Origin of the sequence: Lentzea sp. NBC_00516, from assembly GCF_036346835.1 — a bacterium.
GTDB lineage: Bacteria > Actinomycetota > Actinomycetes > Mycobacteriales > Pseudonocardiaceae > Lentzea > Lentzea sokolovensis.
The window spans coordinates 4,814,479-5,269,604 of sequence record NZ_CP107840.1 but is presented as its reverse complement, the minus strand read 5'-3'; the positions used below and the strand labels follow the sequence as shown (position 1 = coordinate 5,269,604).

447 protein-coding genes, 1 tRNA gene, 3 rRNA genes and 3 pseudogenes (2 of these 454 only partly in view) are annotated in these 455,126 nt (G+C 68.6%); 244 read left to right on the top strand and 210 right to left on the bottom strand.

The features are described from left to right. Positions 1-61: the start of a hypothetical protein gene (locus OG205_RS23125; protein ID WP_330270195.1), read on the bottom strand. The gene continues 812 nt to the left of window position 1, outside the view; 61 of the gene's 873 nt are visible here — the first part of the coding sequence; its start codon is at positions 59-61; the stop codon falls past the left edge of the window. 159 nt (positions 62-220) lie between these two features. Here OG205_RS23125 and OG205_RS23120 point away from each other — a divergent pair, with 159 nt between their 5' ends. Next, positions 221-475, top strand: a complete 255-nt coding sequence (locus OG205_RS23120) for a hypothetical protein (protein ID WP_330270194.1) — start codon at positions 221-223, stop codon at positions 473-475. A 15-nt stretch (positions 476-490) separates the two neighbouring features. Here OG205_RS23120 and OG205_RS23115 read toward each other — a convergent pair whose 3' ends face one another. After that, positions 491-1,267: an STAS domain-containing protein gene (locus OG205_RS23115; RefSeq protein ID WP_330270193.1), complete on the bottom strand. Its 777-nt coding sequence runs from the start codon at positions 1,265-1,267 to the stop codon at positions 491-493. Between the two features lie 239 nt (positions 1,268-1,506). Between OG205_RS23115 and OG205_RS23110 the strand changes: the two genes are divergently transcribed. Then, positions 1,507-3,687, top strand: coding sequence for an ATP-binding protein (locus tag OG205_RS23110; RefSeq protein ID WP_330270192.1), 2,181 nt, complete (start codon positions 1,507-1,509; stop codon positions 3,685-3,687). On the opposite strand, the gene OG205_RS23105 is transcribed toward OG205_RS23110, so the two are convergent. Beyond that, positions 3,684-4,751: an LCP family protein gene (locus OG205_RS23105; protein ID WP_330270191.1), complete on the bottom strand. Its 1,068-nt coding sequence runs from the start codon at positions 4,749-4,751 to the stop codon at positions 3,684-3,686. The genes OG205_RS23110 and OG205_RS23105 overlap by 4 nt on opposite strands. A 34-nt stretch (positions 4,752-4,785) precedes the next feature. Between OG205_RS23105 and OG205_RS23100 the strand changes: the two genes are divergently transcribed. The 6 genes from OG205_RS23100 (at position 4,786) to OG205_RS23075 (ending at position 10,463) form a co-directional block, all read left to right on the top strand. After that, entirely contained in the window at positions 4,786-5,205 is a 420-nt protein-coding gene (locus OG205_RS23100) for a DUF6542 domain-containing protein (protein WP_330270190.1), read from the top strand. A gap of 82 nt (positions 5,206-5,287) precedes the next feature. Beyond that, positions 5,288-7,180 carry a glycosyltransferase gene (locus OG205_RS23095; protein WP_330270189.1) on the top strand — a complete coding sequence of 631 codons (1,893 nt, stop codon included), beginning with the start codon at positions 5,288-5,290 and terminating at the stop codon, positions 7,178-7,180. 16 nt (positions 7,181-7,196) lie between these two features. Beyond that, on the top strand, positions 7,197-7,760 hold the full coding sequence (locus OG205_RS23090; protein ID WP_330270188.1) for a TetR/AcrR family transcriptional regulator: 564 nt from the start codon (positions 7,197-7,199) through the stop codon (positions 7,758-7,760). A 79-nt stretch (positions 7,761-7,839) separates the two neighbouring features. Next, positions 7,840-9,033 (top strand): cytochrome P450, encoded by a 1,194-nt coding sequence (locus OG205_RS23085; protein ID WP_330270187.1) that lies wholly within the window; start codon positions 7,840-7,842, stop codon positions 9,031-9,033. Further along, entirely contained in the window at positions 9,030-9,227 is a 198-nt protein-coding gene (locus tag OG205_RS23080; RefSeq protein WP_319978557.1) for a ferredoxin, read from the top strand. The genes OG205_RS23085 and OG205_RS23080 overlap by 4 nt, the downstream gene beginning before the upstream one ends. 309 nt (positions 9,228-9,536) lie before the next feature. After that, positions 9,537-10,463, top strand: coding sequence for a hypothetical protein (locus tag OG205_RS23075; protein ID WP_330270186.1), 927 nt, complete (start codon positions 9,537-9,539; stop codon positions 10,461-10,463). Between the two features lie 115 nt (positions 10,464-10,578). On the opposite strand, the gene OG205_RS23070 is transcribed toward OG205_RS23075, so the two are convergent. After that, complete coding sequence (locus tag OG205_RS23070; RefSeq protein ID WP_330270185.1) at positions 10,579-11,016, bottom strand: hypothetical protein; 438 nt, start codon at positions 11,014-11,016, stop codon at positions 10,579-10,581. Between the two features lie 73 nt (positions 11,017-11,089). Between OG205_RS23070 and OG205_RS23065 the strand changes: the two genes are divergently transcribed. Then, a complete protein-coding gene (locus tag OG205_RS23065; protein WP_330270184.1) occupies positions 11,090-14,017 on the top strand; it encodes an AfsR/SARP family transcriptional regulator in 2,928 nt (975 codons plus the stop codon). 153 nt (positions 14,018-14,170) lie between these two features. Here OG205_RS23065 and OG205_RS23060 read toward each other — a convergent pair whose 3' ends face one another. The 5 genes from OG205_RS23060 to OG205_RS23040 form a co-directional block, all read right to left on the bottom strand. Next, positions 14,171-14,968 (bottom strand): phospholipid scramblase-related protein, encoded by a 798-nt coding sequence (locus tag OG205_RS23060; protein ID WP_330270183.1) that lies wholly within the window; start codon positions 14,966-14,968, stop codon positions 14,171-14,173. Between the two features lie 85 nt (positions 14,969-15,053). After that, the gene (locus tag OG205_RS23055; protein WP_319978552.1) at positions 15,054-15,245 is read right to left on the bottom strand and encodes a ferredoxin; all 192 of its coding nucleotides are present in this window, start codon (positions 15,243-15,245) and stop codon (positions 15,054-15,056) included. Further along, complete coding sequence (locus OG205_RS23050) at positions 15,242-16,450, bottom strand: cytochrome P450 (protein ID WP_330270182.1); 1,209 nt, start codon at positions 16,448-16,450, stop codon at positions 15,242-15,244. The genes OG205_RS23055 and OG205_RS23050 overlap by 4 nt, the downstream gene beginning before the upstream one ends. A gap of 31 nt (positions 16,451-16,481) precedes the next feature. After that, positions 16,482-18,023, bottom strand: coding sequence for an ABC-F family ATP-binding cassette domain-containing protein (locus tag OG205_RS23045; protein WP_330270181.1), 1,542 nt, complete (start codon positions 18,021-18,023; stop codon positions 16,482-16,484). 125 nt (positions 18,024-18,148) lie between these two features. After that, positions 18,149-18,697, bottom strand: a complete 549-nt coding sequence (locus OG205_RS23040) for a TetR/AcrR family transcriptional regulator (RefSeq protein ID WP_330270180.1) — start codon at positions 18,695-18,697, stop codon at positions 18,149-18,151. Positions 18,698-18,755: 58 nt separating this feature from the next. Here OG205_RS23040 and OG205_RS23035 point away from each other — a divergent pair, with 58 nt between their 5' ends. From OG205_RS23035 to OG205_RS23020, 4 genes are all read left to right on the top strand, one after another. Beyond that, positions 18,756-19,802, top strand: coding sequence for an FAD-dependent monooxygenase (locus OG205_RS23035; RefSeq protein ID WP_330270179.1), 1,047 nt, complete (start codon positions 18,756-18,758; stop codon positions 19,800-19,802). Positions 19,803-20,093: 291 nt separating this feature from the next. After that, positions 20,094-21,269 carry a nitric oxide synthase oxygenase gene (locus OG205_RS23030; RefSeq protein ID WP_330270178.1) on the top strand — a complete coding sequence of 392 codons (1,176 nt, stop codon included), beginning with the start codon at positions 20,094-20,096 and terminating at the stop codon, positions 21,267-21,269. A 173-nt stretch (positions 21,270-21,442) separates the two neighbouring features. Continuing rightward, a complete protein-coding gene (locus tag OG205_RS23025) occupies positions 21,443-22,540 on the top strand; it encodes a Re/Si-specific NAD(P)(+) transhydrogenase subunit alpha (RefSeq protein ID WP_330270177.1) in 1,098 nt (365 codons plus the stop codon). After that, on the top strand, positions 22,537-22,803 hold the full coding sequence (locus OG205_RS23020; RefSeq protein ID WP_053737731.1) for an NAD(P) transhydrogenase subunit alpha: 267 nt from the start codon (positions 22,537-22,539) through the stop codon (positions 22,801-22,803). The genes OG205_RS23025 and OG205_RS23020 overlap by 4 nt, the downstream gene beginning before the upstream one ends. On the opposite strand, the gene OG205_RS23015 is transcribed toward OG205_RS23020, so the two are convergent. Continuing rightward, entirely contained in the window at positions 22,793-24,001 is a 1,209-nt protein-coding gene (locus OG205_RS23015) for an RNA-guided endonuclease InsQ/TnpB family protein (protein WP_330270176.1), read from the bottom strand. The two genes, OG205_RS23020 and OG205_RS23015, sit on opposite strands and share 11 nt — an antisense overlap. Positions 24,002-24,062: 61 nt before the next feature. Between OG205_RS23015 and OG205_RS23010 the strand changes: the two genes are divergently transcribed. Continuing rightward, positions 24,063-25,421, top strand: coding sequence for an NAD(P)(+) transhydrogenase (Re/Si-specific) subunit beta (locus tag OG205_RS23010; protein ID WP_330270175.1), 1,359 nt, complete (start codon positions 24,063-24,065; stop codon positions 25,419-25,421). Here OG205_RS23010 and OG205_RS23005 read toward each other — a convergent pair. From OG205_RS23005 to OG205_RS22995, 3 genes are all read right to left on the bottom strand, one after another. Beyond that, on the bottom strand, positions 25,387-27,360 hold the full coding sequence (locus tag OG205_RS23005) for a diguanylate cyclase domain-containing protein (protein ID WP_330270174.1): 1,974 nt from the start codon (positions 27,358-27,360) through the stop codon (positions 25,387-25,389). The genes OG205_RS23010 and OG205_RS23005 overlap by 35 nt on opposite strands. Before the next feature lie 54 nt (positions 27,361-27,414). Next, complete coding sequence (locus OG205_RS23000) at positions 27,415-28,218, bottom strand: SAM-dependent methyltransferase (RefSeq protein WP_330270173.1); 804 nt, start codon at positions 28,216-28,218, stop codon at positions 27,415-27,417. A gap of 73 nt (positions 28,219-28,291) precedes the next feature. Next, positions 28,292-29,326, bottom strand: a complete 1,035-nt coding sequence (locus OG205_RS22995; RefSeq protein ID WP_330270172.1) for an MFS transporter — start codon at positions 29,324-29,326, stop codon at positions 28,292-28,294. A gap of 57 nt (positions 29,327-29,383) precedes the next feature. Between OG205_RS22995 and OG205_RS22990 the strand changes: the two genes are divergently transcribed. The 3 genes from OG205_RS22990 to crcB are packed head-to-tail and all read left to right on the top strand — an operon-like array spanning position 29,384 to position 30,472. After that, the gene (locus OG205_RS22990; protein WP_093600284.1) at positions 29,384-29,827 is read left to right on the top strand and encodes a MarR family winged helix-turn-helix transcriptional regulator; all 444 of its coding nucleotides are present in this window, start codon (positions 29,384-29,386) and stop codon (positions 29,825-29,827) included. Beyond that, the gene (locus OG205_RS22985; RefSeq protein WP_330270171.1) at positions 29,808-30,137 is read left to right on the top strand and encodes a fluoride efflux transporter FluC; all 330 of its coding nucleotides are present in this window, start codon (positions 29,808-29,810) and stop codon (positions 30,135-30,137) included. Before OG205_RS22990 ends, OG205_RS22985 begins: the two co-directional genes overlap by 20 nt. Continuing rightward, positions 30,134-30,472, top strand: coding sequence for a fluoride efflux transporter CrcB (gene crcB / locus OG205_RS22980; protein ID WP_330270170.1), 339 nt, complete (start codon positions 30,134-30,136; stop codon positions 30,470-30,472). Before OG205_RS22985 ends, crcB begins: the two co-directional genes overlap by 4 nt. On the opposite strand, the gene OG205_RS22975 is transcribed toward crcB, so the two are convergent. The 3 genes from OG205_RS22975 to OG205_RS22965 all read right to left on the bottom strand — a co-directional run bounded on the left by OG205_RS22975 (position 30,447) and on the right by OG205_RS22965 (position 35,854). Then, entirely contained in the window at positions 30,447-32,981 is a 2,535-nt protein-coding gene (locus OG205_RS22975) for an NACHT domain-containing protein (protein ID WP_330270169.1), read from the bottom strand. The genes crcB and OG205_RS22975 overlap by 26 nt on opposite strands. Before the next feature lie 87 nt (positions 32,982-33,068). Further along, a complete protein-coding gene (locus OG205_RS22970; protein ID WP_330278208.1) occupies positions 33,069-35,300 on the bottom strand; it encodes a HelD family protein in 2,232 nt (743 codons plus the stop codon). 125 nt (positions 35,301-35,425) lie between these two features. Further along, positions 35,426-35,854 carry a MarR family winged helix-turn-helix transcriptional regulator gene (locus OG205_RS22965; protein WP_330270168.1) on the bottom strand — a complete coding sequence of 143 codons (429 nt, stop codon included), beginning with the start codon at positions 35,852-35,854 and terminating at the stop codon, positions 35,426-35,428. A gap of 135 nt (positions 35,855-35,989) precedes the next feature. On the opposite strand from OG205_RS22965, the gene OG205_RS22960 reads away from it, so the two are divergent. The 3 genes from OG205_RS22960 (at position 35,990) to OG205_RS22950 (ending at position 37,533) form a co-directional block, all read left to right on the top strand. Further along, complete coding sequence (locus OG205_RS22960) at positions 35,990-36,592, top strand: hypothetical protein (protein ID WP_330270167.1); 603 nt, start codon at positions 35,990-35,992, stop codon at positions 36,590-36,592. A 1-nt stretch (position 36,593) separates the two neighbouring features. Next, complete coding sequence (locus OG205_RS22955) at positions 36,594-36,812, top strand: DUF6343 family protein (protein WP_330270166.1); 219 nt, start codon at positions 36,594-36,596, stop codon at positions 36,810-36,812. Between the two features lie 94 nt (positions 36,813-36,906). Continuing rightward, the gene (locus tag OG205_RS22950) at positions 36,907-37,533 is read left to right on the top strand and encodes a TetR/AcrR family transcriptional regulator (protein WP_330270165.1); all 627 of its coding nucleotides are present in this window, start codon (positions 36,907-36,909) and stop codon (positions 37,531-37,533) included. On the opposite strand, the gene OG205_RS22945 is transcribed toward OG205_RS22950, so the two are convergent. The 3 genes from OG205_RS22945 to OG205_RS22935 are packed head-to-tail and all read right to left on the bottom strand — an operon-like array spanning position 37,521 to position 40,487. Beyond that, positions 37,521-38,861 carry a dihydrolipoyl dehydrogenase family protein gene (locus OG205_RS22945; RefSeq protein ID WP_330270164.1) on the bottom strand — a complete coding sequence of 447 codons (1,341 nt, stop codon included), beginning with the start codon at positions 38,859-38,861 and terminating at the stop codon, positions 37,521-37,523. The genes OG205_RS22950 and OG205_RS22945 overlap by 13 nt on opposite strands. A gap of 21 nt (positions 38,862-38,882) precedes the next feature. Continuing rightward, entirely contained in the window at positions 38,883-39,242 is a 360-nt protein-coding gene (locus OG205_RS22940; RefSeq protein ID WP_330270163.1) for a VOC family protein, read from the bottom strand. 12 nt (positions 39,243-39,254) lie between these two features. Then, positions 39,255-40,487 (bottom strand): hypothetical protein, encoded by a 1,233-nt coding sequence (locus OG205_RS22935; RefSeq protein ID WP_330270162.1) that lies wholly within the window; start codon positions 40,485-40,487, stop codon positions 39,255-39,257. Positions 40,488-40,630: 143 nt separating this feature from the next. Between OG205_RS22935 and OG205_RS22930 the strand changes: the two genes are divergently transcribed. Together OG205_RS22930 and OG205_RS22925 are read left to right on the top strand one after the other, a co-directional pair. Next, positions 40,631-41,971 carry a S8 family serine peptidase gene (locus tag OG205_RS22930; RefSeq protein WP_330270161.1) on the top strand — a complete coding sequence of 447 codons (1,341 nt, stop codon included), beginning with the start codon at positions 40,631-40,633 and terminating at the stop codon, positions 41,969-41,971. Between the two features lie 200 nt (positions 41,972-42,171). Beyond that, complete coding sequence (locus OG205_RS22925) at positions 42,172-42,675, top strand: DUF3145 domain-containing protein (protein WP_030474501.1); 504 nt, start codon at positions 42,172-42,174, stop codon at positions 42,673-42,675. Between the two features lie 30 nt (positions 42,676-42,705). Here OG205_RS22925 and OG205_RS22920 read toward each other — a convergent pair whose 3' ends face one another. The 4 genes from OG205_RS22920 to lanKC all read right to left on the bottom strand — a co-directional run bounded on the left by OG205_RS22920 (position 42,706) and on the right by lanKC (position 48,945). Continuing rightward, entirely contained in the window at positions 42,706-44,424 is a 1,719-nt protein-coding gene (locus OG205_RS22920; protein ID WP_330270160.1) for an ABC transporter ATP-binding protein, read from the bottom strand. Further along, on the bottom strand, positions 44,424-46,040 hold the full coding sequence (locus OG205_RS22915) for an ABC transporter ATP-binding protein (RefSeq protein ID WP_330270159.1): 1,617 nt from the start codon (positions 46,038-46,040) through the stop codon (positions 44,424-44,426). The genes OG205_RS22920 and OG205_RS22915 overlap by 1 nt, the downstream gene beginning before the upstream one ends. A gap of 144 nt (positions 46,041-46,184) precedes the next feature. Next, complete coding sequence (locus OG205_RS22910; protein WP_330270158.1) at positions 46,185-46,346, bottom strand: SapB/AmfS family lanthipeptide; 162 nt, start codon at positions 46,344-46,346, stop codon at positions 46,185-46,187. Between the two features lie 37 nt (positions 46,347-46,383). Next, positions 46,384-48,945, bottom strand: coding sequence for a class III lanthionine synthetase LanKC (lanKC, locus tag OG205_RS22905; RefSeq protein ID WP_330270157.1), 2,562 nt, complete (start codon positions 48,943-48,945; stop codon positions 46,384-46,386). Positions 48,946-49,549: 604 nt separating this feature from the next. Here lanKC and OG205_RS22900 point away from each other — a divergent pair. Beyond that, on the top strand, positions 49,550-50,122 hold the full coding sequence (locus tag OG205_RS22900; RefSeq protein ID WP_330270156.1) for a hypothetical protein: 573 nt from the start codon (positions 49,550-49,552) through the stop codon (positions 50,120-50,122). Positions 50,123-50,942: 820 nt separating this feature from the next. Here the strand turns inward: OG205_RS22900 and fabF are convergent. The 5 genes from fabF to OG205_RS22875 all read right to left on the bottom strand — a co-directional run bounded on the left by fabF (position 50,943) and on the right by OG205_RS22875 (position 55,756). Next, positions 50,943-52,178, bottom strand: coding sequence for a beta-ketoacyl-ACP synthase II (fabF, locus tag OG205_RS22895; RefSeq protein WP_330270155.1), 1,236 nt, complete (start codon positions 52,176-52,178; stop codon positions 50,943-50,945). Further along, positions 52,175-52,411, bottom strand: a complete 237-nt coding sequence (locus tag OG205_RS22890) for an acyl carrier protein (RefSeq protein ID WP_089950824.1) — start codon at positions 52,409-52,411, stop codon at positions 52,175-52,177. The genes fabF and OG205_RS22890 overlap by 4 nt, the downstream gene beginning before the upstream one ends. 46 nt (positions 52,412-52,457) lie before the next feature. Then, the gene (locus tag OG205_RS22885) at positions 52,458-53,435 is read right to left on the bottom strand and encodes a beta-ketoacyl-ACP synthase III (protein ID WP_330270154.1); all 978 of its coding nucleotides are present in this window, start codon (positions 53,433-53,435) and stop codon (positions 52,458-52,460) included. Next, a complete protein-coding gene (locus OG205_RS22880; RefSeq protein ID WP_330270153.1) occupies positions 53,432-54,361 on the bottom strand; it encodes an ACP S-malonyltransferase in 930 nt (309 codons plus the stop codon). The genes OG205_RS22885 and OG205_RS22880 overlap by 4 nt, the downstream gene beginning before the upstream one ends. Positions 54,362-54,556: 195 nt before the next feature. Then, positions 54,557-55,756 (bottom strand): PucR family transcriptional regulator, encoded by a 1,200-nt coding sequence (locus OG205_RS22875; RefSeq protein ID WP_330270152.1) that lies wholly within the window; start codon positions 55,754-55,756, stop codon positions 54,557-54,559. 120 nt (positions 55,757-55,876) lie between these two features. Here OG205_RS22875 and OG205_RS22870 point away from each other — a divergent pair, with 120 nt between their 5' ends. The 3 genes from OG205_RS22870 to OG205_RS22860 all read left to right on the top strand — a co-directional run bounded on the left by OG205_RS22870 (position 55,877) and on the right by OG205_RS22860 (position 59,595). Continuing rightward, complete coding sequence (locus OG205_RS22870) at positions 55,877-57,433, top strand: alpha/beta hydrolase (RefSeq protein ID WP_330270151.1); 1,557 nt, start codon at positions 55,877-55,879, stop codon at positions 57,431-57,433. A gap of 207 nt (positions 57,434-57,640) precedes the next feature. Further along, a complete protein-coding gene (locus OG205_RS22865) occupies positions 57,641-58,411 on the top strand; it encodes a mechanosensitive ion channel family protein (protein ID WP_330270150.1) in 771 nt (256 codons plus the stop codon). 140 nt (positions 58,412-58,551) lie between these two features. After that, the gene (locus tag OG205_RS22860) at positions 58,552-59,595 is read left to right on the top strand and encodes a glucose-1-phosphate thymidylyltransferase (protein ID WP_330270149.1); all 1,044 of its coding nucleotides are present in this window, start codon (positions 58,552-58,554) and stop codon (positions 59,593-59,595) included. On the opposite strand, the gene OG205_RS22855 is transcribed toward OG205_RS22860, so the two are convergent. Then, a complete protein-coding gene (locus OG205_RS22855) occupies positions 59,592-60,629 on the bottom strand; it encodes a winged helix DNA-binding domain-containing protein (protein WP_330270148.1) in 1,038 nt (345 codons plus the stop codon). The two genes, OG205_RS22860 and OG205_RS22855, sit on opposite strands and share 4 nt — an antisense overlap. After that, positions 60,617-61,726, bottom strand: coding sequence for a phytase (locus OG205_RS22850; RefSeq protein WP_330270147.1), 1,110 nt, complete (start codon positions 61,724-61,726; stop codon positions 60,617-60,619). Before OG205_RS22850 ends, OG205_RS22855 begins: the two co-directional genes overlap by 13 nt. A gap of 55 nt (positions 61,727-61,781) precedes the next feature. Between OG205_RS22850 and pnuC the strand changes: the two genes are divergently transcribed. The 3 genes from pnuC to OG205_RS22835 all read left to right on the top strand — a co-directional run bounded on the left by pnuC (position 61,782) and on the right by OG205_RS22835 (position 64,908). Next, positions 61,782-62,405 carry a nicotinamide riboside transporter PnuC gene (gene pnuC / locus OG205_RS22845; protein ID WP_330270146.1) on the top strand — a complete coding sequence of 208 codons (624 nt, stop codon included), beginning with the start codon at positions 61,782-61,784 and terminating at the stop codon, positions 62,403-62,405. Next, positions 62,402-63,574 (top strand): M14 family zinc carboxypeptidase, encoded by a 1,173-nt coding sequence (locus OG205_RS22840; RefSeq protein ID WP_330270145.1) that lies wholly within the window; start codon positions 62,402-62,404, stop codon positions 63,572-63,574. Before pnuC ends, OG205_RS22840 begins: the two co-directional genes overlap by 4 nt. Before the next feature lie 116 nt (positions 63,575-63,690). Beyond that, positions 63,691-64,908, top strand: a complete 1,218-nt coding sequence (locus OG205_RS22835) for a GNAT family N-acetyltransferase (RefSeq protein ID WP_330270144.1) — start codon at positions 63,691-63,693, stop codon at positions 64,906-64,908. Positions 64,909-64,956: 48 nt separating this feature from the next. Here OG205_RS22835 and aceE read toward each other — a convergent pair whose 3' ends face one another. Then, a complete protein-coding gene (gene aceE / locus OG205_RS22830) occupies positions 64,957-67,716 on the bottom strand; it encodes a pyruvate dehydrogenase (acetyl-transferring), homodimeric type (RefSeq protein WP_330270143.1) in 2,760 nt (919 codons plus the stop codon). Between the two features lie 319 nt (positions 67,717-68,035). Between aceE and OG205_RS22825 the strand changes: the two genes are divergently transcribed. From OG205_RS22825 to OG205_RS22780, 10 genes are all read left to right on the top strand, one after another. After that, positions 68,036-68,467 carry a DUF3052 domain-containing protein gene (locus OG205_RS22825; protein WP_330270142.1) on the top strand — a complete coding sequence of 144 codons (432 nt, stop codon included), beginning with the start codon at positions 68,036-68,038 and terminating at the stop codon, positions 68,465-68,467. A gap of 81 nt (positions 68,468-68,548) precedes the next feature. After that, the gene (locus OG205_RS22820) at positions 68,549-69,013 is read left to right on the top strand and encodes a peroxiredoxin (RefSeq protein ID WP_330270141.1); all 465 of its coding nucleotides are present in this window, start codon (positions 68,549-68,551) and stop codon (positions 69,011-69,013) included. 36 nt (positions 69,014-69,049) lie between these two features. After that, positions 69,050-69,124: transfer RNA gene (locus OG205_RS22815), tRNA-Val, on the top strand. A 95-nt stretch (positions 69,125-69,219) separates the two neighbouring features. Continuing rightward, positions 69,220-69,357 carry a hypothetical protein gene (locus OG205_RS22810; protein WP_330270140.1) on the top strand — a complete coding sequence of 46 codons (138 nt, stop codon included), beginning with the start codon at positions 69,220-69,222 and terminating at the stop codon, positions 69,355-69,357. A 108-nt stretch (positions 69,358-69,465) separates the two neighbouring features. Further along, positions 69,466-69,645, top strand: a complete 180-nt coding sequence (locus OG205_RS22805) for a hypothetical protein (protein WP_330270139.1) — start codon at positions 69,466-69,468, stop codon at positions 69,643-69,645. Between the two features lie 71 nt (positions 69,646-69,716). After that, a complete protein-coding gene (locus OG205_RS22800; protein ID WP_330270138.1) occupies positions 69,717-70,088 on the top strand; it encodes a hypothetical protein in 372 nt (123 codons plus the stop codon). A 56-nt stretch (positions 70,089-70,144) separates the two neighbouring features. Then, entirely contained in the window at positions 70,145-71,347 is a 1,203-nt protein-coding gene (locus OG205_RS22795) for a cytochrome P450 (protein ID WP_330270137.1), read from the top strand. A 13-nt stretch (positions 71,348-71,360) separates the two neighbouring features. After that, complete coding sequence (locus OG205_RS22790; protein WP_330270136.1) at positions 71,361-71,855, top strand: GNAT family N-acetyltransferase; 495 nt, start codon at positions 71,361-71,363, stop codon at positions 71,853-71,855. 86 nt (positions 71,856-71,941) lie between these two features. Continuing rightward, on the top strand, positions 71,942-72,235 hold the full coding sequence (locus tag OG205_RS22785; protein ID WP_330270135.1) for a hypothetical protein: 294 nt from the start codon (positions 71,942-71,944) through the stop codon (positions 72,233-72,235). Positions 72,236-72,244: 9 nt separating this feature from the next. Continuing rightward, positions 72,245-73,270, top strand: a complete 1,026-nt coding sequence (locus OG205_RS22780; RefSeq protein ID WP_330270134.1) for a saccharopine dehydrogenase family protein — start codon at positions 72,245-72,247, stop codon at positions 73,268-73,270. Positions 73,271-73,318: 48 nt separating this feature from the next. On the opposite strand, the gene OG205_RS22775 is transcribed toward OG205_RS22780, so the two are convergent. Then, positions 73,319-73,525, bottom strand: a complete 207-nt coding sequence (locus OG205_RS22775) for a CsbD family protein (RefSeq protein WP_266043508.1) — start codon at positions 73,523-73,525, stop codon at positions 73,319-73,321. A 182-nt stretch (positions 73,526-73,707) separates the two neighbouring features. On the opposite strand from OG205_RS22775, the gene OG205_RS22770 reads away from it, so the two are divergent. Genes OG205_RS22770 through OG205_RS22730 form a run of 9 tightly spaced genes read left to right on the top strand, consistent with a single transcriptional unit; the run spans position 73,708 to position 77,524 of the window. Next, on the top strand, positions 73,708-74,265 hold the full coding sequence (locus OG205_RS22770) for an RNA polymerase sigma factor (protein ID WP_330270133.1): 558 nt from the start codon (positions 73,708-73,710) through the stop codon (positions 74,263-74,265). Then, a complete protein-coding gene (locus OG205_RS22765; RefSeq protein ID WP_330270132.1) occupies positions 74,256-74,798 on the top strand; it encodes an Asp23/Gls24 family envelope stress response protein in 543 nt (180 codons plus the stop codon). Before OG205_RS22770 ends, OG205_RS22765 begins: the two co-directional genes overlap by 10 nt. Positions 74,799-74,802: 4 nt before the next feature. Beyond that, entirely contained in the window at positions 74,803-75,150 is a 348-nt protein-coding gene (locus OG205_RS22760) for an Asp23/Gls24 family envelope stress response protein (RefSeq protein WP_330270131.1), read from the top strand. Further along, positions 75,144-75,437, top strand: coding sequence for a hypothetical protein (locus OG205_RS22755; protein WP_330270130.1), 294 nt, complete (start codon positions 75,144-75,146; stop codon positions 75,435-75,437). Before OG205_RS22760 ends, OG205_RS22755 begins: the two co-directional genes overlap by 7 nt. 57 nt (positions 75,438-75,494) lie before the next feature. Next, positions 75,495-75,935: an Asp23/Gls24 family envelope stress response protein gene (locus OG205_RS22750; RefSeq protein WP_319978473.1), complete on the top strand. Its 441-nt coding sequence runs from the start codon at positions 75,495-75,497 to the stop codon at positions 75,933-75,935. An 11-nt stretch (positions 75,936-75,946) separates the two neighbouring features. Continuing rightward, positions 75,947-76,123: a hypothetical protein gene (locus OG205_RS22745; protein ID WP_093600157.1), complete on the top strand. Its 177-nt coding sequence runs from the start codon at positions 75,947-75,949 to the stop codon at positions 76,121-76,123. Between the two features lie 2 nt (positions 76,124-76,125). Then, a complete protein-coding gene (locus tag OG205_RS22740) occupies positions 76,126-76,473 on the top strand; it encodes an Asp23/Gls24 family envelope stress response protein (protein WP_330270129.1) in 348 nt (115 codons plus the stop codon). After that, positions 76,470-76,988 carry a DUF6286 domain-containing protein gene (locus tag OG205_RS22735; RefSeq protein WP_330270128.1) on the top strand — a complete coding sequence of 173 codons (519 nt, stop codon included), beginning with the start codon at positions 76,470-76,472 and terminating at the stop codon, positions 76,986-76,988. Before OG205_RS22740 ends, OG205_RS22735 begins: the two co-directional genes overlap by 4 nt. Next, complete coding sequence (locus OG205_RS22730; RefSeq protein ID WP_330270127.1) at positions 76,985-77,524, top strand: alkaline shock response membrane anchor protein AmaP; 540 nt, start codon at positions 76,985-76,987, stop codon at positions 77,522-77,524. Before OG205_RS22735 ends, OG205_RS22730 begins: the two co-directional genes overlap by 4 nt. A gap of 124 nt (positions 77,525-77,648) precedes the next feature. Here OG205_RS22730 and lipA read toward each other — a convergent pair whose 3' ends face one another. The 3 genes from lipA to OG205_RS22715 form a co-directional block, all read right to left on the bottom strand. After that, entirely contained in the window at positions 77,649-78,650 is a 1,002-nt protein-coding gene (gene lipA / locus OG205_RS22725; protein WP_330270126.1) for a lipoyl synthase, read from the bottom strand. A 128-nt stretch (positions 78,651-78,778) separates the two neighbouring features. Beyond that, positions 78,779-79,669 carry an oxidoreductase gene (locus OG205_RS22720; RefSeq protein WP_330270125.1) on the bottom strand — a complete coding sequence of 297 codons (891 nt, stop codon included), beginning with the start codon at positions 79,667-79,669 and terminating at the stop codon, positions 78,779-78,781. Beyond that, on the bottom strand, positions 79,666-79,974 hold the full coding sequence (locus tag OG205_RS22715) for a hypothetical protein (RefSeq protein ID WP_330270124.1): 309 nt from the start codon (positions 79,972-79,974) through the stop codon (positions 79,666-79,668). The genes OG205_RS22720 and OG205_RS22715 overlap by 4 nt, the downstream gene beginning before the upstream one ends. Before the next feature lie 89 nt (positions 79,975-80,063). Between OG205_RS22715 and OG205_RS22710 the strand changes: the two genes are divergently transcribed. The 3 genes from OG205_RS22710 (at position 80,064) to OG205_RS22700 (ending at position 82,287) form a co-directional block, all read left to right on the top strand. Then, a complete protein-coding gene (locus OG205_RS22710) occupies positions 80,064-80,654 on the top strand; it encodes a TetR/AcrR family transcriptional regulator (protein WP_330270123.1) in 591 nt (196 codons plus the stop codon). A gap of 67 nt (positions 80,655-80,721) precedes the next feature. Beyond that, positions 80,722-81,405, top strand: coding sequence for an SDR family NAD(P)-dependent oxidoreductase (locus OG205_RS22705; protein WP_330270122.1), 684 nt, complete (start codon positions 80,722-80,724; stop codon positions 81,403-81,405). A 276-nt stretch (positions 81,406-81,681) separates the two neighbouring features. After that, the gene (locus OG205_RS22700; RefSeq protein WP_330270121.1) at positions 81,682-82,287 is read left to right on the top strand and encodes a response regulator transcription factor; all 606 of its coding nucleotides are present in this window, start codon (positions 81,682-81,684) and stop codon (positions 82,285-82,287) included. 220 nt (positions 82,288-82,507) lie between these two features. On the opposite strand, the gene OG205_RS22695 is transcribed toward OG205_RS22700, so the two are convergent. Beyond that, positions 82,508-83,476, bottom strand: a complete 969-nt coding sequence (locus tag OG205_RS22695; protein ID WP_330270120.1) for a sensor histidine kinase — start codon at positions 83,474-83,476, stop codon at positions 82,508-82,510. 543 nt (positions 83,477-84,019) lie between these two features. Between OG205_RS22695 and OG205_RS22690 the strand changes: the two genes are divergently transcribed. Genes OG205_RS22690 through ilvN form a run of 3 tightly spaced genes read left to right on the top strand, consistent with a single transcriptional unit; the run spans position 84,020 to position 86,825 of the window. Further along, positions 84,020-84,835 (top strand): AfsR/SARP family transcriptional regulator, encoded by an 816-nt coding sequence (locus tag OG205_RS22690; RefSeq protein ID WP_330270119.1) that lies wholly within the window; start codon positions 84,020-84,022, stop codon positions 84,833-84,835. A gap of 17 nt (positions 84,836-84,852) precedes the next feature. Further along, complete coding sequence (locus OG205_RS22685; RefSeq protein WP_442916577.1) at positions 84,853-86,559, top strand: acetolactate synthase large subunit; 1,707 nt, start codon at positions 84,853-84,855, stop codon at positions 86,557-86,559. Beyond that, complete coding sequence (ilvN, locus tag OG205_RS22680; RefSeq protein ID WP_330270118.1) at positions 86,559-86,825, top strand: acetolactate synthase small subunit; 267 nt, start codon at positions 86,559-86,561, stop codon at positions 86,823-86,825. The genes OG205_RS22685 and ilvN overlap by 1 nt, the downstream gene beginning before the upstream one ends. Before the next feature lie 144 nt (positions 86,826-86,969). Here the strand turns inward: ilvN and OG205_RS22675 are convergent, their stop codons facing one another. Then, a complete protein-coding gene (locus OG205_RS22675; protein WP_330270117.1) occupies positions 86,970-87,443 on the bottom strand; it encodes a hypothetical protein in 474 nt (157 codons plus the stop codon). A gap of 328 nt (positions 87,444-87,771) precedes the next feature. On the opposite strand from OG205_RS22675, the gene OG205_RS22670 reads away from it, so the two are divergent. After that, the gene (locus OG205_RS22670) at positions 87,772-88,143 is read left to right on the top strand and encodes a hypothetical protein (RefSeq protein ID WP_330270116.1); all 372 of its coding nucleotides are present in this window, start codon (positions 87,772-87,774) and stop codon (positions 88,141-88,143) included. 58 nt (positions 88,144-88,201) lie between these two features. Here OG205_RS22670 and OG205_RS22665 read toward each other — a convergent pair whose 3' ends face one another. Then, positions 88,202-89,038 (bottom strand): NAD(P)H-binding protein, encoded by an 837-nt coding sequence (locus OG205_RS22665; RefSeq protein ID WP_330270115.1) that lies wholly within the window; start codon positions 89,036-89,038, stop codon positions 88,202-88,204. A 143-nt stretch (positions 89,039-89,181) separates the two neighbouring features. Between OG205_RS22665 and OG205_RS22660 the strand changes: the two genes are divergently transcribed. Further along, entirely contained in the window at positions 89,182-90,390 is a 1,209-nt protein-coding gene (locus tag OG205_RS22660) for a cytochrome P450 (RefSeq protein WP_330270114.1), read from the top strand. A gap of 72 nt (positions 90,391-90,462) precedes the next feature. On the opposite strand, the gene OG205_RS22655 is transcribed toward OG205_RS22660, so the two are convergent. Beyond that, complete coding sequence (locus OG205_RS22655) at positions 90,463-90,945, bottom strand: SRPBCC domain-containing protein (RefSeq protein ID WP_330270113.1); 483 nt, start codon at positions 90,943-90,945, stop codon at positions 90,463-90,465. A 164-nt stretch (positions 90,946-91,109) separates the two neighbouring features. On the opposite strand from OG205_RS22655, the gene OG205_RS22650 reads away from it, so the two are divergent. From OG205_RS22650 to OG205_RS22640, 3 genes are all read left to right on the top strand, one after another. Further along, on the top strand, positions 91,110-91,535 hold the full coding sequence (locus OG205_RS22650) for a nuclear transport factor 2 family protein (RefSeq protein ID WP_330270112.1): 426 nt from the start codon (positions 91,110-91,112) through the stop codon (positions 91,533-91,535). An 18-nt stretch (positions 91,536-91,553) separates the two neighbouring features. Further along, on the top strand, positions 91,554-92,633 hold the full coding sequence (locus OG205_RS22645) for an acyl-CoA dehydrogenase family protein (RefSeq protein WP_330270111.1): 1,080 nt from the start codon (positions 91,554-91,556) through the stop codon (positions 92,631-92,633). A gap of 258 nt (positions 92,634-92,891) precedes the next feature. Next, positions 92,892-94,601 (top strand): MFS transporter, encoded by a 1,710-nt coding sequence (locus OG205_RS22640; RefSeq protein WP_330270110.1) that lies wholly within the window; start codon positions 92,892-92,894, stop codon positions 94,599-94,601. Positions 94,602-94,661: 60 nt separating this feature from the next. On the opposite strand, the gene OG205_RS22635 is transcribed toward OG205_RS22640, so the two are convergent. Together OG205_RS22635 and OG205_RS22630 are read right to left on the bottom strand one after the other, a co-directional pair. Next, positions 94,662-95,111, bottom strand: a complete 450-nt coding sequence (locus OG205_RS22635) for a hypothetical protein (protein WP_330270109.1) — start codon at positions 95,109-95,111, stop codon at positions 94,662-94,664. 129 nt (positions 95,112-95,240) lie between these two features. Beyond that, complete coding sequence (locus OG205_RS22630; protein ID WP_330270108.1) at positions 95,241-96,047, bottom strand: methyltransferase domain-containing protein; 807 nt, start codon at positions 96,045-96,047, stop codon at positions 95,241-95,243. 143 nt (positions 96,048-96,190) lie between these two features. On the opposite strand from OG205_RS22630, the gene OG205_RS22625 reads away from it, so the two are divergent. Then, on the top strand, positions 96,191-97,711 hold the full coding sequence (locus OG205_RS22625; protein ID WP_330270107.1) for an amino acid adenylation domain-containing protein: 1,521 nt from the start codon (positions 96,191-96,193) through the stop codon (positions 97,709-97,711). Positions 97,712-97,773: 62 nt separating this feature from the next. Here OG205_RS22625 and OG205_RS22620 read toward each other — a convergent pair whose 3' ends face one another. The 5 genes from OG205_RS22620 to OG205_RS22600 all read right to left on the bottom strand — a co-directional run bounded on the left by OG205_RS22620 (position 97,774) and on the right by OG205_RS22600 (position 102,969). After that, entirely contained in the window at positions 97,774-98,820 is a 1,047-nt protein-coding gene (locus OG205_RS22620) for a ketoacyl-ACP synthase III family protein (RefSeq protein ID WP_330270106.1), read from the bottom strand. A gap of 22 nt (positions 98,821-98,842) precedes the next feature. Next, entirely contained in the window at positions 98,843-99,070 is a 228-nt protein-coding gene (locus tag OG205_RS22615) for an acyl carrier protein (protein WP_330270105.1), read from the bottom strand. A gap of 95 nt (positions 99,071-99,165) precedes the next feature. Beyond that, complete coding sequence (locus OG205_RS22610) at positions 99,166-100,350, bottom strand: NAD(P)/FAD-dependent oxidoreductase (RefSeq protein WP_330270104.1); 1,185 nt, start codon at positions 100,348-100,350, stop codon at positions 99,166-99,168. Positions 100,351-100,438: 88 nt separating this feature from the next. Beyond that, a complete protein-coding gene (locus OG205_RS22605; RefSeq protein ID WP_330270103.1) occupies positions 100,439-101,848 on the bottom strand; it encodes an MFS transporter in 1,410 nt (469 codons plus the stop codon). Then, complete coding sequence (locus tag OG205_RS22600) at positions 101,845-102,969, bottom strand: epoxide hydrolase family protein (RefSeq protein ID WP_330270102.1); 1,125 nt, start codon at positions 102,967-102,969, stop codon at positions 101,845-101,847. The genes OG205_RS22605 and OG205_RS22600 overlap by 4 nt, the downstream gene beginning before the upstream one ends. Before the next feature lie 148 nt (positions 102,970-103,117). On the opposite strand from OG205_RS22600, the gene OG205_RS22595 reads away from it, so the two are divergent. Together OG205_RS22595 and OG205_RS22590 are read left to right on the top strand one after the other, a co-directional pair. Further along, positions 103,118-104,332, top strand: coding sequence for a cytochrome P450 (locus OG205_RS22595; protein WP_330270101.1), 1,215 nt, complete (start codon positions 103,118-103,120; stop codon positions 104,330-104,332). Positions 104,333-104,341: 9 nt separating this feature from the next. Next, positions 104,342-105,349, top strand: a complete 1,008-nt coding sequence (locus OG205_RS22590) for an NADP-dependent oxidoreductase (RefSeq protein WP_330270100.1) — start codon at positions 104,342-104,344, stop codon at positions 105,347-105,349. A 68-nt stretch (positions 105,350-105,417) separates the two neighbouring features. On the opposite strand, the gene OG205_RS22585 is transcribed toward OG205_RS22590, so the two are convergent. The 3 genes from OG205_RS22585 to OG205_RS22575 form a co-directional block, all read right to left on the bottom strand. Beyond that, positions 105,418-106,278 carry an IS3 family transposase gene (locus OG205_RS22585; protein WP_330270099.1) on the bottom strand — a complete coding sequence of 287 codons (861 nt, stop codon included), beginning with the start codon at positions 106,276-106,278 and terminating at the stop codon, positions 105,418-105,420. Continuing rightward, positions 106,275-106,742: a transposase gene (locus tag OG205_RS22580; protein WP_442916576.1), complete on the bottom strand. Its 468-nt coding sequence runs from the start codon at positions 106,740-106,742 to the stop codon at positions 106,275-106,277. The genes OG205_RS22585 and OG205_RS22580 overlap by 4 nt, the downstream gene beginning before the upstream one ends. A 100-nt stretch (positions 106,743-106,842) precedes the next feature. Beyond that, positions 106,843-107,172: a hypothetical protein gene (locus OG205_RS22575; protein ID WP_319978447.1), complete on the bottom strand. Its 330-nt coding sequence runs from the start codon at positions 107,170-107,172 to the stop codon at positions 106,843-106,845. 99 nt (positions 107,173-107,271) lie between these two features. Here OG205_RS22575 and OG205_RS22570 point away from each other — a divergent pair, with 99 nt between their 5' ends. Continuing rightward, positions 107,272-108,030, top strand: a complete 759-nt coding sequence (locus OG205_RS22570; protein ID WP_330270097.1) for an SDR family NAD(P)-dependent oxidoreductase — start codon at positions 107,272-107,274, stop codon at positions 108,028-108,030. Between the two features lie 31 nt (positions 108,031-108,061). Further along, entirely contained in the window at positions 108,062-109,294 is a 1,233-nt protein-coding gene (locus tag OG205_RS22565; protein ID WP_330270096.1) for a cytochrome P450, read from the top strand. Between the two features lie 51 nt (positions 109,295-109,345). On the opposite strand, the gene OG205_RS22560 is transcribed toward OG205_RS22565, so the two are convergent. Beyond that, on the bottom strand, positions 109,346-110,764 hold the full coding sequence (locus tag OG205_RS22560; protein ID WP_330270095.1) for an alpha/beta fold hydrolase: 1,419 nt from the start codon (positions 110,762-110,764) through the stop codon (positions 109,346-109,348). A gap of 184 nt (positions 110,765-110,948) precedes the next feature. On the opposite strand from OG205_RS22560, the gene OG205_RS22555 reads away from it, so the two are divergent. From OG205_RS22555 to OG205_RS22545, 3 genes are read left to right on the top strand one after another with little or no spacing between them, the layout of a single operon-like run. Beyond that, complete coding sequence (locus tag OG205_RS22555) at positions 110,949-111,272, top strand: 2Fe-2S iron-sulfur cluster-binding protein (protein ID WP_093600065.1); 324 nt, start codon at positions 110,949-110,951, stop codon at positions 111,270-111,272. An 11-nt stretch (positions 111,273-111,283) separates the two neighbouring features. Beyond that, complete coding sequence (locus OG205_RS22550) at positions 111,284-112,063, top strand: SDR family NAD(P)-dependent oxidoreductase (RefSeq protein WP_330270094.1); 780 nt, start codon at positions 111,284-111,286, stop codon at positions 112,061-112,063. A gap of 1 nt (position 112,064) precedes the next feature. After that, positions 112,065-113,282 (top strand): NAD(P)/FAD-dependent oxidoreductase, encoded by a 1,218-nt coding sequence (locus OG205_RS22545; RefSeq protein ID WP_330270093.1) that lies wholly within the window; start codon positions 112,065-112,067, stop codon positions 113,280-113,282. Between the two features lie 31 nt (positions 113,283-113,313). Here OG205_RS22545 and OG205_RS22540 read toward each other — a convergent pair whose 3' ends face one another. Further along, a complete protein-coding gene (locus OG205_RS22540; protein ID WP_090070935.1) occupies positions 113,314-113,919 on the bottom strand; it encodes a response regulator transcription factor in 606 nt (201 codons plus the stop codon). 108 nt (positions 113,920-114,027) lie between these two features. Here OG205_RS22540 and OG205_RS22535 point away from each other — a divergent pair, with 108 nt between their 5' ends. Then, positions 114,028-114,615 carry a flavodoxin family protein gene (locus OG205_RS22535; RefSeq protein ID WP_319978439.1) on the top strand — a complete coding sequence of 196 codons (588 nt, stop codon included), beginning with the start codon at positions 114,028-114,030 and terminating at the stop codon, positions 114,613-114,615. A gap of 5 nt (positions 114,616-114,620) precedes the next feature. Continuing rightward, positions 114,621-115,628, top strand: coding sequence for a ketoacyl-ACP synthase III family protein (locus OG205_RS22530; protein ID WP_330270092.1), 1,008 nt, complete (start codon positions 114,621-114,623; stop codon positions 115,626-115,628). On the opposite strand, the gene OG205_RS22525 is transcribed toward OG205_RS22530, so the two are convergent. The 5 genes from OG205_RS22525 to OG205_RS22505 form a co-directional block, all read right to left on the bottom strand. Then, a complete protein-coding gene (locus OG205_RS22525) occupies positions 115,612-117,885 on the bottom strand; it encodes a sensor histidine kinase (RefSeq protein ID WP_330270091.1) in 2,274 nt (757 codons plus the stop codon). The two genes, OG205_RS22530 and OG205_RS22525, sit on opposite strands and share 17 nt — an antisense overlap. 47 nt (positions 117,886-117,932) lie before the next feature. After that, positions 117,933-120,197, bottom strand: a complete 2,265-nt coding sequence (locus OG205_RS22520) for a sensor histidine kinase (protein ID WP_330270090.1) — start codon at positions 120,195-120,197, stop codon at positions 117,933-117,935. 99 nt (positions 120,198-120,296) lie between these two features. Then, positions 120,297-120,968 carry a hypothetical protein gene (locus OG205_RS22515; RefSeq protein ID WP_330270089.1) on the bottom strand — a complete coding sequence of 224 codons (672 nt, stop codon included), beginning with the start codon at positions 120,966-120,968 and terminating at the stop codon, positions 120,297-120,299. Next, a complete protein-coding gene (locus OG205_RS22510) occupies positions 120,968-123,232 on the bottom strand; it encodes a TOMM precursor leader peptide-binding protein (protein WP_330270088.1) in 2,265 nt (754 codons plus the stop codon). The genes OG205_RS22515 and OG205_RS22510 overlap by 1 nt, the downstream gene beginning before the upstream one ends. Beyond that, on the bottom strand, positions 123,229-123,414 hold the full coding sequence (locus tag OG205_RS22505) for a hypothetical protein (RefSeq protein WP_330270087.1): 186 nt from the start codon (positions 123,412-123,414) through the stop codon (positions 123,229-123,231). The genes OG205_RS22510 and OG205_RS22505 overlap by 4 nt, the downstream gene beginning before the upstream one ends. Positions 123,415-123,624: 210 nt before the next feature. Here OG205_RS22505 and OG205_RS22500 point away from each other — a divergent pair, with 210 nt between their 5' ends. The 8 genes from OG205_RS22500 (at position 123,625) to OG205_RS22465 (ending at position 130,182) form a co-directional block, all read left to right on the top strand. Beyond that, on the top strand, positions 123,625-124,434 hold the full coding sequence (locus OG205_RS22500) for an AfsR/SARP family transcriptional regulator (RefSeq protein ID WP_330270086.1): 810 nt from the start codon (positions 123,625-123,627) through the stop codon (positions 124,432-124,434). A 159-nt stretch (positions 124,435-124,593) separates the two neighbouring features. After that, positions 124,594-124,845, top strand: a complete 252-nt coding sequence (locus tag OG205_RS22495; RefSeq protein WP_330270085.1) for an acyl carrier protein — start codon at positions 124,594-124,596, stop codon at positions 124,843-124,845. A 29-nt stretch (positions 124,846-124,874) separates the two neighbouring features. Continuing rightward, complete coding sequence (locus OG205_RS22490; protein ID WP_330270084.1) at positions 124,875-125,810, top strand: aromatase/cyclase; 936 nt, start codon at positions 124,875-124,877, stop codon at positions 125,808-125,810. Between the two features lie 9 nt (positions 125,811-125,819). Beyond that, positions 125,820-126,008 (top strand): hypothetical protein, encoded by a 189-nt coding sequence (locus OG205_RS22485; protein WP_330270083.1) that lies wholly within the window; start codon positions 125,820-125,822, stop codon positions 126,006-126,008. Beyond that, on the top strand, positions 126,008-126,721 hold the full coding sequence (locus tag OG205_RS22480) for a hypothetical protein (protein ID WP_330270082.1): 714 nt from the start codon (positions 126,008-126,010) through the stop codon (positions 126,719-126,721). Before OG205_RS22485 ends, OG205_RS22480 begins: the two co-directional genes overlap by 1 nt. Next, positions 126,718-127,986 (top strand): beta-ketoacyl-[acyl-carrier-protein] synthase family protein, encoded by a 1,269-nt coding sequence (locus OG205_RS22475; protein ID WP_330270081.1) that lies wholly within the window; start codon positions 126,718-126,720, stop codon positions 127,984-127,986. The genes OG205_RS22480 and OG205_RS22475 overlap by 4 nt, the downstream gene beginning before the upstream one ends. Beyond that, positions 127,983-129,197: a ketosynthase chain-length factor gene (locus OG205_RS22470; protein WP_319978429.1), complete on the top strand. Its 1,215-nt coding sequence runs from the start codon at positions 127,983-127,985 to the stop codon at positions 129,195-129,197. Before OG205_RS22475 ends, OG205_RS22470 begins: the two co-directional genes overlap by 4 nt. Before the next feature lie 67 nt (positions 129,198-129,264). Beyond that, entirely contained in the window at positions 129,265-130,182 is a 918-nt protein-coding gene (locus tag OG205_RS22465) for an acyltransferase domain-containing protein (protein WP_330270080.1), read from the top strand. A gap of 187 nt (positions 130,183-130,369) precedes the next feature. On the opposite strand, the gene OG205_RS22460 is transcribed toward OG205_RS22465, so the two are convergent. Beyond that, positions 130,370-131,146, bottom strand: a complete 777-nt coding sequence (locus OG205_RS22460; protein ID WP_330270079.1) for a cyclase family protein — start codon at positions 131,144-131,146, stop codon at positions 130,370-130,372. Between the two features lie 94 nt (positions 131,147-131,240). Here OG205_RS22460 and OG205_RS22455 point away from each other — a divergent pair, with 94 nt between their 5' ends. Genes OG205_RS22455 through OG205_RS22445 form a run of 3 tightly spaced genes read left to right on the top strand, consistent with a single transcriptional unit; the run spans position 131,241 to position 133,475 of the window. Next, positions 131,241-131,540 (top strand): antibiotic biosynthesis monooxygenase family protein, encoded by a 300-nt coding sequence (locus OG205_RS22455; RefSeq protein WP_330270078.1) that lies wholly within the window; start codon positions 131,241-131,243, stop codon positions 131,538-131,540. Next, positions 131,537-132,535 carry a CaiB/BaiF CoA transferase family protein gene (locus OG205_RS22450; RefSeq protein WP_330278206.1) on the top strand — a complete coding sequence of 333 codons (999 nt, stop codon included), beginning with the start codon at positions 131,537-131,539 and terminating at the stop codon, positions 132,533-132,535. Before OG205_RS22455 ends, OG205_RS22450 begins: the two co-directional genes overlap by 4 nt. Positions 132,536-132,545: 10 nt before the next feature. Then, positions 132,546-133,475: an LLM class F420-dependent oxidoreductase gene (locus OG205_RS22445; protein WP_330270077.1), complete on the top strand. Its 930-nt coding sequence runs from the start codon at positions 132,546-132,548 to the stop codon at positions 133,473-133,475. A 25-nt stretch (positions 133,476-133,500) separates the two neighbouring features. Here the strand turns inward: OG205_RS22445 and OG205_RS22440 are convergent, their stop codons facing one another. The 6 genes from OG205_RS22440 to lpdA all read right to left on the bottom strand — a co-directional run bounded on the left by OG205_RS22440 (position 133,501) and on the right by lpdA (position 139,554). Then, positions 133,501-133,995, bottom strand: coding sequence for a hypothetical protein (locus OG205_RS22440; protein ID WP_330270076.1), 495 nt, complete (start codon positions 133,993-133,995; stop codon positions 133,501-133,503). Between the two features lie 39 nt (positions 133,996-134,034). Next, a complete protein-coding gene (gene lipB, locus OG205_RS22435; RefSeq protein ID WP_330270075.1) occupies positions 134,035-134,769 on the bottom strand; it encodes a lipoyl(octanoyl) transferase LipB in 735 nt (244 codons plus the stop codon). Continuing rightward, positions 134,726-135,316 (bottom strand): phosphatase PAP2 family protein, encoded by a 591-nt coding sequence (locus OG205_RS22430; RefSeq protein WP_319978422.1) that lies wholly within the window; start codon positions 135,314-135,316, stop codon positions 134,726-134,728. The genes lipB and OG205_RS22430 overlap by 44 nt, the downstream gene beginning before the upstream one ends. Next, positions 135,313-136,203, bottom strand: a complete 891-nt coding sequence (locus tag OG205_RS22425; RefSeq protein WP_330270074.1) for a TIGR01777 family oxidoreductase — start codon at positions 136,201-136,203, stop codon at positions 135,313-135,315. Before OG205_RS22425 ends, OG205_RS22430 begins: the two co-directional genes overlap by 4 nt. Positions 136,204-136,374: 171 nt before the next feature. Further along, positions 136,375-138,114: a 2-oxoglutarate dehydrogenase, E2 component, dihydrolipoamide succinyltransferase gene (gene sucB / locus OG205_RS22420; RefSeq protein WP_330270073.1), complete on the bottom strand. Its 1,740-nt coding sequence runs from the start codon at positions 138,112-138,114 to the stop codon at positions 136,375-136,377. A gap of 51 nt (positions 138,115-138,165) precedes the next feature. Continuing rightward, positions 138,166-139,554, bottom strand: coding sequence for a dihydrolipoyl dehydrogenase (lpdA, locus tag OG205_RS22415; protein ID WP_330270072.1), 1,389 nt, complete (start codon positions 139,552-139,554; stop codon positions 138,166-138,168). A gap of 179 nt (positions 139,555-139,733) precedes the next feature. On the opposite strand from lpdA, the gene OG205_RS22410 reads away from it, so the two are divergent. Continuing rightward, complete coding sequence (locus OG205_RS22410) at positions 139,734-140,060, top strand: oxidoreductase (protein WP_319978418.1); 327 nt, start codon at positions 139,734-139,736, stop codon at positions 140,058-140,060. Here the strand turns inward: OG205_RS22410 and OG205_RS22405 are convergent. Together OG205_RS22405 and OG205_RS22400 are read right to left on the bottom strand one after the other, a co-directional pair. Further along, on the bottom strand, positions 140,057-140,521 hold the full coding sequence (locus OG205_RS22405; protein WP_330270071.1) for an OsmC family protein: 465 nt from the start codon (positions 140,519-140,521) through the stop codon (positions 140,057-140,059). The genes OG205_RS22410 and OG205_RS22405 overlap by 4 nt on opposite strands. A 66-nt stretch (positions 140,522-140,587) precedes the next feature. After that, on the bottom strand, positions 140,588-141,046 hold the full coding sequence (locus OG205_RS22400; RefSeq protein ID WP_330270070.1) for a MarR family winged helix-turn-helix transcriptional regulator: 459 nt from the start codon (positions 141,044-141,046) through the stop codon (positions 140,588-140,590). A 63-nt stretch (positions 141,047-141,109) separates the two neighbouring features. Here OG205_RS22400 and OG205_RS22395 point away from each other — a divergent pair, with 63 nt between their 5' ends. After that, positions 141,110-141,478: a VOC family protein gene (locus OG205_RS22395; protein WP_330270069.1), complete on the top strand. Its 369-nt coding sequence runs from the start codon at positions 141,110-141,112 to the stop codon at positions 141,476-141,478. A 248-nt stretch (positions 141,479-141,726) separates the two neighbouring features. On the opposite strand, the gene OG205_RS22390 is transcribed toward OG205_RS22395, so the two are convergent. Then, positions 141,727-143,199 carry a leucyl aminopeptidase gene (locus OG205_RS22390; RefSeq protein ID WP_330270068.1) on the bottom strand — a complete coding sequence of 491 codons (1,473 nt, stop codon included), beginning with the start codon at positions 143,197-143,199 and terminating at the stop codon, positions 141,727-141,729. A 200-nt stretch (positions 143,200-143,399) separates the two neighbouring features. Between OG205_RS22390 and OG205_RS22385 the strand changes: the two genes are divergently transcribed. After that, positions 143,400-144,635, top strand: coding sequence for an APC family permease (locus tag OG205_RS22385; RefSeq protein ID WP_330270067.1), 1,236 nt, complete (start codon positions 143,400-143,402; stop codon positions 144,633-144,635). Here OG205_RS22385 and OG205_RS22380 read toward each other — a convergent pair. Continuing rightward, on the bottom strand, positions 144,565-144,843 hold the full coding sequence (locus OG205_RS22380; RefSeq protein WP_330270066.1) for a hypothetical protein: 279 nt from the start codon (positions 144,841-144,843) through the stop codon (positions 144,565-144,567). The two genes, OG205_RS22385 and OG205_RS22380, sit on opposite strands and share 71 nt — an antisense overlap. 92 nt (positions 144,844-144,935) lie before the next feature. Between OG205_RS22380 and OG205_RS22375 the strand changes: the two genes are divergently transcribed. Further along, on the top strand, positions 144,936-146,027 hold the full coding sequence (locus tag OG205_RS22375) for a branched-chain amino acid aminotransferase (RefSeq protein ID WP_330270065.1): 1,092 nt from the start codon (positions 144,936-144,938) through the stop codon (positions 146,025-146,027). Here the strand turns inward: OG205_RS22375 and cobS are convergent. Genes cobS through cobU form a run of 3 tightly spaced genes read right to left on the bottom strand, consistent with a single transcriptional unit; the run spans position 146,024 to position 148,385 of the window. Further along, positions 146,024-146,725, bottom strand: coding sequence for an adenosylcobinamide-GDP ribazoletransferase (cobS, locus tag OG205_RS22370; RefSeq protein WP_330270064.1), 702 nt, complete (start codon positions 146,723-146,725; stop codon positions 146,024-146,026). The two genes, OG205_RS22375 and cobS, sit on opposite strands and share 4 nt — an antisense overlap. Beyond that, entirely contained in the window at positions 146,722-147,837 is a 1,116-nt protein-coding gene (cobT, locus tag OG205_RS22365) for a nicotinate-nucleotide--dimethylbenzimidazole phosphoribosyltransferase (protein ID WP_330270063.1), read from the bottom strand. The genes cobS and cobT overlap by 4 nt, the downstream gene beginning before the upstream one ends. Then, the gene (cobU, locus tag OG205_RS22360) at positions 147,834-148,385 is read right to left on the bottom strand and encodes a bifunctional adenosylcobinamide kinase/adenosylcobinamide-phosphate guanylyltransferase (RefSeq protein WP_330270062.1); all 552 of its coding nucleotides are present in this window, start codon (positions 148,383-148,385) and stop codon (positions 147,834-147,836) included. The genes cobT and cobU overlap by 4 nt, the downstream gene beginning before the upstream one ends. Positions 148,386-148,401: 16 nt before the next feature. Here cobU and OG205_RS22355 point away from each other — a divergent pair, with 16 nt between their 5' ends. Beyond that, complete coding sequence (locus OG205_RS22355; RefSeq protein WP_319978407.1) at positions 148,402-148,602, top strand: hypothetical protein; 201 nt, start codon at positions 148,402-148,404, stop codon at positions 148,600-148,602. Here OG205_RS22355 and OG205_RS22350 read toward each other — a convergent pair. The 3 genes from OG205_RS22350 to OG205_RS22340 are packed head-to-tail and all read right to left on the bottom strand — an operon-like array spanning position 148,599 to position 150,877. Beyond that, positions 148,599-149,585, bottom strand: coding sequence for an aldo/keto reductase family protein (locus OG205_RS22350; protein ID WP_330270061.1), 987 nt, complete (start codon positions 149,583-149,585; stop codon positions 148,599-148,601). The two genes, OG205_RS22355 and OG205_RS22350, sit on opposite strands and share 4 nt — an antisense overlap. A gap of 32 nt (positions 149,586-149,617) precedes the next feature. After that, entirely contained in the window at positions 149,618-150,250 is a 633-nt protein-coding gene (locus OG205_RS22345; RefSeq protein WP_330270060.1) for a class I SAM-dependent methyltransferase, read from the bottom strand. Then, on the bottom strand, positions 150,251-150,877 hold the full coding sequence (locus OG205_RS22340; RefSeq protein ID WP_330270059.1) for a DUF3043 domain-containing protein: 627 nt from the start codon (positions 150,875-150,877) through the stop codon (positions 150,251-150,253). A 42-nt stretch (positions 150,878-150,919) separates the two neighbouring features. Here OG205_RS22340 and OG205_RS22335 point away from each other — a divergent pair, with 42 nt between their 5' ends. Both OG205_RS22335 and OG205_RS22330 read left to right on the top strand, forming a co-directional pair. Then, positions 150,920-151,954 (top strand): glycerate kinase family protein, encoded by a 1,035-nt coding sequence (locus tag OG205_RS22335; RefSeq protein ID WP_330270058.1) that lies wholly within the window; start codon positions 150,920-150,922, stop codon positions 151,952-151,954. 184 nt (positions 151,955-152,138) lie between these two features. Continuing rightward, positions 152,139-152,507, top strand: a complete 369-nt coding sequence (locus OG205_RS22330) for a HesB/IscA family protein (protein WP_030474606.1) — start codon at positions 152,139-152,141, stop codon at positions 152,505-152,507. Between the two features lie 123 nt (positions 152,508-152,630). On the opposite strand, the gene OG205_RS22325 is transcribed toward OG205_RS22330, so the two are convergent. Next, positions 152,631-152,804: a hypothetical protein gene (locus OG205_RS22325; RefSeq protein WP_170176554.1), complete on the bottom strand. Its 174-nt coding sequence runs from the start codon at positions 152,802-152,804 to the stop codon at positions 152,631-152,633. 157 nt (positions 152,805-152,961) lie between these two features. On the opposite strand from OG205_RS22325, the gene OG205_RS22320 reads away from it, so the two are divergent. Together OG205_RS22320 and OG205_RS22315 are read left to right on the top strand one after the other, a co-directional pair. Then, entirely contained in the window at positions 152,962-153,894 is a 933-nt protein-coding gene (locus tag OG205_RS22320) for a carbohydrate kinase family protein (protein ID WP_330278205.1), read from the top strand. A 7-nt stretch (positions 153,895-153,901) separates the two neighbouring features. Further along, a complete protein-coding gene (locus tag OG205_RS22315; protein WP_330270057.1) occupies positions 153,902-154,678 on the top strand; it encodes a class I SAM-dependent methyltransferase in 777 nt (258 codons plus the stop codon). Between the two features lie 36 nt (positions 154,679-154,714). Here the strand turns inward: OG205_RS22315 and asnB are convergent, their stop codons facing one another. Then, positions 154,715-156,643, bottom strand: a complete 1,929-nt coding sequence (asnB, locus tag OG205_RS22310; protein WP_330270056.1) for an asparagine synthase (glutamine-hydrolyzing) — start codon at positions 156,641-156,643, stop codon at positions 154,715-154,717. A 181-nt stretch (positions 156,644-156,824) separates the two neighbouring features. Between asnB and ctaC the strand changes: the two genes are divergently transcribed. Both ctaC and OG205_RS22300 read left to right on the top strand, forming a co-directional pair. Beyond that, entirely contained in the window at positions 156,825-157,757 is a 933-nt protein-coding gene (ctaC, locus tag OG205_RS22305) for an aa3-type cytochrome oxidase subunit II (protein ID WP_330270055.1), read from the top strand. A 13-nt stretch (positions 157,758-157,770) separates the two neighbouring features. After that, a complete protein-coding gene (locus OG205_RS22300; protein WP_330270054.1) occupies positions 157,771-158,187 on the top strand; it encodes a cytochrome c oxidase subunit 4 in 417 nt (138 codons plus the stop codon). A gap of 177 nt (positions 158,188-158,364) precedes the next feature. Here the strand turns inward: OG205_RS22300 and OG205_RS22295 are convergent, their stop codons facing one another. The 4 genes from OG205_RS22295 to OG205_RS22280 form a co-directional block, all read right to left on the bottom strand. Next, positions 158,365-159,051 (bottom strand): lysophospholipid acyltransferase family protein, encoded by a 687-nt coding sequence (locus OG205_RS22295; protein WP_330270053.1) that lies wholly within the window; start codon positions 159,049-159,051, stop codon positions 158,365-158,367. Between the two features lie 156 nt (positions 159,052-159,207). Further along, a complete protein-coding gene (gene trpD, locus OG205_RS22290; RefSeq protein ID WP_330270052.1) occupies positions 159,208-160,260 on the bottom strand; it encodes an anthranilate phosphoribosyltransferase in 1,053 nt (350 codons plus the stop codon). 7 nt (positions 160,261-160,267) lie between these two features. Beyond that, complete coding sequence (locus OG205_RS22285) at positions 160,268-160,678, bottom strand: hypothetical protein (protein WP_330270051.1); 411 nt, start codon at positions 160,676-160,678, stop codon at positions 160,268-160,270. Positions 160,679-160,743: 65 nt separating this feature from the next. After that, entirely contained in the window at positions 160,744-161,157 is a 414-nt protein-coding gene (locus OG205_RS22280; RefSeq protein ID WP_330270050.1) for a hypothetical protein, read from the bottom strand. A gap of 93 nt (positions 161,158-161,250) precedes the next feature. Here OG205_RS22280 and ctaE point away from each other — a divergent pair, with 93 nt between their 5' ends. From ctaE to qcrB, 4 genes are read left to right on the top strand one after another with little or no spacing between them, the layout of a single operon-like run. Next, positions 161,251-161,862, top strand: coding sequence for an aa3-type cytochrome oxidase subunit III (ctaE, locus tag OG205_RS22275; RefSeq protein ID WP_330270049.1), 612 nt, complete (start codon positions 161,251-161,253; stop codon positions 161,860-161,862). A gap of 52 nt (positions 161,863-161,914) precedes the next feature. Then, positions 161,915-162,727, top strand: a complete 813-nt coding sequence (qcrC, locus tag OG205_RS22270) for a cytochrome bc1 complex diheme cytochrome c subunit (protein WP_319978393.1) — start codon at positions 161,915-161,917, stop codon at positions 162,725-162,727. Further along, complete coding sequence (gene qcrA / locus OG205_RS22265) at positions 162,724-163,848, top strand: cytochrome bc1 complex Rieske iron-sulfur subunit (protein ID WP_330270048.1); 1,125 nt, start codon at positions 162,724-162,726, stop codon at positions 163,846-163,848. The genes qcrC and qcrA overlap by 4 nt, the downstream gene beginning before the upstream one ends. Further along, positions 163,845-165,509 carry a cytochrome bc1 complex cytochrome b subunit gene (qcrB, locus tag OG205_RS22260; RefSeq protein ID WP_330270047.1) on the top strand — a complete coding sequence of 555 codons (1,665 nt, stop codon included), beginning with the start codon at positions 163,845-163,847 and terminating at the stop codon, positions 165,507-165,509. The genes qcrA and qcrB overlap by 4 nt, the downstream gene beginning before the upstream one ends. A 74-nt stretch (positions 165,510-165,583) precedes the next feature. On the opposite strand, the gene OG205_RS22255 is transcribed toward qcrB, so the two are convergent. Next, positions 165,584-165,871: an Lrp/AsnC family transcriptional regulator gene (locus OG205_RS22255; RefSeq protein WP_030465012.1), complete on the bottom strand. Its 288-nt coding sequence runs from the start codon at positions 165,869-165,871 to the stop codon at positions 165,584-165,586. 259 nt (positions 165,872-166,130) lie between these two features. Further along, positions 166,131-167,831, bottom strand: a complete 1,701-nt coding sequence (locus tag OG205_RS22250) for a DEDD exonuclease domain-containing protein (RefSeq protein WP_330270046.1) — start codon at positions 167,829-167,831, stop codon at positions 166,131-166,133. Positions 167,832-168,014: 183 nt separating this feature from the next. Here OG205_RS22250 and OG205_RS22245 point away from each other — a divergent pair, with 183 nt between their 5' ends. From OG205_RS22245 to OG205_RS22225, 5 genes and pseudogenes are all read left to right on the top strand, one after another. Next, entirely contained in the window at positions 168,015-169,373 is a 1,359-nt protein-coding gene (locus tag OG205_RS22245) for an NYN domain-containing protein (protein ID WP_330278204.1), read from the top strand. Between the two features lie 65 nt (positions 169,374-169,438). After that, positions 169,439-170,443, top strand: a complete 1,005-nt coding sequence (locus OG205_RS22240; RefSeq protein ID WP_330270045.1) for a C40 family peptidase — start codon at positions 169,439-169,441, stop codon at positions 170,441-170,443. Positions 170,444-170,636: 193 nt separating this feature from the next. After that, complete coding sequence (locus OG205_RS22235; RefSeq protein ID WP_330270044.1) at positions 170,637-171,227, top strand: hypothetical protein; 591 nt, start codon at positions 170,637-170,639, stop codon at positions 171,225-171,227. Between the two features lie 10 nt (positions 171,228-171,237). After that, complete coding sequence (locus tag OG205_RS22230; protein ID WP_330270043.1) at positions 171,238-172,341, top strand: glycosyltransferase family 4 protein; 1,104 nt, start codon at positions 171,238-171,240, stop codon at positions 172,339-172,341. Positions 172,342-172,418: 77 nt separating this feature from the next. Next, positions 172,419-172,721, top strand: a pseudogene (locus OG205_RS22225) (helix-turn-helix domain-containing protein); the annotation flags it as partial. Positions 172,722-173,336: 615 nt separating this feature from the next. Here OG205_RS22225 and OG205_RS22220 read toward each other — a convergent pair. After that, entirely contained in the window at positions 173,337-176,204 is a 2,868-nt protein-coding gene (locus OG205_RS22220) for an AfsR/SARP family transcriptional regulator (RefSeq protein ID WP_330270042.1), read from the bottom strand. A gap of 249 nt (positions 176,205-176,453) precedes the next feature. Then, positions 176,454-178,250, bottom strand: a complete 1,797-nt coding sequence (locus OG205_RS22215; protein ID WP_330270041.1) for an AMP-dependent synthetase/ligase — start codon at positions 178,248-178,250, stop codon at positions 176,454-176,456. 98 nt (positions 178,251-178,348) lie between these two features. On the opposite strand from OG205_RS22215, the gene OG205_RS22210 reads away from it, so the two are divergent. The 7 genes from OG205_RS22210 (at position 178,349) to OG205_RS22180 (ending at position 182,913) form a co-directional block, all read left to right on the top strand. After that, a complete protein-coding gene (locus OG205_RS22210) occupies positions 178,349-178,729 on the top strand; it encodes a polyketide cyclase / dehydrase and lipid transport (RefSeq protein ID WP_319978383.1) in 381 nt (126 codons plus the stop codon). 58 nt (positions 178,730-178,787) lie between these two features. After that, positions 178,788-179,576 carry a metallophosphoesterase family protein gene (locus OG205_RS22205; RefSeq protein ID WP_330270040.1) on the top strand — a complete coding sequence of 263 codons (789 nt, stop codon included), beginning with the start codon at positions 178,788-178,790 and terminating at the stop codon, positions 179,574-179,576. Positions 179,577-179,599: 23 nt separating this feature from the next. Further along, entirely contained in the window at positions 179,600-180,040 is a 441-nt protein-coding gene (locus OG205_RS22200; protein WP_093599897.1) for an SRPBCC family protein, read from the top strand. After that, positions 180,037-181,245, top strand: a complete 1,209-nt coding sequence (locus OG205_RS22195) for an ArsA family ATPase (protein ID WP_330270039.1) — start codon at positions 180,037-180,039, stop codon at positions 181,243-181,245. Before OG205_RS22200 ends, OG205_RS22195 begins: the two co-directional genes overlap by 4 nt. 14 nt (positions 181,246-181,259) lie before the next feature. Continuing rightward, positions 181,260-181,619 (top strand): hypothetical protein, encoded by a 360-nt coding sequence (locus OG205_RS22190; protein ID WP_330270038.1) that lies wholly within the window; start codon positions 181,260-181,262, stop codon positions 181,617-181,619. Further along, positions 181,619-182,617 carry an ROK family glucokinase gene (locus OG205_RS22185; protein WP_330270037.1) on the top strand — a complete coding sequence of 333 codons (999 nt, stop codon included), beginning with the start codon at positions 181,619-181,621 and terminating at the stop codon, positions 182,615-182,617. The genes OG205_RS22190 and OG205_RS22185 overlap by 1 nt, the downstream gene beginning before the upstream one ends. A 71-nt stretch (positions 182,618-182,688) precedes the next feature. Then, positions 182,689-182,913 carry a DUF2945 domain-containing protein gene (locus OG205_RS22180; protein WP_330270036.1) on the top strand — a complete coding sequence of 75 codons (225 nt, stop codon included), beginning with the start codon at positions 182,689-182,691 and terminating at the stop codon, positions 182,911-182,913. A 378-nt stretch (positions 182,914-183,291) separates the two neighbouring features. On the opposite strand, the gene OG205_RS22175 is transcribed toward OG205_RS22180, so the two are convergent. Further along, the gene (locus tag OG205_RS22175; protein ID WP_330270035.1) at positions 183,292-183,747 is read right to left on the bottom strand and encodes a hypothetical protein; all 456 of its coding nucleotides are present in this window, start codon (positions 183,745-183,747) and stop codon (positions 183,292-183,294) included. Positions 183,748-183,980: 233 nt separating this feature from the next. Here OG205_RS22175 and OG205_RS22170 point away from each other — a divergent pair, with 233 nt between their 5' ends. The 5 genes from OG205_RS22170 to OG205_RS22150 all read left to right on the top strand — a co-directional run bounded on the left by OG205_RS22170 (position 183,981) and on the right by OG205_RS22150 (position 188,706). Then, complete coding sequence (locus tag OG205_RS22170; RefSeq protein ID WP_330270034.1) at positions 183,981-184,715, top strand: lysophospholipid acyltransferase family protein; 735 nt, start codon at positions 183,981-183,983, stop codon at positions 184,713-184,715. Between the two features lie 21 nt (positions 184,716-184,736). After that, positions 184,737-185,249, top strand: a complete 513-nt coding sequence (locus tag OG205_RS22165; protein WP_319978373.1) for a polyadenylate-specific 3'-exoribonuclease AS — start codon at positions 184,737-184,739, stop codon at positions 185,247-185,249. A gap of 75 nt (positions 185,250-185,324) precedes the next feature. Beyond that, positions 185,325-186,353 carry a 6-phosphofructokinase gene (locus tag OG205_RS22160; RefSeq protein ID WP_330278203.1) on the top strand — a complete coding sequence of 343 codons (1,029 nt, stop codon included), beginning with the start codon at positions 185,325-185,327 and terminating at the stop codon, positions 186,351-186,353. A gap of 194 nt (positions 186,354-186,547) precedes the next feature. Then, positions 186,548-186,904 carry a putative quinol monooxygenase gene (locus OG205_RS22155; protein WP_330270033.1) on the top strand — a complete coding sequence of 119 codons (357 nt, stop codon included), beginning with the start codon at positions 186,548-186,550 and terminating at the stop codon, positions 186,902-186,904. A 2-nt stretch (positions 186,905-186,906) separates the two neighbouring features. Beyond that, positions 186,907-188,706 (top strand): FAD-dependent monooxygenase, encoded by a 1,800-nt coding sequence (locus OG205_RS22150; protein WP_330270032.1) that lies wholly within the window; start codon positions 186,907-186,909, stop codon positions 188,704-188,706. Between the two features lie 35 nt (positions 188,707-188,741). Here OG205_RS22150 and OG205_RS22145 read toward each other — a convergent pair whose 3' ends face one another. From OG205_RS22145 to OG205_RS22130, 4 genes are all read right to left on the bottom strand, one after another. Next, the gene (locus tag OG205_RS22145; RefSeq protein WP_330270031.1) at positions 188,742-189,098 is read right to left on the bottom strand and encodes a nuclear transport factor 2 family protein; all 357 of its coding nucleotides are present in this window, start codon (positions 189,096-189,098) and stop codon (positions 188,742-188,744) included. After that, positions 189,095-189,553, bottom strand: a complete 459-nt coding sequence (locus OG205_RS22140) for a cupin domain-containing protein (RefSeq protein ID WP_093599867.1) — start codon at positions 189,551-189,553, stop codon at positions 189,095-189,097. Before OG205_RS22140 ends, OG205_RS22145 begins: the two co-directional genes overlap by 4 nt. Further along, positions 189,513-191,018, bottom strand: a complete 1,506-nt coding sequence (locus OG205_RS22135; RefSeq protein WP_330270030.1) for a flavin-containing monooxygenase — start codon at positions 191,016-191,018, stop codon at positions 189,513-189,515. The genes OG205_RS22140 and OG205_RS22135 overlap by 41 nt, the downstream gene beginning before the upstream one ends. Before the next feature lie 77 nt (positions 191,019-191,095). Next, positions 191,096-191,878: an IclR family transcriptional regulator gene (locus OG205_RS22130; RefSeq protein ID WP_330270029.1), complete on the bottom strand. Its 783-nt coding sequence runs from the start codon at positions 191,876-191,878 to the stop codon at positions 191,096-191,098. 39 nt (positions 191,879-191,917) lie between these two features. On the opposite strand from OG205_RS22130, the gene OG205_RS22125 reads away from it, so the two are divergent. Genes OG205_RS22125 through OG205_RS22110 form a run of 4 tightly spaced genes read left to right on the top strand, consistent with a single transcriptional unit; the run spans position 191,918 to position 195,049 of the window. Then, complete coding sequence (locus OG205_RS22125; protein ID WP_330270028.1) at positions 191,918-192,688, top strand: SDR family oxidoreductase; 771 nt, start codon at positions 191,918-191,920, stop codon at positions 192,686-192,688. Positions 192,689-192,702: 14 nt separating this feature from the next. Continuing rightward, entirely contained in the window at positions 192,703-193,233 is a 531-nt protein-coding gene (locus OG205_RS22120; protein ID WP_330270027.1) for a cupin domain-containing protein, read from the top strand. Beyond that, the gene (locus tag OG205_RS22115) at positions 193,230-194,114 is read left to right on the top strand and encodes an alpha/beta fold hydrolase (RefSeq protein ID WP_330270026.1); all 885 of its coding nucleotides are present in this window, start codon (positions 193,230-193,232) and stop codon (positions 194,112-194,114) included. Before OG205_RS22120 ends, OG205_RS22115 begins: the two co-directional genes overlap by 4 nt. Continuing rightward, the gene (locus OG205_RS22110; protein WP_330270025.1) at positions 194,114-195,049 is read left to right on the top strand and encodes a 2,3-dihydroxyphenylpropionate 1,2-dioxygenase; all 936 of its coding nucleotides are present in this window, start codon (positions 194,114-194,116) and stop codon (positions 195,047-195,049) included. The genes OG205_RS22115 and OG205_RS22110 overlap by 1 nt, the downstream gene beginning before the upstream one ends. 3 nt (positions 195,050-195,052) lie before the next feature. On the opposite strand, the gene dmpG is transcribed toward OG205_RS22110, so the two are convergent. Genes dmpG through OG205_RS22095 form a run of 3 tightly spaced genes read right to left on the bottom strand, consistent with a single transcriptional unit; the run spans position 195,053 to position 197,750 of the window. Next, positions 195,053-196,051, bottom strand: coding sequence for a 4-hydroxy-2-oxovalerate aldolase (dmpG, locus tag OG205_RS22105; RefSeq protein ID WP_330270024.1), 999 nt, complete (start codon positions 196,049-196,051; stop codon positions 195,053-195,055). Then, on the bottom strand, positions 196,048-196,971 hold the full coding sequence (locus OG205_RS22100; protein WP_330270023.1) for an acetaldehyde dehydrogenase (acetylating): 924 nt from the start codon (positions 196,969-196,971) through the stop codon (positions 196,048-196,050). The genes dmpG and OG205_RS22100 overlap by 4 nt, the downstream gene beginning before the upstream one ends. Beyond that, on the bottom strand, positions 196,971-197,750 hold the full coding sequence (locus OG205_RS22095) for a 2-keto-4-pentenoate hydratase (protein WP_330270022.1): 780 nt from the start codon (positions 197,748-197,750) through the stop codon (positions 196,971-196,973). The genes OG205_RS22100 and OG205_RS22095 overlap by 1 nt, the downstream gene beginning before the upstream one ends. An 80-nt stretch (positions 197,751-197,830) precedes the next feature. On the opposite strand from OG205_RS22095, the gene OG205_RS22090 reads away from it, so the two are divergent. Next, complete coding sequence (locus OG205_RS22090; protein ID WP_330270021.1) at positions 197,831-198,595, top strand: IclR family transcriptional regulator; 765 nt, start codon at positions 197,831-197,833, stop codon at positions 198,593-198,595. Between the two features lie 109 nt (positions 198,596-198,704). On the opposite strand, the gene OG205_RS22085 is transcribed toward OG205_RS22090, so the two are convergent. After that, the gene (locus OG205_RS22085; RefSeq protein WP_330270020.1) at positions 198,705-199,712 is read right to left on the bottom strand and encodes a DUF2891 domain-containing protein; all 1,008 of its coding nucleotides are present in this window, start codon (positions 199,710-199,712) and stop codon (positions 198,705-198,707) included. Between the two features lie 176 nt (positions 199,713-199,888). Here OG205_RS22085 and OG205_RS22080 point away from each other — a divergent pair, with 176 nt between their 5' ends. Beyond that, positions 199,889-201,277, top strand: coding sequence for a class II 3-deoxy-7-phosphoheptulonate synthase (locus OG205_RS22080; RefSeq protein WP_330270019.1), 1,389 nt, complete (start codon positions 199,889-199,891; stop codon positions 201,275-201,277). 85 nt (positions 201,278-201,362) lie between these two features. On the opposite strand, the gene pknB is transcribed toward OG205_RS22080, so the two are convergent. Continuing rightward, positions 201,363-203,399 carry a Stk1 family PASTA domain-containing Ser/Thr kinase gene (pknB, locus tag OG205_RS22075; protein WP_330270018.1) on the bottom strand — a complete coding sequence of 679 codons (2,037 nt, stop codon included), beginning with the start codon at positions 203,397-203,399 and terminating at the stop codon, positions 201,363-201,365. Between the two features lie 77 nt (positions 203,400-203,476). Between pknB and OG205_RS22070 the strand changes: the two genes are divergently transcribed. After that, positions 203,477-203,842, top strand: a complete 366-nt coding sequence (locus OG205_RS22070) for an Rv2175c family DNA-binding protein (RefSeq protein WP_030474641.1) — start codon at positions 203,477-203,479, stop codon at positions 203,840-203,842. A gap of 80 nt (positions 203,843-203,922) precedes the next feature. On the opposite strand, the gene OG205_RS22065 is transcribed toward OG205_RS22070, so the two are convergent. The 3 genes from OG205_RS22065 to OG205_RS22055 all read right to left on the bottom strand — a co-directional run bounded on the left by OG205_RS22065 (position 203,923) and on the right by OG205_RS22055 (position 207,528). Further along, the gene (locus OG205_RS22065; protein ID WP_330270017.1) at positions 203,923-204,810 is read right to left on the bottom strand and encodes a phytoene/squalene synthase family protein; all 888 of its coding nucleotides are present in this window, start codon (positions 204,808-204,810) and stop codon (positions 203,923-203,925) included. Next, positions 204,807-206,255: a polyprenol phosphomannose-dependent alpha 1,6 mannosyltransferase MptB gene (mptB, locus tag OG205_RS22060; protein ID WP_330270016.1), complete on the bottom strand. Its 1,449-nt coding sequence runs from the start codon at positions 206,253-206,255 to the stop codon at positions 204,807-204,809. The genes OG205_RS22065 and mptB overlap by 4 nt, the downstream gene beginning before the upstream one ends. A gap of 169 nt (positions 206,256-206,424) precedes the next feature. Next, complete coding sequence (locus OG205_RS22055; RefSeq protein WP_442916832.1) at positions 206,425-207,528, bottom strand: polyprenyl synthetase family protein; 1,104 nt, start codon at positions 207,526-207,528, stop codon at positions 206,425-206,427. 68 nt (positions 207,529-207,596) lie between these two features. On the opposite strand from OG205_RS22055, the gene metF reads away from it, so the two are divergent. Then, positions 207,597-208,478 (top strand): methylenetetrahydrofolate reductase [NAD(P)H], encoded by an 882-nt coding sequence (gene metF, locus OG205_RS22050; RefSeq protein WP_330270014.1) that lies wholly within the window; start codon positions 207,597-207,599, stop codon positions 208,476-208,478. Here metF and OG205_RS22045 read toward each other — a convergent pair. Further along, positions 208,475-209,071: a DUF3153 domain-containing protein gene (locus tag OG205_RS22045; RefSeq protein WP_319978351.1), complete on the bottom strand. Its 597-nt coding sequence runs from the start codon at positions 209,069-209,071 to the stop codon at positions 208,475-208,477. The genes metF and OG205_RS22045 overlap by 4 nt on opposite strands. A gap of 164 nt (positions 209,072-209,235) precedes the next feature. Here OG205_RS22045 and OG205_RS22040 point away from each other — a divergent pair, with 164 nt between their 5' ends. Next, positions 209,236-210,888, top strand: a complete 1,653-nt coding sequence (locus OG205_RS22040) for a DUF885 domain-containing protein (RefSeq protein ID WP_330270013.1) — start codon at positions 209,236-209,238, stop codon at positions 210,886-210,888. Positions 210,889-211,040: 152 nt separating this feature from the next. Here the strand turns inward: OG205_RS22040 and OG205_RS22035 are convergent, their stop codons facing one another. After that, positions 211,041-211,535: a VOC family protein gene (locus OG205_RS22035; protein WP_330270012.1), complete on the bottom strand. Its 495-nt coding sequence runs from the start codon at positions 211,533-211,535 to the stop codon at positions 211,041-211,043. Between the two features lie 24 nt (positions 211,536-211,559). Between OG205_RS22035 and OG205_RS22030 the strand changes: the two genes are divergently transcribed. Then, complete coding sequence (locus tag OG205_RS22030; protein WP_330270011.1) at positions 211,560-213,125, top strand: alkaline phosphatase D family protein; 1,566 nt, start codon at positions 211,560-211,562, stop codon at positions 213,123-213,125. Here the strand turns inward: OG205_RS22030 and OG205_RS22025 are convergent. Both OG205_RS22025 and OG205_RS22020 read right to left on the bottom strand, forming a co-directional pair. Continuing rightward, positions 213,102-213,848: a maleylpyruvate isomerase N-terminal domain-containing protein gene (locus OG205_RS22025; RefSeq protein ID WP_330270010.1), complete on the bottom strand. Its 747-nt coding sequence runs from the start codon at positions 213,846-213,848 to the stop codon at positions 213,102-213,104. The two genes, OG205_RS22030 and OG205_RS22025, sit on opposite strands and share 24 nt — an antisense overlap. Beyond that, entirely contained in the window at positions 213,845-214,264 is a 420-nt protein-coding gene (locus OG205_RS22020) for an SAV_6107 family HEPN domain-containing protein (RefSeq protein ID WP_330270009.1), read from the bottom strand. The genes OG205_RS22025 and OG205_RS22020 overlap by 4 nt, the downstream gene beginning before the upstream one ends. 203 nt (positions 214,265-214,467) lie before the next feature. Here OG205_RS22020 and OG205_RS22015 point away from each other — a divergent pair, with 203 nt between their 5' ends. The 4 genes from OG205_RS22015 to OG205_RS22000 all read left to right on the top strand — a co-directional run bounded on the left by OG205_RS22015 (position 214,468) and on the right by OG205_RS22000 (position 217,219). Next, on the top strand, positions 214,468-214,956 hold the full coding sequence (locus OG205_RS22015; RefSeq protein ID WP_330270008.1) for a YbaK/EbsC family protein: 489 nt from the start codon (positions 214,468-214,470) through the stop codon (positions 214,954-214,956). After that, positions 214,953-215,516 (top strand): GNAT family N-acetyltransferase, encoded by a 564-nt coding sequence (locus tag OG205_RS22010; protein ID WP_330270007.1) that lies wholly within the window; start codon positions 214,953-214,955, stop codon positions 215,514-215,516. Before OG205_RS22015 ends, OG205_RS22010 begins: the two co-directional genes overlap by 4 nt. 90 nt (positions 215,517-215,606) lie before the next feature. Then, complete coding sequence (locus OG205_RS22005; protein ID WP_330270006.1) at positions 215,607-216,236, top strand: GntR family transcriptional regulator; 630 nt, start codon at positions 215,607-215,609, stop codon at positions 216,234-216,236. Next, positions 216,233-217,219, top strand: a complete 987-nt coding sequence (locus OG205_RS22000; RefSeq protein WP_330270005.1) for a 1-aminocyclopropane-1-carboxylate deaminase — start codon at positions 216,233-216,235, stop codon at positions 217,217-217,219. The genes OG205_RS22005 and OG205_RS22000 overlap by 4 nt, the downstream gene beginning before the upstream one ends. A 1-nt stretch (position 217,220) precedes the next feature. Here OG205_RS22000 and OG205_RS21995 read toward each other — a convergent pair whose 3' ends face one another. Continuing rightward, positions 217,221-221,765 carry an ATP-dependent helicase gene (locus tag OG205_RS21995; RefSeq protein WP_442916831.1) on the bottom strand — a complete coding sequence of 1,515 codons (4,545 nt, stop codon included), beginning with the start codon at positions 221,763-221,765 and terminating at the stop codon, positions 217,221-217,223. Between the two features lie 109 nt (positions 221,766-221,874). On the opposite strand from OG205_RS21995, the gene OG205_RS21990 reads away from it, so the two are divergent. The 7 genes from OG205_RS21990 (at position 221,875) to OG205_RS21960 (ending at position 228,424) form a co-directional block, all read left to right on the top strand. Beyond that, on the top strand, positions 221,875-223,737 hold the full coding sequence (locus OG205_RS21990) for an Hsp70 family protein (RefSeq protein ID WP_330270004.1): 1,863 nt from the start codon (positions 221,875-221,877) through the stop codon (positions 223,735-223,737). Between the two features lie 53 nt (positions 223,738-223,790). Beyond that, positions 223,791-225,053, top strand: coding sequence for an MFS transporter (locus OG205_RS21985; RefSeq protein ID WP_330270003.1), 1,263 nt, complete (start codon positions 223,791-223,793; stop codon positions 225,051-225,053). Between the two features lie 9 nt (positions 225,054-225,062). Further along, on the top strand, positions 225,063-225,257 hold the full coding sequence (locus tag OG205_RS21980) for a DUF3046 domain-containing protein (RefSeq protein ID WP_177320610.1): 195 nt from the start codon (positions 225,063-225,065) through the stop codon (positions 225,255-225,257). 147 nt (positions 225,258-225,404) lie between these two features. Then, the gene (gene recA, locus OG205_RS21975; RefSeq protein ID WP_090073224.1) at positions 225,405-226,451 is read left to right on the top strand and encodes a recombinase RecA; all 1,047 of its coding nucleotides are present in this window, start codon (positions 225,405-225,407) and stop codon (positions 226,449-226,451) included. A gap of 11 nt (positions 226,452-226,462) precedes the next feature. Beyond that, a complete protein-coding gene (locus tag OG205_RS21970) occupies positions 226,463-226,972 on the top strand; it encodes a regulatory protein RecX (RefSeq protein ID WP_319978339.1) in 510 nt (169 codons plus the stop codon). Positions 226,973-227,059: 87 nt separating this feature from the next. Next, positions 227,060-227,515, top strand: coding sequence for a MarR family winged helix-turn-helix transcriptional regulator (locus OG205_RS21965; protein WP_330270002.1), 456 nt, complete (start codon positions 227,060-227,062; stop codon positions 227,513-227,515). Between the two features lie 108 nt (positions 227,516-227,623). Continuing rightward, on the top strand, positions 227,624-228,424 hold the full coding sequence (locus OG205_RS21960; protein ID WP_330270001.1) for an alpha/beta fold hydrolase: 801 nt from the start codon (positions 227,624-227,626) through the stop codon (positions 228,422-228,424). A gap of 63 nt (positions 228,425-228,487) precedes the next feature. Here the strand turns inward: OG205_RS21960 and OG205_RS21955 are convergent, their stop codons facing one another. After that, positions 228,488-229,288, bottom strand: coding sequence for a S1 family peptidase (locus tag OG205_RS21955; protein WP_330270000.1), 801 nt, complete (start codon positions 229,286-229,288; stop codon positions 228,488-228,490). A 145-nt stretch (positions 229,289-229,433) separates the two neighbouring features. Here OG205_RS21955 and OG205_RS21950 point away from each other — a divergent pair, with 145 nt between their 5' ends. The 3 genes from OG205_RS21950 (at position 229,434) to OG205_RS21940 (ending at position 232,131) form a co-directional block, all read left to right on the top strand. Then, a complete protein-coding gene (locus OG205_RS21950) occupies positions 229,434-230,195 on the top strand; it encodes a hypothetical protein (RefSeq protein ID WP_330269999.1) in 762 nt (253 codons plus the stop codon). A 117-nt stretch (positions 230,196-230,312) separates the two neighbouring features. Next, positions 230,313-231,005 carry an RNA ligase family protein gene (locus OG205_RS21945; protein ID WP_330269998.1) on the top strand — a complete coding sequence of 231 codons (693 nt, stop codon included), beginning with the start codon at positions 230,313-230,315 and terminating at the stop codon, positions 231,003-231,005. Next, on the top strand, positions 230,998-232,131 hold the full coding sequence (locus OG205_RS21940) for an AAA family ATPase (RefSeq protein WP_330269997.1): 1,134 nt from the start codon (positions 230,998-231,000) through the stop codon (positions 232,129-232,131). Before OG205_RS21945 ends, OG205_RS21940 begins: the two co-directional genes overlap by 8 nt. Positions 232,132-232,401: 270 nt before the next feature. Here OG205_RS21940 and OG205_RS21935 read toward each other — a convergent pair whose 3' ends face one another. Next, positions 232,402-233,631: a DUF4142 domain-containing protein gene (locus tag OG205_RS21935; RefSeq protein WP_330269996.1), complete on the bottom strand. Its 1,230-nt coding sequence runs from the start codon at positions 233,629-233,631 to the stop codon at positions 232,402-232,404. 259 nt (positions 233,632-233,890) lie between these two features. Between OG205_RS21935 and OG205_RS21930 the strand changes: the two genes are divergently transcribed. The 3 genes from OG205_RS21930 (at position 233,891) to OG205_RS21920 (ending at position 237,645) form a co-directional block, all read left to right on the top strand. Continuing rightward, positions 233,891-234,418 carry a sigma-70 family RNA polymerase sigma factor gene (locus OG205_RS21930; protein ID WP_330269995.1) on the top strand — a complete coding sequence of 176 codons (528 nt, stop codon included), beginning with the start codon at positions 233,891-233,893 and terminating at the stop codon, positions 234,416-234,418. Between the two features lie 2 nt (positions 234,419-234,420). Next, on the top strand, positions 234,421-234,858 hold the full coding sequence (locus OG205_RS21925; protein ID WP_330269994.1) for a zf-HC2 domain-containing protein: 438 nt from the start codon (positions 234,421-234,423) through the stop codon (positions 234,856-234,858). A gap of 246 nt (positions 234,859-235,104) precedes the next feature. Further along, complete coding sequence (locus OG205_RS21920; protein ID WP_330269993.1) at positions 235,105-237,645, top strand: helix-turn-helix transcriptional regulator; 2,541 nt, start codon at positions 235,105-235,107, stop codon at positions 237,643-237,645. Here the strand turns inward: OG205_RS21920 and OG205_RS21915 are convergent. From OG205_RS21915 to edd, 4 genes are all read right to left on the bottom strand, one after another. Further along, positions 237,605-238,840 (bottom strand): MFS transporter, encoded by a 1,236-nt coding sequence (locus tag OG205_RS21915; protein WP_330269992.1) that lies wholly within the window; start codon positions 238,838-238,840, stop codon positions 237,605-237,607. The genes OG205_RS21920 and OG205_RS21915 overlap by 41 nt on opposite strands. Next, the gene (locus OG205_RS21910; RefSeq protein ID WP_330269991.1) at positions 238,840-240,807 is read right to left on the bottom strand and encodes a PEP/pyruvate-binding domain-containing protein; all 1,968 of its coding nucleotides are present in this window, start codon (positions 240,805-240,807) and stop codon (positions 238,840-238,842) included. The genes OG205_RS21915 and OG205_RS21910 overlap by 1 nt, the downstream gene beginning before the upstream one ends. Positions 240,808-241,021: 214 nt before the next feature. After that, positions 241,022-241,645: a bifunctional 4-hydroxy-2-oxoglutarate aldolase/2-dehydro-3-deoxy-phosphogluconate aldolase gene (eda, locus tag OG205_RS21905; RefSeq protein ID WP_330278201.1), complete on the bottom strand. Its 624-nt coding sequence runs from the start codon at positions 241,643-241,645 to the stop codon at positions 241,022-241,024. A 341-nt stretch (positions 241,646-241,986) separates the two neighbouring features. Then, positions 241,987-243,843 (bottom strand): phosphogluconate dehydratase, encoded by a 1,857-nt coding sequence (edd, locus tag OG205_RS21900; RefSeq protein WP_330269990.1) that lies wholly within the window; start codon positions 243,841-243,843, stop codon positions 241,987-241,989. Between the two features lie 227 nt (positions 243,844-244,070). Between edd and OG205_RS21895 the strand changes: the two genes are divergently transcribed. The 4 genes from OG205_RS21895 (at position 244,071) to OG205_RS21880 (ending at position 247,834) form a co-directional block, all read left to right on the top strand. Next, the gene (locus OG205_RS21895; RefSeq protein WP_093599759.1) at positions 244,071-244,361 is read left to right on the top strand and encodes a hypothetical protein; all 291 of its coding nucleotides are present in this window, start codon (positions 244,071-244,073) and stop codon (positions 244,359-244,361) included. A gap of 84 nt (positions 244,362-244,445) precedes the next feature. Beyond that, entirely contained in the window at positions 244,446-245,210 is a 765-nt protein-coding gene (locus OG205_RS21890; protein WP_330269989.1) for a hypothetical protein, read from the top strand. Between the two features lie 9 nt (positions 245,211-245,219). Further along, entirely contained in the window at positions 245,220-247,088 is a 1,869-nt protein-coding gene (locus tag OG205_RS21885; RefSeq protein WP_330269988.1) for a fumarate reductase/succinate dehydrogenase flavoprotein subunit, read from the top strand. Continuing rightward, entirely contained in the window at positions 247,085-247,834 is a 750-nt protein-coding gene (locus OG205_RS21880) for a succinate dehydrogenase/fumarate reductase iron-sulfur subunit (RefSeq protein ID WP_319978323.1), read from the top strand. Before OG205_RS21885 ends, OG205_RS21880 begins: the two co-directional genes overlap by 4 nt. On the opposite strand, the gene OG205_RS21875 is transcribed toward OG205_RS21880, so the two are convergent. Next, on the bottom strand, positions 247,821-248,477 hold the full coding sequence (locus OG205_RS21875; RefSeq protein ID WP_330269987.1) for a response regulator transcription factor: 657 nt from the start codon (positions 248,475-248,477) through the stop codon (positions 247,821-247,823). The genes OG205_RS21880 and OG205_RS21875 overlap by 14 nt on opposite strands. A gap of 124 nt (positions 248,478-248,601) precedes the next feature. On the opposite strand from OG205_RS21875, the gene OG205_RS21870 reads away from it, so the two are divergent. The 3 genes from OG205_RS21870 to OG205_RS21860 are packed head-to-tail and all read left to right on the top strand — an operon-like array spanning position 248,602 to position 249,711. Next, on the top strand, positions 248,602-248,877 hold the full coding sequence (locus OG205_RS21870; RefSeq protein ID WP_330269986.1) for a hypothetical protein: 276 nt from the start codon (positions 248,602-248,604) through the stop codon (positions 248,875-248,877). Positions 248,878-248,896: 19 nt separating this feature from the next. Further along, entirely contained in the window at positions 248,897-249,262 is a 366-nt protein-coding gene (locus tag OG205_RS21865; protein ID WP_093599744.1) for a hypothetical protein, read from the top strand. Next, a complete protein-coding gene (locus OG205_RS21860; protein WP_330269985.1) occupies positions 249,247-249,711 on the top strand; it encodes a hypothetical protein in 465 nt (154 codons plus the stop codon). The genes OG205_RS21865 and OG205_RS21860 overlap by 16 nt, the downstream gene beginning before the upstream one ends. Positions 249,712-249,760: 49 nt before the next feature. On the opposite strand, the gene OG205_RS21855 is transcribed toward OG205_RS21860, so the two are convergent. The 4 genes from OG205_RS21855 to OG205_RS21840 all read right to left on the bottom strand — a co-directional run bounded on the left by OG205_RS21855 (position 249,761) and on the right by OG205_RS21840 (position 253,015). Continuing rightward, complete coding sequence (locus tag OG205_RS21855) at positions 249,761-250,633, bottom strand: amino acid ABC transporter permease (protein ID WP_330269984.1); 873 nt, start codon at positions 250,631-250,633, stop codon at positions 249,761-249,763. Continuing rightward, positions 250,630-251,277 (bottom strand): amino acid ABC transporter permease, encoded by a 648-nt coding sequence (locus OG205_RS21850; RefSeq protein ID WP_330269983.1) that lies wholly within the window; start codon positions 251,275-251,277, stop codon positions 250,630-250,632. Before OG205_RS21850 ends, OG205_RS21855 begins: the two co-directional genes overlap by 4 nt. 79 nt (positions 251,278-251,356) lie before the next feature. Then, positions 251,357-252,247 (bottom strand): glutamate ABC transporter substrate-binding protein, encoded by an 891-nt coding sequence (locus tag OG205_RS21845; RefSeq protein WP_330269982.1) that lies wholly within the window; start codon positions 252,245-252,247, stop codon positions 251,357-251,359. 39 nt (positions 252,248-252,286) lie between these two features. Beyond that, positions 252,287-253,015: an amino acid ABC transporter ATP-binding protein gene (locus tag OG205_RS21840; RefSeq protein WP_319978680.1), complete on the bottom strand. Its 729-nt coding sequence runs from the start codon at positions 253,013-253,015 to the stop codon at positions 252,287-252,289. Positions 253,016-253,174: 159 nt separating this feature from the next. Between OG205_RS21840 and OG205_RS21835 the strand changes: the two genes are divergently transcribed. Both OG205_RS21835 and OG205_RS21830 read left to right on the top strand, forming a co-directional pair. Next, positions 253,175-253,849: a response regulator transcription factor gene (locus tag OG205_RS21835; protein WP_319964593.1), complete on the top strand. Its 675-nt coding sequence runs from the start codon at positions 253,175-253,177 to the stop codon at positions 253,847-253,849. A 57-nt stretch (positions 253,850-253,906) separates the two neighbouring features. Beyond that, complete coding sequence (locus tag OG205_RS21830; protein WP_330269981.1) at positions 253,907-255,292, top strand: sensor histidine kinase; 1,386 nt, start codon at positions 253,907-253,909, stop codon at positions 255,290-255,292. 10 nt (positions 255,293-255,302) lie between these two features. On the opposite strand, the gene OG205_RS21825 is transcribed toward OG205_RS21830, so the two are convergent. Then, positions 255,303-256,217 carry a TAXI family TRAP transporter solute-binding subunit gene (locus OG205_RS21825; RefSeq protein WP_330269980.1) on the bottom strand — a complete coding sequence of 305 codons (915 nt, stop codon included), beginning with the start codon at positions 256,215-256,217 and terminating at the stop codon, positions 255,303-255,305. Between the two features lie 130 nt (positions 256,218-256,347). Between OG205_RS21825 and miaB the strand changes: the two genes are divergently transcribed. Beyond that, complete coding sequence (gene miaB, locus OG205_RS21820; RefSeq protein WP_330269979.1) at positions 256,348-257,829, top strand: tRNA (N6-isopentenyl adenosine(37)-C2)-methylthiotransferase MiaB; 1,482 nt, start codon at positions 256,348-256,350, stop codon at positions 257,827-257,829. After that, positions 257,826-258,293 (top strand): Rv2732c family membrane protein, encoded by a 468-nt coding sequence (locus OG205_RS21815; protein ID WP_330269978.1) that lies wholly within the window; start codon positions 257,826-257,828, stop codon positions 258,291-258,293. The genes miaB and OG205_RS21815 overlap by 4 nt, the downstream gene beginning before the upstream one ends. Positions 258,294-258,370: 77 nt before the next feature. On the opposite strand, the gene OG205_RS21810 is transcribed toward OG205_RS21815, so the two are convergent. Beyond that, on the bottom strand, positions 258,371-259,720 hold the full coding sequence (locus OG205_RS21810; RefSeq protein ID WP_330269977.1) for a DUF349 domain-containing protein: 1,350 nt from the start codon (positions 259,718-259,720) through the stop codon (positions 258,371-258,373). Positions 259,721-259,890: 170 nt separating this feature from the next. Here OG205_RS21810 and OG205_RS21805 point away from each other — a divergent pair, with 170 nt between their 5' ends. The 3 genes from OG205_RS21805 to dapF are packed head-to-tail and all read left to right on the top strand — an operon-like array spanning position 259,891 to position 262,291. Then, complete coding sequence (locus tag OG205_RS21805) at positions 259,891-260,595, top strand: class III extradiol dioxygenase subunit B-like domain-containing protein (RefSeq protein WP_330269976.1); 705 nt, start codon at positions 259,891-259,893, stop codon at positions 260,593-260,595. Next, positions 260,592-261,500 carry a tRNA (adenosine(37)-N6)-dimethylallyltransferase MiaA gene (miaA, locus tag OG205_RS21800; RefSeq protein WP_330269975.1) on the top strand — a complete coding sequence of 303 codons (909 nt, stop codon included), beginning with the start codon at positions 260,592-260,594 and terminating at the stop codon, positions 261,498-261,500. The genes OG205_RS21805 and miaA overlap by 4 nt, the downstream gene beginning before the upstream one ends. Continuing rightward, positions 261,488-262,291 (top strand): diaminopimelate epimerase, encoded by an 804-nt coding sequence (dapF, locus tag OG205_RS21795; protein ID WP_330269974.1) that lies wholly within the window; start codon positions 261,488-261,490, stop codon positions 262,289-262,291. Before miaA ends, dapF begins: the two co-directional genes overlap by 13 nt. Positions 262,292-262,321: 30 nt before the next feature. Here dapF and OG205_RS21790 read toward each other — a convergent pair whose 3' ends face one another. After that, complete coding sequence (locus OG205_RS21790) at positions 262,322-263,218, bottom strand: SMP-30/gluconolactonase/LRE family protein (protein WP_330269973.1); 897 nt, start codon at positions 263,216-263,218, stop codon at positions 262,322-262,324. Further along, positions 263,211-264,452 (bottom strand): MFS transporter, encoded by a 1,242-nt coding sequence (locus tag OG205_RS21785; protein ID WP_330278067.1) that lies wholly within the window; start codon positions 264,450-264,452, stop codon positions 263,211-263,213. The genes OG205_RS21790 and OG205_RS21785 overlap by 8 nt, the downstream gene beginning before the upstream one ends. Positions 264,453-264,506: 54 nt before the next feature. On the opposite strand from OG205_RS21785, the gene OG205_RS21780 reads away from it, so the two are divergent. From OG205_RS21780 to OG205_RS21770, 3 genes are read left to right on the top strand one after another with little or no spacing between them, the layout of a single operon-like run. Beyond that, positions 264,507-265,007, top strand: coding sequence for an ArsR/SmtB family transcription factor (locus OG205_RS21780; RefSeq protein WP_330278066.1), 501 nt, complete (start codon positions 264,507-264,509; stop codon positions 265,005-265,007). A 25-nt stretch (positions 265,008-265,032) separates the two neighbouring features. Next, positions 265,033-266,493, top strand: a complete 1,461-nt coding sequence (hflX, locus tag OG205_RS21775) for a GTPase HflX (RefSeq protein ID WP_330278065.1) — start codon at positions 265,033-265,035, stop codon at positions 266,491-266,493. A gap of 35 nt (positions 266,494-266,528) precedes the next feature. Further along, positions 266,529-267,440 carry a hypothetical protein gene (locus tag OG205_RS21770; protein ID WP_330278064.1) on the top strand — a complete coding sequence of 304 codons (912 nt, stop codon included), beginning with the start codon at positions 266,529-266,531 and terminating at the stop codon, positions 267,438-267,440. Here the strand turns inward: OG205_RS21770 and OG205_RS21765 are convergent. Continuing rightward, entirely contained in the window at positions 267,437-268,087 is a 651-nt protein-coding gene (locus OG205_RS21765) for a toll/interleukin-1 receptor domain-containing protein (RefSeq protein WP_330278063.1), read from the bottom strand. The two genes, OG205_RS21770 and OG205_RS21765, sit on opposite strands and share 4 nt — an antisense overlap. Beyond that, complete coding sequence (locus tag OG205_RS21760) at positions 268,084-269,343, bottom strand: helix-turn-helix domain-containing protein (RefSeq protein WP_330278062.1); 1,260 nt, start codon at positions 269,341-269,343, stop codon at positions 268,084-268,086. Before OG205_RS21760 ends, OG205_RS21765 begins: the two co-directional genes overlap by 4 nt. A 180-nt stretch (positions 269,344-269,523) precedes the next feature. Here OG205_RS21760 and OG205_RS21755 point away from each other — a divergent pair, with 180 nt between their 5' ends. Continuing rightward, positions 269,524-270,615 carry a hypothetical protein gene (locus tag OG205_RS21755; protein WP_330278061.1) on the top strand — a complete coding sequence of 364 codons (1,092 nt, stop codon included), beginning with the start codon at positions 269,524-269,526 and terminating at the stop codon, positions 270,613-270,615. Between the two features lie 29 nt (positions 270,616-270,644). Here OG205_RS21755 and lexA read toward each other — a convergent pair whose 3' ends face one another. Then, positions 270,645-271,322, bottom strand: a complete 678-nt coding sequence (gene lexA, locus OG205_RS21750) for a transcriptional repressor LexA (protein WP_442916830.1) — start codon at positions 271,320-271,322, stop codon at positions 270,645-270,647. Positions 271,323-271,556: 234 nt separating this feature from the next. Between lexA and OG205_RS21745 the strand changes: the two genes are divergently transcribed. The 3 genes from OG205_RS21745 to OG205_RS21735 all read left to right on the top strand — a co-directional run bounded on the left by OG205_RS21745 (position 271,557) and on the right by OG205_RS21735 (position 275,466). Next, entirely contained in the window at positions 271,557-271,829 is a 273-nt protein-coding gene (locus tag OG205_RS21745) for a hypothetical protein (protein ID WP_330278060.1), read from the top strand. 272 nt (positions 271,830-272,101) lie between these two features. Further along, positions 272,102-272,572, top strand: a complete 471-nt coding sequence (gene nrdR, locus OG205_RS21740) for a transcriptional regulator NrdR (RefSeq protein ID WP_030464916.1) — start codon at positions 272,102-272,104, stop codon at positions 272,570-272,572. A gap of 65 nt (positions 272,573-272,637) precedes the next feature. Then, entirely contained in the window at positions 272,638-275,466 is a 2,829-nt protein-coding gene (locus OG205_RS21735) for a vitamin B12-dependent ribonucleotide reductase (RefSeq protein WP_330278059.1), read from the top strand. Here the strand turns inward: OG205_RS21735 and OG205_RS21730 are convergent. Continuing rightward, a complete protein-coding gene (locus tag OG205_RS21730) occupies positions 275,424-275,651 on the bottom strand; it encodes a hypothetical protein (RefSeq protein ID WP_330278058.1) in 228 nt (75 codons plus the stop codon). The two genes, OG205_RS21735 and OG205_RS21730, sit on opposite strands and share 43 nt — an antisense overlap. Before the next feature lie 86 nt (positions 275,652-275,737). Further along, positions 275,738-276,298: an HNH endonuclease gene (locus OG205_RS21725; protein WP_330278057.1), complete on the bottom strand. Its 561-nt coding sequence runs from the start codon at positions 276,296-276,298 to the stop codon at positions 275,738-275,740. 60 nt (positions 276,299-276,358) lie between these two features. On the opposite strand from OG205_RS21725, the gene OG205_RS21720 reads away from it, so the two are divergent. The 4 genes from OG205_RS21720 (at position 276,359) to OG205_RS21705 (ending at position 281,175) form a co-directional block, all read left to right on the top strand. Continuing rightward, positions 276,359-276,910 (top strand): hypothetical protein, encoded by a 552-nt coding sequence (locus OG205_RS21720; RefSeq protein ID WP_093599683.1) that lies wholly within the window; start codon positions 276,359-276,361, stop codon positions 276,908-276,910. Positions 276,911-276,998: 88 nt separating this feature from the next. Then, on the top strand, positions 276,999-277,895 hold the full coding sequence (locus OG205_RS21715) for an ADP-ribosylglycohydrolase family protein (RefSeq protein WP_330278056.1): 897 nt from the start codon (positions 276,999-277,001) through the stop codon (positions 277,893-277,895). Positions 277,896-277,982: 87 nt separating this feature from the next. Continuing rightward, positions 277,983-280,508 carry a PEP/pyruvate-binding domain-containing protein gene (locus OG205_RS21710; RefSeq protein ID WP_330278055.1) on the top strand — a complete coding sequence of 842 codons (2,526 nt, stop codon included), beginning with the start codon at positions 277,983-277,985 and terminating at the stop codon, positions 280,506-280,508. A gap of 10 nt (positions 280,509-280,518) precedes the next feature. Then, positions 280,519-281,175, top strand: coding sequence for an EcsC family protein (locus tag OG205_RS21705; RefSeq protein ID WP_330278054.1), 657 nt, complete (start codon positions 280,519-280,521; stop codon positions 281,173-281,175). On the opposite strand, the gene OG205_RS21700 is transcribed toward OG205_RS21705, so the two are convergent. Further along, a complete protein-coding gene (locus OG205_RS21700; protein ID WP_330278053.1) occupies positions 281,172-281,930 on the bottom strand; it encodes a bestrophin-like domain in 759 nt (252 codons plus the stop codon). The two genes, OG205_RS21705 and OG205_RS21700, sit on opposite strands and share 4 nt — an antisense overlap. Before the next feature lie 324 nt (positions 281,931-282,254). Between OG205_RS21700 and OG205_RS21695 the strand changes: the two genes are divergently transcribed. The 4 genes from OG205_RS21695 to OG205_RS21680 all read left to right on the top strand — a co-directional run bounded on the left by OG205_RS21695 (position 282,255) and on the right by OG205_RS21680 (position 285,122). Continuing rightward, a complete protein-coding gene (locus OG205_RS21695) occupies positions 282,255-283,208 on the top strand; it encodes a DUF6923 family protein (protein WP_330278052.1) in 954 nt (317 codons plus the stop codon). Positions 283,209-283,413: 205 nt separating this feature from the next. Further along, positions 283,414-283,581: a hypothetical protein gene (locus tag OG205_RS21690; RefSeq protein WP_330278051.1), complete on the top strand. Its 168-nt coding sequence runs from the start codon at positions 283,414-283,416 to the stop codon at positions 283,579-283,581. Between the two features lie 143 nt (positions 283,582-283,724). Continuing rightward, entirely contained in the window at positions 283,725-284,153 is a 429-nt protein-coding gene (locus OG205_RS21685) for a CBS domain-containing protein (protein WP_330278050.1), read from the top strand. Positions 284,154-284,180: 27 nt separating this feature from the next. After that, on the top strand, positions 284,181-285,122 hold the full coding sequence (locus OG205_RS21680; protein ID WP_330278049.1) for an MBL fold metallo-hydrolase: 942 nt from the start codon (positions 284,181-284,183) through the stop codon (positions 285,120-285,122). A 103-nt stretch (positions 285,123-285,225) separates the two neighbouring features. On the opposite strand, the gene OG205_RS21675 is transcribed toward OG205_RS21680, so the two are convergent. Beyond that, entirely contained in the window at positions 285,226-285,771 is a 546-nt protein-coding gene (locus OG205_RS21675; RefSeq protein WP_330278048.1) for an SRPBCC domain-containing protein, read from the bottom strand. Further along, positions 285,755-286,102, bottom strand: a complete 348-nt coding sequence (locus OG205_RS21670) for an ArsR/SmtB family transcription factor (RefSeq protein ID WP_319978290.1) — start codon at positions 286,100-286,102, stop codon at positions 285,755-285,757. Before OG205_RS21670 ends, OG205_RS21675 begins: the two co-directional genes overlap by 17 nt. Positions 286,103-286,179: 77 nt before the next feature. On the opposite strand from OG205_RS21670, the gene OG205_RS21665 reads away from it, so the two are divergent. Further along, positions 286,180-287,145 carry a DUF3500 domain-containing protein gene (locus OG205_RS21665; RefSeq protein WP_330278047.1) on the top strand — a complete coding sequence of 322 codons (966 nt, stop codon included), beginning with the start codon at positions 286,180-286,182 and terminating at the stop codon, positions 287,143-287,145. Further along, positions 287,075-287,800: an endonuclease V gene (locus OG205_RS21660; protein WP_330278046.1), complete on the top strand. Its 726-nt coding sequence runs from the start codon at positions 287,075-287,077 to the stop codon at positions 287,798-287,800. The genes OG205_RS21665 and OG205_RS21660 overlap by 71 nt, the downstream gene beginning before the upstream one ends. On the opposite strand, the gene lspA is transcribed toward OG205_RS21660, so the two are convergent. Genes lspA through OG205_RS21645 form a run of 3 tightly spaced genes read right to left on the bottom strand, consistent with a single transcriptional unit; the run spans position 287,772 to position 290,077 of the window. Beyond that, complete coding sequence (gene lspA, locus OG205_RS21655) at positions 287,772-288,257, bottom strand: signal peptidase II (RefSeq protein ID WP_319978286.1); 486 nt, start codon at positions 288,255-288,257, stop codon at positions 287,772-287,774. The two genes, OG205_RS21660 and lspA, sit on opposite strands and share 29 nt — an antisense overlap. A gap of 49 nt (positions 288,258-288,306) precedes the next feature. Beyond that, positions 288,307-288,774 (bottom strand): YybH family protein, encoded by a 468-nt coding sequence (locus OG205_RS21650; protein WP_330278045.1) that lies wholly within the window; start codon positions 288,772-288,774, stop codon positions 288,307-288,309. A gap of 4 nt (positions 288,775-288,778) precedes the next feature. Continuing rightward, positions 288,779-290,077: a 6-phospho-beta-glucosidase gene (locus tag OG205_RS21645; RefSeq protein WP_330278044.1), complete on the bottom strand. Its 1,299-nt coding sequence runs from the start codon at positions 290,075-290,077 to the stop codon at positions 288,779-288,781. A gap of 330 nt (positions 290,078-290,407) precedes the next feature. On the opposite strand from OG205_RS21645, the gene OG205_RS21640 reads away from it, so the two are divergent. Next, positions 290,408-292,429: a helicase gene (locus OG205_RS21640; RefSeq protein ID WP_442916796.1), complete on the top strand. Its 2,022-nt coding sequence runs from the start codon at positions 290,408-290,410 to the stop codon at positions 292,427-292,429. On the opposite strand, the gene cutA is transcribed toward OG205_RS21640, so the two are convergent. Further along, a complete protein-coding gene (cutA, locus tag OG205_RS21635) occupies positions 292,412-292,726 on the bottom strand; it encodes a divalent-cation tolerance protein CutA (protein ID WP_330278042.1) in 315 nt (104 codons plus the stop codon). The two genes, OG205_RS21640 and cutA, sit on opposite strands and share 18 nt — an antisense overlap. Continuing rightward, entirely contained in the window at positions 292,723-293,724 is a 1,002-nt protein-coding gene (gene add, locus OG205_RS21630) for an adenosine deaminase (protein ID WP_330278041.1), read from the bottom strand. Before add ends, cutA begins: the two co-directional genes overlap by 4 nt. Positions 293,725-293,831: 107 nt before the next feature. On the opposite strand from add, the gene OG205_RS21625 reads away from it, so the two are divergent. Together OG205_RS21625 and OG205_RS21620 are read left to right on the top strand one after the other, a co-directional pair. Further along, positions 293,832-295,631 carry a Xaa-Pro dipeptidyl-peptidase gene (locus tag OG205_RS21625; RefSeq protein ID WP_330278040.1) on the top strand — a complete coding sequence of 600 codons (1,800 nt, stop codon included), beginning with the start codon at positions 293,832-293,834 and terminating at the stop codon, positions 295,629-295,631. Positions 295,632-295,804: 173 nt separating this feature from the next. Then, positions 295,805-296,845 carry a DUF4192 domain-containing protein gene (locus OG205_RS21620; RefSeq protein ID WP_330278039.1) on the top strand — a complete coding sequence of 347 codons (1,041 nt, stop codon included), beginning with the start codon at positions 295,805-295,807 and terminating at the stop codon, positions 296,843-296,845. Here OG205_RS21620 and OG205_RS21615 read toward each other — a convergent pair. The 4 genes from OG205_RS21615 to OG205_RS21600 are packed head-to-tail and all read right to left on the bottom strand — an operon-like array spanning position 296,815 to position 301,691. Continuing rightward, a complete protein-coding gene (locus OG205_RS21615; protein ID WP_330278038.1) occupies positions 296,815-298,818 on the bottom strand; it encodes a S9 family peptidase in 2,004 nt (667 codons plus the stop codon). The two genes, OG205_RS21620 and OG205_RS21615, sit on opposite strands and share 31 nt — an antisense overlap. Positions 298,819-298,824: 6 nt before the next feature. After that, positions 298,825-299,787, bottom strand: coding sequence for a UDP-glucose 4-epimerase GalE (galE, locus tag OG205_RS21610; RefSeq protein WP_330278037.1), 963 nt, complete (start codon positions 299,785-299,787; stop codon positions 298,825-298,827). A gap of 36 nt (positions 299,788-299,823) precedes the next feature. Beyond that, the gene (galK, locus tag OG205_RS21605; RefSeq protein WP_330278036.1) at positions 299,824-300,999 is read right to left on the bottom strand and encodes a galactokinase; all 1,176 of its coding nucleotides are present in this window, start codon (positions 300,997-300,999) and stop codon (positions 299,824-299,826) included. Next, positions 300,996-301,691 (bottom strand): metal-dependent transcriptional regulator, encoded by a 696-nt coding sequence (locus OG205_RS21600; RefSeq protein ID WP_330278035.1) that lies wholly within the window; start codon positions 301,689-301,691, stop codon positions 300,996-300,998. The genes galK and OG205_RS21600 overlap by 4 nt, the downstream gene beginning before the upstream one ends. 78 nt (positions 301,692-301,769) lie before the next feature. Here OG205_RS21600 and OG205_RS21595 point away from each other — a divergent pair, with 78 nt between their 5' ends. Beyond that, positions 301,770-302,621 (top strand): sulfurtransferase, encoded by an 852-nt coding sequence (locus OG205_RS21595; RefSeq protein ID WP_330278034.1) that lies wholly within the window; start codon positions 301,770-301,772, stop codon positions 302,619-302,621. Between the two features lie 15 nt (positions 302,622-302,636). Here OG205_RS21595 and OG205_RS21590 read toward each other — a convergent pair whose 3' ends face one another. After that, complete coding sequence (locus OG205_RS21590) at positions 302,637-303,239, bottom strand: hypothetical protein (RefSeq protein WP_330278033.1); 603 nt, start codon at positions 303,237-303,239, stop codon at positions 302,637-302,639. 102 nt (positions 303,240-303,341) lie between these two features. Here OG205_RS21590 and OG205_RS21585 point away from each other — a divergent pair, with 102 nt between their 5' ends. The 6 genes from OG205_RS21585 to OG205_RS21560 all read left to right on the top strand — a co-directional run bounded on the left by OG205_RS21585 (position 303,342) and on the right by OG205_RS21560 (position 313,083). Then, complete coding sequence (locus tag OG205_RS21585; protein WP_330278032.1) at positions 303,342-304,514, top strand: acetoin utilization protein AcuC; 1,173 nt, start codon at positions 303,342-303,344, stop codon at positions 304,512-304,514. A 6-nt stretch (positions 304,515-304,520) separates the two neighbouring features. Continuing rightward, entirely contained in the window at positions 304,521-307,166 is a 2,646-nt protein-coding gene (locus OG205_RS21580; protein WP_330278031.1) for a bifunctional acetate--CoA ligase family protein/GNAT family N-acetyltransferase, read from the top strand. Positions 307,167-307,351: 185 nt separating this feature from the next. After that, entirely contained in the window at positions 307,352-308,185 is an 834-nt protein-coding gene (locus OG205_RS21575) for a glutamate ABC transporter substrate-binding protein (protein WP_330278030.1), read from the top strand. 31 nt (positions 308,186-308,216) lie between these two features. Further along, positions 308,217-308,984 (top strand): GntR family transcriptional regulator, encoded by a 768-nt coding sequence (locus OG205_RS21570; protein WP_330278029.1) that lies wholly within the window; start codon positions 308,217-308,219, stop codon positions 308,982-308,984. A gap of 51 nt (positions 308,985-309,035) precedes the next feature. Beyond that, on the top strand, positions 309,036-312,587 hold the full coding sequence (locus tag OG205_RS21565; protein ID WP_330278028.1) for a hypothetical protein: 3,552 nt from the start codon (positions 309,036-309,038) through the stop codon (positions 312,585-312,587). A gap of 154 nt (positions 312,588-312,741) precedes the next feature. Then, positions 312,742-313,083, top strand: coding sequence for a hypothetical protein (locus OG205_RS21560; RefSeq protein ID WP_093599595.1), 342 nt, complete (start codon positions 312,742-312,744; stop codon positions 313,081-313,083). 72 nt (positions 313,084-313,155) lie between these two features. Here OG205_RS21560 and OG205_RS21555 read toward each other — a convergent pair whose 3' ends face one another. From OG205_RS21555 to OG205_RS21530, 6 genes are all read right to left on the bottom strand, one after another. Then, complete coding sequence (locus OG205_RS21555) at positions 313,156-313,806, bottom strand: hypothetical protein (protein ID WP_330278027.1); 651 nt, start codon at positions 313,804-313,806, stop codon at positions 313,156-313,158. Beyond that, a complete protein-coding gene (locus tag OG205_RS21550; RefSeq protein ID WP_330278026.1) occupies positions 313,799-314,383 on the bottom strand; it encodes a hypothetical protein in 585 nt (194 codons plus the stop codon). The genes OG205_RS21555 and OG205_RS21550 overlap by 8 nt, the downstream gene beginning before the upstream one ends. Positions 314,384-314,455: 72 nt before the next feature. After that, positions 314,456-315,634, bottom strand: coding sequence for an RtcB family protein (locus OG205_RS21545; protein ID WP_330278025.1), 1,179 nt, complete (start codon positions 315,632-315,634; stop codon positions 314,456-314,458). Positions 315,635-315,644: 10 nt separating this feature from the next. Beyond that, the gene (locus tag OG205_RS21540) at positions 315,645-316,316 is read right to left on the bottom strand and encodes a hypothetical protein (RefSeq protein WP_330278024.1); all 672 of its coding nucleotides are present in this window, start codon (positions 316,314-316,316) and stop codon (positions 315,645-315,647) included. Positions 316,317-316,363: 47 nt separating this feature from the next. Then, a complete protein-coding gene (locus tag OG205_RS21535) occupies positions 316,364-317,164 on the bottom strand; it encodes an ABC transporter permease (protein ID WP_330278023.1) in 801 nt (266 codons plus the stop codon). Continuing rightward, positions 317,161-318,126 carry an ATP-binding cassette domain-containing protein gene (locus OG205_RS21530; RefSeq protein WP_330278022.1) on the bottom strand — a complete coding sequence of 322 codons (966 nt, stop codon included), beginning with the start codon at positions 318,124-318,126 and terminating at the stop codon, positions 317,161-317,163. The genes OG205_RS21535 and OG205_RS21530 overlap by 4 nt, the downstream gene beginning before the upstream one ends. Before the next feature lie 97 nt (positions 318,127-318,223). Here OG205_RS21530 and OG205_RS21525 point away from each other — a divergent pair, with 97 nt between their 5' ends. Both OG205_RS21525 and cpt read left to right on the top strand, forming a co-directional pair. Then, positions 318,224-319,543 (top strand): NAD(P)-binding domain-containing protein, encoded by a 1,320-nt coding sequence (locus OG205_RS21525; protein WP_330278021.1) that lies wholly within the window; start codon positions 318,224-318,226, stop codon positions 319,541-319,543. 243 nt (positions 319,544-319,786) lie between these two features. Further along, a complete protein-coding gene (gene cpt / locus OG205_RS21520) occupies positions 319,787-320,377 on the top strand; it encodes a chloramphenicol phosphotransferase CPT (RefSeq protein WP_330278020.1) in 591 nt (196 codons plus the stop codon). On the opposite strand, the gene OG205_RS21515 is transcribed toward cpt, so the two are convergent. The 4 genes from OG205_RS21515 to OG205_RS21500 form a co-directional block, all read right to left on the bottom strand. Then, entirely contained in the window at positions 320,329-321,189 is an 861-nt protein-coding gene (locus OG205_RS21515) for a radical SAM/SPASM domain-containing protein (protein ID WP_330278019.1), read from the bottom strand. The two genes, cpt and OG205_RS21515, sit on opposite strands and share 49 nt — an antisense overlap. A 385-nt stretch (positions 321,190-321,574) precedes the next feature. Next, positions 321,575-323,080, bottom strand: coding sequence for an aldehyde dehydrogenase (NADP(+)) (locus OG205_RS21510; RefSeq protein WP_330278018.1), 1,506 nt, complete (start codon positions 323,078-323,080; stop codon positions 321,575-321,577). After that, positions 323,077-323,904, bottom strand: a complete 828-nt coding sequence (locus OG205_RS21505; protein WP_319978254.1) for an NAD-dependent epimerase/dehydratase family protein — start codon at positions 323,902-323,904, stop codon at positions 323,077-323,079. The genes OG205_RS21510 and OG205_RS21505 overlap by 4 nt, the downstream gene beginning before the upstream one ends. A gap of 41 nt (positions 323,905-323,945) precedes the next feature. After that, complete coding sequence (locus OG205_RS21500; RefSeq protein WP_319978253.1) at positions 323,946-324,734, bottom strand: IclR family transcriptional regulator; 789 nt, start codon at positions 324,732-324,734, stop codon at positions 323,946-323,948. Positions 324,735-324,860: 126 nt separating this feature from the next. Here OG205_RS21500 and OG205_RS21495 point away from each other — a divergent pair, with 126 nt between their 5' ends. The 8 genes from OG205_RS21495 to OG205_RS21460 all read left to right on the top strand — a co-directional run bounded on the left by OG205_RS21495 (position 324,861) and on the right by OG205_RS21460 (position 332,543). After that, entirely contained in the window at positions 324,861-326,180 is a 1,320-nt protein-coding gene (locus tag OG205_RS21495) for a sugar ABC transporter substrate-binding protein (protein WP_330278017.1), read from the top strand. A gap of 161 nt (positions 326,181-326,341) precedes the next feature. Next, entirely contained in the window at positions 326,342-327,163 is an 822-nt protein-coding gene (locus OG205_RS21490; RefSeq protein ID WP_330278016.1) for a carbohydrate ABC transporter permease, read from the top strand. After that, on the top strand, positions 327,160-328,038 hold the full coding sequence (locus OG205_RS21485; protein ID WP_330278015.1) for a carbohydrate ABC transporter permease: 879 nt from the start codon (positions 327,160-327,162) through the stop codon (positions 328,036-328,038). The genes OG205_RS21490 and OG205_RS21485 overlap by 4 nt, the downstream gene beginning before the upstream one ends. Before the next feature lie 8 nt (positions 328,039-328,046). Then, on the top strand, positions 328,047-328,949 hold the full coding sequence (locus OG205_RS21480) for a 5-dehydro-4-deoxyglucarate dehydratase (protein ID WP_330278014.1): 903 nt from the start codon (positions 328,047-328,049) through the stop codon (positions 328,947-328,949). Between the two features lie 13 nt (positions 328,950-328,962). Continuing rightward, entirely contained in the window at positions 328,963-330,222 is a 1,260-nt protein-coding gene (locus OG205_RS21475) for a glucarate dehydratase family protein (protein WP_330278013.1), read from the top strand. Next, positions 330,216-331,346 carry a hypothetical protein gene (locus OG205_RS21470; RefSeq protein ID WP_330278012.1) on the top strand — a complete coding sequence of 377 codons (1,131 nt, stop codon included), beginning with the start codon at positions 330,216-330,218 and terminating at the stop codon, positions 331,344-331,346. Before OG205_RS21475 ends, OG205_RS21470 begins: the two co-directional genes overlap by 7 nt. 233 nt (positions 331,347-331,579) lie before the next feature. Next, positions 331,580-331,870, top strand: a complete 291-nt coding sequence (locus OG205_RS21465; protein WP_330278011.1) for a hypothetical protein — start codon at positions 331,580-331,582, stop codon at positions 331,868-331,870. A 136-nt stretch (positions 331,871-332,006) separates the two neighbouring features. Further along, a complete protein-coding gene (locus OG205_RS21460) occupies positions 332,007-332,543 on the top strand; it encodes a hypothetical protein (RefSeq protein ID WP_330278010.1) in 537 nt (178 codons plus the stop codon). A 184-nt stretch (positions 332,544-332,727) separates the two neighbouring features. On the opposite strand, the gene OG205_RS21455 is transcribed toward OG205_RS21460, so the two are convergent. The 6 genes from OG205_RS21455 to OG205_RS21430 all read right to left on the bottom strand — a co-directional run bounded on the left by OG205_RS21455 (position 332,728) and on the right by OG205_RS21430 (position 339,757). Continuing rightward, on the bottom strand, positions 332,728-333,090 hold the full coding sequence (locus OG205_RS21455) for a glyoxalase (protein WP_330278009.1): 363 nt from the start codon (positions 333,088-333,090) through the stop codon (positions 332,728-332,730). 75 nt (positions 333,091-333,165) lie between these two features. After that, a complete protein-coding gene (locus OG205_RS21450; RefSeq protein ID WP_442916795.1) occupies positions 333,166-334,830 on the bottom strand; it encodes a fumarate hydratase in 1,665 nt (554 codons plus the stop codon). Positions 334,831-335,112: 282 nt separating this feature from the next. Further along, a complete protein-coding gene (locus OG205_RS21445; RefSeq protein ID WP_330278007.1) occupies positions 335,113-336,102 on the bottom strand; it encodes a sigma-70 family RNA polymerase sigma factor in 990 nt (329 codons plus the stop codon). 250 nt (positions 336,103-336,352) lie between these two features. After that, positions 336,353-336,778 (bottom strand): D-aminoacyl-tRNA deacylase, encoded by a 426-nt coding sequence (dtd, locus tag OG205_RS21440; RefSeq protein ID WP_330278006.1) that lies wholly within the window; start codon positions 336,776-336,778, stop codon positions 336,353-336,355. Then, positions 336,775-338,244: a class I SAM-dependent methyltransferase gene (locus OG205_RS21435; RefSeq protein ID WP_330278005.1), complete on the bottom strand. Its 1,470-nt coding sequence runs from the start codon at positions 338,242-338,244 to the stop codon at positions 336,775-336,777. The genes dtd and OG205_RS21435 overlap by 4 nt, the downstream gene beginning before the upstream one ends. Before the next feature lie 28 nt (positions 338,245-338,272). Then, the gene (locus OG205_RS21430; RefSeq protein ID WP_330278004.1) at positions 338,273-339,757 is read right to left on the bottom strand and encodes a PucR family transcriptional regulator; all 1,485 of its coding nucleotides are present in this window, start codon (positions 339,755-339,757) and stop codon (positions 338,273-338,275) included. Positions 339,758-339,834: 77 nt separating this feature from the next. Here OG205_RS21430 and OG205_RS21425 point away from each other — a divergent pair, with 77 nt between their 5' ends. After that, on the top strand, positions 339,835-340,149 hold the full coding sequence (locus OG205_RS21425; protein ID WP_330278003.1) for a DUF3099 domain-containing protein: 315 nt from the start codon (positions 339,835-339,837) through the stop codon (positions 340,147-340,149). 286 nt (positions 340,150-340,435) lie between these two features. Here the strand turns inward: OG205_RS21425 and OG205_RS21420 are convergent, their stop codons facing one another. Further along, on the bottom strand, positions 340,436-341,314 hold the full coding sequence (locus OG205_RS21420; protein ID WP_330278002.1) for a carbohydrate kinase family protein: 879 nt from the start codon (positions 341,312-341,314) through the stop codon (positions 340,436-340,438). Continuing rightward, complete coding sequence (locus OG205_RS21415; protein ID WP_319978237.1) at positions 341,311-342,201, bottom strand: pseudouridine-5'-phosphate glycosidase; 891 nt, start codon at positions 342,199-342,201, stop codon at positions 341,311-341,313. The genes OG205_RS21420 and OG205_RS21415 overlap by 4 nt, the downstream gene beginning before the upstream one ends. A 31-nt stretch (positions 342,202-342,232) precedes the next feature. Here OG205_RS21415 and OG205_RS21410 point away from each other — a divergent pair, with 31 nt between their 5' ends. Further along, complete coding sequence (locus OG205_RS21410; RefSeq protein WP_330278001.1) at positions 342,233-342,484, top strand: DUF3039 domain-containing protein; 252 nt, start codon at positions 342,233-342,235, stop codon at positions 342,482-342,484. Positions 342,485-342,559: 75 nt separating this feature from the next. Here OG205_RS21410 and OG205_RS21405 read toward each other — a convergent pair whose 3' ends face one another. Beyond that, positions 342,560-343,663 carry a YihY/virulence factor BrkB family protein gene (locus OG205_RS21405; RefSeq protein WP_330278000.1) on the bottom strand — a complete coding sequence of 368 codons (1,104 nt, stop codon included), beginning with the start codon at positions 343,661-343,663 and terminating at the stop codon, positions 342,560-342,562. Positions 343,664-343,804: 141 nt separating this feature from the next. On the opposite strand from OG205_RS21405, the gene OG205_RS21400 reads away from it, so the two are divergent. Continuing rightward, positions 343,805-345,490, top strand: a complete 1,686-nt coding sequence (locus OG205_RS21400) for a DEAD/DEAH box helicase (protein ID WP_245822203.1) — start codon at positions 343,805-343,807, stop codon at positions 345,488-345,490. Positions 345,491-345,523: 33 nt separating this feature from the next. Here OG205_RS21400 and OG205_RS21395 read toward each other — a convergent pair whose 3' ends face one another. Further along, positions 345,524-346,312: a class I SAM-dependent methyltransferase gene (locus OG205_RS21395; protein WP_330277999.1), complete on the bottom strand. Its 789-nt coding sequence runs from the start codon at positions 346,310-346,312 to the stop codon at positions 345,524-345,526. Between the two features lie 246 nt (positions 346,313-346,558). Between OG205_RS21395 and OG205_RS21390 the strand changes: the two genes are divergently transcribed. The 4 genes from OG205_RS21390 (at position 346,559) to OG205_RS21375 (ending at position 351,147) form a co-directional block, all read left to right on the top strand. Continuing rightward, positions 346,559-347,683 (top strand): sugar ABC transporter substrate-binding protein, encoded by a 1,125-nt coding sequence (locus OG205_RS21390; RefSeq protein ID WP_330277998.1) that lies wholly within the window; start codon positions 346,559-346,561, stop codon positions 347,681-347,683. Between the two features lie 77 nt (positions 347,684-347,760). After that, entirely contained in the window at positions 347,761-348,534 is a 774-nt protein-coding gene (locus tag OG205_RS21385; protein ID WP_330277997.1) for an ATP-binding cassette domain-containing protein, read from the top strand. A 23-nt stretch (positions 348,535-348,557) separates the two neighbouring features. Further along, positions 348,558-349,988: a sugar ABC transporter permease gene (locus tag OG205_RS21380; RefSeq protein ID WP_330277996.1), complete on the top strand. Its 1,431-nt coding sequence runs from the start codon at positions 348,558-348,560 to the stop codon at positions 349,986-349,988. Positions 349,989-349,992: 4 nt separating this feature from the next. Next, entirely contained in the window at positions 349,993-351,147 is a 1,155-nt protein-coding gene (locus tag OG205_RS21375) for an ROK family protein (RefSeq protein ID WP_330277995.1), read from the top strand. A 70-nt stretch (positions 351,148-351,217) separates the two neighbouring features. Here OG205_RS21375 and OG205_RS21370 read toward each other — a convergent pair whose 3' ends face one another. The 6 genes and pseudogenes from OG205_RS21370 to ppgK form a co-directional block, all read right to left on the bottom strand. Further along, complete coding sequence (locus OG205_RS21370) at positions 351,218-351,397, bottom strand: DUF7455 domain-containing protein (RefSeq protein ID WP_231642793.1); 180 nt, start codon at positions 351,395-351,397, stop codon at positions 351,218-351,220. Between the two features lie 416 nt (positions 351,398-351,813). Next, complete coding sequence (locus tag OG205_RS21365) at positions 351,814-352,356, bottom strand: helix-turn-helix domain-containing protein (RefSeq protein WP_330277994.1); 543 nt, start codon at positions 352,354-352,356, stop codon at positions 351,814-351,816. A 113-nt stretch (positions 352,357-352,469) separates the two neighbouring features. Continuing rightward, positions 352,470-352,739, bottom strand: coding sequence for a nucleotidyltransferase family protein (locus OG205_RS21360; protein ID WP_330278199.1), 270 nt, complete (start codon positions 352,737-352,739; stop codon positions 352,470-352,472). 15 nt (positions 352,740-352,754) lie between these two features. After that, positions 352,755-352,891, bottom strand: a pseudogene (locus OG205_RS21355) (nucleotidyltransferase family protein); the annotation flags it as partial. Positions 352,892-352,959: 68 nt separating this feature from the next. Beyond that, a complete protein-coding gene (locus OG205_RS21350; RefSeq protein WP_330277993.1) occupies positions 352,960-354,282 on the bottom strand; it encodes an RNA polymerase sigma factor in 1,323 nt (440 codons plus the stop codon). A 218-nt stretch (positions 354,283-354,500) separates the two neighbouring features. Further along, complete coding sequence (ppgK, locus tag OG205_RS21345; RefSeq protein WP_330277992.1) at positions 354,501-355,262, bottom strand: polyphosphate--glucose phosphotransferase; 762 nt, start codon at positions 355,260-355,262, stop codon at positions 354,501-354,503. 115 nt (positions 355,263-355,377) lie between these two features. Here ppgK and OG205_RS21340 point away from each other — a divergent pair, with 115 nt between their 5' ends. Next, the gene (locus tag OG205_RS21340) at positions 355,378-356,184 is read left to right on the top strand and encodes an inositol monophosphatase family protein (protein ID WP_330277991.1); all 807 of its coding nucleotides are present in this window, start codon (positions 355,378-355,380) and stop codon (positions 356,182-356,184) included. 104 nt (positions 356,185-356,288) lie between these two features. Here the strand turns inward: OG205_RS21340 and cei are convergent, their stop codons facing one another. Then, the gene (cei, locus tag OG205_RS21335) at positions 356,289-357,017 is read right to left on the bottom strand and encodes an envelope integrity protein Cei (RefSeq protein WP_330277990.1); all 729 of its coding nucleotides are present in this window, start codon (positions 357,015-357,017) and stop codon (positions 356,289-356,291) included. 421 nt (positions 357,018-357,438) lie between these two features. Between cei and OG205_RS21330 the strand changes: the two genes are divergently transcribed. Continuing rightward, a complete protein-coding gene (locus OG205_RS21330) occupies positions 357,439-357,738 on the top strand; it encodes a DUF4193 domain-containing protein (protein WP_030474775.1) in 300 nt (99 codons plus the stop codon). Positions 357,739-357,801: 63 nt separating this feature from the next. On the opposite strand, the gene OG205_RS21325 is transcribed toward OG205_RS21330, so the two are convergent. Continuing rightward, positions 357,802-358,263 (bottom strand): DUF3093 domain-containing protein, encoded by a 462-nt coding sequence (locus tag OG205_RS21325; RefSeq protein ID WP_330277989.1) that lies wholly within the window; start codon positions 358,261-358,263, stop codon positions 357,802-357,804. Between the two features lie 24 nt (positions 358,264-358,287). On the opposite strand from OG205_RS21325, the gene dut reads away from it, so the two are divergent. Further along, positions 358,288-358,761: a dUTP diphosphatase gene (gene dut / locus OG205_RS21320; protein WP_319978224.1), complete on the top strand. Its 474-nt coding sequence runs from the start codon at positions 358,288-358,290 to the stop codon at positions 358,759-358,761. Positions 358,762-358,765: 4 nt separating this feature from the next. Then, a complete protein-coding gene (locus tag OG205_RS21315) occupies positions 358,766-359,383 on the top strand; it encodes a DUF3710 domain-containing protein (RefSeq protein ID WP_330277988.1) in 618 nt (205 codons plus the stop codon). Here OG205_RS21315 and OG205_RS21310 read toward each other — a convergent pair. Then, positions 359,380-360,036 (bottom strand): alpha/beta fold hydrolase, encoded by a 657-nt coding sequence (locus tag OG205_RS21310; RefSeq protein WP_330277987.1) that lies wholly within the window; start codon positions 360,034-360,036, stop codon positions 359,380-359,382. The genes OG205_RS21315 and OG205_RS21310 overlap by 4 nt on opposite strands. Positions 360,037-360,120: 84 nt before the next feature. Here OG205_RS21310 and OG205_RS21305 point away from each other — a divergent pair, with 84 nt between their 5' ends. Together OG205_RS21305 and OG205_RS21300 are read left to right on the top strand one after the other, a co-directional pair. After that, positions 360,121-360,486 (top strand): OB-fold nucleic acid binding domain-containing protein, encoded by a 366-nt coding sequence (locus OG205_RS21305; RefSeq protein WP_036013248.1) that lies wholly within the window; start codon positions 360,121-360,123, stop codon positions 360,484-360,486. Continuing rightward, positions 360,483-361,244 (top strand): DUF3159 domain-containing protein, encoded by a 762-nt coding sequence (locus tag OG205_RS21300; protein WP_330277986.1) that lies wholly within the window; start codon positions 360,483-360,485, stop codon positions 361,242-361,244. The genes OG205_RS21305 and OG205_RS21300 overlap by 4 nt, the downstream gene beginning before the upstream one ends. A 357-nt stretch (positions 361,245-361,601) precedes the next feature. On the opposite strand, the gene OG205_RS21295 is transcribed toward OG205_RS21300, so the two are convergent. Continuing rightward, a complete protein-coding gene (locus tag OG205_RS21295) occupies positions 361,602-364,148 on the bottom strand; it encodes a LuxR C-terminal-related transcriptional regulator (RefSeq protein WP_330277985.1) in 2,547 nt (848 codons plus the stop codon). Positions 364,149-364,191: 43 nt separating this feature from the next. After that, entirely contained in the window at positions 364,192-366,738 is a 2,547-nt protein-coding gene (locus OG205_RS21290; RefSeq protein WP_330277984.1) for an AAA family ATPase, read from the bottom strand. Positions 366,739-366,827: 89 nt separating this feature from the next. Between OG205_RS21290 and OG205_RS21285 the strand changes: the two genes are divergently transcribed. Then, positions 366,828-367,322, top strand: coding sequence for an RICIN domain-containing protein (locus OG205_RS21285; protein ID WP_330277983.1), 495 nt, complete (start codon positions 366,828-366,830; stop codon positions 367,320-367,322). On the opposite strand, the gene OG205_RS21280 is transcribed toward OG205_RS21285, so the two are convergent. Together OG205_RS21280 and OG205_RS21275 are read right to left on the bottom strand one after the other, a co-directional pair. After that, complete coding sequence (locus OG205_RS21280; RefSeq protein ID WP_319978216.1) at positions 367,319-367,975, bottom strand: potassium channel family protein; 657 nt, start codon at positions 367,973-367,975, stop codon at positions 367,319-367,321. The two genes, OG205_RS21285 and OG205_RS21280, sit on opposite strands and share 4 nt — an antisense overlap. Then, a complete protein-coding gene (locus OG205_RS21275) occupies positions 367,975-368,637 on the bottom strand; it encodes a potassium channel family protein (protein WP_330277982.1) in 663 nt (220 codons plus the stop codon). The genes OG205_RS21280 and OG205_RS21275 overlap by 1 nt, the downstream gene beginning before the upstream one ends. An 82-nt stretch (positions 368,638-368,719) precedes the next feature. Here OG205_RS21275 and OG205_RS21270 point away from each other — a divergent pair, with 82 nt between their 5' ends. The 9 genes from OG205_RS21270 (at position 368,720) to OG205_RS21230 (ending at position 381,717) form a co-directional block, all read left to right on the top strand. After that, positions 368,720-370,708 (top strand): APC family permease, encoded by a 1,989-nt coding sequence (locus tag OG205_RS21270; RefSeq protein ID WP_330277981.1) that lies wholly within the window; start codon positions 368,720-368,722, stop codon positions 370,706-370,708. Then, entirely contained in the window at positions 370,705-371,910 is a 1,206-nt protein-coding gene (locus OG205_RS21265) for a class I SAM-dependent RNA methyltransferase (protein ID WP_330277980.1), read from the top strand. The genes OG205_RS21270 and OG205_RS21265 overlap by 4 nt, the downstream gene beginning before the upstream one ends. Before the next feature lie 62 nt (positions 371,911-371,972). After that, the gene (gene dxs, locus OG205_RS21260) at positions 371,973-373,877 is read left to right on the top strand and encodes a 1-deoxy-D-xylulose-5-phosphate synthase (protein ID WP_330277979.1); all 1,905 of its coding nucleotides are present in this window, start codon (positions 371,973-371,975) and stop codon (positions 373,875-373,877) included. A gap of 115 nt (positions 373,878-373,992) precedes the next feature. Further along, positions 373,993-374,676 carry a response regulator transcription factor gene (locus OG205_RS21255; RefSeq protein ID WP_330277978.1) on the top strand — a complete coding sequence of 228 codons (684 nt, stop codon included), beginning with the start codon at positions 373,993-373,995 and terminating at the stop codon, positions 374,674-374,676. Positions 374,677-374,679: 3 nt separating this feature from the next. After that, on the top strand, positions 374,680-375,807 hold the full coding sequence (locus OG205_RS21250; protein WP_330277977.1) for a sensor histidine kinase: 1,128 nt from the start codon (positions 374,680-374,682) through the stop codon (positions 375,805-375,807). A gap of 397 nt (positions 375,808-376,204) precedes the next feature. Next, positions 376,205-377,721: ribosomal RNA gene (locus OG205_RS21245) — 16S ribosomal RNA — on the top strand. 343 nt (positions 377,722-378,064) lie between these two features. Further along, a 23S ribosomal RNA gene (locus OG205_RS21240) occupies positions 378,065-381,147 on the top strand. A gap of 111 nt (positions 381,148-381,258) precedes the next feature. Continuing rightward, positions 381,259-381,375: ribosomal RNA gene (gene rrf / locus OG205_RS21235) — 5S ribosomal RNA — on the top strand. The 16S, 23S and 5S rRNA genes sit together here, the layout of an rRNA operon. Positions 381,376-381,552: 177 nt before the next feature. Continuing rightward, entirely contained in the window at positions 381,553-381,717 is a 165-nt protein-coding gene (locus OG205_RS21230) for a hypothetical protein (protein ID WP_177230081.1), read from the top strand. On the opposite strand, the gene OG205_RS21225 is transcribed toward OG205_RS21230, so the two are convergent. Next, positions 381,714-382,304, bottom strand: coding sequence for a hypothetical protein (locus tag OG205_RS21225; RefSeq protein WP_330277976.1), 591 nt, complete (start codon positions 382,302-382,304; stop codon positions 381,714-381,716). The two genes, OG205_RS21230 and OG205_RS21225, sit on opposite strands and share 4 nt — an antisense overlap. Next, a complete protein-coding gene (locus OG205_RS21220; protein WP_330277975.1) occupies positions 382,301-382,660 on the bottom strand; it encodes a nucleotide pyrophosphohydrolase in 360 nt (119 codons plus the stop codon). The genes OG205_RS21225 and OG205_RS21220 overlap by 4 nt, the downstream gene beginning before the upstream one ends. 88 nt (positions 382,661-382,748) lie before the next feature. Between OG205_RS21220 and OG205_RS21215 the strand changes: the two genes are divergently transcribed. Both OG205_RS21215 and OG205_RS21210 read left to right on the top strand, forming a co-directional pair. After that, on the top strand, positions 382,749-383,276 hold the full coding sequence (locus OG205_RS21215; RefSeq protein ID WP_330277974.1) for an SDR family oxidoreductase: 528 nt from the start codon (positions 382,749-382,751) through the stop codon (positions 383,274-383,276). A 29-nt stretch (positions 383,277-383,305) separates the two neighbouring features. Then, a complete protein-coding gene (locus OG205_RS21210; protein ID WP_330277973.1) occupies positions 383,306-383,548 on the top strand; it encodes a hypothetical protein in 243 nt (80 codons plus the stop codon). On the opposite strand, the gene OG205_RS21205 is transcribed toward OG205_RS21210, so the two are convergent. The 3 genes from OG205_RS21205 to OG205_RS21195 all read right to left on the bottom strand — a co-directional run bounded on the left by OG205_RS21205 (position 383,521) and on the right by OG205_RS21195 (position 386,295). Further along, positions 383,521-384,438, bottom strand: a complete 918-nt coding sequence (locus tag OG205_RS21205) for a hypothetical protein (RefSeq protein ID WP_330277972.1) — start codon at positions 384,436-384,438, stop codon at positions 383,521-383,523. The genes OG205_RS21210 and OG205_RS21205 overlap by 28 nt on opposite strands. A gap of 125 nt (positions 384,439-384,563) precedes the next feature. After that, positions 384,564-385,463, bottom strand: a complete 900-nt coding sequence (locus OG205_RS21200) for an XRE family transcriptional regulator (RefSeq protein ID WP_330277971.1) — start codon at positions 385,461-385,463, stop codon at positions 384,564-384,566. 199 nt (positions 385,464-385,662) lie between these two features. Next, positions 385,663-386,295: a hypothetical protein gene (locus OG205_RS21195; protein WP_330277970.1), complete on the bottom strand. Its 633-nt coding sequence runs from the start codon at positions 386,293-386,295 to the stop codon at positions 385,663-385,665. A gap of 48 nt (positions 386,296-386,343) precedes the next feature. Between OG205_RS21195 and OG205_RS21190 the strand changes: the two genes are divergently transcribed. Then, positions 386,344-386,715 carry a very short patch repair endonuclease gene (locus OG205_RS21190; protein WP_330277969.1) on the top strand — a complete coding sequence of 124 codons (372 nt, stop codon included), beginning with the start codon at positions 386,344-386,346 and terminating at the stop codon, positions 386,713-386,715. A gap of 58 nt (positions 386,716-386,773) precedes the next feature. Here the strand turns inward: OG205_RS21190 and OG205_RS21185 are convergent, their stop codons facing one another. The 6 genes from OG205_RS21185 to OG205_RS21160 all read right to left on the bottom strand — a co-directional run bounded on the left by OG205_RS21185 (position 386,774) and on the right by OG205_RS21160 (position 394,356). Beyond that, positions 386,774-389,404, bottom strand: coding sequence for an AAA family ATPase (locus OG205_RS21185; protein ID WP_330277968.1), 2,631 nt, complete (start codon positions 389,402-389,404; stop codon positions 386,774-386,776). Beyond that, the gene (locus OG205_RS21180) at positions 389,401-390,237 is read right to left on the bottom strand and encodes a metallophosphoesterase family protein (protein WP_330277967.1); all 837 of its coding nucleotides are present in this window, start codon (positions 390,235-390,237) and stop codon (positions 389,401-389,403) included. Before OG205_RS21180 ends, OG205_RS21185 begins: the two co-directional genes overlap by 4 nt. 8 nt (positions 390,238-390,245) lie before the next feature. Next, positions 390,246-390,632: a hypothetical protein gene (locus OG205_RS21175; protein ID WP_330277966.1), complete on the bottom strand. Its 387-nt coding sequence runs from the start codon at positions 390,630-390,632 to the stop codon at positions 390,246-390,248. Then, positions 390,629-393,031, bottom strand: coding sequence for an AAA family ATPase (locus OG205_RS21170; protein WP_330277965.1), 2,403 nt, complete (start codon positions 393,029-393,031; stop codon positions 390,629-390,631). Before OG205_RS21170 ends, OG205_RS21175 begins: the two co-directional genes overlap by 4 nt. A 119-nt stretch (positions 393,032-393,150) precedes the next feature. Beyond that, a complete protein-coding gene (locus tag OG205_RS21165; protein ID WP_330277964.1) occupies positions 393,151-393,507 on the bottom strand; it encodes a peptidase inhibitor family I36 protein in 357 nt (118 codons plus the stop codon). 39 nt (positions 393,508-393,546) lie between these two features. Then, positions 393,547-394,356 (bottom strand): DUF72 domain-containing protein, encoded by an 810-nt coding sequence (locus OG205_RS21160; protein WP_330277963.1) that lies wholly within the window; start codon positions 394,354-394,356, stop codon positions 393,547-393,549. A 17-nt stretch (positions 394,357-394,373) separates the two neighbouring features. On the opposite strand from OG205_RS21160, the gene OG205_RS21155 reads away from it, so the two are divergent. Continuing rightward, the gene (locus OG205_RS21155; protein WP_330277962.1) at positions 394,374-395,123 is read left to right on the top strand and encodes an arylamine N-acetyltransferase family protein; all 750 of its coding nucleotides are present in this window, start codon (positions 394,374-394,376) and stop codon (positions 395,121-395,123) included. Here OG205_RS21155 and OG205_RS21150 read toward each other — a convergent pair. Both OG205_RS21150 and OG205_RS21145 read right to left on the bottom strand, forming a co-directional pair. Further along, entirely contained in the window at positions 395,078-396,778 is a 1,701-nt protein-coding gene (locus tag OG205_RS21150; protein ID WP_330277961.1) for a glycoside hydrolase family 5 protein, read from the bottom strand. The two genes, OG205_RS21155 and OG205_RS21150, sit on opposite strands and share 46 nt — an antisense overlap. Positions 396,779-396,792: 14 nt before the next feature. After that, a complete protein-coding gene (locus tag OG205_RS21145) occupies positions 396,793-397,512 on the bottom strand; it encodes a DUF72 domain-containing protein (RefSeq protein ID WP_330277960.1) in 720 nt (239 codons plus the stop codon). A gap of 73 nt (positions 397,513-397,585) precedes the next feature. On the opposite strand from OG205_RS21145, the gene OG205_RS21140 reads away from it, so the two are divergent. From OG205_RS21140 to OG205_RS21125, 4 genes are all read left to right on the top strand, one after another. Then, positions 397,586-397,873 carry a type II toxin-antitoxin system Phd/YefM family antitoxin gene (locus OG205_RS21140; protein ID WP_330277959.1) on the top strand — a complete coding sequence of 96 codons (288 nt, stop codon included), beginning with the start codon at positions 397,586-397,588 and terminating at the stop codon, positions 397,871-397,873. Further along, the gene (locus tag OG205_RS21135; RefSeq protein ID WP_330277958.1) at positions 397,861-398,268 is read left to right on the top strand and encodes a type II toxin-antitoxin system VapC family toxin; all 408 of its coding nucleotides are present in this window, start codon (positions 397,861-397,863) and stop codon (positions 398,266-398,268) included. The genes OG205_RS21140 and OG205_RS21135 overlap by 13 nt, the downstream gene beginning before the upstream one ends. Before the next feature lie 38 nt (positions 398,269-398,306). After that, positions 398,307-398,810, top strand: coding sequence for a DUF2199 domain-containing protein (locus OG205_RS21130; protein ID WP_330277957.1), 504 nt, complete (start codon positions 398,307-398,309; stop codon positions 398,808-398,810). A 255-nt stretch (positions 398,811-399,065) separates the two neighbouring features. After that, complete coding sequence (locus tag OG205_RS21125; protein ID WP_330277956.1) at positions 399,066-399,383, top strand: hypothetical protein; 318 nt, start codon at positions 399,066-399,068, stop codon at positions 399,381-399,383. Between the two features lie 46 nt (positions 399,384-399,429). Here the strand turns inward: OG205_RS21125 and OG205_RS21120 are convergent, their stop codons facing one another. The 4 genes from OG205_RS21120 to OG205_RS21105 all read right to left on the bottom strand — a co-directional run bounded on the left by OG205_RS21120 (position 399,430) and on the right by OG205_RS21105 (position 404,169). Further along, complete coding sequence (locus tag OG205_RS21120; protein ID WP_330277955.1) at positions 399,430-401,538, bottom strand: 3-hydroxyacyl-CoA dehydrogenase NAD-binding domain-containing protein; 2,109 nt, start codon at positions 401,536-401,538, stop codon at positions 399,430-399,432. Then, on the bottom strand, positions 401,535-402,749 hold the full coding sequence (locus OG205_RS21115) for a thiolase family protein (RefSeq protein WP_330277954.1): 1,215 nt from the start codon (positions 402,747-402,749) through the stop codon (positions 401,535-401,537). The genes OG205_RS21120 and OG205_RS21115 overlap by 4 nt, the downstream gene beginning before the upstream one ends. Positions 402,750-402,841: 92 nt before the next feature. After that, complete coding sequence (locus OG205_RS21110; protein ID WP_330277953.1) at positions 402,842-403,291, bottom strand: ABA4-like family protein; 450 nt, start codon at positions 403,289-403,291, stop codon at positions 402,842-402,844. Continuing rightward, the gene (locus tag OG205_RS21105) at positions 403,288-404,169 is read right to left on the bottom strand and encodes a hypothetical protein (protein WP_330277952.1); all 882 of its coding nucleotides are present in this window, start codon (positions 404,167-404,169) and stop codon (positions 403,288-403,290) included. Before OG205_RS21105 ends, OG205_RS21110 begins: the two co-directional genes overlap by 4 nt. A gap of 59 nt (positions 404,170-404,228) precedes the next feature. Between OG205_RS21105 and OG205_RS21100 the strand changes: the two genes are divergently transcribed. The 3 genes from OG205_RS21100 to OG205_RS21090 all read left to right on the top strand — a co-directional run bounded on the left by OG205_RS21100 (position 404,229) and on the right by OG205_RS21090 (position 406,288). Beyond that, positions 404,229-404,876, top strand: coding sequence for a MerR family transcriptional regulator (locus OG205_RS21100; RefSeq protein ID WP_330277951.1), 648 nt, complete (start codon positions 404,229-404,231; stop codon positions 404,874-404,876). A 165-nt stretch (positions 404,877-405,041) separates the two neighbouring features. Continuing rightward, positions 405,042-405,548 (top strand): RNA polymerase sigma factor, encoded by a 507-nt coding sequence (locus OG205_RS21095; RefSeq protein ID WP_319981611.1) that lies wholly within the window; start codon positions 405,042-405,044, stop codon positions 405,546-405,548. Further along, positions 405,545-406,288 (top strand): hypothetical protein, encoded by a 744-nt coding sequence (locus OG205_RS21090; protein ID WP_330277950.1) that lies wholly within the window; start codon positions 405,545-405,547, stop codon positions 406,286-406,288. The genes OG205_RS21095 and OG205_RS21090 overlap by 4 nt, the downstream gene beginning before the upstream one ends. A gap of 45 nt (positions 406,289-406,333) precedes the next feature. Here the strand turns inward: OG205_RS21090 and OG205_RS21085 are convergent, their stop codons facing one another. The 3 genes from OG205_RS21085 to OG205_RS21075 form a co-directional block, all read right to left on the bottom strand. After that, complete coding sequence (locus OG205_RS21085; RefSeq protein ID WP_330277949.1) at positions 406,334-409,507, bottom strand: S8 family serine peptidase; 3,174 nt, start codon at positions 409,505-409,507, stop codon at positions 406,334-406,336. A gap of 212 nt (positions 409,508-409,719) precedes the next feature. After that, positions 409,720-410,214 (bottom strand): GNAT family N-acetyltransferase, encoded by a 495-nt coding sequence (locus tag OG205_RS21080; RefSeq protein ID WP_330277948.1) that lies wholly within the window; start codon positions 410,212-410,214, stop codon positions 409,720-409,722. Positions 410,215-410,307: 93 nt separating this feature from the next. Beyond that, positions 410,308-410,907, bottom strand: coding sequence for a TetR/AcrR family transcriptional regulator (locus tag OG205_RS21075; protein ID WP_330277947.1), 600 nt, complete (start codon positions 410,905-410,907; stop codon positions 410,308-410,310). A gap of 70 nt (positions 410,908-410,977) precedes the next feature. On the opposite strand from OG205_RS21075, the gene OG205_RS21070 reads away from it, so the two are divergent. Continuing rightward, the gene (locus tag OG205_RS21070; protein WP_330277946.1) at positions 410,978-411,622 is read left to right on the top strand and encodes an O-methyltransferase; all 645 of its coding nucleotides are present in this window, start codon (positions 410,978-410,980) and stop codon (positions 411,620-411,622) included. Positions 411,623-411,655: 33 nt separating this feature from the next. On the opposite strand, the gene OG205_RS21065 is transcribed toward OG205_RS21070, so the two are convergent. Next, the gene (locus tag OG205_RS21065) at positions 411,656-412,948 is read right to left on the bottom strand and encodes a ribonuclease D (protein WP_330277945.1); all 1,293 of its coding nucleotides are present in this window, start codon (positions 412,946-412,948) and stop codon (positions 411,656-411,658) included. A gap of 70 nt (positions 412,949-413,018) precedes the next feature. Continuing rightward, the gene (locus OG205_RS21060) at positions 413,019-413,735 is read right to left on the bottom strand and encodes a response regulator (protein WP_015099292.1); all 717 of its coding nucleotides are present in this window, start codon (positions 413,733-413,735) and stop codon (positions 413,019-413,021) included. A 255-nt stretch (positions 413,736-413,990) separates the two neighbouring features. On the opposite strand from OG205_RS21060, the gene OG205_RS21055 reads away from it, so the two are divergent. Then, the gene (locus tag OG205_RS21055; protein WP_330277944.1) at positions 413,991-415,133 is read left to right on the top strand and encodes a dipeptidase; all 1,143 of its coding nucleotides are present in this window, start codon (positions 413,991-413,993) and stop codon (positions 415,131-415,133) included. Positions 415,134-415,136: 3 nt separating this feature from the next. Here OG205_RS21055 and OG205_RS21050 read toward each other — a convergent pair whose 3' ends face one another. Beyond that, positions 415,137-415,685 carry a DUF3000 domain-containing protein gene (locus tag OG205_RS21050; protein ID WP_330277943.1) on the bottom strand — a complete coding sequence of 183 codons (549 nt, stop codon included), beginning with the start codon at positions 415,683-415,685 and terminating at the stop codon, positions 415,137-415,139. Between the two features lie 72 nt (positions 415,686-415,757). On the opposite strand from OG205_RS21050, the gene hemE reads away from it, so the two are divergent. From hemE to hemQ, 3 genes are read left to right on the top strand one after another with little or no spacing between them, the layout of a single operon-like run. Next, a complete protein-coding gene (gene hemE, locus OG205_RS21045) occupies positions 415,758-416,792 on the top strand; it encodes a uroporphyrinogen decarboxylase (RefSeq protein ID WP_330277942.1) in 1,035 nt (344 codons plus the stop codon). Next, on the top strand, positions 416,792-418,219 hold the full coding sequence (gene hemG / locus OG205_RS21040) for a protoporphyrinogen oxidase (RefSeq protein ID WP_330277941.1): 1,428 nt from the start codon (positions 416,792-416,794) through the stop codon (positions 418,217-418,219). Before hemE ends, hemG begins: the two co-directional genes overlap by 1 nt. A 23-nt stretch (positions 418,220-418,242) precedes the next feature. Next, positions 418,243-418,935: a hydrogen peroxide-dependent heme synthase gene (gene hemQ, locus OG205_RS21035; RefSeq protein ID WP_330277940.1), complete on the top strand. Its 693-nt coding sequence runs from the start codon at positions 418,243-418,245 to the stop codon at positions 418,933-418,935. Here the strand turns inward: hemQ and OG205_RS21030 are convergent. The 10 genes and pseudogenes from OG205_RS21030 to OG205_RS20985 all read right to left on the bottom strand — a co-directional run bounded on the left by OG205_RS21030 (position 418,932) and on the right by OG205_RS20985 (position 428,798). After that, entirely contained in the window at positions 418,932-422,024 is a 3,093-nt protein-coding gene (locus OG205_RS21030; RefSeq protein ID WP_330277939.1) for a S8 family peptidase, read from the bottom strand. The two genes, hemQ and OG205_RS21030, sit on opposite strands and share 4 nt — an antisense overlap. Positions 422,025-422,200: 176 nt before the next feature. Then, positions 422,201-422,572, bottom strand: coding sequence for a hypothetical protein (locus OG205_RS21025; protein WP_330277938.1), 372 nt, complete (start codon positions 422,570-422,572; stop codon positions 422,201-422,203). Beyond that, positions 422,565-423,383: a DUF692 domain-containing protein gene (locus tag OG205_RS21020; protein ID WP_330277937.1), complete on the bottom strand. Its 819-nt coding sequence runs from the start codon at positions 423,381-423,383 to the stop codon at positions 422,565-422,567. Before OG205_RS21020 ends, OG205_RS21025 begins: the two co-directional genes overlap by 8 nt. Then, complete coding sequence (locus tag OG205_RS21015) at positions 423,383-424,159, bottom strand: TIGR04222 domain-containing membrane protein (RefSeq protein WP_330277936.1); 777 nt, start codon at positions 424,157-424,159, stop codon at positions 423,383-423,385. Before OG205_RS21015 ends, OG205_RS21020 begins: the two co-directional genes overlap by 1 nt. After that, a pseudogene (locus OG205_RS21010) lies at positions 424,159-424,914 on the bottom strand (TIGR04222 domain-containing membrane protein); the annotation flags it as partial. The gene OG205_RS21015 and the pseudogene OG205_RS21010, both read right to left, overlap by 1 nt. A gap of 7 nt (positions 424,915-424,921) precedes the next feature. After that, positions 424,922-425,722 carry a TIGR04222 domain-containing membrane protein gene (locus tag OG205_RS21005; RefSeq protein WP_330277935.1) on the bottom strand — a complete coding sequence of 267 codons (801 nt, stop codon included), beginning with the start codon at positions 425,720-425,722 and terminating at the stop codon, positions 424,922-424,924. An 89-nt stretch (positions 425,723-425,811) separates the two neighbouring features. Continuing rightward, positions 425,812-426,711: a TIGR04222 domain-containing membrane protein gene (locus tag OG205_RS21000; RefSeq protein ID WP_330277934.1), complete on the bottom strand. Its 900-nt coding sequence runs from the start codon at positions 426,709-426,711 to the stop codon at positions 425,812-425,814. Positions 426,712-426,968: 257 nt separating this feature from the next. Further along, positions 426,969-427,391: a peptide-methionine (R)-S-oxide reductase MsrB gene (msrB, locus tag OG205_RS20995; protein ID WP_319981594.1), complete on the bottom strand. Its 423-nt coding sequence runs from the start codon at positions 427,389-427,391 to the stop codon at positions 426,969-426,971. A gap of 96 nt (positions 427,392-427,487) precedes the next feature. Then, positions 427,488-427,778 (bottom strand): hypothetical protein, encoded by a 291-nt coding sequence (locus OG205_RS20990; protein WP_319981593.1) that lies wholly within the window; start codon positions 427,776-427,778, stop codon positions 427,488-427,490. A 66-nt stretch (positions 427,779-427,844) separates the two neighbouring features. After that, positions 427,845-428,798, bottom strand: coding sequence for an asparaginase (locus tag OG205_RS20985; RefSeq protein ID WP_330277933.1), 954 nt, complete (start codon positions 428,796-428,798; stop codon positions 427,845-427,847). Positions 428,799-428,904: 106 nt separating this feature from the next. Here OG205_RS20985 and OG205_RS20980 point away from each other — a divergent pair, with 106 nt between their 5' ends. Genes OG205_RS20980 through OG205_RS20970 form a run of 3 tightly spaced genes read left to right on the top strand, consistent with a single transcriptional unit; the run spans position 428,905 to position 434,147 of the window. After that, positions 428,905-429,558, top strand: a complete 654-nt coding sequence (locus tag OG205_RS20980; protein ID WP_330277932.1) for a GntR family transcriptional regulator — start codon at positions 428,905-428,907, stop codon at positions 429,556-429,558. 10 nt (positions 429,559-429,568) lie between these two features. Continuing rightward, on the top strand, positions 429,569-431,836 hold the full coding sequence (locus OG205_RS20975; RefSeq protein WP_330277931.1) for a helix-turn-helix domain-containing protein: 2,268 nt from the start codon (positions 429,569-429,571) through the stop codon (positions 431,834-431,836). Positions 431,837-431,840: 4 nt separating this feature from the next. After that, complete coding sequence (locus OG205_RS20970) at positions 431,841-434,147, top strand: helix-turn-helix domain-containing protein (RefSeq protein WP_330277930.1); 2,307 nt, start codon at positions 431,841-431,843, stop codon at positions 434,145-434,147. Here OG205_RS20970 and OG205_RS20965 read toward each other — a convergent pair. After that, positions 434,139-434,522: an SsgA family sporulation/cell division regulator gene (locus OG205_RS20965; protein WP_330277929.1), complete on the bottom strand. Its 384-nt coding sequence runs from the start codon at positions 434,520-434,522 to the stop codon at positions 434,139-434,141. The two genes, OG205_RS20970 and OG205_RS20965, sit on opposite strands and share 9 nt — an antisense overlap. A 370-nt stretch (positions 434,523-434,892) precedes the next feature. Here OG205_RS20965 and OG205_RS20960 point away from each other — a divergent pair, with 370 nt between their 5' ends. Next, complete coding sequence (locus tag OG205_RS20960; protein ID WP_330277928.1) at positions 434,893-436,692, top strand: helix-turn-helix transcriptional regulator; 1,800 nt, start codon at positions 434,893-434,895, stop codon at positions 436,690-436,692. On the opposite strand, the gene OG205_RS20955 is transcribed toward OG205_RS20960, so the two are convergent. The 4 genes from OG205_RS20955 to OG205_RS20940 are packed head-to-tail and all read right to left on the bottom strand — an operon-like array spanning position 436,689 to position 440,316. Next, positions 436,689-437,249 carry a helix-turn-helix transcriptional regulator gene (locus OG205_RS20955; RefSeq protein WP_330277927.1) on the bottom strand — a complete coding sequence of 187 codons (561 nt, stop codon included), beginning with the start codon at positions 437,247-437,249 and terminating at the stop codon, positions 436,689-436,691. The two genes, OG205_RS20960 and OG205_RS20955, sit on opposite strands and share 4 nt — an antisense overlap. Before the next feature lie 19 nt (positions 437,250-437,268). After that, positions 437,269-437,991 (bottom strand): MaoC/PaaZ C-terminal domain-containing protein, encoded by a 723-nt coding sequence (locus OG205_RS20950; RefSeq protein WP_330277926.1) that lies wholly within the window; start codon positions 437,989-437,991, stop codon positions 437,269-437,271. Next, a complete protein-coding gene (locus tag OG205_RS20945) occupies positions 437,991-439,160 on the bottom strand; it encodes an acyl-CoA dehydrogenase family protein (protein ID WP_330277925.1) in 1,170 nt (389 codons plus the stop codon). Before OG205_RS20945 ends, OG205_RS20950 begins: the two co-directional genes overlap by 1 nt. 10 nt (positions 439,161-439,170) lie before the next feature. Next, positions 439,171-440,316, bottom strand: a complete 1,146-nt coding sequence (locus tag OG205_RS20940) for an acyl-CoA dehydrogenase family protein (RefSeq protein WP_330277924.1) — start codon at positions 440,314-440,316, stop codon at positions 439,171-439,173. 40 nt (positions 440,317-440,356) lie between these two features. Between OG205_RS20940 and OG205_RS20935 the strand changes: the two genes are divergently transcribed. From OG205_RS20935 to OG205_RS20910, 6 genes are all read left to right on the top strand, one after another. After that, positions 440,357-440,956, top strand: coding sequence for a TetR/AcrR family transcriptional regulator (locus tag OG205_RS20935; protein ID WP_093605222.1), 600 nt, complete (start codon positions 440,357-440,359; stop codon positions 440,954-440,956). 9 nt (positions 440,957-440,965) lie between these two features. Further along, positions 440,966-441,967: a non-homologous end-joining DNA ligase gene (gene ligD, locus OG205_RS20930; protein WP_330277923.1), complete on the top strand. Its 1,002-nt coding sequence runs from the start codon at positions 440,966-440,968 to the stop codon at positions 441,965-441,967. Positions 441,968-441,998: 31 nt separating this feature from the next. After that, complete coding sequence (locus tag OG205_RS20925) at positions 441,999-444,422, top strand: NACHT domain-containing protein (RefSeq protein ID WP_330277922.1); 2,424 nt, start codon at positions 441,999-442,001, stop codon at positions 444,420-444,422. Positions 444,423-444,499: 77 nt separating this feature from the next. Continuing rightward, the gene (locus OG205_RS20920; protein WP_330277921.1) at positions 444,500-444,709 is read left to right on the top strand and encodes a hypothetical protein; all 210 of its coding nucleotides are present in this window, start codon (positions 444,500-444,502) and stop codon (positions 444,707-444,709) included. A 209-nt stretch (positions 444,710-444,918) separates the two neighbouring features. Continuing rightward, positions 444,919-445,608, top strand: a complete 690-nt coding sequence (locus tag OG205_RS20915) for a DUF6319 family protein (protein WP_330277920.1) — start codon at positions 444,919-444,921, stop codon at positions 445,606-445,608. 309 nt (positions 445,609-445,917) lie between these two features. Next, positions 445,918-446,118, top strand: coding sequence for a hypothetical protein (locus OG205_RS20910; RefSeq protein WP_330277919.1), 201 nt, complete (start codon positions 445,918-445,920; stop codon positions 446,116-446,118). A 6-nt stretch (positions 446,119-446,124) separates the two neighbouring features. Here OG205_RS20910 and OG205_RS20905 read toward each other — a convergent pair whose 3' ends face one another. Beyond that, positions 446,125-447,627, bottom strand: a complete 1,503-nt coding sequence (locus tag OG205_RS20905) for an alpha/beta hydrolase (protein WP_330277918.1) — start codon at positions 447,625-447,627, stop codon at positions 446,125-446,127. A 181-nt stretch (positions 447,628-447,808) separates the two neighbouring features. Here OG205_RS20905 and OG205_RS20900 point away from each other — a divergent pair, with 181 nt between their 5' ends. Next, a complete protein-coding gene (locus tag OG205_RS20900; protein WP_330277917.1) occupies positions 447,809-448,678 on the top strand; it encodes an EamA family transporter in 870 nt (289 codons plus the stop codon). On the opposite strand, the gene OG205_RS20895 is transcribed toward OG205_RS20900, so the two are convergent. Continuing rightward, positions 448,675-449,736 carry an ATP-dependent DNA ligase gene (locus OG205_RS20895; protein ID WP_330277916.1) on the bottom strand — a complete coding sequence of 354 codons (1,062 nt, stop codon included), beginning with the start codon at positions 449,734-449,736 and terminating at the stop codon, positions 448,675-448,677. The two genes, OG205_RS20900 and OG205_RS20895, sit on opposite strands and share 4 nt — an antisense overlap. Positions 449,737-449,753: 17 nt before the next feature. Continuing rightward, complete coding sequence (locus tag OG205_RS20890; RefSeq protein WP_330277915.1) at positions 449,754-450,407, bottom strand: dihydrofolate reductase family protein; 654 nt, start codon at positions 450,405-450,407, stop codon at positions 449,754-449,756. A 66-nt stretch (positions 450,408-450,473) separates the two neighbouring features. On the opposite strand from OG205_RS20890, the gene zapE reads away from it, so the two are divergent. The 4 genes from zapE (at position 450,474) to OG205_RS20870 (ending at position 453,833) form a co-directional block, all read left to right on the top strand. Continuing rightward, positions 450,474-451,466, top strand: a complete 993-nt coding sequence (gene zapE, locus OG205_RS20885) for a cell division protein ZapE (protein WP_330277914.1) — start codon at positions 450,474-450,476, stop codon at positions 451,464-451,466. 73 nt (positions 451,467-451,539) lie between these two features. Next, positions 451,540-451,785 carry a DUF3040 domain-containing protein gene (locus OG205_RS20880; protein ID WP_330277913.1) on the top strand — a complete coding sequence of 82 codons (246 nt, stop codon included), beginning with the start codon at positions 451,540-451,542 and terminating at the stop codon, positions 451,783-451,785. Between the two features lie 46 nt (positions 451,786-451,831). Continuing rightward, a complete protein-coding gene (locus tag OG205_RS20875) occupies positions 451,832-453,427 on the top strand; it encodes an ABC-F family ATP-binding cassette domain-containing protein (RefSeq protein ID WP_330277912.1) in 1,596 nt (531 codons plus the stop codon). Between the two features lie 100 nt (positions 453,428-453,527). Beyond that, positions 453,528-453,833: a hypothetical protein gene (locus OG205_RS20870; protein ID WP_330277911.1), complete on the top strand. Its 306-nt coding sequence runs from the start codon at positions 453,528-453,530 to the stop codon at positions 453,831-453,833. A gap of 116 nt (positions 453,834-453,949) precedes the next feature. On the opposite strand, the gene OG205_RS20865 is transcribed toward OG205_RS20870, so the two are convergent. Next, a complete protein-coding gene (locus OG205_RS20865) occupies positions 453,950-454,354 on the bottom strand; it encodes a GNAT family N-acetyltransferase (RefSeq protein ID WP_330277910.1) in 405 nt (134 codons plus the stop codon). A 44-nt stretch (positions 454,355-454,398) separates the two neighbouring features. Further along, positions 454,399-455,126, bottom strand: partial view of a DUF2252 domain-containing protein gene (locus OG205_RS20860; protein ID WP_330277909.1) — the 3' portion only. The gene runs 658 nt beyond the window's last position; 728 of the gene's 1,386 nt are visible here — the last part of the coding sequence; its start codon lies off the right edge, out of view — the gene reads right to left on this strand; its stop codon occupies positions 454,399-454,401.

The following is a 455,126-nucleotide window of genomic DNA, read 5'->3' as shown; positions in this document are numbered from 1 at the left end:
CCACGTCGCTCGTGCCGATGCGGCTGGAGTGCGGAGGAGGGAAGAACGCAGGATCCGCCATGGAGTACACCTCTGCGCCGCCGCCGTTGGAATCCGAGCCTAGGGCGCGCACGGTCTGCTGAAAAGGGGGCCGGTGTCGAATGGAATTCTGCGGAAGACGCGATTGAACAGGTATAAATCCGGGTATACCTGCTCTGGCCGGTGCGAGCATTCTGTGCCTATGAGGCGACGCACGCACCTGCGGCTGGTTACTTCCTCCGAGGTCGTGGACACGACGCTGACGGCGGTTCTCAACGCCGAAGACCTGGCTGAGGAGCTCGGCCTCGATCCCGAGGCCCGCGTGACGTGCAGCCGGCATCGGTGCTGGTTGCACCAATGCGTGGCCTCACCGCCGGACACCGCGGCGAATCGTCAGTTCGTCCGGGCCTACCGGACGAGCATCGCGGCGATGAACGCCAGAACGTGCACGCGGTAGAACGACCCGGAAGAACTAAACCTGGTGGGTGAAGACGGCGGCCTCTGGGAGATGACTCGGAGGCCGCTGGCTGTCCTCCGGCACGTCGAGCAACGCCCAGATGATGTGCCGTCCGCCACCGGCCGGCGTCTCGCCCATGGTGAAGTTGCAGACGGCGATGGACGCGACGTTGTGCCGCATGACGTGCCACTGCTTGAGGTCGAAGCGTGCGGTCGTGCGCACCGCAACGGACATCTTGTCGCCGCGCATGCGTAGCAGCAGCGCGAGAGGGCTGTCGTCCTCGATGTGCGACACGAGCTCCACGGCCACCTGCGGCGCCACGTCGAGCAACGCCTGGACGCCCCAGCGTTCGCAGGCGCGTTCGGTGATCCGCTCGGCCACGTGCGGCAGGCAGCGGCACGACGGCAGTTGCGCGTCCACCCGGTCCTCGTGCCTGAGCCGCACCACCGAGGCCAGCGCTTCCGGCGTCGTCGAGTACAGCGGGATGTGCCGGGGGAGACCGCGTGACTCCAGCGTCGACCGCAGCCGGTGATCACTCACGACGAGGCTCAGCGAGATTCCCGGCCAGCGCGCCGCGGACAGCCACACGACGTCGAACAGCACGAGCAGCGCGGGCGACTCGGCGACGAGGTCGTCCAGCTCCACCACCACGCCGACGAGTTCCTTGGTCGCGCAGTCGAGCAGCACGTCCTGCGCGCGCATGTAAGTCGTCCAGTCGAGTTGCCCGCTGAGCCGGACGACGAGCACGCCGTTCTGCTCCCGGACGTCCACCCCGAGGCTGTCACCGGCCATGACCCCGTCCCCTCCTACAGGCACGTTTCCCAAGCCCCCAAGACTGGTGGGGTCACCGCATGGGCCCTAGGGGGTAACTACCCGTGTTTCCACGTTGGTGCCTCCGGGGGACCGCGTTGCAGCGGGAGATCGCACCGACCTAGGGTGCGGCTGTGGGCGGTTCGCTTTCCCCAGGTCGCAGAGGCAATTTGCCTGCTGACACAACTACTTTCGTCGGCCGCAAGCACGACGTCGCCGAAGTGAGGAGGCTGCTGTCCGAGTCGCGCCTCGTCACTCTTACGGGTGTTGGTGGCGTCGGCAAGACACGGCTGGCGTTGCGTGCTGCCGCCGAGACGAGCAGGGCGTTCCGCGACGGGGTGTGGTTCGTCGAACTGGGCGGCGTCACCGACCCGGAACTGGTCGTGCACACCGTTCTGGAGCAACTGGGCGTGCACAACGACACGGTTCGCATGCACCGCACCGTTCTGATGGAACACCTGCACGACCGGCAGGTGCTGATGGTCCTGGACAACTGCGAGCACGTCATCGGGGCCACCGCAGACCTCGTGGACGCGTTGCTGCGCGGTGTCCCTAGCCTGCGCGTGCTCGTCACCAGCAGGGAACGCCTCGGCGTCGACGGCGAACACCTCTGGCAGGTCGCGCCGCTGCCGCAGGACCCGGCGCTGGCGCTGTTCGCCGAACGGGCCGCCGCCGTCGAACCTGGATTCGTCCTCACCGCGCGCAACCACGCCGAGGTCAGCCAGATCTGCGCCCTGCTCGGTGGAATCCCATTGGCCATCGAACTGGCCGCGGTGCGCCTGCGCGTGTTGAGCCTTGACCACTTGTCGTCCAGATTGGACAACACCTTCCGGGTGCTCGTGGAAGGCAAGCGCGGCGGCGATCCGCGCCACCAGACGCTGCACGCCGCGGTCGACTGGAGTTTCCACCTGTGCACGCGGCCCGAGCAGATCCTGTGGGCGCGGGCGTCGGTGTTCTCCGGCACGTTCGACCTGGAGGCGGCCGAACGGGTCTGTTCCGGTGACGGCGTCGCGCCCGATCAGGTCATGCACTCGCTGATGGGCCTGGTCGACAAGTCGGTCGTGGTGTCGGAGCAGCACCCGTCCGGCACCCGGTTCCGGCTGCTGGAGCCGTTGCGCCAGTACGGCCTGGAAAAACTGCGCGAGGCCGGCCGCGAGCAGGTGCTGCGCGAACGGCACCGCGACCACTTCATCGAATGGGCAGAGCGGCGCGAGCGGGAGTGGTTCGGCCCCGCCCAGCCGCAGATCTTCTCGCTGACGCGCCTGGAACACCCGAATCTGCGGTCCGCCCTGGACTTCTGCTTCGACCACGACACCGACCACTGCGTGCATCTGGCCAGCACGCTGTGGTTCTACTGGGCGGGCTGCGGCATGCTCGGCGAGGGCCGCCACTGGCTCGACCGCGCCGTGGCGAGCGCGAAACCCGGCCCCTTGCGGGCCAAGGCGTTGTGGGTCAACGGTTATGTGTCGACGTTGCAGGGAGATCTGCCCGCGTCGACGCGGATGCTGGACGAGTGCCGCGAGTACGCCGTCGCGTCCGGCGACGGTCCCGCGCTCGCCTACGCGACCCACCGCCTCGGTTGCACGCATCTGATCGGCGACGACCTGGACCTCGCGGACAGCCTGTTCGAGGAGGCCATGCGCCTCTACCAGGGCCAGGGCACGGTCAACAGCCACACCATGCTCGCCGGCATCGAACTCGCGATCTCCGCGACGTTCCAGCACGACTTCGTCGCCGCGGAACGGCTCTGCGTCGAGGCCAGGGCCGTCGGCGAGGAACACGGCGAGCTGTGGGCGCAGGCGTACGCGGTCTACGGGCTGGCCCTGTGCGCGTGGGTCAGCGGCGACTTCGTGCGCGCCGACCGGCTCGGCCGGGAGTGCCTGCGGATGAAGCGCTCGTTCCACGACCTGCTGGGCATCGTGCTCGCGACAGAGCTGCTGGCCTGGATCTCCGCCTCGCAGGGCGACGCGGTGCGCGCGGCCACGCTGCTGGGCGCCACCAACGAGATCTGGCAGTCCGTGGGCTACCCGATGTTCGGGTCGCGCTACTTCGGCACCCCGCACGGCGAGTGCGAGTCGGCGGCGGTCGCCGCGCTCGGCGAGCACGAGTTCCGGGAGATGTTCCGCAAGGGCATGGACCTCCGGCTGGAGGACGCCATCGCGTTCGCCGTCGGCGAGGAACAGGCCGAGGACCCGGCTCCGGCCGTGACCCTGACCCCGCTGACCCGCCGCGAGCAGCAGGTCGCCGACCTCATCGCCGGCGGCAAGTCGAACAAGGAGATCGCGGCCAGGCTGGTGATCGCGCGGCGGACCGCCGAGGGGCACGTCGAGCGGATCCTGCAGAAGCTCGGCTTCACCTCACGCGCGCAGATCGCCACCTGGGTCACTGAACGACGCCTCTAGTCGATGCACGGAATGCCGTCGTTCGGCGGCGGGGGCGGTGGCGCCGTGGCCAGCTCGGTCACCTTCGCCCGCACCTTGGCCTGGTCCACCTTGTTCACGTCGAGCCCGCCCAGGTGCGCGCCGCCCTCGATCGGCAGCGTGTCGAACCGCACCTCGGAAGGGATGTTTCCGGCGAACTCGACCAGGTCGAACCGCGCGTCCAGCACGACGTCCTGCTTCGCCATGTCGATCATCGCCTGCACCGCGGTGACGTCCGCCCCCTTGAGCCTCTTCGTCACGGCCGACAGGAACGCCTGCTGCCGCCGCGTGCGGTCCAGGTCGCCGTTCGGCAGGCCGTGCCGCTGCCGCACGAACGACAGCGCCTGGCCCGCGTCGAGGTGCTGCGGCCCCGCCGGGAAGTCCGCGCCGGACAACGGGTCCCGCGCTGCGTTGCGCAGACACACGTCCACGCCGCCGAGCCCCTCGGCGATGTGGAAGAACCCGATCAGCGAGATCTCCACGAGGTGGTCGATCGGCTGGCTCAGGAACGCCGACACCGTCCGCACCTGTGCTCTGCGCCCCGCCTCACGTCCAGCGCGTTCCAACTCGCGCTTGTCGTGCGTCCCGGCCTCGCGCAGCCGGTCCTCCTCGACGATCTTGGCCCGGCCGTACGCCTCCTTGATCTTGCCCTCGCCGCCGGAGGTCAGCGGCACGAGGTTGTCACGCGGCACGGACATCGCCACCGCGGGCCCGGAAACGGGGATGTGCAACAGGATCAGCGTGTTCGCGTTGTAGCCGCCGCGGTCGCTCTCGCCCGCCTGCATGCGCCGCAGCACGTCGTCGGGCAGTGGCTCGCCGTGCAGGTCCAGTCTCGTGGTCAGGCCCATGATCAGGATGTTGCGGCCGGACTCCGACCGGGGCGCGTCGTCCGGGATCGCGTAGGACCGTTCGACACCGGTCGAGAGGGTGGACACAGTGGACCAGGCGAACGCCGAGGTGGCGAGCAGGACCGCGCTCAGGGCCAGCCAGGCGGTCCGCGTCAGAACGAGAAAGACCGTGCGGTGACGGACACCACCTGATTGCATGAACAGGACACCCCCTGAACTATTCTAGGTGTTCATGGGGGTTCAACTGCCCAGTCTCGCCGCGCTCGCGATGCTGGCGGTGTTCACGCAGACGGGGGTCTGGGTGGACGGGGGCGACATCGGCTGGGCTTTCGGCGTGTGGCTGGTGGGCGGCACGGTCGTGGCCTCGGCACTGGTTCGTCGCATCGGGTTGTGGACGGTGGCACCGGCGCCACCTCTCGTTTTCGTCGTCGTCGCGGTGGGCAACGCGGCCTGGGAGCGACAGTCGAAGAGGCTGCCGTCGTGGGGGAGCAGCAAGGAGTTCGCCGCAGACGCGATCCCGTGGCTGGTGAACGGGTTTCCGTGGATGGCGGCGGCGGTCGTCGCGGCACTGGTGGTCGTGGTCGTCCGCGTTTTCATTGGGGGCAGAAGGAAATGCAGGTCTTCGTCGATCGAAACGGCGCTAGACGGGTAGCGGCGAGACTCGTCAGCTGGACCGTCGCGAGTGGACTGATCCTGTTCGCCGCGGTCGTGGGCGGCACGCTGCTGGAAGTGTGGTGAAGCGCACGCCGCGGTTGCACTGGATCTCGATCCTGCTCGGGCTGCTCGTGCTGATGAGCGTGGTGTCGTTCCACGCCTACGCCGCGATCAAGCCCGGACCCGCGCGGATCGCCGGGGAACACCGGGAACTGCCCGCCGGCACGCTCGCGCTGGCGTTCCACGGCGGCCCCGACCCGAAGTGGACGCCGCGCACCCTGGAGAGGCTGCGGGCCGCCGGTATCAAGGCGACCTTCTACGTCACCGGCGCCCAGGTCACCCGCCACCCGGACGTGGCACGCAGGATCGTCGCCGAGGGGCACCGGATCGGCCTCGACGGGTTCCGCGCCGAGGGTGATCTCGCCAGTTCGCTCAACCTCGCCTTCGCCCAGGCCGCGCTCGCCGACGCGCTGGGTGTCCACACGCGACTGGTCGGCGCCCCGGCCGAGGTCGACAGCGGCGACCGCGAGTACCAGGACATCGGCACGCTGGTCCGGATGGCGTTGCGGGAGAAGGGCGGCGTCGTCCGGCTGCACGACGACGGCAGCATCGGCGGCGACATCGCCCGTGAGCTCGCGAAGCAGCCCGGCTACCGGTTCGTGCTGATCAGCGACGAGCAGCCGGTCGAGGCCTCCTCGCGCGAACGGTTCACCGGCGCGGTCACCACGTGGTCGCAGCGCAACGGCGGCGTCGTGCTCGTGCTGTTCGGCACGGCCATCGCGATCGCCGCCCTGCTCGGCCTGCTGCGCACCCTCATGCAACTCGGCCTCGCGCACACCGACCGCCGGCTGCGGCGCGAGAGCGAGGACGAGCCGCCGCCGTGGTTCGCGCCGCCGGTCTCGGTGGTCGTCCCGGCGTTCAACGAGGTGCTGAACATCGTCGCCACCGTCAGGTCCATCGCCGGGAACAACCACCTCGCCGACGTCGAGGTGATCGTCGTGGACGACGGCTCGACGGACGGCACCGCGGACGTCGCCGAGGAACTGGACCTGCCCGGCGTCACCGTGATCCGGCAGACCAACCAGGGCAAGCCGGCGGCGCTGAACGCGGGCATCCGCGAGGCGACGCACGACGTGCTGGTGCTGGTGGACGGCGACACGATCTTCGAGCCGGACACGGTCGGCCAGCTCGTGCAGCCGTTCGCGGACAACGGTGTCGGCGCTGTCTCCGGCAACGCGAAGGTCGGCAACCGGCAGGGCCTGCTCGGACGCTGGCAGCACCTGGAGTACTGCGCGGGGTCCAACCTGGACCGGCAGATCCTGCACGCGCTGCGGTGCATCCCGACGGTGCCGGGCGCGGTCGGGGCGTTCCGCAGGGCCGCGCTCGTCGACGTCGGCGGCGTCAGCGACGACACGCTGGCCGAGGACACGGACCTCACGATGGCCGTCACGCGCGCGGGCTGGCGGGTCGCCTACCGACCGGAGGCCAAGGCCTGGACCGAGGCGCCGGCGACCGTCCACGGCTTGTTCAAGCAGCGATATCGCTGGTCGTACGGCACTTTTCAGGCGATGTGGAAGCACCGCGGCGCGTTGGTGGAGAACGGGCCGATGGGCCGGTTCGGCATCCTCTACCTGCTGGCGTTCCACCTGCTGCTGCCGTTGCTCGCACCGGTGATGGACCTCTTCGTGCTGTACGGGTTCCTCGTCGCCGACGCACCGCTCGCGTTGATCGTGTGGATGGTGTTCCTGCTGATCCAGACCGCTAGCGCGGGCTACGCGCTGAGGCTCGACGGCGAGTCGCTCAAGCCGTTGTGGGCCTATCCCCTGCAACAGGTCGTGTACCGGCAGCTGATGTACGTCGTGGTGATCCAGTCGTTGATCACGGCGGTGCACGGGACGCAGCTGAGGTGGATGTCGGTGCGGCGCACGGGTCGGCTCACGGACGCACCCGGCGGTACGGTGCACGTCACCTGATCCACAGGAGGCACGGTTGGGCCGCACGCCTTTGGACGCACCGGCGCGTCAGCAGGAGGTCTTCGCCGCCGTGCTCGGAGTGCTGGCCGAGGTCGGGTACGCCCGGTTCAACATGGACCTGGTGGCGGGCAGGGCGCGGGCCAGCAAGGCGAGTCTCTACCAGCGCTGGCCGTCCAAGGCGCGGCTCATCACGGACGCGCTGAAGGCGAACCTGCCCCAGCTGCCGCAGCCGGACGAGGGGACGTTCGCCGAGGACGTCCGCCAGATCCTGCTGGCGTGGGGCGAGCCGATGCCGTTCGACACCGCCGGGATCTTCCTCGGGCTGCTCGAGGGCAGCCGCCAGGACGCCGATCTCGCGTGCCTGCGCGCGGAGCACGTCGACCGCGCCTACACCGAGCACCTCCGGGTCGCCGTGGACCGGGCGAAGGCGCGCGGTGAGCTGCCGGAGCGGCTCGACGCCGACATCCTCATCACCGCGCTGATCTCGACGTTCGTCCTGCGGTCCGAGGAACCGGGCGTGATCGAGGGCATCGTCGACGGCCTGTTGAGACCGTTGATCAGTACATTTCGGACCAAATAACTCGTCAGATCGTAGTCGTTGCGCTACGTTCGGTCATGGATTCAAAAGAACAGTTCTGTTCTGTTGAGGGGGATTTCCCGTGACCGAAACTGCCGTCTGCCCGGTCCCGCACGAGCGCGACCACCCGCTGCAGCCGCCGACCGGCTTTCCGGAGGCCGTCGGCGACGGACCGGTGAAGATGCTCTGGCCCAACGGCGTCGAGGCCTGGGTCGTGTCCAGCTACGCCGGTGTCCGGCAGGTCCTGTCCGACTCGCGGTTCATCACCCGCAAGGGCGGCCAGCCCGAGATGCGCACCGACGAGGGCGAGGCCGTGCTCGACCCCGACCAGCCGGGCAACATCAACGGCATCGACGGCGCCGAGCACATGCGGTTGCGCCGTCCTCTCGCGCGCGGCTTCATGGTCAAGCGCATGAACGAGCTGCGTCCGCGCATCCAGCAGATCGTCGACGAGCACCTCGACGTGATGGAGGCCAAGGGCTCTCCCGCCGACCTGGTCACCTCGCTGTGCCTGCCGCTGCCGTCGCTGGTGATCGCCGAGCTGCTGGGCGTGCCTCCGGAGCACCAGGAGCTGTTCCAGGCCACGGCCGGCGACCTGTTCGGCAAGAACGGCTCGAAGGACGAGTATCTCGCGCACGCCACCAAGCTCGCCGAGGTGCTCGCGCCGATCGTCGCGGAGAAGAAGGCGGCCGGCACGAACGACGACATGATCGGCCTGATGGCCAACGACACCGACTTCAGCATGGACGAGCTGATCTTCCTCTGCATCGGCCTGCTCGCGGCCGGGCACGAGACCACGTCGAACTTCCTCGGCCTGTTCACGCTGCACCTGTTCGAGAAGCCCGGCCAGCTGGAGATCCTGCGGCGCGACCCGAGCCGCGCGGACGTGATGGTCGAGGAGCTGATGCGGTACACGGTCGGTCAGCTCGGCGGGGCCGGCCTGACCCGCAGGGCGACCGAGGACGTCGAGGTCGACGGCGTGCTGATCAGGGCGGGGGACTGGGTGAGCGTGTCGCTCATCGCGAACCTCGACGAGGAGCTCTGCCCGCGGGCGGAGGAGCTCGACCTGGACCGGGACGCCGTGTCGCACCTGGGGTTCGGCTTCGGGCCGCACCAGTGCCTCGGCGCCAACCTGGCCCGCGCCGAGCTGCAGATCGGGCTGCGGTCGCTGTTCGAACGGTTCCCGACCCTGCGGCCCGCCGTGCCCGTAACGGAGATGAACTACCGCAACGACATGATCACCTACGGCGCGGCCGAGATTCCGGTGGCCTGGTGACGACAGTCCGGATAGACCAGACGAAGTGCATCGGATCGGGCCAGTGCGTGCTCGCCGCACCGGACGTGTTCGATCAGTCGGATGACGACGGGATCGGCGTCGTGCTGGTCGCCGAACCGCCCGCGGAGCTGCTGCCGGGCGTTCGTGACGCGGTGGACAGGTGTCCCGCTCAGGTGGTGAGCCTGGAAGAGTGACTTGATCGGCCGTTCCGGTGAGGCGCAATTACCGGAAATGGATTCAGTTCGGCGGTGCTGACACCTTGTTGGCCCCTTTCCGATCACCATGGCCGTCCGAAATCGTAGGCGCGGCCACCACGGCGTTGTGGTGGCCGCGCCGGCGTGTCCCGGGAGAGTCCAAAGACCCTTCCCGACCAGGCCCTACAGAGGGATGGTGGCGGCGGCGCGGTGAATACCGGCGGTGTGTAACGGGTATCTGTACAGCGGGTGCGCGGCGCACGTCAGGAGGGCCAACCTATGTTCAGCAGCGAAGCTTTTCCAGCTCGCGTGGACAAGACCGACGTGCGGCATGTCGAAACTCTGACAAATGCGCTGCGGGCACTCGACCACGAATACGGCGGCGGCTCCTGCCGGGACGCCTGCGTCGCATTGCTGAACTGGGCGAACCCGCTGCTCGACACCGGCTCCGGCGGACAGGTCCTGCACCGCCTCCAGGTGGCGATCGCCGACCTGCACAACCTGGCCGGCTGGGCGTCGTTCGACATGGGACTGCTGGAGTCCGCACACCTGCACTTCGGCCGTGCGATGAGCCTCGCGCGCGCGTCCGGCAACACCGCGCTGGAAGCGAACATCCACTACCGGATGGGCCGAGTGCACCTGCACTACGAGCTCGCCGAGGACGCTTTGGGCTCGTTCCAACGCGGGCTGCCCATCGCGCAGGCCAGCGGGTCCACGTTGGCCGTGTCGATCCTGCACGCCAACGAGGCGTGGGCGTTCGCGAAGATGGGCGCGGAAAGGCAGGCGCTGCGCCAGTTCGCGCGTGCCGAGGACGAGTTCGGACAGTCCGTCGCGGAGGACGCACCGCCGTGGGCGCGGTTCTTCGACCTCGCCGACCTGGTGTCCATCGGCGGCATGGTGCACACCGAACTCGCACGCACCTGCGACGTGAAGTACGCGCGGACGGCGATCCCCCTGCTCACCAGGGCCATTTCCACCGGGGGAGAGGAAACGTCGCGCAGCCAGTCGTTCCGGCTGGCCGCGCTGGCGATGAACTACCTGGTGCAGAACGAGACCGAACGCGCGCGCGAGGTCGGGGAACAGGCGATCGCGGTGTCCGGTCCCATCCGCTCGGCCCGCACCCGGGATCGCATGCGGCCGTTGAAGCAGGAGGCGGAACGATTGCGGGGCAACGAGGCCGCGGACGACCTGGCGTCACGTCTGGGGAAGTTCATGACGTCACAGGGAGCAGCCTGACACTGGAGGCGTCACCGGGGCCCGAGGAGAGGTTTGGGCTTCGGGCCCCGGCGACACCGTCTGGGGAGGAGCGACGCCCCGCTGGGGGGCCAAGACGCCGCTCCGGCTCGATGTATCAGCAGCGGATGTCGGTGCGCACCCGGTAGGTCATGGCGCCGGAGTTCCACTCCACGTAGGCCGACGTGCAGTCGCTCAGCGTGTTGGTGCCGCCTGACCACAGCTCCTGCTGGCGGTAGCCGCCCTTCTTCAGGCCGGGGTGGCCGTACGGCTCACGCGCGTCCTTCGAGGCCCACTGCTCGATCGAGATCATCTCCGGCGTGTAAGGCGCACCGGCGTTGTGGACGCTCGACCAGGTGTAGACGTACGCCCAGTTCTTGCCGCAACCCTTGAACTGCTTGACCGAAGCCCACTTCTGGCCGTTGTCACCGACGTAGGCGGTGCTGCCGATCTGGGTGACGGGTCCGCAGCCGGGAGCACTCTCGGCCAGCGCGTTGTTCGCGGTGATCAGGCCGAGAAGCACGGCACCTGCGGCGATGAGTGCTGACCTCTTCATGGGCTGTGAGCATCACGACGGCCGCTGACATTTCGCTGACACCTCGGGTTACCGGCTGGTTAGGATCGGGCCCATGCAACGCCGGTGGGAGTTCAGGGTTCTCGGATCGTTGCAGGTCACCGACTCGGGCCGGGCGGTGGAGCTGCGCTCGGCCAAACAGCGTGTCCTGCTCGCCGCGTTGCTGATGAAGGCGAACGCGCCGGTCTCGTCCTACGAGCTGATGGAACACCTCTGGGGCGATGAGCCGTCAGGTGCGGCGCGCGCCACCTTGCAGACGTACGTCATGCGGTTGAGACAGTCGCTGGACGACCTGGCCGACCGCAAACTCGTGCGCACGTGGCCGACCGGCTACTCGATCCACCTCGAGGACGACCAGCTCGACCTGCTGACGTTCCAGCGGCTGCGCGCCGAGGCTCGTCGCGCGCCCGACCTGGAGACGGAGGCACGGCTTCTGGGCGAGGCCGCGGCGCTGTGGCGCGGACCGGCCCTGGACCAGGTGTCGTCGCTGCGGATGGAACAGACCGACGTGCAGCGCCTGAACGAACAGCGCTGGGAGGTGCTGGAGCGCCGCAACGACGCCGAGCTGCAGCTGGGCCGGCACGACCAGATCGTCGACGAACTGCGCTCGCTCGTCGCGGAACACCCGCTGCGCGAACGCTTCTGGTACCAGCTCATGCTCGCCCTGCACCGCACCGGTCAGCAGGCGCAGGCGCTGGACGTCTACCGCAGGGCCAGCGACGTGCTCGCCGACGAGCTCGGCATCGACCCGAACGCCGAGCTCCGCGCCCTGCACATGGAGGTCCTGGCGGGCTCGTCGGCACCCGTGTCCGTCCAGTCCGGACCGTCCTGGCTGCCGCCCGCGGTCGGCGACTTCTCCGGGCGGTCCGCCGAGGTCGCGCGGCTGACCGCCGGGTTGCGCGCCGGTGGGACGTGGACGATCACCGGGCCCGGTGGCGTCGGCAAGACGTCGTTGGCCGTGCACTGCGCTCACGCCGTTCGTGACGCTTTCCCGGACGGGCAGCTGTACCTGAACCTGCGCGGCGGTGAGCAGAAGCCAGTCGAACCCGCGGCCGCGCTGGACCGGTTGCTGCGCGGCCTGGGCGTGTCCGGCGGCGCCATTCCGTCCTCTGTGGAGGATCGGGTCGATCTGTACCGGGACCTGTTGTCGGACCGGCGGATCCTCGTCGTGCTGGACAACGCGGTGAACGAGGCCCAGGTCCGGCCGTTGCTGCCGGGGACGACCTCGGGCGCCGCCCTGGTGACCTCGCGGGCCGCGCTGGCCGGGCTGGAGGCGGCGCACGTCGTGCCGCTGGACGTGCTGCCGTCCGCGGACGCGCTGGCGTTGCTGCGGGCCGCGGTCGGCGAGGCCCGATGTGCCGCCGAACCCGGTGCCGCGCAGGAGATCGTGACCTATTGCGGCAAGCTGCCGCTGGCGTTGCGGGTGGCCGCGGCCCGCCTGGTGGCGCGTCCGCACTGGCAGCTCGCGAAGCTCGCCGGCCGGTTGTCCGACGAACGCCGCCGGTTCGACGAGCTGTCGCTGGGCGACCTCGACGTGCGGGCTTCGCTCGCGTTGTCCTACGACGGCCTGGACAAGACGCGGCAGACCGCGTTCCGGCTGCTGTCCCTGGTGGACACCCCGGACTTCCCGGCGTGGGTCGCGTCCCCGTTGCTGGGCCTCGATCTCGACGACGCCGAGGACCACGTCGAGGCGCTGGTCGACGCTCGCCTGGTCGACTACGCGGGCCGCGACGCGCTGGGACAGGTGCGGTACCGGCTGCACGACCTGTTGCGCGCCTTCGGCCGGGAGGCCGCCTCCGAGGATCCGGCCATCGCGCTGGGGGCGTTGTTCGAGCAGTGGCTGGACCTCGCCATGCGGGCCGACGCGGAGCTGCCGCACCAGGGCGTCCGGCTGGAACCCCTTGAGCTGGAACGGTTCGACCTCGGCGACGCGGCCGACTGGTTCGACGCGGAGTGGCTGAACATCCACGCCGTGATCACCCAGGCGGCGGCGCTGGGACTGGGAGCGCTGGCCGCCGAGCTGGTGATCCGGTCGGCGGCGTTCTGCGACCTGCGGGCTCGGTTCGACGACTGGGAGCAGATCAACGACCTCGGCCTGTCGTGCGCGCCCGAGTCCCGCCGGCCGATGCTGTTCCAGCAGCGCGGGATCCTGAGCGCGCGGCGGCACGACTACGCCGCGGCCTCGGCTCATTTCCAGGCCGCACAGGAGGGTTTCGCCGCCGCCGGAGACGTGTGGGGCGAGGCCTACGCCTGGTACGGCATGGGCTGGATGCACGAGTGGAGCGGACGCTCCTCGGAGGCCCGTGAGGCGCATCGTGAGGCCAAGGCGCGATTCGCCGCCTCCGACAACCCGCACGGCGAGATCGAGGTGCTCTGCTCGCTGGGCGCCATCGAGCGCCGCGCCGGCGGACTGGTCGCCGCGCAGGGCTACCTGGAGCGGGCCTGCCGGCTCGCCGGGCAGATGGGGGACTCGCAGAGCGAGCTGATGGCCACGCTGGAACTGGGGCGGTTGCACCAGTTCACCGGCGAGCTGACGCTGTCCGTGGAGTTCCTGAGGGCCTCCCTCGCCGCCGCGCGGAAGTTCGGCGACCCGGACCTGGCCGCGAACATCCGGCTGTTCCTGGCGGACACGCTGATCCGGTCGGGGCAGGACTCCCTCGCCGAGGACCAGCTGCGGCAGGCCTGGGAGTTCTTCGAGGAGCACGACGACCGCCAGGGCCGCATCTGGGTGTGGCGCCTGAGGTCCGGGATGGCCTCCTCCGCGGAAGAGGCGTTGACGCTGGCCTCCCTCGCCATGGAGCAGGCTCGGAAGATGGGGTCGCCGCCGGAGTTCGGGCGGTCGTTGCGGGTGCTGGGCAACGCGCTGGAGCGGGCCGGGCGCCTGGAGGAGGCGCGCGAGCACTGGCAGTTGGCGGAGGAAACGCTGACGGCGGCCGGGTTCCAGGCCGAGGTAGACGAACTCCGCCTGGCGACCAGGGCCTGAATCGAAGTCTGGTCCGCGATAGCCGGGCCCGAGGCGGCCCCTGGCGGCACGGCCGAACGGCCCACGTACAACACCGGTACGCGGGCCGTTCGGCCGCACCACCAGGAACCACCTCAAGCACGACTCTCATCGCACCAGACTTCGATTCAGGCCCTAGCCCTGGTTCTGGCTGAGCACCGTGTCGACCGTGACCCCGGACGCGATGATCATGCTGAGCAACGGGTCCGGCACCTGGCGGTGGAACTGCACGACGTAGTTGTCCGCCGTCGTGAACAGGGCTTTGGACATGCCCTGCCAGGTCTTGGTGATGCGCGCGACCTCGGTGTCGGTGTGGTCCTGCAGCGAGAAGTTCCACGCGCGCCAGTTCTCCGCGTAGATGCCGCCGACCTTCATCCCGTTGCACACGTAGGAGAAGCGGACCTTGCCGAAGACGTTCTCCTGCACGATCTCGCCGATCGGCATGCCGTCGCCGCGCTCGACCAGGACCTTGGACTTCCACATCGTCGCGGGACGGGTGACGCGCAGCAGCGGAAGTCCCTGCACGTCGCGGATCTCCAGGCGGACGTCGAGCATCGCGTCCATCTTGGTGAAGGCGCGCAGGGCTTTGGCTGCGCCGGACTGGCCGACCTGTTCCACGGTGCCGATGTGGCGGGCGTGCTGGTCGTAGATGACGTAGGAGTTCGACATCTCGACGAGCTTCGCCTTCTGGTTCACGACCAGGACGGGCTCGGTGAACAGGGTGCCACCGCCTCCGCCGACGCCCTGGACGCCGGCGCGCTGCACCTGCGCCGCCACCCGTTCCTGGCCGGTGCCGCCCATCTGCACCTCGGCGTGGTGGGCGTCGGCCTGTTCCTGGCGCGGCTGCACGTGGGGCGTCCACTGGGCGCCGTCCCACCACCGCACGAAACACGGGTCGGCGTTGTCCGGGTACCAGCCCGGCGCGGTGTTCATGCCGAGAGCGTACGACTTCGCGCAGTCGTTGGAGCCAGGCGACGGGGCACGGGTGTCGCCTGGCCGCTCTTCAACGCGGCGCGGATCAGCTGATCGTGATCGCGCCCGCCGGGCAGAGACTCGCCGCTTCCTTCGCGGTGGCCTCGTGCGCGGCGTCGGGGTGCTCTTCCAGCAGTACGACGGTGCCGTCGTCTTCGCTCTGGTCGAAGAGATCCGGATCGGTCAAAACGCACATTCCCGAACCGCAGCACTTCGTCTGGTCGACGGAGATCTTCATGCCGTCCACGCTACTGGCAGCGAGTGGACCCCGTAGATCCCCATGTCGGTGCGCAGCGGCACCTCCTCGGGGTCGATGTCGAGCCGGAGGTCCGGGAACTCCTGGAACAGCCTGGAGAAACCGATCCGCATCTCGATGCGGGCGAGCTGCTGGCCCAGGCACTGGTGGATGCCGTGCCCGAACGCCACGTGGCCGCCGGCCGGGCGGCGCAGGTCGAGCTCCTCGGGGTTGCCGGGGAACTTCTCCGGGTCGCGGTTGGCCGCCGGTACGTGCATCACCACGGTGTCACCGGCCTTGATGAGGTGGCCGTCGATCTCCACGTCCTCGACGGCGGTGCGCGTCGGTCCGAAGTGGATGATCGACAGGTACCGCATCAGCTCCTCGACGGCGTTGTCGACGACGTCCGGCTCGTCACGCAGGATCTTGAGCTGGTCCGGGTGCCGCAGCAGCGTGAACGTGCCCAGACCCAGCATGTTCGCCGTGGTCTCGTGGCCTGCCAGCAGGAGAAGCAGCGCCATGTTCGACGCTTCCTCGTCGGTCGGCTCGCCGGTGGCGAGCAGATCGCTGATCATGTCGTCGCCCGGGTTCGCCTTCTTGCGGACGACCAGCTCGCGCATGAACTCCTGGATGCGTGCCATCGCCTCCATGGCCTCTTTGAACGTCGACTCGAGGCTCAGCATCTTCGTCGTGTCTTCCTGGAACCTGTGCCGCTCGTCGTAGTCGACGCCGAGAATCGCGCAGATCACCAGCGACGGCACCGGAAGCGCGAACTCCTTCACGAGGTCCGCGTGGCCGTCGAACGTGCGCAGGTGCTTGAGCTGGTCGTCGACGATCGTGCCGATCCACTCGGCCAGCTGGTTCATCCGCCGGACGGTGAACTGGCCCTGCAGCATCCTGCGCAGCCGGGTGTGGTCCGGCGGGTCCTGGCTCAGGAACATGCCCGGCTCGACCTTGCGCCTCTCTGCCGGCGCCTCGCCCTGGAACCTGACGTCCAGCAGGTGGTGCCTGGAGGGGTCGTTCGTGAAATGTGGACTTCCCAAGACCTCGCGCACCTGGTGGTGACCGGTGACGAACCAGCCGAGGTGACCGTCGGCGAACTTCAGCCTGCTGATGCGGGCCTGCTCGCGGATCGCCGTGACCTCGGCGGGCGGGTCGAACGGGTTCTGGCGCGTAGTGGGCAGTTTCTCGGAGATCAGTTCGGTCATCTCGCACACCTCCCAGTGCTCGGTAGAGGACCTATTTCGAAGCTACAGAACTTTCATGACTTCGTGAAGGCGAATCGAGGGCCACGGACCGCCACGAACCGAAATCTGTCCGCATCTGCCGGTCGTGGGTCGCGACGGCCACCGCCGCACGGGTCTGGTCCAGCGCTTCGGTCAGTTCGTCGACCAGGGCGATCGACAGGTGGTTGGTCGGTTCGTCGAGCAGCAGGACGTGCGGAGCGCTGCTCAGCAGGATCGCCAGCTCCAGGCGCCTGCGTTGTCCAGTGGACAGCCGGCCGACCGGGCGCACCAGGTCTTTCCCTCTGAGCAGACCGAGTTCCCCCACCCGCGAACACAGCTGCGCTGCCGTGGCGTCCTCGTTCTCGAACGTCGACTCCTGGGCCAGCAACGCGACCCGGCCGACGTGGTGCACCGTGCCGTTCGACGGCTGCAGGCGCCCGGCCAGCACGTTCAGCAGCGTCGACTTGCCCGCTCCGTTCGGACCGGTGACCAGCAGCTTCTCGCCCGCGCTGAGGGAGATCGGCTCGGTGAGGTTCAGCCTTCCTGGTACTTCGAGCGGGGTGGCGTGCAGCAGGTCGCCGCTCGCCTCCAGCGCCGGCGGCGTGAAGCGCATCGGCGGCGGGGGAGCGTCGACGCGCTGGTCGTCCAACTCCTCCAACCGGCGTGCGACGTTGCGCATCTTGTTCGCCGCACGGGTGGTGCGCTGGTGCCTGCCCGTGCCCTTCGGCGGACGCCAGCCGTCGATCAGGCGGGACTGGGCGCGATCGACCTTCTCGGCCAGGTCGCCGTGCTCGGCTTCCTCCTGCGCGAACCGCTGTTCCCACCGCTGGCGTTCGGCGCGTTTGGCCTCCTTGAACGCCCGGTAGCCGCCGCCGTGCAGGTGCACCTCGCCGTCCGGGGACGGGTCGAGGTCGAGCAACTGGGTGCAGACGTCGTCCAGCAACGTGCGGTCGTGGCTCACCAGCACCACGACGCCGTGGTGCTGCTGAAGGCGTTCGGTCAGGAACGCCAGCGCCGCCGCGTCGAGGTGGTTGGTCGGTTCGTCCAGCAGCAGGACGTCCGCGCGCTCGGCGAGCAGACAGGCGAGCCGGACGCGGTACCGCTGCCCGACACTGAGCCCGGACAGCCTGGTCGACCTGGCGTGGTCGGCGTCGAGGGCCTTGAGCGCGATGTCGGCACGGCGCTCGGCGTCCCACGCCTCGATGTTCTCGGCGTGAGCCAGGGCTTTCTCGTAGCGCTGCTCGTCGAACGGCTCCGCCGCACCGTCCAGTTCGGACAGTGCCTGACGGCTTTCGCGCAGTGCCTCGGACAGCAGGTCCCCCACCGTTTCGGTTGTGTGGAACGGCATTTCCTGTTGCACGAGGCTCAACGAACCGTGCCGGGTGACAGTTCCCTGGTCCGGCACCAGGTCCTCGGCCAGCAGCCGGAGAAGGGTGGTCTTGCCGCGGCCGTTCTCGCCGATGATGCCGAGACGCTGGCCGGCGGAGACCTTCAGTGAGATGCCGTCGACGACGGGCCCGGCCTCATAGCCCTTGGTGAGATCTTGGGTCGTCAAATGAACATGCGAACGCACGGGGATCCTCTTCTGGGTACGCGAAATCAGGACGTGTAGCGCGGTGGCACACGTCCGTGATCAGAGGTAGAAGACCCCGTACCCGAATCCCATGAAACCCACGGTACTTACGGTCGCAACGCTTTTTCGACGGCCTTGCGGAGGTCCCGCACGCTCTCCTCGGTGCCAGGTTCCGGGCCGACCGTGCTGCCGCCGCCGACGAGCCGGTAGAAGAGCAGGCCCTCCAGGAACGCGGTGAAGTGCGCGCCCGCCCGTTCGGGATCCTCGTGGCCCAGCATCTTCGCGATCGCGGTGGCCTGCTCGCGCGGGGAGTGGACCATGATCGACTTCAGCTCGGGGTGGTGCGTGGCCTCCAGCATCGCCGCGTACCGCGCGAGCGTCCTGTTCCGCTCGACGAGCCAGCTGTCGAGCGTCCTCGCGATGCTGCCCGCGACGTCGTCGGGATCGGGCACGACGTCCAGTCGCTCCTGGTCCGCGAGCCGTGCCACGAACCCCTCGATCAACGCCTTGCGCGTGCGGAAGTACGCGCTGGTGGAGCCCTCCGGCAGCCCGGCCTGACGGTCGACCGCGCGGTGGGTGAGCCCGCGCATGCCCTGCTCGGCGACGAGCTGGATCGCGGCGTCGGTGATCAGGTCCCTGCGCACTGTGCTCCTCATCTCTCTACAGCTGTAGTCTACAGATGTAGAGTCCTCTACACCTGTAGAGGAGGATGCGATGAAGGCGATCGTGGTGGGTGGCGGCATCGGCGGGCTGGCGGCAGCGGTGTCGTTGCGCCGCGTCGGCTGGGAGGTCGTCGTCCACGAACGCGCGGCCGCCTTCGGCGAGATCGGCGCCGGCGTGGGCGTGATGCCGAACGCGCTGCGGGCGCTGGAGTGGATGGGCGTCGCCGACGAGGTCCGGCGGCTGGGCACACCGCGCGTGTCCGGTGGCGTCCGTGCGGTCGACGGACGCTGGCTCGTGCACCTGCCCGACCTCGGCCAGGAGAAGGTCATCGCGATGCACCGCGCCGACCTGCACGGCGTCCTGCTGCGCGCGCTGCCGTCCGAGATCCTCCTCACCGACACCGAGGTGACCAGCGCCGACGACCTGGACGCGGACCTCGTGGTGGCGGCGGACGGCATCAACAGCCGCCTGCGCGCGGAACTGCTGCCCGACGCGCCGGGACCGGTGTACGCGGGGGCCACGGCGTGGCGAGGGGTGGCGCCGGGCCCCTATGACCTGCCCATCTCGCAGACGCTCGGCCCTGGCGGCGAGGCGGGCGTCCTGCCGCTCGGCGACGGCAGGGTCTGCTGGTACGTCGCGGCCGTCGCTCCCGCCCAGGCCGACCTGGACCCGGTCTCGTTGTTCGCGGACTGGCACGACCCGTTGCCGCACCTGATCGCCTCGACGGCCGACGTGATCCGGCACGACATCTACGAACTGCCGCTGCTGCCCACGTTCGTGAAGGGCCGGGTGGCGCTGCTGGGCGACGCCGCGCACGCCATGACGCCGTACCTCGGGCAGGGCGCGTGCATGGCGCTGGAGGACGCGGTGACGCTGGCCTCGGTCGACGGTGATCTCGCCCGCTACGACGCGCTGCGCAGGCCGCGCTCGCAGTCGGTGTGGAAGGGCTCGCGGATGGCGGGCCGGTTCGGCATCGAGGTGCGGTCGCCGATCGCGCTTGCGTTGCGGAACTTCGCCTTCCGCGTGGTGCCGTCGTCACTGGCCGTGCGGGGGATGACCCGGTTCTCCGCGTGGGAGGTTCCCGTGATGCCACGATGATGTGTACACAGTGGACGGTGCGGGGCGCGTCAATGGGATCCTCGCGATGGTTCCCGCGCGGTGGAATCGCGAAGTTCACTCGAACGGGTCGAATCCAATGGTGAGCTGAATCACTGGTCAATGTTTGATGTCGGCGCGATAACGGTCGAGAACCACCCTTTGTAGCGTCCATTGTCACCCGGTTGCGGTATCAAGTAATCGCTGTGCGTACCGGACGCGGTCCAGTGATCCAGATGGCGTAACGCGACAGGCGGTTCCCGCTCCACGAAAGCGCAACTACGGTGCCTCGCCATGACCCCCGTCCCGACTGATGTGCTTCCCCGTTCCCTCACGGCGCTTCCCCCGGCGCAGGTCGAGAGCATCGGCGAGTTCGACATCTCCGAGGCTGAGGACTTCGTCCGGCAGCACCACGCCGAACATCCGGAACTCGGTCCCGTCGAGGCCAGGCTGGCCGAGGTGCACGCGGAGATCGCCGCGACCGGCACCTACCGCCACACGACCGCCGAACTGACCTTCGGCGCCCGCGTGGCCTGGCGCAACAGCTCACGCTGCATCGGCCGCCTGTACTGGCGGAGCTTGAAAGTGCGCGACCAGCGCGAGGTCTCGACCCCCGCCGACGTGGCGGCGGACTGCGTCGAGCACCTCCGCGTCGCGACGAACAAGGGCAAGATCCGGCCCGTCATCACGATCTTCGCCCCCGCCGAGCCCGGCATGGACGCGCCGCAGATCATCAACGAGCAGATCATCCGCTACGCCGCCTACCGCGGCACCGACGGAGGAGTGCTCGGCGACGCGCGGAACCTGGCGCTCACCGACCTCGCGGTGAAACGCGGCTGGCAACCACCCGCCACGCGCGGCCCGTTCGACGTGCTGCCGCTCATGGTGTCCTGCAAGGGCCACGACCCCGCGCTCGTCGAGATCCCCGCCGACGCCGTGCTCGAGGTCCCGCTGGCGCACCCGGACTTCCCGTGGCTCGGGGCGCTCGGCGTGAAGTGGCACGCCGTTCCCGCCATCAGCAACATGCGCCTGCGCATCGGCGGCATCGACTACCCGTCGGCGCCGTTCAACGGCTGGTACATGGGCACCGAGATCGGCGCCCGCAACCTGGCGGACAACGACCGCTACGACCTGCTGCCGTACCTCGCCAAGCGAATGGGCCTGGACATGTCGTCGGAGGCGACGTTGTGGCGCGACCGAGCTCTCGTGGAGCTCAACCGCGCCGTCCTGCACTCGTTCGGCGAGGCCGGCGTGACGATCACCGACCACCACACCGAGTCGAAGAGGTTCCTGACGCACCTGGAGAAGGAGGAGGCCGCGGGACGATCCTGTCCCGCCGACTGGTCCTGGATCGTGCCACCCGTGTCGGGCGGGGTGACGCCGGTCTACCACCGCTACTACGACTCCGGTGAGCTGCTGCCGAACTTCTTCCCCGCGGACAAGCCCACCGGATGCCCCGTGTCCCACTGATTCGGAAGGTGCGTTCCCCGGCCGCGGCGGCGGCCGGGTCCGGGTGCTCTGGAACGCTCGGTGAGCGCCTCGTACCGGTGATTGGGCTGGTGGGGTGCCTGACATTGGCCGGTGCGGTGGACTGGCAACTGTGATGTGGCCCAGGTCACCTTTGATCGCGTAACGTGCGTACGGTGAAAGTGGGAACCCCCGCAGAGTCGCGGCCCGCCGAGCGCCGAGTCGCCTGCGTACCGGAAACGGTGTCGTCGTTGGTCGACGCTGGACTGACCGTGCACGTCCAAGAAAACGCCGGGCGTCATGCCCACGCCCCCGACGCCGCCTACCGCGCGGCCGGGGCGACCGTGACGCCCGAGGACCCGACGCCGGAATCCGACGTCGTCGTGTCCGTGCAACCGCTGACCACCGACCAGGCCGAGAAGCTCAAACCCGGCGCGGTCACCATCAGTTTTCTGCAGCCCCAAGGCGAGCGGGAACTACTAGAGGTCTATGCGCGGCGGAACGTCACGTCGTTCAGCTTCGACCTGCTGCCCAGGGTCACCCGTGCCCAGGGCGCGGACGCCCTGTCCTCCCAGGCGCTGGTCGCCGGCTACCGGGCCGTCCTGGTCGCCGCCGAACGACTGCCGCGGTTCCTGCCGATGTTCACCACCGCCGCCGGCACCGTGCCGCCGGCGAAGGTGCTGGTGCTGGGCGCGGGAGTGGCGGGCCTGCAGGCGATCGCGACCGCACGCAGGCTCGGCGCCGTCGTCGAGGCCTACGACGTGCGCAAGGCGGCGGGCGAGGAGGTCCGCAGCCTCGGCGCGAAGTTCCTCGAACTCGAACTGGAGACCCAGTCCGGCGTCTACGCGTCCGTGCAGTCCGAGGAGTTCCTGGAACGCCAGCGAGAACTCATCGGCGAGCACGTCGCGGCGTCCGACGTGGTGATCACCACGGCCGCGATCCCCGGCCGCAAGGCCCCTGTGCTCGTCACGACCGACATGCTCAAGGCCATGACCCCCGGCTCCGTGCTGGTCGACCTGGCGGCGGAGTCCGGCGGCAACTGCGCTGCTTCCGTTGCGGGGCAGGAGACCTGGGTCGGCGAGGTGCTCGTGCACGGCGCGTTGAACCTGCCGTCGTCCATGCCGGTGCACGCGAGCAAGCTCTACTCGCGCAACGTGCTGAACCTGCTCAAGCTGATGATCGCGGACGGGTCGGTGCGGCCGGACCTCTCCGACGAGGTGCTCGACGGCTGCTGCCTCACCCACGACGGTCAGATCCGCAAGGAGTTGCCGTGATCGACCTGCTGACGATCTTCGTGCTGGCCGTCTTTGTGGGCTTCGAGGTGGTCTCGAAGGTGTCCACGATCCTGCACACACCGCTGATGTCCGGCGCCAACGCCATCCACGGCGTCATCCTGGTCGGCGCGATCCTGATCACCGGGTCCGCCGAGAGCACCCTGGAACTGGTTCTGGGACTGCTCGCGGTCTTCCTGGCCACGGTCAACGTGGTCGGCGGCTTCGTGGTGACCGACCGGATGCTGGAGATGTTCAAACGTTGACCTTTCCCCTTGCTGACGAGAGGGATTTCTGCTTCGTCGCCGATCGCCTGCCCGGAGTGTTCCGTTGAGGTCTTGCACCGGCTCCACAGACTGTCACCGCCAGCCCGGCGGCCAAGATGTTGCGTGCTGCGTTCACGTCTCGGTCATGGATGGCTCCGCAGTCACAAGTCCAGGTGCGCACGCTCAGCGCCATGTTCGCGGTGAGAGTGCCGCAGACCGAGCACAGTCTGGAGGACGGGAACCAGCGATCGACTGCGATCACCTCCCGCCCATACCAGGCCGCTTTGTACTCCAGCATGTGCCGGAACTGCCGCCAGGCCGCATCGCTGATGGAGCGGGCAAGACGGCGGTTGCGAATCATGTTGGACACGGCCAGGTTCTCGATCACGAGCGTTTGGTTCTCACGCACGAGCCGAGTTGTGACCTTGTGCAGGTGGTCGGCGCGCCGATCCGAGATCCGAGCGTGGACGCGGCTGATCTTCAGTGCGGCTTTCGCCCGGTTGTTGCTGCCCTTCTGCTTACGTACCAGTGCTCGGTGAGCCCTGGCGAGAGCCAGCCTGTCACGACGTTCGTGTCGGGGATTGCTGATCTTTTCTCCGGTCGAGAGCACCAGCAGGTGTTCGAGTCCGAGGTCGATGCCGACCTCGGAACTGGTGATCGGGAGCACCTGGACGTGCGGGTCATCGCAAAGCATGGCAATGAACCAACGTCCCGCCGCATCTCGCGACACCGTCACCGACGAGGGCTCCACGCCTGCCGGCAACGGCCGCGACCAACGGATGTTCAGCGGTTCGGGAACTTTGGCCAGCGTCAGCGCACCATTGCGCCAACGAAATGCCGAACGCGTGTACTCGGCGCTGGATCGCGATCGCTTGCGGGACTTGAAGCGTGGATATCGTGCACGCTTCGCCCAGAAGTTGTTGAATGCCACCTGCAGGTGCCGCAGAGTCTGCTGCAGCGGAACACACGACACCTCGTTGAGAAATGCCAGCTCCTCGGAGCGTTTCCAGGCCGTCAGCAGCGCCGACGAGGCTTTGTAGTCGATCGACTCCAGACCTTGCCGCCACGCTTCTGTCCGTGCCTGCAGAGCCAGGTTGTAGACCTTGCGGACACACCCGAACGTGCGCAGCAGTTCGGCGGCCTGCGCTTCGCTCGGATAGAAGCGGTACTTGAGTCCCCGCTTCACCTGGCTGCTCACAGTTCAAATCTAGCGGATGCTGTGTGGTTCCAAACGGGCTGGGTTCCTTGGAGGGCTCCAGATGACGGTCCAGCTGATGTACCTCGTCGCGTCGGTGTGCTTCATCCTGGCGCTGAAAGGCCTGAGCTCGCCCAAATACGCGCGCTACGGCAACTTCATCGGCGCGTTCGGCATGCTGGTCGCCGTCATCACCGCGTACGTGCACGGCGTCGTCCACAACGGACTGTGGATCCTCATCGCCGTCGCACTCGGTGTCGTGGTGGGCATTCCGGCCGCGCGGTCGGTGAAGATGACGGCCATCCCGCAGATGGTGGCGCTGTTCAACGGAGTCGGTGGCGCGGCGGCGGCCCTGGTGGCGCTGGCCGAGTTCTTCGCGGTGCCGGACACCGACGTCCTGTTCCGGCTCGCGACCGTGCTGACGGTGCTGATCGGTTCGGTCAGCTTCTCCGGTTCGGTGGTCACGTTCCTCAAGCTGCAGGAGCTGATGACGACCCGCCCGGTGCTCCTGCCGGCCGGGCAGCAGCTCGCGATCGCGGCCGGGGTGTCGTCGGTCGCCTTGTGCGCCTTGGTGATGGCGGTGCCGAACGGGTTCCTGCTCTGGCTGCTCGCCGTCGTCGGGCTCGCCCTCGGTGCGCTGTTCGTGCTGCCGGTCGGTGGCGCGGACGTGCCGATCGCGATCTCGTTGCTCAACGCGTTCACCGGCCTCGCGGTCGCCGCGTCCGGCTACGTGCTGGCGAACACGCTGTTGATCGTCGCGGGCACGCTCGTCGGCGCGTCCGGCACCATCCTGACCCGGCTGATGGCGCAGGCCATGGGGCGGTCGCTCACGAACATCCTGTTCGGCGCGTTCAAAGCCACGACCGTCGCGGTGCAGGGAGAAGAGCAGCGGACGGTCAAGTCGGGCACGGTCGAGGACGTGGCCATCCTGCTGGGGTACGCGAACAACGTGGTCGTCGTGCCGGGGTACGGGCTCGCCGTCGCGCAGGCGCAGCACGCCGTCCGTGAGCTGGTGTCGCAGCTCGAACGGCGTGGAGTGTCGGTGGCGTACGGAATCCATCCCGTCGCGGGGCGCATGCCGGGGCACATGAACGTGCTGCTGGCCGAGGCGGACGTGCCGTACGAGCAGCTCAAGGAGCTCGACGACGTCAACCCCGGCATCACGTCGGTCGACGTGGCCGTGGTGGTCGGCGCGAACGACGTGGTGAATCCGGGTGCGCGGGACGAGCCGTCCAGCCCGATCTACGGCATGCCGATCTTCGACGTGGACCGCGCGAAGTCCGTGGTGTTCATGAAGCGCTCGATGCGGCCGGGGTTCGCCGGTGTGGACAACGAGCTGCTCTACAACCCGAAGACGACGCTGCTGTTCGGGGACGCGAAGGACTCGCTCACGAAGCTGCTGTCGGCGGTGAAGCAGCTGTAGCCAGCAGCTCGGTCACCTCGGCCGCGGTCAGGGCGGGCAGCAACCCGATCACGCCGTCCGCGCCCGCCTGTCTCCAGTGCTCGGCGTCGTCGAGGGTGTGCACCTCGTCGACGCCGAACCGCACGCCGAAGCCGTGCACGGTCGCGATCAGAGCGCGCATCGCCTGGTACAGCGGGGAGTCCGGGCTGGGCGCGGGCGCGCGGGTGATCACCGAGCGGACCGGTACCTCGGTCAGCACGGCCAGTTCGTCGTGGCCGCCGCGGAACCCGTCCAGGGCTGTGACGATGCCGTTGTCGTGCAGCACCACCGCGTTGTCGTCACCCGCCAGCACCGACGCGATGTCCAGGGAGATCCGCAGCCGTTCGGCCGGCAGCCCCGTCTCGTCGAGCGCCCGCTTCACGTCGGCGACCAGGTCCTCGTCGCGAGACTGCAGGGCGCCCAACGCGATGTGCAGCGTGGGCGCCCGGTCGCCGAACTCCGCCACCCATCTCGCGGCCTGCGCGCACGCCTCCCGCAGCAGCCACCGGCCGATCGGCAGCGACAGACCCGTCGAGTCGGCCAGCGCCATGGTGTCGTTGTGGCTCAGGTCGTCCCAGTGCAGGCGGGCGACGGCGCCGAGCACCTCGCTCGTCTCCAGGTCGTGCACCGGCGCGTAGACGATCTCGATCTCGCCGTGCTCCCACGCACCCGGCATGGACGCGGCCAGCGCGTACTTGCCGCGGCGCCGGGCGTCGTCGTGCGGGTCGTGCAACGCCCACTGCCGCTTGCCGCGCGCTTTCGCCTGGCGCAGCGCGGAGTTCGCGCAGCGCATGAGCTCGGCGGCCGTGACGAACGCAGGCGGCCGGTCCACCACGCCGATGCTCGCCGACAGCGCGATGCCATGATCGTCCACAAAGGTCGGTTCGTCGAGGACCTCCTGGATCTCCTCGACGGTCGAGGTGACGGTGTCCGAGGCGACCATGATCGCGAACTCGTCGCCGCCGACCCGCGCCACCACCGCGCCCTTCTCGGCGGCGAACCTGCCCAGCCTGGTCGCGACGATCTTGAGCAGCTTGTCGCCGGTCTCCTGGCCGAGGCCGTTGTTGACGACCGAGAACGCGTCCAGACCCAGGTGGTACAACGTGATCGGCCGGCCGTCGAGCTGGCGTTCCACCTGCGAGATGAAGTGCTGGCGGTTCGACAGACCGGTGAGCGAGTCGTGCAGCAGCTGGTGGTCGAGGCTGCGCTGCAACAGGTGCAGCTCGCTGATGTCCTCGACCATCGTCACGTGGTGCGTCGGCTCGCCGTCCGCGTCGCGCAGCACCGACACCGCGAGGTGCACCCACACCGGTTCGCCGTCCACGCGGATCAGCTTGCGCTGGTCGCGGAACCTGTCGACGCGCCCCTCCTGCACCTTCCGGTACGAGGCGCCCAGGGCGGCCACGTCCTCGGGGTGGTAGAAGTCGCGCAGGTCGCGGTCGTGGACGTCGGTGCCCGACTCCAGCCCCACGATCTCGGCGAGCGCGTCGTTCGCCTGGACGCACCTGCCGGTGAAATCGGTGATCGCGATGCCCAGCGCGGCGGAGTCGAACATCTCCTGAAACCGCGCCTGGCTGACCATCAGCGTGCGCTCGACCCGCTGTTTGGCCCGCACGATCGCGATTTTGATCTGCTCCTGCTGGTCGAACGCGTCCATCCGCACGGCCTGTGCGTACGCCGAGGCCATGCGGGCCAGCACAGGTAGGTCGAACGTGGGCGAAAGGACCTCGATCGTGGCGCGCAACGAGTCGGGACCGGTCGCGTGCAGTGACACCAATCGATAGGCAACCGATTCAGGCGACCCCGGCAGCTCACGCAGCGAATCGAGCAGTGCCTGCTCGATTTCGGCGTGGGACAGCGGGATGTACGCGGTGGGAGTCAGCGCGTGCATCCAGCGGGCGGCGAGTTCCGGAAGTTCCATGCTGTTCACAGAGCGTACGGATTCACCGCTGTCCGGCCAACAACGACAGGCGCACTACACCTTCCGGCCGACGGCGGCGTAGATGCCCGCCTTGTCCGGATCGTCGGTGTTCGTGCCCTCCGGCCGCCACAACGGCGTCGGCACGATGCCGGGCTCCACGAGTTCGAACCCGGCGAAGAGCGCCTCGATCTCGCTCTTCGTGCGCGGGTACATCGGGTTCTGGCTCTTCTTCATGACCTCGACGACCCCGGCCATCTCCTCGGGCTGCAGGTCCTGGGTGAACTGCGAGACCGCGAGGTAGCTGCCCGCGGGCACGGCGTCGCGGTAGACCGCCACGACCGCGTTCGGGTCGGCCTCCGGCGGCACGAAGTGGAAGACACCGGCCGTGAGCACCCCGACGGGCTGCGAGAAGTCGATCAGGCCGCTGTCCCGCGCCGCCCGCAGCACCGCGTCAGGCCTGGTCATGTCCTCCTGGATGATCGCAGCGAGCGGGTCGCCCTCCAGGATGAGCTGGCTGTGCGCGACCGCGACCTCCTCGAAGTCCACGTAGACGACGCGCGACTCCGGGTCGGCCTTGCGGGCGATCTCGTGCACGTTGCCGACCGTCGGGATGCCGGAGCCGAGGTCGAGGAACTGGCGGATGCCCTCGTCGATCATGAGCAGCACGGCCCGGCGCAGGAATCCCCTGTTCAGCCGGGCGATCGTGCGGGCGTTCGGCTGGGCCTTCAGGAACTTCTCCGCGAGTGCCCGGTCGGCGGCGAAGTTGTGCCCACCCCCGAGCAGGTAGTCGTAGAGGCGCGCGGCGCTCGGCCTGCCCGTGTCGAGACCTTCCGGAACCCAGCTCACCCGTTCAGACATGTGACCAGGCTACTGAGACGCCACACGCGTACGGCAGTACCTGAGCCCCATTGCTCCAACAGAACCGCTGCTATCACTGGAAAGTGTGAATCAGCAGTGTCGCGACGGCGACGCCCAGTGCGGTGCCGAGGCCTCGGGCGACGTTGACCAGCCCGCTGCCGACCCCGGCCGACCCGTCCGGAAGCACGCCCATCACCCGTTTCGTGCAGGCCGGCGCGATGATCCCGAGCCCGACGCCCGCGACGACGAGCTGAATCACCTGCGGCACAGGCAGGACCAGCGCCACGACCGTGATCAGCGCTCCGGTCCTGATCCCCGTCCTGTTCAGCAGCGTCGCCGCGACCGCGAACCCGAGGGGCAACGCGGCGACCGTGAGTCCTATATGTGCCAAGGGTTGTTTCATGGTGAACGGCAGCAACGTCATCGGCGCGAACAACGCGGCGTAGGTGAGCAGCACACCCGCCAGCCCCGGCAGCACCTTCCAGGTCGGCTTTCCCTTGTCCCGCGCGGTTTTCGTGCGGGGGAGCAGGTAGTGACCCATGACCATCGCGACGACGCCGATGGGCACGTTGATCGCGAACACGGCCTGCCACCCGTAGTTCTCGGTCAGGTACCCGCCGAGCAACGGTCCCGCAGCCAGCCCGGTCGCCTGCGCCGCGGCCTGAACCCCGAGCGCCTTGCGCCGCTGTTCAGGCGCGACCGCCGTGGTGACCAGCGCGACGCTGTTCGCCTGCAGCATCGCCGCCCCCACGGCCTGCGCGATCCGGGCGGCGATGAGCGAGTCGAACCCCGGCGCGTACACGCACGCGATGGACGCGCCGGTGAACAACGCGAAGCCGTAGATGTAGACGATCTTGCGGCCGATCCGGTCCGCGATCCTGCCCATTGGGACGAGCAGAGCCACGAGAGTGATCAGGTAGCTGAGCGAGATCCACTCCGGATCGGCCTGGAAGTGCGCGCTCATCGCGGGGAACGCCAGCGTGACGATCGAGGCGTCGAGCTGGCCCATGAACGCGCCGAAGCAGACTGTCGCGATGACCAGCCAAGGCGCGTACGACCGGCGGGCGATCCACGCCGGTCTGGGCGACTCCGTGACGAACCAGTTCATCGTGACCAGATTATATCTGACACAGAGCTATTGCCTCGCGTTCAGTAAGATTTCCGCATGTCAGACGAAGCCCGCACGCTCACCGACGTCGTCACTCGCCTGCGCCGGGCGTTGCGGACGAGCATCCGGGCCGACTGGCCGTGGGAATCCCTGCCGATGGCGCAGGTAGAGCTGCTGCAGACCCTCGCGGAGCGCCCGCCGATGAAGGTCGGCGACCTCGCGGCGGCCCTGCGACTGGCCCCCAACACGGTGTCCGGACTGGTGTCCCAACTGATCGACTCGGGCCTCGTCGTCCGCGGCGGAGACCCCAAGGACAGACGGGTAGCCCGGCTATCCGTCTCACCCCGTGGACACGAACAGCTGCTCGTCTGGCAGCGCGAACACGAGAAGCGGATCGGCGCCGCACTGGGCAAGCTGGAGTCCTCGGAACGGGAGGACGTCGTGCGCGCGTTGAAGGCTCTGGACCACCTGGTGGAGCACCTTGCCGAGCCCACGGCCTGAGTCTCGACCGCTGGCGTTCGTCTCGTTGGTGTCGCTGGGCGGCGGGCTCGGCGGAGTGGCGCGCTACGGCCTGTCGGTGTTCGTGCCGGGCGCGTGGGGGCTGTTCGTCATCAACGTGCTGGGGTCGTTCTTGATCGGCGTGCTGATGGGGCTGGTGCCTCGGCCGTTGGTGCGCGCCTTCTTCGGGGTCGGGATGTTGGGCGGGTTCACGACGTTCTCGTCGTACGCGGCTTCGTGGTCGTGGGCGCTGCTCGCCACGCCGGTTTGTGCTGTGCTGGCGGCGTTTCTCGGGTTGCGGGTGACGCGGTGACCGTGCTGGTGGTGTTTCTCGGGGCCGCTTTGGGTGCTCCGGCGCGGTACCTGCTCGATCGGCTCGTGCAGTCTCGGCATTCGTCGGACTTCCCCTTCGGGACTCTGACGGTGAACGTCGTGGGGTGCCTGCTCATCGGGTTTGTCGTTGGGACGTCCTGGATGCCGCTGCTCGGGGTCGGGTTCTGCGGTGGGCTCACGACGTACTCGACGTTCAGCTACGAGACGGTGAAGCTGCTGGAGGCGGAGAAGTACCGCCCGGCGTTGTTGAACGTTCTGGTCAGCGTGGTGCTCGGGGTGGGCGCGGCCGCTATCGGCCTGGGGCTAGCACGTTGATCTCACCGTGGGCCCAACGAGTGACGAACTCACGCACCGCTGGCGTGATGTGATTCCGGTCGAGCCAGCTGACTGCCCGATCCCTGGAGCCCACTGCTTCCAGGAAGGGCAGCGACAGCACGAGCCGGAGGTCGCCGGCAGCGCTAAGGGTCTGCAGTTTGGGCTTGAACGGACGTGACGCCAGCCACGGACTTGGCTGCCCGATGGCTGCGGCCGCGATGGCGTCGAACTCCGCTTCTACGAACACAGGTCCGATACCTCGCAGCAGCTTCTGCGCGGCGCTGGCCTGCCGCGTGTAGTGGACCACGCACGTCGTGTAGAGAGCGCGCATGCCGTGGCGTTCGACGCTCGCCAGCAGAAAGCCCGGTTCCTCCATCGCGAAGCCGCCTGCCCATGGTGCCGTCTTCCTGATTTCCAGCAGACGCTCGCGATGCTGGGAGATCAACTCCCAGCGCATTGCCCTCCACAGTTCACCGCCCTCGCTGAAGAACAGGCCGTCCAGCACCAAAGCCGCTCCGAGCTCACCCTGCCGGACCAGTTCGTCGAGGCGGTTTCGCAAAGTCTGCTTGACGACCAGGTGGTTCGCCTGCGAGCACTCGTTCATGCAAATCAGAAGTGGCGTGTCCGTCTCAACGGCCAGCTGTTCGGAGTCGAAACGCGCTTCCGCTGGAACGAACACAGCCGCGTCCACCGCCGCAGTGGCGATCGCTCTGATGGTGCGGTTCGCAGGGTGCACATGTCGCAGTGATCGAGAGGCAAAACCCAGTCCACCGCCGAGTGCCTCCATGAGCAGCTCGTCTACCCCGTCTTCGACTTGGCGGTCGTAGAGCTGCAAAGCGATCTGGGCGACGACGTCCCATTGGTCGATGTTCGGCTCCAGCGCGGTCCATAGGCTGGCGGCAGAGCGATGCGTGCGCACGAGGTGCTCGGCCGCGAAGTACTCCAGGAACGTCCGGTGTGTGAAGCCGTACCGCTCGGCGCCGACGTCTGTGAGAATCCAAGACCGTCCTGTGCAGTACTCCAGGAACTGCCTGGCCATGGCAATGGACTCGTCGTAGTCGTCGATCTTGACCTCGAGGTACTCGGTGAGCATCCGTACGATCCTGACGCGAGACAGGGTCTTGCTGGAATCCGGTGCGGTGAACATCTTCCAAGCAAGGTGCTGCACCGCACCGCGCAGCCGGCCCTCGAAGCTCAGCGGTAGGTCGATGCCGCGCTTCGAGTCCCACTGCTCGAACATCATCAACGCGCACCGCTCGTACACCTGCGCGAGGTTGTGGGGCAGGTACCGGTCGCTGGAGTACATGGCGCACAACAACGTCAGCAGCAACGGGTTGCTGCGCAACTCCGGGATCTGCCGGCTGTCCTCCATGAACGACTTGGCCAGGCGTTCTCGTTCTGCCGGTGAGGTGGCCTCATCCAGTGCGAACCAACGTGACACGTAACCGGCGACCTGTTGCTCGTCGAACTCCGCGATGCGGCCCGTCAGGAACAGATCCGTACTCAGCGGCGCGTCCTCGTACCCGATCTTTCGCGCGGTGACCAAGATCGGTACCAACGGGTAGAGGTGAGCGAACCCCTCCAACAGCGACACGACTCGGCGCCGCAACTGGGTCTGCACCAGTTCGTCGAGGCCGTCGATGATGACGACCGCCCGTCCGGTGCGCAGCAAGTACTCGACGGCGTCGCGGGGCGGCTTCACGTTGTACGGCGCCTGGCACAGCTTCTCCAGGTAGTGCAAGAGGTCGCGTCCACCCTCGTCGAAAGAGGTGGCGAACTCGCGCAGCACCAACAGGAACGGCACGCGACCGGCGTCGTCCACGGCGATGTCGTGCGCGAACTTCGCGGCCAGGGTCGACTTGCCGGCACCGGGATCGCCCTGCACCAGCACACGTTCGCCCGGAACGCCGAGCCGGATGACGAACGACGAGGCCAGCGTCGGTTTCACGTAGAGCTGGTCGTAGCGGACCGACCGGCTGACTCCGCTGTGCGGCATGCGGATCTTGTTGTGCAGTGCGGCGACCTGGTCGCGCATGCGGGCCGCGAAGACGTGGATCCGGGCAGAGGACTTGAGTCTTTTGAGCAGGATGCTGTTGTGCATGGCCGCGGCGTACAGATCGGCGCGGTGGATCTTGGCTCCGGCGCCACCGAAGTGCGGTGCCACCTCCTGGCATGCGACGACCATGACGTCGTGCAGGATGTCGGTGATCCGAGTCAGAGGGTGGTCGGATAATCCGGCGAGCCGAAGTCCTTCGCGCAGCTGGTCTTTCGCTGCCTTGCCCATCATGTTGCCGACGCGCTTTTGCACGACCACGGTCGCGAAGTCGGGGGAGCCGAGATAGCTCTCCAACGCTTCGACGTCGGAGCGGCCAAGGTCCGCGAAGAGGTCGGTGGTCGCCGCGTTGGTGGCCGCGGCCGGAGGAAGCTCCTCCTTGCCGGCGAGACGAGCGGAGAGCTGGTCGCTCACGTCGACGACGACCCGGACGACCATCGACTCGATGCTGGGCAACGGGAAGCTCCTGTTCGAAGAAGCCATCGGCTGGGCGAGAGCCTGGGAACGAGCGTCCGCGCTCGCTCCCAGGCCTCCGGACGTTCGTTACGAAACGTCCTTCAGTCGGGATAGCACATCGGGCAGCGTGCCGGTGTGCACGACGCCGAGCCGTTGCGTGGCACGGGTCAACGCGACGTACAGGTCCGACGCGCCGCGCGGCGACTCGGCGAGGATGCCGTCCGGGTCGACCACGACCACCGCGTCGAACTCCAGGCCCTTCGCGTCGGTCACGCCGAGCACGACGACCTGCGCCTCTTCCAGTTCGTTGCCGACGGAGGAACCCGCGACCGACGACGCCACGGCAGAGCCCACCGGCGACAGCAGTGCGGCCGGCACGATCACCGCGATCTTGCCGTCGCCGACCGCGGTGACCTCGCGCGCGATGAGTGCGGGCACCTCGGACGCGTACGATGTCACCGTCGAGACCCAGGGCGCCACACCGGTTTCGCGCACCGACGTCGGCGGCACCAGGGAGGCGTCGACCGAGGCGAGTACGTCCGCGGCGACCTCCATGATCTCGGCCGGCGTGCGGTAGTTGACCGTCAGTTCCGTGAGGCGCCAACGGTTCTGTACGTACGGCGACAGCACGGAACCCCACGAGGTGGCTCCGCCGATGTCACCGGTCTGCGCGATGTCGCCGACGACCGTCATGGACTTGCTGGGGCAGCGGCGCATCAGCGTGCGCCACGCCATCGCCGACAGTTCCTGGGCCTCGTCCACGATGATGTGGCCGAACGTCCAGGTGCGGTCGGCCGCGGCACGTTCCGCGGCGGTCTCGTAGCGGTCGACGCCGTGGCGCTCGGCCAGGCGGTACGCGTCCATCAGGTCCGTGGCCGTCAGCATGTCGGGATCCGCGTCGTCCTCCAGGTCGAGGATGTCGAGAACTCCCTGGGCGTACTCGACGGCCTGGCGGCGCTGGCGTTCGGCGCGGGCCTTGGCCTCCGTGTCGTCCTCGCCGAGCAGTTCGGCGGCCTCGTCCAGCAACGGCACGTCGGCCGGCGTCCAGTCGTCGTTCGAACGCTGCAGCAGATCGCGCTCTTCGCGAGTGAACTTCGACATCGCGCGGGCGCGGCGCTTCGGGTTCCGGTAGAGCTCCGAGAGCAACGAGAACGGCGTCAGCACCGGCCACAGCGCCGAGATCGCGGCCTGGACCTCCGGGGACTCGCGCAGCTCGCGGCGGATGTCGTCCACGTCCGCCTTGTCGAGCAGATGCCCGCCCAGCCGGTTCACCACCATGCCCGAGAGCATCGAGATGATCTCGCGGGCGAACGTGCGGCGTGCCTCGTTGTGCGCGCGACGGGTCCGGCGCGCCCTGCCCCGTGCCTCGGCGATCGCCCGCCGGTCCAGACGCAGTACGTCGTTGTCGAAGCGGATCTCGACGGACGGCGGCGCCTCCTGGCGGTCCCGCACGGCCGCGGCGATCACTTCGGCCATCTCGAGGCGGCCCTTGATCGCGGCCGCCGCTGCCGGCTCGCGGCCGGTGGCGGTCAGGTTGGGGTAGAGCTCGCCGACCGTGGACAGCAGGACGCCGGTCTCGCCCAGCGAGGGGAGGACCTGACTGATGTATCGCAGGAACGTCGTGTTCGGGCCGACGACCAGAACACCGCGTTTCGCCAGCTGTCGACGGTGTGTATACAACAGGTATGCGGCTCGGTGCAGGGCCACGGCGGTCTTGCCGGTGCCGGGTCCGCCCTGCACCACGACGACGCCGTTGAGCTCGGACCGGATGATCCTGTCCTGCTCGGCCTGGATGGTCGCGACGATGTCGCTCATCTGGCCGGTGCGCGACTCGTTCAGCGCGGCGAGCAGCGTCGCCTCGCCGGTCAGGCTGTCCTTGGCCGAGCGGTCGACCGAGTTGATGTCGAGCACCTCGTCGTCGAGGCCGATCACCTTGCGCGAGCGGGTCCTCAGGTGCCTGCGCCGCCGCACGCCGTCAGGGGAGGCGGCGGTGGCGAGGTAGAACGGCCTGGCGGCGGGTGCCCGCCAGTCCATCAGCAGCGGCTCGTAATCCTTGTCCTCGTCGAAGAGACCGATTCGGCCGATGTAGAAGCGGTCTTCGTTGTGGAAATCGAGCCGGCCGAACGCGAGTCCGTTCTCGACCGCGCTGTACTGGGCCAATTGATCTGTGTACATCGCGACGGAGGTGTCGCGCTCGGACCGCATCTGATGCGTGCCGCCGGTTTGTCGCAACGATTGTGCGAGTCGTTTCGACGTCTGTTCGCGGAGGTCGTCGAGCCGGCCGTACAACATGGCCACGTATTCCTGCTCCGGCTCCATTTCGGCGAGCCGGAGGTCATCGGAGGGGCTTGACAACTTGCCTCATTTCTCGATATCATGCGGCGTCGGCTTTTATTCCGATTCGCACTGTCCTGCCCGCGCTGTGGTCGCTGAGCGCAGACTGTCTAATCTACACGCATATCAGCGTGATGCAGGTACGCCTTACGCAGCAGTGTGGCCAACGTATCGCGCTCGTGCGGAGTCAACGGCGCCAGCAGCTCTTCCTCATGCGCCCGCGCCGCCTCCAGTCGCTCCCGCAGCGCCCGTCTGCCCTCTTCGGTGATCGACACGGTGAACCGCCGCCGGTCCTTCTCGTCACGTCTGCGCTGGGCGAACCCGAAGCCCTCGAGCACGTCGAGCACCGACACGAGGTCACTCGGGTCCATCCGCACCCGGTCGCTGATCCGCTTCTGCGCCACCGCCTCCTGCTCGGAGAGGTACGCGAGCACCGTCAGGTGAGGGCCCCGCAGGTCCGCCCGCCCGATCCGGCGCGCTTCCCTCACCAGCCCGAGCATCAGGTAGCTGGGAAGACGCAGAAGCTGATCGATGCTCATGTCGTCAGTCTAGAAAAGATCTGTCCCCCGATCGTGGATAGCGCTGCGTGAGGAACCGCCTCGGACGGGGGCCGACAGGGTGAGCGTTGGGGTGACGTTTCTCCGCAAACCACCAGTAAGCGGCAAGGTGGGGGTATGACGCGTGCGGAGATCGTCCGGCTCGCCCGCTGCGTGGTGCGCCGGCCCCGGTGGCAGCTCGTCGTGGCGGTCCTGCTGTCCGCGTGGACGCTCGCCTGGGTGCTGGGCCAGCTCGCCGAAGACCCCCTGAGCCCGCTCGGGCTACTCGCCTGGACCGGCATTCCCCTCGATTCGGCATCCCTATGGGCTCAGGAGCGCGCGGAGGTCCTCGCCTGGCTCGCCACGCTCGGCGGTCTGAGCTGGGCGGCCACCACCGAACAGGGTCAGCTGCCCGCTCTCGCCGGGTGGTTCGCGGTGCTCGTCGCGGGAGAGGCGGCCGGGTACGAGCACGCGGTGCAACGGGCGATGCTCAGCATGGTCGTGTTCCTGCTCGTCCTCGCGGCCGTGTCGATCACCGGGCGGCGCGCGTTCGTCGTCGACCGCGTCGCCGTCATGCCGAAGGACGTCGTGCGAGCGGGCATCACCGCCGCCGTGCTGACCGCCGTGGTCCCGCTCATCGCTCCTGGTCTGGCGCTGACCCGTCTCGTTCGCCCCTACGTGACGAAACCTCCACGCCAGTTGAGGCGGGTTGAGGCCCCGTTGCTGCGGGAAACCGGATGAGGTGAGCGACTACCTGCCACCTCCCGCGCCCCCGCGCAGTGCGCTGACCTTGCGGTTGTGGCTGGCCGGGTTCGGGCTGGTCTTCAACTCGGTCGCGGGCTGGCTGGCGCTGCGAGCTGACTTCACCTGGCTTGGAATCCTGCTTTTACTACTCGCCGTCGTCTGTCTCGTGGACTTCGTCTGGGTGGTTCATCGCAAACGGCGCGGAGATCCGGGCTGAACCTGTCAGGAACCTGTGCTGGGCAATGAGCACACTTATGGATAAAGATGTTCGTGTGCATGAAGATCCGGCAAAAGGCAGGTTAGCCAGGGTGATGCGCCGGCAGCCTGTGCAACAGCGCGGCGCGGCGACTGTCTCCGCGATCCTGGACGCTTGTGCGAGCCTGCTGAACGAATACGACTACGACGACATCACCACGGCTCGCATCGTCGATGTGGCCGGAGTGCCCATTGGTTCCTTCTATCAGTACTTTCCCGACAAACGATCCGTTGTGCACGCTCTGGCACTTCGCGGTATGGAGACCTATCTCCGCGAGGTCGGGGAGCTGTTCGCCGCGGATCTGATCGCGGACACGTGGCGCGAGGCCATGACGCAGATCGTCGCGGTGTACATGCGGATGCTGACGGACGTGCCGGGCTTCGGCCGGGTGCGGTTCAGCGACATGCTGGACAGCCACCGGCTCGACTCCAGCGTCGACCAGTACGAGCTGATGGCCGAACGGCTGGCGGAGATGTTCGTCAACCGGTTCGGCGCCCACGGCGACGCCCCGGTGATGCTGACGTTCCGGATCGCCGTGCAGACCGCGGACGCGCTGTTCAAGCTCGCCGAACGGGTCGACGAGGACGACCGCGCGTACGTGGTCGGCACGGCGAACGAACTGCTCAGCGGCATGCTGGGGTCGGTGCTGGAGAAACCCCAGGATCCGGTTCAGAGCCCGTAGGACTCCAGCAACCGCAGCCACACCTCGCTGATCGTCGGGTACGAGGGCACCGCGTGCCACAAGCGGTCCACGGTGACCTCTCCGACGATCGCGACGGTGGCCGAGTGCAGCAGCTCGGCGACGTCCTGACCGACGAACGTGACGCCGACCAGCGTGCGCGTGCGCTCGTCCACGACCATCCGCGCCTTGCCCTTGTACCCGTCGGCGTGCAGCGACGACCCGGCGACCGCGATGTCCAGGTCGACCACCTTGACGTCGCGGCCCTGAGCCCGAGCCTGTTCGGCGGTGTGCCCGACGAACGCCACCTCGGGATCGGTGAACACGACCTGCGGCACGGCCACGTGATCGGCCCACGCCTGACCCGCCGACCACTGCTTCGGCTCGAACCCGCGGGACCGCTCCAGGATCGCCGTGCCGACCGCCCGCCCCTGGTACTTGCCCTGGTGCGTCAGCAACGCCCGCCCGGTGACATCACCGGCCGCGTACAGCCAGCGCCCGTCCACACCGGACACCAGACCGGAGTCGTCGATGGTCAGCGGCTTGCCGTCCTTGGTCGCCGGCACCCGCCCGGTCGCGACGAGGATGTGCGCCCCCTGCACGACCCGGCCGTCCTGCAACGTCAGCTCGCCCGGCTTGATCGACGAGGCGCGGCCGCCGAGCAGCACCTCGACGCCGTCCTCCTCCAGCCCCTCCACGACCAGCGGGCCGACGAACTCCTCGAACTTCGGCAGCGGCCGGTCCCCGGACACCACCAGCTTCACCTTCGAGCCGAGCCGCGCCCACGCCTGCGCCATCTCGACGCCGACGACACCGCCGCCGAGCACGACCAGCGACTCCGGCACCTCACGGGCCGACGTGGCCTCGCGCGAAGTCCACACAGGAGTGTCGGCAAGGCCTTCCAGTGGCGGCATCTTCGGCACGCTGCCGGTGCACACCACCACGGCCTGGCGGGCGCGGTAGACCTCTCCGCCCACGGTGACCTCACGCTCGCCGGTGACCTCACCGTCGCCGCGGATGACGTGGATGTTCTCCGACTCGGCCCACTTGACCTGGCCGGTGTCGTCCCAGTTGGAGGTGAAGCCGGTGCGCCGCTCCAGCACCGCGGCCGCGTCGAGCGACCCGCCCACCACACCCTTGACCCGCTTCGCGGCGGCGAGCGCGTGCCCGGAACGCAGCAGCGCCTTCGAAGGCATGCACGCCCAGTACGAGCACTCGCCGCCGACGAGCTCCTTCTCGATCATGGCGGTGGACAGGCCACCCGCGGCCGTCCGCCAAGCCACGTTCTCACCTACGGGGCCACCACCGATGACGATGACGTCGAAGTCCATGGCCGCCAGACTAGGCCCGGATCAGGAAAGCCACATGAGGCAGAAGGGGTGCCCGACCGGGTCCGTGTACACCCGGAACGTGTCGTCGTTGTCCTTGCTCACCAGCTTCGCACCGAGCTCCAGCACCTTCGGCTCGGCCTCCTCGACGTCCTCGACCAGCACGTCGAGGTGGAACTGCTGCGAGCCGCGCGGATCGGGGAACGTCGGCGGCTGGTACTCCGGCGCGAGCTGGAACGCGATCCGCGTGCCGCCGGTGACGATCACCACCCACGTGTCGTCACCGCCGGCCAGCCGTTCGGCACCGAGCAGCTTCTCGTAGAACGACGCCAGTTCGGAGGGATTCGGGCAGTCAAGCACCACTGAACGAAGTTGTCCGACCATGCCCTCCACCCTCTACCGGGTGGTGGGAAGCCGCAACGCCTGCTTGGCGATCGGGTCGAGCGTCTGGTCGCCCGCGCCGCCAGACCACACCGCGAACGCCAGCGTCACGTGGCTGCCCTTGGTGCCGTTCGCGAAAGCCGCGCTCTCCAGCGGTTTGCCGTCCAGCCCGTGCACGCCACCGGATCCCGGCAGCACGACGACCGCGTGCAACGACTTCGCGCTGGGCGCGTCGTACAGGTCCATGTCCGCCACCAGCACGGTCGCCGGCTTGCCCTGCACCGACGTCTCGTAGGTGGCGCGCAGCAGCACACCGCAGTCGTTCGCGATCAGCCACGCCTTCACGTCGCCGAACGCCTGCGCCTGGCAGTCCTGGTCCTTCTTCATCTCCTTCGGCACGAACGTCGTGCCGTCCACGACCACCGTCGTCGGCTGCGCGGACGTCGGCGCGGGCGTCGCGTCGGCCGGCTTGTCGTCGCCGGGCAGCGCCACCGCCAGCCACCCGACGAGGATCAGCGCGACCACCGCCGCGACCGCCAGGTACGGCCAGGTCAGCTTGCGAGGCAAGCGCTTGCGCGAGATGAGCTGCCCCATCGCGGCCTTGGGGATCAGCATCGTGTTGGCGGACGCGAGATCGGACACCGCGTCGCTGAAACCCTCGGAGAGCAGCGACCGCGCGTCCGGCGGCGTGCCGGTGGTCTGCAGGATCGCGAGGAGCTTCACGGCGTGATCGGCCGTGCAGGGCACCGTCGACGTCGCGAGTTCGCGGGCCGCACTGAGCAAAGTGGACGGTTTGGGGTGCAGCACCCGCACGCCGCGGTTGAGGTCGACCGTGGGCTGCACGACCTGGTCCACGAAGGGGCCGACCGCCACGACGGTGCTCACCGGGAGCGGTTCCGCGCGCATCGCCTGGATCCGCTGCGCCACCGCGGTCGCCGCCGCCACGGCCTCGGTCGCCGGGTTGGGTGCGCCGTCCTGGGCGACCAACGGCCAGCCGTCGATCGTCCACTGACCGCCGAGCGGTGCTTCCAGTTTCAGCGCGGGGTCGGGCAGGTCGACGCCGACGATCACGAGAACGCCCTTGGGCAGCACGACGATCGCGTCCAGTGGCATCGGACAGTCGGGTGGTTGCACGCCGATGAGCGCAACACCACCCAGAGCTTGGGTACCCACGCCGCAGGCCGTGAGGGCGGCACGGACGTCCGCCCCAATGGCCGAGGGTTCAGCGCCCAGACGGATCAGCCGCACGAGTCCCTACCTTTCCGCACGGGGGGACACCGTAGCGGTCCGGGGTCGTCCCAACGCAGCCGGTCGAGACATTGCGTGATGCCCGTCACCGATAAGTGGATCACTCGTTAGATGGATTGCCTGCCAATGTTCACGGAGGGTCCATGTACACACGCGCTGCACTGCTCGCCGTACTGCTGGTGGCCGCCGCATCCCCTGTCGCGACGGCCGCACCCACCTCCACGGTCTACGTCCACGGAGCCGACATCACCGCCGCTGAACAGGCGGTCGAGGCCGCCGGTCTGCAGAAGCTCACGAGCTTCCGCAAGATCGGTGTCGTGGCCGCGCGGGGCGACTCCGCGCGGATCTCCTCCGCCAGGGCCAAAGCGGGCGTGACGCGCGTCGAGGTCCAGAAACCGATCAAGTTCCTCGGATCGACCTCGCACACCGCCACGCGCGGCCTGGACGCCCGCAACAGCCTCGGGCTGACCGGCGCGGGAGTGTCGGTCGCGGTGATCGACTCGGGCGTCGACCCGAACCACCCGTCGTTCGGCGGCCGGATCGTCCGCAACCTGAAGAGCCTCTGCCTGGACGGCTCGACGCAGACGAACTGCATCGTGCCGGTGCCGAACTTCCTCGACACCGACACGACGTCGCTGGGCGGCCACGGCACCCACGTCACGGGCATCGCGATCGGCGGCGACGTGCAGACCACCGGCGGACCGGTGATCCACGGCGCGGCGCCGGGCGCGAAGGGCGTCGTGATCTCGACCGGTGCGGCGATCCTCATCCTCGGCGCGGACGCCGCGCTGAACTGGGTGCTGGAGAACCACAACGCTCCGTGCGGGGCCGGTGTCCCCGCGTCCACCTGCCCGCCGATCAAGGTGATCAACAACTCCTATGGGCCATCTGGCGGCGGTGCGTTCGACCCTGAGTCGGTCACTGTCAAACTGCAACGACAGCTCGTGGCCGAAGGCGTCGTCGTGGTGTGGGCGAACGGCAACGACGGCGGCGATGGTTCAGCGAACCTGTCCAACCCGCCGGGCGTCGACCCGACCCCCGGCGTGATCTCGGTGGCCTCCTACAACGACCAGGAGACCGGCACCCGCGACGGCGCCGTGTCGGACTTCTCGTCCCGCGGTCTCGCCACGGACTCCGCGACGTGGCCCGACATCTCGGCGCCGGGGGAGAACATCACCTCGTCGTGCCGGCTCTACCTGCCGATCTGCGCGACCGGCCTGAAGCCGCAGAACGGGCCGGGACTGCTCGACCTCGGCACGTTCAACACGATCAGCGGCACGTCGATGGCGGCACCGCACATCGCCGGGATCGTCGCACAGCTGTTCCAGGCCAAGCCTTCCGCGACCCCCGCCGACATCGAGCGGGCGCTGAAGTCGACGGCCCACAAGTACGGCACCGGTTACGGACCTGCGGGCCCCTACACCTCGTCGTTCGACAAGGGCACCGGTCTAGTCGACGTGGTGGCCGCGGTAAACGCTCTGTAGATCACGATCAGGCATCGCTCGGCCGGGAGATCGGGACTTAAGACCTGTATCTGCCCCGGTCGGGTGATGATCGAGCTGGTTCTTATGGCGGACTTGCCTCAAGTCGAGGCAGAATGCAGCGAACGGGTTCCACGGTGATCACCTCACTCTCGACAAAGGCGTAGGGGAAGACGTCCCTCGTCGAGTAGCGGAGGTCAGCAGTGAGCACCCGTGGCAGCACCAGTGGCGTGGTTTACGTCCACTCGTCGCCGTCTGCGGTCTGTCCGCACGTCGAGTGGGCGATCTCGGGCACCCTCGGTGTCCGGGTAGACCTCAGGTGGGCAGCGCAACCCGCGGCACCAGGCCAGTTGCGCGCTGAATGCGCATGGACCGGAGACGCCGGCACCGGCGCCAAACTAGTGGCTGCGCTGCGCGCGTGGCCCATGCTCAGGTTCGAGGTGACCGAGGAACCGTCCTCCGGTCAGGACGGCGAGCGCTTCTGTTTCGCACCCGTTTTGGGGCTGTGGCACGCCCGTACGTCGGCGAACGGTGACATCGTCGTGAACGAGGACCAGCTGCGTTCCCTGGCCGTACGTGCCAGAGGCGGCGAATCCTTCGCGCACGGCGTCGACGAGCTGCTCGGCGCCGCGTGGGACGACGCGCTGGAACCGTTCCGTCGCGCGGGCGACGGCGCTCCTGTGACCTGGCTGCACCGTGTCGGCTAACGGAACTGCTTAGTCCTGTGTGGACCCCGCTCACCGTTTGGGCAGCGGGGTTTCCTCGCGGTGCGTGGGATCCCAGGCCAGCATGAGCTGTCCGTAGAGCGTGGACGTCTTGAGCAGGTGCTCGTGGGAGCCGAGCAACGGCTTGCCGCCGTCCATGACCAGCACGCGGTTCGCTCGCAGCGCCGAGCTCAACCGGTGCGCGATCACCACGAGAATCCCTTCCCGTTCCGCGAAAGCCCGTTCGACCCTGGCCTCCGCGGCGGGGTCCAGATGTGAGGTCGCCTCGTCGAGGATGACGACGCTCGCGGACGTGACGAAGACCCGCGCGAGTGCCAGCAGCTGTGCCTCACCAGCGGAAAGTCCTTCTCCGCCATGACCGAGCGCCGCGTCCAGACCGCCGAGCCCGTCCAGAAGTGGTTTGGCGCCAACCTTTTTCACCGCGTCGACGAGATCCTCGTCGGTCGCCCACGGCGCGAGAAGCGTGAGGTTTTCTCGCACAGTGCCCGTGAACAGGTAAGTCTCTTGCGGAATCAGTGCGATCGCGTGGTGCCTGATCGTCGGCGCCACCCGGTCGACGGGCGCGCCGCCGAACAGGACACAGCCGTTGTCCGGTGGCATCAGTCCGGTGAGCAGACTGGCCATTGTGGACTTGCCGATGCCGGACGGACCGACCACCGCCAGGTGGTCGCCGGGGCGCAGGCCGAGTGACAGGCCGCGCAGCACCGGTTCCGCGTCCTGGCTCCAACCGAACGTGACGTCCCGCAGCACGAACTCGCCGTTGGCCGGGATCTCGGCGCCGATCTCCCCGCCGGTGCGCGGCGCGGCCTCCTGAAGTCGTTTGAGCGCGACCATCAGCCGCATCACGACAGTGCTGGTGGTGCGGGCCAGGCCGTGCAGCGCGGGGTTCACGCTGTTGGTCAGGTAGACGACCGCCGCGAGGACCGCACCCGTGGTGAGCTGCCCCGAGGCGACCAGCGGGGGAGCGAACGCCACCAGCAGCACGACGGGCGCGAAGCCGCCGATCGCGATCACCGTGGCGCGCAACGAGTTCGCCCACGCGACGGTGACGGTGGCGCTGGCCTGCAGGTCGATCTGCTTCGCGACGTCCTCGTACGCCTCGGCGGACGCGTCGCAGGCGGCGACGTCACGCAGTCCGGTCAGCACCGCGCCGGACGCCTCCGCTGTGCGTTCGTCGGCCATCACGGCGTCGCGTTGCCGTTTGGCCAGCGAGGGGAGCATCAACCCGAAGAGCAGCAACGCCGCCACGATCGGCAGCACGACCAGCCAGATCAGCGCGGCGGCTGTGGTCGCGAGGCCGATGAGCGCGGCGATCGTCGTGACCAGAAGGGCACGAGCCTGCACCAGCACGCCCGCGGTGGCGTCGCGGACCACCTCGACGTGCCGGGTGATCATGGCGACCGCGCTGGCGTCCGGTGTGCGGCGGTGCGACGGGTCGTTCAGCACGCCCTTCACCACCCGCGTGACCAGGGCGTCGCGCATCGGTTCGACGACGGCGCCGAGCCGTGCGAACACCTGCCGCTGGCCCAGCGCGCCGGCCACCGCGAGTGCCGCGAACGCGAGCAGCCACAGCACGCCGGCCAGCGGATCTCCCGCCGCGAAGCCCTGGTCGACGGCGGTGCCGACGAGCCTGCCGCCGAAGAACGCCGGGATGCCTTCGAGCATGGACCAGCCGAGCAGGATCAGGACACCTCTGCGGTGTCCTGCCAGCGTGGAGAGGTAGAAACGCATCACTCGCCCCCAGTGAACACTGCGCGGTAGTCCTCGTCGGTCCACAGCTCCTGATGGGTGCCGGTGCCCCGGACCCGGCCTTCTTCCAGCCACACCACGAGATCCGCTCTCGCGGCCGTGGCCGGGCGGTGCGTCACGACCACGCGGGTCCTGCCGGGCAGCGCCGTGGTGAGCGCCTTGTCCACTTTGGCCTCGGTCACGGTGTCCAGACTCGCGGTGGCGTCGTCGAGCACGAGCACCTCGGGATCCCGGATGATCGCGCGGGCCAGGCCGATCCGTTGCAGCTCGCCGCCGGACAGAGGGGCGTCGGCCAGCGGTGTCTCGTATCCCTGCGGCAGACGGATCAGCACGTCGTGCACCTGGGCGGCGACGGCGGCGTCGCGCACCTGGATCTCGTCGGCGTCCGTTCCATAGCCGATCGAACGGCCGATCGTCGCGCCGAGCAACGCCGGGCGTTCGAAGGCGTATCCGACCGCGTCGTCGCCGATCACCTCACCCGCGTCCACAGCGGACAGTCCGCCGAGCACCGCGGCCAGCGTCGACTTGCCCGCGCCGGAACTGCCGACAATCGCGGCGAACGTGCCGGCCGGGATCATCAGGTTCACGTCGTGCAGCGCGTCGCCGACACTGACGTTCCTGAGCTCGATGACTCCGTTGGACGGCTGGGGAGCAGGGCGTTTGGGCGCCGGGGTGTCGAGGACCTCGGCGATCCTGCCGGCGCTGGCGCGGGTCCGTTCCAGCACGGTCAGCTGGGTCATCTGGCCGACGATGCCCATGCCGAGCGCCGAGTAACCGAGCGCTGCGAGCACGTCACCGGTGCTCAGCCTGCCTTCCATCACACCGAGACCGGCGGCGGTGAGCACCGCGACCTCGACGGCGGGCAGCAACAGCCCTGCCCGCCACATCATCTTCGCCTGGGTGCGCCACATGCCGGCGCCCGCCGCGGCGAGCCGGGGGAGCGGCTCCAGCACGCGGTTCGTCTCGCGGTCGGCGATGCCGGCGGCCACGATCGTGCGCAGGCCGGACACCGAGTCGAGCAGCCGCGCGGACACCTCGCCGGACACTTCCTGATAGGTCAGCACGTCGTCGGCCGTCATGCGCATGTGCGTGCGGATCAGCAGAGCGGCCAGCGGCACGCTCAGCACGAACACCGCCGCGAGCCGCCAGTCCAGCAGCGCGAGCGCGATCACCGAACCGACGGAGGACACGACCGTCACCGCGAACCCGATCACGAGACCGGCGATGCCTCCCGCGTTGCCGCAGTCGCCCGTGACGCGACTGACCGCGTCTCCGGCGGCGAGAGGCGAAGGATGACCGAGAGTGAGGAGCTTCTTGGTCAACCGGCGCCGCAACCACGCCGTGGCGCGGGCGGTGATGCTCGCGGCGAGCACGATCCCGACGGCGTCGCCGACGACCTCGATGCCCGCGAGCACGAGCAACCACAAGATGGTGAACAGCACGAACGTTCCGCCCAGCGCCATGTCGACGGCTCCGGCGAGAGCGGCGGGGAGCAACAGGCCCGCGGTGGTGGTGATAGCGGCGTTGAGGAGCAGCAGCCACGGACGGTGATCGCGCGTCGTCGTGGCGAGCAGCAGCCGGTCACCGGATTTGCGCATCGGGCTGTTCCTCCGGAGGTGGTGAGGGCCCATCATGAAGCGAGGGCCCGGCAGCTGGCCGGCTGCCGAGCCCTCGAAGGTGGCGGGTGAGCGGCATACTTCGCCTATGCCGCTCATCAGCCGTTCATGCGCTGTGGAGCTGGTTTAGCAGAGGATCAGCGACGCGCCGCTGTGGCTGCAGGGCAGCAGCAGGGAGACGGTCGACGCGGTGGTCGAGCCGCCGCCGCCACCGCCGCTGCCGCCGGCCATCATCGTGGCGGGGGCTTCGGGCGTCTCGAGGTCCTGCATGTCAAGGATGAAACCCATGACTGTCTCCTAATTTCGAGGGATCGATCTGTTCTTGCTACCGGTCTGTGGAGACCGGCGTTCTGGTGCCCAGGAAGGGCAGAGGTGGGCGGCCGTCCACTGTGGACGCGATGGCGAGCAGCACGCCCGCACCGCCGGTGTTGAGGTCCATGGAGAGCCGGCGCAGCTGCACGCCGGGGAAGGCGAGTCCGCCTCCGTAGCGCACGGCGTGCCAGCCGAGTGCCTTCAGGTGCCGCTCGACGGCGCGCTCCAGCCGTTCGTCGGGGAAGTGCCTGGTGGCGTGGGCGAGTGTCGCGAGCAGTCCTGCCCGGCCCAGCGAGAACGCGGGTTGGATGATGAACTGGCCGGTGAGACCACCGAGCAGTTCGGGCAGTTTCTCGACGCACGGCCGGTCGGGGGCCCGCAGCGCGAACTCGGTCAGCGCGAGCGCGACGCCGGCGCTGCCGACACCCACGTACGGCAGGCTCCGCAGGGTGCCGTCCCGCACCTGCAGCGACCCGTCGATCGCGACCATCGTCTCCGCCAGGTCCCGGTCGAGTGCCTGCTCCGCCAGCCTGAGCCAGCGGCGTTCCTCCGTGTGCTCGAACATCCGCAGGAAGAACAGCGCGGGGCCGGACCAGCCGTGCAGCAGACCGGCCCTGGCCTTGTCGCCCGGTCCCGAGTCGTCCGCGAGCTGCTTCGCGAGGCGTTCCGCGAGCTGCTCGGCCTGTGCCGTGTAGCTGTCGTCCTGCCTGGTACCCGCGAAGTGCAGCAGGTTGAGCCCGATGCCGGACAGGCCGGCGCTGAGCCCGTGGTCCTGCGTCATCGGCAGCACTTCCGCGTACGTGTCGACGATCTCGCCGGCGACGTCGTGGTGGCCGAAGTTCTCCAGCACGTGGGCGATGCCGTGCGCGCCGACGAAGAAGCCGGCCTGCTTCGGGGGTTCGCGCCGGACCGCCTCGATCAACCAGTTCTCGTGCTCGGGGTAGCGGCCCTGACCCGACTCCGCGAGTGCGTGCAGCACACCCGCCGCGCCGTAGCCGAAGCCCGCGCCGCCGACCTCCCACTGCTCGATGTCGCCGGGAAACAACCGGTCCTGGCGGTGCGGTGTCGCGCTGTGCAGGACCGCGGTCGCGATCTCCTTGCGCACCAACGCCCAGTCCGGGCTCTCCTCGTCGAACTCGGTGAACGCGCGGTCCGCCGGCGGGTCGACGCGCGGCGTCAGCACGTCGATGATCGGCCTGCAGTACTCGTCGCTGAGCCCGAACTGCTGCTGGATCACGCGGACGTGCTGCGGGATCTTCGCGGGTGAGAGCTCCAGAACCGTGTTGAGCGGCAGGAAGAACCACAGCCGCAGCGCCGCCAGCGGGTAGGCGTCGATGTCGAAGCCGTCGCGGTCCCGTGGCGCCTGGAAGCCGGGCGACCCGAGCGTGGGCTTGCGGACGTCGTCGATGGTGGAGCTGAGCTCGAAGTCGATCAGCGAGACCTGGTCGTCCTCGTCCACCAGGACGTTGAGCGTGTGCAGGTCGCTGAACACGACGCCGCGCTCGTGCACCTTGTCGATGATCGACTCGATGCGGCCGACCATCTTGAGAGCGCGGGCCTTGTACTCGGAGAGCGTCTCGGCGCTGACGTCCATGTGCGTCAACGGGTAGTGCAGGCCCACCCACTGACCGAGCGAGCGGCCCGGCATGTACTCCATGGCGACGAAGAGGTGCTCCCACTCGGTGAAGCGGTCGTACACCTCGGGCACGCCGGGGATTCCCCGGAGTCTGGTGAGGATCTCGTACTCGCGCTCGAGCCTGATCACGGCGTCCTCGCCGTCGCGGTCGAGCCCGGCGTGCGGCCGCGCCTCCTTGAGCACGACCTCCTTGCCGTCGCTCTTGCGCGTGGCCAGGTAGACGCCGCCACCGTTGGAGAAGTGCAGCGAGTTCTTGATCTGGTACGGGAACTCGGCCGGATCGCCGGCGTTGCGCTCGGCGAGGTGCGGCTTCAGGAACGCCGGCAGCTCGATCCACTCCGGCAGGCTGAACACGGGCTTGCGCTTGTCGGGCACGAGCTCGCCGTCCGGCCCGGCGATCGCGAGCACCTGCTGCCCGCCGACCTCCAGCCACTGCTCGACGAACCCGCCGTAGCGCACGTACAGCGGTCCCTTGCCGAACCGCAGGTCGCTCAGGATGTAGGCGCCGTGCTGCCCGTCGAGGATCTTCGCGAGATCGGTGAGGATCGTCTCGAGCTGCGCGGTGTCCGTCGGGTAGATCGTGACCAGCTTGCCGCTGCCCTCACGGGGCGCGTACTTCGAGTTGCGGGCCAGCACGATCGACATCGTCTGCAGGTACTTGAAGGGGATTCGCTGTTCGACGCAGTAGTCGAAAGCGGCCTTGAGTACCCCGCCGGCGTTGTCGAGTCCAGCGGAAACGTGGATTTTCCACCCTTGGTTGGGGAGCTGTACCCCCTTCGGGTGGTGGTGCCGCCACACGTTGCGCTCGACCGTCACCCAATCGGGTGGGAGAGCGGGGAGTTCGGTGGAGAAGTCGTCCTTGGAGGTGCTTTCGGTGCTGCTCTGCAGATCGTAGAACTGCCGATCCGCGAAGCAGTACGCCTCGTATCTGAGGTCCACCGAATTCGCCTCCCTGACTCGTTTTTCGTTTCTTTGATGCCGCATATTTCCGCACAATCTCGGAGCTATGGGGAATCCGCCGTTAGGGTCATATGGGTACCCCGTTCGTGTCCGAAAGAACATCGGTTACCGGTGCGTATGTCACTTCGTGTGATGAGGTTTGGGTCCATCTCACCCGGTTGAGATGTTTGCTGCCGGTCGGTTTGCCGGGGGTGTCCTGCGTTTTCGCTAAACGATACCGAGGCGTTCCTGATCATGCGTGCTTCTGACCTGCGGTATTCCAGTTCGATCGCGACGTATAGTTAGGTGGGTGTAAACGTCGTGTACGCGCTGTGTTGGTTGCTCTTTACGAGTGAAGCCATTATTGGCGCCCATTGCGTGTTTGATACGGCCGAATGGCGGTAAGGGATACCCCGTTGGAACCCATTCGTTGGATGAGATTGGTTACCGACTAATTATGTAGCAAACATTGTCTTGCTACATGCAACCCGCCAAATCCCTATGTGATGTAATCGTTCGAGTGAAATCCGTGTTTTGTTGTAACGCGACACGTTTCGTGAGCGGCCCTCTGCTGCCCGGCGTGTCGTGCGGCTAGGCTGCGCGTGTGGGGAGCGTGGCAAGCCGCTGGCTGGTGCCGGCCGTGGTGGTGATCACCGGCGCCGCGGTGGCGGCAGGCATGGTGGGCCGGACCGTGTACTCGCGTCCGGCCGAGGCCAAGGGGGCGCCCGTGGTCGCGTCCTCGTCCGTCGCCGGGCCGTTGCCCGGGTCCGCGGAGGTCCGGCTGAGCCCGGACTCGTTCACCCATCCCGATCGGACCGCTGTGCAGCGGGTGCTGCAGGCCTACTTCGACGCGATCAACTCTCGGGACTTCGACGGTTGGCGCGGGGTGGTGTCGGCTCGACGGGTCTCGTCCACGCCTGAGGCTTCCTGGGTTGCGGCGTACGAGACCACTCAGGACGGCGGGATGGTGGTGCAGCGGGTCGAGACCGATGTGGTCACTCGGCGGCTGCGGGTGTTGATCTCGTTCGTGTCCACTCAGGATGTCGCCAAGGCTCCGCCTGCGTTGCCGGAGGGGTGTATTCGGTGGCGGGTGGTGTACGTGCTGGTGTGGGAGGGCGGGATGTTGAAGGTGGATGAGGCGGCGGAGAACCGGAACCCTCAGATGGAGAAGTGCTGAGGGGTTGGGCTCCTCGGCCTTTGGCCTTCGGCCTTGGCGCGTTGGTTGCGTGGGTCGTCCCCCTGTTTCGTTGGCGGGCGCCGGTTTGGTGTTCGTAGGTGGGTGCGTTGAGTCCTTGTGCGGCGGCTGCTTCCTGGGGACTCCGCCCCCAGACCCCCACAATCTGATCAAAGACCGGCCCACGCCACACGCGGGTAGATGGCACGCCTGTTGCGTTGGGCGGAGGCGCGTTGCTTCGTGGGGTGCGTTGGTGGGGTGGTCCCGTCACGAGCCGCACCCGAGCGGGCCACATCTGAGGAGGAGGGTCAAGTCGACGAAAAGCGTGTCGACTTGACCCTCCTCCTCAGATGCAGCAAGAGCTGAGGTGCGACTCGTGACGGGACCACCCCACCCTGACCGCGCGGTAAGGACAGCTCGCCTTCGGCGTCGCGTGCGATCTGCGGATCATGTGAGCGCGCGCTCGGACGGGCTCGCCTTCGGCTTCGCGTGCGAGTGGCGTACCCATGAGCGCGCGGTAGGGACGGCTCGCCTGCGGCATCGCGTGCGGAGTGCCCCGCCTTGCCGCGCCTTGCCCTGCCTCGCGTCGTTCCGTTCCGTCCCGCCGTCTCGTCTCGCTCGTCCCGCCTGCCCAGCTCCCGCCTGCCCAGTTCTCGCTCTCGTTCTCGCGGGACTGTCAGACCCACTCGCTACGTTGGGTCGCGGGGGATCCTGAACCCAAGGGGACCCCTGCGCGAGCGCGCCCAAACCCCACGGCCACGGCGGAAAGCGCAACGCCCCGGGCCGCTGGGCGGACCGGGGCGTGCGGTGGAGCGGGTGGTACTTAGGCCGGGGTGAAGGCCAGGGCCACGTTGTGGCCGCCGAACCCGAACGAGTCGTTCACCGCGGCGTCCAGCTTGATCTTGCGCGGTTCGCCCGCCACCACGTCCAGCGTGACGGCCGGGTCGAGGTTCTCCAGGTTGAGCGTCTGGGGAACGATGCCGTCGCGGATCGAGAGGACCGTGATGATGGCTTCTACCGCGCCTGCTGCTCCCAGCAGGTGGCCCAGGGAGCCCTTCGGGGCGGTCAGGACCGGGTGGTCGCCGATCGCCTTGCGGATGGCCACGGTTTCCGCGACGTCGCCCACCGGGGTGGAGGTGGCGTGGCAGTTCACGTGGCCCACGTCGGACGGGTCGATGCCGCCGGAGCGAAGTGCTGCGGCGATGGCGCGCGACTGGCCGACGCCCTCGGGGTCCGGGGCGGTGATGTGGTAGCCGTCGGCCGACGTGCCGATGCCGGCGAGACGGCCGTAGATGTGAGCTCCGCGGGCCTCTGCGAACTCGCGGCGTTCCAGGACCATGACGCCCGCGCCCTCGCCGAGGACGAAGCCGTCGCGGCCCGTGTCGAACGGCCGCGAGGCCTTTTCCGGCTCGTCGTTGCGGGTGCTCATGGTGCGGGCCTGGGAGAAGCCCGCTACCGGGATCGCCGTGATGCACGCTTCCGCGCCGCCTGCCACGACCACGTCGGCTTCGCCGGACATGATCATGCGGTAGGCCCACGCGATGGCCTCCGCGCCTGACGCGCAGGCGGAGACCGGGGCGTGCACGCCCGCCTGTGCCTTCAGTTCCAGGCCCACGTGCGCGGCCGGGCCGTTCGGCATGAGCATCGGGACGGTCAGCGGCGACACCTTGCGCAGGCCGTGCTGTTCCAGGAGGTCGTCCTGGGTCAGCAGGGTGATCGCGCCGCCGATGCCCGTGCCGATGATCACGGCGAGGCGCTGCTTGTCGACGGTGTCGTCGTTGTGTCCCGCGTCGGACCATGCCTGGCGGGACGCCACGATGGCGACCTGCTCGGAGCGGTCCAGGCGTCGAGCTTCCACTCGGGGGAGCACCTCGGTCGGGTCCACCACGAGCTCGGACGCGATCTTGACAGGCAGGTCGTACTTCGCGACCCACTCGTGGGTCATGGGTGCGACCCCGCTCTTGCCTGCCAGAAGCGCGTCCCAGGTGGACGTGACATCACCACCGAGCGGGGTGGTGGCACCCAGCCCGGTGATGACGACCTCGATGCCCGAACTCACTTGTTGCTGGTGATGTAGTTCACCGCGTCACCAACGGTCTTGAGGTTGGCCAGCTCGTCGTCCGGGATCTTCACGCCGAACTTGTCCTCAGCCTGGACGGCGATCTCGACCATCGACAGCGAGTCGATGTCGAGGTCGTCCACGAAGGACTTCTCAGCGGTGACGTCGTCGGCGGCAACGCCGGCGACCTCTTCGACGATCTCGGCAAGACCGGTCAGGACGTTGTCGCTCACTGAAGTTCCCTTTCGATTGAAACGATGAAAAAACCCTGAGTGGTGCTCATGGGCACCGGACCACCTGTCCCGCGTAGGACAGGCCCGCGCCGAACCCGACCATCAACACCACGTCTCCTGAGGAGATCTCGCCCGCCGACCGCATGTGGTCCAGCGCCATGGGGATGGAGGCCGAGGAGGTGTTGCCGGATTCGACGATGTCTCGAGCGACCTTCAGGTCCTCGCGCGCACCATTGTTGCGCAGGCGCTTGGCGATGGCCTCGATGATCCTGAGGTTGGCCTGGTGCGGGGCGAACACGTCCACTTCGGACAGTTCGACACCCGCGAGTTCGGCGGCACGGAGCGCTACCGGTGCGATCTGGGTCGTCGCCCACCGGAAGACCGTCTGGCCTTCCTGGTGGATGAACGAGTCGCGGTCGTCGATCCTGATGACCTCGGACATCGTGCCGTCCGAGCCCCAGGCGACGGGGCCGATGTGGTTCTCGTCGCTGGCGCCGACGACGACGGCACCCGCGCCGTCCGCGAAGATGATCGCGGTCGAGCGGTCGTCGGGGTGGGTCCAGTCGGTGAGCTTCTCCGCGCCGATGACGAGGAAGTTCTTCACGGCGCCCCCGCGGACGATGTCCGCGGCGGTCGCGACGGCGTAGCAGAAGCCCGCGCACGCGGCGTTCAGGTCGAACGCGGCCGCCGCTGTGATGCCGAGCCGAGTGGCGACCTGCGCGGCGGCGTTCGGGATCGTCGACGGCATGGTGCACGTCGCCACGATCACGCCGCCGATGTCGGCCGCCGTGAGGCCCGCGTCCGCGATCGCCTTGGTGCCCGCCGCGACGGACATGTCCACGACGCCCTCGTCCTTGGCCGCCACGTGCCGGTTGACGATGCCGACGCGCTCGCGGATCCACTCGTCCGAGGTGTCCATGCGCTGGGCGAGGTCGTGGTTGCTCACCACCGTCTCGGGCTGGTAGCTGCCGAGACCGATGATGCGGCTACCCGCAGCTGCCTGCGGGGCCTGAAAGCCTGTCACTTAGTAGCTCCAACGGTCTCGAAGAGCTCCGTGACCTTTTCGAACTGGTCAGGCGTCTTCAGGGCGAGGGTGGCGGTGCCCTTCATCGCACGCTTGGCGAGACCCGTGAGCGCGCCGGCGGGCGGCAGCTCGATCGAGCCGGCGATGCCCTTCTCGACGAGGGTGGCCTGGCAGACGTCCCAGCGGACCGGGCTCGTGACCTGCGAGACCAGGCGTCGCAGCACCTCGGTGCCCTCGGTGACGACCTGACCGTCCTTGTTGGACAGCAGCGGCAGCAACGGGTCGTGCGTGGTGACTTCGGCGGCACGCGCGCGCACGGCGTCTTCGGCCGGCGCCATGTACTTGGTGTGGAAGGCGCCCGCGACGGCCAGCTTGCGGACCTTCGCCGTGCCCGGCGGGTTCTCCGCGAGCTCGTCGAGCGCGGCACGCGGACCGGCCGCGACGATCTGGCCGGCGCCGTTGCGGTTGGCGGGCACGAGGCCGAGCTCCTCGAGGCGCGCGAGCACCTCCGGCTCGTCGCCACCGAGCACCGCGGCCATGCCGGTCGGCTCCAGGGCGCAGGCCTCGGCCATCGCGGCACCGCGCACGGCGGCCAGGGCGACGGCGTCGTCGGCGCTGATGACGCCCGCGACCGACGCGGCGGCGAGTTCGCCGACCGAGTGGCCGCCGACGATCACGGCGGAGGGCAGTTCGACGCGGCGGCGCAGCTCACCGAACGCGAGCAGCGCGAGAGCCACGACGAGAGGCTGGGTGATCGCGGTGTCGACGATCTCGTCGGCCTCCGCGGTGGTGCCGAGACGCACGAGGTCCAGGCCCGTGATCTCCGACCACGACCGGACCTGCTTCTCGGCCCCCTCCAGTTCGAGCCAGGGGGTGAGCATGCCGGGCGTCTGGGACCCTTGTCCGGGCGCGAGGAGTGCGATCACGTCGATTACTAAAGCTGGTGAACCCACCGGTACCCCATGCTGTAAAGAACGAAGTACTGCGATCGTATTTGTAGAGATCCTACAAAAGTGTCTGCCAGGTGAACGCTCCGCGACGTAAGCCCAGCTCAGCGCGGTGAGGGGTCGTTTGGCCCTCACCCTAACGGAGGCGTGCGAAGTCCGTCACAGCTCGTTCGGCTACCACAGGCCCCGGGCGCGAGCAAGGCGTCCTACAGACAAAGCGACGCGAAGCACAAGTGCGTCTCGAGCGTCATGTGCATTTCTTCCCGTCATTTCCTGAACGCGCCGAAGGCGATATCTGACCGTGTTCGGGTGCACGAACAGTCTTTTCGCGCACGTCTCCAGCACGCCCCCGACCTCCAGGAAGGCGTCCACGGTCTCCAGCAGCGCGCCGCCGGCGTCCTCCAGCGGCCGCGCGACCCTGTCGACCAGCTGCCACTCGGCCTCCGGATCGCCTGCCAGCGCGCGTTCCGGAAGCAGGTCGAGCGAACGAACGGGCCGGGGCGCGGCGGGCCAGCCGACGACCGCGCGCAGGCCGCTCAGCGCGTCACTGGCGCTGCGATGAGCCTCGGAAAGGCTGGTCACGGTGGGGCCGGCGACCACGGGACCCTCGCCGAAGCCCTCGGAGATGCGGCCCAGCACGTCCTCGCCGGTCTCGGTCGGGCCGCCGAGCACGACGACGAGCCGGGAGCCCTGCACGGACAGCAGCACCGGCCGACCGGCCCGGGCGGCCTTGCTGCGCACCGAGTAGATGATCGTCGGGGGGTCCTCGCCGCCGGGGTTGCCGACCAGCACCGTGGCCTCGATCGCCGGGTCCCAGCCGAGCGCGGCGGCTCGGGACAGCAGCGACTCCTCGGGGTCGCCACGCACGATGCCGTCCACGACCAGCGCTTCCAGCCGCGCGTCCCAGGCGCCGCGGGCCTCGGCGGCGGTCGCGTACGAGGTGGCGGCCGAGAAGGCGATCTCCCGCCCGTACCGCAGCACGCCCTCCATCAGCAGCGCGCGCTCCGCCTCGTCCGCCGCCATCTGCGGCATCTGCTCCTCGAACAGCTCCAGCGCTATCCGGACCAGTTCCACGGTCTGGCGCAGGCTGACCCAGCGGGAGATGTCCTTGGGGGCGCTGCGGAACGCGTCCGCGGTGAGCCGGATCGCCTGCTGCCGGTCGTGCAGCCACTCGACGAACCCGGCCACGCCGTTCTGGATCAGCAGCAACACGCTCGCGCGTTGGTCCGCGGGCATTCGCGCGAACCACGACAGCCGCCGTTCCATCTCGGCCACGCTGGCGGTGGCGAGTGAGCCCGACGCGCGTTCGATCTTGCGCATCGTGCGGGCGGAGAGCGTGGGCGGGTGCTCCTCCTTCGCCTTGCTGCTGGTCATACCCGCAGCTTAGGGCTCAGGAGGGGACATCACCGGGATGGGTGACAGAACCCATGTGGGTGTTTGCGCGGCCATACCGTCGGGCGGCAGAGCTCTTTCAGTGCGGCGCGGAGGTTCGTCTTGCGTAGGTTCCCGGCACTTGCCCTGAGCGTGGTGGCGTTGCTGATGACGAGCGTGACCGCCGCGGCCGATCCGCCCGACCCGCTCGCCGAGTTCCACGCCCAACCGGTGAAGTGGGCGCAGTGCAGCGGAAAGCTCGCCGAGCTGGAGTGCGCCACGCTCGTCGCGCCGCTGGACTACGCCAAACCGGGCGGCGACAGGATCAACCTGACGATCAGCCGCAAGAAGGCGGTGGCGGCCGACCGCAGGCGCGGCGTGCTGTTCACCAATCCGGGTGGACCTGGTGGTTCCGGGCTCGGCCTGCCGCTGTTCCTGGGGAAGTCCGAGCTCTCGCAGGTCTACGACGTGATCGGCATCGACCCGCGCGGCGTCGGTGGTTCGACGGCGCTGAACTGCCGCACCGCGCCCGCGATCGCCGAGCCGGAATCCCGCCCCGCGGACGGCGAGTTCGGCAAGTGGGCGGCCGAGGCGCGCGAGGCCGAGGAGGCCTGCCAGAAGTCGGGCGGCGGGATCCGGCAGTTCATCAGCACCGCGAACACCGCGCGGGACATGGACGTCGTGCGTGCCGTGCTGGGCGAGCAGAAGATCAACTACTTGGGCTACTCCTACGGCACGTACCTGGGCGCGGTGTACGGGACGTTGTTCCCGAACCGGCTCGACCGCAGCGTGCTCGACTCGGCCGTGCACCCGGAGTGGATCTGGCACGAGCAGTTCCGCCAGCAGGCCGTGGCGTACCGGATGGACGTCGAGGCGTGGGCGGCGTGGGCGGGGGAGCGCAACGAGAAGTTCGGGCTGGGCAAGTCCCGCGACGAGGTGCTGGCCGAGGTCGAGAAGGTCGCGGCGAAGCTGCACGCGACGCCGATCGGTGAGCACAACCGCTCTTCCTTCGACGGCGCAACGGGTGTCGGTGCCCGCTACCGTCCACTGTGGTCGGACCTGGCGTCGATCGTGATCAAGCTGCGGTCGGGGGAGAAGCCGGACAACGCCGAGGGCGCCAAGGCCGGTGAGGTGCTCGCGAAGACCGGGCTGGAGGAACTGCGGTCCGGCGTGTTCGACACGGTCACCTGCGAGTCGGACTGGCCGACCGACCTGCACGTCTACTACGAGGACATGCGGATGTTCCGCGAGCGCTACCCGTACGGCTTCGGCATCGTCCGCGCCGCGCCGATGACCTGCACGTTCCGGTCGTTCACGCCGCCGGAGCCGCCGGTCAGGATCGGTCGCAACGGCTATCCGATCGGCATCGTCGTGCAGTCGGAGGGCGACACGCAGACGCAGTACGCGAGCGGCCCGGCGATGGCGCAGCGGCTCGGGCACAACCTCATCACCGTCACCGACGAGGGCAAGCACGGCCTCTACAACGGCGGCAACAAGTGCGTCGACGACAGGGTCAACCGGTACCTGATCGACGGGGCGCTGCCGGGCAGCAGTTCCGAGTGCGCCGGTGACCCGCGGCCGGACGTGCCCAAGGACGGTCAGGGCGGCGCGGCCCCCGCGTTGTCCCCCGAGGGGATCCAGGCCTATCTGGACGGCCGGGGGCTGTCCGCACGACCGTAGAAATGTGGAAGCGCCCGCCACGGAGCGTGGCGGGCGCTTCCCTCTCCCCGGTCCCCACCGGTGGTTCCACTCTGGACTGTATTGCGACAAAAATCCACGTCAGCCACCCTTTCGTGTAGCAGTGTCGAAGTTGTGGAGCGGTGTGATCCACGAAACGATCACGTCGTCTGATCTTCACTCACCGCAACTTTGTTCATAGGAGGGCCCGTGGGCTCGCAAATCACCGAGGGCCTGGGCCAGGCGTGGGCGATGATCGCCACGTTCGTGCCGAAGCTGCTCGGCTTCCTGCTCGTTCTGGTCATCGGCTGGTTCATCGCGAAGGCGCTCGCCAAGGGCGTCCAGTTCCTGCTCAAGCGCGTCGGCTTCGAGAAGCTCGTCGACAAGTCCGGCCTCAACGGCGCGATGCGGCAGTCGTCGATGGACGCCTCCGGCCTGATCGCCAAGATCGTGTACTACTTCGTGCTGCTCATCGCGCTGCAGCTGGCGTTCGGCGTCTTCGGCGCCTCGAACCCGGTCAGCACGCTGCTCAACGAGGTCATCGCGTACCTGCCGCGCATCGTCGTGGCGATGGTGCTCGTGATCGTCGCGTCGGCCATCGGCACGGCGCTGAAGGGCCTCGTGACCGGCGCGCTCGGCCAGCGCTCGTACACGAAGATCCTGGGCAACATCACCTACGGCTTCGTGATGGCGCTCGGCGTCATCGCGGCGCTCAACCAGCTGGGCATCGCCGTCTCGGTGACCATGCCGGTCCTGATCGCCGTGCTCGCCACCGTCGCCGGCGTGATCGTCATCGGTGTGGGTGGCGGCCTGGTCCGCCCGATGCAGCAGCGCTGGGAGGGCTGGCTGACCCGCGTGCAGGACGAGGCGCAGGTCCAGTCGCCGATGCCGCGTGCGTCGCAGGAGATGCCGTCCACCGTGGGCGGCCGCATGGGTGACATGCAGACGCCTCCGTCGGGCACCCCGATGTCCGAGAGGTAGTTCTCAGTACCTGGAGGGGCCCTGCGCGAAACATCTCGCGCAGGGCCCCTTTCTGGTGTTCTGACGGTTCTCCAGTTTCGATCCAGCGCCCGGCCGCAGCCTCGTGTCCACCCGAACTGTTCCGTCGCGGTGGAGGACCAATGAAAGCCCTTGTGCTGTCCGCGGGCGTACGCCCGGCCGGATACTCGCTGCCACGGCAGATCGTCCCCATCGCGAACAAGCCGGTGCTCGAGTACGTCGTGGAGAACCTGCGGGACATCGGGATCACCGACATCGGCATCGTGGTGGGCGATGGCGCGCAGGAGATCTCCGAGCTGTTCGGCGACGGCGCGTACCTGGGTGTCTCGATCACCTACATCCAGCAGGACGTGCCGCTGGGCCTCGCGCACTGCGTGCGGATCGCCCGGCCGTTCCTCGGTGACGAGGACTTCGTGATGTACGTGGGCGACAACGTTCTCGTCGAGGGCATCGCCCAGATCGCCGACGAGTTCGAGCGGCTGCGGCCGTCCGCGCAGGTGCTCGTGGACAAGGTCGAGGACCCGCGCCTGTACGGCGTCGCTGAGGTGGACGAGAACTCGCGCGTGACGCGGCTGATCGAGCACCCCCAGGAGCCGCGCAGCGACCTCGCGATGATCGGCGTCTACTTCTTCACCCCTGCCATCCACGCCGCCGTCGACGCGATCGAGCCGTCGTGGCGCGGCCAGTTCGAGATCACCGACGCGCTGCAGTGGCTGGTGACGCACGAACGCGATGTGCGGGCGCGGATGTACTCCGGGTTCTGGAAGGGCACCGGCAAGGTCGAGGACGTGCTGGAGTGCAACCGCGAGCTGCTGATGGGCCTGCGGACCGACATCCAGGGCATCGTCGACGACGAGTCGCGGCTGATCGGTGACGTCGTGGTCGAGGAGGGTGCGCGCGTGGTGCGGTCGTGCATCGTCGGGCCCGTGATCATCGGCGCCGGGACCCTGGTCGAGGAGTCGATCATCGGGCCGTACACGTCGATCGGCGCGGACTGCCGGATCGTCGAGTCCGGGGTGGCCGACTCGATCGTGCTGAACGAGGCGTCCGTGCACAACGTGTCGGGCATCGAGACGTCGCTGATCGGCCGCCGGGCCCGCGTCGGCTCGGCGCGCCAGCACCGGCTGGTCGTCGGTGACGGCGCGCACGTCGAAGTCGCTGCCTAGTCGATCCAGTCCTGAAGGCGGTCGCACTCCTCGGCGACCGCCTTCTGCCTGCTCCTGTCCAGCTGGTCGATGTAGTCGACGGTGATCCGGCGCTCTTTGGTGATCGCCCAGGTGGCGACCACGTAGCCGTCGACGAGAACCGTGGGCCTGCCGCCGATGACGACGCCGAGCCGGTCGTCGGCGATGACCCTCCTGCGGTCGGCGTGGGCGAGCAGGATGTTGTCGAACTCAGGCAGGAGCCGGACGGGGACCGGGGTGTCCGGGTCGGGGCGCGGGGCGTCGGGGAGGTCGAAGAGCTCCTTGCCCTCCTCATTGCGGAACGTCGCGAGCCGCGGGCGCAGTGCCGCGAACGTCTCGGCGAGTTTCGTGAGACCGGACCACTGCTGGGCGTCCATGACGGTGGCCGGGCCGAAGGCCCTGAGGTAGCGCAGGACGAGTTCTTCCTTGTCCATGGCGTTCTGCGGCCTGCCCAGCCAGTTCTCGACGGTCGTGCAGACGGCCCTGCCGCTGCTGTGCCACAGGCCGCGCGGCGGAAGCTGCACGAGGGCGAGCTTGTTGCGCAGCGCGTTGCCGAGAACTGTGTGTTCGCGGTCGGGCCAGCGTTGCTTGAGCTGCTTGCCGGCGTCCGCGGTGCCCTGCGGGGTCTCGTCGAGGATCTCGCGGCCCGCTGCGGCGATCTCGTCGAAGTCGAGGCCCCTGAGACGGCCGGCGAACGGGCCGCTCTGCAGTTCGCGGTCGAGCCGGAGCTGCATGTGGGGGCGCAGACCGAGCGCGTCCCGCGCGCTGACCAGGTGGATCGTGCCGCGCATCAGGAGCATGCGGACGGCTTCCCTGGTGGTCAGGAGGTCTTCGAGCTCGTTCGGCTGGAAGTCGTTCAGCCGCGTCCAGAGGCCGACGTAGGGCGACTTCGGTTCCTGCGCCTGGATGCCGAAGAGGTGCTCGATGGTGGCGAGCGCGCTCTGGTTCGCGCGCTCGCGCAGCATCTGGCGTTCGATCAGCGCTCTGTTGAGCTGGTCCAGGCTCAGAGTCCCCATCGGGACAGGTTATGCCGGACGAACGCGAATCCGGTGCCGTTCGGGCGCTCGCCGTCGTGGACGACGAGCAGGTTCAGCTTGCCCAGGACGATGTCGGCGCCGTCGGAGTGCTCGACGTCCTTGATCCGGAAGTCCTTCAGCGGCTTCATGTCCGCCTTGCGGTACGCGACGAACCGCGAGTCGCCCTGGCTGGACGCGAGCAGCACGTCGTTCGCGATCGTGAGGCCCTCGGCGTCGGCTTCGAGCCACTTGCCGCCGAAGCCGGGGTTCGGGCCGTCGGCCTCGCACTCCTCGGTCTCCGGGTCGTACTTCTGCGGCGCGCCCCACGTGCGGACCTTGTCGACGAGCTGCGGCCTGCCGAAGCCGTTGGAACGCAAGGGGATGCGCCAGATGCCGACGTCCTCCTGCGCGGCGTACAGGGTGTTCGTGCTCTCGTCGATCACCATGCCCTCGACCTGCGGACCCTCGCCGGGCTCGCCGCACACCGTCCACTTCTTGCCGTCGGGCAGGGTGAAGGTGCTTGGAAGGTCCAGAGTGGACACCTTCCTGGTGTCGTACCCGGGGCCTTTGACGACCTGGAGGAGAGCGATGCTGGTCTCGCTGCGGCGGCTGGTGACGACGACGTCCTTGCCGTCGACGTGACCGGCGGCCAGGCCGTACGCGGTGTGCTGTTCGTCGACCTCTGCCTCGGTCCTGGAGAACACCGGCCTGGTGGCGGGGTTCGTGACGTCCTTCGCGCCGCGTTCGTCCACTTGGAACACCCGGACGCGGTCACGGCCGCGGTCGCTGACGAACGCCAGGTCGCCGAGCACGTCGACGTTGTTGAAGCGGCCGGGCTTCGCGTCCGGCGTGGGTGGCAGTGGCGCCGGGTAGACGCCGATCGTGCGGCCGTTGAGGTCGAACGCCGCCAAGCCGCCTTCCTTGAGTGTGCCCAGGACCACACTGCGTTCGGTGTTGCGCGGGTTCACCCAGATGGCCGGGTCGTCCGCGTCGGCGGGCTCCTCGAACGTCTGCGTGATGACCGTCGGTGTGATGACGGGCGGCACAGGGGTGGTGAGGAACAAAGGCACGAGCGCCAGTGCTAAGGAAGATGACATGGTGGGACCGTAGGAAACACCGATGTACTGCGACTGAACCGCGGGGGAACAGACCGTGTGGTACGACGTGGGATTGACGCTCTTCGGCCAGAAGATCGCTTACACGGAGCTGGTCGGGCAGGTGCTGGCGCTCGCGGTGGTGTTCCTCGCGCAGCGCCGTTCACTCTTGACCTGGCCCGTTCAGCTGGTCTCGGTCGCATTGCTGTTCACCGTCTACATGTCGGCGCACCTGGGTGGCCTGGCGACCAGACAGGTCGCCGTTGGTGCGATCGCCGTCTACGGCTGGTACGCGTGGGCGCGTCGCCGTGACCCAGTCTTCGGCGTGGTGGTGCGCAAGGGTTCCTGGCGTGAACGTGCCGCCGTTGCCGGTGCGTTCGTCGTCGGCACGGTCGCGTTCGCGCTGGTGCTGGACGCTCTGGACGCCTCGTGGGCACCGTGGCCGGACGCCGCGATCTTCATCGGCACGATCCTGGCCTTCGCGTTGCAGGGCCTGGGGTTGGTGGAGTTCTGGCTGGTGTGGCTGGTGGTCGACGCCGTCGGCGTGCCGTTGCAGATCCAGTCGGGCCTGTACTTCAGCGCGTTCGTCTACGTGATCTTCGCGGGCCTGGTGATCCACGGTTTCGTCGACTGGAACCGCACCGCCCGCCGGTTGACACAGGCGGCAAAGTCTCCTCTATGAGGGGACTGTTGATCGCTTTGCTGACCGCTGTCTCGTCGCTGGCAGCCGTTCCGGCCGTCGCCGCTCCTGCGCCGCGCACCGGATTCGAGCTCACCGGCAAGTGGACCACCGAGGCCGAGGAACAGGCCTACCTGCGCGCCACCGGCCTCCCCGTCTCGGAGATCGGCGTCACCGCCCAGGGCCGCCCCGTCCAGCTCGTGCGCGTCGGCTCCCGCTCCGCGCGCACGGTGGTTCTCTTGATCTGCTCCCAGCACGGCGACGAACCCGCCGGCCGCGAGGCGTGCCTGATCCGCATGCGCTCCCTGCCGCGCTCGTCCGACGTGACCTACCTGTTCGTCCCGAACGCCAACCCGGACGGCCGCGTCGCTGACACCCGCGGCAACTCCGCCGGCATCGACATCAACCGCGACCACCTGCTGCTGCGCTCCGCCGAGGCCCGCGCCATGGCCTCGGTGATCCGCGACTGGCAGCCCGACGTCATCCACGACCTGCACGAGTTCGGCCCGTCCGAGCCCTACTACGTGAAGGACGTCCTCTGGCTGTGGCCGCGCAACCTCAACGTCGCTCCTGGGGTGCACGACCTGTCCGAGTCGCTGTCCCGCTCTTATGTCCGGCCCTCGGTGGAAGCGTCCGGCCGCACGTCCGGCGTCTACGGCATCTACGTCGACCCGGTGACCGGCGAGCCCGTGCGCCAGGTGGCGGGCGACGGCCAGGAGCGCATCCTGCGCAACACCGGCGGCCTCAAGCACGGCATGGGCCTGCTGGTCGAGACCAACGTCGACAACACCCCTGCCTACCGCGTCCAGTCCCACCTGCTCGCGTTGGACGGCACCCAGTCGTTCGTCCGCACGAACCGGTCGGCGATCGAGGCGGCCAACGCGGCGTCGCGTGCCGTCCGCACCGGCCCGATCTACTTCGGCGGCGCCGACAACCAGGCCCCGGATCCGTCTGATGTGGTGACCACCCCGCCGTGCGGTTACGTGCTGACCGGTGCGCAGTACCGCGACGTGCAGGACGAACTGGCTCTGCACGGCATCACGTCCCAGTACCTGCGCGGCGGCGATCGCATCGTGCCGCTCAAGCAGGAGGCCCGCGCCCTGGTCCCGCTGCTGCTGGACGCCCGAGCCGACGGCCCGCTCCTGACTGCCCAGTCCGTCGCCCAGTGCTAACTGCCTGACCTGCATCTTTGCAATGGACGTTTGCGGTCGACCGCAAACGTCCATTGCACAAGGCGGTGTCGACCGACTGATATATCGGTCGCGGGTGATCTTGTTGACGTGGTCCGATGGGCGTCGTGCGTGTCGAGCAGTACGCCTACTTCGCCCTCAAGAGCGACTCCGTGTCCGCCGCCGAGATCGCTCAGCGGCTGGGGCTGGAGCCCGACGAGGTACTCGTCCGCGGCAGCAAGCGGCCGGAGCACGACCTCCCGCGGGCGCACGCCTGGAAGATCGTCGACCGCGGCGCGAAGCGGCTCGACGAGCAGATCGAGCACGTCGTCGACCGGCTGCGTCCCGTCCACGACGCGCTCGTCGCGCTCACGGCGATATCCGATATATCAGCCAGTCTGGTCGTCGTGCGCTACTTCCGGGACGGCGACAGGGCCGGTCTCGGCTGGTGGATCTCCGCCGAGTCGCTCGCCTTCCTCGCGTCGGTGCGCGCCTCTTTGGACGTCGACGAGTACGACTACGTCGAGCCTGCCGACGAACCGTTGCGTCAGGTCACCACCGACCTGTTGACGAGCATGGAGCAGAACCTCGCCGAGCACGCGTGCCACCTGCACCGGCGTCTCGCGGGCGCGACCGTGAGCGAGACGGACGACCTGGTGATCGCGGACAGCGGCCTGGACGACGACACGTTCAACATGGTCGCGGCGGCCAGGTTCACCTCGGACGACGTGACCGCTCGCGTCGCCGAGACGGTGAACGCGGTGAAGGCGACGGGGCGTCCGCACTCGTGGTGGGTCGGTCCCGCCTCGACCCCGGACGGTCTCGGCGCGGTGCTGGTCCAGGCCGGTGTCGTGCAGGCGGAGACCGAGGCCGCGATGTGGATGGACCTCGCCGACGCCGCGTTGCCCGAGCCTCACGCCGAGGGGCTGGAGATCCGCGCGGTGACCACGGAGGCCGACCTCGCCGACTACGCCACGATCCTGGCCGCGAACTGGGATCCGCCCGCGGCGACGGTTCGCCGCTTCTACGCGGAGGTCGCCCCGCACGCGTTGGCCAGCCAGGCGCGCTACCTCGTCGGGTACGTGGACGGCAGGGCGGTGTGCACGGCGGAGGTGTTCCTGCACGCCGGAGTCGCCGGGATCTACAACATCGCGACCCTCGCCGGAGAACGCCGGCGCGGCTACGGCGGCGCGATCACGTTGGCCGCGTTGCGCACCGCACGCGCCGAGGGGTACCGCATTGCCGTCCTACAGGCCTCTGAGGACGGTGAGACCGTCTACCGGCGTCTGGGGTTCACCATCGCCGGTCAGTTCACCGAGTACGCCCTCAGGGCGTGAAAAGGGCCGCCCCGCGTGTGCGGAGCGGCCCTTCGGATCAGCGAGTGGCTAGGCCAGTCCCGCGTCGCCCGTGGAAGGCCCAGCGGCCTGCACGTCGTTGATGCGGTACTTGCGGGACGCCTCGACGACCTTGGCCTGCTCGACCTCGCCGCGCCTGGCCAGTGCGGCCAGCGTGGCGACGACGACGGACTCCGCGTCCACCAGGAAGTGGCGGCGGGCGGCCGGGCGGGTGTCGGAGAAGCCGAAGCCGTCCGTGCCCAGGGTCGTCATGTCGGTCGGGACGTACGGGCGGATCAGGTCCGGGATCGCCGACGCCCAGTCGGAGACGGCGATCACCGGGCCCTGCACGTCCTTGAGCACCTGCGTCACGTACGGCACGCGCGGCTCGGCGTCGACGTGCAGCAGGTTGTGGCGGTCGGTCTCGACGGCGTCGCGGCGCAGCTCCGAGTACGACGTGGCGGACCACACGTCCGCCGATACGCCCCACTCCTCGGCGAGCAGCTTCTGCGCCTTGAGCGCCCACGGGAGGCCCACACCCGATCCGAGGATCTGGGCACGAGGGCCACCGGTCTGCGGGCCGTCCTGGAACTTGTAGAGGCCCCGCAGGAGGCCTTCCACGTCCAGGCCCTCCGGCTCGGCCGGCTGCGCGTACGGCTCGTTGTAGACCGTCATGTAGTAGAAGATGTTCTCGGCGTTCTCGCCGTACATCCTGCGCAGACCGTCCTTGACGATGTGCGCCACCTCGTAGGACCACGCCGGGTCGTACGAGACCACGGCCGGGTTCGTGTGCGCCAGCAGCAACGAGTGACCGTCGGCGTGCTGCAGGCCCTCACCCGTCAGCGTGGTGCGGCCAGCGGTGGCACCGAGCACGAAGCCGCGCGCCATCTGGTCCGCCGCCGCCCACAGGCCATCGCCCGTGCGCTGGAAGCCGAACATCGAGTAGAAGATGTAGATCGGGATCATCGGCTCGCCCTGCGTGGCGTAGGACGTGCCGACCGCCGTGAACGACGCCGTGGAACCCGCCTCGTTGATGCCCTCGTGCAGGATCTGGCCCTGCTCGGACTCCTTGTAGGCGAGCATCAGGTTGGCGTCCACCGAGGTGTACGCCTGGCCGTTCGGGTTGTAGATCTTCTGCGTCGGGAACATGGAGTCCATGCCGAACGTTCGTGCCTCGTCCGGGATGATCGGCACGATGCGCGGGCCGATCTCCGGGTCCTTCGCGAGGTCGCGGACGAGCCGGACGAACGCCTGCGTCGTGGCGACCTCCTGCTTGCCGGAGCCGCGCTTGATGCCCTCGTAGACCTTGTCGCCCGGCAGCACCAGCGCCTTGGACTTCGTGCGGCGCTCCGGCAGGAAACCACCCAGCTGACGGCGGCGCTCCAGCATGTACTGGATCTCCTGGTTGTCCTGCCCCGGGTGGTAGTACGGCGGCAGGTACGGGTCCTTCTCGAGCACCTCGTCGGAGATCGGGATGCGCAGGCTGTCCCGGAAGCCCTTGAGGTCGTCCAGGGTCATCTTCTTCATCTGGTGCGTCGCGTTGCGCGCCGCGAAGTGCTTGCCGAGCGAGTAGCCCTTGATGGTCTTGGCGAGGATGACGGTCGGCTGGCCGACGGTCTCGGTCGCCGCCTTGTAGGCCGCGTAGACCTTGCGGTAGTCGTGGCCGCCGCGCTTGAGGTTCCACACCTCGTCGTCGGTCATCGGGTCGACGAGCGCCTTCGTCCGCGGGTCGCGGCCGAAGAAGTGCTCCTTGATGTACGCGCCGTCGTTCGCCTTGTACGTCTGGTAGTCGCCGTCGGGCGTGTTGTTCATCAGGTTGACGAGCGCGCCGTCGCGGTCCGCGTGCAGCAGCGCGTCCCACTCGCGGCCCCAGACGACCTTGATGACGTTCCAGCCGGCGCCGCGGAAGAACGACTCCAGCTCCTGGATGATCTTGCCGTTGCCGCGCACCGGGCCGTCGAGGCGCTGCAGGTTGCAGTTGACCACGAACGTCAGGTTGTCCAGCTGCTCGTTCGCGGCGAGCTGGAGCAGGCCGCGCGACTCGGGCTCGTCCATCTCGCCGTCGCCGAGGAACGCCCACACGTGCTGGTCGGACGTGTCCTTGAAGCCGCGGTCACGCAGGTAGCGGTTGAATCGCGCCTGGTAGATCGCGTTCATCGGGCCGATGCCCATGGAGACCGTGGGGAACTCCCAGAAGTCCGGCATGAGGCGCGGGTGCGGGTACGACGGCAGACCGCCGCCCGGTCCGGCGTGCGAGTACTCCTGGCGGAAGCCGTCGAGCTGGTGCTCGCTCAGCCGGCCCTCGAGGAAGGCGCGAGCGTACACGCCGGGGGAGGCGTGGCCCTGGATGAAGATCTGGTCGCCGCCGCCGGGGTGGTTCTTGCCGCGGAAGAAGTGGTTGAAGCCGACCTCGTAGAGCGACGCGCTGGAGGCGTAGGTCGAAATGTGTCCACCGACACCCACGCCGGGCCGCTGCGCGCGGTGCACCGTCATCGCGGCGTTCCAGCGGATCCACGCACGGTAACGACGCTCCACCTCCTCGTCACCGGGGAACCACGGCTCCCGCTCGGTGGGGATGGTGTTGACGTAGTCCGTGCTGGTCAGTGAGGGGATGCCGACATGGTTCTGGCCCGCGCGTTCCAGCAGGCGAAGCATCAGATAGCGAGCCCGCTGTTGCCCGCCGCCCTTGAGCACCTCGTCGAACGACTCCAGCCACTCGGACGTCTCTTCGGGGTCGATGTCCGGCAGGTGGGCTGCGAGACCGTCGCGAATGACACGTACCCGCTCGGGGCCTGTGTTCTGCGGGCTCAAGGTGTCTCCTCGGCTTCGTTGGCGGTACACGCGATGGCCCGGAAACCGTGCCACGCGCTCCTATCGTTGTCCTTGCGTGGCGACTTCGTCATCGCTACCGGTCGGTAGTTCTGGATCGTGTCGCTCACGCGCGCGCGATAAGAGGTATGTAGAGCGTGCCTCATGCCAGTGTAGGGAACTCCACAGGGGTACCTGTTACGGCGTGTCACGTGGTCAACAGTTGCGCCGGAGGTAGCTGACAGTGTTCGCTAGCCCGAGTAACGGACTCTGGCGGCAGTCTTAGGGCTGTCGCTCTTGCGTAGTTGGAGGAGTGAAAACCGTGGTCGCCGCGGAAGACGCCGGCAAGCTCGGCGTCGCCGACAAGCTCGGGATCGAATCAGGCATGGTCGTCCAGGAACTCGGCTGGGACGAGGACGTTGACGACGCCTTGCGTGCCGCTGTCGAGGAGCGAATCGGGGGCGACCTCCTCGACGAGGAAGCCGACGAGACGGTGAGCACCGTCCTGCTCTGGTGGCGGGAGGACGACGGCGACCTGGTCGACGCCCTTCTCGAGGCCACCGGCGTGCTCGCCGAGGACGGCGTGATCTGGGTTCTCACCCCGAAGACCGGCCGCCCCGGCCACGTGGAGCCGAGCGACGTCGCCGAAGCGGTCCCCACCGCTGGCCTGTCCCAGACCTCCAACATCAGCGTCGCCGACGACTGGGCGGGCATCCGCCTGGTGTGGCCGAAGTCGGCCAAGGCCAAGCGCTGACCCTCATCGGGCTGACATAGGGTTGAACCACGGGCGCCCAGCGCGTTCGTGGTCCTTTGTCGCACCGGAGGGGTTTCGCGCATGGCGGTCGAGGTCGGTTCGGAGGCCCCGGACTTCACGCTCAACGACTACAACAAGCAGCGCGTGACGTTGTCGTCGTTCCGTGGCGAGAAGAACGTGCTCCTGGTCTTCTACCCGTTCGCGTTCAGCGGCACCTGTCAGGGCGAGCTCTGCCAGCTGCGTGACGAACTGGCGACCTACGAGGACGAGAACGTCCAGGCGCTGGGCGTGTCCGTGGACTCCCCGTTCGCGCTGAAGGCGTGGGCGAACCAGGAGGGCTACCAGTTCCCGCTGCTGTCCGACTTCTGGCCGCACGGGGCCGTCGCGCAGTCCTACGGCGTCTTCAACGAGGCCGTCGGCATGGCGCTGCGGGGCACGTTCCTGATCGACACCGCCGGCGTCGTCCGCTTCGCCGAGGTGAACGCGCCGGGCGAGGCCCGCGATCAGGACGCCTGGAAGAAGGCCGTAGCCTCCCTCAAGGCATGATGTAGCTGTACCCCAGCGCTTCGCGGCGCCGGGTCGGGGCGTGTAGCTCAGCGGAAGAGCACTCGGTTTACACCCGAGCGGTCGCAGGTTCGATCCCTGTCGCGCCCACCACCGTTCAGATCTCCTCGCGTGGAATTCCGTAACACCTCAACGATCTCGGTCGAAGCAGCAAGGGCGTAGATCCCCGCTGCGGCGCAGGAGGTCCGGTGCACGAGAGACCCGAGCAGGGCCCGGCTTCCAAGACCACCAACACTGTCGAGGGCGACGCGGGCGCGGTCTTCCAGCTGGGTAGCAGCCACGGCAACAACTTCATGTTCAACCTCGGTCCGAGGTGGCGGTCGTGATCGTCGTCTGCTTTCTATCGGTGGCGACGGCGGTGTCGGACCCGGTGATCGGGCCGGACCGCGGACCCGGTCCGGCTTCCCTGCAGCGTCTCCTCGACTCAGCCGGAGGTGTTCACCGTTGTCGCCGGCACGGAGTTGTGCGACTGCACGTGGGTGATCGAGCTCGACTGGTCGGCCGGGGGCAGGAGCGGCGTCCAGATGGTCGGCTACGACGGGAAACCGTTTTGCACGACCAGTACGAGCAATGCGGTCGCGTGCGTCATCCACAACTCGGACTGGTGTGTGTGATCGCTGGAACGAATTGAGACGGTGCCGTACTTTGTTCGAGGTTCGCCATCTCCGAAGGACGACGACTGCCTGTGAAGCGCAAGGGCAAGGCCGCGAAACCCGTCCCCACCACCGTCACGCAGGAACAGGTCAAACTGCTCGCCCTCGTGGAGCAGGGTGGCGTGCACCGCGGCGCCACGCGCTGGTATCTGGAGCACCGGCCCGCCAAGCAGTGGGATTCGGACGACCTCGAGGTCCTGCGGCTGCGGGACTGGATCACGTGGGTCGCGCCCGAACGGGCAATGGACCACGGGATGGCGGCGCCGGTCGACATCACGGCTCAGGGGCGTGCGGCGCTTCGGCATCACCTGCCGGAGTGGGTGCTGGGGCGCAAGGCCATTGCCGCTGAGCCTCCGCGACTGCCTGCGGTGCAGACGATCACCGCGTTGGACTCGTTCGGATAGCCGGCGATCACGGTAGAACGGTCTTAGTCGAATCCAAACGGAGGCGAAGACCGGCCATGTCGAACTTGTTGACCGGCGGCGATTTGCGCGCACGTGACCACCACCGGATCGAGGACGACGCACGGGAAGAGGGGCCACTGCACGCCGTGACGTTGCCCAACGGCGTCGAGATGCAGGTGGTCACGGTCGGGTTGGAGCTCACCCGTCAGCTGCTCACCGACCAGCGGCTCTCCAAGGACAGCGCGGCCCTGCAGCGTGAGATCAAACGCCAGCTCACCGAACTCGGAAGCACGCAGACGGACCTCGCCGGTCTCTTCGGGCCGAGCATGCTCAACAGCGACAACCCTCAGCACGCCCGGCTCCGGGCGCTCGCGGTCAAGGCGTTCAACGGCAAGGCGGTGCAGCAGCTCGCGCCGCGCATCGAGGAGATCAGCGCGGAACTGATCGCCGGGCTTCCCGAGAACGAGGAGATCGACCTCGTCGCGGAGCTGGCCGTGCCGATGCCGATGCACGTCATCGGCGAGGTGCTCGGGCTGCCGGCCGACGATCGCGCGCACGTCCGCACGTTGATCGAGACGATGATGTCGATGGAACCCGAGGTGTCGCAGCCGGCGAGCGACGCGCTGGGCGGCTACTTCCACTCGCTGCTCACGAGCAACGGCCTGGATCCCCGATCGCTGTTCGGCGCGTTGGTCACGGCCGCCGGCGACGATGGCGACCATCTGAGTCACGACGAACTGATGGCGATGGCGTTCCTTCTCGTCGTTGCGGGACACGAGACGTCAGCGAGCCTCATCGCGAACGTGGTACACGACGCGTTGGACAACGATCTGTGGCACGAGGCGGCCGAAGATCCCGATCTGGTGCCACGCCTCGTCGAGGAGACGCTCCGCCACAACTCGCCGGTCCGCAGCGCCACGCACCGCATCACCACCGAGCCGGTCGAGATCGGCGGCACGACGGTTCCGGCGAACACGCTGCTGTTGATCAACCTCGGCGCCGCCGGACGATGCCCGCAGGCGCACGACAAGGCCGACGAGTACCGGCTCGACCGCGAGACGACCGGTCACGTGACGTTCGGCCACGGCCCGCACTTCTGCCTGGGATCGGCGCTCGCCCGCATGGAGACCGAAACGGTGCTGCGGCACCTCACGAGCCGGTTCCCGCGCACCACCTATTCGGGCGACGAGCAGCCCGCGGTGACGCACAACGACATCATGGCCAGCCTTAAATCGCTTCCGGTCGTGCTCCGTCGCTGACACGCTGGGCCGCGTGGAGATCATCCAAGGGGGACCGGAACACGTCGACACGGCCGCGTTGATCTGGGCGCACGCGGTCACCGAGCGGGACGGCTACGACGAGGTTCCGTCGCTCGAAGCGGCGCGTCCCGGCGTGGAGAGCGCTCTCGCGAACGAGCCTTCGCTGTTGCTGCTCGCGCAGGAAGGCGGTGAGGCCGTGGGTTTCATCGCCGGAGGTCCACATGAGACGAACGCTGACCAAGTGGCCTACATCAACTACGTGGGTGTGCACCCGGACGCGTGGGGCAAGGGCGTCGGCGAGGCGTTGCTGCGCGCGTTGCCCGACGCGTTGATCAAGAATGGATACGAGAAGGCCGAGCTGCTGGTCTATGTCGACAACGTCCGGGGCGTGCGGCTCTACGAACGCCTTGGGTGGATCAAGGTCGGTGCCCCCGCGCCACATCCGCGCAACGGCCGAGTGGAGCAGCGCTACTCGTTTTCGCCCGCATCGTGGGACGCGGGGGCGTGAGAGCGTTTAGCGGGGGATTAGGGGATCAACCCCAATGCGGCTGACCAGGGCTATCCCCAAGTCCATTTGAGACGTAACTTTTGCTCATGTCAGTGCGCACGTTCGCCTTCGTGGTCGGTCTAGCGTTCTTGCTCGGTGGGGGTGCGATCCTGTTCGTGACGCTGGCCGTCGAGGCGCCGAGCGGGTCGCTGATCCCGTGCGGCAACAGTCTCGGCCTCGGCTTCGACGAGCCCGCGGCCTCCGCGGTCAGTCCGGCCTATGTGGACATCTGCGCCGATCTCCGGCATCGCCGGCTGCTCTGGGCGTTGCCGATGGCAGCGGTGGGCGCACTACTGCTGATCGGCTCTTTGGTCGGTTCCCGACGGGCTACTCGCCGGTAAGGTCGCGGCATGACGTGGATGGTCTACGGCGCCAACGGCTACACCGGACGCCTCATCGCCGAGCTCGCGGTCCAGCGCGGGGAGCGGCCGATCCTCGCCGGGCGCTCGCACGAGAAGGTCGAGCCGATCGCCGCCGCCCTCGGGCTCGAGCACCGGGCGTTCGACCTGAGTCAGGCGCGGGCGCATCTTGAGGACGTCGACGCCGTCGTGCATTGCGCGGGCCCGTTCGCGCACACGTCCACCGCGATGGTGGACGCCTGCCTGAGGACCCGCACGCACTACCTCGACATCACGGGCGAGATCGACGTCTTCGAGTCCATCGGCCTGAGGGACATCGACGCGCGCAAGGCCGGCATCGTGCTGTTGCCGGGCGCTGGGTTCGACGTCGTCCCCACCGACTGCCTTGCCGCGATCCTGAAGAACGCCCTGCCGTCCGCGACGCACCTCGACCTCGCGTTCGTCGTCGGGGGAGGGGCTAGCGCGGGCACGACCAAGACGTCCGTCGAGGCCGCCGCCGTGGGTGGGCGGATCCGCGTGAACGGCGACCTGAAGAGCGTCCGCATCGGGCACCGGCGGCGCACCGCCTACTTCCGGTCCGGGCCGCGCGAGGTCGGCAGCATCCCGTGGGGCGATGTGAGCACCGCCTACCGTTCGACCGGCATCCCGAACATCACGACGTTCACCACCGTGCCGGGCATGCTCGGGCAACTGCAGCAGGTGTTTGCGCCCGTCTTGCAGACGCCGTTCGTCCAGAACGTCGCGAAGACCGTCGCCGGCAAGGTGAAGGGCCCCGACGAGCGCAAGCGCGCCAACACCAGGGCCGAGGTGTTCGGCGAGGCGTGGGACGCGCAGACGAAGGTCGAATGCGCGATTACCACCCCGAACGCCTACAGCCTCACCGCGGACTCCGTGCTCCGCGCCATCGGCAAGATCAACGGCGTGGCGCCCGGCTCGCACACGCCGTCCAGCGCGTTCGGCGCCGACTTCGTGCGCGAGCTCGACGGCGTCGTGGCGGGCGAGGTCCGCTTCAGCTGAGTTAGAGCCTCTAACTCCTGCTTGAGATTCTTTGCTGCTTGAGGTGCTCTACTTCTTGAGGTGCTTGGCGACGCTGTCGACCACCCCGCCGACAGCGTCCTTCACCTTCTCCACGCCGTCCTTGACGGCCGCCTTCGCCTGATCGGCGCGGCCCTCGTTCGCGAGCTGCTCGTCGCCGGTGACCTCACCCGCGGTCTCCTTGGCCTTGCCGCCGAGCTCTTCCGCCTTGTTGCCGATCTTGTCCGACAGCGACATCGCGTCCTCCTGAGCTGGTTGGTCTGACGCCTGTTCGATGCCCGTCCCCGCTGCTTCGTCACGCCACGGTCGGGTGAAAACCGGGTGAGAGCGATCACGGATGGGAAATCAGGGAACCGCGTGACGTTCCGCGTTCGAACGTGTCCATCGGGCGACGAAGCAAATTGGGCGGGGGTGTGCGCATGAGCGTGGCCGAAGCAGCCGCACTCGACGATGCCACGCTGGTGGCAAGGTCCCGTGACGGCGACGTGAGGGCATATGAGCAGCTCGTGCGCCGTTACCAGGGTCCGATGTACCGGCTGGCGGTGCGCATCGTGGGCAGCACCGGCGACGCCGAGGACGCGGTGCAGGACGTGTTCCTCACCGCGTGGAGGCGGCTCGGACAGCTCAACGACGACGGGGCGTTCCTCGGCTGGCTCTACCGCACCACCACCAACCAGTGCCTGAACGTGCTGCGCAAGCGCAAACCGCACGCCGACACCGAGCTCGACGAGCACGAGTCGCCGGCGCCGCGCACCCGGCCCGACCGCGCGGTGGAGGTGAGCGCGCAGCTCGACGCGCTGCAGGCCGCACTGCGTGGCCTCACCCCTGAGCAACGGGCGTGCTGGGTGCTGCGCGAGGTCCACGGCCGGTCCTACGACGAGATCGCCGAGGCGATCGGCACGACCCAGCAGTCGGTGCGCGGCAGGCTCGCGCGGGCACGGGCACAACTCGCGGAGGTGATGGCGCCGTGGCGGTGACGTCCGACTACGTCCTGCCATGCGGGCGGGACGTGGAAGAAGTCTGGGAGGCGATCGACCTCTCCGACGAACACACGCGCTCGTGTCCGCACTGCGGGGCAGTGCGGGAGAGTCTGCTGGTTCTGCGCGAGGCGACCGCGGAGATGGTCCGCGAAGAGGTCGAGCCACCGTTCGACCTGGTCAGCCGCGTGATGTCCGCGGTGCGCGCCGATGTCCGGCGGTCCGACGTCGTGCCGTTGCCCGGCGACGGACTGGCCCGGATCAGCACACGCGCGGTCGCGGCGGTGCTGCGCTACGCGGCGGACGGTGTGGACGGCGTGCGGGCACGGGCGTGCCGTGTCGTCGAAGCACCGGAGTCGACCGGCATGGACCCGGTGATCGAGGTCGAACTGAGCATCGCGATCACCGCCGGCCAGGTCACGCACCAGGCGTACGACGAGGTGCGGCGCCGGGTGCTGGCCGCGGCCTCCGCGCGGATCGGTGTGCGGCTCGCCCGCCTGGACCTCGTCGTGTCCGACGTTCTCGAAGGATGAGCGAGTGATCGAAACAGTCGTGTCCGCTCCGGCGGTGGCGGCGGTCGCGGTGCACGCGGCCGAGCGGGTCGCCGGCGTGCGCGTGCAGCCGGGTGTGGCCGGCCTGGTGGGTTCGGTGGTGCGTGCGGCGAGGCAGCAGATCAAGGGATTGCAGCCCGCGCCGGTGGAAGGCGTGCGGGTGCGGTGGTCGGGAACGGCCGCGGTGCTGGAGGTGGACGTGGTGATCTCGGGCCAGGACCAGGCCGCGGCCGTGGCTCGTGCCGTGCAACGGTCGGTGCGCGCGCTCGTGCCGGAACTGACCGGTGTCGAGGTGGAGTCCGTTCTCGTGACGATCGTGGACGTCGCATGGTGATCGTGACGGAGTTGTTGAAGGCACTGGAGAAGGTCGACGGGCTTCGGCCGTCGGCGCCCGAACCCGCCCGCTCCTGGATCTCCTGGGACGTCGACGCGCTGGCCGTCGACGTCGAGGACGAACTGGTGTGCGTCCGCGTCGTCGCCACCCGGCTGCCGCTGGCGCTCGCGGAGGCCGGTGCGGCGTTGAAGACGGTTCTCCTTGGCACGCAATGGGAAACGGCCATCGTGCGGATCGTGGTGACCGATGTGGACAAACGTGCCCTCGATCACCTGAACGGGTCGTGACGAATCGGTCGCAGCCGGTGTCTTTCTCATGTGGACGCTTCGAAGGAAGGGATTGCGATGAGCACGCAGACTGCGGAGAAGAACGGTGTCGCGGGCGGGAAACTGGTGACCGACAAGGGATCCACCACCATCGCGGACGTCGTCGTGCAGAAGGTCGCCGGCCTCGCGGCGCGGGAGATCCGGGGCGTGCACGCGCTGGGCGGCGGCGCGACGCGGGCACTGAGCGCGTTGCGCGACCGCATCCCCGGTGCCACCGCGAGCGCGGGCCAGGGCGTGTCGGTCGAGGTCGGCGAGAAGCAGGCCGCGGTCGACCTGGAGCTCGTGGTCGAGTACGGCGTGCCGATCGCGGACCTCGCGAAGTCGGTGCGCACCAACGTGATCACGGCGATCGAGCAGATCACCGGCCTCGAGGTCGTCGAGGTCAACATCAACGTCAACGACGTGCACATCCCGAGTGACACCGAGGGCGAAGAGCCCGAAACCGCTCGCGTGCAGTGAGGGGAACCGCCATGAGCACCACCGCACTGGGCCTGCTGACCGGGCTCGCGCTCGGCCTGGCCGCGGCGTTCGGGGGCTTCAGCGCGTTCCTGCTCGTGCTCGTCTTCGGCGCGCTCGGCCTGGTCGCGGGCCGGGTCGCCGAGGGCAAGCTCGACCTCGCGCAACTGCTGGGCAGGGATCGGGACTGACGATGATCACACCGCTCGCCGCCCAACCAGGTGTCACACGACCTGGTGCGGCACAGCCAGGTCTGACCACCGTCGCGGACCGCGCGGTGGGCCGTATCGCCGGACGCGCCGCCATGGAGGTGCCGGACGTGCTCGACTGCGCGGTCACCGCACGGGTGACCGGGGGAGTGGCCACGCTCGACGCGCGCCTCGACCTGCGTTACCCGGCACCGGTCGCGTCGACCGCGGCTCGGGTGCGCGCCCACCTGGTCGAACGGGTCGCCGAGCTCACCGGCCTGCGAGTGTCCGTTGTGGACGTGTCGGTCGGCGTGCTGCGCGCGGACACGGCCCCGGTGAGGAGGGTCCTGTGACCCGACGCTCCCGCCGGGCCCTGCCCGCCATGCTCACGGCGCTCGTCCTGCTGGCCACGTCGGTCCTGGTGGCGGTGTGCGCGATCCAACTGGCCGTGGGTGAGACGCCCCTGCTGCCGTACGACTCCCTGGCCGGCCTGCTGCACGACACGACGTGGTCGGCTCAGGGGGTGGCCGTGGCGGGCGGGGTCGCCGCGGCCATCGGACTGGTGCTGTTCCTCGTCGCGGTCGTGCCCGGCAGGGCGCGGACGGCGGCGCTGGACCAGCACACCGCGGTGTCGGTGCGCGGCCTGCGCAACGCGCTGCGATCCGCTGCCGTCGTCGACGGCGTCGAATCCGCCGCCGTGAAGGTGCGCCGCCGCCGGGTTCGCGCAGTCGTGCGCACCCGGCGGGCCGTGGTAGACGGCCTGGATGATGCCGTCCGCGCGGCCGTCGAACACCGCGTCGGTGAGTTCGCCCTCGCCCGGCCGCCGCAGGTCGTGGTGCGGGTCAAGGCACTCAGGAGCACACCGTGAACCGATTCCTCCTCGGCCTGCTGGGCCTGGTGCTCGTGCTGGCCGGCGCCTTCGCACTCGCTGTCCACTTCGGCTACGTGCCGCAGGTGGATCGCTCCGCCGCACTGCTACCCGGCACAGCGCTGCCGCCGACGTGGGTGCTGTGGGTGATCGCGGCCGCGGCGGTGGTGATCGCACTGCTGTGCCTGCGCTGGCTCACCGCCCAGATCCCGCGCCGCAAGGTCGCGGCCTGGCGCTGGGCCGACGAGGCCGGCGCCACTCGCATCACCACGGCGACGGCCGCCGCGCCGTTCGCCGAAGAGATCACCGCCTATCCCGGTGTGCGCAAGGTCGAAGCCGCGCTGACCGGTCCGCACACCGCCCCGCGCCTGGCCCTCGTCGTCCGCGCCCACGGCGACGCCGATCTGCGGGGGATCCGCCGCCGCATCGACGACGAGGGCCTGCCACGCCTCCGGGAAGCGCTCGGCACCCCCGACCTGCACGCCACCGTGGAGTTCCGGATGTCGCCCACGAAGGCCGACGCCCGAGTGCACTGATATATCGGTTGTGCAAAAGACGTTTGCGGACGACCGCAAACGTCTTTGCATCCGGATGCAAAACAGCTGGTCACCCTGGGTGGGTGACCAGCTGGTATATCGCTTGGTTCGCCGTTCACTCCGCTCAGCGCGGGGCGAGCAGGCTCGTGATCTCCTGGGACGCCGAGACCGTCAGCAGGTGCTGGAGGTTCTCCGGGAGGTCCTCGCCGCGCTTCTGCTTCGCCTGTGCGTAGAGGCGGCCGGCGCGGTAGGAGGAGCGGACCAGCGGGCCCGCCATCACGCCGAGGAAGCCGATCTCCTCGGCCGTCTCCTTGTGCTGGACGAACTCCTCCGGCTTCACCCAGCGCTCGACCGGGTGGTGCCGCGGCGACGGGCGCAGGTACTGGGTGATGGTGATGATGTCGCAGCCCGCGTCGTGGAGGTCGGAGAGCGCCTCCGTGACCTCCTCGGGGGTCTCGCCCATGCCGAGGATCAGGTTCGACTTGGTGACCAGGCCGAACTCGCGGGCCTTGGTGATCACATCGAGGGAACGTTCGTAGGTGAACGCCGGCCGGATGCGCTTGAAGATCCGCGGCACGGTCTCCAGGTTGTGCGCGAGCACCTCGGGCCGGGACTCGAAGACCTCGGCCAGCTGCTCGGGGACCGCGTTGAAGTCCGGGATCAGCAGCTCGACGCCCGTGCCGGGGTTCATCTCGTGGATCTGGCGGACGGTCTCCGCGTACAGCCACGCGCCGCCGTCCTCCAGGTCGTCACGGGCGACGCCGGTGACCGTGGAGTAGCGCAGGCCCATCGCCTGGACCGACTCGGCGACGCGACGCGGTTCGTCGCGGTCGAGGTCGGCGGGCTTGCCCGTGTCGATCTGGCAGAAGTCACAGCGCCTGGTGCACTGCTCGCCGCCGATCAGGAACGTGGCCTCGCGGTCTTCCCAGCACTCGTAGATGTTGGGACAGCCGGCCTCTTCGCAGACCGTGTGCAGGCCTTCGCGTTTGACCAGACTCTTGAGCTCCCGGTACTCGGGGCCCATCTTCGCCCTGGTCTTGATCCACGAGGGCTTCTTCTCGATCGGCGTCTGGCTGTTGCGGACCTCGAGCCGCAGCAGCTTCCGACCCTCAGGTACCACAGTCACGTCATCACCCTACGCTGCGCGCTCAAGTGTCCGGGGTCACGTACTACCAGGTCAGGCTAAGCGCCAGAACCGGGCTTCCGGTGGAGCGCTCGTTGTTCACGATCACCCCGGACGAGGGCGCCGGCACCCTACTCGAGTTCTGGAGCGATTCCGGTCAGCTTGATCGTGAGTTCCCAGAGGCGGTTCGCGGCCAGGTCGTCACGCGCGGCGGCGGTCATCCTCGCCACGGCGGGGTAGCCGCGGAAGCCGTTGAAACCGTCCGGGCCGTAGTACTCGCCGCCACGCGCTTCGGGTGACGTCGCCGCGTAGAGCTGCGGCAGCGCGCCCATTTCGACGGACTGCGAGAACAAGTGGCTGATCTTGCCGCCGACCCGCAGGATCACCGACTTGTGCGCGTCGGCCATGTTGTTGGTGAGGTCGGTGGCCGTCAGGCCGGGGTGGGCCGCGATGGACGTCACATCCGATGAGCGGCGCTCCAGCTCACGTGCGAACAGGATGTTGGCGAGCTTCGACTGACCGTACGAGCCGCGCAGGGTGTACGGGCGGCGGTCGAAGTTCGGGTCCGCGAAGTCGATGTGGCCGTACTGGTGCGCGAGAGAAGCGACGGTGACGACGCGTGCGCCCGGACGTTGCCTCAGCGCAGGCAGCAGCAGCCACGTCAGCGCGGCGTGGCCCAGGTGGTTGGTGCCGAACTGGCGCTCGAAGCCGTCGACGGTCCGGCCGTTCGGAACGGCCATGATGCCCGCGTTGTTGACGAGGACGTCGAGCTTCTCGACCTTCTCCGCCGCGGCGCGCACCGAGGCCAGGTCGGCGAGGTCGAGTTCGAGGACCTCGGCCGACCCCTTGACGGTGCGTCGCGCGGTCTCCCCGCGCTGGACCGAGCGACAGCCCATGAGCACGTGGGCGCCCCTGGCCGCGAGTACCTGGGCGGTGCGCAGGCCGAGACCGGAGTTCGCGCCGGTCACCAGGACTGTGCGGCCGGACTGGTCGGGGATGTCGGCTTCGGTCCAACGACTCATGGAGTCATTCCTACCGCCCGGTAACTGCCGAGCGACAGGTGTGTGTCCAGTACCGCTCGCAACACCGGCTCCTCGGCGGCGAGTTCGGCGAGGACGCGATCCTCGTCGACGTGGCCGGTCAGCCCGGCGTTCTCCATCCGGGCGGTCAGCTTGTTCTGCCAGCGGTGGTCGAGCGCCAGCAGCAGTTCCTGCAGTGAGCCGAAGACGTCGGGATCGACGATCAGCGGCGCGGACGGGTCGCGGCGGGCGTCGCGCAGGACGGCGTCGAGCGCGTCGCGGCGACGGTAGTGGTCTGCCCAGCCCATGTCTCGTACCCCCGGTTTCTCGCATACCCTCGGTATGACACGAACATACCACCGGTACGTACCGTCGGTATGTGAGATACGTTTCGGTCGTGCGAACTCGACGCTCCGAGTACTCGGAGTCGACCAGGCAGGCGTTGGTGGACAGCGCCGTCGACCTCTTCACCAAACGCGGCTACGCCGGCACCTCGCTCGACGAGCTCGTCAAACGCGCCCGCGTGACGAAAGGTGCGCTCTACCACCACTTCAGCGGCAAGCAGGCGTTGTTCGAGGCGGCCTTCACACAGGTCGAGACCCGCTCGATCGCCTCGCTGACCGCGGTGATCACGGCGGACGGCGACCCCTGGGAGACCGCGGTCGCCGGTCTGCGCGCGTACGTCCGCAAGTGCCTGGAACCGGAGTACCAGCGGATCATCGTCCACGAGGCGCCGGTGGTGATGGGCTGGGAACGCTGGCGTGAGGCGGAGGAGCAGTTCAGCTTCGGTCTGCTTCGCACGGCGGTGCAACTGCTCGTGGACGCCGGTGAGATCGAGGAAGCGCCGGTGGAGATCATGGCCCGGCTGCTGTTCGGTGCGCTGTCCGCGTGCGCGAGCACCATCGCGAGCTCGTCCGATCCGAAGCGCACCGGACGCGAGGTCGAACGCGCGATCCTGCGTGTTTTGGAGGGTTTGCGCAAGAAGTAGTCGAGTTCGGCCCTAGCGACCGGGCGCAACGTCGATCACCACGCGGACAACAGAGGTGGTCGGCATCATGATCGAACCTGTCAACACGCGCCTGGGACTCGACGGCAAGATCGCAGTTGTCACGTCGGGCACGCACGGGCTCGGCCTCGCCATCGCGAGCAAGCTCTGCGACAACGGCGCCCACGTCATCCTGACGACATCCGACGAGGACAACGTCGACCTGGAGCGCGCGAAGACCGTGCTCGCGGGCAAGCCCGGCTCGGTGACGGTCACCAAGCTGAACATCCACGACGGTCACTCGGTTCGCTCCCTGCTCGACCAGGTCAAGCAGGAACGCGGACAGCTCGACGTGTTCGTGCATCACGCCGTGTCGCCGGACCTCACGCCGTTGCTGAACATCGTGGAGCCGCTCGCCAAGGCTCTCGTCGACGGCGGACGCGTGGTCATCGCCGGCTACACGGTTACACCGGTGCACGGCGTGATTCGGACGCTCGCGCTGGAAATGGCTTGGTACAAGGTCGCGGTCAACGCCGTCGTCACCACCGTTGTGGACAACGGCCCCATGAACATCGATCCGGACCTGGTGGACCGGCTCGCGATCAAGAGCCCGTCCGGTCGCGTCACCCTGCCGCAGGACATCGCGAACGCCGTTTCGTTGCTCTGCACCGACGAGGCCGCGTGGATCCAGGGTCAGGTGATCACCGTCGACGGCGGCCTGGAACTGCTGGAGCGGTGGGGCGAGACGCGCTGAGTCGCCGCCGTGATGATCGCTTCAGAACCTGCTTCAGGGGCCGAATCGCTTGTACCGCTTTGTGCTCGGGCAGTGCTCGAGTCGTCCCGGTACCCGATTCGGTCCTTGAGCTATCTGTGAGCGAGTGGTGACCCCATGTCATCCGCCGATTAACCCTATTAATTGCTCCTAGCGCATTTGGAGTAACGCTCGGCGCACCCGGACTCAATGCTTGTCCTGCGTGGTCACCGAGTGTAAGACTCGAAATGGTGACCTGGGGGCAAGCTAGGGGGTCGGATGATCAGAGTGCTACTAGCCGAGGACGTGCAAATGGTCCGCGGTGCTTTGGTCGCCTTGTTGAATCTTGAACCGGATATTGAGGTCGTCGCGTCCGTCGCAACGGGCGACGAAATCATCGCGGCGGTCGAGAAGAACAAACCGGACGTGGCGGTGCTCGACATCGACCTGCCGGGTATGGACGGCCTTTCCGCCGCCACCGTGATCCACGACACCGCACCGGAGACGCGCACACTCATTCTCACGAGCCTCGGCCGGCCGGGCACTCTGCGCCGCGCGCTCAACGCACGTGTGAATGGCTTCATCCTCAAGGATGCTCCAGTCGGGGAACTCGCTGACGCCATTCGCGGTGTCTCAATTGGTCGGCGCGTGATCGACTCGCAGCTCGCTCTTTCCGCGTGGGACACCGATGAGTGCCCTCTGACGCCACGCGAACTGGAAGTCCTGCGACTCGCCTCCGACGGCGCGGACGCCATGGAAATCGCCACGACGCTGTTCCTGTCGGTCGGCACGGTTCGCAACTACCTGACGTCGGCGACGGCCAAGCTCGACGCCCGCAACCGGGTCGACGCCGTCCGCATCGCCCGCAAGTCCGGCTGGTTCTGAGCCGGGCCCTGGGGACGGCTCCTGGCCGGCTCTGGGAGGGCTGCTCCTGATCTTCGCCGAGGCTTCACCGGGACCATTGCAACGAGTCTTTTGACGACGAAGTCAAAAGACTCGTTGCTAAGGGCCAGTTCAGGAGTGTGCGGGAAGATCGTCTTTGGGGTGAACGGCGGCGGGGCGCGCTGATATATCGGTGTGCACGGTGGCCGCGGGGTCCTGGAGGCTAGGGCTCCGGGGTCGCCGGGATGGTGGCGTGGACGTGGAACGAACCGTCGCCGATGTGGCGGGCGCTGAAGGTGCCGCCGACGGCCTTGATGCGTTCGGCCTGGTTGCGGACGCCGTTGCAGTCGGCTGAGGCCGCGCGGTCGGCGGCGCCGTCGTTGATGACGTCCAGCAGGATCGTGGTGCCGCGCTGGTGCACGCCGATGGTGCAGGTGCTGGCGTCGCTGTGGCGCAGGACGTTCGTGACGGCCTCGCACAGGACGGCGGCCAGGACGGTCTCGACCGGCTCCGGGAGCGGGTCGTGGGCCAGTTCGACGCGGACGTCGATGTTCGACGCCGCCAGCATCGCCTTCGCCGAGTCGGACGTGTCCGCCAGCGACAGCGGGCGGTAGGCGCGGGCCAGTGAGCGCACGTCGGCCAGGGCGTGGTGGGTGATGTCCAATATGTCGGCGATGTGCTCCTGCATGAACTCCCAGCCGTGGTCCGGGCGGTCGGCGACGATCCGGTGGGCCAGTTCGGTCTTCAGCTTGATCGCGCTGAGGCTGTAGCCGAGCAGGTCGTGCAGGTCGCGGGCGACGCGGACGCGTTCGGCGGTGACCGCCGCGGTGGTGGTGACCACGGGGTCCACGACCAGGGGAGCGGCCGGCTGGGGTTCAGGAGCGACAGGGGCCGGCCAGTCGCGGTGGGTCGCGAAGCCCGTGGCCAGGCCCGCGAGCAGCAGCGCTGTGGCCGTGGTGGCCATCATCGCCTCGCCGTGGGCGGCCTGGACGAGGCCGGTCGCGACGACCGTCGCCACGAAGATCGACCAGCCGAACGCCGGGCGCAGGACCAGAAGGGCGTTGCCGGCGACGAGGCCCGCGACGCCCGTCCAGGAATGGCCGAAGAGGGCGTACGGCAGGATCAGGAGTGCGGCCTGGGCTGCCAGTGCGAGGTGTCGCCGGAGTGCGCTCAGACGCCGGAAATACGACACTTGCAGTAGGACAAGTACCGCTAAATCAATGACCGACACCGCCAATTCGGTGACTTCGCCGGTGAGAAGTAGCGCGCGCGTCAGGTCGGTCAGGCACACCGTGGCGAACACCGCGAGGATGATCGCGCGGTATCTCGGTATCGCAGGCGAAGCAATCACGTGCCCCCCAAGAGCAAACCGCTCCAGAGCAAAGTCTGAGTGTTAACGCCGGTCAAACACCTCGCACGGCGCGCGCCCAGGCCGAATACTAGACATGCGAGAGCAGTTCGGGACGGCAACTGAATCGGTTCAGAATGCGAAGTCGCATTGACTCGCCGCTCAATATCACGCCAATGGCCGAGTATTTTTCGCCACTGTCACCGATCGTGTTCGGACGATTACGAGGCGGGACGGTTTGGGTTCGTTTGAGTATATGAATATCTCACGCCGGGTGCAGTAGTTCGCCATCCGAGAGTCATGGCCGGATACGTGGCGTCCGATAGCCCGCCTCAGGTGAACTTGATGGCACGACCAAGTCGTCCGCCGCTGAGCAGGGGAGCTCCAATGGAGATCAAGGTTCTTGGACCGCTGGAGGCACGGGAGAACGGCGTCTCGATCGCGCCGAGCGCGGTGAAGCCCAGGCAGGTGCTCTCGCTGCTCGGACTGCAGGCAGGACACGTCGTCACGGTTCCGACGCTGATCGAAGAGCTGTGGGGGATGACACCGCCACGCAGCGCACTCACAACGCTGCAGACCTACGTGCTGCAGGTTCGCCGGCGCATCGAGGCGGCAATGCCGGGCGAGGGGCCCGGTATCGCGAAGAACGTGCTCGTGACCCGCTACGGCGGTTACATGCTGGACGTTCCGCCGGAGAGCGTCGACGTCCGCAGCTACGAGCGGCTCGCGAGTGCGGGTCAGCGGGCGTTCGAGATCGGCGACCTGGAATCCGCGAGCAGGCTGCTGCGCAGCGCCGCCGAGGTGTGGCGCGGACCGGTGCTCGTGGACGTGCAGATCGGCGTCCGGCTCGGCATGGAGGTCACCCGTTTGCAGGAAAGCCGCCTCGGCGTGCTGGAGACCCGCATCGAGGCCGACCTGCAGCTGGGCAAGCACCAGTCGCTGCTCTCCGAGCTGTCGGTGCTCACCGCGCAGCACCCGATGCACGAGAACCTGTGCGCGCAGTACATGCTCGCGCTCTACCGGGCGGGACGGCAGTGGAAGTCGCTGGAGGCCTACCAGTCGCTGCGCGACACGTTGATCGAAGAGCTGGGGCTTGAGCCGTCCGAAAGGCTGCGTCAGTTGCAGCGGGCGATCCTGAGTTCCGAACCGTCGCTCGACAAGCCGTTGTCGCCGCGCCAGCTGGAGCGCCAGCTCGCGGGCTGAAAGTTCGGGGAGCAAGCGTGGATACCACCGGTGCAGGTGCGTTGATCAAGGCGCTCGAGGACGTCGGCTGCGAGGTGATCTTCGGTATGCCGGGCGGGGCGATCCTGCCCGCGTACGACCCGCTGTTCGATTCGAAGATCCGGCACGTGCTGGTCCGTCACGAGCAGGGCGCCGGGCATGCCGCCCAGGGATACGCGCAGGCGACCGGCAGAGTGGGCGTCTGCATGGCGACATCGGGGCCTGGGGCCACGAACCTGGTGACGCCGCTCGCGGACGCGTACATGGATTCGGTGCCGATCGTCGCGATCACCGGTCAGGTCGCCCGCAGCGTGATCGGGACGGACGCCTTCCAGGAGGCGGACATCCGCAGCATCACGCTCCCGATCACCAAGCACAGCTTCCAGGTGCACGACCCGGCCGACATTCCGCGGGTGATCGCCGAGGCGTTCCTGCTCGCGTCAACGGGGCGGCCGGGCCCGGTGCTGGTGGACCTGCCCAAGGACGTGCTGGCCACCGACACGACCTACACACCGGCGAAGCTCGTCACACCGTCGCGTCCGGTGCTCTCGCCGGCGCAGATCCGCAACGCCGCACAGCTGATCGGATCCTCGAAGCGGCCGGTGTTCTACGTCGGCGGCGGGGTGATCCGCAGCGGTGCGGCGCAGGAGCTCCTGAAACTCGCCGAGAAGACCCGCATCCCGGTCGTCACCACGCTGATGGCCCGCGGTGCGTTCCCCGACTCGCACCGGTTGCACCTGGGGATGCCGGGCATGCACGGCACGGTGCCCGCCGTCGCCGCCCTCCAGAAAGCCGATCTGCTGCTCGCGCTGGGGACCCGGTTCGACGACCGGGTCACCGGGTCGCTGCCGCACTTCGCGCCGCACGCCGCGGTGGTCCACGTCGACATCGACCCCGCCGAGATCTCCAAGAACCGCAAGGCGGACGTCGGCATCGTGGGTGACTGCCGCGACGTGCTGGCCGCGCTGTCCGCGGTGGTCACCAGGGCCACCGATCTCACCGACTGGTGGGCGTACCTGGACCGCCTGCGCACCACCTATCCGCTCGGCTACGACTGGCCGGAGGACGGCGTGCTCGCCCCGCAGTACGTGATCGAACGGCTCAGCCAGCTCGCCGGTCCGGAGGCGATCTACACCTCCGGCGTCGGCCAGCACCAGATGTGGGCGGCGCAGTACGTGAAGTACGAACGCCCCGGCTCGTTCATCAACTCCGGCGGTGCGGGCACGATGGGCTTCGCGGTGCCGGCGGCGATGGGCGCGCAGGTGGGCGCACCGGACCGCACGGTGTGGGCCATCGACGGCGACGGCTGCTTCCAGATGACCAACCAGGAGCTCGCGACCTGCGCCGCCGAGGGAATCCCGATCAAGGTCGCGATCATCAACAACGGCAACCTCGGCATGGTCCGCCAGTGGCAGACCCTGTTCTACGACGGCCGCTACTCCAACACCGGGCTCGGCACGCACCAGCGCCACCCCGACTTCGTGAAGCTGGCCGAGGCACTCGGCTGCGTCGGGCTGAGGTGCACGGAGCAGTCCGAAGTGGACGGAACCATCCTCGAAGCCGTGGAGGTCCGCGACCGGCCCGTCGTGATCGACTTCGTGGTGGGACAGGACGCCCAGGTGTGGCCGATGGTCGCCGCGGGCACCGGCAACGACGAAGTCATGGCCGCGCGGGGCATCCGGCCCCTGTTCGACGAGGAAGAGTGATGACCAGACATTCGCTGTCCCTGTTGTTGCGCAACGAACCTGGCGCGCTGGCGCGGATCGTGGTGCTGTTCTCCAGTCGTGGCGTCGACGTCGAGTCGCTGAGCCTCGGGCCGGCCGGGAGCGGTGACCTCTCGCGCCTCGACGTGGACGTCGCGCTGCAGTCCGGCCGCACGCTTGCTCAGCTCATCAAGCAGCTCGGCCGGATCGTCGACGTGAAGAACGTTGTCGACCGCACGCACGACGAAGCGCTCGAACTTCCGGCCTAGAAACACGAGAAACGGCTTCCCCTGGGACGAATTCGAGGGGTCGCCGCAACGCGGTCGATCAACTGGTTCGGTCAGGAGTGTGCTCAAGCGCTCGGCTGGGGTGTCCCAGCCGAGCGCTTTGCGTGGGCGCGGACCGGCCCGCCTTCAGATGCGGAACGCGGCGCCTTCGACGTTGACGGGTCCCTGCCACGGGCTGCCGTTGTTCAAGTCGATGTAGGTGTGGGCTTTGGTGTTGAACTTGCGCTTGTTCGCGCTGATCTTGCCGAGGTGGCTCGCGTTGATCGAGCCGACCGGGTTGCCGTTCTCGTCGCGGTGGGCGTGATGGGTGATCCAGAAGCTGAACTGACCATCCTTGGCCATCGTCCAGACTCCCCGGCCCTCAAGCGGGTTGGGGTTGCCCGGCTTGGTCGCGCAGTGCAGCTGGTAGTCGACGGTGAAGTCGCAGAACAGCGGTACGAGATCCGGTGGCTCCTGGGTGTGGATGGTCACCGTGAGATCCCAGCGGCCGACGAGTGCGTCGTTGTAGCCGGGTTTCGCCGTGGCACCAGCGGCGGCGGCGACGGGGACTGCCAGCACACAGACGGCCACGGCCGCCAGTGCCTTCTTGCGGATGTTCATGGGGATGTGCCTCCGGACGGGTGGGGCAGGGGCGGTGGACGCGCTGAGTGTTGTTCGCGCAGCTCAAGCACCCCTATAGCCCCAGTTGTGGCCCGAGGCGGGGGTGCGGAGTACTGGCGAAGGTGAGAGGAGGCTTGTGCCGGAACGGAAACCCGCACGCTCGAGCCGAGCTGCAGCCGTTCTGCAGGGGGTTGCTCCACGGTTGCGCGCGTCCGTCGTACGCAGACCGGTTGGAGCCGCACAGATGCACACATTCACTCAGAGACGTTCGGCCTTCTTCGCGCGCACAGGAGCCATCACCGCCGTGGTTCTCCTTGCTTCGGCAGGCTTGACCGCCACGGCGAACGCGACCGGCTGCACGCCGGTGGGTACGTGGACGGGCCATGTGACGCGCTCGGACGGCGACCACCCGACCAAGCTGGTGTTCAAGGCCGGCGGAAACGTCTTCATCACCAACGAGCAGAACACCACCACGAAGGGGTCGTGGTGGGTCACCGGCGCCAACACGTTCCACTACAAGTTCCGCGGCGAGAAGGTCTACGACGAGAACGGCGTGTACTTCGCCTACGTCGACTTCGACCAGGATGCGGTCCAAAGTGGACCGAACAACTTCACCAGCTCCGGCCCGTCCACGTTCTTCCTCGTGGACGGCACGAACCTGGGCACCTCGGCCATCACCTTCACGATGAGCCGCGTCTGACCATGCCGGAGCTGGGGCGGGTCCGCCGCCCCCGCCCCGGCCCGCGTGTCCTGTGCCGTCAGGCCAGGAAGGCGCTGTGCTCCTCGACCCACTGGCGGAACGTGCGGGCGGGCTTGCCGGTGATCCGCTCGGCGGTGGCGCCGGTGTCCGCGACGACACCGACCGCGGCCTCCCACTGCGCGAGCAGCGAAGCCAGGATGGGCGGCGGCACGAAGTTGCTCATCTGCGCCTCGCCCTCCTCGCGGCTCAGCGCGTTGATCACGAGATCGCGGCCGAGCACCTCACCGATGATCTCCAGTTCCTGCCGGAACGTCAGCGACTCCGGGCCGCTCAGCGAGACGGTCTGGCCCTCGAGTGTCTTCTCCGTCAGCGCGACGACCGCTACGTCAGCGATGTCATCCTCGTGCACGGGCGCGACCTGGGCCTCGGGGAACACCTGGTCGATGGTGTCGCCGGCCTTCAGCGAGTAGCTCCAGCCGAACGCGTTGCCCATGAAAGCGCCGGGGCGCAGGATCGTGTAGGTGAGGCCGGACGCGACGACCGCGTCCTCGACGACCTTGTGGTGGTGCGCCAGCGGGTCGTTCTCGGCGTCGGGGCCCTCCACGGTGTTGGAGGACAGCACGACGACCTTCTCCACGCCGGCCTTCTCCGCCTCGTCGAGGAAGCGCACGATGCCGTCCGGCTCCGCGTACAGCAGCACCTTGGAGACGCCGGCGAGGGCCGCGACGAAGGTCTCCGGGTCGTTGAGGTCCAGCGCGACGGTTTCCACGCCGTTGGGAACGTCGAGCTCTGCGGGGTTTCGGCCGGACGCGCGGAGGCTGTGACCCGCCGCGTAGAGCCCCTGGAGCACGCGACGGCCGACGTTGCCGCGCGCCCCGGTGACGAGGATGGTCATGGTGAATCTCCCGAATTGGGTGTTTCGCTTGGATGGCCGATCACGCTCAGCGTCCACTCGGTCACTCGAACGGCGCTAGATCAAGCTTCAGGTCAGCGCTCCTAACCTGCCGAAACGTCCCCAACTCACGTCAGGAGCGCACGGTGGTCTCCTTTCCCGTTCCCGGATCCAGTTACCGCGGTCCGGCGCCGGAGTTCGCCCGGTTCCGCGAGTCGCAGCCGGTCGTGCGCCTGCCCGCGACCGGTGGTGGCCACTGCTGGGTCGCCACGACTCACGAATCGGTCCGTGCTGTGCTCGACGACGTGCGGTTTTCTCGTGCGGCGTCTTATGAACCGGCCGCGCCGACGTTTCCCGGGCTGTTCCAGGCACCGCCCGGCATGATCATCTCGTTGGACCCGCCCGCGCACACCCGGCTGCGCGACCTGGTCTCGCAAGCGTTTTCGGTCGAGCTGATCGAGGCCATGCGACCGCGAATCCGGCGGCTGGTCGGCGAACTCATGGACCGGGCCGGCGAGGAAGGCCTCGACGGGCCGGTGGATCTGCTCGGGAAGTTCACGTTCCCGTTGGCGATCATCGCGATCAGCGACCTGCTGGGTGTGCCTGCCGAGGACCGCGACACGTTCGCGCGGCTGATCCGGGAGTTCGCCGCGGTGGACGACCCGGAGCTCGCGGCCGCGGCGGGGGAGCAGCTCGGCGAGTACATGGCCGCGCTCGTGTTCGGCAAGATGAACGAGCCCGGCGACGACGTGCTGTCCGCGCTGACCAGGGTGCGGCTCGGTGACGACAAGCTGGAGGCAGGGGAACTCATCGGCCTCGGGTACACGTTGCTGGGCGCCGGTGGTGATTCCACCGCGTGCCACCTGGCCAGCTCGGTCCTGACGTTGCTGGGACACCACCAAGACATCTGGGTGCGGCTGGGCGAGCACCCCGAGGAAGTGCCGGCGGCGGTCGAGGAACTGCTGCGCTGGATCACGTTGCCCACCAACGACACGACGGGTCTGCCGCGAATCGCGCTGGAGGACGTGACGTTGTCCGGCGTCACGATTCCCAAGGGGGACGCGGTGTTCGTGTCGACGAACTCGGCCGGCCGCGACGCGGCGGTGTTCACCGAGCCCGACACACTCGACTTCGCGCGTCCGGGCAACGAGCACCTCGCGTTCGGGTACGGGATTCACCGCTGCCTCGGCGCACCGCTCGCACGCATCGAGCTGACCACCGCGTTCGAGGAGCTGACCCGGCGGTTCCCGGCCGCGCGCCTCGCGGTCGCCGAGGAAGAACTCGAGTGGCAGGGGGCCGACATGAACCACCGGCTGGTCGCGCTGCCCGTCGACCTGCACGGCAAAGGTTTCTGAGCAGGACGAAAGCCGCCCCCGCCGAGGCTTGGGGCGGCTGTCTCCTTGGTGCGCCTGAGAGTCCGGGGTCTCTCAGGCCGCCTTCGGGACGTGCTTGTCGACCACGGCGGCGTACTTCTCCAGCGTCTCACCGGGCGAAGGACCGTTGAGAGCCTTGTGGATGCTCTCGGCGATCTCACCGTGGCGGTGCAGGTCGGCGTGGGTCAGCGTGACCTTCGTCGTCGTCGGGCCCACGACCTCGAAGTCGACCTTGATGAACGATGCCTTCTCGTCGTCGAAGATCGGCTGCCAGTAGGGGCCGACCCGCCACGTCATCACGAGGCGCTTCGGCGGGTCCCACTCGGTGATGGTGCCCCAGGCGACCTCCTCGCCCTCCGCGCCGCGCTCGAAGTAGCGCCCGCCGACGAACGGTTCGATCGCGATGGACTGCCGGTCCTTGACGAACACGTGCGACTCCGGCCACCACTCGATCGGCTTCGACGCGAAGATCGCGAATGCCTGTTCGATCGTCGCCTCGACCGTCACCGACTTGGCGACATCGGGAGTTGAGGCCATGTGGCCCTCCTCGCGAGTTCTTGGATTGGGTGATGTCGTGCTCGACCGTGCCCGGTTTGTCTCAACCCCACCTGGAACCGGGGTCGAACCAGGACGGCTCGACCGGATGTCCAGCGGGGCCACCCATATTCGCGGCAGCGAAACCGGCAGACCGAGGAGTCGTCGTGTCCCCAGTCAATGTTGCGGTCCACATCGAGGTTCAGACGTTCTACGCCCGGCAGATGCGGCTGCTCGACGCGTTGGACGTGGAGGGCTACGCCCAGACGTTCACCGAGGACGGGGTCACCGACCACGCCCACCGCGGTGAGAAGGTCGAGGGTCGTGCCGCCCTGATCGCCGGTGCCAGCGCCGCGTTGCCCCGCTACAAGGGCGTCGCCGTGCGGCACTGGAACGACCACTACCTGATCGAAGAAGTCGACGAGAACACGCTGAACGTCAGCTACGCGTCGCTCGTGACGCGCACGACGCTCGAGGGCCAGGTGACCTTCGAACCGACGTTCTCCATCGACGACGTGCTCGTGCGCATCGACGGCGAGCTCTACACCAGGTCCCGCACCATCCACCGCGACCTGCCCGTTCAGGCTGCGTGATCTAGAGGAGGTGACGAGGTGACTGCTCACAACACCGGCCTCGCAGCTGTGGCGGAGAAGGTCAAACTGCTCGCCGCGGAACACGCCGCGCAGGCGGACGCCACTCGCAAGCTGGCTCCGGAGGTCGTGGAGGCACTGCGCGAAGCCGGGTTCGCGCGGCACTTCGTCGCAGCCGAACGCGGTGGCACGCAGGGAACCTTCGCCGAACTGACGCAGGCTGTCTTCTCGGTCGGGCAGGGCTGTTCGGCCGCGGCGTGGTGCGCGTCGCTGTCCGCCTACTCGTCGCGGTTCGCGGCACTGCTGCCGGAACTGGGCCACGAGGAGATCTGGGCGTCCGGACCGGACACGTTCGTCGTGACCGGCCAGCCGCCCATGGGCAGGGGCACGGAAGTGGACGGCGGGCACCGGCTCAGCGGCCGGTGGACCTACGTCAGCGGTGTGGACTTCGCCGACTGGGCCCTGCTGTGCGGCATGGTCGGTGAGGAGGGCCGCTTCTTCGCGGTGCCGCGCAAGGACTTCACCGTGCTCGAGACGTGGGACAGCGTCGGCATGAAGGCCACCAGCAGCCATTCCGTCGTGGTGGACGACGTGCTGGTGCCCGCTCACCTGTCGTTCTCCCGCACGGACCTCGTCACCGGCACCAGCTGGTCGCCGGTGCCGAGTCACAACGTCCCGTTCCAGGCGGTCGGCGGCCTCACGTTCGCCGCTCCGGCCGTCGGTGCGGCGATGGGAGCGCTCGACGCGTGCGTTTCGGTGCTGTCGGGGAAGAAGCAGGCCGTGACGTCCGCGGTCGACCTGGTCCGCGCGTCGGGCCAGGTCGAGTCGGCGAAGCTGCTCGTCGAGCAGAACGCCAGGGTGCTCGACGACCGCGAGTTCACCCCGGCCGCGATGGCGCGCAACGAGCGCAACGTCGCCTACGCGGCCGAGGTCCTGGTCGACGCGGTCGGCGGCCTGGTGCGGGCCGCCGGCACCAGTGGACTCGCGGAAGGTGGTGCGCTGCAACGGTTCTGGCGTGACGTGGTGAGCAGTTCCAGTCACGTGGCGTTGCGCTACGAGACCGCTTCGGTGCGCACCTATCCGGCGTCGCTCTACGGCTGACCCCGCCGGAACGCGGCCCTGACGTCCCCCTCCCGGCGCCAGGGCCTTCGGCGTGCCCGCGTTCGGCTCCGTCGCGACCTGACCGGGACTCGAGTGGAGGGGATCACCCTGGTGGCCTCGACCGGCAGTCGTCGCTACCAACGCGAGGGGTGGGACCACGTTCGACTCGACGGGCTTTCCCGTCGCGACGAGTAGTCAGGACCCAGCACCCCACCGGCGTTCGTGCGCAGCGAAACATCTGTGATCTGAGGAGAAACAGTGACCTCCACCAATATCAATCCCGACCTGGAGTCGCCACCGGCGACTGCCACTGCGCAGGCGACTCAGGTCGCCGACGCGCAGGCCCCCGACAAGAGGCGGTGGGCCGCCTTCGTGATCATGACCGTCGCCGTCTTCATGGACATGCTCGACGGCAGCATCGTCAACGTCGCGCTGCCGTCGATCCAGCGTGACCTCGGCGCGACCTTCGGTCAGCTGCAGTGGATCACCGCGGGCTACGTGTTCGCGTTCGCCGTCACCCTCATCACGGGCGGGCGTCTCGGCGACATCTACGGCCGCCGCAAGATGTTCCAGCTCGGTGTGATCGGCTTCGCCGTGTCGTCGCTGCTGTGCGGCATCGCGATCGACCCGAGCATGCTGGTCGGCGCCCGGCTGCTGCAGGGCCTGTCGGCCGGTCTGATGGTGCCGCAGGTGCTGTCGATCATCCACGTGACCTTCCCGGACAACGAGAAGGGCAAGGTCTTCGCGGTGCACGGCATGGTCGGCGGCATCGCGGCCACGGTCGCGCCGCTGATCGGTGGCGTGCTGGTCGCCGCGAACATCTTCGGCTGGGACTGGCGGCCCATCTTCCTGATCAACGTGCCCATCGGCATCATCGGCTTCTTCATGGGCTGGAAGTACATCCCGGAGTCGAAGGCGCCGAAGGCGCTGCGGCTGGACATCGTCGGTGTCGTGCTGGCCACGGTCAGCCTCGTGATGCTGCTGTTCCCGCTGACCTTCGGCCGCGAGCTGCACTGGCCCGTGTGGTCGATCGTGTCGATGGTCCTGTCGGTCGGCGGTTTCGCCGTGTTCATCGCCTACGAGCGGGCCAAGCAGCGCCGCGACGGCGCGCCGCTGGTGCCGCTCAAGCTGTTCAAGGCCCGCAGCTTCTCCTCGGCGCTCGTGCTGATGCTGGTGACGTTCTCCTTCACCGGTATGTTCATGCTGTCGCTGTACCTGTTCATGCAGGAGGGTCTCGGCTTCTCGCCGCTGCGCAACGGTGTGACGCTGCTGGCTTTCTGCATCGGCGCGTTCCTCACGGCGTCGGCGTCGGTCATCGCGTTGGTGCCGAAGTTCGGCCGGGCGGTGCTGCAGGCCGGCGCGGTCGTGGTCGCGCTGGGAATCGGCCTGTTCCTGTTGGTCAACAACGGTGAGCTGAGCAGCTGGGGCATGGTGCCGGCGTTGTTCATCATCGGTCTGGGCTTCGGCGCGCTGGCCACGCCGATCGCGATGTTCGCGCTCGCCGACGTGTCCCACGACGACGCGGGCGCGGCGTCAGGTCTGGTCAGCACCCAGCAGCAGCTCGGTTTCACGCTCGGCATCGCGATCGTGTCTCTGGCGTTCTTCGCGCCGTTGAGCTCGTCCGCCTCCAGCAGCGCGGAGGAGCTCACCCCCCAGTTGCGCCAGGAGCTGGTCGTGGCGGGCGTGACGGCCGAGCGTGCCGACGAGATCGCCGGGTCGTTCAAGGCGTGCACCGTCGAGCGTCTCGGCGGCGCGGCGTCGCCGGGTACCTCGGCGAGCTGTGTCGCGGTGGCGCAGGACCCGCAGGCGAAGCCGGTCGTGGAGAAGTTCGCCGCGAAGGCGTCCGGAAACACGCATTCCGGTGCCTTCGACATCACCCTCTGGGTCGGACTCGGCCTGGCCGTGCTGGCGTTCCTGCTCGCGGGGGCGCTGCCGAAGAAGCTGGCTCCGCCGCCCGGCGTTGCCTGAGCCCGCACCACTGAGAATGCCCCAGGCGGGAAACGCCTGGGGCATTCGGCTTCCGGGGAACTAGTAGAGCCGCGTGGCCTCGGCCTCCACCTGGACCGGCCCTATCAGCGGTGTGCCGTCGGGCAGGTGGACGTAGGCGACGGCCTTGGTGGTGAAGCGCGTGCGGGTGACCTTGCCGAGGTGGGTCGCGTTGATCGACCCGTTCGGCTCGGGGTGGGTGATCCAGAAGCTGATCGTGCCGCGACCGGTCTGTGTCCAGATGCCGTCACCCTTCTGCGGGGGCGCACCGGGCCCGGTCATGCAGTCCAGCCGGTGGTCAGGGGTGAAGTCACAGGTCATGGGACCCCGCTGCGGCGGCACGCCGTTGTGGACAGTCACCATCACCTCCCACCTGCCGACGAGGCTGACCTCTTCGGTGGCATCGGCCGAGCCTGCGGCGGCGAGGGGAAACGCGAGCAGGCACGCGGCCAGCGCGGTGCGCGCACGACGGGATTTCTGAGATGCGGTCAAGGAAAACGCCTCCAGCTTGGTTGACGGGGTGTGCGGAATGGTCGAACGCCGATGCGGAGCCGGCGGTGGGCCAACGCCGAAGTGGCCACCCGCGACGAGGCGGATGGCCACTTCGTTCCGCGTTCCGGGCTACGCGGTCTTGACGCCGGCGGCCACCAGCAGCGGGCCGTGCACGAACGTGCGGTCGCGCTCGGAGCGCTCGCGCTGCTCGGCCAGCCAGCCGTCGGCCTGTTCCTGGCTCACCGAGCCGGCGGTCACCCCCGCCTTGGCGATGCTCTCCAGCACATGCACGCAGTCGGCGTACTTGGTGTAGAAGCAGGTGAACGCCTCCGCCTGGACGTCGGTGAAACCGTTGTCCAGCAACAGACCGCGCAACTTCCGTCCGCTCCACGGGTTGCTGATCGTGTCCGCGAACGCCTGCAGCAGCGTCCGCGTCAGCTCCTTGTCGTCGGAGTCGACACACCAGCCGTCGGCGTCGATGTCGATGAGCACGATCCGCCCGCCCGTCTTGAGCACTCTGCGGGCTTCTGTGATCGCCACCTGCGAGTCGGCGAGGTGCTGGTACACCCGCTCGGCCCGGTAGCCATCCGCGGTGGCATCGGCCAGTGGCAGCTGCTCCGCGCCGGCAACCCCGTAGTCGCAGTCGGGAAAGCGTTGCCGGGCAACGTTGATCATGCCCTCGCTGGGATCGACCCCGGTCACCTCGGCACCGCGCTTGGCGAGCTCCGCGACCGAGATTCCCGCCCCGCAGCCCACGTCGACGACCCGGTGACCGGGCCGCACGTCGAGCAGGTCGTAGGACCGCTCACGCAGGGCAGGAATCGGAGCCATGCTCTCAGCGTGCTCGATGAACGCCACGAGCTGGGACGCGCCCGCGCTCGAGTCCACATCGGAAAAATGGCCGAGTTCGGCTGGCTGTTCTGACGAGGTGCTCAACGGCCCCCTCCTTCGTGAAGACACTTCTCATCCACGGTGATGGTCCCGCCAGGGACTAGGAGGTGCCTGGAACCGTCCTGGACGGCTGCCTCGACCTGACATCGAGCCCGGTACTCGATCCTTGACCGGATGAGGAGGCTGGGATGACGACTACGGCGGTGACAACGACATCGGTGACGGAGGCGTTCCGCGACCAGGTTGCCAGGACGCCAGGAGCGGTCGCGGTGTCGGCCGGGCAGGACACGGTGACCTACGCGGAGCTCGACAGCTGGTCGGACGCGCTGGCGTGGCGGCTGGCGCAAGCCGGTGTGCGGCAGGGTGGCCGGGTGGTCGTCTGCCTGGAACGCTCACTGGAGCTGGTGGTGGCGCTGCTCGGCGTGCTCAAGACCGGGGCGGCCTACGTACCGATCGATCCGGGTGGTCCGGGCGCGCGGACGGAGGTGATGCTGACGGACTCGGCTGCGGACTGCGTTCTGTCCACATCGGACAACGCCGATGTCTTCGCCGGCGTCGTGACGCTGGAGGTGCCGCCCCGTCCGGACGGGGCCACGGCGCCGTTCGTCACGCCGGTCGCACCGGACGACCTCGCGTACCTGATGTACACCTCAGGATCCACCGGCAAGCCCAAGGCCGTGATGGTGGAGCACCGCAACATCACGAACCTGGTGAGCGAGCCGAACTTCGTGGACATCCGCGCCGACGACCGGATCCTGCAGCTGGCTCCGGTCGCCTTCGACGCCGCGACGTTCGAGATCTGGGGCGCGCTGCTGAACGGGGCGCGGCTGGCGCTGGCGCCACCCGGCGTGGTGCACGCCGAGGAGCTGAGCGACCTGGTGCGCGACAACGGCATCAGCGTGATGTGGCTGACGGCGGCGCTCTTCCACCGCCAGATCGACGTGGACGTCGAGGCGTTCCGCGGACTGCGTACCGCACTGGCCGGCGGTGACGTCCTGTCCGTGCCGCACGTGCGGCGGCTGCGCGACGCCGTTCCCGGCCTGCGGATCGTCAACGGTTACGGACCCACCGAGACCACCACTTTCGCGCTGTGCCACCGCATCGCGCCCGACGAGGAGCTGAGCGGCACGGTGCCGGTCGGCAGGCCGCTGCAGAACGTCGAGGTCAGGGTGGTCGACGTCGCGGGGGATCCGGTGCCCCCTGGCACGCAGGGCGAGCTGTTGATCGGTGGTGCCGGGGTGTCCCGTGGCTACTGGCGGCGCCCCGAGCTCACCGAGCAGGTGTTCGTCGAGCGCACCTTCGACGGGCTGACCGGCCGGTTCTACCGCAGCGGGGACCGGGTGGTCCGCCGGCCGGACGGGGTGGTCGAGTTCCTCGGCCGGATGGACGACCAGTTCAAGCTGCGCGGGTACCGGATCGAGCCGGGCGAGATCGAGAACGTGCTGACCGAGCACGCCCAGGTGCGGGCCGCGGCCGTGGGGATCCGGGACCATCACGACGGGGACCGGCGGCTGGTGGCGTGGGTCGTGAGCGAGGAGGACGACTTCGACCGGCGGGCACTGCGCGCCCACCTGCGTGCCCACCTGCCGGAGCACATGGTGCCCGCCGGGTTCGTCTCCGTGGCCGAACTGCCGATCACCGTCAACGGCAAGGTCGACCGCAGGGCGCTGCCCGACCCGGACTGGTCGTCTCGGTCCTTGTACGTCTGAACGCGCAAAGGGTGGGCTTCCCGACCGGGAAGCCCACCCTTTTGTGTCCTGTCAGGACGGACTCAGGATCGAGCCCAGTGCGGCGTCTCGAGAATCTCGATCACCGCGGCGGTCCACACGTACCCGCCACCCGCGCACTGCACGAGGACGAAGTCGCCGGGCTTCGGCTGGCGCTCGGCGAGCACGTGGTCGAGTCCGAGGATCACGTCCACCGTGCCGACCATGCCGATGTCCTTGCCCCAGTCGTAGGTGGTCTTGGCGCGATCGACGCCCAGCAGGTTGTACAGGCCGTGCACCGCGATGGTCTCGGCGAGCTGCTGGTGCAGGAAGAACCGGACGTCGCCGAGCTCGATCTCGGCCTCGTGCAACGCCCGCTTCACCGAGTACTGCACGCCGCCGGAGATCCGCTCGACGATCTCGTCGAGGTCGATGTCCTTGTTGTGCATGTAGTCCTGCATGCTGCGGTCGAGCTGCAGGGTCTTGCCGTCGGGGAACGGCGCCGTGCTGAACTCGGCCCGGCAGCGGCCGAGCGGCTCCAGCGAGGGGTCGCCGTAGGAGAACATCGAGCGGATGCGGGCGAAGCCGGACCGGGTGGACAACACGACCGCGCCGCCGCCGTCACTGTCGACGTTCTGCTCGTGTGAGTTCCACCGGTCGATGAAGGGCAGCTGGAACGCGTCGCCGCCGGTGACCAGCGCGGCGTGCGTGTCCGGCTGGGCGTGCAGGTAGGAGGCGGCGAGTTCCATGCCTCCCAGGAACGCGTTGCAGCCCTGCCTGACCTCGAACGCCGGCGCGCTGCCGCCGATGGTCTGCTGCTGCACGAAGCTGGCCGGCGTCCACAGGTCGAGGCCCTGGTGGCCGACGTAGCTGTGCACCAGGATCGCGAACTCGTCGTGGGAGAGCCCGGACCGCGCCACCGCCTCCCGGCCCGCGATCGCGGCCATCACCGGCCCTGTCTCACCGGGCGCGGCCACGCGGGCCGCGCGGTAGTCGTTCATGGCCTTCTTCTGCTCGGTGTACCGTCCGGCGGCGATCGCCTCGTCGACGGTTTCCACCTGGTCCGGCAAGTAGGTGCCGACGCCGGCTATGTACAGGTTGTCCCAACGCATTGCGATCTTCCCCTCGAGTCGCTCAGGCGCTCAACTGGTCCAGCTCCCGCACTACGGCGGAGACGGTCGGCGCCTCGTAGAAACGGCGTAATGTGATCTTGACGCCGAACTGGGCGTGGATGCGGCGGACCAGCTTGGACGCCAGCAGCGAGTGACCGCCCAGATCGAAGAAGCTGTCGTCGGGCGCTATCTCCTGCAGCCCCAGCACCTCAGCGAACAACGTCGTCAGTTGCTCTTCTCTCACGGTCACCGATCTCTCCCCAGTAGGTGTTGACGCGGTTTGGTTGGTGCAGCACCAGCTTCCCGCGCGCGGGTTGAACACAGCTCGTGCGGAGACGGAACTGTTCACGCGGACAGGGCCTCGTTGAGCTCGTCGTCGTCGAAGTCCTCGACGGACAGAACGCCTGACGCGGTGGCGAAGTACCGATCGGTGAGCGTGGGCGACTGCGCCACCGCACGCAGCATGGCGAGCTTGTGGTCGGTGACCGCGAGTTGCGCGACCACCACTGTGTTGCGGTAGCACTCGAACAGCCCGTCCACCAGGTCGTCGGCATACGCCGTCAGCCGCTTGTCCAGCGCCGTCGGGTCGTGCAGCACGTCACCCACCGCCGTGGTGAGCAGTTCGGCCTGCCAGAAGGCGTCGTTGATGCCGCGCGCGGTGATGGAGTCCTTGTGGTGCGCCGCGTCGCCGATCAGGGCCCAGCCAGGACCGGACGCCTGGCGGAAGAAGTTCTGCTGGTCACCGCTGCCGTGCATGCGGTCGACCTGCTCACCCGCCATCGCCCGTTCGTACAGGGCGGGTGCCGTGGTGCGGATGCTCTCCAGGTAGTGCGCCTGCGGATCGGCGCGCACGACGTCGAATTCGGCCTGCGGCGAGTACGAGGCGATGAGCGTCGCGTCGTTGGTGGGCACCACGCCGATCCAGTTGCCCGGCCGCTCGTAGAGCTCGAAGTCCGCGGGCAGGCCGGTCCAGTAGCTGTAGTACGCGCAGGTTCCCAGCGGGTCCTGGACGACTTGGGGCGCGCCAAGGCGTTTGGCCATGGTCGACCGCATACCGTCCGCTCCGACAACGAGATGCGCGCGCTCCGTGGTCCGTCCGTTGCGCTCGGCACGGAACTCGACTCCGACGGCCCGATTCCCGTCGAGCACCGGCCCGGCTACCGAAACCCCTTCCCGGAACTCCACGCCCGCGGCGACCGCGGCGTCGATCAGGATCTTGTCGAGCAGGTGGCGCCGCGGGGCGTAGGCCGCGCGCTGGTCTCCCGCCGGCAGCGAGCACCCGTCCAGCCGGACGTCCGCGACCTGGTAGACCGCGCGGTCCAGCGCCGGGCAGCCGGTGGCCACGACGGTGTCCAGCACGCCCCAGCGGGCGAGCCGGTCCACGCCGGGCTGGTGGATGTACAGCGTGGACAGCTTGTCGCTCGGGAACCGCGCCCGGTCGACCAGCAGGACCTGGTACCCGGCCTTGGCGAACAGCAGTGCGGTGGCGGCTCCCGCGACCCTCGCGCCCACCACGATGACGTCATACATGGTCGACCCCCTGTGACAGTCGAGTTCTCATCGGCCAGCGTGACAGCGGCCTCTCGGCATCGGCTCGACTCCGCACGGCCAGGGCTTTTCAGGACCTGTTCTTCGGAACGGCCAGTGCGGCCAGAGCTCCGCAGAACGTGAAGACGCCGGCGCCGAACAGGGCGAGCCCGTAGCCGGAGCCGAGCGAGTGCTGCAACGGTTCACCCTGAGCCAGCAAGGAATCCGCGCGGGCCGACGACATCGTCGCGAGCACGACCAGGCCGATCGCACTACCCATCTGGCGGATCGTGTTGAGCAGACCGGACGCCAGCCCCGTCTGTTCGCGCGGCACACCGGACGTCGCGGCGTTCGTGGTGGCGTTGAGGACGGCGCCCATTCCCAGTCCCAGTAACGTGGTCGGGACGAGAACCGAGCCCAGGAACGTCGACGTCTCGTCCGCTGTGGACACCCAGAGCAACCCCAGGCACGCGGTGAGCAGGCCGGCGATCAGCACCGGCCGCGGGCCGATCTTCGGCACGATCCTGGCCACACCGAAGCCGCCGACCGCGATGCCGATCGACAGCGGCAGGTAGCCGAGGCCGGTGGCGAGCGGGCCGAAGCCCATCACCTGCTGCATCACCAGAGTCAGGAAGTAGAAGGTGCTGAACAGGGCCGCGATCGCGAAGAACGCCACGATGTTGGCCGCCGTCACCGCCCGGTTGCGGAAGATGCCGAGCGGCATCAACGGGTGGTCGGACACCATCTGCTGCCGCAGGAAGAACGCGAACAGCACCACCGCGAGCACCAGTGAACCGCTGACCTGCCAGGAACCCCAGCCGTACTCGTGCGACTGCGCGATGCCGTAGACCAGCGCCATCAGGCCGATCGTCACGGAGGTCGCGCCCGGTACGTCGAGGCCCTTGCGGCCGCCGTTGCTCGGCGTCTCCGGCACCGCCCCGCGGATCATGGCCATCAGCGTGATGCCCAGCGGCACGTTGATCAGCAACACCCAGCGCCAGCCGAGCGACTCGGTGACGATGCCGCCGAGCAGCACGCCGACCGCGCCTGCCGAACCGGAGACCGCGCTCCACCAGCCGAACGCCTTGGCACGGGCGGTGGGATCGGTGAACGTGGTGCCGAGGACCGTCAGCGACGCCGGTGCCATCACGGCCGCGCCCAGGCCCTGGAACCCGCGGGCCGCGATCAGCGTGCCGGGCGAGGTCGCCATGCCACCGACCGCGCTGGCGACGGTGAACAGGGCGGCGCCGAGGAAGAACACCCGGCGCTGCCCGAAGAGGTCGGCGAGCCGGCCGCCCAGCAGCAGGAAGCCGCACACCGCGATCGTGTACGCGCTGTTGACCCACTGCAGGTGGTGCCGTTCGAACTTCAGCTCGTCGAAGATCGAGGGGAGTGCGACGTTCATGACCGAGGCGTCCAGCACGTTCATGAACTGCGCCAGGCAGCAGACGGCCAGCACGAGGCCGAGTCTGCTGGCCGGCTTGCTGATCGTGGCCGTCATGAGCGCACCAGGCGGAAGAACGTCCGCAGCTCCTCGACGAGCACGGCCGGGTTCTCCAGCGCCGGGAAGTGACCGCCCGACGGCATCTCCTTCCAGTACCGCAGGTCGGTGAACCGGTGCTCGGCCCACGGCCTCGGCATCCGCGCGTCCGCGGGGAACACCGAGAACCCGGTCGGCACGCCGACCTGAGTCAGCGGCGACTTGTTGTAGCTCTCCCAGTACAACCGGCCCGACGAGGCGGCCGTCGCGGTGAACCAGCACACCGACACCATGTCGAGGATCCGGTCGCGCGGGATGATCTTCTCCGCGTCACCGTCGTGGTCGCTCCACGACCAGTACTTCTCGCCGGCCCAGCCCAGCTGGCCGATGGGGGAGTCGGTCAGTCCGTACGCCAGCGACTGCGGCTTCGTGTTCATCACCGCCGCGTAGGCGGATTCCTTGGCCGCGAACTCCTTGAGGTTCGAGAGCCCTTTGTAGTCCTCTTGGGACAGTTGCACCTCGGCCTCCGGAGCGGAGGCGAACGGCATGACGAGGTGGATCGCCTCGACGTGGTCCGGTGCGATGTGGCCGAGGATGCCCGTGATGAACGAGCCCCAGTCGTTGCCGTGCGCGAAGAACCGGTCGTAGCCGATGCGTTCCATGAGCGTCACCAACATCGCGGCGATGCGTTCCAGCGTCCAGCCGGTGTCGGTCGGCTTGTCGCTGAAACCATAGCCGGGCAACGAAGGTGCGACGACGTGGAACGCGTCGGCGGGGTCCGGTGGATTGGTCAGCGGTTCGATGATGTCGAGGAACTCCGCGACCGAACCCGGCCAGCCGTGCGTGATCAACAACGGACGGGCCTGCGGGTGTGGTGAGCGGGCGTGCAGGAAGTGGATGCCGACGCCGTCGATCGATGTCTTGAACTGCGGGATGGCGTTCAGCCGCGCCTCGGTCGCGCGCCAGTCGTAACCGTCTGCCCAGTACTCGCTCAGCTCCTGGGCATACGCCAGCGGCATGCCCTGCGACCAGTCGTCGACCGTCTCCGCGTCCGGCCACCTGGTCGCCGCCAGCCGGGTGCGCAGGTCCGCCAGTTCGGAGTCGGCGACAGCGACCCGGAACGGCACGAGTTCAGCGTTCATGGTGGCGAGGCTAGGTTTCCGTGCTCGATTCCGGGTCGACGTGCTGCGGCGATCTTCCGGATCGAGCCGCTTTCGAGGTGGGGCGTGCACTGTCGGAGCCCGACGTCCGACTCGTCGCGAGCCGTCCCGCAATTCCGGAGGTGCCACCTTGTCTGCCCATGAGCTGGAAGAGTTCCCGTTCGCCGGCTCGTCCTATCACGGACCGGCTCCCGCCTACGCCACGATGCGCGCCGAGTGCCCGGTGGCGAAGGTGCCGACGGCGGGCGGTGTGGATGCCTGGGTGGTGTCCCGGTACGAGGACGTGCGGGCCGCGCTGGCCGACCAGCGGCTGAGCCGGGCGCTGACCTGTGTGGAGGGTGCGCCGCGCATCGGCGGATCGATGACCACCACCCCCGAGATGATCATCTCGCTGGACAGTTCCGAGCACTCGCGGCTGCGCAAGCTGGTCGCCGGGGCGTTCACGGTGCGGCGCGTCGAGGCGATGCGGCCCAACGTGCAGCGGGTGTGCGACGAGCTGCTGGACGCCATCCAGGAGAAGGGGCCGGTGGTCGACCTCGTCGAGCAGTTCTGCGTGCCGCTGCCCCTGACGGTCATCGGTGAGATGCTCGGCGTGCCGAGCGAGGACCTGCGGGCCTTCGAGCAGGACGCCCGCGCGTTCGCCACGGTCGACGACCGGGCGGGCGGCGAGGAGTCGCTGGCCGCGCTGGGCAGGCTGAACGACTACATCGTCGGCCTCATCGCGGACAAGCGGGCGAACCCGGGCAACGACATGCTGTCCGACCTGATCGCGGCCAGGGACAACGACGACCGGCTCAGCGAACGGGAGCTGGTGACGTTCGGCTTCACCCTCATCGGCGCCGGATTCGACACGACCGCGAACCAGCTGGCCAACTCGCTGCTGGCCCTGCTCGAACACCACCGCGACGACTGGGACAGGCTGGCCGCCCAGCCGGAGCTCATCCCCACCGCCGTCGAGGAACTTCTGCGGCACGTCAACCTCTTCGCCACCGACACGACCGGTTTCCCGCGCATCGCCGCGGAGGACGTGGAGATCGGCGGCGTGCGGATCCCGGCGGGCGACCCGGTGATCTTCTCGCTCACCTCGGCCAACCGCGACGGGGCGGTGTTCGCCGACCCCGACAAGCTCGACATCACCCGCGAGCACAACCCGCACATCTCGTTCGGGCACGGCATGCACTACTGCCTCGGCAAGCAGCTGGGGCGGATGGAGATGGCGATCGCGCTCGAGGGCCTGCTGCGACGCTTCCCCGACCTGCGGCTGGCGAAGCCGGAGAACGAGCTGTCGTGGCACCACGGCGAGATCAACCACACGCTGAGCACCCTGCCGGTGATCTGGGGATAGGAGAAAGCCATGCCCGACAAGCAGTGCGAGGTCAGGCTGGCCAGGCACGTCGTGGACGACCTGACCCTCGAGCACTTCGACGTCGTCGAGGTGGCCGTCCCCGAACCCGGTGACGGTGAGGTGCTGGTCCGCGTCGACTACGTGTCGGTGGCCGCCGCCTTCAAGGAGTTCATGAGGTCCGACTGCCAGATCCCCGGTGTGCCGCCGTGGAAGGTCGGCGAGCCCGCCGGTGCCGGTGGTGTGGGCACCGTGGTCAAGTCGAACAGCCCCGATCTGGCGGTCGGGGACCTGGTGCAGTCGTTCGGGCCGTGGCAGGAGTACTGGTCGGGGCCGGCGCAGCAGTTCATCAAGCAGAACCCGCACTACGTGCCCAGCCCCGTCTACTTCCTGTCGCAGGGACCGACGGCGTACTACGGCATGGCGACCATCGCGCAGGCCGGTGAGGGCGACGTCGTGTTCGTCACCGGTGCCGCCGGCGGTGTCGGTTCGCTGGCCGGGCAGATCGCGAAGGCCCGTGGTGCCAAGGTGATCGGCTCGGCCGGCAGCCAGGAGAAGGTCGACTGGCTGGTGAACGAGCTCGGGTTCGACGCCGCGTTCAACTACAAGGACGGCCCCGTGGCCGACCGGCTGCGCGAACTCGCTCCCGACGGCATCAGCGTGTTCTTCGACAACGTGGGTGGCGAGCAGTTCGAGGCCGCGATCCAGGCGGCCCGCCCGCACGCGCGGTTCGCGTTGTGCGGCGCTCTCGCCAACCAGAACGACGGCACGGCCGAGCACCCGCGGATCGACCTGATGACGGCGATCACGAAGCACCTGGAGATCCGGCCGTTCGCCTGCTACCACCTGCCGGAGCAGATCCAGGACTGGGTCGTCCACTTCGGACAGTGGTTGCAGGAGGGCAGGTTCGTCTTCCCGCACACCATCGTCGACGAGGGCGGGATCAAGACCGTGCCGCAGGCGTTGCTGTCGCTGTTGGCGGGCAAGTACACCGGCAACGTGACGGTCAAGATCTCCTGACACGCGCACGGTGAGAAGGGGGCGCCTGTTTGAACTGGTCCCCAGAAGTTGGACTGGCTAACTGAAGGTTAGGCCGCGAGGGCCTGGGCTCGGTATTGGACCGGGCTCAGGCCCTTGAGCGTGGTCGAGATGCGGGTGGTGTTGTACCAGCCGATGTAGTCGTGCAGTGCCGCGGTGAACTCTGCGATGGTGTCGAACTTGTTGTGGTGGAACAGTTCTTCCTTGAGGTGACCGAAGAAGTTCTCGGCTAGGGAGTTGTCGAGGCAGTTGCCCCGTCTCGACATCGACTGAGTCAAGCCCGCGTCGGTCAGCAGGGTGCGCCAGGAGGCGTGCTGATACTGGAAACCCTGATCGGAGTGCATCAGCGGCCGGGCGCCGGCCTCGGTGGGCAGGGTCGCGATCGCCTTGCGCAGCGCGGAGTTCGTGAGTTCCAGTGTCGGTGATGGGCCGTAGGTGTAGGCGATCACAGACCGGTCGAACAGGTCGATCACCGGGGATAGATAGAGCTTGTCCACGCCGATCCGGAACTCGGTCACGTCAGTGACCCATTTCGTGTCCGGAGCGGACGCGCTGAACTCGCGGCCGAGCACGTTGTCCGCGACCGTGCCGGTGTGTCCCAGCCAGGACCGGTACCGCCGCGGCCGCCGCACCTTGCAGACAAGGCCGAGGACGTTCATCAGCTTCAGCACGGTCTTCTTGGTCACCCGCCGGCCCTGCCGTGCCAGCACGATGTGAACCCGCCGATGCCCGTAGCGGCCGTGGGCGGACTCGAACGCCTCGGTGATCGCGGTCTTGAGCTCGGCCTGCGGGTCGGGTCGGGTGAGTCTGGCCTGGTGATAGAAGAACGTCGAGCGGGCAAGCCCGGCGGCCGCCAGCAGCACCGGCAGCGGATAGTCGGCCTTGAGGGTGGCGATGACCTGGGTCTTCACTCTCGCCCCTGCTCCTTCAAGGCCCGCAGTTTTTCCAGGAACGCCACCTTCGCGGACAGCTCCAGATTCTCCTGCCTCAGGCGGTCCAGCTCGCTGAGCCCGGACGGGTCGACAGGCTTGGCAGGCCGGCCTTTCGACTTGGGCCGCAACCCGTCCTCACCGTCACGCCGATACAACCTGACCCAGGTCTCGACCTGCTTGGGCGAGGCCAGATCATGCTCGCGGGCCAACTCGATCGCGGTCGCCTCACCCGCGACGAACCGGCGCACTATCCCGAGTTTGAACTCGAACGTGAACGACCGCTTACCCGGCATGGACACCAACGCTCCCGCGCTTCGCAGCCTCCAACGATCACGCAAGCGTCGCACCGCCGACCGCGACACACCCAGCCGGGTCGCGACAGCCTTCTCGCCATGCCCGGCTTCGAACAACGCGACAGCAGACTCCCGCTGCCACTCACTCAACGAACTACGCGGATGCAACAAACCGCTCCCCGGAGAGTCGGAACTGGATTCCCAGTCCAACTACCGGGGAGCGGTTCAGTTCTGGCGCCCCCTTCGAGGTTCATCCGAGGCGTTGTGCCGTGATCTGGATCGCGGCTTCCCTTGCCGTGGTGCCGTTCGCCAGGCGCACCACCGCGTTGCCGTTGCTGACGAACTCGTCGCCGCGCAGCACGGCGTCCTGGGCGATCTCGATCGTCCCTGGTGCCTCGGTCAACTCCTCGTTGATCCGGTAGCTGAACGTGTCAGGCCCCGTCTGGGTCCACGTCCCGGCTCCCTTTCCGCCCACGACCAGCATCGCTGTGCCGTCGCGCGCGAACTCGAACTCGCTCTCCGTGTGGCCGCCGGGTCTGCCGACTCGGGCGCGCCACCTGCCCACCGCAAGAGTTCCCATGCTCCCCAGGGTTTCCGCCCCAGCTAGACCTGGACTCAAGGGTCACCGAGCAGGGTTGACGTCGACTGCCCTACCGAGTGGAAAGAAGCTGGAGGCGTCATGTCGGACGCACCATTTGCCGGACAGCAGGTCGTCGTGACGGGTGGGGGAACCGGCATCGGCCGCGCGGCGGCGCTGGCGTTCGCCGACCTCGGCGCCGCGAACGTGATCATCACCGGCCGCCGGGAGAACCGGCTCACCGAGGTCGTCGCCCTGCATCCCGCTATCACCGCGGTCGTCGCGGACGTGACGACCGACGAAGGCGCGCAGAAGGTCGCCGACGCCGTGAAACTGGGCGGCGGCAGGGTGGACGTGCTCGTGCACAACGCCGGCATCTTCCGGTTCACGCCGGTCGCCGGTTTCGACCTGGGCACCGCCCGGGACGTGCTGGACACCAACCTGGTCGGCCCGCTGGTGCTGACCGCCAAGCTGTTGCCGCAGCTGACTTCTCCCGGCGGCAGCATCGTGTTCGTCTCCAGCAACGCCGGGCACATCGCGGTGCCGGGTGGTGGCGTGTACGGCGCCAGCAAGGCCGCCGTGGACAGCCTGGTCCGCAGCTGGGCCCTCGAACTGGCCCCGCAGGGCATCCGCGTCAACGCGGTCGCGCCCGCCGCGGTGCGCACGGAGGTCTACTCGGCCAACGGTTTGAGCCCCGAGGAGGTCGAGGGCTACTTCGGCTTCCAGGCCTCGCAGACGCCTCTGGGGCGCACCGGCGAGGTCGACGACGTCGTTCCGTGGATCACCCGTTTCGCCGAGCCCGCGAGCTCCTGGGTGACCGGGCAGGTCATCACGCTCGATGGCGGCGCTGACCTGGCGTGAGCCAACTTTTCCGACTAGGAGGAAGACCCAGATGACCAGCAGCGCCACCGAGCCAGGTGTGGAGACGTTCCCGTACAAGCGCACATGCCCGTTCACCCCACCCGCGCAGTACACCGAGATGGCCGAGGAAGACGTCGTCGAGGTGACGCTGACCGGTTCCGGGCTGCGGATCTGGACGATCAGCGGCTACCACACCATCAAGCAGCTCCTGACGGACCCGCGGATCAGCGCCTCGCGCAAGCACGACAACTTCCCGTTCTACTTCATCGCGCCGCCGGAGTTCCGCACCGAGACGTCGTTCATCGGCTACGACAACCCGGAGCACACCAAGACCCGGCGCAAGGCGGCCGTGACGTTCACCAACCGCCAGGTGAAGCGGCTGCGCCCGCGCATCCAGGAGATCGTCGACGAGTACATCGACAAGATCCTGACGATGACGCCGCCGATCGACTTCCACCGCGAGTTCTCGCTCGCCGTGCCGATGACGGTCATCTGCGAGCTGCTCGGCATTCCGCAGGACGAGCACGACTTCTTCATCGAGCACGGCACCTGTCTGCTCGGCGGGCACTCGACGCCCGAACAGCGTCAGGCCGCGATCGTCGAGGTGAACGCCTACGTCGACAAGCTGATCACGCAGAAGGAGCAGGAGCCCGGCGAGGACCTGCTCAGCCGCGCGATGGCCGAGTACGCCGCGTCCGGCGAGGAGTACACGCGCCGCGACCTGTTCAACATGATCCGCCTGCTGATGAACGGCGGCCACGAGACCACCGCCTCGATGCTGTCGCTCGGCACCGCCGCCCTGCTGGAGAACCCGGACCAGCTCAAGCTGCTGCTGGACGACCCGGAGGGCATGATCGAGCCGGCCGTCGAGGAGCTCGTGCGCCTCGCGACCATCGGTGACACCGCCATCCCGCGCGTCGCGCTGGAGGACATCGAGATCGGCGGCAAGACCATCAAGGCCGGCGACGGCATCCTGTGCCTGGGCCTCAACGGCAACCGCGACCCGGAGATCTTCCCGGAGCCGGAGAAGCTGATCCTGGAGCGCGGCACGCGCAAGCACCTCGGGTTCGGGCACGGTCTGCACCACTGCATCGGTGCCGACCTCGCGCGCCTGGAGATGCAGCTCGTGTGGGCGACGCTGTTCCAGCGCATCCCGTCGCTGCGGCTGGCCAAGCCGTTCCTGGAGATCCCCCGCAAGGAGGGCGCCGTGATCTACGGCCTCTGGGAGCTGCCGGTCACCTGGGACATTCCCGCGGAGGACTGAGACGCGAAAGGGGCCCCGCACTTCGGTGCGGGGCCCCTTTGCGTTGTGCCGTCAGTCCTTCGGGATGTTCGGGCGCTGCACGTGCCCGGGAACCCTGGTGTGCTTGCTCGCCGGCAGCACCCCGCCGACGAGGTAGTCGTCGACCAGCGAGTCGAGAACCTCGTTGCCCGCCAGCCCGTAGACCTCGTGGTCGCCGGAGTCCTCGACGAGGACGAGCGGGTGGTCCAGCAGCGCGGCCAGCTCGATGCCGCCCTCGACGCGGTCCATCGGGTCGCCGTCGGCCTGCACCACGAGACCCTTGGGGTAGCCCGGCTGGGCGAGCTTCGTCGGCGGCTCCAGGCTTTCGAACGTCCGGAACGCGCCGACCCACGGCTGGGCGCGCAGCACGCCGTAGCCGTACGGGTGCTGGGCGCGGTGTTTGCGGACGTCGGCGTAGTAGACCTCCAGGTCCTGCGGCCAGTAGGTCTCCAGCGTGATGGCCTCCAGCACGCCGACCCGCAGGTCGCCCTCGGAGTCCTGCGGCCGCCAGGTGGCCTGCCCGACGATCAACGCCCGCGCCTTCTCGAAGTTGCTGTCCTGCAACGTGGTGCGCAGGTCGCCGATGAGGTAGCCCAGCGAGTCCCACTGCCCGCGGTCCGTGGACCTCGTGCCCACCGCGCCGTCGAACAGCGTGCGGAGCTGGATCTGGTCGCCCTCTTCCAGCTTCGCGACGACGGCCTCGATCTCGGCGATGACGGCTTCCCGCGTGTCGCCGAGGTGGAAGTGCCCGTCGCGCTCGGCGGTCCAGTCCGCCCACAGCGCGACGTTGCGGTAGACCGCCTCCGCCTGCGTGACGAACTGCTGGCGCCAGGTCCACTGTGGATTGATGCACGAGTCGAGGACCGTGCGGTCGAGGTTCTCCGGGAACATCGTGCCGTAGACGGCGCCGACGTACGTGCCGTACGCGTACCCGACGAACGAGATCTTCTCCTCGCCCAGCACGACCCGGATCAGGTCCATGTCACGGGCGGTGTTGCGGGTCGTGATGTGCGGGCGCAGCTCGCCGCCGCCCTTCTCACATCCCAGCTCGCGCAGCCGCATGTCCTCGGCCAGCTGCTCGAAGAGCGAGTCCGGCGGCCGGGAGTCGAAGGGCGCCTTGGGAATCGTCACCTCGGCGTAGAGCTTGGTGGACTCGCCGTACCCGCGCGGGTCGAACCCGATCAGGTCGTAGGCGGTCCGCACCCGCTTGCCGAGCCGCTTGATCAACCCGAGGCCGTCGCCGCCGTCGCCACCGGGCCCGCCGTTGACGGCCAGCAGCACGCCGCGGCGCTGTGTCCTGTCCGTGGCCTTGAGACGAGCGACGGCGATGGTGAGCTTGGGACCGTCCGGGTCGGAATAGTCGCGTGGCACGACGACGGTCGCGCGTTCAAGGCCGTCCTCGAACGGCGGTGACCAGTTCACCTGCTGGTCGTAGAACTCCTTGAGGGGCACGGTGGAACCTCCGCGGGTGGGTGTACGCCGACACCGCAGAGTCGCAAGACGGCCTCGAATGCCGCCGGAGCAGCACGCGCGTTCTGGCGCCCATGAACGCTCAAGGTGGTCTCCACCACGTGCACAGCGCTGCTGGGCAAGGTGAAGCACGTCCGGCGAGCCGCAGATCCGTGGGAGAACTGCCATGCCAAAGATCACTTACGTTTCGCACGACGGCATCGAGACCGTTGTCGACGTTGCCCAGAACGACTCCGTGATGCGCGGCGCGGTTCTCAACGGCATCAAGGGAATCGTCGCCCAGTGCGGTGGTGGGGCCTCGTGCGGTACGTGCCACGTGTACGTCGACCCGGAGAACACCAAGCCGCTGTCGCAGATGCACCAGGTGGAGGACGAGCTTCTCTACTTCACCGCCTGCGAGCGCAAGGAGAACAGCCGGCTGAGCTGCCAGATCCCCGTGACCGAGGAGCAGGACGGGCTCGTCGTGCACATGCCTGAGAAGCAACTCTGAGGGAGAGAAGCATGAGCAAGCGACGGGTCGCCCTGGTCACGGGCGCCACCAGCGGAATCGGTCTCGAGGTCGCCCGCAGTCTCGGCAGGGAGGGGCACGCGGTCTTCGTCGTGGCCCGCAACGCCGAGAACGTCCAGACCACGGTGAAGCAGCTGCGTGAAGAAGGCATCGAGGCCGACGGCGCCGCCTCCGACGTGACGTCCACAGAGGAGATCCGCGCCGCGGTGCAGAAGGCCGTCGAGGTCTTCGGTCCCATCGAGATCCTCGTGAACAACGCGGGTCGCGGTGGCGGCGGCATCACCGCCGAGCTGGACGAGGACCTCTGGCTCGACGTCATCAACACCAACCTCAACGGTGTCTTCCGGTTCACCAAGGAGGTGCTGTCGACCGGCAAGATGGTCGAGCAGTCCTGGGGCCGGATCATCAACATCGCCTCCACAGGAGGCAAGCAGGGCGTCGTGTTCGCCGCGCCGTACTCGGCGTCCAAGCACGGCGTCGTCGGGTTCAGCAAGGCCGTCGGCATCGAGCTCGCGAAGTCCGGCATCACCGTCAACGCGGTGTGCCCCGGCTACGTCGAGACGCCGATGGCCAGCAGGGTTCGCCAGGGTTACGCGAACCACTGGGGTGTCTCCGAGGAAGAGGTCCTCGAGAAGTTCAACGCCAAGATCCCGCTGGGTCGGTACAGCACGCCGGAAGAGGTCGCCGGTCTCGTGACGTATCTGACCACGGACACCGCGTCCTCGATCACCGCACAGGCGCTCAACGTCTGCGGCGGGCTGGGCAACTACTGACATGCGCGGCGAGTCGGTAGTCGTCGTCGGGGCCGGGCAGGCGGGCTGCCAGGTCGCGGTGTCCCTGCGCGAGCAGGGACACCGCGGCCCCATCACGCTCATCGGTGACGAGCAGGCCGCGCCGTACCAGCGGCCCCCGCTCACGAAGGCCTACCTGGCGGGGGAGACCGACCTCGCCGGGCTGGTCCTGAGACAGGACTCGTACTACGACGACCACGGCATCAAGCTCGTCCGAGGCGAGCGGGTGATCGGGGTCGACCGCCAGGCGCGGGTCGCGGTGCTGGGATGTGCCCGCACGATCAGTTACGACCACCTGGTGTTCGCGACGGGCGCGCGGCCACGGCCGTTGCCCATCCCCGGCGCCGAGCACGTGCTGAACCTGCGCACGGTCGCCGACGCGGACGCGATCAGGCAGCGGCTCGAAGGCCAGATCGGGCTCGACGTCGTCGTCATCGGCGGAGGGTTCATCGGCCTCGAATTCGCCGCCGTGGTCAGGAAACTGCGCCACGAGGTGACCGTCGTCGAGGCGCAGGGCCAGGTGATGCAACGGGCGGTGTCCGCGGAGACGGCCCAGCACCTCGTCAACCGCCACCGCAGCGAAGGCGTCCAGATCCTCACCGGAACGGGCGTCGCCGCGGTCAAGGAAGGCCTGGTCGAGCTCACGGACGGCACGGTGCTCGTCGCGGACCTCGTGGTCGCGGGCATCGGCGTCATCCCGAACACCGAGGTCGCCCAGCGCGCGGGGCTCGCGGTCGACAACGGCATTCTCGTCGACTCCCACCTGCGCACCGTCGACCCGCACATCCACGCGCTCGGCGACTGCGCGCGGTTCGCCAGCACGCACGCCGGCGGCCTGATCCGCCTGGAGTCGGTGCAGAACGCCACCGACCAGGGCACCACGGTCGCGGCGGCCATCATGGGCAGCGCGGAGCCCTACACCGCCCTGCCGTGGTTCTGGAGCGACCAGTACGACGTGAAGCTGCAGACCGCGGGCCTCACCAACGGCCACGACCGCACGGTCACCGTCGGCGACCCGGCCGAGGGCAGGTTCTCGGTGTTCTGCTTCAAGAATGACAAGTTGATTGGAATCGAGGCCTACAACAGGCCGATCGACTTCCTGATGGGGCGCCGGATCCTGGAGGGCGGCAACTCGCTCACCCCGGAGATCGTCGCCAGGCCCGGCTTCGACCTGCGCGCAAGCCAGCAGAAGGCGGCCTGAGGAGATGCCGTCCGCGGAGGAGGAAGCCGGGCTACAGCCAGCCGGCTTCCTCGGCGATGCGGATGGCGTCCACCCGGTTGCGCCCGTTGAGCTTGGTCATGATCGTCGTCATGTAGTTGCGGACCGTGCCGACCGAAAGGGACAGCGCGACAGCGATGTCAGGCGCGTCGGCCCCGTTCGCGGCCAGCCGGAGGACCTCCAGCTCGCGGTCGGTCAGCGGGCACTCGCCGCGGTCCCACGCGGCCAGGGCCAGCTGGCTGTCCACGACGCGTTCCCCGGCGGCGACGCGGCGGATCGCGTCGGCGAGCTCCGTCGGCGGCGCGTCCTTGAGCAGAAAACCGTCCACACGGGCCGCCAACGCCCTGCGCAACGTCCCCGGACGGCCCAGCGACGTCAGCATCAACGTCCTGACCTGCGGCATCGTCTCGCGGATCGTCGACGCGGCACTCAGCCCGTCGAGGATCGGCAGGTCGATGTCGATCACACAGACGTCGGGACCGTGCTGGCGCGCGGCCGGCACGATCTTGTCGCCGGAGCTCACCTCGGCCACGACCTCGATGTCCGGTTCGAGGTTGAGCAGCGCGATGAGAGCACCGCGCACCATGTGCATGTCCTCCGCGAGCAGAACCCTGATCATCGCGCCCCTCCGCGCGACACCATATCTCCCAACGTTCATGTCGCGCTCCACGCCACATCAAGGCGGCCCGGCAAGGGTGAACCGAGCTGCCTCGCGAAGGGATGCGTCATGGAACGCAGCGTCAACGTGACAGTCGTGTACTACTCCTCGACGGGAACGATTCACCGGATCGCCTCGGAGATCTCCGAGACGGCCGAGAAGCACGGCGCCGAGGTGCGGCTGGTACGGGCTGCGGAGCTGGCGCCCGAGGCCGCGTGGCGGTCCAGGCCCGCCTGGGCGGCGCACCTGGAGGAGACCGCGGACGTGCCCGTCGCGTCGGTCGACGACGTGCTGTGGGCCGACGCCGTCGTCTTCGGCACGCCGACCCGCTTCGGCAACGTGTCCGCGCAGCTCAAGCAGTTCATCGACACGCTGGGGCCGGCCTGGTTCAGCGGCCTGCTGGCCGACAAGGTGTACAGCGCGTTCACCTCCGGCGGCAGCCTGCACGGAGGCATGGAGACCACGCTCGTGTCGATCTACAACATGGTCTGCCACTTCGGCGGGATCATCGTGCCGCCGGGAGGGAACCTGAATCCCTACGGAACCTCTCACGTCCTGGGCGCGGACAACCTGCCGGTCGACGAGATCGCGTTGCAGGCGGCCCAGATCCAGGCGGAACGCGTCGTGCGCGTCGCACGTGCTCTGAAGGAGGTCTGACCGCGATGCGAGTCAAGGATGTCTTCGTCAACGGCAGCGGCGTGCGCCTGCCCTCGACGCTGAACGTCGCGGACGCGATCGCGTCGGGGGAGTGCGAGCCGAAGCTCGTCTCGCGCACGGACGTCGAGTCCGTGTCCGTGTCCCCGCACGAGTCGGCGGCCGAGATGGCGGTCGAGGCGGCACGGGTCGCGTTGGCACGGGCGGGATCGCAGCCCGACGACATCGACCTGATCCTGCACGCCACCACCTACCACCAGGGCCAGGACCTGTGGCCGGTCGGTTCCTACATCCAGCGCGAGACGGTCAGGAACTCCTGTCTGGCGCTGGAGATCCGGCAGATGTCCAACGGCGGTCTGGCCGCGATGGACCTCGCGGTGTCCTACCTGATCGCCCGTCCCGGCAGGGATGCCCTCCTGACGTCCTCAGATCGCTTCTGCCTGCCGGGAATCGACCGCTGGAAGACAGACCCCGGAACGCCCTACGGCGACGGTGCGTCGGCTCTCGTGCTGTCCACTCGGGGCGGCTACGCGAAGCTGCTTTCATTGGCTATCAACGCTGACTCGGATCTCGAACCGTTGCACCGCGGCGACGTGCCGTTCGGCCTCGCGCCGTTCTCGCACCGCATCCCGGTGGACTTCGAGGAGGCCAAGCACACGTTCAGCCGCGAGTTCGGGCTCTCCTACGGCATCAACAAGGCCAACGCGGGCCAGGCGCTCGCCGTGGAGCAGGCGCTGTCCGACGCCGACATGAAGATCGGTGACGCGGACTGGATCATCCTGCCGCACTTCGGCCGCCGCCGGCTGGACGTGAACTACCTGCGCCCGTACGACATCGAGCCGGAGCGCACCACGTGGGAGTGGAGCCGCACGGTCGGGCACCTCGGCGCCGGCGACCAGTTCGCGAGCTTCGACCATCTGGTGCAGACGGGCAAGGCGACGTCGGGCCAGCGGATCGTGATGTTCGGCGTGGGCGCCGGCTACAGCTGGGGTTGCGCGGTCATCGAGATGCTCTGAGCGGCAACGGGATCTCGGCGCGCAGCCGGTAGGTCTGCCCGGACGTGGGGCCGGCCCGCAGGTCACCGCCGAGCGCGCGGACGCGGGTGGTGAGGTTGCCGATCCCGCTGCCGTCGCCCGTTCTCCGTTCGGTGGCAGGGATTCCGTCGTTGACGACGTCCATGGTGACGAGGTGCGGTGAGCAGGCGAGCACGATCTCGCAGTGTTCGGCCTTGCTGTGCCGCAGGAGGTTCGTGACGCCCTCGCGCAGCACGGTCGCGAGGGTCACCCTCACTTCGCCTGGCAGGTGGTCGCAGGAATCGATCCGCACGGTGACCTCGATGTCGGCGGCGGACAGCAAAGCCTGCGCCGACCGGGATTCCTCGTCGAACGACAGTTCGCGGTAGCTCAGCGCCACTGACCGGACGTCGGCGAGGGCTTGCCGGGAGATCTCCAGCACCTCGGTGAGCTCCTGGCGGGCCCGGTCCGGATCGACGGCGGCCAGCCGGTGGGTGAGCTCGCTCTTCAACGTGATCGCGGAGAGGCTGTAGCCGAGCAGGTCGTGCAGGTCGCGGGCGAACCGCAGCCGTTCCTGGGCCACCGCCGACGTCGCGAGTTCTTCCCGTGCCTCGTGCAGTTCGGTCACCATCGACCGCAGCCGGGTCAACGCGTACAGCACGAGTCCGTGGTTCGTCACGGCTATGAGGCCGTAGGCGACCCAGGAGGCGGAGAAGCCGGTCGCGGTCCAGACGAAGTACTGACCAGCGGCGATCGCGATGAACCCCGACCAGCCGTACGGGCGGGGCAGGAGCAGGGCCGCGGACCCCGCGAGGAAGCCGGGCACGCTGATCAGCGCGTTGCCGTACATCCACACCGGCACGTACACGCAGCCGGCCATGGCGGCGAGCACGGCGAGGCTGCTCATCAGGTCGAGCCTGACCTGAGGGCGGCCGACGAGGGTCAGCACCAGCGCGAGTTCGATCGCCGTGGCGAGCACCGCGATCGACATCCCCGACAGTCCGATTCGGGGGAAGTCGAAGGCCACCTGCGACAGCGACATCAGGCCGTAACCGATCACCACCGTGGTGAACAGCACCTGAGCGAACCGGGTGGCCATCGGCCGGCCCGCAGGCCGTGCGCGGCTGTCGGCAGGTTCCTCCGACGCCGGCTCGACCGGTACCTCCGCGTGCAGCCGGTAGGTGCCGTCCGGGGAGGTCTGGGCGAGCAGAGAACCGCTGATGGCCGTGGCGCGCGTGGTGAGGTTGGTGAGGCCGCTGCCCTGATCGGCACCGGACTCGGCGGGAGCACCGTCGTTGACGATGTCGAGCGACGCCGCGGGGCCGCTGCCAGAGATGGTGATGGTGCAGCGGGTGGCCTCGCTGTGCCGCAACAGGTTCGTGACGCCCTCGCGCAGCACCGTCGCGAGCACGGTCCGGGACCGCGGTGAGAGTTCCTGGTGGTCCGTCTCGATGGTCGTCGCGACCCCGGCCGCCGTCAGCACGGACCGCGCCGAGTCGATCTCGTCGTCCAGTGACAGTTCGCGGTAGCTCGACGCCACCGCACGAACGTCCGTCAGGGCTTGCCGAGCGATCCCGAGGATCTCGGCCAGCTCCCGCATCGCGCGCTCGGTGTGGGCACCGAGCAGCTTGCGCGCCAGCTCCACCTTGAGCGTGATGGCCGACAGGCTGAACCCGAGCAGGTCGTGCAGGTCACGGGCGAACCGCAGCCTCTCCTGCGACACCGCCGGCGAGGCGAGTTCGGAGCGCACGGTCTCAAGCTGCTTCACCTGCGACGGCAGCCGGGACAGGCCGTACACGACCAGTCCCGCGACCAGCGACGAGATGACGTAGTAGACCTGGGTGGAGGTGTCCTCGACGCTCCACGCCTGGATCAGCCCGTTGCTCAGCGCCACCGCGCCGTACACGAGCCAGCGGATCCGGCCTGGCAGCACCAGCAGCGCGCTGCCGGCGAGGAAACCGTGCATCCCGGTCCACTCGACCGGGAAGAACAGCAGCGGGCCGTACACCAGCGCCGCCATCGCGCCCAGCGCCAGGTACGCCTTCCCGGAACGCAGGTCCGCGCCCGGCCTGCTGAACACCCGCAGTTGCAGGTACCCGATCGCGAGCAGGCAGGCGAGCGAGCCCACGATCCTGGCGGGCGTCGCGCTGACCGTCACCACGTCGAGGAAGCTGTCGAGCAGGTAGTCGGCGAACACCACGCTGATGACGAAGTACGCCAAACGACGGGACACCGACGAGCGTTCCTGTCGTTGCGTCACAGTGGCAGCTTCCACGCGAGGGCCGGGCCGCGGCAACATCAGCTGCTTCAGTTGAGCGGCAAGGGGATCTCGGCGCGGAGCCGGTAGGTGTGCTCGGACGTGAGGCCGGCCTGCAGATCGCCGCCGAGCGCGCGGACGCGGGTGGTGAGGTTGCCGATCCCGCTGCCGTCACGGGATTTCTGCTCGACCGCGGGGATGCCGTCGTTGACGATGTCCATCGTGACCAGGTCACGTGAGCTGGCGAGCACGATTTCGCAGTGTTCGGCTTTGCTGTGCCGCAGGAGGTTCGTGACGCCCTCGCGCAACACGGTCGCGAGTGTCACCGTCACTTCCTTGGGCAGCTGGTCGCAGGCGTCGATCCGCACGGTGACCTTGATGTCGGCGGCGGACAGCAGCGCCTGCGCCGACTGGGTCTCCTCGTCGAACGACAGTTCGCGGTAGCTCAGCGCCACGGAGCGGACGTCGGCGAGGGCTTGCCGGGAGATCTCCAGCACCTCGGTGAGCTCCTGGCGGGCCCGGTCCGGGTCGACGGCGGCCAGCCGGTGGGTGAGCTCGCTCTTCAACGTGATCGCGGAGAGGCTGTAGCCGAGCAGGTCGTGCAGGTCGCGGGCGAACCGCAGCCTTTCCTGCGTCACCGCCGCCGTCGCGAGTTCTTCCCGTGCCTCGTGCAGTTCGGTCACCATCGACCGCAGCCGGGTCAACGCGTACAGCACGAGTCCGTGGTTCATCGCCGCCATCACGCCGTAGGCGATGTCGACGGCCGGATAGTCGAACACGCCCTGGATGACGCCCTGACCGGCGACGACCGCCACGAACCCCGCCCAGCCGAACCACCGGGGCAGGATCAGCGCCGCGGAGCCCGCGAGGAAGCCCGGCACGCCGCCCAGATAGGGATTGTGGAACACGACCTGCGGCACGTACACGGCGGCGGCGAGCCCGGCCAGCGCCGCGTAACCGAGCGCTGGATGCATCCGGACGCGCGGACGGCTCACGATGGTCAGCACCAGTGTGGCGATCACCGCGCTGCTGACCGCCGCGGCCGCGAGCGCGGCAGCGCTGACAGCGGGGTTGTACGACGCCAGCATCGGCGCCATGAAGGCGTACCCGACCACCACCGCCGTGAGCAGCACCTGCGCGAACCGGGTCGCGATCGGGGGACCGGCCGGTCGTCGCGAGTCGCTCGCCGGTTCCGCCGGGACCGGTTCGGCCGGCACCTCGGCGTGCAGCCGGTAGGTGCCGTCCGCGGAGGACTGGGCCAGCAGGGACCCGCCGACGGCTCCGGTGCGGGTCGCGAGGTTCGCGAGGCCGCTGCCCCGGTCGGTACGGGTCTCGGCGGGCGCGCCGTCGTTGACGATGTCGATCGACGCCATCCGGCCGTCACCGTCGATGGTGATCGAGCAGCAGGACGCCTCGCTGTGGCGCAGCAGGTTCGTGACGCCCTCGCGCAACACGGTCGCGAGCGCCGTCCGCGACCGGGGTGAGAGTTCGGTGCCGTTCACGTTGATCGTGGCCGTGACGCCCGCCGCGGTCAGCACGGACCGCGCGGACTCGATCTCGTCGGCCAGCGACAGTTCGCGGTAGCTCGACGCCACCGCACGAACGTCCGTCAACGCCTCGCGGGCTATGCCGAGGATCTCCGCCAGTTCGCGCAGGGCGTGGTCGGTGCGCTCACCGATCAGCTTGCGGGCGAGCTCGACCTTCAGCGTGATGGCCGACAGGCTGAAACCGAGCAGGTCGTGCAGGTCACGGGCGAACCGCAGCCGTTCCTGCGACACGGCGAGGTCGGCGAGGTCGGACCTGGCCGTCTCCAGCTGCTTGACCAGGGAGGGAAGCCGGGACAGGCCGTAGACGACCAGGCCGGCGACCAGTGACGCCGCCACGGCGTAGGCCAGCAGGCCGAGCTGGATGCCTGGTCCCGCCTTGGTCGCGGCGTTGGCCAGCGCCACGCCGACGAACACGAACCACCGCACCCGGCCGGGCAGCACCAGCAGGCAACTGCCCGCCAGGAATCCGGGCATGCCTCCCCACGCGTAGGCGAAGAACGGCACCGGCACGAACACCAGCAGCGCCATCGCGCCCAGCGCCAGGTACGCCTTGGCGGACCGCAGGTTCGCGCTCGGCCGGGAGAACACTCCCAGTTGCAGGTAGCCGATCGCGAGCAGACAGGCCAGCGAGCCGACGATCCGCACCGGCGTGGCGCCGGCCTGCACGACGTAGATGAAGGCGTTGCCGAGGTAGTTGGCGAACACCACGCTGATCACGACGTACGCCAAACGACGGGAGACCGACGAGCGTTCCTGTCGTAGCGTCACAGCAGCTCCCACGCGAGGGTCGGGACGCGGCCATGATACGGGCGCTTCCTGGGAAGTCTCGCGTTTTGGCATCCGCGATCGGAGCAACATGGCGATGGCTCAACACCTCTGGACGACGACGAGTCCGGCCCCCGCCAGATAAGCGACGACATCTCCGACCAGAGTCTTCTCCACCTGCAACGCCTCGGCCACCTCAGCGATCGTGTTCTCGCTGTGCAGCAACGACTTCGCTATCTCCGTTGCGGGCGCGCTGTGCAGAATCACCTGATAGGAGAGTCCTGGACACGCCAGGGCCTGGTCTCCGTTGAGGCGCTCGATCTCGGTGCGTGGCCGCATGCGGACGATCGCGTCCTCATCGATGTGCGGCAACGCGAACACGGCGTCACGGGTGACCGCGACGACCGACAGGATCGGCCCGGCGCCGTCGTTCAACCCGAGCGACGGGACAAGACAACCACCCAGCTCGTCGAGCGTGTTCTTGAGCTTGCGCCAGATGAGGCACGGCCCGGAGCCCGTCTTCCACCGCACGAAGTTCTCGTGCAGGGCGGAGATGTTCTCCAGCGCCACCGGCCCGAGGCTCATCCGGTGCAACGCCTCGCGCACGAGCGGGCTCGTGTCGGCGATCTCGATCGCACCCCATCTGCCGTGCACCGTCAGGTGCTCGGCGCCCTCGTCGACGAAGGCGTCCTCCAGCAACGACCACAGCGGCCGCCCTTCGGGGATGTGCGACTGCGTGGGCAGCACGGCGCCTCCGCTCTGACGGGTGAGCATCACATGAACAACGGGATCGGGTTGAGCTCTTCGTACTGCCGGGGTCGTGCCAGCCGACCAAGTTGTACCGGTACGTCGTAGAGGCGCCCTTGAGCGAGTCTCGACCAGAAGTGCCGCAGTCCCGGCACCACCACCCGGACGACCGGGAGCTTGACGTCGGGCCGGGTCTGGTCCAGCACCAGCACCTCCATCCCCTTGGCCTCCAGGGTGCTCTGGATGGCGCGGATGTCGTCGGTCAGGTCGGGGCGGTGGACGTAACCGTGGTGGTAGACGTCGTGCGCGGGCACCGAGGAGTCAGGAGCGAGCCAAGGGTGGTCGGCGAGCCGGACGGTCTCGATCCAGTGCCGCATGTCGACGTCGAACTCCGAGAGGTCCACCTGTCCGCACAGCGCGGGCATGCACTGGTTCAGCTCGGCGAGCGCGCGTCGTGCCGCGATGCGAGGATCCAGGTGGGCGCCGCAGCCGAACATGATGTCCTCGCGTGGTCCGTCGCCGGTGCGGCGGGACACGGCGACCATCGTCGGCACGCCGAGGTCCGCGGTGACGTCGAGGAGCCACACCTCACGGCCGAGGCCCGCGTGCACCTCGCGGAGTTCGTTGATCCACGGGTCGTGGAACGAGTCCAGGTCGAGGCCGGGCACCGGCGTGCGGTTGTACCACCAGATGGCGACCGCGTCCCGTTCGACGAGTTCGAGCAGTCCTTGCAGCACTGCGTCCTCAAGACTGCTGCCCGCGGCGCAGCCGTTGGAGTCCGACGCGACGCTCGGCGGACAGGGGGCGCCGAAGTAGAGCATGCCGGTGGGCATGAACTTGTGCCGTTGCTCGGTGAGCGACCACAGCGGGGACCAGTCCATCACCTCGTCCTCGTCGAACGGGGTGGTGACGTGCTGGAACGCCGAGTGGCCCGCGTTCCACGCCTCGCGGTCCGCGAACTGGCGCGGGTGGTACTGCTGCACGGCGTCGGGGTGGATCGCGAGGTCGCCCAGCGAGGAGTAGCTGCCGCTCACCCGCGCCTCCTCGCCGAAGTAGGTGCCACTGCGCCGCTCCACGGCCTCGCAGAGCGCTCCGACCTGGGCGTCGAGCGGAGTGACGCCCTTGCCCCCTGTGTCGGCGCGCAGCGCCGAACGCAGTCCTTCGACGCCCTCGCCCGTCGCCGCGACGTTCGAGCCGGACACGAACGAGTTGAAGAACGCCGGCCCGCGAACGTTCCTGCGGATCTCCCGCACGATGCCGGTGACCGGTCCGATGAGGTGCCGGTAGGTGTCGAGCACCTCCTGCGGGGACGACGACCGGTGGCCGCCGCCCTCGCAGGAGCGCTTCACGCGACTCGTGAGTTCGACCGGCTCGAACGCCCTGCGCGCGACAACTTCGGGGTCACCACAGCCGTGGCACTGCGGACGGCGCCGCACGTCGTGCTGCGTGACCTTCATGGAGAGGCTGTCGTAGTTCCAGATCGACTGCTGCGTCTCGTGGCGGATACCCGCGAGCCACTTGGTCGCCTCGACCGAGGCGATGTCCAGAGCCGTCGCCTGCAGCGATGGCAGTCCGATGGCCGGACGAGGTGCGGGACCACGCTGTCCGCACCGCGCTCGCACGTGGGCCTCCGCCTTGCGGTTGGCCGACAGGCGGACGGCCAGGCAACGCCAGCAGGGGCCGTCGCCGGGGGTGAAGAAAGGACCGACGCACACCTGCGCCCCGACCGGCTTGACCAGCAGCCACGGCGTGCCTGCCGCGCGATGTGCGGCGTCGACGTCGCGGAGTTCGGGGGCCAGGTAGTCCGCACACGCCACTACCGTCAGGTCGCCACTCCCCGAGGTGACCGTGAGTCCGTTGCGGTGCAAAGCTTCCACGAGCGCGCCACGATCGATGTCGCCGATCGCGACGACGGAGACCAGCGACGTCGTCGTCGCCGCCACCGCGTCCGTGGGGTCGAGACCCGCCGCGTCCCAGTACGCGAGCGAGGCCTCTGTCGTGGCCGAACCGTCCTCCGCGCCCCATCTGCCTATCAGTCCCGCCGCGGCGAGGCGCGTGAGCATGCGCGCCACCGTGTCGGCGGTCAGATCGGCTGGGGCGTCGCGCAGCAGCGCGGCCAGGTCGCGAGTGCCGTCGAGCAGCGGCGCGAGCGATTCCACGTGGGTGCCAGAAATCGCCGTGACTCCGGATTCGCCGATGAGGTAGACGGCTTCACCCTGCACGATCTGCGGCCGGAGGTGTCGTTTGAACCCGATGCGTTGGTCGCCCGGTTCGGCCAGTTCGGGTCTCATGCCGCGAGAACGTCTTCGTGAGCCTGGAAGCGGTCGCCGGGCGTGGTCCAGCCGGTGGAGCCGATGATCCAGGTCCAGTCCATCGAGGCCTCGCGGTCGAACTGGTAGATCTTCATGTCGTCGGAGTCGTCTGTGGCGGTGGGGACGGAAGACAAGTGCTCCACGGTGACGGTGGGGTACATGTTCATCTCCGATGTTTGCGTGTGATTTGTTGTGGGTAATGATGGGGACCAGCGCTAATGGATCGGTAGTTACCGGCTAATGCGCCTCCGTATGAAGTTTTCATACCCGGCACGGGCAGAACTCACCTGACATCGATGGCCTGTGCACTAACGCCCCGCCGTTGGGCCGAGCAGACTAATCCCGTGCTCGGAACCGAAGGAGGGGTCGCGATGCAGATCAAGGTCCTGGGGCCCGTTGAGGCCAAGGTGAACGGTCGCTCAGTGACGCCAACCGCGGCCAAGCCACGGCAGATCCTGGCGCTGCTCGCGTTGCACTCCGGGCAGGTCGTGTCCGTTCCCACGCTGATCGAGGAGCTGTGGGGCGACCGTCCGCCGCGCAGCGCCCGCACCACCCTGCAGACCTACATCCTGCAACTGCGCAAGCTCATCGGCGACGCGCTGGCGACCTCCGGTGAGGGCGCGGCGAAGGAAGTGCTGGTCACGCGCTACGGCGGCTACCTGCTCGACGTGCCGCCGGAGGCCGTCGACGTGCACGAGTTCGAACGTCTCTCCCGCGCCGGCCAGCAGGCCTACGACGTCGAGGACTACGTCTCCGCCTCCCGGCTGCTGCGCCAGGCGCTCGAGATGTGGCGCGGCGCCGCCGTCGTGGACGTGCGGCCGGGCATGCCGCTCGGCATCGAGATCGTGCGCCTCGAAGAGGCCCGGCTGGGCGCGCTCGAAGCGCGCATCGACGCCGAGCTGCGGATGGGCAAGCACAAGGCGCTGCTGTCCGAGCTCTCGGTGCTGACCGTGCAGAACCCGATGAACGAGAACCTGTGCGCGCAGTACATGATCTCGCTGTTCCGCGCGGGCCGGCAGTGGCAGGCGCTCGACGCGTTCAAGGGTCTGCGCAACACCCTGATCGAGGAGCTCGGCGTCGAACCGTCGTCGCGCCTGCAGACGTTGCAGCACGCGATCCTGACGTCCGACCCGCGCCTCGACAGCGCCGAAACCCGTCAGTTGCAACGCCTTCTCGCCTAGATCACGGATCAAGCGGCCCGCGCCACACTGTGGCGCGGGCCGTTTTTGCTTGTCGTGCAACGGTTTCTTCGAGAATCTCTCCACCGGCTTACAGGCGTGCGGTGACAACCTCAGTCGTGGGCGCGCGGAAATCGCCCGCTGGAGGAAAGGAAACTAGCCGTGAGCGCACTGACCATCGAGGGTCTCAAGGAGATCCTCAACGAGGCCGCGGGCGACGACGACTCGTTCAAGACCGGCCAGGACATTCTCGACATCCCGTTCCTCGAGCTGGGCTTCGACTCCCTCGCCCTGCTGGAGACGGTCGCGCTGATCAAGCGCAAGCACGGTGCCGCCATCGCCGACGACGAGCTGGCGTACATCGAGACGCCGCGTCAGCTGCTGGACAAGGTCAACGGACAGATCGCGGCCTGACGCCGGCGACTCGGGATACGGAGACGGACATGACGCACACCACCACGCACACGGTCATGATCGGGGCTCCCGCCAAGGTGGTGTACGACCTGGTCGCGGACGTGACGACCTGGCCGTACATCTTCGGACCCACGGTCCAGGCCGAGGTGTTCGAACGGGATGGCTCGACGGAGCGGTTGCGGTTGCACGCGTTCGCCAACGGTGACGTGCGCACGTGGACGTCCCGGCGCGAGCTCGACCCGGCGAACCTGCACATCAAGTTCGAGCAGGAGCGTTCGGCGGCACCGGTGAAGACGATGGGTGGGGAGTGGCGGATCGTCCCGATCGCCGATTCGGCGACGCGGGTCGATCTGCTCCACCACTTCACCGCGGCGCAGCCAGAGGCGGTCGACCTCATCCTGAACGCCGTCAACAACAACAGCGACGCCGAGCTCGCCGCTCTCAAGCGGGCGGCCGAGTACGGCGACGACTACGACAAGCTGGTGCTGTCGTTCTCGGACAGCATCACGATCCACGCGAGTCGCAAGGACGTCTACGAGTTCCTGTACCGGTCGGACCTGTGGCCGGAGCGTCTGCCGCACGTGGCGAAGCTGGACCTCAAGGAAGCCGTCACCGGCGTGCAGTCCATGGAGATGGACACGCGCAGCCCGGACGGGTCGATCCACACCACGCACTCGGTGAGGGTCTGCACCCCGTACGACGGCATCGTCTACAAGCAGACGCACACACCGCCGATCATGGCGGCGCACGTCGGCCGGTGGACGTTCAGGGACATCGGCGACGGCATCGAGGCCGGCATCGAGGCGACGTCGCACCACACCGTCGTCATCCGGCCCGAGGTCATCCCCGAGATCCTGGGAGCCGACGGGACGATCGAGCGCGCTCGCGAGCTCATCCGCCACGCGCTGGGCACCAACAGTCTCACGACGCTCCGGCACGCCAAGGAATTCGCCGAGAACGGGTGAGGTGACGCGATGGGGTTGGGTGGCGCGGAACTACTGACCGCCGCGGCACGTGCCGCAAGCCGCAACGGACTTCACGTGGTCTCCATGTACCTGGAGAAGGCCGCGGTCGAGCATCAGCGCAAGGGTTGTCCCTCTTCGGACGTGGCGCCCTGTGCCTACGAGATCGAGGCCTCCCGAGTACTGCTGTCGGGGTTCTGATGAAGCTCTACGACATCTCGCTGCGCCGCACCGGCCTGTCCATTTCGGACAGACTGGTCGCGGCGCGGCGCCTCGACGCGCTCGGAGTCACGTTCGTCGACGGAGGCAGGCCCGCCCGGTCGTTCTACCACCGGGCGAGCGTCGAACTCCGGTTGCGGGCCGCCACCCTCATCGCTTCAGGCGGTGCGGAGGATCTCGCCGCACTCATCGCCGCGGAAACCCCCGCGGTGTCGATAGTTGTCCAAGGGCACGGCTTTTCGGTGGTTCGGGAGGCCGTGCGTCAACTCGTGCGCGCAGAACGGCGAGTGATCGTCGAGGCGCGGGACTTCTTCGACGGCTGGCTGATCGACCCCGAACACGCTTTGGAGGTCGTGCTGACCGCCGCGGAGGCTGGGGCGGAAACCGTGTTGCTGCACGACACAGCGGGCAAGCTGTGGCCGGACCAGATCGGCGAGATCGTCGCGGCGGTCGCGGAAACCGGTGTGCCCCTTGGTTTCGGATGTGAGGACGACGGCGGCTCGGCAGCGAAACAGCTGTTCGCGGCCGATGCGGGGGCCGGGCTCGTACAGGGGTCCTACGCCGTCGTTCGAGGTGGCCTCGATCGGGGCGTTCCACCATTGGTTCATTCGGCAGAAAAAGGTATCGCTCCCGTGCCCTGTCCGAGATTGGAGCAGACCGTGTCCGCACAGAAGGCGATTGGAGGTGTCCGATGAGTCGTCGCGCCGTCATCACCGGGGTGGGCGTGGTCGCACCTGGTGGCATCGGAACGAAGGCGTATTGGCAACTGCTGTCCGAAGGGCGTACGGCGACTCGCAACATCACGCACTTCGACGCGTCTCCGTACCGCTCCCGCATGGCGGGGGAAGCAGATTTCGATCCAGTGCGCGAAGGCCTGACACCGCAGGAGATCCGCCGTCTCGACCGGGCCGCGCAGTTCGCGGTCGTCGCGGGTCGTGAGGCGATGTCCGACTCCGGCATCGAGTTCGACCAGCTCGACCCCGGCCGCATCGGTGTCTCGCTCGGCACCGCGGTCGGCTGCACGACCTCGCTGGAGCGCGAGTTCATCGTCGGCTCCGACCGGGGCAAGTACTGGGAGGTCGACGCGTCCTACGCGGTCCCGCACCTCTACGACTACTTCACGCCGTCCTCGATGGCGACGGAGCTGGCGTGGACAGTGGGCGCGGAGGGGCCGGTCTCCGTGGTCTCCACGGGCTGCACCTCGGGTCTCGACTCGGTGGGTTACGCCGCCGACCTGATCCTGGAGGGCTCCGCGGACGTCGTCGTCACCGGCGGCACCGAGGCTCCGCTCTCCCCGATCACCGTGGTCTGCTTCGACGTGATCCGTGCGTCGAGCACCCGCAACGACGACCCCACAACGGCGTGCCGGCCGTTCGACAAGACCCGCGACGGCCTGGTGCTGGGCGAGGGTTGCGCGATCATCGTGCTCGAGGAGCTGGAGCACGCCCGCGCTCGCGGTGCGCACATCTACGGTGAGGTCGCCGGCTTCGCCTCGCGGTGCAACGCCTACCACATGACGGGCCTGCACCCCGAGGGCATCGAGATGTCCGACGCCATCAACATCGCGCTGAAGCAGGCGCGTGCGGATGCCACGGACGTGGGTTACATCAACGCGCACGGGTCGGGCACCAAGCAGAACGACCTGCACGAGACGGCCGCTTTCAAGCGTTCGTTGGGTGCGCACGCGTACAAGACCCCGGTCTCCGGCTTCAAGTCGATGATCGGGCACTCGCTGGGCGCGATCGGTTCCCTCGAGATCGTCGGCTCGCTGCTGGCGTTCGAGCAGGACCTCATCCCGCCGACGGCGAACCTCCACGAGCAGGACCCCGAGTGCGACCTCGACTACACGCCACTGGTGGCGCGCGAGAAGAAGGTCGACACCCTCCTGACCGTGGGCAGTGGTTTCGGTGGATTCCAGAGCGCCATGGTGCTCAAAAAGGTGGAAGGGGCAGGCCGGTGACTCGGGCAGTGGTGACGGGAATCGGCATCGCGTCTCCGAACGGTTTGGGGCCGACCGCGTACTGGCGGGCGACCCTGCACGGGGAGGCGGCGATCAGGCCGATCACCCGGTTCGACAGCGCGAACTACTGGGCGAAGATCGCCGGTGAGGTGCCTGGCTTCGAGGCAGGGCGGCACCTGCAGGGTCGCCTGCTGCCGCAGACGGACCACATGACGCGGCTGACACTGGTCGGCACGGACTGGGCGTTGCGTGGTGCGGGTGTGCAGCCGAACGACATCCCCGACACCGACATCGCGGTCATCACCGCGGCGACGGCCGGCGGGTACGAGTTCGGTCAGCGCGAACTGCAGAAGCTGTGGCACCAGGGTCCGGAGTACGTCTCGGCGTACCAGTCGTTCGCGTGGTTCTACGCGGTCAACACGGGCCAGATCTCCATCCGGCACGGCACGCGCGGTCCCGGCGCGGTGGTGGTGTCCGAGCAGGCCGGTGGCATCGACTCCATCGGTCACGCCCGGCGCCAGCTGCGCAAGGGTGTCCAGCTGGCTCTCACAGGCGGCATGGACTCGTCCTTGTGCCCGTGGGCGTGGGTTGCCCACCAGGCCTCGGGTTGCCTGTCCCGCAACAACAACCCGAAGCGCGCCTACCTGCCGTTCGACCGCGACGCCTCCGGGTACGTCGCGGGCGAGGGTGGCGCGATCATGGTGGTCGAGACGCCGGAGTCGGCGGCCGGCCGTCCCGGGACACGCATCTACGGTGAGATCGTCGGGTACGCCTCGACGTTCGACTCGAAGATGCCGTCGCGGGAGCCGGGTCTGAAGCGGGCGGCCGAGCTGGCGCTGCGCGACGCCGGCATGGACGCCTCGGAGATCGACGTGGTGTTCGCCGACGCGGCGGGCATTCCCGAGCTCGACAAGGCCGAGGCCGAGGCGATCAAGGGCATCTTCGGGCCGTTCGGTGTGCCGGTGACGGCGCCGAAGACCATGACCGGGCGTCTGTTCGCCGGTGGTGGCTCGCTCGACGTGGCGTCGGCGATCCTCTCCATCTACTGGAGCGCGATCCCGCCGACCATCAACGTCGAGAACCTGGTGCCGGAGTACGAGATCGACCTCGTCATGAACGAGGCGCGGCACGGCAAGATCAAGGCCGCGCTGGTGCTCGGGCGCGGCAAGGGCGGCTTCAACTCCGCCATGGTGGTTCGCGAGTACAGGTAGATGTCAGGTGCCTCAAGGCCGTGAAGGTGTTCCCTTCACGGCCTTGAGCCGTTTCTGGAGGCGTGTTGTGGACGTAGCACTGATGTTTCCGGGCCAGGGATCGCAGTACCCGCGGATGGCGGCGTCCCTGTACGGCACGGATGCCGTGTTCACCTCGGTGATCGACGAGGTGTTCGAGCTGTTCGGCGAGGTCGGCTCTCTTGCCTGCGAGGACTGGCTTTCCGGGGCGGACGTCGATCACGTGTCGCGGGCGCAGCCGTTGCTGTTCGCGATCGACTACGCGCTGGGGCGCACCGTTCTGTCGTGGGGCGTCAAGCCCGTCGCGTTGATCGGGCACTCCGCGGGCGAGGTCGTCGCGGCGACGCTGGCCGGGGTGTTCACCCTGGAAGAAGCCGTGTCCCTGGTGCGGGACCGGGTGTTGTCCGCCGTGCCGATTCCCTCCGGCGGCATGCTGGCCGTCGCCGCTTCGGAAGCCGACCTGTTGCCGTACCTGGAAGGCGACGTGGCGATCGCGGCCGTGAACTCGGCCCGGCAGACGATGCTGGCCGGATCCGACGAGCCGCTGGCCCGTGTGCGGGCGCGGCTGGAAGCCGACGAGTACATCGTCGTGACCGTGCCGGCGTCGACGCCGTTCCACAGCCCGGCGATGCAGCCCGCCGTGGACGAGGCACTGGCCTCGTGGAGCGCTTCGCCGCGTGCGCCGCAGATGCCGCTGTACTCCGGGTACACGGGAAAGCTGATGACCCCGGAGGACGCGTTGTCCGCGCGGTTCTGGACCCGTCAGCTGACCGACGCCGTCTACTTCGGGCCGGCGCTCAACGAGCTCGTGGCGATGTACGACGTTCTGCTGGTGGAAGCCGGTCCCGGACAGACTTTGACGTCGTTCGCGCGGCGGACGAAGGCCGTGCGCTCCGGCGCATCGCAGGTGCTGCCGTTGCTGGACGCCGCGGACACCGTGGACACGGCTCGCGCTCGTTTGGTGTGACGGCAATATAAAAGGGCCGCCCTCTCCAGAATCGGATCCTTCTGGGTGAGGGCGGCCCTTTGACGGCTGCTGCTAGTCGATGCCGCGGACGATGTGGTCTTCGTTCTCTGGTGGCCATTCACTGTTATCCATACCTACCAAGGTAAGTACGGTGATTCAGCTCTCACTTGAGAGATGGTCGCTCGGGTCAGTCGTCCAGCAGTGCGACGGCCCTCGTCCAGCCCGCGCCGGCACCCTTGATCTTGACGGGGAACGCGACGACGGTGAACCCGAAGTCCGGCAACGCCTCCAGGTTCGCGAGACGCTCGATCTGGCAGTACTCGCGGTCGCGACCGGCGAAGTGCGCGGGCCACAGCACGCTCTGGTCCTTGGTCGCCAGGTAGCGCTTGACGATGTCCGGGAACGGCGCGTCGAGGCTGAACGCGTCGGTGGCGATCACCTTGACTCCCAGGTCCAGCAGGAAGTTCGTGGCGGGACCGTCGAGTCCGGTGTAGTCGGTGAAGTAGGTCTGCGTGCCCGCGTGCTCGGCGGCGCCGGTGTCGAGGATGACGATGTCCATCGGCTTCGGCGTGTAGCCGATGCGGGCGAACTCCTTCTCCAGCACCTCGACACCGATGACGCCGGTGCCGTGGCCGCGGACGTCGAGCTTCACGCCGGGGTTGTGGAACCACTCCAGCGGCATCTCGTCGATGTGGCGGGGGATTCCGTTGCCGTACGTGGTTTTCGAGCCGTAGTGGCTCGGCGCGTCCACGTGCGTGCCGGTGTGGGAGGTCAGGCTGATCCGGTCCAGCGTGAGGAACTCGGAGTCCCGCAGCACGGAGACGTCGAACTCGATGCCGAGCCGCGCCTTGAGCTGCTCGGCCATGTGTTCGGCACCCTGGGCGGCCGTGAGCACCTCGTGCGTCACCGGGTCCGCTTCGTACGCGGCTGCGTCAATGTGGGAAGACAGATCGATGATGCGCATGTGGTCGAGCTTGGCGGGCGTTCCTTGAGCACGTCTCAAGACGCGGTGGGCATGGTTCTGCCTAGCCTGACACCGTTTCTGGAGGAGCCACCTCATGATCACCTTCCTCAACCGCTTCACGCTCACCGGTGACCCGGAGGAGTTCGAGAAGGCCTTCGACGAGACGGCCGCCTTCCTGCGCGAGCAGCCGGGCCTGATCCAGTACACGCTGTCGCGCCAGCTGGACGACCCGGCGTCGTACATCAACATCGCGTTGTGGGAGAGCGCCGACGCCCTGCGCGCGGCACTGGCCCACCCGGAATTCGGCAACCACGCCAAGGCGATGCGCGGCCTGGCCGAGTCCACGGGTGCGATCTTCAACCCGCGCCTGTCGTTCGTGGCCTCTGAGTCCTGATGGGACCGCTCGACGGGCTGAAGGTCGTCGAGTTCGGCGGCATCGGTCCCGGCCCGCACGGCGCGATGCTGCTGGCGGACCTCGGCGCGGACGTCGTGCGCGTCGAGCGTCCGTCCGGCGGCCTGTCCGTGGTGCCGGACGCCTCCCGCGACTTCCTGTTGCGCGGCAGGCGTTCGGTGTCGGCGGACCTGAAGTCCGCGGACGGCCGCGCCTCCGTGCTGTCGTTGATCTCGGCGTCCGACGTGGTGATCGAGGGCTTCCGCCCCGGCGTGCTGGAACGTCTCGGTCTCGGGCCCTCCGACTGCCTGGCGGTCAATCCCGGGCTGATCTACGCGCGGATGACCGGGTGGGGTCAGGACGGTCCGCTGGCCCAGCGCGCCGGACACGACATCAACTACCTGTCGGTCACCGGGGTGCTGCACGCGATCGGCAAGCCACCGCTGAACCTGGTCGGTGACTTCGGCGGCGGTTCGCTGTACCTGGTGCTGGGTGTGCTGGCGGCGTTGTGGGAACGGCAGCGCACCGGCCTCGGCCAGGTCGTCGACGCGGCGATCGTCGACGGGGTGGCGTCGCTGGCGCAGATGATCTGGTCGATGAAGGCGCAGTCGGTGTGGGAGGACTCGCCGGACTCGAACCTGCTCGACGGCGGATGCCCGTTCTACTCGATCTACGAGTGCGCGGACGGCCGTTCCGTCGCGGTGGGGTCGCTGGAGCCGCAGTTCTACGCGCTGCTGCTGGCCGGTCTGGGACTGAACGCCGCCGACCTGCCCGAGCAGATGGACCGCGACTCCTGGCCGTTGCTGCGCAAGACGTTCGCGGAGGCGTTCCTGGCCAGGACCCGCGACGAGTGGTCGGAGGTGTTCGACGCCACGGACGCCTGTGTGACTCCGGTGCTGACTTTGGAGGAGGCGGCTTCGCACCCGCATCTGGTGGCGCGCGGAGTGTTCACCCCGCTGGGCGCGGCCGTGCCCGCACCTCGCTTTTCGGCGGACTAGATTCGCTTTCGTGGAACTGCGAATCTTCACCGAGCCCCAGCAGGGTGCCAGCTACGACGATCTGCTCCGGGTGGCCAGGACGGCCGAGGACGCCGGGTACGGCGCCTTCTTCCGCTCCGACCACTACCTCAGCATGGGCTCGGCCGACGGCCTGCCCGGTCCGACCGACCCGTGGATCACCTTCGCGGGCCTGGCCCGCGACACGTCGACGATCCGCCTGGGCACGCTGATGACCGCCGCGACGTTCCGCCACCCCGGACCGCTCGCCATCAGCGTCGCCCAGGTCGACCAGATGTCCGGTGGCCGCGTGGAGTTCGGCATCGGCGCGGGCTGGTACGAGGCCGAGCACACCGCGTACGGGCTCCCGTTCCCGTCGCTGGGGGAGCGGTTCGAGCGCTACGAGGAGCAGGTCGCGATCATCACCGGCCTGTGGGAGACCCCGCTCGGCGGCACCTTCTCCTTCGAGGGCAAGCACTACACGCTGACCGACTCGCCCGCGCTGCCGAAGCCCGCGCAGGAGCGCGTCCCGCTGCTGATCGGCGGCATGGGCGCCAAGCGCACGCCCGCCCTGGCCGCGTCCTACGCCACCGAGTTCAACCTGCCGTTCGTCGGCATCGACGCCGCTGTCGAGCAGTTCGCCCGCGTCGACGCCGCCTGCGAGGAGACCGGCCGCGACCCGAAGGAGATCATCCGCTCGGTCGCCCTCGTCGCGTGCGTCGGCCGGACCGACGCCGACGTCGCCCGCCGTGCCGCCGCGATCGGCCGCGAGGTCGACGAGCTCAAGCAGAACGGCCTGGCCGGCACCCCGGCCGAGGTGGTCGACCGCATCGGCGCGTGGCGGGACGCGACCGGTGTACAGCGCGTGTACCTGCAGACGCTGGACCTCGCCGACCTCGACCACATCACCGACATCGCGTCGGACGTCGCACCCCAACTCTGATATATCGGGTACTGGATATCGGATATCAGGCGAGCGCTTTGCGCACCGCTGACGGCATGGGCAGGACGTGGTTCGCGAACCGCCGCCGATATCCGATGTATCGCAGCTGCAGCGCGGGTTCGTCGAGGTAGCGGCGCTCCAGCCCGTCCTGCCCGAGCACCAGCTTGAGCCCGCGTTCGAGCATCGACGGCGAGTCCAGACCGAAGCGGTCGCGCAACACGTCGGCGGCCGCGTGGTCACCGAACTCCAGTGCCGCCCGTCGCACGGACTCGACCGGCACCATCAGGTACTGCTCGTCGGCGCGGACGCCGTCGCGATGTCCGATGTCCAGCGCGCTGAGCGCCTTCTGGTGCGCTCCACCGTCAAGCCCGAGGTAGTACTGCTCCCAGTCGCCGACCTGGATCTCACCGCTCCACGTCCGAACGGGAGCGGCCGCAGCCACCGGCCCGTTCGAACTGATTCCACCTGCCAGCGCCGTCAATCCGGCAGCCGTGAACAACTGGCGTCGGGACAACCTCACGACGCACCCTCCTCCGCAATCCGCGACTCCCCGCCGCGGCTACGGAATGCTAGCGAAGGTGATACCCGGAGCGACGGGGCCAGTGCGGGTCAAAGTGCGGTCCGTCAGGGGGAGCGTGCCGTCGAGTGCCGCGAGCACAGCGTCACAGGCGAGCGGCAGCACCTCGGCGACGGTGACGTCGCGGCCCAGTTCGTGCGAGAGAGAAGCGACGCCCGCGTCCTTGATGCCGCACGGGATGATGTCACCGAACGCGCCGAGGTCGGCGTTGCAGTTGATCTCGAAACCGTGCATGGTCACGCCGCGCTGCACGCGGATGCCGATGGCGGCGACCTTGCGCTCCGGGCCCCGGTCGTCGGCGGGCAGCCACACGCCGCTGCGGCCCTCGATCCGGCCGGTGTGCACGCCGAGCTGATCGCACACGTCGATCAGGCCCTGTTCGATGCGCCGCACGTACTCCACGACGTCCATTGGCTCGGTCAGCTTGACGATCGGGTAGCCGACCAGCTGGCCGGGTCCGTGCCAGGTGATCTTGCCGCCGCGGTCGACGTCGATGACCGGGGTGCTGCCGCCGCGCGGGCGTTCCTCGTCGAGGGTGCGCCTGCCGCAGGTGTAGACGGGCGGGTGTTCGAGCAGCAGAAGGGTGTCCGGGCCGCTACCACCACTGGCCGCGCGTGCCTCCGCGATCTCCTTCTGGAGGTCCCACGCCGTCATGTAGTCGATGAGCCCCAGCTCACGGATCACGACGGGGTCTGACGAGGTGCGGCACGAGTTCACGACCCGACGTTACCAACCCCAGAGCGAGTGCTGCCACGAGTCCAACACCCGTCACACCCAGCACGGCGCCGATGACGTCGGTGACCCAGTGCATCTCCAGCACGACCCTGGCGAAGCCGCCCACCAGCACCGCGAGCACGGCCCACAGCGCCACGTTCCAGGTGGTCCGGCGCAGCAGCACGACCAGCGTGAACGCCGTGGACGCGATCGCCACCGTGTGCCCGCTCGGATAGCTGGGCAGGTGGTACTCGATGGGCCGGACGCGGTCGAACAGGAACCTCGTCAGCAAGGTCGCGCAGCACAGCGCGTGCAGTGCCAACGCCTTCCACAGCCGCGGATCACGCCGCTTCCAGGCGAGCACGAACAACACAGCCGCGAACGCCCATCCGATCGTCGGCCCGAGCACCAGGCCCACCCCGAACGCCGTGTCCCGCAGCCACTCCGGCCGGGGCAACTCGTCGTGCACCCACACGTCGAGCCCGGTCATCTCGGGGAGCCCCAGGAGGATCCACGAGATCAGCAGAAGCGCCGCGACGACTCGAGTCACGCGACCGCCGCGTTCAGCGCGGCCGGCAGTGCCGGGTGCAGGAAGTGGAAGCCGCGGCTCTCCAGCACCTTCGGCGTCAGGCCGGGACCGCTGAGCAGCAGTTCCTCGGCCATCTCACCGCCGAGCAACGTCTTCAGGGCGAACGCCGGCACGGTCCACGGCGTCGGCCGGTGCAGCGCGGTGCCGACAGCCTTGGTGAACTCGGCGTTCGTGACCGGCGTCGGACCGGCGACGTTGACCGGCCCGCGGACGTCGTCGTGCTCGACGACGAACCGGTAGGCCGACACGACGTCGTCCAGCGACACCCACGGGAAGAACTGCTCCCCGGACCCGAGCTTGCCGCCCAGGAAGAACTGGAAGACCGGCCTCAACCGCCCGAACACGCCACCGGACGGAGAGATGACGACAGCGGTGCGCATTAGTACGACACGCACACCGCCTTCCTGTGCCACGGACGTCGCCGCTTCCCAGTCCTGGGTCAGCCGCGACATGTAGGTGTGGCCGCCCGGCGCGTCCTCGTCCGCGAGGCGCGATCCGGTGTCGCCGTAGAAGTGGGCGCCCGAGGAGCTCACCAGCGTCGGCACGCCGTGCTCGACGACCGCCGCCGACAACACCTCGGCCGGAACGATCCGGCTGTCGTGCAGGACCTGCTTGCGCGCGTCGTCCCACCGCTTGTCGCCGATGCCCGCGCCGCACAGGTTGATGACGGCGTCGACGCCGTCGAACGTGCCGTCGTCGATGCGCCCGGCGTACGGGTCCCACCCGCGTTCGTCGGGCGCGGCGGCTTTGCGGCGCACCAGCCGCAGCACCTCGTGGCCGGCGGCGCGCATGGACGCCACCAGGCTCGTGCCGATCAATCCCGACGATCCCGCGATGACTACGCGCATACCTAGATCGTTCCCCACTGACGCATCACGTGCACAGCCGTACTTCGCACACCGGACCCAGGATGTGCCGAAGGCCACCCCGGCAAACCGGGATGGCCTTCTGTGCACACTTCTAGGTCACGCTTTCAGCCGATATCCGATATATCGGATATCAGTGCTGGTGAACGCGGGTCAGAGACCGAGGTCGGCCTCGAACGCGCCTTCCTCGAGACGGTTCTTGACCGTCGTGAGGAAGCGGCCCGCGTCGGCACCGTCGACCAGGCGGTGGTCGTAGGTGAGCGCGAGGTACATCATCGAGCGGATCGCGATGGTGTCGTTGCCGTCCTCATCGGTCAGGACGACCGCGCGCTTCTTGACCACGCCGACGCCCAGGATGCCGACCTGCGGCTGCTGGATGATCGGGGTGTCGAAGAGCGCGCCGTTGCTGCCGAGGTTGGTCAGCGAGAACGTGCCGCCGGCGAGCTCGTCGGGCGTGAGCTTGTTCGAGCGGGCACGCGCCGCCAGGTCACCGATCTTGTGGGCGATGCCCGACAGGTTCAGGTCACCGGCGTTGTGGATCACGGCGTTGAGCAGGCCGCGCTCCGTGTCGATCGCCAGACCGAGGTGCTCGGCACCGTGGTAGGTGACCTCCTTGCGCTCCTCGTCGATCGACGCGTTGAGCACCGGGTGGGCCTTGAGGGCCTCGATGGCGGCCTTGGCGAAGAACGGCAGGAACGTGAGCTTCGCGCCCTCACGAGCCTCGAACGCCTTCTTGGCCTGGTTGCGCAGCCGGGCGATCTTGGTCACGTCGACCTCGAACACCTGGGTGAGCTGGGCCGACATCTGCAGCGACTCACGCGTGCGCTGCGCGACGATCTGACGCAGACGCGGGAGCTTCTGCACGGTGCCGCGCTTGCCCGAGTTGTCAGCCGCGGCCGGAGCCGAGGTGCGCGAGGCGGGAGCGGCAGCCGGAGCAGCGGCGGCGGGAGCCGGAGCCGGGGCCTTCTTGGCCTCGACGGCGGCGAGCACGTCCTGCTTGCGGATGCGGCCACCGACGCCGGTGCCCTTGAGCGAGCCCAGGTCGATGCCGTTCTCCGACGCGAGCTTGCGCACGAGCGGAGTGACGTACGGCGTGCCGTTCGCGTCGTCGGAAGAAGACGCGGCGGGCGCGGCGGCCGGAGCGGACTGCTGCGCGGGTGCGGACTCCTGCTTCGGAGCCGGAGCCGGTGCGGACTCCTGCTTCGGGGCCGGCGCGGGAGCGGACTCCTGCTTCGGCTCAGGCTTGGACTCCGGGGCGGGCGCGGACTGCGCGGGGCTGCCCGAACCGATGACGGCGAGCTTGCCGCCGACCTCGACGGTCTCGTCCTCACCGGCGCTGATCTCGAGCAGCGTGCCCGCGACCGGCGACGGGATCTCGGTGTCGACCTTGTCGGTCGAGACCTCGAGCAGCGGCTCGTCGACCTCGACGCTGTCGCCGACCTGCTTCAGCCAGCGGGTGACGGTGCCCTCGGTGACGGACTCGCCGAGCGCGGGCATCGTGACGTCGGTGCCCTCGGCCGGACCACCGGACGGCGCGGCCGGAGCCTCGGCGGCGGGGGCGGGTTCGGGAGCGGCTTCCTCGGCGGGCGGCGCGGACGGCGTCGACTGCTGAGGAGCTTCCTGCGCGGGGGCGGGCTCGGCGGCGGGGGCGGCGTCGCCGTCACCGATGACCGCGAGCTCACCGCCGACCTCGACGGTGTCGTCCTCCTGCGCGACGATCTTCTGCAGGACGCCGGCCGCCGGGGACGGGATCTCGGTGTCGACCTTGTCGGTGGAGACCTCGAGCAACGGCTCGTCCACCTCCACCCGGTCGCCTTCCTGCTTCAACCACCGGGTGACCGTGCCCTCGGTGACGCTCTCACCGAGTGCGGGCATCTGGACGGAGAAGGCCATTGTTCGCTGACTCCTCGTGCTCTCGTGTGGCTGACTTTGTGTGGGGAACGGTCAGCCGTGCACGTGCAGCGGCTTGCCGGCCAGGGCGAGGAACGCCTCGCCGAGGGCTTCAGTCTGGGTCGGGTGGGCGTGGATCAGCGGAGCCACGTCCTCCGGGTAAGCCTCCCAGCTGTAGATCAGCTGTGCTTCACCGATGAGCTCGCCGACGCGTTCGCCGACCATCGTCACGCCCACGACGGGGCCGTCGGGGGCCTTGACGAGCTTCACGCCACCGGCCGTCTTGAGGATCTGGCTCTTGCCGTTGCCCGCGAGGTCGTAGATGAAGACCTCGGCCGAGCCGTACTTCTCCTTGGCCGCGGCCTCGCTGAGTCCGACGGAGGCGACCTCGGGCTTGCAGTAGGTGACGCGCGGGATGCCCGCCTCGTCGATCACCTTCGGGTTCTGGCCGGCGATCTCCTCGGCCACGAAGATGCCCTGCTGGAACCCGCGGTGCGCGAGCTGCAGGCCGGGGACGATGTCGCCGACGGCGTAGACGTTCGGCAGGTTCGTGCGCAGGCGCTCGTCGGTGATGACGAAGCCGCGGTCGATCGTGATCCCGGCCTCCTCGTAGCCGTGACCCGCGCTGTTCGGGCCGCGGCCGACCGCGACGAGCAGCAGGTCGGCGTCGAGGACGTCGCCGTTCTCCAGCGTGATCGACACACCCGAGTCGGACTGGGTGGCGCCGGTGAACTTCACACCGGTCTTGAACTTGATGCCGCGCTTGCGGAACGCGCGCTCGAGCTGCTTGGACGCGTACTCGTCCTCGGCCGGCACCAGGCGGGGCAGGGCCTCGACGATGGTGACCTCGGCGCCGAACGAACGCCACACGCTCGCGAACTCCACGCCGATGACGCCGCCGCCCAGGACGACGACCTTCTCCGGGATGAAGTCCAGGTTGAGCGCCTGGTCGCTGGTGATGACCCGGCCGCCGATCTCCAGACCGGGCAGGCTGCGGGCGTACGAACCGGTCGCGAGCACGACGTTCTTGCCGACGTAGCGCTGGCCGTTCACCTCGACGGTGTTCGGGCCGACGAACGTGCCCGCACCCTCGACGAAGGTGACCTTGTTGGCCTTCGCGAGACCCTGCAGACCCTTGTAGAGCCGCGAGACCACGCCGTCCTTGTACGAGTTGACGCCGGCGATGTCGATACCCTCGAGGGAGCTCTTCACACCGAACTGGTCGCCTTCGCGGGCGTTGTCCGCCACCTCGGCCGCGTGCAGCAGCGCCTTGGTCGGGATGCAACCACGATGCAGGCAGGTGCCACCCAGCTTGTCCTTCTCGACCAGGACGACGGACAGGCCGAGCTCGGCCGCGCGGAACGCGCAGGCGTAGCCACCTGAACCACCGCCGAGGATGACGAGATCGGCGTTGGTGGCCGACTCCAGTTCCGGCGAAGTCACTTCGGATCTCCTCGGGATTACTTACTACGCGCGGGTGCGCGCGAGGTACGCGGCCATCTTGTCACTAGTTGCCGGAGCGCGGTGATCCGGCATAGGACACCACGCCCGGCTCTGATCATTCACCTACTCATAACACCCTTACCTGGCACCATGGTGGAAGGAAGCGCAGGAGGTGCTCGATGGGGCTGTTCGATCGTTTTCGCAGGAAGCCGCGCGCAGGTGTGCTGCGGACCGCTTCGAACCAGGACACGAGCCATCTCGAACAGTGGACGAAGAGCCGTCACGGCGTCGAGGCCTACGTGGAGCCGAAGACGACGGTGACCGAGACCACTGTGGTCCTGGTCGCTCACGACGGCGAGTGGACACGCCGCCGAGTCGCCTCGCCGGACGCCGCGCGGTCGTTCGCACGCAAACTCGGCATGCCGATCTACGACGCGGGCATCGTGGGTTACCCGAAGCGCATGCGCGACTACACCGCGCGCAAAAAGGCTTCCGGCGAACTCTAAATCTTCACGATCGGCTCGTGCCGAACGGGAAAATTGACGCTCGCCGCGATGAAGCACATCGAATGCGCTTTCTCGTGCAACGCCTGTGCCGTCTCCTTGGTCGCGGGATCGGCGACGGTCACGACGGGGTTGAGCACCACCTCGGTGAACCGACCCGACCCGTCCGAATGTTCGGCCATGACGCCGGTGGCGTGGTCGCGGTAGCCGGTCACGACGACACCGTTGGTCGACGCGAGGTGCAGGTACCAGAGCATATGGCACTGCGAGAGCGACGCGACGAGCAACTCCTCGGGGTTGTACCGCCCGCGGTCACCCCGGAACGACGGATCGGACGACCCGAGGATCGTCTCCTTGCCCTCGACCCGAACCTCGTGCGCGCGCTCGTAGGACTTGTACCCGGAAGTGCCGCTCCCGGTGTTCCCGGTCCAGACGACGTCGGCCTCGTAGTGATGCGTCCCCATGTGGAAATACTCCTCTCACCGGGGCCTGGAGCACAGCCCTGAGCGACCGTCATCTCCGCGAACCGACTAGGCGCCGTCGCCGCCGTCGCGCAGGGAATGGATCATGCCCCGCAGGATCCGGAACGCGCCTGCCTGCTCGGACTCGGTCAGGCCGGCCAGCATCCTGACCTCGACGGACCGGACCGCCGCGGACGCCTTCTCGAGACTCTGCTGCCCGCGGGGAGTGAGCCGCGTGGGCAGAACCTTCCCGACGGGTGCCGCCGCGGGCCTGGTCACGTAACCGTCCCGTTCCAGGGTCTGGAGCAGCACGTTCATCGACTGCCGCGTCACGAACGCACCCCGTGCGAGCTCGGAGTTCGACAACCCCGGCCGCTGGGCCAGCAGCTCGAGGCAGGAGTAGTGCGTCACGCTCATCCCGAGCGGCCGCAGCACCTCCTCCATGGCCGCGCGGAGCACGCTCGACGCCTCTTTCAGCAGGTAGCCCAGTGACGTCTCCAGGTCGACGCCGGCACCGTCTTGACTCATGTCAGTATTCTGACATAGGTTGGCCCGTGTCAGAATACTGACACGAAGACAAGGAGTATCACCATGGCCGCCACCGGCCCTGACTTCATCTCACTCCAGGCACGCGACCTCGACGCCTCGCAGGCCTTCTACGAGCGGTACCTCGGTCTGGTCCGCTCGCCGGCCGGACCTCCGCACGCCGTCGTCTTCGAGACGAAGCCGATCGCGTTCGCACTCCGCGACGTCGTCCCCGGCACCGATCTCGCCTCCGTCGCCCAGCCCGGCATCGGCGCCGCGATCTGGTTCCACGCGACAGACGTCCAAGCCATCCACGACGCTCTCGCCGCCGACGGCCACCCCATCGTCTCCGCGCCGATCGACGGCCCCTTCGGCCGGACGTTCACCTTCGCCGACCCCGACGGCTACCAGGTCACTCTCCACGACCGCGCCTGAAATGTTCGCAGGCCTTCTTCGCGCCTCTCGCTGAAACAGCAGCCCCCATCGCGGCCGCCCGCGCGGCCCATTTCGGCCACCCCGCCAAAGCCCTTCCCCGAACACCCTTGCAACGACACGTTTGCGGACGAAGTCAAAAGACTCGTTGCAAAGGTGCTGGTCAGCGACGGCGAAGCAGCCGATATATCAGTTGCAACGCAACGGGCGGAGCCCCCGAAGGAGCTCCGCCCGTGCGCAGAAAGAATTGCTCAGCCGTTGGCTGCGATGTCCGCCAGAACAGCCGCGATGGTCCGCACCGGAACACCGGTGCCGCCCTTCGAGGTGTAGCCGTACGGGCCGCCCGTGTGGAATGCCGGACCCGCGATGTCGATGTGCGCCCACTGCACGCCCTCGGCAACGAACTCGCGCAGGAACAGCCCGGCGGCGAGCATGCCGCCCCAGCGGTGCCCGGTGACGTTCGCGAGGTCCGCGAGGCGCGAGTCGAGGTCCGCGCGCAGCTCCTCGGGCAGCGGCATCGCCCACGCCGACTCGCCGACGGCGGTGCCGATGGCGGCCACGCGGTCGCGGAACTCGTCGGAGCCCATGACGCCCGAGGTGCGCTTGCCGAGGGCGACGACCTGCGCGCCGGTCAGCGTCGCGGTCTCGATCAGGTAGTCGGGGTTGTCCTCGCACGCGCGCACGATGGCGTCGGACAGGATCAGACGGCCCTCAGCGTCGGTGTTGAGCACCTCGACGGTCTTGCCGCCGTACATGGTCAGCACGTCGCCGGGGCGGTAGGCGTCGCCGGACGGCATGTTCTCCGCCATCGGGATCGACGCGATGATCTCCAGCGGGTACTTGAGCTTCGCGGCGAGCACCATCGTGGCGACGATCGCGGCGGCGCCCGACATGTCCGAGGTCATCTCGTCCATGCCCGCGGCCGGCTTGATGGAGATGCCGCCGGTGTCGAACGTGATGCCCTTGCCGACGAGCGCGACCTTCTTGACGGCCTTCGTGCCCTTGTACGAGATGCGCACGAGGCGCGGCTGGCGCGTCGAACCGACGCCGACGCCCAGGATGCCGCCGAAGCCCTGCTTCTTCAGCGCCTTCTCGTCGAGGATCTCGACGTCGAGACCGGCCGCGGTGGCGAGCTTCTCCGCGCGGGCGGCGAACGAGGCGGGGTAGAGGTCGTTCGGCGGCGTGTTGATGAAGTCACGCGCGATGGCGACGGACTCGGCGATCGCGACGGCGGCCTTCAGCGCGGCCTTGTTCTCCTTGGAACCGGCGGCGTGCAGGTCGACCTTCACGACCGGGCCCTCGCCCTTGTCGGACTTGTACTCGGTGAACGAGTAGGCGCCGAGCAGCGTGCCCTCGGCCGCCGCGCCGACGTGCAGGGCGGCGAGCGTGTTGATCGCGCGCTTCTTGCCACCCAGCGCACGGGCGGCGACACCGGACGCGCGGCGCACCTGCTCTTCGCCGGCGGTCTTGCCGAGGCCTACGGCCAGCACGAGCGGGGCGGCGATCTTGCCGAACGTCGGCACCTTCACCAGCTCGTCGGCCTTGCCGGACGCGCGCAGGGTGCCGAGCACGTCGAGCAGCGCGCCGTCGAACGCGGCGGCGACAGCTTCGGCACCGGGTGCGAGCTCCAGACCGTCCGCACCCTGCAGGGTGCCCACGACGACTGCGTCCGCGGCGGTGGTGCTCAGGTCACCCTCGGTGAGGGCCAGCTTCGGGGCTGTCACGTGCTGCTCCAGGGTTGTTGCGGGCGGGGCTCGGAATCGTGACTCATGCTAAAGGTCGGACTGTCCCACTAATGCCCAGCCCCGCCACGATCGCCGCAATCCGTGACGTTGACAGTTGCGCACAGTGGCGATTCGCCCGTTTCACGCATCAGTCGACCGGGTGGTTACGGCCGGATGCCGCATCTGAGAACGTGTACCCCGTGACCCACACGCCTCGCGAGATCGTCACGACGGTCGCGCTCGGTCTTCCCGCGGTGCTCGGTGCGGGGGTCTTCGCCGGATTCGCCCCAGCCGCAGGTCTTGCGGGCTGGTGGGTGCTCCCGGCGCTGGCCATCTCCGCGTTAGCCGCCCTCTGCTCGGCCTTCTCGACCGCCGACCAGTCCCGTGCCTACCCGGACGTAGGCGGCGGTTACGGATACGTGCGCGCGCAGCTCGGCGTATGGCCCGCAAGGATGACAGCGAGCGCACACCTCCTGGGCCGGTTCGCCATGGCGGCCGCCGTGGCGTCGATGTTCGGCGCGTACGTGGTGCCGGACCAGCCGTTGATCGGCGCGCTCGCCCTCGTCGTCGCGACGGCGTTGCTCGGCGCGGTCGGCTTCCGCTTCACGGCCGGTGTCAGCGTGCTGGTGTCCGTGGTCGTCCTCGGTGTGCTGGCGCTGGTCGTCGCGGCGAGCTTCTCGATCGCGCCCGTGCCGTCGGCGGGGGAGGCCGGCACCGTCAACGAACTCGTCGGCGTCGCCGGCCTGATGTTCATGGCGTTCGCCGGTTTCGAGCGCGTCACCGCCCCGCATCGCGGTGAGAAGCACCACTCGCCGTCCGTGCTGAAGATCGCGATTCCGGTCCTCATCGGACTGTCGTTCGTGGTCAGTCTCGCCGTGGGCGCCGGTGTGCTCCGTCAGCTCGGTAGCGCGCGCCTCGCGCTGTCACCGGCTCCGCTGCGTGACGCGCTCGTCGCGGCGGACTCGGCCGCGCTGGTGCCGCTCGTGCAGATCGCCGCGGCGGTGGCCGGTGTGGCCGCGCTGCACTTCGTGCTCGCGTCCGCCCACCGCACGCTGACCGGACTGGCCGAGGACGGCGACCTGCCGACCCGCCTCAAGCCCGGTGCGCTCACGCTCGTCGTAGTAGCCGCTTGCGCGCTCGCCCTGGTGCTCATGCCGTTCGGGATGGCGCTCGGTGTGGCGGCGTGCGCGACGTTGTTCTACTACGCCTTCACGAACGCGTCGGCTCGAGTCCTGCTGCAGAACGACCGCACGTGGCCCATGCGCACGGCTTGTCTCGGACTCGGGCTCTCGGTGCTGCTCGCCATGAGCATGCCGATTCCCGCGATGCTGATCTCCATCGCGGGACTGGGCGTCGGCACCGGGCTCATTGGCCTGACAGCGTTACTGAGAGGAAGACGAGCAGCGTCACGCCAACACACACCGCAAGCCCGATGACGCGGCCGTTGTTGGACGGGCCGTTCTTGGTGATGCCGTAGTAGCCGGCCAGGAAGAACACGGCGAGGAACACCGCGCCGACCACTCCGCCCACGTCGCCGATCACCCAGCCGTCGAGCAAGGTCATGCCGGTGCCCAGAACGAGCAGCGCGGCCTGCAGCACCGTGCGGACGTCCGCACCCTTCGAAGATCTTTCCGGCTCGGTCATGGCCGGGGACTCTATCGAGGTTCACTTAGTAGGACGTCCGAGTTTTGGGAAGAGGATTTTCCGTATCCCCACCTGCGGGTTACCGTGCTCACATGACGAGCGAGTTGCCTTTCACCCGGACTCCCCACCCGCACCCGGCGACCCCGGAGCGCGTAGCGGAGGTACTTGCCAAGCCGGGCTTCGGGCAGCACTTCACCGACCACATGGTGACGATCCGCTGGAACCGCGAGAAGGGCTGGCACGACGCTGAAGTCGGCCCGTACTCCACCCTCGCACTGGACCCCGCGGCAATGGTGCTGCACTACGGCCAGGCGATCTTCGAAGGGCTCAAGGCCTACCGGCAGCCCGACGGTTCGATCGCGTCCTTCCGCCCTGAGGCCAACGCCGAGCGCTTCCGCTCCTCGGCCCGCCGCATGGCGATGCCCGAACTTCCCGACGAGCTCTTCCTGGAGTCCGTGCGGCAGATCCTCGCGGTCGACGACCGCTGGGTGCCCTCGGCCGAGGAGGAGTCCCTCTACCTGCGGCCGTTCATGATCTCCACGGAGAAGGGCCTCGGCGTGCGACCCGCGTCCGAGTACCTCTACGTGCTGATCGCCTCCCCGGCCGGCTCCTACTTCGCGAGCGGCGTCCGGCCGGTGAGCGTGTGGCTCTCGACCGAGTACGTCCGCGCGGCTCCCGGTGGCACCGGCGCGGCCAAGTTCGCCGGCAACTACGCCGCGTCCCTCGTGGCGCAGGCGCAGGCCGCCGAGAAGGGCTGCGACCAGGTCGTCTGGCTCGACGCGGTGGAACGCCGCTGGGTCGAGGAGATGGGCGGCATGAACCTGTTCTTCGTCTTCGGGGACAAGGTGATCACGCCGGAGCTGACCGGCACGCTGCTGCCCGGCATCACCCGGAGCTCGCTGCTGGCACTGGCCTCCGAACTCGGCCTGACCGTCGAGGAGCGCCGCATCTCGACCGACGAGTGGGAGAAGGCCAACGCCTCCGGTGAGCTCACCGAGGTCTTCGCCTGTGGCACGGCCGCGGTCATCACGCCGGTCGGCCACGTCAAGCACGCCGGTGGCGAGTTCGACATCGCCGACGGCGGCACCGGCTCGGTGACGAAGCAGCTGCGCGAGCGCCTGACCGGCCTCCAGCACGGCCACGTCGCCGACACCCACGGCTGGATGACCAAGCTCTGGGGTTAGGCGATCACCAGCACGGCCAGAAGCGCGATTTCGGCGGCAGCACCGAGCACATCACCGGTGATGCCGCCGAAACGCTTTCCGGTGTGCTTCACCAGCAGCCACACGAGCGCGAACGCGACGACGACGGCCACGACCGCGCGCCATCCGAGCGGAATCGCCGCGGCAGCGAGCACCACCCACGTGCCGATGACCATCAACGGATGCTGCGTGCCCGCAACGAGCGCGCCGAGCCCCTCAGGACGTGCGGCGGGGATGCCACGCATGCAGCAGATCCCGAACGCCGCCCGGCTCGTCGCGAACGCGAGCAGCACGACACCCCACTGAGCGTGGGGGAGTGCGGCGGCCTGGGCGCCCAGCACCACGATCAGCGAGACGACGCCGAACGGTCCGGCACCGCCGTCCTTCATGACCTTGAGCGCGCGCTCCGGCGGCCCGTAGCAACCGAGCCCGTCGGCGACGTCGGCCAGCCCGTCGAGGTGCATACCGCGTGTCGACAGCGCGACGACACCGACGACCAGAAACCCGGCTACGAGCGCCGATATATCGGATATCGCCAGCAGCTTCAGCACGCCGACGACGAACGCGCCGAGCACGACGCCGACGACCGGCGTCCACGCGATGGCCCGTCCCGCCGCCTTGCGGTCGACGTCGTCGACGCGCAGCGGCAGGACTGTCAGCCAAGAGAACGCGAGCTTCACCCGGCGGTGTCTTCTTGCGCCGCGTCTTCTGGGGTCACGTCGTCCCGGTTCGTGTCTTCGCGGTTCGTCACGCCGGCACTCTCGAACGTCGCCATCTCCGCGAGCACCTTCACCGCCGAGATCAGCAACGGCAGCGCCGCCACCGCGCCGGAGCCCTCGCCGAGCCGCATCTCGAACTGCAGCAGCGGCTTGAGGTTGAGGTGACCGAGCGCGATCGCGTGCGCGGGCTCGGCCGACTCGTGCCCGGCCACCCACCACTCGCGCGCACCCGGCGCCAACTCCTCGGCGACGACAGCCGCCGCACCGACGACGACGCCGTCGAGCACGACCGGCGTCTTGCGCACGGCGGCCTGTGCCAGGAATCCGGCCATCGCGGCGATGTCGGCGCCACCGGCCGTGGCGAGCAACGCGATCGGGTCGCTGATCACCAGGCGGGCCCGGCGCAGCGCGTCCCGGATCGCCGCCGTCTTGCGCATCCACGCCTGGTCGTCGATGCCGGTGCCGCGCCCGACGACCGCGACGGGCTCCGACCCGGTCAGCGACGCGATCAGCACGGCGGCGGGCGTCGTGTTGCCGATGCCCATGTCACCGGCGACCAGCACGTCGGCACCCGCGTCGACCTCCTCGTCGGCCAGCGCACGGCCGGCCGCGATCGCGAGTTCGCACTGCTCACGGGTGAGCGCGTCCTCGCGGTCGATCGACCCGGACGAGCGCCGCACCTTGTGCTGGCTGACCGCGGCCGGGGTGTCCGCGTCGACGGCCATGTCGACCACGCGCACCGTGGCGCCCGCGACCTGCGCGAGCACGTTCACGGCGGCGCCGCCGGTCAGGAAGTTCGCGACCATCTGGCCGGTCACCTCGCTCGGGAACGCCGACACGCCCTGCGCGGTGATGCCGTGGTCGCCCGCGAACACGACGACACGCGGCCGCACGAACGGCTTGGGCGGCACGACGCCCTGGCAGGCCGCGATCCAGTTGCCCAGCTCCTCGAGCCGTCCGAGCGAGCCGACCGGCTTGGTCAGCACCGCGTGCCGGGCCTCGGCCTCGCGCAGAACGGTCTCGTCCGGCGGTTCGACCGGCGGGAACTCGGTGCTCACCTGGTCACTCCTCATCGCAGTTTCAACGGGATGCCGGCGACGAGCAGGGTGACCTCGTCGCACACCTCGGCGACGCGCGCGTTGAGCGCACCGAGGTGATCTCGGAAGAGCCTGCCAGAACGCGTCGACGGAATGACGCCGAGGCCGACCTCCGCCGTCACCAGCACCAGTCGCGCCCGGCAGGTCGCGACCGAACTCACGATCGCGTCGATGCTGCTCGCGATCGCGTCACCGCTGTGTCCGTCTTCGGCGCCTGCCCACGCGTCGGCGTCGTCCAGCACGCCGACCAGCCACGTCGACAGGTCGTCCACCAGGATCGGCGGGTCCTCGTACTGGGTGGCGGTGAGCAGGGCAGGCAGATCGGCCGGAGCCGACGCCTCGACCGTGTGCCATGTGGACGGACGCCGTGCGACGTGCAGCGCGATGCGTGCGTCCCAGTCCGGGTCGTCCGGGTATCTGCGCGCCGTGGCGACGTAGGTCACGGCCGCCTCGGTGAGCAGACCTTCCGCGTGCGCCGACTTGCCTGACCGCGCTCCGCCGAGCACGAGCGTCCGAGATGACAAGAGTTAGCCTTCGTCCGTGGAATACCGCTGGCGCTACCAGGATGCACAGGGACGCGACGTCGCGGGCCCGGATGTGACGTTCGCCGAGCAGACCGAGGCCGAGGACTGGTTCAGCGCGCAGTGGCGTGACCTGGTCGACGCCGGGGTCGACCAGGTCACGCTGCTGCGTTCGGAATCCGAGGTGTACGGCCCGATGAGCCTGCACCCAGCGGGTTAGCCCTGGGCGGTGAGCCGCGGGTCGTCGGTGATGACGCCTTCGAGGACCTTGTCGATCTGCGTGAGCACGTCGTCGCCGAGCTCGACGTCGATGGCCTTCACGTTCTCGAAGACCTGCTCCGGACGTGACGCGCCGATGATCGCGGACGCGACGTTCGGGTTCTTCAGCACCCACGCGACGGCGAGCTGCGCCAGCGTGATGCCCGCTTCCTCGGCGATCGGCTTGAGCTGCTGAACGGCGTTGAGCACGTCGTCCCGCATCCAGCGCGCGATCATCTGAGACCCGCGCGCGTCGGCCAGGCGCGACCCCTCGGGAACGTCTGCGCCCGGCAGGTACTTGCCGGTCAGGATGCCCTGCGCGACGGGGGAGAAGACGATCTGGCTCAGGCCCTCGCGCTCGCACGCCGGGATGACCTGCGGCTCGATCACGCGCCACAGCATCGAGTACTGCGGCTGGTGCGACACGAACGGGACGTTCAACTCGCGGGCCAGCGCGGCACCGCGGGTGATCTGGTCGGCGGTCCACTCGGAGACACCGACGTAGAGGACCTTGCCCTGGCGGACGAGGTCGGCGAACGCCAGCATCGTCTCCTCGAGCGGGACGCTGTAGTCGAACCGGTGCGCCTGGTACAGGTCGACGTAGTCGGTCTGCAGGCGCTTGAGCGAGGCGTTGGCCGACTCCATGATGTGCTTGCGGCCGAGCCCGCGGTCGTTGGGGCCGCCGGGACCGGTCGGCCAGTAGACCTTGGTGAGGATCTCGAGCGACTCGCGCCGCTGACCCTGCAGCGCCCGGCCGAGCACCGACTCCGCGGCGGTGTTGGCGTAGACGTCGGCGGTGTCGAAGGTCGTGATCCCCGACTCCAGCGCGGCCTTCACGCAGGCGTGGGCCTGGTCCTCTTCGACCTGGGAACCGTGCGTGAGCCAGTTGCCGTACGAGATCTCACTGATGGACAGGCCGCTGCGGCCGAGTCGACGGAACTTCATACATCCGAGCTTAGCCGAAATCGTTCGTGCTGCTAATGAACTTCGGGCGCGTGCCACACCATGGAATACCGCCAGAACAGGTGCCTCCGGACGCGTGCGCCGGGCAGGATCTCCCGTGCTGCCGCGCGGATCTCGTTCAACGTCGGAGCGGTCATCACGACGGGCATGTCGACGTCGTGCGGCTTGCCGGCTGTTCCGTTGACGGCTTTGGCGACGCCGACGATCGCGTTCGCGGGCAACGTCACCATCTCCACGGCCCAGTCCGCCGGTGTGGCCGTCAGGTAGAGCCCGACAACAATCAGCGTGCCGCCTGGCCTGGTCAGCTCGGCCAGGCGCGTGAGGCCTTCGTGCAGCGGGAGGTGGTGCAGGCTCGCCTCGGCCGTGACGACGTCGTACTGCCCGAGGTCGTGGGTGAGCACGTCCCCGTGGATCCACCGCACCCGGCTGCTCGTGGCGCTCGCGAGTTCGATCATGCGCGCGCTGGCGTCGATGGCCGTGACCTCGTCGGCCGGGATCGACCGCGCCAGGACACCGTGGCCGCACCCGACGTCCAGCGCCGATCGGGCCCGCGACGGCAACTGCCGGAGCAGCCACCGGCGGTACCACGCGTTGTGGTCCCACCAGAGCTTCTCCGGCAGCTGAAGCTTGAGCGGCTTCGCGCGCACTTACTTGATGGCTTCGCCCGGCTTCACGCGCGGCTTGGGCACGCGGAGCTTGCGGATCTGGCTCGCACGGATGAACGAGTACCAGCCGATCGAGATGCCCTTGATCGGCTCGGTCGGGAACTTCGCCCGCACCTTGCGCGTGACGAGGCGGCCGAGCACGAGGCCCTCGATGATCATCGCGATCAGCATGAACGTCGTCGCCAGCGTCGCGTACCGCTGCACGGCCAGCGATGGCGTCAGCAGCGCCACGAACACCAGGACCGCGAGCGGCATGAACAGGCCCATGAGGTTGCGCCGCGAGTCGACGAGGTCGCGGATGTACGCCTTCACCGGACCGCGGTCACGCGGCAGCAGGTACTTGTCTTCACCCGCCATCATGCGCTGGCGACGCTCGGTGGCCGCGGCACGGCGGTCTTCCTTGCTCACCTTGTTGCCGCGCATGCGCTTGAACGCCTCGCGCTGCGTGCGGGGAGGCGGCGGCACCGGCCCGGAACGCCTGCCCTGGGCCTCACGCCGCTTGGGCGTGGGCCTGCCCTTGCCCGCGGAACGGTTGGAGTCGATGGCCTCGTCGGCCGACTCGGTGGCCGGGGCATCGGTATCAGCGGCGTTGCGACGCAGGAACCTCACAACGACAGGGTAGGACAGTGGTTCTTCTGTACCTTTCGCGAGGTGCGCGTACTCATCGCTCCGGACTGCTTCGGCGGCACCCTGACCGCCCGCGAGGCCGCTGACGCCATCGCCACCGGCTGGCGCGACGCCAAGCCCGACGACGTCGTCACCCAACGCCCGCTGGCCGACGGAGGCCCCGGCTTCGTCGACGTCCTGCACGCCGCCACCCACGGTGAAATCCGATATATCAGCGTGACGGGCCCGCTCGGCGAACCGGTCGAAGCGCGCTGGCTCAGCGTGCACACCGACGGTCGACGGGTCGCATACATTGAGTCCGCCGAAGCATGCGGCCTCCACCTCATCCCAGCCGAGGTCCGCCCGCAATTCTGCGAGACAGCGACAACGCGAGGCGTCGGCGAGCTCATCGCGGCAGCCACGCATGACAACGATGTCATCACGGTCGGCCTGGGCGGCTCCGGGACGACCGACGGCGGCGCCGGCATGCTCGCCGCTTTGGTCGACGCCGGCGTCGACCTCACTGATATATCGCTCGTGGCCGCGTCCGACGTCGAGAACCCGCTCCTCGGCCCGCACGGCGCCGCGCACACGTTCGGCCCGCAGAAGGGCGCGTCCCCGGAGGCTGTCGAACGCCTCGAAGCGAAGCTCGCCGCCATGGACGTCCTCAAGGCGGTGTCCGACATGCCGGGCGCCGGAGCGGCAGGCGGTCTGGGAGCCGCGCTCCTCTCCTTGGGCGCGACGGTGACGTCCGGCGCGGGCCTCGTCCGCGAACTCACCGGACTCGACGCCGCCCTCGACGACGCCGACGTCGTCCTCACCGGCGAAGGCAGCTTCGACTGGCAGTCACTGCGCGGCAAGCTCATCACCGCAGTCGCCTCGGGCGCCGCCGAACGAGGCATCCCGTGCATCGCCGTCGCGGGCCAGGTCAGCGTCGGCCGCCGCGAGATGGGCGCCGCCGGCGTCCAGGCCGCCTACTCGGTGTCCGAGCACGTCGGCTCTGTGCAAAAGTCGATTGCGTTCGCCCGCAAAAGTCTCATTGCAACGGCTCGGCACGTGGCGACGCAGTGGTCGCGATAGGTGCGCAGGTGAGGCCGTGCTCGCGGCCAGCTGATATATCGGTTGGCTTGAGCGTGGTCTACGTGACAGTCGACACTTGAGGCGACGAGGCCCGCCGTTGTGGGACCATGGGAAGTGGAACAAGGCGGGGAACGCCCGTGTTGTTGATGGGTGAACCGCCCGCAAAGGACCTCTTAGGAGAGCCATGACGACCGCTCAGGATGCCGCTTCGACCACTGAGGCGCCCAGCCACGGCGTGACGCTGACCGATGCGGCCGCCGTCAAGGCCAAGGCGCTGCTCGACCAGGAGGGCCGCGATGACATGCACCTGCGTATCGCCGTCCAGCCCGGTGGTTGCGCCGGCCTTCGTTACCAGCTGTTCTTCGACGAGCGTGCGCTCGACGGTGACGCGATGGTCGACTTCAACGGCATGAAGGTCGCCGTCGACCGCATGAGCGCCCCGTACGTCGAAGGTGCTGTCATCGACTTCGTGGACACGATCGAGAAGCAGGGCTTCACGATCGACAACCCGAACGCCGGCGGGTCCTGCGCCTGCGGCGACTCGTTCCACTAAGGCGACCACGCGGAGAGGCCGCGTTCCCGCATCGACGGGAACGCGGCCTCTCCGCGTGTGGACCAGGAAATCTGCCAGGTACGACCCGGACAGACTGGGATGCGAGAAGGTAGAGCCCAGAAGCTAGACGCCGTATTCGGCGAGGCCTTCGACCTGGTGGGCGCACCGCTCGTCGACCTGCCAGGGCGCGGCGTCGCGCGGGGCGGGAAGGGGGTGCTCGGGGTGGGTCAGAGCGAAGGGGAGCTGCGCGCAGTCCTCGATCAGTTCACTCATCGTGGTCGCCTCTGGGATCGTCACCTTCCGACCGTATGACGGCGGTCTGACCTGCGGTAGCCCTACCAAACAGTAGTCTTCACAGCGGTACTCGTCCGGGTGAGTTGTCACGTAGCGCAACAAGAAAAGAGGAGCCGACGTGCCCCTAGCCGTGTGCGGCAGCATCGCGACCGACCATCTGATGCACTTTCCGGGTCGATTCGCGGATCAGCTGGTCGCGGAGCGTCTCGACCGTGTGTCGCTGAGCTTCCTGGTCGACGACCTCGTAGTCCGGCGCGGTGGCATCGGCGCGAACATCGCGTTCGGCCTCGGTGTGCTCGGGGTGCGGCCGGTGCTCGTGGGCGCCGTCGGCGAGGACTTCGACGACTACCGCTCGTGGCTCGAGCGGCACGGCGTCGACACGTCCGGCGTGTACGTGTCCGAGGTCGCGCACACCGCGCGGTTCGTCTGCACCACGGACGACGACATGTGCCAGATCGCCTCCTTCTACGCCGGTGCGATGGCCGAGTCGCGCAACATCGAACTCGCGCCGATCGCGAACCGCGTCGAGAACCTCGACCTCGTCATCATCAGCCCGGACGACCCCGCGGCCATGCTCCGGCACGCCGACGAGTGCCGTCAGCGCGGCTACCGGTTCGCCGTCGACCCGTCGCAGCAGCTCGCCCGCATGGACGGCGAGCAGGCGCGTGCGTTCATCGAGGGCGCCGAGTACCTCTTCAGCAACGACTACGAGTGGGAACTGCTGCTGCAGAAGACCGGCTGGACCGAGGCGGACGTCCTCGCCCGCGTCGGCAAGCGCGTCACCACGCTCGGCGCCAAGGGCGTCGAGATCGTCGACCGCGACGGTTTCTCGCTGCACGTCCCCGCCGTTCCCGAGGTCGCGAAGACCGACCCGACCGGCGTCGGCGACGGCTTCCGCGCGGGCTTCCTGGCCGGCATCACCGCGGGCCTGAGCATCGAACGCGCTGCTCAGCTCGGCTCGTTCATCGCCGTCGAGGTGCTCGAGACCGTGGGCACGCAGGAGTGGGTGATCGAGCGCGAGGCGGCGCTCGCTCGCATTCGTGGCGCGTTTGGTGCGGAAGCCGCTGAGGAGATCGCTCCCGTCCTGCCATGATCGGACAATGGGGACGTACCTGTTCGGCGACACCGGTGAGTCGCTCGATCCTAAGTTCGACGCGCTGAGCTCACTGCTCGACGCGGGCACGTTCGCCCGCGTCGAGCAGCTGGGTGTGGCGGACGGCTGGCGCTGCCTCGAAGTCGGAGGTGGTGGCGGGTCGGTGGCGAACTGGCTCGCCGACGTCGTCGCTCCGTCCGGGCACGTGACGGTCACCGACATCGACGTCACCCGGCTCGAGGAACGGGACAACGTCACCGTTCTGGAGCACGACGTGGTATCCAATATATTGCCCGGCAACGCGTTCGACCTGGTCCACGCCCGCCTGGTGCTCTTCTACCTCCCCGCCCGCGAGCTCGTGTTGCGCAAGCTGCGCGACTCGCTGCGTCCCGGCGGATGGCTCGTGCTCGAGGAGTTCGACTGCCTCCCGCTCGAAGTCCTGTCGACCGGGCCGTCGTCCGGCCCCGAGGACGCGAAGCTGATCATGCGGGTGAAGAACGCCCTGCTGACGTTGCTCGACCACGCGGGCGCCGAACTGGCGTGGGGCGCGCGCGTCGAGAGGGCGCTGATCGACGCCGGGCTGAACGACGTCAGCGGCTCCCGTGAGGTGCGGGAGTGGGAGGGCGGTTCCGCGGGCTGCCGCCTGCTCGCCGCGACCGCGCGGCTGATGCGCCCGAAGCTCCCGCTCACCGACGACGAGTTCGACCGCTACCTGGAACTGATGGCGTCCCCGGACACCGTCGTCAGCTCGTACGCGATCTGCAGCGCTCAGGGACGCCGGTAGAACGAGAAGGGCCCCTCCGGAGAGGGGCCCGAACCGCTAGAGCTTGACCGGGTAGTGCGGCTCCGGCACCACCGGCTGGATGCGGCCCTCGACGAAGATGCCGTGCCAGATCATGAACACCAGCAGCGCCCAGATGCGGCGGCTGTGGTCGAGCACGCCGGAACGGTGCTCCTCGATCAGCCGCAGCACCGCGGACTTGTCGATGTACTGGTCGGTCTGCGACGTGCGCACGATGTCGACGGCCCAGTCGTGCATCTCGTCCTTGAGCCAGTGCCGGATCGGCACCGGGAAGCCCAGCTTGCGGCGGTTCAGCACGTGCGCCGGCACGATGTCGCGGATCGCCTTGCGCAGCGCGAACTTCGTCGTGTCCTTCGTGATCTTCAACTCACTCGGGATCTGCGACGCGATCTTGAAGACCTCGGGGTCGAGGAACGGGACGCGCAGCTCCAGCGAGTTCGCCATGGTCATCTTGTCGGCCTTGACCAGGATGTCCCCGCGCAGCCACGTGAACAGGTCGACGTGCTGCATGCGCGTCACCGGATCCCAGTTGCGCGACTCGCGGTACGGCTGGGCCGTCGCGTCCATGTGGGACACCGCAGGGTCGTACGTGCGCAACACCTGCCGCAGGTGGTCGTCGAGGAAGATGCGCGCGTTGCCGTAGTAGCGCTCCTCCAGCGTCAAAGCCCCACGACGCAGCAGGTCCTTGCCGCGCACACCGTGCGGGATCTTCGTGGAGACCTTGCCCATGGCCTTGCGCAGCGCGCCCGGCACCTTCTCGAACCCCGCCAGCGACAACGGCTCGCGGTAGATCGTGTACCCGCCGAAGAGCTCGTCCGCGCCCTCACCGGACAGGACGACCTTCACGTGCTGACGCGCCTCACGTGCGATGAACCACAACGGCACCAGCGCCGGGTCGGCCACCGGGTCGTCGAGGTACCAGGTGATCAGCGGCAGGGAGTCCATCATCTCCTGCGCGCTGACCGTGCGGACCACGTGCTTCACGCCGATCAGCGCCGCCGACTCCGCGGCCACGTCGACCTCGGAGAACCCCTGGCGCTCGAACCCCGTCGTGAACGTGATCAGGTCCGGGTTGTGCTCCTTGGCCAGCGCCGCGACCACCGTCGAGTCGATGCCGCCGGACAGGAACGACCCGACCGTCACGTCCGCGCGCATGTGCTTGGCGACCGAGTCGCGCAGCGCGGCGGTGATCTCGTCGTAGAGCGCGTCGGCCTCGCCCTCGCTGCGGACCGTGCGGACCTTGAAGTTCGCAGGGAAGTACCGCTCGAACTTCGGCGACTCGCCCGGGACCAGCGTGAACGAGTGGCCCGACTCGACGCGGTAGATCGAGTCGTGCAGCGAGGCGGGCTCCGGCACGTACTGCAGCGTGAGGTAGTGCTGCAGCCCCTTGACGTTCATCTTCGGGGCGATGCCGATCGTGGAGGCGATCTCCAGCAGGAGCTTCTTCTCGCTGGAGAACGCGACCCCGCTCTGACCCTGCGCCCAGTACAGCGGCTTGATGCCGAACGGGTCGCGGCCGCCGAACACGATGTCGCGCTCGGAGTCCCAGATCATGAACGCGAACATGCCGCGCAGCCTCGTGATCGCCGCGGGACCGAAGTAGTGGTAGGCGGCGACGATGGTCTCCGTGTCGCCGTCGGTGTGGAAGACCGCGCCGTGCTTCTCGGTGAGCTCGGCGCGCAACTCCAGGTAGTTGTAGATCTCGCCGTTGAAGTTGATCGTGTACCGGCTCGGCGACTCCGCCGGACCCCAGGTCAACGGCTGGTGGGAGTGCTCGATGTCGATGATGGCGAGCCGGTTGAAGCCGAACACGACCTCGTCGACCCGCCTGGTGCCGCTCTCGTCCGGTCCGCGGTGCCGCATGCAGCGCAGCGCGGCCTCCATGGCCGGGCGCGCGTTCTCGGCCTCGTTCTCGCTAGGGCAAACAAGTCCTGCCAGGCCGCACAAGGCTCTCGCACCTCTCAAGAAACACGAAGGGGAAGACCACGGGGAAGTCCTCAGTATGCCGAAGGGGCTTTGTGTGACCGAAACTGCACCGCAGCGGCGGTGCCCCCAAGGGGTGAGCGCCGTTGCGCTGGGCTACGCTCCCGCTTGATCCGTTGGCATGGAACGAGGAGGCGGGCGAGCAGTGGGCCTGAAGGAGGGCACCAGGGCATCCCGGCTGGTGAAGACCGCTGGGCTGGTAGGCCTGGTCGGCATCGGGGCCACCGGTTGCTCCACGGACGAGGTGCTGCGCTTCGGATGGCCGCAGGCCGTCACGCCGCAGGCCGAGAAGATGCGCGAGCTCTGGACCTGGTCCGTGGTCGCCGCGCTCGTCGTCGGCGTCATCGTGTGGGGCCTGATCTTGTGGTCGGTGGTGTTCCACCGCAAGAAGTCCGAGGAGCTGCCGCGTCAGACGGCGTACAACCTCCCGCTGGAGATCGTGCTCATCGTCGTGCCGACGGTGATCGTGGCGGTGTTGTTCTACTTCACCGCCGTCACGCAGAACTACATCACGGACAAGTCGGGCAAGCCCGACGTCAACATCGACGTGATCGCGTTCCAGTGGAACTGGGAGTTCCAGTACCCGGACCACAAGACCGAAGAGGGCAACGTCGTCAGCACGGTCGGCACCTCGGGCGAGGTCCCGATCATGGTGCTGCCGGCCGGCAAGCGCATCCAGTTCACGCTGCGCTCGACGGACGTCATCCACTCGTTCTTCGTGCCGGAGTTCCACTTCAAGCGGGACGTCTTCCCGATGCCGGAGAAGAACAACCAGGACAACGTCTTCCAGATCGACCAGATCGACCGTCCTGGCGCGTTCGTCGGCCGTTGCGCCGAGCTCTGCGGCTCGTACCACGCGGTGATGAACTTCGAGGTCCGCGCCCTGGAGGAAGCCGACTTCGAGAAGTACATCGAGCTGCGCAAGCAGGTCAACGAGAAGACGGGCAAGCCGTACACCACGGCCGAGGCCCTCTCTCAGGTGAACTGTGACAAGTGGTGTTCACCGCTGGCCACGACGACCACCCCGTTCAACACCGACCGGACGGCGCGCGAAGCCTCCGGTGCGGGCCAGAAGTAGGGAACGCCTCGCGATGAAGATCGAAGCTCGCGTATTCGACCTGGTGATGGCCTTCTCGTTCCTGATGGCCGTCGTCTACGGCTACTGGACGCACCTGGCGACCGGCCACGTCGAGCCCACCGGCACGGTGGCACTCGCGCTGACCGGTGGCCTGGCCCTCATCACCGGCACCTACTTCCGGTTCGTCGCCCGCCGCATCGAGGTGCGGCCGGAGGACAACCCCGATGCCGAGGTGTCCGACGGCGCCGGCGAGCTGGGCTTCTTCAGCCCCGGCTCGTACTGGCCGGTCGGTCTCGCCGCCGCGGCGGCGACCACCGGTGTCGCGCTGGCGTTCTGGCACGTGTGGCTGCTCGTGATCGCCATCATCATGGTGCTGGTCATGGTCGGCGGTCTGGTGTTCGAGTACCACACCGGACCCAACCACGACTGATATCCACTATCCGATACGTCGGATATCGCTTCGACCGAGGCCCTCTCCACTGTGGAGGGGGCCTCAGTCGTGAGTGGACTGATATCCCGTATGTGATACATCGCATATCGCGCGAAAGGGCCCTCCCGGCAACAGCGGGGAGGGCCCTTTCGCAGGCCTGGAACGAGGCTGCGGCGGCTACGCGGCGGCCGCGACCTTCTCGGGCGCCTTCTGGTACGCGTCGACGTACTCCTGGCCGCTCAGGTCCAGGATGCGGTAGATGATCTCGTCGGTGACGCTGCGCAGCACCGGCAGCGAATCCTGCATGCCGTCGTAGCGGCTGAAGTCGAGCGGCTCCCCGAAGCGGACCGTCACCGGGACGATCTTCGGGAACCTGCTGCCGACCGGCTGCACCTTGTCCGTGCCGATGATCCCGACCGGGATGACCGGGGCCCCGGACTCCAGCGCCATGCGGGCGACACCGGTCCGGCCGCGGTGGAGCATGCCGTCGAGCGAGCGCGTGCCCTCCGGGTAGATGGCGAAGGCGTCACCCCGCGCCAGGATGTCGGCGGCCGTGTCGAGAGCGGCGCGCGCGTCACGGCCCTTGCCGCGGTGCACCGGCACGTGGCCGAGCGAGGAGAAGAACCTGCGCGACAGCGAGCCCTTCAGACCGGTGCCCGTGAAGTACTCCGCCTTCGCGAGGAACGACACCCGGCGCGGCACGACCATCGGGATCACGACGCTGTCGATGAAGCTGAGGTGGTTGGCCGCCAGGATGACGGGGCCGTCGGTGGGGATGTTCTCCAGACCGTCCACCACCGGGCGGTAGACCAGACGGGCTGTGCGCGCGACGACGTGCTTCATCACCGGGTAGAGGAGGGCCATGACTCCAGCATTCCAGGTGGCCGTTGCGACGGCGTTACCACGTGGCGCGCATCTCTGGCCCATCACTCGCTCGGACTACGCCGATGCGGCGGCCGTGCGAGCAGGGTCACGCGTCGACGACGACGCGTGACCGAAACCGCTCAGTCAGCCTTTCGGTTACTTCTTCGGAGACGCCTTCAGAGCCTGTGAGAGCTCCACCCAACGGCCCAGCAGCGTCGCCGCCCTGCCTGAGTCGATGGCGTCGGCCGCGCGGCTCAGCGAGGCCGTCAGGTCGGCGTGCAGGTCGTCGGAGAACCCGCCGTGCGCCGCGATGGCGCCCGCCGCGTTCACGAGCACCGCGTCCCGCACCGAACCCGTCTTGCCGGCCACGAGGTCGCGGACCACCTGGGCGTTGACCGACGAGTCGCCGCCCTTCAGGTCCTCCTCGCGGGCAGGCTTCACGCCGAGCACCGTCGGATCGATGGTCTCCGTGCGCACCACACCGTCCTGCGCGAGCCACGCGGACGTCGTCGTGGTCGTGGTGATCTCGTCGAGGCCGTCGTCGCCCCGCACCACCAGCGCGGTGTTGCGGCGCCGCGCGAACACGCCGGCGATCAGCGGCGCCGCGGACGCCCGCGCGCAGCCGATCAGGCCGACCGTGGGCTGTGCCGGGTTCGTCAGGGGTCCGAGCAGGTTGAACGACGTGGGAATGCCGATCTCCCGCCGCACCGGGCCCGCGTGCCGGAAACCGGGGTGGAACACCGGCGCGAAGCAGAAACCGATGCCGAGCTCGCGCACGGTCTCCTGCACGCCGGCGGCGGGCAGGTCGATCGCGACGCCCAGTGCCTCCAGGACGTCCGCCGTGCCGCACTGCGACGACGCCGCGCGGTTGCCGTGCTTGACCACGGGCACGCCCGCGGCGGCCGTGATGATCGCGGCCATCGTCGAAATGTTCACCGAACCGGAATGATCGCCGCCGGTGCCCACGATGTCGGTCGCCCGCACGTCCACCGTGAACCGGTTCGCGTGGTTGAGCATCATCGTCGCGAGGCCGTCGACCTCCTCCGGCGTCTCGCCCTTGGCGCGCAACGCGACGACGAACGCCGCGATCTGCGCCGCGGTCGCCTCGCCGGACATCACCTGGTCCATTCCCCAGGCGGTGTCGTCGGCGGTCAGGTCGACGCCGTCGAGCAACCGGTTGAGCAGCGAGGGCCAGGTGCGCTGGCTCATGGCGGGATCAGCCCTTGACGACGGGCGATGCCAAGCCCCGCAGCACCTCGGCCACGGTCTCGGCGGCGGCCAGCGGGTCGAGCGGGTGCACCAGCACCGCGTCCGCCTGCGACCAGGTCGCGAGCCACCTGTCGTCCTTGCGGCGCACCGCCACGATGATCGGCGGGCAGTTCGTGATCTCGTCCTTGAGCTGGCGGGACAGGCCCATGCCGCCGGTCGGCTGCGCCTCGCCGTCGAGGATCAGCAGGTCGACGGTGCCGTTGTCCGCCTCGTAGAGGACGTCCGCGATAGCGCCCACCTCGACGTACTCGACGCGCGCGAGGTCCGGCGCAGGCCGGCGGCCGACCGCAGTGATGATCGTCTCACGCACCTCGGGCCGGTGGCTGAACACCAGGATCTTCGTGGTCTGCGTGCTCATCTCTGGATCCTCCGCTGCGACTGCCGACTGCGGTCCTGAAGAAAGTGACCAAGGTCGCCGTGATGCTATCGGGCCGGTTCGTGTGGTTTCTGCAGGGCGTCCCACCCCAGGGCGTCGCCACCGAGTCGCTGCGCCAGTGAGGCCATCCTCGACCGCTCCTGGGCGCAGTGCAGGGCGTCCAGCTTCTGCACGCGACTGATATGCGATATATCACCGGCAACGAGCACCCAGCCGTCGGGCGTGAGCAGTTCTCGCGCGCGTTCGACCTGGTCAGCGGGGATGCGCAGGTGGTGCCGGAGCACCGCGAGATCGTCGGCACGCCACTGTGGCGAACGGGCCAGAGCGGCCGAATCGGCTTCCGCGATGTCGAACGCCTCGACCACGACGACGAGCGCCGGATCGTCGATCGACAGCGTCGGCACCTCGTCCCGTCGCAGGAGTTGGCGCAGCATGTCCCGCAATCGGCCCAGTGAACCCATTCGTTGATCTCCTCGCGATCACCGGCTGTGTGACCCAGCCGACCCATGATCCGCGCAGGACCCGATGGGCGGACGGAAATTCCGCAGGCAATAATGCTGCGCGTGACCACGGCAGCGCCTTCAATCGGCCAGCGCGTGCACTCGCTGAACCGCCCGAACATGGTCAGCGTCGGCACGATCGTCTGGCTGTCCAGCGAGCTCATGTTCTTCGCTGGCCTCTTCGCCATGTTCTTCACGGTGAAGGCCCAGAACGACACTGGGCATTGGCCCCCAGCGCCCACCCACCTGAACGTTCCCTACGCGGCGGTCTTCACGATCATCCTGGTCGCGTCGTCCTTCACGTGTCAGTGGGGCGTGTTCGCCGCTGAGCGGGGCGACGTGTTCGGTCTGCGTCGTTGGTACATCGTGACGTTGATCATGGGAGCGATCTTCGTCGGAGGCCAGGCGGGTGAGTACCTCACCCTCGTCGAGGAGGGCACGACGATCCCGTCGTCGGCCTACGGCACGGTCTTCTACCTCACGACCGGCTTCCACGGCTTGCACGTCATCGGCGGTCTGATCGCGTTCGTCTACCTGTTGATCCGGACGAAGCTCAGCAAGTTCACGCCGGCGCAGGCCACCTCCGCCATCGTCGTGTCGTACTACTGGCACTTCGTCGACGTCGTGTGGATCGGGCTCTTCGCCATCATCTACATCGTGCCCTGACCTGCTCCCCAGCCACGAGCTCCCGAACTGACAGCAAGGGTTGCCGCACACCATGACCACCACTACGAAACGCCCGCGCGGCGCCCGCACGAAGCTGCGCCGCCGGGTCGCCGGTCTGCTCGCGCTGGGCTTCGCCCTGCTCAGCGCAGGCATGCTGTTCGCCGCGTTCGCGCCCCAGGCGCAGACCGCCCAGGCGCAGCAGGAGGACGCTCTGGTCCGCCAGGGCGAGCAGATCTACCTGAACACCTGCGCGGGCTGCCACGGCAAGTCCCTCGAAGGTGTCAAGGACCGCGGGCCGAGCCTGATCGGCGTCGGTGACGCCGCGGTGTACTTCCAGACTTCCTCCGGCCGCATGCCCATGGCGCGGCAGGAGGCGCAGGCCATCCGCAAGCCCGCGAAGCTCTCCCCCGAGGAGATCAACGCACTGATGGCCTACATCACCGCCAACGGTGGCGAGGGCCCGAAGAAGCCCTCCGAGTCCGGCGAGGCCCTGCGCGGCGACAACCCCGCCCGCGGTGGCGAGCTCTTCCGCCTCAACTGCGCCAGCTGCCACAACTTCACGGGTCGCGGCGGCGCGCTGTCGTCCGGCAAGTTCGCGCCGGAACTCGACGGCGTGACCGAGGAGCAGATCTACACGGCGATGCTGACCGGCCCGCAGAACATGCCGAAGTTCGGCGAGCGCCAGCTGACGCCGGAAGAGAAGAAAGACATCATCGCGTACGTCAAGTCGGTCACCGACGGAAACAACAACTCCGGCGGTAACCCCCTGGGCGGGTTCGGACCCGTGTCCGAGGGATTGATCGCGTTCATCGTGGGCATCGCCGCGCTCATCGGCGTGACCCTCTGGATCGGAGCCAAGGCATGAGCGGCGACAAGCCGATCGAGCTGCCCAGCGAGGCAGAACTCGCGGAGATGAGCCGGGACGACCTCGTCAGGCTCGGCACGAAGATGGACGGCGTCGAGCTCGTCCACTACGAGGAGAGGTTCCCGGTCCCCGGGACGCGTGCCGAGCGTCGCGCCGAGCGCGTCGTCGCGCTCTGGTTCGTGATCTCCGCGCTGTCCGGGCTGGCCTTCCTCGGCGTGTTCCTGTTCTGGCCGTGGCAGTACGAGGCCCCGCACACCGACGGCCACCTGCTGCACATGCTCTACAACCCGCTGATCGGCCTGTTCCTGGGCCTGTCGGTGGTGGCGCTCGGCGTCGCCGCGCTGCTCTACACCAAGAAGTTCATCCCCGAAGAGCTCGCGGTGCAGCAGCGCCACGACGGCCCGTCGGCCGAGGTCGACCGCGCCACCCTGGTCGCGGAACTCGCCGACGCGGGCGCGCGCAGCGGCATCGGGCGCCGCAGCCTGATCAAGCGCACCGCGGGCCTCGGCGCCGGCGTGCTGGGTCTGGGCGTCGCGGCCGTCCCGCTGGGCGCGCTCATCAAGAACCCGCACGCGGACAGCGAGACCAAGAACTCGCTGTGGCACACCGGCTGGAAGGCCGAAAAGGGCGAGAAGGTCTACCTGCGCCGCCACACCGGCAACTTCCACGAGGTCTCCCTGGTGCGTCCCGAGGACGTCGAGCCGGGCGGCTTCGAGACGGTGTTCCCGTTCCGGGAGTCCGAGCGCGAGGACGAGCACGCCCTGGTCGCGGCCCTCAAGCGGGCCGACGCGCCGGTCATGCTCATCCGCATGCGCCCGAACCAGGCGGTCACCAAGCGCGCAGGTCAGGAAGACTTCAACTACGGCGACCTCTACGCGTACTCCAAGATCTGCACGCACCTTGGATGCCCGACGTCGCTGTTCGAACAGCAGACCGGTCTGCTGCTCTGCCCGTGCCACCAGTCGCAGTTCGACGTGTTCGAGTACGCCAAGCCGCGGTTCGGTCCGGCAACCCGTCCTCTTCCCCAGCTTCCGATCACGGTGGACGAAGACGGATACTTGGTTGCCCGCAGCGACTTCATCGAGGCTGTGGGTCCGGCGTTCTGGGAGCGGAAGTCATGAGTGCCATCACCACGCCGACGAAGCCGGCCAACGCGGCCGCGCGCGTCGCAGGGGCGGCGGCCAACGCTGCCGACGAGCGGTACCACGCGGCCTCTGGCCTGCGCAAACAAATCAACAAGGTCTTCCCGACGCACTGGTCGTTCCTGCTCGGTGAGATCGCGCTGTACAGCTTCATCGTGCTGCTGCTGTCGGGTACGTACCTCGCTCTGTTCTTCGACCCGTCGATGACCGAGGTCACCTACAACGGCTCGTTCGAGAACCTGCGCGGCATCGAGATGTCGCGGGCGTTCGCGTCCACGCTCGACATCTCGTTCGAGACGCGCGGTGGCCTGTTCGTCCGCCAGGTGCACCACTGGGCGGCGCTGCTGTTCATGGCGGCGATCGTCGTGCACATGTTCCGGATCTTCTTCACCGGCGCGTTCCGCAGGCCGCGTGAGATCAACTGGGTCATCGGCATCGTGCTGTTCATGCTCGGCGCGATCGAGGGCTTCCTCGGCTACTCGCTGCCGGACGACCTGCTCTCCGGCACCGGCCTCCGCGTCATGGCGGCCCTGCTGATCTCGTTCCCGGTGGTCGGCACGTGGATCAACTGGCTGATGTTCGGCGGGGAGTTCCCCGGCACGGACATCATCCCGATGCTCTACACCGCGCACATCCTGATCATCCCGGCGATCATCCTGGGTCTGATCGCGGCGCACCTGGCGCTGGTCTGGTACCAGAAGCACACGCAGTTCCCGGGCGTGGGCCGCAAGGAGACCAACGTCGTCGGCGTCCGCATCATGCCGGTGTTCGCCGCGAAGGGCGGTGGCTTCTTCGCCATCGTCGTCGGTGTCATCGCGATCATGGGTGGCGTCTTCCAGATCAACCCGATCTGGAACTTCGGCCCGTACAACCCCGCGCAGATCTCCGCCGGCTCGCAGCCCGACTGGTACATGGGCTGGACCGACGGCCTGGTCCGCATCTGGCCCGCGTGGGAGTTCTACCTGGGCAACTACACGATCCCCGGTGCGTTCCTGCCGTTCATCCTCGGTCTGCCGCTGCTGACCGGTATCGCGGCGGTCTACCCGTGGATCGAAAAGAAGATGACCAAGGACTACGCGCACCACAACCTGCTGCAGCGCCCGCGTGACGTTCCGGTCCGCACCGCGCTCGGCTGGATGGCGATCACGTACTTCATGGTCCTGCTGCTCATGGGCGGCAACGACATCTTCGCGTACCAGTTCGACATCTCGTTGAACCTGACGACGTGGATGGGCCGCATCGGCATGCTGGTCCTGCCTCCGATCGCGTACTTCGTCGCGTACCGGATCTGCATCGGCCTGCAGCGCGGCGACCGCGAGGTGCTCGAGCACGGTGTCGAGACCGGCATCATCAAGCGCCTGCCGCACGGCGAGTTCATCGAGATCCACCAGCCGCTCGGCCCGGTGGACGACCACGGCCACCCGATCCCGCTCGCCTACCAGGGCGCGTCGGTGCCGAAGAAGATGAACAAGCTCGGCTCGGCCGGTCACCCGGTCGCCGGCAGTACGTGGTCGCCGGACCCGGTCGAGGAGACCGTGGCCCTGGAGAACGCGCGCGCGAAGAACCACGTGACCGAGGGCACCAGCGCCCAGGACACGGCCGGCGAGCTCGCGGGCAAGCCGTCCGACCCGAAGGCCTGACCTTCTCGGTCGTGAAGCACTGAAAGGCCCCCGTGAATCCTCACGGGGGCCTTTCGCTGTCTTGGTGGTTCGGGCTACTGGGCGTCGTCCAGGCCGATGGAGAACGCGGCCTCGTCGTCGCGCTTCGAGTAGCTGCGGAACGCGATGTGCGTGTCGGTGTTCAGCACACCGGCGACCTTGCTGATCTTGCCGGGCACCAGGGCGGCGAGGTCCTCGTGCTTGCTGACCCGCACCAGCGCGATCAGGTCCACGTCACCGGCACAGGAGTACACCTCGGTGACTCCGTCGATGTCGGCGATCTCCTGCGCGGCCTCGGGAATGCGTTCGGCGGCGGCCTGGATCAGCACGATGGCGGTGACCACGGCGTCCTCCTCGGGTCTGGGCTCCGGTGTCTCAAGCACCCGTAGTCTGCCCTACCGCCTGATCACCGGTGTGAGGACGTCGCCGGTCACGGGATGCGAACCGAGCTCACCTCGCACGTGTCGCTTTGTCGACATCCCAGCTGATATATCGGTTACCGCCACCCATGCTGACCTGCGCATATCAACCCTTATGCAAAAAACGTTTGCGGACGTCCGCAAACGTTTTTTGCATAAGGGTGTGCAACGGGGGCGTTCGGGGTCAGTTCCAGTGGTCGTGGATGGGGCGGGCGCTCGCGGCTTGTTCGGCCCAAGGCACCCATGCCGCGGCGGCGCCGGCGGGGGAAGACCACGGCTCATCGGCGTAGACGAGGCGGGTGCCCGGTTGGTCGAGCCAGCGCAGGACGACCCCGGCTTCTTCCGGCGGCGCGCCGCGCAGTGGACCGGGGGTCGGGATGACCGTTTCGGCGGAGGCGACGAGTGCGTCGACCACCGGCATCGGGCGGGTGCCGCGGCGGGCGACCCCGGCGGAGGCCAGGCGGCCGTAGCGCACGACGGAGAACTCCCAGCCGCCTTCGCGGTCCGGGCGGGCGGCCACGAGTTGGGGCAGGGCGGCGAGGGCGGCCAGTCGCTGGGCGCGGTCCAGGGACCGGACCAGGCCCGCCAGGCGGTCGCGGCGGCGGGCGGCCTCCTCGAAGCGCTCGGCCGACGCCAGGTCGTCGAGCTGGGTGACGAGAGTGCGTAACGGGTCCGCGCTGCGGCCGATGACCAGATCCTGCACGGCCACGACGGCGGGGGAGTACTCGTCGACGGACTGCCTGCCTGCGCATGGAGCCTTGCAGCGGTCGAGTTCGGCCAGTGCGCACGGGGACGCTCGTTGGTTCGCTGCGGGGATCTTGATGGTGCACGAGCGCAGCGGGACGGCGTCGAGCAGCGCGTCCGCGACCGACTCGGCGGCCTTCCGGGTGCGGAACGGGCCCAGAGCGCCGTCCCGGGGGACCTTGACCAGCGAGATCCGCGGGAACGGCTCGTCGGTCAGGGTGAGCCACCAGGCGTGGTGGGGGTTCTTCGAGCGTCGGTTGTACGCGGGGCGGTGTGCGCGCAGGAGCCGTAGCTCGCGCACCTCGGCCTCCAGCGGGTGGGCGCACTCCACGGCGTCGACGCGCACCGCGAGCGCGACCATCTCGCGCAGCCTGCGGCGGCCTTCGCTGGCCGTGAAGTACTGGCGGACCCGGCGGCGCAGGTCTGACGCCGTGCCGACGTAGAGCACCTCCTCCTTCGGACCGCGGAAGAGGTACACGCCCGGCGTGGACGGCAGGTGGGCGGCCAGGGAGCGTTTGCGGCGTTGTTCCGGCGTCACCTCCGGCAGGTACGCCAGCAGCTCCTCCAGGGAGTGCACGCCGACGTTGCCGACTCGTTCCAGCAGCGCGTGCAGCACCTCGACGGTCGTGCGGGCGTCGGCCAGCGCCCGGTGCGTCGGCTTGGTCTCCGTGTGGAACAGGTCCGAGAGCGCGGACAGCCGGCACGACGGCGCCTCGTCGCGGCTCAGGACCCGCCGTGCGAGCTTCACCGTGCACACGACCGGCGGCTTCGGCCAGCGGTAGCCGTGCCGTTCGCAGGCGGCCTTCATGAAGCCGACGTCGAAGCCCGAGTTGTGCGCCACCAACACCGCTCCGGCCGCGAACTCGAGGAACGCGGGCAGCACCGTCTTCATGGTCGGCGCGCCCGTCACCATCAGCTGCGTGATCCCGGTCAGCTGCGCGACCATCGGCGGGATGCCGCGTTCGGGGTCGACGAGGGTCGCGAACTCGCCGAGGATCTGGCCGCCTCGGACCTTCACCGCGCCGATCTCGGTGACGGCGTCCTCCTCGGCGCTGCCGCCCGTCGTCTCCAGGTCGAAGACGACGAACGTCGTGTCGCGCAGGGGCGTCCCGAGCTCGTCGAAGGACAGTTGTCCGGTCACGTGGCCGACGTTAGCGGCGGGGTCTGACAATTTTCGGCGGTGATCCTTCGCGATGCCGTGACCTGCGGTTGCTCCATTGGAGTGATCTTCGGGTGATCTTTTCCAGATCGTTGTTCCGAAGGGCGGACACGTCCGTGCGCTGCTCAAGCGCGAGGGCTCTAGCCTGATGGGGTGCCCGACCCGATGCCCGCGCCCGACTTCGACCAGCCCGCCGACGAGGCGGGTGAGTCCGCAGAGGAATCCTCAGAGGAATCCACTGTGGACTGGTCGGCCCTGCCGGAGCCGTTGCGGGTGAGGCTCGCGGAACTCGGTGCCGACGCGTTGGGCGAGATGGCGAAGGTCGACGTGCCCCAGCACCTGCGCCCCGTGGCGAAGTTCGCCCCGACCAAACGCGCTCGTCTGGGCGGCACGCAGGTCGTCGCCGGCCTGCGCGACTCGGCGAACTTCCGCACCGCCGTGATCGAGTGGCTGCGCAAGAACAGGCCGTCGACGCTGGAGGTGACCTCGCCGGATCCGGTGACGGCGGCCGCGGCGGCAGTGCTGACCGGGGACGACGTGGCGCTGCACTACGTGGAGCTGGTCTCGCGACGGGTGGGCGACGCGACGCTGCGAGCCGAACGGGACACGGCCGTCATGCGCGCGGAACGGATGGAAAACGAGCTGGAACGGCTGCGGGCCGAGCGCACCCAGCTCGACGGCGCCACCGAACGCGTTCGCGCGGACGCCGAGGTCGAGCTGGAACGCCTGCGCAAGCGGTTGCGCGAGCAGGGCGTGAAGCTGCGTGAGGCCAAGGACGCGGCAGCGGCGGCGGCCGCCGAGGTCGACAAGATCCAGGTGCGCACCGCGGACGAGGTCAAGCGCCTGTCCGCCGAGCGCGACCGGGAACGGGAACGCGCCGAGACCGAGCGCGGCAAGGCGCAACGGGCGATCGCCGACGCCGAGGTGGCGCGGCAGTCCGCGCGGGAGGCCCGGCAGGCCGACGAGGTGCGGCTCGCGTTGCTCGTGGACACCCTCGACGGCGCCGTCACGGGCCTGCGTCGTGAGCTGGCCCTGGGCGAAGGCACCGGGCCGCGTCCCGCCGACCTCGTGCGAGGCGCCAGCACGTCCCAGGGGGCCGTGGGACGGGTGGAGGACCCGGCGGCCCTGGACCGGCTGCTGGCGTTGCCCGCGGTGCACTTGGTGGTGGACGGCTACAACGTCACGAAGACCGGTTATCCGGAGCTGTCGCTGTCGGATCAACGCGATCGGCTCGTGCACCAGCTGGCGGTGCTCGCCGCGCGCACGGGTGCCGAGGTGACGTTGGTGTTCGACGGCGCCGGCGTGGTGGCGGTACCCGCCGCGGCTCCTCGTGGCGTGCGCGTGCTCTTCAGTGATCCCGGTGTTCTGGCGGACGACGTCATTCGTGCGCTGGTCACCGCGGAGCCTGAGGGACGGCCCGTGGTGGTCGTGACGTCGGATCGCGCGGTCGCGGATTCGGTGCGTCGCCGCGGTGCGCACCCGGTGCCGTCCGCGGTGTTGCTGGCCCGTCTCGGGCGCGTTTGATCACCCGGTAGCCTGACGCCGTCGATCTTGACGGGCTTGTTCTGGCGAGGGGGATCGGCGACCTCATGTCGCGCAACTTCACCCGTGGTCTTGTGGTTCTCCTGCTGTTGCTGTCGGCGACTCCGGCCGTGTCTTTAGCCGCGCAGCCGGCTGATCCCGCGCGCGCGTACGCGGATCTGACGGCGCAGGCGACGAAGCTCAACGAGGAAGTCCTGCGCGCGCAGGAGGATCTCGTCCAGCGCAAGGCCGAACTCGACCGCGCGACCGCGACGGTGTCGGCGGCGCAGCAGGTCGAACGGCAGGCCAAGCGCGACGAGGACGACTTCCAGGTGCAGGTCGACCTCATCGCCCAGGCGTCGTTCGAGGGTGCGCGTTTCAACCAGCTGTCGGCGCTGCTCGTGGCGGACTCGCAGCAGGACTTCCTGAACCGCCTCGAGATGATGCGGGTGCTGGCTGCCGACAACGCGGAGTCGCTCGCGCGGCTGTCCGGCGCGGTGGAGAAGGCCCGGCAGGCGCACCAGGTGGCGGAGAACGCGCGCGCCCGTGCCGCGGAGACCACCGCGGCGGCCGAGAAGCTGAAAAGCGACCTCGACGGGCGCAACCAGGCGTTGCAGGCGCAGATCACCGACGTGCGGGCGGCGCTGACGCGGCTGCCTGCCCCCGTCGTGACCAAGTTGCGTGATCCGGGGGATCGCTCGCAGGTCAGCGTGCCTTCCGGAGCGGCGGGCCTCGCGCTGAACTTCGCGCTGGGACAGCGCGGGGACGAGTACGAGTACGGCAGGACCGGACCGGACCGGTGGGACTGCGCCGGGCTGACGATGAAGGCCTACGCGGCGGCCGGGTTCACGATCCCGCGCACGTCCGGCGGCCAGGCCGGGGTCGGACGCGCCGTGTCGCGTGGCGAGGTCCGTGCGGGCGATCTGATCGTCTACTACTCGAGCCGGTCGCACGTCGCCATGGCCGTCGACAACGCGCGGGCGGTGCACGCCTCGACGGAGGGTCAGCCGGTGAAGATCGCACCGATCGACGCCATCGGGCCCATCGCGGTGATTCGGCGCATCGAGGGCTAGCGTTGCGCCGGTGAAACACCTGCGGACGTTGCTGGCGGTCACCGTCGCCATGACGTTCCTGCTGGGCATGAGCGTTGCACTACGGCCCGTTGAGTTGCAGCCGACCGCAACACCCCATTGCAATGAGGCTGTGCTGACGGCTGCATCAGGCACCGTGACCAGCAGTTCTTGTGATGGTGCGCTTGCGGCGAGGGTGTCGGGGTCGCTGGACTCCTCGGTGCGCGAGGTTGCCGATATATTGGATATCAGCTGGGGTCGGCGGGTCGACGTCGTCGTTCCGGCCACGGACAGCGAGCTGGTGTCGCTCGTCGGACCGGCGTTCGCGGACATGGCCGGAATCGCCATCCGGGACAGCGACGGTTCCGGGCAGCGCGTCGTCATCAACCGGGTGCGGGCATCGGCGTTGTCGGACCTGGAGTTGCGCGTGCTGCTGAGGCACGAGATCACGCACGTCGCGACGCGCGACCTGACCTCGGACTCGGCCCCGCTGTGGCTGGTGGAGGGGTTCGCGGACTGGGTGGCGTTCCACGGCACGGGGTTGTCGCTTCGCCAGGCCGCGCCGCTGCTCACGCCGGACGTCTCGGCGTTGCCTGCCGACTTCGGCGGCTCCGGGCGTGATCTGGCCTATCAGCAGGCGTACTCGATCATGGTTTACCTGGAGTCGCGGCTGGGGGAGCGCGGTGTCGTGGACTTCTTCCTGCGGCACGCGTCGTTGTCTTCTGTGGCCCCGAGCGTCGTCGACGTGGCGGGTTGGCGTGAGTTCCTGAGAACGAGCATCGGATAGCGTTGAGTTCGTGCGCCGTACCTTGCTGGTGACCAACGACTTCCCGCCCCGCCCCGGTGGCATCCAGTCCTACCTGCACGCTTTGGCGACACGGCTGCCCGCGGACTCGCTCGTCGTGTACGCGCCGAAGTGGAAGGGCGCGGAGGAGTTCGACGCCGAGCAGCCGTTCCCGGTGGTGCGGCACCCGACGTCGTTGATGCTGCCGACGCCGGACGTCCTCGCCCGTGCCCGCGACATCGCCCGCGCCGAGTCGTGTGAGGCCGCGTGGTTCGGGGCGGCGGCACCGCTGGCGTTGCTGGCGCCGTCGCTCGGGCTCAGTCGCGCGGTGGCGTGCACGCACGGGCACGAGGTCGGCTGGTCGATGTTGCCGGTGGCGCGGCAGGCGTTGCGGGCCATCGGGTCCGGAGTGGACGTCGTGACCTACGTCAGCCGCTACACCCGCTCGCGGTTCGCGGCGGCGTTCGGTCCGATGGCGGCGCTCGAACACCTTCCCTCCGGTGTGGACACCGAGCTGTACCGCCCGGATCCCGCCGCGCGCGCCGAGATCCGCCGCCGGTACGGGCTGGGCGACCGGCCGGTGATCGTCTGCGTGTCACGCCTGGTTCCGCGCAAGGGGCAGGACGTCCTGATCCGCGCGCTGCCGTTGATCCAGCGGACGGTGCCGGACGCCGCACTGCTGATCGTCGGCGGCGGGCCGTACCGGGCGACGCTCGAGAAGCTGGCCGCCGGTTCGCGGGACATCGTGCTGACCGGCTCGGTGCCGTGGGAGGAACTGCCCGCGCACTACAACGCCGGCGACGTCTTCGCGATGCCGTGCCGCACGCGTGGGCGCGGTCTCGACGTCGAAGGCCTCGGCATCGTCTACCTGGAAGCCTCGGCGACCGGGCTGCCCGTGGTGGCCGGACGGTCCGGCGGCGCTCCGGAGACCGTGCGCGACGGCATCACCGGCAACGTCGTCGACGGCCGCGACGTCGAGAACGTCGCCGAGCGGGTCGCCTCGTTGCTCGCCGATCCCGAGACGGCGTCCAAGATGGGCCGCACGGGCAGGGAATGGGTCAGCGACCACTGGCGCTGGGACCAGCTCGCACACCGCCTCGAGAACCTCATCGGCTGACCGATATCCGATATATCGCACCTGGATCCGCCTGATCGGCTTGACCTTCCAGCAGGTGGAAGGTGCAGGTTGATGGCATGGACGACGAGACGGACCGCTACACGATCGGAGAGCTGGCTCGCCGCACCGGGCTGCCGGCGCGCACGATCCGGTTCTGGTCCGACAGCGGAGTGGTGCCGCCCCTGGAACGGAACTCGGGTGGCTACCGCATCTACGGCGCCGACGCGGTCGGCCGCCTGCACCTGGTCCGGACGCTGCGTGAACTCGGCCTCGGGCTGGACGAGGTGCGGAAGGTGGTCGACCGGCGGTCCACGCTGGCCGAGATCGCCGCGGTCCACGTCGAAGCGCTCGACACCCGGATCCGCATGTTGCGGCTGAACCGCGCCGTCCTCCACAACGCCGTCTGCCGTGAGAACAAGTCCGAAGGACTGTCCCTGATGTACGAACTCGCCCGGTTGCCGGCACACGAACGGCAACACCTCATCGACGGCTTCGTCGACAAGGTCTTCGCCGGCGTCACCGATGAGGACGCTCTCGTCATCGCGGGTTTCATGCGGGAGATGCCGCCACAGCTGCCGGACGACCCGACCTCCGCGCAGGTGGACGCCTGGATAGAGCTCGCGGAACTCGTTTCCGACGACGACTTCCAACGCGCCGTGCAACTGCTGGTGCGCCGCGGCGAGTCCGGTAACCGCATCGAGTTCGGCCTCAACGTCCGGCCACTGGTTCTCGAGCACGCGGGTCCGGCCGCCGAGAAGAAGATCGCACCGGAGTCCGACGCCGGCCGCACGATCCTCGACCGCGTCGTGCCCGCCGATCTCGACGAGAGCGAGTCACGGGCGCTGCTCGACTGGCTGGACGCGGTGGCCGAACCCCGCGTCGAACGCTACTGGGAGCTGCTGAGCCTGATCAACGACCGCACACCGGCCCCGCCCAGCGTGCCTGCGTTCACCTGGCTTGCCGCCGCGCTGCGCGCACACCGGGAGCCGCCGGGGTCAGGCGAGTTCGCGGGCCCGGTTCTCCAGGGCGCGCAATCCCAGCTCGGCACCGCGCCGCGCGGCCTGTTCGGCGGCGGACCGGGAGTCGGCGTCGCGGTCGAGGTCCCGCAGCACCACGGCGAGGTCGATCAGCGCGCGGACCTCGCCTGACGCGTAACCGATGCGCCGGGCCGTCGCGAGGGCCTGTTCGAACAGGCCGGCGGCGGTGTCGAGGTCGGACAGGGCGCGGCGGATCTCGCCGAGCGTGATCCGGGTCGTGGTCGCGACCTGCTGGTCGCCGCCGTCCGCGACCAGGGACAGGGCGCGCGAGGCCAGGGACAGGGCCGCTTCGGCGTTACCGGAGGCGAGTTCCAGGGCGGCGAGGTTCTCCAGGGTCTCGGCCTCGCCCGCGGGGACGTTGCCGATCTCCAGGGCGCGGTCGAGGTGGGCGCGGGCCTCGTCCAGGCGGCCCTGCAGGCGCAGTGCCATGCCGAGGTAGGTGTGGCTGTCGGCGTTCGGCGCCAGGGCCAGTGCCTGCGAGAAGTGCTCGACGGCGCCGTCGATCTCGCCGAGTTCCACGGCGAGCTGGCCGAGGTTGTACAGACCGGTGCTGACGCTGTCCGCCGGTGCCGAGCGCAGCATCTCCAGACAGCGGAGCAGGGCGTCCTTCGCGGCGGCCAGGTCTCCGGAGCGGCGGTGCACGAGGCTGAGGTTGTTCAGCACGCTCGCCTCGGCGTCCTTGTCGCCCAGCGCCCGGTACAGCTCGATGGCGTGGTCGTGGTGCTCGACGGAGCGCGCGAACTCGCCGAGCCGCAGGTAGAGAGTGCCGAGGTTCGCGTGCATCGCGGCCTCGGCCGGGTGGTGCGCGGACTTCTGGGCGGCCTGCAGGCCGTGGTGTGCCGTCGCGAGCCATTCGCCGACGTGCTGGCCGATCCACAGGTAGCCGCGCAGCGCGTCGGCCAGCTGCCAGGCCATCTCCGCGGGGCCGTGGTCGGCCGCGTGCCGGATGGCCGCGATCAGGTTCGGGCGTTCCGCGTCGAGCCACGCCAGCGCCTCGGCGGAGGTCGAGATCCGCGGCGCCGGTCCGGAGGCCGACGACGGCAGCCGCACGATTCCGGGATAGAGCAGCTCGGCGCAGCGTTCGACGCCGCGCAGGTAGTGGTCGAGCAGCGCCGTCCACGACGCCTGCTGCTCGGACGGGCTGTCCGACTCCTCGCGCAACGCGGCGGCGTAGCGGACCAGCTCGTCGTGGAACCGGTAGCGACCGGGCACCGCCCGCACGACCAGACGTGCGATCGCCAGCACCGTCAGCAGACCCTCGGCGTCCACGTCGGCCAGCGCGGACGCCGCCTCCGCCGTGAAGTCCGGTCCCGGCACCAGCGACAGCAGCCGGAACAACCGCTGCGGCGCGGGAGGCAACGCGGCGTAGGCGAGCTCGATCGGCGAACCGGAGATCGTCACGTCGTCACGCCCGGCCAGGTACGCCGCCGCCACCCGCAACGCCAGCGGCAGGTGCCCACACCGCGACGCCAGCTCCGCGTGGTCACCGGGCCCGAGCAGCTTGTCCAGCAGCGACGCGGACTCCGCCACCGAGAACACGTCCACCGGCACGGTCCGCGCGCCGTTCATCGCGATCAGGCCGCGCAGGTCGTCCCGCGACGTCACGATCACCCGGCACGACGCCGTCCCCGGCAGCAGCGGCCGCACCTGGTCGGGCGCGGAGGCGTTGTCCAGCAGCAGCAACATCCGGCGGCCCGACAGCAACGACCGCAGCATCGTGCTCTGCTCGTCGGCGTCCGGCGGGATCTCGTCCGGCGGCACGCCCAGCGCCCGCAGGAACCGCGACAGCACGTCCATCCCGTCCGCGGGCGCGCCCAGCGCGTACCCGCGCAGATCGACGTAGAGCTGCCCGTCCGGGAACCGGTCCCGCAGCAGGTGCGCCACCCGCACGGCCAGCGTCGTCTTGCCCACCCCCGGCTGCCCCGCGAGCGTCACGATCGGCACCGACCCGCCGGCGATCAGCCCGGAGATCCGCTCCACGTGCCAGGACCGCCCGGTGAAGTCCGCGATGTCGTCCGGCAACCGCATGGGCGACGCCGGCACGCGTTCCGGCTCCCGCGCCACCACCGGCGCCGCCAGCTCCCGGGCCCCCATCAGGATCGCCTGGTGCAACGCTCGCAGCTCGGCGGACGGATCGATGCCCAGCTGCTCGTCCAGAGTCCGGTCGAGCTGCCGGAACGCCTCCAGCGCCTCCGCCTGCCTGCTGCAGCGGTACAGCGCGAGCATCAGCTGCGCCCAGAACCGTTCCCGCAACGGGTGGTCCCGCGTCAGCGCGAACAGCTCCGGCACCAGGTCCGCGTGGTTGCCCAGTGCGAGCTCCATGTCGATCCGCTGCTCGTGCACCGTCATCAGCAGCTCGGTCAACCGCGGCGCGTGCTCCGAGTACAACGTCTCCGAAGGCACGTCCGACAGCACCGGCCCGCGCCACAGCTCCAACGCCTCGGCAAACGCTTTCCGCGCTGTGACCAGGTCCTCCGACGACGCCGCCGCACGTCCGCGAGCCGCCGCGTCCGCGAACAGATGCGCGTCCACGGCCAGTGGGTCCACCAGCATCCGATAGCCGTCGGCGGCCGTCTGGATCAACGACGGATCACCCAACGCCGCCCTCAGGCGCATCACGTACGTCTGCAACGTCCCACGCGTGCGCGCAGGCGGTGTGTCCCCCCACACGTGCTCGACGAGTTCCGTCACGGGAACCACGCGGTTCGGCCGCAGCAGCAACGCCGCCAGCAACGCCCTGTGCTTGCCCGCGCGCAACACGACAGCGGAGCCGGCCAGGCGCACCTCCATCGGGCCGAGCAGCCGGAACTGCGGACCCGAAGCCATCGCCTACCCCTCGTGCGTGCCAGATGATCCCCGTCTGACTCACAGCCTATTAGCGCACTGTCGCCAAGTGACATCGGCGCGTCAGCGATACGTCAGCGCCATACGGCAATCTTCTTCATGTCCCGGTCGGGGGGCCGGGGCATCACACTTCTCGGGTTCCGCGGAAAGTTCGCGGATCACGATCGCTGGGGGTCGAAAGGCCCAGGAGCACTCTCTGGCTCCTGGGCCTTTCGCGCATTTGACCTGCGGTTACTTCGCGTAGATGGCGTCGATGTCGGACGCGTAGGTCGTCGCCACGACAGAGCGCTTCAGCTTCAGCGACGGCGTCATCTCGCCGCCTGCCTCGGTGAAGTCCACCGGCAGCACCCGGAACTTGCGGATCGCCTCGGCCTTGGACACCGACTTGTTCGCGTCGTCCACCACGGCCTGGATCTCGGCCAGCAGGTCCGCGTCCTCGATCAGGTCGGGAACCTCGGCCGAGCTCGGCTTGCCGTGCGACTCCTTCCACGACGGGAAGAACTCGGGGTCGATGGTGATCAGCGCGCCGATGAACGGCTGCTTGTCGCCGACGACCATGCACTGCGAGATCAGCGGGTGCGCCCGGATCCGGTCCTCGAGCTGCGCGGGGGAGACGTTCTTGCCACCGGCGGTGACGATGATCTCCTTCTTGCGGCCCGTGATCTTCAGGAACCCGTCGGCGTCGAGTTCACCGATGTCACCGGTGTGGAACCAGCCGTCCTCCAAGGCCTCCTTGGTGGCGGCCTCGTTGTTCCAGTAGCCGGTGAACACGATGTCGCCCTTGATGAGGATCTCGCCGTCCTCGGCGATCTTCACCGACGTGCCGGGCACCGGCAGGCCGACCGTGCCGACCTTCTCCTGGCCGCGGAACGTCACGCACGCCGCCGCCGACGTCTCGGTCAGGCCGTAGCCCTCGTAGACCGGGATGCCCGCGCCGCGGAAGAAGTGCGACAGCCGGTCACCCAGCGGCGCGCCACCGGAGACCGCGGCGATCGCGCGACCACCGAGGGCGGCACGCAGCTTCGTGAACACCAGCTTGTCGAACACGGCGTGCTTGACCCGCAGGCCGAGGCCGGGACCGCCGTTGTCCAGGGCGCTCGAGTACGCGACCGACGTCGCCTCCGCGGCGTCGAAGATCTTGCCCTTGCCGCCGGCGTGCGCCTTCTGCTTCGCGCCGTTGTAGACCTTCTCGAACACGCGCGGCACCGCGACGACGAACGTCGGCCGGAACTGGCCGAGGTCCCCGACGAGGTTCTTGACGTCCGCCGTGTGGCCGACGGTCACCCGCGAGTACACGCAGGCCACCGCCAGAGCGCGCGCCAGGATGTGCGCGAGCGGCAGGAACAGCAGCAGCGAGTTGCCTGCCGCGAGGATCTCCGGGAACCGCGACAGCGTCGACCGCACCTCGGACAGCAGGTTGCGGTGCGTCAGCGTGCAGCCCTTGGGACGGCCGGTGGTGCCCGACGTGTAGACCAGCGTCGCCGTCTGGTCCGCCTGCACCTGCCCGCGACGCTCGTGCACCTGCTCGTCGGTGATCTCGGCACCGAGCGCGGTCAGCTCGTCGACCGCGGCCGCCGCACCGTCGATCTGCCACACGTGGCGCAGCTCGGGCAGCGTGCCGACGACGTCGTCGACCATCGCGCGGTGCGAAGGCGCTTCGACGAACACCGCCTTCGCGCCGGAGTCGGACAGGATCCACTCGATCTGGTCCGCCGACGACGTCTCGTAGATGGGTACCACGACGCCGCCCGCCGCCCAGATGGCGAAGTCGAGCAACGACCACTCATAGCGGGTCTTGGAGACCAAACCGACCCGGTCGCCCAGTTCGAGACCGGCCGCGACCATGCCCTTGGCGACTGCCATCACCTGCGCGGCGAAGTCACGCGCGGTGATGTCGATCCAGGTGCCGTCGACCTGCCTGCGGAAGCTGACGGCGTTGCCGAAGCGCTCCGCGTTGGCCCACACCATGTCGGTGAGGTTCTCCTCCGGAGCCACAGCGGCGGTGGCGGGGACGCTGAACTCGCGCACGTCAACCTCCGTACGGTGAAATGTTACTGGTGGGGAAACTTAGCGTGTGATTCCGGCGATACAAAGGCTGGTACGCCCTTCCGTTACCTTTTGTCCTCATGGCCAGCGTGGACGTCGTCGACGAGACTTTCCTCGCGGTACCACCCAGCGTGGTCGCCGCCGCCTTTGCCTCGCCCTCGTCGTGGCGGGCTTTCTGGCCTGATCTAGAACTGGACGTCTACGCCGACAGGGGCGAAGAGGGGCTGCGCTGGACCGTGGGCGGCGCACTCGTCGGCACGATGGAGGTCTGGCTCGAACCTATGCTCGACGGCACCGTGTTGCACTACTTCCTCCGCGCTGATTCTCCCGCCGGTTCGCTCACACCCCGCAACGCCCGCCGTGAGGTGCAACGCCGTCAGCTCGACGCGAAATCCGTCGCACTGGGGCTCAAGCTGACTCTGGAGGACGGTCGTCCGGCCGGCTGCCCGCCGGCAGGGTGATCTTGCTTGACGTGCGTCTCACAGAACACCCCCATGCGGCGTCAACTAAGTTGGAACCGTGCGGGTTCACGTGGTCTCGGATGTGCACGGCAACGCTGAGGCGCTGGCGCGTGCCGGCGACGGGGCGGACGCTCTCGTCGTGCTCGGCGACCTGATCGACTTCGTCGACTACTACGACCATTCCAAGGGGATCCTCGGCCGAGTCTTCGGCGCGGAGAAGGTCGGGATCTTCGCCGAACTGAGACGCGGCACCAGGCGCGCGGACACGGCGAGCTACATCCGCTCGCTGTGGGACGGCCTCGCCGACGCCCGTTCCGTCGTCGAAGAAGCGGTGCTGGAGCAGTACCACGCGTTGTTCAGCGCCATGTCCGCGCCGACGTACGCGACACCGGGCAATGTGGACAGTCCGCACCTGTGGCCTCAGTTCGCCCGGGACGGCGTGCACGTGCTCGACGGCGAGGCCGCGGAGATCGGCGGGCTGAGGTTCGGCTTCGCGGGCGGCGGGCTGATGGTGCCCGGACTGGTCCGCAACCCCAACGCGCCGTGGTTCCCGTACCTGCGCACGGAGGAGGACATGGCGGCCGCGCTGGAGCGGATCGGCCAGGTCGACGTGCTGTGCACGCACATCCCGCCGCTCGTGCCGGAACTGACCTACGACGTCGTCGCGCGCCGTCCCGAGTGGGGATCGAGGGCCGCGCTGGACAAGATCGTGCGCGAGCGTCCGCGCTGGTCGGTGTTCGGGCACGTGCACCAGCCGTTGGCCAGGCGCGTGCGCGTCGGCTACACCGAGTGCGTCAACGTCGGGCACTTCCAGCGCAGCGGCAAGCCTCACGTCCTCAACTGGTAAAGACGCGAGTAACCTCCTCACACATGGCCGACGAGTCCACTCAGTCCATCGTCATCGACGCTCCGCCTGAGAAGATCATGGCGATCATCGCGGACTTCCCGTCGTACCCGGACTGGGCGAACGGGATGAAGGAAGTCGAGGTCCTCGACTCCCGCGACGACGGCCGTGCCGAGCAGGTGCGGTTCGCGATCGACCAGGGTCCCGTGAAGGACGAGTACACCCTGAAGTACGACTGGGCCGCCGACGGTCTGTCGGTGAAGTGGCAGCTCGTCAAGGGCACCATGCAGAAGGCGCAGCAGGGCAGCTACGTGCTGGCGCCGTCCGGCACCGGCACCAAGGTCACCTACACGCTGTCGGTGCAGCTGGTGATCCCGATGATCGGGCTGTTCCGCCGCAAGGCCGAGAAGCTGATCCTCGACACCGCGCTCAAGGAACTGAAGAAGCGCGCGGAGAAGGCGGCTTGAGCCGGGTCCTGCTCTTCACCGGCAAGGGCGGGGTCGGCAAGACGACGCTGTCGGCCGCGACGGCCGCCTCGCTGGCCGCGCACGGCCGCAAGGCGCTCGTGGTCTCCACCGATCCCGCGCACTCGCTGGGGGACGCGCTCGACGTGCGTCTCGGTGCCGAACCGTCCGAAGTGGACGGCTCGGATGGCTTGTTCGCCTGCCAGATCGACCCTCGCGGTCTCGTCGACGAGGCCTGGGGTGATCTGCGCGGGCACCTGCGGACCGTGCTGGCCGGCGCCGGTGTCGACGAGCTCGACGCCGAGGAACTGACCGTGCTTCCCGGTGTCGAGGAACTCCTCGCGCTGGCGGAGGTGCGGCGGCTCGCGTCGTCCGGGCCGTGGGAGGTCGTGGTCGTCGACTGCGGGCCGACCGCGGAGACGTTGCGGCTGCTGTCGCTGCCCGAGGCGTTCGCCGGCTATCTCGAACGGCTCTTCCCGACGCACCGGCGAGTGGTGCGCGGGCTTCTCGCGGGCGTCGCCGGCACCGGGACCGTCGAGAAGTGGGACGCGACGGCCGATGCGCTGAGCCGGCTCGCCGAGCGGCTGGACGCGTTGCGTTCGATGCTCACGGACTCGTCGTCGTGCTCGGTGCGGCTGGTGCTGACGCCGGAACGCGTCGTCGCCGCCGAGACCCGCCGCACGCTGACCGCGCTGGCGTTGCAGGGAATCCGGGTCGACAGCGTGATCGCGAACCGGCTGGTGCCCTCGCCGGGTGCCGCGCGCGGTGCCGCCGCCTCGTGGCTGCGCACGCGTCGCCACGAGCAGGACGCGGTGCTGGCCGAACTGACCGGGATCGGTGAGATCCGCACGGTCGACCACCGCGCGTCGGAGCCCGTGGGCGTTTCGGCGCTGCTGGAGGTCGCCGAGCAGTTGTACGGCGACTCGGACCCGTTGCCGGGCGCCGCGGTGTCGGAGTCGTTGCTGGAGGTGTCGGGCAGCGGTCGCGGACTCGACGCCCGATATTCGTTGCGGATCGCTTTGCCGCTGGCCGACGACACGGAGCTGGACCTCGCGCGCGTGGGCGACGATCTGGCGCTGACCGTCGATGGCCGGCGTCGGCTCGTGGCGCTGCCGTCGTTGCTGAGGCGCTGCATCGTCACCGGTGCGGAGATGGACTCGGGTGGCGTGACGGTGGGGTTCCGCCCGGACCCTTCCCTCTGGCGCTGATCAGGAGCTTGTAGATGACTCAGGACAACACCGGCAAGCTCGCCGAGGAGCTGCGGCTGCTCATCGACACGGCCGCCGAGCGCATGCAGCCGTGGCTGCAGCGCGTCTCCGAGGCGGGCGACGGTACGCACACGCCCGAGACGTGCGGCTGGTGTCCGTTGTGCAACGGCGTGGCACTGCTGCGCGGCGACCGTTCCGAACTGGCCGCGAAGGCCGCCGAACACGCGGCGGGCCTGGTGGCGGTGCTGCGCGCGGCCCTGCGCGAGCCCGGTACCCCGCCTCCTTCGGCGGGTTCCGAGGAGTCCGCGCCCGAGCACGACTCCGGCGCGGGACAGCGCGTGCAGCACATCAAGGTCGTCAGGAAGACGGACTAGTGCTCACAGTCGGAGTGGACATCGGTGGCACCAGCGTGCGCGCTGGCGTCGTGGACCCGCGCGGCTCGGTGCTGGACACCTCCCGTGCGCCCACCCCGGCGGGCGAACGCGCTCTCGAAGACGCGATCGTCGCCGCCGTGGAGGAGGTGGCGGACCGCCACGCCGTGAACGCCGTCGGACTGGCCGTGGCGGGCTTCATCGCCTCAGACCGCCGCACGGTCCGTTTCGCACCCCACCTGGCGTGGCGGCAGGCCGACGTGGCCGACCGCATGAGCGACCGCCTGGGCATGCCGGTCGTCCTGGAACACGACGCGAACGCCGCCGCTCTCGCCGAACACCGCTTCGGCGCCGCCCGAGGTGCCAAGACCGCCGTCCTGGTCGCCATCGGCACCGGCATCGGCGCCGCGCTGCTGCTCAACGGCGAGGTCTTCCGCGGCGCGTACGGCGTCGCCCCCGAACTGGGCCACCTGCGCGTCGTCCCGGACGGCCGCCCCTGCCCATGCGGCAAGAACGGCTGCTGGGAGCGCTACTGCAGCGGCACGGCCCTGAGCGCCACGGCGGTGGAACTGCTCGCCAAACACCCCGGCGTCTCCACCGTTCTGGCCCGCGAGGCCGCCGGCGACTCCCGCGCGGTGACCGGCCGCCGCGTGGCGGGCGCGGCCCGCGACGGCGACCCGCTGGCCAAGCGCGCGATGGCCGACCTGGCCCGCTGGCTCGGCGAGGGCCTGGCGCTCGTCGCCGACGTCTACGACCCCGAGGTGATCGTCATCGGGGGAGGGGTGTCGACGTCGGCGCCGCTGTTCCTCGACGACGCCCGCGAGCGCTACTCCGCCGTGGTGACGGGAGCGGGTCACCGCCCGCTGGCGCGGATCCGCACGGCCCAGCTCGGCGACGACGCCGGCATCGTGGGCGCGGCGACCCTGGCCCGCGAGATGGCGGCCCAGATGGCCTCCCAGACGACCGCACCGGCGGCGAAGAACCACTCGCGCCGCTCCTGAGCTACTTCCCGAGGGGCTCCGAGGCGTCCTTCTGGCTGGGTTGACGCGTCCGAATGGGGTACCCGGCAGGCATGACGAAGCATCCCTACAAGCCGGGTGACGAGGTCGAGTGGTCGAGCCACGGCTCGACGACGCACGGCGAGGTGAAGGAAGAGATCACCGAGGAGAAGGACGCGGCGGGCCGCAAGGTGAAGGCCTCGGAGGACGAGCCCCAGTACCGCGTGGAGAGCGCGAAGAGCGGCAGGGACGCGGTGCACAAGCCGTCCGCACTGCGCCGGCGTTCGAAGTCCGGCTGACCCTCGCATCGGGCGGCATTGCAACAGCTCGTTTGCGGACGAAGTCAAAAGACCTGTTGCAAAGGTGCAGGCCAGCGAGACTGATATATCGATTTGGGGAATGTCGCGGCGGGCGTGTCGGGGTTGTTCACCCGCCGCGAACATCCAGCTCGAACGTCCGGCGGAAGAGGGCCGGACCCAGATCTAGCGGCCGAGCAGGCGCAGGATGCGCGGGCGGCGCTTGGCGCGCTCCGCGTCCTTCTTGCTCAGGGTCGCCATGGCGCGGGCCATCATCAGGTGCTGCATCTGGTCCATGGGCGACACGGTAAGCACGACCGAATCGTTATCTGAAGGTTTGAGTGGCTGTTATCACGTCGTTACCAAGCAAGACGTGACCTGTCACACCTGGGCGCCGTCGTCCCAGCCCGAGTCGGGCGGCGGGGTGTTGCGCATGCGCAGGATCAGCCAGCCGACACCCGCGCACAGCGCCACCAGCGACAGCGGGGTGCCGATGCGCGCCTGCAGTCCGAAGATGCCGGGCGCGACCAGCAGCAGGATGCCCAGCACGAACAGACCGAGGGCCGCGAGCGTGGAGGCGCGCAGCACCGGCAACGGCGGCGGCTCCGGCGGGACGTAGTGGTCCTCGTCGGCCGGATCACGGGCTTCGGGCTCGTCAACGGGCTCCGGAGCCTGTTCGTCGGCCACGACGGTGCGTGGTTCCGGTTCTTGCGGACTCGCCTCGTCGAGGTCGAGCCAGTTCTTGCCGACCCCGTCCCGTTCGAGACCCGCGACGATCTCGGCAAAGAGCTCGTCGACGTTCTCCGGTCCGTCGGTCGAGTCGCGCCGGGCGTTCATCCAGAGCCTCTCCCACGTGCCGCCACCCTCTGACCCCACATCGTTGCACGGGCGGGATGTGTTGCGGGTTACGGCAGTCGGCCCAGTCACGTCCCCGGTCGCGCTTCCCGGGCCGCGTTCTGGCACGGCCGTGACGCACTAACTTGGGACTCGTTGTGTGAGGTGCGGTCGGCTCCGTAGGCTGATTGTCGGGATCAAGGTTTCGCGGGGTCTTAAGGGAGGCGCTTCCCAAGGTGCTGTACTGGTTGATGAAGCACGTCCTCCTGGGACCGATTCTGCGGCTGTTCTTCCAGCCGAAGATCATCGAGGGCGCCGAGAACATCCCGAAGGACGGCGGCGCCATCCTGGCGAGCAACCACCTCGCCGTCTCCGACTCGTTCTTCCTGCCGTTGATGCTGTCGCGGCGCATGACCTTCCCGGCGAAGATCGAGTACTTCACCGGCAAGGGGATCAAGGGCAGGCTGCAGAAGTGGTTCTTCACCGGCGTCGGCCAGGTGCCGATCGACCGGTCCAGCGCGTCCGCCGCGCAGGGAGCGCTCGACACCGGCGTGCGGATCGTGCGCGAGGGCAAGCTGCTCGGCATCTACCCCGAGGGCACGCGTTCGCCGGACGCGCGCCTCTACAAGGGCAAGGTCGGCGTCGCGTGGATCGCGCTGGAGTCCGGTGCGCCGGTCATTCCCGTCGCGATGTTCGGCACGGACAAGGCGAACCCCATCGGTTCGAGGATGTGGAAGCCGTACCCGATCCGCATCAAGATCGGTAAGCCGCTGGACTTCTCCCGCTACGAGGGGCTGTCCGGCGACAGGTTCGTGCTTCGGTCGATCACCGACGAGATCATGTACGCGTTGATGGAGCTCTCCGGTCAGGAGTACGTCGACGTCTACGCGGCGAAGGCCAAGGAGCAGACCGCCGACGTGCCGGAACAGGGCAAGAAGGGCGACCGGGTGCCCGAGAAGAAGGCGAGCTGAGCGCACCCCTAGGGTGTCGCGGTGCGGTTTTTCTACGACTGTGAGTTCATCGAGGACGGGCTGACGATCGATCTCGTGTCGATCGGTGTGGTCGACGAGGAAGGCCGCGAGTTCTACGCCGTGTCCACCGAGTTCGATCCCGATCGCGCGGGACCGTGGGTGCGGCAGAACGTGCTCAACCAGCTGCCCTCGCCCGCGGACAAGGCGTGGCGCGGCCGCGAGCGCATCCGCGAGGACCTGCTCGACTTCCTCAACGCCCGCAACGCGGCGCGCGACGAGGTCGAGCTGTGGGCGTGGTTCGCCGCCTACGACCACGTTGCGCTGGCGCAGCTGTGGGGTGCGATGCCGGCGTTGCCGCGCGCGCTGCCCCGCTTCACGCGTGACCTGCGGCAACGCTGGGACGACGTCGGCCGCCCCAGGCTGCCCGCTCCTCCGGCGGACGCGCACGACGCCCTCGCCGACGCGCGGCACAACCTCGCGCGGTGGAAGGTGATCGAGGAGCAGCGGCGGAAAATCGGGTTTCCCGTCCGGTAAGTGAGACCCGCGTTGCTGCACCGATACAGCTCGTGACAGTCTGCGTGACACAGAACACGAGAGATGGGGAAGCAGATGCGCATCGGTGTGCTCACTGGCGGTGGTGACTGCCCCGGTCTGAACGCCGTGATCCGGGCCGTGGTCCGCAAGGGCATCAAGGCACACGGCTGGGAGATCGTCGGGTTCCGCAACGGGTGGCAGGGCCCGATCGAGAACCTCACCAAGGAGATCGGCCTCGCGGACGTCGAGGAGATCCTCACCCGCGGTGGCACCATCCTGGGCTCGTCGCGCACGAACCCCTACAAGGTCGAGGGCGGTGTCGACCGCATCCGCGAGACCATCGCGGCGAACAACATCGACGCCATCATCGCGATCGGCGGCGAGGACACCCTCGGTGTCGCGAAGCGCCTGACCGACGACGGCATCGGCGTCGTCGGTGTGCCGAAGACGATCGACAACGACCTCGGCGCCACGGACTACACGTTCGGCTTCGACACGGCCGTGCACATCGCGACCGAGGCCATCGACCGCCTGCGCACCACGGCCGAGTCGCACCACCGTGCGCTCGTCGTCGAGGTCATGGGCCGTCACGCCGGTTGGATCGCGCTGCACTCCGGTCTCGCCGGTGGCGCGAACGTCATCCTCGTGCCCGAGCGCCCGTTCAACGTCGACAAGGTCGTCGGATGGGTCGAGCGCCGCTTCGAGAGCGAGTTCGCGCCGATCATCGTCGTCGCCGAGGGCGCGATCCCCGAGGGTGGCGCCGAGGTGCTGCACTCCGGTGAGCGCGACGCCTTCGGTCACGTCCGCCTCGGTGGCGTCGGTCAGTGGCTCGCGGAGGAGATCGCGGACCGCACCGGCAAGGAGTCCCGCGCGGCCATCCTCGGCCACATCCAGCGCGGTGGCACGCCGACCGCCTACGACCGCGTCCTCGCGACCCGCTTCGGCTTGCACGCCGTCGACGCTGTCGCCGCTGGCGACTTCGGCACCATGGTCGCGCTGCGCGGCACTGACATCGTGCGCGTGAAGCTGTCGGAGGCGACGGCCGAGCTCAAGACGGTCCCGACCGAGCGTTACGAAGAGGCCGAGGTCTTCTTCGGTGCCTGATCTCTGGGCCTGACCTCTGGGCCTGACCTATGAGCAATATCCAATATATCGCTTATGCAAAAGACGTTTGCGGACGACCGCAAACGTCTTTTGCATAAGCGGGCGGTCCCGCTCGCTGGGACTCGTGCTGTGGCCGTGCGCTCGCTGACTGCGATGGTGAATTCATCATCCGTTGAGCAGTCAAGGGAGACCTGATGAGCGACGCGCGAGTCGTCCTGCCCGAGCCGGACGCCGACGAGACAGGGCCCTACACCCACCTGGGATTCGCCACCGCCAAGCCGGGCCGTGAGGACGAGGTCGAGGCGCTGATCCTCGGTCTCGTCGAGCCGTTGCGCGCGGAGCCGGGCTCGATCGAGTTCCACGTCCACCGCGACCGGGCCGACCGGTCGCGGTTCGTGATCTACGAGATGTTCCGGTCGAAGCAGGACCTGGAGAAGCACCTCGCCGAGCCCTACGTCCAGGAGTTCCGGCGCGCGATCCAGCCGCTCGTGGAAGGACCCCTGGTCCAGCAGTTCCTGCGCATGTCCAGCGACCTGCCGGCGGTGAGGTAGCCGTGGGACTGCTGATCTTCGCCGTCGTCACCCTGCTCTTCCTGCTCACCCGCAGGATGTGGGGCAGGCTCACAGGCAACCCGCTGCCGCAGGTCACCGCGCGTCCCGGCAGCGGTTTCCTGGCCGCTCTCGGCAAGTCGAGGACGCGGCCGAAACCGACGGTCGCCCCACCGAAGACCGTCCTCAAGGCACGACCGGCCCGCCACGACTGCGACGTGCTCGTCGTCGGCGCCGGTCCGAGCGGTCTGATGACCGCGGCACTGCTGGTCCGCCAGGGCGTCAGGGTGTGCGTGGTCGACGCCAACGCAGGTCCCGCCACGGAGTCGAGGGCGTTCGCCGTCCAGGCCCGCACCATCGAGTTGTTCCGCGGTATCGGACTCGCTGACGAGCTGCTCGAACGCGGCGTGGTCACGACCGGCATCCGCTTCCACATCAGGGGCAGGCAGGCCGGCGGCCTCGACTTCGATCGCGCGAAGGCGGCGACCACGCCGTACCAGTTCATCCTGATGGCGCCGCAGTCCGAAGTGGAGGAAGTGCTGCTCAAGGACCTCGCGCGCCACGGCGTCACCGTCAGGCGTGGCATGAAGCTCACCGAACTGAACCAGACCGAAGACGCCGTCACCGCGGTCGTCGGAGAGCGGACCATCACCGCCCAGTACGTAGTCGGCGCGGACGGCGCCCACAGCGCGGTCCGCCAGCAGCTCGGGCTCAGTTTTGAAGGCGACAAGTACGGCCAGCGTTATCTCCTGGCCGACTGCAAGGTCGAGTGGCCGCTGGACCACGCGCACTTCCGGGTGTTCATGAACCGCGACCGCATCGGCCTGTTCCTACCGCTGAAGGGCGCCGAGACGTCACGCGTGATGGTGACCGACTTCGGCGACCCCGGAGCGGACTTCGACCTGGGGATCCTGCAGGACGAGCTGCGCAGGGCGATGAACCTGCCCGTCACCCTCAGCGCCCCGATCTGGACCAGCCGCTACCAGGTCCACCTGCGCGGCGTCGACGACTACCGCCGCGGCAGAGGGTTCCTCGTCGGCGACGCCGCCCACATCCACTCCCCGGCAGGTGGCCAGGGCATGAACACCGGCCTGCACGACGCCGCCAACCTCGCCTGGAAGCTCGCGGCGGCGATCAACGACGACGTGGACCTGCTCGACACGTACTCCGCCGAGCGTCATCCGGCCGGCGTGCGGCTGCTGAAGTTCACCGACCGCCTCTACCGGGTCGCGGCGGGCCTGCGCGGCTGGCAGGCGTGGCTGCGCGACACGGCGGGGCCGTTCCTGATCGGACGGATGTCGGCGGCGCCGATCCCGCACCGCAAGTCGTTCCACCGCCTCTCGCAACTGAGCCTCGGCTACCGGCCCAGCGAGATCAACGTCAACGAGCTGCTCTACTCGCTCAAGGGGCCACTGGCGGGTCAGCGCGTTCCCGACGCCAGGATCAACGACCGCGAGCAGGTGTTCGACCTTCTGCAGGGCTATCAGCTGCACGTGATCGCGTTGTCCCGCAAGCACCTCACCGCGACCGAGATCACCGAGCACATGACAGCCCTGAACGAGCTCGCAGTCACGAGCCACCTCGTCGCCCGTGTCGAAGCCAGGCCGGACGGCCGGGTGCACCGCGCCGACTCGGCCCAGGTGTTCGAGCACTACGGCCTCACCGAACCGGACTCGCGGGCCCTCTACGTCATCCGCCCGGACGGCCACGTCGCGTGGCGCTGCGACGAACTCGACTTCGAGGCCTGCCAACGTTTCCTCGCCACGGTGCATAGCCCGGCCACACGGCAAATCCAAGCCGCATGACGAGAAGAGGGGCCCGGCGAACCGGGCCCCTCTTCTCACGCCATCGCCGGCGATATGTCCATGTGCACGCGATAGTCGACGATCTCGTCTCCGGACATCCAGATCACCGTCACGCAAGGCAACGCGAGCTGTTCGCCGTCCGGCGCCTCGGTCTCGATGGTGAACCGGCAGAACAGCTGGTCCCCGACCTCCGCGACCTGATCGACCACGTGCCGCACCCACGGCAACGCACCGGCGGCACCCGCGGTCGCCGCCACGACCGCGGCACGCCCGATCAGCGGTTCGTTGTTGCCGAACGTGTAGGTGGCGTCGGCAGCGAACCAAGCACCGAACGCTTCAGCGTCACCGGAATCGACAGCGGCACACATCTGCCGCACCATCTCGATCCTCATGGCTTCTTCTGCAGCGAAAGCCCGTGCCGCACCATGATCTCCGCGACCAGCTTCATGTCCCGCGGCCCCGGCGGCAGCTCCGACAACGCCTGGTAGTAGTTCTCCAGCCCCGGCGGCGACACGACGGCCACGACGCGCGTCTCCTCGTCGAACGGGTTGTGGAACATGTGCGGCACCCCGCGCGGCATCAGCAGCGAATCCCCCGGCCCCAGCACGTGTTCCTCGCCGTCCAGCTCGACGACGACCCGTCCCTGCACGCACGTGAACAGCTCGTCCTCGCGGCTGTGGATGTGCGTGGGCGGCCCGCCGAGGTTCGGCGGCACGACGTACTCGAACAGGGAGTAGGCGCCCTTGGTGTCCGCGCCGGTCAGCCGCGTGTAGATGCCCAGGCCGATCGCGCCGACGTTCGTGCCCTCACCGCTGCGGTAGACGTGATGCTTCACGGGGGTTTCCATGATCTCCAACCTCGTTTCGACTGATCCGGGCGAGCAACTGGGGCGTGACCTTGCGGTACGCCGACGGCGCGACCGGGTTGAGCCAGTGCGACGCGCGGGTCGTCCGGCCGATCTGCAGGCCGAGGTCCGCGAGCACCTCGTCGGCGTTCTTCAGCGAGAACGGGATGATCTTCGTGCCGCGGCAGTGGTGCGTGTTCGTCGCCTCGTCCATGAACGCGAGCTGCGCGGCCACGTCCGCCCGGCGCGCGGCGGCGTCCGGCAGCGAGAGCGCTCCCGCGAGGTCGGCCGCGATCCACAACGCCGCCATCTCCGCGTTGAGCGGGCTGAAGAACGACGAGTTGTAGCCGTTGAAGTACAGGCCCGGCACGCCGATCGGCTGGATCTGCCGGTACAGCGCGAAGTTGCCGCGCTCGTCGAACAGCCGCTCCTGCACGGAGCCCGGCAGGAACGGCACGCCCTGCGTGAACCCGGTGGCGCAGACGATCAGGTCCGCGGGCAGCACCGTGCCGTCCGAGAGCTCCGCGCCACCGGCCTTGAGCCGCGCGATCGTCCTGTCGCGGTGCACGCGGATCTCGCCCGACTCCACGCCCTCGAAGAACCCCTCGGTGGCAAGGCCGATCGCGCCCTTGACGATGTCCTCCATCTGCCCGGACGGCACCAGGTCGTGCCGCGCGAGCCCGAACTGCCTGACAGACACCGATCCGAGCGAGTTGAGCATCGAGCGTCGCATCCCGTTCGCGGGGCCGTGCAGGAACTTCTCGAACCCGCGCAGCGACCGGTAGCGGAACAGCGCCTCGCCCATGCGGGTCAGCAGCAGCATCTTGAAGTTGACGACGCCGCCGATCTTGCGCGGGACCTTCCACAGCAGCTGCCGCGCGATGATGTCGGTGCTCGCGGCGACACCGCTGATCGGCACCGTCACGTCGCACGCCGACTTGCCGTACCCGACGACGAGCGCGTGCTTGTCCCGCGCCTCCTCGACGTCGAGGAACTCGGTGCCCGTGAGCACTCGCCCGCCGGCAGCCTCGAACTCCTCACGGCCTGAGAACGCCGGCACGGACGGCTCGCAGAACACGCCGTTGGCCACGATCACGCTGTCGTAGCGATACGTCGTGCCGGTGTGCGTGGTCAGGTCCCACGCGTCGCCAACGGGCACGACGGACGTCACCGTCGTCTCCAGACGCAGGCAGGCATCGACGCCGAAGTGCCAGGTGTAGGCCTCCAGGTACGCCTGCACCTGCTCGCCGGTCGGCCACTCCGGCAGTTCCTTCGGCATCGGGAAGTCGGAGAACGAGTACTGGGCCTTCGGGCTCTGCGTGGTGAGGCCGGGGTAGCGCCTGGTGCGGCTCCACACGCCGCCGACGTCCGGTGTCCGGTCGAACACCTCGACCTCGTGCCCTGCCTGCAGCAGCACCTTGGCAGTGGTGAGGCCGGCGACTCCGGCACCGATGATCGCTACTCGCATCCTGGTCCTCCTGAGTGAGGATGTGACGGACCACACTGTGGAGCGCTGCCCTGGCCACGGCCAACCAGAAGTCCCGGCTAGTGGGACTCCCAGCGCCGGGTCGAGTAGGCGCGGGTCGCCGCCGCGGCCGCCATCCGCACGGCCGGGCCGATCCGGTCCGGGCGCACCGCCGCGCTCGGGCCGGTCACCGACAACGCCGCGGCGACGTCGCCACCCGCGCTGAAGATCGGGGCCGCGATGCAGCTGATGCCGACGTTGCCCTCCTCGCGGTCGTAGGCCCAGCCCTGGTCCGGGATCGCGGCCAGCTCACGACGCAACGCCGTCGGGCTCGTGATCGTGCGAGGGGTGCGGCGATTCAGCCCGGCGGCGATCACCGCGTCCACAGTGGACGCGGAGGAGAAGGCGAGGATCGCGCGGCCCAGACCCGAGCAGTGCGCCGGAATCATGCCGCCGACCTGGTCGAGCATCGGCATCGGCCGGTGCCCGGTGATCTTCTCGACGACCAGGACCTGAGTGCCGTCGAGGACGCCGAGCTGGACCGTGACGCGGGCGGCGGCGTAGAGGTCCTGCAGGAACGGCAGCACGGCCTCGCGCAGCTCGTGCCGCACGGGCACGAGGCTGGAGAGCTTGAACAGGCCGGTGCTGATCCGGTAGCGGTCGCCCGGTTTGTCGAGCCAGCCCAGCTCGATCATGCGGCCCGCCGTGCGGTGCACGGTCGAGCGCGGAAGCCCGGATCTGCGCACGAGTTCGGCCAGGCCCAGCTCGCGGTGGGAGAAGTCGAAGGCGTCCAGGATCGCCGCCGCGCGTTCGAGTGAACCGCTCGGCTCGGTTGACTGCGAGTCCCGGTCACTGGGACTCATCCTTGGTCGACCATTCGCACACGGCGACTGTAGGAGCTCATGGACGCAAACACCACGCGGGTCGCGCTCGTCGGGGGCGGCGCCGGCGGAATCGGTGCGGCGACGGCCGCGGCGCTCGTCGAGAGCGGGCACCGCGTCGTGCTGGCCGGACGCACCGAATCCACGCTGAAGGAGACGGCCGGGCCGCTCGGCGCCGACTACCTCGTCTGCGACCTCGCCGATCCCGGTGAGGCCACCGCCGTCGTCGGCACCGTCGCCGGCCGGTTCGGCTCGCTCGACGTGCTGGTGGTGAACGCGGGCGGGCCGTCACCGGGCGGGATCTTCGAAGTGCCGGACGCGCAGTGGCACCGCGACCTCGACCTGTTGCTGCTCGGCCCGCTGGCGTTGCTGCGCGAGGCGTTGCCGCTGATGGCGCGGCGCGGTTTCGGCCGAGCCGTGGTGATCACGTCGACGGCGGTGCGGCAGCCGCAGCCCGGCCTTGCGTCGTCCACGGTGCTGCGTGCGGCCGTGACGTCGGCGATGAAGCTCGCGTCGCGGCAGTTCGCGGCGGACGGCGTCACGGTCAACTGCGTCGCTCCCGGTGCGACGCTGACTCCGCGCAGGCTGGAGGTGTTGCGGCGCAGGGCCGAGGCGGCGGGCGTGGATCTCGACACCGCCGCCGCGCACGACCTCGCGGACATTCCAGCCCTGCGCGCGGCGGACCCGAGCGAGATCGCCGCCGCCGTGGCGTTTCTGGCTTCGCCACAAGCCTCGTACGTCAACGGCACCGTGCTGACCGTCGACGGCGGCCGCACCGAAACCGCAGTCTGAAAGGGACGATCGCGTTGGCCACCTCAGGACCCGACTTCGCCATGACCGACTTCCTCGGGGCGCTCACGCACGCGGTGCGCCCGGACGGAGGGCGTCCGCTGGTCGTGCACGACGACGAGCTGGAGACGATTCCCGCCGGTGCGGTGCCGAACCCGACCACGCTGCGGATCGCGGGCAAGCTGCCGACGTCGACGTTCGAGCTGTTCCGCCAGGTGATCCCGGCGGGCGAGAGCTCGGACATGCAGCGGCACTACCACGAGACCGTGCACTTCGTGATCTCCGGCGACGGCCACAGCGAGATCCAGCTCGCGGAACCGGAGAAGTTCGAGACGGTGACGTGGACTTCCGGCTCGTTCGTCTACACGCCGCCGTGGACCTGGCATCGCCACTACAACGACTCCACCGAGCACCCCGTCGAGTTCCTCACCATCGAGAACTCCCGGCTGCTCGCACTGTTCGGGCTCGCCCGCAGGCAGAGCGCCGGCCTCGCGACGTTCGACGAGGCCCGCGCCCGTTTCGACACGACATCTGGGGAGGACCAGTGATTCCCGAGCACGTCAGCATCTGGGGCGAACTGTCGCATGTGGACCACACCGTGCGGCACGTCGACGTCCCGGTGCGCGGCCACACCGTGCGGACCAGGATCCTGCAGGCAGGCTCCGGCCCGGAACTCGTGCTGCTGCACGGCACCGGCGGCCACCTGGAGGCCTACTCGCGCGACATCGCCGGACTGGCGGAGGACTTCCACGTCACCGCCTACGACATGGTCGGCCACGGCTGGTCCGATCTGCCGGACCTGCCGTACACGATCGACGTGCTGTCCGAGCACCTCGTGGGGCTGCTGGACGCGCTGGGCGTCGAGAAGGCGCACCTGTCCGGCGAGTCCTTGGGCGGCTGGGTGGTCGCGTGGGTCGCCGCGCACTTCCCGGACCGCGTCGACCGGCTCGTGCTGAACACGCCGGGCAACATCGCGAACAAGCCCGAGGTCATGCAACGCATGCGGGACAGCACGATGGCCGCTGTGCTCGACCCCAGCGAGGAGACCGTGCGCAGGCGGGTGGAGTTCCTGTTCCACCACAAGGAGATGGTCACCGACGAATTGGTGAACCTGCGCCGTCAGGTGTATTCGCGGCCGGGCTTCGTGCAGGCGATCACCAACACGCTCGTGTTGCAGGACCCCTTGGTGCGCAAGGACTTCGCGTGGGACCCGGCATGGGTGGGGAAGGTCGCGGCGCCGACGTTGCTGCTGTGGACCAGCCACGACCCGACAGGCGGGCTGGACGAGGCCGACATGCTGCTGGGGTGGCTGCCGGACGCGCGGTTGCACGTCATCGACGACGCCGGGCACTGGCCGCAGTGGGAGAAGGTCTCCGAGTTCCTCGACGCGCACCGCACCTGGTTGCTGCACGGAAAGGACCCGTCCTGATGGCCGAGATCATCGGATTCGCGGGGATGTCGCACAGCCCGTTCGCGACGCTGCTGCCGCCGGACGGTTCCGACGGGCCGGGGTCGGTGTTCCTGCGTGACGCCGACCGGGTGCGGCTCGCGGTGGAGAAACTGGAGCCGGACGCGATCGTCGTGATCGGGCCGGACCACTTCCACGCCAACTTCTACGACGTGATGCCCCCGTTCGTGCTCGGCGTCGAGGAAGCGGTGGGGTTCGGCGACTTCGGCAGCGGCTCGGGGCCGTTACCGGTGGCCCAGACGCTGGCCTGGTCGGCGCACAGCGGGCTGGCGGACGCGGGGTTCGACGTGTCGCTGTCGTACTCGCTGACCGTCGACCACGGCATCGTGCAGAGCTACGAGATGATCACCGGCGGCACGACGCTTCCGTTGGTGCCGTTGGTGGTCAACACGGCCGCGCCACCGCTGCCGTCGCTGGACCGGTGCATGGAGCTGGGACGTGCCTTGGGGGCCGCGCTGCGGTCGTCGGTGTTTCCCGGACGAGTGCTGGTGGTCGCTTCTGGCGGGTTGTCGCACTGGTTGCCGTCCAACGACCCGCGCGATCCGTCCGTGGTGGGGGAGCGGCGCGAGTCGTTGATCCGGGGGCGGGCGTACGCGAAGGAGTTCGCCGCGGCCCGTGAACCGCGGGTGAAGGCCATGGGCGGCAACCCCGACGCTCGCGTGAACGCGGTGTGGGACGGGTGGTTCCTCGACCGGCTGTCGGCGGGGTCGGCCGGTGAGGTCGCCTCCCTCGGGCACGAGGCGCTGGAGGACCACGCCGGCAGCGGCGGGCACGAGATCCGCTGCTGGCTCATCGGGCAGGTCGCCGTCGGCCTGCCGCTGGTGTGGACGAGCTACGAGCCCGTGCCGGAGTGGATCACCGGCATGGGCATCGGAACCACCTTCCCTGTCGTTTGACGGCTACCGCGTGAGATCCAGGGCGATGTCGGTGAGCATGTCCTCCTGACCGCCCACCAGGCGCCGGCGTCCGGCTTCCAGCAGGAGGGCCCGGACGTCGGCGCCGGTGCGCTGGGCGGCGGTGTCCGCATGGCGCAGGAACGAGCCGTACACGCCCGCATAGCCGAGGGTGAGGCTCTCGCGGTCGACGCGCACCGGGCGGTCCATGAGAGGCCGGACCAGGTCGTCGGCGGCGTCCTGGAGAGCGAACAGGTCGGCGTTGTGCTGCCATTGCTGGAGGTTCGCGACGGCGACGAACGGTTCGATGGGGCAGTTCCCCGCTCCGGCACCGAGTCCGGCCAGGGACGCGTCGACCCGTGTTGCGCCTTCCTCGACGGCGGTGATCGAGTTCGCGACCGCCAGTGAGAGGTTTTCGTGTGCGTGAATGCCGATCTCGGTGCCGGCGTCGAGGACGTCCTTGTAGGCGCGGATCCGGTCGCGGACGTCGTGGGGGAGCAGCCGGCCGCCGGAATCCGTTACGTAGACGCAGTTCGCGCCGTAGGACTCCATCAGCTTCGCCTGGCGCGCGAGTTCTTGCGGTTCGGCGAGGTGGCTCATCATCAGGAACCCGGACACGTCCATGCCGAGGTCGCGCGCGCCGGCGATGTGCTGCGCCGAGATGTCGGCCTCGGTGCAGTGCGTGGCGATGCGAACCGACTGCACGCCAAGGCTGTGGGCGCGTTTGAGGTCGTGGAGCGTGCCGATGCCGGGGAGCAGCAACGTCGTGAGCGTGGCCTGGGTCAGCGCTTTCGCGGCCGCCTCGATCCACTCCCAGTCGGTGTGGCTGCCGGGGCCGTAGACGAGCGATCCGCCGCTGAGTCCGTCGCCGTGCGAGACCTCGACGGCGTCGACTCCGGCCTGGTCCAGCGCCCTGGCGATCTCGGCGACCTTCTGGGGATCGATGCGGTGCCGCAGGGCGTGCATGCCGTCCCTGAGTGTCACGTCCTGGAGGTAGATCTTCATGCGCGCACCACCGCCTTCGCCATGGTCTCCGCGACTCGCAGTGCCGCGCTGGTCATGATGTCCAAGTTGCCCGCGTAGGCAGGCAGGTGGTCGGCCGCGCCCTCGACCTCCAGCAGCACGGTGACCTGGTGCGTCACCGGTTCCTCGGTGAGCGTGTGCGGCTGGTCGACCGGGTCGATCTGCACGGGCTGCTTGAGGCGGTAGCCGGGGACGTACGCGGCCACCTGGGTGATCATGTGCTCGACAGACGCGCGGATCCGTTGCTGTGTCTGGGGATCCGGAGCGTTGACGAGCGCGAGAACGGTGTCGCGCATGGTGATCGGCGGGTCGGCCGGGTTGAGCACGATGACGGCCTTGCCTCTTCGCGCGCCGCCCACGTCCGCGATGGCCTGCGCGGTCGTCTCGGTGAACTCGTCGATGTTCGCTCTCGTACCAGGGCCCGCGCTTCGTGACGAGATCGAGGCGACGATCTCCGCGTACGGCACCGGGGTGACCGTGTTGATCGCGGCGACGATCGGGATCGTGGCCTGACCGCCGCAGGTGACCATGTTGACGTTCGGCGCGCTCAGGTGTTCGTCGAGGTTGACCGTCGGCACCACCATCGGCCCGATCGCGGCCGGGGTGAGGTCGATGACTCGCTTGCCGTGCGAGGCAAGGATTTCGGCGTGTTTCGCGTGGGCGCCCGCGGAGGTGGCGTCGAACACGATCTCGATGTCCTCGAACCCCGGCATGCTCAGGAGGCCTTGAACACCGTCCGAAGTGGTCGGAACGCCGAGCTCGGCGGCCTTGGCGAGACCGTCCGACGCGGGGTCGATGCCGACCAGCGCCGCCACCTCCAGGGTGGTGGACCGCTTGAGCACCTTGATGACGAGGTCGGTGCCGATGTTGCCCGACCCGATGATCGCGACCTTCGTGCGCATCACGCCTCCTGCTTCGCGAAGGTGGCCCGCACGGTGCCGAGCCCGGTGATCGTCGCCTCGACCTGGTCGCCGGCCTGGACTCCCACCATCGGGCCGAGCGCGCCGCTGAGCACGACGTCGCCCGCCTTCAACGGAGCGCCGAGGTCCGCGGCGGTCGTGGCGAGCCAGGCCAGCGCGGTCAGCGGGTCGCCCAGGCACGCGGCACCGATCCCCGCCGAGCGTTCCTCGCCGTTGACGCTGAGCACCATCGACACGGTCTTCGGCACGATCTCGCCCAGAGCCGCCTGCTCGGTGCCGAGGACGAACAGCCCCGACGAGGCGTTGTCGGCGACCGTGTCGGCGAAGGTGATGTCCCAGCCGCTGATCCGGCTGTCCACGATCTCCAGCGAGGCCTTGACGTGGTCGACGGCGTTGGCGACGGTCTGCTCGTCGAACGGCCCTGCGGTGAGGTCCGCTTTCAGCACGAACGCCAGCTCCGCCTCGACCTTCGGCTGCAGCAGCCCGGAGACCGGCAGTTCGTCGCCGTCCTTGTACGCCATGTCGTCGAGCAGCACCCCGAAGTCCGGCTGGTCCACGCCGAGCTGCTGCTGGACCGCCGGAGAGGTCAGGCCGATCTTGCGGCCGACGACTGTGGCTCCGTCCGCGATCCGTGCGGCGATGTTGTGCTGCTGCACCGCGTAGGCGTCGGCCTCGCCGATGAGGTCCCGCACGGGCGCACATGGAACCTTCTCGCGCGCCGCCGTGGCCAGGCGCTCCGCTGCCATGAGGACTTCGTTCATGCCGCCCATCGTGACGGTGGTGGCTGCGTCGTGGGGACTTCCGAGTTCCGCTGACCGGAACTCGGTGGCACGATCAGGTGATGACCGAGGTACCGAACACCCTGCTGGGCAAGGTGATGTCGGTGCTGAACGCCTTCGGCGCCGACGACGACGAGCTCGGCTTCGCGGAACTGGGCAGGCGCACCGGCCTGTCGAAGGCGACGCTGCACCGCCTGCTGGGCGACCTGGTCGAGGTCCGCCTGCTCGACCGGGGCACGCGCGGCTACCGCCTGGGCGGCCACCTGTTCCAGCTGGGCATCCGCGCGTCGGTCGAACGCCGCCTGGTCGAGGTGTCCACGCCCTACCTGGAAGACCTCTACGAACGCACCCACGAAACCGTCCACCTCGGACTCCTCGAAGGCCATGAGGTCGTCTACGCCGCCAAGATCGGCGGCCACCGCCAGGCGTCCTCACCGTCACGTCTGGGCGGCCGCATGCCCCTGCACGCGACGGCGATCGGCAAGGCCCTGCTCGCCCACGCGTCGCCGTCGTTGCGCACCGAGATCCTCGGCTCCCCGCTGGCCCGCCGAACACCCCGCACGGTCGTCACGCCCGGCATGCTCCGCCGTCAGCTGACCACGATCCGGCAGACCGGCGTGGCCTACGAGTTCGAGGAGTCCAGGGTCGGCCTGGCCTGCGTGGCGTCGCCGGTGCTCGGCCACGACGGCGCCGTGGTGGCCGCGGTCAGCGTCGCCGGACCGACCACCCGGTTCGATCCCCGCACGCACGCGGCCTCGGTGCACGCGGCGGCGACGGGCATCGCTCTGACGCTGATCCGGCGCGCGACCCTGGCCGCTGGAACCTGAGGACGGCACCTGAAATCCAATATATCGGCGTCCGTTTTGCCCGACCTTATGCAAAAGACGTTTGCGGACGTCCGCAAACGTCTTTTGCAATGGGGTGGGTAAGCGCAGGTCAGAATGCCTTTGCGTCGAGGTAGGCGCCGAACGTGCCGAGCCAGTGGTCGGCCATGTAGCCGTGGCCGCCGAACACGTACGTCCACCCGGCCTCGCGGTGCGCGGCGGAAGCCGTCCGGGCCAGCGAGGCGTACCGGTGGTCGGCCGGCAGCGCCTCCGCGATCGCCTCCCAGTTCCAGGCGCGCGACAACGCGAGCCCGGCCAGGTGCGAGCCGTAGGGGTCGCTGGGGTCGTCGACCGGGTAGGGCTCGCGCAGCACCCGCCACCGTTCCGACTCGAGCTCCGGCAGGTAGGCGTCGAGCCAGCCGGCGAACTCGGCGGTGTCCAGGGCGCGGCGCATCAGGTCGGCCGTCGTCAGCGCGGGGGACAGGAAGTCGGCGGCGTCCGGTTCGAAGCCGCCGTACGCGGTCTCGTCCCGGTGCCACCGCAGCGCCGCGTCGACGCAGGCGGAGGCCAGTTCGGAGTCGCCGTTCACCTGGGCGGAGTCGTACACGAGCCCGGTCGCGAACGCGGTGTTGCTGTGCGTGCCGGTGCGGATCGGCAGGCGCGCCGCAGAGATCCATTCCAGCCATCGGTCGCGCAGCACGTCCGCGATCGGCGACACCGACCACGGCAGGCCCGAGGTGCGCAGTTCGGCGTCGAGCAGCAGCAGCCACGCCCAGCCGTACGGGCGTTCCCAGTGCCGTCCGGCCGGGGAGGCGAAGAACGAGGCTTCGACGGCGCAGTTCTCGGGCGTGATCAGCTTGTCCAGGGCGTTGCGGGCCGTGTCCGCTCCCGCGAGAGAGGGCCGCAGTCGCAACAGGCGCACGGCGAGCCACGTCTGGTGCACGCACGAGTGCCAGTCGAACGACCCGGCGAACACCGGATGCAGCACCCGCTGGGGCACCAGCCGGTCGTCGCCGTCGATCACGTGCGTCCAGTGCACCGGGTGGTCGCGCTGGATGTTGTCGATCGCGATGCCGAGCAGCCGGGTAGCGGTGCTGTCATCCAATCGGGTGGCGTCCATGGCCCACATCATGCAGTGCGACATCTCGATAGGGCAGGGGCAGATAGTTGACAAGTAACAGACCTCACCCGGCGGGCGGGGGATCGGCACACCGGCCGGGTGACGTGGAAAACACGTGCTGAACAGCTGACAGGCCCGGCAGGGTCTCTCAGTGTGGGACAACTAGGATGAGCAGCGTGAACTGGACCGTGGACGTGCCCATCGACACGCTTCCCGAGCTTCCGCCGCTGCCTCCCGAGATGCGCAAGCGCCTGGACGACGCACTGTCGCGCCCGGCCGCCCAGCAGCCCGACTGGCCCGACGCCGAACAGGTGCGTCGCGTGCGGACCGTGCTCGAGAGCGTGCCGCCGATCACCGTGCCCGCCGAGATCGACCGGCTGCACACGCAACTGGCGCAGGTCGCGAACGGTGAGGCATTTCTCCTGCAGGGCGGTGACTGCGCGGAGACGTTCGCTGACAACACCGAGCCGCACATCCGCGCGAACATCCGGACCCTGCTGCAGATGGCCGTGGTGCTGACCTACGGCGCGAGTCTTCCGGTGGTGAAGGTCGGCCGCATCGCCGGCCAGTACGCCAAGCCGCGTTCGTCGGGCATCGACGCTCTCGGTCTGCCGTCCTACCGCGGCGACATCATCAACTCCCTGGTCGCGACGCCCGAAGCCCGTGTCGCCGACCCCGGTCGCATGATCCGCGCCTACGCGAACGCCGGCGCGGCCATGAACCTGCTGCGGGCGCTGACCGGCGCGGGTCTGGCCGACCTGCACCGCGTGCACGACTGGAACCGCGACTTCGTGCGCACCTCGCCCGCAGGCGAGCGCTACGAGGCCCTGGCCGGCGAGATCGACCGCGGCCTCAAGTTCATGTCGGCGTGCGGCGTGAACGACCAGTCGCTGCACGGCACGGAGATCTTCGCCTCGCACGAGGCGCTGCTCCTCGACTACGAGCGCGCGCTGCTGCGCCTCGACACGACGCGCGACGAGCCCAGGCTCTACGACCTGTCGTCGCACTTCGTGTGGATCGGTGAGCGCACCCGTCAGCTCGACGGCGCGCACATCGCGTTCGCCGAGATGCTGTCGAACCCGATCGGTCTCAAGATCGGTCCGACGACGACGCCCGAGATGGCCGTCGAGTACGTCGAGCGCCTCGACCCGCGCAACGAGCCGGGCCGCCTGACGCTCATCTCGCGCATGGGCAACCAGAAGGTGCGCGACGTGCTCCCCGCCATCATCGAGAAGGTCGAGGCCAGCGGCCACAAGGTCATCTGGCAGTGCGACCCGATGCACGGCAACACGCACGAGTCGTCGACCGGCTACAAGACCCGGCACTTCGACCGCATCGTCGACGAGGTCCAGGGCTTCTTCGAGGTGCACCGCCGCCTCGGCACGCACCCCGGCGGCATCCACATCGAGCTCACGGGTGAGGACGTCACCGAGTGCCTCGGCGGCGCCCAGGAGATCTCCGACGCCGACCTCGCCGGCCGCTACGAGACGGCGTGCGACCCGCGCCTGAACACGCAGCAGTCGCTCGAGCTCGCGTTCCTCGTCGCCGAGATGCTCCGGTCGTAACACCTTCGGGACGAGTTTCCTGAAGACGAGCTGAAGAACGAAGGGCCCCGCGTCGAGAACGCGGGGCCCTTCGCCTTTGCCGTGATCAGAGGCCGACGATCGTGATCTCGGTTCCTCGCTTCACCCGCGTCCGCGGCGGGATCGACTGGTTCACCACGGTCGCGTTGTTGCTCTTGTTGAACTCGACCTTCACCTTCAGACCGGCTCGTTCGAGCTGCTCCTTGGCCTCCCGCACCTTCTGCCGGGTGACGTCGGGGACCTCGATCTCCTGGTTGTTCTGGTAGAAGAGCGTGACCCGCTTGTTCTGCGTCGGGTCCAGCACCGTGCCCGCGGGCGGATCCGTCCGCACCACGCGCGACCCGTTGTTCTCCGGCGCGTCCTCGCCACCCGCGTCGACCGCCTCCAGACCGGCGCGCTGCAGTTCAGCGGTCGCCTCGTCCTTCGTCTTGCCCGCCACGTTCGGCACGGGCAGGCGCGGCGGCGGGCCCTTGCTCAGGATGAGGGTCACCGGCGCGTCGAGGTCGAGCGCCGTGCCGGGACGCGGATCGACGCCCACGACCTTGCCGATCGGCACGGTGTCGTGGAACGCGTCCTTCGTGGGGTCCTTGGCCGTCTTCAGACCCGCGGCCTGGATCTCCTTGGTCGCGGCGGCCTCGTCGACGCCGGTGGTGATGAACGGCACCACGGGCCTGCCGCGCGACACGACGAGCTTCACCTGCTGGTTCTTGCGCAGCTCCGCGCCAGGACCAGGGTCGGAGCTGATGACCGTGCCGTTGGGGACGTCGTTGGACGGCACCTTCTCGACCAGCCCGGTGAGGTCGGCGTTCGAGAGCAGCACCATCGCGTTCTGCTCGGACTGCCCGGCCACCGACGGCATCTCCGTGTAGCGGTTCGCGCTGACGTACCAGGTGAACAGTCCGACGAGGACCACCACGACGGCGGCCACGGAACCCCAGATCGTGAAGAGCTTCTTGCGCCTCTTGCGCTCTTCCTCGACCGGGTCGACCTTCGGCTTCCTCTTCTGCGGGGGACGACGGCGCGGCGGTTCCGGCCGCTGCATCGTGCGCGTCGCCGAGTTGCCGACGGGGATGCCGGGAGGCGGCGTCGGAGGAGGACCGGTGCTCACCGTCGTCATCGCCGCCGAGTTCAGGGACGGCTTCGGCACCACCGGCCTGGTCAGCTCGGCTGCCGAGGGAGGAGTGGCGCCGACCGCGACCGGAACCGGCCGCATGATGACCGTCCTGTCGTTCTCGGGCGCCGAACCGGGCACCGGCACCGGCTGCGGAGTGAGACCGAGGTCCGTGCCCACGCGCTCCAGTTCGGCCAGGAACGCGTCGGCGTTCGCGGGCCGCAGCACCGGGTCGCGCCGCGTCGCCTTGCGCACCAGCGTGTCGAGCGCCAGCGGGATCTCCGGAACCGACGGGACGTCCGAGTTCACGTGCTGGTAGGCCACCGAGATGGGCGTCTCGCCGCGGTAGGGCGCCTGGCCGGCCAGCATCTCGTAGAGCACGATCCCGGCCGCGTAGACGTCACTACGCGCGTTCGCGGAGCCAGATTCCACCTGTTCAGGTGAAAGATAGGCGACGGTGCCCAGGATCTCGCTGTCGCTCGTGACGCCGTTCTCGGCGATCGCACGAGCCAGTCCGAAGTCGGCCACCTTCACCTGGCCACCGGGTCCGATCAGCACGTTCTCCGGCTTCACGTCCCGGTGCACGAGGCCGGCGCGGTGGGCAGCGCCCAACGCCGACAGCACCGGACCAAGCACGCTCAGCGCCACGGCGGGAGCAAGCTTGCCGCGCTGATTGAGCAGGTCACGGAGGTTGCCTCCGTCGATCAGCTCCATCACCAGGTACACCTGGTCACCGTCGACGCCCTGGTCGTGCACGGACACCACTGCCGGGTGATGCAACTGGGCCGCCGCGCGTGCCTCACGCTCGAAGCGCGCGACAAACGCCGGGTCCGCCGTCAGGTGCGGATCCATCACCTTGATGGCCACATCGCGATCGAGGCGAGTGTCGCGACCTCGATAGACGGTGGACATGCCACCGCGCGCGAGCACGGAGTCCACCCGGTAGCGCTGCTCCAGCAGTCCACCCATCACGTTCGAAACCGACCTCTCCACAGTGCGAGATGGTAAAGCTCAGGATGACCCGGTTGGCGGAAGGGCGTTCCCAGTTCGGTTATGGCATCGTGACCCCCGTGAGTGCGATTCCTGCCGCTGCGGATGTATTGGCTGCCGACCTGGAGGTTCTTCCTCTCCCCGAGGTGGCCGACCGAATGGGACTTCCGGTCACCCGGGTCCACCAAATGTTGCGCGACGGGCAACTGCTCGCCGAGCGGCGGGCCGGCGTTCTCGTCGTCCCCGAGGCGTTTCTCGCTGCCGGAGGGGTGGTGAAGGGTCTGCCCGGCACCATCACGGTGCTGCGCGACCAGAACTACTCCACGGACGAGATTCTGCGCTGGCTCTTCACGGAGGACGAAAGCCTCCCTGGCACTCCGATCGAAGCATTGCGCGGAGACCGTGGGCGTGAGGTAAAGCGCCGCGCGCAAGCCATGGGCTTCTAGGTCCCCGATCACAGAGGTTCCGGACGTCTCCGCAGGTGAGAGACGTCCGGAGCCCCTGCGCGAGGCTAAAAGAGCGGGGCTCACCCCGGAATCCCGTGAGTCGTCACACGGGCGAGGAGGGCTCGGCCGACGCCGGGCGCCGCCACGGCGAGCCGCCGTGAGTTCGGCACGGCCACACGCCGCCACAGCACCTCGCAGCCGACGAGCCCGAGGATGTCGCGGTACAGCGTGTACGCGGTCCGCACACAGGGCCGCGACGTCGCGGACAACATCCCGATGCCGGGTTCCGCAGACTGATATATCGCATACGAGTGCGCGACGAGGTCGTCGAGAGCCCGTTGCACCCGGTCGTTTGCGCGACGATGACGACGACACCATTGCAAAAGGTCGCGGTCGACGCCGTGCGCGCCGAGGACGTCCTGCGGCAGGTACACCCGGCCGCGGTCGAGGTCCTCGCCGACGTCGCGCAGGAAGTTCGTGAGCTGGAACGCCGCCCCGAGCCGGGCCGCGTACGGTTCGGCCTCCTCACGGGGCACGACGGTGCCGAGCACCGGCAGCATCTGCAGCCCGATGACCTCCGCCGAGCCGTGCACGTAGACGCCGAGCGCGTCGAGGTCCGCGTACTCCGTCACGTCGAGGTCCATCCGCATCGACGCGAGGAAGTCGGCGAGCAGCGACCTGTCGATGTCGTAGCGACGCATCGTGTCGGCCAGCGCGTGCAGGACCGGGTTCGACGGCGCCTTCTCCAGGAGCCGCTCCAGCCGGTCGAGTTCACCCGCGCGATCGGTCACCCCGGCCGCGTCGACGATCTCGTCGGCCCACCGGGCGAACGCGTACAGGGCGTGCACCGCGGGCCGCTGTTCAGGCCGCAGCAGCGTCGTGGCCAGGAAGAACGTCTTGCCGTACCGCGCGTTCACGCGGCGGCAGGCGGCGTAGGCGGAGCCCAGGTCCACAGTCCCGGGACTCATTCGTAACGAGAGGACAGGCCGAACGGGTCCGGCTTCACCAGCGAGCGCGCCGCGAGTCCCGACACCACCAGCGCGAAGAGCAGGTAGGCCCACGAGTACAGCGCCGTGTCGCCGTTCGGGAACGTCACCAGCAGCAGGAACAGCGACGCGGTCGTCACCGTGACCAGCGCGCCCGTGCTCCACGCGAACCCGGCGGCCAGCGCCAGCGCCCAGGTGAAGTACCAGGGCAGCGTCGCGGGGGACAGCAGCGCCACGGCCAGCAGCGTCAGCGCGCCGCGCCGGACGGCGTTGCGCACCTCGCCGTCGCGCGACGCCCACCACTGCGTGTACGCGATCCAGATCAGCACCACGGAGCCCAGCGCCCGCGCCACGCCGATGAAGATGCCGCCGTCGACGTAGACGAACCAGTTCACGACCATGCGCACGAAGTCGCCGACCGCGCTCGGCACCGACAACCAGTTGATGATCATCGACGAGCTGCGCAGCGCCGGGATCCAGCCGAGGCTCACCCCGGCGATCAACGTGCACACGAAGAACGTCCCGAGGAACGCGGCCAGGCCCGGCAGCAGCGCCTTGCGGAACTGGGCGCGCTTGTCGCCCTCCAGGCGCGCCGCCCAGATCCAGACGAGGAACGGGACGATCACGATCGCCGTCGCCTTCACCGAGAACGCGAGGGACAGCAGCACGAAGCCGAGAACGTGCCTGCGGTCGAGCACCAGCAGCACGCCGGCCGCCATCAGCCCGATCATCAGCAGGTCGTTGTGGGCGCCGCCGATCAGGTGGATCAGCACCAGGGGGTTCGCCGCGACCAGCCACAGCGCGATCGCCGACTTGCCGCCCAGGTGCCTGCTCAGGCCCGGCAGCGCCCAGCACAGCAGCACCAGCCCGCCCGCGAGGGACAGGCGCATGGCGACGACGCCGAGGATGACGCTCGCGTCCGTGATCCACACGATCGCCTTGGCGACCAGGATGAACAACGGTCCGTACGGTGCCGGCGTGTGCTGCCACACCCAGCTGACGTTCTCGCTGAGCGTGCTCTGCAGGACCGCGGGCCCGACCGTGTACGGGTCGTAGCCGCTCAGCGCGAGCTGACCCTGTGCCAGGTAGCTGTAGATGTCCTTGCTGAACAGCGGCGGCGCGAACAGCAGCGGCAACGTCCAGACCGTCACCGCGACCAGCACCGCGAAGTCGCCGATCTCACCCCACCGCACGAGGCGGCCGAGCCGGATCCACGCCCAGATGACGAGGCCGAGCCCGAGGTACAGGACCATGCTCGCGAGGTCGCGGCCGTGGCCGTAGCGCAGCCAGCTCAGCCCGACCTGGGCGAGCAGCGGATCGCGCTCGAGGATCGCGCCGGCACCCATGCCCCCGAGCGCGATCAGAGCCACGCCCAGCAGGCCGAGCATGGTCGTGCGGATGGGGATGGCGTAGGTGTTCGTGCGCACGACTGGATCAAGCTCCTGTAGAGGTGCCTCGGAGCTCGTGCGGGGTAGGGACGGAGTTGCTGCCATCGCCCGAACATCGTTGCACAAGGCGCTGAAGCGTCGGCAAGCAACGGGCCACACTGGTCACGTGGACTTAATCAAGCCGTCCGCCCGGGAAAGGTGATCAACTTCAGAACGTGCGCCTGGTGGAGCTGATCGCGAGGCCGGCGAGCCTGGCGGCGGCCGGTTCGGCCACCGGAGCGGCGTCGAGGGCGGCCAGCGCGCTCTTCGTCAGCTCCGCGATGCGTTCCTCGACGGCGTCGACGGCGCCGACCTTGATGAGCGTGCGCCGGACCTCTTCGACGGTGTCGAGGTCGAGGTCGGGCTTGCCCAAAGCGATATCCAATATATCGGCGCCGAACTGCATGCCGAGCGCGACGAGCAGCGTGCGCTTGCCCTCGGCGAGGTCGTCGCCCGCGGGCTTGCCGGTGACCTCGGGGTCGCCGAACACGCCGAGCAGGTCATCACGCAGCTGGAACGCGACGCCGATGTCGGCGCCGAACGCGCGCAGCCCGTCGATCAGCTCCGGCGAGCCGCCCGCCATCGCCGCACCCATGTGCAGCGGCCGTTCGACGGTGTAGGCGGCGGTCTTGAGCCGGTCGATGCGCAGCGCGGCGTCCGCGGACGAGTCGCCCCGCGCCTGCGTCAGCACGTCCAGGTACTGGCCCGCGAGCATCTCGGTGCGCATGTCCCGCCACGGTTCGCTCATCCGGCGCAGCACCTCCGGCGGCAGGCCGGCGGCGAAGAGCATGTCGTCCGCCCACGCCAGGGCGACGTCGCCGATGAGCACGGCCGCCGACATGCCGAAGCGCTCCGACGAACCGAGCCACCCCTGCTCGCGGTGCCGCGCGCCGAACGCGATGTGCACGGTCGGCTTGCCCCGGCGCACCGACGAGGCGTCCATCAGGTCGTCGTGGATCAGCGCGCACGCCTGGATCAGCTCCAGCGAGCTGACCGCCGTGAGCACCTCGTCCGCGAGTTCTCCGTCGGGATCGCCGCCCGCTGCCCGCCAGCCCCACCACGCGTAGGTCGGGCGGATGCGCTTGCCGCCGCCCAGCACGAAATCGGAGAGCGCGTCCACCGCGCTCGCGAAGCTCGGGTCCATCGCCTCCCCGGACGCGCGCCGGGAGGCCAGATAGGTGGTCAGCGCTGCTTCGACGTGCTGGGGCAGAGCGGCGTCGATGGGGTGGTGGGACACACGTCCATGGTCCGCTGTGTCCGGGACCACCCGCATGCCGGGGCCCGCGTACCACATGATGAGCTGGAGTCCCACCTAGCGGAAGACCCACTAGGGTTGGTCGCATGACGTCGGTGGTGGAGCGGCTCCGGGGAGAGTCACCCAAGTTCTCGGTGGAGTTCCTGCCACCTCGGGACGCGGAGGACGAGAAGGTCCTCTGGAAGGCGGTCCGCGAGCTGGAAGGCCTCGACCCGGCGTTCGTGTCGATCACCTACGGCGCCGGCGGGTCGCGCCGGGACCGCACGATCCGCGCTACCGGCCGCGTCGCGCAGGAGACGACGCTGCTCCCCGTCGCGCACCTCACCGCCGTCGAGCACTCGGTGGCCGAGCTGCGCAACGTGATCGGCTGGTACGCGGCGATCGGCGTGCGCAACATCCTGGCGCTGCGCGGCGACCCTCCCGGCGACCCGATGGGCGAGTGGGTCGCGCACCCGGAGGGCCTGAACTACGCAGACGAGCTGGTGCGGCTGGTCCGCGAGCTCGGCGACTTCTGCGTGGGCGTGGCGGCGTTCCCGTACGGGCACCCGCGCTCCGGCGACCTCGACACCGACCTGAAGTTCCTGCTGCGCAAGCTCGACGCGGGCGCGGACTACGCGGTGGCCCAGCTGTTCCACGCGCCGGAGCCGTTTCTGCGGATGCGCGACCGGGTGGCCGACGCGGGCTGTTCCGCGGCGATCCTGCCGGGAATCATGCCGATGCTCTCGCCGCGCGGCCTGGCCAAGATCGTGGAGCTGTCCGGCGCAGACCTGCCGCTCGACGTCGCGCGTCGGTTGGAGCCGTACGCGGACGACGTCGCGGGGTTCCGGGCGACCGGCATCGACATCGCGACCGAGATGTGCCAGCGGCTGCTCGACGAGGGCGTTCCCGCGCTGCACTTCTACACGATGAACAGGTCCAAGGCGACGAAGGAAGTGCTGGGGCGCCTGGGTCTGGTGACCCGCACCTAGAGGGTGACGTTGCGCTTGTGCGCGATGAGGGCGAGCACGACGACGATCAGCGCGGCACCGCCGGTGAGCCCGGCGACCAGCAGCGCCCAGCCGAAGAACGAGCTGGAGTTCTCGCCCGCGTACTGCACGGTGGCCTGCAGCATCGACGCCTGACCGGGTTTCGGAGACCACGCGATCGTGTTGTTCTCCTCCTCGCGGCCGTTGGTGTTCACGATCTGGCCGGGGAAGCTGACCTTCACCTGGATGTCCGCGCGTTCCACCGGGACCTGGGTCAGGTCGACCGACCCCGACAGCGTGACAAGATCACCCGACCGGCGGAAGCTGAGGCTGTAGCGGCTGTTCGACGAGCTGGTGGACGCCGACAGCGTCCGCATCTCGTCGAACGACAGACCGTTGAAGAACAGCTGCGTGCCCGCGTAGGACTCCACCCGGTACGGCTTGGTGGTGACGCGGCTCGCGAGCTCCGGCGGCACCTTGAGCTGCGGACCGGGGTCGTTGTCCTGCGTCGGAGGCGTGGCCGCGACGATCTCGCCGGAGATGCGGTCGTCGTCCGACACGGCCATGGCGGCGTACACGCGAACGCAACCGCTCAACGAAAACAGAGTGAGCAGCAAGAAGACCGGCAGCAGAAGTGCCCGGGAACGACGCACGCGGACATCCTGCCAGCATGGCCCAAACGACGCAGGTCCCCTCCGAAGGTCGTGAGCTTGACTAACTACCTTTTGGTGTGGAGGGGCGCGAGGTAGCGTCTCGAAACATGGCATCCGTGCACGAGATCAGCAACAAATTCGTCAGCGACTACGTGGCGCTGGACCCCATCACCGCCACCAGTCTGGGCTTCGCGGGAGCCGACGACCAGCTGACGGACCTCTCTCCGGAAGGGCACGCGGCGCGCGACGAACTCGCCGTCCGCGCTCTCGCCGACATCACCGCCGCACAGCCCGCGGATGCCTCGGAGGAAGCGGCACGCGCCGTCTTCCTGGAACGGACGGGCCTGGAGCACGAGCTGTACGAGGCCGGTGAGACCGAGTCCTCGCTGAACGTCATCGCGAGCCCGATCCAGTCCGTGCGCGACATCTTCGACCAGATGCCGACCGACACGCCGGAGCAGTGGGCCACGATCGGCCGTCGCCTCTCCGCCGTGCCCGCCGCTCTCGACGGTCTGCGCGCCTCTCTCTCACATGCCGCTTCCCGCGGGCACGTCTCCGCGATCCGTCAGGTCACTCAGGTCGCCAAGCAGTGCGACACCTTCGCCACGACCTTCTTCGGCCCGTTCGCCGCGTCCGCCAACGTGGACGGTTCGGTGCGCTCCTCTCTCGACGCCGGCGCCACCGCCGCTGCCGCCGCCTACGCGGACTTCGCCTCGTTCCTGCGCACGACGCTGGCACCGCAGGCGCCGGTCAAGGACGCGGTCGGCGAGGAGCGCTACCGCCTCGGTTCGCGCTACTTCACCGGGTCGCGGCTCGACCTGGCCGAGGCCTACGCGTGGGGCTGGGAGGAGTTCCTCGGCATCGAGGCCGAGATGAAGGAGGTCGCCGGGCGGCTCAAGCCGGGCGCTTCCCTGGCGGAGACCGCGGCGTTCCTCGACGAGCACCCGCGCTACCAGGTGCACGGCCGGGACGGTCTGCAGAACTGGATGCAGGAACTGTCCGACAAGGCCCTGCTCGACCTGCGCGACGTGCACTTCGACCTGCCGGACGCGCTGATGAACCTCGAATGCAGGATCGCCCCGCCCGGCGGTGCAGTCGGCGCCTACTACACGCAACCGACCGCCGACTTCTCCCGCCCCGGCCGCATGTGGTGGTCGATCGCCGAGGGCAAGTCGGTGTTCCCGACGTGGCGCGAGACCTCGACGGTCTACCACGAGGGCGTGCCGGGCCATCACCTCCAGTGCGCGACGGCCGTGTACCAGTCGAAGACGCTGAACGACTTCCAGCGCCTGGTGTGCTGGGTGTCGGGCCACGGCGAGGGCTGGGCGCTCTACGCGGAACGCCTCATGCGCGAACTCGGCTACCTCGACGACGACGGCGACCTGCTCGGCATGCTCGACGCGCACCTGTTCCGCGCTGCCCGCGTGATCATCGACATCGGCATGCACCTGGAGCTGGAGATCCCGGCCGGCACCGGCTTCCACCCCGGCGAGCGCTGGACGCCCGAACTCGGCCTCGAGTTCATGATGACCCGCACGCTCTCGGAGCCCGCCCACATCCGCGACGAGATCGACCGCTACCTCGGCTGGCCGGGCCAGGCGCCGGCGTACAAGATCGGCGAGCGCCTGTGGCTCGCCGCCCGCGAGGACGCGCGGACCCGCAAGGGCGCCGACTTCGACCTCAAGGTCTTCCACAAGGAAGCCCTGGAGATGGGCGCGATGGGCCTCGACACCCTCCGTGAACGGTTGGCCGCCCTCTGATCCACGCCCGTCGCGCAACGCTCTGACCTGCGCTGACCCACCCTTATGCAAAAGACGTTTGCGGACGTCCGCAAACGTCTTTTGCATAACTGATATATCGGCGGGCTGATATATCGGATGTCAGCGGTCGCGCCACGGCGCGTCCTGGGTCGTTACGCCGGATCGGCCCACCGGACGCGCACGCGGTTCGTGATCGGCTCCGGGTCATCGGTCCGCACGAACTCAAGCCACGGACCCGGCTCGGGCCGGACCGAGGCGAAGCCGTCCCCGTCGCGCGCCACCGGATGCCCGGTCGCCCTGGCCGACGCCAGCGGATCACGCGAGTCGACGACGACGGCCGCGATCACGCCGGGATATTCGGGGCGGGGTTCGAGGACGCAGAACTCGTTGCCCTGCGGATCGCGCAGCACCACCCACGGCACGTCGCCCTGACCGACGTCGGCGAGTTCGGCGCCGAGCTTCAGCGCTCGCGCCACGATGTCCATCTGGTGTTCGGGCGACGACGAGGCCAGATCGATGTGCACCCGGTTCTTCTCGATCTTCGGGGCGTCGCTCCACACGAACGTCAACTCGATCTCGTCACCGGCGAACTCGGACCAGAACGCGGCCAGGGCCGGGGGATCCGCCGCCTCGAACGTGATTTCCACGCGTACGAGGGTACTGTCTCGCGCGTGGCGAAGCTGGTGCTCGGACCCCTCCTGAGGCATGTAGACGAATCGTCCGCGACGGTGTGGGTCGAGACTGACGCCGCGTGCGAGGTCGTGATCGCGGGGAACACCGCGCGCACGTTTCAGGCGGGAGGGCAGCATTTCGCGCTTGTCAGACTCGAGAACCTCGGTGAGCGCACGGAATACGACGTCCGGCTCGACGGCGAGCAGGTGTGGCCGGAACCCGGCAGCGGGTTCCCGAAACCCGTCATCCGCACCGGCGAGGTCCGGCGGATCGCCTTCGGCTCGTGCCGCGCCGCGCCGACCCAGCCCGTCGGCCCCGACGCCCTCGACGCGTTCGCGCAGCGGCTCATGGAGACGCCCGAGGAAGAGTGGCCGCACGCGCTGATCCTGCTGGGAGACCAGGTCTACGCCGACGAACCCACCGAGGCCACCAAGCAGTGGCTGCGGGAGCGCAGGCAGGGCACGGAGGAACCGGACGGCGAGGTCGTGCACTTCGGCGAGTACGCCCGCCTCTACCACGAGACCTGGGGCGACCCGGAGATCCGCTGGCTGCTGTCGGTCGTGCCGACCGCGATGATCTTCGACGACCACGACGTGCGCGACGACTGGAACACCTCCGCGACGTGGCGCGCGGAGATGGCGGACAAGCCGTGGTGGCGTGACAGGATCCGCGGCGCGCTCTCCTCGTACTGGGTCTACCAGCACCTGGGCAACCTCAGCCCGGACGAGCTCGCGCGAAATCCCTTGTACGCCAAGGTGAAGGCCCAGGACACGGACGTGCTGCCGTTGCTGGAGGAGTTCGCCGAGGAGGCGGACAAGGAGGTGGAGGGCCGCAAGTCGACGTGGTGGAGCTTCCGCCGCGACTTCGGCCGCGCCCGGCTGCTCATGGTCGACACGCGCTGCGGCCGCATCCTCGAGGAGGACAAGCGGCAGATGGTCAGCGACGCCGAGTTCGACTGGATCGAGCAGAACACCGGCGGCGACGTCGACCACCTGCTGATCGGCTCGTCGCTGCCGTGGCTGATGCCGCACGCGCTCAGTCACTTCCAGTCCCTCAACGAGATCGGCGCGCGCAAACCGGGCTGGCAGGGCAAAGCCGCCGAGGCGATCAGGCAGGCGGTCGACCTGGAGCACTGGCCGGCGTTCCGCGAGTCGTTCGACCGGCTCACGCGGATGATCGAGAAGGCCGCGGGCAACGGCGCCGCGACGGTCTGCGTGCTGTCCGGCGACGTGCACCACAGCTACGTCGCCGAGGCCGAGTTCCCCAGGCCCACCAAGGCCGTGGTCGCGCAGCTCGTGTGCTCGCCCATCCACAACGAGGCGCCGAAGTTCCTGCGGCCGGGGTTCCGGCTGTCGTGGTCGCGCGGGGCCTCATGGGTGTTCCGCCGCCTCGCGACGCTGGCCGGCGTGCCGGAGGACCTGGTGCACTGGCGCAAGACCAGCGGCCCGCACTTCGGGAACTCCGTGGCGGTGCTGGACTTCGACGGCCCCCGCGCCCGCTACCGGCTGCTGTCGGCAACGGGCGAGGAGACCGCGTCCGTCCTACTTGGTCGCGAGCCGCAGTAGCGCCCACAGCTGCGCGATGGCGTCGTCGTCGCCGACCGTCGTGACCAGGCGGTCGGGCAACCGGCCCCACAGCCAGCGGTACATCGTCATCGGACTCGCCGACACCTGCGCGTCGGCGGTGTGTGCGTCCTCCGGGTCGACCACGCGCCACGCCGACGCGCCGCGCGGGCCGCAGCGCGTGAGCCACAGGTGGTCCTCGACCTGGATCGCCACGAGGCTCTCCCGCGACCCCCGCACCCCGAGCACGTCCAGCTTGTGCCCCAGCCACAACGTGAGCACCTCGTCGACGCCGTCGATCGCGACCTCGTCGGCGACGGCGCCGGGTTCCACGCCGGAGGCGCCCTGGACGTCCATGCGGTGCACCGTCGTCTCGTGCGCGAGCCGTCGCCGCCAGAACCCGTAGTTCTGCCGGTCGGGCCACCACGTCGCGCACGGCTCGTCCTCGTCGTGCGCCTCGAGTTCCGCGATCACGGCCTCCGCGCCCGACCTCATGAAGTCGAGCGTGTCCTCACCGGGTGCCGGGTAGTCCTGCCACTCCCCGGCTCGGGGTTCCCGGCCGAGCCTGATCCACGCCAGCACGCCGCGGTAACCGCCGCCGATGTGCCGCACGGTCTCCCCGAGGTTCAGACCGGGACAGGCCGGCACGCCCTTGTGCGGTGGCTGGCCGATCGCGGACATGGCGAGCAGTTCCGCCTCACGACGCAGGATGTCGAGAGAGTTCACCGCTTCGCCTCGCTCATCACGCGGTCGACGAGCAGCACGAACTGATGGGTCTGGCGCACCAGGTCGTCGGCCGTGCGCGCGTCGACGTGCCGGGTGATCCCCGCGAGCACGGCTGCCCGCGTGGACGACCACGACGCGAAGAAAGCGGCCCACTCACTCATCTCCGGCGCGAGCGCGCCGAGCAGCACCCACGCGCTGGTCGGCCTCGACCGCCCGCGATGGGGTCGTCCACGTAAGGCGAGCACTGCGGCGGCGGCGCGCAGTGCGGCGAGATAAGCGGTCGCGAACCGCTGCGGGGGCTCGGGCGTGCGCTCCGACTCGGCGAGCGAGTCGTGGGCCTGCCGCAGCAGGGCGAGCGCGGACGCGGGTGGCAACGGGATGGGGAAGGCTGCCGGATTCGAAAGATCGGCTGTCATCTCGGCCTCCTCGTGGCGTCGGTGGACGACGTCACCGCCGAGGGGAAGCCGGCGGCTCTCGGAGGTGGGGTGCTTCCCCCACCCCACCTCCGAGGCATGGTGAGACTCGAACACATGTTCGAGTCCCCGTCAGCGTAGCTCCCGGCCGATGGATTCCTCAACCCGCCCCACCACGTGGGCGCGAGTCGTGGTCTGATGGATACGTGAGTGCGCTCGAACACCCCGGAATCCGCAAGGTCGCGGAAGCCCTGCCGTCAGCCACCGCCGAACGCATCGTCGTGCTGCCGGACGCCGTGCGGACCGCGGCGGCCGCCGCGGAAGCGGTGGGCGTGCAGGTCGGCGCGATCGCGAACAGTCTGCTGTTCGCCGCGGTGCGTGACGGAGTCGCCGCCCCGCTGCTGGTCCTGACCTCGGGCGCGCATCGCGCGGACACGTCGATGGTGGCCGAACTCGTGGGCGCGGAAGCGGTGAAGCGCGCCGACCCGGAGTTCGTCCGCGAGTACACGGGCCAGGTGATCGGCGGGGTGTCGCCGGTCGGGCACCCGGCGCCGATCGAGACCATCGTGGACAGGGCCTTGTCCGGCTACGAGGAGATCTGGGCGGCCGCGGGTCATCCGCACGCCGTCTACCCCACGACCTTCGCGGACCTGGTGGCGCTGACGGGCGGACGCGTGGCGGTGGTGACGGCATGACGGCCTCGCCGCGCCTGGAGCGCATCGTCGAGATGACGGCCTCGGAGCTGAACGTGCGGCTGGGCGAAGCGCTCGCGCTGTACGTGACGGCCATGAACTACCCGCCCGGCACCGTCGAACAGCGCGCCCCGATGTGGCTCGCGCACATGATGCGCGAGGACTGGCGCTGCGTCGTCGCGCTGGGGGAGCAGGACGAGCTCGTCGGCATCGGTTACGGCTACCGCGGCGCGACCGGCCAGTGGTGGCACGAGCAGGTGCGGCGCGGGCTGATGCAGGTCTCGCCGCCCACCGTCGTCGAGGACTGGCTCACCGACTACTTCGAGCTGACCGAACTGCACGTGCTGCCGCGCGCCCAGGGTCGTGGCCTCGGCGAGGAGTTGTTGCGCCGCCTGATGGAGGGCGTGTCTTCCTCCCGCGTGCTGCTGTCCACGCCCGAAGGTCCGAGCAAGGCGTGGAAGCTCTACCGCCGCGTCGGCTTCGTGGACGTGTTGCGGCACTACCAGTTCACCGGCGACCCGCGGCCGTTCGCGGTCCTCGGCCGCACCCTGCCTGTGAACTGACTCGCCTGGAACCACCCAAGCCCCCGAGTCGCACCGCGGCTCGGGGGCTTGTTGTTGCGATCACCAGGTCCGCGCCCTACGCTCACTGATATGCAATATATTGGATATGGGTCACTGAAGGAGCGGGCGGCGGCCGAGATCCGGTCGGCGATCGTGCGCGGCGACCTGGAGCCGGGCACGCCCATCAAGGACGTCGAACTGGCGGAGAAGCTCGGCCTGTCCCGCACCCCGGTGCGCGAGGCACTCGCCACTCTGACCGACGAGGGCCTGGTCGAGACCAAGCCGCACGCGTACACCCGTGTCACCGCGCTGGAAGCGGAACCCGTGCGCGACGCCCTCGTCGTCGTCCAGTCCATGCACGCCCTCGCCATCGGCATCGCGGTGCCGAAGATGCCGGCCGAGGACATCGCCGCGATGCGCGCCGCGAACAAGGCCTTCAAGAAGGCGCTCGACGCCAACGACGCCGTCGCCGCGCTGGCCGCCGACGACGAGTTCCACGCGGTGGCCGTCCACCGCTGCGACAACTTCGCGATCGCCGCGACCATCGACCGCTTCACCCCGCTGGTGCGCCGGGCCGAGCACAGCCGGTTCTCCTCGCCGGACGCCCGCCACTCCGTCACCCAGCACCAGCAGATCATCGAGGCGTGCGAGAAGGGCGACCCCGCGCTGGCCGCCACCCTGGTCGACGAGAACTGGAACACCCTGGAGGACGAACTGTGAACAGATTCCCGCTCCTCTTCGGCCCCTCGCCGGTCCACCGTCTGGACCGCCTCACCGCGCACCTCGGCGGCGCCGCGGTCTGGGCCAAGCGCGAGGACTGCAACTCCGGCCTCGCCTACGGCGGCAACAAGACCCGCAAGCTCGAGTACCTCGTCGCCGACGCGCTTGCCACCGGCTGCGACACCCTCGTGTCGATCGGCGGCATCCAGTCCAACCACACCCGCCAGGTCGCGGCCGCTGCGGCCAGGGCAGGCCTGAAAGCCGTGCTGGTGCAGGAGAGCTGGGTCGACTGGGCCGACGTCGGCAGCGACCGGGTCGGCAACATCCTGCTCAGCCGCATGATGGGAGCCGACGTCCGGCTGGTGAGCGCCGAGTTCGGCATCGGTGTCAAACCCGCCTGGGAACAGGCGATCGAAGAGGTCCGCGCGAACGGCGGCAAGCCTTACCCGATCCCGGCCGGCGCCTCCGACCACCCACTGGGCGGCATGGGCTTCGCGAACTGGGCCGACGAGGTCCGCCAGCAGGAAGCCCAGCTCGGCATCTATTTCGACACCATCGTCGTCTGTTCGGTCACCGGCAGCACCCAGGCGGGCATGGTCGCCGGTTTCGCGAACGACCCGAACCGCCGCGTGCTGGGCATCGACGCGTCCGCCAAACCCGCCGAGACCCTCGCCCAGATCACCCGCATCGCGCACAACACCGCCAAGCTCCGCGAGGTCACGGTGTCCGAAGAGGACGTCCTCCTCGACGACCGCTTCCACGCCGGCACCTACGGCATCGCCGACGAGTCCACCGTGGACGCCATGCGCCTGGGCGCGAGCCTCGAAGGCATGATCACCGACCCGGTCTACGAGGGAAAGTCCCTGGCAGGACTCATCCACCTCGTGTCGTCGGGCGAGATCGGCCGCGACAGCACGGTCCTCTACGCCCACCTGGGCGGGCAGCCGGCACTCAACGCCTACAGCTCCCTGTTCCCCGCGTAAGTCACGCGCGCAGGCGCAGACCCTTCGGGGTGGCGCGGAAACCGGCTTCCTGCAGGACCGTCGCCAGGTGCGAGGTCAGCGCGACCTCGCCGTCGGCTCGCTGGACCGCCAGCTGGCCCAGCCAGCCGTCGCGGACGGCCCGGCTCAGGGCGTTCGCGGCGGTGCGCAGGGTCGGCTCGTCGTCGGTGAACGACAGCAGCGATTTACCTCCTCTCTCCACGTAGAGCGCCGGGGTGCCGTCGACCAGCACCGCCAGCGCGCCGGCCTTGCGGGCCGGCCGGTGTTTGCCCTCACCCAACGGATCCGGCCACGCCAGCGCGGCTCCGTAGGGCTGGGCTGGATCGGCCGCGGCGAGCACCACCGCGGCCTGGTCGGTCTGGGACGGCTGACCAGGAGGACGGGACAACGCCCGCAGGCGATCCACCGCGCCACGCGCCGCGAACTGGGCCGCGCCCAGCCCCTCGACGACATAACCGCGGATGACCTGACCCGACTCCTCCATGGCCCGCAACACCTTGTAGACGCCGCTGAACCCACCCGTCACGCGCTCGGTGTCCAGCGCGCCCCTGGTCAGCACGCCGTGGCGTTCCAGGAAGGCCTCGGCTCGGGCGTGCGCCCGGCGGGTCGGGTCCTCCGCCGGCGCGACCGCCAGGGACCAGCGACCGGCGGCGGTCGGCGGTCCCGTGCGCGAAGGCATGTCGGGACGAGCGGCGCGCAGCCGCGCGTAGCGGCCTCGCGGGGCCGTGCGGCGAGGCTTGTGCGCCGCCCCGCCACCGGACACCAGCGCGCGCAGCGGCGCCAGCGTGTCGTTGGTGATCAGCCCCGCCCACACCAGATCCCACAGCGTGCCGACGACTTCGGCGTCCGTGCACGTCACGGTGAGCGAGGCCCGGTCGACCACCTGGCGGAAGAACAACGCCCCGCCGGACAACGCCTCCAGCACCGCCGTGTGCAGCGGTGACTCCGGAATGGACTCCGGCACGAGGTCGGGCAGCAGCAGATCGGCCACGTCGGTCGGCGCGAGCGCGATCCAGCCGTCGCCACCGGCCAACGCGCCACACCCCGTCCACGTCACCTCGCCGGACGCCGTCAGCTCGTCCAGCAACGCCGGGTAGTAGCCGGGCAACCGGGACGGGAACAGCAGCGATTCCAGGGCACTCGCCGGAAGTGGCGCCCCGGCGAGCTGTTCCACCACCGAGAACACGTCGTCGACCGTCGGCGCCGACCGCAACCGGCGCCCCAGGCCGTGCCACTGCGGGAGGAACCGGCCCAGCGCGGCAGGTTCGACCGGCTCCACCTCGGACCGCAGCAGAGCCAGCGACGCACGACGCAGACGCCGCAACACGTCCGCGTCGCAGTACTCGGTGTGCGTGCCACCAGGCCGGAGCTCACCGCGCACCAGCCGGCCCGTGGCCGCCATGCGTTCCAGCACACCCGTCACCACGGCCACGCCCAGGCCGAAGCGGGCAGCGGGTTCGGAGGCGGGGAACGGTCCGTGCGTGCGGGCATAGCGGCTCAGCAGATCGCCCAGTGGGTCCGCCACCGGTTCGGTGAACGCCTCCGGCACGCCGACCGGGAGAGCGACACCGAGCGCGTCACGGACCTTGCCCGCGTCCTCGATCGAGATGCTGCGTTCCTCGCCGGCGATCCGGACCCGGATCACCCGGCGTTCGGACACCAGTTCGTCGAGCCACGCGCGGGGCACACCGCGTTCGAGCGCCTCCGCGTCGGAGAGATCTCCCAGGAACCGCAACAGGTCCGCGGTGTCCTCGGCGTGCCGCGGCCGGCGGTCCTCTGAGAGGCGCTGCAGGCTGCGTTCGACCTCGGCCACGACCTCCGGGTCGAGCAGTTCGCGGATCGCCTCCGAGCCGAGCAGTTCCGCGAGCAGTGTCGAGTCGAGCGACAACGCCGCCGCACGCCGTTCCGCCAGCGGAGCGTCCAGCTCGTAGAGGAACATGCCGACATAGCCGAAGAGCAGGCTGCGGGCGAACGGCGACGGTGACTGCGTCTCCACCTCGACCACGCGCACCTTGCGCGCGCGGACGTCCGACATCAGCTCCCGCAGGCCCGGCACGTCGTACACGTCCTGCAGGCACTCGCGCATCGCCTCCAGGACCACCGGGAAGCTCTCGTACTTCGAGGCGACCGACAGCAGCTGCGCCGACCGTTGCCGCTGCTGCCACAACGGGGTGCGGCGGCGTGGATCACGGCGGGGCAGCAGCAGGGACCGCGCGGCGCACTCGCGGAACCGGGCCGCGAACAACGCGGAGCCGCCCACCTCCGCGACCACGATCTGCTCGACCTCGTCGGGGTCGAGCAGCACGTCCTCCGCGCTCGCCGTCACCTCCACACCCTCGTAGTCCAGGGCGTCCGGCAGCCGCAGCACGATGCCGTCGTCGGAGTGCGCGGCCTGCACCTCGACCCCGCGCTTCTCCCGCAGGCGCGCCGCGATCGCGAGCGCCCACGGAGCGTTGACCTGGGCGCCGAACGGGGAGTGCACGACGAGCCGCCAGTCGCCCAGCTCGTCGCGGAACCGTTCCACCAGAACGATCCTGTCGTTCGGGACGTGCCGAGTGGACTCCCGCTGCTCGCCCAGGTACGCGAGCAGGTTGTCCGTCGCCCACTCGTCCAGACCGGCGGACCTGGCCCGTTCACGCGCCGCCGAATCCTCCATCGTGGACACTTCGCGCAGGAACTTGCCCATCGCCCGGCCGAGTTCCAGCGGGCGGCCGGGAGCGTCGCCCTTCCAGAACGGCATCCGCGCGGGCTGCCCCGGCGCGGGCACCACGATCACCCGGTCGTGCGTGATGTCCTGGACCCGCCACGACGACGTGCCCAGCAGGAACGTGTCGCCGACCCGCGACTCGTAGACCATCTCCTCGTCGAGCTCGCCGACACGCGAACCGGCGCCGTTCTCCGAGGCCGGGGTCATGACGGTGTACATCCCCCGGTCGGGGATCGTGCCGCCGGAGGTGACCGCCAGCCGTTGCGAGCCAGGCCGGCCGCGCAGCTCGGAGTTCACCCGGTCCCAGGTGATCCGGGGCCGCAGCTCGCCGAACTCCTCGGACGGATACCGGCCCGACAGCATGTCGAGCACCGCGTTCAGCGCCGAGTCTGGCAGCCCGGCGAACGGCGCCGCCCGCCGCACCAGCGCCGTCAGCTCCTCGACCGTCCACGTCTCCATCGCCACCATCGCGACGATGTGCTGCGCCAGCACGTCGAGCGGGTTGCGCGGGAACTTCACGGCCTCGATCGCGCCGTCCCGCATCCGTTCCGCCACCACCGCGCACGACACCAGGTCGCCGCGGAACTTCGGGAACATCACGCCCCGCGACACCGCGCCGACCTGGTGACCGGCCCGGCCGACGCGCTGCAGCCCGGACGCCACCGACGGCGGTGCCTCCACCTGCACCACCAGGTCGACCGCGCCCATGTCGATGCCCAGTTCGAGCGACGACGTCGCCACGACGCACGGCAGCCGCCCGGTCTTCAAGTCTTCTTCCACGGCCGTGCGCTGCTCTCGCGACATCGAGCCGTGGTGCGCGCGAGCGACGGACGCGGTCTTCTGCACCGTCATGCCCGACTGGCCGATGGCCTCGGCCGGGAACGACTCCAGCTCGGTCGCCTCTTCGGCGAGCTCGTTGAGGCGCGCGGTCAGCCGTTCCGCGAGCCGCCGCGAGTTCGCGAAGACGATCGTCGACCGGTGCGCCCGCACCAGCTCCAGGATCCGTGCCTCGACCGACGGCCAGATGGAGGTGCGTTGCTCGGCTCCCGCGGCCGACCCCGACACCTCACCCGTCGGCTGGCCGAGCACGGACATGTCCTCGACCGGCACCTCCACCTCGACCTGGATGACCTTGGGCGTCTTCGGCTGCACGATCGACACAGGCCGCCCGCCGGCGAGGAACGTGCTGATCTCCTCGACCGGCCGCACCGTCGCCGACAACCCGATCCGCTGCGCGGGCCGTTCGAGCAGCGCGTCGAGCCGTTCCAGCGACAACGCCAGGTGCCCGCCGCGTTTGGTGCCCGCCACCGCGTGCACCTCGTCGACGATCACCGTCTCCACGCCGCGCAACGACTCGCGCGCCGACGACGTGAGCAGCAGGAACAACGACTCCGGCGTCGTCACCAGCACGTCGGGGGGAGTGCGCCCGAACGCCCGCCGCTCCTCGGGAGACGTGTCACCCGTCCTCATGCCCACCGTGATCGACGGTTCCGTCACCCCCAGCCGCTGAGCGGCCTGCCGGATGCCGGTCAGCGGAGCGCGCAGGTTTCGCTCGACGTCCACCGCCAGCGCTTTCAACGGCGACACGTACAGCACCCGGCAGCGCCGTTTCGGCTCCGCCGGCGTCGGGGAGGCGGCCAGCCGGTCCAGTGCCCACAGGAACGCGGCCAGCGTCTTGCCCGAGCCCGTCGGAGCGATGACCAGCGCGTGTTCGCCCGCCGCCGCGGCCGCCCACGCACCTGTCTGCGCCTGGGTGGGCGCGGCGAAGGCCCCGGCGAACCACTGCCTGGTCGCCGGTGAGAATGCCTCCATCACGTCCATGGCGACCATCATGACGCCGGGGTCCGACAATTTCCGATCGCGCAGGTCCGAGCACCCGGCGAAGCCCTCTGTGGCACGATCACCGCAGTACGTCTGCGAGGGGAGCACGGTGCGCGTCCTGTCCGTCGACCTGGGCACCGCCAACACGGTTGCGGTGCTGTCCGACCACGGCGTGGTGGATGTGGACGGTGGGCCGACGATGCCCTCGTCCGTCTACCTCGACGAGGACGGCTCCCTGCGCGTCGGCAGGGAAGCGGAGCGGCGGTCGCGCCAGGACCCGTCGCGCTACGAGGCGAACCCCAAGCGCCACATCGACAAGGCGACGCTCAAGCTCGGCGAGCAGAACCTGCCGGTCAACGACGCGCTCGCGGCCATCTACGCCCGCGTGCTGGAGGCCGTCACGGCGCTGCTGAAAGGCGAGCACCTCGACGAGATCCGCCTGACGCACCCGGCGGAGTGGGGCCCGAGCAGGCGCAACAAGCTGCTGTCCTCGGCCAGGCTCGCGGGCATGACCGGCGAGCTCGTGCCGGTTCCCGAGGCCACCGCGGTCGCCTCGCTCAGCGGTGGCCGTCCGCTCGCGGTCTACGACTTCGGCGCCGACACGTTCGACGTCTCCGTGCTCGACGCCCAGCACCGCATCCTCGCCGACGGCAGCCTCAGCGACGTCGGCGGTCTCGACGTCGACCAGGCGCTGCTGGAGCACATCGGCCGCACGGTCTCCCACAAGGACCCGGCCGGCTGGCAGCGGCTGATGCGCCCGGTCACGGTGGACGACCACCGCGCCCGCCTCGGCCTTCGCGAGGAACTGCGTCTCGCGAAGGAGGACCTCTCCGAGCTGCCTCAGGTCGAGGTGCTGATGCCGGAGCCGTTCGAGAAGGTCGTCATCACGCGCGCCGAGCTGGAGGCGCTGGTCCGGTCGAGCCTGATCCGCACCACCGAGCTGCTCATCTCCACGGTGCACCGGGCCGGGGTCACGCCCGAGCACGTCTACCTCGTCGGCGGGTCCTGCCGGATGCCGCTGGTCGCGCAGATCATCGCGGAGAAGGTCGGCATCGTCCCGACCAACCCCGACCACCCGGAGACGATCGTCGCGACCGGCGCGCAGGTCGTGGACCGGGCGTCGATCACGCTCAGGGCCGAGGACGAGAAGCCGAAGTACGTCGAGCCGCCCACGGTCGTGACCGCGCCGGTCAGCCCCGCCGTGAGCGGGCCGCACCCGGTGAACCCGAACGTCAGCGGACCGAACCCGGTGGTCAGCGGCTCCTATCCGAGCGGTTCGTACCCGAGTGGTTCGTACCCCAGCGGCGCGTACTCGGCGAGCGGCGCCTACCCGGTCACCGGCCCGTACGCGGTGAACCCGAACGTCAGCGGCAGCTACCCGGCGAACTTCCCGCAGCAGGCGGCGAAGAAGGACAACAAGAAGGTCCTCATCGGCGCCGGCGCGGCGATCCTCGTGGTGGCGGGCGTCATCGGCGCGGCCTTCGCGCTGTCCGGCCCGAACCTGCCCAGCGCCGACGAGTGCAAGGACGACACCGCGCAGGACGGCCAGGGCTTCACGAAGTGCCTGCGCCAGCTCGCGGGCACCGTGCCGGACGGCGGCGGCTGCGAGAAGGCCGACTCCGCGCAGATCACCGGCATGGAGGAGATCAAGGGCACGGTCGTGAGCTGCACGATCCGCGACGGCTACGCGGTCCAGTACATCCTCACCGACAGCGTCACCGGCGCCGAGAACAACGCCGCCTCCATCTCGAAGTCGTTCCAGACCGACCACGTCGAGGCCGACTGGACCGGCAACGGCCTGGAGGGCGACTACCGCGCGGCCACGTCGAGCGGCACCGGCGTGCTGGTGTTCACCGCCAAGGGCCGTCCGATGTTCGGCATCCTCACCAAGACCGCCGAGGAGAACGCGGACGAGCTCAAGGCCGACGAAATGGCCGATTTCTTCGAGAAGTCCGTGCAACCGGGGGAGTAACCGCCCCTGATGGACCTGTCGGCGAGAGGTCCCGCCGTGTCACGATCGTGATCATGGTGACCGTCGCGCCGCAGGTCGAACGCGTGCAGCGCAAGGTCGTCCGGGTCCTGACCGGCACCCAGATCCTGGGGTCGGCGGCGGTGACGATCGGCCTCGCGTTCAGCACGCTGATCGCCGCTTCGCTGTCAGGGTCCGAGGCCGTCGGCGGGCTCGCGCAGACCGCGGCGGTCGCCGGTGCCGCGATGCTCGCCCTGCCAGGAGCCCGGCTCGCGCAACGCGGCGGACGTCGTCCCGCGCTCATCCTCGGCTACGGCATGGGCGCCCTCGGCGCCTTGATCGCCGCCGTCGCCGTGGGTTTCGGTCTGTGGCAAGTGCTGCTGGTGGGCCTCCTCCTGTTCGGAGGGGCGTCCAGTGCGAACTACGCGGCTCGTTATGCCGCAACGGACCTGGCGCATCCACAACGCCGTGCGCGCGAACTCTCTCGCGTGGTGTGGGCGGCCATGATCGGCGCGATCATCGGCCCGAACCTCGCCGATCCCGCGGGGAGGGCGGCCGCGTACCTCGGCCTGCCCGCGGGGGTGGGGCCGTTCCTGCTGGCGGCCGTCGTGCTCGTCGCCGCCGTGCTGGTGATCCAGTTCGGGCTGCGGCCGGACCCGCTGGTCGTCGTGAAGAGCACTCGACCGGTTGAATCTCCGGACTGCTGCGCGGGAGGTGCCAGCGGCGAGAGTCCCCGCGGCCTCAAGGTCTGGGCGACGCTCGGCCCGATGGCACGACTTGCACTCGTTGGTGTGACGTTGTGCCACACCGCGATGGTCGGGCTGATGTCGATGACGCCAGTGCACATGAACCACGCCGGGTCGTCGTTGCGCGTGGTCGGCATCGTGATCAGCCTGCACGTCGCCGCGATGTACGCCGCGAGCCCGCTCTTCGGGTGGATGGCGGACCGGCTGGGCCGCGTGCCGGTGCTCGCGATCGGCGCGTCGCTGGTGGTCGCGGCGTCCGGGGTCGCGGGCATGGCGCCCTCGCACGACGCCCCGCAGCTCGCAGCGGGACTGGCGCTGCTCGGGTTCGGCTGGTCGGCGGGGATGGTGGCGGGATCCGCGTTGCTGACCGAGTCCGTGCGGGTCGACGACCGGCCCGCCGCGCAGGGACTGTCCGATCTGGTGATGAACGTCGGCGCCGCCGTCGGGGGAGCGGTGTCCGGCATCGTCGTGACGGCGTGGTCGTACGCGGCGCTCGGGCTGATCGTCGGGTTCACCGCGCTGCCACTGCTCGTCATGTGCCTCTTCGCATCGCTGCGCAGGCCCGTTCGTTAGGGTCTCCCGGTGCGCATCACCATGTTCCGCAAACTCATGGCGGGGGAGTTCGGCCAGGTCAGGGCCGAGATGATCGCCCGCGACCACGTGCTGTCGTCGCTCGGGGGCCGTACCGCCGACGAGGCGCTGGAGGCCGGAACCGGGGGCAAGGAAGTCTGGATCGCGGTCTGCGAAGCGTTCGATGTTCCGGAAAATCGCCGCTGAACCGGGCGTCGGGAGTGTCGCGTGTGCTCGAACACGTGTTCGGCTACAGTGGCCCCGACCCCCGGCTTCGCAGAATTGTCAGACCCCGCCAGTAGCGTCAGGTCCAACATGACGAAGCAACGGCAGACGACAAAAGGTGGACCCAAGATGGCACCCGCAGCACCCGATCGGGACAAAGCGCTCGAGCTGGCCCTGGCGCAGATCGACAAGCAGTTCGGCAAGGGCTCCGTGATGCGGCTCGGCGAAGAGGGCCGTGCCCCGATCGCCGTGATCCCGACCGGCGCGATCGCCCTGGACGTGGCGCTCGGCATCGGTGGCCTGCCGCGCGGCCGGGTCGTCGAGATCTACGGTCCGGAGTCGTCGGGTAAGACGACCGTGGCGCTGCACGCCGTGGCGAACGCGCAGAAGGCCGGCGGCATCGCGGCGTTCATCGACGCGGAGCACGCCCTCGACCCCGAGTACGCGAAGAAGCTGGGCGTCGACACCGACGCGCTGCTGGTGTCGCAGCCCGACACCGGTGAGCAGGCGCTCGAGATCGCGGACATGCTGGTCCGCTCCGGCGCGCTCGACATCCTGGTCATCGACTCGGTCGCCGCCCTCGTGCCGCGCGCCGAGATCGAGGGCGAGATGGGCGACAACCACGTCGGTCTGCAGGCCCGCCTGATGAGCCAGGCGCTGCGCAAGATCACGGGTGCGCTCAGCAACTCCAACACGACCGCGATCTTCATCAACCAGCTGCGCGAGAAGATCGGCGTGATGTTCGGCTCCCCGGAGACCACGACCGGTGGTAAGGCGCTGAAGTTCTACGCCTCCGTGCGTCTGGACGTGCGCCGCATCGAGACCCTGAAGGACGGCGGCGAGCCCGTCGGCAACCGCACCAGGGTCAAGGTCGTGAAGAACAAGGTCGCGCCGCCGTTCAAGCAGGCCGAGTTCGACATCCTCTACGGCAAGGGCATCAGCCGCGAGGGCTCGCTCATCGACATGGGTGTCGACCAGGGCATCCTGCGCAAGTCCGGCGCCTGGTACACCTACGAGGGCGACCAGCTGGGTCAGGGCAAGGAGAACGCCCGCAAGTTCCTGCTGGACAACCCGGACATCGCCAACGAGGTCGAGAAGCGCATCAAGGACAAGCTCGGCATCGGCGCCACCCTCGACGCCGACGAGACGGTTCCCGTCGCGCCGGTCGAGTTCTGAGGTCGTGAGGGTTGGACGAGGCTGAGGAGCAGCGCAAGGCGCGGGACATCTGCTACGCGCTGCTCACCGCTCGGGCCCGCTCCCGGCAGGAGCTGTACGACGCCCTGCTGCGCAAGGAGATCAGCCCCGGTGTCGCCGAGGTCGTCCTCGGCAAGTTCGACCGCGCCGGTCTGATCGACGACGCGCAGTTCGCCGAGATGTGGGTGCGTTCCCGGCACACGTACAACGGTCTGGGCCGCCGTGCCCTGGCCATGGAACTGCGCCGCAAGGGCGTGGCGGACGAGGTGGTGGCCGAGGCCGTCGCCGCGGTCGACAGCGAGGCCGAGGAAGAGCGTGCCCGCGAACTGGTCCGCAAACGCCTGCGCACCATGTCCGGCGTGGACGAGACGGCGAAGATCCGCCGGCTCGTGGGTGCGTTGGCGCGCAAGGGTTATGCGGAAGGCCTCGCCTATCGGGTGGTGCGCGACGAGTTGCGCACCGCGGGGGCAGAAGCCTCGGCACTGGACGAGCCCTGGTCTTAGGCCAGGGCGGGTCCCGCCCACGTGTTCGTTGGCGTGCCGTAACCGATCACGCCATTGCGGTGGTTCGCTCCGAGTAGCCTGAAAAGCGTGAGCACTACTCCCGACGCGTCGTCCGCCGTGACCCCCACGGTCTCCGATCTGCTCTGCTTCGACCTCTACACGACATCGCGAGCGGTCACCGGCTTCTACCGGCCGATCCTCGACAAGGCGGGCATCACCTACCCGCAGTTCCTGGTGATGCTGCTGCTGTGGGAACGGGACTCGAGGCCGATCCGGGAGCTCGTGCACGAACTCGACCTGGAGTACAGCACGCTCTCGCCGTTGATCAAGCGGCTGGAGAAGAGCGGTCTGCTGGTGCGCGTCACGCACCCCGACGACGAGCGCTCGGTGCTCGTGCAGCTCACGGACAAGGGCCGTGACCTGCGGTGGATCGGTGCCGAGATGTTCACTCAGCTCGGTCAGGCGCTCGGCATGACGCTGGAGGAGATCACCGTCCTCCGCAAGGCGCTGAACCGGGTCAAGCGCGGCACCGAGCGCCAGTGAGCTGAAACACATCGCGTGCGAGGTAACTCGTCGGGTAACTTACATCGTGCACGACCTAATCGAGCGCGATGCACCACCGTCACGGTGCCCGACGAGAGTGAGAGACCAATGCGAGTTCGCAAGGTGTTCGCGGTTCTGGGGACGCTGCTGGCGCTGGCCGCCGTTGTTCCGTCCGGCGCCGGTGCTGCGGAGGAGACCGAGAAGCAGGGCGCCAAGAAGCCGACCGTCGTGCTGGTGCACGGTGCGTTCGCCGACGCCTCCAGCTGGAACGGTGTCGTGGAGCGCCTGCAGCGCAAGGGATTCCCGGTCGTCGCGGTCGCGAACCCGCTGAGGTCCGTCACCGGCGACGCCGACTACCTGCGCAAGGTGCTCGCCTCGATCGACGGCCCGATCGTCCTCGTCGGACACTCCTACGGCGGCATGGTCGGGTCGCAGGCCGCGCTCGGCAACCCGAACGTGAAGTCGCTCGTCTACGTTGCTGCGTTCGCGCCGGAGAAGGGCGAGAGCGCTCTCGAACTGTCGAACAAGTTCCCGGGCAGCACCCTCGGCGACACGTTGTCGGCCATCGACATCGGTGACGGCAGCAAGGACCTGACGATCCAGCAGGACAAGTACTGGCAGCAGTTCGCGGCCGACGTGTCCCGCAAGGACGCGACGCTGGCGGCGGCGACACAGCGGCCGATCAACGACACAGCGCTGACCGAGAAGGCCGGCGAGCCCGCGTGGCACACCATCCCGTCGTACTTCGTGGTGGCGGGCAAGGACAAGAACATCCCGATCGCCGCGCAGAAGTGGATGGCCGAGCGCGCCCACGCCCGTGCGGTCGTCGAGGTCCGGGGTGCCTCGCACTCGGTGGCGGTGTCGCAGCCGGACACCGTGGCCGACCTGATCGTGCGCGCCGCGCGGTAGTTCTGAAGGCGAAAGACGGGGAATCCGGGACGCGGGCAGGGGCGTCCCGGATTCCCCGCGTTCTCAGGGCTTCGCGAGCGCGCAGCCGGGTAGCGCCAGGTTCAGCGTCGTGCCGGGGCCGAAGCAGGAGACGAAGCCGAAGGTCTGCTGGCCGTAGTTGATGCCCTTGCGGACGGTGATCCTGCCGCCGGCGTCGACCTCGCACGGGTTGTTCATCGTGCAGCGGCCGCCGCTCTCGTTGCCGGTGTTGTTGACGCCGACGACCTTGCCGCTCGCGTCGTCGATGATCGGCGAGCCCGACGTGCCGCCGATGGTGTCGCACGAGGGCGTGTAGCGCAGCGAGTCGCGCCACGTCCAGCTTGCTTCCTTGACCTGGTGGACGAAACCGTCGATCTGGCAGGAGTAGATCTTCTTCCAGTACCCGGAGACGATCCGGATCTCCGTCCTGGCGGCGGGGCGCGAAGCAGACAGTTCGAGCGCGCGGCCACTGTGCTGCTGCTGGATCTGCTGGTACGTCGCGTCGAGCCGGTAGAGCGCGGCATCGGTGCCGGTCATCGTCGCGTAGACGATCTTGGAGCTCTTCAGCTTCCCGATCTCCGCGCCGGAGCCGCCGAGCAGCGTGAAGGTGCGGTCCACCGGCTTGTCGACGAACACCTGGCCCGGCTTCATGAGCTCGACGCAGTGGCCGTTCGTGAGGACGAGCGCCTGGTCCGAGGGAACCGAGGAAGGCAGGCGGACGAGCGAGCCGGAGCAGTTGCTGAGTTTCACCGCGCCGGTGAAGTCGACAGCGGCCTGTGCCGGCGCCGTCGTCACGCCGAGGACGGCGATCGCTGCGAGCAGGGTTCCGGCGAGTCGTCGTGCCATGTACGGATCGTAGTCGCTTCGCTACCTTCGGGAGTCGGCTGACTGGCCGATCGTAACTCGATCGAGTGACGCTGCCGGGTGGCGCTAACGGGTAAAGCAGACCAATCGACGTCGTGGTCACACATCGCAACCGCCAGGAGCCGTGATGACCTATCCGACGCCCGTCTACGCCCCGCCTCCGGCCGCACCGCAGAAGCCCACACGATTCGGTGCGCTCGCCTGGGCCGCGGTGATCCTCGGGATCGTCGGTGTCGTCGGCTCGTGGGTCATCTTCCTCAACAACCTCACCGCGATCGCCGCGTTCGTCGGGATCGTGCTCGGCGTCATCGCGTTGTTCGGCACCCGCAAGGTTCTCGCGGCGATCGGTGTCGTCCTGTGCGTCCTGGCGATCGTCTTCACCGTGGTGGCGCAGCAGGCCGCGGTCGAGGAACTCGACAAGATCTTCAACGGTGACGTGAACCAGGGCCAGGTCGGCGCGCCCGGCGAGACCGCCCGGCAGGACGCGATCGCCGAGAACCCGACCTGGGGCAAGCGGTACTCGTGGGCGAACGGCCTCTCCGTAGACGTCGCCGCGCCGGTCGCGTGCACGCCCGGTCAGTACGCGGCGCCGCCGAACATCGCCCGCGCGGTGAAGTTCGAGATCACCATCACCAACGGGACGAGCGCCACGTTCGAGACCGCGCTGATGTCGGTCGGCACCGACGCGCAGTTCAACGGGCAGAAGGCCGACATGGTGTTCGACAGCAGCGGCGGCTGCGACAGCACGTTCGACTCGGCGACCGTGCTGCCGGGCAAGACCTACACCTTCCACGTCGCGTACGCGGTCGGCGCGCAGCCCGGTGAGATGCAGCTCGTGTTCGAGCCGACCTTCAACTCCGACAAGGCGGCGTTCGTCGGCCAGGCGTAAACCGTTCGCTCGCGGGCGGGCGAACGGGATACAAAACGGGGCATGTTGCGCAAGTACCCGCGAACGCCCCACCTGGAGGGCTCGCGCCTGCAACCGGGCGACTAGGACCTCGACCAGGTGCCGTTCCGCGCGATCGCGGGGCGGCACCTCGTCGTCGAGGAGAAGCTCGACGGTGCCAACGCGGGCATCAGCTTCGACTCCGGCGGTGTGCTGAAACTCCAGTCACGCGGCCATTTCCTGGCGGGCGGGCCGCGGGAACGGCAGTTCGCGCCGTTGAAGGCGTGGGCCGCGACGCACCAGGGCGTGCTGTGGGAGAGGCTCGGCACGCGGTACGTGCTCTACGGGGAATGGTTGTACGCCAAGCACACCGTGTTCTACGACGCGCTGCCGCACCACTTCTGCGAGTTCGACCTGCTCGACCGCTCTTCCGGGGAGTTCCTGTCCACACCGGAACGTCGCCGCGTGCTCGCCGGCACGCCGGTGGTGTCCGTGCCGGTGCTGCACGAGGGGCCGTTGCTCCGGTTGAAAAACCTGACCGCGTTGATCGGCCCGTCCCTGTGTCGCACGTCGGGGTGGCGTGACGCGCTGGTGGAGGCGGCGCGGGCGGCGGGGCAGGACCCGGAAGTCGTTGTCGCGGAGACGGATTCGGACGACGACATGGAAGGCCTCTACATCAAGGTGGAGGAGGACGGGCGCACGGTCGAGCGCTACAAGTGGGTGCGGCCGACGTTCGTCACCGCCGTGCTGGACTCGGGCAGCCACTGGCAGGACCGCCCGATCCTGCCGAACCGGGTGGTGGCCCGTGTTTGAGCAACTCTGCCCCACCGGTCCGCACTGGACTTTCGACTGGGACGCCGTCCGCTCGGCGTTCCCGTGGGTGCGCGCAATGGAAGACGTGCCGCAGGACCCGGTGCACCACGCCGAAGGTGACGTCGCCACGCACACCCGGATGGCCTGCGAGGCCCTGGTGTCGCTGCCCGAATGGCGCGCGCGTCCCGAACCGGACCGCGTGCGGTTGTTCGCGACGGTGCTGCTGCACGACGCCGCGAAGCCGTTCCGCACACAGATCGCGGACGGCCGCGTCACCGCGCACGGACACTCGCGCGCCGGAGATCTGCTGGCGCGCAAGCTGCTGTGGGAGATGGGACGTCCGATCGCCTGGCGCGAGCACGTCGCCGCGCTGGTGCGGCACCACCAGGTGCCGTTCTGGGCGTTGGAACGCCCCGACCTCGACCGCATCGCGTTCCGGGTGAGCCTGCTCGCGCGCAACGACGACCTGGCGACGCTCGCCCGCGCCGACATCCTCGGCCGGATCTGTGGCGACGCCGGCTCGGTGCTGGACAACATCGCGCTGTTCGAGGAGTACTGCCGCGAACGCGATTGCCTCGACCGTCCGCGCGCTTTCCCGTCCGACCACGCCCGCTTCCAGTACTTCCGCACGCCCGGCCGCGACCCGGACTACGCCGCCTACGACGACACGCGCGTCGAGGTGACGGTGCTGTCCGGCCTGCCGGGCGTCGGCAAGGACCACTGGATCGCCCAGCACCGTCCGGGCTGGCGCGTGGTGAGTCTCGACACGGTGCGCTCCCGGCTAGGCATCGCCCCTGACGGCGACCAGCGCGCGGTGGCCGCCGCGGCGTTCGAAGAAGCCCGCGTGCTCCTGCGCGCGGGGGAGCGGTTCGTCTGGAACGCGACCAACATCTCCCAGCAACTGCGGGAGCGCTGCATCGGACTCGCCGCCGACTACCACGCCCGGATCACCCTGATCGGGCTCGAAGCGCCGAAGAACGTGATCCACGCGCGCAACCGCGTCCGTCCGGAACCGGTGCCGGCCGCCGTGATCGACCGGCTCGCCGGCAAGTGGGAGGCGGTCGACCCCACCGAGGCGCACACCGTCGAACGGGTGGACACGACGCGGACCTCGACACGTCCGTAAGCCGCCGCAGGCAGCATCCGAGCCGCGCTCCAAGATCCATATATCGGTCGGCGGGGTCCGGCGCCGCGCGGCCTGTTTGCGCGTTCACCTTGATTATGTCAACCCGCCACCCCTGCTGACCTGGCCCTTAGCAATGACTCTTTGGACTTCGTCGTCAAAAGAGTCGTTGCAAAGGGGTGGATGAGGTGCGCCCGGCGGGCTGCGGAGGCCCGCCGGGCGCTGACGTATCGGTTGGCGAGGGCGGCAGCCGATATATCGGTGGGCAAGCGGTCAGCGGCGGTGTTCGCCGTGGTGGCCGATGGCTCGGACGAGCCAGAGGGTGCCCGCGCCGGCGACGACGAGGACGGCGATGCCGGTGAGGAAGCCGACGCTCGTGGACGAGTCGTCGGGCTGGGGCGGCGGGCTGCTGTTGGACTTCTGCTGCGCGATGGGCGGGACGTTCGTCATCTGCAGCGAGTTCGCCTTCACCAGGCCGGTGCCCTCCAGCAGGAGCATGTGCTTGAGCAGGAGGGTCAGGGCGGTCTGCGCGGCGATGCGCGCGGGGACGCTCCTGGTCGTCGCGCGGGCGTGGGCGACCTGGGTGATGAGCGAGCCGTCTGCGGCGCGGGACAGGTTCGCGTACATGCGGTCGAGCTCGTCCCCCGAACTGGACGAGATGGCGTTCGCCCACGACTTCTGTTCCGTCGTCGGTTCGACCGGGAGGTCCACGCCGATCTGCCGGGCGGCCTCGGTGACCGCCTGAGTCAGCTGGGTGTGCTCGGCGGCGAGCTGACCCGCGACCTTGCGGACCTTCGCGTCGCGGGCGCGATCGGAGCTCTCGCGGCTGGACGGTTTCTGCCAAAGTGAATGCTGGGTGAGCATCACGAGCAATTCCCGGTCCGACGGTTCTATGTTCTGGCCGATTACGCGTACCGCGTTCACCTGGGCCTTGGCCGTCACCAATTCGAGTGCCGACGGATCGACCCTGCCGGTGTTCTCCAGGACCGTCATTGTACGAATCAGCATTTGCACGGTCTGGTGGGCGAGTGTGCGAATTGTGGTGTTCTGCGTTGTTGCCCGCGTTTGCACGGCCATGACGAGAAGGCCGCCCTGGGTCTGCCGGACGATCGTCGCGTAGGCGCGGTCGTGGTTGTCCCCGGTGCGTTGCGCCATCTCGTCGATGAGCGCCTGGTGCTCACCGCTGACGTCGTTCGGCAGGACCACGCCGAGTCCTTCGGCGGATTTCAGGAGGTCGATGTCGAGTCGTGAATGCCCTTCGAAGATGTCCCGTCCGGCGTTGCTTATGCCTGAATTCGTCGTGCGTGCCGGAGCTTCTTTGCTCACCGGTATCAACCAAGAGTTTGCTTGGCGCAGAGATACCATGAATGAGCGGTCCGACGGCTGTACTTCTGTCGATTGCGCATTGGCCGGGACGACTCCGATGAAAGCCCCCAGAAATACGACAGACAGGATGGTAAACAGCGCTGCGTGCTGTCCCAGCGTGCCCAACCGGTGACGCATAGTGCCCGTTCCCTCCCGTGATCGAGCTGCCTTCAAAGGTGATACGCGCAGGTGAGGTCAGGGTTCACGGATGCGCTCAGGCATGCATGTGACGTGCATCACACGGCAATCTGCGAACCATTCGGACTGAATTTACGTACCCGAGAGGTTTTCGTGTTCGGGATGTACTATCTGGAGGATTCCATGCTCGGCCACCGAGTCGCTAGGTCTGCCGCCCGAAGCGAACCCGTCGCCGATATCTGGGGAGGTCGTCAGCTTCATGGGTGATCAGGGCAAGGTCGCACAAGCCCACCAGGACGAAGAATTGCTCACGCTGCTCTACAGTCAGTTTCAGCGGATGCTGTTCTCGCAGGTCCTGTGCCTGACCAACTACGACCGCCAGTGGACGGAAGACGTTGTTCAGGAGACGTTGATCAGGGCTTGGCAGAACTCCGCACATCTCGTTCGGGAACCCGGGATGTTGCGCGGTTGGCTTTGTACTGTGGCTCGTCGCATTGTGATCGACGGATGGCGAAGCCGACAGGCGCGCCCGCAGGAAGTGGAATTGTTGCGCCCGGACATCGCCGAATCTCCGGACGACACCGAACAGACACTTTCAGTGATGGTCATTACCGATGTAGTACGCCAATTGAGTGACGAACACCGTTCAGCCATCTACGAAACGTATGTCATGGGGCGAACGGTGAGGGAGGCCGCGATCGTTCTCGGAATTCCCGAAGGAACCGTCAAGTCCCGGCTGTACAAGGCGATGCACACGATCCGCCGGGCGCTGCAGGACAGGAGCTAGTGATGGTGACCCGTCAACCACATCACGAGCACGTGGGAGCAGGAGCAGGACAGGACCAGGACGACGAAAACCGCACGAGCCCGGAAGGGCCGTGCGGTGATGTCGCGGGGTACGCGCTGGGTGTGCTCGACCCGGCCGAGCACGTGATGTTCTCCCGGCACCTAGCCGGGTGCGAAGACTGCCGGCGCGACGTGGCCGACTTCGGCACGTTCGCGCCGATGTTGCGGCCGGTGCTGCGGGAGAACCCGCCCGGTGCGCGTCAGCCGTGCCCGATCGCTCGCAGCATCCTGCTGGTGGCGGCGGGCGTCGTGGTGGCCATCGCCGCGGTGCTGTCGGTCGTCGAGTCGCTGTCCTCGCACGCCGATCCGGTCGATGTCGGCAGTCTCACTCGAGCGCAGTCCACTCACGCCCAGCCGTTTGAGCTGCTCGGCCGTGTGTAACTCTCGCTGCGACACGGAGCGGGGGCCGGCGAGCAGGCAGGCGAGGCGGAGCCATCCGCGCATCAGCCTGGCCACGATCATCACTCGCTCCCACTCACCACTGCGAACAGCTCACAGTTCCGTTCACCGTTACCTGTGGGTAAGTTTGCCCGACGACGAAGCGCAGGTCTTTACGGTCGCTACCGAAGGAACCACCGAACCTTCGACCTGCGGTCCTCTCGGTACCGAAGGCAGGGGTAGACAGAGGTGACATCTCCACTGCTCGGCCGGGACGCGGAACTCGCGACTCTCGGACGCTTGCTGGACGACGCTGTGCAGGGAATGGGCTCCTGCGTGGTGGTGACCGGCGGGTTCGGCATCGGCAAGACAGCGCTGCTCGACGCGCTCGCCGCCGAGGCCCGCGGACGCGGGTTCACCGTCCGCCTGGCCAAGAGCGCCCGCCTGGAGAGCCACCTCCCCGGTGCCGTGGTCCGCCAGCTCGCGCCGTGCCTCGCCAACGAGCACGACCTGGAAGAGCTGTACGCGCGTGCCGCGAACTCCGCGCGCAAGGGCCCCATTCTCATGGTCATCGACGACGTGCACGTCGCCGACACCTTCTCCAAGCGCGCGCTCGCGTACCTGCGTCCACGGCTGCAGCAGATGCCGGTCGTCATCGCGCTGGGCGCGTCCCAGGGCTACCTCAACATCGACGAGGTCACGCTGCCCGAGATCGCCGGCGCCCACCCGCACCGGATCGATCTCGCCGGCCTCGACGTCGCGGCCATCGAAAGCCTCACCGAGACCTTTCCCGGTCGTGACGCGCGGCGTTGCCACGAGCTCACCGGCGGCAACCCCTATCTGCTCCAGGCCTTGCTGCGCGAGGAGGGTGAGGGTTCGGCGGCCGTCGGCGAGATGGTCGGCATGCGGCTGCGCGAGTACACCGGAGCCGCCGAGGTCGCGCGATCCGCGGCCGTCCTGGACGGCGACGCGGGCCTCGAGCTGCTGTCCGCGCTCACTGGCTTCGACGCGCTGCCCGCCGTCGACACGCTCGTCCGCCTCGGCGTGCTCGCCGACACCGACCCGCTGACGTTCCGGTATCCGTTCGTGCGCAACAGCATCCTGGCCGACATGCCGATCGCCGTCCGTTCCGCCGCGCACGCCCGCGCCGCCTGGCTGCTGTTCGAGTCGGACGCTCCCGACGAGCGCGTCGCCGAGCACGTGCTGAAGGCCAGATCCGTGCGCTTGCCGTGGTCTGTCGACGTGCTGCGCGAGGTCGGCGGCGTCGAGCACCTGGAACGGGCGCTCGAGGAGCACCTGTCCGATGAGGACCGGCTGGCGATCGAGGTCGAGCTCGGTCACACGGAACACCTGCAGGACAACGCACTGGGTCGCGATCGCGTCCGCGACGCCCTGGTGCAGTGCGAGGACCCGAACCTCGCCGCGAACGTCGCGCTGTCGTTGATCCAGCGCATGTGCACGGGCTCGGACGCGCACTTCGCGGTCTCACTGGCGATCATGGTCGTCGCGCGGCTGCTGCCGGAGGACCGGGACAAGGTCTGGAACCTCGTCTGCACCACCTATCTCCTGGCCGCCAACCGCAACGCGCACATGGCCAACTGCGCCGGCAGGTACTTCGACGACCTGGTCGGCGACGTCCCGAAAGACCCGAACCTCAAACGCGCCCGGTCGGCGTTGCTCGCGGTCGGCAACGCCCGCAGCGGTGACTCGTACGCCGAAGCCGTCGAGTACGCGCTGGAAGCACTCGAAGGCGACTGGGTCGACGTCTTCGGCGAGCCCTACATCTTCACGTTCATGGTGCCGGTGCTCGGCGACGATCCCGAGCACATCAACAAGTTCTGGCTCTCGCACAGCACCGCGCCGGTCTCGCACGACCCGCACCTGCGCCGCGGGATGCTCAGCATGATCGCCCGCGCCTCGACCTTCCACAACAGCGGCGACCTGGCCCGCGCGTACACGTTCCTGACGCCGCCGGTGTCGACCGGCAACGGGGACTGCCCCGCCGTCGTGCTCGCGACCGCGAAGCTGGCCGAGGTCTGCATCGAGATGGGGCAGTTCGACGAGGCCGCCCCGCTCGTCGCCGAGGACGGCGACTTGTTGCAGCACATCAACATCGTCTTCGCCCGCGGCCGGCTCAAGCTCGCGTCCTGCCACGCGGAGGGCGCGCTGGAGGACCTGCTGGAGGCGGGCCGGCGGCTCGCCGCCCGCGAGATGCCCAACCCCGCGCTGATGGCGTGGCGGCACCACGCCGTGCGCGCCTACCTGGCACTCGGCAACCGTGACGACGCCGCCAGGCTGGCGCACGAGGAACTCGACCTGGCCAAGCGGTGGGGTTCCCCGAGGGTGATCGGGACCGCGATGATGAGCGTCGGCATCAGTACCGACGACATCGACGTTCTCGTTGAGGCGGAACAGATCCTCGGCTCGTCACCGCACCGGCTGCTGCACGCCCAGTCGTCCTACTGGCTCGGCCACCACCTGCGCCGCAAGGGCCGCACCGAGGCAGCGGCCCCGCACCTGCGCAAGGCGTTCGAACTGGCTCGTCAACTGAGCGCGCACCCGCTGGCCAAGCTCGCGGGCGACGAGGTCCGCGACGAGGACGACCAGGTGCAGGGCCTGACCAAGCAGGAGAACCGGGTCGCGCGGATGGCGGCGCAGGGCCTGACGAACCGGCAGATCGCCGAAGCCCTGCACCTCACCCGCCGCACCGTCGAACTGCACCTGTCGAGCGCCTACCGCAAGCTCGGCATCACGGGACGAGCTGAGCTCGTCGCCGCCTTGTGGTCCTGACGGCGATCAGCAATCCCGTCAGCAACGCCATCATGATCACGGTGACGACCGACGACAGCACCAGGAACTCGTTGAGCCGCCCGCCAGCGAGGTAGGCGCCGAGCGCGACCGCGACGACCGCGCACACCGCACGGTCCATGATGGACTCCATCGACAGAAGCGTTGCGCGGTAACGGGAGTCCGGGATCGCGTCGTTGAGCAGCTTCTTCTGGAGGGGGAAGCTCATGCCCGCAGTCACGGAGAACAAGCACAGCAAAACGATCGTCACGACGCCGCCGGACGGCACGATGAAGCCGATCGCCAGCGCCATCACGACGGTCAGCAGGAACACCGACCTGGCCGGCCCGATCCTGCGCGACAGCCAGTGCGGGCGGGCGGCCGCGATCGCCTCGAAGATCGTCATCGCGGCGAGCACCGAGCCGTACCAGCCGACCGAGACGTCCTTCGACTCCAGCACCGGCTGGAACAGGTTCACCTGCAGGATCCGCACGAGTGTGAACATCGCGATGCCCTGGATCATCAGCAACAGCAGCCAGCGCGACGTCCTGAGCGAGCCGAACGCGCCACCGACGCCCGCGAGCAGCTTCGCCGTCTTGCCCTCCGGGCGTCGCCAGTTCGGAATCGGCGGCAGCCGCAGCGCCAGCACGACGGCGATCGCGGCGTTGATCGCGGTGAGCCAGTACGGCGACGGCATGTTCCACTGCATCAGCAGGCCGATCACCGGCCAGTACACGATCTTGCCGACCAGGCTGTACGACCGTCCGACGCCCTCGACCTTCAGGTAGAGGTGCCCGGCGTCGTGTGCGTGCAGGTACTCGTAGAGGTACGCGCTCTGAGCACCGGAGATCAGCGACCTCGCCAGCGCGATCAGCAGGAAGTGCACCAGGAACCCGGTGTAGTTCCCGGCGAGCACCGGCACCAGGTTCGCGACGACCAGCACGCTCGCGCCGAGCCACAGCGACGTGCGGTAGTCGAAGCGGTCCGCGACCATGCCGGTCGGGATCTCCAGCAGGCAGAACGCGATGTAGTAGATCGACTGGATGCCGAAGATCTCGGCGTCGCTGAGCCCGAGCTGCTTCTGGTACTCGTAGAAGATCGGGATCCACAGCAGCAGCCCGAAGAAGAACTGGAAGCCGTACGTCAGGCGGACGGCACGCGCCACATCCGGAGTCGCCGGTACGCGAAGACCCAGCATCAGATCGAGTACGGCCGCAGTTGCAGGACGTACAGGACGTCGTCGGTGGCGAGCCACTCGATGTCGACCGGCGAGTCGAACGTGTAGTCCGGCGAGAAGTGCGCCTGCAGCAGCCGTCCGACGATCGCGAGCCGTTGCAACTGCGCGTGGGCCTTGATGCCGAGATCTTCTTTCGCGTCACCGAGGGAGACCGTACGGCCGCCACCCTCCACAGTGGAGTAGAGGTACTGCATCGGCTGCTTCGAGCCTTCGACGACGTCGGTGACGTTCGGCGAGACGTTGACGTAGACGTTGCGGAAGTCGTTGCGGTTCATCGGGTTCGTCGTGACCATGACCCCGCCGAAGTCGGCCCTGACCTGCTCCTGGACCACGACGCCCATGAAGCAGTCGTCCAGCGAGATGCCCGCCTGCTGCCGGAGACGGACGCTGCGGGCGGACACGAGGGACGCCCACACCTCCTTGACCGACTCCACGATCTTCTCGGCGGTGGTCACGTGGTTGTACGACTCGTAGATGCCCGCGGCGGAGAACCCGGCGAGGTCCTCGGCGTTCGACGAGCTGCGCACCACGAACGTCCGCACGCCCGCGAGGTTCTCGACCAGCGCGGTGTCCAGTTCGGACAGCAGGTAGTCCGGCACGCGGGTCTTGCGGATCAGCTGCTGCAGCTCGACGCACAACGGCTCGATCTCACGGGCGTTGAGCTCCAGCGCCATCTTCAGCTTGCCGATGGCCTGCTGGATCTTCGGCGACGACTCCAGGAAACCCTGGTGCATCGAGAACGGGAGGGCGACGCCGCGCGGCACCCGCACCCGTTCCGCGAGCAACTGCTGGGCGGCGGCGAGCAGGTCGTCGTCCTCGGTCTTGTGCAGCAGCTTCGCCAGGTACGGCATGAGGTTGTCGCGCGGCGGACGCGGCACCGAGAAGAACCCGAGCAGACGGCGCGGCGACTCGGTGGCGAGCACGTGGTGCAGTTCGCCGAGGTTCGCGGCCTTCGTGCCGTAGCGGTGGCGGTCGTTGTAGCGGATCCTGCCGAGGGCGAGGATCGGGTTGTAGGTGTGCTCGGGTTCGTCGAGCGTGACGCGCTGCGCGTACCAGGCAGGCCGCTGGCCGGCGTCCTGCGGCTCGTCGATCAGCTGGAGCCCGACCTCGGCGCTGCGCGGGGACACCTCGTACTCGACCCACTGGCCGTCGAGGTTCTCCCGATCGATCAGGTCGAACGCGCCGATCTGGATGGCGTTCGGGATGGACCAGCCGGTCGCGAGGACGTTCGTGTGCGACAGGGGAGTGGTGTGCCCGGCGTTGATGATGCCGGCGAGCCGCGGAATGTCGTCCGGAACGCGGTGCATCACCACGATGTCGAACCACTCCAGCGTGTTCTCGCGGTACTCCTGCTCGCTGCGGAATGCGCGCAAACGGCCCTTCGTGATGCCGGGGTTCAACGCGACGAACTCAGCCGTCGAGAACAATTCGTGCGCCAGGATCCGTGGAAGCCTTTCCGCGGGCAGCTCCGCCACTTCCTGTTCCTGGAGATGGTTCGCCGGCTTGAAGAACAACGGCACGGCGGCGTCGACGTTCTTGCGCACCTCGGCGTAGAAGAACTCGATCATGTCCGCCGACATGGTGTCGACCTCGACCGTCTCCAGCGAGAACATCCGCCTGTCCTCGCGCTTGTGCAGCGACAGGATACCGAGGAAGAACCGCCGGTCAGAGGCGTGGTAGAAGCTCTGGTTGAACTCGTCGATCCGCGCGCGCATCTCGGTCTCGGCGATGTCCAGGATCTCGGTGCCGATGTAAAGCGCGTGGAACTCGTGACGTGCGTTGTTCAAGAAGTGGATCGTCCCGTTGTGCCGGTCGACCACCACCTTGACGAATGAATAACCACCCAGACTGCCGGACAGCTGGTTGAATGCCGACATAGTCAGCTGTTCCCCGACCAACCCCGCCACGTCGGCTTCCTGGACAGCCACACCCGCTCCTCTCGTGCGCCATTGCAACGAGCAAGTGTGACACCCGGGAGTTTGGGGTTATTCCGGTTGAAATCTCAATTGGCGGCCGTTCGGTTCACTTTCTCTTAAACTGTCGTCAAGTGGAGACCGGCGTCACCTCCCGTTGGGTGAACAATCCAACGTGGTGGGACGCCGGTCTCGTGATGTGAGCCGAACTTCCGGTCCGTGATCTGGGTTACCCCAGCCGGACGGACTCCCTGGCGAGGGTCTCGACGCGCTCCCAGTCGCCCTGCACGAGGGCGTCCTTCGGGGCCAGCCACGAGCCGCCGACGCAGCCGACGTTGGCCAGCGCCAGGTAGTTCGGCGCGCTCTGCGGCGTGATGCCGCCTGTCGGGCAGAACCGCACGTGCGGGACCGGGCCGCCGATCGACTTCAGGTAGTCGACGCCACCCGCCGCCTCGGCCGGGAAGAACTTCAGCGCGGTCAGCCCGCGCTCGGCCAGTCGCAGCACCTCGGACACCGTCGCCGCGCCCGGCAGGTAGGGCAGCCCGGTCGCGTCGGCGGCGTCGAGCACCCGGTCGGTCGTGCCGGGGGTGACGAGGAACGCGGCCCCGGCCTTCGCCGCCTGCTCCGCGTGCTCCGGCGCCGTGACGGTGCCCGCGCCGATCACGATCTCCGGCACCTCGCGCGCGACGTTCTCGATCGCGGCGAGCGCGGCAGGGGTGCGCAGCGTGAGTTCGATGACGCGAACGCCCCCGCGCAGCAGTGCCTGGGCGAGCGGCACAGCGTGGTCGGCGTCGTCGACCACGACGACGGGGATGACGGGCGACAGCGCGAGCAGGTCCGCCCCGGTGGTCACCCGAAGATTGTCACCGTTGGTCACGAGTGCACTCCTTGCCAGATCTCTTGGCCAGATCTCTTGATCGAAAACCGATATATCGCAGGCCGTCCTCGTGCTCGTCCTGCCTGCCCCGGATGCAAAATACGTTTGCGGACGAAGTCAAAAGACTCATTGCAAAGGCGGGCGGGCAGGGTCGGCGAGACAAGCGGTCGGCTGCTGTGGTCGGGCTGTGGGTCACGCTGAACCGCCCCTTTGCAATGAGTCATTTGCGGACGAAGTCCAGAGACTCGTTGCTAAGGGGCAGGTCAGCGGTGGTGTCGGAGCCAATATATTGGTCGTGCGGATGTCGGGACAGCGGGCTAGTGGTGCGTGACCGGGGCGAAGTGGTCGGCGGTGATGGGGCCGAACACCGTCGCACCGCGGTCGGCCGGTCCGACGCTACGGCGTAGCGCGGCGAACAGCTCGCGGCCCGTGCCCATCCACTCGCGGCTCGTCGGTGGGAAGTCCACCAGGGGGCGCGTGGCCAGTTCCTCCGCGGACACCTGGATCTCCAACGTGCCCGCGGTGGCGTCCAGCCGCACGACGTCACCGTCGCGGACCCGGCCGAGCGGGCCGCCGACGGCGGCTTCCGGGGTCAGCTGGATGGCGGCCGGGATCTTGCCCGAGGCGCCGGACATGCGGCCGTCGGTCACGAGGGCGACCTTGTAGCCGCGGTCCATCAGCACGCCGAGCGGTGGCGTCAGCTTGTGCAGTTCGGGCATGCCGTTGGCCTGGGGGCCCTGCTGGCGGACGACGACGACCACGTCGCGGTCGAGCTCGCCCGCCTTGAAGGCCTCCTGGAACGCCTCCTGGGTGGTGAAGACGCGGGCGGGGGCCTCGACGACGTGGTTCTCCGTCGCCACGGCCGAGACCTTGATGACCGCGCGGCCGAGGTTGCCGGTGAGCATGCGCAGGCCGCCGTCGGAGGCGAACGGGTCCGTGGCCGGGCGCAGGACCTCGAGGTCCAGGGAGCGGCCGGGGCCGTCGACCCAGACCAGTTCGCCGTCGGCCAGCATCGGCTCCTGGCGGTAGCGGTTCAGGCCGTGGCCCGCGACGGTGTTGACGTCGGCGTGCAGCAGGCCGGAGTCGAGCAGGGTGCCGACGACGAACTGGACACCGCCCGCCGCCTGGAAGTGGTTGATGTCGGCGCTGCCGTTCGGGTAGACCCGCGCGATCAGCGGCACGATCGCCGACAGGTCGTTCAGGTCGTCCCAGCTCAGGTCGATGCCCGCGGCGGCGGCGATGGCCACCAGGTGCATCGTGTGGTTCGTGGAGCCGCCGGTGGCCAGCAGCGCGACGACGCCGTTGACCACAGCCTTCTCGTCGACGATGTGCGCGATCGGGGTGTAGCCCTCGCCCTTGGCCATCTCGACGGCGCGGCGGCCGGCGTGCTCGGTCAGGGCACGGCGCAACGTGGTGCCCGGCGGGACGAACGAGGCGCCGGGCAGGTGCAGGCCCATGACCTCGACGACCATCTGGTTCGAGTTCGCCGTGCCGTAGAACGTGCAGGTGCCGGGGGAGTGGTACGAGGCGGCCTCGGCCTCCAGCAGGTCGTCGCGCGACGCCTTGCCCTCCGCGTAGAGCTGCCGGACGCGGGCCTTCTCCTTGTTCGACAGGCCGGACGACATCGGGCCCGCGGGCACCAGGATCGCCGGCAGGTGCCCGAACGACAGCGCGCCGATCAGCAGGCCCGGCACGATCTTGTCGCAGACGCCGAGCAGCACCGCGGCGTCGAACATCTCGTGCGACAGGGCCACACCGGTCGACATGGCGATGACGTCGCGGCTGAACAGCGACAGCTCCATGCCCTCACGGCCCTGGGTGATGCCGTCGCACATCGCGGGCACGCCGCCCGCGAACTGGGACACGCCGCCCACAGCGCGGACCGCGTCCTTGATCCAGGACGGGTACTCCTGGAACGGCTGGTGGGCCGACAGCATGTCGTTGTAGGAGGACACGATCGCGACGTTGGACTTGCGCAGCGCGCGCAGCGCCGCCTTGTCGCCGCCGGTGATTCCGGCGAAGCCGTGCGCCAGGTTGCTGCACGCGAAGCCGGACCGGGACGTTCCGTCCTGCGCGGCGGCGGCCACGCGTTCGAGGTACACGCGACGCGAATCGGCGCTTCGGGCGGCGATCCGGCGTGTCACCTCTGTCAGAACAGGATGCAGTTCGGTCATGGGGGTCTCCGGGTCATCACGGGCCGTGGTGGGGCCCTTACGAGACGACAACGGTGGCGTCCCACGGACGGGCGTGACGCCACACACAGTAAGTCATGGCTGGTCGCGGACACAAAAACGATTCAGTAGATGGGAGGCGACCAGTTTTGAATCTTGGCGTGTGGTGCTTGTCACATGGCTTGAGATTGGGCAGAGTGCGGGGCACGACCTTGGAACGGAGGTGTCCCATGAACTCCACGGAGATCGTCGAGCTGCGCCGGGTCATCGGTCAGATGCGGCATGCCGTCAGCAACCTGCGCGCCAGGTATGGCGACGTGGCAGCCGTTCAACGCCTGGCCAACGACGTGGAACGCATGGACATCGACGCAACCGAACTCGTCGACCTGAGCACCCCGAGGCAGCGCGAAGCGCCTCAAGTGGAACGCGAGGTCGTGGTCGTGCCAGACACGCCCTACGACGAGTCGCTCTGGAAGGACGCAGACGACGAAGGACTCGGTGGCTACCGCAACCGGACCTGAGCCGAGCTGACCACGCGGCCCCCGCCTGACGCGGGGGCCGTAGTCGTTCCTCCACAACGACGTGGACCCCCAGAAAGGTGAGTAATGGCGAGGGCAGAGATCGCCGCCAGGACTCTGCGCACGGACCGATGGTGGTTGCCGCCGCTGACGACATTCGTCGGCTTGCTGCTCATCTCGATCTACGCGGCGTTCCGCACGTTCCAGGGGGACTACTACTGGGTCGACCAGTACCACTACCTCACACCGATGTACTCGCCGTGCCTCACGGAGGAGTGCGTCCCGGCGGCCTCGCACTTCGGCCAGTGGTTTCCGGCGCTGCCCGGCTTCCTGACTCCGCCGCTGCTGATCATCCCGTTCCTGCTGGGATTCCGGATCACCTGCTACTACTACCGCAAGGCCTACTACCGCGCGGCCTGGGCGTCGCCGCCCGCGTGCGCCGTGGCCGAGCCGCACAGCAAGTACACCGGCGAGACCAGGTTCCCGCTCATCGCGCAGAACCTGCACCGCTACTTCTTCTACGCGGCCTCGCTCCTGCTGCTGGTGAACATCTACGACGCGGTCTCCGCGTTCAGCACCGGTGTGGGCCTCGGCAACCTCGTCCTGCTGGTCAACGTCGGCCTGCTGGGCGCGTACACGCTGTCGTGCCACTCGTGCCGCCACATCGCGGGCGGGCGGCTCAAGCACTTCTCCAAGCACCCGGTCCGGTACTGGATGTGGACGCAGATCTCGAAGCTGAACAACCGGCACATGCAACTCGCCTGGGCCTCGCTGATCTTCGTCTGCGTCACGGACCTGTACGTCGCGCTGGTCGCCTCGGGAACGATCTCCGACCTCCGCTTCATCAACTAAGGAGTGGTTTTGCCCGAGCTGGAAAGGCATTCGTTCGACGTTCTCGTGATCGGCGCGGGTGGTGCCGGTCTGCGAGCCGCGATCGAGGCCCGTGAGCACGGCCTGCGCACCGCCGTTCTCTGCAAGTCGTTGTTCGGCAAGGCCCACACCGTCATGGCCGAGGGCGGGATCGCCGCCGCCATGGGCAACGCGAACGAGAGCGACAACTGGCAGGTCCACTTCCGCGACACCATGCGCGGCGGCAAGTTCCTCAACAACTGGCGCATGGCCGAACTGCACGCACAGGAAGCGCCGCAACGGGTCTGGGAACTCGAGACCTACGGCGCGCTGTTCGACCGCACCAAGGACGGCCGGATCTCGCAACGCAACTTCGGCGGCCACGAGTACCCGCGACTCGCGCACGTCGGCGACCGCACCGGTCTCGAACTGATCCGCACGCTGCAGCAGAAGATCGTGTCGTTGCAGCAGGAGGACTTCAAGGAGTTCGGCGACTACGAGGCACGCCTGCGGGTGTTCCAGGAGTTCACCGTCACCGACCTCGCCAAGGACGGCGACAAGGTCGCCGGCGCGTTCGGCTACTGGCGAGAGTCCGGCCGGTTCGTGCTGTTCGAGGCACCGGCGGTGATCCTCGCGACCGGCGGCATCGGCAAGTCGTTCAAGGTCACCTCGAACTCCTGGGAGTACACCGGCGACGGCCACGCGCTCGCGATGCGCGCAGGGGCCTCGCTGATCAACATGGAGTTCATCCAGTTCCACCCCACCGGGATGGTCTGGCCGCCGTCCGTCAAGGGCATCCTCGTCACCGAGTCCGTGCGCGGTGACGGTGGCGTGCTGCGCAACTCCGACGGCAAGCGGTTCATGTTCGACTACATCCCCGAGGTGTTCAAGGACAAGTACGCGGACAACGAGGAGGAGGCCGACCGCTGGTACACCGACCAGGCGAACAACCGGCGTCCTCCGGAACTGCTGCCGCGTGACGAGGTCGCCCGCGCGATCAACTCCGAGGTCAAGGCCGGGCGCGGCTCACCGCACGGCGGCGTTTTCCTCGACGTGTCCACACGTCTGCCCGCCGAGGAGATCCGGCGGCGGCTGCCGTCCATGCACCACCAGTTCAAGGAACTGGCCGATGTGGACATCACCGCGCAGCCGATGGAGGTCGGCCCGACCTGTCACTACGTGATGGGCGGCGTCGAGGTCGAACCGGACACCGGATCGTCTTCTGTGCCAGGGCTTTTCGCCGCCGGTGAGGTCTCCGGTGGCATGCACGGCTCGAACCGGCTCGGCGGCAACTCGCTGTCGGACCTGCTGGTGTTCGGGCGCAGGGCGGGAGCCGGCGCCTCGGAGTACGTGCGGGCGATGACCGAACGCCCTGTGGTGCCGGAGGAACTCGTCACCGAGGCACGCGAGACGGCCCTCAAACCCTTCCAGCAGGAAGGCGGCGAGAACCCGTACACGCTGCACATGGAACTGCAGCAGTCGATGAACGACCTCGTCGGCATCATCCGCAAGGCGGGTGAGATGGAAGAGGCGTTGCAGCGGCTGGAGAAGCTCAAGGAACGCGCGCAGGCGCTGACCGTCGAGGGACACCAGCAGTTCAACCCCGGCTGGCACCTCGCCCTCGACCTGCGCAACATGCTGCTGGTGTCGGAGTGCGTGGCGAAGGCGGCGTTGCTGCGCACGGAGTCGCGCGGCGGCCACACCCGCGACGACCATCCGGGGATGGACTCGGAGTGGCGCCGGAAACTGTTGGTGTGCAAGGTGTCCGGTGACGGGGCCGAGGTGACGGAGAAGCCGCAGATCCCGATCCGGCACGACCTGCTGGACCTGTTCGACCGCAGCGAGTTGGAGAAGTACCTCACCGCCGAGGAGTTGTCATGAGCTACCAGGGGAAGTTCCGGGTGTGGCGCGGTGACGACTCCGGCGGTGCGCTGGAGGACTTCACCGTCGAGGTCAACGAGGGCGAGGTCGTCCTCGACATCATCCACCGGCTGCAGGCCACGCAGACGCCGGACCTCGCGGTGCGGTGGAACTGCAAGGCGGGCAAGTGCGGCTCGTGCTCCGCGGAGATCAACGGACGCCCGCGGCTGCTCTGCATGACCCGGATGTCGATCTTCGACGAGTCGGAGACGATCACGGTCACGCCGATGCGGACGTTCCCGATCATCCGCGACCTCGTGACCGACGTGTCCTTCAACTACACCAAGGCGCGCGAGGTCCCGTCGTTCGCGCCGCCGAAGGACCTGGCACCGGGCGAGTACCGGATGCAGCAGGTCGACGTCGAGCGCTCGCAGGAGTTCCGCAAGTGCATCGAGTGCTTCCTGTGCCAGAACACCTGCCACGTGGTGCGTGACCACGAGGAGAACAAGGAGGCGTTCTCGGGACCGCGGTTCCTCATGCGGGTCGCCGAACTGGAGATGCACCCGCTCGACACCGCGGACCGCGTCGACCAGGCCCAGGAACAACACGGGCTCGGTCTCTGCAACATCACCAAGTGCTGCAGCGAGGTGTGCCCCGAGCACATCCACATCACCGACAACGCGCTCATCCCCATGAAGGAGCGCGTCGCCGACCGCAAGTACGACCCGATCGTCTGGCTCGGCAACAAGCTGTTCAAGCGGTCTTAGCGACGGCCTGCGGTATGACCAGTCCGGACTCGTAGGCCATCACGACGGCCTGAGCCCGGCTGGTCAGCCGCAGCTTCGTCATCACGCGGTTGAGGTGCGTCTTCACCGTGCCCTCCGTGACCGTCAGCCTGGTCGCGATCGCCGTGTTCGTCAGGCCGGTGCCGACGAGCCGGAGCACCTCGCGTTCGCGGTCCGTGAGCTCGTCCAGCCCGACCGAACTCCACGGCGAGACAGCCGAATCACCCCTCAGGTACGCCGCCACGAGCCTGCGCATCACCGTGGGGCCGAACTGCATCTCCCCGGACGCGACGGCGGTGATCGCGGCGATCAGCCTGGCCGGTTCGGACTCCTTCAGCACGAACCCCGCCGCGCCCAGCCGCAACGCCTCGTGGACGTACTCGTCCAGGTCGAAGGTGGTCAGCACCAGCACCCGCGCGGACGCCGCGGCACGGGTGAGCGCCGCCAGCCCCGGCAGGCGGATGTCCAGCAGGATCACGTCCGGTCTCGACGACCCGGCCAGCGCGCAGGCGGTGTCGCCGTCCCCGGCCTCGCCGACGACGGTCAGATCTGGTGCAGCATTCAGCAAGGCGACCAGGCCGGCACGGAACAACGGCTGGTCGTCGACTACGAGTACGCGCGTCACAATGCCCTCATTCTTGTGACGTCACCGCGGTAGATCCCCCACCAGGAGCGTACCGCGAAAGTTGACGGGAGATCCACTCTTCGTGAGACGACCCGGTTCCGCCTCCGTCGCTACGTTCGGCGCCATGCGAACCGCATCGGCCGATCTGCTCGCCGTCCGGACGATCACCGTGGACGGCTCGGACGTCTACCTCCGGGTCACGAACAGTCCCGTCGACCTGGAGATCCGGTGGTCCCGCGACGGCGACCACCGGGTGGCGGGCAGCCCCGTGCTGTTCCCGGCGGGGGACCGCGCGCGCCGGTTGCTCGGCACGAACTTCCGCGCCGGCACCACGTTCTGCCTCGACGTGGTGGGGCAGGCGGCCGAGGACTGGTGCGGTGTCGTCGACTGGAACGTCTGACCTTCCGAAGGGACTCTCGATGAAACGCGCTCTCGCCGGCCTGCTCGCCGTGGGCTTCGCGATGCTGTCGGCCACGCCCGCGCAGGCGGCGTCGACGACGATCACGGTGCCGTTCAAGGAGAACCAGATCACCTGGTTCACCACCGCGCGCACGATCACCGTCGCCGGGTCGAACATCGACGCCCAGGTCGCGCTCGGCGGTGTCATGCAGCTCGCCTGGTACAAGTGCGGCGACCGCAACACCCGCGGCGCGTTCGTGCGGATGGAGGAGACCCGCAAGCACGTCGGCACGAACTTCAAGGCGGGCACCAAGTTCTGCCTCGCCTCGAACAGCCCGTACACCTCGGGCACAGTCGGAGGAACGCTGTGGTGGAGCGGCAACTGACCGGACTGCTCGCGCTCGCCCTGCTGGCCGGATGCGCGGCACCACCGGCGGAGCCCCAGCTCGTCGACCAGCGGCAGTACACGCGGGACATGCTGGACGGCTCGGCGAAGTTCACCTGGCCGGACGGCCGGAAGCCGGACTTGGCCGTGCTCGCGGAGAAGTCCGGCCCAGGGCCGGACAAGGCGCCGCCGGGCAGCGAACGGATCGTCCTGGAGATCACCAACTCGTGCGCCTGGTACCTCGGCTGGGAGGACGCGAAGAAGCGCGGCGACCAGACCGCGCAGACGGCCGCGTTGAAGGTGATGGACGAGGTGCTGCCGAAGTTCTCGCCGGAGGACCCGGACGGGCAGCGCTACGCCCGGGACACCGCGGCGAAGGCCAAGGCCGGGGACGGCTCGCTGGCGGCGGACTACGTGGCGAACAACTGCGAGTCCGTGCTGTGGAAATAGCGAACGGGGCGCGTCCGATGTGGACGCGCCCCGTTCCGCTCGTGCTCCGTCAGCCGGCCGAAGCGTCCATCAGGACGGGCTTCTCCGCGTCGGGGTTGTCGGTCTTGATGACCTTCTTGTTGCGGCGGTTGCGCTTCTCGAGGTAGGTCGCGAGCCACGTCAGCAACAGGCACAGTCCGATGTAGACCAGGGCGACCACGATCATCACCGGGATCATCGGGCGGCCGAAGTTGACCGCGTCACCACCGATGCGCGTACCCCACCGCAGCAGCTCCTCGAAGGTGATGAGGAAGCCGAGCGCGGTGTCCTTCAGCAGCACGACGAGCTGGCTGATGATGGTCGGCAGCATCGCCCGCAACGCCTGCGGCAGCAGCACGAACGTCATCACCTGCGTCTTGCGCATGCCCAGTGCGTACGCGGCCTCGCTCTGGCCCTTCGGCAGCGAGTTGATGCCCGCGCGGAAGATCTCCGCGAGCACCGAGCCGTTGTACAGCATCAGGCTGATCACGACCGCCGTGAACGCGCTCAGCTTCACCCCGGCCACGGGAAGGCCGTAGTAGAAGAAGAACATCATGATCACGAGCGGGATCGCGCGGAAGACCTCGACGATCACCGCCGCGGGAGCGCGCACCCAGCCGTGGTCGGACAGCCGTGCCGCGGCGAAGATCGCGCCGAACACGAGTGCCAGCGCTGCGCCGACGGCGAACGCGCCGAGCGTGTTGCCGATGGCCTCGACGAGCGAGAGCTGGATCTGCTTGTAGTTGATCCAGTCGAGCCTGCGGGAGGTGAACTGGTCGGTGACGACGAACCTCATCACCACGTACACCAGCGCCGCGGCCACCGCCGCGATGCCGATGACGGCCATGATCTTGTGACGGACGCGGGCCTTCGGACCCGGGACGTCGAACAGCACCATGCTCATCGGGCCACGCTCCACCGCTTCTCGAAGACCTGCTGGACGTACGTCAGCGGCATCACGAGGATGACGAACCCGATTGCGACCCACACGAGTCCGACGAGGACGTTGTCACCCTGGTCCGACAGCTGCTCGCGGATGTTGCCCGCCTGGAAGACGGCAAAGCCCGACGCGACCGTCGTGTTCTTCAGCAACGCGATCATCGTGCTCGTCATCGGCGGCACCACCGAGCGCAACGCCTGCGGCAGCACCACGCTGCCGAGCATCTGCGTGAACGTGAGACCCAGCGCGCGGGAGGCCTCGGCCTGCCCGACCGGCACCGTGTTGATGCCCGATCGCACGACCTCGCAGACGAACGCCGCCGTGTAGAGCGTCAGCGCCACCACCGCGGCCGTGTACTCGTCGATCTTCAGGATCTCCAGCAGCGGGTACGCGAACACGAAGAACACGAAGACCAGCGTCAGCGGCGTGTTGCGCACGACCGTCACGTACGTCGTGCCGACACCGCGGAACACCGGCACCGGGCTGACCCTCAGCGCCGCGAGGAGCGTGCCCAACACCAGCGACAGCACCGCGGAGACGGCGAAGAGTTGGAGAGTCTGGCCAAAAGCGCGCAGGAACAGATCTAGGTTGTTGGTGAGGACGCTCATCGGTTTCCTTGCCGTCCGTCCGCCTTCAAAGGAACGGCCGGTGGACCCACGTGGGATCCACCGGCCACGTGAGGAACCGTCAGTACCGGTCGATCTTCGGCTTCTCGGCGGACGAGCCGGACTTGCCCAGCGTGCCGTCGTAGATCTTCTGCCACGAACCGTCGTCCAGCGAGGCCTGCAGGACGTCGTTCACCTTGTCGCGCAGGGCCTTGTCGTCCTTGGGCAGGCCGATGCCGTACGGCTCGCTGGAGAACGTCTTGCCGACGACCTTCAGCTTGCCGTCCTCGGCGGCCGCGTAGCCCTTGAGGATCGCGTCGTCCGTGGTGACCGCGTCGACCTCACCGTTGAGGAGCTTGGTGACGCACTGCGAGTAGCCCTGGAACTCGAGGACGTTGCCCTCTTCGGTCAGCTTCTCGTCCTTGATGCGCTTGGCCGGCGTGGAGCCGGTCACCGAGCACACCTTCTTGCCCTTGAGGGTGTCCTTGCCGGTGATGTCGGCGTTGTCCTTCTTCACCAGCAGGTCCTGGCCGGCGACGAAGTACGGGCCCGCGAACGAGACCTTCTCCTTGCGGCCGGCGTTGATCGTGTAGGTGCCGACGTAGTAGTCGACGTCACCGTTGATCAGCGCCTGCTCGCGAGCGGCCGACTGGATCGTCTTGAACTGGATCTTCTCGGGGTCGAAGCCCAGCTTCGCCGAGATCAGGCGCGCGATGTCGATGTCGAAACCGCTGTACTTGTTCGTCGTCGGGTCCTTGTAGCCCAGACCCGGCTGGTCCTCCTTGACCCCGACGATCAGCGAGCCGCGCGACTTGATCTTCTCGAACGTGGGCGAGCCGTCGACCTTGACGTCCTTGGCGACCTCGAAGAGGCCGGCGGGCGCCGCCGTGTCGGTCGGGCTGCCCTCCTTGCCACACGCGGTCAGGGCCAGTGCGCCCGTCAGCAGCACCGCCGCAAGGGTGCGAACCCTCATCGTCCTTCTCCTGCCATTCGTTCGAAAGTGGGCTGACTACTAGTGAGTCAGGATCTTGCCAAGGAAGTCCTTCGCGCGGTTGGACTTCGGCGCCGAGAAGAACGCTTCCGGGGTGGAATCCTCGACGACCTCGCCGTCGGACATGAAGATCACCCGGTCCGCGGCCTTGCGGGCGAAGCCCATCTCGTGCGTGACGACCAGCATCGTCATCCCGTCCTTGGCCAGGCCCGTCATGACGTCCAGGACCTCCTGGACCATCTCCGGGTCGAGCGCGGACGTGGGCTCGTCGAACAGCATCACCTTGGGCTTCATGGCGAGCGCGCGGGCGATCGCCGCGCGCTGCTGCTGTCCACCCGAGAGCTGAGCGGGGAACTTGTCGGCCTGGTTGGCGATCCCGACCCGCTCCAGCAGTTCCATCGCCGTCTTGCGCGCCTCGGCGGCAGGGGTCTTGCGCACCTTCGTCGGTGCGAGCATGACGTTCTCGACGATGGTCTTGTGCGCGAAGAGGTTGAAGGACTGGAACACCATGCCGACGTCGGCGCGCAGGCGGGCCAGTTCTTTTCCTTCGGCGGGAAGCGGTTGCCCGTCGACCTCGATGACACCCGAATCGATCGGTTCGAGGCGGTTGATGGTCCGGCACAGGGTCGACTTACCGGAACCCGACGGCCCCAGCACGACCACGACCTGCCCCTTCGGCACTTCCAGTTCCACGTTCTTGAGCACGTGCAACGGGCCGAAGAACTTGTCCACACCCGCCACACGAATCATCGGCGGTGCAGAGGCGGCAGTCATCCAGTCCTCCATTGGGGGTCGTCGGCGTTGGCGGAAACCTAGGTGTCCGCCACCACACCAGTCCAGGACATTGAGCAAGACTTAGGGTCTCAACTCTGTCACAGGCAGACATCGGTTGCCCGGGAGGTAGCGAAAGTGCGCGTGCTGCTCGTCGAGGACGACGACAGGGTCGCCGAGGCCTTGGTCCCAGCCCTGACCAGACGGGGTTTCCACGTGGACCGGCAGGCCACGGGCCGCGGCACGCTCGACCGCCTCGCAGGCGTCGACGTGGTGCTGCTCGACCTCGGCCTGCCCGACATGGACGGTGTGACGCTGTGCCGTGCCATCAGGGCCGCTTCGGACGTCGCGATCATCGTGGTGTCCGCGAGAGGGGAGATCGACGACCGGATCCTCGGCCTGCACGCCGGGGCCGACGACTACCTGGTCAAGCCCTATGACGTGGGCGAACTCGTCGCGCGCGTGCACGCCGTCCGCCGTCGCCGCGGCGCGGATCCGGTCGGCGTGGGAGCGGTGTCCACAGAGGTGTTCGAGACCGGCGACGTGCGGGTCGACCTGGGGCGTCACGAGGTCACGGTCGCGGGGGAGTCGGTCGCCCTGTCGCGCAAGGAGTTCCAGGTGCTCGCGCTGGTGATGGCGGCGGGCGGCGCGGTGTGCACGCGGGAGCGGATCCTCGCCGAGGTGTGGGGCCGCACCTGGTCCGGTGCGAACCGCACGCTGGACGTGCACGTGGCCACGTTGCGGACCAAGCTCGGCAGGCCCGCGTTGCTGGAGACCGTGCGCGGCGTCGGATATCGGCTGGGGCAGGTGTGATCTCAATTGGGTGATCTTTTGTCGTCGGCGTGTCGCGGCCGGGCGGGGTGACGGCGGGTGAGGTCACGACTGCTGGGCGTGGTGCTCGCCCTGATCGTGCTGGTGCTGGTGGGCCTCGGCGTGCCGCTGGGCCGCAACGTGGCGGCCGCGGAGCAGCAGGAGATGTTCCTCGACCGGCTCACCGACACCAGCCGGTTCGCCTCGCTGGCGCAGCGGCCGCTGATCGACGACAGCCCGCACCTGCTGCGGCCGGAGCTGGAGCGCTACGACGAGCTGTACGACATCGGCGTGGCCGTGGTGGCCCGCGACGCGCCGACCGTGCCGCTGGTGGCGTCGCGCAACGACCTCGCGCTGGGTGACCCCGCCGTGCAGGACCTGGTCAGCAAGGCGCTGGCCGGGCGCCTGCCGGTCGCGCCGGCGTTGTTCACGCCGTGGAGCGACGCGAAGGTCGTGCTCGCCGAACCGGTCCTGGTCGACGGCGAGGTGCGCGGCGCGGTGATCACGTTCTCCCCGACGGCCAAGACCCGCTTCGAGGTGCTCGCCTGGTGGGCGCTGCTGCTCGCGGGAAGCCTGCTGGTGCTGGCGCTCGCGGTGCTGCTGGCACTTCCGGTGGTGCGCTGGACGTTGCGCCCGGTGCAGGCGCTGGACGAGGCGACCGGGAAGCTCCTCGCCGCGGTGGTGTCGGGCCGGCCGGTGCGGCCGGTGGGCGCGGAGAGCGGGCCGCCGGAACTGCGGCAGTTGTCGCGGTCGTTCGACCAGATGGCCGCGAACGTGAGCGATGTGCTTGCCGCGCAACGGGCCTTCGTCGCGGACGCGTCGCACCAGCTGCGCAATCCGTTGACCGCGCTGAAACTCCGGCTGTCCAACCTGGAGGGTCACGTCGACGGCGAGGGGGAGGTGCACCAGGTCGAGGCGCTGAGCGAGACCGACCGGCTCAACCGCATCCTCGACGAGCTGCTCGCCATGGCGCGTGCCGAGTCCAGTTCCGTGGACCCGGTGCCGGTCGACGTCGACAAGTCCGTGGCCGCACGGCTGACCGCGTGGTCGTCGGCCGCCGCGGCGAAGGACGTGCATCTCGTGCTCGACGGGGAACGCGTCGGCATGGCCCTCGTCCCGCCGCGCGGTGTCGAGACGATCCTGGACGCGCTGCTCGACAACGCGTTGAAGTTCACCGCCGAGGGCACGCTGATCGTGGTGGACGCGCGCAAGTCCGACGGCGTCGTCCGGCTCTCCGTCGCCGACCACGGACCCGGTCTGCAGCCCGACGAGCTCGAACGGGCCACCGACCGGTTCTGGCGCAGTCCGGCGCACCAGAACGTGCCCGGCTCCGGGCTGGGGCTCTCGATCGTGCGGCTGCTGGTCGAACGCGTCGAAGGCACCGTCCAGCTGGAATCGCCCGACGACGGCGGCCTGAAGGTCGTGATCGAACTGCCCGCTGTCTAGACCCCGGGAATCAGACTTTGGCCTCGCGGTAGTAGCGCATCGCGCCGGGATGCAGCGGTACCGGTGATGTCTCGATCGCGGACCGCTGCTCTATCGTGCGCGCCGCCGAGTGCGCCTTCACCAGGTCGGGCTGGCCCTCGAACAGTTGCCGCACCAGAGCTTCGGCCACGTCGTCGGACATGGACTCGTTGACGAGCAGGAAGTTGCGCACGACGAGCGTGATGACCGGGCCGGATTGCAGGTTGTAGGTGGAGGCCGGCAGCGTCGCCGATCCGTAGACGGGGTACTGCTGGCGGAACTTCAGCAGCTCGTCCTTGAGGTCGAGCATCCGCACGCCGAGTCCCTTGGTGAGGTCGGTGATCCGGCGCGTCGGCAGGCCGCCGGACCAGAAGAACGCGTCGAGCCTGCCCTCCTGCATGGCACCGGCGGAGTCGTCGAGGCCGAGGTTCACGGCCTGCGGCCGGACGTTCTCGGACTGCAGCAGCTTGGTCGCGATGATCTCGACGCCGGACTCCTTCGCGCCGATCGACACGCGTAGTCCCGACAGGTCGCGCAGCTTCGCCACCGGCAGGTCGGCGCGGACGATGACCTGCAGGTAGTCGTCGTGCATGCGGGCCAGCGCGCGCAACCGGTCGGAGCCGGGCATGCCTTCGAGCGCGTCCGCCTGGGAGAATCCGACCTGGGCCTGGTTGTTGATCAGCCGCGTGACGTTGTCCTTGGACCCGGCCGTCTGCACGACCTGGGGCCGCACGATGCCGAGACGCCCGCTCCAGATGTCCGCGAGGCCGTTGCCGAGCGAGTAGTAGACGCCGCCCTCGCTGCCCGTGGCCATCGTGATCTTGATGTCCGTCACCGTGCTGCTACAGCCCGTCAGGACCGTTGCGGCGGTCAACAGGCTCACGGCGGCATGCAGTCGTCCCAGCACCAGCGCATCGTGCCACGGGGGTGCCCGGCCCTTGCACCCGACGAAGGTCCTGCCTGGTCACGGCGCGAATGGGACATGCTTTGTGCGGTCCGCGAAACTTGGGCGTTTGACCAGGGGTTATCGTGTTCGTGTGAGTACCGCGCAGGTTGGCAAGAGCTTCCAGATCCGCACGTTCGGGTGTCAGATGAACGTGCACGACTCCGAGCGGCTCGCCGGTCTGCTGGAGGACGCGGGCTACGCGCGTGCCGGCGAGGACGAGCAGGCCGACGTCGTCGTCTTCAACACCTGCGCGGTCCGCGAGAACGCCGACAACAAGCTGTACGGCACGCTCGGCCACCTCGCCCCGCAGAAGACGGCGAACCCGGGCATGCAGATCGCGGTCGGCGGCTGCCTCGCGCAGAAGGACCGCAGCGAGATCGTCCGGCGCGCCCCGTGGGTGGACGTCGTGTTCGGCACGCACAACATCGGGTCGTTGCCGGTGCTGCTCGAACGCGCCCGCCACAACTCCGAGGCACAGGTGGAGATCCTCGACGCGCTGGAGACGTTCCCGTCGTCGCTGCCGGCCTCGCGCGACTCGGCCTACTCGGGCTGGGTGTCGATCTCGGTGGGCTGCAACAACACCTGCACGTTCTGCATCGTGCCGTCGTTGCGCGGCAAGGAGAAGGACCGCCGCCCCGGCGACGTGCTCGCCGAGGTGCAGACGCTCGTGGACGAGGGCGTGCTGGAGGTGACGTTGCTGGGGCAGAACGTCAACTCCTACGGCGTCGAGTTCGGCGACCGGCTCGCGTTCGGCAAGCTGCTGCGCGCCTGCGGTGAGATCGACGGACTGGAGCGCGTGCGCTTCACCTCGCCGCACCCCAAGGACTTCACCGACGACGTCATCGCCGCCATGGCCGAGACGCCCGCCGTGTGCCACAGCCTGCACATGCCGCTGCAGTCCGGTTCGGACCGCCTGCTCAAGGCGATGCGCCGCTCGTACCGCACCGAGAAGTACCTGGGGATCATCGACAAGGTCCGCGCCGCCATGCCGGACGCCGCGATCACCACCGACATCATCGTCGGCTTCCCCGGCGAGACCGAGGAGGACTTCCAGGGCACGCTCGACGTGGTGCGCCAGGCCCGTTTCTCGTCGGCGTTCACGTTCCAGTACTCGAAGCGTCCCGGCACCCCGGCGGCCGACCTGCCGGACCAGTTGCCCAAGGCCGTTGTGCAGGAGCGCTTCGAGCGGCTCGTGGCGCTGCAGAACGAGATGACGCACTCGTTGAACATCGAGCAGGTCGGCCGCACGGTCGAGATTCTCGTGGCAACGGGTGAGGGCAAGCGCGACGCCGAGACCCACCGCATGAGCGGCCGCGCGCGCGACGGACGCCTCGTGCACTTCGCACCCGGCACGATCGTTCCGCGTCCTGGCGACGTCGTGGAGACCGTCGTGACGTACGCGGCCCCGCACTACCTCGTCGCGGACGGCGAACCGCTGTCGTGGCGCCGCACCAAGGCCGGTGACCGTTCCGAGGCCGGCATCAAGCCCAAGACCGCGGGCATCGGCCTCGGTCTGCCGTCGTTCGGAGCGCCCGAGCCGTTGCCGGTGGTGTCAGGGTGCGCGGCCCAGTGAGTGATGAGGACTTCTTGCGCAAAGAGATCGACGCGGTGGAGCACGAGGCGGCCAAGCGCATCGACCCGGGAACGGGCGCGCTGACGATCTCGATCGCGGTGCTCGCGATCCTGGTGTCGCTGGTCCTGCCGTGGATCGGCGAGCACACCGGTCTGCAGGTCGTGCTGGGGGAGTCGTCGCTGTTCCTCCCGACGCTGTTCTCCTACCTCGCGCTGGGCATCGGCGTGCTCGGCTCCGGCGTCACGCTCGCGGTGCGGCGCTGGGGACTCACGTGGGTGTGCTCGCTGGGGCTGTTCGCGGGGTCGATCATCGGCGTGCTGTCGATCTGGACGCAGCAGACGACGACGAGCAACAAGACGATCGGTCCCGGGCCCGGCATCGGTTTGATCATCGCGGTGATCGCGGTGATCCTCCTGCTGGTGAAGTGGGTGCAGATCGCGGCCTCGCGCCCGCCGCAGCTGTGACGAACGGGCGCAGTGCCCCCTGAAAACGCCTGAGGGCCCCTCTCCGCACGGGAGAGGGGCCCTTTCAGGTGTCAGAACTAGCGGGTCGCCAGGGCCTGCTCAGCGGCGGCGAGCCACTCGCGCCACTGGGCGGCCTGCGCCTCGGCCTGCTCGGTGCGGCGCTTGTCGCCCGCGGCACGGGCCTTCGCGGCCTGCGCCTCGAACTGCTCCACGCGCTCGCGGAACTGGGCCACGCGGGCCTCGGCCTCGGGGTCGGACCGGCGCCACTGGGCGTCGACCGCGCCGCGGACCTTCTCCTCGATGCTGCGGAGCTTGCCCTCGAGCTCGCGGATGCGCTCGCGCGGCACCTTGCCGATCGCGTCCCAGCGTTCCTGGATCTTGTAGAGGGCGTTGCGCGCCGTCTCGAGGTCGCTCGTCGGGTCGATGCCCTCGGCCTCGGCGAGCAGCTCCTCCTTCAGCTTCGCGTTCGCCGTGAACTCGGCGTCCCGCTCGCTGAACGCTTCGGAGCGCTTCTGGAAGAACGCGTCCTGCGCGGCCCGGAACCGCTGCCACAGCGCGTCGTCGGCCTCCTTGGGCGCACGCCCGGCGGCCTTCCACTCGACCATGAGCTCCTTGTAGCGACCGGCCGTGGTGCCCCAGTCGTCGGAGTCGACGAGCTTCTCGGCCTCCTCGACCAGCGACTGCTTGGAGGACTTGGCCACGGTGCGCTGGCGGTCGAGATCCGCGAAGTGCGAGCCGCGACGGCGGTTGAACGCGTCGCGGGCCTTCGAGAACCGGCGCCACAGCTGCTCGTCGGTCTTGCGGTCGACGCCGCGGATGGTCTTCCACTCGTCGAGGATCTGACGCAGCCGGTCGCCCGCGACCTTCCACTGCGTCGACTCGGTCGCGATCGACTCGGCCTCGTCGACGAGCGCCTGCTTGCGCGCCACGGACTGGGCTCGGGCGGCCTCCTTGGCCTCCTTCGCCTTCTCCATGCCGGCCTCTGCCTGGACCAGCACGTGCTCGACGCGGGCGGCCAGCGCCTTGAGGTCACCGACGACGGCGGCCTCGGCGAGCTGCTCCTTGACGTGCTTCGCGCTGGTCATGGCGTGCTTGGGATCGCCGGCGCCGGACTTGAGCCGCGACACGAGCAGCTCGACCTCGGTGCGCAGGTCGTCGAAGCGCCGCGCGAAGTGCGCGAGACCCTCGACCGGCTCACCGGCCTGCCACGACCCGACAGCACGTTCGCCGTCCTCGGTCTTCACGTACACGGTGCCGTCGGCGTCCACGCGCCCCCAGCGGTCAGGGTGGTCCGACGCCACGGGGACGGCCGAAGGCGTCGCCTGCGCCGGGGTCTCCTTCGGCGTTTCCTCGACCACACCCTCGGCTGCACCCTCGACTGGGGCGGTCTCCGCCACGGTCTGCGGTGTGCTGTCCTGCTCCGACATCGCCGGTTCCTCCCATCTGACGCCCGTGCCTGCCACGGGCGCCCCGCCGTTGGCGGGGCCGATGCAATACGGGCGCTGGAGGGTCTCCCGTCCCCAGTTCCCCGCGCGCATTCAAACAGGTCAGAGCTCGACTCGGTACTGGGAGTCCACGATAGGTAGCCTCGTCGGTCGTGATCACCCGTGCCGCGGTGGTGCCGCACCCACCTCTTCTGGTCCCAGAACTGGTCGTGGGAGCCGCCGCAGAAACCGAGCCCGTGCGGGCCGCAACCCTTGCCGCAGCAGGAAAACTGCCCGGTCCGTGGGTCGCGGTCGCCGTGGACGACAGCGGCCCCTCGACGTACTCGACGCCGTTGTCGGGAACTTTTCTCGGTTATGGGGTCGATGTGCCTGTGTCACTCGGCGGTGACCTGCCGCCGGATGCGCGGATTCCGTTGCCCGTGCTGGTCACCGCGTGGCTTCGGGAACACTGCGGAGTCGAGGTGTCACGCGTCGAACTCGTACCGCCTGACCTGCCCGCTTCCGAATGTGTCTCGTTTGGACAACAACTCGCTTCCGAGGTGAATTCCGGGTCGGAATCTGAGGACGTTGGACTCTTGTTCCTCGGCGACGGCTCCACCCGGCACGGCCCGCGCTCGCCGGGGTCCGACGACGAGCGTTCGGGACCTTTTGATTCTTTGGTCCACACTCTGCTGGCGAACGCCGACGTGGACGGCCTGCTCGGTCTCGACGTCGGCCTCGCCCGTGAACTGGGCGCGCAGGGCCGTGCGGCGTGGCAGGTCCTCGCGGGCGTGCCAGGACCGTGGCGCAGCCTGGGCGCCGAGTTCTTCGCACCGTTCGGCGTGGGCTACCACGTCTCTGTCTGGGAGCGCCCGTGATCACCCCCATCGCAGTCGTCGGACCCACCGCGACCGGCAAGTCCGACCTGGCCGTCGCGCTCGCGGAGCGGTTCGGGGGAGAGGTCGTCAACGCCGACGCCATGCAGCTCTACCGCGGCATGGACATCGGCACCGCGAAGATGCCGCTCTCGGAACGCCGTGGCGTGCCGCACCACCTGTTCGACGTCCTGTCCGTCACCGAGACCGCGTCGGTGGCCGCCTATCAGCGCGAAACGCGGGCCGTCGTCGAGGAGTTGCTCGCCGCCGGGCGTCCTCCGGTCCTCGTCGGAGGTTCGGGGCTCTACGTGCAGGCCGTGCTGGACGACCTGAAGTTCCCCGGCACCGACGACGCGGTGCGCCTGCGGTTCGAGGCGGAGCTGGCCTCGGCGGGCTCGGAGGCGTTGCACCGGCGTCTGCAGGAGCTCGACCCGGCCGCCGCGATCGCGATCCTGCCGTCCAACGGCCGCCGCATCGTGCGCGCGCTGGAGGTCATCGAGCTGACGGGACAACCGTTCTCGGCGAACCTCCCCAAGCCCGGCCCCGCCCGCTACGGCACCGTCCAGATCGGCGTCGACCGCGAGGTGTCCGAACTGGACACCCGAGTCGACCTGCGGGTGGACCTGATGTTCGCCGACGGCCTGGAAGACGAGGTGCGCGCTCTGGTCCGGCTCGGACTGCGCGACGGCAAGACCGCGTCGCGAGCGCTGGGCTACCAGCAGGTGCTGTCCGCAATGGACGGAGCCTGCACGATCGACTTCGCCGCGGAGGAGACCAAACGCGCCACCCGCCGGTTCGTGCGCCGGCAGCGGTCCTGGTTCCGGCGTGACCAGCGCATCACCTGGCTCGACGGTGCTCGGCCTGATCTTTTGGAGGCCGCCGGTAACCTTGTCCCGTGGAGTTCGTGAAGGGGCACGGCACGGAGAACGACTTCGTCGTCCTGCCCGACCTCGATGACGCGTTGGATCTGACCGTCGCCCGCGTGCAGGCGCTGTGCGAACGGCAGCGTGGCCTGGGCGCGGACGGCGTGCTGCGCGTCGTGCGCATGGGCGGCGCCGAGGGCAAATGGTTCATGGACTACCGCAACGCCGACGGTTCCATCGCCGAGATGTGCGGCAACGGCCTGCGCGTCTTCGCCCGCTACCTGGTCGACGCGGGCCACCAGCCGCAGGGCACGTTCGTCGTCGGCACGCGCGCGGGTGACCGCACGGTCACCACGCACCCGGACGGCTCCGTCACGAACGACATGGGTCCCGCACGGGTCACCGGCACGTCCATCGCCGCGGTCGACGGCTCCGGCATCGGCGGCTTCGCGGTCGACGTCGGCAACCCGCACCTCGCGTGCGTCACCGAGGTCCCGGTCGAGGACTTCGACCTCACCGTGCCGCCCGGCTTCGACCCGGTGATGTTCCCGCACGGCGTCAACGTCGAACTCATCAACGTCATCGGCGCCGACGCGCTGCGCATGCGCGTCTACGAGCGCGGCGTCGGCGAGACCCGCTCGTGCGGCACCGGCACCGTCGCGTCCGTCGCCTCCTGGCTCGCGGGCCAGGGCAGGACCACGGGCTCGGCGACCGTCGACGTCCTAGGCGGCCAGGTGTCCGTCACCATCGAGCCGACGACGTCGACCCTCACCGGACCTGCCGTGCTCGTCGCCCGCGGCGAGCTCGACAAGTCCTGGTGGGACGCCCTTGCCTGATCCGATACCGCTCAACTGATATCCGATATATCAGTTGAGCTGGTGGATCTCGATCTTCCCGAGCCGGTCGGGCCTGACGACGCTCGGGTTCGAGTCGGGCGCGGTCAGGCAGACGAGGTTGTCGCCGACGACCGCGACGGCGAAGCACGTCTGCGTCGTCTCCACCTTGTTGGTGATCTTGCCGCCCTCGGTCACCCGGAACACCGCGGGCTGCAACGCGGCAGCCACCCAGACGCCGTCCCCGCTGGTGCTTGATGTATCGGCCGCGATCCCGTCCGGCGCGATCCCGAACTCCTTCACATCGGCCCACACCCTGCGGTTTTGCAACGATCCGTTTCGGTCGACCGAAAATGAAGTGAGCTGGAATGCAACGGTCTCGGCGACGACCAGGATGTTGCCGCTCTCGGACTCACCGGTCGGGTCGGGCAGCAGCGCCATGCCGTTCGGGAACTTGAGGTCCTCGGCGGCGACGCTGACGGACCCGTCGGGCTGGACGAGCGCGAGCGCGGCGCCCGGCGGTTCGAAGTCGGGTTCGAGCAGTCGCGCGATGCCGACGTCGTCGATCAGGCCGTGCAGGTCGAAACCGAAGTTGCCGACGTACGCGCGGCCCTCGGAGTCGACGAGCATGTCGTTGGCGTGGAAGGTCGCGATGTCCGATATATGAGCGTGCAGGACCAGGTCGTCGCCCTCCAGGCGGCGGACCGTGCGGTCGAGCATCGACACGACGAGCAGGCGTCCGTCGGGCAGCCAGCCGAGGCCCGAGGGCTGGCCGTCGAAGGCGACGACGACCTCGTCGTCGCCCGTCGCGAGGTCGAGGGCGTGCACTTCGCCCGCGTAGAAGTCCGAGTAGTAGAGGCGGCCGTCAGGACCGCGTCGCGGTCCTTCGCCGAAGTGGAGACCGTCCCGCAGCACCGAGGTATCAGCCATGGGCCTCGACGCTAGACGTGGCCGGCAGGTCCCGCATAGAGCGCAGCGGCGAGAACAGCACCCACCCCATGCCGGCCACCGAGCCGATCAGCGAGACCCACAGCGTCGGCACGATCCCGATCCACGAACCGAGCCCGCCGCCCAGCAGCGCGCCCAGCGGCGTCGCGCCCCACACCACCCAGCGGATCGAGGCGTTCATCCGGCCCAGCAGGTGGTCGGGGCAGATGGCCTGCCGGTAGCTCACCTGGCCGACGTTGTAGACGACGACGCCGAACGCGCTGACCGCGAGCCCGGCCATCGCGAACACGATGCCCCAGCCCTGTTTGGTGAACGGCATCAGCAACACGAACGGCCAGGTCAGCAGCGGCACGAACCAGATCAGCCGAGCCTGTCCGATCAGCACGCCGAGCCGGTGCGCGACCATCGCGCCGAGCACGCCGCCGACACCGCTCGCGCTGAAGATCAGACCCGCCGTGCCTTCGCTCAGCCCGGCCACCCGCAGCAGGAACAGCACGCTGACGGCGTTCTGGATGCCGTGGAAGAAGTTCGACGTGCCGGTGCAGGCCACGATCTTGCGCAGGGTGGCGTTGCCGAAGACGAACCGCAGCCCTTCCATGATCTCGCGGCGCAGGTGCGGGTCGGGGTGGCGTTCCGGAACGGGCTCCACGACCTTGATCCGGGTCAGGAAGAACGCCGAGCTCAGGTAGCCGAGACCGGTCGCGAGCACACCGTTGGCCGCGCCGAGGAACTGCGCCACGTACCCGCCGATCGCCGGCCCCGACACCTCGGCCACGGACATGCTGGCCTGCAGTTTCGAGTTGCCTTCGACGAGTTGGTCGCGTCCCACCAGTGACGGCAGGTACGACTGGTAGGCGACGTCGAAGAAGACCGTGCAGACGCCGACCGCGAGGCTCACGATGATCAGTTGCGGCAGGTCGAGCGCGTCCATCCACCACGCTATGGGCACGCTCAGCATCAGCGCGGCACGGACGACGTCCATCGCGATCATCAGCGGTTTGCGGCGCATCCGGTCGACCCAGACGCCCGCGGGCAGTCCGATCAGCAGGAACGCCATCGTGCCCGCCGCGGCCAGCAGTCCCATCTCGAACGGTGTCGCGTTCAACACGCCCGCCGCGAGCAGCGGGATCACCGTCAGCCCGATCGTCGAGCCGAACTGGCTGATGGTGTCGCCGATCCACAGCCGGCGGAAGTCGTGATGCCCCCAAAGCGCCATGCTGAGAAGTCTGCGCTGAGTGATTGGAAAGTGTCAATCACTTAGACTGTGGTCGTGCCACTCTCCCGGAAGCGACGTCCCGCGACGAGCGACGAAGCCGCGGCGCTGAGCTCTGACCTGCGGCTGCGGATGATCCGCTTGACGTTCGACCGCCCGCTCACCAACAAGGAGCTGGCCCAGCGGCTGGGCAGGGACCCGGCCACGACGCTGCACCACGTGCGCAAGCTCGTCGCCGCCGGATTCCTGGAGGCGATGCCGCCCCGCGCGGGCAACCGGGGGGCGAAAGAGATCCCCTATCGGTCGACAGGACTGTCCTGGGAGCTCGACAACAGCGAAAATGCGGTCGCCGTCGGCGAAGCGATGCTGCACGCTTTCCTCGGCGAGGTTGCCGACATCGGGCTCAGTGAAGTGGATCAGAGCCGTCTGGTCGTCACCGTCGACCCCGAGGAACTAAAGCAGCGGCTCGCGTCGTTGATGGATGAGCTGGCCGCGCAACCGGTCAAGCCGGATGTTCCCCGTGTGGCGATCTACCTCGCGGTGTATCCGGGGGACTAACTGTCCGTGGGACGATGAAGGGCAAATGACGGAAAACATCCAGAGCACAGAGTTCGACCCGGAGTTCGACGCCACGTGGGAGGAGGACGACTTCTCCACGGGTGATTACGAACGTGTCGAACGCGCCGCGCTGCGCCGTGTCGCGGGACTGTCCACCGAGCTCGAGGACATCACCGAGGTCGAGTACCGGCAGCTCCGCCTGGAGCGGGTCGTGCTCGTCGGGGTGTGGACCGAGGGCACGGCGGCGGACTCCGACGCCTCGATGGCCGAACTCGCCCGCCTCGCCGAGACCGCTGGTTCCGAGGTGCTCGAAGGCCTCGTGCAGCGGCGCGACAAGCCCGACGCGGCGACGTACATCGGCTCCGGCAAGGTCTCCGAGCTGCGCGACGTCGTGCAGTCGACCGGCGCCGACACCGTGATCTGCGACGGCGAGCTCTCGCCAGGCCAGCTGCGTCAGCTGGAGGAGAAGCTCAAGGTCAAGGTCGTCGACCGCACCGCGCTCATCCTGGACATCTTCGCGCAGCACGCGCAGTCCAAGGAGGGCAAGGCGCAGGTCGAGCTGGCCCAGCTGCAGTACCTGATGCCGCGCTTGCGCGGCTGGGGTGAGTCGTTGTCGCGGCAGGCCGGTGGTCGTGCCGGTGGCGGCAACGGCGGCGTGGGTCTGCGCGGTCCCGGTGAGACCAAGATCGAGACCGACCGTCGCCGGATCCGCGCCCGCATCTCCAAGCTGCGCCGCGAGATCGCCGCGATCGGCGTCGTCCGCGAGACCAAGCGGGGCCGCCGCACGGCGAACGAGATCCCGAGCATCGCCATCGCGGGGTACACGAACGCGGGCAAGTCGTCGCTGCTCAACGCGCTGACGGGCGCCGGAGTCCTGGTGGAGGACGCGCTGTTCGCCACCCTCGACCCGACGACGCGCCGCGCGCTGACGCCGGAAGGCCTGCCGTACACGCTGACGGACACGGTCGGCTTCGTCCGGCACCTGCCGCACCAGCTGGTCGAGGCGTTCCGCTCGACGCTCGAGGAGGTCGGCCAGTCCGATCTGCTCGTGCACGTGGTCGACGGCTCCGACGGCATGCCGGAGAAGCAGGTCAAGGCCGTGCGCGAGGTCCTGTCCGAGATCAACGACAAGACCGACGCGCCGATGCCGCGCGAGCTGCTCGTCGTGAACAAGATCGACGCGGTCGGCGACCTGGGCATGGCCCGCTTGCGGCACCTGTTCCCGGACGCGTCGTTCGTGTCGGCGCACTCGGGCCTCGGCATCGAGGAACTGCGGGTCCGCATCGCCGAACTGATGCCGCATCCCGAGGTCGTGATCGAGGCTCTCGTGCCGTACGCGCGCGGCGAGGTCGTCGCCCGCGTGCACCGCGACGGCGAGATCCTGTCCGAGAAGCACACGGAGTCGGGCACCCTGCTCAGCGCCCGCGTGCGTCCGGACCTCGCCAGCGCGCTCGAGGAGTTCGCGACGAACGGGACGCCTGCTTGATCCCGCCTCCACCCGTGGACGTGTGCCCGGTAGCCATGCAGGAGCTTTCCGGGCTCACGTCCGACGGCAAGCAGTTCTTCGCCGTCAGCGACAGCGACAACGGCACGCTGCGCATCCAGGTCATGGGCCGCGACTGCGTCGTGACGCGCACGATCACCGCGCCCGTCGACCCCTACGACGTCGAAGACCTGGCGATGACGCCGGACGGCACCCTCTGGGCGTCCGACACCGGCGACAACAACAAGTCCCGCTCCACGGTCGCCTTGCACAAGGTCTCGCCTTCGGGCGCCGTGGAGCGGTTCCGCGTCACCTACCCGGACGGCAAGCACGACGCCGAGGCGTTGCTCATCGACAAGTCCGGCACCCCGTACATCATCACCAAGGAACCCCTCGGTTCCGCGCTGGTGTATCGCCCGACGGCCCCGCTCCAAACTGATATATCGGTGCCGTTGGAGCAGGTCGCACGCGTGTCGCTGTCGACGACGGACACCCCGGGCGGCCCCCTGGAAGGCACCCTCGACTCGCGCCTCGTGACCGGAGCCGCCTCCACACCAGACGGCTCCGTCATCGCCCTGCGCACCTACACGGACGCCTACCTGTACCCCGTCCCAGACGGCGACGTCGTGAAGGCGCTGTCCGGCGACCCAGTCCGAGTCCCGCTGCCGAACGAGCCCCAGGGCGAGGCCATCGCCTTCGATCCGGACGGCACCCTGCTCTCGGCCTCCGAAGGCACCGGTACCCCGATCCGCGCCGTAGCGGGCGCCGCGGCCCTGGCCCAGCCACCCCCGCCGACGAATACCACGCAGCCACCCGCGGCCGCCGACGAACCCCAGGCCGACGAGCCCGCGTCGACGTCGTGGCAGAACTGGCCACTGGCACTGACCCTGGGCGGCCTTGTACTCGTCGCTGCCCTGGTCATCGGCCTGCGCCTGCGCCGCCGCGCCTAGGGAGTCTTTGGGGGATCGGCGAGGAATGCGGCCATCCGAGGCAGGTCAGCAGCGCGGGCGCGACCGGTCAGACGTCCGACGATCGACCCACCGGTGTTCCGCTGAACGACGTCCACCTCCACCCGGCCGTCGTCGCCCGGTTCGCGGTGCACGGTGAACTCAGCATCGTCAACGAGCTGCCGAGCCTCGCCGTCGTGCAGGCCCAGGGCCTGCCCAAGCACCGCGACGAGCCGGTCCAGGTCCGCCTCCGGCTCTCGGTGCTCGAACTTGACGTGCTGCTGCAAGGCCAGGCCGATCATGTCCGGCGGCAGCTCGCTCGTGGTCAGCCGGGGAGTGCGGCTCAACAGGACCGGAATGACCTTCTTGTTGTGCGCCAACGCCTTGGCGATCTCGATGCGCACCCAGTCCTCCTGGGCGTCGTCGTGGGCCGCGAGCTCGTCGCGCCAGGTTGGGCCGATGATCACCAGCATCGCCCGGCAGCGCTCCAGCGCTCCCATGATCGCTTTGTCGTAGCTCTCGCCCGGTGCCACCGACCGAGTCGCCCGGAACACGTTGTCGCGCCCGAACAGCTTGGAGAGCTTCTCGTCGAGGTACGCGGCCACGTAGGCGTCGTGGGCCGAGCGGTAGCAGAGGAAGATGCTCGTCACCAGCGCCTCCCCAGGTCAGTGGGGGAGACGCCCGGCAGGTGACCGCCGGAGCTGGGCGCCAGCGCCGCGGACAGCTTGGGCGCGAGCTCACGCACCGCCGGGTCCGAGTTCCAGCGGTTGAGCATCCTGGCCAGCAGACGAAGGTCGCTGCGGATCGTCGCGGAGTGCGCCACCGCCGACACCTGGAGGATCTCCTCGGCCAGGGCACACGCGCGACCGATCTCGCGCAGGCTCGCCAGCGCCAGTGTGAGCCGGGCGGCGGTCCTCGCCCACGCCCTGCCGTTCGTCTTCTGGGTCTCGCTCAGTTCCAGGGCGAGGATCTCGACGGCCTCGGCGGGCATGCCCAGGTCGTACAACGACCACCCCTCGGCCAGCTTCAGGGGATTCCGGATTCGCATCGGGCCCGCGACCGGGCCGCGCTGCGGCTGCCGCGTGCTCTCCGCGAGCGCGTACAGCTCGAACGCCCGATCCATGCAGGTCCGGAAACTCCGGAAGTCGCCCGCGAGCGCGTGCCCCTGGGCCTCGCGGGACTTGCAGAAGCTGAGCCTGCGCGGAGTGCGCGCGAACGTGCTCGCCTGTCTGGCCGCCTCGATGGTCCCGTACGCGTCCTGCTGGTACAGCGAGATGTTCGCCCTGCGCACGTAGAGGTGGGCGATCATGTCGTCGTCCTGCACGGCTTCGGCGAGTGCCGCGCTCCGGTTGATCCAGGCGCGGGCGGTGACGTCGTCTCCCGCCTCTTGGGTCATCCAGCCGGTGAAGTCGGTGAGGTGCGCGGTCAGCCGCAGGGCGTCGTTGCGCAACGGCTCGTGCAGAGTGCTCGCGAGCGACTCCAGCGCGGCGATGTGGGGGACGAGCATGCTCGCCACCACCGACGGGTTGAGCGTCTGACCGAGGTCGCGCACCTCGTCGTACACGCGCTCGAACGCGGACAGCGCGTGCTTGGCCTCGGTGTCGTCGAGGGCGGGCGGCGTCTCGGCTGGAACGTCCTCGGGGGAGGGCTGGTCCGGCGGAGGGGAAGCCGGGGGTTCGGCTCGCGGCGTCGAGCGTCCCTCGTGCAGCGCGAGGAGCCGGCCGTCCGCCTGGAGCACGGCGTCGGCGACCCGCGCGAATTGGGTGCTCGGCGCCTTCCTGCCGTTCTCGATCTTGCTCACGAAGCCCTTGCTGTAGCGCACGCGCGCGGCGAACTCGGTGGTCGTCAGGCCGGCGGCGGCGCGACGACGCCGAAGCTCAGCACCGAACTCCTCTGGTGTGCCCACTGCTCACCTCGTCCAGGTCAACATCTGGGCCCATTGTGCACGATGAACAGGCCGTTTCCCAAAAAGGAAACACTTGAATTGGACAACGTAAGCTTACGGTAGTGCGGGAGGGCCGCGACATGACGGCCGTACGCGGAACCTGATCACAAGGCGAGTTCAGTTCGCGGACGGGCGGATGCGATGACAAGGGCCGAACGGCCGGTGCGGGCCAGACTCACGGTGGCGGAGCCCAGCGAGCCGCCGAGCAGGTGGAGCAGCGTAGTGGCCGCGGTCACGGACGGGACCACGCAGATCGGGGTGGGCAGTGCCCTGACGGCGACCTTCGGTGGTGAGGCCACGAAGTGCTTCGTGACCGGCGAGGCGGGAGGTCGCTGGTGGTTCCTGGCGCTCGCGATTACGGGCCTGGCGATCCTCCTGCTCGGCGTGTGGCAGCGGGTGACGGCAGGCAGCCGGATGCGGGTCGCCATCGTGCCGACCGCGACCGGCCCGCGTGGCGGACACGCCCGGATCCGTCAGCTGGAGCAGCGCGCGGACAAGTTCAGCAAGTCCCTGTGCGACTACACCTTGAAGGTCAACGTCGACCTCGACGCGGACGGCGCGGGCGATCGCGGTTCGCTGGACGACTTCGCCGACAAGACCGCGGAGGGGTCCGCGTGGGCGGAGTGGGCCGCCCCTGACGCCACCGCGATCAACCTGGTCCCGGCAATGGCGGAGAACGTCTGCTTCCTGTTCGGAGCCAAGATCGCCGACTACCCCTTCGCCCGTGACGTGCTGGTGCACGAGGTCGGGCAGGGTGGGACCTCCACGAGCGTTCCCCTGCTGTCGCCGCGAGCGGTCGACGGCCAGGAGACGTCGTACTACGGTCGGCTCCGGCCTATCGAGAGGGGCGACCTGACACGTGTCGCCATCGCGCTGGACCTGCAAAGCGCAGGCGATCAGTACTTCGACCAGGTCAAGGCCACGTGCAGGCGCGACGGGATCGGCCTGTTGCTGATGATCACTCCGCCGCCCGCGCTGCGCAACGGGAGTACGTCGGCACTCGCGCGCGTGGTGGACCTGGTCTGCCGCGAGTGGCAGGGGGCGTCGCTGCACGAAAGTGCGCGCACCGGGCAGCACGCGATCTTCCTCGGCGGCTCGCTCGCCATGGCCGTCGCATTGGGCGCGCGTCTGGCCGCACGGGACCACGGGCGCTGGACCGCCTACGCGCAGGACCCCGCCAGCAACACCTACGAGGCTTTCCCGTCTCCATGCGACAGCCCGCCGTCCAGCTGACTCGAGCTGGGCGGCGGGCTGCGGAGAAGTTACGGAAGACGCCTGAGCACGGTCACGACCTTGCCCAGGATGGTGGCCTCGTCGCCGTTGATCGGCTGGTAGGCCGTGTTGTGCGGCATCAGCCACACGTGGCCGTCCTTGCGCTTGAACGTCTTCACGGTCGCCTCGCCGTCGATCATGGCGGCGACGATCTCGCCCTGGTCGGCCGTGGGCTGCTTGCGGATCACGACCCAGTCGCCGTCGGTGATCGCGGCGTCGATCATCGAGTCACCGACGACGCGCAGCAGGAACAGCTCACCCTCGCCGACGATCTCGCGCGGCAGCGGGAACACGTCCTCGATCGACTCCTCGGCCAGGATCGGCCCACCGGCCGCGATCCGGCCGAGCATCGGCACGTAGGCGGGCGTGGGCTTGGACATCGGGTCGAGACCGGCGTCGATCTCGTTGGGCAGCATCCCGACCGCGCGCGGGCGGTTCGGGTCGCGGCGCAGGAAACCTTTTCGCTCCAGCGCGCGCAGTTGGTAGGCGACCGACGAGGTCGATGTGAGACCCACGGCCTCACCGATCTCGCGCACGCTCGGCGGATAGCCGAAACGGTCGACCCAATCGCGGATCACGTCGAGCACCTTGCGCTGACGCAGAGTCAGGCCGGCGTTTCCCGCGATCTCGTTCACCTGTGTCTCCACAAGAGCGGGATCCGGGTCGATCGTCTTGCCTGCCACGGTCGCTGTCCTCCTCGCCGCCCCCAGTTCGAATGGGAATCCGGCCTCCGTCGATCTTCGTGGTCGACGGTAGTCGTGTTTGCTGCACAGATCAAACACCTGTTCGAGGTATTTGGGCGCGTGTTGTGGCGTTCGGAGAGTCGGTCTGGTAGAAATTCGCACGGACGTTCGATCGAACCCCTGTTCGATCATGGTGGTTGACCTGCGATGGAGGTCGTGATGGCGGTACTCGTCGAGAAGCGGATGCGGGTAGTCGAAGACGCGGACGTCGTAGCGGGACGTCCACTCCGTTCGGGTCCCCGCGTCATGCCGCGCAGGCCGGCGACCAGGCCGCGTCCGGTCGCGGTGCCGGTGTCGCGCGAATCGAGCTCGTGCGAGGTCCGGCCGAAGCGCGAGTCGGTGTTCGAACTCGTCGCGGTCGGCGTGCTGAGTGCCCTGACGGTGGTCGCGCTCGGCGTGCTCTACCTACAGCAGGCGGGGGTCACCCCGTAGGCCTGCCCCTACATCTTGTGTTCCCGGCGCCCGGCGTGACGTGTTCTCTCCGTCATGTGCGGGCGTCGTTGCGTAATCACTGCTGATCGTCGGCGGTTCGCCCAACAGGGTGACGCGCGACGCGCCGTGTCGAGTTGCGTTGCCGTCCGCTGCGATCTAGGTTCTACCCCTACATCTAGTGGTTCCACCGTTGTAAGTAGTCCACAGGTTGTGGGTAACCCGACCAGTGTGGCTGCTGCGGTGAGTGCTGCGCTGGGAAGGGGTGAGGTGGCGTGCGGTGTCCGTTCTGCCGTCATTCGGACTCGCGGGTGGTCGACTCCCGTGAGGTCGACGAGGGACAGGTGATCCGTCGCCGCCGCTCCTGCAACAGCTGCAGCCGCAGGTTCACCACGGTCGAAGAAGCGGTTCTCGCCGTGGTCAAGCGCTCCGGCGTGACGGAGCCCTTCAGCCGCGACAAGGTGGTCGTCGGTGTGCGCAGGGCGTGCCAGGGCCGCCCGGTCGACGAGGACGCGTTCCAGCAGCTCGCCCAGCGAGTGGAAGAGTCGATCCGGTCGACGGGATGCGCGGAAATCGCCAGTCACGAGGTAGGCCTTGCCATTCTCGGCCCCCTGCGTGAGCTCGACGAGGTCGCTTATCTGCGCTTCGCGAGCGTTTACAGGTCCTTCTCGTCCGTAGAGGACTTCGAGAAGGAAATTCTTGATCTTCGCACTGCGAGAGCCGAGGAAGCACCGGCCGAGCAGTGATCCACGCGCACCAGAGCGCGTGAGACAACCATCTTTTCTAAGCACCAGCACGAGGGAGATCCACCGTGACCGAGACCGTCGGCGGCTCAGCCAAGAAGACAGCCGCACGGGCGGCTGCGAAGCCTGCCGCGCTGAAGATTCAGCGCGTCTACACCACCGAAGGCCGCCACCCCTATGACGAGGTCACGTGGGAGCGCCGCGACGTCGTCATGACGAACTGGCGCGACGGCTCGGTGAACTTCGAGCAGCGCGGTGTCGAGTTCCCCGCTTTCTGGTCGGTGAACGCCACCAACATCGTCACCAGCAAGTACTTCCGCGGGGCAGTTGGCAGCGAGGTGCGCGAGCAGTCGCTGCGCCAGCTGATCGACCGCGTCGTGAAGACCTACGTGGGCGCCGGCCGCGAGCACGGCTACTTCGCGGGCGAGCAGGACGCCGAGATCTTCGAGCACGAGCTCACCTACATGCTTCTGCACCAGGTGTTCAGCTTCAACTCGCCGGTGTGGTTCAACGTCGGCACCAGCTCGCCGCAGCAGGTCAGCGCGTGCTTCATCCTCGCGGTCGACGACACCATGGAGTCGATCCTCAACTGGTACCGCGAGGAGGGCCTGATCTTCAAGGGCGGCTCCGGTGCCGGCCTGAACCTCTCGCGCATCCGTTCCTCGAAGGAGCTGCTGTCCTCCGGCGGCACCGCGTCGGGCCCGGTGTCGTTCATGCGTGGCGCCGACGCGTCCGCGGGCACCATCAAGTCCGGTGGCGCCACCCGCCGCGCGGCCAAGATGGTCGTCCTCGACGTCGACCACCCGGACGTCGTGGAGTTCATCGAGACCAAGGCGCGTGAAGAGGACAAGATCCGCGCGCTGCGGGACGCCGGGTTCGACATGGACCTCGGCGGCGCGGACATCGTGTCGGTGCAGTACCAGAACGCGAACAACTCGATCCGCGTGTCGGACGAGTTCATGCACGCCTACGAGAGCGGTAACGACTTCGGTCTGCGCGGACGCCAGACCGGCGAGGTCATCGAGCGCGTCGACGCCAAGGAGCTGTTCGGCAAGCTCGCGAAGGCCGCGTGGGAGTGCGCCGACCCCGGCATCCAGTACGACGACACGATCAACGACTGGCACACCTGCCCCGAGTCTGGCCGCATCACCGCGTCCAACCCGTGCTCGGAGTACATGCACCTCGACAACTCGAGCTGCAACCTCGCGTCGCTGAACCTGATGAAGTTCCTGAGCGACGACGGCAAGTTCGACGCCGTCACGTTCGCCAAGGCCGTCGAGCTGATCATCACCGCGATGGACATCTCGATCTGCTTCGCGGACTTCCCGACCGAGCCGATCGCGGACACCACCCGCAAGTTCCGCCAGCTCGGCATCGGCTACGCCAACCTCGGCGCGCTGCTCATGGCCACCGGCCACGCGTACGACTCCGAGGGCGGCCGCGCGCTCGCCGCGACCATCACCTCGCTGATGACCGGTGTCTCGTACCGCCGTTCCGCGGAGCTCGCGGGCATGGTCGGCGCGTACGACGGCTACAAGCGCAACGCCACGGCGCACCAGCGCGTCATGCGCAAGCACGCCGCCGCCAACGACCTGATCCGCACCTACGGCGGCAACGACTCGGCGACCCACAAGGTCGCGACCGAGGCGTGGCAGCAGTCGCTGGAGATCGGCGCGAAGAACGGCTGGCGCAACGCCCAGGCGTCCGTGCTGGCCCCCACCGGCACCATCGGCCTGATGATGGACTGCGACACCACCGGTATCGAGCCGGACCTGGCCCTGGTCAAGTTCAAGAAGCTCGTCGGCGGCGGCTCGATGCAGATCGTCAACCAGACGGTACCGCGCGCGCTGAAGTCGCTCGGCTACCTCGACGAGCAGGTCGAGGCGATCGTCGAGTTCATCGGCGAGCACGGCCACGTCGTCGACGCGCCGGGCCTGCGCCGCGAGCACTACGAGGTCTTCGACTGCGCCATGGGCGAGCGTTCCATCGCGCCCATGGGCCACGTGCGGATGATGGCGGCCGCGCAGCCGTTCCTGTCCGGCGCGATCTCCAAGACGGTCAACATGCCGGAGGCGGCGACGATCGCCGACGTCGAGGAGATCTACTACCAGGGCTGGAAGCTCGGCCTGAAGGCGCTCGCGATCTACCGCGACAACTGCAAGGTCGGCCAGCCGCTGTCGGCGGGCAAGGGCGCGAACAAGGGCGCGGAGGCCAAGGCCGCGGAAACTGTCGTCGAGTACCGCCCGGTCCGCAAGCGCCTGCCGAAGAAGCGCCCGTCGCAGACCGTGTCGTTCACGGTCGGTGGCGCCGAGGGCTACCTGCACGCCGGTTCCTACCCGGACAACGGCCTGGGCGAGATCTTCGTCAAGCTGGGCAAGCAGGGCTCCACGCTGGCCGGCGTGATGGACGCGTTCTCGATGTCCATCTCGGTGGGCCTGCAGTACGGCATCCCGCTGGAGTTCTACGTCTCGAAGTTCCAGAACCTGCGCTTCGAGCCGGCGGGCATGACCGACGACCCGGACGTGCGCATCGCGACGTCGGTGCTGGACTACCTGTTCCGCCGCCTGGCGCTGGACTACCTGTCCTACGACAAGCGCGCGCAGCTCGGCATCTTCACCGCCGACGAGCGTTCGGCGCAGGTGGCCGGCGAGTACGGCGCCCCCGCGTCGTCCGACGTGGACCTCGAGGGTCTGCGCGGATCGGTGGAGGCCGCTCCGAAGCAGGTCGAGGCCGCCGTCGAGACGCCGAAGCACGTGGGTAGCTCGACCGAGCTGCTGGAGCTGCACCTGGGCAAGGCCGCTGACGCGCCGCTGTGCATGACCTGTGGCACGAAGATGCGTCCCGCTGGTTCTTGCTACCTGTGCGAGGGCTGCGGCAGCACGTCCGGCTGCAGCTGATCGCTGGTCGCTGCCTGCTGGGGACTGTTCCCCAGCAGGCAGCGACGATCGGCGCGGTCAGCCAGCTTCTTCTCGGCTTCCGCGATCACGCAGGCGATGGTCGACGGATTGAGCCGGCCCTCGCCGAAATGGATGATCGCCTTCTCGAACTCGCGGTCGAGTGCGTCGGCGAAGTCAGCGGCCAAGGCGCGTCCTTCGACTCCGGCTTCCAGGACGCACTCGATCGGCTTCCGACCGAACATGACCTCGAACTCCTCGAAGCCGCGGATTGTCACGGCAACTTGATGCCGTGACGGTCAGCCAGTTTCTTCTCGATCTCCGCGATCACGCACGCGATCGTCGACGGGTTGAGCCGGCCCTCCCCGAAGCGAACGACGGTCTTCGCGAACTCGTCCGCCGCCAACGCCCGGCATTCGGCGTTCAGCGAGCGGTGGTCGACCGACGCCTCCTGGAAGCACTCCAGCGGCTTGCGGCCGAAGATGATCTCGAACTCCTCCCAGCCGCGCAGCGTCCAGTACGTGTCGTTGGACGACATGGACGTCGCGCGCAGCCACCGCCACAGGTACTGGGGATCCAGGTGGCTCGGCGACTCGCTGACACAGCGCCCGCACAGCAGCACCACGTTGTCCGTGGTGCGACTGCCACCCATTGACGCAGGCACGACAAGGTGTTGCTCCAGTGAGGACCTGTAACCGCAGCGCCAGCAGCGTTCGTGGGCAGTGCTCCAGTCGAGGCTGAGTTCGACCTCGTGCTCGACCCAGTACGCGACGATCTGCCGGTTGCTGATGCTCATGTGGTCCTCTCCCCAGTTGTTGACTCCCCTGTCGGTCATGAAGGCGATTCCGTTTCGCCCACCCGCAACTGATAGAACATCTCGCATTAAGGGGGAGAGATGCCTTCGTTCGACGACTTACGCCGTTACCTGCTCGGACAGCTCAACGCCGCTGTCCGGCGTCCCGGCATGTACGGCGGTGAAGCGGTGATCCTCACCCTGCTGGACGCGCTGGCGTTCGCCGACGACCGCACGGACCGGTGGCAGATCGAGCTCGACGCGCTGGTGAAGCGCGGTGCGGCGAACGCGGCGATGGTCAGCGGCGCGGTGCACGAGGCGCTCGGGCATCGCAGCGAGGACGTCATGGCGTCGGTGTACGCGGATCTCGCGCACCGGCAGGGCTGGCTGTCGCTCGACGCCGACAGCCGGATTCCCGGTGTGCTGGGTGAACGGGACTGCCTGCTCGACGACGTGATCGCCGAGTACGGCGAACCTCCGTTGTGGCTGGGCGGCACGAATCCCAAGTACTCGAAGACGCTCGGCTACCCGGACCGGTCGGGGTCGCTGGTGTTCTTCCACTTCATGCCTGAGATGCGGCTGATGGCGACCCGGCGCGGTGACGGTGGCTTCCGCGACAGCTTCGTCTTCACCCCTGCCGGGCTGTCGCGGTGACCATCTCTGCGAACTCAGCGATGAGCGGCAGTTCCCGCGGTCCAAATCCATGTGCCTGGGGTAGGCAAAACCGGTAAAATCGCAGGTGATGCGCATAGTTCTGCACACTCGTGCGCGCCTGGACCTCGCATACGCCTCGCTCGACGGGCTCTCCGTCGGCGACGCTCTGGGCGCACAGTTCTTCATGGTCGGCCGCTCGTTGCCCGACCTCGTGGCCGGCAAGCCGCCACGGGGTCCGTGGGAGTGGACCGACGACACCGAAATGGCCTGCAACCTCGTCGCCGAGCTTCGTGATCACGGCGATGTCGACCAAACCCGGCTCGCGACGACGTTCGCCGATCGCTGCGAGCCCTACCGCGGTTACGGCGCGGGGGCGTTCATCATCCTGCGCAAGATTCGCCAGGGCACGCCATGGAAAGAGGCGGCCTCCAGCGCGTTCGACGGGCAGGGCTCGTGCGGCAACGGGGCCGCGATGCGGATCGCACCGCTGGGTGCCTACTTCGCCGACGACCCTCAAGTCGTTACGGCGCAGGCGATCCGGGCCAGCGAGGTGACGCACCAGCATCCGGAGGGTGTCATGGGCGGCCTCGCCGTGGCGCACGCGTCAGCCGTCGCGGCCAGGGCGCGGCTGACCTGTGCGCCACCACGTGATCTGCTCGGGACGGTGCTCGACCACCTCGACGACTCGTTCGTGCGCAAGGGGATCGAGAAGGCGCGCAAGATCGGTAACGCAGAGGAGGCCGCGTACGTCCTCGGCAACGGCTCGCGTGTGACGGCGCAGGACACCGTGCCGTTCACGCTCTGGGTCGCGGCTCACCACCTCGGCGACTACCGCGCCGCCATCACGGCGTGCGTCCGGGCGGGTGGCGACATCGACACCACGGCCGCGATCGTCGGCGGCATCATCGCGAGCCCACCGGAGCAGTGGCGGCGAGAACGTGAACCACTCCCGGACTGGGTGAGCCGCTCTGAACAGGAGCGTTGACCTCGGCGGGGTGATTTATTCATCGCGTGTTGAGTTTTTGGCCGAACGCTCGTAACCTCCTCCCCAGCGGAACCTGGAGGGGTAACCATGGCGCTCACGATCGACTTCAAGTCCATCGACGGCTCGATGCTCGCCACAGTCGGCGGCAAGGCCGCGAACCTCGGTGAGCTCACCAGCGCCGGCCTGCCCGTGCCGCGGGGCTTCTGCGTCACCACGGACGCCTACCGCGCCGTGGCGCAGGCCGACGAACTGGCGAGCACCACTCCGGAGAACGCCCGCAGGACGTTGCTGGAAACCCCTGTGCCGCAGGAGATCCGGGACGCGATCGTCGCCGAGTACCGCGAACTCGGCGACGGTGGCGGTTCTGGGGTGCCGGTCGCCGTGCGGTCCAGCGCTACGGCGGAGGACCTGCCGTTCGCGAGCTTCGCGGGCCAGCAGGACACGTTCCTCAACGTCGTCGGCGAGGACGCGGTGGTCGACGCCGTGCGCCGGTGCTGGGCCTCGCTGTGGACAGACCGCGCGGTCAGCTACCGCGACGCGAACGGCATCGACCACACCACCACCTACCTGGCCGTTGTCGTGCAACGGATGGTGCAGTCCGCGGTGTCGGGCGTGATGTTCACGGCGAACCCGGTCACCGGTACGCGCGACCAGATCGTCATCGACGCGAGCCCCGGTCTCGGCGAGGCCGTGGTGTCCGGCGCGGTCAACCCCGACCACTTCGTCGTCGACGGTGGCGAGATCGTCGAGAAACGGCTGGGGGACAAGAAGTTCGTCATCCGCTCGCTGCCCGGCGGCGGCACCGAGCACGTCGAGGTCGGCGAGAGCGACGAACAATGCCTCAGCGACGGGCAGATCCACGCGCTCGCCGTCCTCGGCCGCAAGGTGCAGCAGCACTACGGGTCGCCGCAGGACACCGAGTGGGCGATCGACGACGACGGTGACCTGCACCTCACCCAGTCGCGCCCGATCACGACGCTGTTCCCGTTGCCGGACAACCCGGACGGCAGGGCGCACGTCTACTTCTGCTTCAGCCTCGCGCAGGGGCTCGAACGCCCGATCACGCCGATGGGGCGCGCGGCGTTCCGGGAGATCGCCAAGTCCGCACTCGAGATCGTGATCGGCGACCCGAAGAGCAAGTCCTATGTGGAGGCAGGCGAGCGCATCTTCTTCGACGCCACCAAGGCGTTGCAGAGCACGGTCGGCCGCGAGTTCGTCACGCGCCTGCTCAGCGTGATGGAGGCACGGTCCTCCGAGGTGTTGCGCGGCCTGTTCGACGACCCGAGGTTCGCGATCAGGAACTCCTCACCGGCGCCCGCACTGAAGCGCGTTCTCCGGCTTGGCCGCCGGTTCCACGTGCCTGTGACGGCCATGAAGGCGCTGGCGAACCCCGAGAAGGCTGTGCGGAACGCATTGCTGCTGGAGCGCGAGATCCTGGAGAAGTCCGCGGCCCTCTCGATCGAACAGGCGTTGCAACAGTGCGTCGTGCCCGTGCTGCCCCGGCTCGCGCCCACCGCGCTGATCGGGTTCGCGATGCTCGGCCTGGTCGGCAAGGTCGTGAAGACCGGGCCGGGGGAGTTGCAGACCGTGCTGCGCGGCCTGCCGAACAACATCACCACCGAGATGGACATGGCGATGTGGGACCTGGCGCAGGAGATCCGCCACGACCCAGTCGCGCTGCGGCAGTTCCAGAACGGCGAACGCCCCGCCGCGCTCGACCGGTTCCTCGCACGGTGGGGTCATCGCGCCGTCGCCGAGATCGACCTCGGCCTGCCGAGGTGGTCCGACGACCCCGCGCACGTCATCGGCGTCGTGAAGAACTTCCTGCGCCTGGAAGAAGATCAGGCTCAACCGGACGCGGTCTTCGCCCGTGGTGCCGCCGAGGCCGAGGCGATGATCGACACGCTCGCCCGGCGCGCCTGGGGTCGTGGTTGGTTCGTGCGCTTCGCGTTGCGCCGCACCAGGTTGCTCGCCGGCCTGCGGGAGTACCCGAAGTACCTGATCATCACGTTGTTCGGCGCCTTGCGGAAGCGCGTCGCCGACATCGGCGCCCAGCTCGTCGCGGCCGACCGGCTCGACACCACGGACGACGTGTTCTTCCTGAACTTCGAGGAAATGCGCTCCCCGCAAGGGGATCTGCGCTCTCTCGTGGCTGAGCGCCGTGAGGTCTACGGCCGCGAGATGCGACGCAGGCACATCCCGCGCGTGCTGCTGTCGGACGGAACGGAACCCGAAGCCGTGCACCACGGTGCGTCCGTAGAGGGTGATCTCGTCGGCACACCGGCGTCGGTGGGCACGATCACCGGCATCGCGCGCGTCGTCATGGACCCGGTCGGCGCGCATCTCGAACCCGGCGAGATCCTCGTGGCGCCGTCGACCGATCCCGGCTGGACACCGCTGTTCCTGACGGCGGGCGGCCTGGTGATGGAGATGGGCGGCGCGAACTCGCACGGCGCGGTCGTGGCGCGGGAGTACGGCATTCCGGCGGTCGTGGGCGTGCGCGAGGCCGTGACGAGGATCAAGACCGGCGAGCGGATCACCGTCGACGGCGGCACGGGCGCGGTTCTGCTGGAACAGCCTGTTGACGTCTCATCGGGGCAGCCGAACGCGTAATGTCGGGATTGTGGCTGAGTCCAAGGGTGAGCTGAACAAGGTCCAGCAGGGCATCGCCGATTACCTGCTGCGCGCCGGCGTCGACGGCTTCGGCCCGTTCAAGAGCGCTCGCGAGTCCGCGTCCGACGCGCTCGTCAAGAAGGGCGACGAGGTCGACGCGATCAAGCACCTCATCCGCACGCACGTCGCGCTGGCGGGTGCCCAGGGCTTCGTCACGAACCTCGGCGGCCTGATCACGCTCCCGGTGTCGCTGCCGTCGAACATCGCGGCCACCTACGTCATCCAGACGCACCTCATCGCGTCCATTGCGTCGTTGCGCGGCCACGACGTGGACAGCGACGAGGTGCAGATGGCCATCCTGCTGTGCCTGCTCGGCAACGCCGGAACCGAGCTGTTCAAAAAGGTCGGCATCAAGCAGTTCACCAAGAAGGCCGCGTCGGCGCTCATCACAAAATACGGTACGAAGAAACTCGGCACCGTCGCGGCGAAGGGTGTTCCGCTGCTGGGCGGCGTGATCGGTGGAGGCATCGACGCCGCCTCTACCAGAGCGGTCGGCGCATTCGCAAATCGCTACTTCGCTCAGACGGACGCATTGCCGAAGGTCATCGACGGCGAGGTGCTGTCCGTGCAGATCGAGGAAGCCGATGGAAAGTCCGATTCGCGCTAGCTCAGCCGGTCCAGTGCGGAGCTGAACGCGTCCGACGGGATGAGCACGCCACCGCTGAACGGATTCTGCAGCTGCCAGATCGCGAACAGCAGCAGAACCAGCGTCGACGTCAGGGTGATGGTGATCAGCAGCTGTGAGGTCAGGGTCGGCCCGCGGAACAGGTACGGGAACAGCAGCGAGAGACCGGTGCCGATCAGCAGCGCGAGCCACACGACCGGGTTGACGCCGTTGTCCGCCGCGTCCAGGCGTTCCTGCCTGGCCTGGTAGACCTCCCACAGCTGGTTCGCCGCCTCGGCCTTGCGGTCCTGCTGCCAGTCGCCTTCCGGCGCCGCCGCCGCGATCGTGTCCCTGATCTGGTTCAACCTGGTCCAGCCCTCGTTGTCGACGGTTTCGCCGTCGCGCATGCGGGGCCATTCGTCCTGGACGACGGTCGACACGTAGTCGCGGATCAGGTCGTCGACCTTGGTCTTGGCCGGCTCGGGCAGCGAGTCCGAGGCCCAGTTGACGGCGACGAGGGAGTTGGCCTCCTTCTGCACCTGTTCCTCCGCGCCGTTGGCCGCGTCGAACAGGGAGATCAGGATGAAGGCGGCCAGCACCGCGTGCAGGCCGGCGACGATGCTGAACACCGATCCGCCCGCGCCGAGGTTCTTCTCGCTCACTTCCTCCGAGCCGAACCGGCGGGTGATGACGACGAGAACGGCGGAGATGACGGCAGCACCGAGAACCCAGAGCGTGCCGCTGAGGTAAATGCTCAATTCGGCTCCTTTCTGGTGTGGGATTAGACCACGGTCTACTGTGACCGGTACAGCACGGTCTGGTTAACGAGTAATGGTCAGGTGGGAATGCGCGGCAACAGCAGTGATACCCGGTTGTCGTATTGGGCTACTCCATTCCGGTGGCGGCGGAATATGCTCGCACTGGGTGGTGTCTCGTCCCTGTTGATGCTTTCCGCGCCGTTCACCAGCGCCGTTGCTCAGACCGCACTCCCGAACTGTGACGCTTATCAAGTCCGTTCATCCCATCGTGGAGACTTCTCGACGTTCACGAAAGTGGACGTCTCATCCGGTGGGGTGACAGAAGTGGCCCGCCTGGACTACGCGCTGAATGCACTGGGGTACTCGGCGACGCTGGGCCGTCTGGTCGGTCTCACGTCCAAGGGCCATCACTGGTGGAAGAACCCCTCGCACGTCGTGCTGATCGACACCAAGGGCGTGGTCAACGACCTAGGACCCGTTGACGCGCACTGGTTCCGCACCGACGACGTGTCGGCGGGAGCGGTCGTCGGCACCACGTTCTACGTGCGCGATACCGCACGGCTGCACGCCATCGACATAGACCCGGCCAGCCCGTCGTACCTCAAGATCGTGCGGACCGTCGTGCTGGACTGGCCCGCTCTCACGCTCGACGACTTCACCGCGGACCCGGCGACCGGCAAGCTGACCGGGGTGTCGGCCGCGGGCTGGGGACCGGGCGAGGTCGTGTCGTTCGATCCGGTGTCCGGGCGCGTGCAGAGCAGGACCGAGATCGCCGGTCTACCCGGCAAGTCCACCTACGGCGCCGTGTTGATCGACGCCGCCGGCACCGTCTACGCCATCAACAACGGCTACAACGGTTACAGCCGCCTCTACCGCGTCACGGGCACGACGGCGGTGGAGCTCTCGACCGGTCCGCAGATGAGCCTGATCGACGCGGCGGGCTGCCTGCCGAACCCGATGCCGCCCCGCGTCGAACCTCCCGCCCCGCGCCCCGAGGTGCCGCAGCCGCCGGCTCCTCCCGCCCCTGGCGTTCCTCCTGCTCCGGCCCCGCTGCCCGCGCCGATCGTGCGGCAGCCGCCGGTCGCCACGACCACGCCGCCTTCCGTTGCGCCGCAACCGGTGCCGATCCGCGCCGCGCGTCAGAGGACCGAGCCGCGCCAGGAACTCGCGGCCGATCCCGAGACCACGCCGCTGACCAAGTCCCGCAAGTGGGCGGTGGTGACCGTCATCCTCGTGATGTTCGGCGCCGGAGCGGCAGCCGCTCGCGCACGGGGTTAGAGCTCCGGATTAATTCGGTTGGCGTGCGGCGACGGCGTCGCTAACGTTGCGGACATGCGCCTCATCTGATGAAGCCCCGCAGCGCTCTTGACGCTGCCCTCGCGACCTCGTCGTCGCGCGCCTCCGGTGACCCATGAGCGGGTCCATCTCTCACGGCTGTTTTCGCCGTGCCCTTTGCACGCCCTCTTCGCGAGGAGGCTTTCGCATGCCTGACACCACCCAACCCCAGCCCGAGCCGGGCAACCGCGCCGCGCGTCGTGCGCAGAAGCGGGGCAAGCAGGACCCGAACGCGCACTTCCAGCAGCCACAGCTGCGTGCGCCATTGGTCCAGCCGCGCCAGTTCGCGACCCGTCGCCGCGGAGGAACCGCGTAGCCGACGCCGAACCAGGCGCGACACCAGCAGGGACGCGGTCGAACGACCGCGTCCCCTGCTCTCTTCGTGGGTTCGATCTCCCGTTCTGTCCGGATCCGATCTAGCCTGAGTTGCTACCGGACCGACAGGATCGGAGGCGCCAGATGAGGATCGCTGACGTTTTGCGGGCCAAGGGAACAGCCGTCGCCACAATCGACCCGGACGTTCCGGTGTCCGAACTGCTCAGAGCGCTCGCCGAACACAACATCGGCGCGATCGTCGTCGTCGGGGCTTCCGGCGTGGCGGGGATCGTGTCGGAGCGCGACGTGGTGCGCCGGCTGCACGAAGTGGGCATTGAGCTGCTGTCTTCTCCTGTGTCGGCGATCATGACCGCCGACGTCTTCACCTGTTCGCCGTCGGACACGGTGGACAGCCTCACGGTCGTGATGACCGAGCGGCGCTTCCGTCACGTACCTGTGCTGTCCGACGGGCAACTGGTTGGGATCGTCAGCATCGGCGACGTGGTGAAGAGCCGGATCGGGCAGCTCGAACAGTCGCAGGACCAGCTGCAGGCCTACATCGCCCAGGGCTGACCCGAGTCACTCACTACGCTGGATCGGGTGAAACCTTCTCCTGGCCGGCCCGGACTCGTCCCAGAACTGGTGGAGGTCGCACCAGGAGTCCACGCCTACATCCAGCCCGACGGGTCCTGGATGATCAACAACACCGGCGTCGTCGTCGGCTCCGACGACTCGCTGCTGCTCGTGGACACCACGTCCACCGAGGCACGCAACCGCGCGTTGCTCGCCTCGGTGGCGTCGGTGTGCCCCGCCGAACCCCGCTACGTGATCAACACCCACCACCACGGCGACCACACCTTCGGCAACTGGCTGATGCCACCGTCGACCGTGATCGTCGGCCACGAGGCGTGCCGCGAAGAGGTGCTCGCCGCCGGCCTGCTCGCCGCGCAGGTCCTGACCGGCCCGGACTACGGCCACCTCGAGGTCCGGCCGCCGTCGCTCACCTACGCCACGTCCCTGACCCTGCACCTGGGCACGCGCGTGGTCGAACTGCACCACCCCGGCCCGGCGCACACCCGCGGCGACACCGTCGTGTGGCTGCCCGCCGAACGCGTCCTGTTCACCGGCGACCTGGTCTTCGCGGGTGGCCAGCCGTTCCTCGCCGAGGGCAGCATCCACGGCTACCTGTCCGCACTGGAGTTCCTGCGCTCGTTCGACGCCGCGGTGGTCGTCCCCGGTCACGGTCCGCTACTGCGAGGCCCCGAGATCAACCGCGTCCTGGACGACCTGGTCGCCTACACGACCTATCTCTCGGAACTCGCCACGTCCGGCCACGCCGCCGCCAAGACCCCGATGGAGGTCGTCCGCGAGGCGGGGGAGTCGCGCTTCTCGTCGTGGCAGGAGTCCGAGCGCCTGGTCGGCAACCTCCACCGCGCCTACCACGAACTGGACGGCAAGCCCCTCTCCGAACGCCTCGAACTCCCTCGCGTCTGGAGGGACATGATGGAACTCCACGGTGGCCCCATCGCCTGCCACGCCTAGCCCAACCAATATATCGCTCTCGCGACCTACCTGACCTGCCGCTTAGCAATGAGTCTTTGGACGGCGTCGTACAAAGACTCATTGCTAAACCAGGTTTCACGTTCTAGACGGCCTGGTCGACGCCAGGCGGTTCGGGGACGTTCTCGGTCTTGGTGCCTGCCGGCATCGCCCACATGAAGGCGCGCATCATCGCGTACTGGAACCTCAGGCCGGCACCGACGTCGCCGGTCTCCACGACCTGCTTGAGCGCGGCGAGAATGCCCTTCCAGGTGGTGTCGACCTTGTCGAGGCGCTTGACGCCCTCGGGCCAACCGGAGTTGCGCAACGTGACACGCGTGCCGCCGTCGACCTCTTCGAGCTCCCAAGAGACGACGGTCCACGGATCGTCGCGCATGGTGAGCCGCTGCGTGTGGGAGAGCAGCCGCGGCGGATCGACCTCCACGATGCGGCCGACGACGAAGACCCGCTTGCCATCGGTCGACCGGTAGTACAACGGCGCGCCCGGCTCGAGTGCGGAGTCGAGAACCGCGTCCATCATGGCGCGCTGCTTGCCGTCGAGTTTGGTTATCTCCGCCCACACCTTCTCGATGGGCGCGGCGATCACGATGCTGTGCAACAGCTCGGTGCCGGGTTCAGCCAACGTCCTCATCCTCCTGTTCGGCGCTCTCGACCGTGAACTTCAGGCCGACCAGCGCCGCTGCCCAGTTCTCCTCGTAATGCGCGACCCACCGCTGGTGAATCTGCTGGATGGGCACGGGATTCAGGTGGTTGACCCGCTTCCGGCCCCGCGGCTCCACGAGCACCAGATCGGCCTCGCGGAGCACACCGAGGTGCTGCATGACGACGTGCCGGCTGGTCTCCAACTCCTCGACCAGCTCTCCCGTGGTGCGCGGTCCCGTGCGCAGGACGTCGAGGATCGCGCGCCTCAGCGGGTTCGCGAGGGCGCGCCAGACGGCGTCATCATCATGTGGCAACTTCATTACGTAAGGTTTTTAACACCTAAGTGCGCCCATGTCGAGCATCGGAACATCGACCTCAAGGCCTATAAGTTCGAGTGATGCTGCACGACGTCGCTGACGCCACGCACCGATATATTGGTTTGCTCGCCGTTGACCAGCGCGAACACGCGATTCGCGCGATCACGGACGACGACCTGAGGCACAGCTGGGCGTATACACCCGGTACACGGCCCGGACTCGCGCTCGGTGAACTCCAGCGAGACCAGCGCAAGGCGGTGCACGGCATGCTCGCGACCGTGCTCAGCCCACACGCCTACGCCCAAGCCGCAGCCGTGATGGCGTTGGAAGACGTGCTTGACCACCGCGAAGGCGGGCGCCGCGACCGGCACAGCGGCGACTTCTGGACCGTGCTCTTCGGCACGCCCGGCAGCGACGAGCCGTGGGGCTGGCGCGTCGAAGGACACCACCTGTCGGTGAACGTGGCCGTCGCCGACGGCCACGTCTCCGCGACACCGTTCTTCCTCGGCGCGAACCCTGCGCGCGTTCTCTACCGCGGCCGCGTGGTCGGCCAGCCGTTGCGACTGGAAGAGGAACTCGCCCGCGAACTCCTCGACCGCATGGGCCCGACCGCCCGTCGCCTGGCCATCGTCTCGGACACCGCGCCGCACGACATCCGCACCGGCAACGCGCCACGAATCAGCCCGTCCGAACCGGTCGGCGTGACCCCGGCCCAGCTCGGAAAACCAGCCGCGGAACTGCTCGTCGACATCGTCCGCTTCTACCTCGACCGGCTCTCGTACGAACTGGCCGACGAGGAGTTCGCCCAGATCGACCAGGAACGCCTGCACTTCTCGTGGGAGGGCTCACTACGCCAAGGCGAGGGCCACTACTACCGAATCCAGGGCCCGGAACTGCTCATCGAGTACGACAACACGGCCAACGAGGCCAACCACGTCCACACAGTCTGGCGTCGCCATTCAGGTGACTTCGGCGATGACCTGCTCGCGGCCCACTACGGCGCGTCACGGCACACTGTCGCCCGTGGAGTGGCCCAGAACGGTTGACCCGAGAATTGATGCTGCCGTAGCGACACAAGAACGCCTGCGCACCCAGGTGATCACCACCAGTGCCCCTGACCTGCACATAGACACCGTCGCAGGCCTGGACGTCGGCTACCGTAGCAATGACACAGTTGCGGGCGTCTGCGTGGTGTTCGATGCAAAGACGCTGGTCGTCCTCGACGAGGTCGTCGTCGAGGACACAACGGACTTCCCATATATCGCCGGGCTCTTCGCGTTCCGCGAGATGCCTGTCCTGCTGCGCGCCCTCGATCAGGTGACCGTCGCGCCCGACCTGCTGGTCGCGGACGGTCAGGGCCTCGCACACCCGCGCCGGTTCGGCCTGGCGTGCCATCTCGGCGTGCGCACCGGCATCCCGAGCATCGGCGTCGCCAAGAACGCGATGGGCACGTTCGAGCAACCAGGCCACGCCCGCGGGTCGATGAGCGACCTCGTCATGGACGGCGACAACGGCGACGAGGTCGTCGGCAGGGCGTTGCGGACACAGGACGGCGTGAAACCCGTCTTCGTGTCGGTCGGCCACAAGATCGACCTGGACCGGGCGTGCGCCGAGGTACTGCGCCTGGCCCCGCGCTACCGGCTGCCTGAGACGACCCGCCGCGCTGACACGCTCACGAAGCAGGCTGCTTCGTCGGGGTGAAGCTCAGCAACACGAGCAGGATCGCGCCGCCGACCAGTGCGATGTCCGCGACGTTGCCGACGAACCAGCCGTTGTAGTCGATGAAGTCGACGACGTGCCCGCGCGCGAAGCCCGGCGGCCGGAACAGCCGGTCGAGCAGGTGCGTCGTCGCGCCGCCCAGCATCAACGCGAGTGCGATCGCCCGCAGCCTCGACTGCGGCTGCATGCCGTACCGGGCGAGCATCACGACGGCGACGGCCGCGACGATGGTGAAGATCCACGTCGACCCCGCGCCGATCGAGAACGCGGCACCGGGGTTGTAGAGGAGCCTGAACTGCAGGAACTCCCCGAGAACGGGAATGGGCGCGCGGCCGGTCAGCGCGCTCTCGGCCCAGAACTTGGTGGCCTGGTCCAGCAGCAGCACGAGCACGGCGATGCCCATGACGAGTGGCACGCGGCGAGAGGTGGTGGTGTCCATTTGCGGACGAGCGTAGTTAAGAACACCGCCGCTTGGCATCAGACCCTGGTCACTCCTTGAACGCGTCGAGGTCGTTGACGTCGGCTGCGGCGAGAAAATCCTCCGCCAACGTCGCTGACCGCTCGTCGGTGTCGTAGTCGACGCAGATGCGCCACCGTCCGTCTGTGCGTCGTGAATACGTGTGGAAGCGGCCATAGAACGTGCGTCCGTCGCCGTCCGCACGCGTCGACTCGAGCTGGAAGATGCCGCGCTCGCTCGCGATGTTGTTCGCCGCGACGCGCTCGACGAACCGGAACGTGATGCTCACCGAGCTGCCGCGGTCAGCGAGCTCGGCGAACCACCGCTCCATCTGGTCTGCGTACTCGGAGAACCCGAACACCTGTTTCGCCGGGCCACCCGCGCGGATCAGCTCCGGCGAGTACAGGTCCAGGAACGCCGGTGCGTCCAGCCGCGCGTAGGCGAGCGGGAACGGGTGCCAGACATCGTCGTTGAGCTGACGCAGCAGCGTGGTGTCCACGACCTCAGAACGTAGCGCGGAAGACTCCGGACAGAAGCGGATGTGCGTCAACGATCTTGCGAGCGACGCTGACGGAATCAACGAGCGGATGCAGCGCCAACGCCTTCACCGCGTGCGCACGCTCACCGCTGATGGCCGCCTTGATGGTGGCGCGTTCGACGACCTTGAGCGCGGTGACGAGGCCGACGCCTTCGTCTGGAACCTGGCTGACCGACACCGGCCGCGCGCCGTTCGCGTCGACAAGGCTCGGCACCTCGACGATGGCGTCCGCGTCGAGACACGACAACGTCGTCCCGTTCGGCACGTTGAGGATCAGAGTGGCTCGCTGGTCGGACGTGATCGCGTGCATCAGGTCGAGGGCGACCCGCTCGTAGCCGCCGCCGTCGAGGTCGTCGCTGTCGCGTCCGTCGTCGCGGGTCTCGGCCATGTAGGTCTGCTCGCGTTCGAGACGGGTCCGCTCCCAGCTTTCCCACGAAGGCGCCGCGTAGAACTGTTTCTGCTGCTCCAGCAAGAACGCCCCGCGTGACGCGCCGGACTCCACCGCCTCACGCGTGAAGTAGTAGTAGTGCAGGTACTCGTTCGGGATGGCACCCAACGTCCGCAGCCACTCCGCGCCGAAGAGTTTGCCTTCCTCGAACGACTCGAGCCGCTCGGCGTCGGCGAGCAGGTCCGGCAGCACATCGCGCCCACGCACGTGGACGCCCCGCAGCCAGCCGAGGTGGTTGAGGCCGGCGTAGTCGAGCCACGCGTCTTCGAGGCTGGCACCGACCGCCCGCACGACCCGCTTGCCGAGCCCGACGGGGGAGTCGCAGATGCCGATGACGCGGTTGCCGAGGTGCGCCGACATCGCCTCGGTGACCATGCCGGCCGGGTTCGTGAAGTTGATGACCCACGCGTCCGGCGCTTGCACTGATATACGGCGTGCGATGTCGAGCGCGACGGGCACGGTACGCAGCCCGTATGCAACGCCACCGGCGCCGACTGTTTCCTGCCCGAGCAAACCGCATCCCGCCGCGACGCTCTCGTCGGCCGCGCGTCCGTCCAGTCCGCCGACGCGGATCGCGGAGAACACGAAGTCCGCTCCGCGCAGTGCCTCGTCGAGATCGATCGACGTCGTCACGGCCGGCGCGTCCGATACATCAGTCGCGAGTTCGGCGAGGACGCCACCGATCGCGGCGAGGCGGACGGCGTCCAGGTCGTGCAGCACGACCTGGGTCACGCGGCCGGGCGAGCGATCGGCGAGCAGTGCGCGATAGACGAGCGGCACTCGGAAGCCGCCTCCGCCCAGGATGACCAGCTTCATGCCTTGACCACGTCCTCGGGGATCTCTCCTGCAGTGCGAGCCGCTTCGCTGAATCTTACATTTTCAGGTGCGGCGGACGACGAATTGCGAAGGACCGGCCTTAGTGGCTACCAGTGGCTCTCCGGCTGACATCAGCTCGTGGGTCTGCGCAATGAGGTCTGGAGGGCCGGTGGTCACTCGCTGGGCCCGCTGAGCTGCGCGGATCAACTTCATCGCGGGATCTCACGAAGGGTTCCACGCGCGACTGAAGTGTGATAAAAAGAATGGCTTTGCATTTTCGGAATCAATTTTCCGGGAAGACAGAATGATTGTATCACAGGGAGCAAGGTGTTGGCGAGCGAACAGGCACGGATCACCTCTCTGTATGAAAAGCTCGACAAAGAACGGAACAAAGCGGCCGCCGACCTCGCGGCCGCACTGCGGGACACCGTTACCCAGCGACTGGATCGCGAGACGTCCGTCGAGCTGCTGACCAGGGAAGTGGGGAAGTACCGCGCGGCGGAGGAGGGGCTGTGCTTCGGCCGCATCGACTCGGAGAAAGGCGACTGCACCTACATCGGACGCGTCGGGTTGTTCGACGACGACTTCGAACCGCTGCTGCTGGATTGGCGCGCACCGGCCGCGCGCCCGTTCTACACGGCGACCGCCGCGAACCCGGAAGGTGTCGTACTGCGGCGGCACTTCCGCGTTCGGGACCGGGAGCTGTGCGACTTCCACGACGACGAACTGCTGACCGACACGACCGCGTTGCTCGACGCCCTCAACGCGCCGCGGACCGCGACGATGCGCGACATCGTCTCGACGATCCAGGCCGAACAGGACGAGATCATCCGCTACTCGGGCCCCGGCGTTCTGGTGATCGAAGGCGGCCCTGGCACCGGCAAGACCGCTGTGGCCCTGCATCGCGTGGCATACCTGCTGTACACGCGCCGTGAACGCCTGTCGCGGCATGGCGTGCTGATCGTCGGCCCGAACACCGGCTTCCTCCGCTACGTCGGCGACGTCCTGCCGTCGCTGGGGGAGACCGACGTCGTGTTCGCGACGCCCGGCGAGCTGTACCCCGGCTTCGTGACCGACGTCGAGGACACCCCGCCGTTGCAACGACTGAAAGGCGATATATCAGTTCTGGACCTGCTGGCTGTCGCCGTCGCCGACCGGCAGGAACTTCCTGACGAACCCGTCGAGATCGAACTGGAAGACGTCGTCGTTCCGCTCGACGCGCACATCGCCGCCCTCGCGCGAGAGAAGACCCGCTACTACGGCCTGCCTCACAACGCTGGCCGCAAGTACTTCTTCCTCGCACTCGCCGAGGAACTCGTCGCGCCGGCGTTGCGGCTGATCGGCGTCGACTGGCCGGAGATCGAGGAGGACGTCCGCCACGAACTTCGCCACAGCTCCGCGCTGCGCGACGTCGTCGACAGGCTGTGGCCGCTGCTCACGCCAGAGAAGTTGCTCGCCGACCTGTACGCCGGCCGCTGTTTCAGGATCGGCGCACCGGAGTTGTACCGGCCTGATGCCGAAGCGTGGACGGTGTCCGACGTGCCGCTTCTGGACGAGCTCGCTGACCTGCTCGGGTCCGACGGCACTGCGGAACGCGCGGCCAGGCGAGAGGAGGAAGAACAGCTCGACTACGCGCGAGGCGTCATGGACGTCCTGTCGATCGACAGGCGCGCGGACTCCGACGAGTACATCGTCACGGACTTCGTCAACGCCGAGGTGCTGGCAACCCGGCACGAGGTTCGCGACCAGCGCACCCTCGCCGAACGTGCCGCCGACGACCGCACGTGGACCTATGGCCACGTCGTCGTGGACGAAGCGCAGGAACTGTCCGCAATGGACTGGCGCGTGCTGCTGCGCCGATGCCCCAACAGGTCCATGACCGTCGTCGGCGACCTGGCACAGCGCCAGGCGGCGGGCGGTGTCCGGAGCTGGGGGTCGGTGTTCGACCGGTTCGCCTACCGCCGGCTGGAGGTCAACTACCGAACGCCCGGCGAGATCATGGCCGTCGCGACCCCGGTTCTGAAGCTCGTCGACCCCGACGCGTCTGCGCCAGTGTCGGTGCGTACGTCCGGCGTACGTCCGTGGGCTCGTCGCGTGACTGATATATCGGCCGCCGTGCGCGACGAACTCGACGCACACGCCGACGCACGCAACGAACGCACGATCGCTGTCATCGGCGAAGGCTGGATGCCGCCGCGCGCGTCGAAGGGGCTGGAGTTCGACGTCGTCCTCGTCGTCGAACCGCACCGCATGTCGCCCAGCGAGCTGTACGTGGCGCTGACGAGGGCGACGCAAAGGCTCGGCGTCCTGCACACCGAACCGTTGCCACGTCACCTAAGAGGTCTCCTCTGAGACCCACGCCAGGTAGTCGTCGTTACCTCCGGTCACGGGGGTGACGACGACCTCGGGCACGTCATAGGTGTGATGCACCTTGATGTGCGCGACGAGGTCGTCGACGCGGATGGCGGACGTCTTCACGACGCACCGCCACTCCGCGTCGACACGCACCTCCCCATCCCACCGATAGACGCTGCGGATCGGCACGATCTGCACGCACGCGCCAAGCCGTGCCTCGATCACGCCCTTCGCCAGCGACTCCGCGGCCTCGGCGGAATCGACCGTCGTCGTCACCACGCTCACATCACTCACAGCGCGTCGATCTCCTTCATCAACTGGTCTTTCAGTTGGTCCGTCGCGTACGACGCCCGCACCGCCGCCCGCGCGAGGCCGGCGAGCTCGTCGCGCCCGAACCCGAACCGCTCGTGGCACAGCAGGTACTCGCGGTCGAGATCGGTGTGGAACATGCCGGGGTCGTCGGTGCTGATCGTCACCGGCACCCCGGCTTCCACGAGCCTCGGCAACGGGTGTTCGTCCAGTGACTTCACCGCACCCGTGCGGATGTTCGACGTCGGGCACACCTCTACTACGACGCCCTCGTCGGCGAGATGCCGCACCAGCTCGGGATCCTGCACCGCGCTGACGCCGTGCCCGATCCGTTCGGCGCGCAGATCGCGCAGTGCGGCCCAGATCTCGCTGGGCGGCGTCGTCTCGCCGGCGTGCGGCACCATGCGCAGCCCGGCGTCGCGTGCCATCGCGAAGGCCTCGCGGAAGTTCGTCCTCGGCGAGTCCGACTCGAATCCGCCCAGCCCGAACCCGACCAGCCCGTCTGGCCGGTGCTCGGTCGCGAACCGCGCACTCGTCATGCCCCAGTCGCGGTCCCAGACTCCGGGAACGTCGAAGATCCACTGCAACGCCACACCGTGCACGGCGAGCGCCTCGTCGCGGCCAGCCTTCAACGCTTCGACGAGTTCGTCGGGCGCGATGCCTGCCCGCAGGTGGCTGGTCGCACTGATCGTCAGCTCCGCATATCGGATATTGGTCCGCGCGGCGTCGCGCGCGTATCCGACGATGAGCGTGCGGATGTCCTCGCCGGTGGTGACGAGGTCGTTGACGATGCCGTACACGTTGATGAAGTGCCGGAAGTCCCTGAACTCGTAGAACTTCCGCAACGCGTCCTCATCGGCCGGTACCCGCCCGCCGGGATGGTTGCGGGCAAGTGCGAGGACGGTGTCGACAGAAGCCGCGCCCACGAGGTGGACGTGCAGCTCGGCCTTCGGCAGCGCGTGGACGAAGTCGGAAATGTGCACGGTCAATGCTCTCAGGTCAAGGGCCATTCGACGGGTGACATGTCTTGCAGTCAAAGGAGAGGGTGCAGGCGAATCCCTGTCTCTGGCTTCCGCATTGGGGGTGCCTCGTGAGGGGCGCACGAAGAGTTGCACTGCTGACAGCGGTGCTGGTTCTGCCATTCCTGCCCACGACGGCGCAAGCAGCCGAGGGGCCGGTGTTCTCCGACGGTGAGGCGCAACCCGTCTTCGATCCGAAGGACGTGGTGAAGGAGAGCCTCTGGCTCCGGGCTCCGGTCGACAGCGACCGCGACGGCAAGGACGACGAGGTCTACACCGAGGTCGTCCGGCCACGTGCCACCGAACGCGGCCTCAAAGTCCCCGTCGTCTACATGGTCAGCCCGTACTTCTCGGGCGGCAACGACGTCGCCAACCACAACGTCGATGTCGAGCTGTACGTGCCTGACAAGCGCGACGGCCGGTTGCTGAAGTCCTCCTCCGACGAACGCATCACCGCCGCCCTCGGCCCGAACCCGATCACCTCGGGCCGTTACGAGGCCTACTTCATCGCGCGCGGATACGCCGTCGTCTACGCCGAATCGCTCGGCACGGGCAAGTCGACGGGCTGTCCGACGACGGGCGACGTCAACGAGACGATCGGCGCGCGTGTCGTCGTCGACTGGCTCAACGGCCGTGCGACCGCACGCACCGCCACGGGTGAAGCCATCAAGGCGACCTGGTCGACCGGCAAGACCGGCATGATGGGCGTCTCCTACAACGGAACGCTGCCCAACGCCGTCGCCTCCACCGGCGTGCGCGGTCTCGAAGCCATCGTGCCGATCGCCGCGATCTCCAGCTGGTACGACTACTACCGCGCGGACGGCGCCGTCGTGGCACCCGGCACGTTCCAGGGTGAAGACGCCGACGTGCTCGCCGAGTACGTCTACACGCGCGCGGACAGGGAGATCTGCAAGCCGATCATCGCCGAGATCGCGAAGGACCAGGACCGTGTCACCGGCGACTACAGCCGGTTCTGGGACAAGCGGAACTACCTGAACGACGTCCGCAAGGTCCATGCGGCAGTGCTGGCGGTGCACGGGCTCAACGACTGGAACGTCAAGATGACGCACGTCGAGCAGTGGTACTCGGCGTTGAAGAAGGTCGGTGTGCCGCACAAGATCTGGCTGCACCAGTCCGGGCACACCGATCCCGACACGCTGCGTTCGGTCGAGTGGCGGCGCACGCTGAACCGCTGGTTCACCCAGTACCTCTGGGGTCACCGCAACGGCATCGACAAGGAGCCGAAGGCGACGCTGCAGCGCGAGGACAAGACGTGGACCGACGAGAAGGACTGGCCGGCTCCCGGCACGTCCGACGTGAAGCTGCGGCTGTCCGCGGGCGGATCGGTCAAGGGCGGCCTTGGGATTTTGCCCGGCCGCGGCGTCGAGAAGCTGACCGACGACGCGACGAAGACGGCTGAGTCGCTGATCGACCTGGCGACCTCGCCGAACCGGCTCTCCTACACCTCGGAGGCGGCGAAGAAGCCGCTGCGGCTGTCGGGCAAGTCGACGGCGAACCTGCGGGTCGCCTTCGACCGGCCCGCGGCCAACGTGACGACGCTGCTCGTCGACCGCGCGCCGGACGGCAGGTCGCACGTCATCACGCGCGGCTCGACCGACCCGCAGAACAGGGAGCGGCCGGACAGGACGTCGCCGATCAAGCCCGGCAAGTTCTACGACGTCGAGGTGCCGATCGTGCCGGACGACTACATCCTGCAGACCGGTCACCGGCTCGAGTTCGTCGTGATCTCCAGCGACTACGACTACACGCTGCGCCCCCAACCGGGTGCCGGCCTGTCGCTGGACCTCACCCGGACGTCGGTGGAACTGCCTGTCGTCGGCGGCTGGCGCACCGTGTTCCAGACGTTCTGATGTGATGCCGCGCTTCGGTCTCCCGGGGCCGAAGCGCGGCAACCTAGCACCCACCCCCGACAAAACTCCGCTCCCGGGCGCCCCAAGATCTCAACCTGTCCACAACCGCCGAGTTGTCCACAACCTCGCGGCCGACCCGGCTCACCACCCGGCCCGCCCCCCACAGTGGGCCCATGCCCTCAGCCCTCTCGAAGCCGATCCGCGTCCGCGAAGCCGGCGATCTCTACGCCGCGATCCCGCACCTGATGGGGTTCCACCCGGCCGACTCGCTCGTCGTGCTGGTGCTGAAAGATCATCTGGTCAACATGACCATGCGCGTCGACCTTCCCCGCCCGCGACATAGAGGCTTTCTCGCGGCCCAGCTGGAAGGTCCGCTGCAGGAACAAGGCGCGACCGAAGTGATCCTCGTGGTCGTGTGCCCGCCGTCTGAGCACATGCCAGAAGAACTGCCGCACGAGCCACTGGTCACCACTCTCAAACTCGAACTGGGTGGCGTGGGCATCGAAGTCGTCGAGGCGGTGTGGCTGCCGTCGTGCCAGAAGGACGCGCGATGGCTCTGCTATCTCGACATCGACTGCCACGGGACACTGCCGGATCCCCAGTTGTCCGCCATGGCCGGCGCGTCGGCGCACGAGGGCAACGTGACGTTCGAGTCGCGTGCCGCCATGGCCGCGATCGCCGCGCTGGATCCACCCGAGGCGCTGGAACGCAGATCCACGTTGCTCGACGAGCTCGTGACGACCTCGTACGACCCTGACCCGAGGCCCGAGCTGCGTCGGGTGAGCGACGCGATCGACGCCGTGGAGCACCGCAAGGGATCGTTGCCGGACAAGGAGATCGTCGCTCTGGCGAGGGCGCTGTCGGTGCCTGAGGTGCGCGACGCGAGCATGGGGTTCGCGGCGCAGCCCAGGTCCCGCCTGGCTGAACGCCTGTGGCTCGAGCTCACCAGGGCCAGCCCGGCGCCGGAACGAGCGGAGCCTGCCTGCCTGCTCGCGTTCTACGCCTACCAGCGCGGGGACGGCGGGATCGCGTCCATCGCGCTCGACGCGGCCGACGAGGCCTGCCCCGGCCATGCGCTGAGCAAGCTCATCCGCGCCGCAGTCAGCGCCGCGTTCCCGCCGTCGGAGATGCGGGCGTTGTCCGCCAAGTACCTGGACAGCGCCCATGAGCTGCTCGCCGGAGCTCAGAGCAGTTCGGGTCGCTCCCAGTCCTGATCCAGGACGTGTTCGGCCAGGAACGCCCACACCGTCTCGTACCAGACCCGAGAGTTCCCGGGGGTGAGGATCCAGTGGTTTTCGGTTGGGTAGTAAAGGTATTTCGCGGCGACCCCGTGGCGGACGAGGTCGAAGTACAGGCGATGCCCCTCACCGATGGGAACCCGGTAGTCCTTGTCCCCGTGGATGACGAGCATCGGGGTCTTGATGTCGGCCACCCGCAGGTGCGGGGAGTTCGCCAGGATCCGCTCCGGCCGGGTGAGGGGATCGCCCATCTCCCGCATCCAGAAGTAGGAGCTGTCGGTTCCACCGGAGAAGGCGTCGAGGTGCCACAGGGACGCGTGGGTGACGATCGCGCGGAACCGGTCGGTCTGCGTGGCGATCCAGTTGGCCATGTAGCCGCCGAACGACCCGCCCATCGCGGCGGTCCGGGAGGCGTCGATGTCGGCCCGCTCGACGGCGACGTCCGTGACGGCCATGAGGTCGGTGTAGGGCTCGGCGCCCCAGCGGCCCCAGCCGGCCTTGATGAAGTCCGGCCCGTACCCGGTGGACAGGGCGGGGTCGGGCAGCAGGATGGCGTAGCCGCGCGCGGCCATCAGCCACGGGTTCCAGCGCCAGGTCCAGCCGTTCCAGCTCATGACCGGGCCGCCGTGGACCCACAGGACCAGCGGCGCGGGCGAGTCGGCGGAGGCGCCTTCCGGCAGCACCAGCCAGGACCGGACGGTCCTGCCGTCGGCGACGACCGTGGAGATCTCGGTGAGGGTGCCGGGCACCGAACCGAGGGCACCGGGCGCACGCAGCCGTTCCGGATCCTGGTCGGCTCCGGTGGCGGCGAACCGCACGGGCTGCGGCGGATGGTCGACCGAGTTGCGCAGCGCGTACAGCGTCTTGCTGTCCGGGCTCACGACCAGATCGCTGTAGTAACCGGAGACCGTCAGCTTCGTGATCTCGCCGCTCGCCAGGTCGAGCCGCCACAGTGGCTGGTGCCCGAGGTGGCTCGCGGTGAAGAAGACCGCCGACCCGTCCGGGCTCACCACCGGGTGGTCCGGCTCCTCCTGGAAGTCGGGCGCCAGTGGCGTGATCGAGTCGTTCGCCAGGTCGATGCGCACCAGGTCGCGCCGGTAGGGGGAGTCCGGAGTGGACTCGCGGAACCGGATCGCGATCACGGCGGCGGAGTCCGGCGTGAACGTGGGGCTGTGGAAGGAGAAACCGTCCTCGGAGGCGATGACCCGGGACGCGCCACCGGTCGTGGCCACGACCCGGAGCTCGATCCTGCGGCCGTAGGCGGCGCTGACGTCCACGGCGTGGCCGTGAACGGCCCACTTCCCGTCTGGACTGAGCGCGACGTCCTCGTCGCTGAGCCGGCTTTCGGAGTCTTCGCTGAGGGTCGTGACCTTCTCGGCGCTGACGTCCGCGACAGGAGCCGCGAACAGTCGCGGGTAGGCGGGGCCGAGGTCCGAGTCCCAGTACCTGATCGGGTACGACTCGTGCAGGATCGCTGTCACGCCGGCGTCCTCGCGGGCCTTGCGCTTGGCGTTGTCGCCGTCGCCGAACTCCGTGAAGCGGTACGCCGACGACGTGAACAGCACCGTGTCGCCGGCGGCGCGCACCTGACCGACTCCGCCACCGGGTCGCAGCACCTCGGTGGCCTCACCGCGGACCGGAAGCCGCCACAGCGCCTTCTTGTCCTTGGTCTCGCCCGGTTTCGCGAGCGGGTCCGGGCGGGCCGACAGGAACAGCAGCGATCCGTCCGGTGCGAACACGGGGGAGGAGTCGCCCTTGGCGGAGCGGGTGAGCCGGACGGCTTCCCGCTCCCCGGTGGGATCGACCTCCCAGAGAGCGCCCTGCCACGTCTTGCCGTCCGCGGCGAGCGTGGACACGACCGTGACGAGCCGGGTGCCGTCCGGGGACAGCGCGAGCGACGCGAGCCGCGGGGTGGCGTTGTAGCTCTCGAAGGAGGCGAAGTCGGTCATCCCGGTTCAGGCCTCGTGACGGGCGCGGGTGAACTCCCACGCGTCGCGGACGATGCCGGTGATGTCCGCGCGCTCGGGCTTCCAGCCGAGGTCGGTGCGGGCCCGCTCGGCGGAGGCGACGAGGACGGCCGGGTCGCCGGCGCGCCGCGGGGCGACGACGGCGGGGATCGGGTGGCCGGTGACCTCGCGGCAGGTGTCGATGACCTGCTTGACCGAGAAGCCGGTGCCGTTGCCGAGGTTGTAGATCCGGTGCTCGCCGGCGGTGGCGTGCTCGAGCGCGAGGAGATGGGCGTCCGCGAGGTCCGTGACGTGGATGTAGTCGCGGACGCAGGTGCCGTCCTCGGTGGGCCAGTCCTCGCCGTAGATCGAGATGTGCTCACGCTGCCCGAGCGCGACCTGGAGCACGAGCGGGATCAGGTGGGTCTCGGTCGCGTGCCGCTCGCCGATGCTGCCGTAGGCGCCGGCGACGTTGAAGTACCGAAGGCTCGTCGCCGCCAGGCCGTGCGCGGCCGCGTACGACGTGATCGCGTGGTCGATGGCCAGCTTGGTGGCGCCGTAGGTGTTAGTGGGCGCGGTGGGCGCGGTCTCGGGGATCGGCACCTCCCGAGGCTCGCCGTACGTCGCGGCAGTCGAGGAGAAGACGAGCTTCGGCGTGCCGTGATCCTTCATCGCGTCGAGCAGACGAATCGCCGTCAGGACGTTGCCCGTCCAATACTTGCCGGGGTCCTGCATGGACTCGCCGACGAGGGACTTCGCCGCGAAGTGCAGAACTCCGTCGAACCCTTCCGCGAGGACATCGCCGATCACCTCGGCGATGTCGCCTTTGATGAAGCGCGCTCCCGCGGGGACGGCGTCCTCGTGGCCGGTCGAGAGGTCGTCGAGGACGACCACCTCGTGTCCGGCTTCGAGCAGCCTGGCGGCGCACACGCTGCCGACGTATCCGGCCCCGCCCGTGACGAGCAGCTTCACCACAGTCCTCGCATTCCTGGTCAAGATCGTTCTTGGCTACCGGTCCCTGCCCGCGCCCGCGGACGGAACCGCCGTGAAGAGCCTCGGCCGCGTGAGCGAGCGCGAGGCGAAGCCGGCGAGCACGGACCGCTCGACCTCGTCGTGCCGTTCGACGGGCACGAGGGCGATGGCCGAGCCACCGAAACCGCCGCCGACCATCCGGGCGCCCAGGGCGCCGGCCGCCATCGCGGAGTCGACGGCGACGTCGAGCTCGAGGCACGAGACCCGGTAGTCGTCCCGGAGGCTCGTGTGGGAGCCCGAGAGGAGGGGGCCGACGTCGGCGAGCCTGCCGTTGCGGAGCAGTTCGACGGTGCGCAGGACCCTGTCGTTCTCGGTCACGACGTGCCGCACCAGCGGACGCAGCTCTTCGGGCAGCCGGACGAGCGTCTGGTCGAGTTCGGCGATGTCGACGTCGCGCAGCGCGGGGACGCCGAGGATGCCGGCCGCGCGCTCGCAGCCCGCGCGCCGGGCGCCGTAGCCGCCGTCGACGAGGGCGTGACTGGCGCGGGTGTCGATGACGAGAACCTCGAGTCCGCTGGCAGCCGCGTCGAACGCGACCTGCTCAGGCTTGCCGGAGCGCACGTCGTAAAACAGGGCGTGCGCTTCGATGCAGCACAACGATGCCGTCTGGTCGAGGATGCCGGTCGGCGCGCCCACGAAGTCGTTCTCGGAGCGCTGCACCCAGCGCGCGATGTCCGCCCGCTCGGCGTCGGCGCCGGCGAGGCCGAGCAGCGCGAGCGCGACAGCGCATTCCAAAGCGTGCGAGGAGGAGAGACCGGCCCCCGCGGGCACGTCGCCCGCGATGACGAGGTCCGCCCCACCGGTGACGGCGATCCCCTGCTCGCGCAGGGCCCAGGCGACGCCACCGGGGTACGCGGCCCACCCCTTGACGGTGCCGGGGACTAGGTCGGCGACCACGACCGGGTCCGCCTCCTGCAGCCCGCCGTCGTCGCCCATCGTGCTGACGGTCATGACGCCGTCGGCACGGGGCGACGCCGCTACCGCGATGCGGTGGGGCAACGCGAACGGCAGCACGTAGCCGTCGTTGTAGTCGGTGTGCTCGCCGATGAGGTTGACGCGGCCCGGGGCCGACCAGACCCCGTCGGGCGCGCGTCCGTGCAGGCGCTGGAACGCCTCGGCCGCCTTCTCGGCCGGTGTCGTCGCCTGGGTCACCGGGCGAGCACCATGACCGCGTGGGCGACCGCGGGGTCGAGCTCTGCCGTGGTGCCGTTGCCGCCGCGCACCTGGATGACCTTGGCGCCACCCAGCGCCTCGACCTCCACGGTGCCGCCCGGCACGACGCCGGCGCCCTTCAGTTCGGCCATGAGGTCCGGGTCGAGCTGGACGTGCTCGGCGATGCGGCGCACCTCGACGCGACCGCCGCCGCGGCGGGCCACCTCGTCCACGCGCACCAGGTCCGCCTCGGCGGGCGGGGCCGGCTCGCCGTCGCCCAGCTTGTCGAGGCCGGGGATCGGGTTGCCGTAGGGCGAGGTGGTGGGGTTGCCGAGGAGCTTGATGAGCTTGCGCTCGACCGCCTCGCTCATCACGTGCTCCCAGCGACATGCCTCGCTGTGCACGTGCTCCCACTCGAGCCCGATGATGTCCACGAGGAGGCGCTCGGCGAGCCGGTGCTTGCGCATGACGGCGATCGCGAGGTTGCGGCCCTGCTCGGTGAGCTCGAGGTGGCGGTCCTCCGCCACGATGACCAAGCCGTCTCGTTCCATGCGGCCGACGGTCTGGCTCACCGTCGGTCCACTTTGGCCGAGGCGCTCGGCGATGCGGGCGCGCAGAGGCACCACGCCCTCTTCTTCGAGCTCGTAGATCGTGCGGAGATACATCTCCGTGGTGTCGATGAGGTCGTTCACACCCGCTCCCCTTCGTATGGCGTCAATGGTAGTCGTGCCGGGGGACACAGGTGTCCGCGCGGGTGCAGGATGTGAGCCGTGCATCCCTTGATCACTCCTGAGGCCCTCGCCGATGCGCTGAGTGCGCGTTCGACCACCGTCGTGCTGGATGTCCGGTGGCGTCTCGGCGGACCACCCGGACGTCAAGACTACGAGGTCAGCCACGTGCCTGGCGCGGTGTACGTGGATCTGGACACCGAGCTGTCCGCTCCGCCCGGGATCGGGGGCCGTCATCCGCTGCCGGATCCGGAGCGGTTGCAGGAGGTGCTGCGCGGCGCGGGCGTGCGCGAAGGCGCTCAGGTCGTGGCGTACGACGGTGGGGACGGGTCGGTCGCCGCGCGGGTGTGGTGGCTGCTGCGGTGGGCCGGGTTCGGTGAGGTCGCGGTGCTGGACGGCGGGTTCGCCGCGTGGGAGGCCGCCGGGCTGCCGGTGACCGCGGACGTGCCGCCCACCCCGACGGGTGATGACGCTGGTGACGTGGTGGTGCGGCCTGGGCAGATGCCCGTGCTGGACGCGGACGAGGCAGCGGCGCTCGCTCAGGAGGGTGTGCTGCTCGACGCGCGGGCGGCTGCTCGGTATCGCGGGGAGACCGAGCCGGTGGATCCCAAGGCCGGGCACGTTCCAGGGGCGCTCAACGCGCCGACGACCGGGCATGTCGGAGCGGACGGGCGGTGGCTCGGGCCGGAGGAACTCGCCGCGCGGTTCGCCGGACTCGGGGTGTCGGGTGGCGTGGCTGTCGGCGCGTACTGCGGGTCGGGCGTCACCGCCTCGTCCGTGGTGCTCGCGCTGGAGGTCGCGGGGATCACGTCGGCCGAGAAGCCGGCCGCGTTGTACGCCGGGTCGTGGTCCAACTGGTGTGCGTTGGACCGGGAGGTCGCGACCGGCGGCTGATGGTGCCCGCCTGGGTTAGGCGCTGGGGATGCGGTTGAAGCCCTCGGTGGCGAGTTTGAGGGCCGCGGCGCAGGTGTCCAGTTCCTCGATCGCCAGGACGCTCACCGAGAAGGCTGAGGTGATGGCGTTCGGGTCGTCGGTCAGCATGACGGTGACCTGGCAGTCCTCCTTGGAGGCGCTGACCTGCCATGCCGTGTTGCCGCCGATCTCGATCTGCTTCTTCTCGCCTTCCTGGTCCGCCACCTCGGGGACCGTGACCATCTGGGTGATGACGGTGGACGGGCCGGTGGTGGTGTGGATGCAGCCGCCGTCCGCCGAGGACTTGCCGCCGGTGGCGGCTTCGACGTCCGCCGCCTTGAGCACGCCGCAGGTCTCCAGGCCGGTGGTCTTCTTCTTGGTGGTGATCTTCACGTCGCCCTGTTTCGGGGCGGTGGGGTCCGCCGGCTTGGAGACCGGGGTGCTGGCGGGTGGTTTCTTCGTGGTCGTGGTGGGGTCGGCGGGTTCCTGGACCGCTTTCGGGTCGGCTGCCGCTGAGCCCTTGACCTGTTCGGCGCAGCCCGTGACGGCGGCGAGGGTCAGGCCCAGTGCGAGGAGGACGGCCGCTGGTCGCAGGTGCATGTCGCCTCTGACCCCTGTTCGGTGAGATCGGTTCCGGCGAAGTGCGCCGGAAAGGCGCGCTGGGAGGGCGCGCCGGAAAGTGGCGACTGTAGGTTGCTGGGCATGGGTAAGCCAGCCGCGGTTGTCTGGGACAGGTCCTTCCTCGGGTACGACCTCGGTGGCGACCATCCCCTGAATCCGGTGCGGCTCGACCTGACCGTCCGGCTCGCGACGGCGCTCGGCGTGCTGGACGGCGTTGAGCTGAGGGTTCCTGTGCCGGCCGGCGACGAAGAGATCGAGCTGGTGCACAAGCCCGGCTATTTGAGTGCCGTGCAGGCGGCGCCCACGGCCGGGTGGGACGTCGGGCACGGGCTGGGGACGCCGGACAATCCCGTGTTCGAGCGGATGCACGAGGCTTCGGCACTGGTCGTGGGCGGGTCTCTGGTGGCGGCTCGGGCCATCGCGTCGGGCGAGGTGGATCGGGCGGTCAACATCGCCGGTGGGTTGCACCACGCGATGCCGGACAGTGCGGCCGGGTTCTGCGTTTACAACGACTGCGCGGTGTCCATCGAGTGGCTGCTGCGCAGCGGGGTGGAACGCATCGCCTACGTCGATGTCGACGTGCATCACGGGGACGGGGTGCAGACGGCGTTCTGGGACGACCCGCGGGTGCTGACGATCTCGTTGCACCAGCATCCGATGAGCCTGTGGCCCGGTACCGGGTGGGCCGGTGAGGTCGGTGGCGCCGGGGCCGAGGGGAGTGCGGTCAACGTGCCGTTGCCCGCGGGGACGCGGGACGGCAGCTGGATGCGGGCGTTTCACGCGACGGTGCCCTCGTTGTTGCGGGCGTTCCGGCCGCAGGTGCTGGTGACGCAGTGCGGTGTCGACACGCACAAGGAGGATCCGCTCGCGGACCTGTCCTTGAGCGTGGACGGGCATCGGGCGATCTACCAGGCGTTCCGGGACCTCGTGAACGAGCACGGGTACAAGTGGCTCGCGCTCGGGGGCGGCGGGTACGAGCTGCTCAGGGTGGTGCCGCGGTCGTGGACGCACCTGCTGGCCACGGTCCTGGACCGCGATGTCGACCCGAACCGGCCGTTGCCGGCGGACTGGATCGCGCACGCGACACGGATCGCGCCCGAGTGGCCTTTGCCTGCGTCGATGACGGATGGATGCGACGCTGGGCACCAGCCGTGGGGTGGGGACGCGGAGGAGCCGGTGGACAAGGCGATCCGCGAGACCCGTCGCGCTGTGTTCCCCTTGCACGGACTTGATCCCGACGACCCCAGGGACTGAAGCCACGTGGGCTCCGAAACCGGGCACAGAGATCCGTTCGACTTCCCGCGGCACTGGGAGGCGGACGTCGTCCTCAGCGACGGCGGCACGGTCCACCTGCGACCGATCACGCCGGACGACAGCGAGAAGCTGCGGGAGTTCCACGGCCGGCTGTCCGAGCGGACGCGGTACTTCCGATACTTCGGGCCGTACCCGCGGATCCCGCAGCGGGACCTCGACCGATTCAGCACTGTCGACCACCACGACCGCGTCGCGCTGATCGCGCTTTTGGGCGACGACATCGTCGCCGTCGGCCGGTTCGACCGGCTCCACGGTGACGGCCATCGGGGAGACAGCGCCGAGGTGGCGTTCGTCGTCGAGGACGGGCACCAGGGGCGCGGGCTGGGAAGCATCCTGCTCGAACACCTCGCCGCCGCGGCCAGGGAGGTCGGGCTGGAGCGGTTCGAGGCCGAGGTGCTCGCCGAGAACGGGCAGATGGTCCGGGTGTTCCGCGACGCGGGCTACCAGGTCAGCAGGGCGTTCGAGGAGGGCGTGCTGCACCTGGAGTTCGCGATCGACCCCACCGACGAGTCCGTCGCCGTCGCCAGGGCCCGCGAGCAGGCCGCCGAGGCCCGCAGCGTGCACAACCTGCTGCACCCGCGCAGCGTCGCGGTCATCGGCGCGTCCACCGACCCGACCAAGATCGGGCACGCCGTCCTCAAGAACCTCCTCGAAGCCGACTTCAACGGGCCCGTCTACCCCGTCAACGCCGAGCATCGCGCCGTGCGGGGCGTCCGGGCCTATCCGACCGTGCTCGACATCCCCGACGACGTCGACCTCGCCGTCGTCGCCGTCCCCGCGGCCAGCGTCGACGAGGTCATGGACGGATGCCTCGCCAAGGGCGTGAAGGCGCTCGTCGTCGTCAGCTCCGGCTACGGCGAGACGGGGCCGGACGGGCTGTCGGCCGAACGCAGGCTCGCGGCGGAGGCGAGAGCACACGGCATGCGCGTCGTCGGCCCCAACGCACTGGGCGTGATCAACCTCGACCCCAAGGTCCGCCTCAACGCGAGCCTCGCCCCGAAGCTGCCGGCACGGGGCCGTGCGGGCTTCTTCTGCCAGTCCGGCGCACTGGGCACGGCCATTCTCGCCAACGCCGCCGGCTGGGGCCTCGGCCTGTCCACGTTCGTCTCGGCGGGCAACCGCGCAGACGTCTCCGGCAACGACATGCTGCAGTACTGGGAGACCGACCCCGCCACCGACGTCGTCCTGCTCTACCTGGAGTCGTTCGGCAACCCGCGCAAGTTCGCGAGGCTTGCCCGCCGGCTCGGCCGCACCAAGCCCATCGTCGCGGTGAAGTCCGGCCGGCACGCCGTCGCTCCCGGCCTCGCCGCCACCGCCGCCAAAGTCGACGAAACGAGCGTCCAGGCCCTGTTCGAGCAGGCCGGCGTGATCAGGGTCGACTCGCTGGCGCAGCTGTTCGACACCGCGCTCCTGCTGGCCCACCAGCCGCTGCCCAAGGGCAAGCGCGTCGCCGTCGTCGGCAACTCCACCGCGATCGGCCTGCTCGCCGCCGACACGCTGCTCGCCCAGGACCTCGAACTCGCGGGCGACCCCATCGACGTCGGTGCCCAGGCCACCCCCGAGGAGTTCGCGAAGGCGGTCAAGGAGGCCCTGGACCGCGCCGACACCGACGCGCTCGTCGTCGTGTTCGTGCCGCCGATCGCGGTCCCCGGCGCCGCCTATGCGCGTGCGATCAAGGAGTCCGCGCACCACACGAAGCCGATCGTCTCCACGTTCCTGGCGGTCGAGGGCATTCCCGACGAGCTCAAGATGCCCGGCAAGGGGTCGATCCCCAGCTACGCCAGTCCCGAACGCGCCGTGCTCTCCCTGGCCCGCGCCGTCCGCTACGCGCGCTGGCGCGCCGCGCCGCAGGGCAACTTCGTGCGTCCCGAAGGCATCGACGCCGACAAGGCACGATCCATTGTGGACAACCCGCGGAGCGAAGTCCGCCTCGACGACCGCAAAGCCGTCGAACTGCTGGAGTGCTACGGCATCGACGTCGTCCCGTTCCGCATCGCCCACAGCGCCGAGGAAGCCGTGCACGCGGCGGACGAACTCGGCTACCCGGTCGCGATGAAGGCCACCAGTGAACGCCTGCGCCACCGAACGGATCTGGTCGGCGTCCGGCTCGACATCGCCCACGCCGAATCGGTCGCCGGGGCCTACCAGGACCTCGCCGAACTCTCCGGCAAACCGGGCGTGTACGTGCAACGCATGGCGCCCAAGGGAGTCAGCTGCGTCCTGGGCCTGCAGGACGACCCGAGCTTCGGCACGTTGGTCTGGTTCGGACTGTCGGGTCTGGTCAGTGACCTCCTCGGCGACCGGGCCTACCGGGCGGTACCACTCACCGACACCGACGCGGCGGAACTCGTTGCCGCACCGAAAGCAGCGCCGTTGCTGACCGGTTACCGCGGCGACGAACCCGCGGACCTGAAAGCGCTTCAGGATTTGGTACTCCGTTTGGCCGCACTGGCCGAGGACCTTCCGGAGGTGCGTTCCCTGAAGCTCGAACCCGTTCTTGCTTCTGCCGCAGGGGCTTTCGTGAGCAGCGCCCGCGTCGTCATCGGCCCGCCTCCGTCCCTGCACGACGCTGGTCCACGTCGGCTGCGTTGACTCCTGGGCCGACTCCGGACTGATCTGTTACCGCACCGATTCCGTTGTTTCCATTCGCGTCGAGGTATGGACATGCGTCGGTTCGCCGCTTAGGTTTCCCGCATCGCCCAGCAGCGCCGAAGCAGGTGCGCAGGCGCATGCCCGTGGAATACCGCTGTAGTGGATGACCGCTGTAAGAGGGACGAATGACGCCGAGAGCACTTCTCCGCCTGGTCGCGGCAACATGTGCGGCCGTGCTCCTGCTCGCCTCGTGCGCGGGTGGCGGCGGGTCCGGTATGGCCAGCAAGGTCAGTTCGGACGACCGCATGGTCATCGCCGTGTCGTACGACCAGCCGGGACTGTCGATCCGCAGGCTCGACGGCAGCTATCGCGGGTTCGACGTCGACGTCGCCAAGTACATCGCGAACGAACTGGGCGTCAAAGAGGAGAACATCACCTGGAGGGAAGCGCAGCCCGGCAACCGGGAGACGCTGCTGACCAGCGGTGAGGCCGACATGGTCGTCTCCACCTACTCGATCACGGACAAGCGCAAGCAGATCGTCGACTTCGTCGGCCCGTACTTCGTCGCGGGCCAGGACCTGCTGGTGCGCATGAACGAGAACCGCATCGAAGGCCCCAAGTCGCTCAACGCGACCCTGCGCCTGTGTTCCACCGCCGGCTCGACTTCGGCCGAGTACGTCCGCGACCAGTTCGCGAAGGACGTGAAGATGGTCGAGTACGCCAAGTTCAGCGACTGCGTCACGGCGCTGCTCGCGGAGAACGTCGACGCCGTCACCACCGACGACGTGCTGCTCGCGGGCTACGCCGCCCAGAACCCGGAACTCCTGCGGGTCGTCGGCGACCCGTTCAGCAAGGAGGAGTACGGCGTCGGCCTGCACCGCGACGACCCCGCCAGCAAGACGAAGGTCCAGGCCGCGATGCAGAAGATGATCGACACGGGTGCCTGGCGCAAGTCGCTCGAGGTCAACATCGGATCTTCCGGCTACAAGATTCCCGACCCGCCGAAGCTGGCCCCCTGATCACACGGGGCGTCACGTAGGCTCACGCCACGTGAACCGCGTCCCGCCGCACCGCGCTGATCGACCCGTTCGCGCGGGCATTCCCGAACACGGCAGAGTCCCGCGCTACTACGCGGTCAAGGCCGAGCTGTTCGACCTCGTCGAGAACCTCGGCGAAGGCACCGTCCTGCCCTCCGAACGTGAACTCGCCGAACGGTTCTCCGTCTCGCGCGTCACGCTGCGGCAGGCCGTCAGCGAACTCGTGCTCGAAGGCAAGCTCATCCGCCGCCAGGGCAGTGGCACATTCGTCGCGCCGCCCAAGCTCGTCCAGCCGTTGTCCCTGGTCAGCTACACCGAGGGCATGCGCCGTCAGGGCGTCGAACCGAACCGCACGGTCATCACGGTCGAGGAGCTCGGCGCCGACGAGGGCCTGGCCCGCGACCTGACGCTCGAACCCGGCGACCCGATCGTGCACCTCGAACGCGTCCTGCTCGCCGACGACGAACGCATCGGCCTCGAGTCGACGTACCTGAGCCTCGGTCGCTTCCCGGACCTGCTGGAGAAGCTCGACCCCGCCGGCTCGCTCTACGCCTGCCTCACCGAACGGCTCGGCGTCCGTTTCGCCGAGGCCGAGGAACGCGTCGAGACGGTGCTCGCCACGCCCCGCGAGGCGTTGCTGATCGGCACGAACCCGGCGCTGCCCATGCTGTTGCTGCACCGCGTCTCCTACGACGTCGACGGCCACCCGATCGAACGCGCCCGCTCGCTCTACCGGGGTGATCGGTTCAGCTTCGTGGCCAGGCTGCACGCCGACCGCTAGCCCGGTTCATTCGGAACGGAACAGGATCGGCCTCCGAAGCGTCTGAGGATCATGGCGCTGGAACCGGAGATCGGGCTCGTCGGCAGGGACGACATCACCGCGTTGGTGGAGTCCCTCGTCGAACGCCGCGCGAAACACCCCCTGCCGGTGATCGTCGCGTTCGGCCCAGGCGGCAGCGGCAAGACGTCGCTGCTCGACCACGTCCGCCGGCGCTACCGCGACGCGCCGACGGCGAAGGTCGACCTCGACAAGGCCGGATCCCGTTCCTGCAAGGACATCCTCGACGTCGCCGCCGAGCAGCTGCGCTCCTACCGGCACGCCGATTTCGGCCGCATGCGGTTGCCGCGCTACGACCTCGCCCGGCTCGCGCTGTACACGGAACCCGCGGACGATCCGCACCACCGCGCCCGTGAGCTCGCCGCCAAGCAGATGACCCGGCTCGTCGCGGTGGCCGACGCCGCCGAGGTCGTCGAGATGCTGCCGCCCGCCCAGGGCCTGGGCAAGGTGTTGCGGCCGTTGCTGTTGTGGCTCATCGGGCTCGCGGTCGTCGCGCCGCGGCCGTTGCGCTGGCTGCTGGGCGGGCCACGGGTCGCGAGCGCGTTGCGCTGGTTCGAGAACTACGTCGGCCAGGAACTGAAATCGGTACAGCGCCTGAAGTTCGACGCCGCACTCGTGCACACGTGGAGCCTGCACCGCTCCGGCGACACGCTGGAGATCGACCGCCTGCTCGTCGCCGCCTTCCTCGCCGACATCACGGCCGCGTACCGGTTCCGCCGTTACCGCAGGATGAACAGCCTCCTGCTGCTCGACGGCGCCGACCTGCTCGACGGCATCGACTCCTACCTGCCCCCGAAACGGCCGCGGCCCGCCGCACGGGCGACCGACTTCCTGAGCCTGCTCGCCGAGCGCCGGGCGAAGGAACCGAACGTGCCGCTGCTCGTGATCGCCACCAAGCAGTCCGCGCCCGCACTGGACGACTCGGCGGTCTTCAAGCCGGTGCGCCTGGAACCGTTCACCCTGGCGCAGACGCGGCAGTTCCTCGCCGAGTGGAACCGCACCCGCAACAGCACCGTCGAGTCCGAGGCGCTCGTGGAAGAGCTGCAGGAGGTCACGCACGGCCACCCGCTCGCGGTGCGGCTCGCCATCCAGCTCGTGCAGTTCGTGTTCGCGCGAGACCAGGTGCTGCCGTCGGTGCGGTCGGTGTTCGACGAACGGCTGCCCGTCGACGAGACCACGACGTTCCAGGACGCCACCGTCGGCGACTACCTGCTTCTCCGCTTCTTCCAACGCATTCCGGGCACCGAGGAGATGCCGGAACGCGAGGCCGCGCGCGAGATCTTCGCCCGTCTCGCTGCCCCGCGAGTACTCGACCGGCACGTGATCCGCGCGTTGCTGCCGCCGTCGTGGTCGGCCGAGAACATGCGCGCTCTGCTGGCGCAGCTCAGCTTCGTCGGCCAGGAGGGCGAGAACTTCGTTCTGCACCCGTTGTTGCGCGACCTTCTCGCACGCAGGCTCCGCGACGTACCGGCGGACCAGTCGTTCTCGCACGCGAACGTCCACCGGTTGCTGAAGGATCGCTACGACAGCCTCGGGCAACGCGAGGACGCGCTCTACCACGCACTCGCGCTCGGCCAAGTCCACCTCGTCGCGCATCGCCTGCGCCCGCACGTCGACGAACGCAGCGACCGCTGGATCGCCGAGCTCGCCGCCATCGCCGAGGCCCCGATGCCACCGGGCGAAGGCGAACCGGAGCTCGACGAAGAGCCGCGCGCGTGGTGGGAGCGCCTGCGAACCGGAACGAAACGCAACCTGCATCGCCGTTACGACAGCGTGGTGCGCCCGGAGACAGGGCTACTGGAGGACGCGGTCATCGCGACGTGGGAACTGCGCTCCCGGAGTCGGAGCGTTCGCCCGACCGTCGAGATGTACGACCGGGTTCTGCGCACCCACCAGGAACTCGACGGCGCCGAGGAACGCCTGATCGCCTACCGCACGACGAAACGCGCGCTGGAGCACAACACGCCCGCGTCGCCGCCGGTGTCGTTGCCGCGCCCGTCCACGGTCGGCAGGTTCCCGTATCCGCGGCGCTGGCCGGGCCGCAACTCGGTGCGCCGTGCGACCGTCTACCTCGTCGTCGTGCTGCTTGCCTTGTACGGCGCGGCTTTCTACCTCCAGGACAGCACCAACTGCTTGCGCTATGGCGTTCTCGAACCGGCCGAGCTCGTCGCGGACCTCAGGGGCGAGCGCACTCGCCTGTCCAAAATGGATGGAGTGCAATGTGTTGGCCTGAGTGAGAAACCGGGCAGGTTCGCGTACGGCGACCCGGCCACGCAGAACAACGACGACGCCGAGGTGGAGGAGCTCGCGAAGCTCATCGCGGAGGAGAACGACCGCGCCACCAAGGTGAGGGACCGCAGCGTCGTCACGATCGTCGTCGCCACCATGCTCAGTTCCAGCGAGCGCGTGAAGCGGGACCTGTCCGCGGGCGTGAACGAACTCCGCGGCGCCTATCTCGCCCAGCGCGATTGGAACCAGCTCGACGGCCTCGGCCGCAACCCGTTGGTGCGCCTGGTCCTCGCGAACTTCGGAGGCGAGTCCAAGTACGCGGAGAACGTCGCGAAACAGATCCGCGAGTATGCCGCACGGGACTCGTCGGTGATCGCCGTGACCGGTCTCGGGCAGAGCCGCGAGACCACCCAGTCGGCGCTCGCCGTGCTGGCCCCGTCGAAGGAACAGCCGACCGGCATCCCGATGGTCGGGTCGTCGTTGTCGTCGACGAACTTCAGCCAGAAGCCGTACTTCTTCCGCATCGCGCCGGCCAACGACCGTCAGGCGCAGGTCGCCGCCCGCATCATCGAACGCACCGAAGCGTTGCGCGGCCGCCCGTTGCACCTCGTGCGCAGCCCGGGAGACGAGTACAGCTCGGATCTCGCCGAGAAGTTCGAGGCCGTGCTGAGGCCTGAACGCCACGACTACGACGAGACGGCCAACGCGGTCACCACCCAGCTGGGGCAGGTGGTGACGGACATCTGCGAGAAGGCTCCGAACCCGCTCATCCTCTACACGGGCCGCACCGCGGAGGTCGGCGGGCTGCTGACCGAGCTCAGCCACAGCAACTGCACCGACCCGGTGGTGTTCGGCGGCGACGACCTGACCCAGCTCGAGACGACGAACTTCACGGATCTGGAAGACATCAAACGATTCGCCGACGGCCGGCTCTACTTCACGACGTTCGCGTGGACGCCGGGCCGCGAGCCGATTCCCCAACCGACGCAACAGTTCTTCACCACGTACGAGGCCGCCCAGAAGAAGCACGCCAGAAGGGCATTCCTTTCGGGCCCCAACGGACACGTTCTGCTTGCCTATGACGCCGTCAGCGTTGTCGCGCGGCAGACGTTCGTTGGGGCGTCACGAGAAGACCTCTACGAAAGGCTGCGCACTTTGCGTGACTTCCCGGGCGCGTCCGGGAGGCTGACATTCGACCGGACCGGTGCGAGCGGCACGTCCGGAGCCGACCCGGCCGACAAGCTGGTCGTGGGCCAGATCGTCAAGCTGGACAACGGTTTCCTGGTGTCCCGCTACGTGTCGCACGAAGGAACATGACCATCAGGTGAAGTGACTGCGGGTCACCGCACCCCGTGCGGGTGCAGGAAAGATACCGCCCGTTCGCACTCGTTTCCCGCTCAAGTCGCGGAGGTACTGTTGACGGTACGAACTTCAGGACGTCCGCAACGGTGCGGAGGAGCGGGGGTGTGCCGTGTCCTTCAAGGCGGAGTTCCTCGCAGAACTCGAGGATTGCCTGCGCGGCTACGGCGCGGTCCCGGTGAGCAATCCCGACGCACTCGCGTTGTTCATCGAGTTCGTGCGAGCCCTTCCGGCGAGTGACCAGAGGCTGCGTTGCCTCGAAGGTGTCGACCAGGGTTCCGGATCGTTCTGGAACAACCCGGCGGTGTGGTGGGAGCAGGTGCCGCGGTTCGGCGCGGGACTTCCCCGTTGCGGATCGGCGGAGTGCCGCAAACTGCTGGACGACATGCTCGACGAGGCGATCAGCGACGAGATCGACGTGCTCGAGATGGAGATCCGCGAACTGCCCAGCTGAGGCGCGAAAAGGTCCGGACATGCCTGCCGGCGCCGCCACCTGTTACGGCCACGGCGCCGGGGCTTCCAGCACTTATTTGACGGCGACGAGCGACTTGAACAATTCCCGATAGCGGTGGAGAGCCAGTCGCAGGTCCTCGGTCTGTGGATCACCGTTTCCCTCGAGCTGCTTGGTGAGGGAGCGGTGGCGCGTGTTCAGTTCCTCGAGCGCGCGGGTCACGAGGTCGTCGGCCTTGCGGACGGCGGCCTTCGGGTCGTCGACGAACTCGTACTGCACCGACTGCCACTCGTCCTCGAGCTTGCTGGACAGCTTCTGGTCGGTGCGCGGCTGGTCGGCGCGCTGCGACCCGGTGGGCTTCTGGTCGGTGCGGTGCTGCTCGCCGCGCTCGTGCTCGGTGCGCTGCGCTTCCGTGCGCTGGTGCTCGGTCCGCTGAGCCTCGGTCCGGTTCGCGTCCGTCCGGTTGGTGTCCGTCCGGCTTGAGTCCGTCCGGTTCGCGTCCGTCCGCTGGGCTTCAGTGCGCTGCGCGTCGGTCCGGTTCGCATCGGTGCGCTGGGCCTCGGTGCGCTGAGCGTCAGTCCGCTGGGCCTCAGTGCGCTGGGCCTCGGTTCGGTTCGCGTCAGTCCGTTCCGCGTCTGCGCGCTGCGTCTGCTGCGGGGTGCGGTCACCCTGCTGCGGACGAGCCGGAGTGGGAACCCCAGCGGCGTGGGTCGGTGCCTCAGACATCAGTCTTCTCCTTCCGCACGGTTTCCCTGTCCTTACGCGGCTCGGCGCCGTGTTCGAGCAGATCCGTGAAGAGTTCGCGGTAGTGCACCATCGCGGTGCGAAGGTCCTCGGTGCTGGCCTCGCCGATCTCCTGGCGCTCCGAGATGTCGTGCGCCTTGCGGTAGTGCTCCAAGGTCCGTGCGTGCTCGACCGACAGAACGCTCAGCTGCGCCTCGTAACCCTCGGTGGGGTAACCGCGCTCGGCCATCAGATCGGTCACGAGCCGGTCGGCGTCCGCGATCGCACTCTCCGGCGAGTCGACGAACTTCGCCTGCACGGTCGCCCAGTGCCGGCGGTAACTCTCCTGTGCCGTCTGGGAAAGCGGCTTCAGGTCGAACTCGCTGTGGCGGCTCTCCCGCTCGGCGAGCTCCTTCTCCGCGGCCGTTCTGCTGTCGCTGTCCGTGACCGCGCGGTCGTATTCAGGGCCGAAGCGGTCGCGCAGCTTCTTGCGCTGCATAGCGGGCCTCAGCACGAACGCGAGGACCGCCAGCACCACTAGAACCGCGACCACCAGGCCGATGATGGCGCCCGTTGACATGGAAAAACCTCCAAGACAGGCAAGAAAGACTCTGCTGTCCTGGAGGCTTCCCGTTCACTCACAAGGGAAACATCAACCCTTGATACAAACCACCTGCTTGAGCTTGGCGACCACCTCGACCAGGTCGGACTGGTTCGCCATCACGGTGTCGATGTTCTTGTACGCGCCCGGAATCTCGTCCACCACGCCGGAGTCCTTGCGGCACTCGACACCACTTGTCTGGGCGGCGAGATCCTTCGTCGTGAACGTCTTGCGGGCCTTGTTGCGCGACATCCGGCGGCCGGCGCCGTGCGACGCCGACTCGAACGAGTCGGGGTTCCCGAGCCCGCGCACGATGTACGAACCGGTGCCCATGGATCCCGGGATGATGCCCAGCTCACCACGTCCGGCGCGGATCGCACCCTTGCGCGTCACCAGAACGTCCTCGCCGAAGTGGTTCTCCTCCGACACATAGTTGTGGTGCGCCGAGATCGGCTCCTCGAAGGCGATCTGCGGGAACTCGCCGCGCAGCACGTCGCAGACCAGGCGCAGCATGACCGCGCGGTTGCGTCGCGCGTAGTCCTGCGCCCAGTACAGGTCGTGCCGGTACGCCGCCATCTCGGGCGTGCCCGAGAGGAACACGGCGAGGTCCGGGTCCGGCAGCTCGGCGTTGTGCGCGAGCGTGCGCGCCACCGCGATGTGGTGCTGCGCCAGTTCGTTGCCGATCCCACGCGACCCGGAGTGCAACATGACCCACACCCGCTGGTCGCCGTCCAGGCAGACCTCCAGGAAGTGGTTGCCGCCCCCGAGCGTGCCCATCTGGTGCAGCGCCTTGTCGGCGCGCGCCTTCACGACGGGCGTGAGGTCGTCGAACTTCCTCCAGAACGTGCCCCAGTCGGACGCGTCCCTCTCGGTGAACGCGGTCGCCTTGTGCTGACCGAAACCGACGGGGACCACGGCCTCCATGCGGGACCGCAAGCCGCGCAGTGTCTCCGGCAGGTCGTTGGCCGTGAGCGAGGTGCGCACGGCGGTCATGCCGCAGCCGATGTCCACGCCGACGGCCGCGGGAGAGACGGCGTCGCGCAACGCGATCACCGAACCCACCGTGGCGCCCTTGCCGTAGTGCACGTCGGGCATGACCGCGATGTGCTTGAACGCCCACGGCAGCGAGGAGATGTTCTGCAGCTGCCGCATGGCGAACTCCTCGACCTCGTCCGGTCGAGTCCACATGCGAATGTCCACGTTCTGGCCGCGGACCAGGGTTGCTGCCATGCCCACGAGGTTAGGCGGCGCTTCGCCCGTTCCACAAAAGAGTTTCCGCGCTCACGAACTCCCACGTGCCCTTGCGCACCTTGGCCTTGCGGAGGTCGCCGCCGATGTTCGTGACGAACGCCCGCACGGTCGGCAGGTCGTTGACGTCCGCGATGAGGATCGCCTTGTTCTGCAACGTGACGCTGCCGCCGCCGAGCTTCTCGCGTGCGACCGCGTCCTTGAGCAGGCCTTCGCGGACCTGCGTCGCGGTGATGCCGTCGACCTCGACCTGGACGGCGTCGACCTTCGGCGAGTTCGCGAGCAGGAAGCGGAACGTGAGCACCGACTCCTGCCGGAACTGCTTGCTGATCGTGGACGCGGTGTGGCGCAGGCTTTCCTCGTCGAGGGTGACGTCGAACTTGCGGGAGCGTTCGAACGTCGTCTGCTGCTGGTCACCTGACCAGAACACGCCGTCGAGCAGCGTCGAACGGGTCGTGAGGCCGCCGTTCGCGTGCACGACGGCGCGGACCTCGCGGTCGAACCTGACCAGTCTGTCCTGCAACCGAGGGTCGGCGGGGTCGGTGATGATCGCGGTGTTGTTCGTCGCGAAGATCTCCGGGCACGGCAGCGGTGCGCCCGCCGCCGTACCGGTGGAGACCGCGAACGCCAGTACCGACGTGACTGCCACGAGAAGATTTCGCATGGGGCACAACGTATTGGCGCGACGCGGTTCGGTACACCCCGTTCCACTCAGCGGGCTACGGCGCGTTTGTACTGGTGGTTGGCCAGCGGGACGAAGATCAGCAGGAAGACCACCACCCAGCCGAGCGACGCGAGCACCGGGTGCTGCAGCGGCCACACGTCCGGCGGCGTCTGCAGGGGAGAGGTGTTGCCGAACAGTTCGCGGGCGGCCAACGTGACGGCCGAGACCGGGTTCCACTCGGCGACGTGCCGCAGGCCCGCCGGCAGGTTCTCCGACTGCACGAACGTGTTCGCGATGTAGGTGATCGGGAAGATGAAGATGAAGCTGGCGTTGTTGAACACCTCGGGACTGCGCACCAGCAGCCCGATCCACGCCATCGCCCACGAGAACGCGTAGGCGAAGAGCAGCAGGATCCCGACCGCGGCGAGGGCCTCCAGCGGCGACGAGTGGATGCGCCAGCCGACGATCAGGCCGGTGGTCATCATGATGACGATGACCAGCGCGTTGTTGACCAGGTCGGAGGTGGTGCGGCCGACCAGGACGGCCGAGCGCGCCATCGGCAGCGAGCGGAACCTGTCGATGATGCCCTTGGTCATGTCCTCGGCGAGCCCGCTGCCGGTGATGGTGGCGCCGAACAACACCGTCTGCGCGAAGATGCCCGCCATCAGGAACTCGCGGTAGTCCATGCCGGGGATCTGGATCGAGCCGCCGAACACGTAGGCGAACAGCAGCACGAACATGATCGGCGCCGCGGTGGAGAACACCAGCAGGTCCGGCACGCGTTTGATCTTGATCAGGTTGCGCTTGGCGACGACCCCGCCGTCCGCGAGTGCCTGCAACAGCTTCACTTCTGTTCCCCCTGCACTGAGTCGTCCGCGACGTGACCGGTCAGAGAGAGGAACACGTCGTCGAGCGTCGGCCTGCGCAACCCGATGTCGAGGACCTTCACCGACTCGGCGTCCAGGCGCCGGATCGCCTCCATCAGCACGGAGGACCCGCCCGAGACCGGCACGGTGAGGTGGTTCTGGCGGTCGTCGGACTCGATCTGGCCGACGGCGAGACCTGCCAAAGTGGTGGCGGCGCTGCCGAGTTCGGCGGACGTGGCGACGGACAGTTCGAGACGTTCGCCGCCGACCTGGTCCTTGAGCTGGTCCGCGGTGCCCTCGGCGATCACCTTGCCGTGGTCGATCACGGCGATCTGGTCGGCGAGCCGGTCCGCCTCTTCGAGGTACTGGGTGGTGAGCAGCAGGGTCGTGCCGCCCTTGACCAGTTCCTCGATCACGTCCCACATGCCCAGCCGGGAGCGCGGATCGAGGCCCGTGGTCGGTTCGTCGAGGAACAGCACTGTCGGCTTCGCGACCAGCGCGCCCGCGAGGTCGAGCCTGCGCCGCATGCCGCCGGAGTAGCCCTTCACCGGACGGTCGGCGGCGTCCTCGAGATCGAAGCGGGCGAGCAGTTCGCGGGCTCGTTCCCGGCTTCTGGCGCGGCCGAGGTGGTACAGACGGCCGACCATGTCGAGGTTCTCGAACCCGGTGAGGTTGTCGTCGACGGCCGCGTACTGGCCGGAGAGCCCGATCTTCGTGCGGAGCTCGTCGGCCTGCTTGCGCACGTCGAGCCCGGCGACGCGCGCTGATCCCTCGTCGGCCTCGAGCAGCGTGGTGAACACCCGAACCGCCGTCGTCTTGCCGGCGCCGTTGGGACCCAGCAGGCCCGTGATGGTGCCCTCGGGCACGGTGAGGTCCAGGCCGTCGAGCGCGACGACCGATCCGTAGCGTTTGACCAGGCCTTCGGCCACGATCGCGTCTGTCATGGGGGCATCATGGCGCTGAGGTCCGACAATTTCGTCCGATTTATGACCGTGTCCAGGTGATTGACAGCCGCTCCGAACGTGAAAATACTTCAGAGCCATGGAACGCGTGTGCGTCATCGGTGCGGGCTCATCCGGCATCGCCGCATGTCAGGTGCTCGGTGCCCGCGGCATCGAGTTCGACTGCTTCGAGACCGGGTCGGAGATCGGCGGCAACTGGCGCTACCTCAACGACAACGGCATGTCGTCGGCCTATCGGTCCCTCCACATCAACACCTCGCGGCAGATGATGGAGTTCAAGTCCTTCCCGATGCCCGCGCGTCTGCCCGCCTATCCCTCGCACTTCCAGATCGCCGAGTACTTCGACGACTTCGTCAAGCACCACGGGTTCCGCGACCGCATCCGGTTCCGGATCGAGGTCACCTCGGTTTCCGTCGCACCAGGTGGCTATTCGGTCACCACGCGCGATCGCGATACGGGCGAGGAGGTTTCGGGTGTCTATGGTTCAGTAATCGTCGCGAACGGGCACCACTGGTCACCGCGGATGCCCGAACCCGCGTTTCCCGGCTCGTTCGACGGCGAACAGATGCACGCGCACTTCTACAAGACGCCCGAACGATTCGCGGACAAGAAGGTGCTGGTTCTCGGCATCGGCAATTCCGCCTGTGACATCGCGGTCGAGACCTCACGCGTCTCCGCGCGGACGTTTCTGGCGATGCGTCGAGGCGCGCACATCATGCCCAAGTACCTCTTCGGCATGCCGACCGATCACCTGACGACCTCACCGCTCGCCCGTTTCGCGCCCGCTTGGCTGCAGGCGCTGTCCGTGCGGGCGATGCTGCGGCTGGCGCGCGGCAAGCTCTCCGACTACGGCCTGCCCGAACCGTCGCACGGCATCCTCGCCGCGCACCCGACGGTGTCCGACGACCTGCTGACCCGGCTCGGGCACGGCGACATCACGGTGAAGCCGAACCTGACGCGGCTGGACGGGTCCGGGGTCGTGTTCGCGGACGGGTCCCGCGAGGACGTCGACGTGATCGTCTACTGCACCGGGTACAAGGTCGACTTCCCGTTCCTCTCCTCCGCCGAGTTCCCCGCCGTGTCGTCCGCGGACAACGAGGTGTCGCTCTACCGGCGGGTCGTGGATCCGGCACATCCCGGGCTCTACTTCCTCGGGCTGATCCAGCCGCTGGGCGCGATCATGCCGCTGGCCGAGGCGCAGTCCGAGTGGATCGCCGACCTGATCTCGGGGCGCGGGGCGCTGCCGCCGGTGCCGGAGATGAAGGCGGAGATCACCTCCTACCGGGAGACACTGCGGCGCCGGTACGTGAAGTCGAAGCGGCACACGCTGGAGGTCGACTTCCTCGGGTACCAGCGGGAGCTGCAGGAGGAACGGCGGGCCGGCGCCACTCGCCGCTGACTCGCCGCGCTGCCCTGCGCCGCCGCCCGCGATGTTGACCTTTGCAATGAGTCTTTTGACTTCGTCCGCAAACGTTTTTTGCATCCGGCGTGGGCAGGAAGCGATATATCAGGTCGTCGGCGGCCTGTGAGCTGGGCCTTGGCAATGAGTCTTTTGACGACGTCGTCAAAAGACTCATTGCCAAGGGTGCGAGGGGTGGTAAATGAGGGGTGAGGGGTTAGGCGGCGTGGGTACGGTCGGAGCGTGTCGTCGAGTGCTCAGGTGATCGTTCTCAACGGTGGGTCCAGCTCCGGCAAGTCGGGGGTCGCGCGGTGCCTGCAGGCGGTGTTGCCGGAGGCGTGGCTGGCGATCGGGGTCGACACGTTGATCGACGTGATGCCCGCGCGGTTGCGGCTCGGGTCGGAGGGGATCGGGTTCGCGGGCGACGGTGAGGTCAGCGTCGGGGCCGAGTTCCGGTTGCTGGAGGACGCGTGGATGAACGGCGTCGCGGCGATGGTGCGCGCGGGGGCGCGGGTGATCGTGGACGACGTGTTCCTCGGTGGGACCGAGTCACGGCGGCGGTGGGAGAAGGCGCTGGACGGGCTCGACGTGGTGTGGGTCGGCGTGCGGTGTGACGCCGCTGTCGCCGCCGGGCGCGAGCTTGCTCGAGGTGATCGGGTTGCCGGGATGGCCGAGGCGCAGGCTGAACTGGTGCATCGCGGGATGAGCTACGACGTCGAGGTCGACACCGCGAAGGCCGAGGCGGTCGAGTGCGCGAAGGTGATCGCCGCGCGGGTCGGGAACGTTCAGGGCCGAGGTGGGTCGTCGTTCGGGGCGCAGGAGCCGCCGCCCTGAGGCCAGCACGACGGGCCGGCGGTGATCGCCGGGGTCAGCTGGGCGGTCGACAGGATCGTCGCCAGATCCGTATCCAATACATTGCCCAGCTGGATTCGGCGGGCGAACACGCACGGCCAGACGTCGCCGGACGGTGAGATGGCGACGGCGCCGTGGCCGCAGCGGCCGCAGAGTTGGTCAAAGCCGGCCTGATCAAGGTCGGGTTGGTCGGAAATGGGCTGGTCAGAACTCGGTGAAGCGTTTGCGCCGCGGCCGACGCGGCGCAGCCGGTCGACGCCGACATCCGAGACACCCAGTGACGAGAGGTCGGCTTGGGCGGCGCGGGTGCGCTGGAGTCCGATGCGTTCGGACGAGCTGACATCGATGACGCCGGCGCGCAGCGGGATGTCTCGGCTCAGTGCCTCGGCGATGTTCGCGCGAGTGCGGGCGTGGCTGCCGCGCCGGCGGGTGATCGCCTCGTGCTGAGACGCCGTGTCGGAGTAGTAGCTCGTCGCCAGGCGCACGCCAGGACGGGAGAAGGTGTCCCACAGGCGTGGGCCGATGTGCACGAGATTGCTGAACACCTCGACCTCGAGTCCGGCGGTGAGTGCGCGGTCGACGAACTCGGGTAAATCGGGATGCAATGTCGGCTCTCCGCCGATGAACTGAATCGAGTGCGCGCCGAGTTCGGCGACGTCGTCGATGGTCCGGAACCAATCACGAGTTCTGAGCACGCCCTCGTTGCCGTGCGGTCCGGACTCCGCGTAGCAGTGCGTGCAGCTCAGCTGACATTTGCCGGTGATCTCAAGCCATGCGAAACGCAGGTCGGTCATGTCCCACTCCCCTGGACGACGCCGTGCGATAACCATCTTGCACCGGCGGGCCGCGAAAGGAGCTGTCGAATTCATTTAAACATCGGTCTGCTGTCGGAGTGGTGACATGTCACCGACACGAATACGGCGTGCGCCTCGCCGTATTGGTATTAACCGACTAATCAATCGCCGATCAGGAGCGTCTCATTAGGAGGCACGCGAAACCACTCCCGGAAGCGGGCTCCGGCAGCCTCTCGACGCAGGTCGTCCAGCACGCTGTGGGTCGACGAGCAGGTCGAACGTCTCGGGGACGCCGGGGAGAGATCCGGCCCGGCCACCCCACGTCCTCCCAACGAAAACGGGGCCGCCGACGTGAAGTCAGCGGCCCCGCTCATCCGACGATCTTTCAATGCACGCCGAGCACCCCGTCGATCCGGCGCGGAATGCCGAGCGGGTTCGCGTCCTGCAACTCGGCCGGCAGCAACGCGTCCGGCCACGACTGGTACGTCACCGGCGCGATCCAGCGGCGGATCGACGTGGCGCCCACCGACGTGTGCAGCGGGTTCGTCGTCGACGGCCACGGACCACCGTGGTGCTGACCCCACGCCACCGCGACACCGGTCGGCCACGCGTTGAAGATGATGCGACCCGCGACGTGCCGCAGGACCTCGGCGATCTCACCGGCCTCCGCGTGGTCCGACGCCTCCGCGTGCACCGTGCCGGTCAGCGTGCCCGGCAGCTTCGCCAGCACCGAGTGCAGTTCGGCGGGATCGGAGTAGGTCACGGCCAGGGCGGCCGGGCCGAAGTGCTCCTCCGTCAGCTTCTCGAGGTTCTCCTCGAACACCGACACCGGCACGCTGAACAGGCGCGGAGCCACGGCCCACGCCTCGTCCGGGCGCGTACCGGAGGACACGACGGTCACCAGGTCCGACGCGGCCAGCGCGTCCGTGGACGCCGTGTAGGAGTCGCACATCCGCTCGTTCAGCATCGCGCCGCCGGCAGTCGCCGCGACGGCCTCGCCCAGCGCGGGTACCAGCGCCTCGGGCGTGAAGACCAGACCGGGGTTGGTGCAGAACTGGCCGACGCCCATCGTCAGCGACGCCGCGAAACCGGCGGCGATGTCCTCGCGCCCGGCCGCGCCCGGCAGGATCACCGTCGGGTTGACGCTGCCCAGTTCGCCGTAGAACGGGATGGGGTCCGGCCGGCCCTGCGCCAGGTCGAACAGCGCCCGCCCGCCACCGGTCGACCCGGTGAAACCGACCGCGCGCACCGCAGAGTGCTTCACCAGCGCGACACCCGACTCGGTGCCGTACACGATGCCGAACACACCCTCGGGCGCACCGGCCTCGCGAAGAGCGTCCACCACGACCCGCGCGGTCTCGCGCGACGTCGACGGGTGCGCCGAATGTGCCTTCACCACAACGGAACAACCGGACGCCAGCGCGGAAGCCGTGTCACCGCCGGCGACCGAGAAGGCGAACGGGAAGTTCGACGCGGAGAACACCGCGACCGTCCCCAAAGGACGGAGAACGCGCCGCAGCACTGGACGCGGCGGGATGATGTCCGGGTTCGCCGTGTCCAAAGTGGCCTCGACGTAGCTGCCCTCGCGCAGCACCTCCGCGAACAACCGCAGCTGGTTCGTCGTGCGCTTGAGCTCGGTCGTCAGCCGCGGCACGCCCAGCGCCGTCTCGCCGTCCGCCGTCTCGACGAGCACCGACGACTCGGCGTCCAGCGCGTCCGCGACCTTCTCCAGCACCACGGCGCGATCCGCCGCCGGAACGACCGACCACGCCGAGAACGCGGTGGCCGCGGCGGTGGCGATCCGGTCCACCTCGCTGTCGGGGGTCTTCGCAACCGGTTCGCCGAACGGCTCACCGGTGCGCGGGTTGTATCCCTGAACGACGTGGCTCAACGCCCTGCCTCCTTGACTGCCGTGTCGAAATCGGGGCCACACCAGGCCCCGCCCACGTACCTCGCCGCGTACGACGAGGGATCGAGCTCACCGCCGTGCTGCTCCAGCACCGCGGCCGCGTACTCCTCGGAGTCGTCCTGCGGCTCATAGCCCAGAGCGCGGGCCTCGTCGAGCGAGAACCAGCCGCGCTTGTTGTCCGATACGCCCCACACGATCCGGAAACCGGGGGAGGGGAAGGAAAGAGCCGCCTCGAACAGGCGCGCGCCGTCGTCCGGCGACATCCACGTCGACAGCATCCGCACGTCACGCGGCTTCTCGAAGCACGAACCGATGCGGATCGCGATCACGTCCATGCCGTAGCGGTCGGCGTACAGCGACCCCAACGCCTCCAGCGCCACCTTGGACACGCCGTAGTAGGTGTCCGGGCGCGGGAACGCGTAGTCGCCCGCCTCGCCGTCAGCGCGTTCGACGTAGCCGACCGCGTGGTTCGAGCTGGCCAGGATCACCCGGCGAACTCCCTGGCGGCGCGCGGCTTCCAGCAGTGTGTGCGTGCCGTCGATGTTGACGCTCAGGATCTTCTCCCACGGCTCCTCGAGGCTGTGGCCACCGAGGTGGATCACCGCGTCGACGTCCTTGAGCGCCGCTTCCATCGCGGCCATGTCGGTCACCGACGCCTCGACGAGTTCGACGTTCTCGCCGTCGGCGGCCGCGGGAAGCTCCGCGATGTCCAGCAGCCGCAGGACACGGCCCTCCGCCGCGAGGCGGGTACGCATGAGCGTGCCCACCCCGCCGCCGGCGCCGGTGATCAGGATGCGTGCGGTCACGGGTTGGAGCCCTCCGTCTTGTTCAGGTGTGTCGGCAAAGCTCAGCGACCGAACTGGCGGAGGAGTTCGGTGATCTGCCGGGCGGCGTCGAGCAGAGCGGAGATGACCTGCCGCTCGTGCTCGGGGTCCAGTCTGCCCAGTGGAACCGAACAACTCATAGCGTCCAGAACGGGATTTCGGTAAGGCAACGCCACCGCGAAACAGCCCAGCCCGGGCGTGTTCTCCTCGCGTTCGTGCGCGTAGCCGACGTTCCGGAACCCGGCGAGCTGCTCGTGCAGCGCCGCCCGATCGATCACGGTGTTCGGCGTCAGTGGTGCCAGCTCGGCCGGAAGGATCAGGTCGACCTCCTCCGGCGTGCGCGTCGAGAGCACCGCCTTGCCCAGCGACGTCGAGTGCGCGGGCAGCCGGCGGCCGACGCGCGAGACGACCCGCAGGTGGTGCTCGGACTCGCGGCTCGCCAGGTAGACGACGTCCGCGCCGTCCAAACGGGCAAGGTGGACGGTCTCGTTGATGTCCTGACGGACCTGCTCCATCACGCGGATCGCCGCGCGCACAACGGGGTCGTGGTCCAAATAGGACGTACCGACGAGCAGTGCGCGCACACCGATGCCGTAGGTGCCGCGGTCCGCGTCGACCTCGACCCAGCCGCGCGCCACCAGCGTCTGCAACAACATGTAGAGGCTGGACTTGGGATAGCTGAGTTCGCGGTGCAGCTCCGTGAGCGTGAGCCTGCGGTCCGACGCGGACAGCACCTCAAGCAACTCCACCGTGCGGTCGGCGGACTTCACCGCACCGGGACGAGCTGTGCCCTTGCCGATCGGCGACGCCACCTGAAGCCTCCTCGAAACAGGGAAGAAACTTTCCCTTGACACGTTGCTGTGCTGATTCTTACAGTCCTGACTCAGGTTCACAAGTACGACCCACGTTCACATACATGAACACGAAGGGCTCCGACGATGCGCCGTAGAACAGCCACCACGATCGCCACGCTTGGCGTGGCAGCGTTGCTCGCAGGATGTGGCAGCGGTGGCACCACGGCGACGTCGTCCAAGGACCCGAACAAGCCTCTCGAAGTGTGGACCCGCTCGACCGAGGCGACCGCGAAGGTCTACGAGAAGATCTTCAAGTCGTTCACCGAGAAGACCGGTGTGCAGGTCGACTACAAGCCGATCTTCAACGACTTCGACAAGCAGGTGCAGCAGCGCGCCGCGTCGAAGGACCTCCCCGACGTCGTCGTCACCGACACCGGCTCGCTCGGCAACTTCGTCAAGCAGGGCTGGACCACCGAGGTGAACCGCGACGACATCGCGGGCAGCGGCGACATCGTCGACCGCGCGTGGAACAACGGGAAGGGCGCGGACGGCAAGTTCTACGCCATCCCCTACTCCACCCAGGCGATGGTCACGCTGATCCGCAAGGACTGGCGCGAGAAGCTCGGCAAGCCGGTCCCCACGACGTGGGAGGAGCTCGACGACCTCGCGAAGGCCTTCACCTTCAACGACCCCGACGGCAACGGGCAGAACGACACCTACGGCATGCTCGTGCCGGGCACGACCGACCGCGGCTACCTCGCGTGGTGGGCGGCCAGCTACATCTGGCAGGGCGGCGGCGACATCCTCGAGGACGAGGGCGACGGCAAGTTCCGCGTCGGCATCGACTCGCCGGAGTCGACCAAGGCCGTCGAACGGCTGCGCAAGCTCTTCTGCGAGGACAAGGTCATGCAGCCCGGCTCGCTGACCCTGGGCACGAACGACGCGCACCCGCTGTTCGAGTCGGGCAAGAGCGGCATCTACCTCACCGGCCCGTACATGATCGGCCGCTTCGACAAGTCGGTCGGCAAGGACAAGTACGAGGTCATCGCCTCCCCGAAGGGCCCGGCAGGCGCCACGGTGCTCGGTGAGGGCGAGAACATCTACCAGATGGCCGGCTCCGCGAAGACCGCCGACCAGAAGAAGCTCGCCGAGTACCTGATCACGCCAGAGGCGCAGCAGGCCGGCATGAAGGGCGACCCGCAGCCGGTCGTGCGCCTGCCCGTCAACAAGACCGTCGACGTCAACGCGACGTACAAGGACCCGCGGTGGGCGACCGTGGCGGGCGTGTACTCCAGCGAGGCGCGGCCGTTCCCCAGCGTTCCGAACTTCGCGCCGTTCCGGCAGAAGACCTCGGAGACCCTGAACTCCATCTTCGCGAAGTGCCCCGCTGACTCCTCAGCCGAGCTGAAGACGCTCGCGGAAGCACTGAAGAAGGAGCTCGAGAACCAGAAGGCGTCGAAGTGACGGCAGTTCAGTCACTCGGCGACACCCGAGACGTGGGCTCGACGGCTAGTGGCGGCGGTGCCGTCGAAACCCACCCCGTGAGGCGACGCCGCCGGCGTCGCCTCACGGGAGCCACCCCAGGAGGAAATGTCTGGGTCCCGTGGCTCTTTCTCTTCCCCGCCGTGCTGATCTTCCTGGTCTTCAAGTTCATCCCGATGGGCGAGGGCATCCGGCTCTCGTTGTTCGAGGTCCGGCCGTTCCTCGGCGACATCTTCGTCGGCTTCAAGAACTACGCGACGATCCTGCAGGACGAGAAGTTCCTGACCGCCAGCTGGCACACCCTCGTGCTGGCCGGCGGTCAGACCGTTGGCGCGATGCTGATCGGCTTCTTCCTCGCGTTGCTGCTCGAAGGCCACACCAAGTCGCTGTGGTTCGTGCGGTCCGCGGTGTTCCTGCCCGTCGTGGCGGCCACCGCGGTCATCGGTGAGATCTGGCGGCTGTTCTTCTACCCGGCGCCGGAAGGCTTCCTCAACGAGCTCATCTCGTGGGTCGGCCTCGGGCCCTGGGAGTACATCCACAGCACGGACACCTCGCTGGTGTCGGTCATGTTCGTGGGCATCTGGAAGCACGCCCCGTACGACATGGTGCTGATCCTCGCCGGGCTCGCCGGCATCGACCGCCAGCAGTACGAGGCCGCCGCGATCGACGGAGCCTCGACGCCGCAACGGATCTGGAACGTCACGCTCCCCGCGTTGCGGCCCGTCATCACCATCCTCCTGACGCTGGCGGCGATCCGCGGCCTGCGCGTCTTCACCGAGGTGTACGTGCTCACCGGAGGCGGCCCCGCGGGGTCGACCGACGTCTGGATGACCCGCGTCTACACCACGGCGTTCGAACAGTCCGAAGCCGGACTCGCATCGGCTGGTTCTGTGCTCTTGTTCCTGGTTACCTTGATTTTGACGGTCAGCGTGCAGTGGTACCGCCGGAGGAAGGAGGCGCGATGAGCGTCAACTCGAGCCGCTTCGACAGCGCCATCGGCTGGTCCACCAAGCCGGACGCGTGGGGCAGCAAGGCCGTCCGCTTCCTTTTCAGTGCCCTCGCTGTAATCCTTTTCTGCGGCCCTCTGCTGGTCATCTTCTCCGGCGCGTTCGACCACAACCCGGACCCGACGAAGCTGTCGGTGATCCCGGCCAACCCGTCGCTGATCAACTTCCAGGTCGCGGCGGAGAACAAGATCTGGCACTACCTGATGAACTCGTTGATCATCGCCGGTGGTGCGCTGCTGCTGCAGCTGTCGGTGAGTGTGTTCGCCGCCTACGCGTTGGCGCGCAAGAAGTTCCGCGGTCAGGCCATCGCACTCTTGGTCATTCTCGCCACGATGATGTTGCCGGAGGAGGTCATCGCGATCCCGCTGTCGCTGGTGATCGGAGACCTACCGCTGGTGCACGTGAGTCTCAAGGGCACCCTGCTCGGCGTCATCCTCCCGTTGGGGGCTTGGGGTTTCTCCATCTTCGTCATGACGGAGTTCATGAAGGAGATCCCCAACGAACTGGAGGAGGCGGCCAAAGTGGACGGTGCCGGGGAGCTGCGTCTCTTCGCGCAGATCATCCTCCCGCTGTGCAAACCCGCCCTCGGCGTCATCGCCGTGTTCGGCTTCAACATGATTTGGGAGCAGTACCTGCTCCCCCTGATCGTCGCCGCTGACCCCTCCGATTACACGCTCACGGTCGCACTTCTCGCGCTTCGATCCGACGACCAGGTCGGAACGGGCATCGTGCTGGCCGGAGCGTTGCTGGCGCTGGTACCGAGCCTGGTCGTGTACCTGTCGCTGCAGAAGTCCTTCCTGCGTGGGATCACCACCGGAGCGATCAAGGGATGAGTCTGGTTATGCAACTCGATGGTGTGCTGTTCTTTCCGGTGACCCCGTTCGACAGCGAGGGGAACATCGCGTACGACGTGCTCGCCGAGCACGTCAAGCACGGTGTCTCCGCCGGGCCGGGCGCGGTGTTCGCCGCCTGCGGCACCGGCGAGTTCCACGCCCTGGGGCTGGAGGAGTTCGAGCGCGTGGTGGCGGTCGCGGTCGAGGCGACCGCGGGCAAGGTGCCGGTGTTCGCCGGCGCGGGCGGCTCGGTCGTGGCGACCAAGCAGTTCGTGCAGGCGGCGGAACGTGCCGGTGCCAACGGAATCCTGCTGTTGCCGCCGTACCTGGTGACCAACCCGGCCGCCGGACTCGTGCGGTACGTGGCCGAGGTCGCCGGCGTCACCGAGCTGCCGATCATCGTGTACCAGCGCAACAACGCGCGGTTCACGCCGGAGACCGCCGTCGAGGTCGCGCAGATCCCGAACGTCGTGGGCTTCAAGGACGGCATCGGCGATCTCGACCAGATGCAGCGGATCGTGCTGTCGGTCCGTGCCAACGTTGACAAGCCGTTCCAGTTCTTCAACGGCCTGCCGACCGCGGAGATGACCCAGCTCGCGTACCGGGGCATCGGCGTCGAGCTGTACTCGTCGGCGGTGTTCTGCTTCGCGCCGGAGATCTCGATCGGCTTCTACAACGCCGTGCAGTCCGGCGACACCGTGCTGGTGAACCGCTTCCTCTACGAGTTCTACAAGCCCCTGGTCGAGCTGCGGGACAAGGTTCCCGGCTACGCGGTCGCCCTGGTGAAGGCCGCGGTGCGTGCGAACGGGCTCGAGGTGGGCGGCGTGCGTCCGCCGCTGATCGACCCGCTGGACGAGCACCTGGCCGCTCTCGACAAGATCATCGCTGCGGGCAAGGCTCTGCTGAGCTGAGAGGGCGTTCGGAATGAAGATCACCGAGATTGTTCTGACACCGATCGCGTTCCGGGACCCGCCGCTGCTGAACTCGGCCGGCGTCCACGAGCCGTGGGCGCTGCGCACCATCGTCGAGGTGCACACCGACGAGGGCATTTCGGGGCTGGGGGAGACCTACGGCGACCTTGGGCACCTGGAGCGCTCGAGGTCCGTTGTGGACTCTCTGATCGGCCTCGACGTGTTCGCGTTGAACGAGATGCACGCGCGGGTCTCCGCCGTTCTCGGCGGCAAGGCCGGGCAGGACAAGCACGGCCTGACCGGGAAGATCACGGCGGAGAGCACCGTCGACCGCGTGTATTCGCCGTTCGAGGTCGCCTGCCTGGACATCCAGGGCAGGGCGCTGGGCCGTCCGGTGCACGACCTGCTGGGTGGCGCGGTGCGTTCCGCCGTCCCGTACTCGGCGTACCTGTTCTACAAGTGGGACGGGCATCCCGGTGCCGAGCCGGACGAGTGGGGCGAGGCGATCGACCCCGCCGGCATCGTGGCGCAGGCGACCAAGATGATCTCGCGGTACGGGTTCGGGTCGATCAAGCTCAAGGGCGGTGTCTTCCCTCCGGAGCAGGAGATCGAGGCGATCCGCGCCCTGCGTGAGGCCTTCCCGGAGCACCCGTTGCGGCTGGACCCGAACGCGGCCTGGTCGACGGCGACGTCGCTGAAGGTCGCCGAGGAACTCGACGGCGTGCTGGAGTACCTGGAGGACCCGACTCCGGAGATCTCCGGGATGGCGGAGGTGGCCGCGAAGGCGCCGATGCCGTTGGCCACCAACATGTGCGTGGTCGCCTTCGAGCACCTCAAGCCGTCGGTGGAGCAGGACGCCGTGCAGGTGCTCCTGTCCGATCACCACTACTGGGGCGGCCTGCAGCGGTCGCGTCAGCTGGGGATGATCTGCCAGACGTTCGGCATCGGCCTGTCGATGCACTCGAACTCGCACCTCGGCATCTCGCTGGCCGCGATGACGCACCTGGCGGCGGCGACGCCGAACCTGAACTACGCGTGCGACACGCACTACCCGTGGAACGCGGCCGACGAGGTCGTGGAGCCGGGTGTGCTGTCCTTTGTGGATGGCGCTGTGCCGGTGCCCGTCACGCCAGGTCTCGGTGTGACGCTGGATCGGGACGCGTTGGCGCGCATGGCCGAGAACTACGTTCGTTGCGGCATCACGGCTCGTGACGACACGGGCTACATGCAGAAGTTCGACCCGAGCTACGAGAGGAAACGTCCCCGGTGGTGAAGTCGGTTGTCCACGCCTATCCGTGGGACCTGATCGGAGACCCTGAAGCCGTCACGCGGTACCAGGAACTCGGAGTCGACGCGATCGCCGTTGCCGCGTCGTACCACACCGTGCGGGCCGCGACGCCGCTGCACCCTTCGCATCGGATGGTCGACGCGCGGCACGCGGCGTTCTACTTGCCGGTGCGTTCGGAGAAGTACGGCCGGTTGGTGCCCGCCGAACCGTCCTGGGTGGACGGTTCGGACTCGTTCGGTGCCGCGGCGGCGTTGGTTCGAGCCGCCGGACTGCCGGTGTACGCGTGGACCGTGCTGACGCACAACTCGCGGCTGGGCGACCTGCACCCCGATGTGACCGTGGTGAACGCGTTCGGGGATCGCTACCCGTACGCGTTGTGCACCGCGCAGCCCGACGTCGTCGAGTACGCGTCGGTGCTGGTGTCCGAGGTGCTGGAGCTCGGCGCGCCGGACGGGATCATCCTGGAGGCCTGCGGGCCGCTGGGGTTCTTCCACGGCGGGCACCACGAGAAGACCGACGGCACGGACTGGAACGCGGTGCAGCAGAAGCTGTTGTCGCTGTGCTTCTGCTCTGCCTGCACCGCCCTGTACGCCGACCCGGATGCCCTGCGTGAAGCGGTCCGGACCGGGGTTGATCGCGGTGCACCCAGCGTTGAGGAAGCGTTGGGTGCGCTCGCGGAGGACGTTCAGGCCGTGCGCACCGGCGTGGTGCGGTCGTTGCGGCAGAAGCTGGTCGGCGAGATTCGTGCCGCGGCGCCTTCGATCCGGGTCGGCATGCACGTGACGGCGGATCCTTGGGGCACTGGGCCGTTCGCGACCGTGGCCGGGGGAGTCGGCGCCGATGTCGACGTCCTGACGACGATGTGCTGGCCTGGCCCGGAGATCGCGGTTCCCGGCATCGAGGCTCTTCGTTCCGCCGCCCCGGACACGCGGATCGCCGCGTACGTGCTGGGGCTGCCGCCCAAGCCGGCCGACGGCGCGGCGTTGTCGAAGGAGTGGCTCGCCTACCTGGACGCCGGCGTGGAGGAGTTCCACCTCTACCACGGAGGTCTTGCGTCCGCGGCACGGTTGGAAGCTTTGCGAGAGGCTGTAGCGGCCGTCAGCCGCTAACTGTGAAGGTAAGTCACTGCAACCCGCTGTGAGTGCGGTTCCGTCCTTTGAACATGAGGCACATAGGAACCGTAGTTGGCACTGGCGTCCTGCTGCTCGTCATCTCGGCCTGTGGCAGCGCGCAGAACGCGGGCACCGGGGCAGGTGGCGGTCAGGAGTTGCCGACCGCCACCTCACCCTCGGAGCTGCCCCCGAACATCGCACCCGGAGAAGTGCCGCCGGACGGTAAACCCGTGACGAAGCTCGATGCCAACGGTCTGACGCCGGACTATCCGCGCACCGTCTGGACACAGGGCGACGGGAAGACCGTCGGAGTCGTCGCCCAGGAGGGCGGATGCGGCAAGGCGAGCGCGTCCGTGCTGGAGCAGAACGCTTCCACGGTGAAGATCGAGCTGCTCGAGACGCTGCCGCTGACCAAGCAGATGTGCACCATGGACATCCGCTTCCCTCCGCTGACGGTGCAGCTCTCCGAGCCCCTTGGTGAGCGCACGGTCGTGCTGACGTCGCGGCAGGAACAGAAGTAGACCTTCCTCCCACGGTGCCCGGCCGGCATCTGCCCCGCCGGCCGGGTACCTCTTTTCTTCTCGGTGAAAGTTCGACCGGACAGGTCGCAGGACATTTGACAGGGACTTCCCGTCCCGGTTTGCGAGGATGGTGCGCATGAGAAACGCCGTCGCAGCCGTTGCTCTCGCCGTCGTGCTCGTCGGTTGCTCGTCCGGCACGCAGTCCGGCGCACCCGGCTCCAGCTCGTCGGGCGGGGCGCCCACGGGCACGAACGCGCCCGGTTCGAGCGGCACCCCCGGCACGGGCTCGTCGAGCGGGAACCCCACCGCTCCCGTCCAGCCTCCGGTCTCGATCTCGGAGCAGAAGCCCGTCGTACCGCCCGGCGTCACGCCCGTGGCGAAGGACAAGGTCGACACGACATCGTTGTCAGACACCTACCGCGACGAGGCCTACGTCTTCGGCGACGGCCGTGACGTCGAGGTCTTCGGCGCCGGCGGCGGCTGCAAGGAGGCCCGCGCCGAGATCACCGGCCAGTCGGCCGACGTCGTCCAGATCACGCTGGTCACGATCACCAAGCAGCCCCCCGGCACCGTGTGCACCCAGGAGATCCGTGAGGTGCCGCTGACCGTCCGCCTGGACGCGCCGCTGGGCAACCGCCGCCTGGTCCTCGAAGCCCGCGAAGAGACCGGCTGAGCGTCCGGCACCCCCGCAGTTCGCGGTCGTCCGGAGCTGGGTGGCGCACCGCACGCCCTCGCGTGCGTCACCCAGCGCCGGGCCAACCCGCTCACCTGGTGCTTAGCAATGACTCTTTGGACTTCGTCCGCAAATGACTCGTTGCAAAGGCCGGGAAGTGACCGGCGTGGAGCGAGCCGATATATCAGTTTCCGGCGTGGGCGAGGAACTCCACGCGGTTGCCGACGGCGTCGAAGGTGTGGAAGCGGAGACGGCCGGGGATCTCCGCGGGATCGGCCCAGACGACCGGGTGGCCCGCTGCCGCCACGGATTCGGCCACCGCGTTCACGTCGACCACGAACGCCGGGTGTGCCTTGCGGGCGGGGCGGAAGTCGTCCTCGACGCTCACGTGGATCTCGCCGCCGCCGGGTACCGCGAACCAGCAGCCGCCTCGCGCGGCGAGCAGCGGCGGTTTGGGCAGTTCGGTCCAGCCCAGCACGCCCGTGTAGAACGCGCGCTGCTCGTCTTCGGCTCCTGCCGGACAGGTGACCTGCACGTGGTGGATCAACGCGAAACCCCCGATCGCAACGAATACGGGACAACCGTACTGTTTGATCGGGGGCTTCGGGGTGGCTGAGGGAACCTAGCGGCGGAAACTGATCTGCAGGGTCGGGGTCGACGTCTCCGCGAAGAAGTCGTTGCCCTTGTCGTCGACCACGACGAACGCGGGGAAGTCCTCGACCTCGATCTTCCAGACCGCCTCCATGCCCAGTTCGGGGTACTCGAGCACCTCGACCTTGCGGATGCAGTCCTGCGCCAGCCGCGCCGCCGGGCCACCGATCGAGCCCAGGTAGAAGCCGCCGTGAGACGAGCAGGCGTTCGTCACCTGCTGGGAGCGGTTGCCCTTGGCGAGCATCACCAGCGAGCCGCCCGCGGCCTGGAACTGCTCGACGTAGGAGTCCATGCGGCCGGCGGTGGTCGGGCCGAACGAACCGGAGGCGTAGCCCTCGGGCGTCTTGGCCGGGCCGGCGTAGTAGACCGGGTGGTCCTTGAGGTACTGCGGCATCTCCTCGCCGGCGTCGAGGCGTTCCTTGATCTTGGCGTGCGCGATGTCGCGAGCCACGACCAGCGGACCGGTCAGCGAGACGCGGGTCTTCACCGGCAGCTTGGTGAGGATGTCGCGGATCTCCGACATCGGGCGGGTGAGGTCGATGTGGACGACCTCGTCGGACAGGTCCTCGCCCTCGATCTCGGGCAGGAACCTCGCCGGGTCGCTTTCCATCTGCTCCAGGAACACGCCCTCGGCCGTGATGCGGGCCTTGGCCTGGCGGTCCGCCGAGCACGACACCGCGATGCCGACCGGGAGGGACGCGCCGTGGCGGGGGAGCCGGATGACGCGCACGTCGTGGCAGAAGTACTTGCCGCCGAACTGGGCGCCGATGCCGAAGTTGCGGGTCAGTTCCAGGACCTGCTCTTCGAGGTCCGTGTCGCGGAACGCGTGGCCCAGCGCCGAGCCCTCGGACGGCAGGTTGTCGAGGTAGCGGGCGGAGGCGAGCTTCGCGACCTTCAGGTTCTGCTCGGCGGACAGGCCACCGACGACGACCGCGAGGTGGTACGGCGGGCACGCCGCGGTGCCGAGCGAACGGAGCTTCTCGTCCAGGAACGACGCGAGGCGCTTCGGGTTCAGCACCGCCTTCGTCTCCTGGTAGAGGAACGTCTTGTTCGCGCTACCGCCGCCCTTGGCCATGAACAGGAACTCGTAGACGGGCTCCTGGCCGGGCTTGTGGAACACCTCGATCTGCGCGGGCAGGTTCGTGCCGGTGTTCTTCTCGTCCCAGAACGTCACCGGGGCCATCTGCGAGTAGCGCAGGTTGAGCTCCTGGTAGGCCTCGTAGACGCCGCGGGCCAGCGCCTGCTCGTCGTCGCCGCCGGTCAGGACGGTCTCGGAGCGCTTGCCCATGATGATCGCCGTGCCGGTGTCCTGGCACATCGGCAGCACGCCACCGGACGAGATGGCGGCGTTGCGCAGCAGGTCCATGGCGACGAAGCGGTCGTTGCCGGAGGCCTCGGGGTCGTCGATGATCTTGCGGAGCTGGGCGAGGTGCGACGGGCGCAGCAGGTGCTGGATGTCCCGGATCGCTTCCTTCGCGAGCAGCGTCAGCGTCTCGGGCGCGATCTGGAGGAACTTGCGGTCACCGGCCTCGATGAGCTTGACCCCGTCGGAGGTGACGAGGCGGTACTCGGTCTCGGTGTCCTTCGCGAGGGGGAGGACGTCGGTGTACTCGAATGTGGTGGGCACGGGGTACACAACTCCAACGGTGTGCAGTTCGGATCAGAAAACCGTACCGCCATCAAAGGGACGTACTGGTCCCCGTCCACCGTGTTCTTCGCAACCGTTTTCGCAAGGGTCCCGCAAACGCGGAAGGCCGAGGCGGCCCCCGGCCGTCCCGACCTTCCTTCGCGTGCTAACCCGACTCACGACGGGCGTCGCGTGGCTCTGGTAACGCCCGACCGTGCCGTGAGTTGAGTCACAAGTCAATACTGCTCGGCGGGTGAGACCCGACCGTAACGCCACCAGGGACGATTCCGGCTACGAGGCGTAGGCCCGCAGCTTCGCGGCGCGTTCGCCCTGACGGAGCTTGGACATGACCTCGCGCTCGATCTGACGCACCCGCTCGCGCGACAGGCCGAAGCGCTTGCCGATCTGGTCGAGCGTGCGCGGCTGGCCATCCTCGAGGCCGTAGCGCAGCCGGATCACGGCCTGCTCGCGTGGCTCCAGCGTCGAGAGGACGCGGCGCAGATCGTCCTGCAGCAGCCCGGAGATGACGGCGCTCTCGGCGTCGGTCGCGTCCGAGTCCTCGATGAAGTCACCGAGGGGAGCGTCCTCCTCCGTGCCGACCGGCATGTCCAGCGATACCGGGTCACGCGCGTGGTCGAGCAGGTCGGCGATCTTGTCGACCTTGAGGCCGGACTCCTGCGCGAGCTCCTCGTGCGTCGCCTCGCGGCCGAGCGTCTGGTGCAGGTCGCGCTTGATCCGCGCGAGCTTGTTCACCTGCTCGACGAGGTGGACGGGGAGACGGATGGTGCGGCCCTGATCAGCCATGCCGCGGGTGATCGCCTGGCGGATCCACCACGTCGCGTACGTGGAGAACTTGAAGCCCTTGGTGTAGTCGAACTTCTCGACCGCGCGGATCAGGCCCAGGTTGCCTTCCTGGATCAGGTCCAGCAGCGGCATGCCACGGCCCGTGTAGCGCTTGGCCAGCGACACGACGAGGCGCAGGTTCGCCTTGAGCAGGTGGTCCTTGGCGCGGCGGCCGTCGCGGACGAGGGCCCCCATCTCGTCGCGGCGGGTGGGCGTGAGGCGCTTGGCCGTCTCGAGGACGTGCTGCGCGAACACACCTGCCTCGATGCGCTTGGCGAGCTCCACCTCCTCATCGGCGGTGAGGAGCGCGGTCTTGCCGATTCCGTTCAGGTAGACTCGAACGAGGTCGGCTGCTGGTCCCTGCGCGTCGAGTTCGTGCTCGACGACGGTGGGCGTGTTCTCTCCGACTTCACGGTCGGAGATCCTCGTGACGGTCATGGATCTCCCTCCCCCTGGTGCGGGCGACGCTGCTGTCGGTCAGGACAGTCGCGCGTGGCGGTCAAGGCGGCGCGGCGCTGCGCCCTGGTTGCCGGTTGCGGCGGGCCCGCTCGGGATCCCATCGCTAGCTGGCTTATACCTGGGTAACGAAGACGATTCCGAATTCGTTCCCGACTTCCATGACCTGAAGACGTCATCGCTGTCACAGCGGTTGCGCGTCTAATCTGAGGATTGCCTGAGAACCGTTTGGTCAGAGGTCGACGATCACCGTGAACGGACCGTCGTTCACGCTCCGTACCTTCATCTCGGCTCTGAATCGTCCCGTTTCGACGCGCGCGCCCTTTTGGCGTAGTTCCTGCACGACGGCGTTCACCAAGGGTTCCGCGTGCTCGGGCCGGGCGGCCGCCGTCCAGGACGGACGGCGGCCCTTGCGAGTGTCCCCGTAGAGCGTGAACTGGCTGACGACCAGCAGCGGAGCACCGGTCGACTCACACGACTGCTCGTCGTCGAGGATGCGCAGACCGTGCAGCTTCTGCGCCATTTTGCGAGCGTGCTCGGCCGTGTCGTCGTGATGGACGCCGAGCAACACCAGCAATCCGGGCTCGTCGATCGCGCCGACGATGTCCCCTTCGACTTCGACACTCGCTTCTGTGACGCGCGCCACAACTGCTTTCACGCGGGAATCAACATTCCGTGACGGATGAGATCACGAACGATCGGCAAGGCCGCTTCCGCGTCGATTTCTCCGTAAGCGAACTCGAGTAGCGAGAGCAGGTCCTCCAACGGCAGAGAGCCGTTGCAACCGGCGACGAGCTTGGCGGTCGCCTCGTCGACCTCGTGCTGCCAGCCGGGCCCGTCGGTGCGGTGCAGGCGCGCGACGACCTTGCGCCAGCCCTCGTCGCCCGGTTCGGACACCTCTTCGAGCAGGACGGTGTCGGCGACCCGGAACCGCCGGCTCAGCAGGTCCGGGTTCGCGCGCAGCCACGCGACGTTGTCGAGCCAGCGCGCCGCCTCCGGGCCCAGCGGGTCGTCGTAGGCGTGGCGCAGGTCTTCGCAGATGACCTGGGAGTGCATCTCGTCGGTGCGCCGCAGCGTCACGTACCCGAAGCCGACGCCCTGGACGTCGTTCTCCTCGAACCAGTCCAGCCACGCCGCGGCCTTCTGCCGTCCCTCGGGGCTGCGCGGGTCGACGCCCGCGTCCTTGAGCCACGTGCCGACGTACAGGGCGGGCTCGGCGATGTCGCGCTGCACGAACCACGCGTCGATGCCGCCGCGAGGCAACCAGCCGGAGACGCGCTCCTCCCAGTCCTCACCCCTGCGGTGCACCCACGACGCGAGCAGCTGGCCGACGCCGCCCTCGTTGAGGAACGCGGGCAACTGCCGGATGACCAGCGCCGACGCGTCGTCGCCGCCCAGGCCGGAGTCGCGGTAGACGAAGTCCACGCGCGGCGGGCCGACGACGAACGGCGGGTTGCAGACGACCTGGTCGAACCGCCGGTTGCGGACCGGGCCGAACCACTCGCCCTGCAGCGTCTCCACGTCGAGCCCGTTGATGCGGAACGTGCCCTGCGCGAGCCTCAGCGCGCGCTCGGACAGGTCGGTCGCGGTGATGCGCTCGGCGTGCGTGCCGGCGTGCAGCGCCTGGACACCGCAGCCGGTGCCGAGGTCGAGCAGCGTGCCGACCGGCGTGCGCTTGGTCGCGCGAGCGAGGCTGATGGACGCGTGCCCGACGCCGAGAACGTGGTCCTCGGGGACGGCGCTGCCGCGCAGGTCCGAGTCGAGGTCGGCGATGACCCACCAGTTGTCCTCGTAGGGCCGCACGTCCAGGCCGGCCTTCAGACTCGCGGCGTCGAGGGCGGGGGCCAGGACCTCGTTGGCGACGAGGTCGTCGATGCCGACACCGTCGAGCGCCTTGCGGACGTCCTGCTCCGGTTCGTGGTCGCCCAGGAGGAAGAGGCGGATCAGCGTGCCGAGCGTCCCGGCGTCCTTGCTCGCGCGGCGGGCGGGTTCGGGCTCACCTCGGCCGAGCGCGGAGTGGGCCTGGGCGCCGAGCGCCTCCACGACGCCGTCCGCGGTGTAGCCGGCGGTCTCGAACGCCCCGCGCAAACGGGCGCAGAGGTCAACAGAAAGATCGGGGTGCACGGGTGGAGATGCTTTCACGCCGCTCGAGTCATCGCGTGATCTGGAGGGCGATGGCCATCGCGAGCCGCTGGTCGGGATCGTCGAGGGGGAGCGGCGTCACCTCGGACATCTTCTGCATGCGGTACCGCAACGTGTTCGGGTGCACGTTGAGCTCCTTCGCCGCCGCCCGCACGTCGCCCTGAGCCGCGAGCCACGCCCTCAACGTCGTCGCGTACTGCGTCCCGTACTCGGCGTCGTAGCGCAATATATTGGATATCGGCCCGCGGGTCGGCAGCCGTCCGGCCTCGGCGACGGCGGCCAGCCGGTGCAGCAGGACCTTCGCCCACGCGTCGTCGTACACAACGGGTGTACCGGTGGAGAGCGCGAGGCATTCATCCGCCTCCTGCCGTGACGTCGGCAGCTGCGTCGCCTCGGCCGGACCTCCGATGCCGGCCAGCACCGTCGCCTCGGCGGGCAGCTCGCGCACCAGCGAACGCACCCACCCGGCGGCGTCGTCCGCGGCCGGGATGACGGTGTAGAGGACGTTGCCGAACAGCGCGCTGCGCCCCGGCCGCGACCAGCCGAAGCCCGCGGTGGCCCGCTGGAACGCGAGCACCGCCGCCCCGTGCTCGCCCTCGCCCGCGTGGGCCTGGACCGCGATCACCCGCAGTTCGGCGGACGGCAGGCCGAGGCGCACGACGTCGGCGGACTCCGGATGTTCGAGCAGCCGGATCACCAGGTCGGCCTCGGCCTGGCGTTCGAGGTCGGTAGACGCCCGCGACCGCAGCAGGTGCAACGCCGCCGTGCGCGCCCCGTCGACCAGCGCAGCACTCCGGGCGGCGTCGACCGGTCCCGTGACCTCGACCCAGACCGACCCGAGAAGCTCACGACCCGCTCGCACCGCGGCGACGAGCCGGTTGCCCAGCTGCGGGGTCAGCTTGGGCACGAAGATCGGCTCGTCCGACGACGCGAGGTGCGTGAACACACCGAACTCGTCCAGCGCCCGCCGCGCCTCCTCCGGAACACGCCGCCCGAGGATGGTCTGCACCCGAACCGGGTCGACGTCCTCCTGCCGGTAGGAGTACGCGAGCACCCGTGACTGCTGGTCCTCGATCGTCACCGGCCCGCCCACGACACCCGCGATGACGTCCGCCAGACCGAACAGGTCACCGGTCCGCGTACCGCCGTTGACCAGCGTCTGCGTGACGTTCGCGAGCTGCCCCCACGGCACCGACGGATCCACGAGCAACACCGCCGCACCGGACTTCTTGGCGGCGGCGATCACCCGCTCGTCGAGCGGCGGCTTCCCGTGCAACACCACGGCGGAGGCCGCGGTGGAGGACACCAGACGCGCCGCCGCGGCCACCGATGGTGTGCCCAGCCCCAGGAGCACATCGCCCGCCGTGGCCGGCGTGTTCTCCGCCGGATCGTGCAGAGCCACCCCGCGCAGTTCGGCGTCACGACCCCTCGGCGCGCAGGCCAGATGCGTGCCCAGACTGCCGAGCACGTCCACGAGGCGATCAAGGGCGACCACCCGCGGATGTTAACCGCCGACCGGGTGTCCCGGCGGTCACTCGGACGTGGGACCATGAGACACGTGGAGGTGGTGTCGTGAGCAGTCCCGACCGGAACGACACCCCGGTGTTGATCACCGAGGCGGCCCCGTCCTACGAGGAACAGCACGCCGCACGGCGCCGCAAGTACGCGATCATGATGAGTCTGCGCTTCCCGTGCCTCATCCTCGCGGCGCTGTTCGCTCAGACCTGGTGGCTCGCCCTGTTCTTCATCGTGCTGTCCGTGCCGTTGCCGTGGATGGCCGTGCTGATCGCGAACGACAGGCCGCCGCGCAAGACCGAGAAGGCCAACCGCTACGAGGTCGAGCGCCGCGCCATCACCCAGAAGAGCACCACCGTCATCGACGGCTGACCCGCCGCCGAATTCCGCACGACCAGGCAGTCGCCCAACGCCGTCCACTCCTTTGCAATGACTCTTTGGACTTCGTCCGCAAACGAGTCATTGCTAGGGCCGCACCCGCGTCGCCCCGCCTTTGCAATGAGTCTTTTGTGGACGTCCGCAAACGTTTTTTGCATCCGGCTGGCCGAGGAGGGCGCGCGGCGAACTGGGCTGATGGCCTCGGAGGCGAGGTTGGCGGGCGCGTTGAGGTCGCCGATATATCAACCCGAGAGCTGATATATCGGCTGGTCCCAAGGGCTTAGCGGGGTGGTTGGGCGCCTACGACGCTGACGGCGCGAGAGCCTGCCCGGACACCACCGAGGAGCGCGTCGCGCTTCGACGCACCGGACAGCCAGGCCGCGAGGAAACCCGCGTCGAAGGCGTCCCCGGCGCCGGTCGAGTCGACGCACTCGGTGACTTCAGCGGGGACCGAGACCAGCTCGTCGGCGTCGACCCACGCCGCTCCGTCCGGACCTGAGGTGACCACGACGGCACCGACGTGGGACAGCAGGGACTTCGCCGCGGCCGGTTCGGAGGAGCCGGTGAGGGCGAGGAGTTCGTCGGCGTTGGGGAGCAGGAAGTCGACGCCGCGCACGTCTTCGAGGAACGCCTCGGCCGAGTGGATCAGGACGGCAGCCTGGGGGTCCACGGACGTCGTCCAGCCTGCGGTGCGGGCGGCTTCGAGCACGGCCAGGCCTGCCGGGCGCGAGGTGGCGTCGAGCAGCACGTAGCCGGACAGGTGCAGGTGGCCGTTGGTGCCGGTGAGCAGGCCGGGGTCGAGGTCGGCGGGGGAGAAGCGGGCGTTCGCGCCTCGGTCGGGCAGCATCGAGCGCTGGCCGTTCTCGTCGACCAGGACGACGACGCAGCAGGTCGCCAGGTCCTGGTCCACCGCGAAGGCGCACTGGACGCCGGCGTGGGTGAGTTCGGCGTGGACCTGGCGTCCGGCCGAGTCGGCGCCCACTCGGGCCACCAGGACCGGTGAGGCGCCGCACGCGGCCAGCCACACGGCCGTGTTGGCGCCGGCGCCGCCTGGCTCGATGGTGACTTTCGCGCGCACGTCGCCGCCGTGGGCGATGGGGCCGGAGTGGCGGGCGACTACGTCGAGGCCCGCGTCACCGACGACCACGATCGGCCTCATCGGAACAGCTCGACGGCGACAGCGGCGGCGACCGAGGCGTTGTTGACGACGAGTTCCTCGTTGGCGTCGAGGCTGACGCCCTCGCTCGCGGTGTGGAAGTGCTCCAGCAGGACGGGCGTGACGTCCTTGCCGCGCACGTCCCCGTCGACGAGCTTCTGCAGGCCCTCGGCGAGCAGGCGGTCGTGCAGGGCGGTGTCCATCTCGAACGCGGCGGGGATCGGGTTGGCCAGCAGCATGCCGCGGCCACCGGCCGCGAACACGGCGGCGGCCTCGGCGGCGGTCTCGACGCGCCACGGGACGTCGAACTCCGACTCGCGGCGGTAGAAGGCGGGGAAGCGGGACGTCCGGTAGCCGACGACCGGCACCGAACGGGTCTCGAGGACCTCCAGGGTCGCGCCCATGTCCAGGATCGACTTCACGCCCGAGCAGACGATCAGCACCGGCGTCGTCGCCACCACGTCGAGGTCGGCCGACACGTCCCACGTCTCGCGAGCGCCGCGGTGCACGCCGCCGAGGCCGCCGGTCGCGAAGACGCGGATGCCCGCCTGGTGGGCCAGGGCCGTGGTCGAGGCCACGGTCGTCGCGCCGCTGCGGCCCAGGGCGTAGGCGGGGCCCAGGTCGCGCAACGAGAGCTTCACGAGGTCGCCCTGGTTGCAGACGCGGTCGAGCTCGGCGGAGGTGAGGCCGACGTGCGGTACGCCGTCGAGCACGGCGATCGTCGCGGGAACGGCACCTGCCTCCCGCACGACCTTCTCCAGGCGTGCGGCGACGGTCAGATTGCGCGGCGCGGGCAGGCCGTGGGACAGGATGGTGCTCTCAAGAGCGACGACGGGCCGGTTCTCGGCCAGTGCGGCGGCAACTTCATCGGCGATGTGCAGCGTGGTCACGAGGGGACATCATCCCAGGTACCCTGGGCGCGTGAGCACCCAGACTCTTCCTGAGGTCGACGTACGGCCGGACGAGACCGACCAGTCTTCGGACGACACGCCGAAGATGTTCCACTACGTGCGCAAGGCGAAGATCGCCGAGAGCGCCGTGATGGGCACGCACGTGGTCGCGTTGTGCGGCGAGGTCTTCCCGGTCACGCGGTCGCCGAAGCCCGGTTCGCCCGTATGCCCGGACTGCAAGAACATCTACGAGAACCTGCCTCCCGGCGGAGACGGCGACTGAGCCTCGCCTCCAGAACTTCACCCGCCCGGCGTCTCGAGTCACTCGAGACGCCGGGCGTTGCTGTTCTCGTGACTTTCAGCCCCGCTGTTTCTCTTCTTCGGAGTGCTGGCGCTGCTCCTGGATCTTGAGCGGCGTCGTCAGCTGGGTGTCGGCGGGCGAGGGCGCCGAGTAGACCGTGTCGTTCGTTTCCGGTGCGGGCTGTGCGGTCTCCTCGCGGATGCGGGACGCCGCGCGTTCCATCTCGAGCCTGCGCCAGCGGCGGCGCTGGCGGCGGGTCATGCGGGCCGGCCACATGTCCTGGACGGCGCTGTTGAAGTACGCGCCGATCGTGATGGCCAGGCCGATGAAGAACACGAACAGCAGGAACGCGATCGGTGTCGCCAGCGCGCCGTAGGTGTAGCCGGTGGTGGTGATCCACTGGATGTACAGGCGCAGCCCGATGGACGACAGGATGAACACCGCCATCGCGAGGATCGCGCCGGGCAGCACGCGGTGGTACGGCAGCCTTCGCGGTAGTGCGACCTTGTAGAGCAGCGACAGCGACAGCACCAGCAGCAGCGCCACGCCGGGGTAGTAGAACCGGCCGACCCACGTCGCGATGTAGGGCTGCCAGGACGTGGGGAAGAACTGCGGCAGGACGTCCGGGCCGAGCGCCAGCACCGGCAGGCCGATCACCAGTGCCACCAGGGACACCATGTAGAGCAGCAGGGCGAAGATCCGCTGCCACAGCTCGTTGCGCACGCCGTACTGGCCGTGGGCGACCGTGATCGCGTCGACGAACGACGACATGGCCGACGACCCCGCCCACAGCGAGATCAGGAAGCCGATGGAGACGATCTCGCCCTTGCCGGTCGAGAGGATCTCCGCGACGGTCGGCTGGATCACGTCGTTGACGACGTCCCCGCTGAAGATCGTCCGGGTGAATCCGATGATCTTCTCCTGGACGGAGAGCACGATCTCGGGGCCGAACCAGGTGCCGATCCAGCCCATCGAGCCCAGCACGCCGAGCAGCAGTGGAGGGAACGACAGCGTCTGCCAGAACGCGGCCTCGGCGGCTTCTGAGAAGATGTTGCCCTGCCACGCCTTCGACAGCGTGCGCGCGAGTAGACGCAGCGGCCCCTTGCGGCCGGACCTGCGTGCGTCGTTGTCGGAAGGCGAACCCATCGCAGTGACAAGCATGGTGCATACCGCCACGTTTCGCGGCATCGACGCTCGGAACAGGTAGAGTCGCGATGCCCTCGGCCATCGTCCGCCTGAGGGCATTACCTTGTTTGACCTGCATAAATGAGGAGAAACACGTCTGTGACAGCGACAGCAGCAATGCGACCGCTGCGGGCATGGCAGCGCCGCGCGCTGACCAAGTACCTGGCCGTGAAACCGAAGGACTTCCTCGCCGTCGCCACGCCGGGAGCGGGCAAGACGACGTTCGGGCTGCGTGTCGCCGCCGAGCTGCTGGCCGATCGGACCATCGAGGCCGTCACGATCGTGACACCCACCGAGCACCTCAAGCACCAGTGGGCGAAAGCGGCCGCCGAGCAGGGCATCCACATCGACTCGAACTTCCGCAACACCAACGCGATGACCTCCCGCGACTACCACGGTGTGGCCGTCACGTACGCGCAGGTCGCCGCCCATCCGACGTTGCACCGGGTGCGCACCGAGAACCGCAAGACGCTCGTGCTGCTCGACGAGGTGCACCACGGCGGCGACGCCAAGTCGTGGGGCGACGCGATCCGTGAGGCGTTCACGCCCGCCGTGCGCCGCCTCTGCCTGACCGGCACGCCGTTCCGTTCCGACGACTCGCCGATCCCGTTCGTGCAGTACGAGGAGAGCAACGGCGGCTTCAAGACGTCCAAGGCGGATCACACTTACGGGTACTCCGACGCGTTGCGCGACGGCGTGGTGCGGCCCGTGCTGTTCCTGGCGTACTCCGGTGAGGCGTCGTGGCGGACCAGCGCGGGCGAGGAGTTCACCGCGCGCCTGGGCGAGCCGCTGACGCAGGAGCAGACCGCGCGGGCGTGGCGCACCGCCCTGGACCCGGCCGGCGACTGGGTGGCGTCCGTCCTGCGCGCCGCCGATCAGCGGCTGACGCAGAAGCGCGAGAACGGCCTGCCCGACGCGGGCGGCCTGGTGATCGCCACCGACCAGACCGTCGCGAAGGCCTACGCGCAGGTGCTCCAGCGCGTCACGGGCCACATCCCCACGCTCGTCCTCTCCGACGACCCGAAGGCGTCCGGCAAGATCGCCGAGTTCGCCGCGACGAACGAACGCTGGATGATCGCCGTCCGCATGGTGTCCGAGGGCGTCGACGTGCCGCGGCTCGCCGTCGGTGTCTACGCCACGTCGTCGTCGACGCCGCTGTTCTTCGCCCAGGCCATCGGCCGCTTCGTGCGCAACCGGAAGCCCGGCGAGACCGCCTCGGTGTTCCTGCCCTCGGTGCCGGTGCTGCTGGCGCTCGCGTCCGAGCTGGAGGCCGAGCGCGACCACGTCCTGGGCAAGCCGCACCGCGAGAAGGACGGCTGGGACGACGAGCTGATGGCGGCGGCCAATCAGACCAAGGACGAACCCGGTGAGGACGAACGCGCCTTCACCGCCCTGGGCACCACCGCCGAGCTCGACCAGGTGATCTTCGACGGCTCGTCGTTCGGCGCCCCGACCCTCGCCGGCTCCGAGGAGGAGCAGGAGTACCTCGGCCTGCCGGGACTGCTGGAGCCCGACCAGGTGCGGACCCTGCTGCTGCAGCGGCAGGAGGAGCAGATGGCGACCGCCGCCAAGCGCCCCAAGCCCGAGGTCGCGGTGCGGGAGGCGAGGCCCGTCGGCGTGCAGGAACGCCTCGCGTCACTGCGCAAGGAGCTCAACACCCTCGTCGCGATGCACCACCACCGCACGAAGAAGCCGCACGGCAAGATCCACAACCAGCTGCGCGAGTACTGCGGTGGGCCACCGACCGCGATGGCCACCATCGAGCAGCTCGAAGAACGGATCTCGACCCTGCGCTCCTGGTAGCACGGGGGTTTCCGCTAGCCGATATCCGATATATCAGTTGCGGGTGACGGCGACGGCCAGCGTGTCGTAGTGCGTCGTGAAGCGGCCGCCGATCGCGTCGATCGCGCCGCCGACGTCGTCGAGGAGTTCGGTGACCTGCTCGGTGCTGAGCAGGGCCATCGGGCCCATGGTGAGCATGAGGTCGAGGTAGTCGGCCGTCGTGTAGGTCTGCTCCCAGCCCACCCGCCACTGGTCGGCGTGGGAGAACGCCCCGGTGCCGACGAACGTCTCACCCGTGCGCACGCAGCCCGCCTGATAGGCGTCGAACGCCTCCTCACGGCTCTGGCCGACGCGGAACGGGATGTGCGGCGCCGCCTTCCGGTAGGCGTCCATGAAGGCCTGGGCGATCGGCTCCGGAGGCGCGAACACGTGCCAGAGCGCCACGAACACCCCGCCGGGCCGCAGCACCCGCGCCACCTGGCGCGGGCCCGCCTCGGGGTCGACCCAGTGCCACGCCTGCCCGGCGACGACGGCGTCGAACTCGCGGCCGGCGGGGTCCCAGGTCTCGAACTTCGACACCTCGACGGGCACCCCGGTGCCGCGGGCGAACTCGGCCATCCGCTCGTCGTGCTCGACCCCGAGCACCTCGCACCCACCCGCGAGCAGCGGGCGGGACAGAACGCCGGTGCCGCAGCCGACGTCGACGACGCGGGGCCCCGGACTGACCTCGATGATCTTCCGCACCAGCTCGTCCGGATAGGCCGGGCGGGTGCGGTCGTAGCGAGCCGCGTCGGCACCGAACGAGTTCGCCAGCCTTTCGGCGGCTTCCTTGTCGACGGTCATGCACCCAACCTAGGGGTGTCCTGGAGGTGACAGGCGAGTGTTCGCCGCGGGCGATATCCGATATATCGCCGCTGGAATCAGTAGCGTGGTGGTAACGCTCTCACGACTCTCAGTGACTAAATTTCGCCAGGGTTACCGCATCGTTGCGACTTAATCGATCTAGTGTGGTTCCGGTCACGCATATGTCAGGCATACGTTGTGCGCCACAACATTCTCTGTGACACAGCGCAGTGAAAGGGATGGCGGATGCGCAGCAAGACTCTCGCTTCCATCGCTGTTACCGCGGGCCTCGCCCTGGCGGTTACGGCGTGCGGCGCCAACACCTCCTCCAACACCGGAGGAAGCACCGAAACGAAGACTGGCAGCGGCACGGGCGCGAAGGTCGGCGTGATCCTGCCCGAGACCAAGACGTCCGCCCGCTGGGAGGGCTTCGACAAGCCCCTCCTCGAGGCCGCTCTGAAGGCCGAGGGTCTCGACCCCGACATCCAGAACGCCCAGGGCGACGTCCAGAAGTTCAGCACCCTCGCCGATGGCATGATCAACAACGGCGTCAAGGTCCTGATCATCGCCACGCCCAACAGCGAGGTCGGTGCCTCCGTCGCCAAGAAGGCGCAGGCCCAGGGCATCCAGGTCATCGACTACGACCGCCTGAACCTCGGTGGCTCCTCGTCCTACTATGTGTCGTTCGACAACGTGAAGGTCGGCGAGCTGCAGGGCCAGGGTCTGGCCGACGCGCTCAAGGACAAGCCGCAGGGCGCCAACGTCATCGAGATCGAGGGCGCGCCGACGGACAACAACGCGACCCTCTTCGCGGACGGCCAGAAGAAGATCCTCAAGCCGCTGTACGACTCGGGCAAGCTCAAGCTCGTCCAGTCGCAGCCGATCGACGACTGGGACAACCAGAAGGGTGGTCAGGTCTTCGAGCAGATCCTGACCGGCAACGGCGGCAAGGTTGACGGCGTCGTCGCCGCCAACGACGGCCTCGCCGGCGCTGTGATCACGGTCCTCAAGAAGGTCGGCCTCAACGGCAAGGTTCCGGTCACCGGTCAGGACGCCACCCCGGACGGCCTGCAGGCCGTGCTCCGCGGCGACCAGTACATGACGGTGTTCAAGCCGATCAAGGAAGAGGCCGAGGCCGCCGCCAAGCTGGCCGGTCTGCTGGCCAAGGGCGACACCGCCGGCGCCGACAAGCTGGCCTCGGGCGTCACCAAGGACACCAAGGGCAGCCGCGACGTCAAGTCCGTGCTGCTCACGTCCCAGCTGATCACCAAGGACAAGGTCAAGTCCGTCGTCGACGCCGCCTTCGTCAAGGCCACTGAGATCTGCGTGGCCGACACCCAGGCTGCCTGCACCGAGCTCGGCATCAAGTAAGACCGCTCGCGGTGAAGGCGGGGTGCGCGTCTGACGCACCCCGCCTCTCGCCGCGTGGTAACCACGGAGGAAACCCAGTGAGCGAGCCGATTCTCGAGCTGCGCGGCATCAACAAGAGCTTCGGTCCCGTGCACGTCCTGCACGACATCGACCTCGACGTCCAACCCGGCGAGGTCACCGCCCTCGTCGGCGACAACGGCGCGGGCAAGTCGACGCTGGTCAAGTGCATCGCGGGCATCCACCCGACAGACTCGGGTGAGGTCCTCTTCGAGGGCCAGCCGGTCCACATCAAGGGCCCGCGTGAGGCCGCCGAGCTCGGGATCGAGGTCGTCTATCAGGACCTCGCTCTGGCCGACAACCTCGACATCGTCCAGAACATGTTCCTCGGCCGCGAGCGCACCAAGGGTGGCCTGCTCGACGAGTCGGACATGGAGCAGGCGGCACGCAAGACGCTCGCGTCGCTGTCGGTCCGCACGGTCAAGTCGGTGCGCACGCAGGTGTCGTCGTTGTCCGGTGGTCAGCGCCAGACCGTGGCGATCGCCAAGGCCGTGCTGTGGAACAGCAAGGTCGTGCTGCTCGACGAACCCACCGCAGCGCTCGGCGTCGCGCAGACGCGCCAGGTGCTCGACCTGGTCCGCCGGCTCGCGGAGCAGGGCCTGGGCGTCGTCCTGATCAGCCACAACATGAACGACGTCTTCGAGGTCGCCGACAAGATCGCGTGCCTCTACCTCGGCCGCATGGCCGCCGTCGTGTCGACCAAGGACGTCACCCACGGCCAGGTGGTCGAGCTGATCACCGCCGGCCGTTCCGGTGACCTGGGCATCGCCCGCCCCGAGGCGGCGACGATCTGATGAGTTCCGAAGAGGCGAGCAGCATGACCGACACCACCGAAACGCACGAGTCGGAGGCTGCCCAACAGGGCGCCATCTCCGACTTCGGCATCGACACGACCTCCCGTTCCACCGGTGAGGCCATCAGGGACTACTGGTCCAGCGTCCGCGGCGGCGAGCTCGGCTCACTGCCCGCTCTGCTCGGACTGATCGTGCTGCTCATCGTGTTCAGCTCGCTGTCCGACTCGTTCTTCACCCTCGGCAACCTCGCCAACCTGCTCCAGCAGGGCGCCAGCATCACCATCATCGCGATGGGCCTGGTGTTCGTGCTGCTGCTCGGCGAGATCGACCTGTCCGCCGGCACCGCGTCCGGCGTGACGGCCTCGGTGATGGCGCTGGACCTGATCCACGGCGGCAACCTGCTCGGCGGCATGGGCGACGGGGTCTTCTACGTCTTCTGCGGCTGGCTGGTCCTCGCGGTCGGCCTCTCGCTGCTGATGCGCCTGTGGACCGGCGCCGTGCTGTCCGGCATCGCGCTGGTCATCGCTCTGCTCGGCGTGCCCGCGAACGCGTGGATCGGCATGCTGCTGGCGATCTGCGTCGGCGCGTCGATCGGCTGCATCACCGGCTACCTGGTCGCGAAGATCGGCATCCCGTCGTTCGTCGTGACCCTGGCGCTGTTCCTCGTGTGGAGCGGTGTGGTGCTGCAGTTCATCGGCCAGGGCGGCACGCTCGGCCTGCGTGACGACACGATCTTCCAGGTCGCCAACGGCAACATCGGCACCGCCGGGTCGTGGATCCTGTTCGTGGTCGCGGTCGGCGGCTACGCGGCCCTCGTGCTCAACCGGCACTTCACCCGGCTGCGCAAGGGACTCGTCGCCCAGCCGACCGCGCTGGTCCTGACCAAGATCGGTGGCCTGGCGCTGTTCGCCGCGGTCGCTACCTTCGCGCTGACGCAGAACCGGTCGCCCAGCACCCTCGTGGTGATCGCGGGCGTGCCGTACGTCGTGCCGCTGGTGCTCGTCCTGCTGGTGATCGGCACGTTCGTGCTCGACCGCACCAGCTACGGCCGTCACCTCTACGCGGTCGGCGGCAACAAGGAGGCCGCGCGCCGCGCCGGCATCAACGTGGAGAAGATCCGGATGAGCGTCTTCGTGATCGCCTCCTCGGCGGCGGCGATCGGCGCCATCGTCTACTCCTCCAAGGTCGGCTCCGTCGACCCGAACGCCGGTGGCGGCAACACCCTGCTGATGTCGGTCGGTGCGGCCGTCATCGGTGGCACGTCGCTGTTCGGCGGCAAGGGCAGGCTGCGTGACGCCGTCATTGGTGGTGCGGTACTGGCGGTCATCGCGAACGGCATGGGCCTGCTCAAGCAGCCCTCCGCCGTCGTGTTCATGGTGACCGGCCTGGTCCTGCTGCTCGCCGCGAGCGTCGACGCGTTGTCCCGCCGCCGGGCGGCCACGTCGGCTCGCTGACGAGGTGACAGGACCTACGTCCGGCACTCGTCCCGACGAGATCCGCAGGCACAACAGGACGGCGCTGCTGCGCCGCCTGCACATCGACGGACCGTCCACCAGGGCGTCGCTCGCGGCTGAGCTCGGCCTCAACCGCAGCACGATCAAGGCCCTGGTGGACGGCCTCGCCGAAGCCGGTGTGGTCGCCGAACGCGTGCCCGCTCTGCGCAGCGGAGCGGGCCGTCCATCCCTTCTCGTGCTGCCCCAGCCCAGCGCCGCCGTCGTCATCGCGATCGACGTGCGCGTGGAGCACGTGGCGATGGGATTCGTCGGCCTCGGCGGGGAGATCCTGGGGCGGGACAGCTGGAACCTGCACCGGACGCGTGATCCGGGAGAGGTCATCACGCACATCGTCGATTCGGCGCGCCTCATGGCCGACGACCTCGACGCCACCGCTGTTGGGGTGGGCGTCTCGGTGCCCGGTGTCGTGCGACGCGCCGACGGGCATGTGCACGAGGCACCCAACCTGCACTGGACCGGTGTCGCGCTCGGCAAACGCCTGGAGGCGGTGCTGAAGCTGCCGGTCCAGGTCGGCAACGACGCGGAGCTCGGCGCACTCGCGGAACACGTGCGCGGCGCGGCGCGGGAGTCCGCGGACATGGTCTACATCTCCGCGGACGTCGGCGTAGGCGGGGGAGTGATCCTGTCCGGGCAGCCGTTGCGCGGCTCCGGCGGCTACGTCGGCGAACTCGGGCACATGGTGGTCAACCCGCGCGGCCTGCGGTGCTACTGCGGCTGCGACGGCTGCTGGGAGACCGAGGTGGGCGAACCGGCGCTGTGCCGGGCCCTGGGCCTTCCCGACGACGCACCACGCGGCGCCGTCGTCGCGGCACTGCGGGCGCTGGACGACCCGTCGGTACTCGACGAGTTCGCCGGCTGGCTCGCACTGGGGCTCGCGAACATCGTCAACGTCCTCGGCCCGGAGCTCGTCGTGCTCGGCGACCTGTACACGGCGCTGCCGGCGTCGGTGGTGGACTCGGTGAGCGCGGCCGTGCAGGTGCGCAGCCTGGTCTCCCGCGCGGTGGGCGGAACCCAGGTCGTGACCTCGCCGCTGGGCCGCGACGCGAAGCTCGTCGGCGCGGCCGAACTGGCCTTCGAACCCGTCCTGGACGCGCTGTAAAGCCCGGAGAAGCGAAGGGGGCGGAGATCCCTGGAGGATCTCCGCCCCGAGCGGCTAGGTGGGGTGGAAGTCAGCCCTGCTGAATTTCAGCAGCGAGTTCGCGCAATTTCTCACTGTGCGCCCGGGCGTGGTGCCCGCAGAACAGCAGCTCGCCCCCGGACGGGAGCAAAGCGCGAACCTGGGCAGCAGCCCCGCAGCGGTCGCAGCGGTCGGCAGCGGTCAACTCGGGGCGGGTGAGTGCTGCAGTCATGATGAATCTCCCTCCGTCCCGGCAACGGAACTGAGGTGTCCCGGTGCCCTCTTACCAAGCTGCGACCACAGCGCCCCTGGCAGGTGCGCGGTGCTCGCTGGCTCCACTCTGACAGACGTTTCGGCGATAGTCAGTGTTCCCGTGTACGTGGCGACTCGCGTCACTATCGGATTTACCCGCCTGCAGCAGGACTACACCTGGGTTTGCCACCGGTTCACCGTCTTGACACGCACGCTGAGCAACCAGAAACCCGCTGGTGGAGCAGCACGTTCGCGCCATCCGGTCGGTTGCGTGCGGCCGAGAGTGTGATATCGGTTGCCCTTGTCCGCCCTCCGCGAACAGGTCACGAACGTCCCACAATTCGGACGCGGAACCGTGATCAAAATCCCGATCGAGCGCTTGCTCAGGCCGTCCGATCAGCTCGCGAGGGCTGCGCTGATCGCTCGTGCGGCATGCCCCACGGCCTCCCTCAGACCCGTGGCGCTGCGCCCGTTGTCGAGCACCGCGCACACCGTGCCGATGACGCTGCTGGACGGCGTGCGCACCGGAGCGCTGACGAACTCCATGCCCGCCGGCACCGTCGCCCCTGGCCGCAACCGGGCCACGTCCTCGGCCCGCACGATGCTCGCCGCCGCGACCAGAACCCGGTCCCGCCGCGGCACCGCGAGGATCGTCGACGTCCTGATCGTCGCGGACAACGCCCGCAACGGCTGCCGCGCCACCCGCAGAATGCCGGGAGCAGGTTCCCAGGCCTGCCCGAACCGGAACATCTGCGCGCCGATGCGGTAGCGGCCCCGCACGTTCTCCACCGCGCCGAGGTGCTCCATCTGCTCCAGAAGGCGATGCACCGTCGTCTTCGGCATGTCGCAGCGATCAGCGAGCTGCGTGAGCCCCAGCTCGCCGTCGTCCGTCAGCTTGTCCAGCAGGGAGAAAGCCCCTTCGAGTACCGACCTGCCCATGTTTTCCCGCCCCCTCGTTCCGTTGTCCGGAACTGCCCCTGTGCACCCCTCCGGCACAGCCACACACTTGATGGTGTCGCGGACGCATAGGCGGCACATGAGTACAGGGGTACTCATCTTTCGGATGCGTTCGATCTCGGCTGCTCAGGCCAGGGCAGCACGGTGAGCTCCGGCCACTGCCCGCGCCACCGCGCGGTCTTGGTCTCGTAGACGGCACTGGGAGCGAGCACGGGATTGGGACGGACGACGAGGTTGAACACGTCAGCAAGGCCGTGTGGCGCGTAGACACGCCACTTGCCGTTGGATTCGAGGCGGACGCCCAGACAGCACGTGGTCGCCGCGAACGAGTCGATGGCCGCGGGCGGCCGGTGACCACGTTCCACACCGTCTGAAACAAGCACCCGGCGGTCAGGTACCACCCAGGGAGCTCCAGTTCCGCGGCGCCGCGCAGCACCTCCACGAGGACCTCGTTGCGCGCGAGGGTGGTGCGCAGCGCGTCGACCTGTTCGTCCACCGGCAGCCGGCCGAGAATCATGCCGCAGCAAAACACAACAGCCCCGCACCGAACCGGTGCGGGGCTGCGTGCGTATGTCTGGGTAAGACCTAGTCGAGGTAGTCGCGCAGAACCTGCGAACGCGACGGGTGACGCAGCTTCGACATCGTCTTGGACTCGATCTGGCGGATGCGCTCACGCGTGACGCCGTAGACCTGACCGATCTCGTCCAGCGTGCGCGGCTGGCCGTCGGTGAGGCCGAAGCGCAGCCGGACGACGCCCGCCTCGCGCTCGGACAGCGTCGCGAGCACGGACTGGAGCTGGTCCTGCAGCAGCGTGAACGAGACGGCGTCGACAGCGACGACGGCCTCGGAGTCCTCGATGAAGTCACCGAGCTGGCTGTCGCCCTCGTCGCCGATCGTCTGGTCCAGCGAGATGGGTTCACGCGCGTACTGCTGGATCTCCAGCACCTTCTCGGGCGTGATGTCCATTTCCTTGGCGAGCTCCTCCGGGGTGGGCTCGCGGCCCAGGTCCTGGAGCAGTTCGCGCTGGATGCGACCGAGCTTGTTGATGACCTCGACCATGTGCACCGGGATGCGGATGGTGCGGGCCTGGTCGGCCATCGCGCGGGTGATCGCCTGCCGGATCCACCAGGTGGCGTACGTGGAGAACTTGTAGCCCTTGGTGTAGTCGAACTTCTCGACGGCGCGGATCAGACCCAGGTTGCCCTCCTGGATCAGGTCCAGGAACGCCATGCCACGGCCGGTGTAGCGCTTGGCCAGCGACACGACGAGACGGAGGTTCGCCTCGAGCAGGTGGTTCTTGGCGCGCTCGCCGTCACGGACGATCCAGCGCAGGTCGCGGCGCAGCTGCGGGGTGAGCTTCTCCGCGTCCTCCTCGGAACGGCGCACGCGCTCGGCGGCGTAGAGACCCGCCTCGATGCGCTTGGCGAGCTCGACCTCCTCCTCTGCGTTGAGGAGGGCGACCTTGCCGATCTGCTTGAGGTAGGCGCGGACCGAGTCGGCCGAGGCGGTGAGCTCCGCGTCCTTGCGCGCCTGGCGCAGGGCCTCGGACTCCTCCTCGTCCCAGACGAAGTCGCCCGTCTTGCTGTCGGCGGTGTCCTCCGCCTCCTCGGGCTCGTCCACGACGGGCTCGTCGACGATCTCGACGTCCTCGACCAGGTCCTCGGCGCCGGGAGCGCCTTCGATGTCATCAGGCTCGTCGCCGCTCTTGGCGGTGCCCTTCGCGGCAGGATCGGCCTTGCCGGCCGTCTTGCGCGGGGCCTTGGCGGCGGCTGCGGGCTTCTTCGCTGCCGCAGCGGTCGTCTTGCGCTTCGGCTTCTCCTCGGCCTCGCCGGCCGCGGTCGCCTTGGTGGTCCTGGCGGCGCTCGCGGCGGAGCTGGAGCGTCGGGTTGCGGATTCTGCGGCTGCCACGTACGCCCTTTCGCGACGGTCGTTCACGGCAAACCAGAGGGCGCGAAACCTCGGTCGCCAGAGTTCGGGGGATCTCCCCGCCGATCTTGCTTGGCGGGTGTGCGTTCCATTGTAACGACGTCCGTGACTCGGTGTTGCGCCCCGAGGTGCTTCGAGGCGCTCTCACCTGCGTTCTCGCAGCTAGATCGAGTCGGACACGTTTCGGTGTCGAACGCTCGTCAAGGCCTGACGCCGTGCGCGGCGGCCCACGCGGCACCGACGATGCCCGCGTCGTTCTTGAGCGCTGCGGCGACGACCTCGGTGCGGACCTCGAGCAACGGCAACCACTTGTGCGCCTTCTTGCTCACGCCACCGCCCGCGATGACGAGGTCCGGCCAGATGAGGTCCTCGAGCACGTTGATGTACCTGGTCACCCTGGGCGTCCACTCCTCCCAGGACAGGCCCTTGTCCTCCTTCACGGAGGCGGCCGCGCGCGATTCCGCGTCGTGCCCGTCGACCTGGAGGTGGCCGAACTCGGTGTTCGGGACGAGCTTGCCGTCGAGGAACACCGCGCTGCCGATGCCCGTGCCGAACGTCAGCAGCACCACGGTCCCGTTCTTGCCGACGCCCGCGCCGAACGACATCTCCGCGATGCCGGCCGCGTCCGCGTCGTTCATCACGACGATGTCCTCTGGCTTGCGCTTGAGGCGCTCGGCGAAGAGCCGCTGGGCGTCGCAGTTGATCCAGCCCTTGTCCACGTTCGCGGCGCTGAGGGCGACACCGTGCTTGACCACGCACGGCAGCGTGACGCCGACCGGGCCGTCCCACTGGAACTTCTCGACGATCTCCGCGACGACCTCCGCCACCGCCTCCGGTGTCGAAGGCTGGGGCGTGGGGATCCGCAAGCGTTCGCCGTCCAGTGCCCCTGCTTCGAGGTCGACCAGGCCGCCCTTGACGCCCGAGCCGCCGATGTCCACACCGAACCCGCGGGTGATGCCCATCCCCGTGGTCCTTCCTACTCGATCCTGCTTGCTTCGATTCAGTACCTGTGGTGCGCAGACATTAGCCTGACGGTCTCCGATAGTCCCGTGCTAGTGACGCAGGAGGGAACCGGTCGTGTTCGATCCCCGGCCACTCGTCGACATCGCGACGGCCATCGGACGGGAAGCGGGCGCTCTTGTTCAGCGCATGCGTGCTTCCGCCGTCGTCTCGTTCGACACCAAGAGCACATCGACGGACGTGGTGACCGCCGCGGACCGCGCCTCAGAACAACTCGTCCGGACGCGTCTTTCCGAGTTGCGCCCCGGTGAACCGGTGCTCGGCGAGGAAGAAGGCGGCCTGGGAGACGGTGCTGCCGTCGAGGGCCTGGCCTGGGTGGTCGACCCCATCGACGGCACCGTCAACTACCTCTACGGAATCCCCTGGTACTCGGTGTCGATCGCAGCGCAGCTCGACGGCGAGTCCGTCGCGGGCGCCGTGGTGGAACCGGCGACCGGCCGCGTGTGGACCGCCGCACGCGGCTACGGCTCCTTCTTGGACGGTGCGCCGTTGCGCGTCTCCGCGACGACCGACCTGTCCCTGTCGTTGCTGGGGTACGGGTTCGCCTACCGGCCGGAACGGCGTCAGCGGCAGGCCGACGCGTGGGCGCGGATGTCGACTCGGGTGCGCGACCTGCGCCGGGCCGGTGCGGCGTCGCTGGACCTCTGTTCGGTGGCCGCCGGAAGGCTCGACGCCTACACGGAGCACGGTCTCGGCCGGTGGGACTGGGCGGCCGGTGCGCTGATCGCCGCGGAGGCCGGCGCGGTCGTGCGGCTGCCGGGCTCGTCTCCCGAACTGGGGGAGGACGCGACGTTCGCCGCCACGCCCGGCATCGCCGACGAGCTGTACGTCGCGCTCACCGAGTCCGGCTTCGGCGAGGTCTGAAACCGCAGGTCAGGACACTGATATATCGGTTGTGCAATGAACGTTTGCGGTCGTCCGCAAACGTTCATTGCATGAAGGGGCAGTGGTGCGGTGCTCGAAGATGATCAGGAGCAGGTGACGTCGCGCGCGCCGGACAGGCTGTCGGCGCTGAGCGTCGGCGGGGCGGCCGCGGCGACCTGACCGCCCTGCTGCTCCGGCTGCTGCTCGGCCCACTCCTTGAGCTGGTCGAGCACCTTGCGGGCGTCGCTGTTCGGCTTGACCTCGTCGAACTTCTTGCCGATCGCGATGTCGAGAGTCGCGTCCTGGCGGTCGTCGCGCACCAGTTCCAGGCACGGCTCCAGCAGCGACAGCGTCCTCGCGGCCGACGCACCGGGCGCGCCGAAGCGGATCTGGCCGCGGCAGTTCATGTCGCCCGCCGGGTAGACCAGGTCGTTGCCGGGGTCGGCCGCCTGCTTCAGGCCGAGCTCGGTGAACATCGTCGCGACGGCCTTGGCGTGGTTGCGCTGCGTCGAGGCGTTGACGACCTTGAAGTTGACCTCGCCGACCGGCACCGGATTCGTGCGGTCGAGCGCGTCGTGTTCCAGGACGGTGCCGAGAGTGGGCGGTGGTGCCGTCGGCGTGGCGTCGGCCGGATCGGCCCCCGCGACCGCCGAGGTCGTCGTCGCGACGTTGCCGGGCACGTTGCACTTGATGGCCGCGTCCACGTCGCTCGCGTTGCCGAGCACCTTCACCCACACGAACACGGAACTGACCAACAGCACCGCGAACAGGACGAGCGCGGGCACGGGCCGACGCCTCTTGTAAGGCGTCAAGCTTCCCGATGCGGATCCCACGTTCGAGTCCTCCCCGTGATCCGTCCCCTGAGGTCAGCCTAGGCCCTGCCCGGCTGTTGCGCGCCCTGACGTGCGTGACCGAAAGCACCGGCCTGATTGCTCACAGTCAGGACGGTACCGGCCTGGCGCCAGGTTGCACGCCAGAGCACACGTGCTCCCGCACAGGGTATCGGTCCAGCGTAGAAAGGTTGTGTCACCCGTCCGGTCGGTAAGGGGTAACCCGATGACGAGCCACCTGGGCAATGAGCTACCCTCTGCGCGCTCCGCACACATTTCGATCAAGCCGACGGTCACGTCAAGGGGGTTGGCTTGCCCGCCGGGTGTGCGAGACCTACGTCACCTTGACGTGGGGCACAAAAGAGGTCGCTGGAGCGTTAACCAGCGACACGAACAGTCTCCGTAGACCGCAGGGGTGAAGAAGATGGCGACCGACTACGACGCGCCGCGTCGCAGCGAGGCGGACGAACTCGCTGAGGACTCCCTCGAGGAGTTGAAAGCCCGGCGGAACGAGACGCAGTCCGGCGTCGTCGACGTCGACGAGGACGCGAGCGCGGAGAACTTCGAGCTTCCGGGCGCCGACCTGTCCGGCGAGGAGCTCACGTTCAAGGTCCTGCCCAAGCAGGCCGACGAGTTCACGTGCTCGAAGTGCTTCCTGGTGCACCACCGCAGCAGGCTCGCCGAGGACAACGGCGGCACGTACATCTGCCGGGACTGCGCCTGAGTTCAGTCCGCCGAAGAAAGAACTGGGCGCTCACCCTCACGGGTGGCGCCCAGTTGTGTTCTTTCAGGACTTGATCGCGGCGGCGAGCTCGTTCGGATGCCGTGTGCTGATCACCCAGTAGGGCGTCGGGTCCTCGGGGTCGCTCACGTGCACCCGCACGAGCGGCTTCACCCAGCCCCGGTGCACGACGAACGCCGCCGGGTCGAGTTCGCGGCCCATGACCCTGCGGCGGTCCTCGGCGGCGATGATCTCGACCTCGCCGAGCAGCTCCAGCGGGATGTGCGCGTCACCGGCGCGCAGTTCGCCGTCCGCGACCTCCACCTTCGTCGATCCCATCCGCACGATCAGCACGATCGTCAGCGGCAACAGGATCACGTAGGGAAGCCAGGAACGGACGCCGGGAAAGCCCATGTGCACCTCGGCGGCCAGCAACGCGGCCGCGAGCAGCGGCAGCGGCCAGATCCACCACGTCACGTACAGGCGTTCGCGGAAGGTCGTAGTGGCGGTCACGGCAGTCTCACTCACGTCGTCAGGGTAATCTCGGCCGCCGTGTCCAGCGTCGAGGTGTTGCTGACCCGGCTCGATCCGGGGGTTCCCGTGCCCGCCTACGCCCGTCATGGCGACGCGGGCGCTGATCTGGTCACCACGTCGGACGTGGTCATTCCACCAGGTGAGCGCGCCGTGGTCGGAACCGGTGTCGCGATCGCGCTGCCCGACGGGTTCGCCGGGTTCGTGCACCCGCGGTCCGGACTGGCCGCGCGGGTCGGCCTGAGCGTGGTGAACACGCCCGGCACGATCGATTCCGGCTACCGCGGTGAGATCCGCGTTTGCCTCGTGAACCATGATCTTCGTGAGCCGATCGCGCTGTCGCGTGGCGACCGGATCGCCCAGCTCGTCGTGCAACGCGTCGAGCACGCGGTGTTCCGCGAGGTCACCGAGTTGCCGGAAACGGAGCGCGGTGCGGGAGGCTATGGCTCGACCGGCGGGCACGTGGTGCTCGCCCGGATGAAGGCGGAGGGGTAGGGGCATGTTCGGAAGGCGCCGCAAGCGCGGTCGTCACTCCTCGGGGGCGGTCGACACCGGTCCCGAGCACGACGAGGTCTTCGACGACGTCGACGGCCCGTGGGACTCGACGGTCGCGCCCCAGGACGACGTCGAGCGGCTCGACCTGGGCTCGGTGCAGCTGCCGATGCCCGACGAGGCCCAGCTGCAGGTCGAGATGGACCAGCAGAACGGCTCCGTGCGCGCCGTGCACGTCCTCACGTCCGTCGGCCAGCTGACGGTCAGCGCGTTCGCCGCGCCGAAGTCGGGCGGTCTCTGGCGCGAGGTCGGCGCCGAGCTGATCGAAGGCCTCAAGGAGGACGGCGCCCGCATCAACCGGGAGAACGGCGAGTGGGGCGAGGAGATCACCGCGCGCAACCAGGGCGTGCAGATCCTCTTCGTCGGCGTCGACGGCCCGCGGTGGATGCTGCGCGGCGTCGCGGCCGGTCCCGAGGAGCACTTCGACCAGAACGCACAGGCGCTGCGCGAGATGCTGCGCGGCACCGTGGTCGTGCGTGGCGAGCAGCCGATGCCGCCCCGCACCCCGCTGCCGGTCGAGCTGCCCGAGGCGATCGCCCGGCACATCCAGCAGCAAGAGGGCTAACGAGCCCGCTGCCACGCCTGCACCGCGCGCCCCAATGCGTGCGGGTAGGCGTTCAGCGTCGTTGTGACGAGCACGGCGCGTGGGATGGCTTCCGCCCAGGCCCGCGCGACCGCGATCGGGTGCACCGGATCATCGGTGCACCCGACGATTCCCGTCGGCACGTCCAGCGACCTCAGCTCCTCCAGCGTCGGCGCGAGCGACTCGGCGGCCTCCTCGAGGTGCGGCACGAGTTGGTCGCCGTAGCCGCGCCAGGCCCGGTTCAGCTCGTCGTGCAACCAGCCGGTCGTGCCGGCGAGCGCCGTCGTGAGTCCCTGCGTGCGGACGATCTCCGCGCTGGCTTTGGCCGCGAGCGCCGCCGGTGCCTCGTCCGGGGCCCCGGACCACGCCGGCAGTGCCAGGATCAGCCCCGCGCACCGGTCCGGGTTGGCCACGGCCCACCGCGCGGCGACGTGCGCGCCGAGTGAGACGCCACCCGCCACGATCGGGTGGCCTGCCGGGGCATTTTCGAGGGCCGTCAACCGTTCACCGAGTGTGCGAACGCGTGGTGCGTTGAGAACGGCACCGACCTGCGACAACGGCTCGGTGAACACGGATCGGACAAACACCTCGTCGGAGGCGGTTCCGGGCAGCAGGAGGACGGTCTCGGCAGGCACGCCCGAGATTGTCGTCGCCCGTGCGTACCCTCACTGTCAGACGGCCCACACCACGGGGCCACCAGAGCAATGCAGGAGTCGGGGATGAGCGGCTATTGGCGCCGCTTGGTGCGTCGCTTGACCAGCGACGTCACCGAGCTCGACGCGGACGATCTCTCGCGAAAAGCGGAGGCCGTCGGCGCGGTGAAGGCCTGCGACTGCAAGTCCGGTGAGGAGGTCACCGTCCTCGGAAGGCTCCGCAGCGTGGAGCTCTGCCCCCGGGACGCGGCCGCCACTCTGGAAGCCGAGCTCTACGACGGCACCGAGGGCGTCACGCTCGTCTGGCTCGGCCGCCGTCGCATCGCGGGAATCGAGCCTGGTCGGACGATCAAGGCCCGGGGCCGCATCGCCGTGCGCGACGGGCGCAAGGTGCTCTACAACCCCTACTACGAGTTGCAGAACGCTTCATGACCTCAGCTGAGACCGAAGAAAAACAGCCCACCGTCCTAGAGCAGATGGGCGGCGTGAGCGGAATGCTCTACTCGTCGCTGCCCGTCCTCGTCTTCGTGATCATCAACTTCGCGACCAAGAACCTGATGGCCGCGATCATCGGCTCGCTCGCCGCCGCCGTCGTCATCGGCGTGATCCTGGCCGTGCGCAAGGGCACCATCCAGCCCGCGATCTCCGCCGTCTTCGGCGTGGGCATCGCGGCGTTCATCGCCTACAAGACAGGCGAGGCCAAGGGGTTCTTCCTCTTCGGCATCTGGCAGAGCGTCGTGTACGGCAGCGCGTTTCTGCTGTCGATCATCGTGCGCCGGCCGCTCGCCGGCGTGATCTGGACGTTCCTCAACGGCAGAGACCGCTCCTGGCGCGAGGACAAGGCCTCGGTCCGCGACTACGACATCGCGACCTTCGTGTGGGCCCTGGTCTTCTTCGCCCGCTTCGTGGTGCAGCGCTGGCTCTACGACGAGGACCAGGTCGGCTGGCTCGCCGTCGCCCGCCTCGGCATGGGCTACCCGTTGATGGCCATCGCCCTGCTCGCCACGGTCTGGGCGGTCCGACGCGCCGACAAGCGCCTCAAGGCCGCCGAGGAGGCCGAGGCCAAGGTCAAGGCGGAGTCCGAGGCCGAGGACGTGCTCGCACGTACGGCCGACGACCTGCTCACCCCGGACATGGACGAGCTCAAGCGCGTCGTCGACGCCGAGTCCCGCGACAAGTCCAGAGACTGACCCCGCTCCACTTCCGACGCGGCCGGCGCCTCCCACTGGGGGCGCCGGTCGCGTTCTGTTGTGCGCATGTCGGTGAAGGGGCGCTCGGCGGCGACGGGCTCGCCCGGCCGATCGCCGCCAGGAGCGTCTCCTGCGACTCGACCACGTGTGCTCAGGCGTGACCGGCAGACGCTGATATCCGATATATCGGCGCGCGGCGCCTGCTCGTCTTCGCCCGTCCTCATTCGCTCCGCCGCCCACCCGGATGCAAAAATGTTTGCGGACGTCCGCAAAAGACTCATTGCAAAGGCGCCCAAGGGCAGGTGGGGGCGTACGGCCAGGGCTGAGACCGCGATATATCGGATGTCGGCGACGGAGTCAGGACGGGCCGAGCACGGTTCGCAGTTCGTCGCGCCCCGTCACGCCGAGAACCCCGTAGATCGCGTGCAGGTGGTTGTCGACCGTGCGCTTGGAGGTGTGGAGCCGTTCGGCAATCTGCTGGTTGGTGAGCCCGGACGTCGCGAGACGCGCGACCTCGGCCTGGCGCCGGGTCAGGTGGGTGAGGTCGTCGGCGCACAGGGCCGGGGTGCGGACGCCGTCGAAGTCGCGCATCAGCAGGGCCTGGCGGGCGGAGGCCTGGGAGGCGGCGCGGGCGTTGCCCTGGGTTCGGTGCAGGCGGGTGGCGGCGGCGAGGGCTTCGGCGGCGTAGAGGGTGGCGCCCAGGCGCTGGAAGTCCGTTGCCGTGGCCTCCAGCGCGGTCGGTGCGGCGTGCGCGAGGGCGGTCGCGTGTGCCGTGTAGGCCGCTGTCATCGGGTCGTCCATCGTGGCCGTGAGGGCCGTGAGGCGCTGGGATGTGTTCACGCCTAGACGGGCGGCGTTGTGCAGGGCCATCGCTTCGTTGCCGTGCGCGCCCAGTTCGGCGCATTCGTCGGCGGCGGCCATCGCGGCGTCGGCGGCGGCACGGAGGTCGCCGGTGCAGGCGAGCACCTGGGACCGGGTCACCGAGACCGTGGTCCCGGTGAGGCGCCATGCCGGGCGGCGGGCTTTCTCGGCGCGAGCGAGGGCTTCCTGGGCCAGGGTGGCGTCGCCGCAGATCGCCGCGGTGCCGGCCAGGTTCGCCAGTGCGATGGCGTCGAAGATCAAGGGACGCGACGGGGATTTCGGGCTGCCTTCACGGGCCAGGCGCAGGGCTTGGGAGCCGTGGCCTCGCATGCGCGCGCAGAACGACAGCACGCCGTAGAGCGACGTCGCGCCGGTGAAGGCCAACTCGTCGAACGGCCTGTTGTGCATCGTCAGCGCGAGGGCTTCCGCTTCGGCGAGGTTGCCGGCGAACGCCAGCGCGAAGCAACGCATGCGCAGAGTGCCGTCGTCGGGCTCGGACAAGTCCTCCCACGCCTCGTAGGCGGCGATCTCCTCCGAAACCTCGCGATAGCGGCCCGCATGCAGGAGGCACAGTGCTCTGGTGCGTCGCAAATGGACGGTCAGATGCGGGGCCACGGGCTGATAGGTGCTCTCCAGCACTGTCGCCACGTGGCCGTGTTGCGCGGCCTCGATCACCCGGACCACCTGAAGCCAGTCGCGCAGGTCGGCGGGGAGGCCGGGCACGTCGACGCGGTCGAGCACCGCGGCGGCGGCGTTCGCGTCGCCCAGGCCGAAGTGGAGGTTCATCGACCGGGTGGCGCCGAGGCGGCTCAGGTCCTCCGCCGACAGCGGGCCCGCCATGACGTCCGCCAGCGTCGCCTCGGCCTGGTCGGGTGCGCGGCCGTGCATCAGGACCTGGCCGAACACGTGCCCGACGCGGTTCAGCCCGCCCGCCTCGACGGCGCCGCGGCACAGGCGTTCGGCGAGCGCCACGTCCTGTGCGACCCAGGCCTGTTCGGCGGCCGCGGCCAGCAGGTTCACCGAGATGGGCGAACCGCCGTCCAGACGCCAGGTGGCGATGCGCATCAGGTCTTCACGTCGGCGTGCGCCCGTTGCTTCCAGAGCGGTGGCCAACGCGCGTTGGTGTGACTGCGCGCGCAACGTCGGGCACGTCGTACGAAGCAGGCTGCCGTACAACGGATGCCCGAGCCGCACGACCATGCGTCGCCTCGATGGCACGACGCGGATCAACCCGCGCGTTTCCAGGTCGTCGAGTGTCTCGTCCCGCACCAGTGACGCCAGCAGGTCTAGTTCCACCGGCTCGGAATACGCGAGCAGCTCCAGCGCGTGCCGGTGCGGCGGTTCCAGCCGGCCGAGGTTGGACCGCACGAGTTCCGCGAGCCGTCCGCCAAGCTCGATCGCGCCGTGCCACGACCAGATGCCGTCCTCCGCGCGCAACGCCCCCACCGCGCGGCCCGACACGACGAGTTCCCTGAGGTACAAGGGGTTTCCCGCGCTGCCCGACCACAGCAGCGACGCCGACCGGGTGTCGATCGGCCCGTCCAGCGCGCGTTCGAGCAGCAGATCTGACTCGGACCGCGACAGGTCTCCCAGCGGGTAGCGCCGCAGGAGCCCCTCCTGCCACAGTTCCGTGCGCTCACCGGGCCGCGAAGTCACCAGCACTCGCGCGTGTCCGTGCCGGATCACGTGGTGCAGCAACGCGATGGAGGCGTCGTCGAGCAGATGCGCGTCGTCCACCACGATCGTCAACGGCTGTTGTTCGGACAGAAGATGCTCCACGGCGCGACCGAGTGGGTTCGCCGTGCGCATGTCGGCGGGCAGCATCGCGGCCATCGCCCCGAACGGGATCGTCGACGTCGCCACCGTCGCGTAGCAGCGCCGCACGGTCAGACCGGTGCGCTCCAGCCGTGCCACGACCTCGTCCGTGAGCCGGGTCTTGCCCACACCGGCGGGACCGACGAGCGCGGCGCCCTTCTCGTCGACTGCGGTGAGCGCGGACATCACGTCCTCGAGCTCCCGCACCCTGCCCACGAACGGCCACACAACTCGCAGTGTGCCGAAGGTCCGGCTCACCGGGCACATCGATTTACGCGCCTTGGCCGAACAACGCGCGCAAGCCACCCCGGCCTGTCACACCGACCGCCGCGTACGTCGTGTGCAGATGGTTGTCCACGGTGCGTTTGGCGATCGCCAGCCGTTCGCCGATCTCCACGTTCGTCAGCCCGGCCACGGCCAGCCGCGCGATTTCCAGCTGGCGTGGCGTCAACGCGGCGAGCGTGCTCGTCACCACCAGACCGGGCGTGGTCGCGCCGTCGAACGACTCCGCGAGCGCCGACGCCTGCCGCTCCAGCCGGTCCGCGTCACGGGGCCGGTCGTGCAACCGCGAGAGCCTGCTCGCCTCCGCGAGTGCCTCGGCCGCGTACAAAGTGGCACCGCACGCCGTGAACGCCGCCGCCACCTCCTCCAGCCCCGCCGGGTCACGCAACGCGCGCGCCTGGGCGTGCGAGGCGTACGCGGTCGTGAGCGGATCCTTGCGTGACTTCGCGAGCTCCAGAAGACGAGGTGAGGTGTCCGCACCGAACCGTGCGGCGTCGTGCAGCGACCCGATCTCCTCGGAATACGCGCCGTGCGCCCGAGCCAAGGTCGCGTTGTCCAACGCGGTTTGCATCGCCTCGTTGACGCGACCGGCGCCCGCGAGCACCCACGACCGTGCGGCCCCCACGGCGAACTGCGCGATACGCCACGCGGGCCGCAACCCGGCTTCCGCGCGAGCCAGCGCGCGGAAAGCGCGATCCGACTGCCCCTGCAACGCCGCACCGGCCGCGAACTCGGCCAGCAGCAGCACGTCCCACATCATCGGCAGCGCGGCCGGGTCCGGAACGCCCTCGGCGGTGATCCGCACCGCCGAAGCAGCCTTCCCGCGCCACCGAGCGCTCTGACTCAGCAACACCCGCGGCGGCACCTGCGTGACCGACCAGCGGTCCTCCTCGATCACCTCTGCCAACGCCTGCGCGCCCCGCTTCTCCGCACCTACGAGGTCACCGCACCGCAGAGTGCTCTCGTTGCGCACACCGTTCGCCGCGCTCATCAACGACGGGAACCGTCCCGCTGTCGCCAGCACGGCCTCATGGTTGTCCTCGACCCGTGCGATGGCCTCGGTGTAGCGGCCCGCGAACTGGTCGGCGAACGCCAGCACCTGCCGTCCCGCCGTCGCCGCCCAGCCGCCTTCGGCGATCAGCAGCTCACCGCCGAGTCGCGCGATTCCCAGCGGCGCGGCCTCCAGCGCGAACGTCAGCGCGAAGAACAGCACCGCGTGCTCCGACTCGGCCGGCAGCTCCCGTGCGGTGACGAGATCCAGCACGGCCACGGCGGCGTCCTCGTCACCAAGACCGAAGAACAGGTTGAACGCGCGCGTACAGCCGACCTGGATCACCGTCAGCATGTCGCCGCCCGCCGCCATGGTCTCGGCGAGCACTTCCTCGGCCTGTGCGCACTGACGTTGGTACATCAGCACAAGACCCAGCACGAGCCCCACACGTGATGTCGCCCCACGCGCCATGGCGGCGCGCGAGAGCCGTTCCGCGAGCTCCCAGTCCTGCGCGGACAGTGCGTGCTCGGCAGCCCGGGCCAGCACGTCCGGCGACTCGGCCGTCCCGCTGTCGAGCCGCCACGTCGCGACGCGCACCGCGTCGTCAGGCCGGTCCGCGCCTTCCGCTTCCAGCCGATCGGCCAACGCACGGCGATGCGCTCGCGCCCGCAGAGTCGGGCACGTCGCACGTAAGCGCGCGCTGTAGAGCGGATGCGCGACGCGCGCACGTCCGTCATCACCGATCCGCACGAACCCCATGTCCACGAGATCCTGCGGAACGGGCAACAACCTGGGTTCGAGCGGTTCGCCGTAGGCAAGCAGTTCCAACGCCCGCCGCTGCGGTTCCGCGAGCCGTCCCAGCGTCAGGTCGACGAGCTCGGCGAGCCGCCCGGACAGCTCCAGCGGTCCGCTCCAGTTCCACCCGCCCACGGTCTCCGTCAGCGCGCCCGAGTGCCGTCCCGCGGCGACGAGTTCCTTGAGGTACAACGGATTTCCCTGGCTGTTCGCCCACACCAGGCGCCGTGTCGAGGCGTCGGCGGGACCGCCGAGAGCCGTCGCCAGCAGCGCGCCCGCACGTTCCTGGTCCAGCGCGTCGACCCCGACGACGGTCAGCCCCTCCATGCCCCAGCCGGGCCGTGCGGTGCAGATGATCCGCGTCAGCCGGTGACGCACAAGATGCTGTAACACCAACAACGATGCGTCATCGAGCAGATGCGCGTCATCGACCGACAACACCCGCCGCCCGCCACGAGAGAGATGTTCGGCGGCCGCGCGCACGGACGACGACGGCAGGATCGACCCCCGCGAGGCAGGCAGGTTGGTAGGAACGAGCGACGCGATCGCGCCGAGTGGAATCCGGGACGTGGCGACCGTGGCGTAACAACGCACCACCGGGTGCGGCACGGCGGCGAGTGCCTCGGCGGCCAGACGTGTCTTGCCCACGCCCGGCGGGCCGGACAGCAGCACCGCGCCGTCCACGGCCAACGCCTGCAACGCGGTCCGAAGCTCTCTCTCGCGCCCGACCAGGGGCAGCTGATCGCTCACAGGTGGTAAGTGCTCGCTTCCGATGCGCAGATACCGGACCGGACGAGCATGCCCTGTATCAGGCGGTGAGCGGCAGGCGTCGAAAGTCCATGAACCTTCTCAAACGCAAGGCCGCGATCCTGGCAGCACTGACCCTCGTCGCCGGCGGCGTCCTCGTGACGTCCTCCGTGGCGCAGGCGCAGAACACCATCTACGTCCAGTCGAAGTTCAACGGCCGGTGCATGACCGCCTCGACCGGCCAGAACGGCGCCGGCGTCATCATGGTCGACTGCCAGAACGCCCTCACCCAGCGCTGGTACTGGGACGGGCTGAGACTGCGCAACGCCGACGGCGGCAGATGCCTCACCGCCGCCTGGGGCAACCTCGACAACGGCGCCCACCTGCAGATGTACGACTGCCAGGCGAGCAACAACGCCTTCCAGCTGTTCTACCGCCCCGCCTCCTCGACAGCGGAGGTCGGCCGGATCCGGTCGTGGCAGTCCGGCAACCGGTGCGTCGAGATCGCGGGCGCGAACTGGTGGAACGGCGCCTCCGTGCAGCTGTGGGACTGCCACGGAGGCGGCAACCAGTACTGGTGGGCCTAATAACCCAGGGCGGTCTTGATGTCCTGCTCGACGGCGGCGGTGGTGACGAACAACAGCTCATCGCCGCCTTCGAGCGTGTCGTCCGGCTGCGGCACGATGACCCGCCCGCCGCGCAGGATCGTCACCAGAGCGGCGTCACGGGGCAGTTCCAGTTCCGAGACCGCGCGGCCGGCGAACGGCGTCGACTCGTCGAGCGTGATCTCCACGAGGTTCGCCTGGCCCTGGCGCAACGTCATCAGCCGTACGACGTCACCGATCGTCACGGACTCCTCGACCATGGCGGCCAACAGCCGTGGCGTCGACACGGCGACGTCGACACCCCATGACTCGGTGAAGAGCCATTCGTTCGTCGGGTCGTTCACACGCGCGATGACGCGACGGACCGCGAACTCCGTCTTGGCCAGAAGCGACACCACGAGGTTGACCTTGTCGTCACCGGTCGCGGCGATCACCACGTCGCACAGGTGCATGCCCGCGTCCTCCAAAGAGGACAATTCACACGCGTCGGCCTGCACCCACTCGGCCTGCTCGACCGAGTTCGGGTCGAAGTGCTTGCGGTCCCGCTCGATGAGCATGACCTGGTGCCCGTCCGAGACGAGCTCCTGCGCGATGGACCGTCCCACCGCTCCCGCACCAGCGATAGCGATCCGCATCAGCTCTCCTCCGGTGCCTGCAGCGCCGCCGCCGCGACGTCGGTGATCGTGCCGGACAGCGCCGCCACGTAGATGGTGTCATCGGCTTGCACGACGGTCTTCGCGTCCGGCAGCACGCCGGTGCCGAAGCGCATCACGAACGCCACGCGCGCCCGGATCGCCTCTTCCAGCTCGCGCACCGGCCGCCCGACCCACTCCTCGGCGACCTCGATCGGTAGCACCGCCACGGTCCCGGACGGGTCGCGCCACGCCGTCGCCGCGCCTTCGGGCAACAGCATCCGCAGGAACCTGTCCGTCGACCACGGCACCGTCGCCACGGTCGGAATTCCCAGCCGCTCGTACACGGCGGCGCGCTTGTGGTCGTAGATGCGCGCGACGACGTGCTCGACTCCGAACGTCTCGCGCGCGACCCGCGCCGAGATGATGTTCGAGTTGTCACCACTGGAGACCGCGGCGAACGCGCCCGCGCGCTCGACACCCGCCTCGATCAGGACATTGCGGTCGAAACCGTTGCCGACGACCTGCTGCCCGTGGAAGTCGCTGCCCAGCCTGCGGAACGACTGCGGGTCCTTGTCGATCACGGCGACCTGGTGGTCGAGTCGCTCCAGAGCCTTGGCCAGGGACGCCCCCACCCGGCCACACCCCATGATCACCACGTGCACGACATGCCTCCTCAGGCGAACCTTGCGCAGAACCTACCGAGCATTAGCCCGTCCTGGTGAGCGGACCCCTTACGCTCTGGCGGTGTCCAAGCTCGCCACCGCTGCCAAACGCCTCCTGGTAGGACGGCCGTTCCGCAGTGATCGCCTCGCGCACACCCTCCTGCCCAAACGCATCGCCCTGCCCGTGTTCGCCTCCGACGCCATGTCGTCGGTCGCGTACGCGCCGGAGGAGATCTTCCTGATGCTGTCGGTGGCGGGCCTGAGCGCCTACACCATGGCGCCGTGGGTTGGAGTCGCGGTCGTCGTGGTGATGCTCACCGTGGTGGCCAGCTACCGGCAGAACGTGCACGCCTACCCGTCCGGCGGCGGCGACTACGAGGTCGCGACGGTCAACCTAGGCCGCCGTGCGGGGCTCACGGTGGCGAGCGCACTGCTCGTCGACTACATCCTCACGGTCGCGGTGTCGATCTCGGCGGCCGCGGCGAACATCGGCTCCGCGATCCCGTTCGTCGCGACCCACAAGGCGGAGTTCGCGGTCGCGGCCATCGTGCTGCTGACGGCGGTGAACCTGCGCGGCATCCGCGAGTCCGGCAGCGCGTTCGCCGTGCCGGTCTACGCCTTCATGGTCGGCGTCTTCGGCCTGATCGGCTACGGCCTGTTCCGCGGTTTCGTGATGGGCGACGACATGCGGGCGGAGAGCTCGGGCCTCGAGATCCACGCCGAGCAGGACCACCTGATGGGCCTCGCGTTCGTGTTCCTGGTGCTGCGGGCGTTCTCGTCCGGCTGCGCCGCCCTCACCGGCGTCGAGGCGATCAGCAACGGCGTGCCCGCGTTCCGCAAGCCCAAGTCCCGCAACGCCGCGACGACGCTGCTGCTGATGGGCACCATCTCGGTCGTCATGCTGATGGGCCTGATCATCCTCGCCCAGCTGACCGACGTGCGGATGGCCGAGTTCCCGCAGCAGCAGATCACCAACGCCCCAGCGGGCTACGAGCAGAAGACGATGGTCGCGCAGATCGCGCACGCCGTGTTCGACAACTTCCCGCCCGGCTTCTACTTCATCGCCGGCGTCACCGCGCTGATCCTGGTGCTCGCCGCGAACACCGCGTTCAACGGGTTCCCGGTGCTCGGCTCGATCCTCGCCCAGGACCGCTACCTGCCGCGGCAGCTGCACACCCGCGGCGACCGGCTGGCGTTCTCCAACGGCATCATCTTCCTGGCCGGGTTCGCGGTCGTGCTGGTGATCGCGTTCGACGCCGAGGTCACCCGGCTGATCCAGCTCTACATCGTCGGTGTGTTCGTCTCGTTCACGCTCAGCCAGCTCGGCATGATCAAGCACTGGCACCGGCTGCTCAAGACCGAGACCGACGAGCAGGTGCGCCGGCGGATGCGGCGCTCGCAGGCCATCAACACGTTCGGACTCGCCCTGACCGCGACCGTGCTGATCATCGTGCTGATCACCAAGTTCACCAAGGGCGCGTGGATCGCCATCGCCGCGATGGCCGCCATCTACGCGTTGATGACCGCGATCCGCAAGCACTACGACACCGTCGCCGAGGAACTGCGCAAGCAGGAGCGCGTGCGCACGATGCCCGCGCGCAACCACGCGATGGTGCTGGTGTCCAAACTGCACATGCCGACGCTGCGGGCGTTGTCCTACGCCAAGGCCGTGCGTCCGGACGTGCTGGAGGCCGTCACCGTCAACGTCGACGACGGCGACACGCGCCGGCTCGTCGCGGAGTGGGAGAAGGAGAACTTCAAGATCCCGCTCAAGGTGATCGAGTCGCCCTACCGGGAGATCACCAAGCCCGTTCTCGACTACGTCAAGCGCGTCAAGTCGGACAACCCACGCGACGTTGTTACCGTGTTCATTCCCGAGTACGTGGTCGGCCACTGGTGGGAGCAGCTTCTGCACAACCAGAGCGCGTTGCGGCTCAAGGGAAGGCTGCTTTTCCAGCCGGGTGTGATGGTGACCAGTGTCCCGTGGCAGCTCGAATCCTCGGTGAAGAAGGTCAAGGACAAGGACGTCATCGCGCCCGGCGCTGTCCGAAGGGGACTTGACGACCGATGAGCACCACCAAAGAAGACTGGACCGGACGCAAGTTCGAAGTAGAAGTAGGACCTGTCGCCCACGGCGGGCATTTCGTCGCACGGCACGAGGGGCGCGTTCTGTTCGTGCGTCACGCGCTGCCCGGCGAACGCGTTGTGGTGTCCGTGTACGAGGACAACGGCGGCTCGTTCTGCCGTGCGGACGCCGTGGAGATCCTGGAGCCGTCACCGGACCGCGTCGAGGCACCGTGCCCGTTCAGCGGGCCGGGGATGTGCGGCGGCTGCGACTTCCAGCACGTCTCGTGGGACGCGCAACGGGAGCTGAAGGCCGAGGTCGTCCGCGAGCAGCTGTCGAGGCTCGCCAAGATCGAACGCGACGTGGTCGTGGAGGCGCTGCCGGGCGGTCCGCTGGAGTGGCGGACCCGGATCCGGATGGCCGTCGGCCGCGACGGGAAGCCGGGCTTCCGGGGTCTGCGTTCCCACGATGTGATCCCGATCGACCACTGTGTGATCTCCCGGCCGGGCATGGTCGAGGCGGTGACCGACCGAAAGTGGCGGGCACAGGAGCTCACGATCGTCCAGGACGGTGACGGCAACCGTCATGTGGGTGAGGTGCGTGGCCGACACACCACGCGACGCGCCGGAACCGGTACGGCCGTCGAGACCGCTGCCCAACGAAAGTGGCGAGTTTCGGCCGATGGTTTCTGGCAGGTCCACCCGGCCGCCGCGGACACGTTCGCGTCCGTCGTGGGGGAGTGGGCCGCGGCCAAGCCGGGGCAACGCGCGTGGGACCTGTACGGCGGTGCGGGCCTCTTCGCCTCCGTGCTCGGACGGCAGGTCGGCGAAAGCGGATCCGTGCTGGTCGTGGAGTCCTTCCCCGGTGCCGTGGAGGACGGCCGGCGCAACCTCCGCCGCATGTCCCAGGTGGAGTGGGTGGCGGACAAGGTGGAGCTCGCCGTGACCCGCAAACTGCCCGTCGAGAACCCTCATGTCGTGGTCCTCGACCCCCCTCGCAAGGGGGCGGGCAAGGTCGTTGTGGCTGAAGTCGCACGACGCCGTCCCGAACGGGTCGTCTACGTCGCCTGCGACCCCGCCGCACTGGCCCGCGACCTGGCCGAATTCACAGTTCAGGGGTACCGGCTCGCGGAGCTGCGGGCGTTCGACGCGTTCCCCATGACCCATCACATGGAGTGCATCGCCCTGCTCGTGCCTGAGACGAGTTGAGGCAGCGTCTCAGTCGCGTCTCCGTAGACTGAGCCGAAGTCTTCAGGAGTGAGGTGGGCGTGGTGACCCTGCTGGAGTCCGTGCACGGACCAGCTGATCTGAAACGGATGGACGAGGCGCAGCTGTCGCGCCTGTGTGAGGAGATCCGGCGTTTCCTGGTCGACAAGGTGTCCAAGACGGGCGGGCACCTGGGCCCCAACCTGGGTGTCGTCGAACTGACCGTGGCACTGCACCGGGTCTTCGACTCGCCGCAGGACCCGATCGTGTTCGACACCGGTCACCAGTCGTACGTGCACAAGATCGTCACGGGCCGCCGCGACGGCTTCGACCGGCTGCGCAAGATGGGCGGCATGTCGGGGTACCCGTCGCGGTCGGAGTCCGAGCACGACGTGCAGGAGAGCTCGCACGCCTCGACGGCGTTGTCCTACGCGGACGGCCTGGCGAAGGCGAAGCAGATCAACGGCGCCCACGGCCATGTGGTCGCGGTCGTCGGTGACGGCGCGCTGACCGGAGGCATGTGCTGGGAGGCGTTGAACAACATCGCGGCGGACAAGACCCGTCCCGTCGTGATCGTGGTCAACGACAACGGCCGCTCGTACTCACCGACGATCGGTGGTCTCGCGGACCACCTGTCGTCGCTGCGGCTGCGTCCCGGCTACGAGCGCGTGCTGGAGAAGGGCAAGAGCGCGCTGCAGCAGACGCCGTTCTTCGGCAAGCCCCTCTACGCCGCGCTGCACGCCGCCAAGCGCGGCATCAAGGACGCGCTGGCGCCGCAGGCGATGTTCGAGGACCTCGGCCTCAAGTACATCGGCCCGGTCGACGGCCACGACATGGCGACGCTGGAAGCCGCACTGCAGCGCGCCAAGTCGTTCGGCGGCCCGGTGATCGTGCACGCGGTCACCCGCAAGGGCATGGGGTTCGCGCCGGCCGAGAACCACGAGGCCGACCAGATGCACGCCACCGGCGTCATCGACCCGATCACCGGCGAGGACGTCAAACCGTCCAGCCGGACCTGGACGCACGTGTTCTCCGACGCGCTGGTGCAGGTCGGCCGCGAGCGTTCGGACATCGTGGCGATCACGGCCGCGATGCAGGGGCCCACCGGCCTCGACCCGTTCGCCAAGGCGTACCCGGAGCGCTTCTTCGACGTCGGCATCGCCGAGCAGCACGCATTCACCTCCGCCGCCGGTCTGGCGATCGGCGGGCTGCACCCCGTCGTGGCCGTCTACGCGACGTTCCTGAACCGCGCGTTCGACCAGCTGTTGATGGACGTCGCGCTGCACAAGCAGGGCGTCACCGTCGTGCTGGACCGGGCCGGCGTCACCGGCCCGGACGGCGCGTCGCACCACGGCATGTGGGACATGTCGATCCTCGGCGTCATCCCTGGCATTCACGTGGCGGCGCCGCGTGACGCCGGCACGCTGGTCGAGGAGCTGCGAGAGGCCGTGGCGATCTCGGACGCGCCGTCGGTGATCCGCTACCCGAAGGCCTCGGTCGGCCCGGACCTGCCCGCGTTGGAGCGCGTGGGTTCCGTGGACGTGCTTCGGCGTTCGGGCAACGACGTGCTGCTGGTGACGGTCGGCGCGTTGGGCGGGCTTGGTCTCGAGGCCGCGCAACGGCTGGAGGACCAGGGCATCGGCGTGACGGTCGTCGACCCGCGGTGGATCTACCCGATGTCGGTGGACCTCGTGGAGATGGCCGCGTCGCACAAGCTCGTGGTGACGGTCGAGGACGGTGGCCGCCACGGTGGCTTCGGCTCCTCTCTCGCGGCCGCGCTTCGCGATGCCGACGTCGAGGTGCCGTTGCGCGACATCGCTCTGCCGCAACGCTTCCACGACCACGGTGACCGTGGCGAAGTGCTGGCGTTGTGCGGCATCACCGCGCAGGACGTCGCACGGCGCGTGACGGAGTGGGCCGCTCGTCTGGAGTGCCTGCCCGTCGAGATCGACGCGCCGGCTGAGAAGTAGGACTTCGTCGCCGGCCGGGGTCGTGATGGCACCGGCCGGCGAGGAATTCCTGGCCGAAACAGCCTGTGAAGGTGTCGTTAAGCGCCTTCTCAGGTGAATGTGGCACCTTTGAGGCGTGCGGATTCTGGTAGTCGAGGACGAGGCGCCTCTGGCCGACGCGATCGCTCGCGGCCTGAGGCGCGAAGGCATGGCCGTGGACGTCGCCTACGACGGCGAGACCGGGCACGAGAAGTCGACCGTCACGCGGTACGACGTGGTCGTGCTCGACCGAGACCTCCCCGGGATGTCCGGCGACGAGCTGTGCAAGGAGATCCTCAGCTCCGGCGCGCTCACCAGGGTCATGATGCTGACGGCGAGCGGGTCCATCGAGGATCGCGTGTCCGGCCTGTCACTGGGCGCGGACGACTACCTCGCGAAGCCGTTCGCGTTCCCCGAGCTGGTCGCGCGCGTGCGGGCACTGGCCCGGCGCGCCACCCCGGCGACGCCGCCCGTGCTCGCCGCCCAGGACGTCGAACTGGACCCGGCGCGGCGCACCGTGTCGCGCGGCGGGCAGCCGATCGAGCTGACCCGCAAGGAGTTCGGGGTCCTCGAAGTGCTGCTCGCGGCCAAGGGATCGGTCGTCAGCAGCGAAGAGCTGCTTGAGCGCGTGTGGGACGAGAACGCCGATCCGTTCACCACGACCGTGCGCGTCACCGTGATGACGTTGCGCAAGAAGCTGGGCGAGCCGGGCATCATCGACACCGTCGTGGGCTCGGGCTATCGGGTCCCCAGTGCCTCGAACGGCTCTGCAGAGGACTGACCTGTGCGCCGACGCGGGCCAGGACTGCGTCTCCGGATCACGCTGCTCACCACCGCGCTCGTCGCCGTGGTGAGTGCTGTCCTGCTCTTCCTCGGCTGGACGCTGGTCGGGCGGGTCTTCGACTCGTCGCCGTCGTTCCCCTCCGACACCCAGGTCACGGTCGACGGCGTCACCGTCACCGTGAAGGTGCTGACCGACGCGTTGACGGCCACCGCGCGTCAGGACCTGCTACGCGCTGGACTGATCGCGTTCGCGTGCATGGTCGTAGCTGCTGCTGTCCTGGCATGGACGTTCACCGGCCGTGTCCTGAAGCCACTGCACGACGTGACGGGTGCTGCCCGCCGGTTGTCGGCCGAGTCGCTGGGGTCGCGGTTGCGACTGGAAGGTCCGCGTGACGAGGTCGCGGAGCTCGCGGACACGTTCGACTCGATGCTCGACCGGCTGGAAGCCGCCTTCGACTCGCAGCGCCGGTTCGTGGCGAACGCATCGCACGAACTGCGCACTCCTCTCTCGGTGGTGCGCACTGAGCTGGACGTGACTCTGTCCGATCCGGACGCCGACGTCGAAGAGCTCCGGCGCATGGCCGGTGTCGTGCGTGCGGCGGGGGAGCGTGCCGAACAGTTGGTGTCGGCGCTGCTGCTGCTCGCACGTACGGACGGGATCGGGCTTGCTGTTCGTGAGCCGGTGGACCTGTCCGCTGTGGTCGAGTCCGCGTGGAAGGCGACACGGGCCGAGGCCGAGGCACGGAACCTGCGCGCGGTGTTCCGGTGCGTGCCGGCGCTCGCGGTCGGGGATCCGGCTCTGTTGGAGCGCATCGCCGGCAACCTGCTCGAGAACGCCACCCGGCACAACCACGTCGGCGGATGGATCGAGACGGTGGTGGAGACGGGACCGCAGTGGTCGGTGCTGCGGGTGTCGTCGTCCGGCCAGTTGATCCCGCCGGACCGCGTGGAGGAGCTGTTCGAGCCGTTCCGCCGCGGGGGCAAGGACCGGACCAGCCAGTCCGGCACGGGGCTCGGGCTCTCGATCGTGCGTGCCGCGGTGGCGGCCCACGGCGGGTTTGCGCAGGCAGTGGCCGTGCCGACCGGTGGTCTGTCGGTCTCCGTGCACCTGCCCGCCGCACCTCGGTGAAGCCGGATACAAGATTGTCGGCGTGGCCCCGGTCACACTCTGCGTCGATCTTGGCGGGTTTGGGCCGTCGGCGTAGTGTCTGACCTGCGGTTACGCCGTTAGGGACCCCCGATTTGGATCTCCTGGGGCGCCCGTGTAAATTTCTCCATGCCAGCACGGAACGGGCCGGGAAACACAGCCGGAACGGAGTGCGGCGAAAGACTTCTAAGCCTGACACAGCCCCGGAAGTGACTCTCCTCGGAGATGAGCTGCGGTGTGCGCGTGTTCTTTGAGAACTCAACAGCGTGCCGAAACACAGCCAGTAATATATGAATTACCTCCTCGTCGAGGTAGTTCCTTTGAGGCAAGACCAGATTGATGCCAGACATATTCCGTCTGGAGCGATCAAACATAATCCTTATTGGAGAGTTTGATCCTGGCTCAGGACGAACGCTGGCGGCGTGCTTAACACATGCAAGTCGAGCGGTAAGGCCCTTCGGGGTACACGAGCGGCGAACGGGTGAGTAACACGTGGGTAACCTGCCCTGTACTCTGGGATAAGCCTTGGAAACGAGGTCTAATACCGGATACGACACTGAATCGCATGATTCGGTGTGGAAAGTTCAGGCGGTATGGGATGGACCCGCGGCCTATCAGCTTGTTGGTGGGGTAATGGCCTACCAAGGCGACGACGGGTAGCCGGCCTGAGAGGGTGACCGGCCACACTGGGACTGAGACACGGCCCAGACTCCTACGGGAGGCAGCAGTGGGGAATATTGCACAATGGGCGAAAGCCTGATGCAGCGACGCCGCGTGAGGGATGACGGCCTTCGGGTTGTAAACCTCTTTCAGCAGGGACGAAGCGCAAGTGACGGTACCTGCAGAAGAAGCACCGGCTAACTACGTGCCAGCAGCCGCGGTAATACGTAGGGTGCGAGCGTTGTCCGGAATTATTGGGCGTAAAGAGCTCGTAGGCGGTTTGTCGCGTCGGCCGTGAAAACTTGGGGCTTAACTCCAAGCTTGCGGTCGATACGGGCAGACTTGAGTTCGGCAGGGGAGACTGGAATTCCTGGTGTAGCGGTGAAATGCGCAGATATCAGGAGGAACACCGGTGGCGAAGGCGGGTCTCTGGGCCGACACTGACGCTGAGGAGCGAAAGCGTGGGGAGCGAACAGGATTAGATACCCTGGTAGTCCACGCCGTAAACGGTGGGTGCTAGGTGTGGGGGGCTTCCACGCCCTCTGTGCCGCAGCTAACGCATTAAGCACCCCGCCTGGGGAGTACGGCCGCAAGGCTAAAACTCAAAGGAATTGACGGGGGCCCGCACAAGCGGCGGAGCATGTGGATTAATTCGATGCAACGCGAAGAACCTTACCTGGGCTTGACATGGACTAGAAAGCTCTAGAGATAGAGCCTCCCTTGTGGCTGGTTCACAGGTGGTGCATGGCTGTCGTCAGCTCGTGTCGTGAGATGTTGGGTTAAGTCCCGCAACGAGCGCAACCCTCGTTCCATGTTGCCAGCGGGTAATGCCGGGGACTCATGGGAGACTGCCGGGGTCAACTCGGAGGAAGGTGGGGATGACGTCAAGTCATCATGCCCCTTATGTCCAGGGCTTCACACATGCTACAATGGCCGGTACAAAGGGCTGCTAAGCCGTGAGGTGGAGCGAATCCCATAAAGCCGGTCTCAGTTCGGATCGGGGTCTGCAACTCGACCCCGTGAAGTCGGAGTCGCTAGTAATCGCAGATCAGCAACGCTGCGGTGAATACGTTCCCGGGCCTTGTACACACCGCCCGTCACGTCACGAAAGTCGGTAACACCCGAAGCCCGTGGCTCAACCCGCAAGGGGGAGAGCGGTCGAAGGTGGGACTGGCGATTGGGACGAAGTCGTAACAAGGTAGCCGTACCGGAAGGTGCGGCTGGATCACCTCCTTTCTAAGGAGCATCTACTACCGATCTTGGGCAAACGTTCCGAGCGGTAGTCAGAACCTGCACTCGCTTAAGCGAGGTAGGGCTCATTAGTGGATGCTGGCTGGCTAGACGTTCGGTTGTTTCGACAGTGAGTACTGCGCCTTCGGGTGCGTGGAAAGGTGTCGCGGGGGCTGGATGAATAGATCGGTACGCTGTTGGGTCCTGAGGGAACACGCTTTTCGTGTCTTTCAGTGGTCGGGCTCTTGCCGCGGATGAACCACCTGACATTGGTCAGGCCGGCGTTCGCACTGGTGCGAGAGTGTCTGATTGTTCTTTGAGAACTGCACAGTGGATGCGAGCATCTTTGTAGCAAGTTAGTAAGGGCATACGGTGGATGTCTTGGCACCAGGAGCCGATGAAGGACGTAGGAGACTGCGAAAAGTCTAGGGGAGCTGTCAACCGAGCTGAGATCCTAGAATTTCCGAATGGGGAAACCCGGACCCAGTCATGTGGGTTCACCCATACCTGAACACATAGGGTATGTGGAGGGAACGCGGGGAAGTGAAACATCTCAGTACCCGCAGGAAGAGAAAACAACCGTGATTCCGTGAGTAGTGGCGAGCGAAAGCGGAAGAGGCTAAACCGTATTCGTGTGATACCCGGCAGGGGTTGCGTGTACGGGGTCGTGGGACCTCTTGGTCAGTTCTGCCGAACTGGCAAACAGTCAGAAAACGTGTGGTTAGAGGAATACGTCTGGAAAGCGTGAGCGTAGAGGGTGAAACTCCCGTACTCGAAAACCTATCGTCTGTTTAGAGTGTTCCCAAGTAGCAGCGTACTCGTGAAATTCGCTGTGAATCTGGCGGGACCACCCGCTAAGCCTAAATACTCCCTGGTGACCGATAGCGGACTAGTACCGTGAGGGAAAGATGAAAAGTACCCCGGGAGGGGAGTGAAATAGTACCTGAAACCGTGTGCCTACAATCCGTCGGAGCCTTTAGGGGTGACGGCGTGCCTTTTGAAGAATGAGCCTGCGAGTTAGTGCTACGTGGCGAGGTTAACCCGTGTGGGGTAGCCGTAGCGAAAGCGAGTCTGAATAGGGCGCTTGAGTCGCGTGGTCTAGACCCGAAGCGGTGTGATCTAGCCATGGCCAGGGTGAAGCGCGGGTAAGACCGCGTGGAGGCCCGAACCCACCAGGGTTGAAAACCTGGGGGATGAGCTGTGGTTAGGGGTGAAAGGCCAATCAAACACCGTGATAGCTGGTTCTCCCCGAAATGCATTTAGGTGCAGCGTCGTGTGTTTCACCACGGGGGTAGAGCACTGGATGGTCTAGGGGGCCTACAAGCTTACCGAAATCAACCAAACTCCGAATACCGTGGTGTGAGAGCGCGGCAGTGAGACTGCGGGCGATAAGGTTCGTAGTCGAGAGGGAAACAGCCCAGAACGCCAGCTAAGGTCCCTAAGTGTGTGCTAAGTGGGAAAGGATGTGGGGTCGCACAGACAGCCAGGAGGTTGGCTTAGAAGCAGCCACCCTTTAAAGAGTGCGTAATAGCTCACTGGTCAAGTGGTCCTGCGCCGACAATGTAGCGGGGCTTAAGCACACCACCGAAGCTGTGTCATTTCGAGTTTACTCGGGATGGGTAGGGGAGCGTCGTGTAGCGGTTGAAGCGGCGGAGTAATCCAGCCGTGGACGCTATGCGAGTGAGAATGCAGGCATGAGTAGCGAAAGACGAGTGAGAAACTCGTCCGCCGGATGACCAAGGGTTCCTGGGCCAGGCTAATCCGCCCAGGGTAAGTCGGGACCTAAGGCGAGGCCGACAGGCGTAGTCGATGGACAACGGGTTGATATTCCCGTACCCGTGTGAACGCGCCCATGATGAACCTTGTGATACTAACCGCCCAAAGCACCTCCTGAAAGCCTTCGGGCCGATGGGGACTGTGGAGCGCGGGACCTGAACTTGTAGTAGTCAAGCGATGGGGTGACGCAGGAGGGTAGCTCCGCCAGTGAGTGGTAGTACTGGTGCAAGCGTGTAGGCCGAAGCATAGGCAAATCCGTGCTTCATTAAGGCTGAGACGTGATGCGTAGCCGATTGAGGCGAAGTAGAGTGATCCCATGCTGCCGAGAAAAGCCTCTAGCGAGCTTTCACGCGGCCCGTACCCCAAACCGACACAGGTGGTCAGGTAGAGAATACCAAGGCGATCGGGCGAACTGTGGTTAAGGAACTCGGCAAAATGCCCCCGTAACTTCGGGAGAAGGGGGGCCGTAGCGCTTGAAGCCTCTTGCAGGCTAGGGCGAGACGGCCGCAGAGACCAGCGAGAAGCGACTGTTTACTAAAAACACAGGTCCATGCGAAGTCGCAAGACGATGTATATGGACTGACGCCTGCCCGGTGCTGGAACGTTAAGGGGACCGGTTAGTCCTTCGGGGCGAAGCTGAGAACTTAAGCGCCAGTAAACGGCGGTGGTAACTATAACCATCCTAAGGTAGCGAAATTCCTTGTCGGGTAAGTTCCGACCTGCACGAATGGCGTAACGACTTCTCGACTGTCTCAACCGCAGGCCCGGCGAAATTGCATTACGAGTAAAGATGCTCGTTACGCGCGGCAGGACGGAAAGACCCCGGGACCTTTACTATAGCTTGGTATTGGTGTTCGATTCGGCTTGTGTAGGATAGGTGGGAGACTGTGAAGCGCTGACGCCAGTCAGTGTGGAGTCAACGTTGAAATACCACTCTGGTCGTATTGGATGTCTAACCTCGGTCCGTGATCCGGATCAGGGACAGTGCCTGGTGGGTAGTTTAACTGGGGCGGTTGCCTCCCAAAGAGTAACGGAGGCGCTCAAAGGTTCCCTCAGCCTGGTTGGCAATCAGGTGTTGAGTGCAAGTGCACAAGGGAGCTTGACTGTGAGACTGACGGGTCGAGCAGGGACGAAAGTCGGAACTAGTGATCCGGCCATGGCTTGTGGAAGCGTGGTCGCTCAACGGATAAAAGGTACCCCGGGGATAACAGGCTGATCTTCCCCAAGAGTCCATATCGACGGGATGGTTTGGCACCTCGATGTCGGCTCGTCGCATCCTGGGGCTGGAGTAGGTCCCAAGGGTTGGGCTGTTCGCCCATTAAAGCGGTACGCGAGCTGGGTTTAGAACGTCGTGAGACAGTTCGGTCCCTATCCGCCGCGCGCGTAGGATACTTGAGGAAGGCTGTCCCTAGTACGAGAGGACCGGGACGGACGGACCGCTGGTGTGCCAGTTGTTCTGCCAAGAGCATTGCTGGTTGGCTACGTTCGGAAGGGATAACCGCTGAAGGCATCTAAGCGGGAAGCTCGTTCCAAGATGAGGTATCCCACCCTTCGTGGGTTAAGGCCCCCAGCTAGACCACTGGGTTGATAGGCCAGAGGTGGAAGACCGGTAACGGTTGGAGCTGACTGGTACTAATAGGCCGAGGACTTGTTACAAAGACGCTACGCATCCACTGTGCGGTTCTGGAAGAACAACCAGAACCGATCGAACCCCCAGCGGGGTAGGTTTCCTGCTGGTTCGGGGTTTTAGGTTGAATTCCATAGTGTTTCGGTGGTCATAGCGTTGGGGAAACACCCGGTCCCATTCCGAACCCGGTAGTTAAGCCCTTCTGCGCCGATGGTACTGCACTGGTTACGGTGTGGGAGAGTAGGTCGCCGCCGAACTTAATTTGCCCTGCGGGTCGAGCGCCATTGAGCGCTCCCCGCAGGGCTTTTTCACGTTCTTTTCCATGCCTTCGTGCAAGTGGTGCCGTGTTCATTGAGCGGCTGTCCGGGTGATGACGCCCCGGCGAGCGGGTGACACGAGTCAAGCCCGGCTTCCCGATCCCTACCGTGATCGTCATGAACGAGCAGTGGGCAGGGGAGGCACCTTTGCGGTGGCGAGCGCGCAGGAGGCGGGGCAGGCACGCCCGCGAGCCCGCGCCGTCCTCGCAGTCGGTCCTGCCCGCGGTGCTCGGCGTCGTGCTGCTGGTGTGCCTGATCCTCCTCCTGCTCACGTACCTCTAGCGGGACTGCAGCGCGTCGAGCGCCACGGCCTGGGCGATGACCAGCCGGCGATCGACGCCAGGATTCTGGACGGTGACCAGGTAGTGGTCACGAATCCAGGTCTTCTTGTCGACGCTGAACACGGGAGCGCCGTTCTCCGCGACGAAGTCGAAGTGATACCGCATGGGGAACGGCGCGTCTCCGATGAACGGAATCCACTGCCACAGCCGGCGAAAGCCCGCCAGCCACTTGTTGCGTTCAGCCCCGGTCACCGCGGGCAGGCCCGGCTGTTCCAGGTGCCAGGTCGACCGCAGCAGCGACTTGGCGAAGTCCTTGCGGAACAACCCGATCCGCTGCCCGTTCGCGTCCGTCACGTCGTAGCCGCTGCCGAGGTCGATCGCCTTGCGAGCGTTGAACTCGAACAACACCTGGCTCTTCGAGGAGTCGGTGTAGATCGTGATCCGCTCCTTGATCTTGAGCCTCTTCTGCTCGGCGAAGCCGACCTGCCCGCCGGGCTTGCCGTTGTCGTCGGCGAAGACCTCGTAGCGGTTGACCATGAACGTGACCTTTTGGTGCACGTGCAGGACGTGCACGTTCTGCAGACTCACAGCTCACCCTTCTCGACAGGCACGGGGGTCAGGCTCCCGGTCGGGAACCGTCGCTCGTTGCGCTCGATCTTGGCGAACGAGGCCTCGATCAGATCGACACCGAGCTTGTCCGCGAGCCTGGTGAGGTAGTGCATCACGTCCGCGAGCTCGTCTCTCACGTTCCACGCGAGTTCGGGGTCTTTCATCGCGTTTTCCGCCTCTTCCGGCGTCAGCCACTGGAAGAGGTCGGTCAGCTCCCCGACCTCCCCGGACAACGCCATCACCAGGTTCTTGGGCGTGTGGTAGCTGTCCCAGTCGCGGGCAGCGGCGAACGCGCGCAGGGCGTCCCTCAGGTCCACGAGATCACGCTGACTCATGACTCACTAACTACCACGTGGACGAACGAGCAAGGATGGCGGCTGATGAGGCATGGATCGTCCGCGTCAATGTTGATTAGCTCTAGTCATGTCAACATCGAGCGCGATCAACACCTCGTCCATCCTCGTTCTCGGCGCCACCGGCAAGACCGGCCGCCGTGTCACGGCTCTCCTCGGCCCCGCCGCCCGTCCGGCGTCGCGCTCCGCGTCCACGACGTTCGACTGGTCAGCCCCGGACACCTGGGAAGCCGCGGTCGCCGGCACCACCGCCGTCTACGTCGTGCCGCCGGACAACCCCTCGCAGCTCGCGGAGTTCGTGACCGTCGCGGTGAAGGCCGGCATCACCCGGCTCGTGCTGCTGTCGATGCGCGGCGCCCCCGAGGGCGACCCGTTCGAAGCGGCGATCAAGGACTCGGGCGCCGAGTGGACGATCCTGCGGCCCACCTGGTTCATGCAGAACTTCGACGAGGACCTGTTCGCCGAGCCCGTGCAGAACGGTGAACTCGCCGTGCCGGCCGGTCAGGGCGTCCACCCGTTCATCGACGTCGCGGACATCGCCGAGGTCGCCGTCGTCGCCCTGACCGAACCCGGTCACCACGGGCAGACCACGACCTGAGCGGGCCCGAGGCGTTGTCGTTCGCCGAGATGCTGGCGCGGATCGTCGCGGTGACGGGCAAGCCCGTTCTGTACAACGACATCGAGCCGGACGAGTTCGCCGCCGCGTTGCGCGGGCTCGGCTACCCGGACGAGATCGCGGACCTCGTCACGATGCTGCTCATGCGCATCCGCACGGGAGAAGAGGCGCACCTGTCCGACGGTGTGCAGCGGGTCCTCGGCCGTGCGCCGCGGACGTTCGCCGACTACCTGGGCAGCAGCAAGTTCGCCTGAAGACCGCGCGTGCCCTCGTTGGTGATGACGGCTTCGCAGAGCGCGCGCCCCGTGCGGGCGCGCCACTCCTGCGCCATGTCGCAGTAGCGAAGGCCCATCGCATACGTGAGCTGGCCGATGCTTTCGCCTTCGAGCAGCACCTCAAGTGTGTGTTCACCGATGTGAGAGCCTCTGGCGATCCGGCAGTCGCGGAGTTCAGCGATCACGTGAACGGGAGTGCGGCCGTTCACGACACGGTGCAGCACGTGCTGATGGGCCCTCTCGCCCATGACGGCGACCTGTTGTTCAGCGGGCAGCGTCGGAGCCGTGCCGAGTGCCTCGTGGTCGAGCAGCAGCAGCCGCGGCACGCCGAGATGCAGGTGCACGCCGTAGGGCTGGCCGCCGCCGATGATGCGGGCCGGGCACGAGCCGATCTCGCCGCGCTCGGCCAGTTCGGACAGGAGCGGCTGGTATTCGAGGGCCTGCTCACTGCGCAGGTAGCCGGCGGTGGTCGCGGTGCCGTCGCCGCGCAGCAGGTCGACTCGCACCGCCGCGCGGTCGTGCCGGCCGGGGGACTCCGGCACCAGCACCGCGGTCGCCGGGACGGAGCTGTCGTCGTTGAGATCGAGCGTGGAGAGCCTCGCGACCTCGGCGATGGCGTCCTGGTGATGCGCCTCGCCGACGATCGCCACCCGCCCGGCCGTGGACAGCCGTCGCAGGCGAGACCGAGTGCGCGACGGGGCGATCTGCTCGGCCGAGCTGTGCTTGGTGCCGATGAACATCAACGCGAACAGCGCGAGTCCGATGACGAAGCCCAGTGGGCCGAAAGCAACGGTCAGAACCAGCGCGAGCACGGCAACGGCTATCAGGACTGCGGCAGGCGAAGGTTCTGTGCGTTGCTGCATCGTCATGGGGCATCCTCACGACTCGGCTTCCCGTCACTCTCAGTGTCGGGCATGCCGGACGATGCGTTTCACAGTTCGCTCATTTGGCCTAGTACGACGAACTGGAGACTCCAGCCCGTGACCAGAATCGATCAGTGGACCAGGGTGAGGCGCGCGCGGCCTCGCGGCCCCGGTTCCCCGCCACCCGGCAATGCGGTCAGCACGAGCCCGAACACCAGCCCGTTGAGTTCCTCAAGGCCCAGATTCAGTTCCTTGGCCACGTGCAACGGCGGTGTGCCGTTCTCGCGGAGGACCCTGAACACCTTGGTGAGCAGTTTCGAGGTCTCGCGGCGCGTCATGCCGCCCTGGACGAGGCTGTGGACGTTCGCCCATTTCGTGAACTGGTCCCTGCCCACGTGCCAGTGCCGGTGGTCGGTGCCGGGCAGTTGCCGCTGGGGCATCAGGAACTCGGCGGCGAACTCGTGCGGCTCGTCGTGCCCGAGAAGCACGGCGAGCTGGACGGCCGCGTCGAACCGCGCCTGCTCCGGCGTCGCCGTCGGCGCGAGGAACAGGAACGGAGTTCCGTCGTGCCAGCAGGAGAAAGCTTCCTGCTCGACGCAGTCGACCGGCAGCGAGAACACCCGCACACCACGAGACTCCAGCAGCTGGACCATGTTCGGCGCCGGCCCGGCGGCGATCCGCCACGCGTCACGCGTGCCCTGCGGCGACGTCCGAGGCGGCGGCAAAGAGGGCTGGGGAAGCACGAACAGCCGCTCCAGCCAGCCGTTGAACTCAATCGCGAGCTGCGCGGCAGCCGTCGCCTGGGCGTCGTCCGGCGCGTTCTGCGGCCGCGGAGGCTCCGGCGCGGTCAGGAACTCGGCCGGAAATCCGAGCGCTCCCGCCAGCGACTCGACCGCGGCGGCCTTGGGCCTGCGCAGCCCGCGCTCGTACTCGCCGATGGCCCGCGCCTGCACGCCCGACTTCCGCGCCAGCTCGGCCGCGGTGAGTCCGCGCCGGGTGCGGGCGAGCGTGAGTCGCGAGGGCGTGAGCATGATCCGGCCATTGTCGCTCTTGGACCGTCGCGATGCCACGCGGGTCCTGGTGCACTGATCAGATCAGCGTTCCGCGACCGTTCGACCTGGTCACGGGTTCGTTGCACTCGCGGTCGACATGTATCAGCCGGGCAACTTCCTGCGGCCTGGGTTCGGAGGCCGAGCGAGTGCTCGCCACCGTCGAGCTTCCAGCCGTGGCTCAGCGCCGGAGCGCGATCGGGAAGTCCACCTCCTCCGGACCATCCACATTGGGCGTCCTGCGCTGCGGGAACTCCATCGGCGGCAACGGGATCCGATGCGCCCACCGCTCGATGATCTGGTTCTGCGGCGTCGGCTCCGGCTGCGACACCTCGCGCAACACCACGAGCCGATCCTCCAGCTGCAGCGGATACGTCACCAGGAACCACAACTTCAGCCCTTCGCTGCGCATGTTCTCGAACAGCGCGAACTGGTCGTGGTCGTTGTCCCGCATCATCGCCGCGATGGCGGGCCCCTTCGCGTAGTCGCTGCGCAACGGCGCCTCCGGCGACCCCGTACCGCGATTGCCCTGCAACGTGCCGAGCAGGATCGGGCGGGACGGGTGCTGGATCAGGCCAGCGTTCCAGTGGTCGAGCCGCTGCCACCCCTCGGCCGCGAGGAGCTGGCGCAGCGTGCCCACCCGGTGGATCCAGTCGAGCAGGCCCGGCGCGTTGGTCGGCCCGAACGGCGGCGAGGCGGCGCGTGCGTCGATACCGGCGGCGATCGCGCGGTCCAGGATCGCGAGGCGCAGGCCCAGGTCGGCGAGCTTCTCGCCGGTGGTGGGGGTGAGCTTGCGGAAGGCGGCGTTGGTCATGGGCCGACGGTAGCGACGGGGTCTGACATTTCCGGGAAACTGCTGGTCATGTACCGCTACGTCGACGTGGGCCCTGCTCCGCCCGCCACGTCCGAGGCCACGTCGAAGGTCATGCGCCGCACTCGCCGCGTCGGCACCGCGCCGGAACTGGCGGTCAGGAGAGCGGTGCACCGCCGGGGGCTGCGCTACCTCGTCGACGTCGCCCCGCCGGGCACCAACCGCCGCAGACGTGTCGACGTGCTGCTGCGTGGGGCGCGGATCGCGTTGTTCGTCGACGGATGCTTCTGGCACTCGTGCCCGGAGCACGGTCAACTGCCGAAGGCGAACCGCGAGTGGTGGAGGGTGAAGCTGCACGGGGTGGTCGTTCGCGACCGGGACACCGATGTGCAGCTCACGTCCGCGAGTCCGGCCAAGACATGAAAGTGCGGTGCCCCGGGCGATGTCGCCCAGAGCACCGCACTCGCGGCCCTTCTCCTGGTCAGGCCGCCACCGGCATGAGCTGGTGCAGCACGTCCCGCTCACCCAGCCGTTCCTGAGCCCACTCGACGACCGAGGCCTCCTGCGCGAACAGCACGATCTGCCGGTCCGCGGACAGCTGCAGCAGCAGGTCGAGCAATGCGCGCGTGCGGGAGTCGTCGGCCTGCACGGTGACGTCGTCCAGCAGAAGCGGGCACGGCTCGGAGGCGAGGTGCTGGGCCAGGGCGACGCGCAGCAGCAGGTAGATCTGTTCGGCTGTGCCGAGGGACAGGTGCGCGGCCTGGTGCCACGACTCGGAGGCCGCGCACACGCGCACGGTCAGGGTCGACGGGTCCACGGCGGCGTCGACGTACCGGCCGTCGGTGATCGCGGGCAGCCAGGTTCGGAGTGTGTCTTCGAGGGCAGGGGCGATGGTGCTGTGCACCTTCTCGCGGGCCGCGGTCAGGTAGCGGGAGGCCAGGTCGATGGCCTCCACCTCGGCGGTCACCTCGGCCAGCGCGGCCGCGGCGACCTGCACGGCTTCCTCCGCTTCCGCGACGCTCGGCAGTGAGCGGGCCATCTCCGCGACGGTCGCGGCCAGCGAGTCCGCGGACGCGGCCAGGGACGGGTCCACCGGGGCGCAGGCCGCGTAGCGGAGGGCCGCTTCCAGCAGGGTGGCGTGGTGGGTCTGGGCCGCGGAGAGGGTGGCTTCCAGGTCGTCCAGGGTTCCCGAGGCCAGCAGTGACTGGAGTTCGGCCCACGCCTTGCGTTCGGCCTCGGCCTCGCGCAGGAGGTCGTCCCAGCCGCGTTGCCACTCGGCGATCGCGCGCAGGAGGTCCTCTGGGCGTTCGCCGGTGCGGCCGATCGCGGTCACGGCCTCGTGCAGCAGGACGAGGGCTCGGGTGTGGGCGGCGGTGGCCTCGGCGACGGTGGCCTCTGCCTGGCGGCGGTCTGCCAGGGTCTGGGACAACTGGGGGCGATGGGCCGCCATCAACGCCTGGCGGGCGCGCACCTTGCAGTCGGTCTCGTAGTCCACCAGCAGGTCCGGCACGGGCATCGCGGCGTCCACCTTGCCGCGCGCGGCGAGTTCCACCCGGATCGCCTTCTCGGTGCGTGCCACCTCGGACACCAGGTCGGCGTGCTCGGCCTCCCAGGCGGGGCGGTTCGCCAGGCGCCACAACGTTTCGCGGTCCGCTGGCACGCCCAGCGACGCGCACTCGGCGACGGCCGAGTCGTGGACGCGGGCGGCCTCCACGGCCACCGCTCGCTGGCCCTCGGCCTCTGCCAGGGTGCGGTCGGCGGTGAACAGCACGCTTCGTGCCTGGGCGGCGGCGGTCGCGCGGTCGGCGGCGAACGCGATGGCGATCTCGCGCTGGGCCGCGTTGCCGCGGGACATCGCGCCGCCCACGCCCGCCACCAGCGCGGCGACGAGGACGCCGATCGCGGCGAGTTGCTGGCCGGTCAGGAAGAGCAGCACGCCCACCATGCTCGTGAGGCAGCTCAGGGCCAGCAAAGCGTTGCGCAGGAACGGGTTCGGCACCGCGATCTCCTGCACGCGGGTCGCTGCCACGTCCGCTTCGACCTGGGTGCGGGCCGCGCAGGCGGCGGCCTCGTCCTGGTGACCGCGGGCGGTGTCGACGTCGATCGACGCGGTGGTCAGGCGGGCGCCGGCGGCCGGGTCGAGGCGCGTGGCCAGTCCGCGCAGCACGGACGGTTCGGCGGTGGTCCGCGGTGACGGTCGGCGTTCGTTGTGCGCGGCGGCGACGGCGGACGCGGTCGCGTAGGCCGAGGCCACGACGCGAAGTTCCTCGTCCAGCGCGGTCTCGCCGACCGGGAAGTCCGGCAGGGCACGGAGTTCGGCCTCCAGCGCCGCCGCGGACGGGCCCGTCAGCGCGCGCGGGGTCGGCGCGGCACGCCACGCGGCCAGCGCGCGATTCACCACCTGGGTCAGCTCTTCCTGCGCGGCCAGACCGGACGGCGGCGAGTCGCCGAAGCGCTCCTGCAGTTCGCTGAGCCGCGTCACCCGAGCAGAAAGCGCGTCGAGCGACGCCCCGTGTTCCTGCACGGCCAGGCGAGCGCGAGCCGCGGCGGCCGAACGGGCCTGCGTGCTCAGTTCCAGGTAACGGGCGTGCTCCCGGCGAGCCGCGGTCAGGTCGGTTTCGGCCTCGCGCAAGCGGTTTCGCGCGTCCCGCAACGCGTCCACGGGCGCGGTCAGCCGTTGCAGCGCCTGCTCCACCGTGCCGTCCGTGCCCGCGGTGGCCGCCGCGCGCCGCAGGTGGTCCTGCAGGCCGTTCGCGGCGTCCAGCACGGTCAGCAGCTGTGCCTGGTCCACGCACGCGGTGGCGGCGAACGACGTGCGGTCCAGACCGAGCCGGAGCGAGATGTCCGGGGACGCGTCGTCGTTCAGGTCACGGTCCACCGCGACGACTTCACCGGACTCCAGCGACACCATGGCTGCCACCCGCCAGGACTCGCCGGTCCACGGACGATGCCGTGACGACGGTTCACCGCACAAAGCAGCGCGGATGGCGGCGTGCCAGGACGACTTCGCGGACTCGTTCACGCCTGACACCACGGTCAGACCGGGCGCCAACGGCAGCGTGCGATCGTGCAGTGGCCCGAACGCGTGCGCGGTGACGGACTCGATCCTCAACGTTCCTCCAACGCCCGCAGGCCGGTCGACAGCACGCGGCCGCGCAGGGCCACGTCCAAAGAAGGATCTGCGAGCACGTCGCGCACGAACTGGCCGCGCACTGTTCGTTCCGCGGCGACGGTGTCGAAGTCCAGCAACGGGAACGTCCGCTCGGCGTCCAGCCAGCCGAGCGACCGCGACGCCGACACGTCGAACACCTCGCGCGACACCGAACCGTCCTCGCGCACCGTGCACAGAACGGCCCCGCGCTCGCCGGTCTCACCTGGCGTCAGCGGATCAGGGTTGCCGGGGAACGTGTAGTCGGCGGCGTGCTCCGGCGTGTGCACGTGGCCGAGGAACGCGTGGTCCAGCCCGGTGATCGCGACGTCACCGGGCGTGGAACCGTGGCACAGGGCCAGGTTCACGCCGCCGCGGTTCACCGCGAAACCGTCGAGGACGTCCCGCGCGGGGCCGGGTCCGACGTGCGCGGAGCCCCACAGCGTGACGCCGTCGGTGAGTTCCACCGGAGTCAGCGACTCCGACGAGAACACGTGCACGTTCGGTGTCCAGTCCACCTGCTGGTAGACCGACTGCGGCCCGTACCAGTCGTCGTTGCCCGGCGCCAGGAACACCGGCAGCGAGCAGTCGAACGCCGACTGCAGGAACGCGGCGGTGGAAGGGGAACAGCGATCGTGCTCGTAGAGGTCGCCGGCGCAGAGCATCGCGTCGGCGCCGGTCTCCCGGGCGAGGTCCACGATGTGACCCAGGGTGTCGCGCAGGGCTTGACGCCGCTCCGGGCCCGCGCTGGGAAAGCGCGTGTCCAGGTGCAGGTCCGCGAACAGCAGCAGTTTCACCGGTGCCTTCAGGTGAGTTCGATGGTGCCGGACAGGGTCAATGGCAGGCCGAGCGCCTCGCTCACGGCCGCGGTGTCGGCGTGCCAGCCGACCAGTTCCGCGACGGTGGGGGTGAGTTCGTAGCCGTGGTGACGGATCGCGCGGCTCAGCGCGTGCCACAGCTGTGAGGCGTCGTACGCCACATCGGGGTCTGCGTGGAACGGAAGGCTGACCAGCAGCGCGTGCACCGGCTGGTCGGTGTTCTCGGCGCCGCAAGCGCGCGCCACCGACCGCTCCACGGCCGTGCGCAACAGTTCGGCGCAGCAACGAATTCGCACGCCGTCGAGCTGATCCGGGCGTGCCAGCAGGTTCGCGACGCAGGTCAGCCGGTCCTGCACGTCCGAGGGAAGGTTCATCGCTGCAGCCACCCCGCGAGCAGTTCCGTGTCGCGGATCAGCACGTCCAGATCTCCGCTCTCACCGCCGACGCGGCACGCCTGCAGCAGGTCGATCGCCCACGACCCGACGACGTCCTCCAGGTGCGGCAACACCTTCGCCGGTTCGGTGAGGTCGTCGAGCACGGCCAGCGCGAGCTTCTGCCTGGTCGTCAACGCGCACTCCAGCACGCGTTCGACCTCGGCGTGCGGCATCCCGCGTCCGAGCCGCTCGCGGCGGAATCTCGCGTGTGACGCCTCTTCCAGGGCCGTCCGGCAGCACGACGCCACCAGTTCCGCTCGCAGCGTCTCCGGCAGATCTTGGTCGGTGCGCATCGCACGGGCGTCGTTCAGGCACCGGCCGACGGCGTCGTCGGACATCCGCACCTGCACGACGGATCCCTCGCTGCGGCAGACCTCCCAGACGGTGCCGCTCAGCCGCAACCGCCGCAGCGCCTCCACCAGTCGTTCGTCGTGTGTGAAGACCACGACCTGGCGGGTGAGCCCGACGTCCGCGAGCACCTGCGCCAAGCCGTCCACTTTGGACGCGTCCATCGCCTGCACGGGGTCGTCGATCAGCACGAACCGGAACGGGCTCTCGTCCACCATCGCGCGCGGCAGGAACAGCGCCAGCCCCAGCGAGTGCAGCTCTCCCTGGCTCATCACCGCCAGTGCCGAGTTGGAGGCGCCGTCGACCGACACGTCGAGCTCGACGTTGCGGGCGCCGCCCATGCGCACCGCGCCCAGGTCGACGTTGCTCTGCTGGCGCAACCGCTGCCAGATCCGCTGCGACTCCTTGGCGAACGGTGCGATGCGCTCGGACCGCAGGGTGGCCGCGGTCTTGCGGATCCAGTTCTCCGCCTCCGTCACGTCGGCGAGCCCCTCGGAGTCCTCCAACGCCTGCTGTGCCTGGGAATGCCACTCGAACAGCGCGATCGCCATCGGCCGCCACACCAGGTCGCGCCGGTCGATCTGCTCGCGCGCCACGGACTTCAGCTGTTCCACGGCCAGCGCGAGCTCCGCGTAGCGGTCGAACATCTCCTGGCGCAGCCGCACCGGGTCGTCGAACGAGACGCAGGCCTCCCACGCGTGCCACGCCTGCAGCACCGCCGTCGTGTCGAGCATGTCCTGGGCCTCGACCAGCACGTCCGGCGCCGGCTGGCACAACGCGCGGGTGGCCGCCACCGCCACGTCCAGCCGGTCCGCGGCCTCGTGCAGGTCCGCGGCGGCCTTGGCGAGGTGCTCGGCGCGTTGCTTGGCCTTGCCGAGCCACAGGTTGTCGAGCCGGCCGAGGTCGCACACCGGGCACGACTCGGTGCCGCCGGACTCCTGCAGCTGGATCGCGAGCCGCAGTATCTCGCTGCAGCGCAACGAGTCCTGCGCGTTGGCGGTCGCCACCGCGGTCACCGCGCCGAGCGCCAGGTCGAGCGTCTCGCGGACCCGGTCGATCTCGTCGTCGGGCGGCAGCGTGATGTCCACGATCTGGTGCAGCAGGCTGGTTCCGCTGCCGACGTCGGCCCTGAGCGCGAGGTCCGCGATCGCGTCGAGGTCGGGGGAGTCGCTGCCGAGCAGTTCAGCGGCACGGCGGGCGCGTTCGTCCGCGGAGGCCGCGAGTTCGGCGCGCACCCGTTCCCGCCGGTCGTAGGGGCGGGCAACGATCTCCGCAAGGCGCTTGCGGTGCTCGGCGAGCGACTGCTGCGCCTCGGTGATCGCCTCCAGGCCCAGAAGGCGGTGCATCGCCTCGTAGAGATCTTCTGGCTGTGCGTCGAGAACGGTCCCCAGCTCGCTGTACGGCAGAAACGGCCGGTAGGTCTCCAGCGCGTCGTGCCACCTGCGGTCGTCGAACGGCTCGCCGTCCTGCGTCCACTCGCCCTGGGCCGGGTCCTCCTGCGGCGCCCAGCGTCTTCGGATCGTCGTCCTGCCCGGTCGCGCGGCCTGGACGAGGTCCAGCTCGACGGCGGTGTCAGGCCGGTGCAGGTTGCGCCAGCCCTGCAGCCACACGTCGTGCCGCGCACGGGTCCAGCGGGCGTTGTAGCCGGTCAGCGCCAGTTCCGCGGCCTCGGCGAAGCTCGACTTGCCAGAGCCGTTGCGGCCGGTGACGACGGTCAGGCCAGGACCCGGCGCGAGCGGCAGGCGTGCCTGGGGGCCGATGCCCCGGAAACCGCGCACCCGGATCTCCGACAGGTAGATCCCGTGACCGGGGCCGTCCGTCTGCTCCCGCGGGGCGCCCTCCTGATCGGGCACGCCGGCGAGGGCGCGGTCCAGCGCACCATCGCCCCGGCACGCCGCCAGCACCAGTTCTGCCGCTCGTGGGGTGAGATCGTCTTTGGCCAGTCGCCCGGCCATCAGTTCGAGTAACCCGGCTTCACCCGCCACGGTCACATTTCCTCCAGCTGCCACCACTCGATAGGGCGGCAACTTAGGCACGAAAGTGGAGCTACTGACGAGTACTCACACGATCGAGTGGTGTTACATAGGGTGACTAAAGTACGTCGATGTCGTTATGGCCCCCACACCTGCAGGCCCCTGATCACGAAGTACGCGTCCGGCACGTAGGTGCCTTGCCTCGGGTAGGTGGTGAACTCGGCCTCGGTCGAGCAGTTCTCCCGCTGGTACACGGTCGCGTCCCTGCTCAGGCGGTTCGCGAACGACCTGCCGACGACGGTCAGCGTGATGCACTCGTTGGGGTTCGCCGTCTCCAGGTCCAGGCGTTGCACGGCCCCTGTGTAGTCCGGCCCCGCCCACACGCAGAACTCGCCCTTGTCGCAGGTCTTGTCACTCTGCGCAACAGCGATCCCACTGGAGGCAACCGCGCCCGCAGTGATCACCAGGGCGGCGATGAGGCTCTTCGACGACATGGGCGCACCTCCGTTGCAACGAGTGTGCGTCCGTTCGGATCAATCGGCTAGACGATCTTGGAGTGCCATGGCGTCACGTGGGGCGTAGGCCTTCGCGTCGTTGTCGAAGTAGACGAACACGTCGCCCTGCTTCCGCCACTCCCTGACCTTCCCTGCCCACGAGTCGAGGCCCTCGTCGGTGTAGCCGCTGACGTAGAGCTCGTCGTGGCCGTGCAGCCGGACGTAGACGAAGTCGCTCGTCACCTCTTCGATGTACGGGTACTTGCCGGCGGCGTCCGCGACCACCAGTGCGATGTCGTGGCGCCGGAGCAGGTCGACGAACTCCGGTGTGTGGAAGCTGTCGTGGCGGACTTCGAGGGCGTAGCGCATCGGCCGTTCGGCGTCCGTGGTGGTGTGCGCCGGGTCGACGCGGTGGTCGTGCCGTTTCGCGATCTCGGCGGCCTCGGTGGTGGTGCGGGGGAGACCCTCGAAGAAGGCGGTGAGCAGGTCCGCGTCGAACTGGAGCGTGGGCGGGAGCTGCCAGAGGATCGGGCCGAGTTTCGGGCCCAGCGCGAGCACTCCGGACGCCAGGTAGTTCGCGAGGAGTTCGTGGCCGTCCTTGAGGCGCTTCATGTGCGTGATGAAACGGCTGCCCTTGACCGAGAACACGAAGTCGTCGGGCGTTTCGGCGGCCCACCTCTGGTAGCTCGACGGGCGTTGAAGCGAGTAGAAGGAGCCGTTGATCTCGACCGAGCCGAGCTGCTCGCTCAGGTAGGCCAGCTCGCGCTTCTGCGTGACGCCCTTGGGGTAGAACACGCCGCGCCAGGGCGGGTAGACCCATCCCGAAGTGCCGATCCTGACCTCGCCCATGTGGTTATCGTGGCACGGTGGACGACTACCTACAGCGCATCGGCGCCTCACGCACGTCGTCGTTGGCGGAGCTGCACGAACGGCACTTGCTCAGCGTCCCGTTCGAGAACCTCGACACCCACATGGACACCCGGATCGTGCTGGAGATCCCGTGGCTGCACGACAAGATCGTGGTGCGGCGCCGTGGCGGGTTCTGCTACGAGCTCAACGGGATGTTCGCGGAGTTGTTGCGCGACTTGGGACATGAGGTCGACCTGCTCGCGGCGCGGGTGTACGGCGAGGGACAGCGGCTCGGGCCGCCGTTCGACCACATGGCGTTGCTCGTGGACGGCGCCTGGCTGGCGGACGTCGGGTTCGGGTCCTTCTCGCTGCACCCGCTGTCGTGGACGTCGCGAGAGGACCAGAAGGATCCGGGTGGCGTGTTCCGGCTGGCGGACAACGGCGACGACGTGGACGTGTTCCACGACGGAGCGCCGGCCTACCGGCTGGAGCGCAGGCCGCGTGAGCTGGTGGAGTTCGTGCCGACCTGCTGGTGGCAGCAGACCTCGCCGGAGTCGCACTTCCGCAAGGGGCCGATGGCGACCCGCGCGTTGCCGGTCGGGCGGATCACCGTGACGGACAAGAAGCTCGTGCTGACGGAGAACGGCCACAGGACCTCGACCGACATCGAGGACCCTGCGGCCGCTTTCCTGGACTACTTCGGCATCAGGTTCGAGCAGAGTCACTTCCTGCAGAGCAACGCGTCCGGGGTCCTGCGCCAGTTGTAGGCGACACCGGCGATGTGCTCGTCCTGCGCGCACTGGCCCTTGTAGTGCCCGTTGGCCCAGTCGCCGCCCTGGTCCGGCCGGTTGTCACCCCGGTCGAACCACAGCACCCGTGTCTGCGATCCCTGCGCGACGGGCGCGCAGACCAGCGTGAAGTTCGCGTAGCCGACGGCCGCGTTTCCGTTGGGGCACTGGAGCTTCGTGTAGCCGGACGCCCAGTCGTTGGTCACGTGCTGCTCGTTGGTGACCCTGGTCGTGTTGCTCCACTGTGGACCGCTGACGCACAGGCCGCGGTTGCCGGTGTGGCTGATGCCGACGAGCTTCTCGCTCTGCGGACAGGATTCCTTGATGAGCTGGTTCCAGCGGGTCTCGCGCGGGATCTGCCCGGTGCGGCTGGAGGCGTTGACGAGACGGTTCCACGCGCCGGCCCGCCAGTCGTCGCCGTCGTTGACGCCCATGCGGTTTCCGGCGGCGTCCCAGTGCAGCAGCGCCCATCCGTTGCCGCCCCGGTTGGTGTGAAAGCCGACCAGCGGCCAGTACGCGAAGTCGGTGTCGTTCGCGATCAGCTGGTTCACGAACCGTTCGAACCAGTCGCGCGCCAGGGGGTTGTTCTCGCCGCGGCCGCCGACGCCGAACTCGCTGATCCACAGCGGTGCGGTGAAGTGCTTCTGCGCCTCGGTGATGAAGAACGCCTGGCGCTGCAGGACGTTGATGTGCTCCTGCGGCGAGAGGTCCTGGTAGCGCGGGTCGCTCGTCTCACCGATTCCCGAGGCGCCGCTGTGGTTCGGGCCCGTGTAGCCGTAGAAGTGGGCGGAGTAGACGAGCTTGTCGGGGTTGGCGAGCGTGTGGCTGAGGAACCGCGCCGGCTCCAGCGTCGGACGGCCGTGCGCGAAGCCGTCGACGGGGATGCCGGTCCAGTTGATGCCCTCGACGATGACCAGCAGATCCGGCGCGGTCTGCTGGATGCGGTCAGCGGCCTGCTGCGAGGCCTTGTGCCAGTCGTGGTCGTTGCCCCAGCCCCAGTTCGGGTCGTCCCAGACGTTGCGGCGCACCTCGTTGTAGAGGTCGGCGCCGACGACGCGCTTGTTCGCCTTGAAGCGGTCCGTCATGAACGCCCAGTCGTTGATCCACTGGTCGGTGCTCTGGCTGGTGTTCCACCGCTCGTTGCCGTCGACGCCGCAACACCAGCGCGACGTCGTCGTGTGGTTGTTGAGGATGACGGCCACGTTGTTGCGGGTCAGCTCGGCCACGACCGCGTCGTAGACCTCGAGCGGCCGCTTTCCGTTGAGCTGCGCGTCTTTCAGGCCGTTGACGGGGTTCGTGTCCTTGATCATCTGGTTGGAGAACGGCAGCCGGACGCTGTTGACGCCGATCTCCTTGAAGCCATTGATGATCGTGGCCATGGTCGCGCGGTCGAGTCCGAGCGGGACCTGGTCGGCCTTCTCGCCGGAGTGGTGGTTGGCGGGGTCGTTGATGTCGCCGGACCCGGTGTAGGTGCCGCTCGCACCGTGCCAGTTGCCGGACTTGAGCTTGAAGCGGTCGCCGTGTGCGTCGACGATCCACCGGCCTCGGGTGCTGAGGGGGCCGGTCCAGGCCACCTCGTCCGCGTGCGCTTGCACGGGAGCCACGAGACTCGCGGCCAGGAGCAGGGGAGCCAAGACGCGAATGTGTTTCACATATGTGACCGTATCGGCGTTCCAAGGCGTTGCGCTAGAGCCAGTGCGTTGTACGGTGCCGCGCCTCTCATGGTGTTGTCGAAGTAGACGTAGGTGTCGCGGTCCCAGGCGCGGATCTTGCGCGCCCATTCGTCCAGTTGCCGGTCGTCGTAGGAGCTGATGTACAGCTCGTCGTGGCCGTGCAGGCGGACGTAGGCGAAGTCGGCCGTGACCGCCTCGATGCAGGGGAACGTCGGTGCGTCCGACACGACGTGGGCGACGTTGTGCGCGTGGAGCAGGTCGAAGTAGGCGTCGTCGCGGAACGACTCGTGGCGTGGCTCGACGGCGTGCCGGCCTGGAGGAAGAGCGGCGAGGAACTCCGTCAGGACCGCTCGGTCGAACCGCAGGGTCGGCGGTAGCTGCCAGAGCACCGGGCCCTGCTTCGGGCCGAGCGCGAGCGAGCCGGCGAAGGCCTTGAGCGGCTCTTCGGCGTTCCGCAGGCGTCTGACGTGCGTGATCAGCTTCGGGCCCTTGACGGCGAACGTGAAGTCCGGCGGGGTCTCGGCGACCCACTTGCGGTAGTTCGACGGCGGTTGCGGGTGGTAGAAGGAGCTGTTGATCTCGATGGTGCCGACGTGCTCGGCCAGGTGGCCGAGCCAGCGTCGCTGGGGGATGCCGCGGTAGAAGCCGTCGCGCCACTCCGGGTAGCGCCAGCCCGACGTGCCGATCCTGATCACGCCCTCCGGGGTAACCCGGCGCCGGTGTAGCTACTCTGTAGCACTTATTGGTGGTTTGAGCTACAGTGGTGGCATGCAGCAGCTCAAAGCCATCGGCCAGCGTGAGCTCCGCAACGACAACGCGGAGATCATGCGGCGCGTCGAGGCGGGTGAGAGCTTCGTCGTCACCCGCAACAACAAGCCCGTCGCCCAGCTCCTGCCCTATCGCGCGGAGGTGGTCTCGAAGCCTTCGCTCGGTGAGGTGCAGGTGCTGTTCGGAACGCTGCCGCCCGTCGACGCCGACCGGTGGGAAGCCGACCGGCGCGCCGCCGACGAGGTGTTCGGCGCCGATGACCCGGTGGACGACCCGTGGCAGAGCTGAACTGCCTGCTCGACACCTGCGTGCTGATCAGGCTGGAGCGGGCGAACCTGGGCGAGTACCTGAACGCCCGGCCGTTCCTGAGTGCCGTCACGATCGCGGAGCTGGCGTTCGGGCTGGACACCGAGGACCCGGTCGAGCGGTTCGCGCGCACGGAACGGTATTACGCGGCGCTGCAGACGTTCGAGGTGCTGCCGTTCGGCGTCGAGGAGGCCAAGGTCTACGGGCAGATGGCCTCGCTGGTGCGGCGGGCCGGCCGCTCACCGCGGCCGCGGCGGATGGACCTGCAGATCGCGGCCACGGCGGCGGTCGCGGGCCTGCCGGTGCTGACGATGAACGTCAAGGACTTCAAGGACGTCGGGCGTCTCGTCGAGGTCGTGCCGATCCGTCAGGTCTGAGCGGAGCAGGGCAGGCCGGCGACTCTAGGCTGGCCGCCATGATTTCTCCGGGGTTCACCTGCTCCTGCTGCGGTGAGGTGCACGAAGGCCTTCCGTCCGGCTACTCGATGGCCGCACCCGTGTACTGGTCGCCGGACGTCGCCGAGAAGCCCGGCAGCTTCCTCTCGGGGGAGCAGTGCGTGATCGAGAACGAGCACTTCTTCGTGCGCGGCCGCATCGTGCTGCCGGTGCGCGACGCGGAGGAGGACTTCGAGTGGGGCGTGTGGGTGTCGCTCTCGCCGGCGAACTTCTTCCGCATGACCGAGGTCTTCGAGGACCCGGCCCGCGTGAACGAGCCGCCGTACTTCGGCTGGTTGTCCACGACCCTGCCCGGCTACGAGCCCACCACGCTCAACCTGAAGACCAACCTGCACACACAGGAGATCGGTGTGCGGCCGTTGGTCGAGGTCGAACCCACCGGGCATCCGCTCGCGGTGGAGCAGCGGGAGGGCATCACCGTCGCGCGGGTGCAGGAGTTCGCGGAGATCGCGTTTCACCAGTGAAGAACGCCCGCGCCCGCCGACGTCGATCCACTCCAGCTCGGGCAGTCCGATGAGCTCGTTCGCCTCGCAGAGGCCGGAAAAAACCGTACGGACGGATTCGATGCGTGGTGTAGCCGGCCGGGCGTCGGGTCGGCTTCGCCATGAACGGGTTCAGCGGGCCGTCGACGTCCAACAGGATCGCGGGACGCGAGAACATGACCTGATCGAAACATCCGAACGGCTAATGATCCCGTGATTCATCCCGATACGTGACACATGACTGTCACGGACATCGCGACGTGGGGCACGGCGGACCACGTGCGGGCCGCGCTCGAACGTCAGCTCGAAGGCGCGCTGGTAGAGGTTCCCCACGACGACGATGCGCCCCGCTGGGCGTTCAGCGAGGCGCTGCGCAGGTCGTTGATGCTGCGCCAGAAGAACCCGTTCGACGTCGTCGCCATCGGCATGCCGGATCTGCTGCGTTACCGGGACCTGGTGGCGGGCTCCGAGGTGACGTTGCGCGCGACGAACATCGACGCCTACTTCATCCGCGAGGACGGCAGCGCGGAGCAGTACGTGCCCGAAACGGAGTGAAGCCCCGGCTCCGTCGAGAGAGCCGGGGCTTCAGAACCACCACACACTAGGCAGGCACGGAAGCCACGCCCGGTGCCAGGAAACGCTTGCCCGTGACCTTCTCCGAGATGCCGGTGCGGTCCAGGTACGGCGTGATGCCGCCCAGCCAGAACGGCCACCCGGCGCCCAGGAGCATGCACAGGTCGATGTCCTGCGCCTCCGCGACCACGCCCTCGTCGAGCATGATCCGGATCTCCTCGGCCAGCGCCTCCAGCGCGCGCGACTTGACCTCGTCACCGGTGAGCGGCGAGGAGCCGAATTCCCACAGCGCCTGGACCTCGGGGTCGACGGTCTGCTTGCCGGTGGAGTCCCACTGCCAGACAGCGCCCTTGCCGGCGGCGACGAACTTCTTCATGTTCTCCGACACCGTGAAGCGGTCGGGGAACGCGCCGTGCATCGTCTCCGACACGTGCAGCGCGACGGCGGAACCGACCAGCTGCAGCAGGATCATCGGCGACATCGGCAGGCCCAGCGGCTCGGTGGCCTTGTCGGCGACCTCGAACGACGTGCCCTCGTCGACCGACTTGATGACCTCGCCCATGAAGCGGGTCAGCAGGCGGTTCACGACGAACGCGGGCGCGTCCTTCACGAGCACCGAGGACTTCTTGAGCTGCTTGCCGATCGAGAACGCCGTGGCGAGCGTGGCGTCGTCGGTCTGCTCGGCGCGCACGATCTCCAGCAGCGGCATGACCGCGACCGGGTTGAAGAAGTGGAAGCCCACGACCCGCTCGGGGTGCTTGAGCTTCGACGCCATGTCCGTGATGGACAGCGACGACGTGTTCGTGGCCAGGATCGCCTCGGCGGAGACGTGCTCCTCGACCTCGGCGAACACCTGCTGCTTCACGGCGAGGTCCTCGAACACGGCCTCGATCACGAAGTCGGCGTCGGAGAACGCGGACTTGTCCAGCGAGCCGGACACCAGCGCCTTGAGGCGGTTCGCCTCGTCCGGCGAGATCCGCTTCTTGCCCGCCAGCTTGTCGATCTCGCTGTGGACGTAGCCGACGCCCTTGTCCACGCGCGCCTGGTCGATGTCGGTCAGCACGACCGGCACGTGCAGGCGGCGGATGAACAGCAGCGCCATCTGCGAGGCCATCAGGCCCGCGCCGACGACACCGACCTTGGTGACCTTGCGCGCCAACGACTTGTCGGGAGCACCGGCCGGACGCTTCGCGCGCTTCTGCACCAGGTTGAACGAGTACAGACCCGCGCGCAGCTCGTCGCTCATGACGAGGTCCGCGAGGCCCTCGGTCTCGGCGGCGTAGCCCTTGTCCAGGTCGTTCTCGCGCGCCAGTTCCAGCAGCTCCAGCGCCTTCAACGCGCCGGGCGCCGCACCCTTGGTCTTGCCGTGCACGATGCCCTTGGCCCGCGCGACGGCCGCGTCCCACGCCTCACCGCGGTCGATCTCCTTGCGCGGCACCGTGATCTCGCCACGCACGACACCGGACAGCCACAGCAGCGACTGCTCCAGGTAGTCGGCGGAGTCGAACAGCACGTCCGCGATGCCCAGGCCCAGTGCGTCCTTCGGCTTGAGCATCTTGTTCTGGTTCAACGCGTTCTCGAAGATCACCGTCACGGCGTCGTTGGCGCCGATCAGGTTCGGCAGCAACTGCGTGCCGCCCCAGCCCGGGAACAGGCCCAGGAACACCTCGGGCAGCGCGATCGCGGCCGCGTTCGACGCCAGCGTGCGGTAGTGGCACGACAGCGCGAGCTCGAGCCCGCCACCCATGACCGCGCCGTTGACGAAGGCGAAGGTCGGGATGTCCGAGTCGGTGAACTTCCTGAAGACCTCGTGGCCCAGCTTGCCGATCGTGACGCCCTGCGAGCGGTCCGTCGCCTGCTCTACGGCCGTCAGGTCGGCGCCTACGGCGAAGATGAACGGCTTGCCGGTGACCGCGATGGCGGCCGGGCCGGCAGCGTAGGCCTCGTCGAACGCCGCACCGAGCGACACCAGCGACTGCGGGCCGAACGTCGACGGACGGGTGTGGTCCAGGCCGTTGTCGATCGTGATGAACGCGACCGGCTTGTCCAGCCCCGGTACCGAGATCAGACGAGTCTTGGCAACGGTGACGACCTCGTCGGGGAAGATCGCCTTTGCTTCCTCAGCGGTGATGGTCACTTGCCACTCCAGTTCGGGTTCTCCCAGATGACCGTTCCACCCATGCCGATGCCGATGCACATGGTGGTGAGGCCGTAACGGACGTCCGGACGCTCGGCGAACTGACGCGACAGCTGCGTCATGAGGCGCACGCCGGAGGAAGCCAGCGGGTGGCCGGTCGCGATCGCGCCGCCCCACTGGTTCACGCGGGCGTCGTCGTCGGCGATGCCGAAGTGGTCGAGGAACGCGAGCACCTGGATGGCGAACGCCTCGTTGACCTCGAACAGGCCAATGTCCTCAATGGACAGACCGGCGCGCTGGAGAGCCTTCTCCGTGGCGGGAACCGGGCCGATGCCCATGACCTCGGGCTCGACACCCAGGAACGAGTAGCCGACCATCCGCATGCCGACGGGCAGGCCGAGCTCGCGCGCGGTCTCCTCCTCGGCGAGGATGCAGCCGGTCGCGCCGTCGTTCAGACCGGCCGCGTTGCCCGCGGTGATCCGGCCGTGCGGGCGGAACGGCGTCTTGAGCTTGCCCAGGTCCTCGACCGTGGTGCCAGGACGCGGCGGCTCGTCGGCCGTCGCGAGGCCCCAGCCGTTCTCCGCGGAGCGGGTCGCGACGGGCACGAGCTCCGGCCCGATCTTGCCGTTCTTGATCGCGTCGGCGTACTTGGCCTGAGAAGCGGCCGCGTACGCGTCGGTGCGGTCCTTGGTGATGTGCGGGAACCGGTCGTGCAGGTTCTCCGCGGTCTGGCCCATCACGAGCGCGCTGGTGTCGACGATCTTGTCCGACAGGAAGCGCGGGTTCGGGTCGACGCCCTCGCCCATCGGGTGCCGGCCCATGTGCTCGACACCGCCCGCGATGGCGACGTCGTACGCGCCGAACGCGATGCCGCTAGCGGCCGTGGTCACGGCGGTCATCGCGCCCGCGCACATGCGGTCGATCGAGTAACCGGGGACCGACTTCGGCAGGCCCGCGAGCAGTGCGGCGGTGCGGCCGAGCGTGAGGCCCTGGTCGCCGATCTGCGTGGTCGCGGCGATGGCGACCTCGTCGACCCGCTCCGGCGGCAGCTCGGGGTGCCTGCGCAGCAGCTCACGGATGACCTTCACGATGAGGTCGTCTGCACGGGTCTCGGCGAAAATGCCCTTCGGGCCGGCCTTGCCGAACGGCGTGCGGACGCCGTCGACGAAGACCACGTTCCGAACGCGTGCCGGCGCTGCTGGTGCGGCCACGGCGTCTCCTCCACTTGTGGTGACAACTCTGTCCACTACCGGCAGGATTGCGCGACATCCCTACCGGTCGGTAACGCCAACTCTAACCCTAGTTACTGGTGAGTAACCACTGCCGTGCCCCTGTTCGTTGTGTCACACACCTTGCGCACGATCAGGAACAGCGGCAACCCGACCGGGGCCAGCAGGATCGTGATCACCAGAACGGGTGCCATGATCAGCGGGTTGACGTCGAGCCGGCGCCCTTCGAGGTACATCCAGCGCCCGACGAACAGGTCCCACGCGATCATGTGCGCCCACACCAGCGCCGCGCCGGTCGGCGTGCTCATGAACTCGGCGAGCGCGCCGAGTTCGGGCCTCGTGACCAGCGGCAGCAGCTCCGGCAGCACGGGGATCATCAGCACGACGTAGATCACGACCGGTGGCAGCACGATCAGGTACGACTCGGCGATCTTCTGCGTCCACGACCACTTCGGCGCGAAGATCATGAGCAGCCAGAACGGTGCGATCAGCAGGAACGTCAGGTCGAACAGGGTGGCGGTCATGCGTTCACGAGCTCCTTCTTCGGTGCACGCGCCCACACCACGCCGAGTGCGGTCGCGACGATGATCCCGGCGAGCGCGAGCAACGTCGTGCTGTCGGGCTGGATCAGGGACTGGCCGCGCAACGCCTGCCAGGTCACGAGCAGGAAGATCCCCAGGAACGACCCGCTGAGCACCCAGGCGAGCTTCGTGGTGGCGCGGGTGCCGAGCAGCGCGATGAGCAGCGGCAGCACCTGCAGGGCGTGCATACCCACGAAGTGCCCGACCCTCAGGTCGCCGTGCTCGGTGCTCCACCCGGTGAGCGCCATGTACGTGCCGCCGTCGGATGCGCCGATCGTGTGCGAGCCGAGGGTGCCGCCGTCGAGGGCCTGGCCGGGCTTCGGCTGCGTCATCAGGAATCCGACGCCGAGTCCCAGGAACGAGATGACGAGCCCGAGCCGGATCGACCACGACAGGGCCTGGTTCTCGATCTTCGTGCGCCACAGCAGGACGGCGACGATCGCGTGCGTCACCCACAACACGACGATCGTCGCGCCCATGATCGAGAACAGCGTCGCGTCGAGCGGCGTCTCGAAGTTGAAGTGACTGCGCCTGCCGCGCACGACCTGCCCGACGATGACGACCATCTCGGCCGCTCCGGCCGCCGCCAGCACGGTGCCGGCCCACCAGCCGACGCGCTGGAACCGCTTCAGGTACGTGAGCAGCCACGCCAGCGTGAAGGCGTAGAGCGCCAGCGACACGGCGAACTTGAACGGCTTGAGCCAGATCGGCGAGTTGACCACCATCCGGTCGTCGACGAGCAGCCCGATGAGCGAGATCGGGACCAGCAGCGCCATCGACCAGCCGAAGAGGACTAACGGCCGGTGCCACGTGCGAAGCATCTCTATACCCCCTGAATGGATAGCGGCACTCTCTACTATCCGGAAGCTACACTATCCATATGCGTGTTGGCGAGCTTTCCAAGAGAAGCGGCGTCGCGGTGCCGACGATCAAGTACTACCTGCGCGAGGGACTGCTGCCCGCCGGCGTGCTGACCAGCCCCAACCAGGCCCACTACGACGAGGAGCACCTGCGCAGACTCCGGCTGGTGCGGGCCCTCGTGGACGTCGGCGGCCTCTCCATCGCGTCGGTGCGCGAGGTCCTCGCCGCCATCGACACCCGCGACGAGTCGCTGCACAACAAGCTCGGCGCCGTGCAGGAGGCCATCAGCCAGCCGAGCGCGGTCGAGCTCGACCCGCTCGCGATCGAGGACGTCCAAGCCTTCTTCGCGCGACAGGGCGAGACCGAGTGCGTCGACGTCACCGAGAGCAACGTGACCCACATGCTCGCCGCGGCCCTGACCGTGGCGCGCTCCGTCGGCCACGGCCAGTTCCGCGACCTGCTCGACCCCTACCTGGAGGGGTTGAAGATCATCGCGCAGGCAGACGTCGCCTACGTCGCGAAGCAGAGGTCCCGCGACGACGTCATCGAGGCGATGGTCGTCGGCACCCTCATCGGCGATGCCGTGCTCAAGGCCGTCCGGCGGCTCGCACACGTCCAGGTGTCGCGCGACGTGATCGGCGACGGACCCGGCGACCCCGCGTCCTGAACTGATATATCGGCCGATATATCAGTTCGGCGCGCCTCCCACCTGCGCCTTAGCAATGACTCTTTGGACTTCGTCCGCAAAAGACTCGTTGCAAAGGCCTGGAGGGAATGTGGTCGCGGGGTGAAAGAGCGGGCGTCCTGCCGGACATGACCCGGGGTGGAGCAGGTGGACGTGGAACCGCGCCAGACGGGTTTCGAGGCCGTCGCGCAGGAGCTGATCGAGCCGCTGCGCCGGTACCTGGCGCGGCGGACCGATGCCGCGACCGCGGACGACGTGCTGTCCGAGACGTTGCTGGTGGCCTGGCGGCGCCGCGCCGAGATGCCGGCCGAGCCGCTGGCCTGGGCGTACGCCGTCGCGCGCAACTGTCTCGCCAACGCGGAACGGACGCGGCGCAGGCAGGACCGGTTGCTCGTGCGGATCTGGCAGCTCGCCAGACCGCCGGAGCACGCGCCGGCCCGTGACGACCCGGATCCTGGGCTGGCCAGGGCACTCGCGCGGTTGTCCGCCGCGGACGCCGAGCTGATGCGGCTCTGGGCGTGGGAGGAACTCGGGCCCGCCGAGATCGCACAGGTCGTCGGGATGAGCGCCAATGCGGTCAGCATTCGCCTGCACCGGGCACGCCGGAAGTTGAAATCCCTGCTGGACGAGCAGGCGGAAGGAGAGCGGCCATGACGGACGACGACCTGCGCGACCGGATGCGCCGCACCGATCCGGCGGCCTCGTTGCGCCCGCTGCCCGACGACGAGGCGCGGCGGCTGGTGGCAGGGGCCGCGCTCGACGGTCCCGTCGCACCGCGGATCTCCTCGCGAAGGCTGCCGGTGCTCGTCGGTGCCGCGGCGGTGATCGCGGTGGTCGCCGGGGTGCTCGTGGCGAGCAGCGGTGGTTCCGGGCAGGCGCCGGGCCCGGACGTCGCGTTGCCGACCTCGACCCAGCCTGGTCTGGAGAACGGTTCGGGACTGCCCGACAACAGCGGCGGGCGGCCCACGACCAGCGGTCAGCCGCGGCCCGGCACCAGCACGTCGCCAACGCCGCCGCCGACCACCACGTCGTCCGACGGCCGCAAGACCACCGTCGCCGTGCTCACGGAAGCGCCGGTGGACCCGGAGGTCCGGTGCCGCAAGCCGGAGGCGGCGGTTCTCCAGGAACGCGCGCAGATGGCGTTCGAGGCCACCGTCCTGCGGATCGAGGGCAATGTCGTGACGTTGCAGGTTCACAGGGCCTGGACCGGTGAGGCCGACCTCGTCGAGGTGCGGAACACCACCAACTCGCCGGTGCTGGCCGGGTTCGAGCCCGAGATCGGCCGCAGGTACCTCGTCGCTGCGAGCGACCTTCAGGTGATGGGGTGCGGCTACAGCGGACTCGACGAGCCCGAGCTGCGCGCGGTCTACGACGAGGCGTTCCCGAAGCGCTGACGAAATCGGCGATGCGCCCGGTGTGGGCGCATCGCCGATTCGCCGTTACTTCGTCAGGTAGGCGTTGATCACGGTCTGGGTGACCGAGTCACCGCCCTTGCCCACAGCGGTGGCCCGCAGCGAGACGCTTCCACCCCTGGCCGGGTTGAGCACGAACATCGAGTCGCCGAAGACCAGCGTCCGCTGCCAGGTGGCGCCCTTGTCGTAGGACACCTGCGCGGTCAGCGACCTCGCCTTGCCCTGCACCGTCAGCGGGATCCGCTGGAACCGGTGCGCGGGCAGGGTTCCGTCGAGGCCGAGGTCCGGCGTGAAGCGGACCATCGACAACGGCACCTGCGTGACACCCGAGGTCGTGGCCGAGTCGAATCCCCACGTCGTCGTGACCGAGGTGCTGATCGCCGCGACGCCCGAACGGGTCGCCGTGGTGGTCAGCTCGTAGCGGCCGGGAGCCGGCGGCAGGGAGAAGAACGTCTCCAGGTCGAGCGGCCGGTCGGTCGAGTCGACCACCTTGCCGCCGAGCTTCAGCACCGTCGACCCCGACTCGACGACCGACCCGCCGGAGCGGCCCTGCCCGTCGGCGAAGAACGGCAGGCTGCCGTAGAGGACGTCCCCGTCGCGGTACAGGCCGACGCGGCGTTCGGTGGTGAGCGCCGGACCGAAGACGCCGGTGTTGAACGTCTTGCGGTAGGTGCGGCCCGGCTTGAACTGCTCGTCCTCGGCGTTCCAGTACGCCTCGGTGCCGTCGGCGTTGTCCTGCTCGAAGCGGAAGCCCCAGGTGTGCTTGGGGGAGTAGAGGTACATCTTCCTGGCGTGCGGCAGGGCGTATCCGAAGGCGACGCCGAACAGCGGGCTGTCACCGAGCGCGGCGCTGGCGAACAGATAGCCGGTGCGGCCCTCGACGGTGGCGCCTGCCGAGGCCTCGATGGTCACGAGGTCCTTGGACTTCAGCTGCTTGCCGTAGCCCGTCCAGAACTTCGTGAGCGTCGTGGACTGGTCGGCGAGGTGGAACTCCTCCCGGTCGGCGCCGGTGTAGGAGGCGACGACCAGTTCGTTCATCTCGCCGGCCTTGCCCTCCGGACCGACGTGCGCCGTGTTGAGGACGCTGAGCGGCAGGCCCAGCAGGCCGAATCCGTACTCCATCGACGGCATCTTGTGGCCGACCCTGATGTACGAGTGGCGCTCGGCCGGGTTGCCCGGCCACCCGATGTCGACGGGCTTGGCCTGGCGGGCGTCGAGCGTGATCGTGGTGTCGGCGCCGACCTCGATGTTCGTGCCGTTGAACCAGTTGTACTCCGCGTTCGGCTGGTCCGGTGAGACCCACTGGCGGCCGGTGAGCAGGTAGCGGCCCTTCGGCACGCGCAGCGACTCGAGCCCGGTGCCGAGACCGACGTAGTCGCCCTGCGCGTCCCCGGTGACGCCCTGCAGTTCCGCGCGCCAGTCCGCGGCGGGCTTGCCGTCGCTGCCGATCGCCTTGACCGTGACGGTGTAGCGCTCGGCTTCGCGCGTCACAGCCGCAGGGGTCACCACGGACTGGCCGCCGCCACTCGCGTTGATGTACGCGCTGAACGTGCCGGACGCGTCACCACCGACCTTGGTGTCGGCGGTCAGCGTGGTGGTGGCAGTGCCGTGCGCGGGCACGGTCACAGTGGAGTCCTTGAGCGTGAAGAAGCCTTGCGGCGCGGCCGTGTCGACCTTCAGCGTGAGGGTGACCGGCTGGTCGCCTTCGTTGCGGTAGAAGACATCTCGCGTCATCAGGACGTCGTCGTGGTGCGGCCACAACGCCGTGCCGAAGGAGACCGAACCGGACGAGACGGTCTGCTTGATCGCCTTGGCGACGTCCGCGCGTCCGGCACCCTGCTCGAACGGGTCGTGCGCGCCGGGCCTCGCCGACGCCATCAGCGCGGCCTTGATCTGGTCGCCGCGCCAGTCGGGGTGCACCTGGGCCAGGATCGCCGCCGCGCCCGCGACGTGCGGGGTCGCCATCGACGTGCCGTTCAGCGAGATGTAGCCCTCGGCGGGCTTGGGCATGGTCTCGCCGAGCCTGCCCGCCGCCGCGGCGCCGATGCCGACACCAGGCGCGGTGATGTCCGGCTTGATCGCGCCGTCACCCTCGCGCGGACCGGTGCTGGAGAAGCTCGCGAGCTTGTCGTCGCGATCCACGGCACCGACGGTGAGCGCCGCGTCCGCGCTGCCGGGGGAGCCGACGGAGTTCGGGCCGTAGTTGCCCGACGCGATCACGAACAGCGTGCCGGTCTCCTGCGAGAGCCTGTTGATCAGGATCTCCATCGGGTCCAGCAACGGGCCGTCCTCGCCGCCGAGACTCATGTTGACGACGTCCGCCTGCTGCTCGACCGCCCACTCGATGCCCGCGAGGATCCCGGACTCGTAGCCGGACCCGTCATCACCGAGCACCTTGCCGTCGAGGATGCGCGCGCCGGGCGCCACGCCCTTGAACTTCCCGCCCGACTTCGCCCCGGTGCCGGCGGCGATCGACGCGACGTGCGTGCCGTGGCCGACGCGGTCCTGATTGTCGGGGGAGTCGGAGAAGTTCTTCTCCGCGACCTCCTGCGTGGCGAGGTCCGGATGCGTGTTGTCGACACCGGTGTCCAGCACGGCGATCTTCACGCCCTTGCCGTCGAACCCGGCCTGCCACGCCTGCGGAGCCCCGATCTGGGCGGTGCTGCGGTCGAGCGCGGCCTTGCGCACCGCGTCCAGCCAGATGGTGGTCTTTGCTGCGCGGCCGTTCGCCAACGACTTCCACACGTCCGGCGCGGACTCGGCGGTCACCGTGACGGCGTCCACGCCGATGCGGCTGAACGAGCGCGCACTCTGCAGCCCGGACCCCGCCGACACGAGCACGCCGAGACCCTTGCGCTTGGTGTACTCGGGCCTGCTCAGCAGCGCGAGGTCGAACAGGCGCCGGTCCAACCGGCCCTCGGTGATCATCGGCTCCACGTCGGCGGGCACGGCGTAGAGGTGCGTGCCGTCCTCTCTCGTGGAGACCATGATGTGCTCGCGGCCCGGCGCGGCCTTGAACTGCTGGGGCTTGCCCTTGTCGTCGGTCAGCACCTGGTCACCCGTGATGAGGGTGATCCACTGCTGCCGGTCCGATGCCGGGGTACTCGTGGTGGCGGCCGTGGTCGCGGCGGCGGGGGTGGCACCGCTCAGCGCCGTGGCCAGCACGAGGCCGGCCATGGCGAGGGGGAGATGAGGTTTCAACGGAGGCCTCTCCTAGGGACGGACAACTCCTCGGCGGCATATGTCCGTCACCCGGCCTCGATATTTCGCAACGGCAACTGTCAACACTCCGGACAACTCGCCCGGAGACTCGGCGAGCCCGCGACCCACTGATACATCGGTCGATATATCAGTTCAGGGCGATCGTGACCTGCCGCTTAGCAATGACCCATTTGACTTCGTCCGCAAACGAGTCATTGCAAGGGGAGGTGGAGCAGCCAGCGGGCCTCGCCGTCGTGGACCTCGTCGGTGGCGGTGAGGCCGGCGGAGGTGGCGACGGCGGCTGAGGCGTGGTGGCTGGGATGGATGTGCGCGATCACGGTGTGTACCGGCTGGGTGCGGAGCCAGGTGACGAGGCCCTGGGCTGCTTCGCGGGCTATGCCGCGGCCCTGCCACGAGGTGCCGACGACCCACGCGATCTCGGCGGTGTGGTCGGCGAGGGTGATCGTTGCTTGGACGGTGCCCGTGAGGCGGTCTTCGTCGCGGAGCCGGATCACCCAGTTCAGCCATCGCACGGCTGGGTCGGGGGAGCCCTCGGCCAGGCGTTCGTAGCGGGCGAGGAGCGCTTCCGGGGAGAGCGGGGTGCCGCCGATGAAGGTGTGCAGGTTCGGGTGCGACAGCACCTCCGCCATCTCGGCGGCGTGCTCGGGTCGTAGCGGCAGCAGGTCGAGGCGGGCTGTGCTGATCAACGTGAAGTGCCCTTTGCAACGAGTCTTTTGCGGTCGAAGTCCAACGAGTCATTGCTAAGCGGCAGGTCAGGAGGGTGCGGCTTGGCCGATATATCAGCTGGGGCGGTGGTGGCGGTGCAGGAAGGCGGCGACGAGGTCGTCGGTGAACGTGCGCGGGACGGGTGAGCCGGTGACCAGGACGCGGTAGTAGACGGGGCCGACCAGGTGGTCCAGGGCCGCGTCGACGTCGAGGTCGGCGGGGAGTTCGCCGCGTTCGATCGCGCGGTCCAGGGGGAGGCGGTCGCGGGCGCGCTGGTGGCTCAGGTGGTCGTCGCGGAGTCTGGTCGCCAGTTGTGGGTCGTGCTGGGCCTGGCCTGTGAGGGCGCGGAAGACGGCGCCTGGGTCTGAGTCGGTGAGGAACTCGGCCACGTTCGCCAGGTGGGTGCGCAGGTCGGTGCCCAGGTCGCCGTGGTCGTGCGGGGTCAGGTGGTCGGCCATGTCCTCGGTGAAGGCTTCGAGCAGCACGTCGACCTTGGTCGGCCACCAGCGGTAGATCGTCTGTTTCGCGACGCCTGCCCGTGCGGCTATGCCCTCCATGGTCACGCCGGCGAAGCCGCGTTCGGCCAGCAGGTCGTCGGCCGCCTCCAGGACTGCCTGCCTGGCCTCTTCGCTGCGTCCGTGCCGGTTTCCGCGGTGCGCGGTACTGCTCTCCATCGGCCACCTCCAGGAGCCGTACCTTAGTCAGGGCTAGTCTAGACGCAACGTTGCGTCTACTCTGGCGGCCATGACCATCACATTGCATGAGCCTCGGGTTCATTCGGTTCTTGACCGGCTCTTCGGTGCCGCGGCGTCTGACGACGACCACGACGGGCCGGCCTGGGGTGACCTGGGGTCGGCCAGCGCGCAGGAACGTGCTGACGCGTTGGAGGGCGTCTACATGCCGATCTCCGCACGCGGGGGAGATCTTCTCTACGGGCTGGTGCGGGCGAGCCGGCCGGACACCGTCGTCGAGTTCGGCACGTCGTTCGGCATCTCGACGCTCTACCTGGCGGCGGCGGTCGCCGACAACGGCAAGGGGCACGTGTACGGGACCGAGATGTCGGAGGCGAAGGTCGCCACCGCGCGGAAGAACCTCGACGAGGCCGGGCTGGGTGGGGTCGCGACGATCCTGCCGGGCGATGCCCGCCGCACGCTGGCCGATCTCAAGGGACCGATCGGGCTGGTGCTGCTCGACGGCTGGAAGGAGCTCTGCCTGCCGGTGCTGCGGGATCTGGAGTCCCGGCTCGCGCCCGGAGCGCTCGTCGTCGCCGACGACATCGACCAGGAGTCGATGGCCGACTACCTCGCCTACGTGCGCGAACCGGCCAACGGGTACGTCAGCGTCGCGTTTCCGGTCGAGGACGGCATGGAGATCAGCTGCCGTGCGTGATCTGACCACGCACGGCAGCTGATATATCGGATATCAGTTAGCGGGTTCAGGAGCAGGTGCTGGAGGAGCCGGAGGTGCGGGCGGAGGTGCCGTCGCCGCCAGGGCCTTCGTGAGGGCTTCCAGCGTGAGGTCGATCTGCCACGACCTGGCCCCTCCGTCGCGCAGCACGGTGGCCACGGATTCGGGGGAGAGGTCGGCCGGCGGTTGCCAGCAGGTGCGGCGCACCAGGTCGGGCAGCAGCAGGTTCTCCACCGGGAGGGTGTTGGCCTCGGCGATGGTCGCCAGTGCCGCACGGGTCGCGGCCAGGCGGGCTGCGGCGTCCGGGTCCTTGTCCGCCCAGCGGTTGGGCGGCGGTGGGCCGTCGTGCTGGCCCGCGGGTTCCGGGAGCTCCGACTTGGCCAACGCGCCCGCCTTGCGCAGGGCGTTCATCCAGACGCTGGACATGCGGCGCTGGGATCGGCCGCGGAAGACCGGGAGAGCGAGCAGTTCGGCCTCATTGGCCGGGTTGCGGGCGGCTGCCTCCATGAGAGCTGAGTCCGGGAGGACTCGGCCTGGGGCTATGTCGCGGTCGCGGGCCACGGTGTCGCGGGCTTCCCACAGCGCACGCACGAGGGCCAGTTGCCTCTGGTTGCGCACGCGGTGGATACCTGACGTGCGCCGCCAGGGGTCGGTACGGGGACGCGGCAAAGGCGCCATCCGCACCGCCTCGAACTCTTCGAGCGCCCAGGCGAGTTTGCCCTGGCGCTCCAGCTCTGTTTCGAGAACGTCGCGCAGCTGCACGAGCAGCTCCACGTCGAGAGCGGCATACGTCAGCCAGTCGGCAGGAAGGGGCCGGCGCGACCAGTCGGCCGCGCCGTGCCCCTTCTCGAGCCTAAAACCGAGTAGCCGTTCCACCAGCGTGCCCAGTGCGACACGGTCGAACCCAGCCAGCCTGCCCGCCAGCTCGGTGTCGAACAGCACGCCGGGTCGCAGCCCGAGTTCGGCGAGGCACGGCAGGTCCTGAGACGCCGCGTGCAACACCCACTCAGTGCCATCCAACGCCTGCACCAGTGGATCGAGCCGTCCGCCTAGGGCGATCGGATCGACCAACCATGTGCCGGCGCCTTCCCGGCGCAGTTGCACCAGATAGGCACGCTGTGAGTAGCGGTAGCCCGAGGCTCGCTCGGTGTCCACCGCGACCGGGCCCTTCGCCCCGGCGAGCGCGTCAGCGGCTCGCCGGAGCGCAGCTTGATCGGCGACCACGGGCGGGACCCCATCAGCAGGTTCCGTCAGCGGTACCGGATCTGGTCCGGTTGGTGCGGTTGGCTCGTCGGCGGGTACATCCACAGCGGATGACCCTACGACGATCGCACCACTCACAGGTGTTCTCGGCCGGTTCAGTGCTTCAAACCGGTATCTAACGGATCACGCCGGCACGCATGGCCAGCGCGACCATCTGAGCGCGATCTCCTGTGCCCAGCTTCCGGCCGATCCGCGACAGGTGAGACTTCACCGTCAACGCGGACAAGCTCAGAGCCTCGCCGATTTCCTTGTTGCTCTGGCCATCGGCGACCAGCTGGAGCACCTCGACCTCACGCGCGGAAAGTTCCCGCGGCGTGTTGTCCGTGCCTGGCACCCGAGTACCCGCTGCGAGTACTGGTGCCACGCTCGGATCTGCGTAAACGCCACCATCGAGAACCCTGCGCACCCCGTCGGTGACCACCATCGGAGAGGCGGACTTCAGGAGGTACGCCTGGGCGCCCGCCTGGAAGGCCGACCTGACCGCGTAGGGGTCGTCGGAGGATGCGAGGACCACGATGCGGGGCCAGCCCTGAGCACGGAGTTCCGTGACCAGGTCGATGCCGGTGCCATCCGGCAAGCCCAGATCGAGGATCGCGAGGTCGCATGGTCCGGTAGCGAGTGCCCGCGCCCGAGCCTCCGCCACCGAAGCGGCCTCATGAACTGTGCCGGCTCCCATTTGTGTGAGCCGGGCTGATATCGCCTCCCTCAGCAGTGGGTGGTCGTCGACCACCAGCACTGAAAAAAGCTCTTCCCGCGGGTGCGGGACCATGTTCGCCGGCAACGAGCCGGCTGGCGTGGTACGAACGGCCTGACCTAAGCCGACGGCAGCCACGTCACTACCTCCCTGGAGTCGGTCGTGCCCCCCGACCGGCACCGGAGACTTTCGTCCAATCAGCCGCGCCACTGATCGACCGAAAGTGGTGTCGTCTGGGGCAGCGTAGCCGCCCATGCGGGTCTACGGGACGATCAATCGGGTATCTATCCCTATTGAGTTGTGACAGATGGCCCCATGTGTCACACGATTGGATGACAACTAGATAGGGGGTGTAACGCGAGCCCCTCTCAGAACGACATCTTGGAGTTGGTTGTGCCTAGCAGTTCTGGTCTCGAACGAGCGCGGGCGTTGCTGCAGCGCGCACCCCTCGTCGACGGCCACAACGACCTGCCGTGGGCTCTGCGCGAGTTCGGCGACGGAACGGGCGAGGACGTCTACACGACCGCCGCGAAGATCGATCTCACGGAACGTCATCCCAGCCTGCACACGGACATCGTGAAAATGCGCGAGGGCGGCCTGGGGATGCAGTTCTGGTCCGTCTGGATTCCCGGCAGGCTGGCGGGTGACGGAGCGGTGACCGCCGTGCTGGAGCAGGTCGAACTGGTCTACGAGCTGGCCGGGCGGTACTCCGAACACCTGGGCCTCGCGACCACGGCCGCCGAAGCTGAAAAAGTCTTCGCCTCCGGGCGTGTCGCCTCCCTCATCGGGGCCGAGGGCGGACATTCCATCAACTCTTCACTCGGTGTTCTGCGCGCGTTGCGCCGCCTGGGCGTCCGGTACATGACACTGACCCACAACGACAACACCCCGTGGGCCGACAGTGCCACTGACCAGCCAGAACACGGCGGGCTGACGGAGTTCGGCCGCGACGTCGTGCGCGAGATGAACCGGATCGGCATGCTCGTCGACCTGAGCCACGTCGCGCCCAGCACGATGCACGCCGCGCTCGAGACGAGCGTCAAGCCCGTCATCTTCAGTCACTCGTCGTGCCGCCGGGTTGCGGACCACCCGCGCAACATTCCGGACGACGTGCTGATCAAGTTGAAGGCAAATGGCGGTGTGGCCATGATCACATTCGTGCCGGACTTCGTCTCACCCCGTGTCGCTGAATGGGACGCAGCCCTTCGTGCGGCCATGACGGCCGCCGGCGCGAACCACGCCGACATGGGGGAGCGCAAGGCGTTCGGCGAGAAGTGGATCGTCGAGCACCCGAAGCCGATCGCCACGCTCGACGACGTCGTCCTGCACCTCGAGCACGCCCGTGAGGTCGTCGGAGTCGACCACCTCGGACTGGGCGGCGACTACGACGGCGTCCAGGCGCTGCCGCAGGGCCTGGAGGACGTCTCCACCTACCCGAACCTCTTCGGCGCGCTGCTCGACAAGGGCTGGTCCGAGGACGACTGCGTCAAGCTCGCGGGCGCGAACGTCCTGCGAGTCCTGCGGGACGCCGACTGAGTCTCAGGGCTGGCGCTGGCCGAACATGGTGACGCCGACCGGCGGCAGCCCCACGGCCGTCGCCATCAGCTCGTAGAACGCGGTGCCGTGCTCGGCGAGTTCCCCGTCGAGCGCGGTCCACGACGCACGCAGCTCCAGGTCATCGGTGCGCGCGGGGCCGGCGATGTCGCCGAACCGGGCCGACGACGTCTGCGTGACGGTCCCGCCCAGGGCGGTGAACCCGGCCTCGGACTGCTCCAGCGCCTCGGTCAGCCACGACCACCCGACCTCGGGCAGCAGGGGATCCGACGCGAGCTCGTGGTCCAGTTCGACGCGCACGTACGCCACGACGCGCAGGACACCGCCCCACGCCTCGTCGCCGTCCGGATCGTGCAGCAGCACGAGCCTTCCGGTCGACAGTTCGTCCGACGGGCCGGTGACCTCAGCCGTCAGCGCGTACGCCCACGGAGCGAGCCGCTGCGGTGGGCGAACTTCGGTGAGTTCGATCTCGGGCCTGTGGCGAACCGACTTGAGCGTCCCCACCGCCCGGCGGAAGATTTCCGGCTCGGTCACACAACTGACTGTATGCCTCGCAATCCGGCCGAGTGATGGCGGCACGCCGGGACGTGGGACCATGAAAGAGATATGAGCGCACAAGTTCCCCTCCTCGTGGCCGCAAGTGGCGGCACCCCGTCGCACACCCCTGTCTGGTTCATGAGGCAGGCGGGACGGTCGTTGCCCGAGTACCGGGCGCTCCGCCAGGGCACCGTCATGCTCGAGGCGTGCATGGACCCGGAGATGGTCTGCGAGATCACCATGCAGCCCGTCCGGCGGCACGGTGTCGACGCCGCGATCCTCTTCTCCGACATCGTCGTGCCGCTCAAGGCCGCCGGTGTCGACCTCGACATCGTCGCGGGTACCGGTCCCGTGGTCGCGAACCCGGTCAGGACGCTCGAAGACGTCAAGGCTCTTCCCGAGCTGCACGCCGAGCAGGTCCAGCCGGTCGCGGACGCGATCGGGTTGCTGCTCAAGGAACTCCCGCAGGAAGTCGCTCTGATCGGGTTCGCGGGAGCGCCGTTCACGCTGGCCTCCTACCTGGTCGAGGGCGGACCGAGCAAGAACCACGAGCGCACGAAGGCGCTCATGCACGGCAACCCCGAACTGTGGCACGCGCTGCTCGCCAAGATCGCCGACGTCACGACGGCGTTCCTGCACGCCCAGCTCGACGCGGGTGTCCAGGCGGTCCAGCTGTTCGACTCGTGGGCGGGCGCGCTGTCCGAGCGCGACTACCGCGAGTTCGTTCTGCCGCACTCGAAGCGCGTCCTGGAGACGATCACGACGGTGCCGCGCATCCACTTCGGCGTCGGTACCGGCGAACTGCTGCCCGCGATGCGCGAGGCCGGCGCGGACGTCGTCGGCGTCGACTGGCGGATTCCCCTGGACGTCGCCGTGCGGCGGCTCCAGCAGGCGAACCCCGAGCTGCCGAAGCCGGTCGTGCAGGGCAACCTCGACCCGGCGCTGTTCTTCGCGGGCTTCGAGGCCGTCGAACGCGAGGTGCGCCGCATCCACGCCGAGGGCAAGGCCGCCGCGGGCCACATCTTCAACCTCGGCCACGGCGTGCTGCCCGACACCGATCCGGAGATCATCACCCGGACCGTCGAACTGATCCACAGCTTGTAATGCACGGAAGAGCGCCGCACGTCGCAGTCGTCGGGGGAGGCATCTCCGGCCTGGCCGCCGCGCACCGGTTGCGGATGCTGCTCGGCCCGCAGGCCAGGATCACGGTGATCGAGCAGTCCGACCGGCTCGGCGGCAAGCTGCGCACGACCGAGCTCGCGGGTGTGCGGTTCGACGTGGGCGCCGAGGCGTTCCTGCACCGCAAGCCCGAGGCGCAGGAGCTGATCAACGAGGTCGGCCTCGCCGATCACGTCGTGCACCCGACGGCCGCGAAGGCGAGCGTTCACGCGGCCGGGCGCACGCACCAACTGCCGGCGCACACGTTCATGGGCGTCCCGGCCAGCGTCGAGACAGTGCGGCACATGCTGTCGTCCGAGGGCGCGCTGCGCGTCGAGATGGAACCGACGCTGCCGCCGATCGAGCTCAGGGGCGGCGACGTCGCCGTCGGCACGCTGATGAAGGAGCGGTTCGGCCCCGAGGTCGCAGACCGCCTCGTCAGTCCGCTGCTGGGCGGCGTCTACGCGGGCCGCGCGGACGAGCTGGGCCTGCGCGCCACGATGCCGCAGATCGCGACGCTGCTGGACAAGGGCGTCGGCTCGCTGCTCGCGGCCGCCGCGACGATGATGCCCGCCCCACCCCAGGCCCGCTCCGCACGACCGCCGGTGTTCGCGTCCCTGAGCAACGGCGTCTCGTCGCTCGTCGACAGGCTCGCCGAGGTCGCGAAGCCCGAGATCAGGCTCGGCCTGCCGGTCAGGGTCCTGTCGTGGCTCGGCGCCGGCTGGCGACTGGAGATCGGCTCGGCCGCGACCCCGCAGTACCTGGAGTGCGACGGCGTCGTGCTCGCGGTCCCGGCCCCGTCCGCGCGCAAGCTGCTGCACGAGATCGCGCCGCAGGTGTCCGCCGCGTACGGCAAGGTCGAGGTCGCCTCGATGGCCGTGGTCGCGCTCGCGTTGCCGCCGGGCACCGAACTGCCGCAGCGCTCCGGCGTCCTGATCGCGGAGGGGGAGCGGTACTCCGACCGCATCACCCCGTTCACCGCCAAGGCCTTCACGTTCTCCAGCCGCAAGTGGGCGCACTACGGCGAACCGGTCATCCTGCGCGGCTCGGTCGGGCGGCACGGCGAGACGGCGCTCCTGCAGCGCAGCGACGCCGACCTGGTCAAGGCCGTGCGCAACGACCTGCGGGAGCTGACGGGAATCAAGGCCGCGCCCATCGACTACGTGGTCCAGCGCTGGGGCGGCGGGCTGCCGCAGTACGGCGTCGGTCACGTCGACCTGGTGGACACCATCGAACGCGGGATCGCCGACGTGCCGGGCCTCGCCGTGGCGGGCGCCACCCTGCACGGCGTGGGTGTGCCGGCCTGCATCGCGACCGCCGACTCGGCCGCCGCCCGTGTCGCAGCACACCTGCTGGGCCGCGTTCGGCGCTGAGAGGCCCGTGCCAAGATGGACCTATGGCGCGCCTGAACTACAACGAGCTCAACGACACCATCCGCTACACGATGTGGTCGGTGTTCCGGGTCGAACCCGGCAAGCTTCCGGACGACCGTTCGGCTGCTGCCAGCGAGACCCAGAACTACCTGGACGCGTTGGAGGGCAAGGGTGTCGTCGTGCGCGGCGTCTACGACGTGGCCGGTCTGCGCGCCGACGCGGACTTCATGATCTGGTGGCACGCCGAGGAGATCGAGCAGGTGCAGGCCGCCTACACGGGCTTCCGCCGCACCCCGCTCGGCAAGGTCTCCACACCGGTCTGGTCGCAGGTCGCCCTGCACCGTCCCGCGGAGTTCAACCGCAGCCACATCCCCGCGTTCCTCGCGGGTGAAGAGGCGCGCAAGTACATCTGCGTCTACCCGTTCGTGCGGTCCTACGAGTGGTACCTGCTGCCGGAGGAGGACCGCCGCAAGATGCTGGCAGACCACGGCAAGGAAGCCCGCGACTACCCGGACGTGCGCGCGAACACCGTCGCGTCGTTCGCTCTCGGCGACTACGAGTGGCTGCTCGCGTTCGAAGCCGACGAGCTGCACCGCATCGTCGACCTCATGCGGCACCTGCGCGGCACCGAGGCGCGGCTGCACGTGCGAGAGGAAATCCCCTTCTACACGGGCACCCGCGTCCCGGTCGCCGAGCTGGTTCTCAACCTGCCCTAGGAAACCTTGTAAGCCCGGATCACCGTCAGCTCAACGGTGCCGCCCTTGGCGTCCGTCGCAGTGGCCTTCAACGAAGTCCACTGCGCGTTCGCCGGGTTGTAGACCAACGCGCTGTTGCCGACCACGCCCGCACGGCGCCACGACTTGCCGTCGTCGTGCGAGTACTCGACGCCGGTGATGCGCACCTTGCCCGTGTCACCCTGCGTCTGGGTGAGCAAACCGATGCGCTGCAACGTGCCCGCGGGCACCGCGCCGTTGTCGTCGAGCTTCGGTTCGAAGCGCACCACCGACAGCGGCGGCGCGTCGATCTTGCCCTCGGTGCCCTTGGACTTGAAGGTCCACACGGCGGACACCTTGGTGCTGAACTCGAACTGCGAGCTCCGGTCGATGCTCATCTCGGCGCGGAAGTCGGCCTGCGGCAGCGGTACGTTCGAGAAGTAGCCACCGGGGGTGTCGGTCTCGCCGATCAGTACTCCGTTGCGGTACAACGCGGTCCTGGCGCTGTCCACAGTGGACCTGCCGTCGCCGTGCGTGCCGTCGCTCACCATCGGCGGGCTGACGTTCAACTGCGAGCCGTACCGCTCGACGAACCCGTACGGCGACTCGGGCAGCCCCGGCGAGAACACCGGCCGGACTTCGCGTTCCCGGTAGGTCCTGCCCGCCGCGTACGTGCGCGTCCCCGAAGTGATGCGTTCCTGCGCGCCGTTGGCGTGCCGCGTCGCGACCGCGGACTGCCAGCGAACGTCCTCGGTCGTCACGTAGTCGACCGCAGTGGCGCCCACGGCCACCGGGTAGAGCGCGGTGCCGCTGCTCACCCCGAGCGTGGTCACCGGCAGTTCGCCCTTCTGCGCCTGGCTGTCCGGCTTGAGGCCACCGATCGTGGACTCGACCCTGGCCAGGTCCTTCTTGGCCGGCGCCTTGTTCAGGCCGACGGGGAAGCCGCCGGGAACCGGGTAGGCGAGCCGGTAGAACGTGTGCGGATCGGCCGTGGTGTTGGCCTGCAGCATCGCGAGCGAGGACAGGTCGCTGGGCGGCAGCGGTCCGCCGGCCTGGGCGATCGCGACGCCCTCAAAGCCGCCGAACATCACCAGCGTGCCCCCCAACCGGTCCTGTCCGCCCACCGAGCGGCGGAAGGCGATCAGACCCAGGGTGAAGTCACCGGTCTCCTCCGGCGCCTTCACCGACACCGGCTGGGCCAGGCGGGCGTCCTGCGTGATCGTCAGGTCGCCGGTCAGCTTCACGTCCGGCTGGAAGAGCAGGTCCATGCCGCGCTCGCCGTTGGGCAGGCTCGTGTCGAGGTAGTAGGTGCCCTTGGGGAGACGAATCTTCAGGTCCCCGGCGCCGGAGAGCGCCTTGACCACGTTGTTGTCCAAGCCGACCAGGAACGTGAACGAGTCACCCGGATCCTGCCCGTCGCGGCCGATCATGTCGATCGTGAGCGTGTAGCTCTCGACCTCGCGGTCGATGCCGACGAGCGTGCGGACCGTGTGCGTGCCGGACGTCGCGACGATCTCGCCCGAGTACGCGGCGTCCTTGGTGCCGACGCGCGTGTCACCGGTGACGTTGACCGACGCGGTGCCCTTGGCCGGCACGGTCAGCTTCGAGGCGCCCAGCGTGAACATGCCCGCCGGAGCGCTGCCCTTGAACGCGAGGTCGAGCGTGATCGCCGCGTCCGTCGGGTTGGTGTAGGTGATCGGCTTGGTCACCGGCTTGTCGTCGGCGTGCGGCCACTCGTGCAGGCCGAGGTTCACCGCGACGACGTCGGCGGTCAGCACCTGGCCGATCGCCTTGGCCACGTCGATGCGCCCGGCGCCCTGGTCGAACGCGCTGACGCCCTCGGTGGGCTTGGCCGTGGTCGCGAGCACCGACTTGAGCTGTGCGGGCGTCCACTCGGGGTGTTGCTGGCGCAGCAGTGCCGCGGCGCCCGCGACGTGCGGCGTCGCCATCGACGTGCCGCTGGCCGCGAAGTGGTCCGCGGAACCGGCCTTGGCGGCGACGATGTCGACGCCAGGAGCGGTCACCTCGGGCTTGAGCCCGCTGTCTCCAACGCGAGGGCCTTTGCTGGAGAACGGGGCGATCTTGTCGTCGCGGTCGACGGCACCCACCGACAGCGCGGCCTCGGCCGTGCTGGGGGAGCTCACCGACCCCGGCGAACCCGAGTTGCCCGCCGCGATGACGAACAACGTGCCGTACTGGGCCGTCAGGTCGTTGACGGCCTGCTCCAGCGGGTCGACCTCGGGGGTGTCGCCGCCGCCGAGGCTCATGTTGACGACCTGGGCGCCCTGCTCCGCCGCCCAGCGCATGCCGTCGAGGATCCAGGACTCCTGGCAGCCGAACTCGACGCAGACCTTCGCGTCGATCAGCTGCGCACCCGGTGCGACGCCGCCGTACTTCGAGTCGTGGCTCGCGACGGTCGACCCGACGTGCGTGCCGTGTCCGACGTTGTCGGTGTTGTCGGGGTCGGTCGTGAAGTTCTTCTCCGCGATCTGCTGACCCGCGAGGTCGGGGTGCTTCTCGTCGACGCCCGTGTCGACGATCGCGACCTTGATCCCCTTGCCGGTGATGCCCTTCTGGTGGGCGGCCGGCGCGCCGATCTGGGCGACGCTGCGGTCGAGGCTCGGCTTGCGGATGCCGTCGAGCCAGATCTTGTCGCCGGTCGTGGCCTCCGACTTGAGTGCCGACCAGTCGCTGGAGGACCTGGCGCCGACTCTGGCGTGGCCGTCCACGATCAACGGCATGCGGTCGCGGTAGCCGAACTCCAGCAACGTGGTGACGTCGAAGAGTCTGCGGTCGAGCCGGCCCGCCGCCAGGGGCTCGAAGGCGTCCTTCGGCACCACCACGGTGTGGCCGTCGGCCGTGCGGGCGGTCTTGAAGGTCATGTTCTTGCGGCCCTCGCCGGGCTGGATCGCGACGACCTGCCCGTCGTGCCCCAGCAGGACCTTGTCGCCGGTGACGAGGGTGACCTCGTCGGTGGTCTGGCCGGGACGCGGGGCGTGGTCGTCCGGTGGTGCGGCCGTGGCCGTCGCCACGGAGGCCGCTGTCAGGGCGAGCGCCGTGACGGCGCCCAGCACTTTCGATTTTCCGCGCATTCGAATCCCCTCATGGTTCGAATTTCTGCGCGCTGTGGTCCGCGCAGGCCGGAAGGCCTCCTGCGGCAAAGCGAAGGCAATGCGAAAAAGGTCCCCCGACCCTTCGAACGTATCGATATAACAACCGGGTAACACAGGGCCGAACGGGGGATTCTGGCCCCCGTTTCGTTCGCCCGTCAGTTCGACTGCCAGAACTTCCAGCGAGCCTTGCGTTTTGCTGACAGTTCTCCGGAAGCACGGCACCATTCCGCGAACGCCGCGGCGTCCTCGCGCGCGCGTGAGCCCGCGCGACGTGGGTATTCGACCGCGTAGGCGTCGAAGAGCGGCCGGAACCGGTCGCCGAGCTCGTCGGCGACCGCCGGGCCCAGCATCCGCACGATGCCGCGCCGTTTCGACAGCAGCGCACGGCGTTCGACAGCCAGGCGTTGTTCGTCGAATCCCGCCGGTGCCGGACCGTTGCCGAGCAATGCGTTTAGCAGCTCCGCCTGCTGGGTCGCAAGCCTTTCGCGTGCTGCCGAAACTTCATTCTCGTTCACGATTTCAGTCACGGTGTTTGTCCACGACGGCGCGGATCGCGGCCAGTTCACTCGCGATTTCGGTGTCGGACGGATAGTTGTCGTCGCGTTCCAGCAGAACACCGGGCGGCGCGACGCGCGAGCACAGTTCGTCCAGCACCTCGAGGACTTCGGGCAGAACCGCGTGGGCGTGCGTGTCGTGGTAGATGTCGCCGTGCTGTTCGCCGCCGGCCACGTGCACGTACGCCAGGCGCTCCAGCGGGATCTCGTCCAGGAACCGCTCCGGGTCGGTGCCGATGTTGCGGGCGTTCGCGTAGAGGTTCGCGACGTCCACGAGCAGCCAGCAGTCCGTGCGTTCGACTAGTTCGGCGAGGAACTGGCCCTCGGACAGCTCGCCGTCCGGCCACTCCAGCAGCGCGGCCACGTTCTCCAGCGCGAGCGGCACGGGCAGGTTCCGCTGGGCGAGCTTGACGTTCGCGACGAGCACGTCGAGCGCGTCCTTGGTGCGCGGCACCGGCATCAGGTGCCCGGAGTCGAGGCCGCCCGCCCGCACGAAGCACACGTGGTCGCTGACCATCGGCGCGCCGACCGCCTCGGCGACCGCGCCCAGGTGCTCGACCCGGTGCAGGTCGACCTGGTCCGCGCCGCCCAGGGACAGCGACACGGCGTGGGGGAGCACCGGGACGCCGCGTTCCAGCAGCAGCGTCACCGACTCGGGCAGGTGTCCGATGTGGAGGTTCTCGGCGACGACCTCGACGAAGTCCACGCCGGGCAACCGTTCCACCGTCAGGTCGATCTCCGAGCGCCAGCCGATGCCGACACCCAGGTCCTTGATCCCCGCCATCAGTCGCCTCCTCCGCCGCCGCCACAGCTGCTACCGCCACCGCAGCTGCTGCTGCCCGACGAACAACTGCTACTGCTACCACAACTGCTGGAGCCACAGCCGCTGCTGCCGCAGGCCGCCGCACTCGAAGCGGCTCTACCGCCACGCCGGCCGGTCTTCTTCCTCTTGCGCGGCAGCATCTTGACGACGCTCTGCGGCAGCCCGAAGAGCTCGGCGACGGTCCGGTTGCCGATCCTGCCGCGGAAGCCCTCCAGCGCCACGGTGAGAACCCGGTCGCTAGCGGTCACGTCCTTCAACGCCGCCCGCCCCGCCCTGGTGAGCGGTTTCGCGCCATATGTCCAATACGCGAAGCCCAGGAACCCCAGTGCCCCGAAGAGCGTCCACGGCTCCAGGAAGGCGGCCAGGCCCAGGACGACGCCGATCACGAGGAAGACCCACCACGCCGCGAGCCGGGGACGCGGGTTGCGGGTCAGTCGCTGTGCGCGCATCTGCTGGTGCAACGACCGCATTTCCGCGCTTTTCATGGCGTTCCGCACGACCGCGTCGAATCGCACCGGCTTGCGCAGGCCGATGAGGATGAGCGTCTCGACCGCGGTCGTGGCGCCCAGCTCGTTCTGGTGCACGGCGGACACGATCCCGTCGCGCGACACCCGCACGAGACCGGCGTCGAGCAACCTCGCCAGCGCGGTCTCCGCGGCCCGGCCGGGGCCCTCCGTCAGATAGCCGATCTGTTCCGGGGGTACTCGCGTGCCCGTTGCCGCCGTTGGTGCCGCCACTAGTCTCCCCCTCCGCCGCCACCGCAGCTGCTACCGCCGCCGCAACTGGAACTGGAACCGCCACAACCGGAACTGCCGCAGCTCGACGACGAACCGCACCCGCCACCGTTCCAGATGGACCTCCGCCTCGCCCTGGCAGGCCTGCGCGGGACCGTCCTCACCACACGCCGCGGGAAGTCGAACAGCTCACCGACATCCTGCCCGCGGACTCTGCCGTCGAACCCGTACAGCGCCACCACGTGCACCCGGTCGCTCGCCTTCACCTGACCCAGGGCTTCTCTGCCCGCCGGGGTGATCGGGCCGCTGCCGTACTGCCAGACGAAGAAACCCAGTGCGATCGCCGCGGCGATGAGGAACACGGGTGAGATGAACCCGAGCACCACCGCCACACCCGCGACCGCGAGCGAGAACCACCGGCTGCCGTGGCGGCGGTGAGGCACCTGCATGAGCTCACGGCTGAGCAGCTGCCGGTACAGCTGCGCCACCTCCGCGCAGTTCCTGGTCGCCAGGACGATCGCGTCGAACTGGACGGGGGTCCGTGCGAAGCTCAGCATCCGCGCTTCGACCGATGTGGTGGCGCCCTGGCCGTCCTGGTGCACCGCGGAGACCAGTCCGTCGCGCGACACCCGCAGCAGGCCTTGGTCGATCAGCCGGGCCAGCACGGTCTCCGCGGCTCGTCCGGGACCGGCTGTCAGGAAACCGGCCTCCTCCGCGGACAGCCACGCCCCCTGCGCGCCTGTCTGTTCCGTCATTGCTTCCCCCTCAACTGCTGGAACTGCTGCAGCTACTGCTACTCGAGCTGCTGCAGCTGCTACTGCTGCTCGAACAACTGCTGCTGGAACTGCCGCAGCTGCTGGAACTGCTGCCGCAGCTGCTGCTCGAACAACTGCTGCCACCACAACTCGACGTGCCGCCGCAGCTGTGGTGGTCCCAGTCGTACGAGCTGCAACCGCTGGTGCCGACGTACGGGGTGGAGGAGGACGTCGTGCGCTGCTTGCCCCGGCGCAGTCCGAACAACGCCACCGAGTCCGCACTGCCGCGGGTCCTCATCGCGTACATCCACACGGTCTTGCCGTTTCGCGTGAGCCTGCCTGGGTTCCGCAGCAGGATCGCGAGGAACACCAGCAGTGCCGTCAGCAGGAACAGTCTCGCGTCGATCGCGAAGGCGACGAACACCGAGACGAACGCCAGCAGGAACAGCACCACCCGCAACGCGATCCTGCCGCCGCGGGGCCTGCCGAACCGGCGGTGCACCATGCCGCGGTCGACGAGGCTCTGGTGCAGCGCGCCCATCTCGTGGCTCGCTCGCGCGACCTGCACGACCTGCTGGATGGGACGAGCGGTGCCCTGGAGTCCGGCGAGGACGTACGCCTCCAGCGCCGTCCTGGCGCCGTAACCGTTCTGGTGGACGGCGGTCACGAGTCCCTCGCGGGAGATGCGCACGAGACCGCCGTCCAGCAACCGGGAGAGAACGGCCTCGGCCGCCCTGCCCGGTCCCCCTGCCAGGAACCCGATCTCCTCCGCGGACCACGTGGCCTGGTGCGGTGTCGAAGATTTGGACATCAGCACTCCCCTCACTGGTGTCAGTGCATCTTCGACGTGAGATCTACCCCTGGGTTCCTGGTGTTACCTGAAAAGAACCGAACATCGGATCAGCCGCCTCCGCCGCACCCGCCACCGCAGCCGCCGCCCCCACCGCCGCCACCGCAGCTGCTGCTTCCGCTTGAACACGAAGAAGAACCGACCGAACACGTGCTGTTGCCACTGCTGCTGTAGCTGCCGGAACCGGAGGAGGCGAGCAGTGAGGTGCGCACCGCCAGATCCGGATAGACGAGGAGGCCGCCGAACAGGACCGCGCCGGCCGCGCCCGCGTACATGACCTCGTCCACGCTTCCCGCCGACCTGGTGCTCGTGGTGCGAGCGCCGTCGAGCACGCGGTTGCCCTTGCTGGTGCGGACGTGCTTGCCGCGCCGCGTGAGAAGCAGGATCAGCAGGCCCGCGATGACGAGCTGCAGCATGAGCCAGCCGACGTTCGCGCCGATCGCGAGGCCGTTGACCCAGCGTGCGATCCCGATCACGAGCAGCACCCACAACGCGATGGATCCCTTGCGCAGAGCGCTTCTCGCGACGGCAGGGTCGACCACGAGGCCCATGTCCTGCAGGCGCTGCCCGATCGCCGTGACCACGCCGTCCGCTGCGACGGCGGGGATCATCAGGTTGACGGTGCGGTTGGTGTAGCGCTGGCAGTCGGTGATGACGGCGCGGTCCACCTGGTTCAGCGACTTCGTGGTGGAAGTGACCTGAACGGTGCCACGCCGTGAAGTCCTGAGCTCACCCGCGGTGAGCAATCGCGCGATGGACGTCTCGACCACGCGCCTTGGACCGCCCGCAAGATATGCGAGCTCGTCCATGTCGAGGGAGCGCACGGGCTGGGTGCTGTGACCCGCCCGCACGCGTACCCGAACGACGATCGCGACCAGCACGGCGAGTGCCAGCCCGATCCAGTACAGCTGAAGGAACTCCGGTCCGGACAATCCCCAAGGCCTCTGCATGCGACCCACCCCCTGACTGCCCCGAAAGTGCTTCGGTGGGTCAATGGTGTGGTCCGCGCCACAGCCTCACAAGGCTTGTTGACGAAGCCTTAGGGTTGGCCGCTTTCTGTCACTGCTCTGCGCCTGTGGCTAGCTCGACGAGCCGCCGTCGACACCGCTGGAGCCTTCGCCGTCGGTGCCGCGCAGGACGATGCGGAAGTTCATGGTGCCTCCCAGGTCGGTCCGGATCCTTGGTGACCGGACTGAGGCTCAGTCTCCTATTCGGACGGAACGAGTTTCAAGGAGACGGAGTTGATGCAGTAGCGCTGGTCCGTAGGGGTGGGATACCCCTCACCCTCGAAAACATGCCCGAGGTGGCTGTGGCACGTGGCGCAGAGCACCTCGACGCGCTTCATGCCGAGCGCCCGGTCCTCGCGCAGGATCACCGAGTCACCGGCCAGCGGCGAGAAGAACGACGGCCAGCCGCAGTGCGAGTCGAACTTGGTGTCGCTGCGGAACAGTTCGGCTCCGCACGCACGGCACTCGTAGAGGCCCTCGGTCTTGGTCTCGGTGTACTCGCCGGTCCACGGACGCTCGGTGCCGGCCTGGCGCAGCACCGCGAACTCGGCGGGGTTGAGCTGGGCGCGCCATTCCTCTTCGGAACGCACGACCTTGGGGGTGGTGCCGACAACAGGTTCCATGTCTCTTTATAACTCCGCGGCGCCTTCAGGGCTTCCCGGCGGGGGTGTGGCCTGCGGCGCCGTAAGGCCCCGTTAAGGACTCGTTCTCGTTTGGAATCAGAAGATGATGGCGAGGATGTCGCCCAGCGCGAACCAGATCGTGAGGAGCACGCCCAGCAGGATGAGCCCCACGACGATGACGGCGACGAGCCGCTGGTGCCCGGTCGTGCGGTTCGCCGAGTCGGCGAAGTCCTGCACGCCGTCCAGGTAGCCCTCGACGGTGAAGCCGGGGCGTTGCCGCTTCATCTTGTCGAGATGGTCGGCGAACGCCTTCGTCTCGGGATCGTGTGGGTCGAGGCCGATCAGTTCCTCCTGGAACTTCTCGTTCTCGTCCTTCGAATCGCCCATAACTCCCAGCTTAGTGGCTGGGGGAGGGGATTCCGGTGTGCCGGGCGTTCACCGCTGAAGTGACGGTCAACTCGCGAGCGCGAGGGACGGCTTGACGGCGCCGACCGCCCGGCCGTGCCCGAGAACCGGCACGGTGGCGAGGTCCTCGACCTTGCTCACGTCCACGCCGAGCCTCTTGAGCACCGCGACGATGACGACCGCGCGGGCGCGCGACGAGCCGTCGGCGATCTTCAGCGCCACGCCCTCGCCGGTGGGCAGGCCGACCGCGTAGACGCCCTCGGCGCCGTCCTTGGCGATGACGCCGGGCAGGGCGTCCATGAGAACGGTGACGTCGCGGCCGGTGCCACCGACCCACTGGGGGAAGGTGCTCATGGCGGTGGCGACGCGGTGTTCGAGGGTGCCGGGGGCAGCGGCGGCGAGACGGCCGAACGCGCGGGCGAGGCCGGTGAGGCTGATGGCGAAGATCGGGGCGCCGCAGCCGTCCACGCCGACCTGGGCGACGGGCTCGCCGGCCACGTCCTCGATCGTCTGACGGGTCGAGACCTGCAGCGGGTGCGTGGGGTCGAGGTAGCTGTCGGTGGGCCAGCCGTTGACGACGCAGGTGGCGAGCATCGCGGCGTGCTTGCCGGAGCAGTTCATGTACTTCGGGGCGGCGGCGAGGCCCTGCGCGAGGTGCCGGGCGCGGGCCTGGTCGCCGAGCGGCAGGTCGGGGGTGCACTGGAGCGCGTCCTCGGTCAGACCGGCCGAGGCCAGGATCCGCAGGGCGCCGTCGACGTGGAAGTCCTCGCCCGAGTGCGAGGCGCAGGCCAGGGCGAGCAGTTCGCCGTCGAGGTCGAGACCGCCGCGGAGCATCGCGAGGGCCTGGAGCGGCTTGTTCGACGAGCGCGGGAACGCGACGTCGCCGGGGCGGCCGACCGACAGCACCGGGGAGCCGGACGGATCGGTCGCGACGACGGTGCCGTGGTGCACGGACTCCAGGAAGTCGCCTCGCCAGACCTCGGCCACCACTTCGTGTCCCATGTCGCCCCTCCCGCTCAGATCCCGAGAAACTGCCAACTGTCGACAGTTGACACGTTCGCTAGTTTAGCGGGAGGACGGCCGGTGCCGTCCAGATCAGGAGACGAAGGTGACACCCCCGACGCCCCTGCACCTCAGTCTGGCCGGGCAGGCCGTGGACGTGCTGCGAGAGCAGGTGCTCACCGGGGAGATCACTCCGGGCTCGCGGGTCAACGAGGTCGAGGTGGCGCAGAAGCTCGGCATCAGCCGCGGGCCGTTGCGCGAGGCGATCCGGCATCTGGCCTCCGAGGGCCTCCTGACACTGGTTCCGCACCGGGGCGCGTTCGTGCCCGACGCCAGTCCTGATGACGTCAGGGCGTTGTTCGAACTGCGCACCGCACTGGAGTGCGCGGCGGCGGAACTGGCGGCGTCGCGGCGGACCGATGTGGATCTCGTGCGGCTGCAGGAGGTCTGCGCGGAGAGCCGGCGCAACTACAAGGCCGGGCAGCCGTTCCCGTACCGGCTGGACCTCGCGTTCCACCAGACGTTGCTGCACGCCGCTCGCAGCCCGTACATCTCCGAGCAGGTCCGGCTCGTGCAGCAGCGCGTGGTGCTGCTGCGCAGTGCGCTGGCGGACGACCCGCCGCACCAGCACGCGTCGATGGACGACCACGACGAACTCGTGCGGGCGATCGCGGACGGTGACGCGGCCAAGGCGTCGACGGTGATGCGCAGGCACCTCTCTCGGGTGTGTGCGCAGATGTTGACGAGTTTGACCCACTAACTTCAGTTACATGATGTTCGGCGCCCGGCTCGTGCAGCACCGCAAGAACGCCGGGCTCAGTCAGGAAGAGCTCAGCGAACGGTCCGGTGTCAGCGTCCGCGCCATCAGCGACATGGAACGCGGCCGCGCCCGTTCCCCGCAGCGCCGCACGACCGAGGCCCTGCTCGACGCGCTGGACCTCGACGAAGCCGGCCGCGCCGAACTGCGCTGCCTCGCCAGGACCGGCCGGGTCGCGCTGGGCAGCCCGGTCTGGTCCCCGGTCTGGTCGTTGCCGATGTACGTCGCGGACCTCGTCGGCCGGGACGCCGAACTCGACGCCATCGCGAACAAGCCCAACGGGCTCGTGGTCGTCCATGGTGCCGCGGGAACCGGTAAGACCAGCCTCGCCGTGAGGGCCGCCCATCTACTGGAGGGCCGCTTTCCGGACGGTCAGCTGCTCATCGACCTGGAGAGCTCCGCACAGCCGCTCCAACGGTTGCTCAAAGACCTCGGAGTGCCCGCCGAACACGTGCCCGAGGACGTGAACGGCCAGACGCGGCTCTACCGGTCGTTGCTCGCGGACAAGCGCCTTCTGCTCGTGCTCGATGGCGCGCGCACGGAGGAGGAGATCCGCACGCTCCGAGCCGATCCGGGCTGCCTCACGATCGTCACGTCCCGGCACAGGCTCGCCGGGCTGGCGGGTGCCACCTGGATCCGGCTGGGCGGGCTCACCGAGCCGTGCGCCCTCGAGTTGCTCGCGTCGATCATCGGTGCGCACCGCGTCGAGGCCGACCGCGAGACCGCACGGGAACTCGTCCGGCTGTGCGGGATGTCGCCACTCGCGCTCAGGATCGCGGGCAACCGGCTCGCCAGCCGTCCGCGCTGGCCCCTCGGTCATCTCGTCGAGCAGATCGAGGAACGCCGGCTGGCCGCGCTCACCGCGGGCGATCTGGACGTGCGTGGCGCGTTCGAGGTGTCGCTGGCGCACCTGCCCGAGACCGCGCGGCTGGTGTTCCGGCGGCTAGGGCTGCTCGTCGGCACCCACGTCACCCCTGCGCTCGCCGCCGAACTGACCGGCCTGTCCGTCACCGAGGCCGAACAGGCCCTGGAGGAACTCACCGACGTCAGCCTGCTCGACCCCGACGACCAGGGCTACGCGATCCGCGGCCTCGTCCGGACGTTCGCCACCGGCCTGATCGACGCCACCGACGACGACGCCGACCGCAGGATGCTCGCCTGGCTGCTGGAGACCACCGTGGCCGCCGGAGTCCTGTTCGGACAGACGGGCGACGCGCGGCGAGTGAGGCCGCGAGGCAGGGCTTTCCCCGACGTGGCAACGGGAAGGCGCTGGCTGGACGAGCACCGCGACCTGCTGCCCGAGATCGTCGAACGGGCGCAGGCCAGGGACCTGCACGACGAGGTGGCCCGTGCGGTGATCGCACTCTCGCACTACGCGGCCATCGAACCGGGCCTGGTCTGGGAACGCGTCTACCGCCTCGCCCTCGCCTCCGCCCGCGAGCCGTGGCAGGAGATCGTCGTGCGCGGCCAGCTCGGCTGGGTGCTGTTCGACGTCGCCGGCCGGTCGGGACCCGCTTTGGAAGTGCTGACCCACGCGGCCCGCGTCGCCGAGGAGTCGGGGGAGACCGGGCACCTCGGCTGGGTGTGGCTGATCGCGTCGGCCGCGCACAGCGGGCTCGGCCACTTCGACGAGGCCGAACGCGTGTGCCTCAAAGCGATCGACTCGATGCACGAGCCCATGGACGAGCACTACGCACGGTCCGTGCTGGGCGTGCTGTGGCGGTCGATGAACCGGCCCATCGCCGCCGTGACCGCACACGAGGAAGTAGCGAAGGAACAACGCGCCTACGCCAACACCATCTACGAACTCTCCGCGCTGGGCCGCACGCTCGGATGGCTTGGCCTCGCGCTGATAGACGTCGACAGGCCCGATGACGCCGTTGTGGCACTGACCGAGGCCGAGGGCGTCTACAAACGCGCGCAGATGGCGTCCTGGCTCGCCCGAACGTTGTGGCACCGCGCCCTCGCCCACCGCGCGGCGGGCCGGCTCACCGAGTCCGACGAGGACCTCGGCCAGGCGCTCGCCGGGTTCCGCGCGATCGGCGACGGCCTCGGGGAGATCGAGATCCTGCGGGCGCTCGCCGGCAACGCCGAGTCACGGGGTGACCACAGCGCGTATCAACATCATCTGCGAGACTCGCTCGCGGCGTGCGAACGGTGGGACACCGACGCGACGCGCGAGATCGCCGCCGAGGTGCGGGAGCGCTTGTCCGGAGGGTGAGGGGATGCGGGCGACCACCTTCAGCGAGTTCCTGCGGTTCTACCGGCGCCGGGCGGCCCTCACCCAGGAGAACCTCGCCGTGCGCGCCGGCCTGGGCGTCCGCACGCTGAGCGATCTCGAACGCGGCCGCGTGCACACCCCGCAGGCCCAGACCGTCGATCTGCTGGTGACCGGGCTCGGCCTGGACGGTGCCGAGGCTCAGGAGTTCGTGGCGCTCGCACGGTCGTCGGAAGCCGTGCGACCACGTCCCGAACGCACCGACTGCACGCCGCCTCCGGTGGAACCGCTCATCGGCCGTGAAGCAGAGCAGCAGCACCTGGCGGAGTGCATCAGCCGTGCGGCCGCGTCGTCCGTGCTGGACGTCGTTGTCGTGCACGGACCTCCTGGCGTCGGGAAGACCTCGCTCGCGGTCGACGCGGCGCACCGGTTCGCCGGCCGGTTCACCGACGGCTGCCTGCACCTCGACCTGCGCGGCATGGACACGTCCCCGTTGTCGGCGGAACGGGCGATCGCGCGGCTGCTGCGGGCCTTCGGCGTGCCGGACGCCAAGATGCCGTCCGATCCCAGCGACGGTCTCCGCCTCTACCGGTCGATGCTGCGCGAACGGACCGTGCTGCTCGTGCTCGACAACGCCGCGAACGAGGCCCAGGTCCGGCCGTTGCTCGCCGCCAGTCCCGGTTCGCTCGTGGTCGTGACCAGCCGAAACGTCCTGGCAGGCCTGAACAGTCGCTCCCGCGTCGATCTCGTTCCGTTGCGGCACGACGGCGCCGTCGCGTTGCTCGCCGCGACCGCCGGCACCGATCGGATCGCCGCCGACCCCGAGTCGGCGGACCGGGTCGCGACGCTGTGCGGTGGTGTTCCGCTGGCGCTCGCCATCGCGGGCCGCACCACGTCGTCGTTGCGGCATCTCGCCGAGCAGCTCTCCGACGAACGCGCACGGCTCGACGTGCTCGCGACCGGCGACGTGCAGGTCCGCACCGCGTTCGAGCTGTCCTACCGCCTGCTCGCGCCCGAGACCGCGACGCTGTTCCGCAGGCTCGCGCTGATCCCCGGCCCGGACACGTCCGTCGCGCTCGCGGCGGTGGCCGCCGGGATCGACGACGCCGAGCCGGTGCTGGAGGAACTCGTCGACGCGAGCCTCCTCCGGCCGGACGTTCCCGGCCGCTACTCGTTCCACGACCTGATCCGCGACTACGCGCGCGAACGCTTGCACAGCGACGAAACCGACGTGGAGACGCACCGCCTACGCACGCGCGACTGGCTGTTGGCCACCGCGACCCGATGCGCGTCGGCGTTCCTGCCCGGCCAGGGCTCGTCGGACCTGGTCGGCGCGGGCCGCTGGTTGTCGGACGAGCTGGCGAACTGGCGCGGCGCGTTCCGGCAGGCCGTCGCCGACGGTGCCCACGAACAGGTGCTGGCGCTGGCGACGGCGATGCACTGGTACTCCGACCACCGCGGCACGGGCGAGCTGTGGCTGGAGATCTACACGGCGGGTGTCGCCGCGGCGGGGGAACTGGGCGAGCGGGAGCGGCAGGCCCAGCAGCTCAACTTCGTCTGCTGGGTCTACGTCGCGCGCCACACCAACATCCCGCTGGCTCTGCGGTGGCACGAGGAGGCGTCGCGGGTCGCGCGGGAGTGCGGCTCGGTGCAGGAGACGGCCTGGGCGCACTACTACCGGTCGGCCGTCGAGACCCGGCTCGGCGACCACGAGGCCGGCGTGACGCACGCCAGGCGGGCCGCGGAGTTGTTCCGGGAGACCGGTCAGCCGATGAACGTGGTGCTCGCGTTGTCCTACTCCGGTGTTCTGCTGCAACGGCTGGGCCGTTTCGCCGAGGCGGTCGAGACACACCGGGCGTGCGTCGAGGAGGAACGCGCGTTGCGCGGCAACGAGCGCGGCGTGGCGTTGGAGAACGCCGCCCAGCTGGTGCTGCGCCTGGCGGACGCGCTGGTCGCGGCAGGCGATCACGCGGAGGCGCTCGAGGTGGTGGCGCTGGCCGAGGAACTGACCGGGCGGGGAGCGGCGAACCTGGTGTCGATGGCCCGGCACACCCGCGGTCACGCGCTGGCCGCCGCCGGACGGCTTGCCGAGGCGCGGGACCAGCTGGCCAGGGCCGTGGAGGCGCTGTCCGACCCGGAACTCAGGGTGTCCGTGCTGATGGAGCTCGCCGGGCTGTGCGACCGCATGGGCGACCGCGACGCGGCGATCGGGCACCGGGTGCGCGCGCTGGCCGAGTGCGAGGGCTACGAGTCGCCCGGCATGACCAGGCTGCAGCACGACGTGGCGGACGCGCTCGGGATCCGGTCAGCGTAGGACGGTGCTCAGGAACGCGTCGGCGTCGAACCGCTCGGTCCCCGCCGGCACGAGCCGCCAGGTGGCGTCGAGGAACTTCCGCAGGGTGCCCGCGGGCACCCGGAACACCGTCATGTGCCGGTCCGAGACCAGCTCCAGCACCAGCACGCGGCCCGAGTGCGGCCGCAACCGCACGTCGCCGTCGCCCGTTCTCCTGCTCACGCCCTCGGCGAGCAGGTCTCTGCCCATGACCCAGGTGGCGACGGAGCCGCCGGAGCGGAACTTCATCGTGACCGCGAAGGGGTCTTCCGACCGGTAGAGCAGCTCGGTCTCGACCGGGGCGGTGGAACCGTTCGGCCGGACGAAGTCGAAGACGGTGCGTGACGCGACCCGCATCGGGACTCCCTGAAGTGTTCGCCATGGGTACTTAAGACATCACGTAATGGGAACCGAATTGGTTCATCGTGTCCTGTTGCCATTACCAATTGATTGGTTGAATGGTTTTCGCGTTCTCCGCCGGCGCGTCGGCCGGGGACGCTGTGCGAAGGGGCAGACCTGCGGAACTTCTGCCGGTGCTTCTGCATGGTCCTGCCGGGGCGCTCACGATTTGCTGGCTGACATGGTTGCCCCACTTCGCCCCGGCCTCGTCGGCACCGCCGTGCGCCAGGCGGGTGGCCTGCTCGTGGGCCGTGAGCGGGAGATCTCCCTGTTGACGGACGCGCTGAGCGGTGGCGCCCGATCGTGCGTTGTGCATGGTGCAACTGGTATGGGTAAAAGTGCATTGTTGTCCGTTGCGTCGTCAATCGCGTTGCGCAGCGGGTTGCGGCCGGTTCGCGGTTTGCGGGCGTTGAGCGGGGTCGACAGCCACACGGTGCTGGTGGTGGACGACGTCGAGCGCCTGAGTGAGGAAGAGGCCGACCGGCTGGCGCGTTTTCGGGGCGCGGTGCTGCTCGCGGGCGACTGCGATCCGGACGATTTGTCGGTTTTCGACGCCGTGCGGGTGCCGTTGCGGCCGATCGGCGCCGAGGCCGTGGCGGAAATGATCCGGCGGCGGTTCGACGTCGAGGTCTCGCCGGAACTGGCCGCGCTGTGCCTGGAGTACAGCGGTGGCGCGCCGGGAGTGCTGAGCGATGTGTTAGAGGTTGTAACGGACGTTTCAGTCTCTGCTTTGCGCGTGATGTTCCCTGTTTTGCGAGTGCCGCGGCTGCTGCGAGCCGTGCGTCGCAGCCGGCAGGCGCTGGACGCCGACGCGGTAGCGGTCGCGCGAGCGCTTGCGGTGCTCGGGAGCACGTCGCTGGACGTGCTGTGCGAGGTCGCCGGAATGGGCTCGTTCCGCACGCTCGCCGCGTTCGAACGGCTTGTCGACGCGCGCATGGCCGTCGACGAACCGATGCGCGTCCAGACGCCTGCGCTGAGCCACGCGATCCGGCACGAGATGGTGCCCGAGGAGCGCGAACGCCTGCACCTCGCGGCCGCTCAGGTCCTGCAGCGGCGGTGTGATTCACCGGTCGTGATCGCTGAGCACGTGGTGGCGTGCGCGGAACCCGTCGGGGCGGGGTGGACGGCGCCGGTGCTGCACGGCGCGGCTCGCCTGCACCGGGCGGCTGGAAGGCCGGAACAGGCGGCGAGGTGTCTGCGCGCTGCACTGCGCGAGCCGCTGACCGGCGAGGTCGCGGCGGAGGTGGCCGTGGCGATGGCGGATCTTCATCTGCGGTGCGGGATCGCGCCCCGGGCCGGTGAGCTCGCCCGGCAGCGGGTCGCCGCCGGGGACTGGTTCGACGCGGTGGTGCTCGACTGGCAGTGCGACGAGGACCTGCTCGGCGGCGACCCGGTCGTTCCGGAAGATCCCGAACAGGCGCTGCGTGATCTTCCGGAGAGTGGCCCGCTCGTTGTTCCGTCGCTCGCTCTCGCCGGACTCGGCTTGCTGCGGCAGGGTTCCGAACAGGTGGTGCTGGAACTCGCGCCACAGCTGCGGGTTCGGCTCGTCGGGGCGGAACGGGACTGGCTGGCGGCGCTGGAGATGTGGGCGCATCGGGCCAACGGCGATCACGCCGAAGTCTCCCGGCTGATGCGCGAACTCGCTCAGGCGTCACCGTTGCGCGGCTGTGTGGCGTTGGGCGCGACGGCGTTCGTGGCGTCCTGTGTGGACGCTGGACGTCCGAGTGAGGCGCGGGAGATGTTGGTGCGGCTCGGTTACACGGGGGCGTTGCCACCGGCCTGGGCGTGCGTCTTGCTGCTGCGCGAGCGCGCCCGCATGCATCTCGCTCTCGGAGCCGCCCGGGCCGCCCTGGCCGACGCCGAACGGGCGGGAGCCGCCGAACTCGCGGACCAGGCGCGGGCGGCGCTGGCGGAACCACGGCACCGGCCGGCGCGCGGGGCGGCGTGGGACAAGCTGACGCCGCACGAGTCCCGAATTGTCCTGCTGGCGCTGGAAGGAGAGACGAACCGGGCGATCGCCGCGCGGTTCGGCGTCACGCAACGGGCGGTCGAGCTGCACCTGACCCGCGTCTACCGCAAGGTCGGGATCAGCAGGCGAGTGCAGCTCTCCGCAGTCTTTCCCGCCTAGAGCAGGCCCGAGCGCAGCGCCCACGCCACCGCGTGCACCCGGTTGCGCAGCCCGAACCGTTCGAGCAGTTGGTGCAGCGCGTACTTCACGGTCCGTTCCGAGCAGAACAGCCGCGCGGCGACCTCCGCGATCGTCGCGCCGTCCGCCAGCAGCTTCAGCAGCTGCAGGTCGCGGTCGTTCAGCACCGGGGAGCGGTCCTGCACGGCCTGGCCGCCGACGAGCAGTTTGACGAGGCGTTCGGCGTTGACATCGGCTCGCCGCAACGGAAGCGCCAGCCCGGCCTGGGCCGCGATCGACGGTGTGAGGTCGTGCACGCGGGCCGCGATCACCACGATCCTGGCGGAACCGCAGGCCCTCAGCCGTGCGGCCTGCTGCGCGCACAGCTCGTTCACCAGGGCCAGCAGCACGTGCGCGTCCGAGCGGTCCTGCACCACCCGCACGCGCGGTGTGGTCTTCAACAGGTGCGTCACGCCGGCCGCGCTGATCAGGTCACGGGACTCCACCGCCACGCGCACCGGTTCGATTCCGGAGTCCACGGTTGCCAGGGCACTACTCATGACACGATCGTGCGAAGTTTCAGCGGCCGTCCACTTCGGAAAACCGAACCGATCCGACGAGAACCTGCTGATCTTTCGCGAACGTGCGGAACTCGCCGGTCGGCCAGCGCTCGATCCGGAGCTCGTCGCCGGGCGTCACGGGCGCGGTGAACCGGGCGTGCAGCTCGGTGAAGTCCAGGCCGCTCACGGTGATTCCGAGCGTGCACAGGCCGTGCAGGATAGGTCTCGCGAACCCCGCCCGCCGCGCGAACTCGGGGTCGTGGTGCATCGGGTTGACGTCGCCGGTCTCGCGGTAGCGCAGCGCCTGGTCCTCCGTCGTCTGGAAGAAGCTGATCTCGTGGCGCTTCTCGGGGACGGTGAACTCGCGCTTCTCGCCACGCTCGCCGCCGAAACCGCCTTCGCCCTTGATGAAGCACGACGACCGCGTTGTCGCGTACTCGGACTCCCACGTGCTGACGACGAGAGCGCCCGATCCCTTGTCGTAGATGTTCGTGACGGTCTTGGTGACGACTGTGGAGCCGTGCTCGGGGAGCTTGCCGTGCAGCCACAACGACTGCTCGGCGTGCAGGACCTGGGTCATGTCGGCGCCTGTCAGCCCGAGCTGCGGGCCGCCGTGCTGCAACAACGGGATGGCGAACGCGGGGGAGTAGCCACCGGCTGCCGCCGCGTACACCTCGGCGTCGCCGGCCGACCAGGTGCGGACCTGTCGTTCGACGACGCCGAGGATGTCTCGTTGAAGCATTACCCCAGTGTGCCCCGGATGTTCGCGTGGCCCTTGAGCAGGTTGCGGGCGATCGTGCGGCGCTGGATCTCGTCGGTGCCCTCGTAGATGCGCAGCAGCCGCAGTTCGCGGTACCAGCGCTCGATCGGCAGTTCGCGGGTGTAGCCCATGCCGCCGTGGATCTGCAGGACGCGGTCGACGATCTCGTTGGCCTTGATGCCGCCGTAGAGCTTCGCGATCGACTGCGCCTGCCGCGAGTCCTGCTTCTGGTCGACGAGCCACGCGGCGTGCAGCACGAGCCAGCGCAGCGCCTCGATCTCGACCGCGGAGTCGGCGATCATCCACTGGATGGCCTGGTACTCGGCGATGGGCTGGCCGAACGTGACGCGGTTCTTGGCCTGGTCGATCGCCATCTCGACCAGCCGCTCGACGCTGCCGAGCGCGCGGGCGGGCAGCAGGTAGCGGCCCTGGCCGATCCACTGCATCGCGAGGTTGAAGCCCTTGCCCTCCTCGCCGAGGATGTTCTCGTGCGGCACGCGGACGTTGTCGAACACCAGCGCCGCGGGACCCCACTGGCCCATGGTCGGGATGGGTTCGGACTTCCAGCCCATGTCGCGGTCGACGAGGAAGCAGGTGACGCCGCCGTCGGCGCCCTTCTCCTTGTCCGTCACCGCGAACACCATCACGAAGTCGGCCTCGTTGCCCTGCGTGATGAACGTCTTCTCGCCGTTGATGACCCACTCGTCGCCGTCCCTGACGGCGGACGTGCGGATGGCCTTGGCGTCACTGCCGGCGCCGGGCTCGGTGATCGCGAAGCACGAGACGCGTTCGCCGGAGATCGTCGGCAGCAGGTAGCGCTGCTTCTGCTCCTCGTTGCCGTGGAACAGGATGTTGTCCGCGTAGCCGCCGAAGCGGAACGGGACGAAGCTCCGGCCCAGTTCGGCTTCGAGGAGCGCGGTCATCACCGCGCCCAGGCCCATGCCGCCGTACTCCTGCGGCGTGAGGACGCCGAAGAACCCGGCCTGCTTGGCCTTGTCCTGCAGCGCCTTGAGCTCCTCCTTCGGCAGCCCCGGCTGGCCCGCGCGTTCGCGGCGCAGCACCTCGGGCTCCAGCGGGATGATCTCCTTGCGCACGAAGGTCCGCACCCAGTCGCGGATCTCCTTCTGCTCCTCGTCGAGCGTGAAGTCCATTGCTTTCCTTTCAGACGAACGCGTTGATGCCGGTCAGCGCCCGGCCGATGAGCAGTTTCTGGATCTGGCTGGTGCCCTCGTAGAGGGTGGTGACACGGGTGTCCCGCAGGTACTTGCCCACCGGGTACTCGTCGATGTAGCCGTAGCCGCCGAAGACCTGGATGGCGTTGTTGGCGACCCTGACCGCGGCTTCGCTGGCGTAGAGCTTCGCCATGCTCGCCTCGGTGCCGAACGGTTCGCCCCGGTCGGCCAGGTCGGCGACGCGCCACGTCAGGAGCCTGGCGGCGTCGGTCTCCACGGCCATGTCCGCGAGCAGTTCCTGGACGAGCTGGAAGCCCGCGATGGGCTTGCCGAACTGCTCGCGCTCCTTGGCGTACTTCAGCGCGGCTTCGAGGGCACCTCGCGCGGCGCCGACGCAGCCCGCCGCGACGGACATGCGGCCCTTGTCGAGCGAGCCCATCGCGAGTTTGAAGCCCTCGTCGCTGAGCAGGGCGTCGTCGGGCACCTCGACGTCGTCGAGGGTGATCTCGGCGGTGGCCTGGCCGCGCATGCCGAGCTTGCCCTTGATCTCGGTGGCCACGAAGCCTTCGGTGTCCGTGGGCACGAGGAACGCCGAGATGCCCTTCGGGCCTGGGCCTCCGGTGCGGGCGAACACGAGCGCGACGTCGGCCCACGTGCCGTTGGTGATGAAGACCTTGCGGCCGTTGATCCGGTAGCCGTTCTCCGTCTTCGTGGCTTTGGTCGTCAGGTTGCCCGCGTCGCTGCCGGTGCCGGGTTCGGTGAGGGCGAAGCAGCCGAGCTGCGTGCCCGCGGTGAGGCCTGGCAACCAGCGCTGTCTCTGCTCCTCCGTGCCGTGTTTGGCGATCGACTTCGCGACCAGCCCGAGCGAGACGGAGATGATCCCCCTGACCGCGCTGTCGCCGCGGGCGATCTCTTCGAGCACCAGGCAGTAGGCGAGGTTGTCGCCGCCACTTCCGCCGTAGTCCTCGTCGATGCCGAGCCCGAGGAACCCGACCTCGCCGAGTGCCGGGACCAGGTCCCTGTCGATCGCCTCGTCGCGGTCCCAGCGCGTGGCGTGCGGGACGATGCGTTCGTCGGTGAACCGCCGGGCCAGCTCCCTGAGCTGCCGGTGTTCGTTCGAAAGCGTTAGATCCACAGGCCCTCCCGACTAACCGAACAGTGTTAGGTTAACTCACATGCCCCGGCCGAGCACCCCTCTGCTGAGCCCCGATCGCATCAGGTCGGTGGCTCTGGCCATCATCGACCGCGACGGCCTCGACGGCCTGTCCATGCGCAAGCTCGCCGCCGAGCTGGGAGTGCAGGCCGCGTCGCTGTACGGGCACGTCCGCACGAAGGACCAGCTGCTGAACGACATCGCGTCGTCGATCCTGTCGACGGTCGACGTGTCCGGTTTCGAGGTCGACTGGCGCGAGGGCCTGATCCGGTGCGCGCGCTCGTACCGTGCGGCTTTGTCGTCGCACCCGAACATCGTTCCTTTTCTCGCGTACGGCCCGGCCGGTCGTGAGGAGTCGCTCCAGCGCCTCGACCTGCTGCACGGTGCGTTGGTCGACGCCGGCTGGTCACGCCGCGAGGCCACGATGATCGCCGCTGGCCTGATGTACATCGTGTTCGGCTCCGCGCTGAGCTCGTTCTCCAGCGGCTTCTCCGCCGACCCCGCCGACTACACCGACCGCTATCCCCACCTCGACCGCGCCCACCTGCTGCCGGGCGTGGCGCGGGAACTGGACCGCGACAGCTTCGAGCTGGCGCTCGCGGCGTTCGTGCGCGGCCTTTAGTGTTCTGGCGTGGCTTCCAAGGCGATCGAGCTCGAGGTCGGTGACCAGCTGGTGCGGGTGTCCAACCCGGACAAGCCGTACTTCCCCGCGCGGGGCATCACCAAGCGGCAGGTGGTCGAGTACTACCGCACCGTCGCACCCGTGCTGCTGTCGGTGCTGCGCGACCGCCCGGTGGTCCTGAAGCGCTACGTGGACGGCGTCGAAGGCGAGGCGTTCTACCAGAAGCGCGTGCCCAAGGGCGCTCCCGACTACGTCGAGACCGTGCAGGTGAAGTTCCCGTCCGGCCGCCCGGCCGACGAGATCTGCCCGACCTCCGAAGCCGTGATCGTCTGGGCCGCGAACCTCGGCACGTTCGACTTCCACCCGTGGCCGGTGCGGCGCGCCGACGTCGACCACCCGGACGAGCTGCGCATCGACCTGGACCCGCAACCGGGCACCGACTTCTCCGACGCCGCCCGCGTCGCACTGGTGCTGCGCGAGGTGCTCGCCGACGCCGGCCTGACCGGCTACCCGAAGACCTCCGGCGGACGCGGCATCCACGTCGCCGTGCGGATCCGGCCGGAGTGGGACTTCATCGACGTCCGGCACGCCGTGATCGCCCTGGCACGCGAGGTGGAGAAGCGGGCGCCGACGCTGGCGACTTCGGCCTGGTGGAAGGAAGAACGCGGTGAGCGCGTCTTCATCGACTTCAACCAGGCCGCCCGCGACCGCACGATCGCCTCTGCCTGGTCGGTGCGGGGCACTCCTCGCGCGACCGTGTCCACGCCGGTCCTGTGGGAAGAACTGTCCACTGTGGACCCTGATGACTTCGACGTGCTGACCGTGCCGAAGTACCTGGAGGAGCGGGGCGATCTCCACGCCTCACTGGACTCGGAGGCGTTCGGGATCGAGACGCTGCTGGAGTGGTACGCGGCCGATCCGCGCGGGGAGATGCCCTATCCGCCGGACTACCCGAAGATGCCGGGAGAACCGTTGCGGGTGCAGCCTTCCCGCGCCCGCAAGCAGGAGTAACAGCCCACCGTTCCGAGCCGATCCTGTCTGCGTGACAGCGATCGCGACCGTCGTGGCAGACCTGGCCGAGACCGCTCTCGCGTGGGTGCGGAACTCGTCCGTGCCGATGTCCGCACTGGTGCGGCGCCGCATCTCGGACTACCTGGGCGGCCCCGACTGCGCCTCCCTGCTGGAGCTCCTCTGCCAGCTCGAACACACCGAACAGGGCGCGTTCCAGCAGGCCGCGGAACGTGCCGAACTGGCCGAGGCGTTCCGCCGCGAGTTCCAGCGCGCGGTCCACCTTGAGACTCCGGAGTCCGCCGACTTCGCGGCTTCGTTGTGGGGTGTGATCGAGCAGAACGCGCCGTTCCGCGTCCTGGACGTCCGCGACCGGATCCGGATCAAGGTGACCGGCCCCGAACGCCCGATCGCCGAACGCCTCGCTCTTGCCGTCGACATGGGCCGGCGTACCGAGTCGCGCGCCACGGGCGAGGTGATCCGTACGGCGATGGCACGTGCCCACGACCGCATGGTCATGCCGCACTCGAAGGCGGACTTCCGCTTTCCGGTCGACCAGATCTACGTGCGCCGCAGGCTGCGGCTCGGGCGTGGTTCGGTCGGCGAGGACGAGGTGGGCGACCGCCGGTTCGTCGTGGTCGGGAACCCCGGTGCCGGCAAGAGCACCTTCATCCGGCGGTTGCTGCACCGCGCGCCGCTCGTGCCGCTGCTGGTGCAGCTCAAGCAACACCAGAAACTCGCGGAGGACTTCGTCACGATCATCTCCGGGGAACTGCGGCCGCTGACCCAGCGCGTGGTGCCGCGGCGGCACGTCGCGGACCTGCTGGACGCGGGCGAGGCGCTGGTGGTCTTCGACGGACTCGACGAGGTCGGCGACATCCAGGCGCGGCGCTCGGCGGTGGCCGCGATCGAGGCGTTCGCCGCGCGCTTTCCGTTGGCGCGCATCGTGGTGACGTGCCGCCAGGAGAGTTATCCGGCGGCGAGGCTCGAGGACACGACCTTCCCGGTGTACCGGTTGCCCGACTTCGACCCCGACCAGGTCGGGCACTACGTCCGCACCTGGTTCGCCCTCGTGTACGCGGCGGGCCGGGCGGAGGCGTTCCTGCGGGACAGCGGGCATCTGGCCGACCTGAGGTCCAACCCGTTGATACTTTCGTTGCTGTGCATGCTTTATCAGAGCGAGGGCTACATCCCGGAGAACACCGCTGACGTCTACCGCGAGTGTTCCGAGCTGATGCTGGTGCGGTGGGACGCCGTGAGCCAGGTGCCGTCGGTGATCCGGTCGGTGAAGCTCGCGAAGTTCCTGGTGCAGGAGTTGGCGCAGCACTTCTTCTTCGGCCTCGGCGGGCAGGGTGATGAAGGCGAGAAGACATTGGAACGCCTGGTGGTCGCGCACCTGAGCGAGCGCGAGGAAGAGGGCGTGCAGTCGTATCACCAGCAGGCCCGGGAGTTCTTGGACTACTGCGCCGAGCGGGCCTGGGTGCTGACCCAGGTCGACACGTCCCCGGAGGGCGAGCGGCGGTTCGGCTTCACGCATCGGACGTTCATGGAGTACTACACGGCCTGCTACGTGCTGCGCACTCGGGAGACCGCGGAGGACATCGTCGAGTGCCTGCTGCCGATGATCGTCTCCGGCAGAAGCCTGGTGGTTCCTCAGATCGCCTTGCAGCTTTACGACGTGCACCGCGCGGACGGAGGTGACACCTGTGTCCGGTTGCTTCTCGAGAACGCGAAGGACGAACTCGCGGTCATCACCTTCTGCGTGACCTTCCTGGAGCACAACAGGCTTCGCCGGGCCACGACCGAAGCCCTGCTGGAGCAGGCGTTCGAACTCCTGGGGCGGACCGGGGACCAGATTCTGTTCGACGCGCTCAAAGCGGTGCGGCGGGTGAAGCGGACGCGCACCGCCAGCGTCGCGCGTGCGGTGCTGGCCAGAAGCGCACCCGGCGGCGATCTCAGGCTAGGTGCCGGGATGGTGGTCCGCGTACCTTCTGTCGCGTACGAGGTGGCGCTGGGCGAAGTGCGGCACGGGATCGAGCACCCGATGATGTTCGCGCGGGCGCACGGCCACGCGGCCTTGCTGTACGCCCGGCTACCGGGTGTGGACGGGTACGTGCCAGGTCCCGCGGTCAAGGCGATCCGTGATGGCGGGCTGGACAGCTTGGTGTTCCTGCACTTGCTGGTCTACTGGGAGGCGGTGCTGCCGATCCCCGCTTCGGTCCTGCGGGTGGTAGTCGAGGAGTTGCGCCGGCTGAACGTGCGTGGTTTCCCCGCGTCGAAGGCACCCGCGTTTCTCGCGTTCACCGCGCTGGTCGAAGCGGCATCGTCCGATCCCAGCCCGGATCTCGGTCGCCTCCTGGTCGCGCGCTGCGATCTGCCCGACGAGGCGCGATCGTTTCGTGAACTGCTGGAGCGGTGGGGGCGCGGGGAAGTGGCGCTGGTCGATCCCGATCGGTGAGTGCGCCAACCGGCTGTATCGGAGACGGATCTAGTCGGCGACCTCGTAGAATGGACGAAACGCGAGAGGAGGTCGTGATGTCCCAGCCTTATGTCGTGCGGTACGTCGGCGGTCCCCTCGACGGCAGGGTCGACTCGCTGCCGTCCACGCCGGAGGACCCGAAGCAGACCGTGACGTACGTGCACCTGCACGGCGGTCCCAAGATCGTGCACGTCTACGACCTCGAGTACGCGGTCGAGTACGGATGTGAGTACCGGCTGCGCGCCGGTGAAGGCGAAGAAGCCTGAGCAAGCTGCCGTGAGAGCGCTCTCACGCACCCGTCGATGACCCGATCGTGTACTGGAACACGCGACTCGGTCTCGGGCACGTCAGTGGCGCGAACGTCACCGGTGGCGGGAACCCCTGATGATCTTGCAGTCGACCCGGTGCTCAGAAATGTCAGGGGTGTAGGGCATGCTTTGGGCACAGGTGTTCGAATGGTTGGGGAGGCAGCGCGATGGCGAAGAAGAGCGGGCTGTCGGCGGAGGACGTCGACAGCCTGCGCTCGCAGTTGGACGAAGGCACCGTGCCGATGGTGTGGTTCACGGCGGCCGCGGTGGGCATGGAGGAGGGCAGGTCGGCGAAGCTGCTGGCCGTCACCGATCCTCCGGAGGGCGATTTCATCCAGGTCCGGCCCACGGGTTCGAAGGACGAGATGTCGTTCTCCCCGGCCGAGCTGACGCTGGAGAAGCCCCCGCCGCGCAAGAAGCCGGCGACCCCGCCCCCTGCGCCCGCGGAGCCGCCGCGCCACACTGAGATCATTCACCCCTACGTTCCGGAGGCGCCGGTGAAACCCGCGGCCCCCAAGCCGAAACCCGCACCCGCTCCCGTCGAGCAGGCGCCCGCGAAGCCTGCCGCGCGCAAGCCGTCCGCGAAGAACGCCGTCCCCGAGGTCACCGTCACGCTGGTGTCGGTGGGCGAGGGCGAGTGGACCGTGGAGGTGCTGCAGGGCACCCGCAAGACGGTCCGGCCGACGCCGGTGCCGCCCGCCTCCGTGGCCCAGGCCGCGAAGCTGCTCACGCCCGAGGTCGCCGAGATCGTCGAGGGCGTGCTGAACGCGGCGCGTGCTCAGCAGCTCGCCCGCGTGGAGCAACTGCGCGCCGAACTGGAGGCAGCCCAGAAGGCTCTGGACGACCTGGGCGCATAGCGCCATCACGGGCTGCGACTCCCCGGTGGTTGTCGCCACGCGTTCGGGTGAGAGGGGTTCCCAGGGCTTGTACCGGGGCGGACCGTGGGATGCGCGGAGGTCCCGCGCAGGTCCGGCTTGGAGTACGGGGAGGCCCTGATGGGTACGTGTGGGTGCTGTTCCGGGTGCACGGGTCCCGGCTGCGGCTGCTGTTCGAGCTGCTGACACAAGATTCGGGCGGGGGAGCCTTCATCGCGTCGTGGTCACGCGAAAGGCTCCCCGCGTCACGTCCGGGGTAACCCACGGCACGGTTCCGCCGACGTAGACCGCATGGCTCAGAAGATCGTTCACTGGAACACCTACGACTTCAGAGGGACGCCCGAGGCTCCGGGTGTCATCGACCTCGATCCCGCGTCACTCGCGAGAACTCACCCGGCCATCGCGCAGGCGATCGGACGAGGCAGGGTGACTTCGCACGCCATCCATTACTGGGGCCATGGAGTGCTCATCACGCTGGTCGTGGATGACTGAAACCGATCACGGCGGGCAGACGGTCCCGTTCGACGGCACCTTCGCGTCGATCAGGTAGTCCCGGACGGCCGTGGTCGCGCACCCCGACAGGGTCAGAGCGCCATGTCCGCTGCCCTGCCACCCGATCAACGACGACCCCGGCAACCGCTGCGCTGTGTGCTCGGTACCCGGCGCGGGCGTGGAGAGGTCGTTGGCCGTGCTCAGGACCACGATCGGCGGCGCGCTCTTCAGGGCGTCGACCTTCTCGGCCTTGGGCGGCGGGAACGGGTTGCAGTGCAGCAGCTGCCGGGCGAACAGGGCGCCGAACATCGCGTGCTTCGACTGCCAGTCGGCCGTGAGGGCCTTCACGCGGTCCGGCGGGATGCGGGTGGCGGTGTCGTTGCAGCCGATGATCAGGCCCGCGTCGAAGCGCGGCGGGTTCTCGTCCAGGTCGTTCACCAGCGGGTCGAGCAGGGCGAACAGGCCCGTGCTGTCGCCGGCGCGGGCCTTCACCAGTGCGTCGGCCAGAGCAGGCCATCGCCCGCGATCGGCCAGACCCGCGGCGATCGCGTTCAGGGCCGAGCCCGGGGTCAGGTCGACGTAGTCGCCGCGCACGCGTCCGGAACGCAGCTGCGTCAGGAGCGCCTGCACGTCCTCGCGCGGGTTCGCGAGAGCGCAGCCGCGGGTCTTGCAGTCGCGGGCGAACGCGTCGAACGTCGCCTCGGCCGCGACGGCACGTGACTCTAGGACGCCCACCTGGTCGAGCGTCGGGTCCGGGGCGCCGTCGAGGACGGTGCGGCCGATGCGGTTCGGGTAGCGCTGGGCGTAGGTCGTGATGACGCGGGAGCCCTCGCCGAGGCCGATGGCGTTGAGGCGGTCGGTGCCCAGGAAGTCGCGGAGGCGTTCGAGGTCGGCGGCCGCGCGCCACGAGTCGAACGCGGTCAGCCTGCCTTCCAGGTCGAGGACGCACTCCTGCGAGGCCTCGCCCGCGGCGACCACGAGGTTCGACTGCTCGGTCTCGGCTGGGTCGTACTCGACGAGCTGGGCGCGCGTGGCCTGCGGTACGCACGACATGCCGTCCGAACGGCCCGTGCCTCGCCGGTCCACGCCGATGATCGTGTACGTGCTGAGGATGTCCTTGGGCAACGCCGCCGCGAGCCGCGCGGCCTTCAGCGTGCCGGGCTCGCCGCCGGGGTCGTTGACGACGACCAGCGCGCTCTTGCCCGTGCCGACGCGCGTCAGTGCGATGCCGAGCTGACCGCGTCCGGGGCGTCCCGGCGGGTCGAGCACGACGGTCATGCGCGCGCACTCGTAGGTCTGCTCGCCTTGGGGAGCGTCCGCGCCGAAGCGGTCCTTCATCTGCTCGTTGCACGGCGACCACTGCAGCGAGTCCTTCTTGTACTCGCCGAGCGGGGGTACAGGCTGCGGCCCGGCGAGCGCGCTCTGGTCGACGGGCTGGTTCTCCTCGCCCTTGACCGCGATCACCGGCCGGCTCGAGGGACCCGCGCTGCACGCCGTCAGCACGCTCACTGCCAGTAGGGCCAAGGCAGCGCCACGCACAGATTCCCTCACTCTCGTTCACACTCCGGGAAGGCGAGCCTCGCACGCCACAGGTGAATTGAAGGTGAGTCAGGGCGCGTCCTTTGCGCCCTGACTCACCTTCCAGGCTCGTCCCGTTCGGGAATGGACGCGGTGAGTCAGGATGGGGGACATGGATCACGCCGATCGGCTCCCCGTGGCTCGCCTCGTGGGCGGCATCCCGCCGACGGCGCTCGTGCTGCTGGGCATCGTCAGCGTGCAGGTCGGCGCGGCGTTCGCGAAGCAGCTGTTCACGGTGGCGGGCGCGGCGGGCATGGTCACGTTGCGGCTGCTCATGGCCGCGCTGGTGCTGGTCGCGATCTGGCGTCCGTCGCTCAGGCTCGACCGCAGAACGCTCGTCACGGTCGTCACCTACGGCGCCGTGCTCGCCGTGATGAACCTCTGCTTCTACGCGGCGCTGGCCCGCATCCCGCTCGGCGCGGCCGTCACGATCGAGTTCCTCGGGCCGCTCGCGGTGGCGGTCGCCGGCTCACGGCGCTGGCTCGACGGCGTGTGGGTGTTGTTGGCGGGCACGGGTGTTGTGCTGCTCACGCGCGTGCAGGGCGGTCTGTTGTGGACGGGCGTGCTGTTCGCGTTGGCCGCGGGAGCGTGCTGGGCGGCGTACATCCTGGTGACGGCCAAGCTCGGCAGCCAGACGAACGACGGCAAGGGCCTCGCGCTCGCGATGGTGGTCGGCACGGTGATCGCGCTGCCGTTCGGCATCGGCTCGGCGGGCACCGCGATGCTCGACCCGGTGGTGCTGGCGGCGGCGATCGTGGTCGCGCTGATGTCGTCGGTCGTCCCGTACTCGCTGGAGCTGGAGGCGTTGCGCCGCATGCCGCCGCGCGTGTTCGGGATCCTGATGTCGCTGGAACCGGCGGTGGCCGCGGTCGCGGGCCTGCTGCTGCTCGGGGAACACCTCGCACTGGTGCAGTGGGTCGCCGTCGGCTGTGTCGTGATCGCGTCGGTCGGTGCGACGAGATCGGCCAAGCCCGACGTCTAACGAGCCCGGAGCTCGCCCTTCAGCACCGACGCCACGTCGTAACGGGCCGGGATCTCCAGCTGGTCGTAGCGGCACGACAGCGGCTCGCGGTCCGGGCGCCACCGCGCGAACTGGCCGTTGTGCCGCAGCCGCACGGGCTGCTCGCCCTCGGTCTGGGTGTAGTGGATCTCCAGCACCCGCTCGGGCCGCAGCGCCACGTACTCGGCCTGCTTGCCGCGCCACCGGTTGATCTCGCCGGGGATCCGCTGGCCGGGAACGGGATTCGCCCACGGATGGTCACCCGAGGTGATCAACGGTGCCAGCTCGCCGGCCAGCTCACGACGTTCGGCCGCCTTGAACGAACCGCAGACGCCGATGTGGTGCAGCAGGTCGTTCGAGTCGTAGACGCCGAGCAGCAGCGAGCCGACCGCAGTGCCGGGCTCGGTGTCCTTGTGCCAGCGCAGGCCCGCGAGCACGACGTCGGCGGTGCGCGCGTGCTTCACCTTGATCATCGAACGCTTGCCCGGCGTGTACGGGCCGTCCGACGGCTTGCCCATCACGCCGTCCAGCCCCGCGCCCTCGAACAGCGTGAACCACTGCCGCGCCGTCTCGACGGACGTGGTCGCGGGAGTCACGTTCAACCCCGGCAGCTTCAGCAACGACTCGCGCCGCGCGATCGTCGGCTGCTCCAGCAGCACCTCGGACCCCAGCGCCAGCAGGTCGAACGCGACGAACGTGGCCGGCGTCGCCTCCGACAGCATCGTCACCCTCGAGGCCGCCGGGTGGATGCGCTCGGACAACGCGTCGAAGTCCAGCTCGTCGTTCTTCGCGACGACCAGCTCGCCGTCGACGACCACCTTGTCGGGCAGCACGTCGAGCATCGAGGCGACGACCTCGGGGAAGTAGCGGTTGAGCGGCTTTCCGCTGCGCGACTGCAGCAGCACCTCGTCGCCGGAGCGGAACACCACGCAGCGGAACCCGTCCCACTTCGGTTCGAAGAACAGGTTCGCGTCGTCCGGGATCCCGTCCACCGCGGTGGCGAGCATCGGCTGCAGAGGTGGCGTCAGCGGTAGGTCCACGGGCACATCCTGCCTCGTCAGCTGGAATTCCGCCGCTGATACCGCAGCAACAGGACGTCGTCCGCGCGCAGCACCGATGCCAGCGCGAGATCCACGGGCGGGATGACCGAGCCGTGTGCGATCCGCGACGAGTCGCCCACCGCGAGCACCGGCGCCACGGTCAGGTTCAGCGCGTCCACCAGCCCTTCGGCCACCATCGACCCGAACAGCCGCGGCCCGCCTTCGAGGTTGATCCGGTGCAACCCGCGCGCCGCGAGCTCGGCGACCGCCACCTTCAGATCGACCTCGGTGTCCCCGGCGACGATCACCTCGGCAGGCAGTTCCGGCATCCGCGCGGCCTCACACGTGATCACGATCGGCGGCACGGCGGTGTCGGTGAACAGCGGCAGGTCCGGCGTCAAAGAGCCGCGCGTCGTCACCACGGCGATCGGCAACGGCCTGGCGCGCGTCGCACCCCGGTACCCCTCGATCAGCACGGTCGCCGCACCCACCATCACGACGTCGGCGAGCTCGCGCCCGAGCAGGTAGATCTTCCGGTCCGCGGGCGACCCCAGCCCCGCCGAACGCCCGTCGACCGACACCGCACCGTCCACGCTGGACACGAAGTTCGCGGTGACCCACGTCCGATCGGCGGGGTAGGCGTACAGGGACTCGAGGGCTGTGTCGGTCATCTCAACGCCCGGTGAGGGCCACAACATCTCCACCTGGCCATCCCATCACGCCGATAAGCTGCGGGCATGCGCTTGTCCGACCGGGATCCCCGGATCAGTCCCGACGAACTGATCGAGAACCTGGTGCCGCCGCCGATGTTCGACTCGGTCAGCTTCGACACCTACATCCCCAACCCGGACGAGCCCTCGCAGGCCGCTGCGGTCGAGGCCGGCCGCGTGTTCGCCGCGCGGGTCAGCGTCCGCCGCAAGAAGTGGTCGCTGTTCGGCTCGCGCGACGAAGAGGCGGGCAAGCTCGGCCTCTACCTCGACGGCGGCTTCGGCGTCGGCAAGACCCACCTGCTCGCCTCGCTCTGGCACGCCGTGCCGGGCCCGAAGGCGTACGGCACGTTCGTCGAGCTGACCAACATGGTCGGCGTCCTGACCTTCCCCGAGGCGGTCCGGCGGCTGAGCGGCCACAAGCTGCTCGCCATCGACGAGTTCGAGCTCGACGACCCCGGCGACACCATGCTCGTCACGCGCCTGATCAAGGAACTGATCGCCGCCGGCGTGCACGTCGCCGCCACCTCGAACACCCTGCCGGACAAGCTCGGCGAGGGCCGGTTCGCCGCCGCCGACTTCCTGCGCGAGATCCAGTCGATGTCCTCGAAGTTCGACGTCGTCCGCGTCGACGGCCCCGACTACCGCCACCGCGGCCTGCCCGACGCCCCTTCACCCTTGTCAGACACCGAACTGATTGTTAGAGCCTCTAACACCGAAGGCTCGACCATCGACGACTTCGACGACCTGTGCAAAGCGCTCGCCCGCATCCACCCGTCGAAGTACGGCAGGCTGCTCGACGGCGTCACCGCCGTGCACCTCAAGGACGTCAAGCCGGCGCCCGACCAGAGCGTCGGGCTGAGGCTCGTGGCGTTCGGCGACCGGCTCTACGACCGCGACATCCCGGTGGCGGTGTCGGGGCGGCCGTTGTCGGAGCTGTTCACCGAGGAGATGCTGCGCGGCGGCTACCGCAAGAAGTACCTGCGAGCTGTCAGCCGATTGGTCGCGTTGTCTCGGGTTTGACTCCGGCGGCGTTCGAGTATCCACTGGGTGACGAGCGGGAATGATGACGTCCCGACGTCTTCCGGAGGCACCCATGCTGAGTGAAGCCGAACGCCGCTCGCTCGAAGAGATCGAGCAGCGGTTGCTCGCGGACGAGCCCAGACTCGCCCGCACCATGAACCGCCAGGTCCGGCCCTGGCTGTTCTACTCTCTCCTGGTCCTCTTCGGTGGCCTCACGGTGCTGCTGACGGTGATCAGCGCGTTCGGCCCCGCCTTCCAGTGCCTGCTGGTCACAGCCGGTGTGCTGGTGCTTCGCAAGTACCCGCTCCGCCTCCGGTAGCGGAAACTCGCTGGCGCCGGAACAGCACAACCCGGACCATCTCCGCGTGGGTTATCTGGAAGCGAACGGGCTCGCGTACGCCTTGCCTGATGGCAGGGAGCTGTTCCGCGACGTCTCGTTCAAGGTGAGCGGCGGGACCGTGGTCGCGCTCGTCGGCGCCAACGGTGCCGGCAAGACGACGCTGCAACGGATCCTGTCGGGTGAGCTCATCCCGAAGCAGGGCAGCGTGCACGTGCAGGGCGGGCTCGCGGTGATGCCGCAGTTCATCGGCTCGGTCCGCGACGACAGCCTGGTGCGGGACCTGTTGCTGTCCGTGGCGCCCGTGGCGTTGCGGAAGGCCGCCAAGGAGCTCGACGACGCCGAACTCGCGTTGATGGACACCGATGACGAAGCCGCTCAGATGCGGTACGCGAACGCCCTCACCAACTACGGCGAGGCCGGCGGGTACGACATCGAGGTCCTCTGGGACACGGTCACCGTCGCCGCGCTCGGCCTGCCATACGACCGGGCCCGGTTCCGTGAGGTGCGCACGCTGTCCGGTGGTGAGCAGAAGCGGCTGGTCCTCGAGACGTTGTTGCGCGGCCACGAGCAGGTGCTGCTGCTCGACGAGCCCGACAACTACCTCGACGTTCCCGGCAAGCGCTGGCTCGAAGATCGGCTGAAGGCCACCGACAAGGCCGTTCTCGTCGTCAGCCACGACCGTGAGCTGCTGTCCACCGCCGCGACGCACGTCGTCACGGTCGAGGCGCATTCCACGTGGACGCACGCGGGCTCGTTCGGGACTTGGCACGGCGCCCGAGCGAAACGCATCGACAGGCTGCTGGAAGATCATCGGCGCTGGAACGAGGAGCACGAGCGGCTCAAGGACCTCGTCCGCACGCTCCAGCAGCTGGCCAAGTCCTCCGAGGTGATGGCTCAGAAGTACCGGGTCATGGCCGCGCGCCTCGAACGGTACGAGCAGGCGGGCCCGCCGCCGGAGATCCCTCAGGACGAGAAGGTCACGCCTCGCCTGAAGGGCGGCCGGACGGGCGTTCGCGCGATCACGTGCGAGCAGCTGGAGCTGACCGGGTTGATGAGGCCGTTCTCGCAGGAGATCTTCTTCGGCGACCGGGTGGCGGTGCTGGGCTCGAACGGTTCCGGCAAGAGCCACTTCCTGCGGCTGCTCGGCGGGGACGACGTCCGCACGACCGGCAAGTGGAAGCTCGGCGCACGGGTAGTGGCGGGCCTGTTCGCGCAGACGCACGAGCACCCGGAGTGGCTGGGCCGCACGCTCGTGGACATCCTCTGGCACGGCGAGGGCGAGCGCCGCGGCAAGGACCGGGGCGCCGCGATGTCGGTGCTGCAGCGCTACGGCCTGCATCAGGCGGGCGACCAGCGGTTCGAGAACCTGTCGGGCGGGCAGCAGGCGCGGTTCCAGATCCTGCTGCTGGAGCTGTCCGGGGCGACGTTGCTGCTGCTCGACGAGCCGACGGACAACCTCGACCTCGCGTCGGCGGAGGCGTTGCAGAACGCGTTGGAACACTTCGAGGGCACGGTCGTGGCGGTCACGCACGACCGGTGGTTCGCCAAGTCGTTCGACCGGTTCCTGCACTTCCGGGCCGACGGCAAGGTGTCCGAAGTGGACGAACCGGTCTGGACATAACTCCGCAAAACCAGGAAATTCTTGCACCGGCATTGCCGAAAGCAGAGCGCGCGCACGAAGGTGATCACACACATTCGTGACGTGCTTGATGGAGGTTGTTGTGCGCAAGAAATCCGGCAGGGCTGTGCGAATGACGGGCGGTGCGCTCGCCCTCGCTCTGGGCGCCGGGGTCGTTCTGGGGACGGTGCCGGCGCAGGCCAACAGCTGGCACACGTACTGGATCGCGACCTCCTACCACGGCAACAATCGGCCTTCGGACGAAGCCGCGCAGCGCGAGACGCGATCTGAGGCCAACCGGCGGTGCCAGGCGGCATACGGGTTCTTCAAGGCTCGTGGGGTGACCGCTTGGGGGCTGGGCAGGTACGACAACACCTGGGAGCAGAACTGGCGCTGCGACAGCAACTAGCGACTGCAGACGTCAGCGGCCTTCGAGGGGATCCTCATGGCTCACGAACGGACCTGGCGTAAGAGCACTCACGCTCGCGTTCTCGACCGCCGCCTGGCACGCGTTGATCGGGCAGCTCAAAGCTCCCAGCTGACGAAGGCGCCGTCGTCGATCGACCCGCCCGCCTTCTTGTACGTGGCTTGCGCCGCCGTGTCACCCGCGGCGGTGCCGGTCCACATCGCGTAGCAACCCCGTTCCAGCGCAAGGGCTTTCAACGCCTCGACGAGCGCCGTGCCGATGCCGCGGCGCAGGAACGAGTCGTCCACGCCCAGCTCGTAGAGGAACATCTCGGTGCCCTTGTCCGGGTGCGTCGTCTCCACCCCGGACACGAACCCGGCGGGCTGGTCGCCGACGTAGGCGATCAGCAGATGGCTGTGATCCTGCGCCAGGAACCGAGCGGTCGCGTCCGGCCGCGGTGGCGCGTCGAACAGGTGCGCGGCGGCGAACACGTCGTCGGGGGAGGCGGCGCGACGGATCTTCATACCGCCAGGCTAGGTCAACTCTCGAGTGAGGGCCCGAAGGCGCGTCACCGGTCTTCGACGACGGCGGGCAGCTTCCCGCTCTTGACCAGCTTGGCCAGCTCGGCGTGGTCCGCCTCGGTCTGGTCGGCGTAGTCGAACGCGTACTTCGCGAACGCTTCGTCGAGGTCGTCGCCGCCGCCGTTCTGGAAGTACCCGGCGAGCAGTCGCGGGTCGAGTGAACGCGTGTGCGCGCGGGCCAGCAGGGCGCCGGCGAGACGGCCGTAGTCGTCCAGGTCGTCGCGCTTCAGCGTGGTCGCGTCGATCTCGCCCTTGCGGTTGCGGAACTGCCGCACGATGAAGTGCCGGCCCTCGATCGTCGTCCAGCCCAGCAGGATGTCCGTCTCCGCCTGCACGAGTCGCGCGCCGTGCACGATCCGCTTGCCCTCGTGCTTGGCGGGATCGACGTCGAGGAACGGCTGCAGGGCGGACGGCCTGGCTTCCTTGGCCTGCAACACCAGAGCCTCGGACCCGTTGCCGTGCAAGAGGATCAGGTAGTTGCGCAGGCCGACGCTGCCGGTGCCGACGACGCGGAACGCCACGTCCGAGACGCCGTAACGCATGATCAGGTTCCGGCGGGACTCGCGCAGACTGTCCACGTAGGACGGCAGCGCGGCGATCACGGCCTCTGCGGTCGGGGGAGTGGCCTCGGTGAACGTCGGCGGGTTCGTGATGAACCGCCACTTCTCGCCGTCGTGCGCGGTCCACTTCGCGGCGAACCGGGCGCTGGTGTTCT

Coding starts and splice junctions, on each gene's coding strand:
- OG205_RS22455 (WP_330270078.1), top strand. CDS start 131,241: ATGATCACCTTCCTCAACCGCTTCACGCTCACCGGTGACCCGGAGGAG.
- qcrA (WP_330270048.1), top strand. CDS start 162,724: ATGAGCGGCGACAAGCCGATCGAGCTGCCCAGCGAGGCAGAACTCGCG.
- OG205_RS22485 (WP_330270083.1), top strand. CDS start 125,820: ATGGGGTTGGGTGGCGCGGAACTACTGACCGCCGCGGCACGTGCCGCA.
- OG205_RS22820 (WP_330270141.1), top strand. CDS start 68,549: ATGGCGGTCGAGGTCGGTTCGGAGGCCCCGGACTTCACGCTCAACGAC.
- OG205_RS22575 (WP_319978447.1), bottom strand. CDS start 107,172: ATGGGAACTCTTGCGGTGGGCAGGTGGCGCGCCCGAGTCGGCAGACCC.
- OG205_RS22300 (WP_330270054.1), top strand. CDS start 157,771: ATGAAGATCGAAGCTCGCGTATTCGACCTGGTGATGGCCTTCTCGTTC.
- OG205_RS21370 (WP_231642793.1), bottom strand. CDS start 351,397: ATGACTGCAGCACTCACCCGCCCCGAGTTGACCGCTGCCGACCGCTGC.
- OG205_RS22565 (WP_330270096.1), top strand. CDS start 108,062: ATGACCAGCAGCGCCACCGAGCCAGGTGTGGAGACGTTCCCGTACAAG.
- OG205_RS22320 (WP_330278205.1), top strand. CDS start 152,962: ATGCACTTTCCGGGTCGATTCGCGGATCAGCTGGTCGCGGAGCGTCTC.
- OG205_RS22775 (WP_266043508.1), bottom strand. CDS start 73,525: ATGTCGCTGTCGGACAAGATCGGCAACAAGGCGGAAGAGCTCGGCGGC.
- OG205_RS22555 (WP_093600065.1), top strand. CDS start 110,949: ATGCCAAAGATCACTTACGTTTCGCACGACGGCATCGAGACCGTTGTC.
- OG205_RS21545 (WP_330278025.1), bottom strand. CDS start 315,634: ATGGCAGCAACCCTGGTCCGCGGCCAGAACGTGGACATTCGCATGTGG.
- OG205_RS22860 (WP_330270149.1), top strand. CDS start 58,552: ATGAAAGCCCTTGTGCTGTCCGCGGGCGTACGCCCGGCCGGATACTCG.
- OG205_RS23105 (WP_330270191.1), bottom strand. CDS start 4,751: ATGCAATCAGGTGGTGTCCGTCACCGCACGGTCTTTCTCGTTCTGACG.
- OG205_RS22135 (WP_330270030.1), bottom strand. CDS start 191,018: ATGCGAGTAGCGATCATCGGTGCCGGAGTCGCCGGCCTCACCACTGCC.
- OG205_RS21720 (WP_093599683.1), top strand. CDS start 276,359: ATGCCTTCGTTCGACGACTTACGCCGTTACCTGCTCGGACAGCTCAAC.
- OG205_RS21935 (WP_330269996.1), bottom strand. CDS start 233,631: ATGCGTCACCGGTTGGGCACGCTGGGACAGCACGCAGCGCTGTTTACC.
- OG205_RS22285 (WP_330270051.1), bottom strand. CDS start 160,678: ATGAGCACGCAGACCACGAAGATCCTGGTGTTCAGCCACCGGCCCGAG.
- OG205_RS22995 (WP_330270172.1), bottom strand. CDS start 29,326: ATGAACTGGTTCGTCACGGAGTCGCCCAGACCGGCGTGGATCGCCCGC.
- OG205_RS22095 (WP_330270022.1), bottom strand. CDS start 197,750: ATGAACGAAGTCCTCATGGCAGCGGAGCGCCTGGCCACGGCGGCGCGC.
- OG205_RS20985 (WP_330277933.1), bottom strand. CDS start 428,798: ATGGGACACGAAGTGGTGGCCGAGGTCTGGCGAGGCGACTTCCTGGAG.
- OG205_RS20950 (WP_330277926.1), bottom strand. CDS start 437,991: ATGCTTCAACGAGACATCCTCGGCGTCGTCGAACGACAGGTCCGCACC.
- OG205_RS21230 (WP_177230081.1), top strand. CDS start 381,553: ATGAACGAGCAGTGGGCAGGGGAGGCACCTTTGCGGTGGCGAGCGCGC.
- OG205_RS22940 (WP_330270163.1), bottom strand. CDS start 39,242: ATGGTCGGACAACTTCGTTCAGTGGTGCTTGACTGCCCGAATCCCTCC.
- hemQ (WP_330277940.1), top strand. CDS start 418,243: ATGGCGCGCCTGAACTACAACGAGCTCAACGACACCATCCGCTACACG.
- OG205_RS22910 (WP_330270158.1), bottom strand. CDS start 46,346: ATGGGTTTCATCCTTGACATGCAGGACCTCGAGACGCCCGAAGCCCCC.
- OG205_RS22540 (WP_090070935.1), bottom strand. CDS start 113,919: ATGATCAGGGTTCTGCTCGCGGAGGACATGCACATGGTGCGCGGTGCT.
- OG205_RS20900 (WP_330277917.1), top strand. CDS start 447,809: ATGGATCACGCCGATCGGCTCCCCGTGGCTCGCCTCGTGGGCGGCATC.
- OG205_RS22930 (WP_330270161.1), top strand. CDS start 40,631: ATGTACACACGCGCTGCACTGCTCGCCGTACTGCTGGTGGCCGCCGCA.
- OG205_RS22835 (WP_330270144.1), top strand. CDS start 63,691: ATGGGCGTCGTGCGTGTCGAGCAGTACGCCTACTTCGCCCTCAAGAGC.
- OG205_RS22110 (WP_330270025.1), top strand. CDS start 194,114: ATGGCCGAGATCATCGGATTCGCGGGGATGTCGCACAGCCCGTTCGCG.
- OG205_RS21070 (WP_330277946.1), top strand. CDS start 410,978: ATGACCATCACATTGCATGAGCCTCGGGTTCATTCGGTTCTTGACCGG.
- OG205_RS22240 (WP_330270045.1), top strand. CDS start 169,439: ATGTCGCGCAACTTCACCCGTGGTCTTGTGGTTCTCCTGCTGTTGCTG.
- OG205_RS22515 (WP_330270089.1), bottom strand. CDS start 120,968: ATGCTCACCCGTCAGAGCGGAGGCGCCGTGCTGCCCACGCAGTCGCAC.
- OG205_RS21850 (WP_330269983.1), bottom strand. CDS start 251,277: ATGAGCGTCCTCACCAACAACCTAGATCTGTTCCTGCGCGCTTTTGGC.
- OG205_RS23115 (WP_330270193.1), bottom strand. CDS start 1,267: ATGGCCGGTGACAGCCTCGGGGTGGACGTCCGGGAGCAGAACGGCGTG.
- OG205_RS22405 (WP_330270071.1), bottom strand. CDS start 140,521: ATGGGGACGCATCACTACGAGGCCGACGTCGTCTGGACCGGGAACACC.
- OG205_RS22460 (WP_330270079.1), bottom strand. CDS start 131,146: ATGCGCATCATCGATCTGTCTTCCCACATTGACGCAGCCGCGTACGAA.
- OG205_RS22155 (WP_330270033.1), top strand. CDS start 186,548: ATGAGCGACGCGCGAGTCGTCCTGCCCGAGCCGGACGCCGACGAGACA.
- OG205_RS22040 (WP_330270013.1), top strand. CDS start 209,236: ATGGCATCCGTGCACGAGATCAGCAACAAATTCGTCAGCGACTACGTG.
- OG205_RS22145 (WP_330270031.1), bottom strand. CDS start 189,098: ATGAGGATCGAGATGGTGCGGCAGATGTGTGCCGCTGTCGATTCCGGT.
- OG205_RS22750 (WP_319978473.1), top strand. CDS start 75,495: ATGAGCACGCAGACTGCGGAGAAGAACGGTGTCGCGGGCGGGAAACTG.
- OG205_RS22500 (WP_330270086.1), top strand. CDS start 123,625: ATGCAGATCAAGGTCCTGGGGCCCGTTGAGGCCAAGGTGAACGGTCGC.
- OG205_RS21205 (WP_330277972.1), bottom strand. CDS start 384,438: ATGACGATGCAGCAACGCACAGAACCTTCGCCTGCCGCAGTCCTGATA.
- OG205_RS22550 (WP_330270094.1), top strand. CDS start 111,284: ATGAGCAAGCGACGGGTCGCCCTGGTCACGGGCGCCACCAGCGGAATC.
- OG205_RS21690 (WP_330278051.1), top strand. CDS start 283,414: ATGCCTGACACCACCCAACCCCAGCCCGAGCCGGGCAACCGCGCCGCG.
- OG205_RS21220 (WP_330277975.1), bottom strand. CDS start 382,660: ATGAGTCAGCGTGATCTCGTGGACCTGAGGGACGCCCTGCGCGCGTTC.
- OG205_RS21675 (WP_330278048.1), bottom strand. CDS start 285,771: ATGAGGACGTTGGCTGAACCCGGCACCGAGCTGTTGCACAGCATCGTG.
- OG205_RS22330 (WP_030474606.1), top strand. CDS start 152,139: ATGACGACCGCTCAGGATGCCGCTTCGACCACTGAGGCGCCCAGCCAC.
- OG205_RS21930 (WP_330269995.1), top strand. CDS start 233,891: ATGGGTGATCAGGGCAAGGTCGCACAAGCCCACCAGGACGAAGAATTG.
- OG205_RS21915 (WP_330269992.1), bottom strand. CDS start 238,840: ATGCTGGGTCTTCGCGTACCGGCGACTCCGGATGTGGCGCGTGCCGTC.
- OG205_RS21855 (WP_330269984.1), bottom strand. CDS start 250,633: ATGAGCATGGTGCTGTTCGACGTCCCGGGTCCGAAGGCCCGCGTCCGT.
- OG205_RS21495 (WP_330278017.1), top strand. CDS start 324,861: ATGCGCCGTAGAACAGCCACCACGATCGCCACGCTTGGCGTGGCAGCG.
- OG205_RS21985 (WP_330270003.1), top strand. CDS start 223,791: ATGGTGACCGTCGCGCCGCAGGTCGAACGCGTGCAGCGCAAGGTCGTC.
- hemE (WP_330277942.1), top strand. CDS start 415,758: ATGAGCGCACAAGTTCCCCTCCTCGTGGCCGCAAGTGGCGGCACCCCG.
- OG205_RS21575 (WP_330278030.1), top strand. CDS start 307,352: ATGACGCCGAGAGCACTTCTCCGCCTGGTCGCGGCAACATGTGCGGCC.
- OG205_RS21480 (WP_330278014.1), top strand. CDS start 328,047: ATGCAACTCGATGGTGTGCTGTTCTTTCCGGTGACCCCGTTCGACAGC.
- metF (WP_330270014.1), top strand. CDS start 207,597: ATGACGTCGGTGGTGGAGCGGCTCCGGGGAGAGTCACCCAAGTTCTCG.
- OG205_RS21090 (WP_330277950.1), top strand. CDS start 405,545: ATGACGGACGACGACCTGCGCGACCGGATGCGCCGCACCGATCCGGCG.
- OG205_RS22705 (WP_330270122.1), top strand. CDS start 80,722: ATGATCGAACCTGTCAACACGCGCCTGGGACTCGACGGCAAGATCGCA.
- OG205_RS21420 (WP_330278002.1), bottom strand. CDS start 341,314: ATGAGGCCGATCGTGGTCGTCGGTGACGCGGGCCTCGACGTAGTCGCC.
- OG205_RS22945 (WP_330270164.1), bottom strand. CDS start 38,861: ATGGACTTCGACGTCATCGTCATCGGTGGTGGCCCCGTAGGTGAGAAC.
- recA (WP_090073224.1), top strand. CDS start 225,405: ATGGCACCCGCAGCACCCGATCGGGACAAAGCGCTCGAGCTGGCCCTG.
- dmpG (WP_330270024.1), bottom strand. CDS start 196,051: ATGAAGATCTACCTCCAGGACGTGACACTCAGGGACGGCATGCACGCC.
- OG205_RS21365 (WP_330277994.1), bottom strand. CDS start 352,356: ATGGGCAGGTCGGTACTCGAAGGGGCTTTCTCCCTGCTGGACAAGCTG.
- OG205_RS21175 (WP_330277966.1), bottom strand. CDS start 390,632: ATGAACCTTCCCTCGGACGTGCAGGACCGGCTGACCTGCGTCGCGAAC.
- OG205_RS21160 (WP_330277963.1), bottom strand. CDS start 394,356: ATGGGCGAGGTCAGGATCGGCACTTCGGGATGGGTCTACCCGCCCTGG.
- OG205_RS23000 (WP_330270173.1), bottom strand. CDS start 28,218: ATGTCTGAACGGGTGAGCTGGGTTCCGGAAGGTCTCGACACGGGCAGG.
- OG205_RS22755 (WP_330270130.1), top strand. CDS start 75,144: ATGGTGATCGTGACGGAGTTGTTGAAGGCACTGGAGAAGGTCGACGGG.
- OG205_RS21530 (WP_330278022.1), bottom strand. CDS start 318,126: ATGACAGACGCGATCGTGGCCGAAGGCCTGGTCAAACGCTACGGATCG.
- OG205_RS21755 (WP_330278061.1), top strand. CDS start 269,524: ATGACAAGGGCCGAACGGCCGGTGCGGGCCAGACTCACGGTGGCGGAG.
- OG205_RS21995 (WP_442916831.1), bottom strand. CDS start 221,765: ATGGACGTGATGGAGGCATTCTCACCGGCGACCAGGCAGTGGTTCGCC.
- OG205_RS23100 (WP_330270190.1), top strand. CDS start 4,786: ATGGGGGTTCAACTGCCCAGTCTCGCCGCGCTCGCGATGCTGGCGGTG.
- OG205_RS22295 (WP_330270053.1), bottom strand. CDS start 159,051: ATGGCCCTCCTCTACCCGGTGATGAAGCACGTCGTCGCGCGCACAGCC.
- OG205_RS21285 (WP_330277983.1), top strand. CDS start 366,828: ATGAACCTTCTCAAACGCAAGGCCGCGATCCTGGCAGCACTGACCCTC.
- OG205_RS23070 (WP_330270185.1), bottom strand. CDS start 11,016: ATGAAGAGGTCAGCACTCATCGCCGCAGGTGCCGTGCTTCTCGGCCTG.
- OG205_RS22795 (WP_330270137.1), top strand. CDS start 70,145: ATGTCGAACTTGTTGACCGGCGGCGATTTGCGCGCACGTGACCACCAC.
- OG205_RS23040 (WP_330270180.1), bottom strand. CDS start 18,697: ATGAGGAGCACAGTGCGCAGGGACCTGATCACCGACGCCGCGATCCAG.
- OG205_RS21540 (WP_330278024.1), bottom strand. CDS start 316,316: ATGCGAAATCTTCTCGTGGCAGTCACGTCGGTACTGGCGTTCGCGGTC.
- OG205_RS20890 (WP_330277915.1), bottom strand. CDS start 450,407: ATGACCGACACAGCCCTCGAGTCCCTGTACGCCTACCCCGCCGATCGG.
- OG205_RS21925 (WP_330269994.1), top strand. CDS start 234,421: ATGGTGACCCGTCAACCACATCACGAGCACGTGGGAGCAGGAGCAGGA.
- OG205_RS21620 (WP_330278039.1), top strand. CDS start 295,805: ATGCCCTCAGCCCTCTCGAAGCCGATCCGCGTCCGCGAAGCCGGCGAT.
- OG205_RS20945 (WP_330277925.1), bottom strand. CDS start 439,160: ATGGACTTCACGCTCGACGAGGAGCAGAAGGAGATCCGCGACTGGGTG.
- OG205_RS23050 (WP_330270182.1), bottom strand. CDS start 16,450: ATGACCGAACTGATCTCCGAGAAACTGCCCACTACGCGCCAGAACCCG.
- OG205_RS21130 (WP_330277957.1), top strand. CDS start 398,307: ATGATTTCTCCGGGGTTCACCTGCTCCTGCTGCGGTGAGGTGCACGAA.
- OG205_RS22180 (WP_330270036.1), top strand. CDS start 182,689: ATGACGAAGCATCCCTACAAGCCGGGTGACGAGGTCGAGTGGTCGAGC.
- OG205_RS23030 (WP_330270178.1), top strand. CDS start 20,094: ATGACCCCCGTCCCGACTGATGTGCTTCCCCGTTCCCTCACGGCGCTT.
- OG205_RS22315 (WP_330270057.1), top strand. CDS start 153,902: ATGGGGACGTACCTGTTCGGCGACACCGGTGAGTCGCTCGATCCTAAG.
- OG205_RS21210 (WP_330277973.1), top strand. CDS start 383,306: ATGCTGGCGCGGATCGTCGCGGTGACGGGCAAGCCCGTTCTGTACAAC.
- OG205_RS23035 (WP_330270179.1), top strand. CDS start 18,756: ATGAAGGCGATCGTGGTGGGTGGCGGCATCGGCGGGCTGGCGGCAGCG.
- OG205_RS22605 (WP_330270103.1), bottom strand. CDS start 101,848: ATGACGGCCACGATCAGCAAGCCGGCCAGCAGACTCGGCCTCGTGCTG.
- OG205_RS21670 (WP_319978290.1), bottom strand. CDS start 286,102: ATGAAGTTGCCACATGATGATGACGCCGTCTGGCGCGCCCTCGCGAAC.
- OG205_RS22065 (WP_330270017.1), bottom strand. CDS start 204,810: ATGAGTCCCGGGACTGTGGACCTGGGCTCCGCCTACGCCGCCTGCCGC.
- OG205_RS21190 (WP_330277969.1), top strand. CDS start 386,344: ATGTACCGCTACGTCGACGTGGGCCCTGCTCCGCCCGCCACGTCCGAG.
- OG205_RS22600 (WP_330270102.1), bottom strand. CDS start 102,969: ATGAACGCTGAACTCGTGCCGTTCCGGGTCGCTGTCGCCGACTCCGAA.
- OG205_RS22700 (WP_330270121.1), top strand. CDS start 81,682: ATGATCAGAGTGCTACTAGCCGAGGACGTGCAAATGGTCCGCGGTGCT.
- OG205_RS21955 (WP_330270000.1), bottom strand. CDS start 229,288: ATGGCACGACGACTCGCCGGAACCCTGCTCGCAGCGATCGCCGTCCTC.
- hflX (WP_330278065.1), top strand. CDS start 265,033: ATGACGGAAAACATCCAGAGCACAGAGTTCGACCCGGAGTTCGACGCC.
- OG205_RS21515 (WP_330278019.1), bottom strand. CDS start 321,189: ATGACCGACCTGCGTTTCGCATGGCTTGAGATCACCGGCAAATGTCAG.
- OG205_RS21075 (WP_330277947.1), bottom strand. CDS start 410,907: ATGGAGAGCAGTACCGCGCACCGCGGAAACCGGCACGGACGCAGCGAA.
- OG205_RS21550 (WP_330278026.1), bottom strand. CDS start 314,383: ATGTCAACGGGCGCCATCATCGGCCTGGTGGTCGCGGTTCTAGTGGTG.
- OG205_RS21200 (WP_330277971.1), bottom strand. CDS start 385,463: ATGCTCACGCCCTCGCGACTCACGCTCGCCCGCACCCGGCGCGGACTC.
- msrB (WP_319981594.1), bottom strand. CDS start 427,391: ATGGAACCTGTTGTCGGCACCACCCCCAAGGTCGTGCGTTCCGAAGAG.
- OG205_RS21615 (WP_330278038.1), bottom strand. CDS start 298,818: ATGACCGACTTCGCCTCCTTCGAGAGCTACAACGCCACCCCGCGGCTC.
- OG205_RS22950 (WP_330270165.1), top strand. CDS start 36,907: ATGCGCCGGCAGCCTGTGCAACAGCGCGGCGCGGCGACTGTCTCCGCG.
- OG205_RS21305 (WP_036013248.1), top strand. CDS start 360,121: ATGAGCGGCTATTGGCGCCGCTTGGTGCGTCGCTTGACCAGCGACGTC.
- OG205_RS20965 (WP_330277929.1), bottom strand. CDS start 434,522: ATGCGGGTCGCGTCACGCACCGTCTTCGACTTCGTCCGGCCGAACGGT.
- OG205_RS22770 (WP_330270133.1), top strand. CDS start 73,708: ATGAGCGTGGCCGAAGCAGCCGCACTCGACGATGCCACGCTGGTGGCA.
- OG205_RS21125 (WP_330277956.1), top strand. CDS start 399,066: ATGACTGTCACGGACATCGCGACGTGGGGCACGGCGGACCACGTGCGG.
- OG205_RS22130 (WP_330270029.1), bottom strand. CDS start 191,878: ATGAGTCCCAGTGACCGGGACTCGCAGTCAACCGAGCCGAGCGGTTCA.
- ppgK (WP_330277992.1), bottom strand. CDS start 355,262: ATGGGCATCACCCGCGGGTTCGGTGTGGACATCGGCGGCTCGGGCGTC.
- OG205_RS22970 (WP_330278208.1), bottom strand. CDS start 35,300: ATGGAGCCGGAGCAGGAATACGTGGCCATGTTGTACGGCCGGCTCGAC.
- OG205_RS21790 (WP_330269973.1), bottom strand. CDS start 263,218: ATGGCTGATACCTCGGTGCTGCGGGACGGTCTCCACTTCGGCGAAGGA.
- OG205_RS23055 (WP_319978552.1), bottom strand. CDS start 15,245: ATGAAGATCTCCGTCGACCAGACGAAGTGCTGCGGTTCGGGAATGTGC.
- OG205_RS21745 (WP_330278060.1), top strand. CDS start 271,557: ATGGCGGTACTCGTCGAGAAGCGGATGCGGGTAGTCGAAGACGCGGAC.
- OG205_RS20955 (WP_330277927.1), bottom strand. CDS start 437,249: ATGAGTAGTGCCCTGGCAACCGTGGACTCCGGAATCGAACCGGTGCGC.
- OG205_RS21165 (WP_330277964.1), bottom strand. CDS start 393,507: ATGTCGTCGAAGAGCCTCATCGCCGCCCTGGTGATCACTGCGGGCGCG.
- OG205_RS21555 (WP_330278027.1), bottom strand. CDS start 313,806: ATGTCTGAGGCACCGACCCACGCCGCTGGGGTTCCCACTCCGGCTCGT.
- OG205_RS21280 (WP_319978216.1), bottom strand. CDS start 367,975: ATGCGGATCGCTATCGCTGGTGCGGGAGCGGTGGGACGGTCCATCGCG.
- OG205_RS22625 (WP_330270107.1), top strand. CDS start 96,191: ATGACGACTACGGCGGTGACAACGACATCGGTGACGGAGGCGTTCCGC.
- OG205_RS22745 (WP_093600157.1), top strand. CDS start 75,947: ATGAGCACCACCGCACTGGGCCTGCTGACCGGGCTCGCGCTCGGCCTG.
- OG205_RS21950 (WP_330269999.1), top strand. CDS start 229,434: ATGACCTATCCGACGCCCGTCTACGCCCCGCCTCCGGCCGCACCGCAG.
- OG205_RS22620 (WP_330270106.1), bottom strand. CDS start 98,820: ATGCGTTGGGACAACCTGTACATAGCCGGCGTCGGCACCTACTTGCCG.
- OG205_RS22175 (WP_330270035.1), bottom strand. CDS start 183,747: ATGAACGCCCGGCGCGACTCGACCGACGGACCGGAGAACGTCGACGAG.
- OG205_RS21685 (WP_330278050.1), top strand. CDS start 283,725: ATGAGGATCGCTGACGTTTTGCGGGCCAAGGGAACAGCCGTCGCCACA.
- OG205_RS21400 (WP_245822203.1), top strand. CDS start 343,805: ATGCGACCGCTGCGGGCATGGCAGCGCCGCGCGCTGACCAAGTACCTG.
- OG205_RS21475 (WP_330278013.1), top strand. CDS start 328,963: ATGAAGATCACCGAGATTGTTCTGACACCGATCGCGTTCCGGGACCCG.
- OG205_RS20935 (WP_093605222.1), top strand. CDS start 440,357: ATGCCCCGGCCGAGCACCCCTCTGCTGAGCCCCGATCGCATCAGGTCG.
- OG205_RS20970 (WP_330277930.1), top strand. CDS start 431,841: ATGCGGGCGACCACCTTCAGCGAGTTCCTGCGGTTCTACCGGCGCCGG.
- OG205_RS22535 (WP_319978439.1), top strand. CDS start 114,028: ATGGAACGCAGCGTCAACGTGACAGTCGTGTACTACTCCTCGACGGGA.
- OG205_RS21215 (WP_330277974.1), top strand. CDS start 382,749: ATGTCAACATCGAGCGCGATCAACACCTCGTCCATCCTCGTTCTCGGC.
- OG205_RS21005 (WP_330277935.1), bottom strand. CDS start 425,722: ATGTCCAAATCTTCGACACCGCACCAGGCCACGTGGTCCGCGGAGGAG.
- OG205_RS21110 (WP_330277953.1), bottom strand. CDS start 403,291: ATGACCGCCACCCTGTTCGACCTGACGTTCCTGCTGATCGCACCGTTC.
- OG205_RS22210 (WP_319978383.1), top strand. CDS start 178,349: ATGGCCAGCGTGGACGTCGTCGACGAGACTTTCCTCGCGGTACCACCC.
- OG205_RS20975 (WP_330277931.1), top strand. CDS start 429,569: ATGATGTTCGGCGCCCGGCTCGTGCAGCACCGCAAGAACGCCGGGCTC.
- OG205_RS20910 (WP_330277919.1), top strand. CDS start 445,918: ATGGCTCAGAAGATCGTTCACTGGAACACCTACGACTTCAGAGGGACG.
- OG205_RS22785 (WP_330270135.1), top strand. CDS start 71,942: ATGTCAGTGCGCACGTTCGCCTTCGTGGTCGGTCTAGCGTTCTTGCTC.
- OG205_RS21195 (WP_330277970.1), bottom strand. CDS start 386,295: ATGACCAACGCCGCCTTCCGCAAGCTCACCCCCACCACCGGCGAGAAG.
- OG205_RS21445 (WP_330278007.1), bottom strand. CDS start 336,102: ATGACCGTCACGAGGATCTCCGACCGTGAAGTCGGAGAGAACACGCCC.
- OG205_RS23060 (WP_330270183.1), bottom strand. CDS start 14,968: ATGAACACCGCGCCGGGCTGGTACCCGGACAACGCCGACCCGTGTTTC.
- OG205_RS22720 (WP_330270125.1), bottom strand. CDS start 79,669: ATGAGTCGTTGGACCGAAGCCGACATCCCCGACCAGTCCGGCCGCACA.
- OG205_RS21590 (WP_330278033.1), bottom strand. CDS start 303,239: ATGCACCTGCGACCAGCGGCCGTCCTCCTCGCACTGGGCCTGACCCTC.
- OG205_RS22570 (WP_330270097.1), top strand. CDS start 107,272: ATGTCGGACGCACCATTTGCCGGACAGCAGGTCGTCGTGACGGGTGGG.
- OG205_RS22675 (WP_330270117.1), bottom strand. CDS start 87,443: ATGAACATCCGCAAGAAGGCACTGGCGGCCGTGGCCGTCTGTGTGCTG.
- OG205_RS22740 (WP_330270129.1), top strand. CDS start 76,126: ATGATCACACCGCTCGCCGCCCAACCAGGTGTCACACGACCTGGTGCG.
- OG205_RS20920 (WP_330277921.1), top strand. CDS start 444,500: ATGTCCCAGCCTTATGTCGTGCGGTACGTCGGCGGTCCCCTCGACGGC.
- OG205_RS22085 (WP_330270020.1), bottom strand. CDS start 199,712: ATGGACGCCACCCGATTGGATGACAGCACCGCTACCCGGCTGCTCGGC.
- OG205_RS23010 (WP_330270175.1), top strand. CDS start 24,063: ATGACGGTCCAGCTGATGTACCTCGTCGCGTCGGTGTGCTTCATCCTG.
- OG205_RS22375 (WP_330270065.1), top strand. CDS start 144,936: ATGACGAGCGAGTTGCCTTTCACCCGGACTCCCCACCCGCACCCGGCG.
- OG205_RS20880 (WP_330277913.1), top strand. CDS start 451,540: ATGCTGAGTGAAGCCGAACGCCGCTCGCTCGAAGAGATCGAGCAGCGG.
- OG205_RS21030 (WP_330277939.1), bottom strand. CDS start 422,024: ATGCGCGGAAAATCGAAAGTGCTGGGCGCCGTCACGGCGCTCGCCCTG.
- OG205_RS21390 (WP_330277998.1), top strand. CDS start 346,559: ATGCGCAGCAAGACTCTCGCTTCCATCGCTGTTACCGCGGGCCTCGCC.
- OG205_RS22490 (WP_330270084.1), top strand. CDS start 124,875: ATGACGCACACCACCACGCACACGGTCATGATCGGGGCTCCCGCCAAG.
- OG205_RS21840 (WP_319978680.1), bottom strand. CDS start 253,015: ATGATTCGTGTGGCGGGTGTGGACAAGTTCTTCGGCCCGTTGCACGTG.
- OG205_RS22200 (WP_093599897.1), top strand. CDS start 179,600: ATGGCCGACGAGTCCACTCAGTCCATCGTCATCGACGCTCCGCCTGAG.
- OG205_RS22395 (WP_330270069.1), top strand. CDS start 141,110: ATGGCCGCCACCGGCCCTGACTTCATCTCACTCCAGGCACGCGACCTC.
- OG205_RS21330 (WP_030474775.1), top strand. CDS start 357,439: ATGGCGACCGACTACGACGCGCCGCGTCGCAGCGAGGCGGACGAACTC.
- OG205_RS21645 (WP_330278044.1), bottom strand. CDS start 290,077: ATGAAGCTGGTCATCCTGGGCGGAGGCGGCTTCCGAGTGCCGCTCGTC.
- qcrC (WP_319978393.1), top strand. CDS start 161,915: ATGACCACCACTACGAAACGCCCGCGCGGCGCCCGCACGAAGCTGCGC.
- OG205_RS22530 (WP_330270092.1), top strand. CDS start 114,621: ATGCGAGTCAAGGATGTCTTCGTCAACGGCAGCGGCGTGCGCCTGCCC.
- lspA (WP_319978286.1), bottom strand. CDS start 288,257: ATGGACACCACCACCTCTCGCCGCGTGCCACTCGTCATGGGCATCGCC.
- OG205_RS21300 (WP_330277986.1), top strand. CDS start 360,483: ATGACCTCAGCTGAGACCGAAGAAAAACAGCCCACCGTCCTAGAGCAG.
- OG205_RS21725 (WP_330278057.1), bottom strand. CDS start 276,298: ATGACCGACAGGGGAGTCAACAACTGGGGAGAGGACCACATGAGCATC.
- OG205_RS23005 (WP_330270174.1), bottom strand. CDS start 27,360: ATGGAACTTCCGGAACTCGCCGCCCGCTGGATGCACGCGCTGACTCCC.
- OG205_RS22850 (WP_330270147.1), bottom strand. CDS start 61,726: ATGTCATCTTCCTTAGCACTGGCGCTCGTGCCTTTGTTCCTCACCACC.
- OG205_RS22855 (WP_330270148.1), bottom strand. CDS start 60,629: ATGGGGACTCTGAGCCTGGACCAGCTCAACAGAGCGCTGATCGAACGC.
- OG205_RS21525 (WP_330278021.1), top strand. CDS start 318,224: ATGGAACGCGTGTGCGTCATCGGTGCGGGCTCATCCGGCATCGCCGCA.
- OG205_RS22410 (WP_319978418.1), top strand. CDS start 139,734: ATGGGGCTGTTCGATCGTTTTCGCAGGAAGCCGCGCGCAGGTGTGCTG.
- OG205_RS22990 (WP_093600284.1), top strand. CDS start 29,384: ATGTCAGACGAAGCCCGCACGCTCACCGACGTCGTCACTCGCCTGCGC.
- OG205_RS22125 (WP_330270028.1), top strand. CDS start 191,918: ATGGACGCAAACACCACGCGGGTCGCGCTCGTCGGGGGCGGCGCCGGC.
- OG205_RS22480 (WP_330270082.1), top strand. CDS start 126,008: ATGAAGCTCTACGACATCTCGCTGCGCCGCACCGGCCTGTCCATTTCG.
- OG205_RS21660 (WP_330278046.1), top strand. CDS start 287,075: ATGACCTGCTCGCGGCCCACTACGGCGCGTCACGGCACACTGTCGCCC.
- OG205_RS22965 (WP_330270168.1), bottom strand. CDS start 35,854: ATGAGCATCGATCAGCTTCTGCGTCTTCCCAGCTACCTGATGCTCGGG.
- trpD (WP_330270052.1), bottom strand. CDS start 160,260: ATGAGCCAGCGCACCTGGCCCTCGCTGCTCAACCGGTTGCTCGACGGC.
- OG205_RS22140 (WP_093599867.1), bottom strand. CDS start 189,553: ATGGAAACCCCCGTGAAGCATCACGTCTACCGCAGCGGTGAGGGCACG.
- OG205_RS22610 (WP_330270104.1), bottom strand. CDS start 100,350: ATGTATGACGTCATCGTGGTGGGCGCGAGGGTCGCGGGAGCCGCCACC.
- OG205_RS21895 (WP_093599759.1), top strand. CDS start 244,071: ATGAACTCCACGGAGATCGTCGAGCTGCGCCGGGTCATCGGTCAGATG.
- OG205_RS21870 (WP_330269986.1), top strand. CDS start 248,602: ATGCGAACCGCATCGGCCGATCTGCTCGCCGTCCGGACGATCACCGTG.
- OG205_RS21380 (WP_330277996.1), top strand. CDS start 348,558: ATGACCGACACCACCGAAACGCACGAGTCGGAGGCTGCCCAACAGGGC.
- qcrB (WP_330270047.1), top strand. CDS start 163,845: ATGAGTGCCATCACCACGCCGACGAAGCCGGCCAACGCGGCCGCGCGC.
- OG205_RS21315 (WP_330277988.1), top strand. CDS start 358,766: ATGTTCGGAAGGCGCCGCAAGCGCGGTCGTCACTCCTCGGGGGCGGTC.
- ctaE (WP_330270049.1), top strand. CDS start 161,251: ATGCTGCGCGTGACCACGGCAGCGCCTTCAATCGGCCAGCGCGTGCAC.
- cobT (WP_330270063.1), bottom strand. CDS start 147,837: ATGAGGAGTGACCAGGTGAGCACCGAGTTCCCGCCGGTCGAACCGCCG.
- OG205_RS22020 (WP_330270009.1), bottom strand. CDS start 214,264: ATGACAGCCGATCTTTCGAATCCGGCAGCCTTCCCCATCCCGTTGCCA.
- OG205_RS21405 (WP_330278000.1), bottom strand. CDS start 343,663: ATGCTTGTCACTGCGATGGGTTCGCCTTCCGACAACGACGCACGCAGG.
- OG205_RS21100 (WP_330277951.1), top strand. CDS start 404,229: ATGCGTGTTGGCGAGCTTTCCAAGAGAAGCGGCGTCGCGGTGCCGACG.
- OG205_RS21565 (WP_330278028.1), top strand. CDS start 309,036: ATGGCGCTGGAACCGGAGATCGGGCTCGTCGGCAGGGACGACATCACC.
- OG205_RS22425 (WP_330270074.1), bottom strand. CDS start 136,203: ATGCGCGTAGTCATCGCGGGATCGTCGGGATTGATCGGCACGAGCCTG.
- OG205_RS21710 (WP_330278055.1), top strand. CDS start 277,983: ATGGCGCTCACGATCGACTTCAAGTCCATCGACGGCTCGATGCTCGCC.
- OG205_RS22055 (WP_442916832.1), bottom strand. CDS start 207,528: ATGCGGGTGGTCCCGGACACAGCGGACCATGGACGTGTGTCCCACCAC.
- OG205_RS21810 (WP_330269977.1), bottom strand. CDS start 259,720: ATGTCGGAGCAGGACAGCACACCGCAGACCGTGGCGGAGACCGCCCCA.
- OG205_RS21880 (WP_319978323.1), top strand. CDS start 247,085: ATGAGCTACCAGGGGAAGTTCCGGGTGTGGCGCGGTGACGACTCCGGC.
- OG205_RS22505 (WP_330270087.1), bottom strand. CDS start 123,414: ATGTACCCCACCGTCACCGTGGAGCACTTGTCTTCCGTCCCCACCGCC.
- OG205_RS21865 (WP_093599744.1), top strand. CDS start 248,897: ATGAAACGCGCTCTCGCCGGCCTGCTCGCCGTGGGCTTCGCGATGCTG.
- OG205_RS21140 (WP_330277959.1), top strand. CDS start 397,586: ATGCAGCAGCTCAAAGCCATCGGCCAGCGTGAGCTCCGCAACGACAAC.
- OG205_RS22690 (WP_330270119.1), top strand. CDS start 84,020: ATGGAGATCAAGGTTCTTGGACCGCTGGAGGCACGGGAGAACGGCGTC.
- OG205_RS21020 (WP_330277937.1), bottom strand. CDS start 423,383: ATGGCGGGGATCAAGGACCTGGGTGTCGGCATCGGCTGGCGCTCGGAG.
- OG205_RS22350 (WP_330270061.1), bottom strand. CDS start 149,585: ATGAAGTTCCGTCGACTCGGCCGCAGCGGCCTGTCCATCAGTGAGATC.
- OG205_RS22960 (WP_330270167.1), top strand. CDS start 35,990: ATGACGCGTGCGGAGATCGTCCGGCTCGCCCGCTGCGTGGTGCGCCGG.
- OG205_RS22475 (WP_330270081.1), top strand. CDS start 126,718: ATGAGTCGTCGCGCCGTCATCACCGGGGTGGGCGTGGTCGCACCTGGT.
- OG205_RS21845 (WP_330269982.1), bottom strand. CDS start 252,247: ATGAGGGTTCGCACCCTTGCGGCGGTGCTGCTGACGGGCGCACTGGCC.
- OG205_RS22920 (WP_330270160.1), bottom strand. CDS start 44,424: ATGCGTTTCTACCTCTCCACGCTGGCAGGACACCGCAGAGGTGTCCTG.
- OG205_RS21785 (WP_330278067.1), bottom strand. CDS start 264,452: ATGGCGCTTTGGGGGCATCACGACTTCCGCCGGCTGTGGATCGGCGAC.
- sucB (WP_330270073.1), bottom strand. CDS start 138,114: ATGGCCTTCTCCGTCCAGATGCCCGCACTCGGTGAGAGCGTCACCGAG.
- OG205_RS22655 (WP_330270113.1), bottom strand. CDS start 90,945: ATGGCCTCAACTCCCGATGTCGCCAAGTCGGTGACGGTCGAGGCGACG.
- OG205_RS21890 (WP_330269989.1), top strand. CDS start 244,446: ATGGCGAGGGCAGAGATCGCCGCCAGGACTCTGCGCACGGACCGATGG.
- OG205_RS21960 (WP_330270001.1), top strand. CDS start 227,624: ATGCGAGTTCGCAAGGTGTTCGCGGTTCTGGGGACGCTGCTGGCGCTG.
- OG205_RS22545 (WP_330270093.1), top strand. CDS start 112,065: ATGCGCGGCGAGTCGGTAGTCGTCGTCGGGGCCGGGCAGGCGGGCTGC.
- OG205_RS22380 (WP_330270066.1), bottom strand. CDS start 144,843: ATGACCGAGCCGGAAAGATCTTCGAAGGGTGCGGACGTCCGCACGGTG.
- OG205_RS22510 (WP_330270088.1), bottom strand. CDS start 123,232: ATGAGACCCGAACTGGCCGAACCGGGCGACCAACGCATCGGGTTCAAA.
- OG205_RS23065 (WP_330270184.1), top strand. CDS start 11,090: ATGCAACGCCGGTGGGAGTTCAGGGTTCTCGGATCGTTGCAGGTCACC.
- OG205_RS21715 (WP_330278056.1), top strand. CDS start 276,999: ATGCGCATAGTTCTGCACACTCGTGCGCGCCTGGACCTCGCATACGCC.
- OG205_RS22875 (WP_330270152.1), bottom strand. CDS start 55,756: ATGACCAGCAGCAAGGCGAAGGAGGAGCACCCGCCCACGCTCTCCGCC.
- OG205_RS20990 (WP_319981593.1), bottom strand. CDS start 427,778: ATGGGCGATTCGAAGGACGAGAACGAGAAGTTCCAGGAGGAACTGATC.
- OG205_RS21105 (WP_330277952.1), bottom strand. CDS start 404,169: ATGCTTCGCACGTGGCACCGGCCGTTAGTCCTCTTCGGCTGGTCGATG.
- edd (WP_330269990.1), bottom strand. CDS start 243,843: ATGACCGAACTGCATCCTGTTCTGACAGAGGTGACACGCCGGATCGCC.
- OG205_RS22160 (WP_330278203.1), top strand. CDS start 185,325: ATGCGCATCGGTGTGCTCACTGGCGGTGGTGACTGCCCCGGTCTGAAC.
- OG205_RS21485 (WP_330278015.1), top strand. CDS start 327,160: ATGAGCGTCAACTCGAGCCGCTTCGACAGCGCCATCGGCTGGTCCACC.
- OG205_RS22010 (WP_330270007.1), top strand. CDS start 214,953: ATGACGGCCTCGCCGCGCCTGGAGCGCATCGTCGAGATGACGGCCTCG.
- hemG (WP_330277941.1), top strand. CDS start 416,792: ATGCACGGAAGAGCGCCGCACGTCGCAGTCGTCGGGGGAGGCATCTCC.
- OG205_RS20915 (WP_330277920.1), top strand. CDS start 444,919: ATGGCGAAGAAGAGCGGGCTGTCGGCGGAGGACGTCGACAGCCTGCGC.
- OG205_RS21770 (WP_330278064.1), top strand. CDS start 266,529: ATGCAGGAGCTTTCCGGGCTCACGTCCGACGGCAAGCAGTTCTTCGCC.
- OG205_RS21665 (WP_330278047.1), top strand. CDS start 286,180: ATGCTGCACGACGTCGCTGACGCCACGCACCGATATATTGGTTTGCTC.
- OG205_RS22915 (WP_330270159.1), bottom strand. CDS start 46,040: ATGCGCAAATCCGGTGACCGGCTGCTGCTCGCCACGACGACGCGCGAT.
- ilvN (WP_330270118.1), top strand. CDS start 86,559: ATGACCAGACATTCGCTGTCCCTGTTGTTGCGCAACGAACCTGGCGCG.
- OG205_RS21000 (WP_330277934.1), bottom strand. CDS start 426,711: ATGCAGAGGCCTTGGGGATTGTCCGGACCGGAGTTCCTTCAGCTGTAC.
- OG205_RS22400 (WP_330270070.1), bottom strand. CDS start 141,046: ATGAGTCAAGACGGTGCCGGCGTCGACCTGGAGACGTCACTGGGCTAC.
- OG205_RS21460 (WP_330278010.1), top strand. CDS start 332,007: ATGAGAAACGCCGTCGCAGCCGTTGCTCTCGCCGTCGTGCTCGTCGGT.
- OG205_RS20960 (WP_330277928.1), top strand. CDS start 434,893: ATGGGTAAAAGTGCATTGTTGTCCGTTGCGTCGTCAATCGCGTTGCGC.
- OG205_RS22245 (WP_330278204.1), top strand. CDS start 168,015: ATGCCCGCGCCCGACTTCGACCAGCCCGCCGACGAGGCGGGTGAGTCC.
- OG205_RS22190 (WP_330270038.1), top strand. CDS start 181,260: ATGACTCAGGACAACACCGGCAAGCTCGCCGAGGAGCTGCGGCTGCTC.
- OG205_RS22590 (WP_330270100.1), top strand. CDS start 104,342: ATGCCCGACAAGCAGTGCGAGGTCAGGCTGGCCAGGCACGTCGTGGAC.
- OG205_RS20865 (WP_330277910.1), bottom strand. CDS start 454,354: ATGAAGATCCGTCGCGCCGCCTCCCCCGACGACGTGTTCGCCGCCGCG.
- OG205_RS21395 (WP_330277999.1), bottom strand. CDS start 346,312: ATGACCGTCGACAAGGAAGCCGCCGAAAGGCTGGCGAACTCGTTCGGT.
- OG205_RS21265 (WP_330277980.1), top strand. CDS start 370,705: ATGAGCACCACCAAAGAAGACTGGACCGGACGCAAGTTCGAAGTAGAA.
- OG205_RS23120 (WP_330270194.1), top strand. CDS start 221: ATGAGGCGACGCACGCACCTGCGGCTGGTTACTTCCTCCGAGGTCGTG.
- OG205_RS22090 (WP_330270021.1), top strand. CDS start 197,831: ATGACCGAGGTACCGAACACCCTGCTGGGCAAGGTGATGTCGGTGCTG.
- zapE (WP_330277914.1), top strand. CDS start 450,474: ATGCGCTTGTCCGACCGGGATCCCCGGATCAGTCCCGACGAACTGATC.
- OG205_RS22715 (WP_330270124.1), bottom strand. CDS start 79,974: ATGGGCTGGGCAGACCACTACCGTCGCCGCGACGCGCTCGACGCCGTC.
- OG205_RS22280 (WP_330270050.1), bottom strand. CDS start 161,157: ATGGGTTCACTGGGCCGATTGCGGGACATGCTGCGCCAACTCCTGCGA.
- OG205_RS21585 (WP_330278032.1), top strand. CDS start 303,342: ATGGGTAAGCCAGCCGCGGTTGTCTGGGACAGGTCCTTCCTCGGGTAC.
- OG205_RS22100 (WP_330270023.1), bottom strand. CDS start 196,971: ATGCGCACGAAGGTCGCGATCATCGGGTCGGGCAACATCGGCACCGAC.
- OG205_RS22220 (WP_330270042.1), bottom strand. CDS start 176,204: ATGGCTTCGGGTCCGCAGTTCCGGCTGCTCGGCCCGATGGAGGTGCGC.
- OG205_RS22780 (WP_330270134.1), top strand. CDS start 72,245: ATGACGTGGATGGTCTACGGCGCCAACGGCTACACCGGACGCCTCATC.
- OG205_RS22665 (WP_330270115.1), bottom strand. CDS start 89,038: ATGACCATCCTCGTCACCGGGGCGCGCGGCAACGTCGGCCGTCGCGTG.
- OG205_RS22005 (WP_330270006.1), top strand. CDS start 215,607: ATGCAATATATTGGATATGGGTCACTGAAGGAGCGGGCGGCGGCCGAG.
- OG205_RS22840 (WP_330270145.1), top strand. CDS start 62,402: ATGAGGGGACTGTTGATCGCTTTGCTGACCGCTGTCTCGTCGCTGGCA.